We start from the raw sequence: 449,517 nt of genomic DNA on the forward strand, positions 1-449,517 counted from the left end.
GTATGGCGCATGCAGGGGTATGCGCCCCGCGCTCGGCTTCAGCGTGGCCAGACCCAGCCAGGTGCCCGGCAGCCGGATCGAGCCACCGATGTCGGTGCCGACGTGGAGCGGTCCGTAGCCGCCTGCGGCCGCGGCGCCGGCGCCGGAGCTGGAGCCGCCCGTGGTCCAGGCCGGGTCCAGTGGCGAGCGGGTGATGCCGTGGCGGCTGGACACGCCGGAGGAGAGCATGCCCCAGTCGGGCATGACCGTGGAGCCGAGCACGACGAGACCGGCCTCGCGGCAGCGTCGGGCGACGGGGGAGTCGACCTCGGGCACGACCGGCTCGACGCCCGCGCAGCCCATCGTCATCGGCACGCCGGCCCGCGCGACGTTCTCCTTGAGCGTCACCGTCAGCCCGTCGACCGGGCTCAGCGGTCGCCCTTGCTCCCAGCGATGCGCCGAGGCGCGCGCCTGGTCCAGCGTGCCCTCGACGTCGTCGCGGAAGGACAGGGCGTTGAGCTCGGGCTCCCGCGCGTCGATGACCGCCTGGATCTCGGCGACGACCTCGGGCGGGGCGAGCGAGCCGTCGGCGAAGCCGCGCGCGGTCGCGACGGCGTCAAGGTGCCGGGGTGCGTGCTGGGTCACGGGAGTCCCGTCTGCTGGGGTGTGGATGAGCCTTGCACTCGAACACATGTTCGAGTATGCTGGGGGACGGCACCAGATCCTGGCGCCGGATCTCCAGGGGGAGGCAGGGCATGGCGACAGCGGCGATGGAGCAGCGGGCGACGCCGGAGTCCGCTGCGCTGGACGCGCTCGGCACGATCGCCGCGGCGCGGGCGGGCCTCGACAGAAAGGGTTCACCAGCGTCGAGGAGCTGACGCAGGGGCAGCGGGCGAAGTGGCGCACCGAGACCAAGCGGGCCGCCTGCGCCGAGGTGGAGCTCAAGCTCGGGATGGGGGTGACGGAAGCGAGACACCTCGTGGCCCTCGCCTGTGCCCCGGCCGGGGTGCGCTCGGCGGTGCTGGGGGCCCTGGACCGGGGAGAGGTGACCTGGCCCATGGTGCGCTCCTTCTGGCGGCGGTGCGGCAGCCTGCCCGCGGAGCGCGCCGGGCTCGTGGTCGAGGGGCTCTTCGGCGACGACCCGGAGACGGCGGTCTCCGAACGCCTCGACGCCGATGGTGCGGTGCGCGAGCGTCCCTGGCACGCGGCGGACTACGCGGCCGCGCTGGAGCGTGAGGCGCGGCGGGCCGACGGCGAGGACGTCGTGGCCGAGCGAGAGCGGCGGCGCGCCGCCTACCGTGCCCGCCGAGCCAGCGTGCAGGTCGACGACGACGGGACGGCCACGCTGTCGGTGACCAGCTCGGTGGTGTCGATCGTCGCGGCGCACACCCGGATCGAGCGGGCCGCGCGACTGCTGCGCAAGCAGGGCGATCCACGCACGCTGGACCAGCTGCGGGCCGACGTGGCCGCGTCCTTGCTCGTGCATGGCCAGGTGCCCGAGCCCGACCGCAGGGACGACGAGGATCGCCTGGTGACGCCCGATCGCGCCTCGATCGCTCGGGTCGTCACCGGTATGCCGGCGGTCGAGCTCCAGGTCGTGGTGCCCTGGGACGCCCTGGCGGGGCAGGCTGCCTGCGCGGGGTGCATGCCCCGAACCCGGGGTCGAGATGCAAGCAGCCGGGTCAGCCCATCGGACAGCCGAGGCGCTGCTGGCCGCCCGGGTCCCTCGAGTCACACCCCCGCAGGCGCGGTTGAGGACGTGACCCGACGGGCCCCCGGTGGGGATCGACGAGGCACCGGTCAGGTCGGGGGTGGCGAGGTCGGGATGCTCCTCGGTCGCCAACCTGCCTACCTGGCGCCGGGGCACCTGCGTGAGCTCGCGCTGACCCCGGGGACGACTCTGTCCCGGCTCCTGATCGACCCGGCCGACGGTCGGCTGGTCGAGCGGAGCACGGCCTCCTACCGGCCGGACGCGGCGATGCGGCGCCAGGTGCTGGCCGCCGACCTGCACTCGCGGTCCCCGGGCTCTCGACAACCGGGGGCGGTCTGCGAGCTGGACCATGTGCAGCCCTGGTCCGAGGACAGCACCGGCGGCGCGACCGCGGAGATCAACCTCGTGGCGCTCGCGAAGCGGCCGCACGAGCTCAAGACCCGCGGGTGGGCGCTCAGCGAGATCAACGACGTGCGGGACCTGACGTGGATGTCACTGCTCGGTCAGGTCGAGACGACCAGGGTCCACGACTACCGTCAGTACGCCCAGCAGTCACGTGGAGCACGCCCAGCCGACGCAGCCGTGGGCGACGGGTCCGGATCCGAGTCGGCTCAGGGCGGAGGCTTCAGATCCGGGCAGGCGCAGGGCATCGGCGCAGCCACGGGGGACGGCACGGCGTGTGACCCACGCGCCGGTGCTGACCGGTCCGGCCGTGGTGGAGTGGGATCGCCGGCTTCTCGACACGAGGAGCTGCTGGCGGCGGTGGACCGCCGGGCGCCGCTCGACCCCGCCCTCGTCGGAGAGCCTCTCGGGGAGCGCGCCGACCTGGAGGATCGACGCGACCTGCTCGCCCGGGCCTTCTACGCGGCCCTCGCCCACCGTGGTCCCGGCGCCTTCCTCGAGGATCGTGACGACCATCCGGGCTCCGGCGAGCACGGCGGCCCGCTCGCCGGCTGGATGTGGGCCACCCGGACGACCTCCTCGGGGCAGCGCCGCAGCGGCGCGGACCCGGGCACCCCGACCGTGGACCGGGTGTTGGGTCTCGACGAGGACAGCGACACTGATCGAGACGGCTCTCTCCGTGACGAGGTCGACACCCCGCCCGAGGGCGACGCACCGCCGTTCTGAGGGCTCCCCGATGGTGCCGTCAGCCGTGAAGGACCTGGCAGCCGGGGCACCAGTAGGCCGTCTGCAGGCCCATCCGTTCGGCCTCGACAGCGGCGCCGCAGCGCGGGCACGGTCGGCCGCGGCGCAGGTAGACCGCGTAGTTCTTGCGCTAGCGCGGGACCGGCTCCTCCCGGACCAGCAGGTCCCGTGCGGCGACGAGCTGGTCCGGGTGGGTGAGGATCCACCCGGCCCCCAGCCCAACGGTCATGAGGTCGATGGTGTCCTGCCAGAGCGCGCGCAGCGCGTCCACCGGGACGGCGCTGCCAGGAGAGTGGGGGTCGATCCGCGCCCGCCAGAGCAGCTCGGCGCGATAGACGTTGCCGATCCCGGACACGACGGACTGGTCGAGCAGCAGCAGCCCGATCGCGCGGCGCGACCGGTGCAGCCGCGCGACCGCCACCTCGGGGTCGGCGTCGTCCCGGAGCGGGTCCGGGCCGAGCCGCTGGTGCAGGGCGGAGACACCCGCGGGATCGAGCAGCTCGCAGATCGTCGGCCGGGTGATTTGGAGCAGGTAGGCCGCAGTGAGGAAGCGCCACGCCAGCCCGGCCGGGACCGGCGGATCGGTGCGCGGCAGCCCGTCCTCGCCCAAGGCGCGCCGGTGGCGGCGCACGGACACGGCCCCGTGCATGCCCAGGTGGAAGTGCCCGGACCACGCGGTGCCCTCGAGGTGCACCAGCAGGTGCTTGCCGTGGGCCTCGGCGTCGTGGACGACCAGACCGTCCAGCAGGCCAGGGTCGAAGTCCTCGACGACGGGCCCGCTGGAGCGGCCCGGCTGTCCCCGCAGCCGACGCACCCGCCCGGCCATCCCGTGGACGGCGTGACCCTCAGCCATGGTCCGACCCTACGGAGCCGGGGCCCGCCGCGCCCTCGGGTGATCGGGGTAGGCGTCTGGCCCAGGAGGCGCAGCCGGTACAGAGCGCCGTCAGACCGGGAGACCGGGAGGCCGTGAGACAGCGGTCGTCGGCCTGCGGCGACGAGGTCAGCCGTCCAGCGGAGTGACGTAGGCCGAGCTGATCCCACCGTCGACGAGGAACTCCGCCGCCGTCATGAACGAGCTGTCGTCGCTGGCCAGGAAGGCCACCGCCGCCGCCATCTCCTCCGGCTCACCGAAACGCCCCATCGGCACGTGCACCAGACGGCGCTGCGCCCGCTCCGGGTCGGAGGCGAAGAGCTCCTGCAGCAGCGGGGTGTTCACCGGCCCGGGGCACAGGGCGTTGACCCGGATGCCCTGCCGCGCGAACTGCACCCCCAGCTCGCGCGTCATCGACAGCACCCCGCCCTTGGACGCGGAGTAGGAGATCTGCGAGGTCGCCGCTCCCATGACCGCCACGAAGGATGCGGTGTTGATGATCGAGCCGCGGCCCTGCCCGATCATGTGCGGCAGCGCCGCCTTGCAGCAGAGGTAGACGCTGGTGAGGTTGACCTCCTGCACCCGGCGCCACGCCTCCAACCCGGTCTCCAGGATGGAGTCGTCGTCCGGCGGGGAGATCCCGGCGTTGTTGAAGGCGACGTCCACGCTGCCGTAGGTCTGCCTCGCCGTGCCGAAGAGCCGCTCCACCTGGTCCGGGTCGGTGACGTCGGTGCGCACGAACATCCCGTCCAGCTCCTCCGCGAGCGCGCTGCCCACGGCCTCCTCGCAGATGTCCGCGAGCACCACCGTGGCTCCTTCCGCGGCGAGCCGCCGGGCGCTGGCCAGCCCGATGCCGCTCGCCGCCCCGGTCACGACGGCGACACGGCCCGCGAGCCGCTGCGTGAGGTCCGTCCTCGGTGCGCTGCCTGTGGTCACATCAGTCCTCTCAGGTCACTCGCCGGTGGCGATGAAGATGGTCTTGGTCTCGGAGAAGGCGTCCAGCGCGTGCGGCCCGAGCTCGCGCCCGAGGCCGGACTGCTTGAACCCGCCGAAGGGGGTGTTGTAGCGCACCGAGCTGTGGCTGTTGACGGCGAGGTTGCCCGCCTCCAGCCGCCGCGCCACCCGCAGCGCCCGGCCCACGTCCCGGGTCCAGATCGACCCCGACAGCCCGTAGGCCGTGTCGTTGGCGATCCGTAGCGCGTCCGCCTCGTCGCGGAACGGCAGCACCGAGATCACCGGCCCGAAGATCTCGTCGGTGAAGGCCGGGTCCTGCTCCGACCGGGTATGCAGCACCGTCGGCGGGTGCCAGAAGCCGGGTCCCTGCGGGGCGTCACCGGCGAGGAGCACCTCCGCGTCGGCGACGTATCCCGCCACCACGTCTCGCTGCGCCGCGGAGATCAGCGGCCCCATACCGCTGCTCTCCTCGGCCGGGTCGCCGCACACGAAGCCGCGCACCACCGGCTCCAGCCGCTCCAGGAAGGCGTCGAGCACGTCCGACTGCACCAGCAACCGGGACCGGGCGCAGCAGTCCTGCCCCGCGTTGTCGAAGGCCCCGCCCGGGGCCGCCGCAGCCGCCGCGTCGAGGTCGGCGTCGGCGAAGACGATGCTGGCGTTCTTGCCGCCGAGCTCGAGGGTCACCCGCTTGACCTGGTCGGCGCACCCGGTCATCACCCGCTTGCCGACCGCGGTGGAGCCGGTGAAGACCACCTTGCGCACCAGCGGGTGGGTGACGAATCGCTCGCCGACGACCGACCCGGCGCCAGGAACGACCTGCAGCACCCCCTCGGGGATCCCTGCCTCCAGCGCCAGGTCGGCCAGCCGCAGCGCGGTGAGCGGGGTCAGCTCGGCCGGCTTGAGCACGACGGTGTTGCCGGCCGCCAGCGCCGGGCCGATCGCCCACCCGGCGATGGGCATCGGGAAGTTCCACGGGACGATGACACCCACCACGCCCAGCGGCTCGGCGAAGGTCATCGCGACGCCCCCGTCGACCGGGATCGTCTCGCCACCGGGCCGCTCCGGCGCACCGGCGTAGTAGTTGAGGACGTCCCGGACGTTGCCCGCCTCCCAGCGGGCGTTGCCGATCGTGTGCCCGGCATTCGCGACCTCGAGCTGCGCCAGCTCCTCGACGTGCTCGTCGACCACCGCCGCGAAGCGCCGCAGCAGTCGCGCACGGTCGGCGGGGGAGACCTCGCGCCAGCCCTGGAAGGCCCGCTGGGCGGTCTCGATCGCGCGGTCGGTCTCGGCCACGTCGGCGAGCCTGAGGGTGGTGATGACCTCCTCGGTCGCCGGGTTGATGACGTCGGTGGTGCTGGGGGTGGTGGTGCTCATCCGGTTGGTCTCTCCTCTCCTGTGGCGGCCTGGTGGACCAGTGCGTGGAAGAGCCGCCGGTCGGCGGGGTTCTCCTCCGGGTGGAATTGCACGCCGATCGCCCACCCCGCGTGGTCCGCCGGCTCGAGCGCCTGGACCACGCCGTCCGCGGATCGGGCGGTGACGACCAGCCCGTCGGCGACCCGGTCGATGCCCTGGTGGTGGTAGCACGGCGAGCCGGCCTCCGCCCCGAGCACCGCAGCGATCCGTGACCCCGGCTCGGTGCGGAAGGTCACCTCGCCGAAGACCCCCGGGCTCGGCTGGTATGCCGTGTGCCCCAGTCGGTCGGGCAGGTGCTGCTCCAGCGTGCCGCCCAGGGCGACGTTGAGCACCTGCACCCCGCGGCAGATCGCCAGCAGCGGGACCTCGCGCTCCAGCGCCGCCCGGGCCAGCGCCAGCTCCGGGGCGTCGCGCACCGGCTCCGGCGCGGTGCTCGGGTGGGGGGCGGCGGCATACTGCGCCGCGTCGACGTCCGCCCCCCCGACGAGCACGAGGGCGTCCAGGACGTCGAGGACGGCGGGGTCCAGCCCCACCGGTGGCAGCAGCAGCGGCGCCCCTCCTGCCGCGGAGACTGCCTCGACGTAGACGCCGGGCACGACGGCTGCCTCCCGTCGCCAGACTCCCCAGGCCGCCTCCTTGTAGTAGGTGGTCAGCCCGATCCGCGGTCGGCTCACAGACGCTCGAACCCCCGCCTCAGCTCCCAGTCGGTCACGGCCGCGTCGAAGGCGGTGATCTCCACGTCCGCCATGTTGACGTAGTGGTCCACGACGTCCTCCCCGAAGGCCTGCCGCGCGACCTCGGAGGCCGCGAAGAGATCCCGGGCCTCGCGCAGGGTGTGTGGCACCAGCGGGGCGTCGGACTCGTAGGCGTTGCCGGTCATCATGGGTTCCAGCTCGAGCTCCTGCTCGATGCCGTGCAGGCCACCGGCCATCATCGCGGCCACCGCGAGGTAGGGGTTGCAGTCACCGCCGGGCACCCGGTTCTCCATCCGCGCCGACGAGCCCTCCCCGACGGTGCGCACCGAGCAGGTCCGGTTGTCCTGGCCCCAGGCGACGGCGGTCGGGGCGAAAGAGCCCTGCGCGAAGCGCTTGTAGGAGTTGATGTTGGGAGCGTAGAAGAGGGTGAACTCGCGCATCGTCGCCAGCACCCCGGCGATGAAGTGGTCGTAGAGCGCGGTGCGTCCGCCGTCCTCCCAGAAGATCGTCGACCCGTCCAGGCCGCGCAGCGACAGGTGGATGTGACAGGAGTTGCCCTCTCGCTCGTTGGGCTTGGCCATGAAGGTCAGCGACTGGCCCATGTCGGCCGCGATCATCTTCGCGCCGGTCTTGTAGACGCTGTGGTTGTCGCAGGTGGTCACGACGTCGTCGAAGAGGAAGCCGATCTCGTGCTGGCCGAGGTTGCACTCGCCCTTGGCCGACTCCACCGTCATGCCGGCCGTCCACATGTCCGACCGGATCCGGCGCAGCAGCGGCTCGACCCGGCCCGAGCCCACGATCGAGTAGTCCACGTTGTACTGGTTCGCGGGGGTGAGACCGGTATACCCCTTGGTCCAGGCCTCCTCGAAGGAGTCGCGGTAAACGACGAACTCCAGCTCGGTGCCGGCGACCGCGGACCAGCCGTGCCCCGCCGCCCGCTCGACCTGCGAGGCGAGCATGGCGCGCGGCGACATCGGCACCGGGGTGCCGTCGGTGAGCGCCAGGTCGCACTGGATCATCACCGTGCGCTCCAGCCACGGGACCCAGCGGATCGTGTCCAGGTCCAGGGTGAACTCCATGTCGCCGTAGCCCGCCTCCCAGGAGGAGATGGCGTAGCCGTCGACGGTGTTCATCTCGGTGTCCACGGCGAGCAGGTAGTTGCACCCCTCGACGCCGTGCCCGAGCGCGTGCTCGACGAAGTAGGCGGCGTGGAGGTACTTGCCCTGCAGCCGGCCCTGCATGTCGGTGAAGGCGACGACGACGGTCTCGATGCTGGCGTCGGCCACCCCCGCCCGGAGCTGGTCGACGGTGAGCATCCGCTCGCTGCGCGGGTGGGTCATCGCAGGCCCCCTTCTGCCTCGGTGAGCTGGTCGAACTCCTCCTCCGGGGCGGAGGAGACCAGGTGGTGACGGCTGTAGAACCAGAAGTAGGCAACGAAGGCACCGAAGACACCCGCGGTGATCCAGGCGGCGGTCGTGTCGACGAAGAACGTGGCGATGACCGCCACGACGCTGAGCACGAGCGCGATGCCCGTCGTGACGACCCCGCCGGGCGTGCGGTAGCCGCGCTCCAGGTCGGGCTCGCGACGGCGCAGCACGATGTGGGAGAGGTTGAGCAGGACGTAGGACACGGTGGCACCGAAGACGGCGATGTTGATGAGCAGCGCGCCGTTCTGGGTGAGCGCCGCCAGCAGGAAGCCGATCGTGCCGGGGACGACGAGCGCCACCCACGGCGTCTGCCGGGAGCCGGTCAGGGACAGGAAGCGTGGCAGGTAGCCGGCCCGCGACAGCGCGAACAGCTGCCGGGAGTAGGCGTAGATGATCGAGAAGAAGCTGGCGACGAGGCCGGCCAGGCCGGCGTAGTTGACGAAGCCCGCGATCCAGTCGTCGTCGCCGCGGGCCGCGCGCAGCGCCTCGGGGAGGGGGTTGTCGGAGGTGCGGACGGTCTCGGCGCCGGCCGAGCCGGGGACGAGCAGCAGCATGAGCGCGGCGAAGACGAGCAGCACGCCCATCGCGACGATGATGCCGCGCGGCATGTCGCGCTGGGGGTCGGCGGTCTCCTCGGCAGCCAGCGGCACGCCCTCGACGGCGAGGAAGAACCAGATGCCGTAGACCAGCGCCGCGACTGCTCCCGCGAAGCCGTAGGGCAGCAGGGCGCTGGCGCCCGCGGCGTCGCTGACCGCGATGTCGGTGAGGTTCGCGGGGTCGAAGTGCGGCACCAGCCCGACGACGGTGGCGACGAGAGCCACGACGGCGACGGCGGTGATCGCGAACATCACCTTGAGCGCCTCGCCCACGCCCCAGATGTGCAGGCCGATGAAGACGAGGTAGGCGACGAGGTAGACCGGCCAGGAGTTCGTCAGCCCGAACAGGCCCAGCGCCTCGACGTAGCCGCCGATGAAGACCGCGATCGCGGCGGGGGCGGCGGCATACTCGATGAGCACCGCGACCCCGGTCGCGTAGCCGCCCAGCGGACCCAGCGCCCGGCGGGCGAAACCGTAGCCCGCCCCGGCGGTCGGGAGGGTGGAGGACATCTCGGCCAGGCCGAGCACCATGCAGGTGTACATGACCGCCATGAGCACGGTGGCGATGAGCAGACCTCCCCAGCCACCCTCGTCGAGACCGAAGTTCCAGCCCGCGAAGTCGCCGGAGATGACGTAGCTGACGCCGAGCCCGGCGAGCAGCACCCACCCCGCGGCGCCCTTCTTGAGCTGTCGGTGCTGGTGGTAGTCGTCCGTGACCTGCTGGTAGTCGACCCTGCGCGCCATGTCGTCCCTTCCTCGTCAATGGATCACTATTGGTCCATTGAGCGTCAGGGGCGAGTCTGGCGCGGTTGCCGGAAGCCGTCAAGGCCCGACCAGGGCCTACGGTGTCGGGTATGCAGGAGGGTCGCGATCCACGGGTGGTGCCGGTCCGGCGCGGCAACGCCTTCGAGGAGACGATGGAGCGGCTGCTGCGCCTGCTGCGCCTCGGGACCTTCCCGCCCGGGTCCAAGCTGCCCCCGGAGCGTGAGCTGGCGACCTCGCTCCAGGTCTCCCGGACGACGCTGCGGGAGGTCATCGGCGAGCTGCGTGCGGCGGGCTACGTCAGCGTGCGCCGGGGCCGCTACGGCGGCACCTACGTCTGGGGACCGGTGCCGGCGAGCGGGGCCGAGGGCGGCCTGGTGGCGGCGCAGGTGGAGGACCTGCTGACGTTGCGGAGGATCGTCGAACCGGCTGCTGCGGCGCTCGCGGCCGCCCGCGAGCTGTCACCGGCGGAGCAGGGGCGGCTGCGTCAGGCCTCGCAGGACTGCGCGGCAGCGGGGGTGGAGCAGTACCGCCCGTTCGACGCCCGGCTGCACCTCGCGCTCGCCGAGCTGAGCGGCTCACCCAGCCTGGCGGGCGTCGTGGCCGACGTGCGCGACCGGACGAATGCCATGCTCGACCGCATCCCGCTCATCCCGCCCAACCTCGCGCACTCGACCCGGCAGCACGAGGCCGTGGTCGCGGCGGTGCTCGGGGGCGCGCCGGGGCCGGCTGAGGAAGCCATGCGCGACCACCTCGAGGGCACCGCCGCACTGCTGCGCGGCTTCTCGGTCTGACCACCGGACGTCGCGGACACGAGCCCCGCGCTCTGGGTCCGCGACGCCCGGTGGGGTCTGTCGCAGCCGTCCTCGACGGCCAGGTCTGCGCCTCAGCGCTGGTAGTGCCGCGGTGGGCGCTGCGGTCGCTGGCGGCTGAACTCGCCGCCCTCGCGACCGCCGTAGGGTCGCCCGTGGTCGGCATACTCCTCGCGCTGGTAGACGAAGGTCTGGTCGCCGCAGACCACCGTCGCGCCGGTGCGCAGCACGGTCCCGTCGGCGTCGGCGGGCTGCCCACCGACCCCGGCGTGGCTGCCCGGCGAGGCGTGCAGGAGGTACTCGTCGGTGGTCGGGTCGCGCCGGATCTCGGCGTGCTGCGGATCGAGCCCGGGGACGACGATGTCGCACTCCTCTTCGGAGCCGATGGTGGTCGTCCCGCGCCGCAGCGGTGCCACCAGCCGCGGCGCCCCCTGCTCCGGACCGGGGGCGGGGTAATAGACGAGCCGCGGGTTGCCGCCGCCCAGCGGGTCGTGGGTCGTCGTGACCCGGCGCCGCCGCGGACGGGCGCCCGTCGGGACGATCGGCCACGGGGTCGCCGGCGGCGCCAGGTCGGCCAGCGAGGGACCGCCCGCCCGGGCGTCCCGCAACATGCGCAGCGCACCACGCCGGTCGCGCACCTCGACATGACGCGACCCGGTCACGACCCGGTCGAGGAAGCGCGAGCGCACCTGGCCCGGGGCGAGCACCGGCCCGTCGGGACCGGCCACCGAGATGGTCAGGCCGGCGTCCGCGGCCGCGCTCCCGACGTCGGAGACGAGGTCCGAGGCAGCGCGACGCCCCAGGCCGAGCGGGATGCCGCCGAGCTGATCGAGCTGGACCTCGATCTGCGTGCCCGAGCCCCGGACGGTCGCCGTCACCTGCTCGTCCGACCCGTCCCCCTTCGACGGGACCGTGATCGTCAACCGCAGGTCGGCGTCGATGTGCAGCTGCTGCGTCATCCCGCGCTCAGCTCGCGCCGTGCTCGCGGTCCTCGGTGGTGATCCGCAGCGTGCCGTCCAGCTTCCACGTCGCGCGCGGTGCGTCCGCGCCGGTGTCGCGCGGCACCTCCACGGCCATGTCCTGGAAGGTGTAGTTGATCGCCGCGCCCTGGCCGGTGAGGTAGTTCCACATCTCCTTGCCGAGGTCGGTCCACGACACCTGCTGCCCGTCCGTGCCGGTCATCTGTCCCTGGTGCTCGCTCATCGTCACCCTCCTGGTGCTCGTCAGGGCCGGACCGGTGTGTCCAACCCTTGTCCTATGTAGGGCAGTCTCCTCCTTCGAACCGCGCGGCACAAGGGGAAGTGGGTGAGACATACTCGACAAAAACTTTTGACAAAGGATGAATCCGCCCGGGGTTGTCGGCTCGTAATGGTGAGTGAGGGTGGAACCAGTCCACCCCAGCTGCGATGAAGGAGCACCCCTCATGCGGAAGATCACAGCCACGGGCGCCGTCGCCCTGCTGGCCGGCGCCAGCACGGTCGCCCTCGCCGGTCCGGCGATGGCCGACAACCACGAGGCCACGGTCTCGGTCCTGCACGGTGTCCCCGGTCTCACCGTCGACGTCTACGTCAACGGTGAGGAGACCGTCCCCGACTTCGAGCCCGGCACGCTGACCGACCCGATGATGCTCCCCGAGGGCAGCTACGACATCGAGGTGTATGCCGACGGCGACGACCCCGAGTCGGCCGAGCCGGCCATCTCCGCCGAGGGCGTCGAGGTGCCGGGAGGCGCCAACGTCACCCTCGCCGCGCACCTGATGGAGGACGGCACCCCGACGCTGTCCGCCTTCGCCAACGACACCTCCGCGCTCGACGCCGGCCAGGCCCGGCTGACCGTCCGGCACGCGGCAGCGGCCCCGGCGGTCGACGTGCGCGCCGGGGGCAGCCCCGTGGTGGAGGGGCTCACCAACCCCAACGAGGGGATCCTCAACCTCGAGGCCGCCATGGTGTCGGCCGACGTGGTGCTCGCGGGCACCGAGGACGTCGTGATCGGCCCGGCCGACCTCGACCTCGCCGAGGGCACCAACACCATCGTCTACGCGTGGGGCTCCGCCGAGGACGGCACGCTCGACCTCGCGGTGCAGACCATCGACGGCCTGCACGGTGACCCGGGCGGCGTCCCCTCGGGCCAGGGTGGCCTGGCCACCTCGGGGCCGGTCCTCGCGGTGCTCCTCATGGCCGGCGCTGCCGGTGCGGTGCTCGCCGGCAGCCGCCTGGTCCGTCGCGAGGTCGCCTGACCCTTGCCCCGGACCCAGCCCCGCCGCGGCCGGTTCTCGCCGGTCGCGGCGGTGGCCCTGCTCAGCAGTCTCGCGGTCGTCGCACTCGCCCTCTGGGGCTTGCAGCGCGATCCGCTCCCCGCTGCCGCCGACTTCGGGTCGCCCACCCCTGCGGCCCCCTCACCGGCGGGTGGGTCGGAGGCAGCAGGCGCCGCGGTGGACCCTGTCCCCACCGCGGCGCCCCCGCAGGACGGTGGCGCGGTCGTGGAGCAGCGACCGGGCACCAGGGACGCCTCGATCCCCGACGAGCCCGACGCCACGACGTCCCCGCCCGTCCGGCTCCTCGTCCCCGACCTCGGGCTGGACGTCCCGCTCGACGCCGTCGGCGTCACGGATGACGGCCTCATGGAGGTCCCGAGGACGCCGACCGGGCGGGCTGGTACCGCTTCGGCCCCTCGCCGGGTGACGACACGGGGTCCGCCGTCCTCGCGGGCCACGTCGACGACCGGGAGGGCCCCGGTGCCTTCATGGCGCTGACCGAGGCGCAGGAGGACATGCGGGTCGTCGTCGAGCACGATGACGGCTCGCGCACCGACTACACCGTCACCGCCCGCCGCACCACCGACAAGAAGGAGCTGCCCGTCGATGATCTCTTCGACCGCGACGGTCCGCCCCTGCTGCAGCTCGTCACCTGCACCGGCCCCTGGTCGGAGCGCGCAGGAAGCTACCGTGACAACCTCGTCGTCACCGCGACACCCGTCGGGTGACGGCGCTCCCTCACTCTCAGGAGGGCCGGCGCAGCAGGAGCTGGTCGACGCCCATCCGCCCGGCGGCAAAGGTCCACGCCCCGGCGGCGAGGTAGAGCTCCCAGACCCGGGTGACCTCCTCGCCGCCCATCTCAAGGGAGGCGACCGCCTCGAAGTCGGTCTCCGGCACCTCGCGGTAGTCCTGGAGCCGCACGTCGACCCGGTCGGCCACGCCCTGTTCCTGCGCCCGTCGTTGCACGAAGGCCTGCTGCTCCCGGCTGATCGTCACCGCCACCACGCGGGCGCCGTGCTCGCGCGCGGCGTGCAGGGTCAGGGAGCCCCAACCGCACCCGACGTCGACGACGCGCTGGTCCGGGCGGTCGTCCAGGCCCAGCTTGGTGCAGACCAGCTCGAGCTTGTCGAACTGCGCCTGCTCCAGGGGGTATGCCTCGCTCTCCCGCCCGGTGGTCAGGTCGGCTCCCGGCTGGGTGACGTAGGCACAGGAGTAGGCCATCTGCGCGTCGAGGATGAGCTCCTAGAAGTCGTTGGACAGGTCGTAGTGGTGGCTGATGGCGGCCCGGTCGCGCCCCAGGCTGTGCAGCCGGCCGCGGACCACCGCCTGCGCGGGGTCGGCGCCGGCGGCGGAGCCGTCCCAGGCGGTCAGATGGACGGGCAGGGAACCTCCCGCCAACGGGGCGAGAAGGTCGTGCAGGCGTGGGGCCACCGGGGTCGGCATGCCGCCGACCCTCACCACACGGGGCTGCCTGGGCGCGTGGGGTCGCCTAGGGTTGCGGCATGAGTGGCGGTGCCGACGATGACGAGGGAATCGCCGCCGACTGGGTCCAGGGCGAGCAGGACGCGCTCGAGCGCGCCTACCGCCGCTGGTCAGGTCTGGTACACGGACTCTCCCGACGGGCGGTCGGACCGGACGACGCCGACGACGTCACCCAGGCGGTGTTCGTCTCCGCCTGGCGTGGACGCGCCACCTACGATCCGCAGGCCGGCCCGCTGGGGGCCTGGCTGGTGGGGATCACCCGCAGGCGGATCGCCGACCACCTCCGGACGCGCCGACGGCACCCGGTCGCGGAGATGTCCCCCGACGAGGGCGCCGACAGCGCCGGGTGGTCCCAGGCGGACAGCGCCGACCTGCTCACGATCTACGAGGAGCTGGAGCGCATCGGCGACCCGCAGCGGCGGATCATCCTGCTCGCCTACGTGGAGGACCTCACCCAGCGGGAGATCGCCGAGCGTCTCGACCTCCCGCTGGGCACGGTCAAGACGCATACGAACCGAACCCTGGCTCGGCTCCGAACACTTCTCGGAGGTGAAGGATGAACGCCGACCGCTCTGAGGCCGCACGCCACGAGCGTGCCGAGGCGCTGCTCCGGCGCGCCGGCGCGCTGGACAGCACCCCTTCGCCCGCCACCTGGGACCGCATCCGGGCCGAGGTCCGGACAGACTCCTCCGAGACCTCGCCGCCGCCGTCCCGCTCGTCTGGCACGGCGTCCCCGCCGCCGTCCCAGGCCAGGCGGGAGCGCCGCGCGCACCGCGCCCGCCCCACCCGCTGGCCGCTGCTTGCTGCCGCCGCCGTCGGTGCGCTCGTGGCCTGGCTGGGCACGGCCGTGCTGGGTGACGTGACCGACGACCCGGGCGTCGTCGTGGCGGACGCCGACCTGGCCGACCTGCCGGACGCCGGGCAGAGCGTCGAGGGCAGCGCCGAGGTCCTGAACGTCGACGGTGAGCGACGGCTGCGCGTCGAGCTCGCCGAGCGACCCGACGCCGGGGACGGCTACCTCGAGGTCTGGCTGCTGCGGCCCGACACCAGCGGCATGGTGACGATCGGGGTCATCTCCGGCACCCAGGCGGAGTTCAGCCTGCCGGACGGCGTGGAGCTGTCCGAGTACCCCGTGGTGGACATCTCCCGCGAGCGCCTGGACGGCGACCCCACCCACGGTGGGGAGAGCCTGGTGCGCGGTGAGCTGCGGCAGGCCTCGGCAGGAAACGACGCACCCCTGTCCCTCAACTCCGCAAACGTTGTGCACAACCTTCGACACACCACCCTCCGAGAGGACCAGGCATGACCGAGCACCACGACACCAGCCCCGCCGACCCGGTGACCGTCACCTCCGACCCCGATGCCGTCGCGAAGGCCCACGAGGTGATGTCCAGCATGGACATCGCCATGCTCACCACGGTCGACTCCAGCTCGGCGGACGGCCGGCTCAGCAGCCGCCCGCTGTCCACGCAGGTGCACGAGGAGGACGGCGACGTCCTCTTCCTCGTGCGCTCGAGCAGCGCCGTGGCGGACGACGTGCGGGCCAACGCCCACGTCAACGTCGCCTACTCCTCGAGGAAGGCGTGGGTGTCGCTCGCCGGCACCGCCACCGTGGTCGACGACCGCGCCCTGGTGCAGCAGCTCTGGTCCAAGGGTGCCGACGCCTTCATGGAGGGCGGCCCGGAGAACCCGGACAACGTGGTGCTCAAGGTCAACGGCGACACCGTCATGTACTGGGGTGGCGACTCGCTCATCGGCACAGCCGTCGACACGCTGAAGATGGTCACCGGCAAGGGCGACCAGGAGGATGCCGGGCCGACCGTCGTGGAGCTGCCGTGAGCGATGCCCGCACCTCACCCCGCCTCGGGGCCGGCCGCTGGCTGGCCTCGTTGGCGGCGACCGGTGTGGCCTTCGGCGCCCTCGACGCGCTGTGGCTCGGCGTGCTGGCCAAGGACAAGTACGCCTCCAGCTTCGGCTCGCTCATGGCCGACCCGGTCAACATCCCCGCGGCCGCGGCGTTCTACGGGATCTACACGGTCGGGCTCACCCACTTCGCCACCGCTCCCGGGGTCGCCGCGGGCAGCATCGGCCGCGCCGCGGGCCAGGGAGCGGCCCTGGGTCTCGTGGCCTACGCCGCCTACGACCTGACGAGCCTGGCCGTCATCGACGGTTTCCCCGCCGACGTGGTGCCGCTCGACCTCGCCTGGGGGGCCCTGGCCAGCAGCTCGGCGGCAGCGCTCGCCACCGCGGTGGTCCGTGGGAGGCGCCGATGACGGTGCGCGCGCAGCAGGTGGTCGTCACCCTCACGGCCGTCCTCTGGATCGGCGGCACGCTCGTCGGGACCGGTGCGGTCGCCGGCGGCGGGGTGGAGTCGCAGGGCGGCGGGCTCTTCTCCGACAGCGCCACCCTCATCGCCCCCCAGGGTCCCGCCTTCTCGATCTGGTCGGTGATCTACCTCGGTCTGGCGGGGTACGTCGTGTGGCAGTGGCTGCCCCGCGTCGCCGACTCGCGCTGGGCCCGCGCCACCCGCCTGCCCGCGGCGGCGGCCATCGCGCTGAACGGCCTGTGGCTCCTGGTCGTCTTCGCCGGGTGGGTCTGGCTCTCGGTCGTGGTCATGCTCGGCATCGTGGTCTCGCTCGGGCTCGTGCTCCGGGCCACCAGCGGGCTGCCGCGACAGGGGCTGGGCGCCGACGTGTGGGTCTCCGCCACCTTCGGGCTCTACCTGGGCTGGATCTGCGTGGCCACCTGCGCCAACATCGCGTCCTGGCTGGTGGGTCTCGGCGTGGACGCGGACAGCGCGGTCTCCACCTGGATCACCGTCGGGGTGCTGGCCGTCGTCGTGGTCCTGGCTCTCTGGCTGCTGAGCCGCACCGACCAGCGGCTCTTCCAGCTCGGCCTCACCGCTGCGGTCGTATGGGGGACGGCCTGGGTCGCGGCCGGCCGTCTCACCGGCGACCTCCGCTCCGAGGTGGTCGGGATCGCCGCGGCGCTCACCGCGGTGGCCGTCGCCTTTCTCGGACTGCGGGCCGCCGCACAGCACATGCCCGACCGTGCGCGGTGAGAGTCGATGGTGAGTGAGTCAGGCACGACGCAGGGCCATGAGGCGGAGGCGTTCCAGAACCACGTCGGCGAATTGAGGGCATCCAGCCCGGCGCAACGACCCCGGAAGATCGACGTCGTCGCCGCGGTCCTGGTGATCAGAGATCTGGGCGTCGATGGCTTCGTCCAGGACGTCGTAGCGCATCCGGGACCATCGACGTCGACCAGGTCGTGCTCGACCGGCCGGTGCGCGGCCCGGTCGCTGCCGGTTGAGGATGCGCCGTGAGCGCGCAGGTAGGACGGTGGAGGGTGTGAACCCGGTCTCGGAGCTGCGCTCGTTCCTGCGAGCGGCGCTGGTGACGCCCGTGCCGCGGGACCACCGGGACGAGGAGCACGTGCTGCGCCGCCGCCGGCTGGTCTCGGCGGTGACGCTCGTCGTGGGAGCGGTGATGCTGTGGTGGTCGCTGCGGCTGCCGCCGGGCGACCCGTCGTTCTACGTCTGGACGACGGCGCTGGCCGCGGTCTGGGTCGGCGGGGCGTTCCTGTCCGGGCGGCTCTACCTCGGCCAGGGGCATACCCGCGCCGGTGAGTATGCCCGACCCGTCGTCCAGTCCCTCGCCCTCGGCCTGCTGCTGCTCGCCGTCTTCCTCGCCGGTGCCCTCGTCGTGGGTCGGATCCCTTGGCTGGCCGGGCCGGTCAACGACCTGCTCGACCACGTCCGCTTCGCCTCGGTCCCCGTCGTCCTGGTCATCACGGTGATGAACGGCATCGCCGAGGAGATCTTCTTCCGCGGTGCGCTCTACGCCGCGATCCCGCAGCGGTGGACGGTGCTGGCGACCACGGCGCTCTACGCCCTGGTCACCGTCGGGTCCGGCGTGCCCCTCCTCGTCTTCGCCGCCGTCCTCATCGGTCTGGTCTGCGGGCTGCAGCGCCGGGTGACCGGCGGCATCCTGGGCCCGGCCATCACCCACATCACGTGGTCGGCCGGCATGCTCCTCCTCCTCCCTCCCCTCCTCGAGATCGTGAGCTGAACCATGACCGACACCACCGACACACCCGGTCCCGCCGACGGCCACGACCCGCGTGGGCGGGCCCTGGTCACCGGCGCCACCGGCTACATCGGCGGGCTCCTGGTCCCGCTGCTGCTGGAGCGGGGACATACCGTCCGGGTGCTCACCCGCTCCGCCGACAAGCTGCCGCGGGAGTGGGCCGACCGGGTGGAGGTGAGCGAGGGCGACGCCACCGAGCGCGCCGACCTCGAGCAGGCGCTCGCCGGGGCCGACCTCGCCTACTACTTCATCCACTCGATGGACGGCTCCGGTGACTTCGTCGCGCGGGACCGGCGGCTGGCCCGCGAGTTCGGCCGCGCGGCGCGGGACGCCGGGGTGAGCCGGATCGTCTACCTGTCCGGGCTGCACCCTGACATCCCGGACGAGAAGCTCTCCAAGCACCTGGCCTCCCGCGTGGAGGTGGGCGAGATCCTCATGGCCTCGGGCGTCCCCACGGCGGTGCTGCAGGCGGCCACTGTCATCGGTTCGGGCTCGGCGAGCTTCGAGATGCTGCGCCACCTGACCAAGCGGCTGCCGGTCATGGTGGCCCCGAAGTGGTTGAAAAACCGCATCCAGCCCATCGGCATCGACGACGTGCTGCACTACCTCGTGGCGGCCGCGGACCTGCCCGCCGACGTCAACCGCACCTTCGACATCGGCGGCCCGGACGTCCTGACCTACAAGCAGATGATGCAGGGCTTCGCGATGGAGACCGGCCTGTCCCACCGGCTCATCGTGACCCTGCCGGTCCTGACCCCCTGGCTGGCCTCGCACTGGGTGGGGCTGGTGACGCCGGTCGACGCCGGGGTCGCCAAGCCGCTCGTGGGCTCGCTCGTGCACGAGGTGGTGTGCCAGGAGGACGACCTCGCCCAGCTGGTCGGTCGTCCGGCCGGCGGGGCCACGCCCTACCGGGAGGCGGTGCGGCGGGCGGTCGAGGGCGACTGAGGCCGGGCCGGCCCGCAGCCGGGCCCGGAGGCCCTAGCATCGGCGGCACCATGGCCGACCTGACCGAGCTCGTCCCGCTGCCGGGCGGCGAGTTCGTGCTGGGCGCTCGGCCCGGCTACCCCGAGGAGGGGCCGACGCGTGAGGTGCGCGTCGGGCCGTTCGCGATGGAGCGGCACCCGGTCACCAACGCACAGTTCGCCGCCTTCGTCCGGGAGACGGCATACCGCACCACGGCCGAGCGTGCGCCGGACCCCGCGACGCTGCCCCCGGGTGTCGACCCCTCCGTGCTGGTGCCCGGCTCGCTCGTCTTCACCCCGACCGCGGGCCCGGTGCCGCTACACCGTTGGGACCTGTGGTGGCGGTGGGGTGCCCGGCGCCAGCTGGCGGCACCCGCGGGGTCCCGGCACCGACCTGGAAGGCCTCGCCCACCACCCGGTGGTGCACGTCTGCCTCGAGGACGCGCAGGCCTACGCGACCTGGGCCGGGCGGTACCTGCCGACCGAGACCGAGCACGGGGATCGTGGTGGGGAGCCCGACAGGCCGCACCGCGCTTGGACATGCCGCTGTCGGTGGTGCCCCGTAGGGTCGGTGCATGATCCGCTTCGAGGGCGTGACCAAGAGGTATGCCGACGGTGTGACGGCCGTGGACGACCTGACGTTGGAGGTCCCGCAGGGCGGGATCACCGTCTTCGTCGGGCCCTCCGGCTGTGGCAAGACCACCAGTCTGCGGATGATCAACCGGATGGTGGAGCCGACCGAGGGACGCATCCTCATCGACGACCAGGACATCGCGGAGCGCAAACCGGCGCAGCTGCGCCGCTCGATCGGCTACGTCATCCAGCACGCCGGACTGTTCCCGCACCGCACGGTGCTCAAGAACGTCATGACCGTCCCGAAGCTCATCGGGTGGGACACCGGTCGGGCGCGCAACGCCGCGATGGAGGCGATCGAGAAGGTCGGGCTCACCGCGGACCAGGCCGAGCGCTATCCCGCGCAGCTCTCCGGGGGTCAGCAGCAGCGCGTGGGCGTGGCCCGAGCCCTGGCCAGCGACCCCGAGGTCGTGCTCATGGACGAGCCGTTCAGCGCGGTCGACCCGCTCGTGCGGATGGACCTGCAGGCCGAGGTCAAGCGGCTGCAGCGCGAGCTCGGCATCACCGTGGTGCTCGTCACCCACGACATCGACGAGGCCATCGGGCTCGGCGACCACGTCGCCGTGCTGCGCCAGGGTGGTCGGCTCGCCCAGCTCGCAAGCCCGGGTGAGCTGCTGCGCGAGCCCGCCGACGACTTCGTCGCCAGCTTTGTCGGCAAGGACCGCGGCTACCGCAAGCTCGGCTTCACCGACGCCGTGGTCGAGCCCTCGGCGGAGCAGACGGTCACCCTCGGCCAGGACGTGCCCGCCGGGAGCGGCTGGGTGCTCGCCGTGAGCGAGGAGGGGGAGCCGCTGGGCTGGGTCGACCGGCACACCAGCGGCGGCCCGGTGGGAGAGGAGGAGCTGCACCGGATGGGTTCCCTCGCCGAGCTGGGCGACAGCGCCCGGGTCTTCCTGGACGCCGCGCTGTCCGCCCCGTCCGGGCGGGGCGTCGTCGTCGAGCAGGGCCGGGTGGTGGGCACGGTCGAGCCCCGCGAGGTCATCACGGCCCTCGAGCGGGAGCGCGCCGAGCGACCCACAGGTGACCCGGTGGCGCAGCCGGACGGTGAGCCTCAGGGCGAGCACGTGCAGGCGACCGACCCGCAGGAGGAGCACGCGTGATCGGCGGTGTCGCCTGGTCCACGATCGGTGACCTCCTGCTCCGCCACCTCTACCTCGCAGGGGTGCCGTTGCTGATCGGGCTGCTCATCAGCCTTCCGCTGGGCTGGCTGGCCACCCGCTACCGCTGGCTCGCGCCGCCCATGATCGCCGGGACCAGCCTGCTCTACACCATCCCCTCGCTCGCGCTCTTCATCCTGCTGCCGCTGCTCCTCGGGACCCAGATCCTCGACGACGCCAACGTGCTCGTGGCGATGACGCTCTACACCATCGCCCTGCTGACCCGGACCGTCGCCGACGGCCTCGGCTCCGTGCCGGGGGCGACCCGGCAGGCGGCGACAGCGATGGGCTACGGCGAGCTGCGCCGCACCGTCGTCGTGGACCTGCCCCTCGCGGTCCCCGTCATCACCGCGGGGCTGCGTGTGGCCGCGGTGAGCAACGTGTCGATCGTCTCGGTCGCGGCGCTCATCGGGGTGAGCCAGCTCGGTCAGCTCTTCACCGAGGGCTTCAACCGCAACGACATGGGTCCGATCCTCGTCGGCATCGTCACCTGCATGGTGCTGGCGATCGCGCTGGACGCAGGGATCGCGCTGCTGTCCCGGGCGCTGACACCCTGGATGCGGGCGGGGGCGGCCCGATGATCTCGCTCACCTGGCAGTGGCTGACCGACCCCGAGACCTGGACCGGGTCCGGGGGGATCCTGGCCCAGAGCGTGACCCACCTGCGGATCTCGCTCATCGCCCTGGCGCTGGCCGCGCTCGTGGCTGTCCCCGTGGGGCTCTACATCGGGCACACCGGCAAGGGTCGCTGGTTGGCGATCAACCTCGCCGGCGCCTTCCGCGCCATTCCCAGCCTGGGTGTCCTCTTCGTCGGTGTGCTGCTGCTGCTGCCCCGGCTGAGCGGCGACCTCGCCTTCGAGCTCCCGGTGGTGCTCGTACTGGTGCTGCTCGCCATCCCGCCCGTGCTCTCCGGGACGTATGCCGGTGTCGAGTCCGTGGACCCGGCGGCCAGGGACGCCGCCCGCGGCGTGGGCATGACCGGCTCGCAGGTGCTCTGGCAGGTGGAGGTGCCGGCCGCGCTGCCGCTGGTCCTCTCCGGGCTGCGCTCGGCGATGCTGCAGATCATCGCGACGGCGACCATCGCCGCGGTCGTGGGCATCGGCGGGCTGGGCCGCTACCTCATCGACGGCCAGGCCTCGCGGCAGTACGAGGTGATGGCCGGTGGGGCGATCGCGGTCGCCGTCCTGGCCCTGCTGGTCGACCTGGCCATGGCCGGGATCCAGCGGTTCGTCGTCTCCCCCGGCCTCGTCGCCGCTCGGGAGCACTGACCCGTGAGCACGGACGAGGCCCGAGGACGTCACCCGACGCGCGCTCCCGTGACCTGATCGTGACCAGCCCCGCGGCATACCCCGCGACACACCGACGTTGACAGCCACACCGAACCCCACTGGGAGGACAACCCACATGCGACGCAACGCAGCGCTCACCCTTGCCCTCGGCACGACCCTCGCCCTCGCCGCCTGCGGTGGCGGGGAGGACCCCATGGCGGAGGGCGGAGGAGAGTCCGAGGGCGGATCGGGCGGGGCTATCACCGTCGGCTCGGCCAACTTCCCCGAGAATGAGCTGCTCGCCGAGATCTACGCCGCCGCGCTCGAGGAGTACGACGTCGAGGTCGACACCCAGCTCAACATCGGCAGCCGGGAGACCTACGTCGCCGCGATCGAGGACGGCTCGATCGACGTGATCCCGGAGTACACCGGTGGCCTGGCCACCTACTTCAACTCCGAGATCACCGTCACCTCCTCCGAGGACGTGCTGGCGGACCTGCAGGAGAACCTCCCTGAGGGGCTGCAGGTGCTCGAGATCAGCGACGCGGAGAACAAGGACTCCCTGGTCGTCACGCAGGAGACCGCCGAAGAGCTCGACCTCACCGCGATCGGTGACCTGGAGCCGCATGCCGGTGACCTCACCCTCGGCGGGCCGCCGGAGTTCGAGACCCGGCCCAACGGCGTCGACGGGCTGGCCGAGACCTACGGCCTGGAGTTCGCCTCGTTCCGCTCGCTGTCCGCGGGCTCGACCCTGACCGTGGAGTCGCTGGCGGGCGGCCAGGTGGACGTCGCCAACATCTTCACCACGGACCCGGCCGTGGAGGCCAACGACTTCGTCGTGCTGGAGGATCCCGAGTCGCTCTTCGCAGCGCAGAACGTCGTGCCCCTCATCAGTGCCGATGCCGTCAGCGACGACGTGGAGGAGGCGCTCAACGAGGTGTCCGACGCGCTCACGACCGAGCGGCTGACCGAGATGATGGTCGAGCTGTCCGACGGCGCCGACCCGCAGGAGGTCGCGCAGGAGTTCGTCGACGACGAGCTCTGAGCCGCATCAGCCCTGGTGCAGCCTGCGCGCGACGCTGCGCGCTGCCTCGACGACCGAGTCGGGCAGGTGGCGTGAACCGCGCAGCCGCTCCGTCGCGGCACCGTGCCCGCCCACCCACAGCGGCAGCTGCGGGTGGGCGGCGTGCAGTGAGTCGACCAACCGTGCCGCCGGCGCGGTGTCCCGGGGCATGGGCACGCTGATGACCACGCCGCCCGGTCGCAGCGCATCGACCGAGTGCTCCCAGCTCTCGTGCGGCACGTCCGCCCCGAGGAAGCGGACGTCGATCCCCTGACGCCGCAGGCAGACGGCGAAGCCCATCGTGCCGAGCAGGTGGAGCGCACCCGGTGGCAGTCCGACGAGGGCGACCGGGGCTCCGGAGTTGGGGCCGGCGGCGTCGAAGGCCGAGGCCAGCCGTCGGTGGACCGCAGCGGAGACGAAGTGCTCACCCGAGACGTCCAGCTCACCGCGTCCCCAGGCGCGACCCAGCTCGGTCAACGCCGGCATGAGCCAGCCCTCGAGCGCCTGCTCGAAGGAGACCCCCGCGAGGGCCCGGTCCAGCACCTGGCTGACCGCGGTGTCGTCGTACCGCTGCGCCGCCCGGATGAGGTCGGCCACCGGTGGACCGAGCCCGGTCCGACGCTCGGCCTCGGTCGGTGCGCGCTCCGCGTCGGCGCCGCGCACCTGGGTGGCGGCCAGGGAGGCGGGTGTGCCGTGCCGAACCAGCTCGGCCATGTGCGTCAGCCGCCGGACGTCGTCCTCGTCGTAGAGGCGGTACTGCGATGAGGAGCGCTGCGGCTCCACGACGCCGTAGCGACGCTCCCAGGCGCGCAGCGTCGCCGCGGGGATGCCGGTCGCCTCGGCGACCTGCTTCACGGTGTAGCGCACCCCCGGCACCGGGCGCCTCCTGACGTCATCGGACAAAGCTGGGACGGTCCTTGGACAGGCAGCCTAGCGCCCGCGGGCAGAGCGGGGTGGTAGAGACAGCCACCGCGCCGACGCCGACGGGCCGCCACCCCGGGGGTGAACCCGGGGTGGCGGCCCGTCGTCGGGTGCGCCTCAGAGACCGCTGACGCGGTCCTCGGGGGCGGACAGGTCGGGGTTCGCCCGGAGGTAGTCGACCAGGTTGGCCAGGTCCTCGGGACCACCGACGAGGTTGGTGCCCTCGGTGAAGGCGGTGAAGCTGTCACCGCCCTGCTGGAGGAAGTTCAGGGTCGAGACCCGGTAGGTCTGATCCATCTCCAGCGGCACGCCGTCGAGCTGCATGTCGCTCACCTTGCTGCCCTGCGGCTGGCTGTCGTCCCAGGTGTAGGTGAAGCCCTCGGAGACGCCCAGCGCGAGGTACGGACGGCCTCGCTCCGGGTCGTACTGCTGCTCCAGGACCGCCTTCACCTGCTCTCCGGTCATGTCGATCGACACCAGGATGTTGCCGAACGGCATGACGTTGTAGGCCTCCTGGTAGGTGACCTCACCGGCCGCCTCCTCGTTGCTGATCTGGTCCACGAGGAGACTGGCGCGCACGCCGCCGACGTTCATGAACGAGATCTGCGCACCACCCTCGTCGTCACCGTCGGTGCCGAAGAGGATGGAGTCGGCCACCAGGTCGGCCATCGGCGTCTCGACGCCGCGGTCACCGCCGGCGTCGCCGGTGATGTCCTCGGCGACCGTGCCGACGACCTCGCCGGCGAGCACCTCGGCCCGGGCGACCCACTTCTCGACGACCGAGGCCATCTCCGGGTCGTCCGCGATGGACTGCAGCACGAGGTGGTTGTCGGCGTAGGCCCGGTCCCGGGTCACGTCGCCGCTCTCCCGGGAGATGGTCAGCGCCGTCTCGGTCACCACGCGGCCGTACTGGTTCGCGCTGGTCACGAGGCGGGGGTCGCCGTCCGGGTCGGGGATGCTGCAGACGTAGGGCTGGTGGGTGTGCCCGGTGACCACGGCGTCGATCGCCGGGTCCAGGTTCTCCGCGATCTCCACGACCGGGCCGGAGACGCCCTCGCAGGCGTCGTAGAGACCGGTCTGATAGCCGCCCTCGTGCAGCAGCACGACGATCGACTCGACACCGTCCTCGCGCAGCTGCGCGGCTTGGGCGTTGGCGGTCTCGACCTCGTCGAGGAAGTCGACGGTGGACACGCCACCGGGGCTGACCAGGGTCGGGGTCTCCTCGAGGGTCATACCGATGAAGCCGACGTCGACACCGTCGACGGTCCGCACCTCGGTGGCCGGGAGGATCGGCTCACCGGACTCGGTGTCGACGACGTTGGCCGCCAGCCACTGGAAGTCGGCACCGTCGTAGGGCTCCTCCTCGAAGCAGCCGCGCTCGGGGTGGCAGCCGCCGTCCTGCATACGCAGCAGCTCCTCGACGCCCTCGTCGAACTCGTGGTTGCCGACGCCGGAGATGTCCAGCCCGGCGACCTCGAGGGTCTCGACCGACGGCTCGTCCTGGAAGAGGCCGGAGACGAAGGTGGAGCCTCCGATGAGGTCGCCCGCGGCGACCGTCACCGTCTGCTCCTCGAAGGAGCGCGTGCGCAGCGCCTGCAGCGTGGAGCCGAGGTTGACCGCTCCGCCGACGAGGTTCTGGTCGGGGTCCTGCTCCTCGTCCAGCGTGCCGTCCTCCTCTTCGATGTGGCCGTGGTAGTCGTTGAAGGAGAGCATCTGGACCACGAGCTCGTCGACCCAGACGGGGAGCGTCGCGTTGAGCGCGTCCTCGACCTGCTCCTTCTGCAGCGCGACCTCACCGCCGAAGAGCACCAGGCCCTGCGGGGAGAGCCGGTCCAGGGCGGCCGCGGTCACCGTCGGCACCCCGTCTGCCCTGCTGAGCAGCAGGGGGCCCTCGTGGAAGGCCGCGAAGGCCCCGCCGGTGAGGGCATCGGGGAAGTCCTGTCCGCTGGCCAGGTAGGCGACCGAGTCGTACTCGTAGGAGGACGCCAGCGCCACGGCGGTGCCGTAGCGGTCCTTGCCGAAGAGCCGGTTGGTGTCCGGGACGATCTCGGCGACCGCCTCGACGACGTCGTCGGACACGGCGCCGGAGCCACCGAGCACCACCACCGAGGCGGGCTGCAGGGTCTCGATCACCTCGGCGGTGCTGTCCTGGAGCTCGGCCGGGTCGGTGAGCAGCATCGGCACGCCGTCACGGCCGGCGCGGGCGCCACCGGTGAGGGCGTCCGGGTAGTCGGTGCCGGTCGCGAGGTAGAGGACGGGCAGCCCGGTCGGGAACGTGCCCGCGATCTCGGCGCTGGTGTCGTAGCGGTCCTCGCCGGCGAGCCGCTCGACCTCGGCGCCGAAGCCCGCGAGCTCCTCCGCGACCGTCTCGGACACGGCGACCTCGCCGCCGACGATGACGATGGTGCTCGGCGCCAGGTCCTCGAGCGCGTCGGCGGTGGCCGAGGGCAGCTGGTCCTGCTTGGTGAGGAGCATCGGGACCGGCAGCCCGGCTCCGTCGACGTCCAGGCCGGGCAGGCCGTCGGCGGAGAAGAGCTGGGCGCTCAGGGCGTCGGGGAAGGTCTGCCCGGAGGCGACCACGACGGTGTCGGTGGCTTCGGCGGGGAAGGCGCGCGCGATCTCGGCGGCCGTGCCGTAGCGGTCGGTGCCCGCGATGCGCTGCGCCTGCGTCGGGTCCTCGATCTCGGGGGCGGCCGGCAGCGGTGCGCCCGGCAGGGGCGAGCCGGGCGCGCTGGACGCGACCGCGGCTCCGCTGCCCACCAGGGCGATCGCGGCGCCGACGGCTACCAGGCCGCGGCGTGCGGAGGGGTTTCGGGGGGACATGCGTTCGGATCTCCTCACGGGGGATTCAGGGCTCGGCCTTGAGCACCTGGACAGCAACGTAGCCCATACCCCAGCGGCCCCACCCGACGAACGGACCACGCCGCGGTGAACGACAGGGGACCGGGAGCGGGCAGCTCGGTGACGGATGTGACTGATGAGGCAACTGTGATCCTCCAGGTGACGGCTTGGTCAAGAAGTCACAGGTGGGGCTATCGCGCCGCGCGTGGAGGACGTACGCTCTCACCAGCGTCGAGAGACCACACCGAGGTGTCGCTCGGCGCTGCGCGGCGTCCCCGGGGCGTTCGCGGGTCGGCAGGTCACACCGGCGCAGCAGCGCCGCACGAACAAGGGGTTGTCAGGCGGATGGTGGCAGGCAGTGGGGGATCACGACGACGCGGCGGAGCACGACTTCTGGCGGCCTCGCTGCTGACCGGGGGGCTCGTCCTCTCGGGTGGCCAGATCGCCGCGCTGGCCGACGGTGAGGACCAGGGCGTCGACCCGGCCGCCGCCGGGACCCAGCCCTCCGACCCTGCGGGCGGTCAGGCCGGGGACTCCGGTGGCCAGGACCAGACCGGTGGCGACGGCGGGGCCGGCACCACCCCCGCACCCGCGCCGGGGGGCACCGGGTTCAGCCACGGCGGGACCCCCGCCGGGCCCGCGACCTTCGCCCCGCTGCCGGCCGACCCGGCATATCCCGTGCCCGAGCCGCCGCAGAACGAGGAGCTGCCGACCGAGCTCGACGAGGACACCGGCTACCAGGACCAGGTGTCCTGCGACCCGCAGGACCGGCCCGGCGTCACCGCCTTCGCGATGCTGCTCACGCAGACCTACGGGCGCGGCGCCTGGAGCGGCGCGCGCACCTGCATCGACTACATGAGCCAGCACCACGACGGGCGTGCCCTGGACTGGACGCTCGACGCCTACGACCCGCAGGAGCGCCGCATCGGTGACGCGGCGGTGGCCTGGCTCACCGAGAACGACGGCGAGATGATGCGTCGCTTCGGCATCGAGTACGTCATCTGGAACGGCCTCGTCTACATGAAGGACGACAACGCCTGGCGGCACTACGTCGGCCCCAGCCCGCACACCGACCACGTCCACGTGTCGTTCACCTGGGACGGCGCGATGATGCGGACCTCGTGGTGGACCGGCGTGGCCGTGACCGAGCCCGACCTCGGGCCGTGCGCGGCGGTCTCCGGCCAGTATGCCGCCGTCCACACCTTCCCCCGCCTCGAGGCGTGCAGCGACCCCGCGGTGGTAGCGCCCACGTCCGAGCTCGCCACGGTGCGTCCCGGTGGGTCAGGACCGGGCGTCTCGATGCTGCAGACGGTCCTCGGGCTCGAGGCGACGGGCGTGCTGGACGACGCCACCCGCGCCGCGCTGCTCGACTGGCAGTCCGAGCACGGCGTGCCCGAGACCGGGGTCGCCGACGCCACGACCTACGCCGCCGCCCAGGGCGTCGAGCTCGAGGACCTGCCCGCCTCCGCCCAGGCGGTCGTGCCGCAGGACTGGCAGGTGTCGGTCTTCACCCCCTACAAGCGGACCACGCTGACGCAGGGCGACACCGGCGAGGCCGTCGTCGCGATCCAGGAGGCCCTCGGGGCCGAGCCGGACGGCGACTTCGGCCCGAAGACGGCCGAGGCGCTCGCCGAGTTCGAGGAGAGCGTCCCGGTGCTCGCCGAGCAGGCCCGCCGGCGCGGTGATGAACCGGCCGCCGTCACCCCGTTGACCTGGGTCTTCCTGGAGCGCGCGGTGCACCCGACGATGGCCCTGCGGGACATCGAGCTGGCCGAGGGCAGCCGCGACGTCGAGGCCGACCCCGACGGCGAGCTTGCCGCTCGGGCCGCTGTGGAGGGCCGGGCCGACAGCCCGTATGCCGGCGGCGCGGTCACGTTGGTCCAGGAGCTGCTGGGCGTCGAGGCCGACGGCAGCTACGGCCCGATCACCGCCGAGGCCGTCGCGCAGGTGCAGGAGGCGGCCGGGTTGGAGCCGACGGGTGCCGTCGACGGTGCGACCTGGGTCGCGATCGAGCAGGTCGCCGTCGAGGAGGAGCGCATCGCCGGCGCCCCGGGTCTGGAGCAGCAGCGTGAGCGTGAGGCGAAGGCACGCGAGCGTGAGGAGCAGGAGGAGAAGGAGCGCGAGGCGGCGCAGGAGCGCGAGCGCCAGGAGAAGGCCGAGCAGGAGGCGCGCGAGGAGCGCGAGCGGCAGGAGCGCGCCCGGGAGGAGCAGGCGCGGCACGAGGCCGCCGTGGCCGGCGCGACCCGCTGAGCTGCAGGCGTCCGCTCTGCTCGAGAACTTTCTGCTCCGGCGAGGCAACGCGGCGGTCCCGCTGCCGCGTCGTAGTGTCGGCAGGACGATCGACCGAGGGGTGCAGCGATGAGGCGGATCCGACAGGGGGGACGGCGGGCGTGGTGCTCGCCGTGCTCGGCGCTCTGGGGCTGGGCTCGGTCTCGGTGGCCAGCCCGCAGGAGCCGGACGTGGACGAGACCCAGGCGGCGACGCGCACCGCCGTGGACTGGAGCGGCCTGGGGCCGGCGCCCTGTCCGGAGGGGATGACCCGCCGGGTGAGCGTCGACAGTCATTCCATGGACCGTGGCGTGCCGCAGTCCCGCTTCAACAACGGGTGGTCGCTGGTCTCCTCGCGTGACGGGTCCGCCGCCCGCGCCTCGGTCTCCTCCGGTGACACCAGCGACCACATGTTCCTGCCCTACGTGAAGGTCTCCGTCGACCGGCGGACCATGCTCGGGTTCTCCACCCGCAGCACCCAGGGCAACTCGGGCTACACCCGGGCCCAGATGAACTCGGTGGACCTGCGGGTCTACGCCGGCAGGTCGTGGGGTGGCCGCGTCTACGACGTCACGGCCGCGACCGACGACGAGAACGGCCACCTCGGCGCGTGGTTCGAGCACCGCAGCAGGTCCGGGGCGAGCACCTGGTGGGACGTCGACAACGTGCAGATCTACACCTGTCGCGACGCCCCGGTGTCCCGGATCGCCGGGTCGGACCGCTACGACTCCGCGGCCCGGGTCGCGGCCACCTACCCGGCGGGGGTCCGGACCGCCTACCTGGCCACCGGGGAGAACTTCCCGGACGCGATCGGCGCCTCGGCCCTGGCCGGGCAGCTGGACGCGCCGGTCCTGCTCACCCGTTCCGACCAGCTCCCGTCGGCGACGGCGGCCCAGCTGCGGCGCCTCTCGCCGGATCGGCTGGTCGTCCTCGGTGGCACCGGGGCGGTCAGCAGCACGGTCGCGCGGCAGGCCGGCGCCTACGCCGACTCCACGACCCGCATCACCGGCCGGACCCGCTACGACGTGTCCGCCGGGGTGGCGCGCAGCTACACGCCCGGCGGCTCGGTCCTCTACGTCGCCAGCGGGGCCGACTTCCCCGACGCGCTCGCTATCGGGGCACTCGCCGGCGACCAGGGTGCGCCGGTGCTGCTCACCCCGAAGGCTGGGCTCCACCCGTCCGTGGAGGAGCAGATCGCCCGGCTCGACCCCGGTCGCATCGTCGTCGTCGGGGGCCCCGCCGCGGTCTCCGACACTGTCGTCAGCCAGCTGCGCCGGCATACCTCCGGCTCGGTCACGCGGATCACCGGCGCGAACCGGTATGCCGTGGCCTCGCGGATCGCCCAGGAGTTCGACCGGCGCCCGGCGCGGGCCTACGTCGCCACCGGGACCGCCTTCCCCGACGCGCTGGTGGGCGCGGCGCGGGCCGGCAGCCAGGGCGTGCCCGTGGTGCTGACCCGGCAGGGCCAGCTCGTCTCGGACGGTCGCGCGGCGCTGCAGGCGCTGGACCCGCTGCGCGGCGTGCTGCTCGGCGGGCAGGTCGCGCTGAGCTCGGTGGTCATGGATCAGGTCGGCGCCCACGTCGGGTGAGGGAGGGAGCGAGCATGGAGACGACACACCGGTTGCTGTCCGGGGACGCGGTCCGGATCGAGGTGCCGGACGCCATCGGTCTGCCCGGCGGGACCTCGCTGGGGGTGCTGGCCCTCGAGGGCGAGGGTCAGCTCGAGGTCACCTCGGGTCGCGAGGTCGACCTGGCGTTCTACCTCGAGGTCACCGGCACCACGCTGGAGCGTGAGGTCGGCCTGCGAGGCGGGCAGGTGCTGCGCTACGGCCGCTTCGGCCGCGATCCGCAGCAGGGCTTCGGCTGGGCGGTCGCGGTCGGCGACCACCAGCTCTACGGCTTCACGGTGCCCGTCATGGACGTCGAGACGCTCACCGGCTTCCTCGCCGACGTCGACGTGCAGGCCGACCCGATCGGGCCGGTCCTCACACCGTCCGGCCGCACCAGCTGGTCGCCCTACCGCACCCAGACCGTCGCGCAGGTCGTCGAGCTCGACCAGGGCTCCGCGCCCGGGGGTGGGGACGACGGCAGCAGCTTCGGCTACCTGCTCGACGTCCGTCGGGCGCGCACCGGGCAGCTGCAGGACGCCCGCTCCGGCGGCGCAGCGGTGCGTGGCGGGCAGCTCTCGCGCTCCTCGGACACCGAGCGGCACGCGTATGCCGTCCTGGAGAGCCAGGACTTCGTGAGCTACGGCATGCCCGGCAGCGAGGAGAGCGTCGACGCCGTCGTCGCCTCGCTGTCCGAGGTGGTCGTGGAGCTGGTCCGGTGAGCCTCCTCGGCAGCGCCGGGGCCCTGGCTGTCGGCCTCGTCCTCCTCGCGGCCGGCGTCGGCCACGTCCGGGCACCGCTGGAGACGACGCGGGCGCTGCGGGGTCACGGGCTGCTGCCCGCGGGGGTCACCCCGGTGGTCGCCCGCGCGCTCGCGCCCGTGGAGGTCGTGCTGGGCCTCGGGATGCTGCTCGCCGCCACCGGTCTGCTGCCCTCGGCACCGGCACGTCTCCTCGGGCTCGGCGCAGCCGTCCTGTGCCTGGCCTTCGCGGTCTACCTCCGGCTCGTCCACCGGCGGGTCGAGGGCGCCCCGGTGCCCTGCGGGTGCGGCCTGGGCAGCACCCCGGTGACCCACTGGGCGGTCGCGCGCGCTGCGGTGCTCACCGGCCTCGCGGCGGTGGTCGTCCTGGCCCCGGTCACCGGGTGGCAGGCGGTCCCGGGAGCGCCCGTCGTCGCCCAGGTGGCCGTCGCGGTCCTGGCGGGCACGGCTCTCGCCGTCGCGACCGCCGCGCTGCCCGCGGCCCGGGCGGTCCCCGAGCAGCTCACCACGCTGTCAGGGGTGGCCCGATGAGCTTCACCGCCTCCGCGCTCGTGCTCGCCTTCGTCGCGATCGCCCTGCTGGCCCTGGGTCTGGCGGGCCTGCTGCGCCAGGTCAACCTGCTCACTCGTCAGCTGGAGGGCGGATCCGCGCCGCGTCCCTCCGGCGCGGGCGGCGCGCGGACCACCCGCGAGCTCGTGGGCTTCCGGATCCCCCAGGACGTGGGCGGGCGGCTGATCGACCCCGGCGTCGAGCGGACTGTCCTGGCCTTCGTCTCCCCGGGCTGCAGCTCCTGCTCGCTCACCCTGCGCGGTCTGGCCGCCGATCCCGCTGTGCGGGCGGGTCACCTCGCGCTCGCCCTCGTCTCCGCAGGTTCCTGCGAGCCCGCGCTCGCCGATGCCGAGGGCGCCGCGCGCCTCACCTGCCTGCCGCAGGGCCGGTCCGTCATGGACCGGCTCGCGGTCCCCGCCACGCCCTACCTGGCGCTCGTGGACGACGACGGCACGCTGCGTGCCGCGCTGCTGCCGGACGAGGACACCGACCTCGGCGCCTGGCTCCGCCAGGCCCGTACCCCGCTGCCGATGAGGGAGGAGCGCAGCTCATGAGGCGATTCGACGACCTGCCGGAGGCCGACACCGGGCGGCTGCGGGACCGGCTGCGGGAGCGCCCCAGCCGCCGCGGGTTCATCGCCCGGGTGCTGGGCGCCGGGACGGCGGTGGGTGTGGGCTCGCTGGCCCTGGTCAACCGGGGAGGCACCAGGGTGAAGGCGCAGGCGGCCTACTTCCTCGACTACACCGACACCTCGACCGGCCCCTGCGCCACGTATGCCCGCGACCACACCGAGAACGGCATCCAGTGCGGTCCCTCGCCGATGTGCACCAGCCAGGCCTGCTGTTGGCGCTACCGCTCCGGCGCGGGCAACGTCGTCGCCTGGCACAAGAACGGCCCGGGCATCGACCGCTACTACGTGCACCGTCCCGACGACTGCTGGGGCGGCGTCTACGACTCCTGGAACTGGAAGTTCAGCGACGGCCGCACCTGGCGCTGCTCGGACGGCTGGACCTGCTCCGGCTCCGGCTCCTGCATGGCGACGATCTGTCCGTGGGCGATCTAGAGGACCCCGACCTGCCGGTCGTCGCCGACGCGGCCACCGGCATACCGGTGTGGCGGCGGTGGCTGGCCGACCCGCTCCCGCTGCTGCTGCTGACCGGCGCCGCCGGGCTGGCCGTGTCCGCCGCCCTGCTGCCCGCTGCCGGGGCGGTCTGGCTGGTGCCGGCGCTCTTCGCCGTCGTCGTGGCGGGGCTGGCGCTGTCCGGCAGCACCTGAGGCGTCAACAGCGCGTGGGCGCTGGTGGCCTCGGTCCGGGGCCGACATGTTCAACTGCTCCTGTGGGGAGCCTTCGCCGTGGGCACGACCCTCGGTGGTGCCGCCACGGGCGCCGCACTCGGGGTGCTGGCCGGTCTGCTGAGCCCGGTCCCGGAGACGGTGCGGCTCGTCCTGCTCGTCGTCGCCCTCCTGGCGTTGACGGTGCTCGACGTCCTCGCGCCGGTGCTCCCGCTGCTGCAGCGCTCGGCGCTCATCCCGCAGGAGGTCTTCGGGCGGGGCATCGCGCGGGGCGGGTTCCGTTTCGGGCTGGAGTACGGCTGCGGCTGGCGGACCCTGGTGCCCTCGGCGGCGTCCTACCTCGCGGCCCTCTTCGTGCTGCTCGTCGTGCCGCCGTGGTGGGTCGCGCTCGTCCTCGGTGCGGCCTTCGGGTTCTCCCGGTCGTGGGCCGTCCTGGTGTGGATCGCGCTGGGTGCCCCTGGGTGGCAGAACTTCCTGGCCGGTCACTCCCGGGTGCTGGAGCGCGCAGGGAGCGTCCTGGCCGCGGTGCTGCTGCTGGCCGCGGCGTGGTCGCGGCTCGGCGGCTAGGGTGTGCCCATGGCGCGTCCCCACATCGCCGCCCTGGTCGAGGACTCGGTCCGGCGCCGTCTGGACTCACGGTTGCGCCGTCGAGGCTGGCACGAACGGGTCTTCGGCTACACCGGCTACGGCAGCCCGGACCGGGCCCGTCTGTTCGCCCGGGTGCTGCTGTCCCGGCACGAGCCGGAGGAGGCCCGCACCGCCCTCACCCACGCCCAGGACTCGCTGCTCGACATCGCCCAGCGGGGGTGGCGGTTGTTCCTCACCGCGCCCGCGATGGACGTCCCCGTGCGCGTGCGGTTGGGGGAGGCCGAGGTCACCACCCGGACCGATCGCGGCGGGTACGTCGACGTCGAGCTGACCGGGCACGGGCTGGAGCCCGGCTGGCAGGAGGCGCACCTGGAGATCACCAACGGCGACTCGCTCACCGTCTCGGTGCTCGTCGTGGACCCGGGGGTCGGTGTGGGGCTGGTCAGCGACATCGACGACACCGTCATGGTCACCCATCTGCCACGCATCCTCATCGCGGGCTGGAACACCTTCGTGCGGTCCGAGCAGGTCCGCCAGGCGGTTCCCGGGATGAGCTCGATGTACCGCGCGCTCCTCGCCGAGACCCCCGGTATGCCGGTCCTCTACCTCTCGACCGGGGCGTGGAACACCGCGCCGGCGCTGACCCGCTTCCTGCGGCGGCACGACTTCCCGGTCGGACCGATGCTGCTCACCGACTGGGGGCCGACCAACACCGGGTGGTTCCGCTCCGGGCAGGAGCACAAGGAGCTCGAGCTGCGGCGGCTCCGCGAGGAGTTTCCCGACGTGCGCTGGATCCTCGTCGGTGACGACGGCCAGCACGACCCGGTCATCTACGGCGAGTTCGCGCAGGAGCACCCGGAGGCCGTCGAGGCGATCTGCCTGCGCGAGCTGACCCCGGCCGAGCAGGTCCTGTCCAGCGGTCTGCCGGTGGCGACCGACGAGCTGCTCGGCAAGCGGGTCCAGGTGCCGATGCTCAAGGCGGCGAACGGCTTCGGCCTGCACCAGCTGCTCGTGGGGGCCCGGGCCCGGAGGCAGGGCTGATGCCCGAGCTGCCCGAGGTCCAGGCCCTGACCGACTTCCTCGCCGACCGGCTGACCGGGCGGGTCGTCACGGATGTCGAGCTGGGCTCGATCGCGGTGCTCAAGACCTTCGACCCGCCCCCGACCGCGCTCGTGGGCGCCCCCGTCGACGGTGTGGGCCGGCACGGCAAGTTCGTCGACGTGGACGTGGACGGGACCCACCTCGTGTTCCACCTGGCCCGGGCGGGCTGGCTGCGGTGGTACGACGAGATGCCGCGCACCCAGGTCCGCCCTGGCCGCAGCCCCATCGCGCTGCGGGTCCGCCTGGACGACGGTGCGGGCTTCGACCTCACCGAGGCGGGGACCAAGAAGGGCCTGGCGGCGTATGTCGTCCGGGACCCCGCCGACGTGCCAGGGGTGGCCTCGCTCGGCCCGGACCCGCTCGCCGACGGCTTCGACGAGGCGGCCTTCGCAGCGTTGCTGGAGGGCCGGCGGACCCAGATCAAGGGTCTGCTCCGGGACCAGTCGGTGCTCGCCGGGGTGGGCAACGCCTACTCCGACGAGATCCTGCACGCCGCGCGGCTCTCGCCGTTCGCGCTCGCGGCGGGCCTCACGGCGGAGCAGGTGAGGGGTCTCTACTCGGCGCTGCGCACCACGCTGGAGGCGGCGGTCCTCGCCGCCGAGGGCAAGCCGGCGGCCCAGCTCAAGGACGCCAAGCGGGCGGGCATGAATGTCCACGGACGCACCGGCGAGGCCTGCCCGGTGTGCGGTGACACGGTGCGCGAGGTGTCCTTCGCCGACTCCTCGCTGCAGTACTGCCCCACCTGCCAGACGGGCGGCAAGCCGCTCGCGGACCGCCGCATGTCACGGCTGCTGCGCTGAGGCGCTCGTCCGGGCAGGGCACGACTGCACCGCGCGACTGCATCGGATATGTCGTCTGATCCGCGTGTGGAGTGACCTATCCGCTGCAGTCGCGCACCACCGGGCTCAGGATCAGGCCGGACGGCGGAAGACCTGGGCCTGCCAGCCGAACGCCCGTGCCGCCTCGACGTTCGCCGGCCGGTCGTCGGTGAAGCGCACCTCGGCCGGGGAGACCTCTCGCCCGAGGCGACGCGAGATCTCGGCGTGCGCGGCGGCATACGCCTGCGGATCCGGCTTGGCGGCACCCAGGTCATGGGTGTTGAGCAGGGAGGGGACGAGCCGCCCCAACCCGATCTGCTCGAGCTCCGCCGGCACCCGGTCCGTCCCGTTGGTGAAGACGAAGACCGGTGTGCCCTTCGCCCGCAAGTCGTCGACGAGCTCCACGGTCGCGGCGACGGGGGTGCCGCGATCGCGCTGCCACCCCTGCACGACCTGCGCGACGAGCGGCTCGGGGTGGCCCAGCTCGAGCAGCCGGGCGGTCAGGGCCCGGACCCACGCGGCGTACGTCGTCTTGCCGACCACCATCTGTCCGGCCTGCGGCAGGGAGAAGGCCAGCTCCGGCAGACCCTCGCGAGGCAGCCCCAGCTCGCGCTCGTTGCGCGTGCGCTCCCCGCTCGCGTCGAAGTCCCGCAGCACGCCGTCCAGGTCCAGGACCGCGATCCGCGCCCGTCGCAGGAAGGACGCGAGCCGCCAGACCCGCGCGGGAACCTCCTTGGCGGCCACCACCGCGTCGATGCGGATCGACTCCTCCCCGCGGTCGGAGCGGACGCGGAGGTGCTGCGGGCCACGTTCGACCAGCACACCGACGGTGTCCGTGGCCCGCGCCCCGTCCTCGAGCAGGTGGCGCACCACGACCCGCGAGCCCACGGTGAGCGGCTGGATCAGGGCGTCAGGCATCCTCAGGCGACGGTGGGCTCACGGCCGTCGGCGCCGCCGACCAGGGTCTTGCCGGCCCGGTCCCAGGCCTGCATGCCCCCGTCCACGTTGACCACGTCGAAGCCCTGCTGGACCAGCCACTGGACGGCACGGCCGGACCGGCCGCCGCTGCGGCAGACCACCGGCAGCGAGGTCTGCGTCTCGGGCAGCTCGTCGATCCGGGCGGGGAGGTCGCCCAGGGGCAGGTGGACCGCGCCGGGGGCGTGGCCCGCGGCCCACTCGTCCGGCTCCCGGACGTCGACGACGACGGCGTCGTCGGGGAGGTCGGTCACGGCGATGCTCGGGATGTCGCTCATGCCCTCACTATGACACCGATGCGGTATGCCGGTGGGTAGGGCGGTAGCCAGCGCGGGGGTTACAGTGGGCGACGGCTGAGCACCGCCGTCGGTGATCGCCACCCATCCATCGAATGCTCCGGTCTGTGCCGGAAGGGGACAACACCGCATGACGACCGCCTCCACGGGTGCCACCGAGTCGCGCCTGCCCTCCCGCAGCAGGGACAAGCGCCCGGCCCTGGCCCTGCTCGCGCTGCTGCTCGTGCTGGTCGGCGCCCTGGGAAGTGCGCTCCTGGTCTACCGGACCGGCAACCGGGTGCAGGTGCTGGTGGCCCAGGACACCATCCGCCAGGGTCAGCAGGTCACCGCGGAGGACTTCACCGTCGCCGAGATCGCCTTCGAGGAGGGCACCGAGGTCGTGAGCGCCTCCTCGGTGGACGAGTTCGTCGGCGCGCAGGCGGTGACCTCGATCCCGGCCGGGAGCCTGGTCTCGGGACAGATGTTCACCGCGTCCGAGCTCGCGCCGGCGGGTGCGCAGCAGGTGGGCGTCGTCGTCGCGTCGAGCGGACGCCCCTCGGACACCCCGCAGGCTGGAGACATCGTGCGCGTCTTCGCGACCGCCGCCGAGTCCGCCGTCGCGGAGGCCGCGGACGCCGAGGAGCTCGTCCCGGCCGCCAAGGTCGTCTCCGTCGGGGCGACCAGCGACACCAGCGACACCGTCCACGTCACCCTGCTGGTGCCGGAGGACGTGGCGCCCGCCGTCGTCACGGCCAGCGCCACCGGCACCGCCGCGATCGCCCTGCTGCCGGCCGACACGGCGCCGGTGGTCGACTGGCGCACGGAGTGAGCCTGCCGTGGCCCTGATCTCCCTCTTCAGCGCCAAGGGCGCACCCGGTGTGACGAGCACCGCCATGCTGGTCGCCGCCCTGTGGCCCCGTCCCACGCTGCTCGTGGACGCCGACGGCAACGGTGGCGACCTGCTCATGCGGCTGCCCTCGGATTCCGGGCTCGCCCTGACGCAGCACCCCGGCCTGCTGACCCTCCTGCCGCTGGCGCGGCACGGCCTGTCCTCCGGGGTGGTCCTGGACCACTCCCAGGTGGCGCTGGGCGGCCAACGGGTCCTCGTGGGCCTGGAGACGCCGGAGCAGGCGGAGGCCTCCTCCGCGCTCTGGCCGACCCTCGCCCGCGCCTTCCGCGAGGTGCCCGGCACCGACGTCATCGTCGACGCGGGCCAGCTCGGGGCGCGCTCGGGGCAGTTGTCGCTCGTCCAGCGCAGCGACCTCGTCGTGGGTGTGGTGCGCGCGCATCCGGCCAGCGTGATGCACATGCGCGAGCGGATGACCGTGCTGCAGCAGACCTTCGCCGGCCTCGGTGCCGACGCCCCCCGGCTGGGGCTCGTGGCGCTGACCGGTGTCCAGCAGCAGGACGAGGCCTCCTCGGCCGTCGCGACCGTGCGCACCGACCTGCCGGAGATCCTCGACCTCGGCCAGGTCGCGCTCGACCCTCGGCCGGAGCGGATGTTCCACGGCGACCCGGTCTCGAGGCCGGAGCGCACGATGCTCGTGCGCTCGGGCCGGTCCCTCGTGGAGCGTCTGGTCGCCGCGGTCGGTCCGAGCATCGCCACCTCGGCGCCCACGGCCCAGGCGGGTCCGCGCCCGGGCGGGGACGGCGGGGAGGTGCCGGCGGACGGCGCAGCGACTGCTGACGATGACGCGGCGGGCGCCGACGAGACCGGCGGGCCGACCTCGGACGAGGAGGCCTCGCGACGGCCCAGGAAGAAGGGATGGGGTAGGCGATGAGCACGCCGACGACCCTGCTGTCCGGTGCGACGCCGGAGCAGCAGGCGGAGATGAACCAGCTGGTCCGCACCCTGCGCTCGCAGGTCGCCGACCGGCTCAACCAGCAGCGCCGCCGCGACGAGGTGGCCGGACGCTCCCCGATGAGCAGCGAGGACGAGCGGCACTTCGCCCGCTCGCTCATCGTCCAGGTGCTCGAGGACCACGCCACCCTCATGATCACCGAGGGGCGCGTGCCGCCCACGGCCGACGAGGAGGAGCGGGTCGCGTCCGCGATCCACGCGGCCCTCTTCGGGGTCGGTCGGCTGCAGCCGCTGCTCGAGGACCGCGAGGTCGAGAACATCGACATCAACGGCTGCGACCGCGTCTTCGTGGGGTATGCCGACGGCCGGGAGGAGACCGCGGCCCCGGTCGCGGACAGCGACGAGGAGCTCATCGAGCTCATCCAGATCCTCGCGGCGAACGTCGGTCTGACCTCGCGTCCCTTCGACTCGGCCAACCCGCAGCTGGACCTGCGGCTGCCGGACGGGTCCCGCCTCTCTGCCGTGATGGGCGTCTGCCAGCGTCCCTCGTTGTCGATCCGCCGGGCTCGGCTGGGTCAGGTCGCCCTGGAGGACCTCATGGCGACCAACACCTTCAGCGAGGACGTCATGAACTTCCTCAAGGCGGCGGTGGCAGCCCGCAAGAACATCATGATCGCCGGGGCGACCAACTCGGGGAAGACGACCATGCTGCGCGCGATGGCCGCGGAGATCCCGCCGGACGAGCGGCTCATCACGGTCGAGCGCGCGCTGGAGCTGGGGCTGGACAAGTTCGAGGACCAGCACCCCAACGTCGTCGCCTTCGAGGAGCGGCTGCCCAACTCCGAGGGCGTCGGCCAGGTGACGATGGCCGAGCTGGTGCGACGCAGCCTGCGCATGAACCCCTCACGCGTCATCGTCGGCGAGGTCCTGGGTGACGAGATCGTCACCATGCTCAACGCCATGAGCCAGGGCAACGACGGCTCGCTGTCGACGATCCACGCCAACTCCTCGATGGAGGTCTTCAACCGCATCGCGACCTATGCGCTGCAGGCGGAGGAGAACCTCCCGGTGGAGGCCACCCACATGCTCATCGCGGGCTCGATCAACTTCGTCGTCTTCATGCGCAAGAAGAACGAGCACGCGACCGGCGGCGGGCTGCTGCGCGGGGTGCAGTCCATCCGCGAGGTCACCGGCGTCGACGGGCGGGTGCTCTCCTCCGAGGTCTTCGCCGCCGGCCCGGACGGGATCGCCCGGGCCAAGGCGCCGATCGAGTGCATCGACGAGCTCGTGCCCTACGGCTACACCCCGACCCCCGTCACCCGGTGGGACTGATGGGTCAGCTCTACACCCTCCTCATGCCGATGGCCGCGGGCGCGGTCGTCGGTCTGGGGCTCTACGTCGCGGTGCTCGCCGTGGTGGGCCTCCCGGAGCGCGACCCCTCGACCCCCCGCCGGTTCGCCAACGTCAGCCTGGCCGGCGTCAGCCGCCGGCTCGTCGTGGGCGTCGCGGTGGGGGTGCTCGTGCTGCTCCTCACCCGCTGGGTGGTGGCGGCGGTCGGCGTCGGCCTGCTGGCCGGCCTGTGGGACCAGCTCACCGGCGACGCGCGGGCCGAGCAGGCCGGCATCAACAAGCTCGAGGCGCTGGCCACCTGGACCGAGTCGCTGCGCGACACCATCGCGGGAGCGGTCGGCCTCGAGCAGGCGATCCCCGCGACCGCGGTCAACGCCGGGCCCGCGATCCGTTCCTCGCTCAACCTCCTCGTCGACCGGCTGCGCATCCGTGAGCCGCTGTCCGAGGCGCTGCTCCACTTCGCCGAGGACCTCGACGACCCCTCGGCCGACGTCATCTGCTCGGCGCTGGTGCTCAACGCGCGGCTGCGCGGGCCCGGTCTGCGGGACGTCCTCGGCGCGCTCGCGGTCTCGACCCGGGAGGAGCTCGACATGCGACGCCGCATCTCGGCCGGTCGACGCTCCATCCGCCGGTCGGTGAAGATCATCGTCATCATCGTGCTCTCCGTCATGGGTGGCCTCGCGGTCTTCAACCGGCAGTACGTCGAGCCCTACGAGACGCTGGGCGGACAAGGCGTGCTGCTCGTCGTGGCCGCGCTCTTCGCCGGTGGCCTGCTGTGGATGCGGCGGCTCTCCGAGCCGCAGAAGCTGAGCCGCTTCCTCGTGGTCAACCGGGAGGCGCGGGCCCGCGACATGGCGGAGATGCTGGACGACGTGCGCGAGGGCGCCCGGACCGGTCGGCAGCGCGGGGGTCGGCGATGATCTGGCCGATGCTCGCCGGGGGCCTGGTGGGGCTCGGGGTCTATGTCTTCATCCGTATGCTCCTGCGCCCGCGCCCTGGCGTCGCCGCGCTGGTCGCTCGGATCGACGCGGGCTCGCGCTCGATGAAGACGCACACGCTCTCGGAGTACGACTCCTCCTTCGCGAGCATGAGCCGGCGCGGGCGCACCGTCATGACGGCCCTCGCCGACCGCTTCGAGGTGATCGCCGCCCAGCGGGGCTGGCAGATGAGCCGGCACCGCGCCGACCTCACGATCCTCAACCGCAGCGTCGGCGCGATGCTCGCGCTCAAGGTCGTGAGCGGCACCATCATGCTGCTGGTCGGACCGCTCGTGTTCGGGGCGCTACGCCTCGGCGGGCTCGACCTCGGGCCCGCGATGCCGCTCGGTCTGGGCCTGCTCCTGGGGCTGCTCGGCTTCTTCCTGCCCGACCTGTCGCTGCGCGCCGAGGCCGAGCAGCGCCGCCGGGAGTTCCGGCGCACCGTCGGCATCTTCCTCGACCTCGTGTCGATGAACCTCGCGGGTGGCCGCGGACTCCCGGAGGCACTCCTGGCGGCGTCCTCGGTGAGCGACCACTGGTCGGTGGTCCGCATCCGGCAGACCCTCGCCAACGCCCGGCTGTTCGGGACCACCCCCTGGGAGGCGCTCGGGCAGCTCGGCAAGGAGATCGGCCTGGAGGAGCTGGAGAGCCTGTCCGGCGCGCTGGTGCTGGCGGCCGACGACGGCGCCAAGATCCGGCAGTCCCTCGCGGCCCGCGCCACGACGATGCGCCGCAAGGCGCTCTCCGAGGCCGAGGGCGACGAGGGCGAGCGCTCCCAGTCCATGCTCATCGCCCAGATGCTGCTCGTCGTCGCCTTCCTCGTCTATCTCGCCTACCCGGCGCTCACCGCGCTCATGAGCGAGCAGGCGATCTGAGGGAGGTCGACAGCGCTTTTTAGGGAACCGATGGCGAACTGGCGTCGTCTGTCCCGGTGTGCAACCATACGGAGTTGCCGGGTCTGGGGCTGCCCAGGCTGTTCACTGTGACTGAGGGGTGTTCATGAAGTCCACGAGAGCTTACGCGCTGCGCGTCCAGCGCGATCTGCTCGCCCGCAAGGACCGCGGTGCCTCCGCGCTGGAGTGGGCCCTGATCGCAGCGGTCGTCGTCGTCGCCGCCGCGCTGATCGGGGCTGCGGTCTACAACGTCATCCAGGCCCGCGCGGCAGATGTCCAGCGGTGCGGCAACCTGTCTCCCGGCGAAACCTGCTGATGCCCGCGTCCCGCCGCGGCCAGCGGCGGGTCCACCGGCCCCCCCGGGACGCCGGGACCTCGGCCCTGGAGCTCGCGATCGTCGCCCCCGTCCTGCTGTCGCTCATCTTCTTCAGCCTGCAGGCCGCCTTCTTCTTCTACGGCCGATCCGCCGCCACCCACGCGGCCCGGGAGGGCGTCTCGCTGCTCCGGCTGGCCGAGGACCAGGGGCAGTACGCCGCGCTGCAGCCGGACGCCATGGCCAAGACGTCACGCTTCGCCTCCAACGTGGGTGGTCCGGGTCTCGTCGACCCGGAGGCGACCAGCACCTACGTCGAGGAGGGCGACGGCACCGCCCGGGTGACGGTCACCGTCAGCGGACGGGTCATCACCCTGGTGCCCGGGCTGCGCCTGACCGCCACCGCCGACGCCTCCGGCACCGTCGAACGGTTCCTGGAGCCCGAGCCGGTGCCCTGAGCACACCGACACACCGACATACCGAGAGGAGCAGGGGATGAGGCGCCACCGCGCGCAGCTCGAGCGCGGCTCGATCGCGCTCGAGTTCGCCTTCGCCGCGCCCATCGTGCTGCTCCTGCTCGCGCTGGCCTGGACCTTCGGCCGGGTGGCCTGGGCCAACGGGCACCTCGAGGCCGGCACGCGCGACGCCGCGCGGGTGGCCACCCAGGCGCGCTCCGTGCAGGAGGCCCGCACCAGCGCCATGGCGGTGCTCCAGGAGAACACGCAGGCCGTGCAGGGCTGCCCGGCCAGCCTGGCCGTGCAGATCTCCGGCGACTTCGAGCCCGGCTCCACCCTCACCGTCCAGGCGTCGTGCAGCTACTCGCTGTCCGACATCGGTATGCCCGGGGCGCCGGGCCGCGTGTCGCCCTCGTCGTCCTTCGCCTCCGTGGTGGACCAGCATCGGGGGGTGACCCCGTGAGCCGGCTGGTCGAGCGCCTGCGGGCGGACCGCGAGCGAGGGTCGATCCTGCCGCTGATCCCGATCGTGGCCCTCGCGCTGCTCATGATCGCCGGGCTGGTCATCGACGCCTCCCGTCAGCTGAACGCGCGTAGCCAGGCGGTGGCCTACGCCGAGGAGGCCGCGCGCGCCGGTGCCCAGGCGGTCGAGCCCGAGCCCCCCGCCACGCTCGACGAGCGGCAGGCCAGGCAGAACGTCGACGACTACTGCGCCCGGGTCCTGCAGCGGAACGCCGTGCGGAGCTGTGGCGTCACCGACATCGAGCCGGCCGACGACAGCCCGCGCCCCTACACGATGGTGGTGCGGGTCGACACCGAGATCCCGACCACCCTGCTGGGGATGGTCGGGCTCCGCAGCCTGAGCGCCTCGGGGGTCGGGCGCGCCGAACCCGTGGCAGGAGAGCTGCTCGAACCCGCCCCAGAGCCCGACCCCGAGCCGGGACCGATCCCGGAGCCGTGAGATGAGCGACATGACCCACACCATCCTCCCCGCCCGGTGGCGCCCGACCCTGCTGGTCGCCGTCCTGCCGCTGGTCCTCGCGGCCTGCGGCACGTCCGACGACGTGCCGCAGAGCTCGCCGAGCGCCCTGACCCCGCAGCAGGAGTCGACAAAGGAGCCGACGACGGAGGAGACCGAGGCGGAGCCGACGACCGAAGAGGCCACGGAGACCGGCGAGGCGCCGGACGAGGGCCAGGACGAGGACGAAGCGGGCTCGACGGATCGGCCCGACACGTGGGCGACCTTCACCGCCGAGCCGCCGCCGGTGTCCGCAGACCCCGAGGAGCTCGCGGGTGACCCCCGGGTGGAGGCGGTCCAGCGGTTCAACGAGACCTTCGCCCGCGCCGCCAGCGCCGACGAGGCGCGGGACGAGGAGTGGCTCGCGACCATGGACGAGGACGGCTACGACGGCATCATGGAGATCCTCGGCGAGGAGTTCGGGCGCGCCTACCCGGGTCCGCTGCCGTACGCACCGCTGTCCGTGTCCGAGATCGAGGACGGGACATGGTCGGTCCAGGGCTGTATGGTGACGGACGGGTTCTCCGTGGAGTCCGCCGGCTCCGGTGACGGAGTGACCGGCTTGGAGGTGTCCTCGGTCGAGTACGAGCTCGTCGAGGACCCGGACGACGATGGGGCATACCTCGTCCAGGCCCTGTATGCCGGACTACTCAACTGCTCGACGACCGAGGTGGAGACAGACTCATGGTCAGGACGATGACCGGGCGCGTGCGCGCGGCCCTCGCCGCCCTGCTGTCCGTCGGGCTGCTGCTGACCCTCAGCCCGGTCCTGCCGGCCCAGGCGATCGACGTGCCGCCCCGGCCGGGGCAGCCCGTCACCTGGCCCTCGGAGAACCGCACCCGGATCAAGACCTACCAGACCGGTGGCGGCTCGGCGTGCTCGCTCATCGCCTCCCCCAACTCGGTCGGCGGGGTATGCCTCTCGGCGCGGGCCTTCGACGGGCCCACCATTCGCGAGGTGCTCAAGGGGGACGAGCTGCCGGACTGCTGGCACCAGCGACTCACCCCGGAGCAGCTGGAGAACATCAACCTGGACCCGTTGAACGACGGGACCCACTACTACTGGCACCGGTGCCTGCGCGGGATCGACCGCAAGACCTACGAGATCGAGCCCGAGGGTCTCTTCTTCGCGGTCGGCATCTGGATCTACGAACCGGACGACCCCGAGCTGGTGGAGCTGACCCCCAACCAGCGGGAGTTCATCAACCGCTTCGTGCGCAACGGCAACGTCCCGGCCCCGTTGATGCTGTCCTCACCCAGCCCGGTGCCGTGGGTCAACGACGACGTCGCCTTCTACAACGCCGGTGACGACGAGATCCACGTGGACCTGTCGATCCCCGGGGTGGAGATGCGGGGGCGGGTCACCGAGCTGCTCGTCTACCCCGAGGGGCGGGACGGGCCGGTGGTCACGTGCCCGGGATCCGGCAAGGAGGTCACCGCGAAGGACACTCCGGAGTCGGTGCCCGACGCCTGCTGGCACGCCTTCGAGCAGTCCAGCCAGACCCAGCCGGACGACGCCTACGAGGGTGAGATCCACGCTCAGTGGCAGATCGACGCCCGCATCAACGGGGAGTGGCAGCAGTTCCACTCCTTCGTGAAGAGCTCCGAGGGTGTCATCCAGGTCAACGAGGTGCAGGCCCTGGTCCGTCCGTGACCCCGGGCCCCGCAAGGACAACGAGGGGAGAAGCACGATGAGCACGACCACACCCAAGCGACCGGCCGGCGCGCCGGGCCGCCCGGCGGGGTTCCGGCCGAGAACCGCGGCGGACCACCTGCCTCGCCCCGAGAAGACCGAGCGGTCCGTCGGCAAGGGAGTCGCGGCCCTCCTCGGCCTGCTGGTCCTCGTGGTCGGCGTCCCCGTCGGCCTGGTCCTCTGGGTGGGCAACCCGCTGCCGACGTCGGCCCCGACCCTGGAGTGGTTGACCGCCCCGGTGACGGCACAGGCCCTCATCAACATCGTCGCCGTCCTCGTCTGGCTGGTCTGGGCGCACTTCGTCGTCTGCCTCGTCGCCGAGTGGCGCGCGGTCCGGGCCGGCCGGCTCCCCGGCCTGGTGCCGGCCGGCGGTGGCTCGCAGCTGGTGGCCCGCCGCCTCATCGCGGGCGTGCTGCTCCTGGCCGGGACCGCGACCATGACCGGGCAGGCCCCGGGGCAGTCGGGTGCGCCGACGGCCTCCGTCGTGAGCACGGCCGAGGCGGGTGCCTCGGCGCAGCAGGGCTCGCAGGGTGGGCTGACGCTGGGGGTGGACGGCATCGAGGACCGGTCCGCCGGCACCGCCGCGGACGAGGAGGCCGAGGTCTCCGAGGGGACCGCCAAGGTCACGAAGTTCTACGAGGTCAAGCCCCCGGCCGGGCGCAACCACGACACGCTCTGGGACATCGCCGAGCGCACGATGGGCGACCCTTTCCGCTACAAGGAGATCTACCAGCTCAACCAGGACCGGGTGCAGCCGGACGGCCGCAAGCTGCAGGACGCCGACCTCATCCAGCCCGGCTGGCAGCTCGTCATGCCCGCGGACGCCTCCGGTCCGGACATCACCTCGGTCCGCGCCCACGTGCCGGCGACCCAGACCCCGGCGGCCGGCGCCGCGGAGGCGCAGGCCCAGCTCGACGACGTCGCCCAGCGCACCGGGGACACCGCGGCTGACGCGGCGGCGGCGGGCGCCGGCACCGCCGGTGCGGTCGCCGGGAGCGCCGACCTGCGGGCCGAGGGCTCCGGCGCGGCAGCCGCCGACGTCGTGGCACCCGACGCCGAGCAGGTGCCGCTCGGCGACCTCGCCCTGGGTGGCGGCATGGTCCTCGCCGGCCTCGCGCTGGCGCTGTCCACCCGTCGCGGCCCCTACGGCGATCCCGGCGCGCAGGAGCAGGCGCTGCGCCTGGCGGCCAACGGCGGCCGGGCGGACCTGCTCGACCGTGGCCTGCGGGTCCTCGCCACCGGCCGGCGCCAGCAGGGGCTGGAGCTTCCCGACGCCGCCGCCGTCTACGTCGGCGACGACCAGGTCATCGTCCACCTCGCGCTCGCCGGCCAGACCGATCTCCCGGCCCCACCGACACCGTGGCAGGCGACCGACGAGGGTGGGGTCTGGGTGCTGCGCGCGGCCGACCTCGGCGGCTACCCCGTCGACGGCCCCGCGCCCTGGCCGGCACTGGTCAACATCGCCTCCTCGCACGGATTCGACCTGCTCGTCGACCTCGAGTATGCCCCGGGGCTGGTGAGCATCGGCGGGGACCCGGAGGCGGCACGCGAAGTGGCGCTGTCCTCCGTGGTCGACCTCGTGACCCACCCGTGGTCCGACGGCGCCCGGGTGACCCTCGTCGGCTTCGCCGGCACCGCCACGTCCGCGCTCGCGGACCTCGCCCCGGGCCGCATCGAGCAGGTGCGCTCCATCGAGGAGGCCGTGACGATCGGTCGACGCGACAGCGACGCGCACCGCTCCCTGCTGCGGGGCCTGGGGGTCGACGGCGTGCTGGCGGGTCGCGCCGCCGGCGCCGGCAGCGACCTGCGGCCCCACCTCATCGTCCTGTCCGGGAGCCCGGGCCCGCAGGAGGCCCAGCAGGTCACCGAGCTGCTCTCCTCCGGGCGGACCGGGGTGGCCGTGCTCTGCGTGGGGCAGAGCGTGGCGGCACGCTGGCGGTTCGCGGTGGACGCCTCGGGCCAGATCGACCTGGGTGTGCTCGGGATGAACGGCATCGCGCGCCGGCTGCGGCACGACGACCTCGACCGGGTGGCCGGCTGGGTCCGGGAGAGCGTCGAGGACGGCGCCGAGGCGGCCTCGCGCGCCGCGGCGCTCGGCCCGGTCGACGCCGTCGCCACCCTGCCGCGCGAGGGTCACGCCCACGTCGAGGCTGCCTCGTCCATGCGCGAGCGGCAGGAGGCGTTGGCGCACGTGGGCCTGCTCGGCCCCGTGGTCGTCCACGCCCCCGGTGACGTCAACCCCGCCCGCGAGGAGCTCCTCACCGAGCTGGTGACCCTCGTCGCCCTGCACCCGGACGGCGTGCACGACGCGGTGCTGCGGATCTCCCTGTGGCCCCGCGGTGTCGAGGACGACGTGGTCGAGGCCACGCTGGCCTCGGCCACGCAGTGGCTCGGCGCCGGGAGCGAGGGCGCTGCGTTGCTCGACCGTGACGACAGCGGTCGGTGGCGGCTCGGCCCCGAGGTGCACGTGGACTGGCTGGAGCTGGCCTCGCTGGCCGGGCGGCCCGGGCAGGAGCCGCAGCGGCTGGCGGGCGTGCTGGCCCAGGCGCGCGGCGAGGCCTTCTCGGCGACCCCGAGCACGCGCTACAGCTGGCTGGCCTTCCACCAGGCGGCCCGGGACGCCCGGGTGGTCGTCACGGCGGTCGCTCGGTACGCCGCCGGGGCGCTCTCCGCCTCCGGCGACGCCGCGGGTGCCGAACGGGTGCTGCGCGACGGGCTGACGCTGGTGCCCCGGGCGCAGGCGCTGTGGCGTGACCTGCTGCGGCTGCTCGGCGGATCGGACCCCGACCAGGCCGCGCGCCTTGTCGGCGAGATGCGCACGGCTCTCGGTGAGGAGCCCCTGGAGCCGGAGACCGCGGCGCTCGCCTCACACCTCAGCCCGGACCTGCGCGAGCTGGGGTGAGCGGGTGCGGCTGCTGATCACGGCGATCGCGGCCGAGGAGGCCGTGCGGGCGGGTGGATCCGCCACCCCGCACGACCTGGTCGTCGACACCGAGGACGACGCGACGGTCAGCGACCTCGCGGTCGCCCTCGACCGTCGGCTCGCGGCGCAGCGGCGCAGCGCACCGCTGGCCGCCGTGGGGGCAGCCACCGGCACCGAGGGTGATGTCGCCGCACCGCAGCTCCGCGTCGTCCGGTCCGAGGAGGAGTCCGAGCCCGAGCACCTCGACGTCCCGGCCGCCGACCCGGCCCAGGCACCCGCCCTCTATGTCGGGCACCAGCGCCTCGACCCGGGTATGCCGCTGGTCGACAGCCCGGTGCGGCACGGCTCCATCGTCGGGGTGGGTCAGCCCGTGGGTGACCTGCTGGCCGAGCCGCAGGGCAGTGTCGAGGTCCGCATCTCCTCCGGCCCGGGCGCCGGCACCGTGGCCCGGCTCAGCACGGGCGACCACGTCGTGGGCACCTCGGTCCACGCCTCGGTGGCCCTGCCCCCGATCGGTCTGCCCGAGGTGTGCCTCACGGTGCGGGTGCTGCCCGACGGATCGGTGCAGCTGGACCCGGATCCGGAGCTCTCGGGCGTGCTGCAGCAGCCGATCTGGCGCCGCCGCCCGCTACCCGGCCCCATCGTGCTCGACGCCGATGCCGAGATCCAGCAGCGGCAGGCGGGCGAGAGCACTTACAGCGAGCTCCCACCCGGCACCCGGGTGATCAGCTCCGACGCCCCGACCCCGTTGCTCCACGTGGACCGCGAGGAGGTCGAGCCGGGGCAGGTGTGGGAGCCGGGCCAGGCGCTCGTCGTGGGCCCGTGCCTGCTCGAGCTCGCCCTACCCTCCGCCCCGGACGCCTCGCTGTCGCTCAGCCCGCAGGGCTCGACGCTCGACTACAACCGTCCGCCCCGCCTGCTCCCGGCACCCCGGCAGACCGAGTTCACCCTCCCCAACGAGCCGAAGCGGCCGCTCGGGCAGCAGATCCCGTGGGCCTTCATCTTCCTGCCCGCCTTCGCCGGCCTGGCGATGTACCTCCTCACCGGACGCCTCTACACGCTCATCTTCATCGCCCTGACCCCACTCATGGCCCTGTCCAACTGGGTCACCGGCCGCACGCAGGAGCGCAAGCGCTACCGCAACGACTTCGCGGAGTACACCACGCGCATGCGCAAGGTGCAGCAGAGCGCGCTGGAGGGGCTGGGCGACGAGCGCTCCGCCCGCCGCCGCGACTTCGCCGACCCGGGCGAGGTGCTCATGACCGCGATCGGGCCGCGACGCCGGCTCTGGGAGCGGCGACCGAACGACCCCGACTGGTTGCTCGCCCGGTTCGGCACCGCCGACCAGGTGTCCTCGGTCACGGTGAAGTCCAACGCTCGCGAGGAGCACGAGGGCGACCTCGTCTGGACCGCCCCGGACGTCCCGGTGACGGTGAGCCTGCTGGAGGCGGGGGTGACCGGGCTGGCCGGGCCACGCAGGAGGGACGTCGGTCGGTGGGTGCTCGCCCAGCTCGCCGTGCTCCACTCGCCGGTGGACCTGGACATGACCCTGCTCACCTCGGCCGAGGGTGAGGCGGACTGGCACTGGGCCCGCTGGCTGCCGCACCTGCGCTCCGACGACGGCGACCCCGAGCTGGCGCAGGTGGGGGTGGACGACCAGACGACGGCGCGGCGGATCGGCGAGCTCGTCGCCGAGCTGGAGCGGCGGGTCGAGATCGCCACCTCGGGCTCGTTCTCGAGCAAGGGTGCGAGCTTCGCCCCGTTGCTCGTCGTGCTGGACGGCTCGCGCCGGCTGCGCCTGCTGCCCGGCATGGTCCCGCTGCTCCAGCGGGGGCCGTCGGTCGGCATCACCTTCCTCTGCCTCGACGAGGACGAGCGGCTGCTGCCCGAGGAGTGCAGCGCGGTGGTGCAGGCGGACGAGCCGCTGATGCGGGTGACCGTGAGCGAGAAGTGGGTCACCGAGGGCGTGCGGCCCGACCTGGTCAGCCCCGCCTGGGCCGAGCGGGTCGCGCGCGCCGTCGCCCCGGTGCGCGACGTCTCCGCCGAGGACGCCGCGGCCACCATCCCGACCTCCAGCCGGCTGCTCGACGTGCTGCGCCTGGACCCGCCGACCAGCCCCGCGGTGCAGGAGCGCTGGGTCTCGGTCGGGCGGACCACCCAGGCCGTCATCGGCGAGGGCACCGAGGGCGCCTTCGCCATCGACATGGTCAAGGACGGCCCGCACGGTCTGGTCGCGGGCACCACCGGCTCGGGCAAGTCCGAGCTGCTGCAGACCATCATCGCCTCGCTGGCGGTGCACAACCGGCCCGACGAGATGACCTTCGTCCTCGTCGACTACAAGGGTGGCGCCGCCTTCAAGGACTGCAACCGGCTGCCGCACACCGTCGGCATGGTGACCGACCTGGACGGCCACCTGACCGGTCGGGCCCTGGAGTCGCTCGGCGCGGAGCTGCGCCGCCGGGAGCACCAGCTGGCGGGCGCCGATGCCAAGGACATCGAGGACTACCTCGCGACCAAGGGCCCGGACGACGATCCCATGCCGCGCCTGCTCATCGTCATCGACGAATTCGCGGCCCTGGTCGCCGAGCTGCCCGACTTCGTCACCGGGCTCGTCGACATCGCCCGTCGTGGCCGGTCGCTCGGCGTGCACCTCATCCTGGCGACGCAGCGGCCCGCCGGAGTCGTCAGCGCCGAGATCAAGTCCAACACCAACCTGCGGATCGCGCTGCGGGTCACCGACATCAACGACAGCCAGGACGTCATCGAGGCGCGGGAGGCGGCCCAGATCTCGAAGTCCACCCCCGGCCGGGGGTATGCCCGGCTCGGGCACTCCAGCCTGATCCCGTTCCAGTCCTCCCGGGTGGGGGGCCGCCCGCGCGGGGAGGGCAAGGCCGCCGACGTCGAGCTGCGCGGCATGCCCTTCGCCGAGCTCGGGGTCGCCCCGCCCCGGGCGGCGGCGGCCGAGGAGGACGTCAGCATCCCCACCGACCTCGCTGCGCTCGTGGCGGCCTGCCAGGAGGCCAGCAGCGCCTCCGGGGTGAGTGCTCCACCGAGCCCGTGGCTCCCGGCGCTGGACGACGTCGTCACCCTGGAGCAGGTGCTCGACCAGTTCCCGTCCGCCACACCGGACGTCGACCGGCTCCGGCTGCCGCTGGGGCTGGTGGACCTGCCGGCCGAGCAGCGGCGGGACGTCGCGGCCTACGACCTGGGCACCGGGTCGCACCTCGCGATCGTCGGTGCGGCGCGCACGGGCCGCTCCACGGCCCTGCGGGCGGTGGCCGGGGCCGTCGCGCGGGACCTGTCGCCCGAGGACGTCCACATCTTCGGGGTCGACTGCGGCAACAACGCGCTGCTCCCGCTCGTGTCCCTCCCGCACGTCGGGGCGGTGGTCGCGCGCGACCAGACCGACCGGATGGACCGTCTAGTCACCCGGCTGCGCGCGCTCATCAGCGAGCGCCAGCAGCTGCTCGCGCAGGCCGGCTTCGCGGACGTGGCCGAGCAGCGCGCCAGCGTGGCGCAGGAGGAGCGGCTGCCCTACGTCCTCATCCTCTTCGACCGGTGGGAGGGCTTCTTCCAGGCCTATGACGCGCTCGACGGGGGCAAGCTGGTCACGGCCTTCCAGCAGATCCTGCAGGAGGGCGCCGCGGTCGGGGTGCGGCTGGTGATGACCGGCGACCGCACGCTGGTGTCCGGACGGATGGGCACGCTGCTGGACGACAAGATCATGCTGCGCATGACGGACAAGAGCGACTTCTCCAACATCGGCATGCCGGGCAAGAAGGTGCCCGACTCCATGGTCGAGGGCCGCGGCTTCCGGGCCGAGGGGCTGCGCGAGGTGCAGTTCGCGCTGCTCGACGAGGACCCTGCCGGCACCGCGCAGGTGCGGGCCTTGCAGGAGCTCGGCAAGGCCGCCACCGAGCGGTATGCCGATCTGCCACGGTCGCGCCGTCCCTTCCACGTCGACGTGCTGCCGGTCCGTCTCACGGCGGAGCAGGCGGCGGAGCTGCGGGCCGAGGAGGAGGCACAGGGCATCGAGGTCCCGGACACGTCGTTGGCCGTGGCGGTCGGCGGCGACACTCTGGGGCTGCGGCACCTGGACGCCATCGACCACGGCCCGGCGGTCCTGGTCACCGGGCCGCGGCGCAGCGGCCGGTCCAGCCTGCTGCGGCAGGTCGCCGCGGAGGCGCTGCGGAGCAGGTGGCAGGTGGCGGTCGTCACGCCGCGCAAGAGCCCGCTGCGCGACCTGGAGGGGGTCGCCGGGGTGCACGGACCGTGGGACATGTCCAGCACGCAGGAGGAGGTCACCGAGCAGCTCACGGCGCTGGTGGAGGGCCAGGACCCGCTGGTCGTCCTCGTCGACGACACCGAGCTGCTCGGCTCCGACGGCTGGCTGGCCGACGCCCTCGTCGCGGCGATCGAGAAGATGCGGGACTCGGGCAAGATGCTGGTGGGCGCCGGGACCGCGGGGGACATGCAGAGCCACTACCGCGGCCCCTCGGCGCTGCTGAAGAAGTCCGGCAACGGCATCCTGCTCAACCCCCAGTCGAGCGCGGACGCCGACCTCTTCGGTGCCCGGCTCAACCGCTCGGCCTTCGGGCAGTCCCTGCCGCCGGGTGGGGGCTACCGCATCGTGGCCGGCCAGCCCGAGCGCGTGCAGGTGATCTGGCCCGGCTGAGGGTGGCAGGTTGATGCCGATGTGGCCGTTTGGCTGGAAGCGGTCGGCCTGGCGCTGGACACCGCGTCGTCGGTCTGCATAGTGTGGGCAGCAGATCGCACACCCGAGGGTGAAACAGGGGGGCGGTCGTGACCAAGCACACGAACCCAGAAGGGGAGAAACATCATGTCCGTTGGTGGTGAACTCGCTACGCTGCGAGACCTGCACAAGACGCTCGACACCTCGGCGCTGGACATCCAGCGCGTCTCCGACGACATCACCAAGTCGCTGGACGGCACGGTCTGGACCGGCGCCAACTCGGACAAGTTCCGGGAGGCGTGGGGCACCTTCAAGCCGACGCTGACCCCGAAGCTCGTCGACGCGCTCAACGAGGCCAAGGAAGACATCAAGACGCAGCACAACAACCTGGCCGCCGCCACCGGCGAGTCGGACCGCATCTGACGTCTTCGTCGACGGCCTGGGCCGGGGAGCGCAACGCTCCCCGGCCCTCGCTGTGTCTCGGGGTCGACACGGGGTCGGGACGGTGACGATGCCCTCGTCTGCGTGTCTCTGCCGGATCCGCTAGAGAAGCGCATACGGTGCCGTCGTGGATCCGATCCGAAACCCATATGCCCCTGGGGCGGGCCAGCGCCCGCCCGAGCTCGCCGGCCGCGACGAGCAGCTCGACCGCTTCGGCGTCGTGCTGGAGCGCATCGCCCGCGGTCGCCCCGAACGCTCGATGGTGCTCACCGGCCTGCGCGGCGTCGGCAAGACGGTCCTGCTCAACGCGTTGCGGGGCACCGCGGTGCGCGGCCGGTGGGGGACGGGGAAGTACGAGGCGCGGCCGGAGCAGGGGATGCGCCGCCCCATGGCCGCCGCGCTGCACGTCGCGGTGCGCGAGCTGGGGCACCCGCAGGGCGACGAGGTGGACCACGTGCTGGGCGTCATCAAGGCGTTCGCGCAGAAGGACCAGCCGGGCGCCAAGCTACGGGACCGGTGGAACCCGGGCATCGACGCTCCCGCCGTCACCGGACGGGCCGACTCCGGCGACATCGAGATCGACCTGGTCGAGCTCTTCTCCGACGTGGGCGGGCTCGCGGCCGACGTCGGCAAGGGAGTCGCCGTCTTCATCGACGAGATGCAGGACCTGCAGCCCGAGGACGTCTCGGCGATCTGCGCGGCGTGTCACGAGCTGAGCCAGTCGGCGCTGCCGGTGATCGTCGTCGGCGCCGGGCTGCCGCACCTGCCCGCGGTGCTCTCCGCGAGCAAGTCCTACTCCGAGCGGCTCTTCCGCTACACCCGCATCGACCGGCTCTCGCGCGAGCAGGCCGAGCGGGCGCTGCAGCTGCCGGCGGAGGACGAGGACGCCGCGTGGTCCGTCGAGGCGCTGGAGGCGATGTATGCCGCGACCGGCGGCTACCCCTACTTCCTGCAGGCCTACGGCAAGGAGGTGTGGGACCTGGCACCGGAGTCGCCGATCAGCGCCGAGGACGTCCGGGTCGCCGGGCCCGAGGCGGAGGCCGAGCTGGCCGTCGGCTTCTTCGGGAGCCGCTACGAGCGGGCCACGCCGGGGGAGCGGGAGTACCTCCGGGCGATGGCCGACCTCGCCGCCGAGCGGGCGGACTCGGGCGACGAGCTGGACGACATCGAGTCGGTCGCGACCTCCGACATCGCCACCCACCTGGGCCGCAAGCCGCAGTCGCTCTCACCCGCCCGAGACGCGCTGCTCAAGAAGGGGCTGATCTACTCCGGCGAGCGGGGCCGCATCGCCTTCACCGTGCCCCACTTCGGGAGGTACCTGCGCGAGCACACGTGATCGCGGTCGGCGGGACGTCAGCCCGCGACCGCGGGGCGCCGGGCGACCATCAGGTGGCGGGTGGAGTGGGCGACGAAGGGCTCGCCCCGCCGCAGCTGTGCGTCCAGACGGCGCAGCGGCTCGGCATACCGCTCGATGTCGAAGTCCGGCACCCACCAGACGCACGTGCGCAGGGTCCACACCACCGCGCCGATGTCGTGGAACACCATCCTGCAGCGAGCGGTGCGGAGGTCGTCGACGCGCAGCCCGGCCTGCTCGGCACCGGCGACCTCGTGGACCGGGTCACGCCCCTGGCGTGACTCCGGGAGCGGTCCGAGGAAGAACTCGATGAGCTCGAACGCCGTGGCAGGCCCCACGTGCTGGGCGAGGTACTCGCCGCCCGGCCGCAGGACCCGGTGGATCTCGGGCCAGTCCGGGCTCGTGCCCTCAGACAGTGGTGAGGAACTGCTGCACCCGGTCCAGCAGCAGCGCTGACGCTTCTGCGTCGTAGGCCGCCAGCGAGCTGTCGGTGAAGAGGTGCGCGTCCCCCGGGTAGACGAAGAGCTCCGCCACCGGCGTGGACCCGGCGAGCTCGCGTGCCGAAGGAAGGTCCTCGTCGAAGAACTCGTCGCCCTGCATGCCGTGGATCTGGGCCGGCACACCTTCCGGCCAGCGCTCGCCGAACTCGCTCACCGGCAGGCAGGAGTGCAGCAGCAGGGCCCCGTGCGCTCCGGGGTCGGTCTGCGCGAGCCGTTGCGCGATCGTCACCCCGAAGGACATGCCGGCATGGACCAGCCCGGGCCCCAGATCCTCCGCCGCGGCGGCGCCGCGCTCGCGGAGCACGTCGAAGCCGGTCTCCTGCGCGAAGGCGAAGCCCTCCTCGATGCTGTCGAAGGTGCGCCCTTCGAAGAGGTCCGGCGTGTGGACGGTATGCCCGGCGCCCCGCAGCTCGTCGGCGAAGGCCTGCACGCCGGGCGTCAGGCCCTGGATGTGGTGGTGGAGCAGGATCTCGGCCATCGGTGTCCCCAGTGATCGATCGACAGGTGTCAGCTGGTCGAGACGCTAGCGCTCGCGCTGATGTCCGCCCCGCACGAGCCCGAGGAGCCGGTCGAGCCGGCGCCCCGCCCCGGTAGGATCCGGTCGTCGTGGAAGGCTTCGGAGTCTCGGCGGTGCTGGCCGTGCTGATCGGGGCGATGCTGCTGCCCGTCCTGCTCATCCCCTACGTCGCGTGGAGCTACCGCCGCGGCACCGCCGGACCTGGACGGGCCGCGCTCGCCGCCGCCGGGGTGATCTACGCGATGGCGCTGTGGACCTACACGATCGTCCCGCTGCCGGCGCCGGGTGAGTTGGTGTGCAGCGGGGCCGCCGGTGTCCAGCTGGTTCCCCTGCGCTTCCTCGCCGACATCGACTGGTCGAGCGGCCTCGGGGTGCTGACCGACCGGGCACTGCTGCAGGTGGTGCTCAACGTCGTGCTCTTCGTCCCCCTCGGTGCCTTCCTGGGACACCTGGCACGGTCCGGCCGGGCGGTCACCCTGGTCACCGGCTTCCTCGTCTCGCTCGGCATCGAGCTCACCCAGCTCACCGGGATCTGGTGGGTGTATCCCTGCAGCTTCCGCGTCTTCGACGTCGATGACCTCCTCGCCAACACGACCGGCGCCGGGCTCGGTCTGCTCCTGGTGCCGCTCCTCGCCCGGGTGCCCGGCCAGCAGACCCGCGAGCCCGCGGCCCCCGCCCCCGTGCGTCCGCCGCGGCGTCTGCTCGGCATGGTCCTGGACGTCGTCGCGGTGGTGCTCCTGGCCGGCGCGGTCGAGGTCGCGGTGCGTGCGGTGGTGCTGTCCCGGGGCGGTGAGGTGGGCCGGCTCGAGCCGTCACTCGGGGTGACGGTCGGGATCGCCAGCGCCGTGATGCTGTTGCTCGTCTGGCCGTTGCTCCGCGATGGCTCTACCCCGGGGCAGCGCGCGGTGCTGCTGCGCACGATCCGGCCGGACGGCACCGGCCCGAGGGCCCACCAGGTCCTGATCCGCTTCCTCGTGGGCAGCGGTGGCTATCTCACGCTGCGTGCGGTCGCCGACGCCGTGGCCGGACCGGTCCTCGAGCCGCTCGCCCAGGCGTGGGCGGTCCTCAGCGTCGTCGTCGTCCTCGCCGTGCACACGCGCGGTGTCTCGGGGTATGCCGCCGGCACGCTCCAGGCGGACGTGCGGGAGCGCACCGCGCAGGCGCCCTGGTCGGACCCCGTCGACCCGCGTCAGCTGAGCTCGGCCGTCCTCGCCGTCGGCGGGACGGTCTACCTCGGCCTCATGCTGTTCGTCGCGGTCGCAGCGGTGTCTCCCGGCGTCGGCCTCGGGATCGGCCTCGTCCTCCTCGCACTGCTCGCTGGGGCCAGCGTGCTGCTGGCCGGCTACGTGCTGACGCTCGGGGTCGTGGTCGTGCGCCGCGAGGGCCCAAGCCTGGGCAACGGGCTGGCGCTGCTCGCCGTCGCGGGAGTCCTCGCCCTGCTGGCCGGGGTGGCGCTCGCCTGGTGGACCGGCTGGCCCTGGCTCGCGGTCGTCAGCGCCGCCGGGGTCACGGTCTCGGGCTACCTCGGCTTCCTCTTCCTGGCTTTCCTGCTCTACGGCCAGGTGTATGCCCGCCGTGCGGTCGAACCCGGCGTGGACGCCGTCGTCGTGCTCGGCTCGCGCATCTTCGGTGAGCATGTTCCGCCGCTGCTGCGCGCCCGCATCGACCGTGGGGTCGAGGTGTACGACGAGCAGCGGTCGCAGGGGCATACCCCGGTCTTCGTGCTGTCCGGGGGGCAGGGGTCCGACGAGCCGATGCCCGAGGCGCAGGCGATGGCGGCCTATGCCCGGGAGCGGGGCGTGGATCCGGAGGCCATCCGCGAGGAGCGTGCTTCCCTGAGCACCGAGCAGAACCTCACCCTGAGCCGCGAGCTGCTCGACGCCGAGGGCCGCGAGGGTCCCATGGTGGTGGCGACCAACAACTTCCATGCCTTCCGGGCCGCGATCATCGCGCGCGAGCTCGACATACGGGCCCAGGTCGTCGGGGCGCCGACCGCGCGGTTCTTCTTCCCGAGCGCCGTCTTGCGCGAGTTCGTGGGTGTGCTGTCGCGCCGTCGCCTGGTCCATCTCGGGGTGGTCGTGGCACTCGCGACGCTCAGCGGTGCGCTCGCCTGGCTCCTCACCGCCGCGCCCCTGGGCTGAGGCGCACGGAGGCCAGGGTGCCCTTCGACGTGAGGAGTCTCACGCGGGCGCGCGACCCCGCTGGTCAACGCGATGCCGAGGGCGTTCCTGACCGGAGGCTGACCGTGACGTGGGTGTGGCGTCCAGACTTCTGTCGCACGGTGGGGAGCGGTCGCGGGGGAGCCTGCGACCCGTGTCCCCTGTACTCCACCCTGTGAGGTTTCACCCCATGCAGCACCGTGCCACTCGTCCGCGCCGTCTCGGCGCCGCCGTCGCCGTGACCGGCCTGGCCGCGCTCGCCGGCACCGTCTCCGCCGGCTCGGCCCAGGCCGCCAGCGGCGCCACCTGGGACGCCGTCGCCCAGTGCGAGTCCGGCGGCAACTGGAGCATCAACACCGGCAACGGCTACTACGGCGGCCTGCAGTTCGCCCAGGGCACCTGGGAGGGCTTCGGCGGCACGCAGTATGCCGCGCGCGCCGACCTCGCCAGCCGCGAGCAGCAGATCGCCATCGCCGAGAACGTCCTGGCCGGTCAGGGCCCCGGCGCCTGGCCGGTGTGCTCGGTCGAGGTCGGCCTCACCGCGGGCGGCCCGGCCCCCGCCGAGCCCGAGCCCGCCCCGGCGCAGCCCGAGCCGGCGCCGCAGCAGCCGGCCGAGCCCGAGCCGGCCCCGGCGCAGCCCGCGCAGCCGGAGCCCGCGCCGCAGCAGCAGACCCAGCAGGCCGCGCCGCAGCAGGCCCAGCCGGCCGCCCCGGCGCAGGCCGTCGCCCTGAGCGAGCACGTCGTCGAGCGCGGCGAGACCACCGGCACCATCGCCGCCGACCACGGCACGACCGTGCACGAGCTCGTCGGCATCAACGACCTGCCGCACGGCGGGGCGCTGATCTACGCCGGTGACGTCATGCTCGTCCCCGCCGGCGGTGCCGCCACGGGCGCCGGCAGCTACACGGTCGAGCGGGGCGACACCCTGGCGAAGATCGCGGCCGCGCACGGCGTCTCGATCGACGCGCTGGTCTCCGCCAACGACATCGCCGACCCCGACCTCATCCTCGAGGGCCAGGTCCTGCACCTCGGCTGACCGCCCTCCCCGCCGCAGCGGCGGGACAGCTGAGTGGTCCGGCACCGCCGTCCACGTGCTCTCGCCCGTGGATCGCGGGGCCGGGCCACCGGCATACCCGGGTCGCCTCAGGCGCTGCAGGTGCTCACGAGCTCCTCGAGCGCGGCCTGCGCGTCCGCGGTGTCGACGTCGGGGATGTCGATGACGTCCTCGGTGCGGGTGCCTGCTTCGACGACGGCGTCGTTGACCTCGGCGAGCGGGGCGTCGATCCGCTCGAGCAGCGCGGCGTGGTCCCCGTCGGCGCCCTCCGCGAGCGTCGACAGCCGCCCGGAGAGCAGGGTCACCTCGGAGAAGGAGACCGGGTCGAGGTCGTCGCCCGCGGCGACGACCTCCAGCTGGGTGGCCGCCCGCTCGTCCAGCGGGGTGCCCTGACCGGCGAGGAAGTCCTGACAGACGGGGTCGTCGGCGACCTCGCGCTCCGGCGCGGCCTCCTCGCTGGCGGTCGTGCCCTCCTGGGTCTCGCTCGGGGTGGTGCTCTCGTCGTCGGTCGAGCAGGCGGTGAGGACCGCCAGGCTCATCACGGTGGCCACGGTCAGGGCACGTCGCATCGGTGGAATCCTCCTGGATCGGGTGGGACGCCGTCCGTCGTGGACGGCAGGAAGCCGCCGCGACCACGTGATCACAGGGGAGGGCCGGGGCGGGGAGTCATTGTCTCCCACGCCCACGCGGGGTCACCGCGGGGGTCTCACCAGCCCTGCGTGCCAGCGCCGCCCTTGAACGGACCCTGCACCCGCGAGGTGATCCAGCCGCCGTAGAAGTCGCCCTCCTGCGGCACCACGCGCTCCCCGTCGACGAAGCAGCCGTCGTCGGGGGACGTCGCGCCGTCCACGACCCCCGGGGTGACCGCGGCGTAGTCGGCGATCTCCTCGAAGCCCGGCGCCGGGTCGGGGTAGGTCCAGGCCGCCCGGCTCAGCCGCTGCCCGTCGACGACCAGGTCGAAGTAGGTGGCTGACCCCTTGAACTCGCAGGTCGTGCGCCGGTTGTCCCGCGCCGGCTGCAGCGTCCCGGTGACGAAGGCCCCGAGCGGGAGGTAGTAGGTCGGCGGGTGTGAGGTCTCCAGCACCCGGATCGCCGCGACGGTCTCGGCGATCGTCTGCCCACCGACCCGGACCACGACGTGCTCCCCGCCGCTCGTGTCGAGCGCGGGCGGTCGCGGATAGTCCCAGACAGACTCGGTCGGTGCAGGCATACCCCCGACCATAGGGCGGCGGACGGGCCGCTGCCCAACCGACGCACGGCTCAGCGGCGGTCAGGCAGGGCCGCGGAGAGCGCCTCGCCGAGCGGTGCGGCCAGCTCCAGGGACCGGGTGCGGCTCAGGTGGTTGGTGTCGGTCCAGACGAGCACCCCGTCGTCGACCGCCGGGCACCACCCCTCCGGGCAGAGCCGGTCGCCCAGGTCGACCGCGAGCACCTGCGGTGCGTCGGCGAGCGCCCGGTCGACCGGGCCCGACACCGCTGCCAGGGCCTGCGCGGCGGTGCGGCCGCAGCGGTCGACCTGTCTGGGGTGCTCGGCGACGCACTCGGGCACGTCGACGTCGAAGCGCGGGGTCGGCCGGATCGTCGCCAGTGCGGACCCGCCGGCGCCGAGCCCGTCCCAGGCGCGCACCATCCCCGCCGCCATGGGCTCGGTCACCTGCGCCGAGGGCACCACCGCGTCCTCGATCCACAGCCGCGGGATCGGCACCTGCGCGGTGACGACGAGGTCCGGCGGGTCCTCGGTGACGGCGGCGGTCACCTCCTGCAGCCACTCGCGGCAGATCCACTTCGGCCGCTCCCCGGTCATGGGTATGACGTCGGCCGCCGGGCAGCCGGTGTGCGCCATGAGCTCCACCCGCCAGCCGCGCTCGGCGCCGGCCGCGGCCAGCGCCGGCATCCACATGGCCGCGTGCGAGTCCCCGACGAGCACGACCCGGGTGGTGCTGTCGACGTCCCCGTCGACGCAGACGGTCGCGCGCCCGGCGCCCGGGAGCGTGTCGCAGCCGTCGTAGAACGGGGTGTAGGCATCGTGCCGGGCCTCGGCCGGGCTCGGCTCCACCGCTGCCGCGGGGGAGAGCGGACCACCGGGCCCGAGCACCGGGACCGACGCCACCACCGCCGCGGCGCAGACGAGGCAGGCGACGGCATACCCCACGACCCACCGGGAGAGGCGGCGGGCGGTGGCCCGCACCGAGCCACGCGGGAGCCGCCCGCGGAAGGGCTGCTCGACGAAGCGGTAGGACAGCCAGGCGACGGGGAAGGACAGGCCCACCACGAGGAGCCCGACCGGCCAGCCGAGCTCGCCGCCCTCGGTGAGGCCCGCCGCCGCGACGAGCAACGGCCAGTGCCAGAGGTAGAGCGAGTAGGACCAGTCGCCCACCCGCTGCGCCGGGCTCCAGGCCAGCACCCCGCGGGTGCCGCCGGTGACGAAGGGCCCGCCGAGCAGGACCGCCACGGTCCCCAGCGTGGGCAGCAGCGCGGCGGTCCCGGGGAAGGCGGTCGCCTCGTCGAGCAGGAAGGCCGAGGCGAGCACCGCGGCCAGGCCGCCCCAGACCAGGACCAGCGCCACCGTGCGTCCGGTCGCTCGGGCCGCCCACCACGGCCACAGCGACGCGAGGACCGCCCCGAGCGCGAGCTCCCAGACCCGCGTCGTGGTGACGAAGTAGGCGCCGCCGGGGTCCGCCTCCGACAGCCACGCCGACCAGCCGAGCGAGAGTGCGCCGAGGAGGCCGGCCAGCAGCGCGACCCGCCCGGCCGCTCGCAGCCGGGGCACGGGCACCAGCGCGACGAGCGCCAGCAGGACCGGCCAGACGAAGTAGAACTGCTCCTCCACCGCCAGCGACCAGAAGTGCTGCAGCGGCGAGGGTGGGGAGTCCGCCGCGAGGTAGTCGACGGAGCGCTGCGCCAGCCGCCAGTTGACGAGGTAGACCGCGCTCGCTGCCACGTCCCCGGCGATCTCCCGCCAGCGGGTGACCGGGAGCAGCGCGACGGTGATCAGCGCCACACCGAGCACCGTCACCCCGGCGGCGGGCAGCAGCCGCCGGGCCCGGCGCAGGTAGAACCGTGGCAGGTCCAGCCGGCCCTGCTCCTGCACCTCGGTGAGCAGGATCTGGGTCATGAGGAAGCCGGACACCACGAGGAAGACGTCGACCCCGACATACCCTCCGGTCAGCCCGGGGACCCCCGCGTGCCAGAGCAGCACCAGGACGACCGCCACCGCCCGGAGCGTCTGGATGTCTGCGCGCATGGGGAAGGTGCCCCGCCTCTCCTCGGTCAGCGCGCATCCTACGGGCAGCCACTACGCTGCACGAATGGGTGAGCGAGAGGGCCGTGGCGTGGGTCGGCTGGGCCGGGTCCGCGAGCTGTTCGGCCGCTCTCGGGCGGGTCAGGACGAGCCGCGGGTGCGCGCGCTGCCGGACCCGGGGGAGAGCAGCGTCGAGGAGCTCCCCCTCACGCCGGAGTCGCGCCGCATCGACGAGGCGGAGCGGGCGCGGATCGACGCCGGCGTCGCCGCGGTGGAGGCCGAGGGGGTGGACGTCGACGACCTCACCTCCGTCGGGGCCGGTCTCGACCGCGCGCTCGCGGCCTGGGTGCAGCGGCGCGACGGGGGCCACGACCAGATCGTCGAGCGGTATGCCATGGCCGTGGGCGAGCACCTGCACCGCCGGACCGACCTGGCCTGGGAGGTGGTGACCGACGTCTTCGGCACCGACCTGGCCGTCTGCGCGGGCGACTTCGTGGTCGTGCCGGCCAACCTCGTGGCGGTGCGCTGGATGCGGCGGGAGAGCGGCTGGGTGCCGAAGGTGGTCGGGCACATCGTCGAGGTGCGCAGCCGCTGAGCCCGGTCGACCAGGTCCCCTGGCGGACCCTCAGCCCTCGTCGTCGGGCGGGGGCACCGGGGCGCGGGGCGCCGGGTCCTTGGGGCGGCCCGCCAGCTTCTGGACCCGCCGCATGACCCAGGAGGTCGCGACCTCGCGACCGGTCGCGACATACTCGACCGCGGCGTCGTGGAAGATCGTGGAGCGGATGACCGCCAGGTCCACCTCGCGGCCGAGGAGGAGCAGGGTGTCGCCCTCCTTGAGGGTCTGGTCCATGCCCGGGGTGAAGATCCGGCGGCCGGCGCGGACGAGCACCGCGGGGTAGACGGCGAGCCGGACGTCGCGCTCGTCCGGGTCGCGGACGAGGTCCCCGAGGGTGAGCTCGTGCTCGGTGAGCCAGCGGACGACCGCCGGTGCGCCCGTGAAGTCGAGGTCGAGCCGGGTGGAGATCGGCGTCTCGTCGCCGACGACCGCGACGATCTCGTCCATCACCCGACGGTCCCACTCGTCGTCCTCGTGCAGCACGTGGTCGATGAAGCTCCAGTAGTTCGGGGAGGTGATCCGGGCGACCGCCTCGCGCGCCAGCAGCTCGGTGGGGATGAAGACCGAGTCGGCGTCGAAGGCCTGCAACGGGGCGGCGTTGGTCGCGGAGTTCTGCCGGACGGCGATGAAGAGCTGGTCGTTCTCGATCCGCGCGTGCGCCGCGTTGGCCATGTTGACGATGTCGGACTCGGCACCGGCGATGAAGCCGACCGCGTCGGAGACGTCCGGGCGCCCGTCGGCGGGGTCGAGCAGGATGACGTCCAGCCCCGCGCTCTCGAGGTCCCGGGTGACCTCGAAGCCGAAGGTGCCGTCGGCGCACACGACCCACTGCCCCTCGGTCAGGTGGTGCAGCCGGTGCGGCAGGACCGAGCCGCGCTTGCTCATCAGCCAGGAGGCCAGCCGGAAGCCGGCGGGGCGGCGCAGCGCCATGACGAGGTAGGCGCCGTAGCGGTCGAAGGGGTTGATGATGACGTCGGCGGCGAAGTCGTGCATCTGCTGGGCGTGCTCGCGGTCGCTGCAGCGGGCGATGACCATGAGCTCTGGCCGGAGCAGGTTGACCGACATGACGACCGACAGGTTGGTCTCGTCGCTGTCGGTGAGCGCGAGCACCGCCTCGCAGTGGTCGTGCCCCAGCCCGGCGAGGCCGAGCATGCGCGGGTCCCGCCCGCTGGCGGCGAAACCGGGGTGGTCGCTGGAGTAGCCGTCGAGCGCGAGCTGCTGGACCCGCTCGGGGTCCTCGTCGAGGATGACGAAGTCACGGCCCTGGTCCTCCAGCGCCCGGCAGACCGCCTCGCCGGCCTGGCCGTAGCCGACGACGAGGACGAAGGGGTTCTGGATGCTCCGCACCTTGCGGCCGAAGCGCTGCAGCCGGATGGCCTGCCGGAAGGTCTGCTCCTGCGACAGCGAGAGCAGGGCGCCGATGCTGTAGGACCAGGCGACGACTGCCGCGTAGATCGTCAGCGTCACCCAGAGCCGCTGGGCGTAGCTGAACTCGTGCGGCACCTCGCCGTAGCCGATGGTGAGGCCCGTGTAGCTGATGACGTAGAAGCTGTCGAAGACGGTCAGCCGGTCCGGGTTCTCCTCCGTCCCCGGCATGGTGCTCAGCCCGAAGGTCATGATCGCGAAGACGCTGACGAGCACGACCAGCGGCGCCCGCATCCGCCGCAGCACCATGAAGACGGCGTCGGTGGTCGGCAGCTCGGCCGGCACGTCGACGCGGTAGCGGCGCAGCGAGTCCGGACGCGGGCGCGCGGGCTTGCCGCGACCGAGGAGCTGCAGGAGGTTGGCCATGGGCGCCGGGTGTGCCGGTCAGCGGCGGCGGTAGGAGACGGTCTCGACGACGAGCAGGATGATCGAGACGACGTTGGCCAGGAAGGCACCGGCCGCGATGGAGACCACGCTGCTCATGTGCTGGCCGGTGAGGCCGCCGGGGTCGACGTGCCGGGCCCATATCCAGACGAGGGCGGCGACGATGAGCTGGATGCTCGCCACCAGCGAGGTGGCCAGGTGGACGGCACCGATCTGCGTGCGGTCGCCGAACTTCAGGATGGTCGCGATGATGTTGACCACGACCGCGGCGTACAGCTCGTAGACGTTGTGGAGCTTGGGGTTGTCGATGTCGCCGAGGACGTAGCCGAAGTTCAAGGTGGCGGCGAGCAGCACGAAGAAACCGAACACGACTTTCTCGAGATTCACACCCACGACGATAACGCCGCAGGTCTGTCGGCGCTGCTTTCTAGGATGTGCGGTATGGATCTGGAGGAGGCGGGCCGGCTGGCCCGGAGGTTGATGGGGGAGCACGGGCTGCGCGGGTGGAGCTTCGGTCTGGACCGGGCGAAGGTCCGGGCGGGGGCGTGCCACTGGCAGGACCGGCGCATCACGTTGAGCAGGCACGTCACCGCGGCGCACGAGCCGGCGCAGGTGCGGGAGACGCTGCTGCACGAGATCGCGCACGCCCTGGTGGGGCCCGGCCACGGGCACGACGCGGTGTGGCGGGCCCGGGCGCGGGCGATCGGCTCGAGCGGTGAGCGGTGTTACGCCGCGCCGGACGGGCCGGCCGTCGCCGGCCGGTGGCAGGGGCGGTGCGCGGCCGGGCACGTCGTGCACCGGCACCGGCGCCCCACGAGGGTGCTCGTGTGCACCCGCTGCCGGGGTATGCCCCCGCTCCAGCGGGTCATCTCGTGGACCCACGACGGGCGAGCGGTCGACCACGCGGAGCTGGGTCCGGTGGTGCGGCAGACGCTGCGCTCGCTCGAAGCGTTGACGTTACGTCAGGTGCACGTCACCCGGGGCGACGAATTGGTCTACTCCGTGACCAAAGCGTGACCTGAAAGGGTGTCGCAGGGGGCGCGTGTGGGTTAGGTTCCGAGCAGTTGTGCGTGTGATGAGCCCCTGCCCTGAGGTGGCCACGTGAGCACGGACGGAGCAGAAAGGGAGCCAATGGTGGCGACGACGAGGTGGCGACGTGCCACGGTGCCGGCCGTGACGGCGGCCGCAGCGCTGACCCTCACCGGGTGCCTGCAGAACCCCGAGGCCGCGACCGGCGGTGGGTTCGGCGGCGTAGGGGCCGAGCCGGAGGAGGGCGACGGGGTCGTCAGCATCCTGGGTGCCTTCGGTGGTGACGAGGAGGAGCAGTTCAACGCCTCCCTGGCCGAGTTCGAGGAGGAGTCCGGGATCGACGTCCAGTACGTCTCCGACCAGGACTTCACCAACACCATCCAGGTCCGTGCCGACGCCGGCGACCTGCCCGACATCGGGCTCTTCCCGCAGCCCGGTGGCGTGCTGAGCCTCGCCGAGCGAGGCCTCCTGGTGCCGATCGACTCCATGCTGGACTACGACGAGATCGAGTCCACCCTGGTCAACGGCTTCCTCGACTCGGCGCGCTACGACGGCCGGGTCTACGCCGCGCCGATGCGCATGGCCGTGAAGTCGATCGTCTGGTACCCCAAGCAGGCCTTCGAGGAGAACGGCTGGGACGCCGAGCCCGCGACCCTCGAGGAGCTCGACGAGCTCGCCGCCCAGATCAAGGAGGACACGGACACGCCGCCCTGGTGCATCGGCTGGCAGTCCGACCAGGCCACCGGCTGGGTCGGCACCGACTGGGTGGAGGAGTACATGCTCCGGCTGCACGGGCCGGACGTCTACGACGACTGGATCTACCACCGCATGCCGTTCAACGACGAGCGGGTCGTCGAGGCGGTGCAGGCCTACGGCGAGCTGGCCACGGACGACGACGTGCTCGGTGGGTCGCGCGGCATCCTCAACACCCCCTTCGCCGACGCGATGACCCCGGCCTTCAACGAGGACCCCGGCTGCTACCTCATGCGGCAGGGCAACTTCGCCACCGGCTTCTTCCCCGAGGACGTGCAGGAGAACCTCGACGAGGAGGTGGGCATCTTCACCTTCCCGCCCGCGGCGGACGGCTACGACGGCCAGCCCATCCTGGGTGGCGGTGACCTCGCCGCGGCCTTCTCCTACGACACCGACACGGCGGCCGTGATGGAGTTCCTGGCCTCCGACCAGTTCGGCGGTCCCTGGGCGCAGGCGGGCGGCTGGCTGAGCCCGCACACCTCCTTCGACGCCTCGCTCTACCCCGACGACACCACCCGCCAGATCGCCGAGATGGGCTACACCTCCGACGTCTTCCGCTACGACGGCTCCGACGTCATGCCGCGCGAGGTCGGCTCCGGCTCGTTCTGGACCGGCATGGTCGACTTCCAGAGCGGTTCGGCCTCCGCCCAGGAGATGGCGGACGAGATCGAGAACGGCTGGCCGCAGTCCGACGAGCCGATGGACGAGGAGGGCGAGGACCAGTGAGCACCACCTCGTCGACCCCTCCCGTCGGGGAGGAGGTGCCCGAGGCTCCGGACACCGGCGGGGTGCCGGAGGCGGTCGGCCCCTCGGACGCCGGGCTGCAGCCGGTCAAGCTGCTCATCGGTGTCGTCGGGATCGCCGTCACCATCTGGCTGATGCTCAACCTGTTCCTCGCCTTCGCCTACTACCCCCAGTGGTTCTTCGACAGCAAGATCCTCATGGGTGTGCTGGGCCTGGTGGTCGGGGTCGGTGGCGCGGCCGTCCTCTTCTGGTTCCTCAACATGGCGATCGAGGCGTTGCCCCGGCGGCTGGAGCACGGCGTGATGCCGTACGCCTTCCTGCTGCCCGGCTTCTCCCTCATCGGGCTGATGCTGCTCTTCCCGACGCTGCAGACGATCCACTACAGCTTCGCCAACCGCACGTCGACCGCCTACGTCGACCCCATCTGGGCCAACTTCGCCAGCCTGTTCCGGAGCAGCGACTTCTGGTCGGCGATGTTCAACAACCTGCTGTGGATCGCGATCGTGCCCGCCATCACCGTGGCGCTCGGCGTCGTGGTCGCGGTGCTCGCCGACAAGCTCTCGGCAGGGAGCGAGAAGTGGTCCAAGAGCTTCATCTTCATGCCGATGGCGATCAGCTTCGTCGCGGCCTCGGCGATCTGGCTCACCACGGTCTACGGCTACAACCCGCCCGGCTCGCCGCAGACCGCGGCGCTCAACGCGATCTGGGTCAACTGGTTCGGCGGAGAGCCGCAGAGCTGGCTCGACATCGACACCGCCCGGCTCAACAGCCTGCTGCTCATGGTCATCCTCATCTGGCTGCAGACCGGCTTCGCGATGGTGCTGCTGAGCTCGGCGATCAAGGGCGTGCCGGAGGACACCATCGAGGCCGCCCGGATCGACGGCGCCTCGGAGTGGCAGATCTTCTGGCAGGTCGTCATCCCGCAGATCTGGGGCACGATCGTCACCGTCTTCATCACCGTGCTCATCCTGGTGATGAAGGTCTTCGACATCGTCTACGTGCTCACCAACGGGCGCAACGAGACCGACGTCATCGCCAACATGTTCTTCCGGGAGATGTTCACCAACCGTGACGCCGGCCGCGCGACCGCCCTCATCGTCGTGCTGCTCGTCGCGATCATTCCGATCCTGATCTACCAGGTCAGGGACTTCCGCAAGCAGGAGGCCATGCGATGAGCGCCGGACGACTCAAGGACGGGCGCCAGCGCAGCCCGTTCTCGATGGTGACCATGCTGGTGCTGGCGATCCTGTGGACGCTGCCCACGCTCGGTCTGCTCGTCACCAGCTTCCGCAGCCGGGACGACGCGCAGAGCAGCGGCTGGTGGTCGGCGATCATCAACCCGTTCGGGACCTCCTGGACGCTGGACAACTACGTCCAGGTCTTCCAGCAGGCCGACATGGGCAACGCCTTCCTCAACGGGATCGTCGTCGCCGTCCCGGCGACGATCATCCCGATCATGTTCGCCGCCTTCGCGGCCTACGCGTTCACCTTCCTGCAGTTCCGCTTCAAGGAGACGCTGTTCATCATCATCGTCGCGGTGATGGTGGTGCCGATCCACGTGGCTTTCCAGCCGTTGCTCAACCTGTTCGGCCCCAACGGCATCGGCATCGCGGGACAGTACCTCGCGGTCTGGCTGCTGCACACCGGCTTCGGTATGCCGTTGTGCATCTACGTGCTGCGCAACTACATGTCCTCGCTGCCGTTCAGCGTGGTCGAGTCGGCGCGGATCGACGGGTGCTCCAACTTCCAGATCTTCTGGAAGCTCGTCGCCCCGATGGCCATGCCGGCGATGGCGGCCTTCGCCACCCTGCAGTTCCTCTGGGTGTGGAACGACCTGCTCATCGCCAAGCTCTTCCTCTCCAACGACAACACCACGGTGATCGTCAAGCTGCAGCAGCTGCTGGGCACCCAGGGTCAGGGCGCCGAGCTCCTGACCGCGGGCGCCTTCATCTCGATGGTGCTGCCGATGATCGTCTTCTTCCTGCTCCAGAACTTCCTGGTGCGCGGGATGACGAGCGGCGCCGTCAAGGGCTGACCGGATGCACGACGAGGGCGGGGGTGGCGCACGGCACCCCCGCCCTCGTCGTGTGGTGGGATGAGTCCGTGACACAGGAACTCCCCTGGCCCGTGGCACTCCCGGCAGGTGCCCGCTCCCGGCTCGAGGCGATCCTCGCGCCGCTGCCCGAGCACCGCCGGACGACCTTCGCGTTGCGCGTCGCCCGCCGGCTCGACGAGCTCGTGGCCGGCCTGGCGCCCTACCCCGACCCGCCCGCGCTCGCCGCGCGCGCCCTCGAGCTGGCGGCGAGGGCATACCTCGAGCGGGAGGACGACCTGCACCTGCTCGACGAGCGGCGCTCGCTCGAGCCCGACTGGTTTCAGCGCCCGGACCTGGTCGGCTACGCCGGGTATGCCGAGCGCCTCACCCCGGAGGGGACGCTGTCCGCGCTGGGAGGGCTGGCCGACCACCTGCGCGACCTCGGCGTCGGCTACCTGCACCTCATGCCGCTGCTGCAGCCCCGCCCGGCGCCCAACGACGGCGGCTACGCGGTCGCCGACTACCGCGCGATCCGCTCCGACCTGGGCACGATGGCCGACCTGCGCCAGCTGACGACCGAGCTGCGGTCGCGGGGGATCAGCCTGTGCCTCGACCTCGTGCTCAACCACGTCGCCGCCGAGCACGAGTGGGCCCGCGCCGCCCGCGCGGGGGACGAGCGCTACCGGCGCTACTTCCACGTCTACCCCGACCGCGAGGTCCCGGACGCCTACGAGCGCACCCTGCCCGAGGTCTTCCCCGACTTCGCGCCCGGCAACTTCACCTTCGACGAGGAGCTGGACGGGTGGGTGTGGACCACCTTCAACAGCTACCAGTGGGACCTCGCGTGGGACAACCCCGACGTCTTCGCCGAGGTGGCCGAGGTCATCCTCTTCCTCGCCAACCATGGCGTGGAGATCCTGCGCCTGGACGCGATCGCCTTCATCTGGAAGCGGATGGGGACCTCCTGCCAGAACGAGCCGGAGGTGCACCAGCTGACCCAGGCGCTGCGATCGCTCGCGCGGATCGCCACCCCGGCGCTCATCTTCAAGGCCGAGGCGATCGTCGGGCCCAACGAGGTCGTTCACTACCTCGGCCAGGGGCGGCACCACGGCAAGGTGTCCGACCTCGCCTACCACAACAGCCTCATGGTGCAGATCTGGTCGATGCTGGCGAGCGCGGACGCGCGGCTGGCCACGCACGCGCTCGGCCGTTTCCCGGTCGTCCCGGCCAGCACGGCCTGGATCACCTACCTGCGATGCCACGACGACATCGGGTGGGCGATCGACGACGACGACGCGCGCTCGGTCATGGCCGACGGGCACGGCCACCGGACGTTCCTGTCGGACTACTACTCCGGCGACTTCGAGGGGTCGTGGTCGGACGGGCTGGTCTTCCAGCACAACCCCGCGACCGGGGACAAGCGCATCTCCGGCGCCGCCGCGAGCCTCGCCGGGCTGGAGCAGGCGCTGGCCCGCCAGCAGGAGGCGGTCGGGCAGGAGGCGATCGAGGAGGCCCAGGTGGCGGTCGACCACGCGGTGGCCCGGCTGCTGCTCGGCTACGCCATCGTCTACGGCTTCGGCGGCCTGCCGGTCATCTGGTCCGGCGACGAGATCGCGACCCTCAACGACGCGGACTGGGCGACGGTCACCGAGCACGCCGACGACAACCGCTGGGTGCACCGGCCGCGGCTCGACCCGGCCCGGCTCGCCGCGGCGCACGCCGACCCGGAGTCCCCCGAGGGCCGGGTCCTCGCCGGTCTGCGCCACCTGGCCACCGCCCGCGCCGCGCTGCCGCACCTGCACGCCAGCGTCGGGGCCACCGTCGTCGCGGCGCCGGACCCGGCGGTCTTCGTCGTCCTGCGCCGGCACCCGGTCGGGCCGATGGTCGGGCTCTACAACCTCACTGCCGAGGGTCGCAGCGTGCCGGGCTGGTGGCTGCGCGAGCAGGGTCTGCCGGTGGAGGCCTCGATCGACGCGCTCAACGGCTACCCGCCGAGCCTGCAGCCCGACGGCTCGCTCTACCTCTCTACCTACCAGCCGGTCTGGCTCGTCCGCCCCTGACCACCGACGCACCGGCGGCGGGTGCGCCGGTCGTCCCTGGGCCGGGCGCATACTGTGACGCCATGCGACTGAGCGACCTCGCCGCGACCCTGGGTGCCGACGACCGGGCGGGCCGTGGCGTCCCCGACGACCGCGACTCCGACGGCCACGGCGACCGTGCCGCTGACGGCCCCAGCGACCGCGACCTCGGCGACATCGAGGTGACCGGCGTCAGCCACCAGGCCGACTGGATCCACCCCGGCGACGCCTTCGTCGCGGTGCGCGGCGCCCGCTTCGACGGGCACACCTTCATCGCCGACGCCGTCGCGCGCGGCGCGGTCGCCGTCATCGGTGAGGGTCTGCCCGAGGGCGCCACCTGCCCGGTGCCCTACCTGCGCGTCGACGCGGTGCGACCGGCGCTGGCCGATGCCGCCACCGCGATCGCCGGTCGCCCCAGCGACGCGCTGAGCGTCATCGGCGTGACCGGGACCGACGGCAAGACGACGACCTCCTGCCTGGCGCTGCACCTGCTGCGCGCGTGCGGCCGGCCGACCGGGCTGCTGTCCACGATCGGCTACGAGCTGCCCGACGGCGTGCTGCGCCAGCCGCCCTCGCACTTCACCACGCCCGAGGCGCCACAGGTCCAGCAGATCCTGCGCGACATGGTGCAGGCCGGGGCGAGCGACGCGGTCGTCGAGTCCTCCAGCCACGCCCTCGCGCTCGACCGGGTGCGCGGGGTCGACTACGACGTCGCCGTGTGGACCAACCTCACCGGCGAGCACCTCGACTTCCACGGCTCGATGGAGCAGTACTTCGCGGACAAGGCGCGGCTGGTGCAGCGCGCGCGGCACGGCGTGCTCAACGTCGACGACACCCCGTGGTTCGACCAGCTCGTGCCGCTCGCGACCGCAGACGGGGGCACGGTGAGCACCTACTCCGCCGAGGGTCACGACGCCGACTGGCGGGCGACCGACGTCGAGGAGGGCCCGGACGCGATCACCTTCACGGTGCACGCGCCGCAGGGCAGCGCGGCGGCGCGGCTGCCGATGATCGGGCGCTTCAACGTCGCCAACGCGCTCGCCGCGATGGCCGGGGTCGCGGCGACGGGGGTCGGGCTCGAGGAGCTGGTCGCGGGGCTGGCGAGCTTCGGCGGGTCGCGGGGCGGATGGAGATGGTCGAGCGCCGCGACGGCGAGCCGCGCGTCATCGTCGACTTCGCACATACCCCACCGAGCCTGGAGAAGGCGCTGGCGACGGTGCGGGTGACGACGCGGGGAGCGCTCTGGGTCGTGCTCGGATCGGCAGGCGGGCCACGGGACCCCTCCAAGCGGGCACCGTTGGGGCGGGTCGCCACCGGGCACGCCGACCGCGTCGTCTTCACCGAGGAGGACCACCGCACCACGCCGCTGCAGGACATCCTGGACGAGATGGAGCGCGGCGCGCGCGAGGCCGGGCGGGACAACTTCGTCTCGATCGGTGACCGCACCGACGCGATCCGGTATGCCGTGCGCGAGGCCGGCGCCGACGACACCGTCGTGCTCGCGGGCAAGGGACCGGAGGAGACGATGGAGCGTGGCACCGAGCTGGTGCCGTGGGAGGAGATCGAAGAGGCCCGCCGCGCGCTCGCGGCGCGGCGTCGCGAGCGGGACTGAGGGGTTGTGCCGAGCAGAGCGTCCCGTGGCAGTCGTGAAGGGTGACGACTCTTACGGGACCGTGACCTGCTCCACCTCCGGCCGCCGCAGCGCGCGCACCACGAGCACGAGACCGGCGACGACCAGCGGGATGGTCAGCCACTGGCCCATGTTGAGACCGGTGGCGGCGGCGAACTCGGAGAGCTGGGCGTCCGGCTCGCGGAAGAACTCCACGACGAAGCGCGCCAGGCCGATGCCGATCGCGAAGACCCCGGCGAGCAGGCCGGGCCGCCACCGGGCGCGGGTCCGCCAGAAGAGCCAGAAGAGCACGACGATGAGCAGCGCGCCCTCGAGCGCCGCCTCGTAGAGCTGGCTGGGATGCCGTGGCTCCTCGCCGGCGCCCGGGAAGACCATGGCCCAGGGCACGTCGCTGGGGCGACCCCAGAGCTCGCCGTTGACGAAGTTCGCGATGCGGCCCAGCATCATGCCGATCGGCACGTTGACCGCGATGTAGTCGGTGACCCGCAGCGGCGGCAGCTTCTGCCGCCAGCAGAACCACGCCATCGCCACGAGCACACCGATGAGACCGCCGTGGAAGCTCATGCCGCCGTTCCAGGGCATGAGGATCTCCCACGAGGTCCACAGCGAGGGGTTGTAGAAGGTCGCGTAGCCGAGGCGTCCGCCGATGATGATGCCGAAGATCACACCGATCATGAGGTCGTCGACCTGACGCGGCGTGATCGGGCTGCCCGGGGCCTTGGACATGCGGTTGAAGTGCCAGTAGCCGAGCAGGATGCCGACGACATACGCGAGCGCGTAGTAGCGCACCGTGAAGAAGCCCAGGTCGATGCCCTGGGTCAGCCCGAGGTCCTCCCACCGCAGCGGCGAGTCCTCGCCGGCCGAGCTCGCGGAGAGGTGGGAGAGGTGGGTCAGGAGCGGCACCCGCCGACCCTAGCGGGCGCGGCTGGACGCGCTCCCCCCGACCGGCCGGGCGGGTCAGGGGCGGTCGCCGAAGGCGGCCAGCACCTCCTCGCGCGGCACGTCGGCGACCGAGGCGTGCTGCCAGCGGGGCTGCCGGTCCTTGTCGACGAGCTGGGCACGGACGCCCTCGGCGAAGTCGGGGTGGGTCGCGAAGACCGGCCCGAGCCGCCGATCCTGCTCGAGCACCTCCTCGACGCTCATCGTCGCGGCCCGGCGCAGGGCCTCCAGGGCCACGGCCACCGAGTGCGGCGACCGCGCGGCGATCTGCTCTGCCGCCTCCTGCGCCTCCGGCTCGGGCCGCTCGCGCAGCCGGCCGAGGATCGCGGCGGCGTCCTCACCGGCGTAGCAGGGGTCGATCCAGCCGCGCTGCTGCTCCAACCAGGAGGTGGGGTCCGGACGGGAGGGGTGTCCGGTCGGGGAGTCCGGGCTGCTGTCGTGGCTGGCGTCGACGGCCGCGGCGAGCGCCTGGGCGTCGAGCGTGGGGTCCTCGCGCAGCGCGGCGAGCAGGTCCGCCTTCGCCGCGGACGGCACGAGGGCGTCGGCCATCCCCAGGAGCACGGCGTCGGCCCCACCGACGGGCGCACCGGTCAGCGCGACGTGCGTCCCGGTCTCTCCGGGCGCGCGGGAGAGCGGGTGCAGCCCGGCCACGTCGGGGAAGAAGCCGATGATCGTCTCCGGCATGGCCAGCTGGGTCCGCTCCGTCACGAGCCGGACCGAGCCGTGCGCCGAGACGCCGACCCCGCCGCCCATGACGATGCCGTCCATCCAGGCGACGTAGGGCTTGGGGTAGGACGCGACAAGGGCGTCGACGGCATACTCCGCCTCCCAGTAGTCGACCGCCTCCTGCTCACGACCGCCCAGGACCGCCTCGCGCAGCGCGCGCACGTCGCCACCGGCGCACAGCCCGCGCTCGCCGGCGCCGTCGATCACGGCAGCGGCCACCTGCTCGTCCTGCGCCCAGTCCCGCAGCTGCTGCAGCAGCGAGTCGATGCTGGCCCGGTCGAGCGCGTTGATCGCGCGCGGCCGGTTGAGCCGGACCCGGCCGAGCGGCCCGTCGAGGGCATACAGGACCTCCTCGCCGTGACCGCGAGCCGGCTGCCAGGACAGGGAGACGTCGTCGTCGCGCATGCGCCGAGGCTCTCACGGCGCACGTAGACTCCCCGGCTATGGGTAAGGCATCACGCAAGAAGCGCCAGTCCGGTCAGAGCGCCCCGAAGGCGCGTCCCGCACCCTTCGTCGCGCGCCCCTTCGACGGGCTCGCGGGCGAGAGCGAGTGGGTGGCCATGCGCGAGATCCTGCCCGCCGCCTCCGCCGAGGTCACGCTGAGCGTGCCCGAGGGCACCACCGTCGCCGGGACCGAGGTGAAGGCCGGGGACCACCCGGTCACGCTGGTGACCGTGCTGCCGGCGGCGATGCCCGCGATCCACCGCGACTCCGGCGAGGTTCTGGTGGCGCTGCAGTCCCGGACCTCCAGCGGCGACGCCTCCCGCGACATCGTCGCCTCGGCGCTCACCGCGCTCGCCAGCGAGCCCGGCACCTCGGTCAACTCGGTGCGCCCCGCGACGGCCGACACCCCCCGGCTCCAGGACGTGCTGCCCGAGGGGCAGGAGCTGGACGTGCAGGTCCACGACGACTTCGGCTTCTGGCTCGGCGAGGACGCGACCGAGGAGATGACCGCCGCCCTGGAGCAGATGAACGAGACCGCCGTCCCCATGACGCGGGTCGAGGGCGCCCCGACGGCCTACTGGTGCCACATGTCCGGCCGCTCCTACATCCGCTGGGTCCTGGGCCAGGACGAGGACACCGCGCTGCAGGCGCTCGCCCGGCTGCAGGCGGCGGGCGAGCACACGCTCGGTGAGGGCACCGACCTCATCGGCGCCTTCCGGGCCTGCGGCGTGCTCGTCCCGGTGCTCGAGGTGCCCGCGGACAGCGCCGCGGAGGACCACGCGGAGGCGCTCGCCGCGCTGCAGAGCAGGTATGACGCGGCGCTGACGCAGGACGAGCCGCTCACCGACGCAGAGCGCCGGGCCCGCAGCGCGCTGGTCTCCCGGCAGGTCACCCTGCGCTGACGCGGGTCGAGGGCGAGGACGGGAGACGGGATGAGCAGCGTGGCGGGGCCCCTGGAGGGCGTGCTGCAGCGACAGGTCGTCGCCGTGGTCCCGGCCAAGGACGAGGAGGCGCGCGTCGGGGCGACGATCGCCGGGCTGCGGCAGCTCCCCGCGGTCGGCGCGATCGTCGTCGTGGACGACGGGTCCGTGGACCAGACGGCGCACGTCGCGGAGTGGGCCGGCGGCGTCGAGGTGGTCCGGCACCAGCGCAACCGGGGCAAGGCGGCGGCGCTCACCACCGGGGCGGCGCGGGCGCACGAGCTCATGCCCGGCGCCCCGCTGCTCTTCGTCGACGCCGACCTCGAGGGGTCGGCGGCCGGCCTCGGACCGATCGTCACGCCGGTGATCGTCGGGCAGGCCGACATGACGATCGCCGTGCTGCCGCCCCAGCAGGGGGCGGCAGGGCTGGGGCTGGTCGTCCGCACCGCCGCCGCGGGCATCGCCCGGCTCACCGGCTGGGAGCCTTCGCAACCTCTGTCCGGCCAGCGGTGCATCACCCGCGAGGCACTCATCGATGCCACGCCGCTCGCCCGCGGCTGGGGAGTCGAGGTCGGTCTCACGGTCGACGTCGTCCGGGCGGGAGGCCGGGTGCTGGAGGTGCCCTGCGAGGTGCGGCACCGCGCCACGGGCCGCGACATGGCCTCGCAGATGCACCGGGCCCGCCAGCTCGCCGACGTCTCGCTCGCGCTGGCCGAGCGCTCCGGCGTGCCGGACAAGGTGCGCGACGGCGGGCTCGAGGGCAGCCGCATCGTGCGGGAGCAGGGGTCGCGCCTCGCTCAGACGGCACGCGAGAAGGGTGTCCCGGCGGCCAGGCGGGCGGCCGAGCAGGTCAGCGACCAGGTGCAGCGGCACGGTCGTCCGCTGCTGGACCGGGCTCGTGCGGAGTGGCGCCGCCGCCAGCCACCTCAGGGCTGAGCGCGAGGACCACCGCGCCCGCGGGCAGGAGCACGGCGAGGCAGAGGGCGACCGCCGCGATCCCGGAGTCGTTGAGCACCCAGGCCACGGTCATACCCACCACCGCTGCGGCGGCGACCGGGGCCACCCCGGCGTGCGTCCACAACGGGAGGGACCAGGCCGGTCGGTGCACCAGCAGGACCGCCAGCCCGACCAGCGCGAGGACCGCGAGCCAGGACAGCGGATAGCTGACCAGGATGCCGACGCTCTGCTCCAGCTTGCGGGTGACGATGCCCCAGGCCTGGCCGTCGAGGACGGCCTGCACGAAGGCGCCGAGGTGCGTGCGGCGCTCCGGCCCGCGCAGCCAGTCCAGGACCATCGCCAGCGCCGCCAGCACGGCGGCCCCACCGGCTACCAGCAGGAGCGAGCGCGGGGTCCACCGGACCCCGAGGGCGGCCAGGAGCACCAGCCCGGTGACGACCGCGGTGGCCGGCACGCTGCCGAAGTCGGCGCCCGCCTGGGGAGCCGCACCGAGCACGAGAGCGCCAGCGCCCAGCAGGGCGACTGGGAGCGCCGCCGCACGCCGCGGCAGCCAGGTCAGCAGCGCGGCCATGAGGACCAGCGTGCTCCCCAGGAGGATGCCGTAGCCGACGTTGCCCTGCCCGTAGAACCGGCCCGCCGTCACCGGTTGCAGCCCCAGGACACCGACGAGCCCGAGGCGGGACGACCACAGCGTGTCGATCCCCAGGACGACGAGGGTGAGGGTGGCGACCACGGCGGGTGGAGCCAGCGGGGATCTCTGGGCGCCCGGCACACCTCGGGCGAGCAGCGCCAGGAGGCTGGCGGCGCCGAGGATGAGGGCGACGAGCGTGGGCCACGGCTGCTCGGCCCGCCACCACGGGGCGAGACCGGCCAGGAAGGTGGCTGGCGACAGGGCCATGAGCACCAGGGCGCTGCCGGTGAGCAGGCCGGGCGCGTGGTCGGGTCCCCACCGCCGGACGGCCGCGCCGAGGGCCACGAGCGGGAGCAGGATCAGGGCCAGGACGCCGAGGGTCCAGGGCGCGAGCCGCTGGGCGTCGCTGACGGCGTCGGCGAGGTCCGCAGCAGCGGTGGCGGGCGCATCGTGATGCCGCTGAGTCTCGGCCACCGGCGCGCCGGGGAGGGCGTCGGTGCCGGGCTCGAGGCCGGCCAGCTGCAGCAGGGTCGGCGTGAGGTCGACGAGCTGCACGAGGCCGGCCTGACGGGTGGAGCCCGAGGTGAGCAGGGACGGGGTGGCTCCGTCGGAGGTGGGCGCGATGATCAGTGCCTGGGCACGCGCGTCCGACGTCGTCTGGCCCATGCCGCTGACCACGAGGATGCCGTCTCGCCGCTCGACCTGGTCGACGAGATCGGCCAGCGCGGCGTCGAGGTCGGCCAGCACCTCCGACCGGTCGCTCTCGTAGACCGCCGTGGCCGCGACGAGCTGGATCCGGCAGTCGGGGTCGAGCGCGGGGCGGGCGAGCAGTCCGGCGGTGTCGGTGTCCAGCACCGGTGGACCTCCGGGCCCGGGCTCTGCGGTGAGGCCGTGCGTGGTGACGCACGTGCCCGCCGCGCGCGCCGGCGCGGTCAGCGCGGAGAGATCCGGCTCGCGGGCCCCCGCGCCGTCCCACACCGGTGTGGCGTCGACCCCGCAGCCGAGCGCCTCGCGGTCGGTGCGGCTGCCGACCCCCACGGTGAGCCAGGCGTCGGCGGTACACGTGACCTCGTCCGGGCCGCGGAGCACCAGCGCGGCCGACCCGCCCTGCTCCGCGAGCCGGTGCAGCGTCGGCGTGGAGTCGCCGACGAGGTCCCAGGTCAGTCCCGGTATGCCCACGAGCAGCACCGGTCCGCCGCTCGCCTCCGGCAGCGGACGGGTCCCGGGCGCCTGGGCCGGGGCGACCCCCGCCACCACGGCCAGCGCCGCCAGGCACCAGGAGCCGAGCACGGTGAGGACGGGGGTCCACCCCAGGGCTCGCCGTCCCATGCCTCACCTCCGGATGCATGGTCGCACGACGGCCTGCACGAGCGATGACCTGCGCGGACGCACGCGTGTGCCTCCTGTGGTGCGTCCCCGTGCGTCCCACGCGTGCTCGGGGGCACGCCTGTGACGCACGCTGCTGCACAGGCGTGCTCGAGGTGCGGGTCGGGTGACCAGAGTGCTCGGTATGCCCGGCGTCGCGGAGGTGGGGGAGCGCATACCCTGAGCGCGTGGACCTCGAGCTGCTCGCCTGGATCGCCGGTGGGGTCGCCGTGCTCGCCCTGCTGGTCGCGGCGATCGCCTGGCGGCGGCTGCGCGTGGTGGACCGCCGGCTGACCCAGCTGGTGGAGGCCGGGGCGCCGACCACGCCGGAGCGGGAGCGGATCGAGGCGCTCGAGGCCGAGCTCACGACGCTGCGCGGCGACCTCGCGCAGGCGCTGCGACACGTGGCCGTGGTCCGCTACGACGCCTTCGGCGACATGGGCGGGCGGATGAGCTTCTCCGCCGCCGTCGTCGACGACACCGGCGACGGCATGGTCATCAGCTCGATCCATGCTCGTGGCGAGAGCCGGACCTACGCCAAGGGCATCGTCGGCGGCGACTCCGAGATCGTGCTGACCCCGGAGGAGCGCCAGGCGCTCGACGCCGCCCGCACCGGCCGGGACGACTGACGCGTCGGACCGGAAGGGTGTTCGGTCGGGGGATCGACCGGACACCAGGGTGTCGGGCCGGGGCGAGGGGCGGACCGAAGGGGTGTTCGGTCGGGGGAAAGGCGAAGGGGGGTCAGGAGGGGCGGTGGAGCACGGCCCGGGAGGAGCTCGGCAGGTGCACGAGCAGGCTGCCCGGGTCGATCTGGACCCGGACCGCCAGGGCCGAGCCCAGCGGGTCCCCGTCGATCTCCAGCTCGACCGGCGTGTCCGAGACGATCCGGACCTCCTTGCCCTGGAAGTGGTCCACGCGCTTGTGGCCGATCTTGCGCCGGGTGCTGAGCTGGGCGATCGTCGCGGCCCAGCCCACGATGCCCTCGGGGGACAGGAGCACCGCGTCGATGGTCCCGTCGTCGGCGATGGCGTCCGGCAGCAGCTCCATCCCGCCCTGCAGCTTGCCGACGTTGCCCACCATGACCGAGCGCACGCGGCGGTGCGTGGGGTCGGCGCCGTCGAGCCGCAGGTCGATGGTGAACTGCGGGCCCTTGAGGTGCCGCAGTCCCGCCACGAGGTAGGCCATCCAGCCCACCCGCGCCTTGAGCTTCTCCGGCACCGAGGCCATCACCTCGGCGTCGAAGCCCAGCCCGGCCATGACCAGGAAGCGGTGCTCCTCGCGCACGTCCTCGTCGTCGCGCTGGTCCACGGCGTCGTCGAAGTCGACGTTGCGCGCGGGGTCGTCCTCGTCCTCCAGCCGGTCGGCGAGCTGGGCCGAGGTGGGCCGGATGAGCTCGAGCCGGCAGGTGTCGATGGGGGTGCTCGTGCCGGTGAGGGCCGCCTCGAGCGCCTCCTCCACGGAGTCGACGGGCAGGTCGAGGTTGCGCGCCAGCAGGTTGCCGGTGCCACCGGGCAGCAGGCCCATCGCCGTCCCCGTCCCGGCGAGCCCGGACCCGACGGTGCGCACCGTGCCGTCGCCCCCGAGCGGGCACACGAGGTCGACGCCGGCCTCCAGCGCCTCCTGCGTCTGCCCCACCCCGGGATCCTCGGCCGTGGTCTCCAGCCACAGCGGCTCGTCCCATCCCAGTCGCTCGCAGACCCGCGTCACCCGGCCGCGGACGGCCTCGACGTCCCCGAACTTCGTCGGGTTCACGATGACCGCGGCGCGGCGCGAAGAAACCATGGGCCGAGGGTAGCCGCGCGCCATTAGGCTTTGCCGCATGATCGACATCCGCGACCTGCGCGACGACCCCGACCGTGTCCGCACCAGCCAGCAGGCTCGGGGCGAGGACTCGTCCGTGGTGGACCAGGTGCTGTCCGCGGACGAGACGCACCGCCGGGCGCTCGCCGAGTTCGAGACCGCCCGCGCCGAGCAGAAGGCCTTCGGCAAGAAGGTCGCGCAGGCCCAGGGCGAGGAGAAGCAGTCGCTGCTGGCGCAGGTCAAGGACCTGGCCGCCCGGGTGAAGTCGCTGGACGCGCAGGCGCAGGAGGCGGCCACCGCGCGCGAGGAGGGTATGCGCCGCATCGGCAACGTCGTCATGGACGGGGTGCCCGTCGGTGGCGAGGACGACTTCGTCACGCTCGAGGAGGTCGGCACCCCACGCGACTTCGCGGCCGAGGGCTTCGAGCCCCGCGACCACCTCGCGCTCGGCGAGGCCCTCGGGGCCATCGACATGGCCCGGGGGGCGAAGGTCTCCGGTGCCCGCTTCTACTACCTGCTCGGTGACGGAGCCCGGCTCGAGCAGGCGCTCATGGGGCTGGCCCAGCAGATGGCGCAGGAGGAGGGCTTCGTCCCGGCGATCGTCCCCAACCTCGTCCGTCCGGAGACGATGGCCGGCGCGGGCTTCCTCGACGCCCACGCCGACGAGGTCTACCGCCTCGAGGCCGACGACCTCTACCTCATCGGCACCTCGGAGGTGGCGCTCGCCGGGCTGCACGCCGACGAGATCCTCGACCTCTCCGACGGACCGCTGCGGTATGCCGCGACCTCCACCTGCTACCGCCGCGAGGCCGGGTCCTACGGCAAGGACACCAAGGGCATCTTCCGGTGCACCAGTTCACCAAGACCGAGATGTTCGTCTACTGCCGGGTCGAGGACGCCGTCGCCGAGCACGAGAACCTGCTCTGGATCGAGCGGCGCCTGCTGGACGCCCTCGAGCTGCCCTACCGGGTCATCGACGTCGCCGCGGGCGACCTCGGCGGTCCGGCGGCCCGTAAGTTCGACTGCGAGGCCTGGGTGCCGACGCAGGGGAAGTACCGCGAGCTGACCTCGACCTCCAACTGCACGACCTTCCAGGCCCGGCGCCTCGGCATACGGGAGCGAGACCCGCACGGCTCGGGCACCCGCGCCGTCGCCACCCTCAACGGCACGGTCGCCACGAGCACCCGGCCGATCGTCGCGCTGCTGGAGAACCACCAGCAGGCCGACGGCTCGGTCCGCGTCCCCGCGGCGCTGCAGCCCTTCCTCGGCGGCCAGGAGGTCCTCACCCCGGCTGGCTGAGCCGCCGAGCCCTGCGGATCTCCCTCCTCCGACGGAGGCGTGCCGACCCGGGCGCTGCCTACGCTGGGTCGCATCTGGTGACGTCGACGAGGGAGTGAGCCGTGATCGAGGCGGTCGAGCGCTGGTTCGGCGTCGACGAGGGCTGGCGACGGCCGACGCCAGGCCCGCAGGAGCGCCGCGCCGACCTGTGGTGGGCCCTGCTCGCGCTCGTCGTCATCGCGATCGGTGAGGAGCTCACCCGGTCGGTGGGCATGCTCGAGGAGGAGCGGGGCGGGGCGTGGGCGCAGTACGCCGGCATCCTGAGCCTCGTCGCCATGGTGGCCGTCCGCCGACGCTTCCCGGTCGCGGTGGCCCTGCTGGGGGGCACCCACATGATCGTCATGTCCCTGGTGATGCCGGCGACCATGTCGCAGCTGCCGGTGCAGATGACCTACTTCCTGCTCATCTTCTCGGGGATGGCCTGGGCCCGGAACCGTCGGGCCCTCGTGCTGGCGATCGGCGTCGTGCTCGTGCAGCTCGTGCTGCTCTTCGCCTGGTCCTACGCGCTGGGCTCGGGGCTGGACGAGATCCGCAGCAACCTGGGCGAGCGGGACGTCGAGCAGGTCGGACCGATCCCGCCGCTGGTCGCGATCGTGCTCTTCTCGGTGCTCGGCAACGTCATCTTCTTCGGCTTCGCGATCGGGCTCGGCCAGGTCGCGTGGCGCGGGGCGCTGCGGCAGGCCCAGGTGCAGGACCAGGCCCGGACGATCCGCGAGCAGACCGCGCAGCTCACCGACCAGGCGGTCGTCGCCGAGCGGCTGCGGATCGCCCGCGAGCTGCACGACGTCGTGGCCCACCACGTCTCGGTGATGGGCGTCCAGGCGGCCGCGGCCCGACGGGTCATGGAGCGTGACCCCGCTGCCGCGCGCACCGCGCTCGGCGCCATCGAGCAGGCCTCACGCGACGGCGTGGGCCAGATGCGGGACCTGCTCGGCACGCTGCGCACCGGCGAGGACACGGAGTCGACCACCGGGGCGGGCCGCGCCCCGCAGCCGACCCTGGCCGCGCTGCCCGCCCTGGTCGAGCAGGCCACGACACCCACCTGCGCGGTCACCGCCGAGGTCGTCGAGTCGGTGCCCGGCGCCGCGGGCCGGGTGCCGCCGCCGGTCCAGCTGACGGCATACCGGATCGTGCAGGAGGCCCTGGCCAACGTGCGCCGCCACTCGACCGCGCGGCACGCCCGGGTCGCGGTGCGGGTCGACGAGGCCGCGGGGACGATCGAGGTCGAGGTGGTCGACGACGGGTCGCCGCGACCTGGCACGTCCGGCACCGGCCTCGGGCTGCGGGGTATGCGCGAGCGCGCCCAGCACCTCGGCGGCGGTGTCGAGGTGGGTCGCCGCCAGGGCGGCCCCGGGTGGCGGGTCCGCGTCTGGCTGCCGTTGGACGGGCACCGCCCGGCGGGCGGCACCGATGCCGCGACGGAGGCCACGGCCGCAGCTCCGACGCGTGAGAGCGTGGGGCCGTGAACCCGCTGCGCCTCCTCCTCGTCGACGACCAGCCGCTGCTGCTCCAGGGCTTCGCGATGATCCTGTCGACCGAGCCCGACATCGAGGTCGTGGCCCAGGTGACCGACGGGCTTCAGGCGGTCGACGCCGTCGCGCAGCACCGCCCGGACGTCGTCCTCATGGACGTGCAGATGCCCGTCCTGGACGGCATCGAGGCGACGCGCCGGATCGTGGCGGACCACCCCGAGGTGCGGGTGGTCATCCTCACCACCTTCGACCGGGACGACTACCTCTTCGACGCGCTGCAGGCGGGTGCGAGCGGCTTCTTGCTCAAGAACGCCGACGCGGACGACCTGGTCGACGCGGTCCGCGCCGCGGCCGAGGGGCACGCCCTGCTCGCCCCCGAGGTGACGATGCGGGTCATCAGCCGGATGGCGACCGGTGACGGCCCGCCGTCGGCGCTCGACCCCGCGCCGGCCGACGGCGAGGCCCTGCCCGAGCTGACCGGTCGGGAGCGGGAGGTGCTGCGGATGATGGCCCGTGGCCTGTCGAACGCCGAGATCGCCGCCGAGGCCTTCGTCAGCGAGGCGACCGTGAAGACCCACGTCTCCAACGTCCTGGCCAAGCTCGTCGTGCGCGACCGGGTGCAGGCGGTCATCGCCGCCTACGAGGCCGGGCTCGTGCGGCCGGGCGAGGCAGGGACGGACCTCGCAGGCTGACCTCCTCCGCCCTGAGGATGAGGCGACAATCGGCGGCTCGGCCGATGCCGGGGACCGGCGAGGCCGCCTAGCGTGGAGGCATACCGACCGGCCCGCGCACGCGGGAGCCGGCCCACCCTTCGAGAGGACACCAGGTGCTGGAACTCGACAGCCTGACCCGGGCCTACGGCGACCACCTCGCCGTGGACGAGGTCAGCTTCACCGTGCCGCAGGGCCGCATGGTCGGCTTCGTCGGCGGCAACGGCGCCGGCAAGACGACGACGATGCGCATGGTCATGGGCGTGCTTGCCCCCAGCGCCGGTCAGGTGCGGTGGGACGGCTCCCCGCTGACCCGGGAGGACCGGGTGCGCTTCGGCTACATGCCCGAGGAGCGTGGCCTCTACCCCAAGCAGCCGGTCCTCGCCCAGCTCACCTACCTCGGGCAGCTGCACGGCATGAGCGCCGACCAGGCGCGCGACCGCTCGCAGGACCTGCTCACCCGCTTCGGCCTGGGCGAGCGGCTGAAGAGCAAGGTGGAGGAGCTCTCGCTCGGCAACCAGCAGCGGGCGCAGATCATCGCCTCGGTCCTCGGCGACCCCAAGCTGCTCGTGCTCGACGAGCCCTTCAGCGGGCTCGACCCGGCCGCGGTCGACCAGATGAGCGAGCTGCTGCGCGAGCACACGTCCTCCGGCGTGCCCGTGCTCTTCTCCTCCCACCAGCTCGACCTCGTGGACCGGCTCTGCGACTCCATCGTCGTGCTGCACGGCGGCCGGGTGGTCGCCGAGGGCAGCTCGGAGCAGCTGCGTGCCAGCGCCCCGCTGCGCTACCGCCTCACCATGGCCGGGGACACCGGCTGGGTGCGGGGTATGCCCGGTGTCGAGGTCATCGACCTCGACGGGCCGAGCGTGCTGGTCCAGCCGCAGGACGAGCAGGTGGCTGAGCGGCTGCTCGCCGATGCCGTGGGCCGCGGCACCGTCCGCGAGTTCAGCCGCATCCGCCCGACCCTGTCCGAGATCTACCGAGAGGTGGCCGTCGCATGAGCACCACGACCGCACCCTGGATCCTCGTCGCCGCACGGGAGATCAGGGTCAAGCTGACCGACAAGAACTTCCTCATCGGCACCGGCCTCACGCTCGTGCTGCTGCTCGCGGCGATGTTCGTGCCCGCGCTCATCGGCGGAGGCTCCGCCTCCTACGACGTCGCGGTGACCGACGACGCGGCCTCCGGTGTCGTCGCCCAGGCAGAGCAGTCGCTGCAGGCCACCGACGAGGAGGCCGAGATCACCCTGGTCGAGGTGGCAGACCGCGCCGCCGCGGAGACCACCGTGCAGGAGGGCGACGCCGACGCGGCACTGGTCGGCGAGCCCGGAGCCTGGGAGCTGCTGCACGAGGGCGGCGCGCCGACACAGCTCGACGGCGCGCTGACCGAGGCGGTCCGCACCACGGCCCTGGCGACCAATGCCGAGGCGGCCGGCACCTCGGTGGCCGACCTGACCTCCGGCAGCGAGCTCGCCCAGGTCGACCTCGCGGAGGAGGACGAGGGGGCGATGAGCGGCCCGCTCGCCTACATCCTCGGCTTCGCCTTCGCCATGCTGTTCTACTTCGCCGCCCTGATGTTCGGCATGCAGATCGCCAACAGCGTCGTGGAGGAGAAGCAGTCTCGGATCATCGAGATCCTCGCGGCCAAGATCCCGACGCGCCAGCTGCTCATGGGCAAGGTGCTGGGCAACACGGTGCTGGCCTTCGGGCAGCTTGCGCTCATCACCGCCGTCAGCCTCGTCGGGCTGACCTTCGTCGACCTCGACGTCGCGCTGCCCGGACTCACCCAGGCCATCCTGTGGTACCTCCCGTTCTTCCTCGTCGGCTTTCTCGCGCTGGCCTGCGTCTGGGCGGCGGCCGGTGCGCTGGCGTCGCGGACCGAGGACTTGCAGCAGACGACGATGCCGCTGACGATGGTGCTCGTCGTGCTCTTCATCGTCGGGATCAACCTGGACGGGCGTTGGCAGCAGATCTTCTCCTTCGTCCCGGTCGCCTCGACCTTCGTCATGCCGGTCCGGATCATCGAGGGCGACACCGCGCTGTGGGAGCCGGCCCTCGCGCTGCTCCTGGCCCTCGCCTTCTGCGGGGTGACCATCGCGCTGGGGGCGCGGCTCTACGAGCGGGCGCTGCTGCACACCTCCGGCAGCCTGTCGTGGCGCAAGGCGATGTCGCTCCAGGACTGAGGGCATCGCTAGGCTGGAGACGTCCCCGGGTGGCGGCGTGGTCAGCATGTAGAAGCGCCGAAGTGCTCCCTGAGCAGGGAAGACCTGGACTGGTCTGAAGTCCCAGGTCGCCCAGCAGGCAAGCCTCAGTCAGTGGAGGCGACGCCGTGGTCGTCGGGGTTGTCCGCTTCTAGTGATGATGTGCGCGGGGTCGAGCACGCGGGCGGTGGGAGGGCTGCGCCTGCCGGCGGAGCGGACTGATCTGACAGCGCAACTGTCGTCGCCGATGGCTCGCCGTCAGTTCGTGCCGGTCCAGGACCGACGCCGGGTCCTGGGCGACGTCGTGGTGATACTCCCCGACGGCGGGGGGAGGCGAGCGACAACATCCACATGCTGCGCCACCAGGGCGGTGTGCGGGGGGTGGTCGCCTTACCACCTACGGGGCGGGCCCTGAAGATCGCGGGCCGCGTCGCGCACGGTCCTCGATGCCCCTGGCCCTGATAGAAGTCAAGATTCTGCAAAGTCTCCTTGAAAGACTTTCACCGCTCCTCACTCGCTGTCTAGTGTTCTATACATGGGTAATCGAAACGGACACGCCGAAGGCACGCCAGGGGCAGCACGCCGATTCAAGGCATGGTCCCTATCCTCGGCTACTGCTCTTGGCCTAGCCTCCATCGTCGGGGCAGGGGCCGCTCTTCCTGCTGTTGCGTCCCCGAACTCAACGGCGACCAACACTTCAACCGAAACCGAGCGCACCGAGGCGGAGAAGCCTCAGAGCACGACCATCAAGGTTGCCGAAGGGGCCAGTGGAAGTCAGGTCGTCGTGCTGGACAGCGCGCGCTCCAAGATCTCACGGAAGCTGAATATTCCTGACGGACACAGGCTGATCCCCGGTCGAGAAGACGGTGGCTATACACTCCTGAGTGGCGATGGCGAGAGCGTAGCCACTATCGCTGCTGGTGATGCCTATCTCGACGACGGTTCTCAGCTCAACTCTTCGACTGAACTTCGAGGCAACCACCTTGTTCAGACTTTCGACGTACAGGCTGAGGTCAGCGAGCGCATCTACGTTTTCGCGCCAGTCGAACGTACCGGTGTCCATGCATCGGCAGACGAGGAGTCCAATTCAGATATTATAGAACTTCTTGAGTCGGACAAGACGGGACCCGACTTCCAGCAGATGGCCGTTATCACCGTTCCATCGAGGTACGTCTACGACTTGAGTCACCCACAGAAAGGGCTCCACGACTGGTGCCCCAAGTCTCCCGATGGGTACTACAATGGTGTCAAGACAGTCTACTACTGGGGCCCTTGCGCGAGGCACGACTTGGCGTATGACGACGCCAATCGCAGAGTCCTGTGGGCAGACGACCTACTGGGGGATCACGTCGCCACGAACTGCAAGCACTATCTCGCGTCCTGGGACTGGAATCGCTACGCTTGCATCCAGCAAGGTACCGCAATGGAGGCAGTCGTTACTGGCTTGACGTACTATGAGTTGGTCTAGGGCTGAACCTAGGCGCAGCGATTTCAAAACACCTGGTCCCTCGTCGGTAAGTTCATTATTTTTCCGTACTTGGGCAGACGAGGCGAATGGCGAAGTATCACGGCGTGAACAGAAAGTGGGTAGCCAAGTGGAAACATCCGCTAGGGTGCACTCGGGATGGGTTCTTAGTTTCGCCATTCTAGCTGTGATTGGAACGGTTTGGTTCGCTCTCGAATCGTGGGAGGGGTCTCGGGCGGTAGCTGCTGGGCTGACGGCCGGAGGCTCCGCAGGTCTCTTGGTCGTCGGAGGTTCCCTGCCCAGGCAAAACCTTTGGTGGGCGCCGTCCGTATTGGCCTTCGGAGTAACGGCCCAGTGGGTGCATATTCTCTACTCCAAGATTGCCGAGAGCGCATCCCCAGACTCAACACTAGGTGGCTCAGGAACAGATCTTCTGGTCCTGGGTTTTGCGGCTATGTGGATAGCCGGCCTGGTATTGAGCGTTATTTACTACTTCAGAAAAGTGCGCCTTCGTGATGAACCGGAGGGCAAGCGATCTCTGGCACCTTGATAATGAGATCGTGGAGCAGGGTACCGTCCGGTGGTGTCCCAGGGTGATTGGCAAGAGACGGGCCCGCGTGATTGAGCCGATGGATGTTGTCCACTGGATCGTCTCGTGATTGCCCAGGGACTTGCTGCCGGCGGTGGGGCAGGACTGTGACGGGTCACCCTCGCTAGGCTGGAGGGGTGACTGCCTCCGCCGAACCGGCCGCCGCCCCGCTGCTCGTCGCGCTGGACGTCGACGGGACGATCGTCAACCACGACGGACACCTGTCGCCGCGCGTGCGGGAGGCGGTAGCGGCGCTGGACGACCTGCCGCACGTGACCGTCGTGATCGCCACCGGGCGGTCGGTCATCTCGACCCTGCCGTCATGGAGGCGCTGCGGCTCATGACGCCGGAGCGCCCCGCGGTCTGCTCCAACGGCGCGGTGACCGTGGCGGTCGCACCGGAGCAGGCCGAGGGCTTCGAGATCGTCGACCAGGTCACCTTCGACCCGGCCCCGGCCATCGCCCTCATCCGCACCCACCTGCCCACCGCGCTGATCGCGGTCGAGGAGATCGGGGTGGGCTTCAAGGTGAGCACCCCCTTCCCCGAGGGCGAGCTGTGGGGCGAGGAGATCGAGGTGCCGGTGGAGGAGCTCACCGCGCGGCCCGCGACCCGGGTGACCTTCCGCGAGCCCAACCTGACCACGGAGGACTTCACCTCCCTCGTGGAGCGGATCGGGCTGCATGGGGTGTCCTACGCCGTCGGCTACAGCGCCTGGCTCGACCTCGCGCCCGAGGGCGTGTCCAAGGCCTCCGCGCTGGAGCAGGTGCGGCGCCGCCTCGAGGTCGAGCCGCACCGCACCGTCGCGGTCGGGGACCAGCGCAACGACCTCGAGATGCTGCACTGGGCGGCTGTCGGGTATGCCATGGGCCAGGCGCCCGAGGAGGTCCTGCGGATCGCCGACCGCACCACCGGCGCCGTGGAGGAGGACGGCCTCGCCGACGCGCTCGCCGAGGTGCTGGACGAGCTCGCGTGAGCGATCCGCTCCTCATCACCTCGCCGGCCAACGCGCGGCTCAAGGCGGTTGCCGGGCTGCGGCGGCGCCGGGTGCGGGACCGGGAGCGGCGCACCCTCGTCGAGGGTCACGACGAGCTGAGCCTGGCGCTGGACGCGGGCGTGGTGCCGGAGCTGCTCCTGCTGTCCCCCGAGCTCGCACCCCCCGGTGCGGTGGCGGCGCTGACCGACCGGGTGGCCGGCGGGCCGACCGAGGTCGTCCACGCCACGCGCGCCGCCTTCGAGAAGACGGCCTACCGCGAGGGCCCTGACGGGGTGCTCGCGGTCGTGCAGGCCGCGTGGGGCGGACCCGAGGACCTGACGCTGCCCCGGAGACGCGCTCGTGCTCGTCGGCGAGGGCATCGAGAAGCCCGGCAACCTCGGGGCCATGCTGCGCACCGCTGACGCCGCCGGGGTGGACGCGGTCCTCGCGGCCGACCCGGTGACCGACTGGGGCAACCCCAACACCGTGCGCGCCTCCAAGGGCACCGTCTTCTCGGTCCCGGTCGCCGCGGACGGGACCACGGCGACGCTGGACTGGCTGGAGGGCCACGGCATACCGGTCGTCGCGGCGACCCCGGAGGCCGACCTGGCGCACACCGAGGTCGACTACCGCGGGCCGGTGGCGATCGCCGTGGGGACGGAGCAGACCGGTCTCACCGACGAGGTGCTGCGGCGCGCGGCATACCGGGTGCGAATCCCGATGGTGGGGCGCGCGAACTCGCTCAACGTCGCCACCTCCGCGGCGATCCTCGTCTACGAGGCGGTCCGGCAGCGGGGCTGAGGCGATGACAACCGGGGATCAGGCGTGTGCCACGATGAGGGTCATGCGGATCGACCACGTGAGTTATGCGGCTGGACCGGAGGGACTGCAGGCCACGGCGGAGCGCCTGGCGGAGCAGCTCGGGGTCAGCCCGCACGACGGCGGGGTGCACCCGCGGTTCGGCACCCGCAACGTGGTCATCCCGCTCGCCGACGAGCGCTACGTCGAGGTCGTCGAGGTGCTCGACCACCCTGCCTCCGACAAGGCCCCCTTCGGGCAGGCCGTGCGTGCCCGCTCCGAGAACGGCGGCGGCTGGATGGCGTGGGTGGTCGCGGTCGAGGACCTCTCCGTGGTCGAGGAGCGGCTCGGTCGGTCGTCGGTGGAGGGGCACCGGCACACGCCGGAGGGCGTCGAGCTGCAGTGGCGTCAGATCGGGGTGCTCAACGTCATCGACCACGGCAACCGGCCGTTCTTCGTGCGCTGGGAGTCGGCGCCGGAGCACCACCCCTCCCGGCTGGAGGAGAGCACGACCCGCCTGACCGGCCTGACCGTCGGCGGCGACGTGCCCGAGGTCCGCGACTGGCTCGGGCTCGCCGACGCGCCGCAGGGCGAGTTCGAGAGCGACATCGAGTTCGGCTTCCTCGAGGACGACGACTGCCCGTGCCTCACCGAGGTCACCTTCTCCACACCGCGGGGCAGCGTCACCATCTGACGTCCCGGCTGCTGCGGCCCCGCGGCCTGACGACACGCATACCTGTGCAGGAGCGTGTGTCGCAAGCGTCGTCAGGACGACGGATGTGACACACGCTCATGCACCACCGTGCCCTCAGGCGCGTCCGAAGCCCCGCAGCCGCAGGCTGTTGAGCACGACCAGCACCGAGGACAGCGCCATCGCGCCACCGGCGATCACCGGGGTCAGCAGGCCGAAGGCCGCGAGCGGGATGGCCAGCGTGTTGTAGCCGAAGGCCCACACGAGGTTCTGCTTGATGACCGTCAGGGTCTGCCGGGACAGGCCGATGGCGTCGGCGACGGTGTCGACGTCCGCGCGCATGAGGACGATGTCGGCGGACTCGGCGGCGACGTCGGTGCCCGAGCCCATCGCCATGCCCAGGTCGGCCTGCGCCAGCGCCGCCGCGTCGTTGACGCCGTCACCGACCATGGCCACGACGCGACCCTGCTCCTGCAGCGTCCGGACGTGGGCGAACTTGTCCTGCGGCAGCACCTCGGCGGTGACGTTCGCCGGGTCGATGCCCACCTGCTCGGCGACGGCGGCGGCGGTGCGCGGGTTGTCACCCGTGAGCAGGTATGGCGTGAGGCCCAGGTCGCGCAGCCGCTGCACCGCCTGCGGGGAGGACTCGCGGGCGGTGTCGGCGACCGTGATGGCGGCGCGGGCCGTGCCGTCCCAGCCGACGAGCACGGCGGTGCCGTCGGCGCGCTCCATCGCCTCGACCAGCACCTCGGGGACGACCTCGAAGAGGCTCGCGCGCCCCACCGTCACGACGGTGTCCTTGAGCGCGGCACGGACGCCCTCGCCGGGCAGGTTGGTGAAGTCCTCGGCGGTGACGAGGGTGACCCCGCGCTCGCGGGCCCCGGCGACGATCGCCGCGGCCACCGGGTGCTCGCTGCCGGCCTCGACGCTCGCGGCGGCCTTGAGGGCCGCGTGCTCCGGGAGGGACCCGGCGGTGACGACGTCGGTCAGGACCGGGTGGCCCGTGGTCAGGGTGCCGGTCTTGTCGAGCACGACGGTGTCGACGCGGCGGGTGGACTCCAGGATCTGCGGGCCCTTGATGAGGATGCCGAGCTGCGCGCCGCGCCCGGTCCCGGTGAGTAGCGCGGTCGGCGTCGCCAGGCCCAGCGCGCACGGGCAGGCGATGATGAGCACCGCCACGGCAGCCGCGAGCCCTTGGGTGAACCCCTGCCCGGTGGCGAGCCACAGCAGCAGGGTCACCGCGGCGATGACGAGCACGGCGGGCACGAAGACCGCCGAGATCCGGTCGGCCAGCCGCTGCACCGGCGCCTTGCCGGTCTGCGCCTGCTCCACGAGGTCGGTGATCCGCGCCAGGGTGGTCTCCGACCCGACCCGGCTGGCCCGGACGATGAGCCGGCCGTGACCGTTGACCGTCGCGCCGGTGACCTGGTCCTGCGGGCCCACCTCCACCGGCATCGACTCGCCGGTGACCATCGAGGCGTCGATGGTGGAGCGGCCGGAGAGGATGACGCCGTCGGTCGCGACCTTCTCGCCCGGGCGCACGACGAAGCGGTCGCCGACGACGAGCTCCTCGATCGAGACGCGGTGCTCGCTGGTCGCCATCGCGCCCGTGCCGGCGTCCTGGCGCAGCACCGCCACGTCCTTGGCGCCGAGCTCCATGAGCGAGGTGAGGGCCGAGCGCCCCTGCGCCTTGGCCCGCGCCTCGATGTAGCGGCCGATGAGCAGGAAGGCCGTGACCACGGCGACGACCTCGAAGTAGAGGTCGTGGGTGAAGCCGGTGAACAGCGCGACCACCGACCAGCCCATCGCGGCCGTCGTGCCGACGGAGACGAGGGTGTCCATCGTCGAGGCGCCGTGGCGGGCGTTGATCGCCGCGGCGCGGTGGAAGGGCCACGCGGCCCAGAGGTAGACCGGCAGGGTCAGGAGGAGCTGCGCCCAGTGCCCGGCCGTGCCGGCGGCGTCCCGGATCGGCGGCACCATGTGCAGCACCGCCACGACGAGGGCGAGCGCAGCCGCCACGACCATCCGCAGCCGTAGCGAGCCCTGCCCGACCACGTCGTGGGTCATCGCCGGCGCCCGACCCGGGCCGGTGGCGTCCTCGACGAGGGGAGTGGCGCCATACCCCGTCTTCTCGACGACGCCCACGATGTCGGTGACGGAGAGGGCGGACGGGAAGGTGACGCTCGCTTTCTCGGTGGCGAGGTTGACGCTGGCCTGGACGCCGTCGACCTTGTTGAGCTTGCGCTCGATCCGCGCCGAGCACGACGCGCAGGTCATCCCGCTGATCGCGAGGTCGACGTGCTGCGTCTCGCCGGGGGCGTCGGTGGTGGTGCTCATCTCAGGTCTCTCCTGCATCTCCCTGACCGGGCGTCGCGAATGGTTGCGCTGGGCTCGACCGGGCGTCGCGAATGGTTGCCGGGCCTCAGGCCTGGGCGGTGTAGCCGGCCTCCTCGACGGCCGCGCGGGCGGCCTCGAGATCGAGCGGCCCGTCGGAGGTGACGAAGACGTCGGTGTCGCCGCCCTTGACGAGGTCGTCGACGCGGACGTCGAGGACGCCGTCGACCTCGGTGAGCTCCTCGGTCACCGAGGCGACGCAGTGGCCGCAGGTCATGCCGGAGACGACGAGCTTGGTGGTCTGGTTGGAGACGGGAGTATCGGTCATGGGGTGCTCCTTCGCGATGGTGGGGTATGCCGGTGGCTGCGTCGGCGGCACCGTAGGCCGCCGGGCTGGGCGCCGGCTGGTGTCAGCTGCGGACGAGCCGCGCGATGGCCGCCGAGGCCTCGCGGACCTTCTCGTCCTTGGCGTCCTCGGACTCCGCGGCGGCGTCGACGACGCAGTGCGCGATGTGGTCCTCGAGCAGCCCGAGGCTGACCGACTGCAGCGCCTTGGTGGCCGCGCTGACCTGGGTCAGCACGTCGATGCAGTAGGTGTCCTCCTCGACCATGCGGGCGATGCCCCGCACCTGCCCCTCGATCCGGCGCAGGCGCTTGAGGTAGTCGTCCTTGGACCCGGTGTATCCGTTCACAGCCACGGCAACAGCATACCCCCTATGGGTATTCTTGCCAACCCTTGGTGCAGCCGTCCGACGACGACGGTGGGCGAGGGCCGGCCCGTCCGGCAGGCGGCGCGGGCGGGCGGTGGCTACCGTGACGGGATGAGCGAGCAGAGCAGCACGTCAGGGTCCGAGGAGTCCGACGCCCGGCAGGAGGCCGCCGAGCACGTGGTCGACCGGGTGGAGAGTTGGGACGAGGGCGCCGAGCCCGAGACGATCCGGGAGGACCTGGAGGAGGGCATGGCCCAGGCCGAGGTCGAGGTCGACGAGAGCGACCTGGACCAGATGGCCACGCAGATCCATGACCAGGGGAGCACCGACACCCCCGAGGTGGGGTGAGAGCTGGGGTGCGTCTGCTCCTCCTGGCCGACACCCATGTGCCGAAGCGGGCGAAGGACCTGCCGGCGCCGGTGTGGGACCGCGTATCGGAGGCCGACGTCGTGGTCCACGCCGGGGACTGGGTCACCCCCGACCTGCTGGACACCCTCGAGCAGCGCTCGTCGCGTCTGGTCGCGGTGTGGGGCAACAACGACGGGCCGGAGCTGCGACGTCGGCTGCCCGAGGTGGCGCGGACCGAGATCGGCGGTCTCCGGTGGGGCGTCGTGCACGAGACCGGCTCCAAGGAGCGGCGGCAGGAGCGGATGCGCGCGGCATACCCGGACCTGGACGTCCTCGTCTTCGGGCACAGCCACATCCCCTGGGACACCGAGCACGACGGGCTGCGGTTGATCAACCCCGGCTCACCGACCGACCGCCGGCGTCAGCCGCACTGCACCTACATGACCTGCACCGTCGCCGACGGAGCGCTCGACGAGGTGACTCTCCACCGGCTCTAGGTCGACGGGCGAGCGCTCAGATCCGCTCGACCCGGTCGGCCTGCGGTCCGCGGTCGCTCTGGCGCACCTGGTAGCGCACCCGGTCACCCGGGAGGAGCCCCTCGTCGTCACGCAGCACCGACACGTGGACGAAGAGATCGGCCCCTCCCGCGTCAGGGGTGATGAAGCCGAAGCCCCGCTCGGCGTCGTAGCGGGCGACGACCCCCTCCCCATCACGGGCTGCGGGACCACGGGCGTCGCCCCGGCCCGGGCCGCGAGCGTCGCGCTGCGGTGCGCCACCGGGGGCGTCGCGACGACCCGACCTGGGGCGGCTCGCGGCCGGCGCAGGGCGGCGTCCGCGGGACGAGCCGCCCGCGAGCCGGACGTCGCGGGCCTGCGGTCCCCGCTCGCTCTCGACGACGTCGAACATCACCCGGTCGCCCTCGTCCAGCACAGGGAGGTCGTCGGGCAGCGCCCGGGCGTGGACGAAGACGTCGGGGCCGCCGGAGTCCGCGGCGATGAAGCCGAAGCCCTTGTCCTCGTCGAACCACGACACCGTGCCGTCCGCGCCGTCGGATGTCGCGGCGCCCTGCCCTGCCTCCGCGCCGAGCGGGAGCAGGTGGTCGGCCTGCGGACCCTTCTGGCCGTCGACGACGAGGAAGGCCACCCGCTGCCCCTCGGAGACGACGCCGTCGCCGACGATGGCCGTGCTGTGCAGGAAGATCTCGTCACCCCCGCCGTCGGGGGTGATGAAGCCGTAGCCCTTGGAGGGCTCGTACCAGGACACGGTGCCGAGCACGCCCAGCGGTGCGTCGGCGGACCGGTCGGCCGTGACCCGGACGGCGCGTGCCTGCGGGCCGCGGTCCCCCTCACCGATCTCGAACTCGACCACCTGTCCCTCCCGGAGCACCTTGGTCGCGTCGCCGCTGAGGATCTCGGAGGCGTGGACATACAGGTCGTCCGTCCCCTCGCCGAGGGCGATGAAGCCGAAGCCTCGGTCGGTGTCGAACCAGCGGACGGTTCCTTCGGTCACGGTGGGCTCCTGGGGTGACGGGGTGAAGTGGTCTGCCTCCAGTGTCCCCGACGCCGGGCCCGGGTGGTGCACGCGCTCAGCCGACCGGCGCGAACTCGCAGAAGCTCGCGTAGTGGTCCTCGGTGTAGTACCAGACCTCGGGGTCGACCTCGCCGCCCCCGGTCACCACGCGTTTGGCACCGCGGTGTCCGAGGCCGGGCGTCTCGACGGTGAACTCCTGGTAGTAGTCGAACGACTCGTCCGGCAGGTAGCCCTCCCGGTTCTGGAAGGTCGAGCCGTCCTTGCCGTAGTCGTAGGGGCCGCCCGCCTCGATGTCGTCGACGACCGGGTCCAGCTCGGCCGGGAGTATGCCGTCGGCACAGGCGTCGACGTCGTCCCAGTCGCGGGTGTCGGTCCCGACCGGCTCGCCCGCCGCTGCGCCCGCCGGGGTCTCCTCCTGGGTGGGCTCGTGCGACGTGGACCCGTCGGACGTGGGCTCGGGCGTCGTCGCGGTCGGCCTCGCCGCTGCGTTGGTCGCCTCGGACGGCTCCTCGTCGCCGGTCCAGCCGCCCTGCCCGAGCGCCAGCACGAGCACGAGCACGGCGCAGAGCGCGAGCAGCACGGCGGCGACGGGGCGCGACAGCCTCACGGCTGCTCCCCGTGCTCGACGCGGGGCGTCCCGAGCGCCACCACCGCGAGCGACTCCGCGTCGTCGAGGATCTCCGAGAGGATCCACCAGGCGCGGCCGTCGCGCTCAGCCAGCGCCGCGGCGTCCGCCCAGAGCAGGGCCACCTCCTGCCCGTCCCAGACCTGCCCGAGGTCGCGCAACGCGTCCGCGAGCGCGTCGAGGTTGGTGGCCGCGGTCGGCGGCAGCCGCAGCGCCTGGGCGACCTGCGCCTGCGTCTCGCGCAGACCGCCGCCGCGCGGGGTGGTCACCTCGGCGACGGCATATCCTGCCTGCGCGAAGTGGGCGCGCGCGTCCTCGGCGCGCTCGGCGGGGAGGATGATCACCGCTGGTCCAGGTGGGCGACGAGCTCGGGGGCCAGGCCGACGTAGGTCGCCGGGGTGAGGGCCACCAGCCGCTCCTCCTCCTCGGCAGGCAGCCCCAGGCCGCGGACGAAGTCCACGAGCTCGGCCTGCCCGATCCGCCGCCCGCGGGTCAGCTCCTTGAGCCGCTCGTAGGGGTTGCTCATCCCCTCCACGCCCCGCGCGGCCAGCGCCCGCATGACCGACTGGACCGGCTCGGCGAGCACCTCCCAGTTGCGGTCGAGGTCGGCGGCCATCGCCTCCGGGACGGCGTCCAGCCCGGACAGGCCGCGGCTCACGTTGTCCAGCGCGAGGAGGCCGTGCCCAAGGGCGGAGCCGATGTTGCGCTGCATCGAGGAGTCGGTGAGGTCGCGCTGCAGCCGGCTGGTCACCAGCGTCGTGGCGAGCACGTCGAGGCAGCGCGTTGCTGACCTCCAGGTTGGCCTCGGCGTTCTCGAACCGGATCGGGTTGACCTTGTGCGGCATCGTGCTCGAGCCGACCGTCCCCTGACCGCGGACCTGCGCGAAGTAGCCCAGGGAGATGTAGGTCCACATGTCCGTCGCCAGGTTGTGCAGGATGCGGTGGAAGCGCGCGACGTCGGCGTAGAGCTCGGCCTGCCAGTCGTGGCTCTCGATCTGGGTGGTGAGCGGGTTCCACTCCAGCCCGAGGTGCTCGACGAAGGAACGGCTGATCTGCTGCCAGTCCGCGCCCGGGACCGCCTCGACGTGCGCCCCGTAGGTGCCGGTCGCCCCGTTGAGCTTGCCCAGGTATGCGCATTGCTCGATCCGGCGCAGCTGTCGCGTCAGCCGGTGCGCCAGAACCGCCAGCTCCTTGCCCATCGTCGTCGGCGTGGCCGGCTGCCCGTGCGTGTGCGCCAGCAGCGGGACCTCGGCGAGCTCGCGCGCCATGGCCGACAGCTGATCGACCAGGGCGCGAGCCCGCGGCAGCCAGACCTCCTGCACCGCGCCCTGAACCATGAGCGCGTACGACGTGTTGTTGATGTCCTCGCTGGTGCAGGCGAAGTGGATGAGCTGCCCCAGCGCCTCGGCCCGGGAGGTCCCCTCGGCGCCCCCGCCCGCTCTCGGCGTCCGACCCGGTCAGCAGGTCGACGAGCCGACCGCGCAGGAAGTACTCGATGGCCTTCACGTCGTGCACCGTCTCGGCCTCGATGACCTTCAGCTCACCGATCGAGTCGGCGTCGAAGTCGACCACCAGTGCCCGCAGGGCCTCCTGCTCCTGCGCCGAGAGGCCGGGGGCGCCGGGCACCACGTCGTGCTCGACGAGGTGCAGCAGCCACTCCACCTCGACGTGCAGCCGCGCCCGGTTCAGCGCCGCCTCGGAGAGGTGGTCGACGAGCGGCGCGACCGCGCCGCGGTACCTCCCGTCCAGGGCACCCAGGGCGATGCTGGGGGCGAGTTCGGCGAGCGGCGTGCGGGCGGCGGGCAGCGGCATACCGGCATTGTGGCAGGCAGTGGCGACGGCCCGGGCATCGTCGGTGTCAACTTCAGGTTGACTGGCTTTGGCGTCAAGACTATGTTGACATCATGACGACACCACAGGACCGTATGCGCACCTTCCGGATGACCTCGGGGGTGGCGGTGATCCTCGCGGGCTTCGTGAGCTACTACGTCTCCCGGCAGATCGACGGCGGCTTCTGGCACGGCTTCTTCCAGGGCGCGACGCTGGCGCTCATGATCCTCGGCGCCTTCCTCGTCGGGAGCGGGCGGTGGCCGGGGCGCCGTCGTGACGGCGGCGAGGAGCAGCACTGGCTGCCGAGCCGGGACGGGCGATGACTGGTCCGGCGCAGGGCGCGCCGCGGGAGGAGGACGAGGACCTCGTCGTCGCCCTGGGGAGGGTGATCGTCGGCGACGGGGGAGAGGTGTCGGTGGCCGGTGGCACGCTGGAGACGGAGGAGCACCTCCGGCTGGTGCGGCGGTGCGCCGAGGCCCACGAGGGCACGGCGGCGTTGCTGCGGCAGGCGGTCGGCTCGGCCCGCGGTGCGGGCGTGAGCTGGGCGCGGCTCGGGGCGGAGCTGGGTCTGTCCCGGCAGGGTGCGCTGCAGCGGTTCGGCGAGTCCGCCGGGCCGGGGGAGGAGGACGACGATGGAGCGGACCAGCGGTGGTTGGGCCCGGTCACCGCCGTAGACGAGATGGGCGAGCTGGAGCTCGCGGGCGAGCTGGGGTGGCACACCGTCGAGGCCGGGATGTTCCGGCACCGGATGGTGCGGACCGGCACGCGGTGGGAGCACCGACGGGTGATCTGGACCCGGCCCGTCCGGCACTACCTCACCGAGGGGTGGCAGGTGGGGGCGCGGGCCTTCCCGTGGCTCTACCTGGTGCGGGACACCGGGCTCCCGGTGGGCGACGCGTCCTGAGCTGCCGGCGCCGCGGTCAGCGCTTCTTGGCGTCCGGGTCGATCTCGTCGGCGCTCACGTAGTCGCCGGTGACGCGGTCGCGGTGCTCGCGAGCGATGCGGGTGGCCTCCTCGGCCTGCTGGTGCAGCTTGTCGGCGTGCTGCTGGGCCTCGCGCGCCTTGGCCTGCAGCTCGCGCGCCCGCTCCTCGGCGCTCTGGGCGTACGACTCGCCCGACTGCGCCTTCTCGCGCAGCCCGGCCGCCTCCTCGCGCGAGGCCGCCAGCCGCTTGTTGCGCGCGACGACCGCCCAGGCGGCCAGCGCCGCCACCACGACGACGGCGATGACGACGATCCACACGATGGTCGAGGTGTCCATGACCGGCAACCTAGCCGATGTGCTGCGGGACCGCTCGGCCGTCCGCTGCGTCCGCGGCACTCCGGCCGACCCGGTGCTCGGTCCAGCGTCCGGTCACCGGCGCGGTGTGGCTGACGAGCACGACCGCCCGGCCACCGCCCACCCTGTCCAACAGGCCGCCCAGGGCCCGCTGCGCCGTCGCGTCGTCGAGGTGGGCCGTCGGCTCGTCGAGCAGCACGACCGGCCGCTCCGAGAGCAGCGCCCGGGCCAGCGCGAGCCGGCTCCGCTCGCCGCCGGACAGCCCTGTGAGCGGGGTGTCGAGACCGTGCGGCAGTGTGCCGAACCAGCCACCCAGGTCGACCGCCACGACCGCGTCCAGCAGCTGCTCGTCGGTGGCGCCCGGCGCCGCCAGAACGAGGTTGGCGCGCACCGACCCGGCGAAGGCGTGCGGCTCGTCGTCGACGACGGCCAGCAGCGCTCGGGTCTGCTCCAGGTCCAGGGCACGCACGTCCGAACCGCACCGGCACCCTTGGCCCGTGTCCGCGTCCGCGCCGGCCAGCAGGTAGTCCCCGCCGCTCGGGTCGAGGTGGCGCGCCAGCACGGCGAGGGCGGTCGACTTGCCGGCACCGTTGGGTCCGCTGAGGCGGATGCGGTCGCCCGGCTCCACGACGAGGTCCAGCAGGTGCAGGTCGGGGAGCGTGGACCCGGCGGGGGGCCTGGCACCGGTCGCCCCGTCCACGGCCGCGCCGGCCGCACCGCCCGCCCGGGGCGCCCACCGGGCCGAGGCCCCGCGCAGCTCCAGCACGGGCGGTGCGGGTGGCACCGGGGTGGTGCCCCGGCCGGCGACGGCCGGCTCCTGACCGACGAGCGCCTCCAGGCGTGCCCCCGCCGACCGCGCGCGGGCCCGGGCGCCCGCCACCTCGGGCAGGCCGGCCCAGGCGTCGGCCAGCGCGAGCGGCACCAGCGCGACGAGCGCGGCGTAGGGCCCGCTCAGCGTCCCTTCCGCCCGCGCCCCCCAGGCGAGCAGCCCCACGAGCGTCGCGGTGACGGCCACGATGAGCCACGTGACGGCGAGCCCGGCCGCCCGGGCCCGGGTGAGCCGGGCCTCGCTGCGCCGCTGCGCCGCCTCCGCCCGCAGCACCGGGGCGACCAGCCCCCGGTGCCCGCCCACGGTCCCGGCGACGGCCTGCACCGCGAGCAGGTTCGCGACCAGGGCGGTGACCCGGTCCCGGACCTCGCCGCGCTGCGCCACGGCGGCGTCCTGCGCGGGGCGCTCCACGGCATACCCGAGGACGGTGAGGAGGGCGACGAGGAGACCACCGGCGGCCACGACGAGACCCGCGACCGGCAGGTGCCAGCCCGCGATGGCCGCCCCGACGAGGGTGGCGAGGAGGGTGGACCAGGCGGGCACGCTCACCCGCACGTGCTCGTCGACGACGTCCTCGAGGTCGCGGGCGGCGGCGGTGAGCACCTGCCCGCGGCTGCGCCGCCCCAGCCGGGCGGGGGTGAGCGGGATGAGCGCGGCGTAGAGGTCGGCCCGGCGCGGGACAGGTCGTCGAGGGCCACGTCGTGGCTGACCACGCGCTCGGCGTAGCGGAACACCGGCCGGAAGATGCCGAACGCCCGCACCCCGACGATCGCCACGAGCAGGGTCAGCACCACGGGCATGGTCGAGGCCTGCACGATGAGCCACCCCGAGGTCGCGGTCAGCGCCACCCCGCAGCCGACCGACGCACCGCCCAGGAGGCAGGCCAGCGCGAGCCCACGCGCGCCGCGCGGGGTGCGCAGGGGCGCGACCTCACCGGGTCGTCGACCGTCGGCCGGCTCCTGGTCAGCCCCGGTCGGGTGGGGTGCCGCGACCGGGTCGGTCGGACGGCCGGCCTGCGGAGCGGGGGTCGCAGCGGTCGTCCCACCCCGACGGCCGGCCTGCGGAGCCGGGTCCGCAGCGGCCGGCTCACCCCGATGGCCGTCCAGCGGAGCCGACGCCGCGGCGGCGTCGAGGCGCCACCGGTCGTCCGCGAGCGCGGCCAGGTAGCAGTCGTGGGTCACGACGACGAGCCGACGCGTGTGGGCGAGCCCGGTGATGACCTGATGCAGGACGGGTATGCCGTCCACCGCCACGTTGGCCGTCGGCTCGTCCAGCAGGAGCAGCGGCACCGGGGAGAGGGTGGCGCGGGCGAGGGCGAGCCGGGCCCGCTGACCGGCCGACAGGCCGAACCCGTCGTCCCCGAGCCGGGTGTCCAGCCCGTGCCGGTCAGCCAGCTGCGCCCACAGCCCGACCTCGGTCAGCGCCGCGGTCATCGCGGCGTCGGTCGCGTCCGGGGCGGCGGTCGCGAGGTTGTCGCGCACGGTGCCCGGCAGCAGCAGCGGCCGCTGCGTCGCCAGGTGCGCCGCGGGGGCGCTGACCGTCCCGGACGCGGGGGTGCGCAGCCCCGCGAGCAGCTCCAGCACCGTCGTCTTGCCGGCCCCGCTGGGCCCGGTCAGCACGGTCAGGCCGGGCCCGGACGACGTCGTGAGGGTCAGCCCCTCCAGGGTGCGGACCCGGCCGGGGTGGGCGTAGGAAACCTCGGTGAGCCCGATGGGCCGCCCGGCCGGTGTCGCCGGACGGGCATCACGGGCACGACGGGCCTCCCCCAGCACCCCGTCGTCGGCCAGCTCCTGCAGCACCTGCGCCCCGTCGGCGGCGTTGTGGAACTCGGCGCCGACCCGGCGGACCGGCCAGTACGCCTCGGGCGCCAGCAGGATCGCGGTGAGCCCGACGACGAGGTCCATCCCGCCGTGCGCCAGCCGCAGCCCGACCGCCACCGCCACCATCGCCACCGAGATCGTCGCCAGCAGCTCCAGCGCGGCCGTCGACAGGAAGGCCGTCCGCAGCGTGGCGACGCTCGCCCGCCGGTGCCGCTCCCCGACCTCGCGCACCACGTCCACCTGCGCTCGCGCCCGCCCGTAGGCCACCAGCGTCGGCAGGCCCCGCATCACGTCGAGGAAGTGCCCGGCCAGCAGCTCCATCGCGCCCCACCGCCGCTGCGTCTCATCGCGCGTGTGCATGCCGATGAGCGCCGCGAAGACCGGCAGCAGCGGCAGCGTCAGCACGACGATGAGCGCGCTCCACGGGTCCACCACCACGAGGGCGACCAGCGCCAGCGCCGGCACCACGGCCGCGGTGACGAGCGCGGGGAGGTAGCGGGCGACATACGGCTCGAGGGCGGAGACCCCGTCGGTGGCGCGGGTGAGCGCGACCTCGGTGCCCGGCCGCCCCTCCACCGGCCGCGCCAGCCAGTGCCGCAGCAGCGCCTCCCGCACGATCCCGACCACGCGCAGCCCGGCGCGCCGGGCGACCAGCTCGCCCGCGCCGGCGAGCAGCCCGCGCGTCACCAGCAGCGCGACCAGCCAGCCGAGGTATGCCGTGAGTTCCTCGCGCTCGCCCCGCACCACCGCGCCGACGACGAGGGCGAGGGTCACCGCCTGCGCGATCGCGACGACCCCCGAGAGGACGCCGACGACGGACAGCGAGGCCACCGGGCCGCGGGTCGCCGGGAGGGCCCGCAGCAGGTCGGGGTCGAAGGGTCGCACCGGCTCAGTGTCGCTGGTCGTGCGGGCGCGCAGGCACGGGGCTCCACGCCCGCCGTCGCTGCCTCACGTCAGCGGCCCGCCCCGACCTGGTCGCCCTCCACGACGGCGGCGTGGTGCACCTGCGTCGGGATGTGGTGCCCCGAGACCCGCTTGCGGAAGGTCCAGTAGCTCCAGGAGGTGTAGATCAGCATGATGGGGGTGAAGACCAGCGCGACGACGGTCATGATGCCCAGCGTCTTCTGGCTCGAGCTGGCGTTCTGTGTGGTCAGCGACCACGCCGGGTCCAGGCTGGAGGGCATCACGTCGGGGAAGAGCGCCAGGAAGAGCGAGGCGGTGGCCAGCCCGATCGCGGCGAAGGTGCCGGTGAAGGCCCATCCCTCCCGACCGCGCCCGGCCATCAGCAGGCCCCCGACGAGGCTGGCCGCGGCGATGCCGGTGACCGCCCATGACAGACCCGATCCGCTGCGTGCCTGCAGGATCGCGAGCCAGGCCACGGCTAGCACCGCGGCGACCAGACCGAGCCGGATTGCCAGGGCGCGGGCGTCGTGGCGCAGCTGCCCGTCGGTCTTGAGCGCGACGAAGAGTGCGCCGTGGGTGAGGAAGAGGGTGAGCGTGGTGAGCCCGCCGAGCAGCGCGACCGGTCCGAGGAGGTTCCAGAAGCCGCCGACATACTCCATGTCCGCGTCGATCGGCACGCCACTGACGATGTTGGTGAAGGCGACACCCCACAGCAGCGCGGGGACGAAGGACCCCACGACGACCATCGTGTCCATCCGCGCGCGCCATGCGGCCGAGTCGACCTTGCCGCGGTACTCCAGCCCGATGCCGCGCAGGATGAGGCCCACGAGGATGAGCAGCAGCGGGAGGTAGAACCCGGAGAAGAGGGTGGCGTACCAGTGGGGGAAGGCGGCGAAGATCGCGCCGCCGGCCGTCAGCAGCCACACCTCGTTGCCGTCCCAGAAGGGGCCGATCGCCGAGAGCATCTGCCGCTTGCGCGTCTCGCCGGTATGCGCGGTCGCACCGTCGGCGGACGCCACGTCGGCCCCGGGCTCGTCGCGGCCGAGGACGGGCAGCAGCATGCCGACGCCGTAGTCGAAGCCCTCGAGGCAGAAGTAGCCGATCCACAGGACGGCGATGAGGATGAACCAGATCGTGCTGAGCTCCATGATGTTCGTCCTGACTCAGTAGGTGAAGACGTAGGCGTCGTCGTCGTCGCGGGTGCGGGGGTCGTAGGACGCGTCCTCGGGGACCTGCTCGGCGTCCGCCCTGCCGTAGCGCAGGGTGAGCCCGACCTCGACCACGGCCAGCGCGCCGTAGAGCAACGTGAAGACGATCATCGACGTGAGGACCTCGCCCGCGCTGACACCGGGCGAGACGCCGGTCTGGGTGGTCATCAGCCCCATGACGAGCCACGGCTGGCGCCCCATCTCGGTGAAGATCCACCCGAAGGAGTTGGCCAGCAGCGGCAGGAAGAGGACGGCGACACCGGCATACCCCCAGACCCGGTGGCTCATCCGCGGCTCGTCGGTGTCGCTGCCCTTGCCGCGCAGCACCCACAGGACGGCGGCGGCGATGGCCATCGCGGCGAAGCCCAGGCCCATCATCAGCCGGAAGGTCCAGTAGGTGACCGGGATCACCGGGCGGTAGTCCTCGGCTGCGGTGAGCTCGGACCCGGCATAGGTCAGCTCGTAGCGCTCCTGGATGTGGTCGATGCCCTCGACCCCGCCGTCGAAGGCGCCGGTGGCGAGGTAGGAGAGCAGCTTGGGCACGGTGAGCGCCCAGACCTCCTCGCCGCCGTCCAGGGTGCCCACGGTGATGATCGAGAAGGGGGCGCCCTCGCCCTCGGGGACGTCCTCGTAGAGCGCCTCGGCGGCCGCCATCTTCATCGGCTGCACCTCGGTCATCACCTTCCCCTGCAGGTCACCGGTGCCGATGACGCCGATCGAGGCGACGAGCACGGTGATCGCGCCGAGCTTGGCGCCCTTGCGGTACATCGGCTTGTCGGCCGCCGGCGTCGCCGCCCGCCACAGGTGCCAGAGGGCGAAGGCCAGCACGAAGCCGCCGCCGGTCATGTAGGCGGCGGTGATGACGTGCGGGAAGGTGACGAGCTGGACCGGGTTGGTCAGGACGGCGAGGAAGTCGGTGAGCTCGGCTCGCCCGGTCTGCGGGTTGAGCTCGTAGCCGACCGGGTTCTGCATGAAGGAGTTGGCGGCGAGGATGAAGTAGGCCGACAGCACGGTGCCGATGTGCACCAGCCAGATGCACGCGGCGTGGAGCTTCTCCGGGATCCGTCCCCAGCCGAAGATCCACAGACCCAGGAAGGTGGACTCCAGGAAGAAGGCGAGCAGGGCCTCGATCGCGAGCGGCGCACCGAAGATGTCGCCGACGAAGCGGGAGTAGTCCGACCAGTTCATCCCGAACTGGAACTCCTGCACGATACCGGTGACCAGCCCGAGCGCGAAGTTGATGGTGAAGAGCTTGCCGAAGAACTTCGTCAGCCGCAGCCACTGCGGGTTGCGGGTGCGCATCCACTGCGTCTGCATGATGGCCACGAGCAGGGACAGCCCGATCGTGATCGGCACGAAGAAGTAGTGGTAGACGGTCGTGATGCCGAACTGCCAGCGGGCGAGATCGAGTGCTTCCACGGGAGCCTCTGGGGGTGGGAGGGAGAACTACGTGACGTCGTACAGCATACGGTGCGTCGCCCCGGTCGACCTCCCTGGGGTCGGCTCAGCTGAACGTGAGAAACCCCACGACGGCGGCGGGCAGCGCCAGCGTCACCAGCGCCAGGAGGGTAACGGCGACGCGGGTGTGCCAGGGCGCCGGCGGGTGCGCCAGCAGACGAACCCGAGCGGTCACCTCGGGCGTGCCGGTCGCGGCCATGGCGACCAGCGCGCGGGCGAGGTCGGTCGGGCCGGTGCGCTGCTCGGCGATCCGGTCCGCCAGAGCCTCCGCCAGCAGATGCACCTCGGCCAGGGCAGCGGGCACCCGGAGCGGCTCGGGCACCGCCTCGTGCAGCACGGTGAACAGCTCCAGCAGCAGGTCGTGGCGTGCGTCGAGGTGCCCCTGCTCGTGCGCCAGGACGGCGCGCAGCTCGGCTGCCCCGAGCCGATCGAGGGCGGCGCTGGTGAGGACGATGCGGTCGCCGCGGCCCGGGAGGCAGTAGGCGCTGGGGTTGCCCTGGGCGAGGACGGTGACGTCGGGTCGGGTGATGCCGGAGGCGGCGCGGGCCGGGTCGCCCGCGAGGTGCTCTCCGACGAGGTCCACCAGCTCGCGGTGCTGGGCACGGCGGCGCCGCAGGTCGGTGCCGACCCGGTGTCCCGAGAGGAGCAACCGGACGAGCATGACGCCGGAGAGCGACAGGGCGAGGCCGAGGAGCAGCGGCTGGGACAGGCCGGTGGTGAGGACCGCGACCGGGGCGGCGAGCAGGGCGCACAGCACCCCGGCCAGGCTCACCGACTGCCACAGCAGCAGGGCAGGTCCCGGCATGGAGCGCAGGGCGGTCCATGCGGGCAGCACCCGCGGGGCGAGCAGGACGAGCGCGAGCGCCGCGAGGACGACCGACGCGGTGAGCAGCGGGCCGGTCACGGCGGGGTGCGGTCAGGCGCGGCGGCGCTCGACCTCGGCCAGGGCGGCGCGCAGGTCGTCGAGCTCGCCCGGGCTGGCGTCGTCGAGGAAGTGCAGCATCGCCGCGGTGCGGTCGGCCTGCACCGTGTCCAGGGCCGAGCGCAGCGCGGTCGCCGCCAGCTCCTCCCGGCTGGCTGCGGCGGAGTAGCGCCAGGCCCGCCCGTCCCGGGTGCGGTCGGCCACGCCCTTCTTGGCCAGTCGGTCCAGCACCGTCATGTCGGTGGTGTAGGCCAGCTCCTTGTCGTGCTCGCGCCGCGCCAGGTGGTCGATGACATCCCGGACGGACAGGTCCGGACCCTCCGACCAGAGGATCTCCATGACCACCCGCTCGAGGTCACCGAGGGAGGCGCTGCGAAGGGGCATGTCCTCGAGGATACGCCCCGAACCCGGACGCCACCCCTCGTTCCTGCACCGGACGCGTGCTCAGGCTGCACCGGACGCGTGCTCGGGTCGCACCGGTATGCCGTCAGTCCGGGTAGCCCTGCGGGTTCGCCTGCTGCCACCGCCACGTGTCGGCGCACATGTCCTCCACCGACCGGGTCGCCCGCCAGCCGAGCTCGGACTCCGCGAGCGAGGGGTCGGCATACGAGCTGGCGATGTCACCCGGCCGGCGCGCGACGACGTCGTACGGGATCTCCCGCCCGTTGGCACGCTCGAACGCCGACACGAGCTCGAGCACGGAGGTGCCGCGTCCGGTGCCGAGGTTCCACACCGACAGCGGTCGGTCGTGCGTGCTGATCCACTCGAGCGCCGCGACGTGGCCCTCGGCGAGGTCCTCGACGTGGATGTAGTCGCGCACGCCGGTCCCGTCGACGGTGTCGTAGTCGTCGCCGAAGACCGAGAGCCGCTCCCGCCGCCCGACGGCGACCTGGGCGATGAAGGGCATGAGGTTGTTGGGGATGTCGCTCGGGTCCTCGCCGATCCGCCCCGAGGGGTGTGCACCGACCGGGTTGAAGTAGCGCAGCAGCGCGACCTTGAGCTGCGGGTAGGCGTGGGTCACGTCGCGCAGGATCTGCTCGTTCATGACCTTGGTCCAGCCGTAGGGGTTGGTCGCCGACGTCGGCAGCCCCTCGGTCATCGGCACCGGCGCGTCCTCGCCGTAGACCGTGGCGCTGGAGGAGAAGACGAGGTAGGGCACGTCCCGGGTGACCATCGCCTCCACGAGCCGCAGCGTCGCGCCGATGTTGTTGCGGTAGTAGTCGATCGGCTTCTCCACCGACTCGCCGACCGCCTTGAACGCCGCGAAGTGGATCACTGCGTCGAAGGACTCCTGCCCGAGCAGCGAGTCGAGCTTGTCGCCGTCGGCGAGGTCGAAGGCGTGCACCGGGACGGGTATGCCCGCCAGCTCCTCCAGGCGCGGGGTCACCGAGGGCTTGCTGTTGGAGAAGTCGTCGACGACGACGACCTCGTGCCCGGCCCGGGCCAGAGCGATGACGGTGTGGGACCCGATGTATCCGGCACCGCCGGTGACGAGGACGCGCATACCGCTCATGCTGTCAGATCCCGGGCGCGCGACCGCCCGGACGCCGGGGTCAGGGCTTGAGCAGGCGCGGACTGACCGGGGCCTTCGGGTAGCCGGAGACCACCACGGCGCTCACGGCGATGTCGTGCACCGCGCGCTGCTTCGGGTCGCGGAACGGCCACAGCACGCTGATGAGGAAGAAGATGCCGACGGTGAAGAGGCTGAGCAGGCCCAGGAGCCCGCCGCGCACGAGGCCCACGAACCCGCCCAGCGGCGACCCGTCGGCCTCGCGGACGACCTTGAGCCCGAGCAGGGCCTTGCCGGGCGACTGACCCTTCGAGCCGTTGAGCCAGGCGAGGTAGCCGAGCGAGGCGAGCCAGGCGAACCCGGCGAGGTCCTCGAGCGGCTCGACGATGCCGCCGACCACACCCAGGACGACGAGGACCCCGAAGAGGAGGCACCAGTCGAGCAGCGTCGCGGCGACCCGCTCACCCCAGTCGGCGTAGCGCAGCTGCGGCGGCGGTGCCGGCCGGGTGGGCGGCGTGTCCTCGGGCTGGCCGTAGGCCGACGTCGGCGACCAGGCCGGGATCGGGGGAACGTCCCACGGCGCGGCGTCGGTGGGGCCGGTGAGGTGGTCGCGCTCGCGGTCCGGTGGCGGCGGTGCCCAGCTCATGGTGTCTCCTCTGCCCTGCGCCGGTCGGTCGCCGGGAGCACGGGCCCGGCGGTTCCAGGGTATGACGCCGCGCCGCCGCTGTCGGCTCCGACAACCTGCCCTACGGCGCGAGCAAGGGAGCCCTCGACCGCCACGTCGCACGGGCGGCGAACTACGGTGGGCGGGTGGGCATCGACGACACGGACAGGATCCATCTCACCCGGGCGGTGGAGCTCGCGCAGGCCGCCCTCGAGGCGGGTGACGACCCCTTCGGCTCGGTCCTCGTCTCGCCGCAGGGCGAGGTGCTGCTCGAGGACCACAACCACGTCGGTGGGGGTGACCACACGCAGCACCCCGAGCTCGCGATCGCCCGCTGGGCCGCGCAGCACCTCTCGCCGCCGGACCGGGCGGAGAGCACCGTCTACACCTCCGGTGAGCACTGCCCGATGTGCGCCGCCGCCCACGGCTGGGTCGGGCTGGGGCGCATCGTGTATGCCTCCTCCACGGCCCAGCTCACCGCGTGGTCGGCGGAGCTGGGCCGGGAGCCCGGCCCGGTCGCGCCCTTGCCGATCCAGGAACTCGTGCCCGGTGCGGTGGTGGACGGCCCCGACCCGGAGCTGGCCGAGCAGGTGCGCGCGCTGCACGCGCGCAGCGCCGGGGGTGGGCCGCGATGAGCCGCGGCACCGTGCTCCTCACCGGGGTCGGACGCCGCCGGGGCATCGCCGCGGGGATCGCCCTCGCCCTGGCCGAGGACGACTGGGACCTGACGCTGTGCCACTGGCCGGGGTACGACGACCGCGTGGGTCTCGACCACGGCCCGGACGACGCCGAGGCCGTGGCCACCCGCTGCCGTGAGCTCGGCGCCCAGGTCGAGGTCATCGCGGCTGACCTCGCCGACCCCGAGGTGCCGGAGCGGCTGGTGCGCGAGGCGAATCGGCGCGGCGACCTCACCGCCCTGGTGCTCTCGCACGCGGAGAGCGTGGACAGTGCCATCCGCACCACCACGGTCGAGTCGTGGGACCGGCACTTCGCGGTCAACGCTCGGGCGTCGTGGCTGCTCATCAAGGCTCTCGCCGAGCAGCTCTCCCCGCCGGTCGTCGAGCGCGGAGCCGCCCGCGTGGTGGCGCTGACCAGCGACCACACGGCATACAACCTCCCCTACGGCGCGAGCAAGGGAGCCCTCGACCGCCTGGTCGTCGCGGCCGCGCACGAGCTGGCCGACCTCGGGGTGCGGGCCAACGTCGTCAACCCGGGGCCGATCGACACCGGCTGGATGACCGAGGAGATCCGCGAGGCGGGGATCGCGCAGACACCGCTGGGTCGGCTCGGCACGCCGCAGGACACCGCCGACCTCGTCCGCTTCCTGTTCTCCGAGCAGGGCGGCTGGATCACCGGCCAGCTGCTCCACAGCAACGGCGGCTTCCGCACGGCCGACTGAGCGAGTCTCGCCACTCATACACAGAAGCTGTTCCTGTGCGCGGAGGCATCACCGCAGAGGAACGACTTCTGCGTAGGAGTGTGGCCGGTTGCTCAGACCCGCCGGCCGTCGTGCCGCGCCGGGTCCTGACCGGTATGCCGTGGCGGATGCCCTCCGTCAGCCGGCCGCAGCCTTCACCACCGGTTGCGCTGCGTCTTGTTCTTCTCCCGCGTCTCGAGCCGGGTGGGCGGTGGGCGCCGCATCAAGACCGCGACGAGCACCAGCCCGACCGACGCGCCCACGGCCAGACCGATGGCCGAGAGTGACCAGTCGGTGAGGAACCCGACCAGCAGGCCCACGACCACCAGGGCGGCGACGCCCACGAGGAGGATCCGCGAGGAAGACGTGCGGCCGGTCGACCCGCCCAGCGGTCGCCCGAGAAGACCCTCGCCCTGCGGCTGGTCCAACGGGTGCTCCTGTCCCTGCACGATCACTCCTCGCCCCGGCTCCTGCATCGCCTGTGGCCACGACCGTAGTTCGGGTCCGGGGCGCCGTCGACCGCAGGAACGGAGGCAGGCTGACCGGGAACGTGCCGCCCCGGCGACGATTCGCCGGTCAGGCGCGGGTGGCTCCGCGTTGCTGACCGTGGACGTGCCGCCCCGGCGACGACTGGCCGGTCGACCGGCGGTCGGCTCAGACCCGCCGCCCGTCGTGCAGCTCGACCACCTGGTCGGCCCGGCCCATGAGGCTCGGGTCGTGGGTGGAGACCACCGAGGCGATGTGCCGCTCGTGGGTGAGCCGGACGAGCAGGTCCATGATCATCGCGCCGGTCTCGGAGTCCAGCTGCCCGGTCGGCTCGTCGGCGATGAGGATGTCGGGGTCGCTGACCAGCGCGCGGGCGATCCCGACCCGCTGCTGCTGCCCGCCGGAGAGCTCGTAGGGCCGCTGCCTGCTGTGCCGCGCCAGCCCGACGAGCTCCAGCGCCTCCTCGACGCGCCGCGTGCGCTCGCCGACCGGGGTCCGCTGCAGCCGCAGCGGGACCTCGACGTTCTCCGCGGCCGACAGCACCGGCACCAGGCCGAAGCTCTGGAAGACGTAGCCGATCCGCTCGCGCCGCACCGCCAGCACGTCCTTCTCCGGCAGCTCGGAGAGCACCCGCCCGTCGTCGAGCATCACCTCGCCCTCGGTGGGGCGGTCCAGGCCCCCGAGCAGGTTGAGCAGCGTCGTCTTGCCCGAGCCCGACGGTCCGCGGACCACGGTCAGCTGCCCCGCGGGCACCTCGAGGTCGACCCCGGCGAGCGCATGGACCTGCGTCGCTCCGGTGCCGAAGGTGCGGTGCAGGTCGCGGCCACTGAGCACGACCGCTGCGGCGCTCCCGCCCACCTGCTCCTGGTATGCCGTCCGCTCGCTCATCACCGTTCCTCCCCGTCATCGTCTCGCACCGCGTCCGGCTCCGGCACGGACGGAAGGGATGCCCGGTCGGGTTCGCGCTCGGACGGAAGGGGTGTCCGGTCGGATCCGGGTCGGGGCTCGCCGGCCGCGTGCTCCTCGTCGTCCGGCCAAACCTGCACATGGCTGGGCTCGGCCTCGAGCCGCACCCGGTCGCGCAGCCCCAGCTCCTCGACGTGCGCCCGCGGGAGCTGGATGCGCCCGGCCCGGTCGATGACGGTGTACTCCTTGGCCACCTGCCGCTGCTCGCCCGACTCGTCGGTCACGACATACCGCAGCACCTCGGTCGAGGTTCGGCCGTCGCGGATGGCGACCGTGCGTCGCACGTGGTCGGACACCGTCGGGTCGTGCGTCACGACGAGCACCGTCGTGCCGAGCTCGCCGGCCGAGGCGCGCATCGCCTCGAGCACCTGGGCCGAGGCGGCGTCGTCGAGCTCACCGGTCGGCTCGTCCGCCAGGAGCACGGCGGGGGAGTTGGCCAGCGCGGTCGCGATGGCGACGCGCTGCTGCTGCCCGCCGGACAGCTCGGCCGGGCGACGGGCGGCGCAGTCGCCGACCCCGAGGAGGCCGAGCAGCTCCTCGACCCGCTGCCCGCGCTCCTTCCTGCCCGAGATCACCATGGGCAGCGCGACGTTCTCCGCCGCGGTGAGGAAGGGCAGGAGGTTGCGCGACGTCTGCTGCCAGACGAAGCCGACGGTATGCCGCTGGTAGTCCACCCGCTGCGCACGGTTCATCGACAGCAGGTCGACCCCCGCGACCCGCGCCCGGCCGCCGGTGGGCCGGTCGAGGCCGGACAGGATGCCGAGCAGGGTGGACTTCCCGGAGCCGCTGGCGCCGACGAGCGCGACCACATCGCCGGGGTCGACGACGAGGTTGAGCCCCTGCAGCGCCTGAACCTCGACGCCCTCGGTGGAGTAGATGCGCACCAGGTCCTCGCACCAGATGTCGGGTCCCACGGGGGGCTCCGCCCCCCGTGCACCCTCCGCCGGGGCTCCGCCCCGGACCCCGTCCCCACGGGTCGGGTCGGTGGGCGGACCGGAGGTCTCTCCCGTCGGGTCGGTGGGCGGGCCGGAGGTGTGTCCGGTCGGGTCGGCCGGCGGACGGGAGTCCTGTCCGGTCCGAGCTGTCGTGTCGTGCGGGTTCATCGGTCCTCCCCGACGCGCAACGCTTGCGCGAGGTTGGTGCGCCCGGCAATCCAGGCGCTGACGGTGACGGCGATCAGGACAGTGAGGACCACCGCGCCGAGCACGGCGCCCAGCAGCGGCAGGTCCAGGACGAGGGCCGGCTGGGCGGACCCGCCGGTGAGCCCGGTGAGGTCGAGCCCCCGGAGCAGCACCCAGGGCACCCCCAGCCCGAGGAGCGTCCCGACGAGCAGCGACGTGACGAGCAGCGGGGCCAGCTCCCAGGCGGTCAGCGCCCGGGTCTGCCGGGTCCCGAGGCCGAGGGTCCGCAGCGTCGCGAGCAGCGCGGTGCGCGCCGTCGACCCCATGAGCTGCACCACGACCACGGCGAGCACGGTGAGCAGCCCCGAGACGACGGTGGCACCGACGAAGAGCTGCCGCAGACCGGTCGTCACCGGCGCCTCCTCGAAGGCTTCGAGCCGGGTGGTGACCGTCGTGACCACGCCGCCGGTGCCGACGAGGTCGGTCACCGCATCGGCGACCTCCGTGGGCGAGGCGTCGTCCGAGACCGCGACGAGGGTGCTCCTGACGTCCGGCATGCTGCCGCCGGCCTCCTCCCAGCGCTCGCCGTCGACCAGGACGCCCGAACCGGTGACGAGGACCCCGGGCACCTGGTCGCGGTGCCCCACGACCTCGGCGTCCCCCAGCTGCGACACCTGCACGTCGGTCGCGCCCTCGGGTACCATGTCGTCCGCCCCGAGCAGCGTGACGACAGCGGGTATGCCCTCGTCTCGCCAGAAGTCCGGAGGCAGACCGGGCACAGGGGCGGAGCGGGCATACACCTCCTCGACCTCGGGCTCGGCGACCCAGACCCGGATCGCCTCCCGCTCGCCGTCGACCACCAGGTCGCGGGTCGCCCCGGTGTCGCCGATGCCACCGACGGCGGCGACACCCTCGATCTGCTGGATCTCCGCGCGCAGCTCTTCGCTGAGCAGCGGACCGTTGAGGCGCACCGCGGCGCCGTTCGCCTCCCAGGCCGCGACCTCGGCGCCGCGGGTGACGGTCGAGAGCAGCACAGCGCTGACCAGCGCGATCGCCGTGCCCAGCACGACGGCGAGCGCGGGCACGAGGCCGCCCGCCGGGTCGCGCAGCGCCCGCGAGGCCCCGAGGAACGGGGTGAGCGCCGGGCGTCGGCGCAGCGAGGCGGCGAGCGCGCGCAGCGGGAGGGGGTAGAGGCGCAGCGTGAGGACGCAGGCCGCCAGGGCGATCAGCACCGGGGTGCCCGCGGCGAGGAGGTCGATGCCGGTCGCGGCCGCGTCGTCGCCGCGGGCACCCCGGTCCAGCAGCCGCCAGGTGGCCACCCCGGCCAGCGCCACGACGGCGAGCTCGACCACCCAGCGCCACCGGTTGGCGCTGCGGGGGGACAGGTCGCTGCGACGCTGCTGCAGCGACGCGTCGTCCACGGAGGCCGCCAGCGCGACCGGCGGCACCAGCGCCACGGCGGCCGTGACGACCCACTGCCACCACGGGGTCGGGCCGGGCACCAGGACCGAGGCGACCAGGTGGCCGAGCGCCGCGGCCGGCACGCCGAGCAGCAGCCCTTCGCCCGCGATGACCCGTCGCAGCTGGGCGGGCGAGGCGCCCCGCGCCAGCGTCATCGCCAGGGCCTGCCGCCGCCGGTGCACGACCAGTCGCGCCCCCAGCGCCGCCACCGCCAGCGCCACCCCCAGCGGGCCTGCCGCCACGACGGCCAGCAGCGAGGCGGTCGCGCGCTGCTGGCTGACGATGCGGCCCAGGGCCTCGGTGAGGTCGGTGGTGAACAGCGGCACCTGCGCGGCCTGGGTGTCGAGCATCTGGTCCGCGGTCGCCACGACGTGCTGCTCGGCGAGGAAGCCGTTGACCTGGGCCTGCAGGGTCTCGACCTGCCCGGTGCTGCCGGTGATCGCCTCGGGCAGGACGGGGAACCACATCCGCATCCGGGTCGAGGCGGGTGAGCCGATGCTGCCGCGGTTGTCCGGCGCGAGGAAGGCCGTGGCGTAGGCGCTCTCGCCGCGGTTGGGGTCGTAGAGCGTGCCCATGGTGGCGCCGTTGTCGACGTGCTGCCAGCGCGGGTCGTCGGGGTTCGTCGGGGTGTAGGTGCCGGCCACGACCAAACCCTGCACCTCCTCGCCCACCTCGAGCAGGAGTTCGTCCGCGGCGTCGTCGAGCAGCAGCACGGGCACCGGCTCCGGGTCGTCCGGCTCTTCCGCCGGTGCCCCCTCCTGCTCGGTCTGCGGCCCGGGTATGCCGAGGTCGGGGGTGTCGACGACCAGCTCGGGCCAGTCTCCGTTCACGAGCTCGACGTGCTCGGTCAGGTCGGGGTCGACGGCCAGGCTGAGGCTGGCGGCGTAGTAACCCGACTCGACGGGCGGGGCATACCCCACGTCCTCGGTGAGCCGGACGAGGAACTGCGCCGGGCCGAGCGTGCTGCGCAGCGGCTCGGGCTGCCCGGCGCGGATCCGCTCGGCCCCCTCGACCAGCGGTGCCCAGCCGTCGGCGGCGGGGTCGCCGGTCAGGTCCTCGGTCGAGCCGAGGACGACCGTGCGCTGCCAGTCGCCCCGCAGGTCACGCTGCGCCGCCGACAACCCGCCGATCTCCTGCACCAACTGCCGCGACTGGATGTCGACCAGCCCCCGCGGCACCGCGGTCAGCAGCAGCCCGACAGTCCCGACGAGCAGCGCGAGCCCGAGCGAGACCCACGGGTCCGCAGCGAACTGGCGTCGCGCCAGCCCGACGGCGCCGGTGCGGCGAGGTATGCCGTGGCGCGGCCTCACCGGATCTCCTCCCGGTAGGTGCGGTCCAGCGCCTGGGCACGGACCCGGGAGCCGAGCAGCAGCGCCAGCAGGCCGGACCCGACCGCGGCGACGCCGAGCACCGCCGCCCACGGCGCCGCCTCCAGCCGCAGCGCGGCCGGAAGCCGCAGCCGCCCGGGCTGGGTGGTCGAGGAGGCGAGCTCGGGGACGACGGCCTGGCCCACGAGCCAGCCGGCGAGCAGGCCGACGGCGATCGCCGCCGCGACCACCCCGACCAGCTCCATCGCCCGCGAGCGCGACTGCGCGGCGGGCGGCATACCAAGGGCGCGCAGCACCGCGACCTCGGCGCGGCGCGACGAGAGCAGGGTCGCCCCCACCGCCGCGATCCCGGTGAGCGCGAGGAGCACGGCCCCGGCGGAGGCGACCCAGAAGACCAGGCGTGCCGCGATCGTGGCGTCGGTGACGGACACGGTCCCCGGCCCGGTCACCGCGCGCAGGTCGTCGCGGGCGGTGAGGGAGTCCACCGCCTCCTGCGTGCCGGCGGCGGGCGTGGCCCAGACCTGGGTCGGCCAGGTGAGGCTGCGGCGCTGTTCGGCGAGGACGAGCGAGGCGACCCGGGAGTCGGCGAGGGCGGCGGTCTCGCCCTGCTGGCCGGGCAGGGCGGTGACGACCGCTGCGACCCGGGCGGGCACGGTCGTCCCGACCAGGCTGAGCGTCATCGGGTCGCCGGCGGCCAGGTCGGCTGCGGCCGCTGCCTGCCGGGTGAGGGCGACCGGGACCGTCGCCGAGGCGGACGTGTCGTCCTCGGTCCCGGACCCCGGGGGTGCACCGGGCGGTGATCCCGTGAGGTCCAGCGGTGCGGCGCCGGGCGCGACGACCAGCTCGGTGCCGCCGATCCGGGTGTCCGGCACCTCCAGGTGCCAGGGAGAGATCGACGTGTCGAGCCAGGTGGGGACGAACGGTTCGTTGCTGTCGGTGCGGGTCTGCACGAAGGGGCCCTCGTCGCCCACGTAGCCCTCCTCCACCTGGACCGTGGTCTCGAAGGTGGCCTCCTCGACGTCCGCCGCCTCCGCGACCAGCGGCGCCGCCTGCTCGGCGGTGAGGGCGTCGGTGCTGGCCCACCCACCGGTGTCCTCGAGCAGGTCGACGTCCCCGGTGCGCATCGACAGGTCGAGGTCGAGGGTGGTGGAGCTGATGCTGTAGAGGAAGTCGAGGGGCACCTCCGGCGGCAGGGTGTCGGGGAGTTCCACGGTCACGGCGCGCAGCCGGTGCTGGCGACCCTCGGGGAGGGCGAGGCCCAGGCTCGTGGCGGTGCTCGTGGGCTCGGCGGCGAAGTCGCCGAGGGTGGCGGGGTCGTAGGAGAGCCTCGGCCCGGCCAGCTCGATCGTCCCCGCGGTGACGGTGCTGGTCAGCCCGGTCCGGACGTCCTCGACGAGCACGGTGAGGACGATCTCGAGAGGTGCCGAGGCGGAGGCGACCTCGCTGTCCAGCCGCTCGACGATCAGCTCCTCGGAGGCACCGGTCGGTGGCTGCTCGCCCTCCGGTGCCGGCTCGTCCTCCGGCGACTCCGCCGCGACCTCCGCGAGCTCGTCGGCGATCTCCCGCTCGGTCTCGGCGATCCCGTCGAGCCGGGCCAGCTCCCAGCGGTCCACGCCCCGCTCGGCCTGCACGTCGATCGTCACCTCGGTCGCCCCGTCGGGCACGGTGATCGCCTGCTGAGTCGGCGCGTCACCGTCGGCGTCGAGCACCGCGTCCAGGCCGGTGGGCACCAGCCCGCCGGGTATGCCCTGGGGCATGTTCGCGACGTCCGCCAGCCCGCCGTCGGCACCGGTCTGGGCCAGCGTGAGCGGCACCGGGACGTCGCCCACCCGGGCGTCCGGCTCGGACCACACGAGCGCGGCCGCACCGATCTCCGGCAGCTCGGCGAGGTCCGGGGGCGGGGCCGGCACGACGCCCGGCTCCACGGTGGCGGGCGGGCGCACAAGGTCGGCCCGCAGCGGCGCGCCCTCGCCGACGGCCGCCAGGTCGTCGCGCAGCTGCGCGCTGGTGCCGGAGTAGAGCGCCGCCAGGGTCGTGGAGCCCACGGCGAGGACCGTGAGGACGACCGGGACGGCATACACCTGGAGCCGCCTGCTGACCTGCGCTGACGAGAGGTGCGCGGCGGTGGTGCGCGTCCGCCGGGTGAGCAGCTCGACCGCGCGGCTGAGCGGTCCCAGGAGGGCCACCGCGACGACGGCGGCAGCGGCGAGCAGCAGCGCCGGTGCGGCTCCCGCGACGAGATCGGTGCCGAGCTCCCCGTCCGGGCCGCGGGTGAGTGGTGACCCGGCCCGCCGCAGCTGCCACCAGCTCAGTCCGGCGGCGCCGAGCACGAGGACCAGCGTCGCGAGGGCGGTCGCAGCGCGGGCCCGCCCGGACCGGTCGGCGACCACCTGGCCGCCGGCGAGGCGCCGGGCCTGCAGCCAGGCGATCGCCGTCAGGGCGAGCGCCACGCCGAGCAGGGTGAGCGCCCCGGCCAGCACGACGCGGGTGGTCGCTCCCTCGCTGCCGGGGACGAGGAGCAGGACGAGCCGGGCGAGCAGGGTGCCGGCCACCGCACCGAGCACGGTCACCGCCAGCGACTCGGCCAGGGTGCTGAGCAGCAGCTGGCCGCGGGTCGCACCCCGCGCGACGAGCAGCTGGGCCTGCGGCTCCCGGGTCGTCGCGAGCAGCCGGGCGAGCTGCACCACGGCCAGGCCGGTGACGAGGACGAGGACCGACAGCGGGACGACGCCGAGGGCGCGGGCGGTGGCGAGGTTGGTCGCGGCCTGCCCGGCGGTGGGGGCGAGGTCGCCCTCGACCTGGACGCCGCGCACCGTCAGCCCCTCGACCTCGCGCAGCTCGGCCCGGAGCGTCTCCGCCCCGGTGGCGAGGACCCGCAGGTCGTCGGGGGTGACCGCGTCCGCGTCGGGTTGGACCGGCCAGCGGACGAAGGGCGCGCCGACCTGCCGCGCGAGCTCCTCGTCGACCACCACCGGCCCGAGGGTCGACTCCTCGTCCGCGACGCCGGTGCGGACCAGCTCGTCGCTGAACCAGAAGGCGTCCTGGGCGTCCACCGGCTGCCAGGTCGCGGTGATCTCGACCGCCCGGTCGGCCACGACGAGGACGTCACCGACCTCGAGGCCCCAGGCCTGGGCAGCGCCGACGTGCAGGGCACCGGCAGCCGGGGTGTCGGGGGTCTCGTCCCCGGCGCCGTCAGCGGGCCAGGTGCCGTCGACGACCGTCACGAGGTCGGTCGGCGCGTCGCCCGGCGCGAGCTCCGGACCACCGGTCACCACGAGCTCGCCCTCGAGCGAGGAGCCGTCGTGCTGCGTGGGGCGGGGCTCGCTCACCACGAGCCGGCCGATGCTCACCGGTGCAGGGGCGAAGGCGTCGGCGATCGTCGACCGCGCGAGTTCGTCCTGCCTCTGGGGGTCCTCGGCGAGCCGGGTCTGGACCTGGACGCCGGTCTCGGTGGGCTCCCCCTGGGTGAGTGCGGCGCGGGCTGCCGTGCTCGCGGCGGCCGCGGAGTAGCCGACCGTCCCCGCGATGATCGCCGTCGTCACGACGACCAGCGCGAGCAGCGTGAGGAGCAGCCCGGACGACGCCCGGGCCCGCGCCGTCGCGAAGCTCGCCCACCTCATAGTCCTGGACCCTAGGCGCAGGCCCTGACGGTGCCCATGCCTTCCCTGGCGTCAGTCCCCGGATCGTGGCCCATTCGTGACCGGCCACGCGCTGTGCATCGACCAGCAGCGCGCTGTGCATACACCGAACGCAGACTCTGCGAGGACCGGCCGCGCGCGCTGGGTGCCGACCGACCGCTCGGTATGCGGTCCCTCACCTCCGGGCGCGCGATCAGCGCTCCCGCTGGTCCACGATCCGCCGCGCCTTGCCGACCGAGCGCTCCACACCGCCCTCCGCCAGCACCACCACCTGCGCGCTGGTGCCGATCCGGTCCTTGACCTGCTTGCCCAGCTCACCGGCCAGCCGCTCGCGGTCCTCGCTGCCCAGGCCCGGCTCGCCCTCGACGTTGATCGTCAGCTGGTCCATCCGTCCCGGCCTGGTCAGCACGCACTGGAAGTGCGGCGTCAGCCCTGGGGTCGCCAGCACGAGCTCCTCGATCTGGGTAGGGAAGACGTTGACGCCGCGGACGATCATGAGGTCGTCGCTGCGGCCGGTGATCTTGGCGAGCCGGCGCATACCGGGGCGGGCGGGCGGTGCCGGGGAGCAACCGGGTGAGGTCGCGCGTGCGGTAGCGCAGCACCGGCATCGCCTCTCGCGTCATCGCGGTGAGCACCAGCTCGCCCTCCTCCCCGTCGGGCAGCGGCTCCTCGGTGATCGGGTCGATGACCTCGGGGTAGAAGTGGTCCTCCCACAGCGTGAGGCCGTCCTTGGTCTCGACGCACTCCTGGGCCACGCCCGGGCCCATCATCTCGGACAGCCCGAAGATGTCCGTCGCGTGCATCCGGCAGCGCTGCTCGATCTCGCCACGCATCGCCTCGGTCCAGGGCTCGGCCCCGAAGACGCCGATCTGCAGCGAGGTCTCGGCCGGGTCGATGCCCTGCTCGGTCATCGCATCGACGAGGGAGAGGAAGTAGGACGGCGTCACCATGATGACGCGCGGCCCGAAGTCGGTGATGAGCTGGATCTGCTTGTCCGTCTGCCCACCGCTCATCGGGACGACGGTGCAGCCGAGCCGTTCGGCGCCGTAGTGGGCGCCCAGCCCGCCGGTGAAGAGGCCGTAGCCGTAGGCGACGTGCACCATGTCGCCCGGGCGGGTGCCGGCGGCGCGCAGGGAGCGGGCGACGAGGGTGGCCCAGGTGTCGACGTCGCCCTGGGTGTAACCCACCACGGTCGGTCGCCCGGTCGTCCCCGAGCTCGCGTGGACCCGGACGCACTGCTCGCGCGGGACGGCGAGCAGGCCGAACGGGTAGTTGTCGCGCAGGTCGGCCTTGGTCGTGAACGGCAGCCGCCGCACATCGTCGAGGCTCGTGATGTCGTCGGGGTGCACCTCGCGCTCGTCGAGCTGGCGGCGGTAGTGCTCCACCCCGTCGTACGCGCGGCGCAGGCAGGCCTGCAGCCGCTCCAGCTGGGTGGCGCGCAGCTGGTCGACCGACCAGGTCTCGGCCTCGTCGTGCAGGTCGGGGCGCTCGTCGATCTCGGGCAGGGTCATGCGCTCGCGTCTCCTTCGTCGCCGGTGCCCGCCAGGGTATGCCCTCGACCCCGGCCTCCGTGCCCGTCCGCGCCCCGTCTCCCCACCGAGCGCCGTGAATGGTTGCCCCCGGCCTCGACCGGGCGTCGCGAATGGTTGCTCCTGACCCCACCGGGCGTCGCGCATGGTTGCTCCTGACCCCACCGGGCGTCGCGCATGGTGGCTCTTACCTCGACCGGGCGTCGCTCGTGGTGGGGGTATGCCGTCCACCGGGCCGCCCTCAGCGCTCACCCGACGCCGGGCGCACCGCCCTGGAGTGGCCGCGGAACTCGGCGACGACGGCATTGTCGGTGGCCCGGCATACCGTGACGTCCGTGATCCCGCTGCGGCCGTAGGTGACGCGTTCGGTGGCGGTGGCGATCAGTTCGTCGTCGAGACGGGAGGGGAGGAGATAGGTGATGTCGCAGCTGGCCGCGACGGTCGTGCGGCCGGTCGCGTTGCAGGCGAGCGCGAAGGTGGAGTCGGCCAGGGTGAAGACGTAGCCCCCGTGGGCGATGTCGTGGCCGTTGACCATCGTGTCGACGATCCGCATGCGGGTGCGGGCCCGACCCAGGCGACGGCCTCCCTCGGTGGTCTCGACCTCGACGTCGACGAGCTCGATGCCGAGCGCGGCGGAGGCCCTGTCCTGGTCCCACATGCGGTGGACGTGGCTGAGATCGGTGTCGGTCACAGTGCCTCGCTCGGTCGGTAGCGGCCGCCGGGATAGAGCTCGTCGAGCTCGGCGAGCTGCCGGCGGACGGTGTCGGCGCCGATCTGCTCCAGCCAGGCGAACGGGCCGTGGGGGTAGTTGGTGCCGAGGGTCATGGCGGTGTCGACGTCCTCGGCGCTCGCCTCGCCCCGATGGACGAGGTCGACGCCCTCGTTGACGAGCATGGCCAGGGTGCGCGCGACCGGGTCGGTCTGCACCGGGCCGCCCACCAGCTGCTCGGCGAGCGCCGCGTCGGGCTCGGCGTCGACCGGCCGGCCGTCGGCATACTCGAAGACGCCGCGCCCGGTCTTGCGGCCGAGCCTGCCCTCGCGCACGAGATCGCGCTGCCAGTCGGTCGGAGCGTAGCGCGGGTCCTCGCCGGTCTGCCGCCACACGGACTCGCCGACGGCGAGGTTGACGTCCTGCCCGATGAGGTCGGTCAGCTCGAACGGCCCCATCCGGAAGCCGGCGCCGCGCAGCGCCAGATCGACCGTCGCCGGATCCACGAGCCCCTCGGCGACCATGCGCTGAGCCTCGCCGTAGAACGGGCGGGCGACGCGGTTGACGATGAACCCCGGCGTGGAGGTGCACCGCACCGGCATCTTGCCCCAGCGGCGCACCAGCTCCGAGGCCGCGTCGAGGACGTCGGCCCCCGAGTCGGCGCCCGTGATGACCTCGACGAGCCTCATCAGTGGCGGCGGGTTGAAGAAGTGCAGGCCGAGGACCCGCTCCGGGTGGGCCATGGCAGGCGAGGTGCCGCCGTGCAGCGCCGCGTCGTGCCCGAAGCCGGCCTCCCCGACGATGTCGTCGATCGACAGCGAGGAGGTGTTGGTCGCCAGGACCGTCGTGCTCGGCTGCGCGCTCTCCAGCTGGCGGAAGATCGCCCGCTTGACGTCCAGGTGCTCGACCACGGCCTCGATCACGAGCACCACCGCCGGGATGGTCCTCATGTCGGCGGTGGTGTGCGGCGTGACCCGCCCCAGGGTGGCGTCCGCGTCCTCCCGCGTGACCTTGCCCTTGGCGACGAGCTTGTCGAAGGTCGCCCGCAACCCTGCCACCGCGCGCTCGGCCGCCTCCGGCTGCGCGTCCACGAGGATCACGGGGTGGCCGGCCTGCGCCGCGACCTGCGCGATCCCGGCGCCCATCGCCCCGGCCCCGATGACGGCGACTGCAGTCTGGTCCGGAGGGCTGAGCAGGGCGTGCGGCGGCGTCGGCGACTCTGGCATGGGTCCACCATGGCACGAGCGGTCCGCCTGTGGACGACGGCGCCCGGGGGCGCCGCGTCGGCATACTGGCGTCATGGGAATGAACATGGGGCTGGTGTATGTCGAGGGCGCGGCGGTCGAGGACCTCGCGGCGGTGGGGCTGCGGCCGACCGGGGCCCGGACGAGCGGGGACGAGGCGAGCATCTCGCCCGACCCGGAGATGGTGGTCGCCCGCCGGGTCGGTGACTGGCTCGTCCTCGTCGGCGGGATGATGCTGCTCGCCACCGAGGACGAGATGCTCGCGCGCACGCTGGGCCGGCGGGTCGTGGCCGCGCTCCTCGGCAGCACGAGCGACACCTACTCCTTCGTCGTCTGCGAGCCGGACGGGGCGCGCCGGCACGTCGTGGACTCCGCGGGCCACCGCGAGGTCGACGAGGGGGCGGCGCTGCCCGCGGAGGACGGCGTCGAACTGCTCACCGAGGACACGGTGCTGGGGCTCCTGGGTGACGTCACCGGGGTCGAGATCTGGGACGCCTTCGTGGAGGAGGACTGGGAGGTCCTCGAGGGTGAAGGGGTCTTCGGGACCGAGATGATGTTCGACCAGGGCCTAGAGGGGGAGCCCGGCGTCGCCGCGCCGGGAACGGAGGCATACCCGAGCGCCGGCGAGCCGACCCATGAGGCCGGTGGTCACGTCGCGGAGGCGCAGGCGGAGGCATACCCGAACGCCGGCGAGCCGACCCATGACGCCGGCGACCGCACCTCCGAGGCTGCGCGCAAGGGGTTCTTCGCCCGCCTGTTCGGCCGCTGAGCGGGAGCTCGCGCCCGGGTCTTGACTCTCACACGGTGTCAGGATCTGGAGTGGGATCGCCATGTTGAGTATCGGAGAGTTCGCCAGGTTGGCCGGGGTGTCGGTGCGCATGCTGCGCCACTACGACCAGCTCGGTCTGCTGCGGCCGGATCGGGTGGACAGCCACAGCGGGTACCGCTCCTACGCCGCCGCCCAGCTCGCCCGCGCCAACCAGCTCATCGGCCTGAAAGACCTCGGGTTCACGCTCGAGCAGGTCGGTGTGCTGCTGGACGGCGAGCTGGCCGAGGGCGAGGTGGTCGCCCTCATGCGGGCCCGTCGTGATGCGCTGCGCGCGCAGATCGCGACGGACGAGCACCGGCTCGCGTCCATCGAGGCGAGGCTCCGATCGATCGCGAAGGAGAATCCCATGTCAGAGTTCGTCGAGACCTCGCTGCCCACGCTCACGCTGGTGCAGCGGTCGGTCCGCATCGAGGAGATGTCGCAGGTCGAGGAAGCCATGAGCGGGATGTTCCAGCAGGTCAACGACCTGCTGCGCGACACCCCGCGAGCCGGCCCCGGCGTCGCGACCTACACCCCGCAGGGAGAGGGCATGATCGCGGCGGCCGCCGAGCAGATCGGCGACGCGCCTGCCCCCGACGGCCTGGAGCGGGCCACGGTCGAGGCCCAGCCGCGGGCGCTCACCGTCCGCTACACCGGCGAAGACCTGTCCGGCATCCAGCGGGCCTGGCAGGGGCTCGTCGCCGAGGTCGAGGCCCGCGGCCTCACCCCGCACGGCACCTGCCGAGAGGTGTATGACGTCACGCCCTTCGACGGCGACGGCGCCGGTTGGTCGGTGGACCTGCAGCAGCCGGTCAACTGAGAGGCCCGCGCCAGAGCGTCCCCTGGGAGTCGTGACCGTTCCCGACTTCCACGGGACGCTCGCGCGGGGAGCCACAGCGACGACGCTCGCCCCTCGGCTCAGGCCCAGCGCGCTAGCGTCACCACCGTGGCCTACACCTTCACCGAGTCCGCCTCGCCGCTGGTCTCCGTCCTGTGGTGGGTCGAGGTGGAGGAGGACGCGACCTACACCGACGCGGCGAACGAGTTCTGGGGCATCGCGTTCAGCCGACGCCACGGGCATACCGACGTCGTCGCCACGCTCATCGGGCCCAGCACGCAGCCGCGGACCCTCGACCTGCGCGCAGGGGAGCGCGGCTGGGGCGTCGAGCTGCCCGCGCACGTCTTCCTCCGGCACGTCCCGAAGCTGTCGCTGCTCGGCGAGATGCGCGACCTGCCGTGCGACGGCGCGTTCGTCGAGATCGGTGGGGTCCGGCTGCCCGTCCCGGGGTATGCCGACACCCGCGCCCTGGAGGAGATGGTCACCCTGCTGCACCGTCAGGGCGTGCTCGTGACCGACGAGGCCATCGCGGCTGCGCTCGCGGGGGACGCCCCGGCCTACTCCGACCGGCAGCTGCGGCGCCGGTCCAGCGCGGCGGCGGGGATGGGACCGAAACAGCTGCAGCAGCTGGCGCGGGTGCGTGCTGCATACCGGCTCCTGCACGCAGGTCGGACCCTCGCCGAGGCCGCGGTGGAGGCGGGCTACAGCGACCAGGCGCACATGACCCGGGGGATGCGCGCGGTCGCCGGGACGAGCCCGGCCAGGATCCTCGCCGCCGACCTCGACTCCTTCGGCAGCCGGCCGGGTGAGGACGGCCGGATCGTTTCAATCGCCCGTAACCCTGCTGGCGGGAGGGTGGAGGCATGAACGAGGGAGAGGACAGGACGATGACCGACACCACCCACACCACGCCGCGCGACGCGGAGGGCGCGGCCCCGACCATTACTCAGGAGGTCCTCGACGACCTCGCCCAGCGGCTGGCCCGGACCCGCTGGAGCACGAGCCCCGCCCCGGTCAGGGGCATGTCGACCGCACGGCTCCAGGAGCTCGTCCGCTGCTGGCAGGAAGCCGACTGGCGCAGCACCGAGGCGTGGCTGGCCGACCACGGGTCGGCCCTGACCACGACCGCCGACGGCCGGGCGCTGCACTACCTGCACGTGCCGGGCGCGGGCGGGGCCGCCGGTGGCCTGCCGATCGCCCTCCTCCACGGCTGGCCGGACTCGCCGCTGTTCTACCGCCGCATGCTTCCGCTGCTCGTCGGGGCCGGGCACCCGGTGGTCGTCCCCTCGGCCATCCTGTGGCTCACCGGCAGGTCCCGCTCCTCGATCCGGCTCTACTCCGAGCCCGAGGTGAACTGGCATGCGGACGCCTGGGAGGAGCCGGCCGGTGACGGCGCGGGCTCGGCGGAGCAGTCCGCCTGGAGCGGCTCGGCCGGTGGCGAGGCGTGGAAACCCGCCAAGGTCGACGTGCCGACCGCCTTCGCCCTCTTCGGCGGTGACCTGATGATGCCGCCGCGCGAGCTGTGCGAGCGCTTCTTCGCCGTGGAGCGCTTCACCCTCTACCCGGAGGGCGGTCACTGGCCTGCGCTGGAGGAGCCGGAGCAGGTCGTCCGCGACCTGCTGGCCTTCGCCGACGGCAGGAGCTGAGCTCCCTCTCCGGGTCGCGACGGTCCCGTGGGAGTCGGGACCCTTCCCGACTCCCACGGGACCGTCGTGGGGCTGTGGACGACCGGGGCCACGGGAGGTCCACCTCTGTCAGGCTGGGGGCCGACGCACGAGCCGGGGGGCAGGTGCGGGCAGGGGGAGGCATGGCACGAGCGCCGAGCGCTGCGGCTCGCCGACGTGCCTGGCGCCACGAGGTCGCACGCCTGCTGGCGGACCGCCACTCCGGCGTCGTCCGACGCGCGGACCTGATCGCCGAGGGACTGACCGACGAGGACATCCGGGCCGAGGTCGATCGCGGGGTGTGGCACCGCGCCGGCTGCCACACCCTGTGCATCGCGGGCACCGAGCCGCGAGGCGAAGGGCTCCTCTGGTGGGCGTTGTGGGAGTCCGGCCCTCGTGCGGTGCTGGACGGCGCGACCTCCCTGGTGGTCTCCGGGCTGAAGCACTGGGAGGCGTCGCCCATCGACGTCTCGGTCCCGCGCAACGCCACCGTCCGCTCGTTGCCCGGCGTCCGGCACCACGTCCTGCGTGACCTCGGGCCGGCGATCCCCGTCGGGCTGAGGCGGACCAAGACCGACGTGGCGCTCCTGCGCGCCGCGCAGTGGGAGCGCACGGACCGGGCAGCCGCGACGCTGGTGGCGATGACGGTGCAGCAGCGTCTCGTGTCGACCAGCGCGCTGATGGACCGCTGGGGCGGGACGCGACGCTGCGCCCGACGGCAGCTGCTCGGTGCCGTGATCCGCGACGTCTGCGACGGCTCCCACTCGATCAACGAGCTGGACGTCGTCGCGGCGTGCAGGGCCCACGGCATACCTGCTCCGAGCCGGCAGAGCACCCGGACCGTCGGCGCGGGGCGGGTCTATCTCGATCTCTTCTGGGACGACTACGGCGTGCACGGCGAGATCCAGGGCGCCCACCACCAGTGGGGTCTGCACGGGGTCGACGACGCCGTGCGCGGCAACGCCCTCGCCATCGACCAGCGCGACCTCGTCTCGCTGCAGATCCCGGTCCTCGGCTGGCGGCTGGACCCCGCGGTCTTCCTCGACCAGATCGCCTCGGCGCTCCGACGCGGCGGGTGGGCCGGTTAGCGTCCCGTGGGAGTCGGCACCCTTCGCGACTTCCACGGGACGCAACCGCCCAGGTATGCCGCTGGGCAGGCCCGCGCGGGCGTCGTTACCCTGAGGTTCATGGCCACGACCGCGACGACGCACCCCCTGCTGGACACCCACCGCGAGACCCTGGAGGCGGCGACGCAGGCCCTGCGGGAGCGCAGCTACTACAGCCGCTACCCCGAGTCGCCGAGCCCCCGCGTCTACGGCGAGGGCTCCTCCGAGCGTGGCCAGCTCGCCCACCAGGAGACGCTCAACAAGGACTTCGACGGGCTCGCAGAGCAGCCCACGACCGGCCGCAGCGTCGGCTCGGAGAAGAGCCCCTACGGCCCGACCCTCGGGGTGCGCTACCCCGAGCTCGACGTCGAGGCCGCGATGACCGCGGCCCAGGAGGCGATGCCCGCCTGGCGCGACGCCGGCGCCGAGGTCCGCGCCGCGGTCCTCACCGAGGCCATCGAGCGGATCAACGCCCGCAGCCACGAGATGGCGCACGCGGTCATGCACACCTCGGGGCAGCCCTTCGTCATGTCCTTCCAGGCCGGCGGCCCGCACGCGCAGGACCGCGCGCTCGAGGCGGTCGTCGTCGCGCTCGAGGAGCAGCGGCGCGTCCCCGGCTCGGTGACCTGGGAGAAGCCGGCCAAGGGTGACCCGATCCGCATGCAGAAGGACTACCGCGTGGTGCCGCGCGGCGTGGCGCTGGTCATCGGCTGCAACACCTTCCCGACGTGGAACGCCTACCCCGGCATCTTCGCCAGCCTCGCCACCGGCAACCCGGTCGTCATCAAGCCGCACCCGCGCGCCGTCCTGCCGCTCGCGCTGACCACCCAGATCGCCCGCGAGACGCTCGCCGAGGCCGGCTTCGACCCGGCCTTGGTGCAGCTCGCGGCCGAGGACGACGGCGGCACGCTCGCCAAGGACCTCGCCCTGCACGACGCGGTCAAGATCATCGACTACACCGGCGGCCCCGGTTTCGGCCACTGGCTGGAGACCGAGGCGGCGGGCGCGGGCAAGCTCGTCTACACCGAGAAGGCCGGCCTCAACACCGTCGTCGTCGACTCCACCGACGACCTCAAGGGCATGCTCGGCAACCTCGCCTTCTCCTTCTCGCTCTACTCCGGGCAGATGTGCACCGCCCCGCAGAACGTCTACGTCCCGCCGACCGTCCGCACCGACGAGGGCGACCTGTCCGCCGGGGAGTTCGCCGACAAGCTCGGCCAGGCCATCAGCCGCTTCACCGCTGACGACGCCAAAGCGGTCGAGATCCTCGGCGCCACGGTCAACGACGACGTCCGCGGCCGCGCGACCGACATCCCCGCCCTGGCCGACCGCCTCGGCGGCGACGTCGTCCTCGACAGCCGCGCGGTCGCCCACCCCGCCTACCCCGACGCCGTGGTGCGCACCCCCGCCCTGGTGGGGGTCGACGCGACCAACGACCAGGCATACACGCAGGAGTGCTTCGGCCCGGTCGCCTTCGTCGTCCGCACCGAGGACACCGCCGACTCGCTGCGCCGCTTCTCGCGGACCGTCGCCGAGCACGGCGGCATGACCGCGGCGGTGTATGCCACCGACGAGGAGGTCCTGGACGACGCGCGGGAGGCCGCCGCGGACGCCGGGGTGGCGCTGTCGGAGAACCTCACCGGCCAGATCTTCGTCAACCAGACGGCCGCCTTCTCCGACTTCCACGGCACCGGCGCCAACCCCGCGGCCAACGCCGCCTACGCGGATGCCGCCTTCGTCGCCAACCGGTTCCGGGTCATCACCAGCCGGCGCCACGTCTGAGGCCCGAGGGTATGCCCGCACCCGATTACCCGCCCGCCGCACCTGACGGTGGTGCACCGGCGGCCCCGGTCGCCCCGCACGAGGAGGCCGAGCCCGCCGCGATCCGGCTGCGGGCCGTGGCCGACGGGGTGGTCGCGCTGGCGGGCCTGTCCGGGCTGCGCGGCCGGGACCCCGAGACCGCGGTGGCCGCGGTGGGCCGGCTGGTCGAGGAGGCCTTCGCCGCGGGACGGCAGCGGGTCGAGGCCGAGGTGCGCACCGACGACGCCGACACGCGGCGGGTGCTGCAGCGGGCCGGGCTGCGGCCCGAGGGGGTCAGTCGCGGGCGCGGGAGCACGGCCGAGGGCATACCCGTCGACCTGCTGCGGCTGGCGCGGCTCGCGGACGACCCCGCACCCGGCGAGCCGGGCGCCTTCCTCGGCATGCTCGACGCCACCCTCCCGCGCAAGCGGCTCATCGCCCAGGGGCTGCTGCGCGACGACGCGGGGCGGGTGCTGCTGTGCGAGCTGACCTACAAGCAGGACTGGGACCTGCCCGGCGGCGTGGTCGACCCCGACGAGTCGCCGCGCGCCACCCTGGCCCGGGAGATCCGTGAGGAGCTGGGGCTGGAGCTCCCGGTCGGTGACCTGCTCGCGGTCAACTGGCTGCCGCGCTACAAGCAGTGGACCGACGCGCTGCTGCTGGTCTTCGACCTCGGGGTCCGGCCCGGCGTGACCGACGAGGCGGTCCTGCAGCGCACCGAGCTGCGGGCTTTGCACTGGGTCGAGCCGCGGCACCTCGAGGGCCGCGTCGCGCCCTACGTCGCCCGCCACCTGGCCTCGATCGGGTCCGGTGAGGCGGCCGGGCTGGTGCTGGAGGACGGCATACCGACGCAGGAGTGAGGCTGGCAGGATGCCGTCATGAGACTCCGTGACGTCCAGACCGCCCGCACCACCACCGCCGTCCGCGAGGCCGGTGACCCCGGCTCGCCGACCGTCGTGCTCATCCACGGCAACGTGTCGTCGTCGGCCTTCTTCGACGTGCTCATCGAGGAGCTCGCCGCCGACTTCCACGTGCTCGCGCCCGACTTCCGGGGGTATGGCGACTCCGCCCGGGCCACGATCGACGCCACCCGGGGCATGGCGGACCTGTCCGACGACGTCGCGGCGGTCCTCGACACGTTGGGCGTGGAGGGGGCGGTAGACGTGCTGGGCTGGTCGGCGGGCGGCAACGTCGCGCTCCAGCTGGCGATGGACCACCCGGGCCGGGTGCGGCGGCTGGTGCTGGAGGCGCCGGGCAGCCCGTTCGGCTTCGGCGGCAGCACCGGCGAGGACGGTCGCCCGGTCGCCGACGACTTCGCCGGGAGCGGCGGCGGCACCGCCAACCCGCAGTTCTGCGCGGCGCTCGCGGCGGGGGACCGCGGCGAGGAGCCGACGAGCCCGCGCACGACGCTGCGTTCGTTCTATGTCGCGCCCGGCTTCACCTTCGCGCCCGAGGCGGAGGAGGCATACCTCGACGCGATGCTGAAGACGACGGTGGGCGACGACGTCTACCCGGGCGACACCGCGACCAGCGACAACTGGCCGGGCGTGGCGCCGGGGACGACGGGGATGAACAACGCGCTGTCGCCGAAGTACCTCGACCAGTCCGGCTTCGCCGACCTCGACCCGGCGCCGCCGGTGCTGTGGATCCGCGGCGACGCTGACCAGATCGTGTCCGACACCTCGATGTTCGACCTGGCCCAGCTCGGCAAGCTCGGCGCGGTCCCGGGCTACCCCGGCGAGGAGGTCTGCCCGACCCAGCCGATGGTGAGCCAGATGCGGGCGGTACTGCAGGCGGCCGGCGAGTTCACCGAGGTGGTCTACGAGGGCTGCGGCCACAGTCCGCACCTGGAGCAGCCGGAGCGCTTCGTCGACGAGGTCCGCGCCTTCCTCCAGGCCTGAGGGCCGACCGGCCGCACACCGCGCGGCCGGTCAGGACGCGGTCGGCAGCGGCGTGGCCAGCGCGGCGTCGAGGGCGATCGTGATCATGTCGCCGAAGGTCTGCTCGCGCTCCTGGGCGCTCGTCTCCTCGCCGGTGACGATGTGGTCGGACACGGTGCAGATCGCGAGCGCCTGCCGACCGTGCTGCGCGGCGAGGGTGTAGATCTCGGCAGCCTCCATCTCGACCGCGACGACGCCGTACTCCACGACCTTCTGGGTCAGCTCGGGACGGGAGTGATAGAAGCTGTCCGAGGAGAAGACGGTCCCGACCAGATGCGGCGCGTCGGCCGCCTCCGCCGCCTCGACGGCCGCCCGCAGCAGCGCGAAGTCGGCGGTCGCCGGGTAGTGGTAGCCGCTGAAGCGCAGGCTGTTCATGGAGCTGTCGGTCGCCGCGGCCTGGGCGAGGACGACGTCGCGGACCTTCAGCCCCTCGGTGAGCGCCCCGCAGGAGCCGACGCGGACGAGCTGCTGCACGGCATACTCCCTGATCAGCTCGTTGACGTAGATCGACGCGGACGGCTGCCCCATGCCGGTGCCCTGCACCGAGACCTGCTCGCCGCGGTAGGTGCCGGTGAAGCCGAGCATGCCGCGCACCTCGGTGTAGCAGACGGCGTCCTCCAGGAAGTTCTCGGCGATCCAGCGCGCCCGCAGCGGGTCGCCGGGCAGGAGGACACGGGGGGCGATCTGGCCGGGCTCGGCGGCGATGTGGGTGCTCACCGCGCCAGGGTATGCGCTCGCGCCTCTCACCGTCCCCTCATCCGGCTCTCACCCTGCTCTCCTGCGCGGCTGATGGGCTGCGCGGGCGAGAACGAGCCCGAACCGCAGCGCGGTCCGGGCCACGACCGGGGCAACAACGCGCCGGCCCCACAGAGTCGCTCACCGGGCACCGCTGGACATCCACCTGCATCGGCGGCCCTCGCCAGTCCGCGGGGCCGGCGGCCGGGTGCTAGCCGCGCTCAGCGAGCACTGGTCCTCGCACGACGTGGGCGAAAGTCCAGATCAGCCTGTGGTTCCCTTCCGCTGCCGTAGGGTTCGGACCCTGATGAGTGAACCAAGAGCCGCACCGAAGGTACACCAGGTGGCGAAACTCCACGCCATGGCTATAACTAGTTCGGGGAAGATGGGTCGCATTGGAATGTCAGATGGGGGAATGACGCTGCCTTGCGTAGCTATTACCCCGCACGCAATGACCAAACCCAATCCAGCCACTAAAGACCACAGGAAAGGTCCCGCTAGCCGCGTACTTGACATACCGACGATGCCGCACAACAAGGCACCTAGAGACAAACCGCCAGCCAGAGCAACCAAAGATGGGCGGCCATCCACGTTCGCCCATCTGTATAGGTACTCAGCCGCCCCTACGGCGACGATGACACTTAGGCCAAGGAAGACCTGCATCCCTGCACCCAGGCCGCGACCAGTTATCTGCTCTTGAGTGTCAGATCGAACGGTGGCGCTCATTCGCACAACCCAACTCGATCGCTACTTCCATATCGGTACAGCCCGCTGAGCGCGTAGTATTCACGTGAATCCCCACATGTGTAGGAGACGTTAATCCACTTCGTTCCGCCGGGATAGACGTAACCCGAGTCGTCATCTCTTGTGGGGTGGTAGGAACAACCGACCCACCTACACTCCTTTAAAGACATAGAAATGTCATTACGGTTACACGCAGGAGATAAGGTCTTGTAACCACTAGCGGCAACATACTCTGTGTCAGGAGCGGAACTACCGCGCACCATTTGAGGATGTCCCGCCCACTCGGTGACGCGACACCCAGACGAAGTGTTCGCTGTGGTCGTGCTGACATCGTTTGTCCCCGTCAGCAGAGAAGTAGTCTCAATGCCGGTAAAGGTAACATACTCACCGATGTCTTCATCATAGACCTTCTCGGTCACTTCTTCGGTCGAGATTACCGTTTCGATGTTCTCCGTAGTATTGCCCTCCGCGGCCGACACCGCCGGCCCTGCGAGGCCTGACACTGCGAATAGCGGCAGCGCGATCACAACGCCCAATCGCCTGCTCATGGCATCCCCTTGCACTTCGGTAAATAGCGTACGCAAATCACGCTAACATCAGCATGAGCACCTCGCCAGTGCTCGCGTTACACCCCCTGAAAGTGCGCTCACCACGCCCGGTGTCAATCACGCCTTGGCTTGCGTCGACTTCGCCCGCTTAGATGAGTTGCAACTAGCTCGTGTCATGAGCCATCGGCTCGCCGTATTGTCCCTTCTAACCTAGGACTCCGATACGAGCAGCAGGCGCGGCGGATGGTGGACCGGCTCGTCGCTGTGCTCGGCGAGGCCTGAGCAGGGTCGCCTCGATCCGGTCGGCCGCCGCCTGCGGGCCGCGCTCGGCCCGGACGCGTGCCCCGATCAGCGCCGCCTGGCGTCGTGTCCCGCTGTCGCCGACCGCACGGAAGGCGCCGCGCAGGGTGTCGACGGAGGTGCGCCCCACCGGCACCGGAGGCGCGGCCACGCCGATCTCGTGCGCCCGCCGGGCGAAGAACGGCTGGTCCAGCGCGAAGGGCACGACGACCTGCGGCACACCGGAGCGGGTGGCCTCCGCTGTCGTGCCGGCCCCGCCGTGGTGCGCGATCGCGGACATCCGGGGGAAGAGCAGGTCGTGCGGCGCGCCGTCGACGAAGGTGACGCGCTCGTCATACCTCTCCTCGAGCCCGGTGCCGCGCAGCGCGACCACGCGGTGCCCGGCGGCGAGCGCGCCCTCGATCGTGTGCCGCAGAGCCTCCTGCGTCTGGCGCAGGCTCTGGCTGCCGAAGCCGGCGTAGACCGGCGGCGGACCCGCTGCGAGGAAGCGCTCGAGGCCGGCGTCGAGGGTCGTGCCGGGCGGCGAGTCGCGGAAGGGGTAGCCGGTCAGCACGATCCGGCGGCCGCTGACCCGGCGCGGCGCGACGAGAGCGGGGAGTGCGCGATGAGGGCGGGGACGGTGAGGGTATGCCGTGCCGCCCGCAGGCCCCTGCCGCGGGGGACACCGTGGTCGGCCAGGGCGTCGGCGACGGGGGAGCCCATCGCCATGCCGGGGCCGAGCGCGCGCAGGCCGTCGAGGAGGTTGCGCGGGGAGCGGCCCGCGCGGGTGGCGAACATGCTGGCGTCGCCCCAGACCGACGGCAGGGCGGGGACGAAGAGCATGAGCACCTGCGGGCGCGGGTCGTGCGCGGAGAGCTGCCCGGCCCAGGGGAACGTCAGGGCGGTGGAGACGACGGCGTCGTAGCGCGGCCAGAGGTCGACGAGGGCGCGAGCGAGCTCGGGTGCCATCGCCTCGGCCTGGTGGCGCAGCGCGCCGACCTGGCGCCCGATGCTCGCGCCGGCCATGCGCTCGGCGACGGTGCCCTCGCGGTAGATCCGCATGGCGTCGACGCGGATCTCCTCGACGGCCAGCCCGGCGTCGCGGAGGGTGGGGGCGAAGTCGCTCGACGCCGTGACCCCGACGTCGTGCCCGCGCGCCTGCAGCTCCCGGGCCACCGCGAGGACGGGCTGGTAGTCGCCCCGGCTGCCCCCGGCCAGCATCGCGATGCGCATACCTCCATGGTGCCTCGGGTGCGGTGAGCGTCACCGGCCGGCTCCGTGGACACGCAACGCGCCCAGAACTGATCTGTGCTCTGACTCGCGCCGACGGCGCTCGAAGGTCGATGACTTGGCACATCGGCAATGCAGATCGAGCACGTTCGTATTCGTTCGTAATACAATTCATGGGTGTGCGAGCCGTTCGATCTCGAAGCGCTGGATGAGGACGCGCCCTTCGAGGTCGACCAGCAGGCCGCTCACCTGTTCAAGCATCCGCATCTGGGATTGGACGACGTGATCGACGTGTGGGACGCCGATCCGATGTTCTACCCGGCCAAGCCGCCGGCCCATTGGCTGATGATCGCCGAGGTCGACGGGCGAGTGCTCGTCGTGCCATTGGCGCCCTCCCGATCGGGCGATGCGCGCGCGTGTCGACCGATCGGCTGCTACGAGGCGACTTCGGGCCTCGCCGCGACCTACCGAAGGGACCGAGATGAACACTGACCAGAACGACAGGATGAGTCCAGAGCAGGAGCATGCGTTCTACGCCGAGCCGGAGAATCAAGAGCCCCAGGGCCCGCCACAGCGCCGCAAGCGCCCTCTGAGTGCGCCGGTGCCCGTGCGCTTCCCCGCTGACCTGCTCGAGGAGGTGAAGCGCGCGGCCGAATCCGACGACCGTTCGGTCTCAGCCTGGATCCGCCGTGCCGTCGAGCACGAGCTTGCTCGACCAGCCTGAGGCGCCGACGGCGGTCACACTGGTGGGTATGACAAAGGGCAAGGCCGGGGAGCTTGCGCCGCACGCGCCGGCGCTCACCGGTCGCGCCGCGCTCGCCCAGCGCTGGAGCCGCGCGGTCTTCGTGCACTGGCGGGTGGACCCCGAGCGCGTCCGCCCGCTCATGCCCGAGGGCGTCGAGCCGGACGTCCTCGACGGGTCGGCGTGGGTCGCCCTGGTGCCCTTCACGCTCTCGGAGTTCCGCTTCCTGCCGTTCGCGCCCATCCCCTACCTCGGCACCTTCCACGAGATCAACGTCCGCACCTACGGCATCGACGCTCAGGGCCGTCGCGGCGTCGTTTTCCAGACCCTGGAGGCCGAGCACGCGCTCCCCGTGCTCGCCGCGCACGTCCTCTTCGGGCTGCCCTACCGCTGGTCCCAGATCGGTATGCACGAAGACCCGACCGCGCGGGTGCGCGAGTTCCGGTCGCGTCGCCGCGGCGTGGCGCGCCGCTCGAGCTCGCCGCGTACCCGGATCCGCGTGGCAATCGGCGACCAGCTGGTCGACACCGCGCTCTCCCGGTTCCTCACGGCCCGGTGGGGCTTCCACGAGCGCCATGTCGGCCGCACGATCTGGACCGCCAACGAGCACCCGCCGTGGCCGCTGGCGCAGGCCGAGCTGCTCGACCTCGACGACGACCTGCTCGCCGGCGCCGGCTTCCCCGACCTCGCCGCACGGCCACCCGACTCGGTCCTCGCGATGCCCTTCGACCACCCGGGCTTCATCACCCGCTTCGGGGGCGCCCGCCGGATCTGAGGGGCGGGGCATACCCGTTGGGACCCGCCTCAGAAGCCCCGCCCGGGCGTCAGGATGCCCTGCGGGTCGAGGGCGCTCTTGATCGCGGCCTGCACCTGCCGTGCGGTGTCGTCGAGCTGCCACGACAGCTCGTGCAGCTTGAGCGAGCCGATCCCGTGCTCGCCGGTGACGGTCCCGCCGAGCGACAGCGCGAGCCGGGTGATGTCGTGGATGACGGCCTCGGCGGCCGCGTGGTCCTCGGGGGTGTCGTCGGCCTGCACGCTGGGGTGGAGGTTGCCGTCGCCGGCGTGCGCGACCGTCGACACCACACGCCCGTGGTCGCGGGCGATCTCCTCGATGCCCGCGAAGACCGCGGCCAGCTCGCTCAGCGGGACGCCGACGTCGCAGGAGACCCGGAGGCCGCGCGCGGACAGTGCCGGGTTGGCCAGCCGCCGCGCCTCGATCAGCGCGTCGGAGTCGGCGATCTCGTCGTCGGTCGCGCCGTGCTGCCGGCAGATCTCGACGATCGCCTCGGCGAGGCCCTGGGCGTGCGGTCCGACGGTCTGCCCGACGAGGACCGCCGCGCCGGGCACGGTGAGCCCGCTGGGCTGGTAGGCCTCGATGATCTCCACGCTGGGGGCGTCGAGCAGCTCGAGCACCTCGGGCGGGTCGGGCAGCGCGCCGATCGCGGTGACGGCGCGGCCCGCGTCGGTCATCCGGTCGAAGGAGACCCGGAAGGTGCAGGGGTCGCCCTCCGGCACCGGCTTGAGCCGCACGGTAGCGGCGGTGATGACCCCGAGGGTGCCCTCGGAGCCGGTGAACAGGCTGGTCAGGTCGAGCCCGGCGACGTTCTTGCGGGTGCGCGCGCCGGTCTGCAGCACCCGCCCGTCGGCGAGCACCACCTCCAGCGCGGCCACCGAGTCGGCGGTCACCCCGTGCGCGACGCACCGCAGCCCGCCGGCGTTGGTGGCGATGTTGCCGCCGATGGTGCTGGTGCGGGCGCTGGCGGGGTCGGGCGGGAAGAACAGCCCGTGCCGGCCCGCGGCGGCGTCCAGGTCGGCGGTGATGACGCCCGCCTCGACGTCAGCGAGCCGGTTGACCTCGTCGATGTGGCGGATCCGGTTCATCCGCGCCAGCGACAGGACCAGCCCGCCCGCATAGGCGACGGCACCACCGGACAGGCCCGTGCCGGCGCCGCGCACCGACACCCGGACCCCGTTCGCGTATGCCCAGGCCAGGGTCGCCGAGACGTCCGCGGTGCTCTCGGCGTGGACGACGGCCACGGGCATACCCTCGGGCTGCGCCCGCGAGCTGTCGCCGGCGTAGCGCTCCAGCTCCTCCGGGTCGCGGCTGAGCCGGTCACCGAGCACCCCGGCCAGGTCGGAGGCGACGGTCATCGGTGTTCTCCTCGTCGACGGTCGTTGTCCCTCCGATCATCGCCGATCCGCCACGCGGGAGGCGGACCGAGGGTCCGCCGACGCGGTCGTCCGCCTAGGCTGACGACCGATCACCGACGTCCAGGTCATCTGTGGAGGAAGCGTATGTGCCGCGTGCTCGCGTTCATCGGGCCGGAGACCCCGCTGGAGAATCTGCTGCTCACGCCGGAGAACAGCCTGGTCAACCAGGCCCTCGACCCGGAGAGCCACCCGGAGCTGCAGCTGGCCGGCTGGGGGTTCGGCGCGTGGGGCGAGCACCTGGCACACCCGGAGAAGCCCTTCATCTACCGCCGGCCGATGGCCGCGTTCTACGACGACAACCTGGAGCGCATCGTTCCGAGCCTGCGTGCCAGCACGATGCTGGCCCACGTGCGTGCCGCCGCCTACGACGCGAAGGTCGTGCTGGCCGACGAGAACTGTCACCCGTTCTCCTTCGAGGGGACGCGCTGGATCGTCGCGCAGAACGGCTACCTGCCGGGCTGGCAGATCCTGCAGCGTGAGCTGCTGCAGCACTGCAAGGACGAATACCTCAAGCAGATGGCGGGCTCGACGGACACCGAGTTCATCTACGTGCTGCTGCTCTCGCTGCTCGAGGGCGACAGTGACGAGGACGTGCAGCGTGCGGTCGAGGAGCTGATCCGTCTGGTCGCCGGTGCGATGGACAAGCTCGACCTGCCGGGCCTGACCAAGCTCAAGCTGGCGCTGGTGTCGCAGGACCGCATCATCGGCGTCAACGCCGGCCTCGGGCTGCAGGGGGAGAGCGACCCGACCGGCGACTGGCGGGAGCTGCGCAAGTCGGAGCCGGGCACCGACGACTTCAGCCTCTCGATGCTGCTGGAGCCGCTCTACTTCCTCATGGGGCGCAAGTTCGAGGAGGACACGAGCACGTATGCCTTCGAGCAGTGCGCCGAGGACGAGGCGACCGGTGTGATCTTCGCCTCCGAGGCGCTCACCGAGGACACCGACGGCTGGTCGCAGCTCGACTTCGGCCACATCGTCTTCCTGCGCAACGAGGGCGGGCGGGTGACCAAAAAGGTCGAGGCGCTCTCGGTATAGCGGGGTCCGGCCCGCAGCCGACCGGCGGCCAGCCCTCGGTGACCGCCGCCGTAGACTCCGGCGGATGAGCGATCCCGCGCCCTACCCCACGATGGAGGACACCATCGGCGGCACCCCGCTGGTGCGGCTGCAGCGCCTCCCGGGGCCGGACAACGAACGCCGCGGCAACGTGCTGCTCGCCAAGCTCGAGGGCAACAACCCGGCCGGCTCGGTGAAGGACCGGCCGGCGATCAGCATGATCCGGGGCGCCGAGGCGCGGGGGGAGATCTCGCCCGGCGACACCCTGCTGGAGGCGACGTCCGGCAACACCGGGATCGGCCTGGCGATGGCGGCCGCGATCAGCGGCTACCCGCTGGTCATCGTCATGCCCGAGGACGCCTCGATCGAGCGGATCCAGACGATGAAGGCATACGGGGCCGAGCTCGTGCTCACCCCGGCGGACGGCGGCATGGAAGAGGCCCGCGACGTCGTGACGCGGATGGGACAGGAGGGGAGGGGCCGGGTCCTGGACCAGTTCGGCAACCCGGACAACCCTCGCGCCCACGAGGACGGCACCGGGCCGGAGCTGTGGCGGCAGACCGACGGACGGATCACGCACTTCGTGTCCGCGATGGGCACCACCGGCACCATCACCGGCGTCTCGCGCTTCCTCAAGTCGCGCGACCCCGGCGTCCAGATCGTCGGAGCGCAGCCCGCGGAGGGCTCGCGGATCCCCGGGATCCGCGCCTGGCCGCCGGAGTACGTGCCGAGGATCTTCGACCCCTCGGCGGTGGACCGGACGTGGAGGTCGCTCAGCCCGACGCCGAGGAGACGGCCCGCCGGATGGCCCGCGAGGAGGGCATCTTCGGCGGCATCTCCGCGGGTGGCGCCTGCTGGGCCGCCCTGCAGGTGGCCGAGGAGGTCGAGGGGGCGACGATCGTCTTCGTGGTCTGCGACCGCGGCGACCGCTACCTCTCCAGCGGGGTCTTCCCCGCCTGAGATGTGTGCCGAGCCGCGGGCCGTGAGGCTCCCACGGCGTCAAGAGGAGGGTGGTCCCGAGGGGTTGGACCGGGGATACTGACAGCGCGACCCTTCTGGTCACAGCTACGTGGGGCCAGTCGTCTCGCTCGTCCTCGCCTGGCTGGTGCCCGGCGACGCCCGGTGGCCGCCCTTCGTCGCCGTGACGTGGGCCTTCCACAGCGCCGTCGACCGCCTGCTGGGGTATGGACTCAAGTTCACCGACAGCTTCGCCCACACCCATCTCGGCGAGATCGGGAAGAAGCCCTGAGCTCGCGGCGGGGCGTGCTGCGGCACGGGCGCAGCAGTTGGATGAGCGCTACCGTCGGCTCATGGAGACGGTAGGACTTCGTGAGTTGAAGCAGGACGCTCTTGGTCTCTTGCGACGTGTGGAACGAGGGGAGGAGATCGTGGTCACCGTCTCCGGTCGACCCAGTGCCAGACTCGTGCCGGCCCGACAGAGTCGGCGGCTCCTCTGGGAAGACGTCGTTGACTTGTTCGCCGGCGCCCCTGATGCTCAATGGGCGGCTGACCGGGAGTGGCGCCCCAAGATCAGTGGCAAACAGGCTCATCGACAGCGGTCCGATTGATCAGACGTCCTGCTGAAGAATGCGTGCCAGATGCTCATGCAGCCGGTCGGCGTCCTCGGACCCCTTCCCCGTGAGCGCGATCTCCTGGTTGGAGTGACTCCACCCCTCAGTGGAGAGTGTGGCCAAGCGGGCTTCGACGTCGATGTACACCCAATAGTCGATGCACGGTGCGGGCCACTGGTCACCGTATGACTCGACGATCCCACTGTCCGGGTAAAGCTCCGCAAACTGGATGGGGTCCGCCTCCCAGAGCATGTCGCCGACGACTCCGATCACCGGCTGCGTGGGGGAGGAGCGGGAGAACCCAGCATTGGTCGAGGTGAAGAGACTGTCCAGTCGATGGCAGACGATCGGTGACCACTCTGGCTCGAACTCTTCCGTCACCTCATCCAACGTACAAGAGTGTGCAGGTAGCGGCACGGCTGCCCGTCGCGGAGCAGCCCCACACCCGGCCAAGTGGCAGTAGCGGTCTGTCCAATTGGGAGAACCGGGGGTGGTGTAATCACGTCATGCGCATCTTCTTCACCGGGGGCAGCGGCAAGGCCGGCAAGCACGTCGCGACCTACCTGGCCGAGCAGGGTCATCAGGTCACCAACGCCGACCTCGTCCCCCTGGAGCATCCGGACGTCGCCGACCTGCGGGTCGACCTCACCGACGCCGGTGAGACCTACTCGGCGCTGGCGGGGGCGGCGACGATGGACGAGCTGGAGCTGGAGAAGAAGCCTGCCTATGACGCGGTCGTCCACTTCGCGGCGGTGCCGGCGATCCTGATCGCCTCCGATGCCCGCACCTACGCGACGAACGTGCTGAGCACCTACAACGTGCTGGAGGCCGCGACACGGCTGGGTGTCCGCAAGATCGTGTTCGCCTCCTCGGAGACGACCTACGGGATCTGCTTCGCTCAGGGCGAGCGGCGACCGCAGTACGTACCGGTCGACGAGGACCACCCGACGGTGCCGGAGGACTCCTACGCCATGTCGAAGGTGGCCAACGAGGTGACGGCCCGCTCCTTCCAGGCTCGCACCGGTGCCGACGTGTACGGCCTGCGCATCAACAACGTCATCGAGCCGCACGAGTACGCCGAGATGTTCCCCGACTTCCTCGACGACCCGTCGCTGAGGCGGCGCAACATCTTCGCTTACATCGACACCCGCGACCTCGGCCAGATGGTGCAGCGGTGTCTGGAGGTCGATGGGCTCGGCTACGAGGTCTTCAACGTCGCCAACGCGGACATGTCCGTCGCCCTGACCACCCAGGAGGTCCGGGAGCGCTTCTACGACGGGGTTGAACTGAAGCGTGAGATGGGCCCGGACGAGACCTTCTACTCCATCGACAGGGCCCGCGAGCTGCTTGGATACGAGCCGCAGCACTCGTGGCGCGACGTCCTGTCAGATCCTCGGCCAGAGGCCTGACCCAGGCGCACCGACCGCGACGGTATGCCCCCCCGGCCCGGCGTCGACTCGCTCGATGCGGGATGAGGGCGACGTCCGGTGCATCTACGATGCGCATAGGCGGGGCGACGAACAGCGGATTATCCAGGCCTTCTGTGACTTCATGAGTGCACGGGGGTGGTCGGTCTCGCGGGAGGTCGACCACGTCGACGTGGTGGCTGAGAAGGATGGACTGAAGGTGCTGGCGGAGGCCAAGGGGCGCACAGCTGCGATCGGTTTGGACGTTGACACGATGTTCGGTCAGCTATTGCGACGCATGCCGTCGACAGGGCGGAGCGAGGGGATGCGATTTGCGGTCGTGGTGCCGACAGCTGCTGTGAGCGCAGTCCGACGCGTCCCTGCCTGGGTGCTTGAGGAACTGCAGATCGACGTATACGTCGTCGGCGACGACGGGTCAGTCGCCGCTCGCTAGCGTCACTTGAGGCGGCAGTGGCCTGCGTCATTGATGATCGTTAGACCGGGCCGCGACAGCGAACCCGCCGGTCAGGAGCAATGCCACGCCGGTGAGTGCGCACACCCTGCCCGCGCCGGCAGTGCTCATGTCGTCTCCGTCTGCTGTGGCCCGGTCGGTGCTGTAGATGGCGGCGAGGCCGAGCGCGAGAACGATCGGGAGCAGGATGTAGAGAAGACTCTGGTAGAGCCAGGCGTACGGGACGAAGTGCACTGCTCCGGCGAGGGAGAAGAAGAGCGGAACCAGGGTGTAGCGACCTCGCACCGTCAGCACGATCAGCAGCGGCAGCACGAGGAGCTGAGACACGGAGATCAGGATCCCTAGCCGGCTGATGAGCTCGCCACCTGGTCTTGCCTCGAACATCCCTAGCCAGGCCGAGATGCCGAGTGCGACGGGTAGGGCAACCATCCCTTGGAACAGGGTGGCCGTCACTGCCCACTTGGGCTCGGTGGCGCGCCACATGGCGGCGCAGACCAGCCAGGTCGTGCCGTACGCGAGGAGGAAGACCGCCCCCTGGTAGTTGCTTCGTGCGAGCTCAACCAGGGCGTCCTCGAGGCCAGACATGGCACGAGTATTGCCGAACAGGGGAGGGGGGTGGGCGTCCAGCGCGGCAGTAGCGTGCGGACCACGCTCAGTGCGGCATGACCGGATGGTTGATGGGGCGTTGCGAGGTTGCCGCGACGGTGGTGTCGCACAGTCAGTGAAGAGGCGGCGGCGCGCGAAGCGTGCCTCGCCTCTGCTGCCATAAAGCTGTTGGAGACGAGAAGGACCTGCGGCACCATCTGGCCCGTGGACTTCGACGACTTCGTACGCGCCAGCAACCAAGGGGTTGACCCAGCTGTGTACGAGATCGAGAACGCAGCGATCGATCGGCATGGTGTGCTCTGGGCTGCCTTGAAAGACCAGGCACCCTGGCGAGGCCGCGTCCTGCTCGACCTGGGTTGCGGCTCAGGGTTCTGGCTACCCCGGTACCGCGACGCGGGAGAGGTCATCGGGGTGGAGCCGGACGTCAATCTTCTTGACCTCGCACGCGCTCGCCGGGCACCCGCGCGAGTGCTGCACGGCTCGGCCGAACACATCCCGCTGCCCGACGGCTCCGTCGATGTTGTTCACGCCCGGTTCGCCTACTTCTTCCCCCACCCGAGTTTCGATCCCACACCCGGACTTGTCGAAGTCTCCAGGGTCCTCCGACCAGGTGGCCGCCTTGTGGTGATCGACAATGACACCGAGGCAGGAGAGTTTGCCGCACTCCTGAAGGCTAGCCCTTGGGCAGCGACTCAAGGCCGGGACACTTACGCCCGTGACTGGTGGGCTGACAAAGGCGCCAGGACGACTCCCGTCATGAGCAGCTGGGAGTTTGATACCCGCACGGACCTCGAGGCAGTTCTGCGCTTGGAGTTTCCAGAGGCGCTCGCAGAGACATGGCTAGGCAGGCACCCGGACCGAACGGCTCTGTCCTACGGAAACCTCATACACACATGGCCGCCTGACTGAGTGCCAACCGGAGGGGGCGGTGGGTGCGCTTACCTCATGGCAGCGCGCAGCATCTTGAGCTGGTTGATCTCGGCGAGGTTCTTGGCGAGCTCGAAGTTGAGCCAGGCGGCGATCAGACCGAGGGGTTGGGGCTCTGGCATGGCCCACGGCACCAGGCGATCGAGGTTGTCTGTGGCTAGGACCTGGTCCCACCGTTCCTTCAGGCGCTGGATCTCGTCTGTGCCGCCGCTCCACTTGTGCTCCAGCGGTTCAATACGCTCATCTCCGTTGACGAGGCTCAAGGTGTCGGTCCAGCACCACTCGATGTGCCACAGGACCCACCCCATCGTGGCTGCCATCGGCGGATCGTTCTCCTCGCCCGGCCAGTCAGCTGACCAACCTTTGCTCGTCCGGTGGACCGTGTAGCGCTTGACCCCTCCCGGTGACCACAACGCAGCTTCCTCGTCGATCTGGCCGATGATGAGGTCGGCTGCGAAGCTCCATTCGATATCGAGCTGCCGCCGGAGGGCGGTCCTGGCGTCGAAGTCAGACATGCTGCGATCCAACCATCGCCCGAGGTGGAGGTGGTCAGGGGTGCTCCTGCCGGAGCCTTGTCCTGGACAAACGGTGACCTGTCGCGCAGCAGTCTTCAGCGTGCTTCGACGACCGGCGCCCCGGGTTGAGCGTCGACTTGTCGGTGCTGGGTGGTACACCCATGCCCATGACTGACGTGACCGTCCTGCCGCCGTTCCAGGTGTCCCAGTCGGCTGTGCAGGCCATTGAAGCTCTCGGTGGCGCGGTGCGAGTCGACCTTGAGGATGGTGGTTGTTGTGGAACGACCTACGTCTTCGACTTGGTGGACCCACAATCAGAGGCCGTCGCCGAGGACGTCCGGTACGGCTGCCCTGGAGCGTGGCTGTTCGTGTCAGCCACCGCAGCCGCGGTTCTCGATGGTGCCCTGCTCGACTACGGGGCGACCCTCAAGCCGCCACGCTTCCGCATTCCCCGCAACCCCAACGTTGACCATGTCTGCCCTTGCCGGCGTTCTTTCGGCAACGTGTGGCCCGGACCCCGTCAACCGACATGCCGCGCATACCTGCCTATGCCCTGGGACGCCGAGTTCCAGCCGCCTCAAGCCTGGCGTCGACAGACCGGGTGGACAGCGCCGCACGAGCCGCCCGAGGAGAAGTAGGGACCCCGACCAGGCGACATCGACGCAAGCGGAACGAACGATCGAACCGCGGCAGGCGCGTCCTTTACCGGCTGCTCCGGGGGGGCTATAGGTTGCGTGGGTGACTCAGGAGTTGTGGGACGGTGAGGCCGCACGTTTCGATGAGGAGCCGGACCATGGACTGGCCGATCCTCGGGTTCGGGCGGCGTGGCGAGAGCTTCTTCTGGAGGTGCTTCCCTCGGCGCCGGCTCGGGTGGCCGATCTGGGGTGTGGCGCCGGCACTATGACTCGGCTGCTCACCGATGAGGGGTACGGCGTCGATGGCTTGGACTTCTCGCCGGAGATGATTCGCCTGGCGCGGGCCAAGGTGCCAGAGGCTGAGTTCGTGGTGGGTGATGCGGCAGATCCCGCCCTTGAGACGAGCAGCTACGACGTGGTGTTGAGCCGACATGTTCTGTGGGCGATGCCGGACCCGGCTGGGGCGTTGGCGCGCTGGGTTAATCTGCTGGTGCCGGGTGGAGTCGTGGTGCTGGTCGAGGGGAACTGGTCCACCGGTGCAGGCTTGACTGCCGCTGAGTGTGAGCGCCTGGTGCGGGCAGTCCGTCACGACGTCAGGGTGCGGCCCCTATTCGATCGTGTCTACTGGGGCAAAGCGATCGAGGATGAGCGGTACCTCATCGTCAGCACTCGCTGACCGGTGCGGACAGGCGAGGACCGCCAAGAGCTGTGGTTCGGTACGACCGGCTCGCGGCAGAGTTGGATGTCTGGTTGGGCCATGCGGCGCTGGCCGAACGCGGTTACGCAGGGGCTGGACCCCGGGCACGGTTGACAAGTGCACTTGACAGGCTGGCGAGGTGACAAGTACACATGACACATGAAGACGTCGCACATCTGGCTGGTGGTGGGGGCCCTCGCGCTCGGGGGCCTGGTTCTACAGGGCTGGGGGAATGCCGAGGCCGACCACCCGTTTCAGGATCCGCTGGGTCTCCTCGGGATGTTGCTGGTGATCCTGCCACTGACTCTGGCGCTGAACGTCACGATGCGCCGGCGCCGGGACGCCTCGGGTGAGAGCTCGCCGGACAGCGTGGAGTCCCGGGCCGCGCAGCAGGCCCGCAGCCAGGCGTACGTTGATGCCGTCATGCTTGGAGCGGTTCTCTTCCTCGTTCTGGCGATCGTTGCGGACACGCTCGCGGCCCTGACAGGGATGGCTTTCCTGGCGCTCGCGGTCGGTTCCTTCTGGGTCCGCTATCGCCTGGCCCTGCGAGCCCTGGGTGCCTGAGACGGTCAACGGCCTTCGACCGCTCAGAGTGTCCCGTGGCTGGAGCCAAGGTCGGTTAGCCAAGGAGCTGGGCGTCTCCCGCCAGACGATCAACGCCATCGAGACCGGGCGCTTTGACCCCAGCCTCCCGCTGGCGATGCGGTTGGCACACACTTTCGGACGCGCGGTCGAGGACGTCTTCATCCTCAAGCAGTAGAAGGCCGCTACCGCCTCGCCAAACGGCAGGCTGGGCCTTGCGTGGCGTCACACACGCCCCCGTGATCCTGGCGAGCGACCCGCGGCAAAGTCGGACGAGCGTAACCGTCCTCCACGCGGCAGTAGCGTGCGGACCACGCTCCATGCGGCAGATCCGGATGTCCGCAGTGGTCTCTCGTCCGCTACCTAGCTAGGCCGAGGAAAGCCATGAGGGCGCGTTCGACCTCCACGAGACTTTCGGGCGCCAGGCGGCCAATGCGGGTACCGACGTTCTCACGGCGGACTGTGGTGACCTTGTCGATCATGACCTGGCTGTCGTGCTGCAGGCCGGTGAAATCATCGGCGGCGACGCGTACGCGAAGCAGAGGGGCATCTACCAGCGTCGTCGTCAGGGGCGCCACGGTCACCGAGGCAGTGCCCTCGAAGAGGTCGTCCTGCACGATCAGTGCGGGCCTCGGCTTGGAGGCGTAGACACCCCCGGCGACGGTCCACAGCTCGCCGCGCCTCACTCCTCGTCCCAGGGGGCGGTGACGGCTTCGACGAACTCCTGGTCATCGGACTGCTCGTCCGCCCTGGCGACCAGGGCCGCCTGACGTTCGGCCTCCTGTGCGAAGCGCTCGCTACGCACGTCCGGCACCCAGATCTGCACGGGTCGAAGTCCGCGTGCGCGCATCCTGCGCCGGTACTCGCTGACTCGATGCTTCACCGTCATGCCTACCACGTTACATGTAACGACAGTGCAGCGGAAGGCGGCTACGTCCCTAACAGCGCACCAAGATTTGGGTCCCCACCTCACCCGCCGAGCGACCAGCGGCATGTGCGGATGCCATGGTGACGCGTACGGAGGCCAAGGCGCATTGCAGAGAAGAGGGCTTGGGGGCCCGCGTTCTAATTCGTTTACCTAGTGATCGGATTCCCGTCGCGCCACTGTCGCTCCGCTCGGCGCTTGGCGCTCCAACGAGAGAAATTCCCTGACATGGCAGCCCCGAAGCCATCAATCGCGGCCTGCAGGTCTTGCCGCCCGCCGGCCTCATCGGAGCGAACCCCTCCGATCAGGTGGCAGGCGGTTCGACCCCAGTGATTGCTGCCATGGGCATCCACAAGCTCAGCGAGCCGGGAGATGTGCTGGTTCGCCTCGTCTGCGCTTCCGCATGCCCAAGGTTCTTGCTGGAGGGAGCGCAGACGCGAGAGGTGCAAGGCGATCGAGTCGACCCCCGCGGCTGCCCGCACCTCCAGAGACGGCTCCTGCATCTGTGCCCCGATGAGCAATGCCGAGCTCAGAAGCACGTCGATCCCCTTCTCGAGGAGTTTCTCAACAAACTTGCCGGCCGCGGCGCCGGCGATCGCTCCTGCTGGGGTGCCCGTCACGGCCACCCCGGTCGCGGCGCCGGCGACGACCGGCATGAGTTCGCGGGTGCCCCTCAATACTGTCCGGGCGGCCGTCCTGACGATGGCTCCCCGTTCAGCGGGGTCGGGGGCTCGTTCCGCCACCTCGATCTGGCCTCGGGCGCGCCACAGCAGCACCGTGAGGTCTGACTGGGCCCGTTGAACGGCAGAGGCGAGTTCAGTTTCGGTCAGCCTGCCGCGGTCGAGGGCAGACAGCGCGCTCTTGGCGGCGTCGATGAGCTCGGTGGCCGGAGGTGGCGGCGGCACGGTGTAGCCGACCAGATCGAACATGGCGGCCAGGTCGGATCGGTTCAGGCTCTGCAGGGCTTGTAGCTGCGCCCCGGCGTCATCACCGGTCGTATCCACCCGTAAGGACACCCAAAAGTCGTCGTCATGCAGCAGGCTGCGCAGACCCTCGAGCAGGTGCGAGACCTCGGCTTGCAACAACCGGAGGGCCTGCTCTTCCAGCGCGTGGTCGCGCTGTTCCTGTGCCCAGTTGCCGTAGATACCCTCGGCTCCGGCCAGTTCGAGAGCCGCGCTCGCGGACCGCTCGCGCGCGGCCAAGTGAACCGTCCCGGGTTTGGTGGAGGGTCTTGATCTCTACGGGAGAGTGGAGTCATGCCTGCACCGAGGAAATACAGCGACGAGCTGCGTGAGCGTGCGATCCGCGCGGTGAACGAGACGATCCGGGAGAGTCCGGGGTTGCCGGTGAAGCGTGCTTGCGCCCAGGTGGGTGAGCAGCTGGGCATCCCGGGTGCCACGTTGCGGAACTGGTTCCGCGGGCCCGCACCGGCGGCCGGGTCGACTGCGACCGCGACCGATCCACAGGAGCGGCTGGTGCAGCTGGAGAAGGAGAACCGGGAGTTGCGCCGGGCGAACGCGATCCTGCGGTCGGCCTCAGCTTTTTTCGCGGCGGAGCTCGACCGCCCCACGAGTCGTTGATCGCCTACATCGACGAGCACAAGGAGTCCTTCGGGGTCGAGCCGATCTGCACGGTCCTGTCCGAGGCCGGCGCGAAGATCGCCCCGAGCACCTACTACGCAGCCACGTCGCGTGCCCCCTCGAACCGGGCACTGGCCGACGCGGCCCTCGATGAGCGGATCCAGTCGACCAACGACGCGAACTACGAGGTGTACGGGGTGAAGAAGATGTGGAAGGTGCTCAACCGGCAACAGGTCCTGGACGAGCACGGGAACCCCACCGGGCGCACCTATCCACCGGTGGCGCGGTGCACCGTGGCCAGGCGGATGAAGGCCCTGGGCCTGGTCGGCGCGGTCGCCGGCGACCACAAGGCGCCCCGGACCACGGTGCCGGCCAAGGACGGCCACCCGGCCGACCAGCTCAACCGGGACTTCACCGCCGCGGCACCGGATGACCGGTGGGTGGCCGACATCACCTACGTGCCGACCTGGGCCGGGTTCGTCTACGTCGCGTTCGTGATGGACCTGTTCTCCCGCCGGATCGTCGGCTGGCGCGTGGCTGCCTCGCTGCACACCGACCTGGCCCTGGACGCCCTGGAGCACGCGATCTGGCAGCGCCACCGCGACGGACGGGACCTGACCGGCCTGGTCCACCACGCCGACCGCGGCGTGCAATACCGAGCCATCCGGTACACCGAGCGCCTCGAAGAACTCGGCATCGTCGCCTCCGTCGGATCCAAGGGCGACAGCTACGACAATGCCGCCGCCGAGGCGCTCAACCGCGTCTTCAAGACCGAACTCATCCGACGGCGCGGCCCCTGGAAAACGCTCGAGCACGTCGAGCTCGAAGTCCTTCGGTGGGTCGACTGGTACAACACGACCCGCCCGCACTCATGGTGCGACTACCTCGCACCCGCAGCGTACGAACACGACCACTACGCTGCCCCCAACCCTTCGACGGCGACCGCCGACGAAGCACACACGACTCTCCACTGAACCCGGGGCGGTTCACATGCCATGGCTAGCTTCACCTAGTAGCGCGCACGAGATCAAGGCAGAAAGTCGAAACTCTCCGCGCGGCAAAGTCGGACGAGCGTAGCCGTCCTCCGCGCGGCAGATCCGGATGCCCGCTCCCGCGTCACTTGCGGCGGAGAGACGCTGATTAGTCGGTGCTGTTGAGGTCCGGAGCCAAGCTCTGCCTCGCGGTGTCGATGAACCTGGTCAAGAGGTCCAGAGGAAGGTCGGCGGCTCGTAGAGCGGAGAACGTGAATGTGCCATGGGCATCCGAGTAGAAGACTTCTAGGGATGGTCCCTGCCCGGATGGCTGATCCAGGTCGGTCAGTTCGAGTGCCATGCCGTCCCGGATCACGTCGGATGCCATGAGCACCTCAAACCGTCGCCCCTCGGCTTCCCAAACGTTCACCCGGCAAGTATGCCCGACCCGGAGTGGCGATCCTCGGCGGTCGACTCGCGGCAGTAGCGTGCGGACCACGCTCAGTGCGGCAGATCCGGATGTCCGCAGTGGTCTCTCGTCCGCTACCTAGCCAGGCCGAGAAAAGCCATGAGGGCGCGTTCGACCTCCACGAGACTTTCGGGCGCCAGGCGGCCAATGCGGGTACCGACGTTCTCGCGGCGGACTGTGGTGACCTTGTCGATCATGACCTGGCTGTCGTGCTGCAGGCCGGTGAAATCATCGGCGGCGACGCGTACGCGAAGCAGAGGGGCATCTACCAGCGTCGTCGTCAGGGGCGCCACGGTCACCGAGGCAGTGCCCTCGAAGAGGTCGTCCTGCACGATCAGTGCGGGCCTCGGCTTGGAGGCGTAGACACCCCCGGCGACGGTCCACAGCTCGCCGCGCCTCACTCCTCGTCCCAGGGGGCGGTGACGGCTTCGACGAACTCCTGGTCATCGGACTGCTTGTCCGCCCTGGCGACCAGGGCCGCCTGACGTTCGGCCTCCTGTGCGAAGCGCTCGCTACGCACGTCCGGCACCCAGATCTGCACGGGTCGAAGTCCGCGTGCGCGCATCCTGCGCCGGTACTCGCTGACTCGATGCTTCACCGTCATGCCTACCACGTTACATGTAACGACAGTGCAGCGGAAGGCGGCTACGTCCCTAACAGCGCACCAAGATTTGGGTCCCCACCTCACCCGCCGAGCGACCAGCGGCAGGAGCGGATGTCGCCGGTCGGCGCCGCCGTGGATGTCACGGCGAGGACCGTGTCGGTCTGACTGGTCGTTGCCGCGCTGTTACGTCAGACGCTCGGGGGATTGAAGTGGACCAGGGGGGTGGCGTCATCGAGGGAGTTCGGAGGCGCATTACCGGTCACAGTTCCTGCCGGCGCTTTGGGTGACGGCGAGTACAGTCCCGTTCAACAGTCCGAGGACGCAGATATCCGGGGGTCTCGCCAGTGCTGGCGGCGACGCACCGAGGAGGTAGGAGGGTCGGATGTGATGCGAGGCATCAACTGGAAGGGAGCGGCGGTGTTCTTCGTTTTGGCTGCCGTCCTCTATGTCGCGGGCATGCTCATGTTCGGGAGGCCGCTCCTCATGTCGATCCTGGGAGGGGTGGTCTGGGCCGCCTTCTTCGTTCCCGCCATGTTGTGGCTTGGCATGAAGATGAATCAGCGCATGATCTCCCGCCGCCCAGCGACCGCAGGTTCGGACACCCCCGAACCGGAAGTCGACGGGGACGAAACCGTGATCTCGCACGACCACGGGACGCCGATTGTGGTGGGTCGACGCGAGGGTGGTTTTTACCGACGAAGCGTCCTGGTGGCCGGTGTTGAGCCGGCGGCTGCGGCGGCTTACCTGGAGAAAAGCAGCTCGTGGCGTGTACATGGCTCTAGAGCCGCTGAGGCCGTGACCCTGCGGCGCGGTTCACGCGCGTGGCTGCGAATCATGGGTGCGTGGGAATGGGGCCCGAAGTCTCGCGACCGGTGGCCCTACCTGGCACACCTGGCCCGTCATTCCGAGACCGGCGCCACTGAGGTCACCGTCACAGACAACTTCGGCAGGTGGATCAACCTGCACTCCTCTGGCAGCTCCGCGCTGGGCCACGTAGCCGTATACGGTGACGAACTACTGGACCACATAAAGGACTCACTAGAGTCTGTGGGCCGAAGCACGTGAGCCTGTTGACGACCGCGCCGCCACTACCTGCGCGCGGCAGATGAGTGCGCGGGTGCTCGGTCGCTGGGGGTCCGGAACTCACCTCGGGTGCCGTGTTGGGTCGGCCGGCTATCGATCACGTTTCTTCAGTTCTGCAGTAATGCCCTCGACCGCCCGCGTGAGTTTGTGCAGTGTTCCCGCCGGGCGATCTTGCGATTCGCGAAAGTCTGCAAGGTTGATCTCGTATTCGAGGGTCGGGATAGGGCCAAACGGCCCGTCTGCATCGATGGTCACCGAGTGGACCTGCGCGCCGTCCGACTCTAGGAGCCTCGCCGACGCTCCTAGAACCCAAGCGAGCATGTGCCCAGGGGCAAGCGACGACATCCCCCTCTGCAATCGTTGCAGCGCCGTCCCGGTCAGCCTGTCGACCCGGTCTTCCAAGGGCAAGGGTGGGTCGAACACGACGCGAACGTTCTCTGCGACTGTGGGGCCGGCGTTTCCGACTACGAGTTGCAGCCAATGACCTTGGGTGTCATCTGCCCGTACATCGGCCCACACGTACGGCTGGGCGGCAGAGATGTTGCTTTCGCGCTGTCCAACTACCTGCGCTTCAGCCGCATCAGCCGCTCGTTCGGCCTGTCTGACGCTAGCCCTGGCGAACCAGGCCGAGGCGAGTGCCACAAGAGCTGCGAGGCCGGAGATGGTGAGGTCGACGTCCATGGCCACATTCTTGATTAAGCCTCTGACATGCTCCCCGGCTCGGCACTCGTAGCCCCAGGAAGCAAGGGTGACGGGCTGTTCCGCTCGTCAAGCAGCGGGACTGATGCTCAGACGAAGAGCACGAGCCACTGGAACGCGCCTTCCACTACCAAGATCAAGCGCGCGTCCACGCAATCCTTGATGGGAGCGGCTGGCGGTGTCCCGGCGCGACGGATCCCAGCCCCTGCGGACTCGCGTGGTAGGCAATTTGATCCTCCTCGACCATCGGCGAGTCGGACCAGGCCCGTACGCCACCGGCAGGGGCAGTACGCTGCACTAATGGGTGGTGTGGCTGCAGTTTGTCCGGAGCATGGAGCGTTTCGGTCGTCGTTTATCGATGCGACCGACGCAGCAAACGTAACCCTGAGCGGCAATGTGGAGACATGCCCACAGTGCGGGCGAGCCTCCAGGGTCGTCGATGGCGTGTTCGATTTCGATGCCGAGGGCCGTCTTTCGGTCACCATTGCGCCGGCGTGGAGTCGTCGCGCCCTTTCCGAGGCACTGCTCGCGACCGACTGGACTCAAGCCAAGGTGACCAAGACGCGCACCGCTGTCAAGCGCGCGAGGCAGAAGGTCCAAGGCGGCGACCTAGTCTCAGCGATCCACGAAGTTGCCGTTTCCAACCGCCAACTCGGTGAAGCCATCTCGAGCCTGGCAACATAGCCAGGCGGATGGGGCAAGTCCGATGTCATCGCACTCCTCAGCCTCTTGCTAGCCGCCTTGACCCTCTTGCAAGGGGCCATTTCCGAGCGCGAACGGGTCACTGAGGAGGATGTACGGCAGATCGTGGAGGAGGTCGTGCCTGGCGACGCTTTCCGGGGACCTGACCAGGCGTAAGGCAAGAGACACAGGCACCACCGACACGCTTTGCGGGGTCAATAGACAAGCTGGGCCGTCCTCAGTCGATGGTGATTGGAACATGGATGGCGACTGGGTTGAAGCTGATTTGGTGCGCGATTACAGCACGGTCGGCTGTTTCGAATGCAGCGGGGTCGTGGGCTGGGTCGACCCTGCACGAGTCGCCCACTTGAACCGCGAGAAGTACCTCGCGGCCAGGGCGGTTTACGGAGTGGGCGCGGTTCCTGCGGGTGGAGCGGCTGCTTGCCGGGCATGCTCCCCACATCGAGATGTAGCAACGGCCGTAGCACACAGTGGTGGGCCCGGCGGGCCGCCGAGAGCGGCCGCCGGGCGCTCAACGCTCGCCAAGAGCGGCAAACAGGCTCTTCGTCTTTGAGGGTGGGGTGAGGGCGGCGCGCCGAAGCGCTGGGTGAGGGGTGATGGGGTCGAGGTCCCCGATGATCAGGGGACTCTTACCTCTCCCCATCGCCAAGGACCTCGACGTGTCTGAGCCTACGTCGTGCTGCCGTGCCCTGTGCTCGGTCGGCGCGTACTGCCACAACTGCGACCTCCTCGTCGGGCTGGACGGGCTGCACGTGACCGACGTTCGGCGCGATCCCGAGCTGCTGACCGTGACCGTCGAGTCAGCACCGGCACCGGCCGGGTGCCCGGGCTGCGGGACGGTGGCCGAGGCGCACAGCCGGCGTGTGGTGCGGCTGGTCGATGCGCCCTGTTTCGACACCCCGGTCGTGCTCCTGTGGCGCAAGCGTCGCTACCGGTGCCGCGAGCACGCCTGCGAGGTGGGGACGTTCACCGAGCAGGCGCCGGACCTGGTCCGCCCACGGGGGCTGCTGACGACACGGGCGGCGCGGTGGGCGATCACCCAGATCCGCTCCGAGCACGCCAGCGTCCAGGGTGTGGCCCGTCAGCTCGGGGTGCGGTGGCGCACCGTGTGGTCGGCGGTCAAGCCGATCCTGACGGCAGCGGCGGCTGACGAGTCCCGCTTCACCGGGGTCGCCATGCTTGGGGTCGACGAGCACGTGTGGCACCACGTGTCCACCAAGCCACCCGAGAACGGAGGTCGTGGGCCCAAGGAGCTGACCGGCATGGTCGACCTCACTCTGGATAGGAACGGGCAGGTCAGGGCGCGTCTGCTCGACCTGGTCCCGGGCCGCACGAGGGCCGCGTACGCCGACTGGCTGCAGGCTCGCGGCGAAGACTTCACCGCTGGCGTCGACGTGGCGACCCTGGACCCGTTCCAGGGGTAAAAGTCCGTGATCGACGACGAGTTGGCCGACGCCACCGCTGTCCTGGACGCCTTCCACGTGGTCGCGCTCGGCACGAAGTGTGTCGATGAGGTGCGGCGGCGGGTGCAGCAGGACACCACCGGCCACCGCGGCCGCAAGGGCGACCCGCTCTACGGGATCCAGACCATCCTGCGCGCCGGTGCCGAGAACCTCACCGACAAGCAACGCGCACGGATCAAGCGCGCCTTCGTCCTGAGTTAGGTCAAATGGCTTAGTGCCTTGGATCGGTCTGCCCGAGGTCGTTCAGGAGGGCGTGCTCGTCGGGGCCGAGTGCTGGTGGCAGGGTGCGGATGGCGCCGTTGGCTTCGATGGTGGCCGAGCGCAATGGGCGCAGCTGGCGCAGGACTCGGCGTAGCGAGAGCCCGGTGCGGGCCTGGACGGTGCGGGCGATGGCCAGGGCGGTGAACACGATGGTCAGGTGGGCCTCGATGGAGTCGCGACGTCGGGCGAACAGGGGCCGGGCCCGCAGGTCGCTCCTTGGACATCCGGAACGACTGCTCCACGTGCCACAGGTCGGCGTAGGAGCTGATCACCTCGGACGCGGGCAGCACTGTGGTCGGGATGTTGGTGACCAGGCCCTTCAGCCCGGCGAGTCGTCGGGCCCGTGCCAGCGCTGCGTCGTCCAGGACCAGACCGTCGGTGCGGGTCTTGACGAACCGGGGCGTGCGGGCGGGTTTGTTGCCCTCGATCGCTGCCTTGGCGCGGTTCTCCTGGGCGGTGAGGGTCTTGTTGTCCCGTGCGAACCGTCTGGCCGAGTAGGACCACACCGCCCGCCACGAGGTCGGGTACTGCTCCGGGTCCCACACCGGCTCGGCGCGCAGGGCGGGGTCGTTCCCCTTGTTCTTGCCAGCCTTGGGGGTGAGGGTGTCGATGACCTGGCCGTCGGTGAACGCGTCCCCGTGCCAGCGGAAGTGCGAGGCCAGGTCGATCGGGGCCTTGGCGTTCTTGGACCCGACGATGAAGGTGTGCCCGGCCTCGTCCAGGGCCTTCAGATTGGCCGCGGACAGCATCCCGGCGTCCGCGACCACGACCAGGTCGTTGATCTGGTGCCGGGCGGCGAAGGCCTCGATGATCGGCACGATCGTGTGGGTCTCGGCCTTGTTGCCCTCCCAGCACCCGATCTCTAGTGGGAACCCACCCCGGTCAACCAGCAGGCCGACGATGATCTGGGGGTCGACTCGTCGTTCCTTGGAGTACCCGACCTTGCGCAGCGCGTCCTCGTCGGCTGCTTCGAAGTGCAGCGTGGTCACGTCGTACAGACACAGCGACACATCTTCGCTGGCCCGGGCGTGCTGGAAGCACAGCTTGGCGATCTGGTCCCGGTAGGCCCCGTCCTGGCAGCGCCTCAGCGTGCGACTGCGGGTCGACAGACTCGCGGAGACCCGGCCCAGGTCAGCCAGCACCCGGTCGGCGTCCAGCAGGCTGGTCGGCTCGACCAACCGGGCGATGACCAGGTCGCGGAACACCTCATCACCCAGGGCGTCGAACCCCAAGTCGGTGTACACCCCGGCCAGGGCGTCGTACAGCACCGCCGAGGAGGTGCGCAGCACCTGCGGTGCGGCCACCACCGCGCGCCGGCCCACCGGCCCGGCCGGGTCGTCGAACAGCGTCGCCGCGGACGGTGCCGGCACCATCGCTGCTCGGGGCACCGGTATCGACAGTCCCAGGTCCAGCTCGCCCTGAGCGTCGCCCTCGAGCAGTTGGCGTGCCTGAGCCATCAGCAACCCGAGCTCGGCCCCGTCGTGCGCTGATCCCACGTGGCGCACGATCCGCCGCCGCCCGTCCACGGACTCCGCAATCTGTACCGCGGTCGCCCCCGAGGCCGTCCGCACCCGCCGGATCCACGCCATCCCACGATCCTAGGACCCCGATTAGTGCCTCAACGACGCACTAAGCCACCACATCGTGCCAGGTCATAGACTCGCCGGCCCGATAATCACGGACCGGTGACCCAACTCAGGTTCGTCGCCCGCCCCGAGCACGAGGTCGTCGACCTGGCCTGGCAGTGCGCCCAGCAACTACGCGCCGCCTACAAGCAGGCCGACAAGGCAGAGGGCCGCAAGATCGCCGAGCGCATCGTCGCCTCGTTCCCCTCCTGCCCGATCCCCGAAATCGCCCGCCTGGGCCGCACCCTGCGCACGTGGAAGGACGCGTTCCTGGCCTACTTCGACACCGGCGCCACCAACGGCGGGACCGAGGCCATCAACGGCCTCATCGAGCTCCACCGACGCATCGCCCGAGGCCTGACCAACTTCGAGAACTACCGCCTCCGCATGCTCCTCATCGGCGGAGGACTGAACCTATGACCCCACCCTCAAAGACGAAGAGCCGGCAAACAGGAGGTGCCTGCCAGCGGCGCTCGCGGGGAACGGCCCCACCCGCGTCTGCGCGGGCCGAGCCTCCTCACGACTACATCCTGACGGCACTTCGGACCACTTTTGGGCGATTACCCGGCCCGGAGACCTTCGCTCGTTTCGCATGTGGCGATGTGGCGCCAGTCATACTGTGCGTGTGGAAGACCCCGGACAGCTGCGCTACTACCCGTTGCTTGACTCCGTCCTCTTCGACGGCAGCCAGGACGAGGACCTAACCGCACGTGTGGTAAGTGCGACATCGGCCCTGCTGGTCGACCTCATCGTGCACCAAACTTTGCCAATTTTGTCGCAGAGCCAGATCATAGACAGCGCCTTCGTCTTCGACGTTGTTCGCGACGACAGCACGCATGACGCATTTCTTGGATTGATTGCCGACGGCTTGGTCCAGACGCGCTTTCTGCCCGCAGGCCTTGAGCAGCCGGTGGGCGAAGATCCGTTCACGGTGTTGAATGCCTTCGCGAGTCGCTTGCGCAGCCGTTTCAATTTTAGCGCCTGGCCCGAGTTGAATGATCGCGGCACGCGTGAGGACGTCTACGCCATCATCCGCGGCACTTCCAGTGCACCGCTTAGCGGTGAGCTAGGAGAGCGGCTAGATGCGTTACGAGCACTGGACAGGGCTTTTCGACGCTCTGAGGCAAGCGAGCAGGCTCAAGCAGTGGTGCCGAGAGAGCGGCTGGGCGCGCGTGTGCTGTCAGATTTCGGCACCCGTCCTGCTGGCCAGGAACTACGCGAGATGGGTAAGGCAGTTGAACGGCTGAGGCGTGAAGCGGGCCAAGACGATGAGGGGCGACCGCTCATCAATTTGGACGCGCGCAGTTCTTGGCGTTCGGCACTGCCAGAGGCAGCGGCGAGGCTTGGAGTCAGCGCTGAAGTGGTGAAGACCGCGTCAGACGTCGTAGACATGCATTACAACTGCGTTGTCGCACGGTCACTCGGCGCCGCAAGTTGCGCCGACGAGACGGTCGTACCTCGAATTCCGATTGGGCTACGAGATGCCGCTACACCTGTTGAATTTGACCAAAGGGCAACGTTTCTCTTAGACCTGAAGCCAGAACCACGGGTGCTCAGCTGGAACGCGGTGAGGGAGCGCCTGGCAACCCGCAGTTTCGACAGCCCGGAGGTCCGACTCGAGGCCCTCTTCATGGATCAACTCATGGAGATGGTCGACGGTCGGCGACTCGTTAAGGTCGTTGCCGCGACCCCTCGCAGGCTCTTGAGAGCGGCGCACGGCGGCGCATTAGGTGGCGTGTCGGGATACGTGGTGGGAGAGCACATGGGGTTGCTCGGGGCGGTGCTAGGGGGCGTGCTGGGTGAGGGGCTGACTCCGGACGAGTTCCTAATCGGTGGTCGGGCCGCTGGCCAGTGGGAGGAGATGGTGCGCAGCCGTGCAGTCAGTCGGCTACGCCGCTCTGTAGGCCTGACCTATACGGCGGAACGGGCATGACAGGAGCGCGACCCATCCGCAAGATCACAGAGCGGCTTCGCTACGAGAACTCATTCGTGCGCGTCTGGGACGACGACGTCGTATTCCCTAACGGTCGCTCCGGCTCCCATGTCCGTATTGAGAGCGCCCGCAAAGGCCGTGGTGCCGTGGTTCTCGTCCGCGCCGCTGATCGAATCGCCCTCGTGCGCGTATATCGCTATCCGACCGATGCCTGGGAGTGGGCGCTGCCGCGCGGATTCTCTGACGAGGAGGAATCAACAGCAACTGCCGTACGCGAAGTTGCCGAGGAACTGGGCCTAGAAGGGGTTTCTCCTCTACTCCTCGGAACGGTGACTCCTGACTCGGGCCTCATGTCGACACATGTGGACATTCACCGCGTCACTCTCGACGAACTGCCCACTACGGTCACTCACGATACCGAGGAGGTTCACGAGGTGGCTTGGGTCGGGGCGTCAGAGTTGCACCGCCGCATCACCGAAGGCCAAATCAACGACGCCTACACCCTGGCGGCAGTTGCCCTGGACTGTCTGAATCCTTGATCGACCAGGATGCTGTGCGTCATACCGGGCAACCTCCGGTGGTCGCACAACGTCCGTTCGTACGTGTGTGTTCGACCGCGACGAGCGCGTCCGACAATGATGAGATCGACGCCAAACGTCCGACTCTCGGCATGACAGTGATGTCACGTCCGCCCACGGACCGCCTCGATTCGGCCGCCTTCATCCCCAGCACCCGGCCCCAGCTCGACCACTACGTCTGCCGTCGCCACAGCCACCGGGTCGTGCTCGGCCACCACGACGGTATGCCCGTGGTCGGCCAGCGCGTGCAGCTGCGCCAGGAGCCGGTGCACGTCGGCGGGGTGCAGGCCGGTGGTCGGCTCGTCGAAGAGGTAGAGCGAGGCGCTGCGACGCTGCTTCTGCAGCTCGGTCGCGAGCTTGATCCGCTGCGCTTCGCCGCCGGAGAGCTCGGTGGCCGACTGCCCGAGCTGCAGGTATCCCAGCCCCAGGGCATCCAACGCTTCCAACGCCCGTGCCGCCGCCGGCACCTCCGCCAGCGCCTCCCGAGCCTCGCGCACACTCATCCGCAGCAGGTCCGCGACGGTGTGCCCCTGCCACCGCACCTCCAGCGTCTCCGGCCCGAACCGGTCGCCGTGGCAGGTCGGGCACGGGGCATACGTGCCGGGCAGGAAGAGGAGCTCCACCGCCACCGCGCCCTCGCCCCCGCACGTCGGGCACTGCCCGGCCGTGGTGTTGAAGCTGAAGCGTGACGCGGTGAAGCCGCGCTCCCGCGCCTCCGGCGTCGCAGCGAACGTCTTGCGCACCGCGTCCCACAGCCCGGTGTAGGTGGCCAGCGTCGACCGCGGCGACCGGCCGATCGGCTTCTGCGTGATCCGCACGACCCGCCGGGGAGCCCCCGCGCCCACGGCTCGCACCGATCCCGCCGGGGCATCGACCTCGCCCTCGTCCATCCCTTCGTCGTCCTCCCCGTCCGCCTCCACAGCCTCCTCGAGGTCCTCCACCCGCGCGAGCTGCGCCCCGACCACGTCGTGCACCGCGTCGAGAAGGCTCGTCTTGCCCGACCCGGAAACCCCCGTCACCACGGTGACGACCCCGAGCGGCAGGTCGAGGTCGACGCCCCGCACGGTATGCCGCCGCAACCCGCGCAGCTCCAACGTCCCGGACGGCTCCCGCCCACCGGCCGGGGCATCCTCGCCCAGCACCTCACCGGCGTGAACCGGCTCGTCCAGGTACGCCGCCGTCGGCGACTCCTCCACCCCGGCCAGCCCCGCGACCGGCCCGGACCACAGCACCTCCCCGCCGTCGCGCCCGGCGCCCGGCCCGACGTCGACCACCCAGTCGCACTGCCGCACGACCGCCATGTCGTGCTCGACCACGACGACCGTGTTGCCCGCCGCCACGAGCGCGCGCAGCAGCCGCATGAGCTCGTCGACGTCGCGCGGGTGCAGTCCCGCCGACGGCTCGTCGAGCACGTAGACCACCCCGAAGAGCCCGGACCGCAGCGCCGTCGCCAGCCGCAGCCGCTGCAGCTCGCCCGAGGACACCCCCGCCGCCGGCCGGTCCAGCGACAGGTGACCCAGCCCCAGGTCGAGCAGCAGCTCCAGCCGCCCGAGCAGGTCCTCCACCAGCACCTTCTCGGCCAGCGCCTGGGCGTCCTCGCCCTGGAGCTCCCCGCGCCGCTCCCGCAGCACCGACACCAAAGCGTCCACCGGCAGCGCCGCCGCCTCATCGATCGCCAGCCCCTGCCAGGTCACCCCCAGCGCGTCCGGGCGCAGCCGCCGCCCACGGCATACCGGGCACGGCCGCGTCTCGACGAAGCGCAGCATCCGCCGCCGCGACGTCGCGCTCCTCGTCTCGGCCAGGGTTCGCCGGACATACCTCGCGGCTGAGGAGAAGGTGCCCTGGTAGGGCCGGTTGATCCGCTCCGCGTCGCGCACCGGCACCACCGTGACCACCGGCTGCTCGTCGGTGAAGAGGATCCACTCCCGCGTCGCCGCGGGCAGCTCGCGCCACGGCGCGTCGATGTCGTGCCCGAGCGTGGCGACGATGTCGCGGTAGTTCTTGCCCAGCCACGCCCCCGGCCATGCCGCGATCGCGCCCTCGGCGATGGAGAGCGAGTCGTCCGGCACCATCGAGGCCTCGGTCGGCTCATGCTCCACCCCCAGCCCGCCGCAGCGCGGGCACGCACCCTGTGCCGTGTTCGCCGAGAAGTGGTCGGAGTCGAGCCGCTCCGCGCCCTCGGGGTATGCCCCGCACCGGCTCAGCAGCATGCGCAGCGTCGCCCCCGTCGTGGTCACCGTGCCCACGCTCGACCGCGCACCGCCCGCCCCACGGCCCTGCTCCAGCGCGACCGTCGGTGGCAGCCCGCCCACGTCGCGCACCTGCGGGTCGAGCGCGCCGTGCAGGAGGCGACGGGCATACGGCGCGACGGAGTCGAGGTAGCGCCGCTGCGACTCCCCGTGGATCGTGCCGAAGGCCAGGCTCGACTTGCCCGACCCGCTCACCCCGGTCACCGCGACGAGCGCGCCGCGGGGGAGGCTGACGTCGACGTCGCGCAGGTTGTGCAGCCGCGCTCCCCAGACCTCGATCCGACCGTCCATGCCGGTCAGGGTATGCCGGGGGCTCGCCAGCCCGACCGCGCCGGTCAGGCCGGCCCCTGCTCGCCGAAGGTCTCGCGCAGCGTCCGCTGCAGCCGCGGCCCGGCGTCGACCGTCACCGCGTCGGAGGTCGTCTCGATGCCCGCGTCGGCGAAGGCCCCGAGCACCGCCTGGATCACCGCGTCGGTGGCCTCCTTGGTCTCGAGCTGCCGGGCGCCGGACCAGAAGCGCAGCTCGAGCACCACCGCCTTGGTGCCGACTGCGGTGAAGAAGGCCTCCGGGGAGGGCTCGTCGAGCACCTGCGGCAGTGCCCGCATCGTGCCCACCGCCAGGTCCTGCGCGCGGGCGAGGTCGTCATCGTCCGCGAGCTCGATGGTGATCGAGCTGCGCACGTGCTCGTAGCCGGTCTGCACCGTGACCAGGTTGCTGTGCAGCACGCCGTTGGGCACCAGCACGAGCCGCCCGTCGAAGGTCCGCACCGAGGTCGAGCTGAGCCGCATCTCGACGACCGTGCCCGCCTGCTCCAGGAGCGCGATCTGGTCGCCGACCTCCGGTCGCGCGCCAGGATGATGATGCCGGCGAAGAGGTTGCCCAGCACGGTCTGGAAGGCGATGCCGGCCGCGATCGAGATGATCCCGACGCCGCCGAGGATGTTGACCGGCCGCACGCTGGGGAAGAGCACGGTCAGCGCGACGCCGATCCCGAGCGCCACGACGACCCAGCCGAGCAGCCGCCCGAAGACCTGCGCCGACTCCTCGCTGCGGCCGCGCCAGCGCAGCGCCCGGCCGAAGGCCATCCGCACCACCTGGCCCAGCAGCACCGACCCGACGAGCACCGCCGCCGCGACGGCGACGCCTTTCCAGGTGATCTCGGGCAGGCTCACGCGCGCTGCTCCGTCGGCGCCGCCTCGTCTCGGCGCGGGCCCGCGCACGATCTGCCGGCGACGCGCTCCCAGTGGTCCAGCGCCTCGGCATACTCCGGCAGCGCCACCGGCCGCAGCCGCTCGATGATGAAGAGCACCTGCCGCGGCACCTGCAGCGAGTTCTCCGCGTAGTGCAGGACCTCCTCCAGCGAGAGGTCGATGAGCTCCTCCACCCGCTGCGGGGTGTGAACGAGCCGGACGACTCCGTCGTGGCGCACCGCCCGGGGCAGGTCGCGCCGCGTGACCACCCGCCGCAGGATCCGGTGGATCTCGTCCATGACCTGGCTCGCGGTCGTCGGGTCGTTGATGCCCGGGCTCAGCGCCCGCTCGGCGATGTCGACGAGCTTGCGCATGCCGACCGCCGGGTCCTGGTTGAAGGCGCGGTCCTGCTCGACGGCGACCGCCCGGCGCAGCGTCGCGAGGTCGAGCTCGGACTCCAGCTCCTCCTGGTCGTCGCGGTGCTCGGCGACGGTGACCGGGGCTCCGGGCACGTCGAGGCCCCAGACGCGCAGCGCCGGCGCGCCCTCGGTGACGTAGCGCCCGACCGGGGTGAGCACCTGCACGACGGCGTCGCGCTCGGTCGCCCAGCGCACGAGCGAGCGGTGGTCGATCTCGACGACGTAGCCGTGCTCCTGCGACTCGACGGTCAGCGGCGCCTGCTGCTCCGGCTCGTCCCACCGCGCGTCGCGGCGCTGCGCGGTCGGGTCGTCCGAGCGAGGGAAGTAGCGGTCGGCGATCGCCATCGTCGACTCCCCGAGGTGGGACACGATCGAGGAGACCTGGATCGAGGTCGTGATGTGGTGGATGAACGCGAGGAACATCGCCACGCTCGCCAGCACCAGCAGGAAGCCGAGCGTGATCGAGATCTGCGGCACGAAGGCGGTGATGTCGCCCGTGTCGCCGCGCACCGACCGCAGCACGGTGAGGGCATACGTGAAGGTCGCGGCGAAGATGCCCAGCGTCGCCTGCGTGATCCGGCTGGAGAGGAAGTCGCTGAGCACGCGTGGGCTGAACTGGCTGCTAGCGAGCTGCACCACGACCATCGTGATCGAGAAGACGAGGCCGGTCACCGAGATCATCGCGCCGGCGATGTTGCCGAGCATGTCGCGCGCGCCGCCCGGGCCGCCCTGGAAGACGAAGGGCAGGTGCTCGTCGAAGGTCTTCTCCCACTCCGGCAGCAGCGCGCCGGTCACCGTGGCGAGCACGACGATGACCGTCGGCAGCATCCAGAACGGCCGCCAGAACCGGTCCCACCGGGTGATGCTGCGGGTCCTCGGCAGGACGCCGACGTCGTCGAGCTCCTCGGTGTCCTCGCGCCGGGAGTCGCGGTGGTTCGCCTCGCTCATGGTCGCCACAGCCTGTCAGGGGGTATGCCCGGCCGCACCTCGACCGGCACCCTCGCCGCTGGTCGTGGGTCGGGTGACGCCGGGGAGGCCGCTGCGCTCGCCCGCGAGGCGGGCGAGCAGCCCGAGCTGGGCGCGGCGCTCGTGGGCGAAGGTGACCCGCGGGGAGGAGTGCCAGGAGGTGGTGAAGAGCCACTTGGCACGGGCCAGGGCGGTGCGGTCGTGGGCGAGCATGGGCTCGAGCAGGGTGCGGGCCTCGGCGACCGGGTCGGTGCCGGTGCGGGTGACCAGGCCCAGGTCGTGGGCCTCGCCGCCGGGGACGAGCCGGCCGCTGAGGGTGAGCTCCTTGGCGACGTCGACGCCGACGAGCTCGGCGAGCGAGCGGATGCCGGTCATGTCGGGCACGAGCCCCCAGCGCACCTCGCGGACCGACCAGGACGCGTCAGGGGTGGAGGTGCGCAGGTCGGCGCCGAGCGCGAGCTGGATGCCTGCGCCGAGGCAATGCCCGTGGACCGCGGCCACGACCGGCACGGGCAGCCGACGCCAGGCCCAGCAGGCCTCCTGGAAGACGTTGGTGCCGCGCCACGGCCGGGGGAGGAAGCGGGTGCCGATGCCGACCGGGTCCGTCAGCGCTGCCCGCAGGTCGAGGCCGGCGCAGAAGGCCGGGCCCTCGCCGGAGAGGACGACCGCGCGGACGGCGTGGTCCCTGCCCAGGCTGCGCGCGGTGCGGACGAGGTCGTCGAGCATGCCCAGGGTGAGGGCGTTGAGCTTGTCCGGGCGGGCCAGCCGGACGTGCGCGACGCCGTCGGCCCCACGGTCGACGGTGACGTGCTCGCTGCGCTGGTGGGTCGGCATACCCCGCAGCATCCCAGACCCCGCCCCCACCGACCGGACGGAAGGTCTGGCCGGTGGGTGGGAGCCCGTCGGGGGACTCAGGACTCCAGCGCGGCGTCCAGGGTGATGTCGACGCCGGTGAGGGCCTTGCTCACGGGGCACTGCTCCTTGGCCTTCTCGGCGGCCTGCACGAAGGCGGCCTCGTCGAGCCCGTCCACCTCGCCGCGGACGGTGAGCGTGATGCCGGTGAGCTTGAAGCCACCGGCCGGGTCCTCGCCGAGCGAGACGTCGGCGGAGACGTCGAGCGCCTGCGGGGTGCCACCGGCCTCGGCGACGAAGGCCGAGAGCTGCATGGCGTAGCAGGAGGAGTGGGCCGCGGCGATGAGCTCCTCGGGGGAGGTGGCGCCGCCGGCGTCCTCGGCCGAGCGCTTCGGGAAGGACACGTCGTAGCTGCCGGCCTTCGAGCTGGCCAGCTCGACCGTGCCGTTGCCGTCCTGCAGGGAGCCGGTCCAGGCGGTGCGTGCGGTGCGAGTGGGCACGATGGGTCCTTTCGTCGGGGTTGCGCTGTCGTGGGCGTCAACCGGAAGGTATGCCGAGGCATTCCGAGCGCCGAGGCGCGGGCATACCCTCCGGGGCCGGGACAGACCTGACACGATGGGCGCATGCTGAGCGTCAACATGGTGACCATCGACTGCGTCGACCTGGAGCCGATGGTGGAGTTCTGGACCCAGGCGCTGCAGACCGAGGTGGCCGTCGACTGGGGCGACTTCGTCGTCCTGCGGGGCGAGCCGGCGGTGGGGCTGCAGCGGGTCGAGGAGGTCACGCCCGGCAAGAACCGGCTGCACCTCGACCTCTCCGGCGGTGACCGCGCCCCCGAGGTCGCCCGGCTCGTGGAGCTCGGCGGCGACGTCGTGCGGACCCACGACGTGGACGACTTCGGCTGGACGGTGATGGTCGACCCGGCGGGCAACGAGTTCTGCATCAGCGACCCGCAGGGGACGGGCGACGACGACGACGGCTCGGACGAGCAGGGGGAGACGGCGCAGGACGACACCGAGGCGCGGGACCGGCACGCCGACGAGGTGGCCGACCAGACCCCGGAGGAGCGGGCCGCCGGTGACGCCGCCGCGGCGCAGGCCGCGAGGGACGACGCCGCGGCGGACGAGCGATGACCGAGGCCGTCCCGGAGACCGGAGCCGGGGGCGACCCCGCCCCGCTCGTCCTGCTGCACGGCGTCGGCCAGGCGCCGATGGCCTGGGAGGACGTCGTCGTCGCGCTCTACGGCAGCCGGCGGCTGCTCACCCCGTGGGTGCCCGGCTTGCGCCCGACCGAGCAGCGGGTGCTGCCGCTCGACGACGCGGTTGCCGCGCTGGACCAGCAGCTCATGCTCGAGGGGATGCAGGGGGTCGACCTGTGCGGGCTGTCCTACGGCGCAATGGTCGCGACCCGGCTCGCGGCGGACTTCCCCGAGCGGGTGCGGCGGCTCGTGCTCATCGCCGGGCAGGTCCGCCCGCCGCGGATGCTCATGCGGGCCCAGGGCGCCGCGCTCAGGCTCGTGCCCGCGTCCCGCCTGGCCGACGCCGGGGTCTCGAAAGAACGGCTGCTGCAGGCGCTGGAGGTGGCGCGTTCCGCCGACCTGACCGACGCGCTCCCCAAGGTGCAGGCGCCCACGCTCGTGCTCGTCGGCGCCAAGGACAAGGCCAACCAGCCGGGCGCGCGGGCGCTGGCCGACGGCATACCCGGGGCGCGGCTGCGGATCGTCGAGGGCGCCGGCCACGCCCTCAACGAGGACGCCCCCGCCACCCTGGTCGACCTGCTGCGCGACTTCCTGGACGCCTGACGTCCCTCAGATCCCGAGGAATTCGCGGATGGCGGGAAGCTCGCGGCGGGCCTGCGCGAGCCCGGCGTCGTAGCTCGCGCGCAGCTTGGCGACGTCGCGCTCGCCGTTGCCGACCGGCATACGCTCCGGCACGAAGAGGTATGCCGCCCCGCTCGCCTCGAGCTCCCACAGCTCCTCCCGCACCGCGTTGTAGCGCTCCGCCCGCAGCGCCATCGCCTCCGGCACCGCGGGGTAGCGGCGGAAGTGCCGCCGCAGGTAGCCCAGCCCGCGCTGCGGCGTCTTGCGGTAGCCGCGCTCCTGCGTCAGCACGACGAGGAACTTCTCGAAGCCGTCGGCTCGCGCCGCGTCCAGCGGTATGCCTCCGGACGGGCCGAGCGCGCCGTCGACGTAGACCCTCCCGTCGATCGTCACCGGCGGCATGACCACCGGCATCGTCGAAGACGCCCGCACCCGCACCATGAGGTCGCGCATCGTCGCGAGGTCGTCGCGGCCCCAGTAGACCTGCTCCCCGCTGACCGCGTCGAAGGCGCCGATCCGCCGCTGCGCCGGGTGCGCGGCGAAGGTCGCGAAGTCGAAGGGCAGCGCCTGGTGCGGGAGGGCGGTCTGCTCGTAGATGTACTCCGCGTCGAACCACCCACGACCCCGCGCGAAGCTGCGCCAGTCACCGAAGCGGGGGTCGGCCGCGAAGTCGGTGAAGCTGTGTCGGGCGCGCCAGGCGTCACGCGACAGCGTGTTGCAGGTGTTGCTCGCCCCCGCCGAGATCCCACCCACCCAGCCCAGGTCGATCCCCGCCTCGAGCAGGGTCACGACCACCCCCGAGGTGTATGACGCCCGCATCCCTCCACCCTCGAAGACCAGGGCGGTGTCGCCCACCAGACGCCGCTGCTGCTCGGTCACGCAGGTCAGCCTAGGGGCTCAGGCGCCGGGGCTCGGACCACGGCCTGGGCCACCGGCAACGGTGACCTGCACGCCAAGAACCTGTCCGTCCTGCAGCGTGACGGCGAGTGGCGCGTCGCCCCGGTCTACGACGTGCCCAGCACGGTGCCCTACGGCGACCCGACCGCAGCGCTGCCCCTGGCCGGGCGCCGGGAGAACCTCACCCGCAGGGCCTTCCTCGAGCTCGCCGACGCCGTCGGGCTGTCGACCCGCGCCGCGAGCAGCGCTCTCGACGAGGTGCTCAGGGTCACGGCGCAGGTGGTCGAGGACGTGGAGGGCGCAGCGATCAGTCTGGACCCGCGCCGCCGCAGCGACCTCGTGCGCACCCTGCGGCGACGCCGTCGCGACCTCGGCGCCTGATCAGCAGCAGCAGGTGCCGCCGGTGCAGCCGCACCCGCCGCCGGAGGGCGCGCAGCACCCCTTGCCCTGCCAGGCCAGCACGCCCTCGCGCAGCGCGATGCCGGCGATGACCAGCCCGGCCAGCGGGTCGGCCCAGGACCAGCCGAGCGTCGCGTTGAGCAGGAGGCCGACGAGCAGCACCGCAGAGAGGTAGGTGCACAGCAGCGTCTGCGTGCCGTCCGCGACCACGGCGTTGGAGCCCAGGGCCCGGCCGGTCCGTCGCTGCGCCCAGGACAGGACCGGCATGACGACGAGGGAGGCGACGGCGAGCCCGATCCCCACCATCGAGGTCTCCGCCTCGCGCCCCGAGACCAGCGCTCGCACCGACTCCACCGAGACGAGGGTGGCCAGGGCGAAGAAGGCGATCGCCATCATCCGCAGCGCCTGCTTCTCCCGCTCCTCGGGCAGGCGGTGGCTGAATTGCCACAGCACGATGAGGCCGCTGCTCACCTCGACCACGGAGTCCAGGCCGAAGCCGACGAGGGCGACGGACCCGGCGACCAGACCCGCCGCGATCGCGACGACCGCCTCGAGCACGTTGTAGACCACCGAGGCCAGCGCGAGCAGCCTCGCCCGCCGCTGCAGGGTCCGGCGGCGGCCCGCCGCGCCGGGCGTCACTAGCTCGACCGACGTCATCGCCGCACCCCCGGTCCGCTCGCGGGGCACAGCACGACGGCGTCGCCGGTGGCGGCGAGCAGCTCCTCGGTGGCGGCGAGGAGCGAGGTGACCAAGGTGGGATCGGTCACGCTGAGCATCGTGGACCGGCCCACGCTCCGGGCGGACACCAGCCCGCAGCCGCGCAGGCAGGCGAGGTGCCCGGACACCGTGGACTGGGCCAGGTCGAAGTGCTCGGTCAGCTCCCGCACGTTGTGCTCGCCGAGCAGCAGGTGCCGCAGGATCGCCACCCGCGAGGGGTCGCTCAGCCCGTGGAAGAGCGCCGCGGCACGGACCGCCGCGTCACGCTCCGCCGTCCGCGTCGCCGCGTCACGCTCCGCGCCACGGACCGCCGCCTCACGCTCCGCCGCGCGGTCCGAGGCCAGCGCCGCGCTCATCGCACCGACCCCGCGTGCTCCCCGGCGCGCGGCCGGTCGACCCCCACGCCCGGCACGAAGCGACTCACCGAGGCGAGGTAGTCGGCATACCCCTGCCCGTGCGTGCGCCGCAGGTAGGGCTCCTCGACGACCCGCACCTGGAGCTGGACCGCGACGACGAAGAGGACCAGGCCCAGCAGCGAGCTGAGGGTGGGGACCATGAGGAACAGCCCGCCGACGGTGAGCACCATCATCGTGAAGATCGGGTTACGGGCGACCCCGAACGGCCCGGAGGTCACGAGTGCGGTGCGCTCGGAGTCGTCGACGCCGACCCGCCAGCTCGCGCCCATCGCCAGCTGCGTCCACACGGTCCCGGCGATCCCCGCCAGCGTCAGCGCGGTGCCGAGCGCGGCGACCCACGGCCGCTCCAGCGTGACGATCGGCGTCCAGCCCGCGATCGCGTCGACCGGCCCGAGGGCGACGAGCAGCGTGGCGAGCCCGAAGGTCAGCCCGGCCCACCACTCCACCGACAACGCCCGGCCGCTGAACCCCCGCAGTCCGTGGTCACCGGTGCGCCGCCACTGCACCCAGCTGCGCCAGCCGAAGCCGATCCCGGCATACAGCACGAACAACCCCAGCGCGAGCCACCCCATGGCCGCATCCTTTCATCGGAGAAACCGATGATAGCGGCTCTCAGCGATCAGTGGAAGCAGCGCGCATCAGCCGCGGGCCGCCAGCTCCGCCCGGGAGGACAGCACGCAGAACTGGTTGCCCTCGGGGTCGGCGAGCGTCACCCACCTCGATGAACAGCAGGGTATGCCCGGTCTCCGGGTCGTGGACGTCGGTCCCGGGAGGGGGCCGCGGGAAAGGCCCTGGCCGGTAGCGTCGGAGCCATGAAGGACTACTTCGCGGGGACGACCGCACCAACCGCGAGCGCATGCTCGCCGGGGACCTCTACATCGCCGACGACCCGGAGAGCGCGCAGGTCGCGCAGCGGGCGCTGCGGCTGCAGGCGGAGTATGCCCGGCGCACGGCCGAGGAGCCGGACACCGCCCGCGAGGTGCTCGAGGAGCTGCTCGGCGAGCTGGGTGAGGACGCCTACCTCAAACCGCCGGTCTACTGCGACTACGGCGTCCACACTCGGGTGGGGCCACGGACCTTCGCCAACTACGGGCTGGTGCTGCTCGACGTCGCGCCCATCACCATCGGTGCCGACTGCCAGATCGGGCCCAACGTGCAGCTGCTCACCCCGACGCACCCGGTCGAGCCCGAGCCGCGCCGCGACAAGCTCGAGGCCGCCGAGCCGATCACCCTCGGCGACAACGTCTGGCTGGGTGGCGGGGTCATCGTCTGCCCGGGCGTCACGATCGGCGACAACACCGTCGTCGGCGCCGGGGCTGTCGTCACCAAGGACCTCCCCGCCGACGTGGTCGCCCTCGGCAACCCCGCCCGGGTCGTCAAGCAGCTGTGACCTGCTCGGCGACCCGCCGCGCCCACTGACCCACGCCGATGAGGGTCGCCGAGGCCGGGCCGCACCAGTCGCCGTAGCCGAGGAGGAACAGCCCGGGCACCCCCGGCACGGTGGGCGTGCCGTCGGTCAGGACCTGCCCGTCGCGTCGTGGCAGGTCGAGTCCGGAGAGCCAGGACAGCTCGGGCCGGAAGCCGGTGCACCACACGACCGCGTCCAGGGGCCGCTCGACCCCGTCGGCACCGACGGCCCCGTCCCGGGTGAGGCGCCGCACCATCGGCGTCGCCACGAGGCCGCCTGCGTCGCGCGCCGCCCGCACCGGCGGCACCGCCACGATGTCGCCGAGCCCGCCGACACCCTCGCCCTCGCCGCGCAGCCGGGCGCTCGCGACGCGGAAGAGCTCGCGCCCGTCGACGTGGTCGGGCAGGTAGCGCGGCTCGCCCAGCGTCGCCCACGTCACCTCGGCGACCGGGAGGAGGTCGGCGGCGATCTGCGCGCCCGAGTTGGCCCCGCCGATGACGAGCACCCGTCGACCCGCGAAGGCGCGGGGACCGGCATACCGTGCGCTGTGCACCTGTCGACCACCGAACTCGGCGAGCCCCGGGACCGACGGGACGAACGGCCGCGACCACGTGCCCGTCGCGCCGATCACCGCGCGCGCCTGCCACGCCCCCGCGTCCGTGGTCACCTCGAAGGCGCCGCCGCGGCGCCGCACGTCGAGCACGCGGACGGGCCGTCGCACGGGCACGTCGTAGCGTTCCTCGTAGCGGGTGAGGTAGTCCACGACGTGGCTCGCGTCGGGGTTGTCGGCGCCCTCGACCGCGGGCATGCGCCAGCCGGGGAGGGAGGAGTAGGCAGCGGGGGAGAAGAGCCGCAGCGAGGGCCAGGTATGCCGCCACGCGCCGCCCGGCTCGTCCGCCGCGTCGAGCAGCACGTGCTGCACCCCGTGGCGACGGAGGTAGAAGGACGCGGCGAGCGCCGCCTGTCCACCGCCGACGACGAGCGCGTCGGTGTCGGCGGAAGTCACCGGGTCAGGCTAGGGGACGAGCTCGGGCTCGCGGTCGTGCTGCCGCTGACCGGCGCCGACCGGGGTGCGGGGCCGGACCGGACGCGGTGCCGGGGCCGGTCGGGTGACCGAGACCAGCCGCGGGCGCACCGCCGCCTCCCGGCTGCGCAGGACGCGCTCCCACAGGGCGCGGGTGCGGCGACGCAGCAGCCACTGGTCGGCGTCGATGACGGCCCGGAGCACGATGGCGCCGGTGAGCATGCCGCCGATGAGGTCGGAGGGCCAGTGTAGCCGAGGTAGTAGGCGACGGCGACCGCGTTGACCGTGATGAGCGCCAGCACCCAGCCGAGACGCCGCCTGACGCGGGAGTCCGGGTGGGAGTAGATGACGATGAGGTAGGCCGCGGCGCCGTAGATGAGGATCGCCTCGGCGGCGTGGCCGGAGGGGTAGGTCATGCCGTACCAGCCGTGCTCGGCGGCGCCCCCGTTGAAGAAGCGGCCGGAGACGTCGTCGGCCTTGGGGGAGGTGCGCGCGAGGACGATCTTGAGGCCGCCGACCACGCCGTAGAACCCGGCCTCGACCGCGCCGGCGATGAGGATCGGGCGCCAGGTGCGGTGCTTCCAAGCCAGGGTGAAGGCGACCGCCAGCAGGATGGGCAGGCAGACCGCCTGTCCTGCGACGGCGTTGGGGACCTGGTCGAGGAAGTCGGTCCAGCGCGGGGTGAGCTCGTCGGACCAGAAACCGTGCAGGGAGCGGTCGAACTCGCGCAGCGGGCCGGCGACCAGAGCCGTCACCAGCACCAGCATGCCGATGAGCACCGGCAGACTGGTCAGACGACGAAAGGTCAGCATTCTTTACCCCACGGTAGTTGGATTCCCTGTGATTTCCCTGATGCGCTCCCCTGGGCATCCTGGCATCCCTAGGATAGCGAACTTCGCAGGTCAGTGCTTGTGGAGACGGATTGTGGCGGTGGTCACAGAAATCTGACGACGCGGGGGCGTGGCACGATGCGAGGTATGCACCTGGTGGAATTCCTGAAGCACGTCGCCGCCGGTCAGCTCATCGAGGCGGGCTCGGACGCGCACGCCTTCATGCACGGGGCGAGCCAGGAGGCGCTGCGCGTCGTGGCCGAGCTGAACGGCGCATACCACCCGCCGGAGGAGGTCCGGGCGCTGCTCGGCGAGCTCACCGGGCGGGAGGTGCCCTCTTCGGTGACCGTCTTCCCACCGTTCTACAGCGAGTTCGGCAAGAACCTGGTCCTCGGCGAGGGCGTCTTCGTCAACATGGGCTGCCGCTTCCAGGACACCGGCGGCATCACGATCGGCGACCGGTCGCTCGTCGGGCACGGCTCGACGATCACCACGCTCAACCACGGCGTGGACCCTGCTCGGCGTGGCGACATGATCCCGGCCCCGGTGCGGATCGGCCAGGACGTCTGGCTCGGCGCGAGCGTCACCGTGGTGCCCGGCGTGACCATCGGCGACGGCGCCATCGTCGGTGCCGGCGCGGTGGTCACCAAGGACGTGCCCGCCCGGACGGTCGTCGCCGGGGTCCCTGCACGGGTGGTCCGCTCGATCGACGACTGAGCAACGGGCATACCCCTGGGCGTGCCGACGCCGCGCCAGTCGAGACCGGCTCCAGCGTTCACGTGAACGCTGGAGCCGTCGTGGGCCGGAGTGTCGCCGGGACAGGCGCCTCGGCCGGCTCACACCAGCGTGACGGTCACGTGCCGACGAGCGCTCGCCGCGAGCCCACGGTCACGGGTCCACAGCGGGCACCCGAGCGCGGCGGCGACGGCGACGTACGCGGCGTCGTAGCTGGTCAGGTTGTCGCGGAGCGTCCAGACGTGGGCACGAAGGGCGGCTGTGCTGGGGTGTCGGCGCAGGGCGAGGTCGTCGAAGTCGGCGAGAGCGTCCTGCGCGCGGTGGACGCTCAGGTGCCCGCCGAGGGTCAGGCCGCGAAGCGCGCTGACGACCTCGTGGTCGACGAGGTCGGGTGCGTGGAGCACCTCCGCGGCGAGCTTGGACCGGAGAGGAGCCAGCTCGCGCTGGGTGAGGGCGTCGACGACCACCGAGGCGTCGACGACGATCATCGGGAGTCGCGGTCGGCGCGGATGATGTCGACGGCCGACACGGCGCTCGACTCCGACCGCGCGTCCACCCTGGCCAGGACCTCTGCGAGATCGGGGGTGGCGACCTCGCGCTGGAGGAGATCGCGCAGGTATGCCGTCAGGCTCTGGCCGCGCCGGGCCGCGCGGGCGGCCAGCTCGTCGCGCGTCGCGGGATCGACACCGCGGATCTGCAGCAGGGTGGATGCCATGCATACAGATTACATCCACACGGGTGCACGACCGGGACGAGCCCCGGCTACCGTGAGGCGGGTGAGCACCCCGGGCGACGAGACCTATGACGTCGTCGTGGTGGGTGCCGGGTCGGCGGGCGCCGTCGTGGCGCACCGGCTGACCGAGGACGGTTCGCGGCGGGTGCTGCTGCTGGAGGCCGGTGGGCGCGACATCTCGCCGAACGTCCGCATCCCGGCGGCCTTCTCCCGGCTCTTCGGGTCCTCGGCCGACTGGAACTACCGCACCACGCCGCAGCCGGAGCTCGCTGGCCGCTCGATCTACTGGCCGCGCGGCAAGGTGCTCGGCGGCTCGTCCTCGCTCAACGCGATGATGTGGGTGCCGGGCTTCGCCGCCGACTACGACCGCTGGGCCGAGCTCGCCGGTCCGACGTGGGGACCGGACGAGGTCGCGCCGCTGCTGCAGGGCACGCTCGTCTCGGTCGAGGAGCAGCGCGACCCGAGTCCGCTCACCCGTCGCTTCCTGCAGGCCGCCGGCGAGGCCGGGTTCGCGGTCGAGGAGGCCAACGCCGCGGCGCCCGACGGCTTCGCGCAGACCCGCGTCACGCAGCGGCGCGGCGCGCGCTCGAGCACGGCACAGGCATACCTGCGACCGGCGCGGCAGCGCCCCAACCTGGACGTGCGCACCCATGCGCACGTGACGCGGGTGACCTTCGAGGGCCGGGTGGCGACCGGGGTGGAGTATGCCGTCGGCAGGGTCCGGCGGGCCGCGACCGCGCGGCAGGCGGTCGTGCTCTGCGGCGGCGCGGTCAACACGCCGCAGCTGCTCATGCTCTCGGGCATCGGCGCCGGCGCCGAGCTTCAGGAGCACGGCATCCCGGTGCTCGTCGACGCCCCCGAGGTCGGCAAGAACCTGCGCGACCACCTGGTCGGCGGGCTCATCGCGCGCACCTCGGCGGACACGCTCGCGTCCGCCACCTCGGCGGCCAACCTGGCGCGCTACGTGCTGCGGCGACGCGGGATGCTCACCTCCAACATCGCCGAGGCCTACGGGTTCGTGCGCTCCCGGCCAGAGCTGGACGATCCGGACCTGGAGCTGATCTGGGCCCCGGTGGCGTATGCCGACGAGGGGCTGCACGGCATACCGGAGCACGGCGTGACGCTAGGCCCGATCCTGCTCCAGCCGCGCAGCCGCGGCACGATCAGCCTCGCGTCGGCGGACCCGTTCGCGCACCCGGTGATCGACCCCCGCTACCTCAGCGACCCCGAGGGTGCGGACCGCGCGACCCTGCTCGCCGGCCTGGCGATCGCCGAGCGGATCCTTGCCTCACCTGCGCTGCGGGCCGTGACGGACGGCACCTACGTGCGCCCGGTCGGTGGCGAGCGGCTCAGCGCTGAGGAGCGCGCCGCCGTGGCGCTGGAGCAGCACGCGCACACGCTCTATCACCCCACGTCGACCGCCCGGATGGGCACCGATGCCGCGTCGGTGGTCGACCCCGAGCTGCGGGTGCGCGGCGTCGAGCGGCTGCTCGTCGCCGACGCCTCGGTGATACCCGAGATCATCCGCGGGCACACGCACGCGCCGAGCGTGGTCATCGGGGAGCGCGCGGCACAGCTGCTGCGGGCGTCGAATGGGCGCTTCTGAGCTCGAGGAGGGCCTCCGAGGTCACGCCCGGCGTGCGGCCTCATCGTGGGAATGCCCTCGACCACCACGCGCACAGCCGCTGGACCGCGGTCACCCCCACGTCACCACGTCCACCCCGTGCCCGGGCGCCCGGGCGAACTTCTGGTCATCGGTGAGCAGCCGCATACCAAGCGCCTCGGCCAGCACGATGTAGAAGGCGTCGTAGGCGGTGGCGTTGTGCCGGAGCTCCAGGACGCTACGCTGCATCGGCGCCATGGGGTAGCGGATCAGCGGCAGATCGGCGAAGTCGGTCACCATCTGCTCGGCGCGCTTGTCGCTGGTCCGCGTGCCTGGCTGTGCGCTGATGAGCAACCCCCGGATCGCGGACGCGACCTCGGCGTCGATGAGCGCTGGGGCGTGCAGGTGCCGCTCGGCACGTAGGTGGTCGCGCAGCGGGGCGTCACCCGGTCGGTTCTGCAGCAACCGCACGACGAGCGAGGCGTCGACGACCGTCATCGGTGGTCGGCGTCGATGGAGTCCCTGATCTCGTCGCTGGTGGCACCCTGCGGTTCGCGGGTGCCGATGCGGTCCAGGACCTCGGCCATGGAGGGCCGCGTGACGTCGTCGTGGATGAGCTCGCGCAAGTAACTCGAGAGCGACATGTTGCGCGCAGCCGCGCGTGCCCTCAACGTCCGCGCGTCGGCCGCCGGGACGTCGCGCACCTGGATGATCTCGCTGGACATGGCGCTACTCTACAGCGTCTTCATGAAGTATGCATGCAGTGGCTGAGCTCCAGCAGGACCGCTGCCATACCTCCGCCGTCCGATGAGCCGCAAAGGTCGATCAGCCGCTCGGCGGCAACGCCACCAGGTCGAGGGCACCCTCCAGGCCGGCGAAGTCGTCGGGGTTCCGCGTCAGCAGCGGTATGTCGTGCCGCACCGCCGTGGCCGCGATCTGCAGGTCCATCCGCCGCGGACGGGGGTTGCGGCCATGCTCGCGGACCAGGGTGGCTAGGGCTTCGTAGTACTCCGCCGCGAGCAGGTTGAAGGGGAGCACGTCGAAGACCTCGAGGATGCTGCGGATGCGCTGGCGTCGCCGGGTCTGCTCCACCAGGTCGTCGGTGGCCGTGATGCCGTAGTGCAACTCCCCGACGGCAATGACCGGCACCGCGAGCTCGTCGGCGTGGTCGCGCAGCTGCGCGGCGGAGGGCGGCTCGATGATGGCCGAGGTGTCGAGCAGGGCACGCCGAGCGGCCGTGCTCATGCGCCGGTGCTCTGGCGCGCCCACGGGTCGCGAGGAGTGTCGTCGTCCTGGCGGATGTCTGCCAGCCAGCGGCGGGCGTCGTCTCTGCTGAGCGGCGTGTAGGCCAGTGCGTCGAGGGCGTCGGCGGCAGGCACGAAGGCACGCCGGCCCGTGTCGCGCTGGTGGGGGACGACGTCGGCGACCGCCCGGCCGTTGACCGTCACCACGAAGGACTCCCCAGCCGCCACGCGACGCATGATGACGGCATTGTCGTTGCGCAGGTCGGACTGGCGAATCTCTGTGGTCATAGCGTTATCGTAGCGAATCTGTAGCTACCGGGCTCTCGATCTCGTCCACACGGCCGGCGTCTGGCTGATTCAGCACCTGCGTCTTGTCCGCCAGCGGAAACTGATGGCGTCACCAGACTCCTGTCGCCATGATCGAGGGATGGCGGAGGCGTCGCGCACCTGGTCCACGGAGGACGGGGTTGTCCTGCGCGACGTTGCGCCCGGACGGGGCCTGGTCGCTTCGCCTGCCGGACGCGGGCCCGTCGGTCTGGCGTCGGCTGCTGCACCGCGCGACCGTCGAGCTCCACGGACCGCTCCTGGCGTCGTGCCCCGCGAACCTCGATCCGGAAACTGCCGCGACGCTCAGCGATGCCGGCTTCGAGCGGATCCGTCAGGAGGTGGTCTGGCGCCTCTCGCTGGCTCGGCTGCGCGCACTGCCCCGAGTGCACACCGAGCACCGTCTCCTGCCCGTCACCGAGGTCGATCTCGCGGAGGCCGCGGCGCTCGACAACCGCATCCGGCACGACATACCAGGCACCCAGGCGTGGACCGCGAGCGCCGAGGAGTTCCGTGCCACGCTGGACGATCCGGAGTTCGACCCGGCTCTCTACCGCGTGGCTCGGCACCCTGGGACGGGCAGTCTGGACGGTCTCATCAGGGTATGGAGTCGCTCACCGGAGCCGCGCCTCGGCTGCCTCGGCGTGACGCGGCCCTGGCGGCGGACCCGCCTGGCGCTCGCGCTCGTCCAGGACGTGGCCCGCACCTTGGAGAGCCGGGGCGTCACGCACCTCGTGACCGAGACCGACACCACCAACCGTGACTCGCACGGCATGGCCGCCCGGCTCGGGGGCGAGGTGCAGAACGAGACGGTCGAGTGGCGCCGACCTGCGTGAGAGTTCGACGAGGCGCGCGACGAGCGCGGGCGAGCGGCCAGGGTGGCGCGGGTCAGGCCAGCGGGTTGACCCACCGGACCTCGGGGAAGCGGGCGAAGTCCGAGTCCGCCGAGACCACCGCGACGCCGTGCTCGAGAGCTAGCGCTGCGAGCTGGGCATCCGGGACGAGGTTTCCGGTGACGTGGTGCCGCTCGGAGATCTCTGCGTAGGCCGCGACGGTGCGACCGGTGGTGGGCGGCACCCAGACCGTCGGGGCGGCCAGCCAGCGGTCGACATACCCCTGCGCGGCCGTGGCCGAGAGAGGGTGCTGGGCGATGCGCGGATGGGTGGCGATCCGCAGGAAGGCGCCGATGGTCTGCCACGGCAGGCCGATGCGTTCATGTCCCGAGACGGCATCCGTGAGCCAGGCCGACGCGCCGTCCCAATATGGGCTGTCCTCGTCGATGGCGTAGAGCAGCATGTTGGCGTCGACGATCACGGCGCCTCGTCAAGCAGGTCGAGGACCTCGCCGATGTTGCGCACGTCGACCTTGAGGCCGAGCTTCGTCGAGTGGTGCTGGTAGGGGGACGGCGGCTGGTCGGGTGCGGACATGCCGCGACGGGCGAGTGAGTTCACCGCCTCGCTCGGGCCCATGCCACGCTCGCGCCGCAACCGGTCGACCTCCGCTGCGACATCATCGCTCAACGTGATCGTCGTCCTCATGCACTCACGCTAGCATCATGATGCGGCCTCAGCAGAGGGGAGAGGGCAACTCCTTTCAGGCAAAGTCGTCGCGCACGATTGACCCACCGTCCTGGGGCGACGTCGACAGGAGAGTTCAGGGCCCGAGCAGCGCGAGCGGGACGACGGCCACACCGTCACGCCGCCGATACGCGCGACTGCCGGTCGAGAGCACCAGCGTGTCCACGCAGTCGGCCCCCATCTTGTCGCGCAACCAGTGCAGGTGCTTGACATCGGCATCACCCACCTCGCGAGACCACTTGACCTCGACTCCCAGGACTTGGCCCTCGGGGCCCTCGACCACGAGGTCGACCTCGCGATCACCCTGACGGGTGCGAAGATGTCCCACGCGGGCGCGCGCCCGCTCGGCAGCCACGCGCACGGACAGAGTGGCCAGAGACTCGAAGAGCGGACCCGTCAGAGCCCGTCCCCGAGTTCCCTGCAGCGAGGCGGCGCTGTGTCTCAACATGCGAGCGGCGAGCGCCGGATCGACGAGCTGATGCTTCGGGCCGACCTGCAGCGGCGCGAACGGGTTGGCCGAGGGGCTCCAGCCCGGGACAGGGTCCAGCACGAAGATGCCCGTGAGGTGGTCTCGATAGGTGATCGTGGTGGTCTTGGCCGGTTGCGAGCCATCACCAGCGGTCGAGGCGTCGAGGATCTTGGAGTAGGCCGTGGTGCTCGACGACGCTGCAGCGTAGGCGGTGAGCCAGCGACGCAGCGTCTCCTTGCGACGCACCTGCACCCCGCTCTCCGGCAGGTCGCGGTCGATGATGGCCGCCACATAGGCGTCGAGCAGGTCCCGCTGCACCTCGGGAGCGGCCGCTCGGATGCCAGGGAAGCCACTCTCGGTGATCTGAGCGAGGTAGTCGCCAGCTCGGAACGTAGTACTGCCCGACACGTCGCTCGAGCCCGTGAGCAGCCCTGACAGGCTGACGCTCCACCGCGTGGCCCCTCGCTCGAACAGTGCCATGGGTCGCATCCGGCGCGTCAGGATCCTCCCTGCGCCCGAATGCGTGTCCACACCAGACCTCAGTCCGGCGCTCCCCGTCAGCAGGGCAGAACCTGGATCGGCGCCCGCGTCGACCCATCGTCGCACGACGTCCCAGCTGGCTGGGTGCCGCTGCCATTCGTCGAGAAGGACCGGGGTGGCCGTGTCTCGAATGGCCCGCGGATCAGCCTGAAACGCCGCGAGGTCGTCGGGGTCGTCGAGGAAGTAGGTGGTGCGCGCGCGCCGCCGCGCGGTGTCGGTCTTCCCGACGCCCTTGGCGCCCTCGAGGGCGATGGCAGGAGAGAGCGGCAGGAGTCGATCCAGCTCATCGTCCATCGCTCTGCGTTGGTAATCCACGGGCACTACACTACTCTCAGTCGCCTTGTTACGCTACGTTTAGTCGCATCGCTGCACTACTGTTGGATGTTCTCCCGTGCGAGCGCGACCGCACACGGCCAGGCGGGGAACAATCTGGTCGACACCACAGTTGAGCCTAGTGAACTCAACTTCACTGAGCCTTGGCTTGACAACACGCCGGCCACTCACCAGAGTTGAGTGCAGACGTATCAACCCGGGCGCACGAGGTGCGCCACGACATTCCAAGGAGAGCAGTTCATGGGACGTGCAGTCGGAATCGACCTCGGCACCACCAACTCGGCCGTCGCCGTGCTGACCGGTGGCGAGCCCGAGATCATCGCCAACGCCGAGGGTGGGCGCACCACCCCCTCCGTCGTCAGCTTCGCCAAGAACGGCGAGGTGCTCGTCGGTGAGGTCGCCAAGCGGCAGGCCGTCACCAACGTCGACCGGACCGTCCGCTCCGTCAAGCGCCACATGGGCACCGACTGGAGCACCGAGATCGACGGCAAGAAGTACACCCCGCAGGAGATCAGCGCCCGCACGCTGATGAAGCTCAAGCGGGACGCCGAGTCCTACCTCGGCGAGGACGTCACCGACGCGGTCATCACCGTGCCGGCCTACTTCGACGACGCCGAGCGGCAGGCCACCAAGGACGCCGGTGAGATCGCGGGCCTCAATGTCCTGCGCATCGTCAACGAGCCGACTGCAGCGGCGCTCGCCTACGGCCTCGACAAGGGCAAGGAGGACGAGCTCATCCTCGTCTTCGACCTCGGTGGTGGCACCTTCGACGTGTCCCTCCTCGAGGTGGGCAAGGACGCCGACGACGGCTTCGCGACCATCCAGGTCAAGGCCACGCACGGTGACAACAAGCTCGGTGGTGACGACTGGGACCAGCGCATCATCGACCACCTGGTCACCACGGTGAAGAACCAGTCGGGCGTCGACCTCAGCAACGACAAGATCGCGCTGCAGCGGCTCAAGGACGCGGCCGAGCAGGCCAAGAAGGAGCTGAGCTCGAGTTCGAGCACCTCCATCAACCTGCAGTACCTCTCCATGGGTGAGAACGGCCCCATCCACCTGGACGAGACCCTCACCCGCGCGCAGTTCGAGCAGATGACCTCCGACCTCCTCGACCGGGTGAAGCAGCCCTTCGAGCAGGTCATCCAGGACGCCGGCATCAAGGTCGACCAGATCGACCACGTCGTCCTCGTCGGTGGCTCGACCCGTATGCCCGCCGTCGTCGACGTCGTCAAGAAGATGACCGGCGGCAAGGAGCCCAACAAGGGCGTCAACCCGGACGAGGTCGTCGCCGTCGGCGCCGCCCTGCAGGCCGGTGTCCTCAAGGGCGACCGCAAGGACGTGCTCCTCATCGACGTCACCCCGCTGAGCCTGGGCATCGAGACCCAGGGCGGGATCATGACGCGGCTTATCGAGCGCAACACCGCGATCCCGACCAAGCGCTCCGAGGTCTTCACCACGGCCAGCGACAACCAGCCGTCGGTGGGCATCCAGGTCTACCAGGGTGAGCGCGAGATCGCCGCGCACAACAAGCTGCTCGGCAACTTCGAGCTCACCGGCATCGCCCCGGCCCCCCGCGGCGTCCCGCAGATCGAGGTCACCTTCGACATCGACGCCAACGGCATCGTGCACGTGTCCGCCAAGGACCGTGGCACCGGCAAGGAGCAGTCGATGACGATCTCCGGTGGCTCCGCGCTGCCGAAGGACGAGATCGAGCGGATGATCAAGGACGCCGAGGCGCACGCCGAGGAGGACAAGGCTCGCCGCGAGGAGACCGAGACCCGCAACACGGCGGAGCAGCTGGTCTACTCGACCGAGAAGTTCCTTGCCGACTCCGGCGAGCAGGTGCCCGCGGACACCCGCGGCCCGGTCGACACCGCGCTGACCGACCTCAAGGACGCGCTCAAGGAGGACAGCGGCGCCAGCCTGGACGACATCAAGGCCAAGATGGAGACCCTCTCCACCGAGAGCCAGAAGATGGGCTCGGCGATGTATGCCGCGCAGTCCGAGGGTGCGCAGGGTGACGCCGGTGCTGGTGCCGGCTTCCCCGGCGGCGCCGAGGGTGGCCCCGACGCCGGTGCCCAGCAGGGCTCCGACGAGGACGTGGTCGACGCCGAGGTCGTCGACGACGACGAGGACACCAAGTGACCGACCAGCCGCACGGCACCCACCCCGAGGGCGCTCCCGACGAGGAGCGCCCCGGGGCGGGCCCGGTCATCCGGGACAAGCGCCGCATCGACCCCGAGACGGGCAAGCTGCGGCAGACGACGGAAGGTGCAGGGTCTGTGACCGACGAGAAGGACGAGCAGGGCGCGCCCGAGCAGCAGGTGACGGAGGAGGGCCAGGCCCCCGAGGCTGGCCCCACCGCCGACGCCGCTGAGGGCGCCGAGAGCGACACCCACCCGGACACCCTCCTGGCCGCGGAGCGGCTGGAGGAGATGCGCCGGATGCAGGCGGAGTTCGTCAACTTCCGCAACCGCACCCAGCGCGAGCGGGAGGCCGACCGCGGCCGGGCGACCGGCGCCGTCGTCGAGGCGTTGCTGCCGGTGCTGGACGACGTGCACTCCGCCCGGGAGCACGGCGACATCGCCGAGGGCAGCCCGTTCGCGGCGATCGCCGACAAGTTGGAGCAGGCCCTGGGTCGCTTCGGCGTCGAGCGGGTCGGCGCGGTCGGCGATGTCTTCGACCCGACCGTCCACGAGGCGCTGATGCACCTGCCGGCCGATCAGGCCGATCTGCCCGAGGACGCGACCGAGATGACGATCGTGCAGGTCATGCAGCCCGGCTTCAAGGTCGGCGAGCAGGTCGTGCGCGCTGCGCGCGTCGCCGTCGCGGACCCGAGCTGACGGGCATACCCACGCAACATCTTGCACGAAGGAGGAGGTGAGCATCGATGGTGAACCAGGACTGGTTCGAGAAGGACTTCTACGCGATCCTCGGCGTCAGCAAGGACGTCGACGCCAAGGAGCTGAAGAAGACCTACCGCAAGTTGGCGCGACAGCACCACCCGGACAACAACCCGGGCGACGCGGCTGCCGAGCAGCGGTTCAAGGACATCGGTGAGGCCTACGCGGTGCTCTCCGACGCCGAGCAGCGCAAGCAGTACGACGCCGTGCGCGCCATGGGCGGCGGGGCCCGCTTCACCGCGGGCTCCGGCGGCCCGGGCGGAGCCGGTGGCGGCTTCGAGGACGTCTTCGCGCAGATGTTCGGCGGTGCCGGTGGCGCGCAGAACGTCCGCTTCGGCCAGGGCGGTGCCGGCGGAATCGATCTGGAGGACCTGCTCGGCGCCTTCGGTGGCGCGGGCGGCTTCCAGCAGCAGGGCGGCCAGGGCTTCCCGGGAGGGTTCCCGGGCGGCGCGCAGGGCTTCCCCGGCGGCGGTGGGTTCACCGGTCAGGGACGTGGCGGGAGTATGCCCCGCGGCCAGGACGTGGAGGCGTCCACCACGCTCGACTTCCGGTCGGCGGCGAGGGGCGACACCGTCACCCTCTCCAAGCCCGACGGCGGGCGGATCACCACCCGGATCCCGGCCGGCGTCAAGGACGGCCAGCGGATCCGGCTCAAGGGCAAGGGCATGCCCGCGCCGATGCAGGGCGGCGAGCCCGGTGACATGTACCTCAAGGTCACCGTCACCCCGCACCCCGTCTTCGGCCGCGACGGCGACCACCTCACCCTCGACCTGCCCGTCACCTTCTCGGAGGCGGCGCTGGGGGCGACCGTGCGGGTGCCGACCCTCGACGGCAGCACCGTCAAGGTCAAGGTCGCGTCCGGCACGCCGTCGGGGCGGGTGCTGCGGGTCAAGGGCCGCGGCATCCAGACGACGAAGGGCACCGGCGACCTGCTCGCCAAGGTGCAGGTCATGGTCCCGCAGCGGCTGTCCGACGAGGCCCGGCAGGCCGTCGAGGCGCTGCGGGCCGAGGAGGGCGACAGCGACCCCCGTGCCGACCTGATCCGGCAGGCGCAGGGCTGAGCCGTGGTCGACCGCGACACCCCCGTCTACGTCATCTCGGTCGCCGCCGAGCTGGCCGGGATGCACGCCCAGACGCTGCGGCAGTACGACCGGCTCGGACTGGTCACGCCCTCGCGCACCCGGGGCGGGGGCCGTCGCTACTCCTCGCGGGACGTCGACCGGCTGCGCGAGGTGCAGCGGCTCTCCGCCGAGGGCGTGAGCCTCGCCGGCATCCAGCGCATCATGGAGCTGGAGGTGCAGGTCGAGGCGCTGCGCGACCGGGTCGCCCAGCTCCTTGCGGACAACCAGCGGCTGCACGACCACGCCGCGCAGGGCGGCCGGGTCTTCGCCGCTGACCTCGGGGGAGAGGTGGTGGCGGTGCGGGCCGGCCAGCGACCCCAGGGTCGGAGCACCACGGCCCTCGCGCTCTGGCGGCCATCCGGGTTGACCACTTGACGGAGGCGCAGAGCCGACACCGGCTGGGGAACGAACTTCAGAGACCTTTGAGAAGTTCCGCGCTCGGGGCGTTCATCAGTGTCGCGACGCCACGCCACGCACCGAGAACGGCCAGCACCCCGGCGACTGCCGGGGTGGCCAGCACCGGCCACCAGACAGGGATCGTCGCGTCGGCGGCGCCCAGGCCGGGCACCCGGTCCGCCCCTACCGCCCCGACGATGCCGGCGCCACCGAGTCCGATGATCACCCCCAGGCCGCCAAGCAGCGCCCCGATCAGCCCCAGTTGCACGAACAGGGCGGACCGCAGCTCCGCGGTGGACCATCCCGTCGCTCGAAGCATCCCCACTTCCTCGCGCCGACTAGCCGACCAGGAACTCGCCACTGCGCCCATGGTGACGGTGAGCAACAGCCCGACCCCGGCGAGCAGGAGCCATCCCACGATCCGGAGGGCATCGATCAGTGCTGGCAAGGACTGGAGACGCTGGGCCAGGCTCTCGGCCGCGTAGCCTTGGTCCTGCAGACGCTCAGCCACTGCAATGCTGTCCTCGACGGACTGCGCCTGAAGGTAGATGACGTCCCATTGTGTGTCCAGGGCACCATCGGCACCGGTTTCCTGCAGTGCGACCAAGTCCTCGAAGGTCCCGGTGGACACGTAAGCCACGTTGTTGCCCTGGTCGAACAGCGATTCGCCATCATGAACCCCTGTCACCTCCCAGGTGCGTTGGACTGATTCGCCTTCGTTCGGCCCCGTCCGCCTCGTCGCCTCGACGGACACGTCATTGCCGATCAGCTCGCTGAGGTCGGTCCCGGACACCGATGAAGGCATCACCACCTCACCGTCACCGAGACCGGCGTCCGCTCCTTTCCAGGCGTCGCCGGCGATCTGGGGGTAGTAAGGGGTTGCCCAGAAGGCGATTCCGGAGACCGATCGGTGGGCTCCCTCTGCCGCTGGAATGCTAAAGCCGACCTGACCCCACGGCATGACGGACTCGATGTCATCAGCGGCCTCGGCGGCCCGCACGGTCTCGGTGGTGAGTGGCCGAGCGTCACCGGAGACAGTGACACTGGAGACTTCGACGATGGCGGAAGCCGAGTCATCGCCCAGGTCCAGCAGATACCCCCGGGCGGCGGAGGCTGCGATGGAGGCGACCATGATGGCGATGCCGATGCAGCAGGACAATCCGAGCAGCAAGGCGCGTTGTCGTGTCATCCAGTGGCGTCCGCAGAGCCATCCATACGTCCAGGGGCTCACTTGCCGACCTCCACGTCCCGATGTGCCTGTGGCACGGGTCCATGATGGGCGGCGAAGAGCAGGCTGGCGCCGCCCCCGACGTGCTCCTGCAGAAGTTCGATCATCAGGTCCGCTGTCCTCGCGTCGACGTTGCTCGTGGGTTCGTCCGCAAGAATGATCGAAGGGTCCCGGATCAGAGCCCGGGCCGTGGCGACCCGCTGCTGCTCTCCACCCGAGAGCATGGCAGCCCGATGTTCGGAGACGGCTCGTAGTCCCAGTCGGTCGAGGAGCGCGGCGATGCGTTCCTGTAGCGCAGACCCACGCCTGTCTGCGGCGACAGCGACGTTCTCGGCGGCGGTGAGGTGACCGATCAGGTGGGGCTGTTGGTAGATGAGTCCAACGTCGCGGCGGCGCAACTCAGCCCGCGCAGCCTCGTCCAGCTCGTGGAGCGATGTTCCCTGGAGCCGGACGACGCCGTCGTCCGGCTGGATGAGGCCGGCAATGACATTGAGCAGAGTTGTCTTGCCGCTGCCGGAGGGCCCCTGCAACCTCACGGCCTCGCCAGCGCCGGCGCACACGGTCAACGTGTCCAACACGGTCCGATGCTGACCAGACGCAGCAAAAGTGACAGTGATGTCGGTCGCGCACACCCGACACGCTGACGACGACGGCTCGCTACTCTTGGTCGTGACGATCAATGCGTCTCCTGTCCTGCGTAGGTCACTCGCCCAGCGGCACCCCAGCTCGGAGCGCGTCGATCGACGCCTCCCAGCTGCAGGTGCCGTCGGGCGCGCTCATCAGACTCGGGCTTGCGGGGCAACCTAAACGCGACAGCACCGCTTCCTCTATCCTCGAAAACTCTTCGGGTGACGGGTCCAGTCCGGCTCCGGCGATGGCGGCGGCAGCCTGGATGTTCAAGGGCTCCGAGGGATCGCTGGCCATCTGCACAAGCCTGTCGCGCACTCGCGGGCCGGCCGAATCGACCTCTGCGACGCCGTCGACGTTCTCGGGTACGGCATAGGCTTCGAGCACCGCCACAGTTGCTTCGTCGGTGGACGAGGGCAGGGCGTCGGTCGTCAACGTAAAGTGGGCTGCTTGTCCCCGTCCAAGGGCATTGGCCACATCGACCATGGAAAGACACGCTCGAAGTTGAGTCTCGCAATGAGATTCATCGAACCATGCGGTGATCTTTTCTCCAGGATTGCTGACCAGAGGAACCTCGCCGCCAGCGGTCCTGATGGCGTCCACGACCAGACGCGTGTACAGATCGGGGGACGCAGATTCATTCAGGGCCATGTCCAGGGTCGACAACATCGACTCATCAACGAGCGAGGAAAAATCTTCAGCGGTGAGCAAGCGGGCCGCGGCATACGTGACGTCTATCGACCCGACTTGTGCTGTCGGGAGTGGGACCGCCCCGCCGGAGGCCCAATCCACGTCCGCGTCATCCAGGACCTCGGTGGCGTACTCTTGGACAGTACTTTGGGCAACCCCCGCGGTATCCAGAAGATCAAGCGCTTCGTGTGCCAAAAATAGATCCGCAGACTGCTCGAGAATGCTGATAGCCTCCTCGACAGCTTGGTCGCAATCACAGTCCGGGCTGAGCGCGATGTAGCCCCGCCAATCAAGGAGATGCCGGGGATGGGAGATTGGAAGATTAGGCCGTTCCTCCGCTCGGCTAAGGTCTTCGTCTGCTTCGCCTCCAAGTGAGGTAACAATTTGGCTGACCTGCCAGCGTTGGTAGGGAGATAGTGTGGCCCTGCTGCTGACTTCTTCGAGATGGCGGAGTATGGGGTCTACCTCCAACGTCTCCCGCGCTTCGATGTCGGATGTCGTCAGCACTTGCATGCCGGCGAGCCATCGTTCTGTGGCTGCGGTCGCCGATAGAGGTGGAGGAGTGGTGTCGGCTTCCGAGGCTTGGCACTGTGCGGGTAGCGGAGAGGTTGTCACCCAAGATGCCAACCCAGCTTTCATGAGGGGGTCAACTGGGGAGGCGTCGCATAGTTGGGCGACGTCTCTCGAGCTCAGCGGCGATGGGTTCGCACCAGAGAGTCGGGCGATTTCGTGCGTGTGAGCCGTGGCGTACAGATCGCCTGCGCCACCTTCCGTAGCGGCGTCGGAGGTTGTCCGACGGATGAGGCCGGTGTCAGAGTCTTGCAGGGCGCGCACATCCGCTACCAGTTCACTCGGGTACAGCCGTGGTGCGCCGTCAGTTCGGCCGGCTCCCGTGCAGCCAGAAGCGAGCAGCGCCGCCACACAAGCAGCGGCGCTGCTCGACGCCCATCTGCGGCGAATGACGGTCACACACTTACTCCGACCGTTCGCACATTGCCGTAGTAGTAGGCGACACCCGTCATGTCCATCGAAACATACCACGTGAGCCAGTTGGCGCACACACGACCGGAAAGATAGGACCCTGACGCGTTAGTGTTGCGCCAGGTGATTGATTGACTCTTGTCCGCGCCACCCCCGCTCAATCCGGATACGGTAGCGCCAACCCCATGGGCCGTGGCCGTCGTGGTGTTCTGAATCCAGGTCGTGTTGGTAGTTGCGATGGCGGAAGTTGCGTAGTCACCACATCCTCCGGAGTCTGAGAACGTCTGGATCCACACGTTCCCCGTCATCGAGTGACCATTGGGAAGGCTTACCGTGTCACTGCTGCTCTTATTCGGTTGATGGAGCGAATCGCCGCTCGCGGTGGCCGTCGCGGGTGCCGCGGCCAGTGCTGCCGTGCAAACCCCTGCGAGGGCGCCGCGCCAGATTGCTGCATGCATGTTCATTCCCCTTCTTCTGTCGCTGTCTGACTCATCCACCGGAACATGATGTGGGGGCGGGGTCAACAGGCGGGGTGGGGGATTTTACGGAATCTTTGCCATGCCTGCGCTCGTGGCACTCTCTCGGCGTGAGAGGCGCAGCAACAGGCCCCGCCCGTGTACCGTGGGCGGGGCCTGTCACGCCTGCGGACATGCTGGCGGCCTACTTCACCTCGCGGCGCGCCACCCGCCACAGGCCCACGGCCAGCGGGATGAGGACCCACCAGATCGAGGTGACACCGAGCTGGGCCCACTGCTCGCCCGTGGGCGCGGCGTCGACCGCCATGAACGGCATCTGCGCGATGGTCTGGTCGATCCAGGCCGCGCGCTCGCTGATCCAGGTGACCGTCGCCGCCAGCAGGTTCATGATGACCGGCAGCACGAAGAACCCGGCGATGGCCAGCGGCACGTTGAGGAAGAGCGCCCCGAAGCCCACACCCATGAGCACGTAGATCACCTGGAGCATCACGGCGCCGAGGTAGACGTGACCCGGCACGCCGAGGTCGATGTCGCCGCCGGCGATGCTCGCGGAGATGACGTGGGCCAGGGCGGCCAGCACGAAGGTGATCGCCACGACGACCAGCCCGAGGGCGACGGCCGCGAGCGCCTTGGCGGCCATGACCCGCATTCGACGCGGCTCCTGGGTGAAGGTCACCAGCGCCGTGCGCTGGCTCCACTCCGAGGCCGCCGTGAGGATGCCCAGCACCGGCAGCAGCACTGCCTGCGGCGTCACCGCGGTCGCCAGCAGCGTGGCGTAGGCCGCGCCCGACTCGCGCCCGAACCACATCACCAGACCCATCGCCAGCACGGTCAGCGCGACGATGACGACGAGCAGCCACCGCCCGGCGCGGGTGTCGACGGTCTTGCGCAGCTCGGCCTGGAAGAGCCGGGCGAAGGAGAGCCCGGGCCCGGTGGGCTCCGGTCCCTGGTATGCCGTCCCGCTCGCCCCCGGGGCGCCGCCGGTCGGGCGTCGGTCGGGTCGTGGGTGGTCGCGGCCGTGCCGGTCGCCGTGGAAGTGGTCATGGTCTGGTCCCCGTCCTCGATGCTGGTGGTTGCTGAGTGCCCGGTCGAGGTGTTCATGCCGCGACCTCGCGGGCGTCGTCGGCGGTGAGGCTGAGGAACATCTCCTCCAGGCCGCCGCCGGCCGCGCCGAGGTCGGTGATGACGAGACCCTCGGCCAGCGCGAGCTCACCGATCTGCGCGGTCTGCGCGGTCGCGGTGAAGCCGCCGCGCGGGCGGGCGACCGGCGCGAAGCCGGCCCGCTCGAGCGCCGCGTGCAGCGCGGCCCGGTCGGTCGCGTCCACGACGACCCCGGCCCCGGCGAGCAGCTCGTCCTTGGCGCCCTGCGCCACGATCCGGCCGCGACCGATGAGCACGAGGTCGTCGGCGACCTGCTCCACCTCGGACAGCAGGTGCGAGCTGAGCAGCACGGTGCCGCCGTGGCGGGCATACCCGCGCAGCAGCTCGCGCATCCAGTGGATGCCGCCCGGGTCCAGGCCGTTGGCCGGCTCGTCCAGGATGAGCACGCCCGGGTCGCCGACGAGCGCGGCCCCCAGGCCGAGGCGCTGGCGCATCCCCAGGCTGTAGTTGCCGACGCGGCGCTCCGCCTCGCGGCTGGACAGGCCGACCCGGTCCAGCACCTCGTCGACCTTGCCGCGGCCGGCCCCCACGAGGATCGCCGCGAGGGTCAGCACCTCGCGGCCGGTCCGCCCGGCGTGCTGCGCGCTGGCGTCGATCATGACGCCGACGTGCGTCGTGGGGTTGGGCAGCGCCCGGTAGGGACGGCCCAGGATGTGCGCGGTGCCCGAGGTGGCAGGGGTGAGCCCGCACATCATCCGCATCGCGGTGGACTTGCCGGCGCCGTTGGGGCCGAGGAAGCCAGTGACGCGGCCAGGCCGCGCGGTGAAGGTGACGTCGTCGACGGCGGTGAAGCTGCCGTAGCGCTTGGTGAGGTTCTCGATCTGGATCATGCGTCCAGCCTGGCGTCCGGTGGCACGGGCGGGCATCGGTCCCAGGTCTCGGTCGAGCACGACCACGGTCTCGTCCGGTCGGGCTCCCTCTCCGACCAAGGTAGGGGGTGGTCCCGCCGGTGGACGGGTGCCCCGGTGCGGCGTCGCGGCCTATCGTCACAGGTATGCCCCCCAGCCTGGCCTCCGACCGGGTCCACGCCGACCCGTCGGACCCCTCGGTCGACCCGCCCGACCTGCGTCCGTGGCAGCAGGCCTGGCGGCTCGGCACGGTCTGGCTGCTCGGTGGGCTGCCGTGGCTCGTCGTCTTCGGGCTGTCGCCCGTCGGCCAGGGCGACCTAGAGCGGACGGGAGCGGTCGACGTGCTGCTCGTGCTCGACCTGCTGGTCGGACAGCTCTGCGTGCTGCTCGTGGCCTTCCGCCGTCGCCGCCCGGCCACCGTCGCGGTGGTGGTCACGCTGCTCAGCGCGGTCTCCGCCTGGGGCGCCCCGGCAGCCCTGCTCGCCGTCCTGTCGTTGGCCACCCGTCGCCGGCTCCCCCCGTTGCTGGTCGTCCTGGCGCTCAACGCCCTCATCAGCCTGACCTACGACACGTTCGTCGCGCCGACGTTGCTGCCCGACGACCCTGCCTACGCCGACGGTGGCTCCCTGTGGCAGGTCGGCATCAACACCCTCGTCGTCCTGCTGGTCTTCTGCATCGTCGGACTCATCGGGTGGAACATCGGCGGCCGCCGACAGCTGATCGCGAGCTGGCGCTCGCAGGCGCAGACCGCGCGGCGGGAGCAGGCCGCGCGGGTGTCGCAGGCCCGCCTGGCGGAGCGGGCCCGCATCGCGCGGGAGATGCACGACGTCATGGGTCACCGGTTGTCGCTGGTCGCGATGCATGCGGGTGCCCTCGCGCACCGGCCCGACCTCAGCGAGCAGGAGCGTCGGGCCAGCGCCGAGATCGTCCGGGACGGCGCGCACCAGGCGCTGCAGGAGCTGCGTGACGTCCTGGGTGTGCTGCGGGCCGAGGAGGATCCGGACCCGCTCGAGACCGGCCAGGTCGAGGCGCCGCAGCCGACGCTGACGGCGCTGCCGTCCCTCGTGGCCGAGGCGACGAGCAGCGGGCAGGAGGTGCTGCTCGAGGCCGACCCCGACCTGTGGTCCCGCTCCGTCCACCTGTCCGACCTCGTCGGACGGCACGCCTACCGCGTCGTGCAGGAGGCCCTGACCAACGCCCGCAAGCATGCTCCCGACTCCGTCGCACGGGTCCGGGTGGCCGGGTCGGAGGAGGACGGGCTCGAGGTGGTCGTCCGCAACGCGGTCGGCCCGACCGGCGGCTCGGCGCCGTCCTCGGGGATGGGCCTGCCGGGCATGGCCGAGCGGGTGCACCTCGCCGACGGCCGCTTCGAGGCCGGGGTCGAGGCGGGCGAGTTCGTCGTGCGAGTCTGGCTCCCGTGGCAACAGGAGGGACAGGAATGACGGAGACGGCGGGGAGGCGCACCCGGGTGGTGCTCGTCGACGACGACCCGCTGGTGCGGGCGGGGCTGCGGATGCTGCTCGGCGGCCCGGACGGGGTGGACGTCGTCGCCGAGGGGGAGGACGGCGACCAGGCCGTCGAGCTGGTCGGCCGGCACCGGCCCGACGTGCTCCTCATGGACATCCGGATGTCGCGGGTGGACGGGCTGAGCGCGACCCGTGACGTCCTCGCCACGTGGCCGGAGGCCAAGGTCCTGGTCCTGACCACCTTCGACGCCGACGAGCTGGTGCTGGGGGCGCTGCGGGCCGGGGCACGCGGCTTCGTCCTGAAGGACACCCCGCCGGAGCGGCTCGTCGCCGCGGTGCACGAGGTCGCCTCCGGCGACCATGCGCTCTCGCCGTCGGTGGCGGCCCTCCTGGTCCGGGAGGTCAGCGGCGGCACCGCCGCCCCGGACGACCGGGGTGACCGCGCCCGGGCGCAGCTCGACCGGCTCACCGAGCGTGAGGTCGAGGTGGCCCGCGCGGTGGCCCAGGGCGGCTCCAACGCCGACATCTCGCGCGAGCTCTACCTCGGCGTGCCGACGGTCAAGGCGCACGTCTCCAGCATCCTGGCCAAGCTGGGCCTGACCAACCGGGTCCAGGTCGCGCTGCTCGTCCACGACGCCGAGCGCTGAGCCGGGCGTCAGATCAACAGTTCGGGCCCGTCGGAACGGTGCTCGGGACCACGTGTGACGAGCCGCCGCGCGAACCGCGTCAGCGAACGTCAAGGACTCGTGCCGGCGCGAGCGCATACGCTCGCCGTGTGGGCACGGTGCTGGTCGTCGAGGACGAGGCGACGGTGCGGGAGGTCGTCTGTGCCTACCTGCACCGGGCCAGGCTGCCCACGCACGAGGCGGCGGACGGGCTGGTCGCGGTGCGCGCCTTCCCGGACGTGCGGCCCGACCTGGTCGTGCTCGATCTCATGATCCCCGGGATCGACGGCTTCGAGGTGCTGCGCCGGTGCGACCTGGCGAGCGTGTCGGGGTCGTGCTCACCGGCGGCAACGTCGACCTCTCGCGGTATGCCCAGCTCCTGGGTGTTGACGACGGGTCAGCACCGGATCGTCAAGTAAAACAGATAAAACAGGTTCGGCGTGGTACAACAGATCAAACAGCAGCAGCACCGACGAGAGGTGAGACGCATGCCGCGTCGCCGCAACCCCTTCCGACCGAGCTTCGGAGCCAGCCCGCGGGTGCTGGCCGGGCGTGGTGACCTGGTGGAGGAGTTCGACGCGGCCCTCGACGAGGGCCCCGGGTCGCCCATGCGGTCGGTCCTGCTGAGCGGGCCCCGCGGGATGGGCAAGACCGTGGTGCTCAACGAGCTGGAGGACCGCGCGCGGGCGCGAGGGTGGCACGTCATCCGGCTCCCCGAAGGCCCGGGGCTGCTGGTCGAGCTGGAGCGCAGCGTCCTGCCGGCGCTGCTCGCCGAGCACGACCCCGCCGCGGAGCAGCGCCGGGTCACCGGGGGTGCGATCAGCGCGGTGGGCTCACTGACCACGGAGACCACCGACACCTACCCGGTCGACCAGAGCGTGAGCACCATGCTCGCCCGCCTCGTGCAGATCGCCGAGTCGCACGGGAGCGGCGTGCTCCTCACGCTGGACGAGGTGCAGGCCGCGCCGATCGAGGACGTGGCCCGGCTGGCCTCGGCCTACCAGCACCTGGTCCGGGACGAGCGGGAGGTCGCCTTCGTCGGCGCGGGGCTGCCCTCGGGCATCGGGACGCTGCTGGACCAGCACGGCTCGACCTTCCTGCGGCGGGCTGAGCGGGTCGACCTGGGGCCGCTGCGCGAGGAGGAGGTGCGCGATGCCGCGGTCCAGACCGTGCGCACTGCCGGGCGGGTGATCAGCGCGGAGGCGACGGAGCGGCTCGGTGCCATCGCCCACGGCTACCCCTACCTCCTGCAGCTCGTGGGATACCAGGCCTGGCGCGCGGCGGGCGACGCCGAGGTCATCACCCACGGCGACGTGGAGGGCACCCTGCCGGTGGTCGTGGACCGCATGAGCCGGTTGGTCCACACCCCGGCGCTGCGCGGGGTCCCGCAGGGCCAGCTGGACTACCTGGAGGCGATGGCGCTCGACGACGGTCCCTCGTCGACCGGGGAGGTCGCGGAGCGGCTCGGCGTCAGCAAGCAGCACGGGGGAGTCATCCGCGGCCGCCTCATGGACCGGGAGCTCATCGTGCCGGCCGGGCACGGCCTCGTGGACGTGGCCCTGCCCTACCTCCGCGAGCACCTGAGGCGCCGGTAAGCGCCGCGACGCACGAGCGGGTCCGCATCCCGTCAGAGATCTGGATCCTCGTCGGCGCCTCCTTCGTCATCGCCGTCGGCTTCGGGCTGGTCTCACCCGTGCTCCCCGGCTTCGCCCGGTCCTTCGACGTCGGCGCCACCGCCGCGACGATCGTGGTCTCCGCCTTCGCCTTCTGCCGCCTGGTCTTCGCGCCCGCCGGCGGTCGGCTGGTCCAGCGGCTGGGGGAGCGGCCGGTCTACCTCACCGGGCTGCTCGTCGTCGCCGTCTCCTCCTTGGCGACGGCCTTCGCGCAGACCTACTGGCAGCTGCTCGTCTTCCGCGGGCTCGGCGGCCTCGGCTCGACCATGTTCACCATCTCGGCGATCGCGCTGGTCGTCCGGCTGGCGCCGCCGTCGATCCGGGGTCGGGTGTCCTCGCTGTGGGGCAGCTCCTTCATCATCGGCAGCATGGTGGGGCCGGTCATCGGCGGCCTCATCGCCGGGTGGGGGATGCGCGTGCCCTTCGTCGTGTATGCCGTCGCCCTCGTCCTCGCCGCCCTCGTGGTCGGCGTCGGGCTGGGCGGCGCGCGGCTGCGCCCACCGCCGGGGGATGCCGACCGCCCCGTGCTGACGGTGCGGGAGGCGCTGGGGGACCGGGCATACCGGGCGGCGCTGGCGTGCGGCGTCGCCAACGGGTGGGCCAACCTCGGTGTCCGGATGGCGGTCATTCCCGCTGCTCGCCGCCGCCGTCCGCGACGAGACCTGGGTGGCGGGCGCGACGCTGACCACCGCCGCCCTCGGCACCGCCGTCACGCTGCAAATCACCGGACGGCTCGCCGACCGGATCGGTCGTCGCCCGCTCATCATCGCGGGCATGACCACCTCTGCGCTGTCGCTCGGGATGCTCGGGCTGAGCCTGCTACCCGGGCTGGGGCAGGCGTCGTCGCTGGCCGTGCTGCTGGGGCTGAGCCTGGTCTCCGGCGTGGGAGCAGGCTTCGTCAACCCGGCGCAGCAGGCGGCGCTTGCCGACATCGTCGGTCAGGAGCGCAAGGGCGGCACGGTGCTGTCGACCTACCAGATGGCCACCGACGTCGGGGTGATCGTGGGGCCCGTCCTGACCGGCCTGGTCGTCGACCTCGTCGGCTTCGGCACGGCCCTGGCGACGACCGGCGCCGTCAGCCTGCTGGGGGCGCTGGTCTGGCTCCGCGCCCCCGAGACGCTGGCCCGGACATCTGACCCGGCCCCTCGGGAGTGACCACGGCCTAGCGCAACCCTCATCGGCAAACTTCCCGATGAGGGTGGTGCTAGGGCGACGTCGGTCCTCGATCGGGGCGAGCGGCCCAGTCGCTCGCGAGCAGCCCCATGACGTGGCAGTCGACCCAGCCGTCGGCATACCGCAACGCCTCCCGCTGGGTGCCCTCGAGCACGAAGCCGACCTTCTCGTAGACCCGCCGTGTCCGCGGGTTGAAGGCGTAGACCTCCAGCCCGACCCGGTGCAGCCCCGCCGCCGGCCCGGTCGACCACCGCCCACACGAGCCGGTCGTCGTCGCGGGCCCAGCCCGGCAGGCGCTCACGCCAGCGCCTGCTCGAAGCGGGCCAGCACGTCCTCGCCGAAGAGCACGAAGCGCACCTCCTCGACCCCCGGCACCGATTCCCCGGTATGCCGCACCGTCGCCACCGCGATCTGCGCCACCTGCCCCGGGTCCCAGCCGTAGACCCCGGCGCTGATCGCGGGGAAGGCCACCGAGGTGGCCCCGACCTCCTGGGCCACCTGGAGGCTGCGCCGGAAGCACGACGCGAGCAGCTCGGGGTCGGTCTGTCCCCGGTGCCGGTTCGGGCCGACCGTGTGGATGACCCATCGCGCGGGCAGGCGCCCGGCCCCGGTCGCGACCGCCTCGCCGACGGGTAGCCCGTCGTGCCAGCGCGCGGCCCGCACCCGACGGCACTCCTCGAGCAGCTCCGGCCCGGCGGCGGCGTGGATCGCCCCGTCGACACCGCCCCCGCCCATGAGGGTGGAGTTGGCCGCGTTGACCACCGCGTCCACGTCGACCTGGGTGATGTCGCCGAGCTGTGCCGAGATGTCCATGCGGCCATGGTGGCGCGATCCGGCATACTTCGCACCCCCGTCCCGAGGAGGTGTGCCGTGGCGCTGGCGCTCGCCGTCACCGTCCTGGCCGGGCTGTCGACCTGCGTCGGTGGCTGGCTGGGCACGCGCCGTGCGGCGTTGCGGACCGGGGTGATGGCGGTTGCCCTCTGCTTCGCGGCGGGGGTGATGATCACCATCTCGGTCGGCGAGATCGCCCCGTCTGCCCTGAGCGGGTTGTCCGGTGTCGTCGGCGACCGCACCGCCCTGCTCTCCGTGATGGTGGCGATGGCCCTGGGCGCCGCGACCGTGCACCTCGTCTGCCACGTCATGCCGCACCGGTTCAGCCCGGCGGAGACGGGGGGCGGGCAGGACCTGCGTCGGGTCCGTTCCGGCGAGCTCGACGTCGGCCTGCTCCGGACGGGACTGATGCTCGCGGCGGTCGTGGGGCTGCACAACCTGCCTGAGGGTCTGGCGACGCTCGTCGCCACCCTGGACGACCCGACGGTGGGGGTGGTGCTCGCCGCGGCCATCGCCATCCACAACATCCCCGAGGGCATGGTCGTGGCGGCCCCGATCTACGCCGCGACCGGCAGCCGTGCCCGGGCCATGCTCTGGGCGGCAGCCTCGGGGCTGGCCGAGCCGGTGGGCGCGGTGCTGGGCTACCTCGTCCTGCAGGCTCTGCTCCCGGACGGCTGGATCGACCTGTCGCTGGCGCTGGTGGCCGGGATGATGATCGCGGTCAGCGTCGTCGAGCTGCTCCCCACCGCACGCAGGCATGCCGGGTCTCGCCACGCCCTGGTGCTCGGTTTCGTGGCGGGCGCGGCCGTGATGCTGCTCTCGCTCGCCCTGCTGCGGCTCTGAGGACCTCTTCTCAGGGTTGAGCGGAATAGACTCAACTTTGGTCACGTTGGACATGATAGTGAACTGACCGACGCGAGCGGCCCCGAGCGAGGGCCGGGAGGAGCACCGCATACCCATGGATCTCAACCTCACCACCAAGGCCCAGGAGGCCCTGTCGACCGCAGTGCGCGACGCCGCCGCGGCCGGCCACGCGCAGGTCGAGCCGGCGCACCTGCTGTCCGCGCTGACCCACCAGGGAGACACCACGACCGGGCCGCTGCTCGAGGCGAGCGGCTCCAGCCCGGACACCGCACGCCAGGCGGCCCAGGCCGCCCTCGCCGGGCTGCCGACCGCGAGCGGGTCCAGCATGGGCAACCCCGGCCTGTCCCGCGCCATGCACGCCGTCGTCAAGGGCGCGCAGGACGCCATGTCGGCGATGGGGGACTCTTTCGTCTCCACCGACCACCTGCTCCTCGCGCTCGCCCGCTCCGGGGCCTTCCCGGCCCTGGACGCCGAGGCCATCGCGGAGCGGATCCCGGCGCTGCGCGGCGGCAAGCCGGTCGACTCCGCCGAGCCGGAGGCGACCTTCGACGCCCTGGGTAAGTACGGCACCGACCTCACCGCGCTGGCCCGCGAGGGCAGGCTGGACCCGGTCATCGGCCGTGACTCCGAGATCCGCCGGGTCGTCCAGGTGCTGTCCCGCCGCACGAAGAACAACCCGGTCCTCATCGGAGACCCCGGCGTCGGCAAGACCGCCGTCGTCGAGGGCCTGGCCCAGCGCATCGTCGCCGGCGACGTGCCGGAGTCGCTGCGCGACAAGACCCTGATCGCCCTCGACCTCGGCGCGATGGTCGCGGGCGCGAAGTACCGCGGCGAGTTCGAGGAGCGGCTCAAGGCGGTCCTCGCCGAGATCACCGGCAGCGACGGCCAGGTCATCACCTTCATCGACGAGCTGCACACCGTCGTCGGCGCCGGAGCCAGCGGCGACTCCTCGATGGACGCCGGCAACATGCTCAAGCCGCTGCTCGCCCGGGGCGAGCTGCGCATGGTCGGCGCGACGACCCTGGACGAGTACCGCGAGAACATCGAGAAGGACCCCGCGCTGGAGCGCCGCTTCCAGCAGGTCTTCGTCGGCGAGCCCAGCGTCGAGGACACCGTGGCGATCCTGCGCGGCCTCAAGGAGCGCTACGAGGCGCACCACAAGGTCGCGATCGAGGACTCCGCGCTCGTCGCCGCCGCCGACCTCTCCGACCGCTACATCAGCGGCCGCCAGCTGCCGGACAAGGCCATCGACCTCGTCGACGAGGCCGCCAGCCGGCTGCGCATGGAGATCGACTCCTCCCCGGTCGAGATCGACCAGCTGCAGCGGCAGGTCGACCGGCTGACGATGGAGGAGATGCACCTTGCCCGCGAGGACGACGAGGCCTCGCAGGCCCGGCTGGCCAAGCTGCGCGCCGACCTCGCCGACCGCCGCGAGGAGCTGGCCGCGCTCACCGCGCGCTGGGAGTCGGAGAAGGGCGGGCTCAACCGGGTCGGTGAGCTCAAGGCGCGGCTCGACGACCTGCGCACCCAGGCCGAGCGGCTGCAGCGGCAGGGCGACTACGAAGGCGCCTCCCGGCTGCTCTACGGCGAGATCCCCGCGGCCGAGACCGAGCTGGTGGCGGCGCAGGAGGAGGAATCCGCGCTGAGCACCGACACCGAGGTCGCGCCGATGGTCAAGGACGAGGTCGGTGCCGACGACATCGCCGACGTCATCTCGGCCTGGACCGGCATCCCCGCCGGGCGGCTGCTCGAGGGCGAGACCGAGAAGCTGCTGCGGATGGAGGACGTCATCGGGCAGCGGCTCATCGGGCAGCGGCTCGCGGTGCGTACCGTGAGCGACGCGGTCCGCCGCGCCCGCGCTGGCATCTCCGACCCGGACCGGCCGACCGGCTCCTTCCTCTTCCTCGGCCCCACCGGGGTCGGCAAGACCGAGCTCGCCAAGAGCCTGGCGGACTTCCTCTTCGACGACGAGCGGGCGATGGTCCGCATCGACATGTCGGAGTATGCCGAGCGGCACGCGGTCGCGCGCCTCATCGGCGCACCCCCCGGGTATGTCGGGTACGACGAGGGCGGGCAGCTCACCGAGGCCGTCCGGCGCCGGCCCTACTCGGTCGTGCTGCTGGACGAGGTGGAGAAGGCCCACCCGGAGACCTTCGACATCCTGCTGCAGGTGCTCGACGACGGCCGGCTCACCGACGGCCAGGGGCGCACCGTCGACTTCCGCAACGTCATCCTCGTGATGACCTCCAACCTGGGCAGCCAGTTCCTCATCGACCCCACCACCGACGAGGCCACCAAGCGGGAGCAGGTCATGAGCGCGGTCCGCGCCACTTTCAAGCCCGAGTTCCTCAACCGGCTCGACGAGGTCGTGATCTTCGACCCGCTCAGCCAGGACGAGCTGGCCACTATCGTCGGGCTCCAGGTGGCCGAGCTGAGCCGCCGGCTGGAGGGTCGCCGGATCTCCCTCGAGGTGACCGACGCGGCCTCCCGGTGGCTGGCCGAGCGTGGCTTCGACCCCGCCTACGGGGCCCGGCCGCTGCGCCGCCTGGTGCAGACGCAGATCGGTGACCGCCTGGCGCGGGCGCTGCTCGCCGGGGACGTCCGCGACGGCGCGACGGTGGTGGTCGACGTCGATCCGGACGGTGGCGACCTCGTCCTGCGCTGACGCGCGGGCGGACGACCCTCACCCGGGGTCGCGGCAGGTCGCCGCGGCCCCGGGCATACCGCCCGCGGAACTTCGACCGTCGTTCACGCGGCATTCACCTCTCACGCCCGAGCACGTCACGTGTGCTCCCTAGGTTCGACCTCGGTTGGCGACGCCGCCACCACGAACCGGGCGCCGTCTCACTGGCGCGTCCGGCTGTCCTGGAAGACGTGCAGAGAGGTTCAACCCGTGAAGCTCCACCGCTTTGGTCCGACCGTCGCGATCGCGATGGCGGCCTCGCTCACCCTCGCCGCCTGCGGCGACGACGCGCCCACCACCTCCAGCAACGAGGGGTCCGACGAGGGCTCCGACGCCGGCTCCGAGGAGTCCGGCGAGGAGGGCGGCGAGACCCTCTCCGGCGACGTGCTCGGCTCGGGCGCGTCCTCCCAGGAAGCGGCCATGACCGCCTGGATCGCCGGCTACCAGGGCACCCAGCCCGAGGTGACGGTGCAGTACAACTCCGTGGGCTCCGGCGCCGGCCGGGAGAACCTCATCGCCGGTGCCTCCGACTTCATCGGCTCCGACGCCTACCTGGACGAGGAGGAGCGCGAGGCGGTGACCGACACCTGCGGTGAGGGCGGCGCCATGCACGTCCCGGTCTACATCTCCCCGGTCGCGGTCGCCTACAACCTGCCCGGCGTCGACGGCCTGCAGCTCTCGCCCGACACCCTGGCGCAGATCATGAACCAGGACATCACGACCTGGGACGACGCGGCCATCGCCGAGGACAACCCGGACGCCGAGCTCCCGGACACCGAGATCACCGTGGTCCACCGCTCCGACGACTCGGGCACCACCGAGAACTTCATGGAGTACCTCACCGCCGCCGCCCCCGACTCCTGGCCGCACGAGCCCAGCGACGCCTGGCCGGTCCCGGCCGAGGCCGCCGCGCAGAACACCGGCGTCATCCAGGTCATCAACGACAACGAGGGCACGATCGGGTATGCCGACGCCTCGGTCGTCACCGGCCAGTCCGCCGCCATCGGCGTGGGCGAGGAGTTCGTCACCTTCTCCCCGGAGGCCGCGGCCAACGTCGTCGACGCCTCCGAGCCGGCCGACACCGGCGTCGAGGGCGACATGGCGCTGGAGCTGGCCCGCGACACCACCGAGTCGGGCACCTACCCGATCGTCCTCGTGAGTTACCACATCGCCTGCACCTCCTACGACGACCCGGAGCGGGCCAACCTCGTCAAGGACTTCCTGTCCTACGTCGTCTCCGAGGAGGGCCAGCAGGCCGCCTCCGACGCCGCCGGGTCCGCCCCGATCTCCGAGGACACCCGCACCAGCGCGCTGGAGCTCATCGACACGATCCAGGGCGGCTGACACCTGTCCCGCCCACGTGCCACCCCGGACCGGCGGTCGACCGAGGAGTCGACCGCCGGTCGGGGCGTGCCTGCCCCCTGTCCGACCCGTGAAGGAACCTCATGAACGCCCCTGCCCCTCCCACGCGGCGTGAGCGCGGCCCGGCGAAGGCGGTGCGGCGACCGGGCGACCTCTTCTTCTCCGGCGCCTCCGTCGGCTCCGCCGTCGTCATCCTGCTCATCCTGGCCGGCGTCGCCGTCTTCCTCGCGGTGGAGGCCATGCCGGCCCTCACCGCCTCGGCCGACGAGATCAGCGGTGGCCGCGGGTTCTGGCGCTACGTCGCCCCCCTCGTCTTCGGGACCGTCGTCGCCTCGCTCATCGCGATGGTGCTGGCGACGCCGGTCGCCGTCGGCATCGCGCTGTTCGTCTCGCACTACGCGCCGCGCCGGCTGGGCAAGAGCATCGGCTTCGTCATCGACCTGCTCGCGGCGGTGCCCTCGGTCGTCTTCGGCATGTGGGGCATGGCGGTCTTCGCGCCGCGCCTGGTGCCGCTCTTCGAGTGGCTGGAGCGCTACCTCGGCTTCATCCCGATCTTCGCGGACTCGTCCACGACCGGGCGCACCCTGCTGACCGCCTCCATCGTGCTGGCGGTGATGATCCTGCCGATCATCACCTCGGTCTCGCGCGAGGTCTTCCTCCAGACGCCGCGCCTGCACGAGGAGGCCGCGCTGGCCCTCGGCGCTACTCAGTGGGAGATGATCCGCACCGCGGTCATCCCGTTCGGTATGCCCGGGGTCATCGGCGGCACGATGCTCGGCCTCGGGCGCGCCCTGGGGGAGACGATGGCGGTCGCCATCATCCTGGCGCCGGGCATCTTCACGTGGAACTTCATCGGCAACGGCAACTCCACCATCCCCGCCGAGATCGCCCTGAACTTTCCCGAGGCCGCCGGCCTGCGGCTCTCCGAGCTGATCGCCGCCGGCCTGGTCCTCTTCGTCATCACCCTCGGCGTCAACCTCTTCGCCCGCTGGATCGTGGACCGCCGCGCCGAGTTCTCGGGAGCCAACTGATGAGCACGCAGACCCAGACCCCGTCACCGCAGCGCAGCGACCATCGGCCCACCCAGCAGGAGGCCGTGAGCGGCATCGTCCCCTCGCCGGTGCGGCCGGCGGGCCGCCGCCCGGCGATGATCATCGCCGCCGGCGCCGTCGTCCTCGCCCTCCTGCTGTGGCAGCTGCTCGACCTGCACGTGGCCGCGGCGCTGCTGCTGTCGTTCCTGGCCTACCTGGGCGCGATCTACGCCACCTACCGTCAGCTCGGCGGCACCCGGGTGGCCGTCGACCACCTGGTGCGCTCGCTGGTCTACTTCGCCTTCGTCTGCGCCATCGTGCCGCTGGTCTCGGTGCTCTGGACGGTCATCGCCCAGGGGGCCGGCCGGGCCTTCGACTTCGCCTTCCTCAACCAGACGATGAACGGCGTCACCGGGCTCAACGACCAGCAGTACGCCGACGGCTCGGCGGACTTCGTCGGCGGCGCCTACCACGCGATCATGGGCACGCTCCTCATCACCGGGCTGGCGACGCTCATCTCGGTCCCGATCGGGATGTTCACCGCGATCTACCTGGTGGAGTACGGCGGCCGCAACCAGCTCAGCCGCGGGATCCGCTTCCTCGTCGACGTGATGACCGGCATACCCTCCATCGTCGCCGGGCTCTTCGCCTTCGCGCTGTTCACCCAGATCTTCGGGATCCGCGACGCCAAGATGGGGCTCGCGGGTGCGGTCGCCCTGTCGGTGCTGATGATCCCGACCGTGGTGCGCAACAGCGAGGAGATGCTGCGGATCGTGCCCAACGAGCTGCGCGAGGCGGCACTGGCGCTCGGGGTGCCGAAGTGGCGGGTCATCGCCAAGGTCGTGCTGCCCACCGCCGCCTCCGGCCTGGCCTCGGGGGTCACGCTGGCCATCGCCCGGGTCATCGGCGAGACCGCGCCGCTGCTCGTCGCGATCGGGTATGCCCGCGGCCTGAACTGGAACGCCTTCGACGGACCGATGAACACGCTCGCGGTCTACGCCTACTTCATGTTCACCAAGCCGCTCAGCCCCGCCGTGCGGGAGCCGAGCCTGGAGCGCGCCTGGGCCGCCGCGCTGCTGGTGCTCATCGTCATCGCCCTCAACCTGCTCGCCCGGCTCATCGCCACGATGTTCGCGCCGAAGACCGGCCGCTGACCTCCAGGAGACACTGCATACCCATGTCCAAGCGCATCGACGTCACCGACCTCGACATCTACTACGGCGACTTCCACGCCGTGAAGGATGTCTCCATGTCCATCGAGCCCCGCTCGGTGACCGCCTTCATCGGCCCCTCCGGCTGCGGCAAGTCCACCTTCCTGCGGACGCTGAACCGCATGCACGAGGTGATCCCCGGCGCCCGGGTCGAGGGCGAGGTCGCGATCGACGGGCAGAACCTCTACGCCCGCAACGTCGACCCGGTCGACGTGCGCCGCCAGGTCGGCATGGTCTTCCAGCGACCCAACCCGTTCCCGACGATGTCGATCAAGGAGAACGTCCTCGCGGGCGTCCGGCTCAACAGCAAGCGGATCTCGGGCAAGGTCGCCGACGAGCTCACCGAGAAGGCGCTGCGCGGCGCCAACCTGTGGAACGAGGTCAAGGACCGGCTCGACAAGCCCGGCTCGGGCCTGTCCGGCGGCCAGCAGCAGCGGCTGTGCATCGCCCGCGCCATCGCGATCCAGCCCGAGGTCATCCTCATGGACGACCGTGCTCGGCGCTGGACCCCATTTCGACGCTGGCGATCGAGGACCTCATCAACGAGCTCAAGGTCGACTACACCGTCGTCATCGTCACGCACAACATGCAGCAGGCGGCGCGCGTCTCGGACAAGACCGGCTTCTTCAACCTCGAGGCCACCGGCAAGCCGGGCGAGCTCGTGGAGTACGACTCCACCCAGAACATCTTCAACAACCCCAGCCAGCAGGCGACCGAGGACTACATCTCCGGCCGCTTCGGCTGAGACTCCCGACAGGACCTTCCGCGTGTCCGCCTCTGGAGCGGACTCGGTATCTCCGGTGGTGGAGAGGGTCGCGCCGGGTCGTGTGAGATCGGCTGCGTGATACTGGAGGTATGAGGTCTCTCGGCGCACGGCATACCCCCGGCTCGAGGATGCTCGGGGTGATGGGCCTCGCCGTCCTCGTCGCGCTCGCGGGGTGCTCGGACGACGACGGCGAGGACAGCGCGACCAGCTCGGCGCCGCCCCCGACGGCGCAGGACCGGCTGGAGCAGGCGCACGGGGTCCTCACCGACGCCGGCTCGGTCCACCTGACCATGGCCGGCGCCGACCTGCCCGAGGAGGAGAGCTCCTACATCATCAGCGCCGACGGCAGCGGCACGATGGACCCGCCCGCCTTCGACGGCACGATCACCGCGGTCGTGGCCGGGGTCCAGGCCGACATCCCGACCGTCGCGCTGGACGGCCAGCTCTTCGTGAAGCTGCCCTACGTGCCCGCGCACGTCAACACCGACCCGGAGGAGCTGGGGGTGCCCGACCCGGCCACGCTCTTCGACCGGGAGAGCGGCCTGGTGTCGCTGCTCACCCAGACCGACGACCCTCAGTTCGGCGAGCGCTCCCGGGCCGGGGCCGAGGTGGTGCAGCAGGTCGTGGGCACGCTGCCCGGCGAGATCGTCACCGACCTGCTCTACGCCGGGGACGCCGAGTCCTCCTTCGACGTCACCTACGGGTTGGTGGAGGAGTCCTGGCAGGTCCGCAGCGTCGAGATCACCGGTCCGTTCTACCCCCCGACGACCTCGACCTACACCGTGACCCTCGACCAGTACGGCGAGCCGGTCACGGTCACCGAGCCCTAGTGCCGGCGGGGGATCAGGGGGTCGTAGCGGGCGCTGCGGCTGGTCGTCCGGCTCGGGGGGCGCCGGCGCTGCTGACGGTCGCCGCGCTCGCGGTGGCCCTCGCCGCGGCCGACACCTACGTCGTCGTCCTGGCGCTCACGGACATGATGGCCGGCGTCGGGGTCGGCATCGAGTCGCTGCAGCGGGGGACCCCGATCATCTCGGGCTTCCTGCTCGGCTACATCGCCGTCCTGCCGCTCATCGGCCGCGTGTCCGACCTGGTCGACCGGCGCCGGATCCTGCTGTGGTGCCTGGTGGTCTTCGTCATCGGCTCGGCCGTGACCGCGGCCGCGGTCGAGCTGCCGGTCATGGTGGGGGGCCGCTTCCTCCAGGGTCTCGGCGGGGGCGGTCTGGTGCCCGCGACCCTCGCGCTGGTGGCCGACCTCTGGCCGCCCGGCCGGCGCGGTATGCCGCTGGGCGTCGTCGGCGCGGTGCAGGAGATGGGCTCGGTCGTCGGGCCGCTGCTGGGCGCGCTCGTCCTCGCCGTTGCCGGGTGGCGGGAGATCTTCTGGCTCAACGTGGTGCTCGGGCTGCTGGCCCTGGTCGGCGTCGCCGTCATCCGGCCCTCGCCCCCCACGCGCCCACCGGGCGTCGCGAATGGTTCCCCCACGCCCCACCGAGCGTCGGGGATGGTTGCCCACGGACCCACCGGGCGTCGCGGATGGTTGGCGCGGGTGACGGCATACCTGCTGGCGGCGCTCGCGACCGTGCTCTGGACGCTGACCCTGTGGGCGCCCGAGGCCCTGACCACCTCGATCGATCTGGGTGTGCCCTTCGTGCCCTTCGACACCGCGTCGGCCTCCCGGGTCGCGACGCCGATCGGTGCAGCCGCGGCCGTGGCGACGCTGCTCCTGGTGCTCGTCACCGCGTCTCGCTGGCTGCCGCTGCTGCTGCGCGCCGACCTGCTCGGCGCCACCCTCGTGGCCATCGCCCTCGGGTCGCTCGTCCTGACCTTCTCGACGGCCAACCCGGAGGAGGAGGTGCTCGGCCCCTGGGGGGTATGGCTGCTGCCGCTGGGTGCCGCCTCGACCGTGGCCTTCCTGCTCCGGCAACGGCTCGCCGCGAACCCGCTGATCCCCGAGGGAGTCGTCCGCCGCCGGGTCTGGCCCGCGCTGGTCGTCAGCCTCCTCGTCGGCGCGGCGATCGTCGCGATCGTCGTCGACGTCCCGCTGCTGTCCCGGCTCACCCAGGGCACCGACGAGACCGATGCGGCGCTGGTGCTGGTGCGCTTCCTCGTCGCCGTGCCCGTCGGTGCGCTGCTCGGGGGCTGGCTGCTGCGCCGCGTCGGCCCGGGGCTGGTCGCCGCCCCGGGGCTGGCGGTCGCGGCGGTCTCGATCTTCGCGATGGCGCGCTTGGAACGGGCCTCGCTGGACGAGGTCGTCAGCACCACGCTGGCGCTGGTCGGCGCCGGGCTCGGTGTCGGTCTGGCGATCGCACCGGTCAACGACGCGGCGCTCGCCGACGCCCGCGAGGACGGTCACGGCACCGTCAGCTCGCTCGTCGTCGTGGCGCGCATGGTCGGGATGGTCGTGGGTCTGGCGCTGCTCACCTCCCTCGGCCTGCGTCGGTTCTACCTGGAGGTCGGGACGCTAGCGGACCCCACCGACACCGACGCCCTGCTCGACGCTGCCGTGGTGCAGGTGCAGACGGTCCTCACGGGTGCCGGGTATACCGCCGCCCTCGCCGCCGTCGTCGCGCTCGCCCTCGGGGTGCGGGCCGTCGGCCGCACGGGGAGAGAGTAGGTCTCAGCCCTCGGGAGTGCCTTGGTGGAAGCGCTGACGCCACTGCTGGCCGGTGCGCTGCCACAGCGAGCTGCGCAGCGTGCTCCCGCCGTCGCCGGAGCCCCGCCACAGCACCAGGACGAGATCGGCGCCCAGCCGCTGGGTGTCGACGACCTCGAGCTCCACCGGCTCCGCCAGCGGCGCGATCTCGGCCAGCAGCTGCTCACGGGTCCGCAGCCGCCCCGACCGGCCGACCTCCTGCCACGACGGGTGCAGCAGCCCGGCGACGCCGGCCGGGTCGGCGCGCACCTCGTCGCTGAGCAGCGAGCGCTCCAGGGCCACGACCTTGTCCTCGTCGCTGACCTCCTCGGACAGCGAGAAGAGGTCGGCCTCCGGCTGCCGCGTGGTGACCTCGAAGGCGTGCTCGGACCCGCCAGGAGACGCCCCGGCGAAACCGGGACCCGCCTCCGGCTCGCGGCCCGCGGCATACGCCTGCGCCGCGGCGTTGGCGAGGCGGTCCGCCTCCTCGTTGAGCCCGTGGCCGGCGTGCCCCTTGACCCACTGGAAGCGCACGTTCGGCCGCATCGCCGCGTCGAGGGCCTTCATGATCTCGACGTTGGCCACCGGCTTGCCGTCCCCCTTGCGCCAGCCCTTGCGCTTCCACCCCGGCATCCACTGGTGATCGACTTGATGGCGTACTGCGAGTCGCAGTAGACGAGCAGATCCTCCTCCAGGTCCTCGGTCTGCTGCAGCAGGTCGAGCACCGCGGTCAGCTCACCCATGTTGTTGGTGCCGCGCTCCCAGCCGCCGCTGGCCCACCGGTCCGCGTCGACGTACCACCCCCACCCGGCCGGTCCGGGGTTGCCGAGCGCGGATCCGTCGGCGGCTGCTTCGAGAGTCATGGCGCCAAGCCTAGGTCGCGTGGGGACGAGCACCGCACCCACGGCTGCGGCCGGCCAGGCGGCCCCAGTCACCCTGCACTCACGCCCTACCCTGGGGACCATGAGCGAGACCCTGCACCTCGTCGGCGAGGCCGAGGCCGACCGCATCCTCACCGAGCACCCCTTCGCGCTGCTGACCGGCATGCTGCTGGACCAGCAGATCCCGATGGAGGTCGCCTTCGACGGCCCCCGCAAGATCCTCGAGCGCCTCGGGTCGGTCGACCCCGCGGCGATCGCCGGGACCGATCCGGAGGAGTTCATCGCCCTCTGCGCCACCCCACCGTCGGTCCACCGCTTCCCGAAGTCGATGGGGCAGCGGGTGCACGACCTCGCCGCCGCCGTCGTCCAGGACTACGACGGTGACACGGCCGCCATCTGGTCGCAGGGCGAGCCGGACGGCAAGGAGGTCCTCAAGCGGCTCAAGGCGCTGCCCGGCTTCGGCGACCAGAAGGCCAAGATCTTCCTCGCCCTGCTCGGCAAGCAGCGCGGCCTGACCGCGAACGGCTGGCGCGAGGCGGCCGGAGACTACGGCAAGGACGGTGTCCACATGTCCATCGCCGACGTCACGAGTGCCGACTCCCTGCAGCAGGTCCGTGCCTACAAGAAGGAGAAGAAGGCGGCCGCCAAGGCTGCGCGAGCGTGACCGCGCACGTTCCCGAGCCCGGGCCCTCAGGGCCCGACGGTCGACCGCCACGGACCTCCGTCTGGTCGACGCCGGGGATGGTCGCGATCGGGATCGTCGCGCTCACCGGCTTCTCCGGGTATGCCGCGCTCCTCCCGGTGGCGCCGCTGTGGGCCGTGGCGGGCGGGGCCGACAGCGCCGGCGCCGGGCTGGTCAACTTCGTCCTGCTCGGCATGACGGTCGCCACGCAGTTCGCCGTGCCCTGGTCAATCAGCCGCATCGGCTGGGCGTGGGTGCTGTCCCTCGGCATGGTCTTCCTCGGGGTCCCCTCGCTGCTGCACGGGCTCACCGACGCGCTGGCACCGACCCTCGCCCTCTCCGCCGTGCGGGGCGTCGGCTTCGGCATCCTCACCGTCGCCGCCAACGCCGCCGCCGTGCTCCTCGTCGAGCCCGCGCGCCGGGGTGCGGCGGTCGGGGCATACTCCGCAGCGCTGTCGATCCCCAACGTCATCTTCATGCCGCTCGGCGGCTGGGCCGCGCAGACCCTCGGCTACTGGCCGGTCTTCGCCGTCGGCGCGATCCCGCTGCTGGGCATACCGGCCTGCGTCGTGGTCGCGCGTCACCTGCCGACCCGGGCCACCCACGACACCCGGCACCCCGACGTGGACGAGCCGCCGGCGACCCTGCGCACCTATCTCGCACTGCTGCGACCCACGTTCGTCCTGCTGGCCGTGACCCTGGCCGGTGGGGCCGTCATCACCTTCGCCCCGCAGCTGGTCGCGCTGCCCTGGCTGTCCGCGGCGGGCCTGTTCGCCATGGGCCTCGTCTCGGCTGTCACGCGCTGGCGGATCGGCGAGGTCACCGACCGCGTCGGCGTGGACCGTCTCGTGGCACCGTTCATCGTGCTGACGGCGGTGGTCTTCGCGGTGATGGCCTGGCTGGTGCGCGAGCCGGTCACCACCGGTCAGGCCGCGGCGTGGATCGTCACCTGCGCGTTCGTCGGCCTCTGCTTCGGCGCGCTGCAGAACCTCACGATGCTCCAGGCGTTCGCGGCGGCCGGTCCGCGCCGGGTGGGCACGGCCAGCACCGTCTGGAACGCCGGCTTCGACACCGGCACCGCCAGTGGCGCCCTGCTCGTCGGTGCGGTCGCCGTCGGGGCTGGCTTCGGGTGGGGTATGGCCCTGGTCGCCGGGATCTCGTTGCTCACGCTCCCGCTCGCGGTGATCCACGCCCGTCGCTGAGGGACCGACCACGGCATAGCACAGGCTCCATCGGGAAGTTCGCCGATGAAGGTCGTGCTATCCCGACGTTGGTCCCCAAGGCCCGTGGGCGTTGCGCTCGGTGTCCTCAGGCGGCTGTCAGGTCGAGTTCTCTGTCGACCTTCCGCGCCGCCCTCCGGCCGGTGCTCGCTGCGCTGCGCTCCGTGTCCTCAGGCGGCTGTCAGGTCGACGACCACGGGCGCGTGGTCCGAGGCGCCCTTGCCCTTGCGCTCGTCCCGGTCGATGAAGGCACCCTCCACCTGGGCCGCCAGCGCCGGTGACCCGAGGCAGAAGTCGATCCGCATGCCCCGCCGCTTCGCGAAGGCCAGCTGGGTGTAGTCCCAATAGGTGTAGGTCCCGGGGCCTGGCGTGTGCTCCCGGGTGACGTCGGCATACCCCGCCTCCACCACACCTCGGAAGGCGTCGCGCTCACCCTCGCTGGTATGCGTGCGACCGGCGTAGTAGTCGACCGACCAGACGTCCTCGTCGGTGGGGGCGATGTTCCAGTCGCCCATGAGCGCGATCCGCGCGTCCGGGTCGGCGGTCAGCCAGTCGGACCCGGCGGCGCGCAGCGCCTCCAGCCACGCCAGCTTGTAGTCCAGGTGCGGGTCCTCCAGCGATCTCCCGTTGGGGACGTAGAGGCTCCAGACCCGAACCCCGCCGCAGGTCGCGCCGAGCGCCCGCGCCTCGACCACCGCCTCGGCCTCGTCGGAGCCCCAGCTCGGCTGCCCGGGGAAGCCGACCTCGACCTCCTCCAGCCCGACCCGGCTGACCACGGCGACACCGTTCCACTGGTTCAGTCCGACGTGCGCCACCTCGTAGCCCGCCTGCTCGAACGGCAGCAGCGGGAACTGGTCGTCCCGGCACTTGGTCTCCTGCAGCGCCAGCACGTCGATCTCGTGCCGCTCGAGAAGGGCGACCGCCCGGTCCACCCGGATCCGGATGCTGTTGCAGTTCCACGTCGCGATACGCACCGGACCAGCGTATGCGCCGGGACCCTCGACATCCGGATCCCCCGACGGAGCCGAACACCCGTGACACAGTGAGACACAGCCATCAGGCGGTCGCGGTGGACCTCGTGCATCCTCGACCCGAGAGTGAGACCGACATGGTCATGGGACTTCCGGCACACCCGTTGCTCGTGCACGTTGCCATCGTCCTGCTGCTCCTCGCGGCCGGGGGCGTTCACGTCTGGCGGGCCGGTGGCCCGCCCGGGTCGGCACCGCGCTGGCTGTCCTCGCCGCTGCGGTCTGGGCGGTCTGGGCGGTCGTCGCGGTGACGCTGGCCGGACATACCGGCGCCACCTCGGTCTGGGGCGGCTGAGCCGTCAGGGGGCCGTGATCTGACGCACCGCGCGGAGGTACCCCGCACGCACCACCGGTGACCCCAGCGCCGCGAGGCGGTCGGGCAGCCCGGTCACGGCATACTGCTGCTCCCAGCGGATCCGGGTGTCCGGCCCGGCGGCGCGCAGGGTCACCTCGATCTGCCCGCTCAGCGGTCGGCCGACCTTGTCCACGACGGCGTGGGTGTGCGGTGTCCACTCGCGGACCACCATCTCGTCGTCGATCTGCACGGGGCCGAGGCGGGTGTGGGCGACGAACTCCGCGCCTGGACCGAGGGGCCCACCGAGCGTCGTCGTGAGCGGGATGGCAGCGGTGTGCCGCTCCAGGTCCCACAACCGCTCCCACACCTTCTGCGGGGGCCGGGGACGAGGACGTCGAACCAGAAGGAGGCCACGGCGCCAGTCTAGGCGTGTCGGAGCCGGTGCCTACGATGGAGCGCATGAGCACGCCGAGCCTGGGAGCACACGTCGAGCAGACCGACCCGATCGCCGAGGCGCAGGCGCGGCAGGCGCCGCTCGTGCAGTTCTTCCTCGGGGACCCGCAGGGCTACAAGGGGCCCGAGGTCCGCTTCGAGGGTGGGGCACCGGCGTTGCGCGCGGCGGCGCAGGACGCGGGCGTCGACCTCTACGTCCACGCGCCCTACATCGTCAACGTCGCGACGCTCAACAACCGCATCCGCATCCCCTCGCGCAAGCTGCTCCAGCAGCACCTCGACGCCGCGACCGAGATCGGCGCCAAGGGCCTCATCGTCCACGGTGGCCACGTCGGTGCCGACGACGACCCGGAGAAGGGTTTCGACAACTGGCGCAAGGCCATCGAGTCCCTGACGATCGGGGACACCCCGGTGCTCATCGAGAACACCGCGGGCGGGGACAACGCCATGGCCCGCCACCTCGACCGCATCGCCCGCGTCTGGGAGGCCATCAGCGCGGCCGAGGGCTCCGACCGGGTGGGCTTCTGCCTCGACACCTGCCACGCGTGGGCCGGCGGCATCGCACTGGACGACGTCGTGGACCAGGTGCGCGCGATCACCGGTCGGATCGACCTGGTGCACGCCAACGACTCGCGGGACGCCGCCGGGTCGGGCGCGGACCGGACCGGCACGCCAACCTGGGCGCCGGTCAGCTCCCGCCGGACGAGCTGGCCGACGTCGTGCGCGCCGCCGGGGCGCCGGTCGTGATCGAGACCCCGGGCGGGGCGCAGGAGCACAACGCCGACCTGGACTGGCTCCGCGAGCACCTCTGAGCGCGGGCGCTGAGGGTCCGCCTACGCTGGGCGCCATGGGAACAGCGCTGGTGACCGGGGCCTCGTCCGGCCTGGGTCGGGAGTATGCCGTCCAGCTCGCCACGCGCGGGCACGACCTGGTCCTCGTGGCCCGTGACCGGGCCCGGCTGGAGGAGCTGGCGACCGAGCTCGCCACCCGGCACCGCGTGGCGGTCGAGGTGCTGCCGGCCGACCTCTCGGACCGGGACGACCTGACCCGCGTCGCCGAGCGGGTCGGCAGCACGGGGGCACAGCCGGTGGACCTGCTCGTCAACAACGCCGGGTTCGGCTCGCGGCGGGGCTTCGTCAGGGGCGACCTCGCCGAGGAGGAGGCGGCCCTGGACCTCATGGTGCGGGCGGTGATGGTGCTCTCGCACGCCGCCGGCGGGTCCATGCGCAGCCGGGGGCGCGGCGCGGTCCTCAACGTCTCCTCGGTCGCCTCCTACGCCGTCATGGGTCACTACTCCGCGATCAAGGCCTACGTCACGGTCTTCTCAGAGGCGTTGGCCACCGAGCTCGCCCCGCACGGGGTCACCGTCACGGCGGTGTGCCCGGGCTTCGTGCACACCGAGTTCCACGCGCGGGCCGAGATGAACATGTCCCGCCTCCCGGACGCGCTGTGGCTCGAGGCCGCCGACGTGGTGCGGGAGAGCCTCGACGACGTCGCCGCCGGGCGGGTGGTGTCGGTGCCCTCGCTCACCTACAAGGCGCTGGTGGGCGTGCTGCGGCTGGCTCCGCGCCGGCTCACCCGCACCGTGGCGGGATCGCTCGCGAGTCGACGCCGCGCGCCGCGCCGGGCGGGATGAGACGGCGGGGGCGGTTCGCCGGGCTCCTGGTGCTCGCCCTCGTCAGCGGAGGGGCGCTGGTCTGGCAGGGCAGCCACCGCCAGGTGCCGTTGCACCAGGACGGGGTGACCCGCGACGCCTGGGGAGAGCTCGTCGCGGTCGCGCCCGGAAGGGCCGCCGACGGCTGGCTCCCGTTGTCGACGGACGGGCAGACCCGCCCGGTCGAGGTGTCCGTGCTCTCGGCCCGGGCTGCGGGGCGGCAGGCGTGGCTCGCGTCGGGGTGGCAGCCGTCCGTCTCCGCGCGGCACCGTGACCTCGTGCGCAGCGCCCTGGAGGACCTGCACCTGCTCACCGCGCCCACGGGCGCCGCCCCGGGCGCGGTGCTCGCCGGCGCCTCCCCGGCGTGGCGGTTCGTGTGGCCGCGGGACGCCTCCTTCGCCGCCGTCGCCCTGGCCCGGTCCGGTCACGAGGAGGACGCGCTCGAGGTGCTCCTGCTGCTCCAGGACCTGCAGGCCGCGGACGGCTCCCTGCAGGCCCGTTACGTCCCGCTCGGCGACGGCTCGGTCCCGGACGAGCGGCCGGCGCAGGAGGACGGCCCCGGGTGGGCGCTCTGGGCGGCTCGGGAGGTCATCGACACCGGTATGCCGGGTGCCACGCCCGAGGACGACCCGGCACGATCTCTCGCGCCCCTGGTCACGCGCTCCACCGCTCGGCTGCTGGACCGGCTGGACCCGCAGACCGGGCTGCCCCGACCCTCGCCGGACTACTGGGAGCGGCCCGAGGAGGAGCTCACCCTCGGCATCGCGGCCACCTCGCTCATGGGTCTCGAGGCGGCCGCCGACCTGCACGCCCGCGGCGCGGTAGCGAAGCGCGAGTGGCAGGCGGCGGGCGTGGACCCTGCCACCCTGACGCCCACCGCCGCGGCGGTGCGCGAGCGGATCGTGGACGAGTTCGGTCCGTCCTTCCCCAGACACCTCGGGGGCCGTCCCGATGCCGCGGTCACCTTCCTCCTGCCGCCCTTCGTCGACGAGGCCGTCCCGGGGGCGGAGCTGGCCCGACGGCGCTCGCAGGCGCCGCAGCGGCGCCCGGCCGGAGGGCTGGCACCGGGCGCCGGGTGGCGCAACGACGGGGTGTCCTGGACGCCGGAGACGGCCCTGCAGGCGGTGGCGGCCGCGCATACCGGACGGGACGAGGAGGCGGGGGAGTGGCTGGACTGGCTGGACGAGCATCGGACCGACGCCGGAGCACTGCCGGAGAAGGTCCTGCACGACGGCGACCCGGCGGCGGTGGCGCCGCTGGCCTGGACCGCGGCGCTCGTGGTCCTGGCCGCCCGCCCCTGAGCCAGGGCCGCCGTGCGGGAGGGTGGACCACACCCTCGCCTACGCTGCTGGCATGACCACCCCGCGCGACCGCCTGCTCCAGCTCGTCACCGACCTCGCCGTCGTCCACGGCCGGGTCACGCTGTCGTCGGGGGCGGAGGCGGACTACTACGTCGACCTGCGGCGGATCACGCTGCACGGTGAGGCGGCCCCGCTGGTCGGCGAGGTGATGCTCGACCTCGTCGACGACCTGGACGTGGACGCCGTCGGGGGACTGACGATGGGGGCGGACCCGGTGGCCGCGGCGATGCTCCACGCCGCCGCACGTCGCGACGGCCACCCGCTCGACGCCTTCGTCGTCCGCAAGAGCGAGAAGGCCCACGGGCTGCAGCAGCGCATCGAGGGTCCCTCGATCGCCGGGCGTCGGGTGGTGGTCGTCGAGGACACGTCGACGACCGGCAACTCCCCGCTGACCGCGGTGCAGGCGGTGCGGGAGGCGGGGGCCGAGGTGGTCGCGGTCGCGGTCATCGTCGACCGGGGCAGCGGCGCGCGCGAGCGGGTCGAGGCCCAGGGCCTGACCTACCGGGCGGCCTACCAGCTGGGCGATCTCGGCCTGGGCGACTAGCGGTCCGCCCACACCGACCGGACGCCCGACCGGACACCACGATCGGACATGCCGAGCGGCCCACTCCGGCGGGCGCTCGCGGGGCGAGAGCTGCCGAGATGGGCCGCTCGGTGAGTGTCGTCAGCGCTGGCGGCGGTCCCAGTGCGCGAAGCCGGCGGCGCGGGCCGCCTCCTGGCTCTCGAACCACACCTCGGCACGCACCCCGTCGTAGCTCGGCGACTCCGGGGTGTGGAAGAGCATCGAGCCGGAGTTGCCCTTGATGGCCCAGCCGGCGGGTCCGGAGCCGTCCTCCAGCGGCTCCGCGGAGCCGGCGCCGTAGATCGACTCCGCGAAGACCGGTGCACCGGCGTCGGCGCCCTGATTCATCCGCTCCTCAGCCGGGGCCTGGTCATCCCAGGTCTGGTCGCCGCGGTCCTCGGTGACGGGTGCCGCGCCGGCGGTGGTGCCCTCGCCGGCCCACGTCTCGTCGTGGCCCTCCTGCGCGGGGGCGACCCCGGCCGCAGTGCCCTTGTCGGTCCAGGACTCCTCGCCGGTGGCGGCGTCGTCGCCACGGCCCAGGTCCGTGGTCGAGAAGGTGCCCTCGTCCCAGGACTGCGCCTGCTGCGTCTCGTCCCCGGTCGCCGTGCCCTGGTCGGTCCACGACTGCCCGGGCTGGTCCTCGGTGACCGACGCCCCGCCGGCAGCCGTGCCCTGCTCGGTCCAGCTCTGCTCCGGGTGGTCGTCGGCGACCGGGTCGGTGCCCGTGGCCGTGCCCTGGTCGGTCCAGGACTGGTCCTGACGAGAGTCCATCCCGGCGGAGGTCTCCTCGGTCCACCGGTCCTCGCGGCCGTCGGTGCCCGCCGTCGACGCGGGCGGCACGACGCCGGCATCGTGCGTGGTGCCGGAGGTCGCGGGGTCCGTCGCCGCGGCGTCGGTCCCCCCGGCCTCCTCGACGACGACCGCGTGGCCGCCCTCGTCGCTGCGGTAGGTCGTGGCCGGGTCGCCGACGGGGTACTCCTCGCCGGCTCCGCCGCCCTGGGCGTCCAGCACCTCGTCGGCGGTCAGCGGCTCACCGGCCGGCGCCTGCTCCTGCGCGTGCAGCGGCTCCTCGCTCGCCCCCGCACTCACCTCGTCATCGGAGAGGGCGGACACGCCGTCCTCCTCGGTCGGGGCGGCGTGTGCCCCGCCCGTGGAGTGGTGCGCGCCCTCGTCGCGGGCCATGCCCTCGTCGTCACGCAGCCCGTCGTCGGCCGTGCCGTCGCCCTGGGTCGCCCCGGCCACGGCAGCGCCCCCGGCTGCACCGGTCGCACCGATGGCCGCGGCCTCGCGCCAGCGGCCCGGGTCGTCCTCGTCCACGTGCCCGCTGTCGTGCTCGGCGTCGTCCGCACCCATGGGGCCCGGGTCCTGCTCGGCCGCGGGTGCCGTGTCGTAGCGCGACTCGGTCGGGGCGACCCCCGCCGCCTCGCCGTCGGCCCCGGACAGCTCATCGTCACCGGCGTGCGGCTGGTGGCTCTCGGTCCCGCCCACCGGCGCGCCGTCGGGCGCCTGGCCCGTCTGACCCGGCGCCGGCTCGACCGGCGCCTCCTCGGCCCGCGTCCCCTCGGCCGGGTCGGTGGACACCGCTCGCTCGGGCGCGGCGGGGTCCGCACCGGCATACCCCGAGGTGGTCGGGTCCGCGCCGGGCGTCACGCCGTCGCGCCCCTCGCTGCCGACCACACCGCCCTCGTCCCGGGCGTCCAACGCGGCGCCGGAGTCGTCCCCCGGGCGACGCAGCAACCAGAAGACGACGACGCCGATGAGCAGCAGCAGCAGGATCAGCATGATCCAGGTGGTGGGGTCCATCGTGGTCCCTCCGTTCCGGCGGCCCGCAGGCCGCATTCGGGTATGCGTGCGGGCTGGTGCCCGCGACCGGTCCCTACCGTAGTGCGAAACGTGCAGGTCGGCCATCACGACGGCCGAGCCTGCTGCCACACTCGTGCGCGTGAGCGACGAGCAGGAGGAGAGCGTCGGAGCCGGCCCGTGGTCCGGGCCGTGGCCGCGGGACGCGCACGGTGCCCTGCCGGAGCACCTGGATCCCGAGCTCCTGAGCGCCGGTGACCGGCGCAACGTCATGGATCGCTATCGCTACTGGCGGCACGACGCCGTCGTCGCCGACCTCGACACCCGCCGGCACGGCTTCCACGTGGCGATCGAGAACTGGGGCCACGACTTCAACATCGGGTCGGTCGTCCGCACCGCCAACGCCTTCAACGCCGCCGCGGTGCACATCGTGGGCCGACGCAGGTGGAACCGGCGCGGGGCGATGGTCACCGACCGCTACCTGCACGAGCAGCACCACCCCGACGTCGCGCACCTCCTCGCCTGGTCACGGGAGCACGATCTGCCCGTGCTCGGGATCGACAACGTGCCCGGTTCGATCCCGATCGAGGGGTATGCCCTCCCGCGGGACTGCGTGCTCCTCTTCGGCCAGGAGGGGCCGGGCCTGAGCGCCGAGGCCGTCGACGGGTGCGCGGACGTGCTCGCCATCAGCCAGTACGGATCCACCCGCTCGCTCAACGCCGGGGCGGCCGCAGCGATCGTGATGTACCACTGGGCGCTGCGGCACGCCGGGCGCCTGACACCATGAGGGCATGCGACGACACCTCTCCGCGGACCTGACCGCTGCCATCACGAGCCCGGTCGAGGCCACCCTCGGCGTGACCGTGGCCGACGGCGTCGCCACCGAGCAGGAGCGCTTCACCATCACCCTCGACGGTGACCCGGTCGACGTCCAGGACGTCCTCGACGAGGCCAGCGGCACCCGGTGGCACGTCGTCCGCGACGTCCCGCCCGGGGAGCTCGCCGTCAGCTACGCCGCAACCGTCACCGACGGGGGTGCCGCGGCGCCGGTCACCCCGCTGGACCGCATCCACTACGTCCGGCCCAGCCGCTACGTCGACCTGGACCGGCTGGAGGCCGTGGCCCGCGCCGAGGTGGGAGACGTCGCCGGCGAGCAGGGCGTCCTCGACGTCGCCGACTGGGTGCACGAGCACCTCCGCTACGTCATCGGCTCCTCGACCGTGACCGACGGCGCGAGCGACACCTACCTGTCCAGGACCGGGGTGTGCCGGGACTTCGCCCACCTGACGCTCGCGCTGCTGCGCGCCCGCGGCATACCTGCCCGGCTCGTCGCCTGCTACGCCCCGGGGCTGTCGCCGATGGACTTCCACGCCGTCGTCGAGGCGGCGGTCGACGACCGGTGGGTCGTCGTGGACCCGACCCGGCTGGCGCCGCGCACCTCGCTGGTGCGGATCAGCGCCGGCGCCGACGCCAGCGAGACGTCCTTCCTCACCGTGCACTCCGGCGGGATGACCTTCAAGGGCCTGCAGGTCACGGCGACCGCCGAGGGTGACCTGCCCGGCGACGACCACCGCGGCACGGTGTCCATCGCCTGACCGGCTCGCCTCAGGGTCGCAGGGCGGTCAGCTCGACCTCGACGAACATCGAGCTGCTCTTGGTGCCGGTGTAGATGCCTCGCAGCGGGGGCACGTCGCCGTACTCCCGGCCGCGGGCGACCTCCACGTGGCGGCCGCCGGGCTGGATGGCGTTGGTCGGGTCCATCCCGACCCACTCGCCGTCCCACCAGCGCACCCAGGCGTGCGACTCCCCGGTGTACGGCGTCCCGATCTCGGGCTCGCGCGCCGGGAGCAGGTAGCCGCTGACGTAGCAGGCCGGGATCCCCACGGACCGCAGGCAGCCGATGGTGAGGTTCGACATGTCCTGGCAGACGCCGGAGCGGTTGGCCCACGCCTCGGACGCGCGGGTGTGCACCCCGGTCGACCCGGAGACGTACTCCATCTCGTCGTGCACGAGCTCGACGACCTCGCGCGCGCACTCGCTCGGGGTGGCGCTGCGTCCGGCGATCTCCTCGACCCGTGACCTGAGCTCCTCCGGCGGCTCGACCATCGGTGACTGCAGGAGGTACTCGCTGAGGTCGTCGAAGACCTCCGAGCTGCGCACGGCCTCCCAGCTCAGGCCCTCGCCGGTGACCTCCGGGCGCTGCACGTCGACGGTGGCCGAGGCGGTCACCGCGAGCCGCGGGTGCGGCTCGTGCACCTCGAACTGCGTCACCGTGGTGCCCCAGTAGTCGGTGTAGGTGTTGGTCCACGCCGTCGGCGCGATGTCGACCTTGGTGTGCAGCACCGCCTGGTGCAGGGTCGAGCGCGGCGACATCCGCGCCTCGTTGAAGGAGTGGGAGGCCATGCCGGCGTACTCGTAGCCGGTCCGGTGCACGATCCGCAGCAGCATCAGCGCACCCCCGCCCGCCAGACGGACGCACCGGCACCGTCGAAGTAGTGGTCCGAGACCGTGTCGTTGACCGCGCTGCAGGTGCGCTGCAGCCTGCTCATGCGCTCGGGCAGGTGGGCCATCGTCTCCTCCAGTGATCCGAACTCCAGCTCGGCCCGGGCCCGGCCCAGCGCCTTGACCGCCTCACCGGTGATCCCGGTGCGCCGGCCGCCGGTGGCCGACTCGAGCGAGGCGAGCGCCTCCTCGGCGGCCTGCAGCGAGACCAGCACCGACCGCGGGAAGAGCCGGTCGAGCAGCAGGAACTCCGCCGCCTGCGCGTCGGTCGCCGCGCCCCGGTAGGTGCGGATGAAGGCATGGTGCGCGCCGCACGCGCGCAGGGTCTGGGTCCAGGCATACGGGCTGTCGGCGTTGTATGCCGCGGACTCGATGATCCGCGAGGTCATGTCCACCCGCTCCAGCTGCCGGCCGAGCATCATGTACTGCCTGCCTCGTCGTGGGTCATCGTCGTGTCCGCGATGCCCCCGACGACCGCGCAGCGCTCCCGGACGAGCTGGCAGGCGCGGTGCGCCGGCACGTGCTGCAGCCGGTTGCCCCGCATCATGTTCCACGTCGTGTTGACGGCCTCCCACATCTCCAGCGAGACCGTCTCCCGGGAGCGCCGGGCGCTCTCACGGGCGCCGTAGAAGGCGGCGACCATCGAGGTGAGCGAGGTCTCGTCCCAGCCGAGGAGCTGGAGCACCGTCTGGTGGTCGGTGCTGGCGGCGCCGTCGATGCCCATGACCCGGAGCAGCACCTCGCTGGTGGCCTCCTCGTCGACGACGGGGTCCTCCAGCAGGAGGGTGAGGTGCACCTCCAGCAGCCGAGAGGTGTCCTCGGCCCGCTCGAGGTAGCGACCGATCCAGAAGAGCGACTCGGCGATCCGGCTCAGCATGGTGCCGCCTCCTGCCGCTCGGGTCCGGCCTGTTGTTGCTGCTGCTCCTGCTCCGCGGGCTCGGCCTCGGAGCGTTTCAGCGCGACCTGCGGCGCGGTGCCGATCTGCACCTGCCGCTGGGCGCGCGGCTCGACCCGGGTCCGGCGGCCGTCGCCGGAGAGCACCCAGGTGTCCTTCGAGCCGCCACCCCGGCTGGAGTTGACGATGAGCTCGCCCTCCCCGAGCGCGACCCGGGTCAGGCCGCCGGGCAGGACCCAGACCTTCTCGCCGTCGTTGATCGCGAACGGCCGCAGGTCGACGTGCCGGGGACGCAGCCCGTCGTCGACCATGGTCGGCACGGTGGACAGCTGCACCACCGGCTGGGCGATCCAGCCGCGCGGCGAGGCGGTCACCGTGGCCCGCAGCTGGTCCAGCTCCTCCTTGCTGGCCTGCGGCCCGATGACGATCCCCTTGCCGCCGGAGCCGTCGACCGGCTTGAGCACCAGCTCGTCGAGGCGGTCCATGACCTCCTCGCGGTGGGCGGGGTCCTCCAGGCGCCAGGTGTCGACGTTGGGCAGGATCGGCTCCTCGCCCAGGTAGTAGCGGATGATGTCCGGCACGTAGGAGTACATCAGCTTGTCGTCCGCGACGCCGTTGCCGACGGCGTTGGCGATGGTGACGTTGCCCGCGCGCGCGGCGTTGAGGATCCCCGGGCAGCCGAGGACGGAGTCGTTGCGGAAGGCGACCGGGTCCAGGAAGTCGTCGTCGACGCGGCGGTAGATCACGTGCACCGGCTGCAGCCCGTGCGTCGTGCGCATCATCACCCGGCCGCCCTGCGTCACCAGGTCGCGGCCCTCGACGAGCCGGCAGCCCATGAGCCGGGCCAGCAGCGAGTGCTCGAAGTAGGCCGAGTTGTAGGGGCCGGGGGTGAGCACGACGACCTCGGGGTCGGTGATCCCCGAGGGGGCCGCGGCCCGCAGCGCCCGCAGCAACCTGCTCGGGTATGCCGCCACCGGCCGGATCCGGTGGGTCCCCACGACCTCGGGCAGGGTGGAGGTCATCGCCCGGCGGTTGGTGAGGACGTAGGAGACCCCGCTGGGGATCCGCACGTTGTCCTCGAGGACCCGGAAGGTCCCGTCACCGTCCCGGATGAGGTCGATCCCGGAGACGTGCACCCGCACGCCGTTGAGCGGCTGGATGTCGAAAGCCACCCGGTGGTAGTGGCTGGACGTGGTGACGATGTGCCGAGGCAGCACGCGGTCGGTGATGATCTGCATCGGGCCGTAGATGTCGGCCAGGAAGGCCTCCAGCGCGGTGACCCGCTGGGCCACGCCGGCCTCGACGTGCGACCAGGTGTCGGCGTCGATGACCCGCGGCACGATGTCGAGCGGGAAGGGTCGCTCCTCGCCCTCGTAGTCGAAGGTGACGCCCTGGTCGTGGTAGCTCTTGCTGACGTACTCACCCCGGTTGCGGACGTCCTCCAGCCCGAAGGTGTCGAACTGGGTGGTGATCTGGTCGTATCCCGGACGCACCTGCCCGTCGGTGGTCATCGTCTCGTCGAAGATCGACGGCGTGGTCGGGTAGTCGGTGAACGCGCCAGTCATGCCGCAACCCTAGTGGCCGGCGAAGGGCCGCAGGCGAGGCCCCCGTGGCCCGGACGCCTGTGGAAGCATAGGTGGTGACCTGACGTCATCCGCGTCCCCAGGAGGACACCATGCCCATCGCCACCCCCGAGGTCTACGCCGACATGATCGACCGGGCCAAGGCCGGCAGCTACGCCTACCCGGCCATCAACGTCAGCAGCAGCCAGACGCTGAACGCCGCGATCAAGGGCTTCGCCGACGCCGGCTCGGACGGCATCATCCAGGTCTCCACCGGCGGTGCGGAGTACTGGTCCGGCCAGGGGGTCAAGGAGATGGTGACCGGCGCCATGGCCTTCAGCGCCTTCGCGCACGAGGTCGCCAAGAAGTACGACGTCAACATCGCGCTGCACACCGACCACTGCCCGAAGGACAAGCTCGACGACTTCGTCCGACCGCTGCTGGCGGCCTCGGTCGAGCGAGTGCAGGGTGGGGGTCTGCCCTACTTCCAGTCGCACATGTGGGACGGCTCGGCGGTCCCGCTGGAGGAGAACCTCGAGATCGCCGAGGAGCTGCTCGAGCAGTGCGCGGCGGCCCGGATCATCCTCGAGGTCGAGATCGGCGTCGTCGGCGGCGAGGAGGACGGGGTCGCCAACGAGATCAACGACCAGCTCTACACCACCCCCGAGGACGCCGTCGCCACGGTGCGCGCGCTGGGCAGCGGCGACAAGGGCCGCTACCTCACCGCGCTCACCTTCGGCAACGTCCACGGCGTCTACAAGCCCGGCAACGTCAAGCTGCGCCCGGAGATCCTGCAGACCGCGCAGGAGGCCGCCGCGCAGGCCTTGGGCGGCGACGCCAACAGCCGGCCCTTCGACCTGGTCTTCCACGGCGGCTCGGGGTCGACCCGGCAGGAGATCTCGGACGCGGTCGACTACGGCGTGGTGAAGATGAACATCGACACCGACACCCAGTACGCCTACACCCGTCCCGTCGCCGGCTTCATGTTCAGCAACTACGACGGCGTGCTGAAGATCGACGGCGAGGTCGGCAACAAGAAGCAGTACGACCCCCGCGCCTGGGGCAAGGTCGCCGAGGCGGCGATGACCGAGCGGGTCGTGGAGGCCTGCGAGAACCTGCGCTCCGCCGGGACCCACCGGTGAGCGCCGGCACCTCGGACCTGCTGGGCATCCCGCCCACCGAGCTGCCCGAGGACCCGGCCGCCCGGGGACTGGAGGAAGGCGACCCGCGCACGGTCGCGGCGGCCTACCCGACGTCCTGCCTCGCATGGGCGATGCTCGCCGAGGACGCGCTGCACGAGGACGACGACGTGGCGGCCTACGCGTATGCCCGTACTGGTTACCACCGCGGTCTGGACCAGCTGCGCCGGGCCGGCTGGCGCGGGCAAGGACCGGTGCCGTGGGAGCACGAGCCGAACCGCGGCTTCCTGCGGGCGCTCGCGGCGCTGGCGACCGCCGCCGGTCGGATCGGGGAGACCGAGGAGCAGCACCGCTGCACCGAGTTCCTCCGCGCCTCCTCGGCGTCCGGGGCCCGTGAACTGGGGTTCTGAGTCCTGGTGAGCCCCCCGCCCGGTGGCGCGAGGGTCGTGTCGCGCCACCGGACCGGCCCGCCGATGTGCGAGCGGCGCCCGGGTCCGTGACCGCCCCGGGTGCCGCTCGCTCCCCATGATCGGATCGATCGCGTCCCCTGACGTGCGGTCCGACGAGCCCATACAACCACGCCCGACAACTTGTTACTGACATAAGTGTGTCAGTGGCCTTATCCTGCCATAGATGAATGCTCAACCAGGGTCCGTAGGGCTGACCGAGGCGGCCGAGCAGCTCTACCGGCACGTGCTGCGCTCGGCCCCCGCGCCGATGGCCGAGCACGCCGAGGCCCTGGGCTGGCGGCTGCGGCAGACCGAGCAGGTCATGCGCGACCTGGAGCGGATGCGGCTGGCCCGCCGCACCTCGGAGGGGACCGTCAAGGTCGACGACCCGCGGGCGAGCGTGGGGCGGCTGCTCGACTCCGAGGAGTCCGAGCTGGACGAGCGGCGTCGCCGGCTGCTCGGGCTGCGCGAGTCGTTGGACAGCTTCGAGTCGGACTACCGCCGTGGGCTGCAGCTCTCCGGCCCGCGCGTCCCGCCGTGGGAGCAGGTGGCGCCGACGGAGGCGGCAGGCGTCGTCGAGCACCTCATCCGCACCTCACGCGGGTCGATCCGCCAGGTCACGGCCAAGATGGCGACCGGCCCGGCGCACGACGACGCCGTCCGCAGCCAGTGGGACGGGCTCTCGACCGGGGGCCGGGACGTGCGCGGGATCTTCCCGCTGTCGGTGCTCACCGACCCGGAGTGGCACCCCTTCGCGCAGTGGCGGGCGGGCGCGGGGGAGCAGCAGCGCTACCTGGCCGACGACAACATCCGGGTCGAGTTCGCGATCTTCGGCCGCTCCGGCGTGCTGCTGGAGGAGAACGGCGAGGACGCCGACTTCCTCCTGCTGCGACCGCCGGCCATCATCGACGCCTTCGTGACGCTCTTCGACGAGCTCTGGCGGCGGGCCGAGCCGCTGATGTCCCGGGACGCCTCCGCGCAGGACGTCAAGCTGCTCGAGCTGCTCTCGCTCGGCTTCAAGGACGAGGCCATCGCCCGGCAGATGGGGCTCGGGCTGCGCACCGTCCGGCGACGGGTCGCGGCGCTCATGGACGAGCACGGGGTCGACACCCGCTTCCAGCTCGGGCTGGCCGTGAGCCGCCGGGGACTCGTGGAGTGACGCGGGGGCGACGCGGTCGGCATACCCGTGCCCGGCGTCGATAGAGTGAGGAGTCACCTGCCGCGAGAGAAAGGCACCACACCATGCCAGCCATCGTCCTGGTGGGCGCCCAGTGGGGCGACGAGGGGAAGGGCAAGGCGACCGACCTGCTCGGCTCGGACATCGACTACGTCGTGAAGTTCAACGGGGGCAACAACGCCGGTCACACCGTCGTCATCGGCGACCAGAAGTACGCCCTGCACCTGCTCCCGAGCGGCATCCTGTCCCCCGGGTGCACCCCGGTCATCGGCAACGGCGTCGTCGTCGACCTCGCCGTGCTCATCGAGGAGCTGGACGGGCTGGAGGCGCGCGGGATCGACACCTCGCTGCTGCGGATCAGCGCCAGCGCCCACGTCATCCCGCCCTACAACCGCGTCCTGGACAAGGTCAACGAACGCTTCCTGGGCAAGCGGCGCATCGGCACCACCGGGCGCGGGATCGGCCCGACGTACGCCGACAAGATGAGCCGGGTGGGCATCCGGGTCCAGGACCTCTACGACGAGTCGATCCTGCGGCAGAAGGTCGAGGCGGCCCTGGACGTCAAGAACCAGCTGCTGCTCAAGATCTACAACCGACGTGCCGTCGAGGTCGACGAGGTGATGGAGGAGCTGCTCCGGCACGCCGAGCGCATCCGGCCGATGGTCACCGACACCGTCCTCGAGCTGGGCGAGGCGCTGGACGCCGGCAAGACGGTGCTCTTCGAGGCCGGGCAGGCGACGCTGCTCGACGTCGACCACGGCACCTACCCCTTCGTCACGTCCTCCAACGCCACCGCGGGCGGCGCGTGCACCGGCTCGGGGGTGCCCCCGACCCGCATCGACCGGGTCATCGGCGTGTTCAAGGCCTACTCGACCCGGGTCGGGGAGGGCCCGTTCCCCACCGAGCTGGAGGACGAGCACGGGCAGCACCTGCGCGACGTGGGCGCGGAGTACGGCACGACGACCGGGCGGCCGCGGCGGTGCGGGTGGGCTGACGTCGTCATCGGCCGCTACGCCCAGCGGGTCAACGGGCTGACGGACGTGGTGCTCACCAAGCTCGACGTGCTCACCGGCCTGGACACCGTGCCGATCTGCGTGGGCTACGACGTGCAGGGCCAGCGCTTCGACGAGATGCCCGTCAACCTGTCGGACTTCCACCACGCCCGGCCCGTCTACGAGGAGCTGCCCGGCTGGTCCGAGGACATCACCGGTGCCCGCCGCTTCACCGACCTCCCGCTCGCCGCGCAGCGTTACGTCGAGCGGCTCGAGGAGCTCATCGGCGCACGGATCTCGGTCATCGGCATCGGCCCGGGCCGCGATGAGGTCATCGTCCGCCACGACCTGCTCGGGCGCGACGAGGCCGCTGTGGCCTGAGCGGGAGTGACGCCACCGCTCTCGACGGCCGGGCGCACCGGCGACGCTCTCGGGCGCGACGGCATACCCTGTGGCCATGGATGTGACGGTCGCCACCACCTTCGACGCGCCGCGCACCCTCGTGGCGGCCGTCGCCGGCGACCCGGACCAGGCGATGCGCTGGTACGCCAACATCCGGTCCGTGCAGTGGGAGGGCGACCCGGTGCTCCAGGAAGGTGCTCGGGTCGACTTCGTCGCCCGCTTCCTCGGCCGGCGGCTCGCCTACACCTACGAGATCGTCGACCTCGTGCCGGACGAGTGCCTGGTGATGCGTACCGACGACGGACCCTTCCCGATGGAGACCACCTACACCTGGTGGGACGAGGAGGAGGTCGAGGGGCGTCCGCGCACCGGGATGAGCCTGCGCAACGCCGGCCGGCCGAAGGCGATGACCACGCTGGCCTCCGGTGCGGTGACGCTGGGTATGAAGCGCGCCATGCGCCGTGATCTGGAGCGGCTGCGGCTCGTGCTGCGTGAGGAGCAGGACGCCGAGCACGCCTGACACCCCGACCGGCCGCACGATGTGTGTCGACCGACCGCACGGTCTGTCCCGATGAGTTCAGCGCACCGCTCGGGTCCGACCACCGACGACCCGGGACGAGACGAGGTATGCCTGTGACCAGCTGGACGACGACGGAGCTGTGGGCCGCGGTGCACGCCGAGCGTGCGGCGCTCGCGGACGACCTCGCCACCCTGGCGCCGGAGCAGTGGGAGGCGCCCAGCCTGTGCGGCCGCTGGAGCGTGCGCGAGGTGGTGGCCCACCTCACCGCGGCGGCCAGCGTCGGCAGGGTGCTCTGGCTGGTCAGCGTGCTCGGGGCACGCTTCGACTTCGACCTGCACAACCAGCGACGCCTCGCCGAGCACCTCGGGGCGTCCGCGCAGGACACGCTGGCAGGGTTCCGGGCGGTCGTGACCAGCACCACGGCGGCCTCGGGACACACGCCGGCGTGGCTCGGCGAGGTCGTCGTCCACGGGCAGGACATCCGGCAGCCGCTGGGGATTGCGCGCGAGCCCGCCCCCGCAGCCGTGACCCAGGTCGCGGAGTTCTTCGCGGCCCGCGACTTCACGGTCCCCAGCCGGACGATGGCCGACGGGCTGCGGCTGAAGGCCTGCGACACGGACTTCACGACGGGTGAGGGCCCGCTCGTGGGCGGCTCGACGCTGGCCCTGACCATGGTGATGGCGGGGCGCGCGGCATACCTCACCCAGCTGTCCGGTCCGGGCCTGCCCGTCCTGGCGGAGCGGCTGGGCACGGCCGGGCCCTCGTCCTGACGGACCGACCACGGCCTAGCAGAACCTTCATCGGGAAATATGCCGATGACGGTCATGCTAGGCCGACGTTGGTCCATCGGGAGGCAGCTGATCGGGTACTCAGGGCTCAGAGGCGCTCAGGGGCTCAGGGCACTCAGGACGGCAGGGCGGCGCTGAGGCGGGGCAGGGCCCGCTCCACGGGGCCGGGCAGGCCCGCGCCGAAGGGCGTGACGTCGACGACGTCGCCGGCCCGGCGGGGCCGCTTCCAGGTGCCGACCGCGCGGCCCGCACGCACCACGGTGCCGCGGAAGACGCCGTTGCCGCCGGGGACGACCTGCGCCTCCTCGTCCTGGGTGAGCACCGCCCGGCGGTCGCCGTAGCCGAGGACCAGCTCGTCGAAGCCCGGGAGCAGGAGGTGGGCCGCGGTTCGGCGCCGCTGCTGGCCGTAGCGCTGCACGACCGCGGGGTCCACCCAGTGCTCCACACCGTCGACCAGCAGCACCTCGAGCGTGTCGCGCGCGGCGTCCAGCACCGGGGCGACGTCCCGCTTCAGGAGCTTGGTCCACCACAGGAAGTCGGCGACCGGGACCGGCCCGTGGCTGCGGGCATACCGGACGAACCACTCGGCCACCGCCTCCTCGCCCTCGCGCCTGCGCGCCGTGGAGATCCACTCCTGCGTGAGCACGAGTCGTTGCTCCGTGCCGGTGGTCGGTCCCTGGCAGAGCAGGCCGCGCAGAGCCAGGTGGAAGATCGAGTGGTAGCCGCGACCGCCGTCGGTCTCGTGACCGGCCGCCTCCCAGGCGCGCAGCAGCTCGGCCCGGGTGAGGCCCCCGCCACGCAGCACCTCCAGCGCCACCGACTCGGCCCGGTCGAGCACGGCCTCGCCGAGCCCGAGCTGCTCGCGGCGGCGGGTCGTCTCGCGCCGGACCCGCTCCGAGGTGAGCCCGAGCATCCAGCCGAGATCCTCGGCCGGCACGACGAAGAGCGTGCCGCGCATCGGCCAGCTGCGCACGATCGTGCCCGAGTCGTAGGCGTCGCGGACGTCCTGGAGCCGGCGGGACGTGGTGCGCAGGGCGATCGACACCGACGAGCCGGGGTAGTCCTGGCCCTGGGTGCAGGTCAGGTGCCGCACCACCTCGGTGGGCGAGGCCAGCGGGTCGACCAGCCGCTGCGAGAGCAGCCGCATCCGGGCCACGTCGGCCAGGGACCAGCGGTCGGCCCTCATGACCCCGTGCCCGGCGGCTGCCCGTCATCGCCGCCCACGGGCCCGTCGTCGGGGCTGTCCCATGTGTCGTCCGCGCTGGCTCCCGTAGCCCCGGAGCCGGCCTGCCCGGCGGCCTCGGCCGCCGCCTGTGCCGCGCGCGCCAGCCACGCTGGTGGATCACCGTAGCGTTGCGGCGGCACGAGCCGACCGGCCGCGCTGTCCGCGACCAGCTGCTGCAGCCGGGAGGTGCGGGTGGCCTCCCGCTTGGCGCCCGTCACCCAGGTGGCGACCTGCTTGCGGTAGCTGGGCGTGGCGGCCTCCCAGAAGGCCAGGGCGGCCGGGTCCGCGCGCAGCACCTGCTCCTGCTCCGGGGTGAGGTGCCGGTCGTCCCGCTCGAAGGAGTAGATCGCGGTGCGCTCGGGCGTCCGCGCCTCGTAGGCGGTGATCCCGGCAGGACGCATGAGGCCCTCGGAGGTCAGCCGCTCCACGTGGGCGACGTTGACCGCGCTCCAGATGCTGCCCCGACGGCGCGGGGTCCACCGCTGGCGCCGCGCGTCGTCGTCGATCCGTTGGCTGACCGAGTCGATCCAGCCGAAGCACAGGGCCTGCGGCACCGCTTCGGCCCAGGTGAGGCCGCGTGGCTCGACGTGCCTCTTGTGCAGGCCCATCCAGAGCTCGTCGGCGCTCTCGTGGTGCTCCTCCAGCCAGGTGCGGAAGTCCTCCGGGCCGTCGAAGAAGACCGCCGGACGGTCCCGGCTGCCACCCTCGCGCCAGCCCACCTCAGTCGCCACCGAAGGTGAAGCGGGTGCAGTCGGTCGGGAAGGAGAACCACGCGAGCGCCCGGTGCGGGGTGATCACGCGCAGCCCACCGCCGTCCTCGCCCGACCAGGAGTCCGGCCCGGGGGAGTAGCCGGAGTCGGCGTACTTCTCCAAGGCCTGCGCCAGCCGCGCGCCCAACCCGTCGGCCTCCGCGCGGGTGGCGTGCGACTCGCCCTCGACGATGACCACCTCCGTGCCGCTCTCCAGCGTCAGCGTGACCGCCGGGTTGGCCTCGACGTTGCGGGTATGCCGCGTCGTCGGGGCACCGTCGTACCAGAACCTGCCGTCCCGCCAGACCCCCCAGCGGGGCACCGAGTGCGGTCGGCCGTCGGGCCGCACGCTGGCCAGCCAGTAGTGCTGCGCCTCCCGCAGCCGCGCCTCCACCTCGTCCCAGCCGAGCTGACCCTCGGCGGTCTCCGGGATGCCGTAGCCCTCCGGGAAGGTCGGGCGGTCGGTCTGCGGGGTCCCCGCGGTGCTCATGACGAGACCGTAGCGCCAAGCACCGACAGGCGGGGCCGGCCGGACCGCTGCCCTCGCTGGTGGGCGGGCTGCAGACGCAGGGCGCCTGGACCCGGCAGCAGGGCCGATGGTCCGGGGTGCACCTCGCCCTCGACCCGCTCGCGGCGCGCGGGCTACTCGGGATGCCGGCGACCGAGCTCGCGCCCGGTGCGGACGGGCATACCACCGTCGAGGCCGACGCGGTGCTCCCGCGAGAGGTGCGCGCCCTCGCCGACCGCCTGGCCTCGGCAGGGACGGCGGAGCAGGCGGCGACGCTCGCCGCCTGGGCGCGCGCCCGGCCGGCCCCGCCGCCGAGGCAGGAGGTGGTCGCCGCCGTCCGTCTCATCCAGTGCCGGCACGGTCGGGTCCGCATCGGCGAGGTCGCCCGCCACGTGCACCTCAGCCCCCGTCAGCTGCGGACGGTGGTGCGCGCCGAGCTCGGGGTCGGGCCGAAGCACCTGGCCCGCCTCACCCGCTTCGAGCATGCCGCTGCCCGGGTGCGCGGTGGGGGTCACCGGAACCTGACCGACCTGGCGCACGCGACGGGGTATACCGATCTCGCCCACCTCGACGCGGAGTGGCGCGACCTGATCGGCTGCTCCCCGACGACCTGGCTGGCGCAGGAGCGCCGAGACGTCCACGCGGAGGAGGAGACGGTGGGGGCAGACTCGGGCCCATGACCGAGATCCGTGTGTCCCCCAAGCTCGTCGTCCACGACGCCGATGCGGCCCTGACGTTCTACGCCGAGGTGCTCGGTGCGCGCCTGCTCACCCGCCACACGATGGGAGGGTCCGTCGTCTTCGCCGCGCTGGAGCTCCCCGGTGGCGGGCAGGTGCAGGTCAAGGACCCGGACGGCGTCGACGCGGCTCCTGACCGGGAGGCGTCGGTGATGGGGACCGGCGTGATCCTCGACGTCCTCACCGACGACCCGGACGCCGTCATGGCGCGGGCGCTCGAGCGAGGTGCGGAGCAGATCTTCGAGGTCGAAGACCAGCCGTACGGGTCGCGGCAGGGCCGCTTCCGCGACCCGTTCGGGCACCAGTGGATCGTGGGCACCCAGGTCAGCATGAGCGACGCCGACGTGCAGGCCGCCCTGGACGAGTGGGCGCGGCAGACCTGAGCCACCGCGGTGGGGACGTGCTGCCAGGGCCACCCGGAGCCACCGCGGTCACCCGAGCAGTGCCCCCGCCAGCTCCCGCGGCCGGCTCCCCGATGTCGACGGCGCGGTGGCCCGAGCCCTCCCACCACTGCCCGCCGCTCTCGCCCGGCGTCGGGATCATCGCGTTGAGCAGCACGAACCGGCGGACAGCTGCACCGCCACGGCGTCGCCCAGCAGCGGCACCAGCCGGTGCCAGTCCCAGGCCTGCCCGCCCGCCCCGGGCACCAGGATGAACCTCATGCCACTCCGACCATCCCCAGGCCCCGGACTCATCGGCCTCGCAGTTCTGCGCCAGGGTGGTGGCTGCCTCACCCCACCCAGACCCGGGCGTTGCGGAACATCCGCAGCCACGAGCTCGGCTCCTCGACCGTCCCGGTCGTCCACGACAGCTGCGCGTTGCGCTGCACCCGCTCCGGGTGCGGCATCATCGCGGTGAACCGCCCGTCCGGGGTGGTCACCGCGGTGAGGCCGTCGGGGGAGCCGTTCGGGTTCGCGGGGTATGCCCGCGCCACCTCCCCGTGGCCGTCGACGTAGCGCACGGCCGCCAGCCCGGCCCGGACCGCGTCGAGGTCACCCTGCCGGGAGAAGTCGGCGCGCCCCTCGCCGTGCGCCACCGCCACCGGCAGCCGTGACCCGGCCATACCGCTGAAGAAGATCGACGGGCCGTCGAGGACCTCGACCTGGGACAGCCGGGCCTCGTACTGCTCGCTGGCGTTGCGCACGAAGCGCGGCCAGGCCTGCGCGCCGGGGATGTGCCCGGCGAGCGCGGCGAACATCTGGCAGCCGTTGCAGATGCCGAGGCCGAAGGTGTCCGGCCGCGCGACGAAGGTGTCGAAGGCGTCGGTGAGCCGCGGGTCGAAGAGCACCGAGCGCGCCCAGCCCTCGCCCGCACCCAGGGTGTCGCCGTAGGAGAAGCCGCCGGCGGCCACGAGCCCGACCACGTCGGCGAGGTCGAAGCGCCCGGCCTGCAGGTCGGTCATGTGCACGTCGTAGGTGTCGAACCCGGCTCGGTCGAAGGCGAAGGCCGTCTCGACGTGGCTGTTGACGCCCTGCTCGCGCAGGATCGCGACCCGCGGCCGCGCGCCGCGCGAGACGTAGGGCGCGCTGACGTCCTGCGCCGGGTCGAAGCTCGGGCTCACGACCAGCCCGGGGTCGTCCCCGCCGACCGCGGCGTGCTCCTCGTCGGCGCAGGCCGGGTTGTCGCGCAGCGACGCGATCCGCCAGGAGACCTCGTCCCAGGCCTGCGCGAGGTCGCGCAGCGGCTCGTCCAGGGTGATGGCCTGACCGACGGCGACCCGCACTCTCCGGTCCCCGGTGACCTGCCCCAGGCTGACGACCGAGGGGAAGCCGTGAGGCTGCAGCACCGCGACGGCCTCCTCCAGGCGCCCCTGCGGCACCTCGAGGACGACGCCGAGCTCCTCGGCGAAGAGCGCGGCCAGGGCCGGCGTCAGCTTGTCCTCCGTGCCGTCACCGGTCGGGTCGGCCGAGTGGGGCACCTCGATGTCGAGACCGACACCCCCGGCCATCGCCATCTCGACCAGCGTCGCCCAGAGCCCGCCGTCGGAGCGGTCGTGGTAGGCCGTCACCAGCCCCTGCGCCCGCAGCTCGGTCAGCGCCGCAGCCAGCCCGGTGATCCGCGCCGGGTCGTCCAGGTCCGGGACGGTGCCCCCGAAGCCGCCCCCACCTGCGCCAGGATCGAGCCACCGAGCCGGTCCCGGCCGCCACCGAGATCGACGAGCAGCAGCTCGGAGCCCTCGTGCAGCTGCGGGGTGAGGGTGCCGCGGACGTCGGGCAGCGAGGCGAAGGCGGAGACGACGAGCGACACCGGCGACACGACGGCCTGCTCCTGCCCGTCCCCGTCGGTCCACCGGGCGCGCATCGACAGCGAGTCCTTGCCGACCGGCACCGAGATCCCCAGCGCCGGGCACAGCTCCAGCGCGACGGCGCGCACGGTGTCGTAGAGCGCGGCGTCCTCACCGGGCTCGCCGCAGGCGGCCATCCAGTTGCAGGAGAGCTTGACCCCGGAGAGAGGAGCGCCTGCCTCCAGCGGCGTGACCGGGGCCGCGAGCAGGTTGGTCATCGCCTCGCCGACCGCCATCCGTCCCGAGGCAGGGGCATCCACCGCCGCCAGCGGCATCCGCTCTCCGGTGGCCATCGCCTGCCCGGCCAGGCCCGCCAGGTCGGTCAGCGTCACGGCGACGTCCGCGACCGGCACCTGCCACGGCCCCACCATCTGATCCCGGTGGCTCAGCCCGCCGACGGTGCGGTCGCCGATGGTCACGAGGAAGCGCTTGGAGGCCACGCTCGGGTGCCGCAGCACGGCATACGCCGCGTCCCGCAGCGCGTCGCCCTCGAGGGAGAGGTCGACGTCGTCCCCGCGCCGCACCACCCGCGCCACGTCGCGGGTCATCCGGGGAGGCTTGCCGAGCAGCACCTCCATCGGCATGTCGACCGGTGGTCAGCCTCGGACCCCGCCGAGTGGCCCACTTCGGCACCGGGATGCCCCTCGACGGCCGGCGCAACCGGGCCACTCGGCGCCATCGGGCCGCGGCCGTGATCTGCCTCGCCCTGGGTGACGACCAGCTCGCCGTCGTCCTGCGCGACGCCGACGACGGCATACGGGCAGCGCTCGCGCGCGCAGAGCGCGGCGAACTCCTCCAGCGACCCCGGCGCGATAGCCAGGACGTAGCGCTCCTGGCTCTCGTTGGACCAGATCTCCTTGGGGGAGAGGCCGGACTCGGCCACCGGCACCATCGCCAGGTCGAAGCGGGCGCCCAGCCCGGCGTCGTCGACCAGCTCGGGGAATGCGTTGGACAGCCCGCCCGCGCCGACGTCGTGGATCGCCAGCACCGGGTTGCGAGCACCCTGCGCCCAGCAGTGGTTGACGACCTCCTGGGCGCGGCGCTGCATCTCGGGGTTGCCGCGCTGCACCGAGTCGAAGTCGAGGTCGGGGCGTTAGCGCCCGCAGCCATCGAGCTGGCGGCGCACCGCCCATGCCGATCCGCATCCCCGGCCCGCCGAGCTGCACGAGCAGCGTGCCGGCGGGGAAGCGGACCTTCTCCGTCTGGTCGGCGCTGATCGTCCCGAGCCCGCCCGCGCTCATGATCGGCTTGTGGAAGCCGCGCCGCACGCCGTCGACGGTCTGCTCGTAGACGCGGAAGAACCCGCCGAGGCCCGGGCGGCCGAACTCGTTGTTGAAGGCCGCCGCTCCCAGCGGTGCCTCGACCATGATCTCCAGCGGGCTCGCGAGGTGGTCGGGCCCGCTCGCCCGCCACCGCTCTCCCACGGCTCGTCCGTGCCCGGCAGCCGCAGGTTCGACACCGCGAAGCCACGAGCCCGGCCTTGGGTGCGCTGCCCCGGCCGGTGGCGCCCTCGTCACGGATCTCTCCGCCCGCGCCGGTCGCGGCGCCCGGGAACGGCGAGATCGCGGGGGGTGGTTGTGCGTCTCCACCTTCATGAGCACGTGCACGTCGTCCTCGCGCAGGGCATACCGGCTCGGGGCGGTGCGCCCGTCCCCGGGGGTGAAGCGCTGCGTCCGGCCTCCCGCCATGACCGAGGCGTTGTCCTTGTAGGCCACGACCGTGCCCGCGCCGGCCACCTGCTCGGTGTGCCGGATCATCGCGAACAGGCTCTGCCCCTGTGCCTCGCCGTCGATGATGAAGTCGGCGTTGAAGATCTTGTGCCGGCAGTGCTCGGAGTTGGCCTGGGCGAACATCGTCAGCTCGACATCGGTCGGGTTACGGCGCAGCGCGGTGAAGGCCTCGACGAGGTAGTCGATCTCGTCCGGCGAGAGCGCCAGCCCGTAGCGCGCGTCGGCCTCCTCCAGCGCGCCTCGTCCGCGCCCGAGGACGTCCACCCGCTCCATCGGCTCGGCGACCGGTCGGCGAAGAGCAGCGTCAGGGCGTCCCGCCCGGGGAGCGCCGACTCGGTCATGCGGTCGTGCAGCAGGTCGGCGCACGCGCTCCAGGTGGCCTCGTCGAGCGGTCCGCCGCCGACCTCGAGCCGGAGCTCGGTCACCCGCTCCACCCGCTGCACGTCGAGGCCGCAGTTGAGCAGGATGTCGGTGGCCTTGCTCGACCACGGCGAGATGGTGCCCAGCCGGGGGGAGACGACCACCCGCGCGGTATGCCCGCCCTCGGCGCCGGCCTCGTCCCCGCGGTCTTCGTCGTCCTCCTCGCCCGGCCACGGGTCGCCGTAGGTGAGGATCGCGCGCAGGTCGGCGAGCTCCTCGGTGCCCGGTTCCTGGTCGGTGGCGACGACGTGCAGGTGGCGGGCGGCGACCGAGGTGACCTGCGGGGCGACCCGCCGCAGCCGGGCCAGCAGGGCGGCGGCGCGGAAGTCGGAGAGGGCGGACCCGCCCGGCAGGACGGTGAGGACGTGGTCGGCCATGGCGGTGCGGCTCCGGAGGGGTCGGCGGGGTCAGCGGGTGGGGGTGAAGGGGTGCCCGGTGAGGGCCTCGTAGGCCTCGACGTAGCGGGCCCGGGTGAGCTCCACGACGGACTCGGGCAGCGCAGGGGGAGCGGCGTCGCCCCCGCGGTCCCACCCGCTGGCCGGCGAGGTCAGCCAGTCGCGCAGGACCTGCTTGTCGTAGGACGTCTGGGTCCGGCCCGGCGTCCAGTCGTCGGCGCGCCAGAAGCGGGAGGAGTCCGGGGTGAGCACCTCGTCGGCGAGGACGACCTGCACGGCGTCGGCGTCCACCTCGTCCCACGCCGGCGCACCGCCGGCACCCTGCGGGACGTCGGCCGGGTCCACGCCGAACTCCACCTTGGTGTCGGCGATGAGGATGCCCCGGTCGGCGGCGATCGCGTTGCCCCGGTCGAGGATGTCCACCGTCAGGTCACGCACCCGCGCGGCCAGCCGCGGGCCCACCAGCGCGGCGACCCGCTCCACGCTGATCGGCTCGTCGTGCTCGCCGACCGGCGCCTTGGTGCTCGGGGTGAAGACCGGCTCCGGCAGGCGTGACCCGTCGACCAGGCCCGGGGGCAGCTCGACGCCGGACACGATGCCGGTCGCGGCATACTCCGCGAGACCCCCACCGGTGAGGAAGGCGCGAGCGACGCACTCGACCGGCAGCATCGTCAGGCGCCGCACGTAGACCGCGCGCCCGGCGACCTCGTCCGGCACCTCGGTCGACACCACGTGGTGCGGGGCGAGGTCGGCGAGCTGGTCGAACCACCAGAGCGAGAGCTGGGTCAGGACCGCGCCCTTGTCCGGGATCGGGGTGTCGAGGACGTGGTCGTAGGCGCTGACCCGGTCCGAGGCCACCAGCAGCAGCCGGGACTCGTCGACGGTGCCGTCGGCGTGCAGCGGGGCATACAGCTCGCGCACCTTGCCGGAGTAGAGCAGCTCGTGCCCCTCGAGCGACAGCGTCACCTCAGGCCTCCTGCCCGGGGACGACGACCTCGCCCCGCTCGGCGGCGAGCCCGATGTCAGGTCGGGTATGACTGCCGCGCAACGTGATCCGACCGGCGGCCTCGTAGGCGCGCGAACGGGCCCCGGGCAGGTCGTCGGCCAGGCTGACGACGCTGAGCACCCGCCCCCCGGACGAGACGAGCCCGCCGGGCTGGTCGCCCGTCGACGTCTCCCGGCGGGTTCCGGCGTGCAGCACGTGCACGTCGCCTCCCTTCTCGGCGTGCTCGATCCCGCCGATAGTGTCGCCCGTCGCAGGCGTGCCGGGGTAGTGCTCGGCCGCGACCACGACGTTGACGCTCGTGCGCGGCGACCACTCCAGCTCGGGCAACCCGGACAGCTCACCCTCCGCCGCCGACCGGAGCACCACGCCGAGCGGGGTCCGCAACCGGGCGAGCACCACCTGCGTCTCGGGGTCCCCGAAGCGCGCGTTGAACTCGACGACGCGCGGCCCGTCCGCGGTGAGCGCGAGACCGACGTAGAGCACCCCGACGAAGGGGGTGCCCCGCCGCGCCATCTCCGCGACCGTGGGGCGGGCGACGGTGTCCAGGACCTGCGGGACGAGGTCGGTCGGTGCCCAGGTGAGCGGTGAGTAGGCCCCCATCCCCCGGTGTTGGGCCCGGTGTCCCCCGCACCGACCCGCTTGAAGTCCTGGGCCGGCTCCAGCGCGACGACGGTCCGACCGTCGCTGAGGCAGAAGAGCGACACCTCAGGGCCGTCGAGGAAGTCCTCGACGACGACGGCGTCCGCGCGCTCCAGGCAGGCGGTGGCGTGCTCCCTCGCCCGTGCCCGGTCGGTCGTCACGACGACGCCCTTGCCGGCGGCCAGGCCGTCCTCCTTGACGACGTAGGGCGAGCCGGTCGCGTCCAGCGCGCGCTCCACCTCGTCCACGGTGGTGCAGACGTGGGCGGCTGCGGTCGGCACGCCGGCCGCAGCCATGACCTCCTTGGCGAAGGCCTTGCTCCCTTCGAGCGCAGCAGCCTGCGCCGACGGTCCGAAGCACGGTATGCCCGACTCCTGGAGTGCGTCGGCGACACCGGCGACCAGCGGCGCCTCGGGACCGACGACCACGAGGTCGGCACCCTCGGAGCGTGCCGCGTCGACGACGGCGGTGGGGTCCGCCGGATCGCCGGGGAGACAGCCGGCGAGGTCGGCGATCCCCGGGTTGCCGGGCAGCGCCACGACGCGGTCGACCGAGGGATCGAGGGTCAGGGAGCGGACCAGCGCGTGCTCGCGCGCACCGGAGCCGAGGACGAGGACCACCACGGGATGTCAGCCTAGTGGGCGGGTCCGGGGGCCGGGGCCACCGGTCGGACGGGGTGTGCGCGCCGCCGACGGTGACCGACCGGGACCGGGCCGCACGGCGGGGTGACAGGGGTGGTCCCCTGAGAGGCAGGGGGGGTATCTCCCAGGGGACCACCTGCAGGGCAGGGTCTGCACGGACTGATGGGGGGCTGCCCGTGCGACTCGCACTTCCCTGCTGCCGACCGAAGCCGACATGCTCCACAGTGACATATCGCGGGGGCGATGTCACGCCCAGAGGTGTCGGGGGCTGCCATTGACGGAGATCCGTCATGATGGGCGCCATGGATGCCTCTGCACCCGCGCGGCTGCACGGCTCGGCCTACGAGGAGTTCGTCATCGCGGTGTTCCGTCGCGCGGTCCGCTTCGGCACCCCGACGCGCAAGCTCTTCCGCGGCGAGGGACTGACCGACGCCGAGATCGACGACGCCACGGCGGAGCTGGAGGCGCGCGGCTTCCTGCGCGCCGGTGACGACCCCGACACCTGGGTGGTCATCCCGCCCCGGGAGGCGGTCGCCCGGCACGCCGAGGTCACCGAGCACCGGCTGCGGCTGGCCCGGGCGACCGCCGGCGAGCTGGAGCGGGCGTGGCGTCGGTCGACGCTGGACGCCACGACCGGACGGTTGCCGGGGATGGACCTGCTGGGCGGGGTCGACGACATCATCGGCCGCATCACCGCCATGCACATCGCGACCACGGACCGGCTGTGGTGGGCCGTGGACGGGTCGGTCGCGAGCCGCACCCTGCTCGCGCGGGCCGCCGAGGACCCCTCCTTGCTGTCGGTCCGCCAGGGTGTCGACCGACGGCTGATCCTCGACACCTCGCTGCTGGAGCTGCGCAGCGCGGTCGCCGTCATGGAGGCCGCGCTGCGCGAGGGTGCCGCGGTGCGGACCGGCAACGGGGTGCCGGTGAGCGCGGTGGTGTGCGACAGCGACGTGACGCTCATCGACATCAGCCGGTTCGAGCCGGACGGCGTGGGGTCCTTCGAGGCGCGGCTGGCGGCGCCCGTGGCCGCCGTGGCCAACCTCATCGAGCGGACCTGGACCCTGGCCGCCCCGATGCGGCCGATGCAGGAGGCCGCCGAGCGCAAGGAGGTCGGGGGCTCCTCGGCGCCGCTGGACGAGCGGGACCAGGCCATCCTCGCGCTGCTGGCCAGCGGCGCCTCGGACCAGGTGATCGCCCGCCGCCACGGGATCTCGGTGCGGACGGTGGAGCGCCGGGTCCGCTACATCATGGAGCACCTCGGGGCCGCGACTCGCTTCCACGCGGGGGCGCAGGCCGTGCGGCGTGGCTGGGTCTGAGGGACCCGCGGGATAGACTGCGGTCTTTGCGGGGGCGGACGTGACCGCCCCGGGGCCTACGCACCGGATATGAGGTGGGCGGATGACGGACGTGGTGTCGACCGACCGCGAGGTCGCGGCGCAGATCGCCGCGGAGCAGGCGCACGTGGACCGGGTCTACGACGAGCTGGGCAAGGCAGCCGCGCGGGTCGAGCTCGTGCACGCCGAGGGGATGTCGCGGGGGCAGACCGACCGTCGGGGGACGGGGGACCCGAGGGAGGAGGAGCTGGCGGGGCTGTTCGAGCGGGACGCGCTGGTCTACTCCGCGAGCAAGCGCCGGGCCTCGCTGGAGCACCAGCATGAGGGGCTGGTCTTCGGCCGGCTCGACCTGGAGCACGAGGTGGCCGACGAGCACGGCTCGACCCGGGAGGTCCGCTACGTCGGGCGCCTCGGCGTCCGCGACGACGACTACGAGCCGCTGGTCGTGGACTGGCGTGCGCCGGCCGCCGCACCCTTCTACCGCGCCACGCCGGTCGACCCGCAGGGCGTGCTCCGCCGCCGGGTGCTCCGGTGCCGCGGCGAGCAGGTGGTCGGGGTGGAGGACGACCTCATGGTCGCCGACCCGCCGGACGACGTCGTCGTGGTCGGCGACGGTGCCCTGATGGCCGCCCTGACCCGCAGCCGCGGCTCGCGGATGCGCGACATCGTCGCGACCATCCAGCAGCACCAGGACGAGGCGATCCGGGCCCCGGCCCGTGGCGTCACCGAGATCACCGGTGGGCCCGGCACCGGCAAGACGGTGGTCGCCCTGCACCGGGCCGCCTACCTGCTCTACTCCGACCGGCGCCGTTTCGAGGGAGGCGGTGTGCTGGTCGTCGGACCGTCCGCGGCCTACACGGCATACATCGAGCGGGTCCTGCCCTCGCTCGGCGAGGACTCGGTCGTGCTCCGCTCGCTGGGCGACGTGCTGGCGGGGATCACGGCCACCCGGCTCGACCCGCCCGACGTCGCGGCGACCAAGGGCAGCCTGCGGATGCGTCGGTTGCTGGCGCGCCTCGTGCGCGAGCCCATCCCCGGTGCGCCCACCCAGCTGCGGACCTTCGTCGGCGGGCACGCGATCCGGCTCGACGCCCCGGCGCTGGACCGCGCCCGCGCGCAGGTGCTGCGGCACCACCACCGCAACGCCGGTCACGACGCCGCCGTCGAGGCGCTGGCCCAGCTGGCCTGGGCACAGGTCGACCAGGGGGAGCGGGAGGACTTCGTCGACCGGTTCACCGACTCCGGCGACGTCGAGGCCTTCATGCGGCAGTGGTGGGCACCGGTGGACCCCCGCGAGATGCTCTTGTGGCTCGCCGACGACGAGCTGGTCGGGCGGCTCGGGGGCGTGTCGCCGCAGCAGGCCGCGGGCCTGGCGGCGTCCTACCGCGAGGCGCTGCAGCTCGGCACCTGGAGCGTCGCGGACGTGGCGCTCGTCGACGACCTGGCCGCGCGGCTGGGCCCTCCGGTCGAGCTGCCGAGCGAGGACCGCGGGTTCTTCGAGATCGAGGAGCTCGACGACGCCTCGCAGTACGGCGTCTCCGCGCTGCGCGTGGGCGCGGACGGCGAGTCCGTCGCCGCCGTGTCCGGCGGCGGGGCGGGGTCGCGGGTGTCGGCCGACCCTCGGGAGCGGTTGCTCGCCGGGCGCCCCGCGGAGGCCGAGGAGTATGCCCACGTCCTGGTGGACGAGGCGCAGGACCTCTCCCCGATGCAGTGGCGGATGCTCGGCCGGCGCGGCCGGTGGGCGTCGTGGACGGTCGTCGGCGACCTGGCCCAGGCCTCCTGGGACGACCTGCGCGAGGCCGGCCAGGCGCGGGAGGAGGCCTTCGGCACCGCGCCGCGGCAGGCCTTCCACATGGACACCAACTACCGCAACGCGCGGGAGATCTTCGACCTGGCCGCCCGGGTCATCACCGAGCACGTCCCCGAGGCGGACATCCCGCGGGCCGTCCGCGAGACCGGGCACGAGCCGCAGGAGCTCTCGCTGCCGACGGCCGCGATCCCCGGGGCCGTCGCGGAGGCGGTGCGCGAGCTGCGCGACGAGGTGACGGGACAGATCGCCGTCATCGCCCCGTGGTCCTGGCACGGACGGCTGGAGCCGGTGATGACGGGCGAGCAGGTCGTGCTCGTCGACCCGCTGTCCACCAAGGGGCTGGAGTACGACGCCACGGTGGTGGTGGACCCGGACGGCATCGTCGCCGAGTCCCCCGGTGGCGTCCGCGCGCTCTACGTCGTGCTCACCCGTGCCGCGCACCGCAGCGCCATCCTGCGTCCTGTGGACGAGGCCGCCCCCGGCGTCGGTGGGGGCCGTTAGGGTCAGGTGTCGTGAGCACCGCCCTCTACCGCCGCTACCGGCCCGAGACCTTCTCCGACGTCATCGGGCAGGAGCACGTCACCGAGCCGTTGATGCAGGCGCTGCGCGCGGAGCGGGTCAACCACGCCTACCTCTTCTCCGGGCCGCGAGGCTGCGGCAAGACCACCAGCGCCCGCATCCTCGCCCGGTGCCTCAACTGCGAGCAGGGGCCGACCCCGGAGCCGTGCGGGCAGTGCGAGTCCTGCGTGGCGCTGGCGCGCGACGGCGCCGGCTCGGTCGACGTCATCGAGATCGACGCGGCCAGCCACGGGAGGGTCGACGACACCCGGGAGCTGCGCGAGCGGGCCGCCTTCGGCCCGGCGACGGCGCGCTACAAGATCTACATCATCGACGAGGCGCACATGGTGAGCCGGGAGGGCTTCAACTCGCTGCTCAAGATCGTCGAGGAGCCACCGCCGCACGTGAAGTTCATCTTCGCGACCACCGAGCCGGAGAAGGTCCTGGCGACCATCCGCTCCCGGACCCACCACTACCCCTTCCACCTCGTCCCGCCGCAACGGCTGACGGCCTACCTCGAGGAGCTGTGCCGGGCCGAGGGCGTCGAGCTGGAGCCGGGAGTGCTGTCCTTCGTCACCCGCGCCGGCGGCGGGTCGGTGCGCGACTCGCTCTCGGTGCTGGACCAGCTGATCTCCGGGGCCGGCGAGGGCGGTCTGACCTACGAGCGGACCGCCGCGCTGCTGGGCTTCACCGACGTGGAGCTGCTCGACGCGGTGGTCGAGGCGGTGGCTGCCGGTGACGCGGCGACCGTCTTCGGGCAGATCGACCGGGTCATGGAGTCGGGGCACGACCCGCGACGTTTCGTCGAGGACCTGCTGGAGCGCTACCGCGACCTCATCGTGCTGGCGGCGGTGGGCGAGCGCTCCGGCGGCCTGCTCCCGGGGCTGCCCGAGGACCAGGTCGAGCGGATGCGGCGACAGGCGCAGGCCCACGGCACGGCCGCGCTCTCGCGCGCGGCAGACCTGGTGAGCCGCGGCCTGTCGGAGATGACCGGCGCGGTGTCCTACCGCCTCATGCTGGAGCTGCTCGCCGCCCGGCTGCTGCTGCCGGCCGCTCAGGGCGAGGACGGCTACGGCACCCGGCTGGAGCGGATCGAGCGGCGGCTCGGCGCCGCGGGCGATGCGCCGGGTCCCGCCCGGTCCGAGGGTGCTGTCCCGGGCCCGGACCGTTCCGGGGGCGCCGGCGGCTCCCACCGCGGCGAGCGGCCTGCGCAGGCCACGCGACCGGCGCAGACCCAGCAGCCCGGGCACCTCGACACCGCGGCCCTGCGCCGGCAGTGGCCCGAGATCGTCGCGGCGGTCCGGCAGATCAGCCGGCGCACCGCCGGCGCGCTGGACTCCATGCAGGTCGTCGACTACGACGGGCAGCGGCTGCTCGTCGGGATGCCGGACGAGCGCTGGATCCGGCACTTCATGGGCACCTCCCACGAGGAGGCGCTGCGGCAGGGTGTGCTCGACGCGCTGGCGCTCGACACGAGGATCGAGGCGACCGTGCTCGGCGGGGGCGACGGACCCCCGAGCGGTCCCGGAGGCCCGGGCAGCGGGCCCCCTGGTGACCGTGGCCCCGCCGCTGGGCGCGAGGGGGGCGAGGGGGGCGACGCGGGGCCCGCACCGGAGGTCGCGTCGCCGACCGTGGCCGGGGACGAGGGACCTCCGCCCGAGGAACCGCCCCACGGGCCGGAGGACGAGGTCGGGGCCGGCGAGCCGGAGCACGGCGCTGCACCCACCCCCGGACACCTCGGCGGTGCCCCGAGCGCCGAGGCGGTGCCCCAGGGCATACCCGACACCCCCATGCGCGGCCGGATCCGCACCCGTGCCGACCGCTCCTCCACCCCGACCCAGCGGTCGGACAGCGGGCCGGCGCCGGTCCGGGGTCGTGGTGGCCGACCTCCCGCGTCACCGGGAGAGGCGTCGACCGGTGACGCCGCTCTGGCCGAGCAGCTGGGCGCCGGAGGGGGCCGTCCGCAGGCCGCCGACCAGCCCGAGTGGTCGCAGCGGGCGCGCGGGGCGCAGGGGGCACCTGACTGGGCCACCGGCGGGTCGCCGGGCCCGGACGAGCGGGCGGGCGCGGACGACGACACGGCTCCCGAGCCCGCCGGGCCTGATCCCTCAGGCCCCGACTCCTCGGGCCCTGATCGCTCGACCCTCGGCGCTCTTGACCAACCGACGTCCGCACGCGACCGGGCACCCGGTGGGGATGCGCCGAGCGACGACGACGAGGACCTGGCGACCTCCGGGGCCGTGGGGCAACCGGTGGTGGAGAGCGTGCTGGGCGGTACTGTCATCGCCATCAACGACGACCCCGTGGCGTGAGGACGAGCCGGCCATGATCTACGAGCTGCTGCACCCCGTGGTGACGCCGTTGGCCACCGCGATCTGGCGGCCCGAGGTGGTCGGCCGGGAGCACGTCCCGATGCAGGGCCCGGTGATCCTCGCGAGCAACCACCGCTCCTTCATCGACAGCGTGGTCATCCCGCTCACCTCGCCGCGGCAGGTGGCCTTCCTGGCCAAGTCGGAGTACTTCACGGGGACCGGCGTGCGCGGCTGGATCAGCCGCGAGTGGTTCACCGGCGTCGGCTCGATCCCCGTGGACCGCGACGACACCCGCGCCGCCCAGAAGTCGCTGGACCTGGCCCTGACGCACCTGCGCGAGGGGGGCGCCTTCGGCATCTACCCCGAGGGCACCCGGTCGCGCGACGGCCGCCTCTACCGCGGCAAGACGGGGGTGGCCTGGCTGGCGCTCGAGGCAGGTTGCCCGATCGTGCCGGTGGCGCTCCAGGGCACGCAGGACATCCAGCCGGTCGGCTCCCGGCTCCCCCGTCGGGCGAAGGTGCGCGTCGAGTTCGGCACCCCGATCGAGGTCGCCGGGCGCTTCGACGGCGTGCCGCAGGGACGCGCCCGGCGCGAGCTGACCGACGAGGTCATGCAGCGCATCCTGGCCATGTCCGGGCAGGAGTGGGCCGGGGAGTACGCCCAGCGCTCCGGCGACCTGCCCGCCTGAGCGCGTCCCGACGGCGGCCAGGGCGGCGGGCGTGCCGTGGGCACGGGTGTCGGTGGCACGGCATACAGTGGCGTGCTGTGTATGAAGGCGTGGTCCAGGACCTGATCGACGAGCTCGGCCGGCTGCCCGGCGTCGGTCCCAAGGGTGCTCAGCGCATCGCCTTCCACCTGCTGGCGGCCGACCCGGAGGACATCACCCGGCTCGCCGAGGCGCTGCTGCAGATCCGGGAGAAGGTCCGCTTCTGCGAGATCTGCGGCAACGTCGCCGAGGCGCAACGGTGCCGCATCTGCCTGGACGACCGGCGTGACCCGAGCATGATCTGCGTCGTGGAGCAGAGCCAGGACGTCGCGGCGATCGAGCGGACCCGCGAGTTCCGGGGCCGCTACCACGTGCTCGGCGGGGCCATCAACCCGATCGGCGGGGTCGGGCCGGAGGACCTGCGCGTCCGTGAGCTGGTCGCGCGCCTGGCCGACGGCGAGGTCGCCGAGGTCATCATCGCCACCGACCCCAACCTCGAGGGGGAGGCCACGGCCACCTACATCGCCCGGCTGCTCAAGCCCTACGAGGGGGTGCGGGTCAGCCGGCTCGCCTCCGGGCTGCCGGTGGGCGGCGACCTGGAGTATGCCGACGAGGTCACCCTCGGCCGCGCCTTCGAGGGCCGCCGGATGATCTCCGCGCCCACCTCGACCGCGGGCTGAGCCCGCACTGCCGCCGGGCCTGCGCACGGGGCGGGACAGATCGAGTGGAGTCTGGTCCGGAGGTCGGCGGTCATCTACCCCTAGGGTGGGTGCATGGTCGACGAGGACTGGACGCAGCCGGCGCGGGACATGCACGCCGAGGTGGAGGCCTACTTCACCAGCCTGGAGACGGTCGCCTCCGGCGACGAGGCCGGGACGGTGCTGCCGTTGCTGCTGCTCAGCGTGGGACAGCTTTGCTCCGCCGGCGCCCGACTGGGTGCCCTGGTCGACGTGGTGCCGCGCGAACGCTTCGAGCCGGACGCGGGCCCGGACGCCGACCTGGAGCGCATCCGGGAGCAGCTGCACGACCTGCTGGGCGGGCTGGACGACTACTGCGACCTGGAGGACCCGGTGCTCACCGGCGAGGTCACCCGTGGGTCGCTGACCGACGACCTGGTCGCCGTGGCGGCGGACCTTGCGCACGGGCGTGAGCACTTCGTGGCGGGCCGACCCACCGAGGCGATGTGGTGGTGGCAGTTCAGCTACCTGTCCTCCTGGGGGGAGCGGGCGGCGTCCGCGCTGCGGGTCCTGCACACGCTGCTCGCGCACGTGCGCCTGGACGCGGACGACGAGCAGGTCATGGAGGCCGAGCTCGCGGCGCTGCACGGCGGCGCCTGAGCAACCACGGACGACGCTCGGCCGGGACGTGGGCCGAGCCAGCGGTGCGCGCCCTCAGGCGAGGTCGTTGGGCTCGGTCGGGGTCGAGCGCGCGGGGTCGAGCGGGGCGCCCGAGCGGTAGGCGGCGCGGCCGAGCGCGTTGGAGGCCACCGAGCTCATGATGATGAAGCCGGCGATCGCCACCAGGAGCTTGATCAGGTCGACGACGTCGAAGCCGTGGGTCCAGACGTGGTGGACGTAGACGCCGGTCACCATCCACGGGATGCCCATGCCGGTCGCGCCGGAGAGCACGTTGATCCGGGACAGCCCGTCGCGGGCCCGCAGCATCGCCAGCGCGCTGGTCAGCACGAAGAGCGCGCCGCCGATGCACAGCACGCCGACGACCACGAGCAGGACGACGTTCATCGCTGCCCCCTGGTGAGGATGCGGGCCAGGGAGACGGTCGCGAGGATGCCGACCAGTGCCGACAACGAGGCGACGTCGAGCAGGACGACCGACCCCGAGGCCATGCCGATCATGAGGAAAATGCCGACCGCGCAGAAGTAGACCAGGTCGCTGACCGCCGCGACCGAGGCGTCGTCGCGGGCGGTCATGACCCGGACCAGCCCCAGCACCGCGGCGAGCAGCAGGATGCCGACGGTCGTCCAGACGATGAGGCTCACGAGGGCTCCACCTCCATCGTGCGCTCGCTGCGGCGGGGCCCTCGAGTCATGGTCAGCAGCCGACGCTCCATGTCGCGCAGCTCGGTGACGACCTCCTCGCGGTCGGTGCCGTAGAGCGCCTGCACGTAGAGCGTCGGCGGGGAGTCTCCCGTCCGGGGGGCGATGCCGACGGTGATGGTCCCCGGCGTGATGGTGATGGAGGAGGCCATGGTGCTGATCTCCAGGTCGGTCTCGCAGTGCAGCGGCAGCGCGACGATGGCCGGGGACATGCGCAGCCCCGGCGTCACCACGTCGACGCCGATCCGCAGCGCGCCGCGGATCACCTCGGACGCGAGCCAGCCGCCGTAGACGACGACCCGTAGCGGGTTGACGATCATCCGAGCACCGCCTCGACGTAGGGGGCGAGGTCCACCAGGCCGGTCGCGGCCCGCGTCGTGATCTCCATCAGCGGCCCGGCGAGGACGAACATCGCCAGCTGGGTCACCACGAGCACGGCCATCGGCGCCATGAGCCGGGGAGTGACCCGCACGTCGTCGGTGAGCTTCGTCTTCGGGCCGCGCCCCGTCTCGGGGGAGTCGGGGAGGTAGTCCTCCATGTCCGGGCCCCAGAAGACGCCGACCCACAACCGCTGCATCGCCACGAGGGATCCCAGCGCCCCGATGCAGATCAGCGTGACGAAGACCGCCTGCCAGGCGCCGCCGGCCTGCGCCGACGCCTGCACCAGGACGACCTTGGCGAAGAAGCCCGCGCTGGGCGGCAGTCCGACGATCGACATGAGCGCGAGGGCATACCCGATCGTGAGCATGCGGTCTCGCCGGATGATCCCGGACAGCCGCTCGTAGCGCCCCGAGCCGTAGACCTGCTCGATCGCCCCGGCACCGAGGATCAGCGCCCCCATGGTCACGATGCTGTGGACCGTGTAGAAGATGCCGGCGCCGAGTGAGAACTGCGTGAAGAGGAGCAGACCCAGCAGTGCGTGCCCGGTGCTGGATACCAGCTGCCAGGACAGCGCCCGCCGCATGACCCGCTCGCCCAAGGTGCTGTAGGACGCGACGACGATCGAGAGGCCGACGAGGACGGCCAGGACCAGCGCCCACGGCGGCCGCCCCTCGTAGAGCGTGGAGGTGATCCGGAACAGCGCGTAGAGCGCGACCTTGGTGTGCAGCGTCGAGAAGAGCCCCATGACCGCGGCCGAGGTGGCGGGGTAGCTGCGCGGCAACCAGGTGTGCATCGGCACGAGCGCGGCCTTGATCGCCAGCGCGAGCAGCACCACCCCCGAGCTCAGCGCGGTGCGCGGGTCGGTGCCGGCGCCCACGAGCAGCGCGAGGTTGACGGTCTCGGCGGTGGCGTAGACCAGGCCGACCCCGATGAGCAGGATCGTGCTGGTCAGCAGGTTGACGACGACGAAGGTCCGGCCCACCCCGAGCCGCCGCCACGTGCCGGTGATCGCGATCAGCGCGTAGCTCGGCAGCAGCATGACCTCGACGAAGACGAAGAGGTTGAACAGGTCGCCGGTGAGGAAGGCGCCGTTGACGCCACCGAGCAGCATCAGCACCAGCGGCGTGAGCAGCCGGTAGCGGTCCTCGCGGGTGATGACCATGAAGACGAGGCACATGAGCACGGTGAACGAGGTCACCAGGATCATGAGCGCGCTGAAGGTGTCCGAGACGAAGGGGATCGCCACCCCGGGCACGAAGGCGCCGACGTTCTCGGCCAGCACCGGGGTGTCCCCGTGCTGGCCGAGAGCAGGTCGAGCCCGGCCAGCCCGGTGAGCACGGGTATGCCCAGCAGCCAGGCACGCTGCCAGACCGGGTTGCGCCAGAGCACGGTGGCCGCGGCCGCCGCGATCGGGATCGCGGCGAGCAGCGGCAGGAGGGCGGCGGTCATGATCATCGGCGGCGCGCCTCCCCGGTCTCCGGCATCCGCTTGGTGTCGTCGTTGTGCCCGATGACGGCCATGGCGAGCATGAGCACGGTGACGGCGAGCGCGATGACGATGGCGGTCAGCACGAAGGCCTGCGGCAACGGGTCACCGGCGTCCTCGACGCCGGCGCGGCCGGGCAGCGGCTCCCCCCGCCAGGCGGTGACACCGGCGGACAGGATGAGCAGGTTGGCGGCGTGGCGCCAGCAGCGACAGGCCGAAGATGAATCCGTACCATGCGCGCTGCAGCATGAGGTAGATCGCGCCGGCGGTGAGGATGCCGATCGTGATGGGCAGGATCACGGGCGATCACCTCCCCTGCGCGGCGGCAGGTCCTGCTGCAGGTACCTCGAGGCGCGGTTGGGTATGCCCAGGCGCGTCTCGGCATACCGCTCGCCGCGGGAGGTGTCCATCGGCCCGCTGATCTCGCCCTCCACCGACTCGTCGGCGCGCTCGCGAGTGCCCTCGCGGCCGCCGGTCGCGCCGAGCAGGTTGAAGGCCTCCATGACCAGGCCGAGCACCGCGAGGTAGACGCCGAGGTCGAAGGCCATCGGCGAGATGAGCTTGTAGCTGCCGATGTAGGTGTGCAGCGGCTCGAGGAAGGACACGTGCCCGACCAGCCCGAGCAGCCCGGTCGCCACCGCGATGAGCACGCCGATCGCCACGAGGCGCAGCGGGAGCCGCGGCGGGCCGATCATCCGGTCGCGGGAGGTGGAGAGGTAGATCAGCGCGACGATCGAGGAGCCGACCAGGGCGGCGATGAAGCCGCCGCCGGGGGCGTTGTGCCCGCGCAGGAAGAGGATCGCCGAGATGATCGCCAGCAGCGGGGCGGTGACGCGCACGAGCAGCTGCAGGGGCACCGCGTTGCCCCAGGCCTCGGTGACGGCGCGGTAGGCCGTCGAGCCGCGCTCGCGCAGCGGCACCTCCGGCAGCGGCACGTGGTTGCGGTCGGCCTCCGGGGGCGGGTCGAGGTACTTGTCGCGGACGGTGGAGACGATCGCGACCATGGCGACCGCGGCCATCCCCAGGACGGTGAGCTCGCCGAAGGTGTCCAGCGCCCGGAACTCCACGAGGATGGTGTTGACGACGTTGTCGCCGCCGGTCTCGACCGGGCCCTCCTCCAGGTAGTAGAGGGCGATGTCGCTGCGGTCCCGGCGCCCGGTGAGCGCCCAGGTGGCCACGCCGGCCGAGAGCCCCCCGATCGCGGCGAGCAGCAGCGCCATCTTGTTGCCCCAGCGCGGCCCGCGGCCGAAGGTCTGCGGGAGCCGCTGCAGCACGAGCATGATCATGAGGACCGTGAGGGCCTCGACGAGCAGCTGGGTCATGCCGACGTCGGGCGCGCCGAGCGCGAAGATCTGCACCGTCACCGCGACGCCGACGGTGGACAGCGCCACCACGGCGGCCAGCCGGGAGTTGGCGCGGCACAGGACGCCGACGGCCAGGGCGATGATCACGAGCACGACGACGTCCACCGGGCTCACCAGGCCCTCCTGGACCGGCAGGAGGTGGTCGCCGGAGACGAGCACCGTCACCCCGCCAAGGACCAGCGCGCCGAGCGCGATGAACTGGACCGCCACGTGCCGGGTCGGGTTGTCCGCCCGCACCAGCATCGCCAGCGACTGCCCGACGTCCGCGGCCGTGTCGTTGATGACCTTGATGACGTCGGCGCCGTCGAAGGAGAAGGTGTCGTGCTCCCGGGCCGGGAAGAAGAAGCGGCGCCGCAGGATGATGAGGACGCCGACGGCGATGATCGCCAGCGTGGTGAAGAGCTCCAGGTTGAGCCCGTGCCAGAGCGCGAGGTGCGGGTGCGGCTCCTCGGCGCCGGCGGGCAGCATCGCGGCGGTCGCGCGGCCGACCGGGGTGTCGAGGATGCCCACGACGAAGGCGAGCGGCAGGCCCACGACGATCGGGATGGCGGCGAAGGTGCCCAGCGCCCAGGGGGTCGTGTGCAGCGGCCGGTCCTCGGGCCACTTGGCCGCGCCACGGCCGTCGTAGAAGCCGTTGAAGACGATCTTGGCGCAGTAGGCGAAGGTCAGCACCGCGGTCAGGGCGACGCCCAGGAAGGCGGCCCACGAGGCCACGGTGCCGAAGGGGGAGTCCAGCATCGCGGTGAGGATGCTCTCCTTGGAGACGAAGCCGAGCATCGGCGGCACCCCGGCCATCGACGCGCACCCGAGCACGGTGACCCAGAAGGCGACCGGCATGGCGGAGGAGAGCACCGGCATCCGCCGCACGTCGCGGGTGCCGGCCGCGTGGTCCACGACCCCGACCATCATGAACAGCCCGGACTTGAAGAGCGCGTGCGCGATGACGTGCAGGATCGCGGCGGCGAGGGCGTACTCCGTGCCGATGCCGATGGTGGCCACGATGAGACCCAGCTGGCTGACCGTGGAGTAGGCCATGAGCTTCTTGAGGTCGGTCTTTTGCAGCGCGAACCAGCCGCCGATGGCGCAGGTCACCAGGCCGGTGACGACGAGCAGGACGTTCCACACCAGCACGTCGTGGAAGGCCGGGGAGAAGCGCATGAGCAGGAAGATCCCGGCCTTGACGACCGCGGCGGCGTGCAGGTAGGCGCTGACCGGGGTCGCGGCGGCCATGGCGTCAGGCAGCCACACGTGGAAGGGGAACTGCGCCGACTTGGTGAAGGCCGCGAGGATGACCAGGAGCGCCACGGTCGCGGTGAAGCCGGGGCTGGTGTCCCACACCTCGTGCGCCAGCGCCTCGGACAGCGTGGTCGTGCCGGTGCGCACAATGATCGCGGTCACCGCGGAGAGCAGCCCCAGCCCGCCCAGGAACGTGATGAGCAGGGTGCGCATCGAGGCCGCCTCACCGGCATACCCCGAGCGCGCGATGAGGAAGAAGCTGGCGAGGCTGGTGAGCTCCCAGCACAGGAACAGCAGGATCAGGTCGTCCGCCAGCACCAGCCCGACCATGGAGACGGTGAACATCGCCATGTAGAAGTAGAAGGTGAGGTTGCGCCCCGGCTTGAGGTATGCCGTGGAGTAGGCCAGCACGATCGCACCGATGACCAGCGCGATGAAGGTGAAGACGGTGCCCAGTCCGTCCGCGCGCAGCGAGAGCTCGAGGCCGAGGGTGGGCACCCACGGCATCGACCACGCCACGGTGCCGTGGTGCATGACCTCTGTGGCGGCGGGCCAGTATGCCCCGGCGGCAGCGAGGTAGAGGGCGGCGATCGGCCACCCGGCGTGCCGACCCAGGAGGCGGGTGAGCGGGAAGGTCGCGACGACGGTCACCGCGGAGATGACCAACGTCCAGAGCAGGCTCATCGCCGACCCGCCCTGGACAGGCCGGTGCCAACGAGGCATCGGTCGACCGGGCGGATCATGGGAGCAATCTACCAACCCCTCGGAGGGTCGCGGGAGAGCAGGCACGAGAAAGACCGACCCCGACCGGGTGGTCCGGTCTGGGTCGGTCTCTGCTGGTCGGGGTGACAGGATTTGAAATAGACACTAGGGCATTTTGGGGCGCTGGTGCCGATCAGCAGATATGCTGTCTGACCTGCACAAAGGGCACACTGTTACTCAGGACGCGGGTGGTCACGAGAGGGCAGGAGATGTCACATCTCCAGGCACGTTCATGGCACGAAAGGCGGCGGTATGGCACGCGAACGACGGTTCGGCTCGGTGCGCCGTCTGCCGTCGGGGAAGTGGCAGGCCCGCTACACGTGGGAGGCGCTGGAGCACAAGGCGCCGCGCACATTCGCGAGCAGGGACGCGGCGGAGGCCTGGCTGCGGATCAAGCGCACGGAGCTGGACACCGGGTGGATCCTGACTCGGGAGAGGCGACGCCGGTCGGTGAACTTCAACGAGTACGCGCGGGGGTGGCTGGAGGAACGGCAGGATCTCAAGCCGCGGACCAGGGTGCTCTACGCCGGCCGGCTCGACCGTCACCTCCTTCCCGCCTTCGGCCAGCTCACCGTGAACGCGATCACACCGACACGGTGCGGGAGTGGTGGCGCCGGATGGACCCGGACAAGGCCACGGCCCGTGCCCACGCCTACGCTCTGCTGCGCACGATCCTGGAGGCAGCCCGCAAGGACGACCCGCCCCTGATCGACGTCAACCCCTGTCGGCTGCGCGAGGCGGGCTCGCCGCCACGCCGCCGGCACCGCATCCAGCCTGCGACGCCGACGGAGCTGGCGACGATCGTGGAGAACATGCCGCCCCAGCTGCGGGCCGCCGTGCTCCTGTCCGCCTGGGGTGGACTTCGTTGGGGTGAGGTGGCGGAGCTGCGTCGCAAGGACCTGTTCGGCAACGTCGTCCATGTGACCCGCGCCGTGGTGCGCCTGCCTGGTGAGGATCCCGAGACGGTGGCGGCGCGTCGTCGACCACGGTTCGTCGTGGGCGACCCCAAGAGCGAGGCCGGCACCCGCACCGTCACGCTGCCGTCGGCGATCATGCCCGCCATCCAGGCGCACCTAAACGCGATGGAGGACAAGCGACCGGACGCGCTGCTGTTCCACGCCAAGAGCAACGCAGCCCAGCACCTGGCCGTGTCCAACCTCAACAAGGCATGGCCCCCGCACGGGCAGCGGCCGGGCGTCCGGACCTGCGCTGGCACGACCTGCGACACACGGGGGGCGGTGTTCGCGGCGCAGGCGGGAGCGACGCTGGCTGAGCTCATGGCTCGGCTCGGTCACTCGACGCACAAGGCGGCACTGCGCTACCAGCACGCCGCGGCGGACCGGGACGCCAGGATCGCGGAGGCGCTGTCGGCGATGGTCGTGGCCGGATCCCCGCGTCGGGACGGACTGTGAACGTCGCTTGCCTCCCAAGGCTGGCTGGCGGAATGCGCCCCCTGCGGGGGTCTTGTCGAAGCCCTGCTCGAGGCCCCGTCGATGGCGGAGGAGCAGCGTCAGCAGCTGTGGCTTCACCAGGCGACGCTCACCCACCTGCTCACCAGGCCGGAGGACGTGATGAGGCTGGCATGGGAGAACATCCGGCGCTGGAGCTCCATGCATCCGGGCGGATGGCCGAACGGTCGAGTACCTCCGTCAGTGGGACAGCATCCTCACCCAGGGACTGGAGCAGACTGTCAGCACGATCCTCAGCACCAGCCCCCGGGCGCGCGAACTGCGCCAGAACTCCCCGTTCGCCGGCGGTCTGAACGAGACCGAACGGACCCAGGCGCTCCGGACCTTCCGTGAGAGGCGCGCGCCGGCGGCCTGAACCGCCAGCAGCTGGCACGCCTGCTCAGGGCTGCCTGCGACGTCACTGGGGACCCGAAGATCCTGGTAATGGGCGCGCAGGCAGTCCTCGGCAAGAGGGGTGAGGACGAGTGACACGAACGGGTTGCTCGTGACACGGCATCCAAACCGTATTACGATTTGTCGGTGGAGAAGATCAAGGGAGTGCCCGTCACCGACGAGATGATCCAGGAGTGGGCCGACGAGGCTGAGCAGGGCTACGACGTCGAACAACTTCGCAAGCGGGGCCGCAAGCCGATGGGCGACGGACCCGCTCGGGTGGTGCCCGTCCGCCTCGACGACACTCTGCTCAGCGCGCTAGACGAGCGCGCGGAGCGAGATCACACCACCCGCTCTGAGCTGATCCGTGCTGCTCTTCGTGCCTACGTCGCGTGAAGGTCAACCCCTCAGCACTCAAGCATGGAGTGAGCGAACTCGACATCGTCTACGCGGCCGAGAACTGGAGCTACGCCAGCGAACCGGACGATGACATGCCGGCCAAGCAATTCGTGTTCGGCTTCGACCGAAGCGGCCGTCTTCTCGAGATGGCGATTCTCACTTTCGACAGCGGGCACCAACTCGTCATCCATGCCATGAAGGCTCGGCGACAGTACCTGCATCTGCTCAACTGAACATGCGACCGGCGGCATTTCCGGGCGGTTTGCCAGGATGGTCTGAGTGGCGGTGAGGGGAAGTTCTGGGGTGTTGGGTGATGGGCCGGTGCGCAGGCGTCCGTAGGTCAGCACGTCGACGCGGTCTCCGTCGACGAGGAACTTCTTTCGCTCCAGGCCCTCTTAAATGAATCCGGCTGCTAGGGCGATGCGTCCGGAGGCAGGGTTGTTGGCGCGGTGGCCCAGCTCGAGTCGTTCGAGTCCGCCGGCGCTCAGCGCCCAGTTGGACACGGTCCCTGCTGCGCACTTGGTGAGACCGCGCCGGCGGTGGGAGGGGTGCGTCCAGTACCAGAACCAGCCCAGCCGGTTCCCGTGGTCGACATTGAGGGCGACGACCCCGCGAAGCGTGCCGTCGGTAGTGAGACCGAAGGCGAACGGGTTCTCGGACAGCCGCCGTGCGTAGGTCGCCGCAGTGCCGAGGTCCTGGGCGTCACCCTGGCGGGACATGTCCGGGGCTGTGAAGGCCTGCAGGATTGCCTCGCTGTCGTTCGGCCGGACGCGGCGCAGCACGGCGAGAGGTTCGGGAGGCATAGGTGGCGAGACTAGCCCGAGCGAACAGTTGTCTGCTGGTCCTTTTCGGGGGTTGTGAGGACGCCTTGTCTGGTTAGTGGTTTCGTTGTCGCAGGACGTCCAGGGCGAGTTCGATGATGTCGGCCCGTGGATGCAGAGCGGTGACCTCGCCCAGGGGGACCCAGGCGGCGAAGTCGGTCGTGCCGTCGGTCTCGGTCGTCCCGAGTGCACCGCCGGTGATGGTGGCCGTGAGGAGGAAACGCTGGGAACGCATGGGGCGGCGGGTGCCCTGGCGGGGCAGGGTGAAGCGGTGCTCGCCCACGTCCACGGTGTACCCGGTCTCTTCGAACACCTCACGCGCGACAGCATCCTTGATGGACTCATCGAACTCGACGCCTCCGCCGGGCATCGTCCACCCGGGCTCTGCGCGGCCGCCCCCGTTGAACCAGGTCAGGAGGATCTGGTCGTCGTCTGAGATGAGCAACCCGTAGGCCGCCAGGCGGGAGTCGAACTCGGTGAAGTGCACCCAGGGGACGCTACCCCTGCACCGTGGCCAGGCCGGCTCCATCACGGTCGGGGCTACTACGCCGACAGGGACAGACGCGCCCGCAACCACGTGCGCTACGGGCATTCCGCATGCGGCAGAAGAGTGCGCTGACGATCGGCGCGTACGTGCACGAGACGTTCCAGGGATAGTGTGCCTGCATGGACGAGCAGCGCCGCCGCATGGTCTCAGCGGTTGCCGTGCTGAACATCGTGGTGGGCGCCTGCCTCGTGGGAGCCGGACTCGTCTCCGGGTCCTCGTTGCGGTGGTTGTGGGTCGCGCTCGGGGTCTTGTTCTTGGTACTGGCGATCCTCAATCTATCTCGAATCAGGAGAAGCGCGCAGGCGCGGCTCTAGCGGGTTCATCAGGGCTTGTGCTATCAACTGCCTTGCCGCCAGAAGGCAGGTTCGGGGTGTCAATCAGCTGAACACGGACCCGGAAGGCGAGGCGCTGCCGCATCGTGTTGTGGGCTCTTCGACTTTGAGCGTGGTGGGGCCCTGACGTAGGGCTCGCGGCCCTGCGCCAGCATGGGTGTTGTCTAGGCATCCGATGAGCGTGGACCGCGAGCGTGTACCAGCGTACGTTCGACGTCGATGCGGCGTCGATCCTGTTCGACCTGTCCGGCTACCGAGTCGTGAGCGCCAGCGGTGCTGTCGCTGACGAGCGTCCGCGGCAGGTGGTGATCGAGACGACCGCGACCGAAGGCGCATGTCCGTTCTGCGGGGTGCTGTCCTCTCGGGTCCAGGCGCGCCCGACCCAGCACGTGAAAGACGTGGCTTGCGGCGGGCAGCCGCTGGATGTCCTCGTGCGCAAGCGGCGGTACGTCTGCCGTGAGGCGCTGTGCCCGCGGCGCTCGTTCACCGAGGAGACCGAGCAGCTGCCGGCGCGGGCACGGGTGACGACCCGGCTGGCCGAGCAGGTGATCTCCGCCTGCCGGGCCGAGCCCCGCGCGGTGTCCCGGGTCGCCGATGAGGCTGGTCTGTTGTGGCCGACGGTGATGCGGATGCTCACCACCACCCTGGACCTGGACCCCGGCGTGGACCGCCGGCACGTGGCGCGCCTGGGGATCGATGAGCACCGGTTCCGCACCGTGCGCTATCTGCGCGAACCCGACACCCAGTCCGTGAAGCGGGTCGAGCCCTGGTCGATCGTGTTCACCGACCTGGACGACGGCGCCATCCTGGACGTCGTCGACGGCCGCCGCGGCGCGACCGTCAAGGCGTGGCTGGGCGCCCGGCCCCGGTGGTGGCGCCAGCGGGTAAAGATCGTCGCACTGGACATGTCCAGTGAGTTCCGTGCCGCCGTCCGCAAGGCGCTGCCCAGGGCGAGGGTCAGCGTGAGCTGCTCACCTTCTGTCGGACGAGGGTGACCAATGCGAGAACGGAGGCGGCGAACCTGACCGCCAAGAAGATCAAGAGAGTCGGGCGCGGGTACCGCAATCACGACAACTACCGATGCCGCATCATTGGCTACGCGCCCCGACAGATCGCGGCGTGAACACCCAGCACCACGCTCAAAGGTGAAGAGCCGGTTTGTTCTGTCCGGGCCGGGCGGCCAAGCGCCCACAGGGTCGAGACCGACTTCACCGGCGAGAACGTCAGGTCGAACCCCGCCACCGGCACCTGCGCCGGACGCGACGCCCTCGCGACGAACTCGTCAACTCGTCCTCGTCCACCGGTGCCCGGCCGAGCCGCTCCTCGAAGACCTCCCGGGTGACTCGGGTGCGGATCCGGGCCCGCTCTTCCGCCGGGATCGGAGCGTTCCACGGCAAACCCCGGCTGGTGTTGTGCTCGCTGAACGCACGAGCGGTGACCTGCCGCAAGGTCGTCTCCTCGAACGTCAGGAATGCCCGCCCCAACCCGGCCCACCCGTTCGCTGCCGCTCCGGGCTCTCCGGAGCGGGGGTGGCGGCCCCGCCCGAACAGCAACCGCATCTGCTCCTCAGTCTCCACGCCCCCCTCAGCCAGGTCCAGCCCGGCCAGGCCGGTGCCCATCCACCGCCCCGGCGCCTCGCCCTTCTTCTCGTAGTACGACGCCAACCCCGCCTGCCGGCGCTCCGTCGCATCGTGCTGGGCGACCTGGCTCGTCAGGTACGTGTCCCCGCTCCCCGCGGCCAGCTTGTGCAACGTCATCACACTTACCAAAAGCCGCCATTCCCACCGCGGGCGTTCACCAATTCCGGGACGAACCCCACCGAGTGCACCAGGTGTGTCCTTCTCGAGCGCAGCGAGGGCTGTGCGACCGTCGGCGATAGGGGCGCGACAGAGGGTGGTGCGCGGGTGAGGGACGACGGGGCGGTGGACCGGGGGAGGGGATCGTGGGGTCGGCTGGCGCGGTGAGGGTGCTGACGCTCCAGCGGTGTGCGACGGTCGCGGCGGTGGAGGGCGGTCCCCCGCCTTCGCGTGTGCCGGGCGGTGAGCGTCGAGGCGCTGGCTCACGGCGGCCACGCACGTGACACCGAGGTCGAAGTGGTGCACACGTGCCGACATCGCCCATCATGGGTTGATCGCGCTGCGCCGCGCCCGGCCGGGTCCTGCCCGGCGACGGCGCTCGGGTCAGACGCTACCGGTCCTCTGGTTACGGGGTCCGGAGCCCACGGAGCCGTCTGGTGGAGCGGATCTCCAGGCACGTTCAAGGCACGGCCGGGAAATCGAAAGGGCCACCGACCCTGCGTTTCCGCAGGTCAGCAGCCCTTTCGTGCCATGGTCGGGGTGACAGGATTTGAACCTGCGACCTCTTCGTCCCGAACGAAGCGCGCTACCAAGCTGCGCCACACCCCGTGGCCCGTGCGCGAGCCCGGCAGGACCGCACGCAGCGTCCGCAAGAATAGCCCACGCCCCGGGTCGCGGCTAAATCCCCGGACCGCCGGCCGTCAGGGTGATGAGGGTCGCCTCCGGGCGGCAGCAGAAGCGGAACGGCGTGTAGGGGTTGCCGCCGAGGCCGGCGGAGACGTGCAGCCAGGCGGCGCCCGGCGGAGCCTGCGACGAGGGCGTCGCGCCGGCGCCGGGCCACCACCGGGACACGCCGGAGGCACGGGAGGTGTCGAGGTCGCAGTTGGTGACGAGGGCGCCGTACCCGGGGACCCGCAGCTGGCCGCCGTGGGTGTGCCCGGCGACGAGCAGCCGGGCGCCGTCCGCGGCCATCGGGTCCAGCACCCGCTGGTAGGGCGCGTGGGTCACCCCGATCGTCAGGTCGGCGTCGGTGGCAGCGGGGGCGGACACGCTGGGGTAGTCGTCCAGCTCCAGGTGGGCGTCGTCGGTGCCCACGAGCTCCAGGTCCACGCCCGCGACCCGCAGCCGGACCCGCCGGTGGGTGAGGTCGGCCCACCCGCGACGCCGCAGGCCGTCGACGAGGTCCTGCGTCGGGAGCACGTCCGGGGTGAGCTCGGCACCCTTGCGGTGGCTGTCGTCGAGGTAGCGCAGCGGGTTCTTGCGCGTCGGTGGGTAGTAGTCGTTGGACCCGAGGACGAAGACGCCCGGACGGTCCAGCAGCGTGCCGTAGGAGTCGATCGCCGCCGGGACGGCGTCCATCGCGGCGAGGTGGTCACCGGTGTGGACCACCAGGTCGGGGTCGAGCTCGGCCAGTCCCCGGACCCAGTCGCGCTTGCGCCACTGGGTGGGCACCAGGTGCAGGTCGGACAGGTGCAGCACGCGCAGGTCGGGCGAGCCCGCGGGCAGGCAGGGGATGCTCGCACGGCGCAACGCGAACCACCGGGGCTCGACCCAGGTGGCGTAGGCGACGGCACCGGCCGCGAGAGCCCCCGCCCCGAGAACCGCGCCGGTGAGCGGGCGCCATACCGACGACATCGTGGTCAGGCGCCCAGCGCCTGCTTCACCGCCGCGGCCACGCGCCCGCCCTCGGCGCGCCCGGCGACCCTCGGGGTGAGCACCTTCATCACCTGACCCATGCCGCGCAGGTCGGTGGCCCCGGTCTCGGCGACGGCCTCCCGCGCCATCGAGGCCAGCTCGTCGTCGGACAGCTGCGCCGGGAGGTATGCCTCGAGCACCGCGAGCTCAGCCTCCTCCTGGGCGGCGAGCTCGGTCCGGCCGGCGCCGGAGTAGGCCTCGGCGGCCTCGCGGCGCTTCTTGGCCTCCTTGGTGATGACCTTGAGCACCTCGTCATCGCTCAGCTCGCGCTGCTGCTTGCCGGCGACCTCCTCCGTCGTCACCGACGTCAGCGCCATGCGCAGCGTGCCCGCCCGGACCTTGTCCTGGGCACGCATCGCGGCCGTGAGGTCCTGCTGGAGGGTGGCCTTGAGGCCGGTCGAGTCACTCATGCGCCCAGTGTCTCACCCGGAGGGGCGGCCGGCTGGCGCCTCGCCCTGCATGACAGGCCTCGGGTCGTGCCGTCGATCAGTCGTCGTCACCAGGAGGGTCGGTGCCCGGCGGGTCCTCCGGGGGCGCCGGGGCGGGCTCGGGCTCGGGGTCCGGCTCCTGCGTCGGCTCGGGCTCCGGCTCCGGCTCCTCGCTGGGCTCGGGCTCCGGCTCGGCCTCCTCCGTGGGCTCCGGCTCGGCCTCGTCACCGGGTGCGGGCTGCGCGGGCTGGGCGGGCGGCTGCGGCTGGCGCGGCTGCACGGGGGCTGCCCGGGCGGCGGGCGCCACCCCGGTCGACACGTGGAGGGTCACCGGGCTGGAGGTCTGGACCGAGGAGCCGACGCCCGGGGTGGTGTAGAGCACCGTGCCCTCGGCCTGACCGGAGGCCACCCGCACCACGCTCCCGGTGAGCCCGGCGTCCTCGAGCCGCTCCTGGGCCTCGCCGACGGACATCCCGACGACGCTGGGGATGGTGATGCGCTTGCCGTTGAGGATGTCGGCGGGCGGGTCGTCCCAGTCCTCGACGTCCATCCCCTCCGAGGCGCGGTCCATGATCCGCTTCCAGGTCGGCCCTGCCAGCGAGGAGCCGAAGAGCGGGCCCTCGATGTAGCGTCCGCCGATGGTGATGTCGCGCAGCTCGCCGTCGTAGCCCGCGCCGCCGGGGATGTTGCCGATGAAGACGGCCGTGGCCAGCTGCGGGGTGAAGCCGGCGAACCACGTGGCGGTCGAGTCGTTGTTGGTGCCGGTCTTGCCGCCGGCGGGCCGGTTGTCGTCGAGGATGGCCTGGTAGCCCGAGCCCTCGATGGTGACGACACCCTCGAGCAGCTCGACGGCGCCGAGCGCGACGTCCTCGTCGATGACCCGCTCGCACTCGTCCAGCTCCAGCGGCAGCTCCTCGCCGTTGGCGTCGGTCACCTTGGTCACGGGGACCGGCGGGCAGTAGACGCCGCCCGAGGCGAACGTCGCGTAGGAGGTGGCCACCGTCAGCGGGCTGGCCGTGTCGGCGCCCAGGACCAGCGAGGGGGCGAGCGTGGTCTCGGCGTTGCCCGGGTCCAGGCCGTAGGCCTGCCCGTTGGCCGCGTGCAGCCCCATCTCGGTCATGGTGTCGGCGATGTCGCAGGTGCCGACCTGCGAGGCCAGCGTCGCGAAGGCGGTGTTGACCGAGAGGGCTGCCGCCTTGCGCAGCGCGATGCTGCGCTCGTGGTTCTCGTCGTTGGCGTTGCGGACCGCCCAGTGGTCCTCACCGATGGTGCAGCCTCTCGAAGTCGTCGCGGAAGAAGATGCCGGCCGGGAAGACCTCGTCCGCGGGTGGGTAGGTCGCGCTGCCTTGCGGTCCTCCAGCCAGACGTTGCCGTAGGTGCTGTCCTGCGGCGCCCGGACGTTGAGGGTGGCCTCGACCGGCACGCCCTTCTCCATGGCCTCGACCAGGGTGTAGGCCTTCGCGATCGAGCCGATCGCCATACCTCCCGGACCGCCGTAGGCGTTGTCGACGTTCCAGTTGACCGAGGTCTCGTCGACCTTGTCGCGGCTGTCCTCGAAGGAGTAGCTGCTGGACTGGTTGAAGGCCAGGATCTTGCCGGTGCCGGGCTCGACGACCGTGGCCGCCGACCCGAGGTTGTAGTCGTTGCCCTGCGGGGTGGCGTCCTGGAGGATGTCCTTCATGTCGGCGGACAGCTCGAGGTCGAGCGTGGTCTCGACGGTCAGCCCGTTGGTCGTGAGGTTCTCCAGCCGCTCGTCCCGGGTCTTGCCCAGGGCCGGCTGCTCCAGCAGCCAGGCCTCGACGTAGTCGCAGAAGTAGGGGTTGCGGGAGCGCAGGCAGGAGCGTTGGCTGTCGGTGATCTGCAGCATCTCCCCCTCGCCGGTGCCGACCACCTGGGCCTGGCTACGGCCTCGTCGTGCTCCTCCTGCGTGATCATGCCCAGGTTGAGCATCTTGTCGAGGACGACGTCGCGTCGGGCCTGTGCGGCTTCGGGATTGGCCACGGGATTGGTGGCCGTCGGCGACCGGACCACGCCAGCCAACAGTGCTGACTGCGAGATGTTCAGGTCCTTGGCGTCGACGTCGAAGTAGTGCCGGGCGGCCGCCTCGACGCCGTAGACGTTGTCGCCGTAGAAGGCGAGGTTGAGGTAGCCGACGAGGATCTCGTCCTTGGTCAGCCGCTCCTCGAGGGTGATGGCGTACTTGAGCTCGCGCAGCTTGCGGACATAGGCCTCCATGCCCGTGCGTGCCTGGGCGTCCGCCGCGGCCTCGGTGTCCCCCTCGCTCAAGGCCTGCTCGGTCAGCGCCTGCTTGATGTATTGCTGCGTCAGCGTCGAACCGCCTTGCAAGGAGTCTGTCGTGGTGTTCTGCACCACGGCGCGGGCGAGGGCCTCGACGTCAGCACCTCCGTGCTGGAAGAAGCGTTCGTCCTCGATCGCCACCTGGGCGTCCTTCATGTGCTGGCTGATCTCGTCGCTCTCCGCGATGATCCGGTTGCGGTCGGCAGGGGTCGCGAGGACCGTGCCATCAGCGGCCAGGATCCGCGACTGCTGGGCGAGCGGGTTCTGCTCCAGGTCACCGGGCAGCTCCTCGAACATGCCGACGCTCTCCCGCGCGGCCAGGCCGGTGGCCCCGACGACCGGGGCGAGCAGACCGGCGCCGATGATCCCCATGAGGACCGAGACGGCGAGGAAGACCCCGAGCAGGGAGGTCACCCGTGCGACAGTGAGGGCAGAGCGCATACCAGACACGGTACGTGAGGTTTCTGAGAGGTCCGGCCTGCCGCGCCAGGCCCCCGGGTCGGAGCGTCCGAGGGGACGGCGCCGGTAGGCTCGGCACCATGACGACTGCGCACCAGTGGGAGTACGCCACCGTTCCGCTCATGATCCACGCGACCAAGCAGATCCTCGACCAGTGGGGCGAGGACGGCTGGGAGCTCGTGCAGGTCGTCCCCGGCCCCGGGGACGGCAGCAACCTCGTGGCGTACCTCAAGCGCCCGAAGAACGCCTGAACCCGCCCATGAGCTCAGCCGAGCCGACCGCCGGTGCCGTCGAGGCGCGTCTGGCCGAGCTGGGCCACCGGGTCCCCGCGGTCGCGGCGCCGGTCGCCGCCTACGTCCCCGCCGTGCAGCACGGTGACCTCGTCTTCAGCTCGGGGCAGGTCCCCTTCGTCGACGGCCAGCTCGAGCTGACCGGCAAGGTCGGTGAGGGGCCGGGGCTCGTGTCCCCGGCGGACGCGACCCGGCTGGCCGGCGTCTGCGCGCTGAACGCCATCGCCGCCGTCAGGTCGGTCGTCGGCGACCTGGACCGGGTGGTCCGGGTGGTCAAGGTCGTCGGCTTCGTGGCCAGCGACCCGGGTTTCACCGGACAGCCTGGTGTCGTCAACGGCGCCTCCGAGCTGCTCGGCCACGCCTTCGGCGACGCCGGGGTGCACGCGCGCTCGGCGGTCGGCGTCGCCGTGCTGCCGCTCGACGTGCCGGTCGAGGTCGAGATCACCGTCGCCGTCCGGGGCTGACCCGGGGTGGCGCACGACCTCGGGGACGAGCCGCAGGCCTACCGGGACTTCGCGGTGCCGGAGCCGGTCGCCGAGGCCGGCCGGGCCTGGCTGGCGACGCCGAGGGACCGGCGCACGGTCGCGGAGCCCCGCCGCTCGGCCACCGTCATGCTGCTCCGCGACGGCCCGTCAGGCGATGCCCGGGAGCTCGAGGTCTTCGTGCTCCGACGCGCCGGCAGCATGGCCTTCGCGGCGGGGATGCTGGCCTTCCCCGGCGGAGGAGTGGACGCGCGCGACGCCGAGCGGTCCGTCCCGTGGGCTGGTCCCTCCGCCCAGGAGTGGTCCGGCCGGCTCGGTACCGACGAGGAGGGCGCATGCGAGCTGGTGACCGCCGCGGCCCGCGAGGTCTTCGAGGAGTGCGGCGTGCTGCTCGCGGGGCGAGACGCCGGTGAGGTGGTCGCCGACCTGCGCGACCCGGTGTGGCGGCAGGAGCGTGCCGCGCTGCTGGACCGCTCGCAGAGCTTCGCCGAGCTGCTCGCCCGGCACGGCCTGGTGCTCCGCGCGGACCTGCTGAGCCTGCGCGGCCGGTGGATCACCCCCGAGTGCGAGCCGCGCCGCTACGACACCTTCTTCTTCGCCGCGCGCATGCCGCGGGGCCAGCGGGCCGACGACGAGAGCACCGAGGCCGAGGTGGCGAGCTGGCGCTCGCCGGCACAGATCCTGGAGGGCCAGCGCGCAGGCCGCGACGTCATGCTCCCGCCGACCCAGGTCATGGTGGAGGAGCTGGCGCAGGTGGAGGACGTGACCCTCGACTCCTGGCTCGGCCGACCGGTCGAGGTCCGACCCGTGCTGCCGGTCCCGGTCGAGGACGGCGGGGCCGTCGCCATACGCATACCGCGGTGAGAGGCTGATGGCATGACCTCCGCCGACGAGCCGTGGACCGGTGGGCCCTGGGGCGACCGGGCGCACGCCGTGCTCTGCCCCAACCCCTCACCCATGACCCTCGAGGGCACCAACACCTGGGTGCTCCTCGAGCCCGGCAGCAGGCAGGCCGTCGTGGTCGACCCGGGCCCGCTCCGGGAGGAGCACCTGCGGGCGGTGCTCGCCCACGTCGCCGGCCGGGGAGCGCGGGTCGCGCTCACCCTGCTGACCCACGGGCACCCGGACCACGCCGAGTCCGCGGAGCGGTGGGCCGAGCTGACCGCGGCGCCGGTGCGGGGAGCCGGTCGGGGTCAGGGCCTGACGGACGGTGAGGTCGTGGGCGCCGGCGGCCTCGAGCTGCGCGTCGTCACCACCCCGGGGCACACCGCCGACTCGGTCTGCTTCCTGCTCCCGGCGGACCGCGCCGTGCTCACCGGTGACACCGTGCTGGGCCGGGGCACCACGGTCGTCGCCCATCCGGACGGCGACCTCACGTCATACCTGGCCTCGCTGCAGCGCCTGCGGGACCTGGCGGCCGCCGGTGAGGCTACCAGCATCGCGCCGGGTCACGGCCCGGTCGCGGCGGACGCCGCAGGCGTTCTGGACCGCTATCTCACGCACCGGCACCAGCGGCTGGACCAGGTCCGGGAGGCCGTCACGCAGGTGCGCGGGTCCGAGGCGCCCCGCGGGTCCGATCTCGCGGACCGCGTCGTCGAGCTGGTGTATGCCGACACCCCCCGAGAGGTATGGCCCGCGGCGCGGCTCTCGGTCCTGGCCCAGCTGGCCTACCTGGGCGAGCCGGTGGGCTGACCGGGCACGAGGGTCAGCGGGCGCGGCGGCGCAGCCGGTCCACGTCGAGGAGCGTGACCGACTTGGCGCCCAGGGTGACCCACCCGCGCTGGGCGAAGTCGGCCAAGGCCTTGTTGACCGTCTCCCGGCTGGCACCGACGAGCTGGGCCAGCTCCTCCTGGGTGAGGTCGTGCGCGACGACCAGCCCGGCCTCCGAGCGACGCCCGAAGCGGTCGGACAGGTCGAGCAGCGCCTTGGCCACCCGCCCTGGCACGTCGGTGAACACCAGGTCGGACAAACCCTCGTTGGTCTTCCGCAGGCGGTGCGCCAGCCCGGCCAGCATCTGCATGGCGACCTCGGGGTGCTGCTCGAGGAAGGAGCGGAGCGCGTCGTTGCCCAGCGAGATGAACTCGGTGTCCGACACGACGTAGGCGGTGGTCAGCCGTGGGCCGGGGTCGAAGAGGCTGAGTTCACCGAACATCTCACCGGGACCGAGCACCGACAGCAGGCTCTCCCGGCCGTCGGAGGCGGCCTTGGACAGCTTCACCTTCCCCCGCGTGATGACGTAGAGCGAGTCGCCCGGGTCCCCCTCGTGGAAGACGACATCCCCGCGGGCCAGCCGACGCGGGCTCATCGACTCCATGAGCTGGTCTGCCGTCGCGCCATCGAGCGCGGCGAACAGCGGAGCTTTCATCACCACGTGCCGGTCCACCGGTTCATGGTGCCACGGCGGCGAGGCCGACGGGCGGATCAGGTGTGTCTGACGCCACGTCTAGGCTTGCCCGGGTGAGTGAGGACGACGGGCAGGGCCAGCCGGAGGTCGCGAGGCCGACGGGGGAGAGCGCGCTGGCGCTGACCCGGCGGGCGCGCAAGATGTCCCGGCTGCTCCACGAGCACTACCCGGACGCCCACTGCGAGCTGGACTTCGAGGATCCCTACCAGCTGCTCGTCGCGACGGTGCTGTCGGCGCAGACCACCGACGTGCGGGTGAACGGCGTGACGCCGACGCTGTTCGCGCGCTACCCCGACGCCCGGGCGCTCGCGGCGGCGGACCGGGCCGACGTCGAGGCGATCATCCAGCCCACCGGCTTCTTCCGCGCCAAGACGGAGTCGCTCCTGAAGCTCGGGGCCGCCCTCGTCGAGCGCTTCGACGGGCAGGTCCCGGGGCGGTTGCCCGACCTCGTGAGCCTGCCCGGGGTCGGCCGCAAGACGGCCAACGTCGTGCTCGGCAACGCCTTCGGGGTGCCGGGCATCACGGTCGACACGCACTTCGGGCGTCTGGTCCGCCGGTTCGGCTGGACCGCGCAGGAGGACCCGGTCGCCGTCGAGCAGGAGGTCGGCGAGCTCTTCCCGCGTCGGGAGTGGGCCCAGCTCTCGCACGTGCTGATCTTCCACGGGCGCCGGCTGTGCCACGCGCGCAAGCCCGCCTGCGGGGTATGCCCGGTCGCGCGCCAGTGCCCGAGCCACGGCGCGGGACCGACCGACGAGGTCGCCGCGGCGAAGCTGGTGCGGACCGGTCCGCGCGCGTGAGCGGCGAGGTCACGCAGGCCCGCCCCCCGACCTGGCTCACGGACCTGGCGGGGAGGGTGCCGACGATCCCCGGCGAGCGCTTCAGCCGGTTCCTGCCCCCACCGGAGGGTGGCCGTCGGCAGTCGGCCGTGCTGGTGCTCTTCGGCCCAGGCGTCCACGACCCCACCGACCCCGAGGCGACGACCGTCGTCATCACCGAGCGGGCTCATACCATGCGTGCGCACGCGGGCCAGCCGGCCTTCCCCGGAGGTGGCACCGAGCCGGGCGACGGTGACGCCGCGGCGACGGCCCTCCGGGAGGCGCACGAGGAGGTGGGCCTGGATCCCGCCACCGTGCAGGTCCTGGGCGAGCTGCCCACCCTGCACATCCCGGTGTCCAGCTATGACGTCACCCCCGTGCTCGCATGGTGGCGTCGTGCCGAACCGCACGCCCTGTGGGCCAAGGACCCTCGGGAGGTGGCGCGGGTGCTGCAGCCGGAGGTCGCCACGCTGACCGACCCGCAACAGCGGTTCTGGGTGCGTCACCCCTCGGGCTTCCTCGGCCCGGCCTGGGAGGTCGACGGCCTCCTCGTATGGGGGTTCACGGCCGGTGTGCTGGACCGGGTGCTGGACCTCGCGGGGCTCGGCGTGCCGTGGCCGGACGCGCCGACCCGAGATCTCGCGCTCTGAGCGCTGCGGCCCGGCCGCTCGTCGGTGGCCGGTGCCAGGCTCAGCCCTGAGAGGTCTCGATCGCGGTGCCGCGCAGTCCCTGGGCGGCGGCCTTGACCGTCTCCACGGTCTCCTTGCCCTCGCGGATCGCCCGGTCCGGCTTGCCGTGGACCTTGCCCACCTGGCCCTTGCCGATGAGCGCGAGGATGCCCGCGACGAGGAAGAGGACGCCGGCCATGATGAGCAGGCCGGCCCACCAGGGCAACCAGATCGCGATGACACCCGCGAGGCCGAGGAACAGCAGCCCGAGGCCGTAGAGACCGAGCACGCCGGCACCCGCGAACATCCCCGCGCCCTTGCCCGCGTGGGCGACGTCCTGCTTGATCTCGGCCTTGGCCAGCTCGACCTCGCCCCGCACGATCTGCGAGACGTCCAGCGAGACGTCCGACACGAGTTCGCCGAGGGAACGCTTGCCGGTGCTGCCGGTCAGCGTCGTGGTGTCTGTTTCCGCAGGAGTTGCCATGCCCAGGATGCTATCCCGAGCCGGTCTGGGTCGCATCACGCACGGACGCCTGCTGGACGATGGCCCCCGGACAAGCACGGGGCCCGCTCGGCACCCCCTGTTCAGTGCCGAGCGAGCGCCCGTGTCGACGAACCGGTCCCGTGACAGCCGGTGGAGCCACGCCCTCCGTGGAAGGGGCTCCTTGAGTCGATACGTCCAGTCTGCCAGGCGGATCAGGGTGGTCAGCGCCACTTTCGGCAAAGTTTTGTTAAAGACTTCTCCAGGTCGGCGCCTCCCCGTGCACAGGGGGCGGCTCGTGCCCGGCCGTAGGGTGAGCGGGTGAGCATCACGGCAGAGAGCGCGGTGGCGGAGCTGGTCCGGATGCCGGACGTCGCCGAGTCGGTGGACGCCGCGCGGGAGGCCTGCACGCGGCTGCGGTGGCACGAGGGGCTGCGGCGCCGGTCGCCCGAGGCAGCCGCCGAATCACGGGTCCGCGGGGCCACGGCGACCGCACTGCTGGAGGGCGCGGAGCCGGCAGGGTCGGAGCGCAGCGTGGACGTGGTGCGGGACCTGCTGCGCGGGGCGCTGGGACGGAGCGCGCGCGAGGCGGACCCGGTCTGGCGGACCGTCCTGGCCGCGGCGCGGGTGACGGCGCGCACGGAGGGTGTGACCGTGGCCCACCTGCGTGCCCCGGCGCAGCTCGTCGCCGCGCTCCACACCGCTGCGGGCGCCGGGCTCGCGCCCGAGCACCAGCTCGGCCGTCCGCGGCGTCCGGAGGAGGCGGTCGCGGGGCAGGAGGTCCTCGGCCCGGCACCGCCGGCGCAGGAGGCTCTCGCCCGCCTCGGCGCGATGCACGGTCTGCTCGGGTCGGCGGTGGCGGGTCGTGCCCCGGCGTTGGTCGTCGCGGCGATCGCCCATGCCGAGATCGCGGTGGCTCGCCCGTTCGTCTCCGGCAACGGTCTGGTGGCTCGCGCGCTCGAGCGCGTGGTGCTCACCGTGTGCGGCGTGGACCCGACGGGGGTGACCGTCCCCGAGGCCGGTCACGCCGGGCGTGCAGGGACCGACTACCGCGGCGCGCTGGCCGCGTACGCCAGTGCCGATCCCACCGGCGTCCGCCTGTGGCTGGTCCACTCCGCGGAGGCCGTCGTGCTGGCCGCGGAGGAGGGGATGCGCATCGCCGACGCGGTCCGGTCGGGGCGCCTGGACGTGCCGTGAGCGGCCTCGGGAAAGCCGGTGGAACCTGGCGTCCGGCCCTCCTGAGTCGCCACCCCCGGGGGTATGCAGGCAGGGTCCCTGGCGGACGGCGTTTGTCCAGCACCGCAGGTGTCGGGTACCGCTTGCAATTGGTCTAGCGGGTGGGGCATACTTGTGAGCACAGCGCTCCTCGCAAGAGTTGTAGCGCGGGTGTTCGGGATCATCCCCCCCTGATCCTGGACACCGACGGCCCCGGCTTCCCCCCCGCCGGGGCCGTCCCCTTTCCCCGGGTCTTTCCCGCTTCCTGACCTCTCCCAGCTGCTGGTGCGCGGGTCGGCGCCAGGAGCCCCGGTCCACACCCTGCTCGGCTCCGGTCGGTCGTCCACAGATGCGGCGCCACCCCTGGTGTGGGTCCCTCCCGCCGCGGCACGGTCGGTGCCATGACCTCACCAGCGATCCTGTCGCCCACACCGGCGAGCCTCCCGCCGGCACCCGAGCAGGAGCTCCGGGCGGCCCTCGGGCCGCTCGCCCCGATGCTCAGCGACCCCGCGGTGACCGACATCCTCGTCAACGGACCGGACAGCGTCTGGTGCGACCGCGGCGAGGGCGTGGACCGGGCCGCGCTCCGCCTGACGGACGAGCGCAGCGTGCGCCGGCTGGCCGTCCGGCTCGCCGCCCTGGCAGGCCAGCGCCTCGACGAGTCCAGCCCGTGGGTCGACGGCCTGCTGCCGGGTGGTCTGCGCCTCCATGCGGTCCTGCCGCCCCTGGTCGAGGGGACGGCCCACATCAGCCTGCGTGTCCCGCGCCGACGGGTCCCGAGCCTGGAGGACCTGCGGGCCTGGGGGATGGTCGACGACGTGGGGTATGTGCTTCTCGAGGCGGTGATCGGCTCGACGGTGTCCTTCGTGGTGGGTGGCGGCACGGGCACGGGCAAGACCACGCTGCTAGGCGCCATGCTCTCGCGCTGCGACCCGGGTCATCGGCTCGTGGTCGTGGAGGACGTCCGTGAGCTGCGCATCGACCATCCGCACGTCGTGCACCTGCAGGGCCGGGCGCGCAACGTCGAGGGCCGCGGCGAGGTCACCATGACCAGCTTGGTGCGGCAGTCGCTGCGGATGCGGCCCGACCGGGTCGTCGTGGGGGAGGTGCGGGGAGCCGAGGTGCGCGAGCTGCTGACCGCGCTCAACACCGGTCACGAGGGTGGTTGCGGCACGGTCCACGCCAACGCGGCCGGCGATGTCGTGTCGCGCTTCGAGGCGCTGGGAGCACTGGCCGAGATGTCCCGCTCGGCGGTCCGGGCCCAGGTGGGCAGCGCGATCGAGGTGGTGATCCACCTGGCCCGCGACGGTTGTGGCAGGAGGACCCTGCGCGAGATCGCTCTCCTCCGGGACCATCCCGAGCGCGGTGTCCAGGCGGTGACGGCTCTGGCTCTGGCCGCCTGCACGCAGGGCTGGCGACCTGGGCCGGCGCTCGACGAGCTGCTGCGCCGGCTCGGTCTGGAGCGAGGTGAACTCCCGTGGTGACCGGCCTGTCCGGGGTCGGCGGAGCAGTCGTCCTGCTGGCGCTGCTGGCAGGAGCCTCGGCGGGCGTCGGCCTGGCGCCTGCTCGTCCGCGAGCGACGCCGGTCCCGGCCGGCGCGGGTGCAGGTCGGGGGCACGGACCCGTCCCTCCCGCGCCCGAGGTGTCCGGCCTGCTCCGCCGGTGGCGCGCGACCCGAGACCGCGCAGACCGGAGAGCGGCGGAGGAGCTCGGCGTGGTCGGCACGATCGCCGCGGCGTTGGAGGCGGGGCTGCCCGTCGCCCGCGCCGTCCGCCTCGCGGTTCCGGACCCCCCGGACGGGTCGACGGATGGCGCCGACTGGCGTCCGCTCGCCCGAGCGGCGGCCGAGGGTCAGGCGTTGGCCCCGGCCTGGGACCGCCTCGGGCGCACGACCTCCAGCCCCACGCTCACGGCGGTGGCACGGAGCTGGGCCGTGGCCAGCAGGAGCGGAGCGCCGATCGCCGACGCCCTGCGGACCAGTGCTCACGTCGCCCGCGAGCGACAGCGGCTGGAGCGTGCGATCAGCGCCGCCAGTGCCGGAGCCCGGGCGACCGCGACCGTGCTGACCTGGCTGCCCCTGGCGGGAGTGGCGCTCTCCGCGGTGCTCGGCGTCGGGCCGGTCGAGCTCTACGGCAGCCCCTCCGCCCTTCTCTGCCTGGGGGCGGGAGCAACGCTCCTCCTGGTCGGGCGGCTTCTCGTGCGGCGCCTCGTCGCGCGCGTCGTCGCGGAGCTGCGATGAACCCGCTCGCCACGATCGCGCCGGGGACCGGTCTGCTCGTCGCGGCCCTCACCGTCGCGGCTGCGCTGGTGCCGCTCGTCCGGGTCTCCACGCCCCGGTCGAGCTGGACCCCGCCGCGGCGGCCGACGCGCCGGGGCACTCACGTCTCCTGCTCCGCGGACGTGGCCGAGGCGCTGGACCTGCTGGCGCTCGCGTTGCAGGGCGGGGTGTCGCTCGGCGCGGCCGCGCGCACCGTGGCCGTCGAGCTGGACGAGCCGCTCCGGGGTGAGCTCGACGCCGTGGGGCAGGACCTGCTCGAGGGCAGGGACGCCTCCCCGAGCTGGGAGTCGGCCGGTGCGCGATGGGAGCCCGCCAGACGCACCGTCGAGGTGGCCTCGCTCGCCGGTGTGCCTCCCGCCCCCGCGCTCCGCCAGACCGCGACGGACCTGCGTCGTGGCTCCGTGGCCCGCGCCGAGGTGGCGCCCGGCTCGGGGTCCGCCTCGTCCTTCCGCTCGGGCTGGCGTTCCTCCCGGCTTTCGTGCTGACCACGGTCGCCCCGCTCGTCCTCGCCCTCGTCCGGGACCTGTCCTGGTGAGGCCCACGCCCCGGCCGCTCGACGGTCGGCACGAGCGTCTCCGTCCGGAGGCGCCACCAACCCACAAGGAGGGGATCATGAAGAACACCACCATCCGCTTGCGCGACGCCGTCAGGGAGCTGCGGCACCGCGGGGAGGCGGGCATGACCACTGCGGAGTATGCCGTGGGCACCATCGCGGCGTGCGCCTTCGCCGCCGTGCTGCTCGCCATCCTCAAGTCCGGTGCCGTCAAGGGGGTGGTCACCTCGGTGATCACCACCGCGCTCTCGGTGTCGCTGTGAGCCGTCGCGGGCGCCGGACCCGGGATCGGGGGATGGTGAGCGCCGAGCTGGCCCTCACCGTCCCCGCGGTCCTGCTGGTGCTCGCGATCTGCCTGACCGCCCTGAGTCTGGGGGTCGATCAGGTGCGGTGCGAGGACGCGGCGCGCGTGGCAGCGCGCGCCGCGTCCCGCGGCGAGGAGACGGCCGTCGTCGAGCAGCTGGCGCGGGCCCGGGCACCGGAGGGTTCGAGCGTCGTCCTCGGCCGGGACGCCGAGGCGGTCACCGTCGAGGTCCACGCGCCGTCCCGGGCGCGGCTGCTACCAGCACTCCCGGCGGCGCACGCCTCTGCGCGCGCGGTGTGGGAGCCAGGAGCGGCGCCGTGAGGCCGGAGGTGGACCGCCGTCGTGACGCGAACCCCGACACGGGCTCGGCGACGGTGCTCGGCATCGGCCTCGTCCTGGGCGTGGTCACCGTCCTGGTGCTCGCCCTCGGGCTGGTGGCCGTCCTCGTGGCCGGCCAGCAGGCGCGCACGGCCGCCGACCTCGGCTCCCTGGCCGCCGTCGGCGAGGTGGTGCAGGGTGTGGATCCGTCAGGGGCCTGCGCGGTGGCCGGGCAGGTCGTCGATCAGCACCGGGCTCGACTGGTGGCCTGCGCGTGGGAGCCGTCCGGCGGTGCCTGGCCCGAGGTCGTGGTCTCGGTGCGCAGGTCGGTGCCCGCCACCCCGTGGACCGTCACCGCGAGGGCGCGCGCCGGGACCGTGCCGTCCCGCCCCACTCCCAGGAGAGCTCGAAGGAGGCCGCCCCCTGCTTGACGCTGAGCAGGTGGGCCGCCAGGTCCGCTCCCAGGCTCACCTCGTGCGGCTCTTCGTCGCCGAACCTCCCGAAGCAGCGCGCGGGCACCCGGCCAGGGTCGAAGACCGCGGTGAGGACCGCGGAGGACGTGCCCTTGGGGACGAACCGTGAGTAGAAGGGGGCCATGGCCCAGCCACGGTCGGTGGTCTCGTCCTCCAGCACATGATGCTGCCCGGGCATGGGCGGCGCACTGAAGAGCATCTCGGCGGCGATGATCGGCGCGGTGGCGTGCCGCCCGACCCGACCGACCCGGCAGCCGGAGGTGTGACGCATGCTGAGGAGACGGGACGAGGAGCCCTCGACGCCGAAGTAGACGGCGATGTAACGGTCCGGGAAGCCGCTGGCCGCCTCGACGACGAGCCGAGTGGTGACGCCGCGCAGGTGACCCTGGGCGTCGAGGGTCGCGGTCTCGTGGATCATGCGGGTCTTCAGCACCCCGGCCGACCGGTGCACCAGGGGCTCCAGGGTCGAGGCCATCTCGCTCGACAGGCTCTGCCCCAGCGAGGCGACCGGGGCCGCCACCCCGGGTGGGACCACCGACCGCGGGGACGGTTCGGCCCGAGCAGCGACAGCAGGCTGCCTGGGGACAGGCCGGCGCATCACGCCGCCGCCCGCTGTTGACCCCACCCGCGCGGGTGAGGCTGGGTGCTGCGTGGTACGGCAGGCAGCAGGTCGATGGTGCGGCGGGGCGACATCGACGTGCGGGGGCTCGACCGCAGGGGGGTCGAGTCCCGGTGCTGGGTACCCCGTGGCCGGCATCGAGGCCGAGGCAGGCCCCCTGCTCGGGTCGACCTGGCTGCTGACAGTCAGGTGGAGCGGGGGGACCGCTGTTCTCCGGGGCCGGTGCCGGTGGTGCGCCCCGCTGCACGATCGCCACCGGGCCGGGGCAGGATCGGCTGCTCACCCGAGGCAGCCGACCCGGACGCAGAGCCGCCGGCGCCCGACCGCGCCGCGCCCGAGTCGCTCCCGGGCCGCATGGCGTCCTGCTGCCGCTCAGAGCGACGGCCGGACTCGGTGGCCTGGCGTCGCAGCTCGCGGACCTCCTTGGCGCGGCGTGCCTTGGCGCGGGTGCCGACGGCGAGCAACCAGAGCCCGCTCGTCGCCGCGGCCAGGGTGATCCCCCCGACGACGAACAGCCAGATCGGGGTGATCTCGACGTTGAGCACGCCGTAGGAGATGGCGACGGGGTCCATGCCCTGGGTGGCGAGCCACATGTAGATCACCACGGCGAGCGCCACGAGCAGGAGGATGACACCGAAGACAACCATGACGGTCCTTTCGTGAGCGGCGGGCGGTCCGCGTCCGGCAGGGCCGGGCGGGTCCCCCTCGGCGCAGAGAGTACCGCAGCCGGCCCGGCTGCTCGGCCGGTCGACCCCGCTCGGCTAACGGGCGGGGACCACCACGGTGCGCTCGCTCAGCAGGTGGTCCAGCACCGCGATCGCGCCCCGCTTGTCCAACGGTTCGTTGCCGTTGCCGCACTTGGGAGACTGCACGCACCCCGGGCAGCCGTCGGTGCAGCCGCAGGATCCGATCAGGTCGCGTGTGGCCGTCAGCCACTCCGCAGCCTCGGTGAAGGCACGCCGGCTGAAGCCCGCGCCCCCCGGGTAACCGTCGTAGACCATGACCGTCGGCAGCCCGGTGTCGGGGTGCAGGGCGGTCGAGACGCCGCCGATGTCCCACCGGTCGCACGTGGCCAGCAGCGGGAGCATGCCGATCGATGCGTGCTCCGCGGCGTGTAGCGCCCCCGGCACGCCCGCTTCACCGACCCCGGCCAGGGCCAGCTCCTCCAGCGGCAGCGTCCACCACACGGCCTGGGTGACCAGGGTGCGTGAGGGCAGGTCGAGCGGATGCGTGCCGATGACCGTGCCGTCGCTCAGCACCCGCTGGAAGGAGGTGACCTGGGTGGTGACCTCGACCCGGCCCGAGGCCAGCGTGGCCGCCCCCCACGGCTGCACGACGGAGGTCTCCCGGATGACGAAGGTGCTCTCGCTGCGTGCCCGGGTGCTCCATCCCGGATCGCCCGCGACCACCAGCGCCACCGATGCGTCGAGGTCGAGCTCGGTGACGACGTGGGGCTCGCCCTGGTGCACATAGACCGCGCCCTCGTGGACGGTGCTCAGCGCACGCGCCTCGTCGACGGTGCCGAGCACCCTGCCGCTGCGGCCGTCGACGATCTGCACGGTCTGCCCGACGCCACGCAGCGCGACGTGGTCGCTGGCCCGGTCCGGGCGGGCCCAGTACCACCCCGTGGGGCGTGCCCGGAGGATCCCACCGACCACCAGCTGCTCGGCCAGGCCTGCCAGACCGGGGCCGAACCACCGCGCGTCCTCGGGGGTGAGCGGCAGCTCGGCCGCGGCCGCAGCGAGGTGCGGCCCCAGGACGTAGGGGTTCTCCGGGTCCAGGACGCAGTTCTCCACCGGCTCGTCGAAGACGAGCTCCGGGTGCTGCAGCAGGTAGCTGTCCAGCGGGTCGTCGGAGGCGACCAGGACGGCCAGGGAGGAGGCGCCGCGGCGACCGGCGCGGCCCACCTGCTGCCAGAAGGAGGCTCGGGTCCCCGGCCAGCCGGCGATGACGACGGCGTCGAGCCCGGCGATGTCGATGCCCAGCTCCAGCGCGCTGGTGGCCGCCAGGCCCATCACGGTGCGGTCGCGCAGCGAGGACTCCAGGGCGCGGCGCTCCTCCGGCAAGTAGCCCCCGCGGTAGCCGGCGACCTGGGGCGCCGCGCTCCCGGAGCACGAGGCCGCCCTCGCCTCCAACGCCTCCCGCGCCCGCGCTGCGACGTGCTCCACCCCGACCCGGGAGCGGGCGAAGGCGACGGTCTGCACGCCCGCTCCCACGAGATCGGCCAGCAGGTCGGCCGTCTCGGTGGCGGTTCCGCGCCGCCGTCCGTCGTCGGTGCGGCCGGGATCCCAGAGCGCGACGACCCGCTCGCGGCGGGGTGAGGCGTCCGCGGTCACCGCGGTGACCTCCTGTCCGACGAGAGCACTCGCGAGCTCGTCCGGCGCGGCCACGGTGGCCGAGGCCAGGATCACCGTCGGCTCCGCGCCGTAGCGCGCCGCGACCCGCAGCAGCCGACGGAGCACCGCCGAGACGTGGGCGCCGAAGACCCCGCGGTAGACGTGGCACTCGTCGACCACGACATACCGCAGCGCCCGCAGGAAGGGCGCCCAGCGCTCGTGCCCCGGGAGCAGCGTGTGGTGCAGGAGGTCGGGGTTGGTGAGGACGTAGTGGGCGTGCTCCCGGATCCACCGGCGCTCCTCGCCCGGGGTGTCGCCGTCGAGCCGGGCGACCCGCACGCCGGGCACGGCGAGCGTGTGGAGCCGTGCCTCCTGGTCCGCGCCGAGGGCCTTGGTCGGGGCGAGGTAGAGCGCCGTCGCGCCGCGACCGGTGACCGCTCCCGTGCCCCCGCTGAGAGCTGTGAGGACCGGAAGCAGGTAGCCCAGCGACTTGCCCGAGGCCGTGCCGGTCGCGACCACCACGTGCCGCCCCGCGTGGGCGAGCTCGGCGACCGTGCCCTGATGCTCCCAGAGCGTGTGGATGCCCTCGCCGTGGAGCGCCGCGGTGACGGTCGGCGCGCACCACGTGGGCCAGGGGACCACCCTGCCCTCGCGCGCCGGCACGGTGCGGACGTGCACCAGCCGGTCGGCCCGGGCACCGCGGGACAGGTGCTCCAGGACGGCCCGCGGGTCGACGTCGGTCTGCTCCAGGTGGTCCATCTCGTGACCCACGCTACGCCGGGCCGCCGACCTACCCGCTGCGCATCGCGGCGGGTGCTAGGAGTTGGGGCCGGTGATCACTACAGTGATCACATCCGACCGATGTCCCGCGGGTCCGTCCGCGCCATCGCCCGCAACGGTGCGGGCCGTCCCAGGAGGCACACATGTCCCCAGTCGCTGCCGCGAGCGAGGTCTCGCTCTCGGGTGCCGACACCTCGATCGTCATCGTGGTGCTGTGCATCGCCCTCGTCGCCCTCGTCATGGGGTTCATGTTCCGCCGGGAGGTGCTGGCGACCTCCCCCGGCTCGGGCTCGATGCAGGAGATCGGCAGCGCCGTCCAGGAGGGCGCGTCGGCCTACCTGGGGCGGCAGTTCCGCACCCTCGCCATCTTCGCGGTCGTCGCCTTCGTGCTCCTCCTGGCGCTGCCCGCGGACGACATGATGATCCGGATCGGCCGGTCCGTCGCCTTCCTCTTCGGCGCCGGCTTCTCGGCCTTCATCGGCTGGCTCGGCATGAACCTCGCGACCGCCGCGAACATGCGGGTCGCCGAGGCGGCGCGCACCACGGGCCGGGACGACGGCATGCGGATCGCCTTCCGCACCGGAGGCACCGTCGGGATGGCCACCGTCGGCCTGGGCCTGCTCGGCGCGGCGGTCGTCGTGCTCGTCTACCAGGGCGACGCCGCCAAGGTGCTCGAGGGCTTCGGCTTCGGCGCGGCCCTGCTCGCGATGTTCATGCGCGTCGGCGGCGGCATCTTCACCAAGGCGGCCGACGTCGGCGCCGACCTCGTCGGCAAGGTCGAGGCCGGCATCCCCGAGGACGACCCCCGCAACGCGGCCACCATCGCCGACAACGTGGGTGACAACGTCGGGGACTGCGCGGGCATGGCGGCCGACCTCTTCGAGTCGTATGCCGTCACCCTCGTGGCGGCGCTCATCCTCGGCACCGCCGCGCTCGGCGCCGAGGGTGGCCTCGTCTTCCCGCTGGTCATCCCGGCCATCGGCGTCATCACCGCGATCATCGGCGTCTTCATCACCAAGGCCCGGGCCGGGGAGAACGGCCTGCAGGCCATCGACCGCAGCTTCTACATCTCCGCGGCCATCGCGGCCGTCGCCTCGGTCGTCGCGGCCTTCGTCTTCCTGCCGGCATCGCTGGACGTCACCGGCGGGTTCGCGCTGCAGGACGGGTCGGCCGGCGGGGAGCAGATCAACGCCGCCGTGGGCGGGGCCGCCTCCGTCGTCATCGGCATCGTGCTGGCCGCCTTCATCCTCTGGCTGACCGGCTACTTCACCGGCACCGAGACCAAGCCCACCAACGACGTGGCGCGCACCTCGCTCACCGGCCCGGCCACCGTCGTGCTCTCCGGCATCGGGGTCGGCCTGGAGTCCGCGGTCTACACCGCGGTCACCATCGCGGCGGCGATCTTCGCGATCTTCACCCTCGGCGGCGGCTCGCTCATCGTCTCGCTCTTCTTCGTGGCGCTCGCCGGGTGCGGGCTGCTCACGACGGTCGGCGTCATCGTGGCGATGGACACCTTCGGCCCCGTCTCCGACAACGCCCAGGGCATCGCCGAGATGTCGGGCGACGTCGATGGCGAGGCGGCCCAGATCCTCACCGAGCTGGACGCGGTCGGCAACACGACCAAGGCGATCACCAAGGGCATCGCGATCGCGACCGCGGTGCTCGCGGCCACGGCGCTCTTCGGCTCCTACCTGGACGCCATCCTGCAGGCGCTGGAGACTGCCGGCGACGCCAGCGGCGAGGTGCTCCAGTCCTTCCTCGTCTTCGACCCGCGCGCGCTGGTGGGCGTCCTCATCGGCGGCGCCGTCGTCTTCCTCTTCTCCGGCCTGGCGATCAACGCCGTCACCCGGGCCGCGGGCGCCATCGTCTTCGAGGTCCGTCGGCAGTTCCGGGAGAAGCCGGGGATCATGGACTACAGCGAGAAGCCCGACTATGCCCGCGTCGTCGACATCTGCACCCGCGACTCGCTGCGTGAGCTGGCCACCCCGGGCCTGCTCGCGGTCTTCGCCCCGATCGCCGTCGGCTTCGGCCTGGGCGTTGGCGCCCTGGCTGGTTACCTGGCCGGCGCGATCGGCACCGGCGTGTTGATGGCCGTCTTCCTCGCCAACGCCGGTGGGGCCTGGGACAACGCCAAGAAGATCGTCGAGGACGGCAAGTACGGCGGCAAGGGCACCCCGGCACACGAGGCCACCGTCATCGGTGACACGGTCGGCGACCCCTTCAAGGACACCGCCGGCCCGGCCATCAACCCCCTGCTCAAGGTGATGAACCTGGTCGCCCTGCTGATCGCCCCGGCGATCATCGGCCTCACCTACGGCGACGGCGCCAACGACCTGGTCCGCTGGGGCATCGCGCTCGTCGCGATGGCCGTGATCGTGGGGGCCGTGATGGTCTCCAAGCGGCGCGACATCGCCATCGGCGAGAGCGAGCCGGCACGGGCGGTGGAGAGCTGAGCCTCCCGCCGCCGGGGAGCGGTGACGGCGCGGCGCTCGCCGACCTGCGGGCCGACCTGGAGGCCGCCGACTACACCGTCGACCGGCTCGCGCAGGTGCTGGGGCCGGTGGCCGTGGCGGCGCTGCACCGGGAGCAGCCGTTGCCCGCGCTGCGGGCCACCGAGGGGTCCGAGGACCCGGTGGCCGTGCTGTGCCGGCTGTTCGCCCTGGGCGCTCGCGTCGCGGCTCGCGAGCTGGACCGCGCCCTGCCCCGGACCGGTGCCTCGGGACTGCTGGCCCTCCGGTTGGTGGCGCGGCACCAGGACGGCTCGGACCTGGTCGCCGCCTGCGACCTGCGTCCCTACGCGACCGAGCAGGAGCGGTGGTGGGTGGTCTCGGACCGCTCCGAGATGGCGACCGGCGGTCCGCTCCCGACCGACCACGTCCTCGGGATCGGCGGTGCCTCGACCACCCTGTCGAGCTGGACCCCACGCCCCCGGGTCGAGCGCGCGCTCGACATCGGCACCGGCAGCGGCGTCCAGGTGCTGCACCTGGCCGGGCACGCGGCATACCTCGTCGCGACCGACCTCTCGGAGCGGGCGCTGTGCTTCGCCCGCTTCACCCTCGACCTCAACGGGGTCGACGCGGACCTGCGCCCCGGCAGCCTGCTGGACCCGGTCGCCGACGAGCAGTTCGACCTCGTCGTGAGCAACCCGCCCTTCGTCGTCACCCCGCGCGACCCGGACGTGCCGGTCTACGAGTACCGCGACGGCGGGCAGGCCGGGGACGCGCTGGTGGCCGGGCTGGTGCGGGACCTGGCCGCACACCTGCGTCCCGGGGGGATCGGACAGCTCCTGGCCAACTGGGAGCTGGGGCCGCAGGAGGCATGGACCGACCACGTCGGGGCGTGGTTCGACGGGACCGGGCTGGACGCGTGGGTGGTGCAGCGCGAGGAGCAGGACGTGGCCGACTACGCCGAGACCTGGATCCGCGACGGTGGGCACCAGCCGGGCACAGCCGACTTCGACGCGATGTATGCCGCGTGGCTCGACGACTTCGCGCACCGGGGCGTGGAGCGGCTGGGTTTCGGGGTGGTCACCGTGCAGCGTCCGCTCACCGGGCGCGAGTCGTGGACCGACCTCATGGACGTGCGCACCCCGGTCGCCAGCCCGATGGGGCCGGCCGTGCTGGCCGGTCTGCGTGCCAGGACGTGGCTGGCCGAGCACGACGACGACGCGCTCCTGGACACCGCCTGGCAGGTGGCGCCGGACGTCACCGAGGAGCGGATCGGCGTGCCCGGTGGCGACGACCCGCAGGTCATCCAGGTGCGTCAGGGCGACGGGCTGCGCCGGACCGTGCGGCTCGACACGCTCGGGGCCGGCCTCGTCGGTGCCTGCGACGGGGAGCTGACCGCCCGACAGCTGTGTGCTGGTCTCGCGGTGCTCACCGAGCAGGAGCCCGGCACGATCCACACCGCGGTGCTGCCGACCCTGCGTGACCTGGTCAGGGACGGCCTGCTGCGCTGAGGGAGATCAGCGCGCCTGGCCGAAGCGGTAGGCCGAGCGGGCGATGAAGAACTGCCGGCCCAGCTCGGAGCTGCGGCAGGTCACCCCGTCCTCGCTGGACTGGCAGGAGGCGCCCTCGACGGCGAGCGTCCGGCCGTACTCCAGCACCGCGGCGTCGGTGTCCTCCACGCCGGTGGTCGGCGCGCCCACCTCGTCGGCCCACCACCCGCCGGCGACGGCACCGGCGGCGGGGGCCAGCGGCTCGGGCGGGCAGGTCCAGACCCCGCCGGCGTCGGTGAGCACCATGGCGTCGGCCGAGGCGATGTCGCAGTCCCCGAGGCTGTCGTCGACGAGGTGCTCGGCGTTGGCGTCGTAGGTCTTGTCCAGCAGCTGACAGGTGGCGCTCGGGCCGTTGAGCACGCAGGCGATGTTGCCGCTGGGCGTCACGAAGGCGGCGCTGTCGCCCTGCACGGTGATCGTCCCGCCGTCCTCGCTGACGCTGCGGTCCCCGGCCGCAGGCTGGATGTCGGCCGGCTCCGTGGGCGGCGGTGCCGGCTCGGCCTCCTCCTCGCTCTCGCCGGAGGCCTCACCCTCGGCGGCGTCGTCGGTCTGGTCCTCAGATCCCGACCCCTGAGCACCCTCCTGCTCGCCCTGGGTGCTCGCCCCGCCGTCGCGCGTGTCCTGCCCGCCGTCCTCGCCGTCGCACCCGGTGAGCAGCACCGCCGCGACCGCCAGCGCCGCAGCGCCGGGGCGCAGCCGCCGTGCACCGTGCATACCTGTCCTCCGCGTCGAGCCGCGAGCCGTCATGAGAAGTCAGCGTAGCCGTTGGCGGTGCATGCGTTACGGTGCTGCCCGAGGTCCCCGTGTCGGGCGTCGCGACGAATCCGCGGCACACGGGGCGAAGGAGCGCACGCGTGGCACCAGGCAGCAAGCTCGTCATCGTCGAGTCGCCGGCGAAGGCGCAGAAGATCGGGGAGTACCTCGGCACGGACTTCCGGGTGGACGCGAGCGTCGGCCACATCCGAGACCTGCCCAATCCCTCCGAGCTCCCCGCCGACATGAAGAAGGGTCCCTACGGCAGGTTCGCCATCGCCGTCGAGGACGGCTTCGACCCCTACTACGTCGTGGACGGCGACAAGAAGAAAAAGGTCACCGAGCTGAGGCGTGCGCTCAAGGACGCCGACGAGCTCTTCCTCGCGACCGACGAGGACCGCGAGGGGGAGGCCATCGCGTGGCACCTGCTCGAGGTGCTCAAGCCCAAGGTGCCGGTGCGGCGGATGGTCTTCCACGAGATCACCAAGGAGGCCATCCAGCGCGCCGTCAACGACACCCGCGAGCTGGACACCGACCTCGTCGACGCCCAGGAGAGCCGGCGCATCCTGGACCGGCTCTACGGCTACGAGGTGTCGCCTGTCCTCTGGCGCAAGGTCAAGCAGGGACTCTCCGCCGGCCGCGTGCAGTCGGTCGCCACCCGGCTCGTCGTCGAGCGTGAGCGGGAGCGGATGGCCTTCAAGGTCGCCTCCTACTGGGACGTCGAGGGGGAGTTCGCCCCGGGCGGCAACAGCGGCCAGGGCTTCGAGGCCAAGCTCACCGGCGTCGACGGCTCCAAGGTCGCCAGCGGCCGCGACTTCGCCGACGACGGCACGCTCAAGACGAAGAACGCCGTGCAGCTCGACGCGGCGTCGGCCGAGGCGATCGCCGCCGGCACCCGCGAGGCCGACGTCGTCGTGCGCGAGGTCTCGGAGAAGCCCTACACCCGCCGTCCGTCCGCGCCGTTCACCACCTCCACGCTGCAGCAGGAGGCCTCGCGCAAGCTGCGGATGAACAGCCAGAGCACGATGCGCACCGCGCAGCGGCTCTACGAGAACGGCTACATCACCTACATGCGCACCGACTCGACCAACCTGTCGAGCCAGGCGGTCAGCGCCGCTCGGAGCCAGGCGCGCGACATGTACGGCGCCGACTTCGTGCCGGAGAGCCCGCGGGTCTACGGCAAGAAGTCCAAGAACGCGCAGGAGGCGCACGAGGCGATCCGGCCCGCCGGTGACTCCTTCCGCACCCCGGCCCAGGTCGCGGGGGAGATCCGCGGCGGGGAGTACGCCCTCTACGAGCTCATCTGGAAGCGCACCGTCGCCTCCCAGATGGCCGACGCCAAGGGGTCGACCGCCAGCGTCAAGCTCACCGCCACCCTGCCGGAGGGCACGAGCGCCGGCGGCACGGCATACTCCAGCGCGGAGTTCTCCGCCTCCGGGACGGTCATCACCTTCCGCGGGTTCCTCGCGGCCTACGAGGAGGGCCGCGACGAGAGCCGCTACGGCGAGGACAGCGCGATGGGTATGCGCCTGCCGAAACTGAGCGAGGGGGTCGCGCTGGAGACGCTGCGCGCCGAGGCGCAGGGGCACCAGACCAGCCCGCCGGCGCGCTACACCGAGGCGACCCTGGTCAAGGCGCTGGAGGAGCGCGGCATCGGCCGCCCGTCCACGTATGCCGCGACCGTCGGCACCATCCAGGACCGCGGCTACGTGCACAGCCGGGGGTCGGCGCTGGTCCCGACCTGGCTCGCCTTCGCCGTGACCCAGCTGCTGGAGCAGCACTTCCCGCGGCTCGTGGACTACGACTTCACGGCCTCGATGGAGACCGACCTGGACCGGATCGCGAACGGCGAGGAGCAGCGCGTCGCCTGGCTCCAGCGCTTCTACTTCGGTGACCAGGCGACCTCCACCGAGGGCCTGCGCGACCTCGTGGCCGACCTCGGCGAGATCGACGCCCGCGCGATCTCGGCCGTCACCACGAGCGACGGCACCGTCGTGCGGGTCGGTCGCTACGGTCCCTACGTCGAGCTGCCCGGCGAGGACGGCGAGACCCCGCGCCGAGCGACCGTGCCCGACGAGATCGCCCCGGACGAGATGACCGCGGCGAAGGCCGAGGAACTGCTCGCGGCTGCCGCCGACGACGGGCGGGTGCTCGGCACCGACCCGGACACCGGGCGGGAGATCGTCGCGAAGAACGGCCGCTACGGTCCCTACGTCACCGAGGTGATCGAGGACGAGGACAGCGGCGACAGCGGCAAGGGCGCGAAGAAGAAGGCCAAGGTCAAGCCGCGCACCGGCTCCCTGTTCCAGGGCATGGACCTCGCGACTATCGAGCTGGACCAGGCGCTGCGGCTGCTGTCGCTGCCCCGCGTGGTCGGCCAGGACGCGGAGGGTGTCGACATCACCGCGCAGAACGGCCGTTACGGCCCCTACCTCAAGAAGGGCACCGACAGCCGCTCGCTGGAGACCGAGGCGCAGATCTTCGACATCACGCTCGAGGAGGCCCTCGCGATCTACGCCCAGCCCAAGCAGCGCGGCCGGGGTGCGGCCAAGCCGCCGCTGGCCGAGTTCGGCGAGGACCCGGTGTCGAAGAAGAAGGTCGTCGTCAAGGACGGGCGGTTCGGCCCCTACGTCACCGACGGGGAGACCAACGCCACGCTGCGCCGCGGCGACGACCCCGAGACGCTCACCGAGGAGCGGGCCTTCGAGCTCATCGCCGAGAAGCGATCCAAGGGGCCGACCACCCGCAAGAAGACCACCCGCAAGGCGCCGGCGAAGAAGAAGGCCCCGGCGAAGAAGTCCTGAGGGTGGGCGCACCCGGCCCCCGGGCTCGTCAGCGGGAGGCCGTCTCCATCTCGCGCGGGGCCAGGCGTGCCTCGAGCAGCGCCTGGTCCAGGTCCGCGATGAGGTCCTCGGGCGCCTCCAGGCCCACGGACAGCCGGAGTATGCCGGCGCCCGGCTTGGCCTCGTCGGCCACCGGGCGGTGGGTCAGGGCGGCCGGGTGCTGGATGAGCGAGTCCACCCCGCCGAGCGAGACCGCGTGCGTGATGAGCCGGCAGGAGCCCGCCACCGCGGCCGCGGCCTCGTAGCTCCCGAGGTCGAACGCCAGCACCGCACCGGGCCCGGCCATCTGGCGGCCGATCAACCGGGTCGGGTCGCCGTCGGAGCCGGGGTAGAAGACCTGCTCGACGCCCGGGTTTCCCCGCAGCCACCGGACGAGGACCTGGGCGCCCTCCTGCTGGGCCCGCACCCGCAGGGGCAGGGTCTGCAGACCGCGGTGGGCGAGATAGGCCGACAGCGGGTGGAGCACGGCGCCGGTCACGGCGCGCACCGGGCGGATGCGCTGCGCCCAGGCCTCGGACGTGACCACGGCCCCCGCCAGCACGTCTCCGTGCCCGGCGAGGAACTTCGTCACCGAGTGCATGACCAGCGTCGCGCCGAGCTCGAGCGGGCGCTGCAGCACCGGTGTCGCGAAGGTGTTGTCGACCAGCACCGGCACGTCGCCGGCGGCGGCGACGACGGCCTGCAGGTCGACGAGGTCGAGGGTGGGGTTGGCCGGGGTCTCCACGACGACCAGCCCGGTGTCCGGCTCGAGCGCGGCAGCCACCCCGTCCGCGTCCGTCCACGTGACGCGGGTGCCGAGCAGGCCCGTGGCCAACAGGTGGTCCGAACCGCCGTAGAGCGGGCGGACCGCGACGACGTGCGGGGTCCCGGCGCCGACGCAGGCGAGCAGGACGGCGCTCAGGGTCGCCATGCCGGAGGCGAAGGCGATGCCGGCCTCGCCCCCCTCGAGCTCGGCCAGCGCGTCCTCGAAGCGCGCCACCCCGGGGCTCCAGAGCCGCTGGTAGACCGCTGACTGCCCCTCGAGCCGCTGGCCCCCGCCGGCCATCTGGTCGTAGGCCTCGCCACCGCTCTCGACGTCCGGCAGGGGGTAGGTGCTGGACAGGTCGATCGGGGGCACGTGCACGCCGAGGGCGGTGAGGTCGGCGCGGCCCGCGTGCACGGCGCGGGTGTCGAGGTCGGGGTGCTGCGGTGTCATGGACCCAGGATGCAGAATCTGCGTGCCCAAATCAAGATCGACGGTGGATCTACGTCAATATTGCTATGAACCGGGGATAACTGCGTGTAGGGAGGAGATCTGCCGCAGGTCTGGCGGACGAGCGCGCCTGCGCCTAGAGTCAGGTCTCGATCGGCGGAGGGGAAGCGGATGACGGTCTCATCCCGGAGGTCGACGGCGGATCGGCCGATGGTGGTCGTGGTCGCCGCGACCCGGCACGAGCGCGAGCGGCTGCTCGCGAGCCTGCCCGGCGACGTCGCCGTGGTGCTGGCCACCTCCCGCGAGAACGCCGGGGAGCTGCTGCGCTCCGGTGCGGGGGGTGCGGCATACCCGTCGCGAGGGATCGGCGTCGACCTCGACGCCGAGCACCGCACCGTGGTGTGGGGTGGGCGCGCCCTGCGGCTGACGCCCCTGGAGTTCGAGACCCTGGGTCTGCTCAGCTCGGACCACCAGCACGTCTGGTCGATCGCCGAGCTGACCCGGGGCGTGTGGGCGACCGGCTACGTCGGCGACGGGGCGCAGGTGCGCTCGGTCATCAAGAGGCTGCGCCGCAAGCTGGCCCTGGCCGGTATGCCCCTGGAGATCCGGACCGTCCGCGGGGCCGGCTTCCAGGCGGTCTGCACCGTCGCCGACCAGGGCCGCACGCCCGAGCCGATTGCCCCATAACTGCCCCGGTCCGCCCGTTGTCGCCGGCCGCGACACTCCCTAGTCTCAGCACCACCCACAGGGGTGAGCAGTGCTGACCGGGAGGCGGACGACATGGGTGCAGGGGTATGGCGCAGGGTGGTCGCGGGGATCGGCGGGACGGGGTTGCTGCTCAGCGGCGCGCTCGTCGCCTCCCCGGTGCAGGCGGCCCCGGCGCCGGACGCGCAGGACAAGATCGAGCAGGCGCTGGCCCAGGAGTTCGAGCAGGAGGAGCGGGTCGACTTCTGGGTGCGCCTGGGGGAGCGGGCCGACCTGAGCCCGTTCCAGGACGTCCGTGACTGGGGGGCCCGCGGCCAGGGGGTCTACGACGCCCTGACCAGCACCGCGCAGGACAGCCAGCAGGACGTGCTGCGGCGGCTCGACGAGGCGGGCGCCACCTACGAGTCCCACTGGATCACCAACGCGGTCCACGTCACCGGTGGGTCCCAGGACCTGGCCCTGGAGCTCGCCGGGGAGCGCGAGGTCGAGGGGATCTACCCGACGGTGTCCTACGAGCTCCCCGAGGTGGAGCCCGCCCCCTCCGACCTTCCCGCACCGGCGGCGGTGGAGTGGGGCGTCGCCGACATCAACGCCGACGACGTCTGGGCCGAGTACGGCGTGGCCGGGGAGGGGTTCGTCGTCGGCTCGATCGACACCGGGGCGCAGTTCGACCACCCGGCGCTGGTGGGGGCATACCGCGGCAACAACGGGGACGGGACCTTCGACCACGACTACAACTGGTTCGACGCCGCGGGGGTGTCCCCGGACGAGCCGGTGGACCTCGAGGGCCACGGGTCCCACGTCACCGGCACCATGGTCGGTGACGACGGCGGCGACAACCAGATCGGCGTCGCCCCGGGTGCGCGCTGGATCTCCGCCAACGGCTGCTGCCCCACCGACGAGGCGCTCATCAGCTCGGGAGAGTGGATGCTGGCCCCGACCCGGACCGACGGCTCCGACCCCGACCCAGCGATGCGGCCGCACGTCATCAACAACTCCTGGGGCACGACGTCGCCCTCCGACGACCCCTTCATGGAGGACGTCTCGCTCGCCTGGGCCGCGGCGGGCCAGTTCGGGTGTGGGCCAACGGCAACATCGGGCCGGGCTGCGAGAGCTCGGGATCGCCCGGCAGCCGCATCATCAACTACTCGGTCGGCAACTACGACGCGGCGCACGAGATCAACCCGACGTCCAGCCGCGGGGCCGGTCAGGACGGGGAGACCAAGCCCAACATCTCGGCGCCCGGCACGGCGGTGCGCTCCTCGGTGCCCGGCAACGGCTACGCCTCCTACTCGGGCACCTCGATGGCCTCGCCGCACGTGGCGGGGGCGATCGCGCTGCTGTGGGCCAGCTCCCCGCAGCTCGTGGGTGACGTCGAGACGACCACGTCCCTGCTCGACGGGACCGCGACGGACAACCCGGACGACCAGTGCGGTGGCACCGACGAGGACAACAACGTCTTCGGCGAGGGCCGGCTCGACGCCCTGGCACTGCTCGACGCCGCACCCCGGGGACCGGTCGGTGTGGTCGAGGGGACGGTGACCGACGCGGCGACGGGTGAGCCGCTGGCCGGCGTCGAGGTCGAGGTCGCCGGCCCGGTGGAGCGGATGCTCTCCACCGACGGGGAGGGCGCCTACCAGGCCCTCGTCAGCGCCGGGGACTACTCCCTGACCGCCTCCCGCTTCGGCTGGCTGGAGCAGTCCGCCGACGTCACCGTGCCCGAGGACGGGACGGCCACCCAGGACTTCGCCCTCGAGCCCGCGCAGACGGCCACGGTCAGTGGCACCGTCACCGACGGCTCCGGCGCGGGCTTCCCGCTCTACGCCCAGGTGTCGGTGGCCGGCCAGTCGCTCGCCACCTTCACCGACCCCCTCGACGGCGGGTATGCCCTCGAGGTCCCGGTCGGCGAGGAGGTGCGCCTCGAGGCCGTGGTGCAGTACCCGGGCTACCAGGTGGTTGAGCAGGACGTGCTCGTCGAGGCCGACACGGTGGTCGACCTCTCGCCCACGGTGCTGCCCGACTCGTGCACGGCACCCGGCTACACCGCCAGTGACAGCGTCGTCCTCGCGGAGAGCTTCGACGCCGGGGTGCTGCCCGACGGGTGGGAGATCGAGGACAACCTGGACAACGGCCAGGTCTGGGCCGTGGACGAGGACGGCGGCGGCACCGGCAACCTCACCGGTGGCGAGGGTGCCTTCGCCTACGTCAACTCCGACGCCTACGGCCCCGACGGGGAGCAGGACACGTCCCTGGTCTCGCCGGTCATGGACCTCAGCGGCCTGGAGAACCCGAGCGTCAGCTTCGCCCAGGCATACATCCCGCTCGGCGACATCGCCGACCTCGACGTCAGCACCGACGGCGGCGAGAGCTGGACCACGGTGTCGACCTGGACGACCCCGCAGGAGGGTGCCGAGGTGATGGTGCCGCTCCCGATGGCGCAGGGCGAGGCGGACGTGCGGCTCCGGTGGCACTACCACGAGGCCGTGTGGGCGTTCTTCTGGCAGGTCGACGACATCGTCGTCGGCTCTCGCAGCTGCGACCCGACCGGTGACGGTGGGTATGTCGTGGGCTCGGTGTCCGCCTCGGCGGACGGCTCCGCGGTGAGCGGCGCCGCCGTGACCAGCCTGGACGTGCCGGAGGACCGCGGCACCAGCCGGGACACCCCGGCGGACGAGGGCCAGGACGACGGCTTCTACTGGCTCTTCAGCAGCGTGTCCGGCGAGCACCCCTTCGAGGCAACCGCACGCGGCTACGGCGCGGCCACGCAGGACGTCGACGTCGAGCAGGGCGGTGCGGTCCGCGCCGACTTCGTGCTCGACGGCGGGCTGCTGGAGCTCGACCGGGTCTCGTCGAGACCGAGGTCGAGCTGGGTGAGGACTCCGAGACCGTCGACCTGACGGTCACCAACTCCGGCACCGGCCCGGCCGAGGTCACGCTGGAGGAGGTGCGCGGTGACGCCACGCTGCTCCGCGCCGACGGCCGGCGGGTCGCCGCGACCGGCGAGGACGCGGCGGCGGGTGCGCCCACGCGGACCGTGGACGTCGAGCCGCGGGTCGGGGCATACCTCACGGCCGACGACGCGCCGGCCGGTGAGCCGGTCATGCGGCCGCACGAGGTGCCGTGGACCGAGCTCGCGCCCGTCCCCGCGACGATCGTGGACAACCGGGTCGTCGAGGTCGACGGGGCCTGGCACAGCTTCGGCGGCTTCGACGGCACCGAGCCCACGACCGCCCACTACCGCTACGACGCGGCCACGATGGAGTGGACGGCGGGCGCCGACCTACCGCTGCCCCTCATGGCTCCGACGGCCGGGGTGGTGGACGGCCGGATCGTCGCGGCCGGCGGCTGGGACGACGTGGGGAACACCCGCAGCGAGGCCTACGTCTACGCGCCCGAGGACGACGCCTGGACCCAGGTCGCGGACGCCCCCGTCGCGGTCGCCTGGGCCGGCCAGGCCACGCTCGACGGGATGCTCTACTCCGTCGGCGGGTGCACCACCGGCGACTGCGACCCGACGACCGCCAGCACGGCGGCCTACGACCCGGCCACGGACACCTGGACCGCCCTGGCGGACTACCCCCGCCCGGTGGCCTTCCCGTCCTGCGCCGGCCTCGACGGACGGGTGGTCTGCGCCGGCGGGATCGGCGACGGCGGCCAGTCCACCACCGAGACGTATGCCTACGACCCGGTGGCGGACGCCTGGACGCAGGTCGCCGACGCGCCGGTGGACGCCTGGGGCTCGGCCTACGCCGGGGCCGACGACCAGCTGATCGTCACCGGTGGGCTCCAGCAGGGCGCGATCAGCAACGACGCCTTCTCCTACGACGCGGCGGCGGACGACTGGGCCGACCTGCCGAACCCCAACAACCCCGCCTTCCGCGGGGCCGGGGCGTGCGGCTTCGTCATGGTCGGAGGTCAGAGCGAGGCAGGGTTCAGCGACGTCGTCGAGCTGCTGCCCGGCTACGACCTGTGCGGCGACGGCCCGGTGGACGTGCCGTGGCTCTCCCTCAGCGAGACCGAGCTGTCCCTGGCGGCCGGCGAGTCGGCCACCGTGCAGGTCACGACCACGGGTGAGGTGGCGCAGCCCGGGCTCTACACCGCCGGGGTCTCGGCGGAGGGCGGTATGCCGGGCACGGCGCCGACCACCGAGGTCGAGATGACCGTGCTCCCGCCGGCCACGTGGGGCAAGCTCACCGGGCTGGTGGCCGGGGACGACTGCGCCGGCACCACCGACCCGCTGGCCGGCGCGACCGTCGACGCCTCACCGACGCGGGGCGAGGGCCCGAGGTGGCGCTGGGTCACCGACGACGAGGGACGGTATGCCCGCTGGATCGACACCCGGGTCGGCGAGCTGGAGCTCATCGCCTCGGCGGTGGAGCACCTGCCCGAGTCCGAGCTCGTGGAGCCCCTCCGCGGTGAGGTGGTGGAGCAGGACTTCGCGCTGCTGCACGAGGACTGCGACACCGACCCGGGTCCGATCGGTCCCGAGGTGGTCAGGGTGGCCGGTGAGGACCGCTACGGCACCGCCGTCGAGCTGTCGCACGCCTACGACCCCGGCGTGGGTGCGGTCTTCCTGGCCACGGGTGCCGACTACCCGGACGCCCTGGCCGGGGCCGCCCTGGCCGGCAGCACGCAGGTGCCGGTCCTGCTGACCAAGTCCGACGGCCTGCCCGCCGTGACCGCGGCCGAGCTGGAGCGGCTGGACCCCGGTGAGCTGGTCGTGCTCGGCGGCGACGGTGCGGTCGAGGACGCCGTGGTGGAGGCGGCGGCCGAGGCGGCCGACGCCCCGGCGCGACGGCTCGCCGGACGGGACCGGTATGCCACGGCGGCGCTGGTCGCGGCGGAGTTCGGCTCGGCGGAGACGGCCTACGTGGCCACCGGCCGCAACTTCCCCGACGCGCTCGCCGGTGCGGCGCGGGCGGGTGCCGTGGAAGCGCCGGTCCTGCTCGTGCGGCCGGACTCGGTGCCGGGCAGCACCGAGCAGGCGCTGGTCGACCTCGGGGTCGAGCAGATCGTCGTGCTCGGGGGGACTGGCGTGATCGAGGACGGCGTCGAGACGGCGCTCGAGGAGTTCGGCGAGGTGGATCGGGTGTCGGGTGGTGACCGCTTCGGCACGGCCGCCCTCATCGCGCAGGACTACCCGACTGCGGCGGAGGTCTACGTCGCCAGCGGCCAGGAATGGCCGGACGCGCTCGCGGGTGCGGCGGCCGCGGGCGCCCAGGACGCCCCCCTGCTGCTCGTGCGGCAGGGCTCGGTGCCCCCGGCGACGTGGACCGCGCTGGAACGCCTCCAGCCCGGCCTCATCAGCGTCCTCGGCGGGGAGATGGCCGTGGCCGACACCGTCCTCGAGGAGCTGCGCACGCTGGAGTGACCTCCCCTCGGACCGCGGCCCGGCCGCTGCCCACCCCTGCACGGCCGGGCTGCGCCATCTGCGGCGCGGGCAGGCATACTGTGCTGCGTGCCGAAGAATCCTCGTGACGACAAGCCGCTCGACGACACCGACCTCGCCCTCGTCCGCCTCCTGGAGGTGGACGGGAGGATGTCCAACGCCACGCTCGCCCGCGAGGTCGGCATCGCCGAGTCCACCTGCCTGGTGCGGGTGCGCTCGCTGCGGGAGCGGGGCGTCGTCCGGGGGATCCACGCCGACATCGACCCAGTCGCCGTGGGGCGACCCGTGGAGGCGATGATCGCGATCCGCTTCGGCGGCCACCGCCGGGCGAACTTCGAGGAGTTCACCCGGGAGGTGCCCGAGCTGCCGGGCGTGCTCGGCGCATACCACGTCTCCGGCGCGATCGACTACTACGTCCACGTCGCGGTGCCGAGCGCGGACGCCCTGCGCGACTTCGTGCTCGACCACCTCACCAACCGCCCCGGCGTCCTCCACGCGGAGACCTCGCTGATCTTCGAGTCTCTCCACGGGCGGGGCACGATGACCGCCGAGGAGGTCCCCGTCCCGGAACGGGCTTGACCCTCACGCACCGTGAGGCCCCAGGCTCGGGAGCGTGATCGAGATGACGGACCTGCAGCTGCTGACCGTCGGCCAGGTGGCCGAGGAGGTCGGCGTGAGCGTGCGCACGCTGCACCACTACGACGAGATCGGTCTCGTCGTCCCCAGCGAGCGCAGCTTCGCCGGCTACCGCCTCTATACCGTGGAGGACCTGACGCGGCTGCAGCACGTCGTCGTCTACCGACGGCTCGGCTTCGGGCTCGAGGAGGTCGCGGCCCTGCTGGAGCAGGACGCGGACGTCCTGGAGCACCTTCGGCGGCAGCGGTCGGCGATCACGGACCGGATCGGCGAGCTCACCGAGCTCGTGCGGTCGATCGACGCAGCGATGGAGAGTGAGATGAGCGGCTACCAGATCACCCGCGAGGAGCAACGAGAGATCTTCGGTGACAACTTCACCGACAACTTCGACGACTACCAGGCCGAGGCCGAGCAGCGCTGGGGTGACACCGACGCCTGGAAGCAGTCGAGCCGGCGGACCAAGAGCTACACCAAGGAGCAGTGGGAGCAGATCAAGGTCGAGCAGGACCAGGTCAACGCCCGCTTCGTCGAGCTGCTCGAGGGCGGCGAGCCCGCAGACTCCGAGGCGGCCATGGACGCCGCCGAGGAGGCGCGACAGCAGATCTGCCGGTGGTTCTACGACTGCCCGCGCGGTATGCACGCGAGCATCGCGCAGATGTACGTCGACGACCCGAGGTTCACGAAGACCTACGAGGACATCGCCCCGGGCCTGCGCGCAGTTCGTCCGGGACGCCGCCGTCGCCAACGCCGCGCGGGGCTGAGACCGAGCGAGGCCGAAGACGGGCGACCCGGTGGCCTCTCACCCTTGTGGGTGAGGGGCTGCCGGGTGGACACTGGGGCTTTCGGACGCCCCGACCCGTGACCCGGAGGTGCCATGTCTGAGGACACGTCGAAGGTGCTCGTCATCCCAGGGGAGTGGAGCGGTGACGTCGCTGGGGCTGCTTGCGCCGTGGTGCGGCGGCTGGTCTCGTCTCGACGCTCTTCTTCTGGCGCACGGCATGGAAGATCGATCTCGCGACAAGCAGCGTCGTGCTGGCGGACGAGCAGTGGGTCGACGGCTCTTTCGCTCAGCGAGCGACCCTCGTGGTAGTCCTGATGTCACTGTGGTTGGCAAGCCTCGTGTTCATCGCGACCGCAGTGCTCGCGGTCATCGAAGCGAGGGCAGTCACCCAGCGCCAGGTGGTTGCGGAGTCCCCACCTGAGGCACCAGGGACGGGAGAGCGGAACCTTGTGGCGCAGAGTGTCTCGGAGGCGGTCAAAGCCGTCTCGGTCATCGCAGACAAGCTGACGCGCGCTCGGGGAACGGTCGTCCTCGGGGTTGCCGGCATGGTCCTCGTCGTCGGTGCTTTCACGGTTCTCGGGGCAGTGCTTGGGGACGACGGCGGCGGGACGGTCGCCGACGACAGCGAGCAGACGGCGACCCCGGGCGCCGACGAGGCCACGGTGACCGAGGTTCCTGCCCCGGCTGACGACGGCACCGCGACGGGCGACGCGCCCTGACCGACGGGTGAGGCGGGCGCTGTGGATGGCGGGAGGGAGCGTCATACCCGTCCCGTAGGCTTCCCACGTGACCGACCAGCCGAGCCCTGACGCGCGACGCGGACGTCGGCCGGGGCTCTTCGTGGCGGTCGAGGGGGGTGACGGTGCGGGCAAGTCGACCCAGGCCGACGCGCTGGCCGGCTGGCTGCGCGAGCAGGGGCATACCGTGCTCCGCACCCGCGAGCCCGGGGGGACTGCGCTCGGGCGCTCCCTGCGCGAGCTGGTGCTGCACGGGGAGGACGGTTCGGTCACCCCGCGCGCCGAGGCCCTCCTCTTCGCCGCCGACCGGGCCCACCACGTGGCCACCGTGGTGCGGCCGGCGCTGGAGGCGGGTGAGGTCGTCATCACCGACCGCTACCTCGACTCCTCCGTGGCCTACCAGGGCGCGGCGCGCGCCCTGGGGCACGAGGAGGTCCGCGAGCTCTCGCTGTGGGCGGTCGAGCGGCTGCTGCCCGACCTGACCGTCCTGCTCGACGTCAGCGCCGAGCAGGGCCGCCGCCGGCGCGGACAGGTGCACGACCGGGTCGAGCGGGAGGACGACGACTTCCACGACCGGGTGCGCCAGGGCTTCCTGGACCTGGCCGCCGAGGCCCCCGGCCGTTACCTCGTGCTCGACGGGGAGCAGGACCGCGACGACATCCAGGCCGCGGTCCGGGAGCGGGTCGCCGGGTTGGTGGGGCGGGCGTGAGCGTCTTCGACCAGCTGGTCGGCCAGCAGCGCGTGGTGGACACCCTGCGGCACGCCTCGTCCGACCCGGCCGCGATGACGCACGCCTGGCTCTTCACGGGGCCACCGGGATCCGGGCGGTCGGTGGCGGCGCGGACCTTCGCCGCCGCGCTGCAGTGCGAGCGGGCGACGGCCGCACCGGAGGCGGTCGGCTGCGGGGAGTGCCAGCCGTGCCGGCTGGTCATGGGTGGCAGCCATCCAGACGTCCGGATCGTCGACACCGACCAGACGTTCATCAAGGTCGACGAGGCCCGCGAGCTGGTGCTGGAGGCGCAGGCCCGGCCGAGCCTGGGGCGCTGGCGGGTCGTCATCGTCGAGGACGCCGACCGGCTCAACGACTTCTCCGCCAACACGCTGCTCAAGTCGCTGGAGGAACCCACCGCGCGGACGGTGTGGATGCTCTGCGCCCCCTCCCTCGAGGACGTCCTCGTCACGATCCGGTCACGCTGCCGGCACGTGCGGCTGGGGACACCGCCGACCGCCGCCGTCGCCGACCTGCTCATCGAGCGCGACGGCATCGACCCCTCGATGGCGCACTACGCCGCCAGGGCCGGTCAGAGCCACATCGGCATCGCGAAGCGTCTCGCGATCGACGAGCACGCACGGGCGCGTCGCCGCGAGATCACCTCGATCCCGGTGACGCTCACCTCCCTCGGCGACGCGCTGCGGTCGGCGCAGGACCTGGTCGACGAGGCCGGGGAGGGCGCCAAGGCCACGTCGGCCGACCATGCCGAGGAGCAGCGGCAAGAGTTGCTGACCCAGCTCGGCGCCGACCCGTCGGCACGGACCCAGCCGCCGTCGGTCCGGGCCCACCTGAGGCGGCTGGACGACCGGCTCAAGGCCGAGGCCAAGCGGCAGCAGCACGACAGCATCGATGCTGCCCTGACCGACCTCGCCTCGGTCTACCGGGACGCGCTGCTCGTCTCCACCGGGGCGTCGGTCGACCTGGTCAACGCCAGCGAGCCGGAGCAGATCGCGACGCTCGCACGTTCTTTCACCGCCGAGCAGCTGCTGGGTGCCCTGGAGACCATCGGCGAGGCGCGGCAGCGGCTCATCGCCAACGGCGCGCCGTTGCTGGTCCTGGAGGCGATGATGATTGGCTTGCTCCTGCCCCGGGGGTGAGAGGACGAGGGAAGGGATGGGATCGCAGGTGCGGACGTCGAGGACGGCCAGGTGGGTCGCCGGGATCAGCGCGCTGTCGCTGCTGGTGGCCTGCACGCCCGGTGAGCCCGGGACCCAGGAGCCGGAGCAGGACAGCGCGGGCGCGAGCTCGGACGAGGGGTCGTCGGCCTCCACCACCACGTCGACCCCGCTGGCCGACGGCGCACCGGAGGGGCTCGAGGAGTTCTACTCCCAGCAGCTGGAGTGGAGCAGCTGCGAGGGCGACTTCGAGTGCGCCTCGCTGACCGTCCCCATGGACTACCAGGAGCCGGACGGCGCGACCATCGACCTGGCGCTGCTGCGCTCGACGGCCTCCGGGGACGCGAGAGGATCGCTCGTGGTCAACCCCGGCGGTCCCGGTGGCTCCGGTGTCGACTACGCCATGCTCTCCGGCATGACGATCAGCGGGGAGGTGCGGGAGGCCTACGACGTCGTCGGGTTCGACCCGCGCGGGGTCGCGCGATCGGCGCCGATCACCTGCTTCGAGGACGAGCAGATGGACGAGTTCCTCTCCTCCGACCCCTCTCCTGACGACGCGGCCGAGGAGGAGGCCTCCGAGCAGCTGATGGAGGACTTCGCCCAGGCCTGCGGGGAGCGCGCCCCGGACCTCGTCGGCCACGTCTCGACGGTCGAGGCCGCGCGCGACATGGACGTGCTCCGGGCCGCTCTCGGCGACGAGCAGATCACCTACTTCGGCGCGTCCTACGGCACCTTCCTCGGCACCACGTATGCCGCGCTCTTCCCCGACCGTGCCGGGCGGATGGTGCTGGACGGGGCGATCGAACCCGACCTCACTGGGCTGGAGATGGGGCTGGGGCAGGCCGAGGGCTTCGAGCGAGCGACCCGCGCCTACGTCGAGGACTGCGTCGCCGGGGGTGAGTGCCCGCTGGGGTCCGACGTGGAGTCCGCGATGGCCCGCATACCAGCCTTCCTCGACGAGCTCGACGCTGCGCCGCTCCCGGTCCAGGGTGACGCCGCGGAGGAGCTCACCGAGGGCTGGGGGATGTACGGCATCATCGTCGCGATGTACGACGAGAACGCGTGGGGCGTCCTCTCGCAGGCCTTCGAGCAGGCCTTCGCGGGGGACGGGACCATGCTCATGTACCTCGCGAACCTCTACGCCAGCCGGAGCAGCGACGGCAGCTACGACGGCATCGGGATGCAGTCGATCTATGCCGTGAACTGCCTAGACCGTCCCGCTGAGGCCGAGGAGGAGGACCTCGACTCGGCGGCGGTGGAGCAGGAGTTCGAGGAGGTGTCACCCACGTGGGGTCGCTATCTCGCCGGGGACGGCGCCTGCGGCAGCTGGCCGGCGGAGGCCGCCGAGACGATCGAGGACTACTCGGCGCAGGGCGCGGACCCGATCCTGGTCATCGGCACCACCCGTGACCCCGCGACGCCGTACGAGTGGGCCGAGGGACTGGCGCAGACGCTCGACTCCGGAGTGCTGCTGACCTACGACGGTGACGGGCACACTGCCTACGGGCGCTCCAACGACTGCATCGACGATGCGGTCGACGCCTACCTGCTGGAGGGCACGGTGCCCGCCGAGGGCACGACCTGCTGAGTCTGTGAAGCGGTCGGCCCACCCCTCGCCGCAACGTAGGACGCCCCCGCAGTTGCGGGGGCGTCCTGTCGTCTGCTGGAGCCGCCTGGGGGAATCGAACCCCCGACCTATTCATTACGAGTGAATCGCTCTGGCCGACTGAGCTAAGGCGGCACGTGACCCGTCCTGGGCAACCCGACGAGGATACCGAACGACGGTGGCCCACCCAAACCGCCGGTAGCCGGGCCACACACGCCGTGGCCCCCGGCGGGGTGCCGGGGGCCACGTGCCGTGCTGGTGCGGCGCGATCCTCATCGGATCGCCGCGGGGAGCCTCACTCCTGCTCGTCGGCCACGATCCGCATGGTGAAGTGGCCGTCGCCACCCTCCTCGACGACGCTGGACGCGCCGACCCCCGCCAGCTTCTCCAGGGCGGTACGCGCCTTCTCGTCGGTGACCTGCGGAAGGTAGAACTGCTCGAACGGCGACACGTCCAGGAAGAACGTCGACTGCGCCTCGGAGGCGTCGGCCACCGCCCGGGTGAACAGGTCGCTGTCGCCCAGGGTGTCGCCCTCGCCCTCGGCCACGGCGTCGACGTACGCCCGGTCGGTGCCCAGCGTCAGCGTCCCGTCGTCGTCGCGGCTCACGAGCATGCCCGCGCCGAGACCGTTCTCGTCGAGCAGCTCCTGCGCCCGCTCGGTGTCCGTCGTCACCCGGTAGGCGACCGGCAGCTCCGGGACGCCCGGGTCGGTCTGCGACATGCCGGTGACGGCACCCACGATGTCCGGACCGACGGCCAGCGTCATGGAGTCGCCGAGCGCGACCTTGAGGTCGTCCGGCAGCGCGAACCCCTCGGCCTCGGCGGCGTCCGCCGCCTCCTGGAGCTCCTCCGCGTAGTCCTGCGAGTAGTAGTCCCACATGGCCTGGACCGTCTCGCGACCGTTCTCCATGGAGAGCGCCACCGCGGTGTCCGCGGGGAGCTGGGTGACGAGGGGGTCGCCACCGCCCGCCGGCACCTCCATGCCGGCGACGTCGCGGCTGACACCGTGCATCTCGATGGCGTCCGGCGTGAGGCGCACGGTCGCGGCCACCCGGCCGGTGATCTCGGGCTGCTCGCCGCCCATCCCGAGCTGCTCCTCGGTCATCTCCAGGCTCGGGTCGAAAGCGCTGGGGTCGATGTCGTCGAGCTGGGCCATGTCGGCCCACATCGCCACGACGCCCGCCTCGCCCAGGTCGTCCATGTCGGAGGTGAAGTTCTCGTTGTCCGACAGCGTGCCCGCCTCGGCGGCCGAGCGCACGGCGTCGAGCGTGGCGGCCTCGCTGAAGACGACGTAGTCGCCTTCGAGGTAGTAGCCCACCTCGTCGGACTGGTCAGCCATCTGCTCGTCGAGGAAGGCCATGGCGGCCTCGCCGTCCTTGACCTGGAGCGCGACCGCGACGGCCGGCTCCTCGTCCGCGCCGGAGGGCAGCATCGCGACACCGGCACGGTCGCCGAGCCAGGGCTCGATGTCCTCCTCGAAGGAGACGCCCTCGGGCACGTCGCCCTCCGCCTCGATCTGCTCCCACACCCACTCGCGCCACTCACCGTCGGAGAAGCGCTGCTCGAGGTCGCTGTCCAGACCCTGGAAGAAGCGCACCGCGGCGACCTTCTGGCCGGCGGAGGGTCGAGGTCGATCTGGGCGTATGCCGCCACCTCGCCCGGCAGGACGCTGTCCGGGCGGTCGCCGCCGCCGTTCATCATCAGGGCGAAGGCGGTGCCACCCCCAGCAGCGCGGCAGCGGCGACACCGCCACCGATGAGCAGCCACGGCGTCTTGCGGCCCCCCTCGGTCACGTCGTCGCCGTTCGTCTCGGTCACGGTCGTCATGTCATCTCCCCTTGGGTCTGGCGCGGCGATCCGCGCCCGTCGTCACCACCTCGGCCAGTGGCCCTGCGCAGTCCAGCCTAGCGCGGCGGCGGCGGGGGTCGGGTCCCCGCACACCGCTACGACGGCATACCCTCCGGTCGGTTCCCTCACGCGGTCGACAGGAACCGACCGCAGGACGAGCCGCTCAGTGCTTCGGCATCGGCCAGCGTGCGGTGGAGACGCCGTGCTCCTGCGCGCGCCTACGGGCCTCCTCCACGCAGGTCTGGGCCTCCTCGCGGCCGGCCCAGTGGGCCCCCTCGACCGACTTGCCGGGCTCGAGGTCCTTGTAGACCTCGAAGAAGTGCTGGATCTCCAGCCGGGTGTGGGTGCCGATGTCGTCCAGGGTCTGGATGCCCAGCTTGCGCGGGTCCTCGGCCGGCACGCAGATGATCTTGTCGTCACCGCCGGCCTCGTCGCGCATGTGGAACATGCCGATGGGTCGGGCGAGCACCAGGCAGCCCGGCCAGGTCGGCTCGTCCAGCAGCACCAGGGCGTCCAGGGGGTCGCCGTCCTCGCCGAGGGTCTCCTCGATGTAGCCGTAGTCCGCCGGGTAACGCGTCGCCGTGAAGAGCATGCGGTCCAGCCGGATGCGGCCGGTCTCGTGGTCGACCTCGTACTTGTTGCGGCTGCCCTGCGGGATCTCGATCGTCACGTCGAACTGCATCTGCTGCTCTCTCTGGCTCGGGGACGGCATAGGCTCGGGCTCAAGTGTCCCTCATCCCGGAGGGTCACGACGACGGAGGTCGAGCACGCCTGTGATGCACCCGCGCCCCGCTCCCCGGCGAGCCCCACGGTACGCCCTCGCGGCGACCGCGGTGGTCGCGCTGCTCGCGGGAGCGGCGACGCCCTCGGTCGCAGGGACCTCCGAGACGGCGGACGAGGCCACCAGCACGACGGGTGCCCCCACCGCGGACGACGCGAGCAGCACCTCCGACGCGCCCGCCGGCCCGGCGGAGGTCCGTCCGCAGGTCGCGGCTGCGGCCAGCCCCGTCGCCGCGGTGTCCGCGGCGCCGGTGCCGGACCGGGCGACGGTGTCGCTGCGGATCGGCGACGAGCTGGGCAGCACCTGGCTCGGGGGCACCAACCGGCGCGCCGTCGCGATCCGGGACGCGCTCACCGGTGAGTCGCTGGCGGACCGCAACGCGGACCGGTTGGTGACTCCCGCCTCCACCACCAAGCTGCTGTCCGCCGCTGCGATCGTCACCGGCCTGGACGGCGAGCACACCTTCACGACGCGGGTCGTCGCCGGGGCCGAGCCGGACGAGGTGGTCGTCGTCGCCGGTGGCGACATGCTGCTCGCCGACGGCGCGGGGAACCCCGAGGCCGTGGCCGGTCACGCCGGCATCGGCGACCTCGCGGCGCAGACCGCGGCGGCGCTGCAGGAGGACGGCGGTCCCGAGGGCACCGTCCGGGTCCGGCTCGACCTGTCCTACGTCGCCGGCCCGCACGCGATGCCGACGTGGTCCGAGCACTGGATCCGGGAGGGCTGGAGCGGGCGCATCGTCCAGCTGGGCCGGTCGGGGGACCGGGCGCTGCCTTTCAACCCCTCGCCCGCCTCCCCCGAGCAGGAGGTCGCCCGGGTGTTCCGCGAGGCGTTGGCGAAGGAGGGGATCGAGGTCGTCGGCGCCGGGGACGAGGATGCGCAGGCGCAGGAGGTCGAGGCTGTCGAGGACGCCACCGAGCTGGCCAGCGTCGAGTCGGCGGCGGCACGCGACGTGCTCGCGCTCGCGCTGGCCACGAGCGACAACGCGATGGTGGAGCAGCTCGCCCGGCAGGCGGCGGTCGCCGACGGTGGCAGCGCAGAGCAGGAGGCCGTCACGGCGTGGATCCGGCAGGCCGTGAGCGAGGACTACGGGCTGGAGCTGGACGGGGTGCGGATCGCCGACGCGAGCGGGCTGTCGGACGGGACCCAGATCCCGGTCGGCGTCGTCGCCGACGTCCTCGTCGCCGGGGCCGACGGCTCCCACCCCGCGTTGCAGGACGTCCTGGCCGCGGGTGGGCTGCCGATCGCCGGCTACACCGGCACGCTCGCGACCCGCTTCCACCTCGACCGGCACGACCCCGCCGTCGGCACGGCGCGCGCCAAGACCGGCACCCTGCCCGGCGTGAGCTCGCTGGCCGGCACTGTCGTGAGCCGAGACGGCCGGCTCCTGGTGTATGCCCTCACCGCCGACGACCTGGACGAGGGCACCGCCGCCATCGAGGCGGCGTCGGTGCTCGACGAGGTGGTGGCCGAGCTGGCCCGGTGCGGGTGCCAGGCCGAGTGACGGGAGGCTGGGCCACCACGACGAACGGGGGCGGCCCGGCTCGCCGGGCGGGTGCGGCACGGCATACCGTCGCCTCATGAGCGACCACCTCGAGCCCGCGGCCGACCGCACCCAGGAGCCCGTCGACGACGTCCGCGGCAGCGCCCTGGTCGACTGGGACTTCGCCGCTGCGGCCGCGACCCGGATCGCCCCGGCCGGACCCAGGGCGAGTCGGCGTGAGGTCGCCGACCTGGTGGCCGAGCTGCGGTCCGCAGCCGCCCGCGCGGTGGAGCCGGTGGCGCAGACCGCGCAGCTGTCGACGCCGCCGGGGACCCCCGAGGCGCTGGTCGTGGACCGGGCCGGCTGGATCCGCGCGAACTGCGCCTCCATGGGGGCGATGCTCGAGCCGGTGCTCGACGAGGTCGTGGCCAGGAAGCGCACCGCCGACCGTGCCCGCGCCGAGCGGGCGGGCCGCGAGCTGCCCGAGATCGGCGCCACGTCGCAGGCGATCTCCTCCAAGGTGACCGGCACCGAGGTCGCGGGTCTGCTCTCCTGGATCTCGACCAAGGTGCTGGGTCAGTACGACCTGGCACCGCAGGGCGCTCCCGCCCTCATGTTCGTCGCGCCCAACGTGCTGGCCGCCGAGCGCGAGCTCGAGGTGGACCCGGGCGACTCCGCCTGTGGGTCGCCGTCCACGAGGAGACGCACCGGGTGCAGTTCACCGCGGTGCCGTGGCTGCGCGAGCACCTCATCGAGCGGGCCCGGAGCATGGGGACCCGGATCATGCCCGAGCCGGACCACCTGGGCCAGCGGCTGCGCGAGATCGCGGCGGCGCTCCCTGGTGTCCTGCGGGGCGAGGAGGACATCACGCAGGTGGTGGCGACCCCGGAGCAGCGGGAGAAGCTGGCCGAGGTCACGGCGGTGATGTCGCTGCTGGAGGGGCACGCGGACGTCGTCATGGACGAGGTCGGGCCCAGCGTGATCCCGACGGTCGCCGAGATCCGGCGACGGTTCACCCAGCGCCGCAAGGGAGCCGGCAACGTCGACAAGCTGCTGCGACGGCTCCTCGGCATGGAGGCCAAGATGCGGCAGTACAAGGATGGCGCCGTCTTCGTGCGCGGGGTCATGGACCAGGTGGGGGTCGAGGGCTTCAACCGCGTCTGGACCTCGCCCGACACGCTGCCGCGCCCGACCGAGATCGCCGATCCACAGGCGTGGGTCGCGCGCGTCCACGGCTGAGCGCCGCTTCGGTATGCCCGGTCCGCCCCCGGCCGTGGCCGCGGCCCGTCTCGCGGTGCGGCGCTGGCTGGAGGACGCCGGGCCGACACCGGACTCCCTCGTGCTGGTCGCCTGCTCCGGGGGCGCTGACTCGCTCGCTCTCACGGCGGCCACCGGCTTCGTGGCGCTGCGGGCGGGGTTGCGTGTCGGGGCCGTGATCGTGGACCACGGGCTGCAGGGCGGGTCTGCGACGATCGCGGCGCGCGCCGCCGAGCAGTGCCGAGCGCTGCTGCCTCCCGGGTCCCCGGTGGAGGTCGGGCGGGTGCACGTCCCGGCCGGCCCGGCCGGTCCGGAGGGGCAGGCACGGGCCGAGAGGTATGCCGTCCTCTTCGCCGCGGCGCAGCGCCTCGGCGCGTCGGCCGTGCTCACCGGGCACACGCGGGACGACCAGGCCGAGCAGGTGCTTCTGGGGCTCGCGCGCGGGTCCGGTGCACGGTCGCTGGCGGGGATGCCGGCGGCCCGGTCCTTCGGCGGCACGGAGATCCTCCTGGGCCGTCCCTTCCTCGGTGGCCGGCGCAGCCGCCGCGCCGGGCCCGATGGGGGGATCACCCGGGACCAGACGGAGCGGGTCTGCACCGAGCTGGGGCTCGACCCCTGGAGCGACCCGCACAACGAGGTCGACGACTACGCCCGGGTCCGCGCCCGCCGCGCCCTTCGGCTGCTCGAGGACGAGCTCGGGCCGGGTCTCGCGACGAACCTCGCCCGCTCCGCCGACCTGCTCCGGGACGACGCCGACGCGCTCGACGCCGCCGCGGAGGAGGCATACCGGAGCCTGGGTGCGCCGCCCTGGCCGGTCGCGGGGCTGGCCGCCCTGGAGCCCGCGGTGCGGACGCGGCTCTACCGGCGCTGCGCGCGGGAGGCGGGCAGCTCCGGCACCGACCTCACCAGTGAGCACCTGCTCGCCGTCGACGCCCTGGTCACCGACTGGCACGGCCAGGGCCCGCTGCACCTGCCCGGCGGCGTCCGGGCCGGCCGCGGGAAGGACGGTGTGTGGTTGCGCGGGAGGACGTAGTTGAATGAGGCTGGACGAGAGCGCGCCACCAGGTCCCGGTGGGCGCGGAGCCGCCACGGACCTGAGGAGCGAGCTGCGTGGACGCCGAGCACATGGGTGATGACCTGGCTGACGTGCTGTACACCGAGGAGGACATCCAGGGCCGGCTGGCCGAGCTGGCGGAGGAGGTCTGGGCCGACTACCACGACAAGGACGTGCTCCTCGTCGGTGTGCTCAAGGGTGCCATCATGGTGATGGCCGACTTCATGCGCGCGCTGCCGGGCTCGGCGGAGATGGACTGGATGGCTGTCTCGAGCTACGGGTCGGGCACGAAGAGCAGTGGCGTCGTGCGCATCCTCAAGGACCTCGACACCGACATCACCGGTCGGCACGTCCTCATCGTCGAGGACATCATCGACTCCGGCCTGACGCTGTCGTGGATCCGCACCAACCTGCTCTCGCGCGGCCCCGCGAGCCTGCAGATCTGCACGCTGCTGCGCAAGCCCACCGCGGCCAAGGTCGAGATCGACACCCGCTACGTCGGCTTCGACATCCCCGAGGCCTTCGTCGTCGGTTATGGCCTGGACTACGACGAGAAGTACCGCAACCTGCGCGTCATCGGCACCCTCGCCCCGCACGTCTACAGCTGAGCGTCCCTGCGGCGGGAGGCGCTCAGAACGGTGGCGGTCCGTCGTCCTGAGCCGTTCCGGCTTCGTCCGCCCGCAGTGCGCTCTCCCCGGCGTCGGGCGTGAACGCGTCGGTCCAGTGCTCGGCCCGCAGGATCGCGCGTGGCTCCGTGCCCAGCAGGGTGTCCGGGTCGGGCGTGCTCGGGTGCGGCCCGGTGACCCTGCGGCCGTCCCGGGCCCGGGTATGCCGGACCCACACGGCGCGGAAGGCCTCGGTGCTCCTGTCGTCGCCACCCAGGGTGTCGCCACCCGGGTCGTCGCCACCCGGGTCGTCGTCGGCCGCCTCGAGCGGCCCGCCGGCCTTGCGGTGGCACAGCGCGGCGTAGACCAGCACCGAGGCGAGGTGGCGCTGGGCCTGCGCGGACAGGGGTGTCGAGGTGTCGGGCGAGGCTGGCGGCGGCCGCTCTGCTGAGCCGGTGTCGTCCGAGGGCCGAGGGCGGGGGCTGCGACCGCTGAGGTACTGGCGGTAGTCGTGTGATCTCGTGCGGTAGAGCCGGTCGAAGAAAGAGGTCCAGGTGACCGTCCGCGTCTCGTCGATCTGCGCGGCCCAGAACTTCTGGGTCTTCATGGCGTGGAAGACGGTGTCGAGGGACTGCAGGTTGGGCTCGCTGGTCGGGCCGCCGAGGCGGTGCTCCGTGACGTGGTCCAGCTGGCCGTCACCCGACGGGAGGGTGCCGTCGGGTGCGCGGGACACCAGGTCGGCGGCGGCGACCTGACGGCGCATCGCCGCGTCCGGCTTGTAGCGGGCGATCGAGCGTTCGACGCAGCGCCCGTCCGCCGGGTCGACGAGGAGCCGGTGGAGCGTCGTGCCGGCCGAGCCCACCATCCGGGCGATCTCCTCGGACGGGACGAAGCAGGAGGACCTGCCGATCACCCGTCCGACGCCCGGGGTCGACCCGGTCGCGCGGTGCTGGTCGTCCTGCGGGGGAGATGTCCCGCCAGCGAGGCTGTCCCAGGGCACGACGACCTGGAGCTGGTACGTGGGGCTGCCGGAGATCACCCGCGCGAGGTCTGCGACGTCGTCCGGGGTCAGCAGGTGGGCGAGGTCGACCTCGCTGCGGCCGCCGTCGGACATCGCTGCGTGGTGAATGGCGGCGTCCGACGGGCGGTCATCGGTGTGCCCTAAGGGGAGGGTGCCGTGCAGGAGCAGGGCGCGGCCGAGGTCGGAGCGGAGCTGGGCCTCGGTGCGCGGGTCCCCGGCCGCGCGGGCACGGTGGGCCATCTGGTGCAGCCGGTCCAGGCAGGCGGTCGTCGAGGCCGCATCCCCGGTGAGCACGACCTGTCCGGTGCCGTCGTCGTCGACGATCCCGAAGGCCGTCCTGCCCCGGTGCCGGTCGGCCCGGGCCTGCGCCTCGGCCTCCGGGTCACGCGACCTCGCCCGGGTGACCTCCCGCTGCAGCGCCTGCACGAACTGCTTGGCGCCCCAGGGCCGATCAGCGACGCCACCGCCGCTGTCCAGTCGCTCAAGGCAGACCTGGTCGGCCTCCGCGCTGGTGGAGAACAGGGACCGGGCCACGTCCGCGGCGTGCTCGTGGGGCAGTCCGGCGGACAGCCGCCAGAAGTGCTCGATCTGGGACCAGCTGGCGACTCCCCGCCGCAGCCCCTCCCGCACGGGTGCGGAGACGGCGCGCGGCGCGAGCACCAGGGCCACGAGCTGGCGCGCCCGCCCCCGGCCCAGACCGGTCAACGTCGCCACCTCGAGGGCGGTGACGGACTTGGTCCGAGCCCGCCAGCGGTCCCGCGCGGTGGTCGAGAGCTCCTCGGGGTCCGCCACGTCAGAGCGGGCCAGCAGCTCCTCGCCCGTCCTGGCCGCGAGCTGCGCGGTCAGGTGGATCCTCGCTTGCTCGAGCCGTCCCGCCAGCACCTGGAGCGCCTCGATCCCGTCGAGGCAGGCATCGGGGGACAGGCCCGCGGTTCCCTGGAGGCCCGGCTCTGCCGTCGCGAGCAGCTCATCCGTGGCGGCCGTCGACAGCCACCGCGAGCTGTCCTGCGACCCGTCGTGCGGGTCCTGCTGCACGGGCTGCGCCGCCATCGTCATTCACCCCCCGGTGAGTCGAGCCGATGCTCGATCTTAGCACATATGTTCGATGGATGTCGAGAGTTATCCACACCGGGTCGTCCCATCTGGCCGCGTCGTCCGGCAGGTCATCGGCGACGGCGCTGCACGGGCATCGGAGAAGCAGGGCGGGGCTGAGTCCAGGTCAGGCCTGGTGCACGAGTTCCCTCGCCCGGCCGAGGACGGGGAGCATGTCCTGGAGGGCCGGTCCGGGCTCGGGTGGGCCACCCTCCGACGCGACGACTGTGACGGCGACCCGGTGGGCGCCCTCGGCCGCCCGCTGCCGGATCTGCTCCGCGACGATCTCCGCCGAGGTCCCGACGGCGACGGTCTGGAAGACGAGCACCTCCGCCTCGCCGTCGCGACCGCTCTCCCACCGAGCAGCCCGGACCTGCGCCGCCGCGTCGGGCAGCGCCTCGGCCCCTTGGGCCACCTCCCGGAGCCGCTCCGGAGGCTGGTCCGGCGGAAAGATCACCCCGATGTGCGGCATACCGCTCAACGTAGCCGCTGGTGCTGACAGGGGTCGCTGTGACGGGGCGCGGGCCTCCAGCAGCCTGCAAAGGTGGAACACTGACCTCCTGCCGTGCGTTGAGCGGCACGAAGAACCACCGCCGGATCGAGTCGACCAGGAGGACCGGGGAGTCCCGTGGCACCCCGAACGTCACTGACATGAGCACTGCCCCGAACAAGCGGCCCAGCAAGCGGCCCAAGCCCAGCCCGTGGATGTGGGTCTTCCTCTTCCTGGGCCTGGGCATCCTGTGGTACTCGCTGCTCGCGCAGAGCCCCTACAGCCGCATCGACACCGCCGACGCCCTCCAGCTCATCGAGGATGGCCAGGTCGCCGAGGCCGTGGTCACGCCGGACCGGATCGACCTCACGCTCAAGGAGGGCCAGCCGTTCTCCGACGACGAGGTGCGCGAGACCGAGCAGGTGCAGGCGTTCTACGTCGACGCCCGCGGCCCGCAGGTCATCGCCGCGCTCGACGAGAACCCGCCCTCGGAGCGGTGGACCGACGACCCCGCCCGCCAGAACGTCTTCGTCTCGATCCTCGTCAACTTCCTGCCCCTGCTGCTCATCCTGGCGCTCTTCCTGTGGCTGATGACCCGCATGCAGGGCGGGGGCCGCGGGGTGATGCAGTTCGGCAAGTCCAAGGCCAAGCTCGCGACCAAGGACATGCCCAAGGTCACCTTCGCCGACGTCGCCGGCTCCGACGAGGCCGTCGAGGAGCTGCACGAGATCAAGGAGTTCCTCTCCGAGCCGCGCAAGTTCCTCGAGGTCGGCGCCAAGATCCCCAAGGGCGTCCTGCTCTACGGCCCGCCCGGCACCGGCAAGACGCTGCTGGCCCGCGCCGTGGCCGGCGAGGCCGGGGTGCCGTTCTACTCCATCTCCGGCTCCGACTTCGTCGAGATGTTCGTCGGCGTCGGCGCCTCACGGGTCCGCGACCTCTTCGAGCAGGCCAAGGAGAATGCCCCGGCCATCATCTTCGTCGACGAGATCGACGCCGTGGGCCGCCACCGCGGCGCCGGCATGGGCGGCGGGCACGACGAGCGCGAGCAGACGCTCAACCAGCTGCTCGTGGAGATGGACGGCTTCGACGTCAAGACCAACGTCATCCTCATCGCGGCGACCAACCGTCCCGACATCCTGGACCCGGCGCTGCTGCGCCCGGGCCGCTTCGACCGGCAGATCGCCGTCGAGGCCCCGGACATGCTGGGCCGCCTGCACATCCTGCAGGTGCACGGCAAGGGCAAGCCGCTGGGCGACGTCGACCTCATGACCATCGCCCGACGCACCCCGGGCTTCTCCGGCGCCGACCTGGCCAACGTGCTCAACGAGGCCGCCCTCCTGGCCGCCCGCAAGAACGAGCAGGTCATCACCGATGCCGACCTCGACGAGGCGATCGACCGGGTCATGGCCGGACCGCAGAAGCGGACCCGGGTCATGAGCGCCAAGGAGAAGAAGATCACCGCCTACCACGAGGGGGGTCACGCCCTCGTCGCGGCGGCGATGAACCACACCGACCCGGTGAGCAAGGTGACGATCCTGCCCCGCGGTCGGGCGCTCGGCTACACGATGGTGCTGCCGGCCGACGACAAGTACTCCACGACCCGCAACGAGCTGCTGGACCAGCTCGCCTACGCGCTCGGCGGCCGGGTCGCCGAGGAGCTGGTCTTCCACGACCCCACCACCGGGGCCGCCAACGACATCGAGAAGGCGACCGGCCTGGCCCGCAAGATGGTGACCCAGTTCGGTATGTCCGAGCGGGTCGGTGCGGTCAAGCTCGGCTCGGCCGGCGGTGAGGTCTTCCTCGGGCGCGACATGGGCCACGAGCGGGACTACTCCGAGAACCTGGCCGGCGTCGTCGACCAGGAGGTGCGCCGGCTCATCGAGGCCGCGCACGACGAGGCCTGGCACGCGCTCAACGACAACCGCGACATCCTCGACGCGCTCGTGCTGGAGCTGCTGGAGAAGGAGACGCTCAACGCCGAGGCGATCGCCGAGGTCTTCACCGACGTCCGCAAGCGGCCGGTCCGCCCGGTGTGGCTGTCCTCCGATGCCCGGACCATCCACGAGGCCGGCCCGGTCCTCACCGACGCCGAGAAGCGCGCGATGTCCAACGGGCACCACCCGCTCACCGAGACCGACGGCGACAACCCGCCCTCCGAGGTGGTCCAGGTGCCCGAAGGCGGCCATGTCGACCCCGGGCACGCCTGAGGCCGCGGCGGGCGTGCGGCCCGCCGCGGCGGGCGCCGGTCCCGACCCGGTCGAGGACGCCCCCGGACCGCAGGACGCTGTCGGCCGCGCCGTCGACCACGCCCGGATCGAGGCCGCCGTCCGGGAGATCCTGCTCGCCGTGGGGGAGGACCCCGACCGCGACGGGCTCCTGCACACCCCGGCCCGGGTGGCGCGGTCCTACGCCGAGATCTTCTCCGGGATCGACCAGGACCCGAGCGCGGTGCTCGGCACCACCTTCGACGTCGACCACGACGAGATGATCCTGGTCAAGGACATCGAGCTCTACAGCGTCTGCGAGCATCACCTCGTGCCGTTCCACGGCTCGGCCCACGTCGCCTACATCCCCGGCCCGGACGGCCGGGTGGTCGGCCTGTCCAAGCTGGCGCGGCTCGTCGACGTGTATGCCCGGCGCCCGCAGGTGCAGGAGCGCCTCACCACGCAGGTCGCCGACGCCCTGGTGGACCACCTCGCCCCGCGCGGCGTCCTGGTCGTGGTCGAGGCCGAGCACCTGTGCATGTCGATGCGCGGCGTCCGCCGCCCCGGCGCCCGCACCATCACCTCGACCGTGCGCGGCCACCTGCGCAACCAGGCGACCCGCGCCGAGGCGATGAGCCTGATCACCGGGCGGTAGGGGCTGTGGTGGGCACCGCGCATACCCAGATCATGGGGGTGGTCAACGTCACCCCCGACTCGTTCTCCGACGGGGGGCGCTGGCTCGACACGGACGTCGCCGTCGCGCGCGGGCAGGAGCTCGCGGCGCAGGGGGCGCAGATCGTCGACGTAGGAGGCGAGTCCACGCGGCCGGGCAGCACGCGACCGCCGGAGCAGGAGGAGGCCGAGCGGGTCCAGCCGGTCGTCTCCGCCCTCGCGCAGCAGGGGTATGCCGTCTCCGTCGACACCATGCGCGCCGGCGTCGCGGAGGCGGCGCTGCGGGCCGGGGCGGTGCTGGTCAACGATGTCTCGGGCGGGCTGGGCGACCCGCGGATGGGGCCGATGATCGCCGAGACCGGGGCGCGCTACGTCGTCATGCACTGGCGCGGGCTGCTCACCGACGCGTCGGCGAGGCACCACTACGACGACGTCGTGCGGGAGGTGTGCGACGAGCTCTCGGCCCGCGTCGAGGCGCTCGTGGGGCAGGGCGTGCGGGAGGATCAGCTGGTGCTCGACCCCGGTTTCGGCTTCTCCAAGGACGCCGGCCACAACTGGACGCTGCTCGCCGGCCTGGACCGCGTCGTGTCGCTCGGGCTGCCGGTCCTGGTGGGCACGTCCCGGAAGCGCTTCCTCGGGCGCCTGCCCACCCGCCCGGGCGAGGCGACGCCCGAGGACGGCGAGCCCAGCCCGCCCGACCAGCGCGACGCCGCGACCGCGGCCACCAGCCTGCTGGCCGCGCAGGCCGGGGCCTGGGCAGTCAGGGTGCACGAGGTCCCGCCGACCCGCGACGCGCTCGCGGTGTGGCAGCTGACGCAGGAGGCGACCCGGTGAGGGGCGGTGACCAGATCCGGCTGTCCGGCGTGCGGGCGCGGGGGCATCACGGTGTCCTCGACCACGAGCGTCGCGACGGCCAGGACTTCGTCGTCGACGTGGTCCTGGAGCTCGACCTGCGCCCGGCCGGGACGAGCGACGAGCTCGCCCGGACCGTCCACTACGGCGAGGTCGCCGCTGACGTCGTGGCCGTGGTCGAGGGCGAGCCGCGCGACCTCATCGAGACGGTGGCCGAGGAGATCGCGGCCCGGGTGTTGGCGCGCCCGCTGGTCGAGGCGGTCGAGGTGACGGTGCACAAGCCGCAGGCCCCGGTCGGCGTGCCCTTCGGCGACGTCGCGGTCGTGGTGCGTCGGCGCCGGGACGTGCCGGTCGTCATCGCGCTGGGCGCCAACCTCGCGGGGACCGACGGCGCCGAGCCCGCCGAGACGTTGCGCGCGGCCGTCGGACGGCTGCGGCGTCTGCGCGGGCTTCGGGGTGTGCGCGCCTCTCGCTCCTTCGTCACCGCCCCGGTGGGCGGCGAGGCCGTCGCCGGGCAGCCGGACTACGTCAACGCCGTGGCCCTCGCGCGCACGAGCCTGTCGCCCGCCTCGCTGCTCGCGGCGCTGCACCGCGTCGAGGCTGCCTTCGGTCGCACCCGAGAGGTCCGGTGGGGCGCGCGCACCCTCGACCTGGACCTGGTGCAGTACGGCGACCCCTCGGCCGGCACCGACGTGGTGAGCGAGGACCCGGAGCTGACGCTGCCGCACCCGCGCAGCCACGAGCGCGCCTTCGTGCTCGTCCCCTGGGCCGACCTCGACCCCGCCGCGACCCTGCGCCGCGACGGGGACGTCGTGGCGGTGGGCGACCTCGTGCCGGGGCTGGTCGAGCAGCGCGTGCTCCCGCTGGAGGAAGGTCCGTGAGCGGCGTGGACGGCGTGCGGGTGCGCGCCGGCGTCGTCGTCGCGGTGCTCGCCGGGATGGCGAGCTGGCTGCTGCTGCAGGTCGTGCGATCGCTGGGCGGGGCATACCCCGTCATCTCCTGGATCGGGCTCGTCCCGCTGGTCGCCGTGACGCTGCTCGTGCTCGTGATGTGCTGGCAGATCCGGCGTTACCTGCTCGGCAAGGGCACGCTGCGGCCCAGCCCGCAGCGGGGTCGCGGCACCGTCGTCGGTGCCCAGGCGGCGGCGCTCGGCGGGGCGGCGCTGCTCGGCTGGTATGCCGCCAACGCGCTGGTCCACCTGCCCAACGCCGATGTGGCGAGTGAGCGGGCCCAGCTGATCTGGGGGCTGGTGCACGCGGTGGCCGCCCTCGCCCTCTCCGTGGCGGGCTTCGTCGGTCAGGGGTGGTGCCGCATCCCGCCGACCGAGCACGACGACGATGACGACGGCGTGGCCGACGGGGACCTCGCGTACGGCTGAGTTCCGTCACTGAGCACCCTCGTGCGTGAGGTGGTGCGCCTCCTGGTGTCGCAGGCGTGCCCAGAGGCACCCCGGTGTCGCAACCTTCTGCACAAGCGTGCCGGGCCGACTGCAGGGACCGGGCACGCGCCTACAGTGACGGCATGAGCGAGCCTGAGCCCGGGTGGGGCGAGCGTGACCCCCAGGTCCCGATCGAGCCGAGGCCCGGCTCACGGGAGACCACGCTGTGGCCCGGGTTGGAGGACCCGGAGCACTCGCGGTGGTATGCCGACCGGTTCCGCCAGATGGCGGCCGCGGGCCAGGACCTGCAGGGCGAGTCGCGGCTGGTGGACGTGCTCGCGCCCCGCGGCGCCCGGCTGCTGGACGCCGGGTGCGGGCCCGGCCGGCACGGTGGGCACCTGTCGCGTCTGGGGCACACGGTCGTGGGGGTCGACATCGACCCGGCGCTGGTGGCGGTGGCGCGTCAGGACCACCCCGGCGCCACCTGGCTGACCGCCGACCTGGCCTCGCTCGATCTGGCGTCCCTCGGTGAGCCCGAGCCCTTCGACGGGGCGCTGGTGGCCGGCAACGTCATGGACTTCGTGGCCGAGCAGCACCGCGGCGCCGTCGTGGCCCGGCTGCGGGCGCACCTACGGGAGGGCGGATTCCTCGTCGTCGGCTGCCGGGTGGTGCGCGGCTTCACCCCGGCCGACCTCGACGTGGCGGCGACCGCGGCCGGCCTGCGCCTCGAGCACCGGTTCGCCACGTGGGACCTGCGCCCCTGGCATACCGACGCCGACTTCTGCGTGAGCATCCTGCGGAACGAGCACGCCGGATGATCGTGAGCCGTCCGGCGCACGACGGCCGCACGACGGAGCACCAGTCACGACGGTTGCTGGCGCTCCACAGCACCGTGGCGGCGGTGCTGGGCTCCGGCGTGACGGTGCTGGTGCACGAGGCCACCCATCTCGTGGCGGTCTTGGGGCTCGTGGGGCAGGGCCGCCTCTATCCCTACGGCGCTCAGTACGACGGGGAGCTGGACGGCGTGTCCACCGCGGTCGTCGCGCTGGCAGGTCCTGCTGTCAGCCTCGCGCTGGGCCTGGCTCTCCTGCTGACCTTGAGTCGGGCAAGAGTGGTCGGTCCGTGGCATCTCGTCCGGCTCTGGTGCGGAGCCTCGTCCTACGTCGTCGGAGCCGGCTACCTGTTCATCACCCCCTTCGGCGCCGGTGACACGGCCATCGCCGCGCAGGCCCTCGACCTTCCTGCCTGGACGGCCTTCGTCGCCGCGGCGGCCGGCCTCGCGCTCTGCCTCCTCGGCGCGCGCCTCGTGGCCTCGCGCGCGCTCCCGCTGACGGATCAGGACGACCGCATCGCCCGAGCGCTGCTCCTCCACCCTGCGTGGATCGGCACCGTGGTCAACCTCGGACTCATGCTGGCCTATCTCCTCGGCAGCGACGCGGGCTTCCCTCTCGGGCAGCAGGTGGCTGTCGTCTCGGGGTATGTCGTGCTGCTCACCCTGGGCCCGTGGTCCTTGCCCTACCTGGCGCGTCGGAGCCCGACGAGTCGGACGCACCTGCGACTGGGCCGGGTTCCCGTGGTCGCGCTGCTCGGGCTGGCCGTCCTGATCGCGGTCAACCTCGCTCTCCTCCCCGGGCTCAGGATCGGCTGAGGAGCGGCTACTTGTCGATGTCGCCCACCACGAAGAACATCGAGCCCAGGATCGCCACCATGTCGGCGACGACAGCGCCGGGCAGCATCTCGCGCAGCACCTGCACGTTATTGAACGACGCCGAGCGCAGCTTGAGCCGGTGGGGCACCGTGTCGCCGCGGCTGACCAGGTAGTAGCCGTTGAAGCCGAGCGGGTTCTCGCTCGCGCAGTAGTGCTCGCCGGCCGGCACCTTGAGCTTCTTCGGCAGCCGGGTGCTCACCGGACCCGGTCCCAGCTCGCGCAACCGGGCGGTGCACGCGAGCACGAGGTCCAGGCTGACCTCGACCTGCTCCACCAGCACCTCCAGCCGCGCCAGGCAGTCGCCCGCCTCCCGGGTCACCACCCGGCCGGGCCCGTCGTCGGTGAAGAGCTCGGCATACGCGAGGTAGGGCTCGTCGCGCCGCAGGTCGACATCGAGCCCGGAGGCGTGCGCGATCGGCCCGGACACGCCGTAGGCGAGGACGGTGTCCAGGTCGAGGACGCCCACGCCCCGGGTGCGGGCCTGCAGGATCTCGTTGCCCAGCACCAGCCCGACCAGGTCGGGCAGCCGCGAGCGCACCGAGGCCACCGCCGCGTCCACCCGGTCCAGCCAGCCGTCGGGCAGGTCGTGCAGGAGGCCACCGACCCGGGTGGCCATGAAGTGCATCCGGCCGCCGGAGTACTCCTCCATCACCGCCTGTATCTCCTCCCGCTCCCGGAAGGCGTAGAACATCGGGGTGATCGCACCCAGCTCGTGCGGGTAGGACCCAGGAACATGAGGTGGTTGAGCACCCGCCCCAGCTCGCACAGCAAGGTGCGCGCCCAGGTCGCCCGCTCGGGCACCTCCATGCCCAGCAGGTGCTCGACGGTGAGCGCCACGCCGACCTCGTTGTTGAAGGCGGACAGCCAGTCGTGCCGGTTCGCGAGCACCATGATCTGCCGGTAGTCACGGACCTCGAAGAGCTTCTCGGCACCGCGGTGCATGTAGCCGATGACCGGCTCGGCGGCCGTGATCCGCTCGCCGTCGGCGGTGATGCGCAGCCGCAGCACGCCGTGGGGGGGGTGCTGCGGGCCGATGTTGAGCACCATCTCGGTGGTCGAGAGCCCGCCGACGCCGGTGGCGCCGAGGGTGACGTCGAGGTCGCGGGTGCTCACCCGGTCAGCCTAAGCCCGGTCCGGCCGCCCACGGTCGACCTCGACCACGAGCCACCAGAAGTCGCCGAGGACGCCGCTGCCCAGCGTCCGGGCGGCGGCGCGTCGGGCGAGCGCGTCGAGGTATGCCCGCGGCTGGTCCCGGGCGAGCGCGTGCGGCACCGGGGCGCTCAGGTCGCCGAGGAGGTCGCGCAGGACCTCCCGCTGCCGCCGCGGCGTCACGACGGGGTGTCCGGTCGGGGAGGGGAGCGAGGCGGCGAGGGCGTCGACAGCGACGTGCGCGGTGAGGTCGCAGCTGCCGTCGGGCACCGGGTCGACCTGTCGCCCGCCGCGGAACCCGGTCAGCGTCCCGTGGGCCGGCCGGTCCTCGGCGGTGTGGCCGTAGTCGACAGCCACCACCAGGCCGCTGCGGACCCGCCGCACCAGGTCGGCGAAGGCAACCTCCCGGGGCAGCCCGACCTCGGCCCGGACGACCGACTCATCCGCAGAAGCTGTTCCGCTGCGCTGATGCATCACCGCAGCGGAACCCGTCCTGCGCAGGAGTGGACCCGCTGGCGCACCCTCTGGTCCGTCGCCGAGCCAGCGCCGCACCCAGGCCAGCTCCTCGCCCTCCACCGGCGCCCCGAGAGAGTCGCGCCACCGACCCCACTGTGCGGTCCTCGAGACCTCGACGGTGCGCCATACCCCCGTCCCGTCCCGCTGCACCACCGGGCACGGGACGACGTCGAGCCACTCGTGCGCGAGCAGCAGCGTGGCGTCGAGGTCGCGCAGCGTGTCCGGCAGCGCCGTCCCGCCCGGCGCGACGTGCCACTCCTCGACGTCCAGACCCGCCGGCCGGGCCACGACGTCGACCCCGGTGAGGTGCAGCGCGGGCGAGACCCGGCGCAGCTCGGCCAGCAGCTCACCCCGCCCCGCGCCCACGTCGACGACCCGGTCGCACCCGTGCCGGGAGGCCAGCGCCGCCACCGCCTCGGCGAGCACCCGCCCACCGCCCGGTATGCCCTGGGCCGAGGTCGCGAAGTGCGCCGCGGGCGCGCTGCGCCGGTAGAAGCCCCCCTCGCCGTAGAGCGCCTCCTGCCAGGCCGCCTCCCAGGACAAGGAGGTGCCCTGCGTCCGGCCCGTCGCGCTACCCGCAGCCCGTTCATGCACCGGGCCAGCCTCGCAGAGCCTAGGGTGTGCGGTCGTGGACCTTCTCGACATCGCGCGCATCATCGGCGGCCTCGTCCTGCTCGTCGGCGGCGGGGAGCTGCTCGTGCGCGGCGCGTCGAACCTCGCGGCCCGCATGGGGATCAGCCCGCTCGTGGTCGGCCTCACCGTGGTCTCGGCGGCCACCTCGGCCCCCGAGCTGGCCGTGACGGTCGGGGCGGTCCTCGACGGCCAGCCCGACCTCGCGGTCGGCAACGTCGTCGGCTCCAACATCGCCAACGTGCTGCTCATCCTCGGGGTCGCGGCGCTGGTGCTGCCTCTCGTCGTGCGCGAGCAGCTCATCAAGCTCGACGTCCCGGTCATGGTCGGGCTCTCGGTGGCGCTGCTCCTCGTGGCCCGCGACGGTCAGATCTCGACCGTCGAGGGTGTGGTCCTGCTCGGCGCGATGGCCGCCCACACCGTGCTCACGGTGGTCGTCAGCCGCCGGGCGCAGCGCAAGGAGCTGCGCAAGCGCCGGGCGCCCGCCCCACGCGAGGGCGAGCCGATGCGGGCTCCGCTGGCGCTGCTGCTGGTGGTCGTCGGTGTCGCGCTCCTGGTGTCCGGCGCCAACCTGCTGGTCTCGGGGGCGGTCAACATCGCCGAGGCGCTGGGCATCAGCGGTCTGGTCGTGGGGCTCACCGTCGTCGCGATCGGGACCTCGCTGCCCGAGCTGGCTGCCTCGGTCATCGCGGCGGTGCGCGGCCAGCGGGACCTCGCGGTCGGCAATGTCGTCGGCAGCTGCATCGCCAACATCGGGCTGGTGCTCGGGGTGCCGGCGATCATCTCCTCGGGCGGTCTGCCGGTGCCGACCCCGGCCATCGCCCTGGACATCCCCTTCATGATCGCGACCACCGTGGCCCTGGCCCCGGTCGTCTTCACCGGCTTCACCGTCGCGCGCTGGGAGGGTGGTCTCTTCGTGCTGCTGTATGCCGCCTACACCGCCTTCGTCGTGCTCAACGCCACCCGACACGAGGCGCTCGAGGGCTTCGAGCTGGTCATGGTGATCTTCGTGCTCCCGCTCGTCGCGCTGACCCTCCTGGTGACCTCGACCTTCGAGCTCGGCGTCCTCGCCGAGCGGCGCCGGGTGCGCGCCAAGGCGGCCGCGGGACAACCCGTACCGTGATGTCGTTTTTCTGCTAGATCTACGTCGCGGCAGGCGGCACCATGGTCGTGTGAGCACCTCAGCCATGCACCTCGACCACGACCGCTGCGCCACGGTCGTGCGCAGCAAGGACCCGCGCTACGACGGCTGGTTCGTCACCGGGGTGCTCAGCACCGGCATCTACTGCCGGCCGAGCTGCCCGGCCATCACGCCCCGGGTGCGCAACATGCGCTTCTACCCCAGTGCCGCGGCGGCCCAGGGGGCCGGCTTCCGGGCCTGCAAGAGGTGCCTGCCCGACGCGACCCCGGGCTCGCCCGAGTGGCACGTGCGGGGGGATGTCGTGGCCCGGGCCGTGCGGCTCGTCGCGGACGGGGTCGTGGACCGGGAGGGCGTCAGTGGGCTGGCGGCCCGCCTCGGCTACTCGACCCGGCAGCTCGAGCGCCTCGTGCGCGCTGAGCTGGGGGCGGGACCGCTGGCGCTCGCCCGGGCGCAGCGGGCGCAGGCGGCCCGCCTGCTGCTGGAGGGCACGGCGCTGACGATGGCCGACGTCGCGCACGCCGCGGGCTTCTCCAGCATTCGGTCCTTCAACGACACCGTGCGCGAGGTGTATGCCGCCACCCCCTCGCAGCTGCGGGCGGGAGCCAGGGGTGGCGGCGCCGGCGGAGACCGCGGCACCGTGGGGCAGCCACCACCGGGTGCCCCGACGACGCTGACCCTGCGGCTGCCCTTCCGGGCGCCGCTGCACGCCCCCAGCCTCTTCGGCCACCTCGCCGCGACCGCGGTGCCGGGGATCGACACCTGGGTCGACGGCGCGCTCGTCCGCTCGCTCCGTCTCCCCGCGGGTCCCGCGGTGGCCGAGCTGCGCCCCGGCCGCCCTGACGACCGTCACGTCCACGTCACGCTGCGGCTCGCCGACACCGGTGACCTGGCGGCTGCCATCGGGCGCTGCCGGCGGATGCTGGACCTGGACGCCGACCCGGTCGCGGTCGACGAGCACCTCGCCTCCGACCCGGCCCTGGCGCCCCTGGTGCGCAAGCACGCCGGCGTCCGGCTCCCGGGCAGCCCGGACACCGACGAGCTCGCCCTCCGCGTGGTCCTGAGCCAGCAGGTCTCGACCGTCGCGGCCGGGACGCTGACCGGGCGGCTGGTGCAGAGCCTCGGCGACCCGTTGCCGGAGCCGCTGACCGGGCCGGTGACCCACCTGTTCCCGACGGCTGCTGCGGTGGCCGGCGCCGCCGACCACGAGCTCCCCGGGATGCCGGCCTCCCGTCAGCGCACCCTGCGCACGGTGGCTGCGGCGCTCGCGGAGGGCGAGGTCGACCTCGGCCCCGGGGCCGACTGGGGCACGGCGCGCGAGCAACTGCTGGCACTCCCCGGTGTCGGCCCGTGGACCGCCGAGATGGTGCTCCTGCGGGGCCTGGGCGACCCCGACGCCTTCCCCGCCACCGACCTCGGCGTCCAGGTCACCGCTGCCGCCCACGGGCTGCCGGGCGGTCGCGGACTGGCGCAGCACGCTGCTGCCTGGAGCCCGTGGCGCAGCTATGCCACCTCGCTGCTCTGGGCCGCCTCCGACCACGCCGCGGCGCGCCTGCCGGACGCCGAGCCGGGCACCGACCGATCCACGACCGACTTCCACACGACCGACCGCCACACCACCGACGGCACCGACCGCCACGGCGGCGACGGGCATACCGTCACGACGAAGGAGACACCATGACCACCCTGCACCTGACGATCGACTCCACCCTGGGTCCGCTGCGCCTCGCCAGCGACGGTGAGCACCTGACCGGCGTCTACTTCACCGAGCACCGGCACGCGCCGCAGGAGCTGGGCGCCGAGGTCGACGAGGCGCAGGCGCCCGCCGTGCTCCTCACGGCGGCCCGGCAGCTGCGGGAGTACCTGGCGGGGGAACGCACCGAGTTCGACCTCCCCCTGGCGGCCGAGGGCACCGACTTCCAGCAGCGCGTCTGGGGCGTGCTGCGCACGATCCCCTACGGCACGACCTGGTCCTACGGCGACCTGGCCCGGGCGCTGGGCCAGCCCGGGGCCTCGCGCGCGGTGGGGCTGGCCAACGGTCGCAACCCGATCTCCATCGTCGTGCCCTGCCACCGCGTCATCGGGTCCACCGGCGCCATCACCGGCTACGGCGGCGGCGTGGAGCGCAAGCAGCAGCTGCTGGACCTCGAGCGCAGCGCGAGCGCCCCCGCGCTCTTCGGCTGAGTCGACCCCCGGCAGCGCCGCCGACGCCGTGCCGGGGAGCCGCCGACGGACGACTACGCTGGGAGGGTGAGCGACGCGACCCCCCAGCCCGTCCCGGACACCGACCTGCCCGAGCAGATCGCGGTCCGTCAGGGCAAGCGTCAGGCGATGCTGGACGCCGGGGTCGACCCCTACCCGGTCAGCCTGCCGGTGACCCACACCCTGGCGCAGGTGCGCGAGCAGTGGGACGGCCTGGAGACGGGCGAGGAGAGCCAGGACGTCGTCGGGGTCGCGGGACGGGTCGTCTTCGTGCGCAACACCGGCAAGCTCTGCTTCGTCTCGCTGCAGGCCGGTGACGGCACCCGGCTGCAGGGGATGCTCTCCCTCGCCGAGGTCGGGCAGGAGTCGCTGGACCGGTGGAAGGCCTGGGTCGACCTGGGCGACCACGTCTTCGTCGAGGGCCGGGTCATCCGCTCCCGCCGCGGTGAGCTCTCCGTCATGGCGGCCCGGTGGGAGATGGCCGCGAAGGCGCTGCGTCCGCTGCCGGTCCTGCACAAGGACCTGTCCGAGGAGCAGCGGGTCCGGCAGCGCTACGTCGACCTCATCGTCCGGGACGAGGCGCGCCAGATGGTGGCGGACCGGGCGGCCATGACGCGCGCCGTGCGCCGCGTGCTGGAGCAGGACGGCTATCTGGAGGTCGAGACCCCGGTGCTGCAGGCGGTGCACGGCGGTGCGAACGCCCGGCCGTTCGACACCCACCTCAACGCCTTCGACATGCCGATGTCGATGCGGATCGCGCTCGAGCTCTATCTCAAGCGGGCGGTCGTCGGCGGGGTGGAACGGGTCTACGAGATCGGCCGGATCTTTCGCAACGAGGGCATCGATTCCACCCACTCGCCGGAATTCACGATGCTCGAGTGCTACCAGGCATACGGTGATCAGTTCACCATGGCCGATCTCATCCGCCGGATCATCCTCGCGGCGGCCGACGAGCTCGGCACACGCACGCTCGACACTCCTGCAGGAATGATCGACCTCGACGCGGAATGGTCCTGGCTGCCCTTCTACGAGGGCCTGTCGGCGGCGGTGGGGGAGAGGGTCGGAGTCGACTCCTCGCTCGACGACCTGCGTCGGCTCGCTGCCACGCACGAGGTGCCGGTGAAGCCGGAGTGGGGCGCCGACAAGATCGCCATGGAGATCTTCGGCGACGTCGTCGAGCCGACCCTCGTCCAGCCGACGTTCGTCTGCGACTACCCGACGATCGCCCAGCCGCTGGCCCGCCCGCACCGCACCGAGCCCGGGCTGGTCGAGGCGTGGGACCTCGTCATCGGCGGGGTGGAGCGGGGCACCGCCTTCTCCGAGCTGGTGGATCCTGAGGTCCAGCGGGCGCGGCTGACCGAGCAGTCGCTGCTCGCCGCGGGCGGGGACCCCGACGCGATGCAGCTGGACGAGGACTTCCTGCGGGCGCTGGAGTATGCCGCGCCACCCATGGGTGGCCTGGGGATGGGTCTGGACCGGGTGCTCATGCTGCTGACCGGCACCGGGATCCGGGAGACCATCCTCTTCCCCTTCCTCAAGCCGGAGGCGTGATGGGCGACCTCCTGTACGAGGGGTGGATGATCCTGGCGGCGCTGCTGCCGTCGGCAGGGCTGCTCTTCCTCTTCTACGTCGTCATGAAGCACGTGGTGGAGGGAGACCGCCGCGAGCGTGCCGCGCTGCGGGCCGCCGAGCAGGCGCAGGACGCGCAGGAACGCGAGAGGGGCACCGCACGCGCCCCGCAGGACGATCCGGACACCCGCCCGGAGCAGCGTCGCTGACTGCTGCGCCCACCCGCTGGCGGGCCGGCGAAGAATGGCACTGTGATTCCCTTGTGACCTTGTCGCGCAATTGCCCGGGTTCGCGTTCGGAGGAAAAGGCGCTAGTCTTCTTTCGCGCCGCATCCTGTTGGCGGCGCAAGGTCTCATCAAGGAGAAGAAAATGGCACAGCGTGTGCAGGTCATCCTCGTCGATGACCTCAGTGGCGGGGAGGCGAGCCAGACCGTGGAGTTCGCCCTCGACGGGGTTCACTACGAAATCGACCTCAGTGACGAGAATGCTGCGAAGCTGCGTGAGGACTTCGCCTCGTGGATCGGTCAGGCGCGTCGTTCCGGCGGTCGTCGGCAGACCCGCCGCAAGGGCTCGTCCGCCACGAGCGGTCGCAGCGACGAGCTCGCGAAGGTCCGTGAGTGGGGCCGGGAGAACGGCTTCCAGGTGAGCTCGCGCGGCCGTGTGTCGCAAGAGCTGCAGGACGCCTACGCGGCGGCCCACTGACAGCAGCGTCTGCCCTCGGGCGGACCTGGACGGGGCCGGCACCCAGGAGGGGGCCGGCCCCGTCGTCGTTCTCGAATCCCCACCGAGCGTCGTGAATGGTTGGCCCCGGGTCTCACCGAGCGTCGTGAAGGGTTGCCGTCACGCCTCGTGGAGGGTGACCTGGGTGAGCTCGTCGTCGCCGTCCGCCGCGGCCTCGACCTCGTCCCACTCGCGGGGGAGGGCGATCTGAGGGCGTTCGCGTCCTCGGAGCGACCACGGGCAGATCGTCGTCTTGGCCCCGTTGTTCTGGCTCCAGTCGAGGAAGACCTTGCCGGGTCGGACCGCCTTGGTCATGCGCGCCGTCACCAGGTCGGGGTGCTGCTCCGCGAGGCTCTCGGCCAGCGCCTTGGTCACCGCGGAGACCTCGTCCGAGCTGCGGGTGCCCTCGAGCGCGGCATACAGCTGCATCCCCTTGGACCCGCTCGTGACCGGGCGGGCCTCCAGGCCCACCCCGGCCAGCCGGTCGCGCACGAGCACGGCGACCCTCGCGCACTCGGGGAGCCCGGCACCGGGCCCGGGGTCGAGATCGACGACGAGCCGGTCCGGGTGCTGCGGCACACCGTCCTCGTCCAGCCGCCACTGCGGCACGTGCAGCTCCAGGCTGCCGAGGTTGACGAGATAGACGAGGTCGGCCAGATCCGTGACGAGGGGGAAGGTCAGGTGGGTGTGCCCGCGCGAAGACCCTGGGGTCGGCACGACGACCCGTGGCAGCCAGTCGGGAGCCCCGGAGGGGAGGTTCTTCTCGAAGAAGTGTGCCTGCGCGACTCCCTCCGGCCAGCGGATCCGGGTGACCGGCCGGTCGGCCAGCTCGGGCAGGATCTGCTCGGCGTGGGTGACGTAGTAGGTGAGGACCTCCCCCTTGGTCGTGCCCGTCGCGGGGTAGAGGACCTTGTCGAGGTTGCTGACCTTGAGCGTGCGTCCGGCGACGCTCACCTGCTGGCTGCTCACGTCAGCTCCTCCTGCACCAGGTCCCCGGGGGTGAGGTCGGCCCGGACCCCTTGGAAGGAGGGTTGTCGCAGCCGGCCGGACTCGCTCAGCCCGAGCGAGGCCACCTCCACGACCACCCGGGGCTCCAGCCAGGTCGACCCGCGGGCCTCCACCGCGGGGATCGGCGCGTCGAAGGGGTATGCCGCCCGCGGCACCGCCGCGAGCAGCCGCTGCAGCTGCTCGCCCGCGCGCCCGGCCAGCCCGCTGCCGACCCGACCCCGGTAGCGCAGGAGCAGGCTCCCGTCGTCGGCGCGCACGGGCATACCGTCGGGACCGGGGACGGGAAGACCCACGTGCACCGCGCCGAGCCGTCCCGGCCGCCCGGTCTCGGGTCGCCACCCCCCGACGACCACCGAGCGGCGGGCCCGGTGCGGGAACTTCACCCAGTCGGCGCTGCGCTGCCCCGCCCGGTATGCCGCCGTCCGCCGCTTGCTGACGACCCCCTCCAGCCGCTGCTCCCGGGTCGCGGCCAGCAGCATGGCCCCGTCGTCGTAGACCGGCGAGACCGAGACCTGGGTCTGCGGCACGTCGTCGAGCAGCTCCTCCAGCGCCTGCCGCCGCGCGCTCCACGGGAGCGGGGTGAGGTCGAGACCGTCGACGCGGAGCAGGTCGAAGGCGACGTAGGTCGCCGGACGGCTGCTCGCGAGCCGGCGGGCCGCGGCGGTGGTCGAGGTGTGCACCCGCTCGACGACCTGGCCGAAGGACGGGCGGCCGTCGACGAGCACGACGGCCTCCCCGTCGAGCAGCAGGTCGTCGGCGATCCCGACCAGCCCGGTGAGCTCGGGGAAGGCGACGGCGATGTCGCGCTCGCCGCGCGTGGTCAGCCGCAACGTCCCCCCCTGGACGTCGGCGAGCAGCCGGATGCCGTCCCACTTGATCTCGTGCACCCAGTCCGGACCGGGCGGCGGACCGACCCGGGTCTCCCCCGGGGTGGCGAGCATGGGGCGCATGGGTCCATCCTGGGGTGCGTGAGAGCGATCTGGAAGGGTGCCGTCTCGTTCGGCCTGGTCAACGTGCCCGTGCGGCTCTACTCGGCGACCGAGAACCACGACCTCAGCTTCCATCAGGTGCGGCGCAGTGACGGCAGCCGTATCCGCTACAAGCGGGTGGCCCAGGCCGACGGCGAGGAGGTCGCCTACAAGGACATCGCCAAGGCCTACGAGACCGATGACGGCAAGACCGTCGTGCTCACCGACGAGGACCTCGCCAGCCTGCCCAACCGCAGCAGCAAGGAGATCTCGGTCGAGCGCTTCGTCCCGCGCGAGCAGATCGATCCGATCCTGTTCGACAAGGCCTACTTCCTGGAGCCGGACGCCATGGGGGCGAAGGCCTACGGCCTGCTGCGCGAGGCGCTGCGGGAGTCCGATCGGGTCGCCGTGGTGACCGTCTCGGTGCGCAGTCGCATGACCATGGCCGTCCTGCGCGTGCGCGAGGACGACGACGCGATCGTGCTGCAGACCTTGCTCTGGCCGGACGAGATCCGGGCCTCCGAGCAGCTGGACCACCTCGACGAGGTGAGCGAACCGAAGAAGGACGAGGTCGCCATGGCCCGGATGCTCGTCGACTCCATGTCCGGCGACTTCGAGCCCGAGGGGCACGTCGACGACTTCAAGGAGGCCGTGGACGCCCTGGTCGAGAAGAAGATCAGCGGCGGCGAGGTCGCCGAGAGCCCGGACGAAGGGGACGAGGCCGACTCCGGCGAGGTCGTCGACCTGCTCGCCGCGCTGCAGCGCTCGGTGGACCGGGCCAAGAAGGGTCGCGGCTCCGACTCCGGCGCCGGATCCTCCGACGACGGGGGCAGCTCGGCCACGAAGGGCGGCTCCTCCTCGAAGACCTCGACCAAGAAGGGTTCGACGAAGAAGTCGACCAGCACGAAGTCGAGCTCGTCCAAGCGGTCGACGACCAAGAAGGCCGGCTGAGCGACCCGGTCACGGGGACCTGTCGCCAGGCGCGTCCCGGACCCGCACCCGAGCCGGTCAGGGCGTCACGGTCTGCTCGGGCGCCTCCTCGCGGGCCTGCTTCGGGCTGCAGCCGACGCCCTGGTCCAGCTTCTGGGCGATGGAGGTGAGGGTGGAGCGCAGCGGCTCGCGCAGGTCGTCCTCGCGGTCGACGAGGACCTCCGCGGTGAGGCTGTAGGGCTCTCGTGATCCGGAGCCCTGCGCTCCGCACAGGGTGAGGCCCACCCCGACCGTCGGGGACAGGTAGGACTCACCGAGGTACTCCGGGCCAGGCGCCATGCCCTCGGTCGCCTCGACGAGCGACCGGGCGGTCTCGCGGCCCTCCTCACCGACCACGACGCTCACCCGCACCAGCGGCGTCTGCCCGTCGTAGGCCTCGCACACCCACCGGGTCTCGTCGTCGGCGACCATCACCTCCCGCGGCTCGGTGAGCTCGCCGCCGGCGAGGGCGCGCAGGGACTGCGGGCTGACGTCCTCGCACAGCCAGCCGTTGCTGCCCGAGCCGTCGGTGGCTGCCGCGTCCTGCTCGGCGGGGGCCGAGGTCTCGGTGCCGGGCTCCTCGGTGGGCTCGGAGGTGCAGGCGGCCAGGACGGCGACGAGCAGGAGCGGGGCGAGGCGGGTCAGGTGACGGCGGCGCATGGCCGCATCGTAGGTCGGCTTCGGGCCGCATTCCGCCGGGGGCGAACACGGAACATCGGCCGTGGATCTCGGCGTTGATTCGGATCAGACGCACGTAGAGTGGGTATACGCCCACAGTGGAGGAGAAGAGCATGTTCGAACGGTTCACCGACCGGGCTCGACGTGTGGTGGTGCTCGCGCAGGAAGAGGCGCGCATGCTCAACCACAACTACATCGGCACCGAGCACCTGCTGCTGGGCCTGATCCACGAGGGTGAGGGCGTGGCCGCCAAGGCGCTGGAGTCGCTGGACATCTCGCTGGACGCGGTGCGCCAGCAGGTGCAGGAGATCATCGGCCAGGGGCAGAACAGCCCGACCGGCCACATCCCGTTCACCCCGCGGGCCAAGAATGTCCTCGAGCTCTCGCTGCGCGAGGGACTCCAGCTGGGGCACAACTACATCGGCACCGAGCACCTGCTGCTCGGCCTCATCCGTGAGGGTGAGGGCGTGGCTGCGCAGGTGCTGGTCAAGCTGGGCGCCGACCTCAACCGGGTCCGTCAGCAGGTCATCACGCTGCTCTCGGGCTACCAGGGCAAGGAGTCGGCGACCGCCGGCGTCGGCGCCGGCAGCCAGCAGGAGGGCCAGCAGTCCGGCTCGCTGGTGCTGGACCAGTTCGGCCGCAACCTGACCCAGGCCGCCCGTGAGGGCAAGCTCGACCCGGTCATCGGGCGCGAGCAGGAGATCGAGCGGGTCATGCAGGTGCTGTCCCGCCGCACCAAGAACAACCCCGTCCTCATCGGCGAGCCCGGCGTCGGCAAGACCGCCGTCGTCGAGGGCCTGGCCCAGGACATCGTCCGTGGCGACGTGCCGGAGACGCTCAAGGAGAAGCAGCTCTACACGCTCGACCTCGGTGCCCTGGTCGCCGGCTCGCGCTACCGCGGTGACTTCGAGGAGCGCCTCAAGAAGGTGCTCAAGGAGATCCGCACCCGCGGCGACATCATCCTGTTCATCGACGAGATCCACACCCTCGTCGGGGCGGGTGCCGCCGAGGGCGCGATCGACGCCGCCAGCATCCTCAAGCCGATGCTGGCCCGCGGCGAGCTGCAGACCATCGGTGCGACGACCCTCGACGAGTACCGCAAGCACATCGAGAAGGACGCCGCGCTGGAGCGTCGCTTCCAGCCGATCCAGGTGTCCGAGCCCACGCTCAAGCACGCCATCGAGATCCTCAAGGGTCTGCGCGACCGCTACGAGGCGCACCACCGGGTGACCATCACCGACAGCGCCCTCGTCGCCGCCGCGTCCATGGCGGACCGCTACGTCAACGACCGCTTCCTGCCGGACAAGGCGATCGACCTCATCGACGAGGCCGGGGCCCGGTTGCGCATCCGTCGGATGACCGCGCCGCCGGACCTGCGCGACTTCGACGAGAAGATCGCGCACGCCAAGCGCGAGAAGGAGTCGGCCATCGACGGCCAGGACTTCGAGAAGGCCGCCCGGCTGCGCGACGAGGAGCACAAGCTCACCCAGGCGCGTGCCGAGCGGGAGAAGGAGTGGAAGAACGGTGACATGGACGTCGTCGCCGAGGTCGACGAGGAGCTCATCGCCGAGGTGCTGGCCGCGGCGACCGGCATCCCGGTCTTCAAGCTGAGCGAGGAGGAGTCCTCCAGGCTGCTCAACATGGAGGACGAGCTGCACAAGCGGATCATCGGCATGAACGACGCCATCAAGGCGCTGTCCCAGGCCATCCGCCGCACCCGCGCCGGCCTCAAGGACCCCCGCCGCCCCGGTGGGTCGTTCATCTTCGCCGGACCGACCGGTGTCGGCAAGACCGAGCTGGCCAAGACGCTCGCCGAGTTCCTCTTCGGCGACGAGGACAGCCTCATCACGCTCGACATGTCGGAGTACTCCGAGAAGCACACCGTCTCGCGGATGTTCGGCTCGCCCCCCGGCTACGTCGGGTACGAAGAGGGTGGCCAGCTGACCGAGAAGGTGCGGCGCAAGCCGTTCTCGGTGGTGCTCTTCGACGAGATCGAGAAGGCGCACCCGGACATCTTCAACAGCCTGCTGCAGATCCTGGAGGACGGTCGCCTGACCGACTCCCAGGGCCGGGTGGTCGACTTCAAGAACACCGTCATCATCATGACGACCAACCTCGGGACCCGTGACATCGCCAAGGGTGTCTCGCTCGGCTTCTCCGCCGGGCCGGAGACCCGCAGCGACTACGACCGGATGAAGAACAAGGTGACGGACGAGCTCAAGCAGCACTTCCGCCCCGAGTTCCTCAACCGTGTGGACGACACCATCGTCTTCCCGCAGCTCTCGCAGGAGGAGATCGTGCAGATCGTCGACCTCATGGTCGCCCGCCTGGACGAGCGCCTCAAGGACAAGGACATGGCGATCGAGCTCACCTCGGCCGCCAAGGAGCTGCTCGCCAAGCGCGGCTACGACCCCGTCCTGGGTGCGCGCCCGCTGCGTCGCGCGATCCAGCGCGAGATCGAGGACCAGCTCTCGGAGAAGATCCTCTTCGGCGAGCTGGGCACCGGTCAGATCGTCATCGTGGACGTCGAGGACCCGGTCGGCGAGGACAAGAACCGCGACAAGGTCTTCACCTTCCGCGGGCAGGACAAGCCCTCCGAGGTGCCCGACACGGTGCCGGTGGAGGAGCAGGCCGGCTGACCCCCGGCTGATCCACCCGAGCGGGCGGGACGTGGTGCACGACGTGCGCCGCGTCCCGCCCGTTCTGCGTATGGGAAAGGTATGCCGATGACCCTCTCCTGACGCATTTCACAGGTGCCACTCAGACACGCCGAGTTCACTCAGATCACGTGCTCGGAGGGGCGCCCGAGAGAGGTGTGAAAATCGAGAAAAGTGCTGGTCAACGAACTACACCTCTGTGATATCCGGGCTGACCTGCATCAACCCTGAGGGCGTGTGAGCAACATCACGAACTACACGCTTGTCATGCCCCCGGGAAATGCACTCATGGGGGTGGGGGTGGGGTTGCGTCGCAGGTCAGGGGTGGGTTTCATTGCTCCTGGCCCACCTGAGGGTCGTCCCAGAAACACCGGTCTCCGCACCCTGCCGGATACCTCTGCGTCCTGCCCCGCCACACACGTACGGATCACTGATGACCCTGAGCACCCGTCGCCTGTCGCGAACCATGATCGCCGTGACCGCCGCCGCCGCCCCGGTGGTGTCGCTCGCGCCCGCGGCCCACGCCGCGCCCTCCGGCACCCCGCAGCTGCCGCAGCAGCCGCTGTTGCCGGCCACGCCGACCACCCCGGTGGCGACCCCCCGGGTCCTCCCGACCCCCGCCCCCACCTCGACCGTCACGATGACCGTCAACGCCGCTGCCGGCGTCAACGCCCGCAGCGGCCCGTCGACCTCCTACGGCATCGTGGGCGGCTACCGCAACGGGACCAAGCTCACCGGCACGCTCACCTCCAACAACTGGCTCAAGGTCGGCAACAACACGTTCGTCGCCGCCTGGAACCTCACCCGGTCCTCCGGCAGCAACCCCGGTGGCGGTGGCGGGAGCGCCGAGCGGGTCACGCAGTGGATGGAGGCCTCGGTCGGCAACGTGCGCTCGGGCCCCGGCCTGGGCAACCCGGTCGTCACCACGATGCGCAAGGGCACGAAGGTGACGGGCACCTGGACCAGCAACGGCTGGCTCAACATCGGCGGCGGGAAGTACATCGCCGGCTCGATCCTCACCGGCACCAACCCCGGCGGTGGCGGCGGCTCCGACCCCGGTGGCGGCGGTGGCGGGAGCCAGCGCGTGACGCAGTGGATGGAGGCGTCGATCGGCAACGTGCGCTCGGGCCCGGGTCTGGGTCACCCGGTCGTCACCACGATGCGCAAGGGCACGAAGGTGACGGGCACCTGGACCAGCAACGGCTGGCTCAACATCGGCGGCGGGAAGTACATCGCCCGCTCCATCCTCACCGGCACCAACCCCGGCGGCGGCGGTGGTGGCGGTGGCGAGCAGCCGGACCCCGCCCCGAACGAGGTGACCCGGTGGGTCAGCGCTGCGTCGGCAAACGTGCGCTCCGGCCCCTCGACGTCATACTCCGTCGTCGGCAGCATGTCGCGCGGCACCGAGGTCACCGGCACGCTCACCAGCAACGGCTGGCTGAAGATGTCGGGCTCGCAGTACATGGCGGGCTCGGTGCTCACCGCGAGCAACCCCGGCGGTGGCGGCGGTGGTGGTGGCGCCGAGCCGGCTCCCGCCCCGGCCCCCTCGACCACCCGCCAGGAGATCCTCAACACCGCCGCGCAGTACATCGGCACCCCGTACAAGTACGGAGGCAACAACCCGCAGGAGGGCTTCGACTGCTCCGGCTACACCACCTACGTCTTCGCCGAGGTGGGCCTGTCGATCCCGCGGACCGCGGCCACCCAGCAGGCGGCCACCATGCCCACCAACAACCCGCAGCCGGGTGACCTGGTCTTCTTCGGATACCCGGCTTACCACGTGGGCATCTACGCCGGGAACGGGATGATGTACGACACCGGTCGCCCGGGCGTCCCGACGCAGTACCGCGCGATCTTCAGCGGCGTGTCCGGCTACGGGGTCGTCAACGGCGTCGGCTGAGCCGCCGCGGTGCCGGTGACGGCGCCGGGGGTGCACTAGCATCCTCGGTATGCCCACCGACCTCCCCTCCTGCTCGCCTGCCCCGGAGGTGGCCCTGCGGCCGGTCTTCCTGGGCACCGACCCCGGCACCTACGGGCTCGCGCGGGCGCTGCACGAGAAGTACGGCGTGCGCACGACGATCGTCTCGCGCGGGCAGACCGGTCCCATCGCGAACTCCCGCATCCTCGACAACGTCGAGGCGGGGGAGAACACGGACCGGGCACAGCTGCTCCGGACGCTGCTGGACGAGGGGCGGGTGTCCCGGGAGCGGGAGCCGGACGTGGCGTTGCTGCTGGGCTGCAACTCGGACTCGCACACCGAGCTGATCGCCGAGCACGCCGAGGAGCTCGGCGCGTACTTCGCCTTCCCGCGGATGTCGTCGCAGACCCTGGAGCAGATCGCCGACAAGCAGAGCTTCGGGCAGATCTGCGAGCGCCTCGGCCTGCCGACGCCGCGCACGGTCGTGGTGCCCTTCGCCGAGGCCGACGACCCGACGTGGGAGGCCCGACCCGATCGACATCTCCTTCCCGGTCGTCGCCAAGCCCGCCAACAGCGCCCACTTCGAGCACCTGCGCTTCCCGGGGGCGCAGAAGGTGTGGTTCCTGCAGACCCCGGACGAGTGGGACGACCTGGTCCGGACGCTGCGGGACGGTGGGGTGCGGCAGGACTTCCTCGTGCAGGAGCACATCCCCGGTGACGACACCCACCAGCTCTCGATCGTCGCCTACGTCGACCGCACCGGGCGGATGACCGCGTGCGCGACCGCGCAGGTCCTGCTCGGCGAGCACGACCCCACGACGATCGGCAACCCGATCGCCATGATCACCACCCCGATGCACGACCTCATGGACGCGGCGGAGCAGATCCTGGGCGCGGTGGACTACTGGGGCTTCGCCAACATCGACGCCAAGCGCGACCCCCGGACCGGGACGATCTACTACATGGAGGTCAACCCGCGGATGGGGCGCAACAGCTTCTACGCGACGGCTGCGGGTGCCGACCTCGCGGGTGCCGTGGTCGACGACGTCGTCCGGGGCGTCGAGCGCGAGCCGGTCCGCGGCACCGAGGAGGTGCTCTACAGCATCGTCAGCCCGCTGGTCCTGCCCTACTACGTCCGGGACGCCGCGCTGCGCCGGCGGGTGCTGGCCGCGGCACGCCGCAAGGTCGTCCACCCGTTGCTCTACGAACGCGGCAACTGGCGACGCCGCGCCTACGTCGCGGCGAACCGGCTCAACCACGCCAAGAAGCTGGCGACGTTCTACCGTCGCCCGTCGGCCTCCGGCTTCTGAAGCAACCTCAGTAGAACGTCGCGCCGGAGCGGCCGCGCGACACGACCTTCGCGGTGACGCGGTGACCGATCCGCTGCCACAGGGCATACCGGCGGGGTCGGACGACGAGGTCGTAGGTGCCGACGAAGTCGGTGACCTCCTTGGCGAAGCTCCGCTTGAACTCGCCGATGCCGAAGTAGGGGTCGTCGCGGTCGTCCACCTTGGTGGAGTGCGGGGTCCCGGCCATGTCGTAGGTCGTGGCGCCCTGGCTCTGCGCCCACTGCATCGCCGCCCACTGGAGCGCGTGGCTGCCACCGCGGACCGGGCGCTCGCGGACGCTGGCGCCGTCGCGGTAGCAGGCGACGTGACCGACCACGGTGACGAAGGCCCCGGCGACGTCGCGGCCCTCGTGCTGGGCGAGGAAGACGCGGCCCAGGCCGGCGTCGCAGAAGGTGCGCCACATGGCGACCTGGTAGTCGTGGCCCCGCGGGGTGATGCCCTGGTCCTGCACCACCTCCATCCACAGGGTCCACATGCGCTCGTAGGTCGACTCCGCCAGTGGGGCGGCCTCGGCGACCACGCCCTGCTTGATGCCGCGGCGGATGGTGTTGCGCGTCTTGGACGGGAAGCGGGCCATGAGGTCGTCGGGGGTGCCGGTGACGTCGACGAAGACGGTGTTCTTGTTGGTCTGTATCCGGCCGGAGGCGCGCAGGCCCAGACGGTCCAGGCCGGCGAGGGTCTCCGGGCTCTCGACGATCTCGGGCTCGAGCTTGACGAGGAAGACGCCCTCGCGGTGGGCTGCCTCGCGCAGCGGCGGCAGCAGCGGCTCGAGCTGCTCCAGGGTGGCCACGCCCGGGCCCTTGGGGAGGTACCAGACCTTGCCGAAGCCGGGGGCCCGCCGCTCGTGCACGGTGACCGGGAAGCCGTCGATGTCGGCATACCTGGGCGTCCAGCCCATCATGGCCTTGACCTGCGCGAACTCCGGCGTCTGGAACATCGAGGGCTGGCCCGGCGTCGCCAGCAGGCGCTCGCGCCACGCGGCGTTGGACTGCGGTTCCACCCAGGTCAGCGTCATACCGGGATCGTAACGGCTGGCCCTGCCCGCTCCCGGGGGGAACACGGGTGCCCGGGAAGCCCGGGCGACCTCGGCGATGAGTCCGGGCCGCCGGGGTGGTCCACCTCCTCATGGATACCGCGAACGACCCGACCGAGCGCGTGCGCCCCGTCGTGTGCGGGAGACCGTCGGCTCCGCGTCGCAGGAGCGCCAGCGGCTGGTCCGACAGGGACGCGCCCTCGATGACGGCCGCGTCGAGCCCGGTCCCTGGCACCGGCACCGGATCCGCTGCAGGCGTGCGGATCTCACCGGGAGCGATGAGGGGTACGTCGCGGGAACCTCCCGGCAGGAGCATGCCGATGGCGGGGCCGTCCGCGAGCGTGAGGTCGGCATACCCGGCGCCCTGGTGCTCGGTCTCCGGCTCGCGCTCGATCAGCAGTCGGGTCCTCACCTCGGACGGATCGTCGTCGGTCTGGTCCGACGAGAGTGCCAGGACCAGGGCGTCGAAGGGACATCCGAGGGCGAGTCCCGCGATCACGTCCTCGCCGGTGGAGAGCGGGATGGTGACTCCGCCCAGCTCGTCGGTGTCGACGACCGGGTCGCTGTGCCACCCGCTCACCGGGCAGGCCCACGGCGAGGCCGGCAGGGCCCGGCCGGTCGACCCCGGCAGGTCTCCTAGTGCCCACGCCGTCGTCACCGGCAGGGCGAGGGCGGCCACGCCGGCGACGATGACCTGACTCACCCTGCGGCGTCGGTGGGCACGTGCCGCAACCCGCGTCGTCGCGCTGGCATCGAGCCGGAGGCCAGGAGGGGAGGGTGCTGCACCGAGCTCGGCCCGGATGCGCTCTTCCGCGTCGATCGTCATGACATGACCTCCTCGTCGGTGAGATGCTCGCGCAGGCGGGCAGGTCCTGCGCGGCATGCACGTCACCGGTGAGGAACCAGCCGGTACGCAGCAGCTCGGGGCTCGCCTGCTCGACGAACGCGGTGAACTCGCGATCGCGGGTTCGGCCCCGCGTGGTCTCGCGGCTCTCCCTGCGGCCTCGTGCCACGGCATACCTCCTCGGCTGGTCACCCTCTCCTACTCTGACCGGCCCGGAAAGGTTGCCTGCGGCGGGTGCCGGCCTTGCGCGTCCCGCCGACAGGCCGGACTCGAACGGCTGCAGCGTTCACGTGAACGCCGGAGCCGTTCGGGTCGGGCGTGTCGCCGGGACGGAGCGGCTCAGGTGCCGGGCAGGCGGTAGCGGTCGCCGGCGAGCGGCTCGACCAGGCCCTCGGCGACGAGGGCGTCCAGGCAGCGGTCGCGCTGCAGGTCGTCCTGCTGCCAGGCGGCGCGGAGGAGCTCGCCGGGCACCGGCCCGTCGGCGGACCGCAGGACCTGCAGGAGTGTGCCGCGGCACTGGCGGTCGGTGCCCGTCCAGGCCTGCCCGCGCCGGGCGGGCCCGTCGTGCGCGGGTGACCCGGCGAGCCGCCAGGCGCAGCGGTCGGCGACGGGGCACTCACCGCAGCGGGGAGCGCGGGCGGTGCACACCAGCGCCCCGAGCTCCATGACGGCGACGTTCCACGTCGCGGCCTCGGCGTCGTCCGGCGGCAGCAGCCTGGTGGCGCGCTCCACCTCGGCCCGGGTGAGGGAGGGAGCGGGCAGGGCGGTGCCGGTCACGGCGCGGGCGTGCACCCGCCGGACGTTGGTGTCGACCACGGTGGCGCGCCGCCCGAAGGCGAAGGCGGCGACCGCCGCGGCGGTGTAGTCGCCGATGCCCGGCAGGGTGCGCAGCGTCGCCTCCTCGGAGGGCACCTCGCCACCGTGCTCGTCCCGGATGGCCGTCGCGGCGGCGTGCAGGCGCAGCGCCCGCCGGGGGTAGCCGAGGCGTCCCCACTCCCGCACCGCCGTGCCGCTCGGCTGCGCGGCCAGGTCGGCGGGCGTCGGCCAGGCCGTCATCCACCGCTCCCACACCGGCAGGACGCGCGCCACCGGTGTCTGCTGCAGCATGACCTCGGACACCAGGACCCCCCAGGGTGTCCGGTCGGGCCGCCGCCAGGGCAGGTCGCGCCGGTGCGCGGCATACCACCCCAGGACGCGGTCGTGCAGGACCTCGGTGCCGGCCGCGGTCACGTCAGACGTAGCGCTCGAGGATCGAGCTCTCGGCCAGCCGCGACAGCCCCTCGCGCACCGCGCGGGCCCGCGCCTCGCCGACACCGTCGACCTGCATGAGGTCCTCCAGCCCGGCGGAGAGCAGCTGCTGGAAGCTGCCGAAGTGCGTGACCAGCCGGTCGACGATCGCCCCCGGCAGCCGGGGGATGCGGTGGAGCAGCCGGTAGCCGGAGGGGCTGAGCTGCTGGTGGTCCATCCCGTCGCCGACGACGGTGATGCCCAGGCACCGGGCGACGGCGCTGAGGTCGAGCAGCTCGGTGCTGTCGAGGGCTGCCAGCGCCGCCTGGACCTGTGCCGGGTCACGACCGGCCTCGGCGGCGCCGATGTAGTCGCGGACGACCAGCTCGCGCTCCCGGTCCACCCCGCCGGTCATCTCCTCCAGCTGCAGCCCGATGAGACGGCCGTCGATTCCGAGCTCCACGACGTACTGCTCGATCTCGGCGCTGATCCGCCGGACCATCTCCAGCCGCTGCAGGACCTGGGCGAGGTCCCGCACCGTCACGAGGTCCTCGATCTCCAGCGCGGACAGGTTGGCGCCGACCTCGTCGAGCCGGGCCCGGTAGCGCTCCAGCGTCTGCAGCGCCTGGTTGGCCTGACCCTGCAGCTGGCCGCGGTCCTCGAGCACGTGCCGGATGCTGCCGACGTAGAGCGCGATGATCGACATCGACTGGCTCACCGAGATGACCGGGTAGCCGGTCTGCTTGGCGGTCCGCTCGGCCGTCCGGTGACGGGTGCCGCTCTCCCGGGTCTCGATGGTCCGGTCCGGCGCCAGCTGGGTCGCGGCGCGCACGATCCTGGTGCCGTCGCGGGTGAGCACGATGCCGCCGTCCATCTTGGCCAGCTCGCGCAGCCGGGTGGCGGAGAACTCGACGTCCAGCTCGAAGCCGCCGGTGCTGATGGAGTCGACGACCCGGTCGCTGCCCAGGACGATGAGTGCGCCGGTGCGTCCGCGCAGGATGCGCTCGAGACCGTCGCGCAGGTCCGTGCCGGGGGAGACGGCGCCCAGGGTCACGCGCAGCAGCTCCTCGTCGCTGCGTTCCGACATGCTCGCCTCCCTGACCGGTCCCTCTCCGTCCGGAGCCGCCCCGCGACGTGCCCGGTGCCGCCGATCCTAGGCGCCGCGTGCGCGGGCACCCCGACCTGGCGCAGATCTTTACAGATTCTTGACCAGCGCGTTGTCACGTCCATCCCCCTGGCGGGCGGTGGCGCTCGCGGCTGCCAGCACGAGGGCGACCGCATCGCTGAGCGTGGCGAGCTCGTGGACCCGCATCGACGCGGGGGGTCGGCCCTCGGTCAGCGACCCGACGGGGATGACCGCCTCGGTGAAGCCGATGCGTGCGGCCTCCGCCAGCCGCCGCGGCGCGCCGGTCACCGGGCGCAGGTCGCCGGAGAGCCCCACCTCGCCGACGGCGATCGTGCTCACCGGCAGCGCCAGGTCGGCCTTGGCGCTGGTCAGCGCCAGGGCCAGCGCCAGGTCCGCCGCCGGCTCGGACAGCCGCACCCCGCCCACCGTCGCGGCGTAGCAGTCGTCCTTGCCGAGCGGGACGCCACCGCGCTGACCCAGCACCGCCAGGACCATCGCCAGCCGGGACGCGTCGAGGCCGCTGGTCGTCCGCCGCGGCGACCCGGCGGCCGCCTCGCTGACCAGCGCCTGGACCTCGGCGACCAGGGGCCGTCGCCCCTCGAGGGTGACGGTGACGCAGGTGCCGGGGACAGGGCGGTCGCGGCTGGAGAGGAAGAGCCCGCTGGGGTCGGCCAGGCCGACGATGCCGGAGTCGCCCAGGTCGAAGCAGCCCACCTCGTCGGTCGGACCGAAGCGGTTCTTCACCGCGCGCACCAGGCGCAGCCGGCTGTGCCGCTCGCCCTCGAAGGCGACGACGACGTCGACGAGGTGCTCCAGGACCCGCGGCCCGGCGATGCCGCCGTCCTTGGTGACGTGGCCGATGAGGACGGCTGCCGTGCCGCGTGTCTTGGCCGCCTGGATGAGCGCCGAGGCCACCTCGCGCACCTGGCTGACGTTGCCCGGTGCCCCCTCGACGTCGGCGCTCGCGACCGTCTGCACGGAGTCGACGACCAGCAGCTCGGGATCGGTCTGCTCGATCTGCCCCAGGATCGTCGCCAGGTCGGTCTCGGCGGCGAGGAAGAGGGTGTCGGCTACCGCGCCGATACGCTCCGCCCGCAGCTTGACCTGGGCCGCGGACTCCTCGCCGGAGACGTAGAGGACCGAGGTCCCCTCCCGCGCCGCCCGGGCCGCGACGTCCAGCGCCAGGGTCGACTTGCCGATGCCGGGCTCGCCCGCCATGAGCACGACGGCCCCGGGGACGATGCCCCCGCCCAGCACCCGGTCGAACTCACCCACCCCGGTCGAGCGGGCCTGGGCGGCGGCCGCGTCGACCGTGCGGATCGGCACCGCCGGGCGGGTCGGTGACACCGCGCTGGTGCGCACCGTGGTGCGCCCGCCGACCTCGGAGACCGTGCCCCAGGCCTGGCACTCGGGGCAGCGCCCCACCCACTTCACGCCCTGCCAGCCGCACTCGGTGCACCGGTATGCCGCTCTGCTCGCCTTCGCCACCGTGCCAGGGTAGGTGCGGGCACCGACAGCCCTGGCCCGCGGTGGCTCCCGGTGTCACCGGGGTAGGGCATCATGGCCGCCATGCGCCTGGGTGTCATCGACGTCGGATCGAACACGGTCCACCTCCTCGTGGTCGACGCCCAGCCCGGCGGGCACCCCACCCCGGACTACTCGCACAAGGTGGAGCTGCGGCTCGCCGAGCACCTCACGCCGCAGGGGGACATCAGCGACGAGGGCGCCCGGACCCTGGCGGGCTTCGTCACCGACTGCGTCGAGGTCGCCGAGAGCCGCGGGGCCACCGAGCTGCTGCCCTTCGCGACCAGCGCCATCCGCGAGGCCGGCAATACCGAGGAGGTGCTCGCCCTGGTGCGCGAGACCTCCGGGGTGGAGCTCGACATCCTGCCGGGGGAGGAGGAGGCCCGCGCCACCTTCCTCGCGGTGCGCCGCTGGTTCGGCTGGTCCGCGGGGCGGCTGCTCAACGTCGACATCGGGGGCGGCTCGCTGGAGCTGGCGGCGGGGCTGGACGAGCACCCGGACGCCGCCATCTCGCTGCCGCTGGGAGCGGGGCGGCTCAGCCGCGCCCTCGAGCACGACCCGCCGGAGCGCTCGGAGGTCAAGGCGCTGCGCAAGCACATCCGCTCCGAGATCGCGACGGCCCAGCCCGCGCTGACCAAGGTCGGGACACCCCAGCTCGTGGCGGGCAGCAGCAAGACGGTGCGCTCGCTGGCCCGCGCCTGCGGTGCCGCACCGAGGGGTGAGGGCCTCTACGTCCCGCGGGTGCTCCGCTTCGCGGACCTGGCCGAGCTGACGCCGCGGCTGCTGACGATGACGGCGGCGCAGCGGGCCGAGCTCCCCGGCGTCTCGGCCTCCCGAGCCCGGCAGCTCGCGGCCGGCGCGCTCGTGCTCGAGGCCGTGCTGGAGCTCAGCGGGGTCGACGAGCTGTCGGTCAGCCCGTGGGCGCTGCGCGAAGGTCTCATCCTGCGCTTCCTGGACGGGCTGTCCCGATGAGCGACCACATCCCGGTCCACCTGTCGACCTCGTCGGTCTACCCCGAGAACGCCGCCTACGCCTTCGACCTGGCGCAGCGGCTGGGCTACGACGGCGTCGAGATCATGGTCTGGACCGACCCGGTGACCCAGGAGGCGGGAGCGCTGCGCGCCCTCGCCCGGCTGCACGGCCTGTCCATCGGCGCGATCCACGCCCCCCCCTGCTGCTCGCGCAGCGGCTCTGGGGCTGGGAGCCGTGGGGCAAGATCGAGCGGGCGCTCGACCTGGCGTGCGACACCGACGCCCAGTGCGTCGTCGTCCACCCGCCCTTCCGGTGGCAGCGGGGGTATGCCGAGGGCTTCGTCGAGGGGGTGGCGCAGCGGCAGGAGCGCTGGGGCATACCGATCGCCGTGGAGAACATGTTCCCCTGGCGCACCGGTGCCTCGGCGATGCAGGCCTACCTGCCCGGCCCCGACCCGCGCGAGTTCCCCTACAGCGACGTCACCTTCGACGTCAGCCACGCCGCGACGGCGGGCGAGGACGCGCTGGACATGGTCCGCGACCTCGGTGACCGGGTCCGGCACGTCCACCTGGGCGACTCCTTCGGGTCCTTCAAGGACGAGCACCTCGTGCCCGGCCGTGGTGACCAGCGGTGCCAGGAGGTGCTGGAGCACCTCGTCGCCACCGGCTTCGGCGGCGTCGTCAGCCTGGAGGTGGGGACCCGCAAGATGAAGCCTCCGGAGCGGGAGGAGGCGCTGGCCGAGTCGCTCGCCTTCGCCCGCCGGCACCTGGGTCAGCACGACCTGCCAGGTGCTCTCCCGGCGTGAGCGCACCAGTGCTCCGGGCGTAGCCTGTCGCCCATGGAGCTCGCCGACCTCAACCCCTCCGCCCTCATGCGCCAGACCCTGCTGGGCATGAGCCGCAACACCACGCTGCGCCAGGTGATCGAGCAGGCGCCGGTCAGCCGGGACGTCGTCAAGCGCTTCGTCGCGGGCGACGCCACCGCCGACGCCGTGCGGGTCTCGGCCGACCTCGTCGACACCCGCCGCCAGGTGACGATCGACTACCTCGGCGAGGACACGCAGGACCCGGAGCAGGCGGCCGCGACCCGCGACACCTACCTGGAGCTGCTCTCCGCGCTCTCCGACGCCGGGCTCACCCAGGACGGCGCGGTCGAGGTCAGCCTCAAGCTCTCCGCGCTCGGCCAGTTCCTCGGACGGGACGGGCACGCCATCGCGCTGGACAACGCCCGGGCCATCTGCCAGGCGGCCGCCAACTCCGGCACGACGGTGACCCTCGACATGGAGGACCACACGACGACCGACCCCACCCTGGCTGCGCTGGCCGAGCTGCGCCAGGACTGGCCCTGGGTGGGCGTGGCGCTGCAGGCCTACCTGCACCGGACCGAGCAGGACTGCCGCGACCTCGCGGGCGAGGGCTCCCGGGTGCGGCTGTGCAAGGGCGCCTACAAGCAGCCGGAGTCGGTCGCCTTCCAGGACAAAGAGGACGTGGACAAGTCCTACGTCCGCTGCCTGAAGATCCTGATGCAGGGCCCGGGCTACCCGATGATCGCCACGCACGACCCGAGGCTGGTGGAGATCGCCACGGTGCTCGCCGACAAGGCACAGCGTCAGGCTGACTCCTACGAGTTCCAGATGCTGCTGGGCATCCGGCCCGACGAGCAGCGCCGGCTCGCCGGGGCCGGTTCCCGGATGCGGGTCTACCTCCCCTACGGCGAGGACTGGTACGGCTACCTCGTGCGGCGGATGGCCGAGCGCCCCGCCAACCTCACCTTCTTCCTGCGCGGCCTGGCGACCAAGGGCTGATCCCTGTGACGATCGCGCTCCTCGGCGCCGGGGTCATGGGGGGCACCCTGGCCGCGGCGCTCGTCCGGTCCGGGCAGCGCCCGGACGAGCTGGTCCTCAGCGACAAGGTGACCGCGCGCGCCGAGCAGGTCGCCGGGCAGCACGGCACCCGGTATGCCCCTCCGGCCGAGGCCGTCGAGGTCGCCGACGTGGTGGTGCTCGCCGTCAAGCCGCAGGACATGGCGGCCCTGGTCGAGGAGGTGCACGACCACGTCCGCCCGGGCACGCTCGTCGTGTCCATCGCGGCCGGGATCACCACCGACTTCTTGGAGCGACGGTTGCCCCAGGGGACCTCGGTGGTCCGTGTCATGCCCAACACCCCCGCCCTGGTGGACCAGGGCATGTCCGCGATGAGCCCCGGGCGGCACTGCACCGACGAGCACGTGGAGCGGGCCCGTCACCTCATGGAGCACGTCGGCCGGGTCGTCGTGCTGGACGAGGGGCACCAGGACGCCGTCACCGCCATCAGCGGCAGCGGTCCGTCCTACATCTTCTACGTCGTGGAGGCCATGATCGAGGCCGGTGTGCTCCTCGGCCTGCCGCGCGACACGGCCACCGAGCTCGTCACGCAGACGTTGTATGGTGCCGCCACGATGATCCGCGAGACGGGGACCCACCCCACGGTCTTGCGGGAGCAGGTCTCCAGCCCCGGTGGCACGAGCGTCGCCGCCCTGCGGGCCCTGGAGGACCACAAGGTCAGGGCTGCTTTCCTCACGGCGATGGAGGCGGCCGCCAGAAGGTCGCACGAGCTGTCCCCGCGCGAGGACTGAGCACCCGGGTGCCCGATCACCCACTGTTCACCTCGCTCGAGCCAGCACCGACGACCCGTGTGAAAGAGTAGGGAGCATGAGCGAGATCCACGTGCGCGTCCTCGACCCGGATGAGTGGCCGTCCTACAAGGACGTGCGTCTGCGGGCGCTGCGTGAGTCTCCCGAGGCCTTCGTCGCCTCCGCCGAGGAGGAGCAGGCCTTCCCGGACTCCCGCTGGCAGGAGCGGATGGAGCGCTCCCGGCGCCTCCTCGCGCAGGACGGCGACGAGGTCGTCGGCGTCGTCAGCGTCGGCACCGGACATCGCACCAACATCCCCGGCGCCGGTGAGCTCTTCGGTCTGTGGGTGGCGCCGGCGCGCCGCGGCTCCGGCGTGGCCCGTCGGCTGCTCGAGAAGGCCGCCAAGGTCGGTCGCGAGGTCGGTCTGCGCCAGCTCGTCTACTGGGTGGGCACCGACAACGGGCGCGCCGTCGCCTTCGCCTCGAGCTTCGGCTTCCGCCCCACCGACGACCGTCGTCCCATGCGCATCCGTGGCGTGGACGAGGAGGACGCGGAGTCGGAGGAGATGATGATGGTCTACCCGCTGGGTGACGCCGCTGGGGTTCCCACCTCGCTCTGAGCGCACCGTGGTCTAGCGTGAGCCCATGACGGGCTCCTGGGTGATGTGGGACGAGCGCTACACCGACTACGACTTCGGCCCCGGTCACCCGATGCACCCGAGCCGGCTCGACCTCACGCACCGCCTCGCAGGGTCGCTGGGACTCCTGGACCACGCCGACGTGGAGATTCACGGCGCCCGGCACGCCAGCCACGACGAGCTGCTCTCGGTGCACACCCCCGACCTCCTCGAGGCGGTGCGGGCCGCCTCGGACGACCCCCGTGCCGCGACCGGACGTCACGGCGTCGGCACGGAGGACACGCCCGCCTTCGCCGGTATGCACGAGGCCACGTCGTTGGCCGTCGGCGCGACCGTCGAGGCGTGCCGGGCCGTCTGGTCCGGGCGGGTGCGGCGCGCCTGCAACATCGCCGGCGGCCTGCACCACGCCATGCCGCAGGCGGCCTCGGGATTCTGCGTCTACAACGACATCGCCGTGGGCATCCAGCACCTGCTGGACGCGGGGGCCGAGCGGGTGCTCTACCTCGACCTCGACGTCCACCACGGCGACGGGGTGGAGCGGTGCTTCTGGAACGAGCCGCGGGTGATGACGGTCTCGATGCACGAGACCGGCCGGGCGCTCTTCCCCGGCACCGGCTTCCCCGGTGACACCGGCGGCCCGAAGGCGCCGGACTCGGCGGTCAACATCGCCCTGCCCCCGGGCACCGGGGACGAGGGGTGGCTGCGGGCCTACCAGGCCGTGGTGCCGACCCTCGCCCGCGCCTTCGACCCCCAGATCGTCGTGAGCCAGCACGGCTGCGACTGCCACTACGCCGACCCGCTGGCCCACCTGTCGGTCTCCATGGAGGCGCTCGCGGTCGCCTACGGGTGGGTGCGGGAGCTGGCCGACGACCTGACCGAGGGCAGGTGGGTCGCGCTCGGCGGGGGAGGGTATGAGCTGGTCGAGGTGGTGCCACGGGCGTGGACGCACCTCATCGGCGTGGTCACCGGGCGGCCGGTGGACCCCGCCACGGCGGTGCCGGAGGAGTGGCGGCGGCACGTCGAGGAGATGTACGGCGTGACGGCGCCGCGGTCCATGGGGGATCGTGGGGGGCGGGAGATCCGCTACGGCCGCTGGGACGAGGGCCACGACCTCGACGAGCCGGTGGACGCCGCGATCATGGCGACCCGCCGGGCGAGTCTGCCGGGCTGGGGGCTGGACCCGTACTTCGACTGAGACCCTCCGGCCGCCCCTCCGGACCCGCCGGACAACTCCAGGCCCGTGCATCCCGTTGACACCACCCCGCGTGTCGCGCTGGAGTTTTTTCGTCCCACGACTTTCGCAAGCACCACATCTGCCCCTAGTGTTAACCCGACAACCACGCAGGCCGCTTGCCGGAGGGGAAGCCGTGCGCGCTGCCTGCACAGAAGTTCAAGAGACGGGATGCGTCCGATGGCAGATGAGCGCCAGCTCGCCGAGATGACGTTCATGACCGTGGCCGAGGTGGCTGCCGTCATGCGCGTGTCCAAGATGACCGTGTATCGGCTGGTGCACTCGGGCGAGCTGCCCGCGGTGCGGGTCGGACGGTCCTTCCGGGTGCCCGAGAAGGCGGTGCACGCCTACCTCGAGGACTCCTACCACGGCACTGCCTGACGCGTCCGACCGCCGTGGCCGGCGACCCCGGCGACGGCCCTGCAGCCGACCTGCGTGACCGGGTCGCTTTGGGGCACGGCGCTGCGCCGCGCTAGGCTGACCGGGCCGTGCCCCGCCCCGCGTCCGCACGACGCAGGCCGGCGGAGGCACCATCAGGACCGACGACGACGAAGGATGGCCCCATGGGCTCAGTGATCAAGAAGCGCCGCAAGCGGATGGCCAAGAAGAAGCACCGCAAGCTGCTGCGCAAGACGCGTCACCAGCGTCGCAACAAGAAGTGAGGTCGTCGGCCACCGGCCGATGACGATCCGACCACGGCGCCCGTCCCGCGACAGGGAGGGCGCCGTCGTCGTCCCCGGAGACGACGCTGAGCGTGGCGAGGGAAGGACCAGGTATGCCGTGGTGGAGACGGGAGCGCGCCCCGGGCGCCGAGCCCCGCGTCGAGATGCTCTCCCGGCCTGGCTGCCACCTGTGCGACCAGATGCTCGCGGTGGCCCGGGAGCAGGTCGACGAGGTCCGGGTCCGGGACATCGACGCCGAGCGTGCCGCGGGGGACATGGACCAGCAGGAGCACGACCGGTGGAGCACCGAGGTGCCTGTCCTGATCGTGGACGGCGAGCCGGTCGCACGCTGGCGGATCGAGCCCGGCGAGCTACGGCTCGCGCTGTCCCGTGGGCGTCGGCGCGGGTCGGGGCGCTGAGCCCGGACCTCGGCGCCGTTTTGGTGGAACCAGGGGTGCGAGCCTACAGTTGAAGGGTCCGCGCCGACCGCTCGGTGAGGGTCTGATATAAGCCCCTCCCGTCCCCGGCGCCACCCATCCAGAGAGGAGCCGGTGCCGCCGTGATGGCCGAGTCGAACCGGCGCGGGGTGCCGGACGCCACGGTCGGGCGGCTGCCGGGCTACCTCCAGGCCCTCACCACGGTCGCCGAGCAGGGGCATACCTCCATCTCCAGCGAGGAGATCGCCGCGCTCGCGGGCGTGCGCTCGGCCCAGGTGCGCAAGGATCTCTCCCACCTCGGCTCCTACGGCGTCAGAGGGGTGGGCTACGACGTCTCCCGACTGGTCGAGCAGGTCTCCGCCGAGCTCGGGCTGAGCCAGGACTGGCCCGTCGTCATCGTGGGGATGGGCAACCTCGGCCGTGCCCTCGCGAGCTACGAGGGTCTGGCGACCCGTGGCTTCCACGTCGTCGCGCTCGCCGACAACGACCCCGACGTCGTGGGCAGCCACGTGGAGGGTATGCCCGTGCAGCCGCTCGCCCAGCTGCGCACCGCCGCGCCGGTGTCGGTGGGGGTCATCACGACGCCGCCCGAGGCGGCCCAGGAGGTGGCCGACGTGCTCGTCGAGCTCGGCGTGCACTCGATCCTCAGCTTCGCCCCGGTCGTGCTCCAGGTGCCGCCCGACGTCGACGTGCGTCGGGTCGACCTGGCTACCGAGCTGCAGATCCTCACCTTCCACCAGCACCAGCGGGAGGTCGCCGTGTCCGGCACACCGGTGGAGGGGGTCTCGTGAGCGTCCTCGTCGTGGGTCTGTCCCACCGCACCGCACCGATCGACCTGCTCGAGCAGGCCGTCCTCGACACCGACGGCTCCCGGCAGCTGGCCACCGGCCTGCGGGCGGGCGACCACGTCCACGAGGCGCTGGTGCTCTCCACCTGCAACCGGCTCGAGGTGGTCGTGGAGGCAGGGACCTTCCACGGGGCGCTCGAGGAGATCGGGGCCGCGCTGGGAGGGTTGACCGGGCTCACCCGCGACCAGCTCACCGACCACCTCTTCGTCCACTACGACGACCGCGCCGTGGCCCACCTCTTCGAGCTCGCCTGCGGGCTGGACTCCCTGGCCGTCGGCGAGAGCCAGGTCCTGGGGCAGCTGCGCGAGGCCCTCGCCCTGGCGCAACGGCACGGGCACCTGGGTCCGTCGCTCAACCCGCTCGTGCAGCAGGCGCTGCGGGTGGGCAAGCGGGCGCACGCCGAGACGGGCATCGACGAGGTCTCCCGCTCGCTGGTCGGCCTCGGTCTGGACCAGGCCGCGTCGGTCCTGCCCGACCTCACCGAGGCACGCACGGTCGTCGTGGGGGCAGGGGCCATGTCCGGCCTCGCCGTCGCGACCCTCGCGCGGCACGGGGTGCACGACCTCACCGTCGTGAACCGGACTCGCGACCGTGCCGACCGGCTGGCCTCGACCCACGGTGCCCGGAGCCTGCCCTGGTCCGACCTGGCCGCTGCCGTGGGCTGCGCCGATCTCGTCCTCACCTGCACCGGTGCTGTCGGGCACGTCCTGGACGGTCCCGGCCTCGCGCGTGCCCGCAGCGAGGCCGGACGGGCCGGGTCGCCGCTCGCGCTGGTCGACCTCGCGCTCCCGCGCGACGTCGACCCGGCCGTGTCCCGGTTGCGCGGGGTCCACCTCTGGGGTCTCGCCGATCTGCACCAGGCCGCGGGCCTGGCGGGGGCGGGCGACGCCGGGTCCGCGACCGAGCCGGCCGCCGTCACGGCGGTCCGGGGCCTGGTCGCGACCGAGGTCGCGACCTACCTCACCGAGCGGCACGCCGCGCGGCTCGGCCCCACGCTGGCTGCCCTGCGCACCTCCGCGGGCCGCGTGGTCGACGCGGAGATGACGCGGCTGGACCAGCGTCTGCCGCACCTGCCGGACGACGAGCGCGCCGAGGTGCGCCAGACCGTCCAGCGGGTCGTGGACAAGTTGCTGCACACGCCCACGACACGCGTCAAGCAGCTCCACTCCGGCGTCGAGGAGGTCCCGGCCGACTACGCCCACGCCCTGCGTGAGCTCTTCGACCTGGACAGCCGTGAGGTCGCGGCCCTGTCCAGCCCGCCGCTCGGCGTGGTCGAGAAGGCTGCCGAGCAGCGCGGGGAGGGGGATCGGGCGGATGGCTGACACCCCGTCCCTGACGCCGACCCGGCCGCTGCGGCTGGGCACCCGGCGCAGCGCTCTCGCCACCAGCCAGTCCACCTGGGTGGCCGACCGGCTGCGTGCCGCGGGGCACGAGGTGGAGCTCGTGCTGGTGACCACGGAGGGAGACACCTCGGCGCGCAGCCTGCGCGAGATCGGCGGCACCGGTGTCTTCGCCTCGGCGCTGCGCACCGCCCTGCTGGAGGAGCGGATCGACCTGGCCGTGCACTCGCTCAAGGACCTGCCGACGGCGCCCGCCGACGGTCTCGTCGTGGCAGCCGTCCCGGCGCGGGAGGACCCCCGTGACGTGCTGGTCGCGCGGGACGGGCTGACCCTGGACGAGCTCCCGAGCGGTGCGGTCGTCGGCACCGGGTCCCCGCGCCGCGCGGCCCAGCTGCGCCTGGCCCGCCCCGACCTCGAGGTCCGCGACATCCGCGGCAACGTCGACTCGCGCATCCGGATGGTCGACGACGGTGTCCTCGACGCCGTCGTCCTGGCCCGGGCCGGGCTCGCGCGCCTGGACCGCCTCGGCGACGCCACCGAGGTGCTCGCCACCGACGTGGTGCTCCCCGCGGCCGGCCAGGGCGCCCTCGCGGTGGAGTGCCGGGCCGAGGATGCCGAGCTGACCCGAGGCCTCGCCGACCTGCTGGAGCACCCGCCCACCCGGGCCGCCATCACCGCCGAGCGGGCCGCGCTGGCCCGGCTCGAGGCGGGCTGCACCGCTCCGGTCGGCGCGCTCGCGCAGACCTCTCGCGACGGCATATCCGGCGACGGCCCCGCCACCACCCTCACCCTTCACGTGTTCGCCGCCCTGCAGGACGGGGCGCGCACGCACGTGCTGACCGGCGCGCAGGACGCGCCGGACGACCTCGGCGCCCGCGCCGCCGAGCTGCTGTTGAACCGTCCCGACCCGGCCGGCCTCGTAGCCGTCTCCGGGTCATACGAACCGGAGTCCGACCTGTGAGCACTGACGCCGCCCCCGTCCACCTGACCCCCGTCCCCAGCCTCGCCGCGCGCGTCGCCTTCGTCGGCGCCGGGCCCGGCGACCCGGGCCTGCTTACCGTCCGCGCCCGCGACTACCTCGCGGTCGCCGACGTCGTCGTGGTGGACTCGACCCACCGTGAGGAGGACGTGCGCGCCTGGGTGCGGGAGGACGCCGAGATCGTCCGCACCGTCCGCGGCGAGGACGGTCCGGCACTCACCCCGTCGGCCCGCGCCAAGCTGCTCGTGCGCACCGCCTCGAAGTTCGACGACGCCACCCACCTCGTCGTCCGGCTCATGCTCGACGACTCCTCCGGCGGCACGATGGCCGACGAGGCGCGCGCCTGCCACGAGGCCGGGGTCTCCTTCGAGATCGTCCCGGGTCAGCGCGGCCTGGGCCGTGCCGGCGTATGCCGGGATGCTCCCGGACGGCGACGGCGGGCAGGTCCACGTCGTCAGCGCGGCCGACACCGCCGTGGACTGGTCGCACTCGGTCGACGACGAGGTCACCGTCGTGGTCCTCGGCGACCGCGACCGGCTGCACCGCGCGCTGCGGCACCTGGCCGACGCCGGGCGGGGCGGCGAGACCCCCACGGCCCTGACCGGCAGGGGCACCACCAACACCCAGCAGACCAGGGTCACCACCCTGCAGCAGTCCCTGGACAGCCCCGAGGAGCTCGACGGCGTGAGCCTCGCCGTCGTCGGTCGACCGGTGCAGCTGCGGGCCGAGCTGTCCTGGTGGGAGTCCAAGCCGCTCTTCGGCTGGTCGATCCTGGTGCCGCGCACCAAGGAGCAGTCCGGGCCGATGACCGACCGCATCGCCGGCTACGGCGCCACGTCCTCGGTCGTCCCGACGATCAGCGTGGAGAAGCCCCGCACCCCGCAGCAGATGGACCGGGCGGTCAAGGGCCTGGTGACCGGTCGCTACGAGTGGATCGGCTTCACCTCCGTCAATGCGGTCAAGGCCGTGCGGGAGAAGTTCGAGGCGCTGGGGCTCGACGCCCGGGCCTTCGCCGGGCTCAAGCTCGCCGCTGTCGGAGGAGTCACCGCCGAGGCGCTGCGCGACTGGGGCCTGGAGCCGGACCTCGTGCCGGACGGTGAGCAGTCCGCGCGCGGGCTGCTGGAGTCCTGGCCCCCCTTCGACGAGGTGCTGGACCCGATCAACCGGGTCTTCCTGCCGCGGGCCGACATCGCCACCGACACCCTCGTGGCCGGGCTGCAGGAGATGGGCTGGGAGGTCGACGACGTGACGGCCTACCGCACCGTGCGGGCAGCCCCGCCGGCCGCGGAGATCCGGGAGGCGATCAAGGGCGGCGCCTTCGACGCCGTCTGCTTCACCTCCTCCTCCACGGTGCGCAACCTCGTCGGCATCGCGGGCAAGCCGCACCCGGGCACGGTCGTGGCCTGCATCGGCCCGGCCACGGCCAAGGCGGCCGAGGAGCACGGCCTGCGGGTCGACGTGGTCGCCCCCGAGCCGAGCGCGACGAACCTCGTCGACGCCCTGGCCGAGCACGCCCGCTCGCTCGTGGCCCAGGCGCAGGCGGAGGGCGAGGAGTTCGTGCGACCGAGCCGGCGCGCACCGGCGGCGCGGCGCCCCCGGTCGCGGCGGTGACGGCATACCCGGGACCGCCCGAGCGCCCGCGTCGGCTGCGCGGCACGCCCGCCCTGCGGCGGCTGGTGTCGCAGACGCGGCTTCATCCGGCCGAGCTGGTGCTCCCGGTCTTCGTCCGTGACGGCATCACCGGGCCCGAGCCGATCGGCTCGATGCCCGGCGTCGTGCAGCACACCCCGACCAGCCTGGTCGCGGCGGCGCGCGAGGCGGTCGAGGCCGGCGTCGGGGGGATCATGGTCTTCGGCGTCCCCCGGGCGCAGGACAAGGACGCGGTCGGCAGCGTGGGGCTCGACCCGGACGGGGTGCTCAACGCCGCCCTGCGCACGCTGCGCACCGAGCTCGGGGACGACACGGTGATCATGAGCGACCTGTGCCTCGACGAGTTCACCGACCACGGCCACTGCGGCCTCGTGGACGACGCGGGTCGGGTCGACAACGACAGCACCCTCGAGGTGTATGCGCGGATGGCGGTGGCGCAGGCGGAGGCCGGGGCACACGTCGTCGGCCCCAGCGGGATGATGGACGGCCAGGTGCGGGTGGTCCGCCAGGCCCTCGACGCGGCCGGTCACCAGGACATCTCCGTGCTCGCCTACACCGCGAAGTACGCCAGCGGCTTCTACGGGCCCTTCCGCGAGGCGGTCGCCTCGACCCTGCAGGGGGACCGCGCGACCTACCAGCAGGACCCGGCCAACCGGACCGAGAGCCTGCGCGAGCTGCGGCTGGACCTGGAGGAGGGCGCGGACATGGTCATGGTCAAGCCCGCGCTGCCCTACCTCGACGTCCTCAGCGACGTCGCGGCGCAGTCCGACGTGCCGGTCGCGGCCTACCAGGTCAGCGGGGAGTACGCCATGATCGAGGCGGCCGCCTCGCAGGGCCTGCTCGACCGGGACCGTATGGTGATCGAGACACTGACGTCGATCCGCCGGGCCGGTGCCCAGGTGGTGCTGACCTACTACGCGACGACGGCCGCTCGACTGCTGGGAGGGTGAGATGGTCCGCTGGCTGGACGAGGAGGAGCAGCGCGCGTGGCGGTCGATCCTGCGGGCCTCCCACCTCATCCAGCTCGTCATGGAGGAGGCGCTGGACGAGTACGGCGTCTCCCTCGGGGAGTACGAGCTGCTCAGCATGGTCTCCGAGGCGCCGGGCGAGCGCATCAGGATGGCCGAGCTGGCCCACCTCATCGTCCAGTCCCGCAGCCGCGTCAGCCACACCGCCAACCGGCTGGAGAAGCGTGGCTGGGTGCAGCGCGTCCGCACCCCGCAGGACGGCCGGGGCGTCGTGCTGCAGCTCACCGCGTCCGGGGCGAAGGAGCTCAAGCGGCTGGCGCCGGTGCACCTGGAGAGCGTGCGTCGAGCCCTCCTGGACCACCTGAGCCGGGAGGAGCTGCTCGAGCACGGGGAGGCGCTGCGCCGCGTCGTGCGGGCCCTCCGGCACCGCGACGACGAGGCCCTCGACGCGGTCTGAGGGCAAGGCCCCCGCGCGGACCTCGTGAGCCCCGCACCTACGCTGGTGGCATGAGCACCCAGGCGCCGGCATACCCCGACGACGCACCCGCCTCGGCGCAGCTGCTGGCGCGGGCGCAGCAGGTCATCCCCGGCGGCGTGAACTCGCCGGTGCGGGCCTTCCGGTCGGTGGGCGGCACACCCCGGTTCATGGAGCGGGCGCAGGGGCCGTGGCTGTGGGACGCGGACGGGCGGCGCTACCTCGACCTGGTCTGCTCCTGGGGCCCGATGATCCTGGGGCACGCCCACCCCGAGGTGCGGGAGGCCGCGCTCGAGGCGGCGCAGGGCAGCTTCTCCTTCGGTATGCCCACCGCCCGCGAGATCGCGCTCGCCGAGGAGATCGTGGCCCGCGTGGCACCGGTCGAGCAGGTGCGGCTGGTGAGCTCGGGCACCGAGGCGACGATGAGCGCGATCCGGCTGGCCCGCGGCGCCACCGGGCGGTCGGTCGTCGTGAAGTTCGCCGGCTGCTACCACGGCCACGTCGACGCGCTGCTCGCCGCCGCGGGGTCCGGCGTGGCGACCTTCGGGCTGCCGGACAGCCCCGGGGTGCCCGCCAGCGCCGCCTCCGAGACGATCGTGCTGCCCTACAACGACGTCGCCGCGCTGGAGGCGGCCTTCGCCGAGCGGGGTGAGGAGATCGCCGCGGTCATCACCGAGGCCGCCGCCGGCAACATGGGTGTGGTCCCGCCGGACCCGGGCTTCACCGAGGCGCTGCGCCGGGTGACCCGCGAGCACGGCGCGCTGCTGGTCAGCGACGAGGTGATGACCGGTTTCCGGTGCTCGCGCGGCGGCTGGCTCGGGCTGGAGGGCGTCCCCGAGGGCGGTGCCCCGGACCTCTTCACCTTCGGCAAGGTCATGGGTGGCGGCTTCCCCGCGGCGGCCTTCGGCGGCCGCGCCGACCTCATGGCCCAGCTCGCCCCGGAGGGGCCGGTCTACCAGGCGGGCACCCTGTCGGGGAACCCGGTGGCCGCCGCGGCCGGGCTCGCGACGCTGCGGCGGTGCACCGACGAGGTCTACCAGCGGCTCGACGAGGTGAGCGAGGCGCTCGCCGGCGCGGTCACCGACGCCTTCACGCGCCACGGCATACCCCACCGCATCCAGTGGGCGGGCTCGATGTTCAGCGTGTTCTTCCGGGAGGGCGCGGTCCGCTCCTACGACGACGCGAAGGACCAGGACGCCGAGCGCTTCGGCCGGTTCTTCCACGCGATGCTGCGGCGCGGGGTCCATCTGCCGCCGAGCTGCTTCGAGGCGTGGTTCGTCTCCGCGGCGCACGACGACGAGGCGGTCGAGCACGCGGTGCGCGCGATCGAGGAGAGCGCCGCCGAGGTCGGCTGAGCCGTCCCAGGAGGCGCTCAGCGGTCCGTGGGACACTGGGGCCTATGCCAGGAGCCGACGGACTGCCCCCCGAGGAGGGCACGCCGCGTGCCCTCTACGACGGCACCCCGGTCACGCTGGTGCACGTCGTGCGGCACGGCGAGGTGCACAACCCGCAGCGCGTCCTCTACGGTCGGCTGCCGGGGTACCACCTCTCCGACCTCGGCCAGGAGATGGCGCGGGCCACCGCCGAGCACCTCGCCGGCCGGGACGTCACGCACGTCGTCAGCTCGCCGCTGGAGCGGGCGCGGGAGACCGCCGCGCCGATCGCCGCCGCGCACGGGCTGGAGGTCGCCACCGACCCGCTGCTCATCGAGAGCGGCAACGTCTTCGAGGGCGAGACCATCGACCGGCGCATGCTCGCCGACCCCCGCCACTGGGGGGCCTACGTCAACCCCTTCCGGCCCTCGTGGGGCGAGCCCTACGTCGACATCGCCGACCGGATGCGCCGCGCCCTCGACGCGGTGCGGGAGCAGGCGGCGGGTCGCGAGGCGGTGATGGTCAGCCACCAGCTGCCGATCTGGACGCTGCGGCGGGCGCTGGAGGGGCGGCGGCTGTGGCACCACCCGCGTCGCCGCGAGTGCAGCCTGGCCTCGGTGACCACCGTCCTCTTCCACGGACCGCTGCCGGTGCGGGTGATGTATGCCGAGCCCGCCGCGCACCTGTTCGCGGGCGCCGTGGACGTCACCGGTGAGGCGAGCGAGGTGGCGCCGTGAGGCGGGCCGTCCGGGGTGCCGGTGTCGCCGCGGCCCTGGCGCTGGCGCTGGCCGGGTGCAGCGGCGAGGAAGGCACGAGCATCACCGAGCAGATGCGCCAGGGCGACCAGAAGGGCTATGTCGCCGGGGACGGCACGCTGGAGCAGCTCGGCCCTGACGAGCGCGAGGAGCCCGTGGACCTGGCGGGGACGACCCTCGAGGACGAGCAGTGGAGCCTCGAGCAGCAGCGGGGCAAGGTCGTCGTGGTCAACGTGTGGGGCTCCTGGTGCGGCCCGTGCGTGGCGGAGGTCCCGGACCTCGTCGAGGTCGAGACAGCCTTCGACGAGGCGGGTGAGCCGGTGGAGTTCATCGGGCTCAACTCGCGCGACACCGTGCCCAACGCCCTGGCCTTCCAGCGGAAGTACGACGTCCCCTACCCGTCCCTGCAGGACGACGGCGGCCGCACCCGGGCCCAGCTCGGCAGCCTGGCCGTGGCTACCCCGACCACCCTCGTGCTGGACGGCGAGGGACGCCTCGCGGCGCGGGTGAGCGGCGAGGTCGACGCGTCCACCCTCACCGGCATGGTCGAGGACGTCCTGGCCGACGGCACGGTGGCGGACGGCGGGGGTGCCGGCGGGTGAGCGAGCTGGTCCTCACCGGTCCGCTGCTGCTGGCCGTGGGTGTCGCCGCGCTGGCGGGCGTGATCTCCTTCGCCTCGCCGTGCGTGCTCCCCCTGGTGCCGGGCTTCCTCGGTTATCTCGGGGGCATGACGCCCGGTCGGCCCGCGGTCGCCGGTGGAGCGGTCGGCCGTGGCGGGACGGCCGCGAGCGCGGGCCGCGGGCGGCTGGTGCTCGGCGCGGTGCTCTTCGTGCTCGGCTTCACGGCCGTCTTCCTGCTCATGAGCGTGGCGATCTCCGGGCTCGGGCTGCTGCTCGTCGAGCACCAGGGTCTGCTGCTCCGCGTCGCCGGGGCCGTGGTGATCCTGCTCGGGCTGGTGATGATCTTCCAGCCCGGTGCCGCCTGGCAGGTGCGCTGGCGCCCGGCCGCGGGCCTCGCCGGGGCACCCCTGCTGGGGGTCGCCTTCGGGCTGGGCTTCACCGCCTGCACCGGCCCGGCGCTCGCCGCGATCCAGACGCTCGGCACCTCGATCCTGCCCGGCGACGGACAGCTCGGGCGCGCAGTGGTGCTGGGCACGGCATACAGCCTCGGCCTGGGGCTGCCCTTCGTCCTCGTCGCCGCCGGGCTGGGCTGGGTGAGCCGCGCCTCCCGCTGGCTGCGTGACCACCACCGCGTCGTCCAGCGGACCGGCGGGACGCTGTTGGTGCTGCTCGGCCTGCTCATGGTGACCGGGGTGTGGGCCGGGCTGACCGCCTGGGTCCAGGCGCACCTCGTCAGCGGCTTCGAGACGGTGCTCTAGATGACGACCGACCAGCGGCAGCGGATCGAGCCGAGCTATCCCAAGGACCGGACGGCGCTCGGGGGTCCACGCCTGGGCCCGCTCGGGTGGGCGAGGTGGGTGTGGCGCCAGCTGACGAGCATGCGGACCGCCCTCGTGCTGCTCCTTCTCCTCGCCGTCGCGGCGGTGCCCGGCTCGGTCTTCCCGCAGCGCGGGGTCGACCCGGTGCGGGTGCGGCAGTACTTCGAGGACTCCCCGACCCGCGCGCAGTGGCTCGACCGGCTCGGGATGTTCGAGGTCTACTCCTCGCCGTGGTTCGCCTCGATCTACCTGCTGCTCATGATCAGCCTCATCGGGTGCGTGCTGCCCCGGATGCGCCAGCACGCGCGGTCGCTGCGGGCGCAGCCGCCACGAGCACCGGCCCGGTTGGGCCGGCTGCCGGTGCACCGGGAGGTGGCGCTGCAGGCCGACCCGGAGACGGTCCTGGCCGCGGCCCGGGCGACCCTGGAGCGCCGCCGGTTCCGGCTGCGGCGCGAGGACGACGGTGCGGTGACGGTCTCCGCGGAGAAGGGCTACCTCAAGGAGGCCGGCAACCTGCTCTTCCACATCGCGCTGCTCGGAGTCATCGTCGCGGTCGCGGTGGGGCACCTCTTCGGCTGGCGCGGGGAGATCATCATCAAGGAGGGCGAGTCGTGGACGTCGGGGGCCGGCACCTACGACACCCTCACCCTCGGCCCGCTCGTCGACCAGAGCGACGTCCCGGCCTTCACCGTCCGGCTCGACGACCTCCAGGTGGAGTTCGAGAGCGAGGCGGAGGGGGCGCAGTTCGGCCAGCCCCGCGTCTTCGAGGGGTTCGCCACGATCGAGCAGGACGGGGAGCAACCGCGGCAGCGCGGCTTCGGCGTCAACGACCCGCTCTCGGTCGATGGCACCTCGATGTTCCTCCTCGGCAACGGGTATGCCCCCGTCGTCACCGTCCGGGACCCCGCCGGGGACATCCTCTTCTCCGACGCCGTCACCTTCCTGCCGCAGGACAACACCTACGGCTCGGACGGCGTGATCAAGGTGCCGGCGGCCGACCCCGGGCTGGGCTTCGCCGGCGGCTTCCTGCCGACCATCGACATCAGCGAGCAGGGCATGACCTCCTCCTTCCCCGGCCTCGTGGACCCGGCGCTGGTCCTCACGGCCTACGAGGGCGACCTCTTCCCCGAGGGACGCTCGCAGTCGGTCTTCGCCATCGACACCGAGTCGATGGACCAGCTCACCACCGTGGACGAGGAGAGCGGCGAGGAGCAGCCGTTGCGGCTGCTGCTGCGCCCGGGGGAGACCTACGACCTGCCCGACGGCACGACGCTCGCCTTCGAGGACGTCATCCGCTGGGGCGGCATGCTCGTGCGGCACGACCCCGGCCGGCTGCCCGCCCTGATGTTCGCCGGCGCCGCGCTGGTCGGGCTCGTCCTCATGCTGGGCGTGCGGCGACGGCGCGTCTTCGTGCGGGTTGCCCCCGGGCCCCCTCCCGGCGACGACTACGACGGGACGTCGCGGCATACTGGAGTGAGCATCGCTGCCCTGCCGAAGGGCACCGACCCCGGGCTCGAGGACCTCGTGGAGGACCTCCTGGAGCAGATCACGACCGCCGCCGGCGCCCGGGTGCCGGACCGACCGACCACCGTGGGTGGACGAGAGGACGAGGAATGACGAACGACAGCCTGGCGCAGGCCAGCGACCTCGCGATCTGGGGCGCGGTGGTGGTCCTGGTCCCGGCGATGCTGGCCTTCCTGGTGCACCTGGCCGCCACGGGCGCGGCGGTGCAGCGACGGGTCGAGCGGCGTGCGCCGGTGGCCGTCGGTGCCGGTGGAGCTGACCTCGCGGGCGTCGGCCCGGCCGGGGCCGCACCTGTCGACGGACCCACCGATGCACCGTTGGGCACCGACCGCGGCAGCAGCTCGCGCCGCTGGGGCGTCGTCGGGCTGCAGCTGACCTTTCTCGCGACCTTCCTCACCGTCGCCGGCACCGTGCTGCGCGGGGTGTCGGTGGGCCGGGCGCCGCTGGGCAACATGTACGAGTTCGCGCTCGTCACCGCCAGCTTCGCGCTGGTCATCTACTCCGGGTGGAGCCTGCGCAAGGACCGGCTTTGGCTGGGCGCCTTCGTCACCCTGCCGGTGCTGGTCATCCTCGGCGCGGCCAAGGTGGCGTGGTACACCGAGGCCTCCCAGCTCATGCCGGCGCTCAACAGCATCTGGCTGATCATCCACGTGACCATCGCCATCCTGGCCACCGCGCTGTTCACGATCGGGGCGGCGCTCGCGGTGGCCTACCTGCTGCGCGACCGCGCCGAGACCGTGGGGCGCGTGCGCGGATGGATCGCGGCGCTGCCCGAGGCGGGGCGGCTGGAGCGGATCACCTACGGCATCCACATCGTGGCCTTCCCGCTGTGGACCTTCACCCTCATCGCCGGCGCCATCTGGGCCGAGCAGGCCTGGGGGCGCTATTGGGGCTGGGACCCCAAGGAGGTGTGGACCTTCATCATCTGGGTGGTCTACGCCGCCTACCTGCACGCCCGCGCCACGAGCAGCTGGAGCACCCGCCGGGCCACGTGGGTGGCGCTGCTCGGCTTCGGCTGCGTGATCTTCAACTACGTCGGCGTCAACCTGCTCATGACCGGCCTGCACTCCTACTCCGGGGTGGCGACGTGATCGCGGCGCGCTACTCAGTGATGCGTGTGCTGATCTTCGTCGGCTTCTTCGCGTTCTTCCGGCTGCTGCGGCTCGAGGTCATCTGGGCGGCCGTCGCGGCGGCGCTGGTTTCGATGGTCGTGTCCTACTTCCTCTTGGCGCCGGACCGGCAGCGGCTCGCGGCCGGCCTGGAGCGCCGGGTCGGTGACCGCGTCGCGCGGCGCCGGGCCAAGGTCGACGCCGAGCGGGTTGACGAGGAGGAGTGAGCGCGTGAGCAGAGGGGCGAGGCTGACTGCCCTCACGGGCCGGTCGTGCCGTCCGTCGAGGCTCGGTAGGGGAGTGGGTGGGCCGAGTCCTGGTCGGGGTTCCAGCTCAGGACGACGGCGCGGCTCGCGGCCGCGTCCGCGAGCCCTCGCGCCGGATAGCCCTCAGCGACCATGGCGTCCTCGATCGCCCTGGCCAGGCGCACCGGGTCGGGGGTCCCGAGCAACCAATTGACGAAGATCGTGGACCGGGCGCGGGCACCAGGTGCCACCGGGTCGGTGACCCCGAGCAGACCCGGTATGCCGACCCACCCGCCGTGCGCGCTGTCGATGCCGTTGACGCTCAGCGCTCGGGTCACGAGCAGGCCGGTGCGGAAGTGCGGTGAGGAGGCGGGGGTGTCGTGCCGACGCCCCAGCAGGCCCGCACGCTCCACGACCCGCACCCGGCCCGGGTCGACCGTCGACCAGGGGACGATGTCACGGGTGCGGCCACGCCACCCGAGCAGCAACCCCTTCTCGCAGACCCGGTGTCGGTCCACGGCACCCGCGATGACGAGCACGAGTCCGCTGGCCCCGATGCAGATGAGGAGGGTCACGGTCAGCCCCCAGCCCACCTCGCCCGGGATCAGCAGGGGAAGGAGGGAGAGCAGCATCAGGCCGAGCAGGAACAACCACATCCGCGCCCCGGGCCACGGGCGGAAGGTCTGCCGCACCGCACCCATGTCCTCGGCGTCCAGGTCGGCCAGAGCGAGCAGCTGATCCACCTGGACCGGGTCGTCGGGGTCGGTGATGCGGAAGAAGGGCCGCTCGGTCACGGTGCTCCCAGGACTCTGGCCCAGTGCTGCTCCACCTCGTCGGCGCCGACACCGCGATAGCTCACCTCGTCGCGCTCCTGAGGGCTGGTCAAGAGGTACGACGCCTGAGCACCGGTGTAGACCCCCGAGTAGCTCCGGACGGCTTCCTCGGCGATGTCGATGCGGGTGATCGTGACAGCCACGGCGCACGCCACCACCGGCTCCAGCTCCGCAGGGTGCTGCGCGAGGGCCTCGCGGGTCAGCGTGAGGTCGAAGGATGGTGCGGGTACCTGCTGGGCGCGGCGAGCGCGCTCTCGGCAGCGGCCCCCGACCAGCCCGGAGCCTGCGGCACCCGCAGCACGGCCACCGACCCTCGCGATGGCGACGGCATCGGCGGCCAGGTCGCTCGACAACGTCGTCAGTCTGCTGGACGCCTGGCGCATCTGAGCCGGATGGCCCCCTGCGACTCCCACGGTAAGTCGCCTCCCCCGTGTCGTGATCACCCAGCCTAGTTGTCGCCTCCGCGGGCTGGTGAGGCGACCTCCCCTTCAGGAGAGCGCGAGACCCAGGGCGAGGGCGACGGCATACCCGAGCTGCAGCAGACCGGTCTGCACCAGAGCCGGCAGCAGGGCGGGGCCGTAGGCGTCGCTGGTGACCAGCCGGGTGGGGCGCCAGGCGAGCGGTGCCGCGAGCAGCCCCAGCAGCGCCCAGGGGTGCGCGATCGCCGCCAGCCCGACCGCGAGGAAGGCACCGACGACGAGCCCGAGGTAGAGCCGGCGGGTGCGGCGGAAACCCATCCGGACCGCGAGCGTGCGCTTGCCCGCGGCCCGGTCGCCCTCCAGGTCCCGCAGGTTGTTGGTGACCAGGATCGCGCTGGCGAGGAAACCGCAGCCGAGCGCCCCGCCGAGCGCCCCGAGGTCGAGCGTCTGGGCCTGGGTCCACGTGGTGCCGAGCACGGCGACGAGGCCGAAGAAGACGAAGACCATGACCTCGCCCCAGCCGCGGTAGCCGTAGGGGTTGTCGCCGCCGGTGTAGTGCCACGCCGCCCACAGGCAGGCCAGCCCCAACGCGAGCAGCAGCCAGGCGCCGGACAGCGCGACCAGGGCGAAGCCGGCCAGGCCCGCGCCGAAGAAGGCGGCGAAGGCGGCGGTCCGGACGTTGGCCGGCTCCGCGAGCCGCTGCCCGACGAGCCGGACCGGCCCGACCCGCTCCTCGTCGGTGCCACGGATGCCGTCGGAGTAGTCGTTGGCGTAGTTGACGCCGACCTGGAAGCCGAGGGCCACGCAGAGGGCGAGCACGGCATACCCCAGGTCGGCGCTGCCGAGGGCGTGCGCCGCGGCCGTGCCGACGAGCACGGGAGCGACGGCGGCGGGGAGCGTGCGCGGTCGCGCCCCCTCGATCCACTGGGCGAGGGATGCCATGTGGGTATGCCCCTTAGAGGTCTCGCAGGAAGTCGGGGTCGTCGTCCGGTCCCAGCGGGCCGCGCCCCGGGCCGCCCTGGCCGCGGCGCCCGCCGAGCAGGATGTCCAGGATGCTGCGGGGACGGCCCGCCACGAGCCAGGCGATCCCGCCGGCGACCGGGAAGATCAGGCAGATGATCACCCAGAACGGCTTGGGCAGACCGCGCACCTGGTGCTCGTCGGTCTGGACCGCGTCGACGACGCAGAAGACGGTGAACGCCAGCAGCGCCACAGCGAGGGCCACGCGGAGCATGTCTCAGCCGTCCTTCCTGGTCACGATGGGTGAGATGCCATTCTGCCACCGTCGGTGAGCAGCCGCCGTGCCGCCGCGCGGTCCGGCTTGCCGGTCGCGAGCAGCGGGATCTCCCCGACGACCGCGATCTGCTGCGGCAGGGCGTGCGGGGGGAGGTGACCCCGCTCCCGCAACGCCTGCCGCAGCGGCTCGGTCGCGGTCGTGACCTCCGACCGGACTCCCCGTGCGTCCCGCGCCAGGGCCACCAGAGCGGCCACGCGCTCGCCCCACTCCTCGTCGGGCAGCCCGAGGACCAGGGCGTCCAGCACCTCCGGCAACGCCCGCAGCGCGGTCTCGACGTCGCGCGGCTCGACCTTGTGCCCCCGGTGACGACGACGTCGTCGACGCGGCCCAGCACGGTGAGGTGCCCGTTCCGGTATGCCCCGCGGTCGTCGGTCACGAACCACCGCCCGGTCGCGTCGGAGACGAAACGCTCCTGCGTGAGCACCGGGTCCTCGGGGTAGCCGTCGGCCAGGATCGGGCCGCCCAGCCGGATCCGGCCCTCGCCGTCCACGTCGACCTGGACCCCCGGCAGCGGCGTCCCGTCGTAGACGCAGCCGCCGCAGGTCTCGGACATGCCGTAGGTCGTCACCACCCGGACACCGGCGTCACGGGCGGCGTCGAGAAGCCCGGGATCGCTTGCGGCCCCCCCGACCAGCACGGCGTCCAGCTGCCGGAGGGCCCGGGCCCCTCGCTCCGCCGCGAGGGTGCGGCGCAGCTGGGTGGGGACGAGCGAGGCATACCGGCGCGTCGACGGTTCCATGCGAGCGACGGCCTCGGCGATCGCGTCGGCGGTGAAGGGCGCGGCCGGGTGCAGCTCGACCGGCTCGGTGCCCGCCAGGGCGGAGCGGGCGAGGACCTGCAGACCGGCGACGTGCGCGGTGGGCAGCGCGAGCAGCCACTGCCCGTGCCCACCGAGGACCTGCGCGGTCGCCTCGCCGGACGCGCGGAGCGCCGCCGCACCCAGCCGGACCCGCTTGGGCGAGCCGCTGGACCCGGAGGTCTCGACGACCACCGCGTCCGGCCCACCGGGGCCGACCAGGTCCCGCAGTGGTCCACCGAGCGCGGACCAGTCGGCTCCTGCGGCGATCGTCAGGGCCGGGCGGTCCGTCACGGTGTCGCGAGGAAGCGGTCCACGTCGACGAACCAGTCGCCGTCGATCTTGACCAGGGTGATGGTCGACCCGCCCATCGACTCGGCGAAGAGCTCGCTGTAGTTGTCCTGGTCGATGACCGCGGTGTCGCCGTCGACCGCGGCACCGGTGATCTGCATCGCCTCGAGGATGCCGCGGCCCTCCTCGCCCAGGCCCTGCGCCTCGACGGCCGCCGACATCGTCTCCGGCAGCTGCGCCTCGCACAGCTCGAGGTCCTCCGGGGCGTCCCGCATCGGCACCGTGGGGTCGCTGAAGGAGAGCATCAGGTCGCAGGTGGCCGGGTCGGCGTCCACCAGCCCGAGCAGGAACTCCTTGGCCCGGTCCGCGGCCGCCTGGCCGTCCTCCCCGCCCTCGGCGCCGTCCGAGGGGGTCTCGCTGGTCACCGCGGCGTCGTCCGGGGCGGCGCTGGCCGCGGCATCGTCCCCGCCGCTGGTCACTGCGGCGTCGTCACCGCCGGCGGGTGCCTGCGAGGCCTCCGCGGTGGGCTCGATCACCTCGGGCCCGGAGTCGCAGGCTGCCAGCAGCAGGGCGGGCGCCGCCAGCAGGGGCGTGAGTGGGCGTCGCATCCCGGTGTCCTCCCTGGTCGCAGCGGTGACGGGCGCGCTCAGTCTCTCACGCGCTCACGCTGCGCACCGGGCGGACGGACGCGGGGCGGCGGTCGGCCTAGACCTGGGAGGGCCTGGGTGGTGGGCTCAGAAGTACCAGGGGTAGGGGCCCCAGTCCGGTGCCCGCTTGTCCAGGAAGGCGTCGCGGCCCTCGACCGCCTCGTCGGTCATGTAGGCCAACCGGGTCGCCTCGCCGGCGAAGACCTGCTGCCCCATGAGCCCGTCGTCGGCAAGGTTGAAGGCGAACTTCAGCATCCGCTGCGCCGTGGGGCTCTTGCCGAGGATCTCCCGGGCGGCCTGGACCGCCTCGGCCTCCAGCTCGGCGTGGTCGGCGACGAGGTTGACCGCGCCCATGCGCTGCATCTGCTCGGCGTCGTAGGTGCGCCCGAGGAAGAAGATCTCGCGGGCGTGCTTCTGGCCCACCATCGCGGCGAGGTAGGCCGAGCCGTAGCCGGCGTCGAAGCTTCCGACGTCGGCGTCGGTCTGCTTGAAGCGGGCGTGCTCGCGGGAGGCGATCGTGAGGTCGCAGACCACGTGCAGGCTGTGCCCGCCGCCGGCCGCCCAGCCGCCCACCACCGCGATCACGACCTTGGGCATCGTGCGGATGAGGCGCTGGACCTCGAGGATATGCAGGCGGCCACCCTCGGCCTTGACCCGCGCGGCGTCGACGCTGTCCGCGGTCTCGGCGTCGGCATACTGGTAGCCGCTGCGGCCGCGTATGCGCTGGTCGCCGCCGGAGCAGAAGGCCCAGCCGCCGTCCTTGGGAGAGGGGCCGTTGCCGGTGAGCAGCACGACGCCCACGTCCGGGGTCATCCGGGCGTGGTCGAGAGCGCGGTAGAGCTCGTCGACGGTGTGCGGGCGGAAGGCGTTGCGCACCTCCGGGCGGTCGAAGGCGATCCGCACGCAGCCCAGCTCGGCGTGCCGGTGGTAGGTGATGTCGGTCAGCTCGAAACCCTCGACCGGCTTCCAGGCGGCGGGGTCGAAGGGGCTGCTCGGGGCGTGGCGCGGGTCGGCGTTCTCGGTCACGGCGTCACTGTAACGAGCAGGGGTGAGCGCTCCTATCCTGGAGGCCGACCTCACGGAGGGAGACGTCGGTGATCCTCGTGACCGGCTCGACCGGGACCGTCGGCTCGGTGGTGGCCCAGGAGCTGAGCAGGGTGGGCGCGCCGCACCTGCGCGCCACCAGGCGGCCGGTCGGCGGCGACCAGCAGCAGGTCCGCCTCGACCTCCTCGACCCGCAGACCTGGTCGGTGATGGGCGAGGTGGACTCGATGTTCCTCGTGCGGCCCCCTGCCCTGGGCAACGTGCGGCGGGACCTGCTGCCCGCCCTTGCGGCGGCACGTGACCTGGGTGTCGGGCACGTGGTCTTCCTCTCGCTCCAGGGAGCCGACCGCCTCCGGGTCGTGCCGCACGCCGCGGTGGAGAGCTGGCTGCGGGCGTCGGGCATGGCGTGGACCTTCGTGCGGGCCTCCTTCTTCGACCAGAACCTCACGACGACGCACGTGAGCGACATCCGGGACCGGGACGAGATCGTGGTGCCGGCCGGAGCGGGTCGGACGGCGTTCGTCGATGCCGTCGACGTCGGCAGGGTGGCGGCCGCGGCGCTGCTGGACGCGCCGGTCCACCGGGGTCGGGCCTGGACGGTGACCGGGCCGGAGGCGCTCAGCTACGACGAGGTGGCCGACGTGCTCAGCACCGTGCTCGACAGGAGGGTGCGGTATGCCCGACCGGGCCTGCCGCGCTACCTCCGGCATGCGACGCGCACCCTGCGGATGCCGCCCGGCATGGCCGCCGTCACCGCGGCGATCTACACGACCGCACGGCTCGGCCTCGCGGACGGGTTGAGCGACGACGTGCAGCGGGTGCTGGGTGAGCCGCCCGCCTCCTTCGCGGAGTTCGCCCGGCGGGAGCAGCCCCTATGGTCGCGGCGCGGTGGCTGACCGCGGGGCGAGGAAGGATCAACCGTCGCGCGAGGAGAGCACGCAGAACTCGTTGCCCTCCGGGTCCGCCAGCACGGTGAAGGTGCCGGTCTCGGTCTGACCGACGTCGACGTGGGTGGCGCCCAGGTCGAGCAGCCGCCGCACCTCGGTGTCCCGGTCCTGGCTGGTGTGCGGGGCGAGGTCGAGGTGCAGCCGGTTCTTGACCTCCTTGCCCTCGGGCACCGGCACGAAGACGAGCCCCTGGCCGCGCCGCATCCAGGCGTCGAGGTCGCTCTCGTGCTCGGGCCCCTCCAGCGCGAAGCGGGGGACCGCGACCGCCTCCTCCGGGGTGTCGTCGACGACGGTCCAGTCCAGCGCCTCCACCCACCAGCGGGCCTGGGCCTGCGGGTCCCGGCAGTCGACGACGACGGTGTACCACGTGAGTGCCATGTCCGCCATCCTGCCCCGGCCCGCCCGGATCCGGAAGCGACCACGGCCTGGCATGACCTCCATCGCCGAACTTCCCGATGAGGCTTGTGCTACACCGTGGTCGGTCCCGCAGGGGGAGGGTCGCGCAGGGACGATCTAGGCTCGTCACGATGGATCCCGCGACCCCCCGACCCGACGTGGAGGAGCTGCTGGCCGCCGCGCACGTCGTGCGGCTGCCGATGCGGGTGCGCTTCCGCGGGGTGACCGCGCGCGAGGCGGTGCTGCTGCGCGGCCCGGCCGGCTGGGCCGAGTGGGCCCCCTTCGTCGAGTATGCCGACCCCGACGCCGCGCGCTGGCTCGCCGCTGCGGTCGAGGCCGGGTGGGGCGAGCTGCCCCCGCCGGTGCGTGACGGGGTCGGCGTCAACGCCACCGTCCCTGCCCTGCCGGCCGCCGAGGTGGAGGGCCTGCTCGCCCGGGTGGACGCCCGCCGGACCGCGAAGGTCAAGGTGGCTGAGGCCGGCCAGGGTCTCCTCGACGACGTCGAGCGGGTCACCGAGGTGCGTCGGCTGCTCGGGCCGCAGGCCCGGATCCGGGTCGACGCCAACGGCGGCTGGTCGGTGGAGGAGGCGACCACGGCGCTCGCCAGGCTCGCGCCGCTGGACCTGGAGTATGCCGAGCAGCCCTGCGCCACCGTCGAGGAGCTGGCCGAGCTCCGGCGGACCCTGGCGCGCCACGCCATCGACGTGCCCGTCGCCGCGGACGAGTCCATCCGCCGCGCCGAGGACCCGCTGCGCGTGGCGCGGCTGGACGCGGCCGACCTCGTCGTGGTCAAGGTCGCACCGTTGGGCGGCATCGCCCGTGCCCTCGACGTCATCGAGCGGTGCGGGCTGCCGGCCGTGGTCTCCTCGGCGCTGGACACCTCGGTGGGCCTGTCGCTCGGGGTGCGGCTCGCCGCAGCCCTGCCGACCCTCCAGCACGACTGCGGGCTGGGCACGGCGACCCTGCTCGACGCCGACGTCGTGGCCGAGCCGCTGGCGCCGAAGGCCGGCCGGCTGACGCTCCAGCGCGCCGAGGCGGCCCGGGACTTGGTCGACCCGGCCGCGCTCGCGGCACACCGACCGGAGCCGGAGCGTGAGACCTGGTGGCGCGACCGCCTCACCCGCGCCCACGCGCTCCTGTGACCGCGCTGAAAGATTTACGCGACGGAAACATCGGTAACGCACCTTTTACACCGATGCGCCTGCTCCCGAAACATCCCCGGTCTTGACTGGTGCGCACGGCGAGCGGACTCCCACCCCCGACAGACGTGACGCGGGGAGCCCGAGCGCACCACCACTCACTGGAGGCACGCAACGATGGAACTCTCGACCAGCGACGTCTGGGTCATGGTCTCGGCGGCGCTCGTGCTGCTGATGACGCCGGGCCTGGCGTTCTTCTACGGCGGTATGGCGCGAGCCAAGGCCTCGACGAACATGATCATGATGAGCTTCGTCTCGATCGGTCTCGTCGGTGTGGTCTGGGTCCTCTGGGGCTACGGCATGTCGGCCGCCCCGCCGCTGCTCGGCGGTCTCGTCGGCAACCCGGCCGCGGACTTCGGGCTCGCGAACCACGTCGGCACCGCTGACATGATCGGCATCGGCTTCGGCGCGACCTTCGCGATCATCACCGTGGCCCTCATCTCCGGTGCGGTCGCCGACCGCACCCGCTTCGGCTCCTGGTCGGTCTTCGTGCCGATCTGGGTCACCCTGGTCTACTGCCCGCTGGCCTTCATGGTGTGGGGCGGTGGCCTGCTCTCCGCCGACGGCGCGATCGGCGCCACCTTCGGCGAGGCGATCGACTTCGCCGGCGGCACCGTGGTCCACATCAACGCGGGCCTGGCGGCCCTGGTGCTGGTCTACATCATCGGCTCCCGCAGCGACTTCGGCCCCAAGGGCTTCCACAAGCCGCACAACATCCCCCTGATGATGCTCGGCGCCGCCCTGCTGTGGTTCGGCTGGTTCGGCTTCAACGGTGGCGCCGCGGGCACCGCCGAGGAGGCCGGCCTGATCTGGGTCAACACCATGGTCGCCCCGGCCGCCGCGATGCTGGCCTGGCTGATCACCGAGCGCGTCCGCGACGGCCACGCCACCTCCCTGGGCGCCGCCTCCGGCGTCGTCGCCGGTCTGGTCGCGATCACCCCGGCCTGCGCCAACGTCTCGGCCCTCGGCGCGATCCTCATCGGCGTCCTCGCCGGTGTCGCCTCGGCGCTCGCGGTGGGTCTGAAGTACAGGTTCGGGTATGACGACGCCCTCGACGTCGTCGGTGTCCACCTGGTCTCGGGCATCGTCGGGACCGTCATGATCGGCTTCCTGGCGCTGCCGGTCGACGGCGAGGGCGGTGGCCTCTTCTACGGCGGCGGCGCCGGGCAGCTGGCGGCCCAGGTCGTCGCCACCCTCTTCACCCTGGTCTACACCGGCGTGATGACGGCCCTCATCGGCCTGGCGATCGCCAGGACCATCGGCTTCCGCGTCAGCGCCGAGGACGAGGCCCGCGGGGTCGACCTGTCCGAGCACAGCGAGTCCGCCTACGCCTTCGGTGATGAGGAAGCCTCCTACGACCCCATCGCCGAGGAGGCCCGCGCCTAGTCGCTCGGGGCGACGCGCGAGCCAGCACGACAGCGGGGCACCCTCGGCCGACAGCCGCCGGGGGTGCCCCGCTCGTGCGTCCCGACCCGCACCCTGGCGGGGCAAGTCATTCGACCCGTGCCGCCGCGGGCGATACCCTCAGGTGTTCCCGTTCCATCCCCCACACACTTTCGTGAGGTGCTCCCGTGCCCACCGGCAAGGTCAGGTTCTTCGACGAGGACAAGGGCTTCGGCTTCGTGTCCAGCGACGAGGGCAGCGACGTCTACGTGCCCCGCTCCGCCCTGCCCGAGGGCGTGGGCGCGCTGCCGCGCGGCAGCAAGGTGGAGTTCGACGTCGTCGCGGGCAAGCGCGGCGACCAGGCGCTGCACGTGCGGCTGCTCGACCCGGCCCCCTCGGTGTCGCGCGGTCTGTCGATGCGCGACCGCAAGCCGGCCGAGGAGATGGTGGTGGTCGTCGAGGACCTCATCACCCTGCTCGACCAGGCGTCCTCGTCCCTGCGCAAGGGCCACTACCCCGACCGCACCCACGGTGCGGCGATGGCCAAGGCGCTGCGCGCGGTGGCCGACCAGTTCGAGGCCGGGAAGTAGCCCGTATGCCCTCTCCCCGCAGCGATGCCGTCCTGACCGGTGCCGTCGAGGTCGCCCGCGCCGCCGCGGGTGAGGTCGCCGAGCCGGGCACCGTCGGCGACCACCTCGAGGTGGTCATGGAGGCCGAGCGGCTGGCGACGCACTACTTCGCCTGCACCGCTGCCGCCTACCCGGGTTGGCGCTGGGCCGTGACGCTCTCCCGCGTCCCGCGGGCACGCAAGGCCACCATCAGCGAGGTGCATCTCCTCGCCGGCGAGGAGGCCGTGCTCTCCCCGGAGTGGGTGCCGTATGCCGAGCGCCTCGCCCCCGGTGACATCGGCCCCGGCGACCGGACCGCCTTCGTCGCGGACGACCCGCGGCTGGAGGCCGGCTTCGAGGCCACGGGCGAGGAGGACGTCGACCAGGTCGCCCTCTGGGAGCTGGGGCTCGGACGGCCCCGGGTCCTCTCGGCCGAGGGCCGTGACGCGGCGGCCACCCGGTGGCAGGACGGCGACCACGGCCCCACCAGCGAGAGTGCCCGCAAGGCTCCCGCGCCCTGCCGGACCTGCGGCTACTTCCTGCCGATGGCCGGAGCGTTGCGCACCGTCTTCGGCGTCTGCGCCAACGAGTGGTCGCCCGCGGACGGCTCCGTCGTGGCCCTCGACTTCGGCTGCGGGGCGCACAGCGAGGTGGACGTCGAGAAGCGGGCGCCGGAGCGCATCGACCCGCCGGTGCTCGACGACGAGACCGAGATCGTCTTCAGCGACCGCTGAGGACCACGGCTCACGCCTCGGCGGCGTTGCCCTTCCCGCGGCGCAGGTAGGCATACCCCAGCGCGCCGAGCACGATCCCCGCGACGGGCACCCAGACCCACCACTCGCGGTCCCCGGTGCGCAGCGAGGGCAGCCCGAGCAGGACCGCCAGGACCACCAGCCAGACGAGGATCCCCCAGCGCACCAGGGTGATGGTGCGCAGGGTGACGTCTGGCGGCCGGACGTCCTCGGGGGGCCGGTTCGGCGGAATCCTGCTCACGCCACCAACGTAGCCCTCTCCACACAGGAACGCGCCGAGGGCATGATCGTTAGATGGAGTAATGAGATAGACTAACGACTGTATGCCTGACACCTCACCCGATCCCGCGACCGCCGCCCTGGCGCACGACCTGCGCATCGCGTGCATGCGGGTCGCCCGCCGGGCGCGTTTCGACGCCGGCAACACCATCGCCCCGCACCACTTCAGCGTGCTCGTGCGGCTGAGCGAGCAGCCGCGCACCCTCGGCGAGCTGGCGTCGATCGAGCAGGTGAGCCCGCCGAGCATGAGCCGGACCGTGACCCAGCTGACCGACCTGGGGTATGTCGACCGGTCGCCCGACGCGGACGACGGCCGGCTGGTGCGGCTCTCGCTGACCGACGAGGGCGGGGCGGTCGTGGGTCGTGAGCGCGCCCTGCGGGACGCCTGGATGGCGGCGCGCCTGGACGGTCTGAGCAGCGCTGACCGGGGCGTCCTGCGGCAGGCCGCGGAGCTCCTCGAGGGGCTCCTGTGCGGCGACGTCGACCGGGGCGAGGCGTCCCGGGACGGCACGGAGACGGGGGAGGTGCGATGAGCGCGATGTTCTCCGCGCTCTCGGTGCGCAACTACCGGATCTACGCCACCGGCGGCATCATCTCCAACACCGGGACCTGGATGGGCCGCATCGCCCAGGACTGGGTGGTGCTCACCGAGCTCACCGACAACTCCGCGCAGGCGCTCGGTCTGGTCACCGGCCTGCAGTTCCTGCCGATCCTGCTCTTCTCACCGGTCGCGGGAGCGATTAGCGACAACTTCTCCAAGCGCAAGGTCATGCTCGTCAGCCAGAGCGCGATGGCCTTCTTCGCCACCGTCATGGGGATCGCGGTGCTCACCGGCCACATGGAGCTGTGGCACATGTTCGTCCTCGCCTTCCTCTCCGGCACGGCGGCCGCCGTCGACGCCCCCGCCCGCCAGGCCTTCGTCTCCGAGATGGTCCCGAAGGCGCAGATCACCAATGCCGTGGGGCTCAACTCTGCGTCCTTCCACTCCGGCCGCCTCATCGGCCCCGCGGTGGCCGGCCTGCTCATCGCTGCCGTCGGCACCGGCCCGACGCTGCTGCTCAACGCGGTGACCTTCGTCGCGGTGATCCTGGCGCTGCTCGCGATGGACCCCTCCCAGCTCGCGACCCGCGACCGCACCGGACCCCGCGGCAGCGTGCGCGAGGGCATCGCCTACGTCCGCGGCCGGCCGGACATCCAGCTCATCCTCGTCATCGCCTTCATGCACGGCACCTTCGGGATGAACTTCCAGATCTTCAACGCCCTCATGTCCACCGAGGTCTTCGGCAAGGACGTCGCCGAGTTCGGGATCACCGGCTCGGTCATGGCCATCGGCTCGCTCGCCGGCGCCCTCCTGGCCGCGCGCCGCGACCGCCCCCGGTGGCGCCTGCTCCTGGGCTCGCTGGCCGCCTTCGCCGGGTGCACCGCGCTCATCGCCCTCGCACCGAGCTTCACGGCATACACCCTCCTGCTGATCCCGACCGGCCTCTTCGCCCTGACCGTCATGGTGAGTGCCAACGCGATGGTCCAGCTGAGCGTCGACCAGGCCGTCCGCGGTCGGGTGATGGCGCTCTACATGGCCGTCTTCATGGGCGGCACGCCGGTGGGATCCCCCTTCCTCGGGTGGTTCGCCGAGCAGTTCGGTGCCCGGGCGACGGTGCTCATCGCCACGGTGATGTGCGGCGCCACCGCTGTCCTGGCCGCCGTCCACGTCATGCGCCACGACCACCTGCGGCTGCGCTTCCGCGCACGCTGGCCGCGCCCGGTCTACCTGGTGCGCATGACCGAGCCGCTCCCTGAGAAGGTGACCTGATGAGTGCCCGAACCCGTCGCGTCGTCGTGCTGGTGGCCCTGGCCGCCCTGATCCTCGTCCCGGTCCTGGCGACCCTGGGTTGACGGTGACCTTCACCACGCGCCCCACGCTCACCGGCTCGGTCGGCATGGTCTCCAGCACGCACTGGATCGCCTCCTCGGCCGGTATGCGGCTGCTCGAGCTGGGCGGCAACGCCGCCGACGGGGCGGTCGCCGCCGGATTCGTGCTGCAGGTCGTCGAGCCGCACCTCAACGGTCCGGGGGGTGATCTGCCGCTCATCGTCGCCTCCGCCGACGACCCGACACCGCGGGTCCTGTGCGGCCAGGGACCGGCGCCGGCCGGCGCCACCCCCGAGCACTTCGCCGCGGCCGGACTGGACCGCGTCCCCGGGTCCGGGCCGCTGGCCACCGCCGTGCCCGGCGCGACCGTCGCCTGGCTCACGCTGCTGCGCGACCGCGGGACGATGAGCGCGCAGGAGGCGCTCGGCCCGGCGATCCACTACGCCCGGCACGGTCACCCGGTGGTCCCGCGGGTCAGCTCGACCATCGACTCGGTGCGTGACCTGTTCGCCTCCGACTGGCACACCTCGGCCGACCAGTGGCTCGTCGACGGCGAGGCGCCCGCGCCCGGGACCGTCGTCACCAACCCGGCCTGGGCCGACACGCTGGAGCGGCTGCTCGAGGCAGAGCGGGACGCGGTGCGGGACGGCGGCTCACGGCAAGCCGGCATCGACGCCGTGCTGACCGCCTGGCGGCAGGGGTTCGTCGCCGAGGCCATCGGCGCCTTCGCGCAGCGCGCCTTCCGGCACAGCGGCGGCGCGGTCCTGCCCGGTGTGATCACGGCCGAGGACGTCGCGACCTTCGAGGCCACCTGGGAGGACGCGGTGACGGCGCAGTGGCGCGGCCACACGATCGCCAAGACCGGTCCGTGGGGGCAGGGTCCGGCGCTGCTGCAGGTGCTCGCGATGGTGGACGAGGTGGCCGGCGAGGACCCGGGCGCGACCGATCTGGACACGGTCGCGGGGGTGCACACCCTCGCCGAGGTGTGGAAGCTGGCCATGGCCGACCGGGAGGCGTGGCTCGGCGACAGCGCGGGCGAGGACGCCCTGCCCATGAGCGACTTCCTCGACCCGGCCTACGTCGCGGACCGGGCGGCCCTCGTGGGCGAGCGCGCCTCCCGCGAGCTCCGGCCCGGCGCACCCGGAGGCCGCGAGCCCCGGCTGGCCGCACAGGCGATGGTCCCCGAGGGTGCGGGCGCCGACGCCGCCGACGGCAGCGCCGGTGAGCCCACCGTGCAGCGGGACGGCGCCACCCGGGGCGACACGTGCCACGTCGACGTCGTGGACCGGTGGGGGATGCTCGTCTCCGCCACCCCCAGCGGCGGCTGGCTGCAGTCCAGCCCGTTCATCCCCGAGCTCGGCTTCGCGCTCGGCAGCCGGCTGCAGATGACCTGGCTCGAGCAGGGGCTTCCCAGCTCGCTCGTCCCCGGCCGGCGACCCCGCACCACGCTGACGCCGACGATGGTGCTGCGCGAGGGCATACCCGTCCTCGCCTGCGGAACCCCCGGAGGTGACCAGCAGGACCAGTGGCAGAGCGTCTTCCTGCTGCGCCATCTCGTCGGCGGCGCCGGGCTGCAGGAGGCGATCGACGCGCCGGTCTTCCACACCACGAGCTTCCCCGGCTCGTTCCACCCGCGCGCGAGCGAGCCCGGCGTGCTGGTCACGGAGTCCCGGCTGGGTGCGGACGTGCTGGACGGGCTGCGCGCCCGAGGGCACGAGGTCCTGGACCAGGGCCCGTGGAGCCTGGGCCGGATGTGCGCCGTCGCCCGCGACCCGGAGACCGGGGTGCTCAGCGCCGGGGCGAACCCCCGGGGAATGCAGGGGTATGCCGTCGGGCGTTGACACCAGGAGACCGCCTACCCTGGCGGCACACCCCAGATCCGCAGGAGGACCCGTGCCCGGCAAGACCCGGCTGGCCAAGCAGGCGATCAAGTACGGACCCGTGGTCTACGCCATGGCGCAGAAGTACGGCCCGCAAATGGTCGACCAGATCCTCAAGCAGCGTGAGCCCGCGACCCGGTTCGTCCAGGACCAGGCCGCCAAGGCCCGCACCAACCCTCGCAAGCACGCCCTCGCTCACGCGGACACCGTGGTGGAGGGCTCGTTGCAGCAGGTCTTCCACCGCGGCCAGCCCTACTGGGTGGTCTTCTCCCGCAACGAGCCGGTCGGCGTGCACCCGCACACCGACGCCCCCTTCGACACCCTGCTGCTCAACGCCGACCCGGCGAAGCGGCACACCCCCGACGAGCTGCGCCGCACCGTGCACCTGCCGCGCCGGGGCAGGCGATGAACGGCGCGCTCGGCGGGCGGGCCGACTACACCGGGGAGGGGATCACCGAGCAGGACGCCCCGGAGGCGCCGCTGCCGCTGGTGCAGGACTGGCTGGACCAGGCGATCGCCCGGCACGAGGAGCGCGGGGACGTGCCCGAGCCGGCGGCCCTCTGGGTGGCCACGGTCGACGCCGACGGTATGCCCGACGTGCGCGCCGTGCTCATGCGCTTCCTCGACGCGCGGGGCCCGGGCTTCCTCACCAGCAGCGACTCGGCCAAGGGGTTGCAGCTGGCGGCGAACGACAAGGTGGCGGCGACCCTCACCTGGGCGGGGATGTTCCGCGCCGTCCGCTTCCGCGGCCGCGCCCAGGAGCTGCCGACGGACCTGGTCGACGACTACTTCCGGAGCCGCCCCTACGGCTCCCGGATCAGCGCGCACGCCTCGACGCAGAGCGCCCCCGTCGCCGACCGGGCGACGCTGGAGCAGGCATACCAGGAGTGTGCGGAACGCTGGCCGGACCGCGGTCGGCCGGACGACGTGCCACGGCCGACGACGTGGAGTGGCTACCGGATCGTCCCGGAGCGGGTCGAGGTCTGGGGCGGCCGGCGCAACCGGCTGCACGACCGGCTCGTCTGGGAGCGGGTCGCGGCGGGCGGGCTGGACGACCCGGCGGCCTGGCGACGCAGCAGGATCCAGCCGTGAGCCCGGCGCAGGAGCGGAGCCCGTCGGACCCCGGCCCTAGGATGACACCGTGAGCGGCGACCTGATCGACACGACGGAGATGTACCTCAAGACGATCTTCGAGCTGGAGGAGGACGGCGTCCTGCCCATGCGGGCGCGCATCGCCGAGCGCCTCGGTCAGTCAGGGCCGACCGTCTCGCAGACCGTCGCCCGCATGGAGCGCGACGGTCTGCTCGAACTGGCCGAGGACCGCCACCTCGTGCTCACCGACCACGGTCGGCTCTCCGCCGTGCGGGTCATGCGCAAGCACCGGCTCGCCGAGCGGCTGCTCATGGATGTCATCGGCCTCGACCCGGCCTACGTCCACGACGAGGCGTGCCGCTGGGAGCACGTCATGAGCGAGCAGGTGGAGAAGAAGATCCTGCAGCTCGTCGAGGACGGCACCAGCTCGCCCTACGGCAACCCGGTGCCCGGCCTCGCCGAGCTCGGGCAGCAGGACGCCCCGCCGGCCCAGGGTGTCGCGAGCAGCGAGCTGGCCGAGGGCGGGGACCGGAGCACGACGATGGTCGTCCGGCTGGGTGAGCCGGTCCAGGTGGACCCCGAGGTGCTCGGGCTGCTGCTGGAGTCCGGCGTACGGCCGGGCGCGCGCGTCGCGGTGTGGAGCGAGGACGGGCGGACCATCGTGGAGGCACTGGACGGCGAGGCCGTGTCCCTGCCGACAGATGTCGCCGCGCACATCTTCTGCGCCGCGCCGACCCCTCCTGACGTGTGAGATGGCTCACGCGGAGCCTGGGAGGTCGGTTACGTCGGACCGCAAATCTGCAGGTCAGCAGGGATGGTGCTGGTGAGGTCTTCACGGGTTGTCCACACCGTCGTTACCTCAGCGTGACATTTGTTACCGGGCTGTGTACGGTTGTCGAGTCCTCCTCCCTGGGGGGATCCCCGAAGCGTGACTGCCTAGTCCTGTCCGCGCGCACCCGGGGCCGTGGCACGTACGAACACCGCTTGACAGGAGCGGGGGAACCACCTCTGGAGCCGGACCTGGCTCCTCGGGGCGAATGGTCCGGCTCGGTCGGACCAGGGGCACTCCAGCCCAAGCCCGACAGCTCACCCCGCAGGCACTGGAGGATCTACATGACGCAGCGCATCACCGGCCGCCACCGTCGGCCCGGTCGTCTCAGCACGACCAGCACCGCTCTGACCCGCACGGCGGCCGTCGCGGCCACCTCGACCGGGCTGCTGGCCGGCGCGACGCTGAGCGCCAACGCCGCCCCGGACCTGTCCCAGGACCGTGGTGAGGGCCTGCAGCGGCTGGGGGTCGACGTGAACGCCGACCGCACCGTGACCGTGGACCGCCCGGCCGAGGCCGTGGCCGCGCCCGAGGACGTCGACCTGGCCTCCTTCGGCGTCGGCGGCTTCTCCGCCTACACCCCGGTCGTCGAGGAGGAGCCCGCCCCGGTCGAGCAGACCGAGCAGGCTGCCCCGGCCACCGAGCAGGCTGCCCCGGCCACCGAGCAGGCTGCTCCGGTCACCGAGCAGGCGAGCGAGCAGGTCGCCGCCCGCGAGGAGACCACCGCCAGCCGCGACAACGAGCGTCAGGCGCAGCCCGAGCCCGTCGTCGAGGCCGAGCCGGCCGTCCAGGCCGAGCCCGAGCCGGAGCCCGAGCCCGCCGCTCCGGCCCCCAGCGGTGGCATCCTTGGCATCGCCGCCGCCTACACCGGCTACATGTACTCCTACGGCGGCTCCAGCCCCGCCACCGGCTTCGACTGCTCCGGCTACACCTCCTGGGTCTTCGGCCAGGCCGGCATCTCGCTGCCGCGCACCGCCGCGGCCCAGCAGTCCTACGCCACCCCGGTCAGCAACCCCCAGCCGGGCGACCTGATCTTCTTCGGCTACCCGGCCTACCACGTCGGCATCTACGCCGGTAACGGCATGATGTACGACTCTGGCCGCCCGGGCATCCCGAGCCAGTACCGCGCCGTCTTCGGTGGCGTCTCCGGCTACGGCCGGGTCGGCTGACCCAGCCCGCACCAGCCTGCACCGACAGGGCCCCGACCGCGCTGCGGTCGGGGCCCTTCGGCATACCTGGGGTCGAGGGCGCCGGCCGTCCCAGCGGTATGCCCGTCAGGCGGGGGAGGTCTGTGCCTGCGCGGGCTCGGCGTGGGCGACGTCGCTCTCGGGGTCCGACTCGTCGTCGAACTCGCCGAGGATCTGCTCCAGGATGTCCTCCATCGAGGCCATCCCGACGACCCGGCCCGAGTCGTCGCGCACGAGCGCGAGCTGACCGCGCTGCTGGCGCAGGCTCGAGACCGCGTCGATGAGCGGCATGGACGCGGGCAGCGAGGCCACCGGCTGCAGGAAGTCACCGAGCGACTGCACGCCCCGGCCCTGGGCCGAGGCCAGGATGGCGTCACGCACGTGGACGAGGCCGCGGATGCGCTGCTGCCCCTGCCGGCCGGTGGGCTCGACGACGAACAGCCGGGAGCGACCGCTGGCGTGGCTGAGGCGCTCCACGTCCGCCGCCGTCGCCGTGCGGGCGATGGTCACCGCCTCGGTGGTCGGGAATCACCGCCTCGACCGTCTCCTCCTCCAGGCGCAGCGCACCGGTGAGGATCTGGTGGTCGGCGTCCTCGAGCACGCCGTGCTCGTAGGACTGGGCGAGCAGCAGCTGCAGGTCGGCCGGGCTCTGCGCGTTGCCGAGCGCGTCGACGGGGTCGACCCCACCGAGGCGGAGCAGCAGGTTGGCCAGGGCGTTCATCAGCCACAGGACCGGCCGGGCGAGCCAGGTGAAGGCACGGAAGGGCAGGGCCAGGAGCATCGCCGAGCTCTCGGGGTGCGAGATGGCCCACGACTTCGGTGCCATCTCGCCGACGACCATGTGCAGGAAGACCACGATCGAGACCGCGATGGCCACGGCGATGGCGTGCACCGCCACGTCCGGGACGCCGACGGCGTGGATGACGGGCTCCAGCAGGTAGGCGACGGCCGGCTTGGCCAGCGCTCCGAGCGCCAGGGTGCACAGGGTGATGCCGAGCTGGGCGCCGGCGAGCATGAGCGAGAGCTCCCGCGAGGCGTCGACGGCGGCGCGCGCGGCGCGGCTGCCCGCCTCGGCGCGCTCCTCGAGGCGGTGCCGCTTGGCCGCGACGACCGCGAACTCGGCGCCGACGAAGAAGCCGTTGGCGATCAGCAGCAGCACGCTGACGAGCAGGGCCTGGGTGGTGCTCATCGGGCGACCTCCAGCTCGTCGGCCGCAGGTGTCGCGATGACCAGCCCGTCACCCAGGTGCTCGCGCTCCTCCTCGCCGAGCTCGCGCCACTCCTCGAGGGTGCGGGTGACCATCGGGTGCAGGGTGACCGTGTCGGGGACGTAGCGCTGCGTGGTGATGACGTCGATGCGGGTGAGGTGGACGTACTCCTCGCCCTCCCCGTCCCGGCCGTACCACGTGACGACCACGCTGTCCCCCTTCTCGGCGGTGCGGCCCAGCTGGTCCAGGACCAACCCGGACAACGTGTCGTAGTGCTCGTGCTCGGGCAGTTCCACCCCGGTCAGCTGCGCGACCTCGTCGATCCGCAACCGGGCCGAGAGGTCCCACATGCCGTCGGGACGGGCGGCGCTCGTGGCCTCCTCGTCGTCGTCCTCGTCCCAGATCTCGCCGACGACCTCCTCGGCGACGTCCTCGAAGGTGACGATCCCGGCGAAGCCGCCGTACTCGTCGACGACGACGGCCAGCTGCTGGTGCCCCTCCCGGAGCGCCTCGAGGACCTTCGGCAGCGGCAGCGACTCGGGGAGGATGAGCGCGTCGTCGGCCAGGTCGCGGACGAGGGTCGTGCGGCGCGCCTGGGGCTCGACCTCGAGGAGGTCGTGCAGGCCGATGACCCCGACGATGTCGTCGATGTCGCGCCCGATGACGGGGAAGCGTGCGTGCCCGCTCTGCAGGGCCTCGAGCACCACGGCGGCCTGCTCGTCGGCCTGGATCGTCTGGACCGACGTGCGCGGCGTCATGACCTCCTCGGCCACCCGCTCGCGGAAGGCGAGGCCGCGCTCGAGCAGGATCGACAGGTCCTCGTCGAGGGTGCCGCCGCTGTGCGACTCGGCGATGATCCGGGTGAGGTCCTCGGGGGTGGCGCCTTGGGGCAGCTCCTCGACGGGCTCGATGCCCACCGAGCGCAGCAGGGCGTTGGACGCCTTGTCGAAGAGGGCGATGACCGGGCCGAGCACGGTGAGGTAGAGCAGGGTGCTGCGGGACAGGGCCCGGGCCAGCGGTACGGGCCGGGCGATCGCCCAGTTCTTGGGCCCGAGCTCGCCGATCACCATCTGCAGGACGGTGGAGAAGACCAGCGTGCCGATGGAGAACAGCGAGATCATCGCTGCCCGCGCCAGCCAGCCGGCGTCGGCATACGAGTCGGTCAGACCGCGCACCAGGAGCGCCTCACCGAGATAACCCACCATGAGCGCGGTGACGGTGATGCCGAACTGCGCCCCGGAGAGGGTGAAGGACAGGCGGGAGGTGACCTTGAGCGCCCGCTGCGCGGCGGCGTCCCCCTCGTCGGCGAGGTGGCGCAGCCGGCCCCGGTCCACGCTGACGTAGGCGAACTCCTGGGCCACGAAGTAGCCGGTCATGAGGGTGAGGACGACGATGACGGCGATGCCGCCGAGGATCAGCATGTGGCGCCCCCCGCGCCTTCGGGCAGCCGGACGAGGTCGTCGTCCGGCCGGGGACTCGGAGGTTGCGCGTCGGCGCAGGGTCGATCCATGCCGCCCAGTGTACGACCGCCGGTAGGGTCGGCCCGTGTCCTCGCCCACCACGCCCGCCCGCCGCGGCGCCGGGGATGCTGGCGTGCTGGGCTGGGTGGCGGCCGGGGGAGCGGTCGGCGCCCTGCTGCGGTGGGCCCTGGAGCTGCTCACCCCCGTCGGTGCCGTCCTGCCGTGGTCCACCCTGCTGGTCAACGTGCTCGGCAGCGCGGCGCTCGCCTGGCTGCTGGTCCGCGACGAGCGGCGCCCGGGTCCGGTCTGGCTGCGACCCGGGGTCGGGACCGGGCTGCTGGGTGGTTTCACGACCTTCTCGACGTATGCCGTCCAGGTGGCCCTCGCGACCGGCGTCGCCCCGGCGACCGCGGCCGCCTACCTGCTCGGGACCCCGGTGCTGTGCGTCGTCGCGGCGGCGCTCGGCGGTGGCGCCGCACTCCGGTGGGCACGGTGAGCACGGGTCTGCCCGCGCTGGCGGCCCTGGTCTGCGTCGCGCTCGGCGGGGCGTCGGGTGCCCTGCTCCGGCACCTGGCGACGGTGTCGCGCCTCGGGGGGCCGGGCGGCACGCTCCTCGTCAACGTCGTCGGCTCCTTCCTGCTGGGCGTGCTGGCAGGGGTGGCCGAGGCGCTGCCCGCCTGGCTGTTCCTGCTCCTCGGCACCGGCCTCGCCGGTGCCCTCACCACCTGGAGCGCCCTGGCGGTGCACACCTGGAGGCTGGGGCAGGACTCGTGGCGGCGAGGCGCGGCATACCTCACGCTGACCCTCGGGCTCGGGGTGACGGCCGCGGCGCTCGGCCTCGCGCTCGCCTGGTCGTAGCCGTCGCCTGAGGGGCGATGAGGCAGGAGCGCCGAGCCGACACGGTGCCTCGGCTCCGGGGGACTGTCGGTGCGCTCTCCTACGGTGGAGGCACGACGCGACAGCTGAGCACGGCGACCGGCGAGAGGAGGCGGGCGGATGGTGCGGTTCCTGCACACGGCGGACTGGCAGATCGGCATGACCCGCCGGTTCCTCGAGCCCGAGGCGCAGTCGCGGTTCACCGCGGCGCGCACCGACGCGATCCGCCGGCTGGGGCGTGTCGCGCAGCAGGAGGGCTGCTCCTTCGTCGTCGTGAGCGGTGACGTCTTCGAGAGCAACCACCTCACCGGGCAGACGGTGCGGCGGGCGCTGGACGCCCTGCGCACCGTGCCGGTGCCGGTCTACCTGCTGCCCGGCAACCACGACCCGCTGGACGCCGCCTCGGTCTTCACCTCGGCACTCTTCCTCGCGGAGCGGCCCGGGCACGTCCACGTGCTGGACCGTGCCGGCCTGCACGAGGTGGGCGACGGTGTGGAGCTGGTCGCGGCGCCCTGGGAGAGCAAGCACCCCGGGCGGGACCTGGTGGCCGAGGCCCTCGCGGCACTGCCCGCCGGCGCCGCGCCGGAGGGCGTCACCCGGGTGCTCGTCGGCCACGGCGGCGGGGTGCTCGTCGGCCACGGCGGCGTGGACACCTTCGACCCGGAGTGGCGCGACCACGCCACGATCGCCACCGCGCCCCTGGTGCGGGCCCTGGACAGCGGCCAGGTCCACTACGTCGCGCTCGGTGACCGGCACTCGCGCACCGAGGTCGCCGGTCGCCCGGACCTGACGTATGCCGGGACCCCCGAGCCCACCCGGGAGACCGAGGTGGCGCCCGGGGAGGTGCTCGTCGTGGAGGTCGACCCGGACGCCCCGGCGGGGGAGCGGGTCCGGACGACGCCGCACCACGTGGGCACCTGGAGCTTCACCGTGCTGGACCGTGAGGTCGACTCCGCCGACGACGTCGCCGCGCTGGACGGCGAGCTGGCGGCGCTGACCGACCCGGACCGCCGCGTCGTCTTCCTCAACCTGCGGGGGATGCTCGGCGTGGCGGAGCACGCACGCCTGGAGCAGGTGCGGCAACGGCACCGCGACCGCCTGGGTGCGCTGGTCGAGCGGGAGCAGCACCACGACGTCGTGGTCGTGGCCGACGACGATGCCGCCTGGGACGAGCTGGAGCTCGGCGGCTTCCTCGGCTCGGCTGTCGCGGAGATCCGGGGAACGGCGCAGCAACCCGGCACGGCGGCCTCACCGGTGCTCGCGACCGTGGAGACCGATCTGACCGGGCGGACGGCCCACCCCTTCGTGGCCGGTCGCCCCGATGACGAGCAGAGCGCGCGGGACGCGCTCGCCCTGCTCTACCGCCTGAGCGGGAGCGGGTCGTGAGGCTGCACCGGATCACCCTGCGGGACGTCCGCGGCGTCGCCGAGCGCACCGTGCACCTTCCCGAGAGCGGTGTCGTCGTGGTCGAGGGGCCCAACGAGGTCGGCAAGACGACCCTGCTCGAGGCCTTCGACCGGCTGCTGGAGCTCAAGGCGACGTCCAGGAGCGCGCGGGCGCAGGCGCTGCAGCCGATCGGGCGTGACGTCGGGCCCTTCGTCGAGGCCGAGTTCACCCTCGACGGTCAGCGGCTGCGGCTCGCCAAGCGGTGGCTGCGCTCCCCGATGACCGAGCTGGAGGTGCTCTCCGGGCGTCCGGAGCAGCTGACCGGGTCGGCGGCCCAGCAGCGGCTCGAGGCGCTGCTGCGCGGGTGCCTGGACACCACGTTGTGGGAGGCGCTGCGCCTGACCCAGTCCGGGGACGGGACGGTGCAGCCGCTCGTGTCCAGCGGCGTGCTGCGCGAGGCGCTGGACACTGCTGCCGACGCCCATCTGCACGGGGGTGACGGTGAGCGGGTGCTGGACCTCGTGGAGGAGGAGTACCTCCGCTACTTCACCGAGCGCACCGGTCGACCGACCGGCGCCTACAAGGCCGCCATCGCCGAGCATGCCCGGGCCCAGACCGACGTGGCCGAGGCGCACCGGCGGCTGGCCGAGGCGGAGGAGCTGCTGGAGCGCCAGGCCGCCGCCCGGACGGTCGTGGACGGCCTGGTCGAGCAGGTGCGCGCTGCCCGTGCGGCGCTCACCACGGCGCGGGCGGAGGCCGCCGGCATCACCTCGCTGGTCGCCGCGCACGAGGCGGCTGCCTCCCGGCTGGGTGAGGCCGGAGAGCGGGCTCGGACCGCCGCGACCGACGTGGAGCGGCGCAGCGCCCAGGTGCGGGAGGTGGAGGAGTCCGCGCGGACTCTCGGCCGGCACGAGCGGCAGGTCGGCGAGCTGGCCGAGGCGGCGCAGGGGCTGCTCGCCGTGCTCGAGCCGGCGCAGCAGGCCGCCCACCGGGCCGAGACCGACGTGGAGAGCGCCGAGCAACGGCTCGAGCAGGCCCGCGACGACCTGGACGGGGCGGAGCAGCACGAGCAGGTCACGCGGCTGGAGGGTGTCCTCGCCGAGGTCGAGCGGCAGGCCCTCCTGGTCGAGGAAGCGCGAGAAGCGCTGCCCGAGCGGGCGGTGACCCCGGAGCAGGTCCGAGACGTCGAGGCCAGGGTCCACGAGCTGGAGGTCCAGCGGGCGCGTCACGAGGCGGCCAGCCCACGCGTCGTCGTCCGCGCGCTCGGGGAGGCCCAGGATGTGACCGTGCGGGGGGCGGGGGCCGGCCACGAGGCGGTGTCGCCTGGTCGGGAGCGATCCTTCGTCGCGACCGAGGACCTCCGGGTCGAGGTGCCCGGCGCGGTCGAGATCGTCGTGCAGGGTGCTGCTGACTCGACCGAGCGGATGGCCGCGCTCGACCGGGCCCGGCAGGATCTCGCTGCGGCCCTGGCCGACGCCGGGTGCGACGACCTCGACGAGATGCGGGACGCGGCGCAGTCGGCCCAGACCGCGCAGGCGGCGTGGCGCGAGGCACGCCGCGACCTCGTCTCCCTCCTGCAGGTGCACGGCGCCGAGGCGGACCTGCCGCAGGTCGAGGCCGGGGCCGCCCCGCCGACCCTCCTCGCCCGGCTCGAGGAGGCGCGGCGACGGCTGAGTCAGCTGTCCACCGACGTGCGGGAGCGGCCGATGGCCGACGTCGACGCGGCGCGCGACGCGGAGCGGTTGGCCGGCACCCGGTTGCGGGAGGCCCGCGAGGCACGCCGGGCCGCCCGCGCCAGGCTGGACGAGCGGCAGGAGGAGGCCCGCCGGACGCAGGCCGAGCTGGACCGCCTCACCGGCAGGGTGGAGGGAGAGCGCGCCCGGCACGAGCAGGCCCGGGCCGCGCTCGCCGGCGCGCGCGAGAGCGCCGGCGACGAGGAGCTGGCCGCGACGACCGCGCTGCGGGCCGCAGAGCTCGACGAGGCGCAGGACGCGGAGATCACGGCGTCGGCGGCCCTCACCGCGGCCGACGCCGACGGCGTCATGGCCGCGCTCGCGGCGGCCGAGAGCTCTGCGACCCGGAGCCAGGACGAGCTGGAGCAGGCGCGGGCACGGCTGCACACCCTCACCGGGCAGGTCGAGCTCGCCGCCAGCGAGGGACGCCAGGAGCTCTACGACCTCGCGGTGTCGGACCTCGACGACGCCGAGCGCCGGGTCGGCGCGCTGGATCGCCGGGCGCGGGCGGCGCGGCACCTGCGGACCACGCTGCACCAGCACCGTGATGCCGCGCACCGGGCCTACGTCCGCCCGTTCACCGCGGCCCTGGAGCGGCTCGGGCGCCGGGTCTACGGCCCCACCTTGGGTGTCACCGTCGACGATCAGCTCAGCGTGGTGGAGCGGACCCTCCACGGCACCACCGTCCCCCACGACCAGCTCTCCGGCGGCGCCAAGGAGCAGCTCGGCATCCTGGCCCGCCTGGCGGTCGCGCAACTGGTCGACCCCGCACGCGGGGTGCCCGTCGTCATCGACGACGCCCTCGGCTGGACCGACCCGGAGCGGCTGGAGCAGATGAGCCAGGTCCTCGCCGGGGATCCGGTGGGCGAGGCGGACGTGCAGGTCGTCCTGCTCACCTGCACCCCGGACCGGTATGCCTCGATCCCCGGCGCCCGGACCGTGCACCTGGACGCCTCGTGAGCGGCGCTCCTACGTATCACCGGTGATACCATCGCGGGATGGGTGACGTGACGATCAGGGACCTGCGCAACCGCGGTCAGATGTCATCGCCCGGGTCTTGCATGGTGACTCGCTCACGGTGACCCGGGACGGTGCCCCGGTGGCCACCCTTGGTCCCGTGCCGCGCGCCGCTCTCTCGGCCCAGGAGCTCATTCGTCGGCGGCGGACGTTGCCGAGGGTCGATGCCGCGGCCCTGCGAGCGGACCTGGACGACGTGCTGGACCCGTCGTTGTGAGCAGGCCAGAGCGGGGAATCCTGGATACCTCGACGCTGATCGACCTGGCCGACCTGGATCCGGTCGAGCTGCCGGAGCAACCGCTCATCACGACGGTGACGCTGGCTGAGTTGTCGGTCGGGCCGCTCGTCGCCCGCTCGTCGTCGGAGCGGGCTGCTCGTCAGGCCCATCTGCAGCAGGCTGAGGCGGACTTCGACCCCCTGCCCCTGGACGCTGGAGCTGCGCGGGCTTTCGGGCGGGTCGCCGCCGACCTGGGACGGGCGGGACGCAAGCCCGCGGCCCGGGCCTACGACGCCCTGATCGCAGCCATCGCCATCGCGCACGACCTTCCGCTCTACTCCCGCAACCCGACAGACTTCGAGGGCATCAAGGAACTTGTTGTTCGACCGCTCGGGAGCTAACCCATAACCCGTGCGGTCGGGTCGTGGTCGACCGGGAAGTTCACCGACGACGCGATGAAGCAGGCCCGCCCCGCCTGCTCGTGCAACTGCGGGAGGAGGTCGACGTGGGCCGGGTCGGCGACCGTCACCTCGGGCCGCAGCAGGACCCGGGTGAAGCGCCCGCCGATCCCGGACTGCTCCATCGTGCCGACCGGGGCGTCCGTGTAGTCCACGACCGTGACCCCGCGCGTCACCGCCACGTGCAGCAGCGACAGCAGGTGGCACTCGCTCAAGGACGCGAGCAGCAGCACCTCGGGGTTCCACCGCCCGGCGTCACCACGGAAGGCGCGGTCCGCGGACAGCTGGAGATCGGGCATACCCTCGCTGCGGGCCACGACCGAGCGGTCGTAGTCGCGGTAGCCGGACGTCCCGGAGCCTCGATTGCCGGTCCAGGTGAGCGCCAGCTCGTAGGTGTGCGTCGCCATGCGCCCAGCCTGGCAGGTCGTCGGTGCCGCTGCTCCTCGGCTCGCGTCGTCGTCCTCACCTCGTTAGCGTCGGGAGCATGAGCGAACAGACGAACATCACCGTCAGCCGCACCATCGACGTGTCCGCCAAGGACGTCTTCGAGGTCCTCACCCTGCCGGACAACCACGTCGCGATCGACGGCTCGGGCTTCGTGCAGTCCGTCGACCACGGCGACCGGATCACCGAGACCGGGCAGGTCTTCACGATGAACATGTCCGGGGACCACATGGGCGGTGACTACCAGACCGACAACCACGTCACGGGCTACGCCAAGGACAAGCTGGTGGCCTGGCAGACCGCGCCGGCCGGCACCGACCCCAAGGGATGGGAGTGGGTGTGGGAGCTCACCCCGCAGGGCCCGGACAGCACCGAGGTGCGGCTGACCTACGACTGGGGCAAGGTGACCGACACCGAACTGCTCAAGAAGGTCAGCTTCCCCCTCGTCGAGGAGGAGCAGCTGGAGACCAGCCTGGGCAACCTCGCTGCCGCCGCCACCGGCTGACCGACATCGACCGACGACCGGGCCCCCGCCGCGGCGGGGGCTCAGTCGTCCCGCGCCAGGGTCAGCAGCGCCTCGGTGCGGGTGCTCGGGCCTTCCCAGGTCAGGAGGGAGATCGCCGTCACCGCGGCGTTGACCCGGGTCCAGGCATACACGTGATCACGGTCCAGGTCGAGCAGCCGGGCCAGTGACCCGGCCCGGTCCCGCATGGCCGCCGGTGACCCCGCGACGACGACGAAGTCCACCAGGTCGAAGCACGGGTCGCCGACGCAGAGCTGGGGGTCGATCGCCACGAGCCCACCGTGCCCACCGTGCCCACCGTCGAGGACGTTGCCCAGGTGCAGGTCACCATGCGCTCGATCATCTCCTCGCACCACGGCGCCAGGGTGGTGGTGACACCCTCGGCGGAGGTGGGGTGCAGGTCCCGCAGCAAGTCAGCCCAGTCCGCCGGGGCCGGGGGCCTGCGCCGGGCACTGTCCAGGGTTGTACCCGGCAGGATGCGCTCCAGCAGCACCGCCCCTCGGGCGCGAGCTCCCATCGCTCCACGAGGTCCTCGACGAGCCGGGGCAGCGCGGCGGCGAAGGCGTCGGCGCAGTGCCGGCCGAACCGGTCCTCCAGCGCAGCACCTGCCCGGATCAGCTGCTCGTCGCCGGTCATCGGGTCACCCGAGGGAGGCTCCCGGAGCATGAGACGATATGCCGGTTCCGGCCCAGCGGCCCGGTCCGCCCTCGTAGCTCAGGGGATAGAGCACCGCTCTCCTAAAGCGGGTGTCGCAGGTTCGAATCCTGCCGGGGGCACGTGCCCGCCACCACCTCGGCCTGGCGGAGGACGTCGTCGAGGGGGAGGGCGGCGTCGATCGTGACGGCCCCCGCCGGGACGTCCTGGCCAGCCGCGTGCAGTCCCAGGATGAAGTCCTGCTCCTCGCGTCGCCCGCCGAACTCGTCAGCGGGTCGTCGCTCGAGACGACCTCGCAGCGTCGCCGCGTCGACGTCGAGGACGAAGACACGGTCGACGACGTCGAGGAATCGGTCATGGTTCCGGGACCCTCCGCAGAAGAACGTGAGGCGCCGGTCCCGCTGCGCGGCGAGCGAACGGACCTCGCTCTCACGCCAGAGATGCTGCTGGTGCGAGGGCGGTCCCGAGACGGGCGCACCGGTCGCCGGATCGCCCTGGTAGGCGAGCTCGGTGTCGCCGTTGAACGCCTGGATCCCACGTCGGCGCAGCTCGCGGCATACCGAGGTCTTGGCGGTGCCCGAGACGCCTTCCACGAGGAAGTTCACGCGGCCCATGCAGCCCGACCGTAGCCGGGTGGGTGGCCGCGAGGCCACGGATTAGCCTGGGCCACCGACCGGGAGGTGTCAGTGGCGCGCAGCCGTGAGGACGAGTGGGAGGAGCGGCTGGCGCTGCCGGTGCTGGTCGCCGCGCTGGCCTCCGTCCCCGCCGTCTTCCTCACCCTCCTGGCCGAGCCCTACTCCACCGTCGGCACGGTCGCGAACTGGCTGGCCGGGGGAGTCCTCGTCGCCGAGACCGTCATCCTCTTCGTCGTGGCGGAGGACCGTCGGGCCTGGCTGCTGCGGCACTGGTGGCTGGTGCTGCTCACGGTCGCGGTCGTCGTGGCCGTGGTCTTCGCGGTCGGCCCGGTCCAGCTGCTGCGGCTGCTCCGGGTCGTCGGCGCGCTGCGCCTGGTGCGCGCCGGGCGCATCCTCAGGGCCGGACGGCTCCTGCAACGGCGATGGGGTCTGACCGGCCGTTGGGAACGGGTCCCGATGATGCTCGCGACCCTCCTCGTGGGCCGGTCTTCGTCGCGGTCATCCTGGCCGATCCCACCTCGCAGAGCCGGGTCCTGCTCTCCCAGGCCCTGGGGAGCACGGCGAGCACGGTGCTGACGATCCTCGCCGGCCTCGTGCTGGGTGTCGCCACCTTCGTCGTCCTGCGCCGACGGCGGCGGGTCGCCGACGTGGTCGGCGAGGACGCGCCGGCGGAGTGAGCCTGACCAGATCAGCCGTCGGCGAGCGGGAGCGTCAGCCGGGTGCGCATGTCGGCGGGGTCCGCCCCCGGCGTCCGCTCGGTGAGGTACTCCTCGTAGAACCAGCCCGCCGGACGCTCGCCCCGGTCGAGCACCCACGTCGTCAGGCGCTCCCAGGACCCGGACAGGTCCTCGTCGTTCCCCGCGTGCACGAGGCGGGCCGCGCTTCCGCCGGGGATCCGGGTCAGCTCCACGCCGTCGGCGGCGAGGACGTCGCCCTCGACCGGGAGGCCGATCCGCAGGTCGACCGTGTCGGAGGGCTGCCGGTCGTACGCCGCGAACGCCGGTCCGGTCGGCGAGGCCCCCGCCGTCTGCAGTGCCGCGGCCATGCTCGCGTCGATCCCGACGGGCGACTGCGACCAGCCGGAGCCGGGCACGTGGCGACCGCCCGTGGACGGCATACCCCTCCTCGTGCGTGAATGGGGCGACCCGAGGAGAGAGGACCGACATGAGCAGCGAGGGGATCAGCGCCGAGGTGCCGCCGAGCGGCACCGGGTGCGTGGAGTGCGCGGACGCCGAGGGCTGGTGGGTGCACCTGCGCCGGTGCGCCGAGTGCGGGCACGTCGGGTGCTGCGACAGCTCGCCGGGCCAGCACGCGAGCGCCCATTTCCGTGAATCCGGGCACCCGGTCGTGCAGAGCTTCGAGCCGGGGGAGGACTGGTTCTGGTCCTACGAGAAGGGCAAGGGTGTGCTCGGCCCGGAGCTCGCGGCCCCGACCAGCCGGCCCGAGGACCAGCCGGCACCCGGCCCCGCCGGTAGGGTCCCGGCGAACTGGCGGCTGCAGATCCACTGACCGCCGCCGGGACCGCTGCTGCGACACTGCCCGGGTGACCGAACGCGCCCTCGACCCCGCCGGGACCGCGCAGCTCCAGTCCCGCACCGTCCTCACCCTCATGGGCAGCCAGACCCTCGGCGGCATCGGGGTGGCCAGCGGCATCGCCGTGGGGGCGATCGTCGCCGCGGACGTCAGCGGTCGGGACGCGCTGTCGGGCCTCGCGACAACGACCCAGGTGCTCGGCGGGGCCCTGTTCACCATCCCGGTCGCGGCGCTCATGGGTCGGCACGGGCGCCGGGCAGGGCTCTCCGCGGCCTACGTCATCGGCGCGCTCGGGGCAGCGCTGGCGATCACCGCCACCGCGACCGGGACCTTCTGGTTGCTGCTCGTCGGCACCACGCTCTTCGGCGCCTCGACGACCGCAGGCAGCCAGGCCCGGTATGCCGCGACCGACCTCGCCGTCCCCGAGCGGCGGGGACGCCAGCTGAGCTGGGTGGTGTGGGCCACGACGATCGGGTCGGTGCTGGGCCCCAACATGGTCGGCCCCGGCAAGGCCGTCGCCGGGGTGCTCGGGCTGCCCCCGCTCGCGGGCGCCTGGGTCTTCTCCGCCGTCGGCTTCGCGCTGGCCGCCGTGGTGCTGCAGCTCGCGCTCCGGCCCGACCCGCTCGTGACCGCCCGCCGGCTCGCCGGCGTCGACACCGACCAGCCGGTCGGCCGGCAGGGGAGCGTGGCCGACGGGCTGCGGCTGATCCGGGCGACCCCGGCCGCGATGTGGGGGACCGTCGCCCTCACGGTCGGACACATCGTCATGGTGGCGGTCATGGTCATGACGCCGCTGCACATGCGGCACGGGCAGGCGGAGATCGAGCTCATCGGCCTGGTCATCAGCCTGCACATCCTCGGCATGTACGGCCTGGCCCCCGTGACCGGACAGCTCACCGACCGGTGGGGTGCCCGCCCGGTGGTGCTCCTCGGGGTCGTCCTGCTCGTCCTGGCCTGCCTGCTCGCCGGGCTCAGCCAGGACGGCTTCTCGGGAGGGCTCACGGCCGGCCTCGTCCTGCTCGGTCTCGGCTGGTCCTGCACCATGGTCGCCGGCTCGGGCACGGTCGCCGGGTCGGTGCCCGTCGGCCAGCGGGCCTCGGTGCAGGGCGCGGCCGATCTCGTCATGGGCCTGTCCGCGGCCGCCGGTGGTGCCCTCGCCGGGGTGGTCATGGACCTCGCCGGGTATGCCTGGCTCTGCGTCCTCGCCGCGCTCGCCGCGGTGGGGCTCGCGGCATACACCCGCCGAGTCGTTAGCCTGAGGCAGTGAGTTCGCTGCGCCCCCTGAACACCCTCGACGAAGCACGCGTCGAGGCCGTGCAGCGCGCCCGGACCCGGTGGCGTCACGAGGTCGCCGAGCTCGGCGGGGCCAACTCCCTGCTCTGGCACCGCACCTCGCTGACCGGCACCTTCGACCTCAACCTGGCGCACCCCGGCGGGGTGGCCAAGCTCTTGTCGGGACGTCCCACGCCGCTGTCCGACCTGGTCCGTGAGCAGGTTGCCTTCGCCGATGCGGCCCGGCGGCTGGGCGGGATCCGCGACAAGGTCACTGAGATGCGGCGCGAGCACGGGCTGGAGACCAGCTTCCTGGCCATCGGGCTGGCCACCTGGACGCTGCACCGCGTGCCGGTGCCCCCGCGTGCCCCCGTGCTGCTGCGGGCGTGCACCATCACCCCGACCGATGCCGCGCACTCCGACTTCGTCCTCGAGCTGCACGAGGACGTGGTCTTCAACCCGGTGCTGGAGCACTACCTGCGCAGCGAGGCGCACCTGCAGCCCGACCCGGCGCTCCTGGCGGGCCTGTCCGCGCAGAGCCACGGCTTCGACCCGCGGTTGACCTACCGGGCGCTGGAGGACATCTGCATCGAGATGTCCGGGTTCGCCATCGGTCCGCAGATGGTCATCAGCACCTTCCCCTGGGCCAAGCTGCCGCTGGTCACCTCCTACACCGGCGATCCTGAGCCGCTGGCCGCGCACGACGTGGTCGCGGCGCTCGCCGGGGCCGACGTGCGGCTGACCCCCTCCGTGCAGGACCCGGACCGCGCCGAGGACGCCGCCCGCGAGCTCGGTGCCCTCGACGCCGACGCCTCGCAACGGGCGGTGATCGACGAGGTGTCGCACGGCGGTGACCTCGTGCTCGACACCCCCTCCGGGACCGGCGCGACCCAGACGATCGCCAACGTCGTGGTGGGCGCCCTGTCGGAGGGCCGCACCGTCATGGTCTGCAGCGAGGACCGCAGCGCGCTGCAGGCGTTGCGTCGCCGGCTGGATCACGTCGGGCTGGGCGACCTGTGCCTGCACCTCGCCGAGGACCCGGCCTCGATGCGCGACACGCTCGCCGCGGTGCGTCACAACCTGGACCGCCTGCCCGCCGAGGACGAGCCGGACCTCGGTCCCGACCCGCTCCCCGCACGGGCCGACGCCCTGTCCGTGCTGCGCCGCGAGCAGGAGGTCCTGCACCAGGAGCACGGGCCGTGGGGGCTCAGCCTGGCCCGCACCGAGGACGACCTCGCCGCGCTCGCGACCGCCGAGCACCCTCCGGCCTCCCGGGTGCGGCTCCCGCTCGACGTCCTGCGCACGCTGACCGAGGAGGAGCTGTCCGCGGTCACCGACGCCCTGATCGAGGCTGCGGACTGCGGCGCCTGGTCGACGGCACGCACCGAGGACCCGTGGTATGCCGCCCGCCTCACCGGCCCCGACGACGCCGCCCGGGCGACCGAGATCGTCGGCCGCCTGGTCTCCGAGAAGTTCAGCAGCGCACGCCAGCAGGCCGACACCGTATGCCGCGCCGCAGGCCTGCCGGCGCCGGTGACGCTGACCCAGTGGGCTCATCGGCTCGGTCTCCTCTCCCGCGCCAGCGATACCCTCGACCACTTCTCGCCGGGGATCTACGACGCACCGCTGGAGCAGATGGTCGCCGCGCTGGGGGCCGACCGCGACTCGACGGCAGCGGCCCCACGGCCCGGTGCCGTCGCCCGGGCCCGGCTGCGCCGTCAGGTGCGCCAGCAGCTGCGGCCCGGCACCCCACCACCGGACCTCGCCGAGCGGGTGCGCAGGGCGCGCGACGAGAAGCAGGAGTGGGAGGAGGTCGGCGGCAAGGCGGCTCGCCCCACAGCGCCCGAGGGCTGGGAGGAGGCCCTGGCGGCGCACGCGCCGATCGGGGAGGACCTGGCCTGGCTGGAGCAGGCGTTGACCGGGACCTCGGCCGGACACGAGCTGTCGACCACTCACCTGGACACGGTCCTGGAGCGGCTGGTGCGGCTGGACGCGCGCGCCGACCGGGCCCCGGTGGCAGCACAGGCGCACCCGCTGCTCGCGCCGCTGCGCGAGCGCGGTCTCGGTGAGCTCGTCGACGACCTCGCCCGGCGTGGCGTGCCCGCGGACCGGGTGTCCCAGGAGGTCCGCTTCGTGCACCGCAGCTCGGTGCTGGACCACCTCACCTCGGACGCCGTGCCGCAGCAGGTCGGCGGGGACACCGTGCGCGAGGCCGAGCGCTCCTTCCGCGCCGCCGACCGCGCCCATCTGCACCGCAACGCCCTGCGGGCCCGTCGCGCCGTGCTGCGTCGGTTGCGCCGCACGTTGTCCGGCCACGCCTCCCAGCTCGGGGCCTGGCAGCGTGCCCTGGAGGAGACGAAGGTCGGTGCGGTCGACGCCCGTGACGTGATCAGCCGCGCTCCCGACGTGGTCCTGGCCGCGGCGCCTGTCCTCCTGGCCAGCCAGCTGGCCGTCCCGGCGGTGCTGCCGCCCGACCTCACGCTCGACCTCGTGGTCGTCGACCGCGCCGGGCGCACCACCACCGCCCGCACCGCACCGGCGCTGGCGCGGGGGCGCCAGGTCCTCGTCGTCGGTGACAGCGGCGGGCCGGGGCCGAGCCACTTCGCCGTCGTCGCCGACCCCCGGGCCGAGGGGGACCCGGGCCCCATGGACGAGCCGTCGCTGCTCTCCCGCGCCGCACAGGTGCTGCCGGTGCGTCACCTCGGTACGCACTACCGGGCGCTCGACCAGGGTCTGGTCGCCCCGCTGGCACCCCTCATGCCGCGTCCGGTGCACTCCTTCCCCGGGGTGGAGCGGGCGGCCGCCGTGCGCGAGCACGTGGTGGACGGTCACGTCAGCGCCCGGGTCGAGGCCGGCGTGCGGCTGGTGCTCGGGCACGCCCGCTCCGGGCCGGACAGCCTGCTCCTGGTGACCGACGACGAGGCGGGCGCCGAGGACGCCGGGATCGCGCTGCGCGCGGCGATGGGCGAGGACGAGCGGCCGGCGTCGCTGTCCGACGACGAGCAGCACAGTCAGGCCTTCCTCGTGCTCCCCGTGCACCGGGTCGCGGGCCAGACGCGGGACCGCGTGGTCTGGATCGGGTCGCCGGAGGCCGTGCGCAGCCCGGAGGCCGCCGGGTCGGTGCTCGCCGCGGCGCGGCGCAGCGTCGACCTCGTCACCGCGACCCCCGTGGCCGACTGGCCGACCGGTGCGGGTCACGGGGCGGCGATCGTGCGGCACGCCCTGGTCCCGGGCGCCGAGGAGCACGGGCACGGCTCCGCCGTGCTGACCGAGCTCGTCCGCCGGCTGCGCGCCGAGGGCCTCCAGGTCAAGGAGGGGGTGGGCCACGGACCGCACGCGATCGACCTGGCCGTGGTGTCGGAGGACGACGACGCACGGTATGCCGTAGCCGTCGACGGCGACGTGCAGCGCGGTCCGGTGCCGAGTCCGGGGCGCGACGACGTGCGCCTGCGGCACGACCAGCTGACCCGGATGGGGTGGGTGCCGGTGCGGGTGCGCACCACCGACGTCTTCACGGACCCCGCCCGCGAGGTCGCCCGGGTGCTGCAGGCGCTGCGCGGGCGGTCTGGGTGAGCCGACCGGGCGGAGAAAAGCGCCGTCGCGCCCCCCGGCGTGCCGTGGCCGCACCGACCAACCCGGCGGCCGACCAGTCCGACGAGGTCCCCGCCCCTGGTGACGACCGGTCCGTCCCCGGACAGCCCGAACGCGGCCGGGAGGCCGGGCGCGTGCCGCGCCGCCTCGACCCGCGGGACGACTGGATCCTCGAGCAGCGCCCGCCGCACTGGGACTGAGCCGCGTCGGGACATCCCCAGTGACATGCAGGACGCCCCGGCACAGGACGACGTGTCCGTGCCGGGGCGTCCCGGTGCATGAGCAGGTGCCCGCGGCTGCTCAGGTCAGAGCGAGCCGTCCGCGCGGCGCTGGGCCAGCAGGTCGCGGATCTCGCGGAGCGTGGCCACCTCGTCGGTGACGATCTCCTCCTCGACCGGCTTGTTGCGGTTCATGCGCTCGCTCACCTTGTTCATCGGGGAGACGAGCACGAAGTACACGACGGCCGCGGTGAGCAGGAAGACGATGAGGGCGTTGATGATGGCCGCGAAGTCCATCGCGGTGTCGGCGCGACCGTTGATGATCTCGAACTTGAGACCGCCGACCTCGGCGCCACCCGCGGCGTTGAGCAGCGGGGTGATGATGCTGGAGACGATGGTGTCGACGACCGCGGCGAAGGCCGAGCCGATGACGACCGCGACGGCCAGCTCGATCACGTTGCCGCGCATGATGAAGTCCTTGAAGCCGCTGAGCATGGCCTCTCCTTTCGTGCGAGCGCAGGGCAGGGGCAGATCGCTCGTGGTGGTGGTGGTGGGTGGCCCGACATCGTGACACGCCCCTCGGGCCAGTCGAGAAGTGTATACCGCCACCCGCGCTCTCGATCACCCTTTCGGGGGAGTCGGGAGTGTGAGGTTACTCACGCGTCAACCACCGGTCGCGCGGACCGCCACGAGCAGCGCAGCGCCGAGCGGGTCGGCGCCCCGGGCCGCGGCCAGGTCGCCGGCCGTGCCCTCGTCGACGGCCACCCACAGGCCGGGCTCCTCTCCCGTGCCGGGCCGTAGCACGAGCGCACCCCGGGCCACCCGGTCCCCGTCCACGGGGGAGTGGACGTCGATCCGGTCGCCGGCGACCGTGGCCGTCGCCACCGCCGCGTCGGTCACGGGCAGCCAGACCGCCACCTCACCCTCGAGCCCGTCGAGCAGCGCGCTGGTGCGCAGGTCCGCGGTCGTCAGCACCTCCCCGGCCTGCACCGGCACCGCGAGGGAAGCGCCGACCTCAGGGGCGGCGGAGAGGAACCCCTCGGGCAGCAGGTCCGGCGGCACGTGGCGCAGCTCGGTGTCGCGCGCGGACAGAGTGGTGCCGACGGCGAGCTGCCGGGCGGCGACGACCACCGGGACCTCGTCGGGCTGCGGGCGGGTCAGCACCAGGTGCAGGCTGCCGCCCACCGTGATCGCCGCGAGGGCCGCCGCCAGCCAGCGCCGCAGCACCGGATGTCGCAGCACACGGGCCAGCTCACGTCGGGAGGAGGTGCCGGATCGGGCTGCTCGTCGGGTCACCCCACCGACCGTAGGCAGGCCGGCGCGTGCCGACCAGGGCTCAGCGCGCGGCTGTGGACGACCCGCCGGAGGACCCCGAGGATGTGGACGACGAGGCCCCGGACGTCGACGTGCCCCCGGAGGAGCCGGAGGAGCCCTTCACCCCGCCGGAGCCGCTCGTGCCGGAGTCGCCGGTGCTCGCCCCGCTCGTGCCGGACCCGGCCGCCCCCGTCTCACCCTTGCCCGAGTCACCCTTGCCCGACTCGCTCGTGCCGGACCCGCCCGCGCCGGACCCGCCCGCGCCGGAGGAACGCGATCCGCGGGAGTCGGTGCGGTAGAAGCCCGAGCCCTTGAAGACCACGCCGACCGCGCTGAAGACCTTGCGCAGCGATCCGTCGCACTCCGGGCATAGCGTCAGTGCGTCGTCGGTGAAGGCCTGCTGGATGTCGAAGGCGTGACCGCAGTCCTTGCAGGCGTATGAATACGTGGGCACGAGGTCGGATTCTACGTCGCCTCCGACGGTCTTCACGCACGGTCGCCTAGGCTGGGGCCCGTGTCCCGACCTCTGTGGCAGCGCGTGGCCGTGCCCACGGTCGCGATCCTCGTGGTCGTGGCGGTGGCCACGGCCGTGATCGGCGTGGGCCTCGCGAGGCGCGCCTTCCCGCAGGTCTCCGGCGAGCTGGAGCTGCCCGGTCTCGCCGGTCCCGTCGAGGTGGTCCGGGACGAGCGGGGCGTGCCGCACATCTACGCCGACACCGCGGAGGACCTCTTCCGCGCACAGGGTTTCGTCGCCGCCCAGGACCGCTTCTTCCAGATGGACCTGCGTCGCCACATCGTCAGCGGGCGGCTGTCCGAGCTCGTGGGCGAGGGCGGCCTGGAGACGGACCGGGTGATCCGCACGCTGGGGTGGCGCCGCGTCGCCGAGCAGGAGCTCTCGCTGCTGTCCCCGGACGCGCGGACCTACCTCGCCGCCTACGCCTCCGGCGTCAACGCCTACATCGACAGCCGCAGCGGCCCCTCCGCGATGGGGGTGGAGTACGTCGCGCTGTCGCAGAGCGCCCCGGGCTACACCGTGCGCGACTGGGACGAGGTCGACTCGCTCGCCTGGCTCAAGGCGATGGCCTGGGACCTGCGCGGCAACTACGACGACGAGCTCGCCCGCGGCCGCCTGGTCGGCGAGGTCTCCCTGGACCAGCTGGAGAACCTCTACCCCGACTACCCCGCCGACGAGCACCCGCCGATCCTCGACCGCAGCGAGTGGTCGCCGCCGGAGCGGCCCGCACCAGGGGTCAGCGACACGCGAGGTGGCGCCCGCGGCACGGTCCTGGCCCCGGTCCCCGGTCAGGGGGACCCGGCCGACATCGCCGGGCTCACCGAGCCGCAGGCCCCGGACGGACCGACCTCCGGGATGACGCGCAACTGGCTGGCCGGGGGGAGCCCGGACGCGCGGGACGCCCTGGCCGACACCGGCACGGTGCTGGCGGCCGTGCCCGAACTGCTCGGCGAGGGGGAGGGGATCGGCTCCAACTCGTGGGTCGTCTCCGGCGAGCACACCGAGAGCGGTATGCCGCTGCTCGCCAACGACCCGCACCTGGCGATCACGCAGCCCGGGATCTGGATGCAGAGCGGCCTGCACTGCCGGGAGGTGGACGAGGCCTGCCCCTTCGACGTCACAGGCTTCACCTTCGCCGGTTTCCCCGGCGTCGTCATCGGCCACAACCAGTCCATCGCCTGGGGCTTCACCAACCTCGACCCCGACGTCACCGACTTCTACCTCGAGGACACCGCCGGCGACACGGTCCTGCGCGAGGACGAGCACGTGCCGATGGACGTGCGCACCGAGACCATCCGGGTGGCCGGCGGTGACGACGTGGAGCTGGAGGTGCGGGAGACCTCCCACGGGCCGATCGTCTCCGACGTGCTCGCCGAGACCGGTGTCATGGGCGCCAACGGGCCGATCGACGGGGTCGCGACCTCCGTGACTTCGAGGGTCGCGACCTCCCGCTGACCGGGCTGGAGCCCTCGCGCACCGCCGAGGCGGTCTTCGCGCTCAACGCTGCCACCGACTGGGAGGGTTTCCGTGGCGCGGCCGAGCTCTTCGCCGTGCCCTCGCAGAACCTGCTCTACGCCGACACCGAGGGCAACATCGGCTACCAGGCGCCCGGGCTGGTCCCGGTCCGACGGGCGGCGACCCACGGCACCCCGCCGGGCTACTTCCCCGCCCCCGGCTGGGACGAGCAGTATGCCTGGAGCGGGTGGGTCGACTTCGCGGACCTGCCCTCGGCCTACAACCCCGAGGACGGCATGGTCGTGGCCGCGAACCAGGCCGTGGTCCGTGGCTCGACCCCCTTCCTCACCAGCGAGTACGACAAGGGCTACCGCTCGACCCGCATCCTGGAGCTGCTGCAGGAGCGGCTCGAGCAGGGGCCGCTCACCGCGGCGGACATGAACGACATCCAGCTCGACGACACCAGCACCTTCGCGCTGGACGTGGTCCCCTACCTCACCTCGATCGATCTCGACGGCCGGTTCTACACCGAGGCGCAGGGTCTGCTGCGGGACTGGGACGGCACCGCCCCGGCGGAGGGGGAGCAGACGGCGGCCGCGGCATACTTCTACGCCGTCTACGACAACCTCCTCGAGGCGGTCTTCGACGACGAGCTCCCCCCGGACCTCGGGGCCACCGGCAACTCCCGCTCGATGCAGGTCATGGCCGAGCTCATGGCCACCCCCGAGAGTGTCTGGTGGGACGACCAGCGCACCCCCGGGGTCGTGGAGTCCCGGGACGAGGTGCTGCGCACGGCCCTGGTGGACGCGCGGCTGGACCTGACCCGCACGGTCTCCAAGAACCCGGACGACTGGAGCTGGGGCGAGCTGCACCGGGCGGACCTGCGCCACCAGGTCCTCGGTGAGGAGGGAGTGCCCGGCCTGGTGCAGCAGATGGTCAACCGCGGGCCGCTCCCGGTATCCGGCAGCAGCTCCATGGTCAACGCGATGAACTGGGACGCCAGCACGGACAGCTTCGACGTCACGTCGGCACCCTCGATGCGCATGGTCGTCGACCTCGGCGACCTCGACGCCTCCACCTGGGTCAACCAGACGGGCACCTCCGGCCATCCCTTCCACAGCAACTACGACGACCAGACGCAGGCGTGGGTCGAGGGCGGCACCTACCCGTGGGCCTTCACCCGGGCCGCCGTGGACGAGGCGGGCACCGACACTCTCACGCTGCTGCCGGCGGACGAGTGAGCGGGGCCGGCTGAGCGCCGGTGCGGGTCAGCGCACCGGGACCGGCACCACGCCGCTGGTCGGCCGCAGCACCGCGTCGACCACGGCGTCGTGGTCCGCGGCGGGCACCCGGGGCACGACCTCGTGGTCGTGCAGCACGATGACCACGGGTGCCCCGGCGGAGCTCTCACGCAGCCGCGGCAGCACCGTGTCGTAGTAGCCCCCACCCTGCCCCAGCCGCACCCCGTCGCGGGAGACCGCGAGCCCGGGGACGAAGGCCAGGTCGACCTCGGCGAGGACGTCCTCGCCGAGGGGGCGCCGGTCGGGGTCGGCCAGGTCGGCCCACTCCAGCCGCGGTCGCGCGAAGGTGATCGGCACGAGCACCCGCACGCCCGCACCGCGCAGCGCGGCGGTCAGCCCGTCGACCGGTGGCTCGGTGCGCATCGGCTCGTAGGCGGTCACGGTCATCCCGGCGACGTCCGCGCGGGCCGAGCCACGGGCATACCGACGCAGGTGCGTGAGACCCGCCTCGGCGAGCGATCTGGCGAGGGCGGGCCGGTCCGCCGGCGACCACGCGGCGATGAGGTCGCGGCGCGCGGTCCGGACCAGCGCGCGCCAGTGCGCCTTGTCGGCGACGACGTCGCCCGTCGGACGGTAGGGCGGGAGCGGCAGGCTCATGCGGCCCCATTGTGGCCGATGCTCCTAGGGTGGGGCCATGATCTCCGTCGACGAGCACCTGGACTCCGTGCTGGCTCAGGTCGAGCCGGTGGCCCCGGTCACGCTGCCGGTCCGGCGTGCGCAGGGCCTCGTGACCACCGCCGACGTGCACAGCGGCGTCGACCTGCCGCGCTTCGACAACTCCTCGATGGATGGGTATGCCGTCCGCCGGGCCGACCTCGAGGGGGCCAGCAGCGAGAGCCCGGTCGTGCTGCCCGTCGCCGGCGACGTCGCCGCGGGCGACCAGTCGCAGCACGTGCTCGCCCCTGGGCAGGTGTGGCGGATCATGACCGGCGCCCCCATGCCCGAGGGCGCCGACGCCGTCGTCAAGGTCGAGGACACCGACGGGCACCCGCACGAGCCGCAGCTGCGCGTCCACCCCGACGAGGGGGCGCACATCCGCCGCGCGGGCGAGGACGTCAGGGCCGGGGACCTGATCCTGCCCGCGGGGAGCCGGGTCGGGGCGGGGGAGATCGCCGCGCTGCTGTCCTCGGGGGTGACCGAGGTCGAGGTCGTCGGGCCGGTGCGGGTGGCGATCCTGTCGACGGGTGACGAGCTCGTGCCCGCCGGCGAGCCCGTCGGCCCCGGGCAGATCGTCGACAGCAACGGCCCGATGCTGGAGGCGCTGGTGCGCGACGCCGGGGCCCACGTCGTGCACGTCGGGCACCTGCCCGACGACGAGGGTGCCACCAAGAAGCAGCTGCACCGGATGCTGGACCACGCCGACCTCGTCATCACCACCGGTGGCGTGAGCAAGGGCGAGTTCGACCTCGTCAAGAAGGTGCTCACCGGCCAGGGGTCGATGGAGTTCGTCGAGGTCGCGATGCAGCCCGGCAAGCCGCAGGGCTTCGGGGTGCTGGGGCGTCGCGACGTGCCCGTCTTCACGCTGCCGGGCAACCCGGTGAGCACGCTGGTGAGCTTCGAGGTCTTCGTGCGGCCGGCGCTGCAGCGCAGAGCCGGACGGCGCGAGGGCGCCCGGCTCGCGCGCGGCTTCGCCACGACCGGGTGGCGCAGCTCGCCGGACCGGCAGACGTATACCCGGGTGCGGGTCGACCGCGACCCCACCGGCGCGTATGCCGTCTCGCCCGCCGGCGGTGCCGGGTCGCACCTCGTCGGGCCGCTCGCCGTCGCCGACGCGCTGGCGATCTCGGAGCCGGAAGTGAACGAGGTGTCCGCCGGGTCCGAGCTGGACCTGCTGCTGCTGCGGCCACGCGCCGAGATCGACGCCCGGCTGCACGCCGAGGGGCAGGGTGACGAGGCGGGCGAGGACGGCTGATGGGGCACGAGCCGCGGCTGACCCACCTGCGGGCCGACGGGTCGGCCCACATGGTCGACGTCAGCACCAAGGAGGTCACCGCGCGCAGCGCCACGGCGCGTGGACGCGTCGACCTGTCGGCGGACGCGGTCGCCGCGCTGCGGGACGGCACCGTGCCCAAGGGCGACGCCCTCGGGGTGGCGCGGATCGCGGGCATCCAGGCGGCCAAGCGCACGCCGGACCTCGTGCCGCTGTGCCACCCGATCGCGATCCACGCTGTCGAGGTGGACCTGACGGTCGACGACGGCGGGGTGGAGATCACCGCGACGGTGCGCACCGCCGACCGCACCGGGATCGAGATGGAGGCGCTGACCTGCGTGAGCGTCGCCGCGCTGGCCCTGGTCGACATGGTCAAGGCGGTGGACAAGCTGGCGGTGATCGGCGGGGTGCGGGTGGTCGCGAAGTCCGGGGGTCGGTCGGGGGACTGGGTCCGCACCGAGGCGAGGGGCCGGTGAGCCCGCGTCGGCGCCATGACGGGTGCTGGGGTGAGTCAGGGATGAGGGACGCGTGAGCTGGCGCTGGCCCGTCAGCGTCCGGCACCAGCTCCCCGACGGCAGGGCGCTGGTCCTGCGGCCGCTGGAGCGGGCCGACCGGGCCGCCTGGGAGTCCTTGCGGCGCCGCAACGAGGCCTGGCTGCGGCCGTGGGAGTCGACCGCGCCGGGCGAGAGGACGCCGAACCTGCCCTTCCCGCGGTTGCGGCGGGTCCTGGACCGCGGCGCGCGGGACGGGCTGGTCCTGCCCTTCGTCATCGACGTGGACGGGGAGATCGTCGGCCAGATCCAGCTCTTCGACGTGCTCTGGGGCGCGCGGCAGGCCGGGTGGGCCGGCTACTGGCTCGACCGGCAGGCGACCGGGCGCGGGGTGGCGACGTGGGCGCTCGCGGCGCTGGTCGACCACGCGCTCCTTGAGGTGGGCCTGCACCGCGTCGAGGTGGCGATCCGACCGCAGAACTCCGCCTCCCTCGCCGTGGTCACCCGGCTGCGCATCCCGGAGGAGGGTCGCCAGCGCGGGCTCATGCACGTCGACGGAGGGTGGGCCGACCACCGGCTCTTCGCCGTGGTCGCCGAGGACCTGCGGCCGGGCGGGTATGCCCCGGGTGGCCTGGTCGCGCTGATGCACGGCCGCGCCGGGTGAGCAGGCCGTTCACGCGAGTCACAGGAGAAACTCCCGCGACACTCCGCCGACCTCACCGCCTCGTGCTGCGGTGGCACCTACCGTGAGTCCCGTGCCTCCGGTCAGCAGCCTCATCTTCGTCGTCATCGTGGCGGTCTGGGCTGTCTATCTCGTCCAGCACTGGGTCCGCCGTCGTGAGCACGTCGCGACCGCGCGGTCGGTCGACCGGTTCTCCGAGGCCATGCGCGTGCTCGAGCGCCGTCGGGCGCTCCCGCGCCCCGACATCGCGGAGCAGGCGCCGGCCGCCTACTCCGTCTCTCCGCTGCGCCCGGCCCGGCCGGACGTCGTCGTCAAGCGCGGCGGGAGCGCTGCGGCCTCTGCTGCCGCGACGGCGCGCCCGGCGGCCCGTCCCGCTGCCGCTCGTCCTGCGGCCAGCGCGTCGTCGAGCGCACCGGCGCCCCGGCGCCGGAGCGGTGCCACCGCCGTCGGTCCCACCCCGGCGGTGCGGCGCGCACGGCGTGCCGCACAGCTGCGGGCGACCGCGCTGATCGTCGCCTCCGTGGCGATGGTGGCGCTCGTCTCGCTCGGGGTCAGCCCCGTGCTGGACTGGTGGTGGAGCTTCGTGGGCGTCGCTGTGCTGGCCGCGACGCTCCTGCTCGTGCGGCGCTCCGCCGCCGCCCAGCGCTCGCGCCGGGCCCGGCCGCGTCGTGCGACGGTGCGCCCGGACACGGCACCGCAGCGATCCGGTGCGCCCGCACCGGTGCAGGCCGACAGCCGCCGTCCGGGCCACGAGGCGCAGGCGTCGGCGGAGGTCACGGTGACCGCGGAAGCGTCCGCCTCCCCGCTCGCCGCCCAGGCCCGCGCCACGGCGGCCTCCGCCTCGGCCGGTCCCGTCGCACCGGCCTCCGCCGGCACCGCGCGTCGGGCCGTGGACCTCCGGCCCGCGCGCCCCGCGCTCTTCGACATCGACGAGATCGAGGCCGACCTCGCGGCCCCACCGGTCGCCGTCACGGCGGTGGCCGACGAGGCCGAGACGGTCGCGGCGCCCGGGTCGTGGACGCCCGCCCCCGTGCCGCCGCCGACCTACACGCTCAAGGCCAAGGCATACCGTGGCGCCCCGCAGCCGTCGACCGGCTCCGCCGAGCTGCCCGCGGACGGGACCGAGATGGCGCTGGAGGAGGAGTTCGAGGACCTCCCGCAGATCCACCGCGTCGGCTGAGCCCCGCGCTCGGCGCCGGCCGACCAGGTCCCCACCACCCCGCCTGCCGGTCCGTCGCCCCGGCCGCCCGGCTCGTCGCTGGTTTGGGCTGGCCACCTGCGGGTCTGTATAGTCTGGAGACGCACACGGGGCTGTGGCGCAGTTGGTAGCGCGTCTCGTTCGCAATGAGAAGGTCAGGGGTTCGATTCCCCTCAGCTCCACCACCGGAGAGCCCGCCGAGTCACTCGGCGGGCTCTCGTGCTGTGCGGCCCGCCGTCGAGTGACCACGGACAGCCAACCCACCCGACCCGGCCACCCGGGTGCGAGAGCCGGCGGTCGCGCGACGACTAGGCTGGAGCCCAGCGGCCGGCGGGTGAGACCCGGCCGTCCGCACCCGAGCGAGGAGCCCGACCATGACCGTGGACCTGCGGGGCCGCAGCCTGCTGTCCCTGGTGGAGGAGACGCCGGAGGAGATCCGGTCGCTGCTCGACCTCGCCGCCGAGCTCAAGGCCGCCAAGCGCGCCGGCACCGAGGAGCGCCGCCTCGTCGGCCGGTCGGTCGCGCTGATCTTCGAGAAGACCTCGACCCGCACCCGCAGCGCCTTCGAGGTGGCCGCCGCCGACCAGGGCGCCCACACCACCTTCCTCGACCCCAAGAGCACCCAGATCGGGCACAAGGAGTCGATCAAGGACACCGCCCGCGTCCTCGGTCGGATGTACGACGCGATCCAGTACCGCGGCGCGGCCCAGTCGACCGTCGAGCAGCTCGTCCGGTATGCCGGTGTGCCGGTCTACAACGGCCTCACCGACGAGTGGCACCCGACGCAGATGCTCGCCGACGCCCTCACCATGGCCGAGCACTGCGACAAGCCGTGGTCGCAGATCTCCTACGCCTACCTCGGCGACGCCCGCAACAACACCGGTCACTCGTTGCTGCTGCTGGGCGCCAAGCTCGGCATGGACGTCCGCGTCGGTGCCCCGGCCGGGCTGCAGCCTGACCCCTCCGTGGTCGCCCTGTGCCAGGAGGTCGCCGAGACCACCGGTGCGCGGGTGACGATCACCGACGACCCCCTCGCCGCCGTCTCCGGCGTGGACTTCGTGCACACTGACGTCTGGGTCTCCATCGGGGAGCCGGCCGACGCCTGGGGAGAGCGGATCGAGCAGCTGATGCCCTTCCAGGTCGATGCCGATCTCATGGCGGCCACGCGCAACCCGGCGGCGCGCTTCATGCACTGCCTGCCGGCCTTCCACGACACCGACACCGCAGTGGGGCGAGAGCTGATGGACACCCATCCGGAGCTGAAGGACGGTCTCGAGGTGACCGACGAGGTCTTCGAGTCGCCGGCCAGCATCGTCTTCGACCAGGCGGAGAACCGCCTGCACACCATCAAGGCCCTCCTCGTGGCGACCCTCGCATGACCGTCGTCCAGCCCGAGCACGTCGACGTCGGCCCGGCGCTGCGGGAGCCGGCGCACCAGGTGAGCCCGCGTGCGCTGCGTTGCTGGGTGGTGCAGAACTTCATCGGCAGCGTCCTCACGTGGGGCGTCCTGTTCACCATCCACTGGTTCCTGCCGGACTCCTGGGCGCGGTGGCTCGGGCCGCTGTTCGTCCTGATCATGGTCTACAACGTCCTCGAGCTGATCCTCGAGCCCACGATCCGCTACCGGCGCACGCGCTGGGAGGTCACCGGGGAGCGGGTGTTCTCCCAGACCGGGTGGCTCTCCCGCGAGCAGCGCATCGCGCCGCTGTCCCGGGTGCAGACGGTCGACACCGAGCGGGGGCCGATCATGCGGCTCTTCCGGCTCGCCAACGTCACCGTGACCACCGCCTCGGCCGCGGGACCGATCACCCTCCCGTGCCTGGACACCGACCTCGCCGACCGCGTCACCGCGACCTGGCCCGGGTCACCGGGCAGACCCGGGTGACGCCACGTGAGCGAGCCGCACGCCCCCGGCGCCGGGCCGGAGGTCGAGGAGCGGCCCGACGTCGCGGGTATGCCGCCGGTGGGCACCGCCGACGCCGGTCCGGACGACGGCTGGCACCGGCTCAGCCCCCGGATGCTGCTGGTCCACCCGTTGCTGGCGCTGCGGTCGATGATCGTCCCGCTCGCCCTGGTCGTCTTCCAGGTCATGCGTGGTGACGGTCTCAGCGGCGGCGGCCCGTGGATCTGGATCGCGCTGGTCTTCCCTGTGCTGGCGGTCGTCTTCGGCCTGCTCTCCTGGCACTTCACCCGCTACCGCTTCACCCCCGAGCAGCTGCAGCTGCGCACCGGGTGGCTCAACCGCAAGCTCGTCACCGCCCCGCTGGACCGCATCCGCAGCGTCGACCTGGAGTCCTCGCTGCTGCGCCGGGTCCTCGGGCTGACCAAGGCGCAGGTCGGCACGGGCGTCGACACCTCGCAGATCACCCTCGACGGGCTGCCGCGCGAGCAGGCCGCGCAGCTGCGGGTGGACCTGCTGGCCCGGTCCCACCTCGCCGACGACGAGGTCGCGGAGGCCGGGACGCCGCAGGACGCGCCGGCGGGCGAGCCCGAGCGCAGCCTGCCCGCCCCGGAGGAGGAGCTGGCCCGGATCGACTGGAGCTGGCTGCGGTATGCGCCGTTCAGCCTGTCCAGCCTCGTCGTCGTCGCGGGTGCCCTCGGTGTGCTCGGCCAGTTCGGCGACGACATCCCCGTCGACGAGGTCGCCGTCGCCGAGGGCGCCTGGGAGTGGGTGGTGGCCCAGGCCGTCGCCGTCCTGGTCCTCGGCGCGCTCGCGATCCTGCTGATCAGCTGGCTCCTCGTGTCGACGATCTCCTACGTCATCACGTGGTGGAACCTCCGCTTGGTCCGGGAGGGCGGCGGCAAGATCCGGCTCACCCGGGGGCTGTTCACCACCAGGAGCCAGACCCTGGAGAGCGGCAAGATCCGCGGCGTCCTGATGACCGAGCAGTTCCTGCTGCGCTTCGTGCGCGGCGGTGAGCTGGCCGCCCTCGCCACCGGGGTCGGTGCGGGCGGCAGCGTCATCAAGCTGCTCCCCCGGCGCCCCGCCAGGTGGTCCAGGACGTCGGACACCAGCTGCTGGGCGAGGACGGCCCGCTCACGATGCCGCTCGTCGGGCACGGGCCCCGGGCCCGGCGTCGGATCCACGTTCGGCGCCAGTGGGGCAGCCTCGTCCTGGCGGGGCTCGCGTGCATACCGACCTTCGTCCTCGACGTGTGGATCTTCGAGGCGCTGCCCTGGTGGGGGCCGCTCGCCGTGCTGGCCGTCGTCGGCCTCCTCAACCTGCTGATCGCCGAGAGCGCGTGGCGCAACCTCGGGCACGGGCTCACCGACGGGCACGTGATCGTGCAGACCGGCGCCGTCATCCGCAGCCGCGAGGTGCTCGAGCGGGCGGGCATCATCGGGTGGACCCTCGACCAGAGCTTCTTCCAGCGCCGCCTCGGGCTCGCGGACCTCACCGCCACCACCGCAGCGGGCAACGAACGGTTGCTGGCGCCCAACATCCCGGTGCCGCTCGCGGTCGACCTCGCCGACCGGGCCACCCCGGGAATGCTCGACGGCTTCCGCGCGTAGGAGGAGCATGGGCGACTTCGAGGACATGCTGCGGGGGCTGGACGGGACCGGCGCCGACGAGCCACGGGGTGAGGGACGCGGCGACGCTGTGTCGCTGCCGTCGGACGAGCAGCTCGACGACCACGCGCGCTACGACCGGGCGACCTTCGCCTTCGAGACCAAGGACTACCTGAGGGCCGCTGCCCTGCTCGAGCCGCTGGCGCAGGCGGACCCGGGCAACGCGGAGGTGCGCCTGCTGCTCGCGCGCAGCTACTACCACTCCGCGCGGCTGGGCCCGGCGGAGACCGAGCTGCGGGCCATGGTCGAGCGCTGGCCGAGCGACGCCTACGCCCACCTCGTGCTGGCCCGGACCCTGCAGCGCGCGGGCCGCGCCGAGGAGGGGGCGCCGCACCTCAAGATGGCCGAGGCGATGGGGCTGGATGTCTGAGGCGACCGCCGAGCCTCGTCGAGTGGCCCACTCAGGGGCCGGAACCGGGTCGCTTTCGCCGCACGACCGGGCCATCGGGCGACTGTTCCGCCCTGTAACAGCCCCGCTGGCTGCCCTCAGGTCCAGAAGTCGAACCACATGCGCAGATTCCAAGCCTCGCGCGGGATCGTGATGGCGGTGTGGACCGGCCAGTACCACGCGAAGCAGGCCGCGGCCAGCGTCAGGTAGCCGATCACCGCGACCGCGCCCCAGCGGCGGCGCGCCGGTGAGGCGTCGGCGCGGCCGAGCACCAGCCCGAGGCAGCACACCACCACGAGCACCAGCCAGGGCACGAAGGCGACCGCGTAGAAGCTGTAGACGGTCCGCGTCTGGTAGAGGAGCCACGGCAGCCAGCCGGCGACGATCCCGGAGAGCGCGGCGCCCGCCCGCCAGTCCCGCCCCAGCAGCCATAGGAACGCCACGACCAGCAGGCCGACCGTGCCGCCCCACCAGAGCACGACGTTGCCGAGCGAGGCGATGTACTCCACGCACTCGGCGGCCTCGCACCCCTTCTCGCCGCGTTCGGGCCACTCGGCGTAGAAGAGCGTGGGCCGCCATTGCACCGTCCAGCTCCACGGGTTGGACTTCCAGGCGTGGTCGTTGGCCAGGTCGATGTGGAAGTTCCACTGCTCCTGGTGGTAGGCCCACAGCGAGCGCAGCGGGTCCGGCACGAGCCCGACCAGGCTGCCCGACGGGGCCGGGTTCTCGACCGCCCACTGCCGCTTCCACCCCCCGGCGGTCGCGAACCACCCGGCCCAGCTCGCGACATACGTGAGCAACGCGGTCGGCACCATGAGCAGGAAGGCGGGTATGCCGTCGCGCACCACAGTGCCCGCGAGCCAGTCCCGCGCCCCGGCGGCCCGGCGAGCGCCGAGGTCCCAGGCGACGGTCATCAGCCCGAAGACGGCGAGGAAGTAGAGCCCGGACCACTTGGTCCCGATCGCCAGGCCCAGGCATACCCCCGCGGCCAGGCGCCACCACCGGATCCCGAGGCTGGGCCCCCACCAGCGGCGGGCGCGCGCCCAGGGCGACCGGGGCACGCTCACGCCGGGACCGTGCGTGCGCTCCCACCACGGCCCCCAGCGCGCGGTGAGCCGGCGGCGCCCCTGCTCCCGGTCCAGCAGGAGCAGGACGAAGGCCAGGAGCACCCACCACATGAGGAAGATGTCGAGCAGCCCGATGCGCGAGGACGCGAAGTGGTGCCCGTCAACCGCGAGCAGGGTCGCGGCGCTGATCGCCAGCAGCGCGTTGCGCCACAGCAGCCACGCCGCGACGCCGAGCAGCGCGATCGACAGCGTCCCGACGGTGGCGGCCGACAGTCGCCAGCCGGTGGACGACTCGGGCCCGGTGACGAGCTCGCCGAGCCCGATCATCCACTTGCCGACGGGCGGGTGGACGATGAGGTCGGGCTGGTCGCCGAAGACGTCCGGGTCGCCCGCCGTCCAGAGCGCGTCCGGCTCCTCCAGCCCGCTCTTGATCTCCCGCTCGTGGCCGAAGCGGATCAGCGACCACCCCTGCTTGACGTAGTAGGTCTCGTCGAAGACGAGCCGGTCGGGGTAGCCGAGTCGCCAGAAGCGCAGCGCCCCGCCGACGAGGGTCAGCAGCAGGATCCCGAGCGCCGCGGCACGGCGTTGCGAGGTGAGCGTCGCGGGCGCCGGGCCGAGCAGGCGCGCCCGCAGTGACTCCATACCGGTCATCGTAGGTGCTGACCCGGGACGTCCCGGGTGCCTGCCGGGGGTGCAGGGCCGAGGGGAGTCGCCGCAGGTCGGGCGCTAGAATCAGAGGGTGGCCACCTCAACTGCTCCCAGGCAAGCGGCCCGCACGGGCCCGCCGAGCATCCTGCTGAAGACCGTCGTCGCGGTCACCGGGCTGCTCTTCGTCGGTTTCCTGCTGGTGCACATGTACGGCAACCTCATGATCCTCGCCGGGCCCGAGGCTTCGACGAGTACGCCCACCACCTGCGGACCTTCGGTGAGCCGATGATCCCGGAGAAGGGCGTGCTCTGGGTGGCGCGGATCGGGCTGCTCGTCTCGGTGCTCCTGCACATCTGGGCGAGCATGACGTTGTGGCGCCGCGCCGGGGGCGCGCGCACCACCCGTTACGCGGGCAAGAAGAAGACCTCCTACGGCACGTTCTACGCCAAGGCCATGCGTTGGGGCGGGCTGGCGCTGCTGGCCTTCGTCGTCTTCCACATCCTGCACTTCACCACCCAGACGATCACCATCGACGGGGCCTACGCCAGCCCCGCCGAGCGGGTCATCAGCAGCTTCAGCGTCTGGTGGGCGGTGCTCATCTACGTCGCCGCGATGTTCTTCCTGGGGATGCACCTGCTGCACGGCGTCTGGGGCGCGGCGATGACGCTGGGGCTCAACACCTCGCTCAAGCGGGCCGAGCAGATCCGCTTCACGGCGATCCTGGTGGCGACGGTGGTCGTGGTCGGCTTCCTCATCCGCCGTTGTCCATCCTGTTCGGCATCATCGACTGACGTGATTGAGGAGCGCAGCATGAGCGACACGCTGACCGAGACCGAGCCCGACCAGGACTCGTCGCTGGTGAACGGCCTCTACCGCGAGGGTGCCCCGGTCGCCGACAGCAAGGCCCCGGGCGGGGACATCTCCGAGACCTGGACCAACCGCAAGTTCGAGGCGGCCCTGGTCAACCCGGCCAACCGACGCAAGCTCTCGGTCATCATCGTCGGCACCGGGCTGGCGGGGGCCAGCGCGGGCGCGACGCTGGGCGAGGCGGGCTACCAGGTCAAGTCGTTCTGCTACCACGACAGCCCGCGCCGCGCGCACTCCATCGCGGCGCAGGGCGGCATCAACGCGGCGAAGAACTACAAGGGCGACGGTGACTCGATCCACCGCCTCTTCTACGACACGGTCAAGGGCGGTGACTACCGCTCCCGCGAGAGCAACGTCTACCGCCTCGCCGAGTGAGCACCGACATCATCGACCAGTGCGTCGCGCAGGGCGTGCCGTTCGCCCGCGAGTACGGCGGTCTGCTCGACAACCGCAGCTTCGGCGGTGTCCAGGTCTCCCGCACCTTCTACGCCCGCGGCCAGACGGGCCAGCAGCTGCTCATCGGGGCATACCAGGCGCTGGAGCGGCAGATCGCGGCCGGCACCGTCGAGATGTATGCCCGGCACGAGATGCTCGAGCTCGTGGTCGTGGACGGCAAGGCGCGCGGCATCATCGCCCGCGACATGGTCACCGGCGAGATCGAGACCCACCTCGCCGATGTCGTGCTGGCCTCCGGCGGCTACGGCAACGTCTTCTTCCTGTCGACCAACGCGATGGGGTGCAACGTCACCGCGAGCTGGCGGCGCACCGCAAGGGCGCCTACTTCGCCAACCCCTGCTACACCCAGATCCACCCGACCTGCATCCCGCAGAGCGGCGACCACCAGTCCAAGCTGACCCTGATGAGCGAGTCGTTGCGCAACGACGGCCGCATCTGGGTGCCGAAGAACGCCGAGGACTGCGACAAGGACCCGCGCGAGATCCCCGAGGAGGACCGCGACTACTACCTGGAGCGGATCTACCCCGGCTTCGGCAACCTCGTGCCCCGCGACATCGCCTCCCGGCAGGCCAAGAACATGTGCGACGAGGGCCGCGGCGTCGGCCCCGCCGTCGACGGTGTGCGGCGCGGCGTCTACCTCGACTTCGCCGACGCCATCGAGCGCATGGGTGAGGACGCCGTCCGGTCCAAGTACGGCAACCTCTTCGACATGTACGAGCGCATCGCCGGGGAGAACCCCTACCAGGTGCCGATGCGCATCTACCCGGCCGTGCACTACACGATGGGCGGGCTGTGGGTCGACTACGACCTGGAGTCCTCGATCCCGGGGCTCTTCGTCACCGGCGAGGCCAACTTCTCCGACCACGGTGCCAACCGGCTCGGTGCGTCCGCGCTCATGCAGGGTCTGGCCGACGGCTACTTCGTGCTGCCGAACACCATCCGTGACTACCTCGCCAAGGGCCCGTTCCCGAAGATCGACGACGACGACCCCGCCGTCGTCGAGTCGCAGCAGGCGGTGACCTCGCGCATCGAGCGGCTGATGAGCATCGACGGCACGCGGTCGGTCGACAGCTATCACAAGGCGCTCGGCAAGATCATGTGGGAGCAGTGCGGCATGGAGCGCTCGGAGGAGGGGCTCAAGGGGGCGATCGAGGAGATCCGCGCCCTGCGCGAGGACTTCTGGTCCAACGTGCGCGTCCTGGGCAGCGCCGAGGGGCTCAACCAGAGCCTGGAGAAGGCGGGCCTGGTCGCCGACTTCCTCGAGCTCGGCGAGCTCATGTGCGTGGACGCGCTGCACCGGCGCGAGTCGTGCGGCGGTCACTTCCGGGTGGAGAGCCAGACCGAGGACGGCGAGGCGCTGCGCCACGACGACGACTTCGCCTACGTCGCCGCCTGGGAGTGGGGTGGTGACGAAGGTGCCCCGGTGCTGCACAAGGAGGACCTCGTCTACAACTTCATCGAGCTGAAGCAGAGGAGCTACAAGTGAGGATCGCGCTGAAGATCTGGCGCCAGGAGGGTCCCGCCGACACGGGCCGGATGGTGGACTATCGGCTCGACGAGGTGAGCGAGGACAGCTCCTTCCTGGAGATGCTGGACCTGCTCAACGAGGGGCTCATCGCCGACGGCGAGGAGCCGGTCGCCTTCGACTCCGACTGCCGCGAGGGCATCTGCGGCATGTGCGGCGTCGTCATCAACGGCGAGGCGCACGGCCCCGAGCGCACCACGACGTGCCAGCTGCACATGCGCAGCTTCAACGACGGCGACGAGATCGTCATCGAGCCCTGGCGTGCCGACGCCTTCCCGGTCATCAAGGACCTCTGCGTCGACCGCACCTCCTTCGATCGGATCATCCAGGCCGGCGGCTACATCTCCGCCAACACCGGCTCCGCCCCGGACGCGCACGCGACCCCCGTGCCCAAGAAGGACGCCGACCGCGCCTTCATGGCCGCCGAGTGCATCGGCTGCGGCGCCTGCGTCGCGGCCTGCCCCAACGCCTCCGGCATGCTCTTCATGGGAGCCAAGGTCACCCACCTCGGCGAGCTGCCGCAGGGCCAGCCCGAGCGCGACGCCCGGGTGGTCGCCATGACGGCCCAGCACGACCTCGAGGGCTTCGGCGGCTGCACCAACCTGGGCGAGTGCACCCGCGCCTGCCCCAAGGGCATCCCGCTCAACGTCATCGGCCAGCTCAACGGCGACTACCGCCGGGCCGGCTACGGCGCCTCCGCCGGCGACTGAGCAGCGCGCCACCGCGCCGCGAGGTAGCCCTCGTCCTCCCCGGTCACCGCGTTGACGACGCGCTCCGGTATGCCCGTGCCCGGGGACGCGAAGCGCCAGACCGGCAGGTGCAGCAGCTCCAGCCGCCGCGTGCGGTGCTGGGGCTTGCGCAGCAGGTAGGTCCGGTCGATCTGCCCACGCTGCACCTCGGTGACCATATCGGCCGCCCGGTCCCGGTCGAGCCGGGGCGCAGGCACCGTCACACGCTCGTCCACCACCAGGGTCCGGCCCTCGCGCAGCACCCGCGGGCCGTCGATCGTGAGGCGCTGCGTGCGCGGGACGACCCCGAGCACCCCGCGGTACTCCGAGACGGCGTCGACGAAGATCATCGTCGGTCGCACCAGCGGAGCCAGCGGGGGTCGCGCTGCCACGACCTCCGCCCAGGCCACCCACATCGGGTGCAGGACGAGACGGCCCGCGCCCCCGGGTGTCCGTGCGGCTCGCCGTTGCCACCAGCGTGGACGCGCGTGAGCCCTGGCCTGCTCCTCGGTGAGCAGGGTGTCACCGAAGCACGTCAGCGTCCGGGTCACGGTCAGTCCGAGGCGCCGGCGCCCGGTGCCACCGCGTGGTACCGGTCGACCAGCTCACGCTGCTCGCGGGTCGCGGGGCCGGTGAGGAGGCTGACCACGATCATGATGGCCAGGCTGGCAGGCGCCGCCAGGACGGGTTCGGCGTTGGTCGGGAGCCACCCGCCGAGCATGAGGACGACGAAGACCCCCGCGCCGCCCAGCATCGCCGCCAGCGCTCCCGCGCTCGTCGCACGCCGCCACCACAGTCCGAGGACGAGCGGGGCCCCGAAGCTGGACAGGAGGAACCCGCCGACCCAGCCGACCATGACGGCGATGAGCCCCGGCGGGTCGACGGCGATGACGATCCCGATGCCCACCGCGACGAACATCATCACCAGGCCCAGGCCGGTCACGAACCGCTCCGAGGCCTGCCGGTTGAGCACGCCCTTGTAGATGTCGTGGGCGACCCCGGCCGAGATCGCCAGGAGCATCGCGTCGGCCGAGGACATGATGGCCGCGAGCAGGCCGGCGAGCATGACCCCGGCCAGGATCGTCGGCAGGTACTCCTCGATGGCCAGGATGAAGATGAAGTCGCGGTTCTCCAGCTCGTCCACCCGGCCCATCGCCGCACCGGCGATCGCCACCACCGCCCCGCAGAGGAACAGCGTGGTGTAGATCAGGGTCGCCCACATCGAGGACCGGCGGGCGACGAAGGCGCTCCGGGAGGCGAAGTTGCGCATCACCACGGACGGGGAGATGATCCCGAACCAGATGAAGGCGACGAAGAGGCCGAAGTAGGACATCCACGGCTGGGTGACGGTGCCGAAGGCCGGGTCCACGGCCAGCGCCTCGTCGAGCAGCCCGGCCAGGTCACCGTCGTGCGCCACGAGGATCGACAGCGCCACGAGCATCACGCCGACCAGCAGGATCATGCCCTGGATGAGGTCGGTGTAGGTGATGGCCCACATGCCGCCGAGCGCGGCATACAGCGTGAACCCCAGGCCCAGGACGATGACCGCGGTCTGGTAGTCGATGCCCAGCACGTAGGACCCGATGAGGCCGGACGCGGTGAGCTGCGGCACGAGGTAGAAGGTCATCGCCACGACGACGATGACGGCCGCCGTGACCTGCACCGCCGTGCCGAAGCGCTGCCGGAAGAAGTCGGGGACCGTCCGCACCCCGGACCGGCTGAGCTGGGCCGCGACCAGGAAGATGACCAGGGGCAGCGCCGCGATGACGCCGAAGGCATACGTCGCGAAGTAGGGCAGGCCCAGCGCGACGCCACCGCCGACGGCCCCCATGACCGAGCTCGAGCTGGCGATCGCGGCGAAGATGGCGAAGGCGCCCACGAAGGTGCCGATGGACCGCCCGGCGGTGAAGTAGTCGTCCTCGGAGCGTCGGGCGCGGCGGTAGAAGTAGACGCCCACCACGGTCATGCCGAGCAGGTAGAGCCCGACGAGGACGGTCTCGGTGACCCTCATACCTGCTCTCCCTCCCGCTCCAGGCGCTCCACCCAGCGGACGAAGACCACCGTCAGGACGACCCACAGCACGCCGCCGACCGCCATGAGGACCACCACCATGGAGACGCCGCCGACCAGCCGTTCGGCGGGCCACCAGGCCCAGACGAGCGCGCTGTAGAGCACGACCAGGGCGAACATCACCAGGCCGGGCTCGCGGTGGGCGGGACGGCGGGACGTCGTCGGCGACGTGGACATGGGTGGCTCCTCCTCGTTCCCCCGGGGGTGCTGCCGCAGCCTAGCAACGAGCCCTAGTGTGGCGGCATGCCCGAGCCCGCCCTCGTCCTGGCCGCCACCCCGATCGGGGACTCCCGCGACGCCAGCCCGCGTCTGCTCGACGAGCTGACCAGCGCCGACGTCGTCGCCGCCGAGGACACCCGCCGGCTGCGTCGGCTGACCGACCGGCTCGGGATCGAGGTCGGTGGCGAGGTCGTGAGCTACCACGAGCACAACGAGGCCGCCCGCACGCCCGAGCTGGTCGCGCGGATCGAGGGCGGTGACCGGGTGCTGCTCGTGACGGACGCCGGTATGCCCTCGGTGTCCGACCCCGGCTACCGCCTGGTCCAGGCGTGCGTCGCGGCCGACGTCCCGGTGACCTGCGTGCCCGGCCCGTCGGCGGTGCTCATGGCGCTCGCGGTGAGCGGCCTGCCGGTCGACCGCTTCTGCTTCGAGGGCTTCCTGCCGAGGAAGGCCGGGGAGCGCGAGCGCGTGCTGGCCGAGGTCGCCGACGACCCGCGCACCATGGTCTTCTTCGAGGCACCTCACCGGCTCGCCGCGACACTGACCGCCATGGCGACGGTGCTCGGCGAGGACCGGTCCGCCGCCGTCTGCCGGGAGCTGACCAAGACCTACGAGGAGGTGCGGCGCGGCACGCTGGCCGAGCTCGCGGCCTGGGCCGCCGACGGGGTCAAGGGCGAGATCACCGTGGTCGTGGCCGGTCGCCCGCGGGGAGCGGCGGCGACCACCGACCCGGCCGACGTCATACCCGAGGTGCGGGAGCGGGTCGCCGCCGGGGAGCGGCTCAAGGACGTCACTCGGGACCTGGCCGGGCGGACGGGCCTGTCCGCGCGGGCGATCTACGACGAGGCCATCCGCTCCCGCTGATCACGGTGGTGGGGACGCGTCGCCGGGGCAGCCCTGGTCGACTGCGGTGCGGCCCCTGGTGGGGCGGCCGGACCCGTGGTTGACTGTGCCGGGCCCGTACCGTGACGGGCCCGGACTCCACGACGAGAGGCACGCATGCGGTTCAACTGGATGGCGATCCTGGGGGGCCTGGCCGGTGGCGTGCTCGCCGGCCTGGTGGCGGTCTACGCCACGACGCAGGTGCTGCCGGGCGATGCCGGTGACCCTACGACGTGGTCGATGGTCTGGTGCGGGGTCGCCGCCGCCATCGGCGGGGCGCTGGGGGTCGCCGCCGGGTGGTTCGTCAACGGTCGACGGGCCCGCGGCCTGGGCGGCATCGCCGCCATCACGACCCTCCTCGGCACCCTCGTCGGGACCTATGCCTGGTCGCGCAGCGACGCCGTCCCCGAGCGGGCCTGGCCCTTTCTCGTCGGCGTCATGCTCATGCTCGGCGCCGGGCTGGTCGTGCTCGCCGCTGTCTGCGGCCTGACGGCCGCGCTGCTGCGCCCGCAGTCCCTCGACGACGAGATGCCCCCGGCCCCGCGCGATCAGCTGTAGCCGGCGTCCGCCATCAGCTGGTCCCGGTGACGCCTGCGGGCGCGGCTGCGCCGCCACAGCACGACCCCGCCCCACAGGAGCAGCAGGAGCAGGAAGATCACGAGGACCGGCAGGAAGATCGCGACGAGCGACAGGGTGACCGCCGCACCGTCCTCGGCGGCCGAAACGACCGGGGTGCCCATGCCCGCCGTGCCGGCGTTGACGACCGGGCGGCTGACCGCCTTGCCGGTGTGCACGATCCCGGCGGTGATGATGCCGAGCAGCACGCCCACCCAGGGGTTGTCCCGCATGAAGGACGAGCCCTGCTCGAAGTCCTCGGCCGCCGTGGTGGCGGCGAAGATGAGGCCACCGGTCGCCGGGCGGACGAAGGTGCCGACGGCGTCGTTGATGTGGTCGACGAGCGCGACCTTGTCGAGCACGACCTCCGAGAGCAGCAGCACGGCGGCGATGCCGATGGCCCAGTTGGACTCGATCCAGGCGTACTGGTGCGGCAGATTGATGACGTCGGTGAAGCGTGCGATCAGCGCGACGAGGATGAACGGGATGTAGGCGTTCAGCCCCGCCGCAGCCGACAGGCCGGCTCCGGTGAGGGCAGCGAGCACGTGATGGCCTCCTGACTCGGGCGACCCCCGGCGGGAGCCGTCGCCACCAGTGAACCACGCGGCATACGGGCGGGTCCCCTCCTGCCGGCCGAGGACCGGTCGGGTCGAGGAGGTATCCAGGGGGCGGCAGGGTCCTCCGACCGGCAGAGGCCGTCGCACCGTGCCCGGCCGGAGAGGCAGCGATCATGAACGTCGAACCGTGGAGGGACCTGTCCCCGGGGGACGCGGCCCCGCTCGTCGTGCGAGGTATGCAGTTCCTCCTGCGGGAGCGCGGCGCGTCCCTCGTCGTCGACGGGCTCTTCGGGCCCCTGACCGCGGCGGCCGTCGCGGCCGTCCAGTCCGACCAGGGGCTGCCGTCGACCGGGGACGTCGACACCGCGACCTGGGTCGCGCTCGTCGTCCCCACCGGTCCCGGCTCCAGCGGCGAGGCGGTGCGCGGGGTGCAGGGCTTCGACCCCGGCGGGCGCGTCGGCGTGCCCGCGCTCGCGGTGGACGGGGTGTACGGGCCGGACACCGCCGCGGCCGTCGCCGAGTTCCAGCGCCGGTGGGGGCTGACGATCGACGGCCTCGCCGGCCAGGAGACGTGGTCGTTCTTCTCGACCCGCCGTGCCGGGGCACACATCTGGGGCATGGCCAAGGTCGGCCACACCCAGGACGACAACTGGCGGGTCCGGGCGGTGCAGCACCTGCTGAACCACCGCGGCGCCAGTCTTGACGTCGACGGCAGCTACGGTCCGCTCACCGGTGAGGCGATGCGGCAGTGGCAGCTGACCCAGCGCGCGCAGTTCGTCTCCACGACGTGCGGGCAGCTCGACTGGCCCGGCCTCATCGCCACCGCACGGCTCGGCGACACCGGCGACCACGTGCGGGCGGTGCAGTCGATGCTGCCCGGGCTCGCCGAGGACGGCGCCTTCGGACCCCTCACCGACGCCGCGGTCCGGGAGTTCCAGGGCATGTTCGCCCCGCCGGTCGACGGCGTCGTCGGGCCCCTGACCTGGCGCGCCCTCACGGTGCCGAAGGGGGAGTAGCGGCGCGACGGCATACCGGGCCCGACCCCACCTCCTGACCCGCCGGCCCGTTGAGGGGATGACAGGGTGTCGAGCAGGAGGCGGTATGCGGTCCACGCACGAGCAGGAGTTCGTGGAGTTCTTCGACTCCAGCTCCTCGCGGCTGCTCAGCGCGGCCTGGATGCTCACCGGGGACGGCCACGTCGCCGAGGAGCTCGTCCAGGAGGCGATGGCACGGACGTACGCCCGATGGTCCAGGGTGCGCTGCGGGAACCCTGCCGCCTACACCCGGCGGACCATCGTCAACCTGCACACCGACCGCTGGCGCAAGCGGCGCCGCGAGGTGCTCACCGACGCGGTGCCCGAGCGGGCCACGTCCGACGACCCGATGTCGGTCGACCTCGTCCGTGCCCTGGCCCGGCTGCCCCGGCGTGAGCGCGAGTGCGTCGTGCTGCGTCACTACCTCGACCTCTCCGAGGCCGAGACGGCGCGCACGCTCGGTGTGGGGGTCGGCAGCGTCAAGAAGTATGCGATGAACGGTCGCCGCGCGCTGCGCGAGCTGCTGGAGGGAGTGGAGTCCCATGACTGAGGCCCGCGAGGACATCGACGAGGTCGTGGCGCTGCTCGACCGGGCCGGCGGCCACGCCCCACCGCTGCACGTGTCTCGCGAGGACGTGGTGCGGCGCGGCAGCACGATCCGTCGTGGTCGTCGGGTCGCCGCCGCCGTGTCGGCGCTCGCCGTCACGGGGGTGCTGTGGTTCGGCTGGGCGGTCGCGCCCCTTGGTGAGGACCCGGTCACGGCCCCGGCCGAGGTCACCTGGTCGGACCTCGACCTGGACGGCCGCCTCTTCGGGCTGTCGGGCGAGACCTCCTGGAACGCCGAGCTGCGGACGGTGGAGGGGGAGGAGCAGCCGGAGCTCGTCGTCTCGCGCGACGGGGAGGTCCTGCCCGAGCCGCTCGCGGCGCAGGACGGGCCGGGAGACATCCAGGTGTTCCGCACGGACGGGCTGACGGTCGCGGTCTGGCTTCACACCGAGGACGACACCGGAGGTCAGGTGGCCTGGGGAGGACGGTGCAGCTTGTGCGTCGGCGGGGCGAGTGACGTCGACGGGGCGAGGATCGGGTATGCCGCGGCAGCAGCGGTGGACGGGCCAGGAGACCCAGGTGAGCTGTACGTGACCTCCGGTGACACGGTCGTCACCCTCACCGGCCATGAAGTGCCCTCACTGCGGCTCTCGGTAGGAGGTCGCCGATTCCTCGTCTTCCTCGATGAGAAGGCCAGCCAGTGGGGAGTCCGGGGACCGACCGACGACGACCGGATCGACGTGATGCCCACCCATGGCGGCGCCGGCATCGTCAGCGGCGTCGATGGCTCCACGTCGTGGGAGGTGACCCTCGTCCCGCCCGAGGTGAAGGCAGTGATGTCGGATGACCGCGGCGAGAACGGGTCAGCGGAACTGGCGGGGCATCAAGTCCTGCTCTCGGTCGGTGACGAATCCGGCACCGCGGACGTGGACGTCATCGTGGACGGTGAGCCTTGGCCAGCCGAGTCCTACGTGCTCTCCCAGCACGTGGAGGTCGGCGTGGGGGAGCCGCCGGTGACCTGGAGATCCACCGTCGAGGGCTTCCTGTGGCTGGATCAAGGGTCCAGCACCGAGGCGCTGTCGGTCGAGGAGGAGCTGGCAGACGGACGGGCCGTCGTGCTGCCGGTGGCTGGCGGCACCCTCGTCGTGGTCGGCGGCTGGGAGCCTCGCGCGGGGGAGGTCGCCGTCCGCATCGGCGACGACGCGGGTGGTCGCTGGGAGACCGCCACCTCGGTACGGGTGCGCGAGCTCGTCGACGGCCGGCCGGTGACCTTCCTGGGACTTCCCGAGCTGTCGGCGACCGAGCAGGCGCAGGTCACCGATGTCGGCACGGTGCCAGGAGGAGCGCGCGACCCCGAGCCCCTGGGGCTCACTGACGTCCAGGTGGTCCCGCTCGGCGACTGAGCGGCGGTGCCGGAGGAGCGGCGCGACGGCATACCGGACTCCGGCACGTCACGGAGATCCCAGGGGTCACTCGCGCATCCCCGTGCGGGGATCTGCACGGATGCCGGAGCAATACCGGCGGCATCGGTGACTTTCCCCGCCTCCTGCGACGGGTGTGGCTCACGTGACCTGCGTGAGCACCGGAGGCCGATCGCCGCCCGCGCCCCGGCCGATCGCCGCCCGCGCCCCGAACGAACGCCGCCCGTGCCCGGGACGACGCCGGGACGGGGAGGGTGCCCGCCGGGGCGCACCTAGACTGGTGACCCATGAGTCACGTCCTGTCCGCGGTCGCCTGGCCGTATGCCAACGGCCCGCGCCACATCGGTCACGTCGCCGGCTTCGGGGTGCCCTCCGACGTCTTCAGCCGCTACATGCGGATGGCGGGGCACGAGGTGCTCATGGTGTCCGGTTCGGACGAGCACGGCACGCCGATCCTGGTCCAGGCGGACAAGGCGGGGCAGAGCCCGCAGGAGTTCATCGACACCAACCACGCGCTCATCGCGGCCGACCTCACCGCGCTCGGGGTGTCCTACGACCTCTACACGCGCACCACGACGGCCAACCACGACGACGTCGTGCAGCGGATGTTCCTCGCCTGCCACCGCAACGGCTACCTCATCGAGCAGACCCAGCAGGTCGCGATCAGCCCCTCGACTGGCCGGACGCTGCCGGACCGCTACATCGAGGGCACCTGCCCGATCTGCGGGTATGCCGAGGCGCGCGGCGACCAGTGCGACAACTGCGGCAACCAGCTCGACCCGGCCGAGCTGAAGGACCCGCGCTCCAAGATCAACGGTGAGACGCCGGAGTTCCGCGACACGCAGCACTTCTTCCTCGACCTGCCGGCGCTTGCGGACGCGCTCGGGGAGTGGCTCGACGGGCGGGAACAGAGCGGGCTGTGGCGGCCCAACGTCATCCGCTTCTCGCAGAACATCCTGTCCGAGATCCGGCCACGGCCGATCACCCGGGACATCGACTGGGGCATCACGATCCCGCTCGACGGCTGGCGGGAGAACCCGACGAAGAAGCTCTACGTCTGGTTCGACGCCGTCATCGGCTACCTGTCCGCATCGGTGGAGTGGGCCCGGCGGCTGCCGGGCGACCAGGGCGAGCGCTGGCGCGAGTGGTGGAACGGCTCGGATGCCCTGACCTACTACTTCATGGGCAAGGACAACATCACCTTCCACTCCCAGATCTGGCCGGCCGAGATGCTGGCCCACAACGGCCAGGGCAGCAAGGGCGGTGAGACCGGTCCCTTCGGCGAGCTCACCCTCCCGACCGAGGTGGTCTCCAGCGAGTTCCTCACCATGGAGGGCCGGCAGTTCTCCACCTCGCGCAACGTCGTCATCTACGTCCGCGACGTGCTGGAGCGCTACCAGCCCGATGCGCTGCGCTACTTCCTCTCCGCCGCCGCGCCGGAGACGGCCGACTCCGACTTCTCCTGGCCCGAGTTCGTCAAGCGGACCAACACCGAGCTGGTCGCGGGCTGGGGCAACCTGGTCAACCGGACCGCCTCGATGATCGCGAAGAACTTCGGCGAGATCCCCGAGCCCGGTGACCTCAAGGACGTCGACCGGGCCCTGCTCGACCAGGTCCGTGAGGGCTTCGGCACGGTCGGCGGGCTCATCGCGACCCACAAGCAGAAGGCGGCGCTGGCCGAGGCGATGCGGCTGGTTGGTGAGGCCAATGCCTACGTCTCGACGACGGAGCCCTTCAAGCTCAAGGGGGACGACCAGCGCGAGCGCCTGGCGACGGTGCTGCACACCCTCGCGCAGGTCGTCGTCGACCTCAACACGATCCTGTCGCCCTACCTGCCGCACAGCTCGACCGCCGTGCACCGGGCGCTCGGCGGCGAGGGCGACTTCCAGCCGATGCCGCGGCTGGAGACGGTCACCGACCTCGACGACAGCTCGCGGCCGGACTACCCGGTCATCACCGGCGACTACTCCGCCGCGCCGCGCTGGGAGCACCGCCCGGTCGAGGTGGGTGCGCCGGTGGCCAAGCCGTCGCCGATCTTCACCAAGCTCGACCCCTCGGTGGTCGAGGAGGAGCGGGCCCGCTTGGGGCTGGTCGACGACCCCGCCGGCGCCGCGGTATGACGCCCGCGCACCGCCGGCCCGACCTGGGCAAGTCTCTGCACCGCCGGCCCGACCTGGGCAAGGCTCTGCACCGCCGGCCCGACCTGGGAAAGGCTCTGCACCGGAAGCACGGTCGAGAAGGGCGCATCGGGTGCACAACCTTGCCCAGGTCGATGATGGCGTCGCCGCGGCAGGTCGTGCCATGAGTGACGAGCGGCTGGCCGACCGGCCGCCGGCTCCTGACCCGCTACCGATCGCCGTGGCGGACAACCACTGCCATCTGGACACGCAGCGCGAGGGGGCTGAGCGCCTCCCGGTCGAGCAGGTGGTCCGTGAGGCCGCAGCCGTGGGCGTCGACCGGCTGGTCCAGATCGGCTGCGACATCGAGGCGGCGCGCTGGACCGTCCAGGTCGTGGACGAGCACCCGGCGGTGCTCGGCGGGGTCGCCATCCATCCCAACGAGGCCCCGGGTCATGAGGCCACCGGGGACCTCGACGCGGCGATCGACGAGATCGGCGCGCTGGCGGGGCATACCCGGATCCGGGTGATCGGGGAGACCGGCCTGGACTACTTCCGGACCGGCGAGGAGGGCGTCGCCGCGCAGCAGCACTCCTTCCGCCGGCACATCGCGCTGGCCAAGGAGCTCGGCCTCGCGCTGCAGATCCACGACCGGGACGCCCACGACGACGTGCTGCGCATCCTCGCCGAGGAAGGTGCCCCGGAGAAGACGGTGCTGCACTGCTTCTCCGGCGACATGGAGATGGCTCGCGAGTGCGTCCGCCGCGGCTACTACCTGTCGTTCGCGGGCACCGTGACCTTCAAGAGCGCCAAGGACCTGCGCAACGCCCTGGCGGTGACGCCGGTCGAGCACCTGCTCGTCGAGACCGACGCGCCCTACCTCACACCCACGCCGCACCGCGGCCAGGTCAACGCGCCCTACCTCGTCCCGCTCACGGTGCGGGCGATGGCCGCGACGCTCAACACCTCGGTGCCGCAGCTGTGCGAGGCCCTCTCGGCGACCAGCGAGGCGGTCTACGGCCCCTGGTGAGGCGACGCGCAAGCCCAGGAGACGTGCCGCCTCGGCCTGGCGGGGGTCAGGAGCGGCACCAGCACCAGCGTGGCAGACCCTCGCGCGCCCCGGCGAGAGGAGGCTCACGGGTGCCTCCGAGCCTGGCGGAGCACCCCGGTGCGGGAGAGGTCGGGGTGGGACGTCGGGTGAGAGGATGCCGGGCGTGAGCGAGCGACCGACGCGCGGGCCGTCCTCCGGTGCGCAGGGCGACACCGGCGGGACCGACGCCGCGCTGCTCGGGCCGGCGCAGGTGCGTGACCTGGCGGCCCGGCTCGGGATCCGGCCGACCAAGCAGTGGGGGCAGAACTTCGTCATCGACAAGGGCACCGTCCGACGCATCGTCCGCGCCGCCGACGTCGGCACCGATGACGTCGTGCTGGAGGTCGGGCCCGGGCTGGGCTCGCTCACCCTGGGCCTCCTCGCGCAGGTGCGCCAGGTCACCGCGGTGGAGATCGACCCGGCCCTCGCGGCCCAGCTGCCGCTCACGGTCGCCGAGCACGCGCCGGACCTGGCAGACCGGCTGACGGTGCTGCACGCCGACGCCCTGCGGGTCGACACCCTGCCCGACCCGCAGCCCACCGCCCTCGTCGCCAACCTGCCCTACAACGTCGCCGTCCCCGTCGTGCTGCACCTCCTCGCGACCGTGCCCACGCTTCGGACCGTGCTCGTCATGGTGCAGCTCGAGGTCGCCGAGCGGCTCGCGGCGCGGCCCGGCGGCAGGGTCTACGGCGTGCCCAGCGTCAAGGCCGCCTGGTATGCCGACGTCACCGGCGCCGGGCGGATCGGCCGCAGCGTCTTCTGGCCCGCGCCCAACGTCGACTCCGGCCTGGTGCGCATGGTGCGCCGGGACCCGCCGCCGGTGGACGTGACCCGTGAGCAGGTCTTCGCCGTCGTCGACGCGGCCTTCGCACAGCGCCGCAAGACGCTGCGCGCGGCGCTCGCGGGGTGGGCCGGGTCGGCGGCGCAGGCGGAGGCATACCTGCGGGCGGCGGGGGTCGACCCCCAGGCGCGCGGAGAGGTGCTGACCGTCGCCGACTTCGCTCGTATCGCCGAAGCCGCAGGTCAGCGCCCCTGACGCGCTCCTCGAGCCGACACCATAGGGTGAAGCCATGACGTTGGGCACGCAGGCGCAGACGGTGACCGTCCGGGTGCCCGGCAAGATCAACCTGGGCCTGTCGGTCGGCCCGCTGCGCGACGACGGCTACCACGAGCTGTCCACCGTCTACCATGCCGTCAGCCTCTACGACACGGTCACCGTGCAGCCGGCCGACTCCTGGTCGGTGCACGTCACCGGGCCCTGGGGCGAGCACGTGCCGACCGACGACAGCAACCTCGCCCTCGTCGCGGCCAGGACCCTCGCCAAGCGCCGCGCCCGCAAGGCCAAGGTCGACCCGGTGCGCATCGACATCGACAAGCACATCCCCGTCGCCGGCGGCATGGCCGGAGGCAGCGCCGACGCCGCGGCCACCCTCGTCGGGTGCCGTGAGCTGTGGGGGCTGGACCACCTCGAGAACGACCTGCTCGAGCTCATGGGCGCCAGCCTCGGCTCGGACATCCCCTTCCTGCTGCACGGCGGCACCGCGATGGGCAGCGGGCGCGGCGAGCAGGTCACCTCCGTGCTCGCGCGCGGCGAGCTGCACTGGGTGCTGTGGGCCGGCGAGGGGCTCTCGCTGTCCACCCCCCAGGTGTATGCCGAGTGCGACCGGCTCCGCGAGGAGGCCGGGGTGACGCCCGGCCCGCCGGAGCCGAGCGGTGAGCTCATGACAGCGCTGCGCCGGATGGACACCGACGAGGTGGCGGCGGCGCTGCACAACGACCTGCAGGAGGCCGCGATCTCGCTGGAACCGGTCCTGGCCGAGGCGCTCTCGGCCGGGCTCGACCTCGGTGCGCGCGCGGGCATCGTCTCCGGCTCCGGACCGACGGTGGCCTTCCTCGTCGGGTCGCAGACCGAGGCGATCGACCTGTCCGTCGGCCTCGCCGCCAACGGCCCCACCGGCGACATCGAGCGCGCCGTCGGCCCGGTCCCCGGCGCGCAGATCATCCACCAGCGCAGCAGCCCCGAGCCGCCGCGCGCCCGCCCCGACACCGACCGCTCCGGCCCGCTCGGCCCGGTGATCGGCTGATGGCGGGGAGGCCGCCCGCCAGCCTCGTCACCCTCGCCGACGCGCACCTGCTCGCCGGCACGCAGGTGCTCCTCGACGAGGTCTCCGTCGGCGTGCTCGACGGGGACCGCATCGGCGTGGTCGGCCGCAACGGCGGGGGCAAGACCTCGCTGCTCGCGGTGCTCACCGGGGACCGGCCGCTCGACGCCGGCCGGGTCATCCGCACCGGCGACGTCACCGTGGGCATGCTCAGCCAGACCGACGTGCTCGACCCGGACGCGACGGTGCGCCAGGTGGTCCTCGGCGACCTCGACGAGCACGAGTGGGCCGGCGACGCGCGGGTCCGGCACGTCATCGACGGGCTGCTCGGCGACAGCGCCGGCGCCGTCGGCGGGTGGGAGGCGAGCGTCGGTCCGCTCTCCGGCGGGGAGCGCAGGCGGCTCGCCCTCGCCGCGCTCCTCGTGGCCGACCCCGACCTGCTCGTCCTCGACGAGCCGACCAACCACCTGGACGTCGAGGGGGTCGCGTGGCTCGCGGCATACCTCTCGGGGCGGCGACCGAGACCGGGGAGCGCGCTCGTCGTCGTGACGCACGACCGGTGGTTCCTCGACGCCGTCTCCACGCTGACCTGGGAGGTGGCCGACGGCAAGGTCCACACCTACGAGGGCGGGTATGCCGCCTACGTCCTGGCCAAGGTCGAGCGGCAGCGCGTCGCCCGGGTGACCCAGGAGCGGCGGGAGAATCTCGCCCGCAAGGAGCTGGCCTGGCTGCGCCGGGGAGCGCCCGCGCGCACGAGAAAGCCGAAGTTCCGCATCGAGGCGGCGACCGAGCTCATCCAGGGTGAGCCGCCGCCCCGGGACAGCGTCGAGCTGGTGCGCTTCGCCACGACTCGGCTCGGCAAGGACGTCCTCGACCTGCTGGACGCCACCGTGCGGGTGGGGGAGCGGGACCTGCTCACCGACGTGACCTGGCGGATCGGGCCGGGCGACAGGTATGGCGTCGTCGGCGTCAACGGAGCCGGCAAGTCCACGCTGCTGCGGGTGCTGCTGGGTCAGCACCCGCTGGCCGCGGGCAAGCTCAAGACCGGCAAGACGGTGCGGATGGCGTGCCTGTCACAGGAGCTGCGCGAGCTGGACCGGGTCGCCGGCTGGTCGGTCATCGACGCGATCACCGAGGTGCGATCGTTCACGGTGATCGGGGGCAAGGAGGTGAGCGCGAGCTCGCTGGCCAAGCGGCTGGGCTTCTCCGGCGGGCGGCAGCAGTCGCGGGTGGGCGACCTGTCGGGCGGGGAGCGGCGGCGGCTGCAGTTCGTCCGGCTGCTCATGGACGAGCCCAACGTGCTGCTGCTGGACGAGCCGACCAACGACCTCGACATCGACACCCTCACCGCGATGGAGGACGTGCTCGACGGATGGGCCGGGACCCTGCTCGTCGTCTCCCACGACCGCTACCTGCTGGAGCGCATGACCGACCGGCAGGTGGCGCTGCTCGGGGACGGCAGCTTGCGGGACCTGCCGGGCGGCGTGGAGGAGTACCTCCGGCTTCGCGAGGGTATGAGCTCGGCCGGCCGGAGCAGGGGGTCTGCGGCGTCCCCCTCGGGCACGCCGACCGCGGCGGGGGCGGGCGGACCGGCCGCCGGTGGGTCGGGGTCCGGCTCCTCGCCGCACAGCCCGGCCCAGGTGCGCGAGGCCCGCAAGACGCTGGCGCGGGTGGAGAAAGCCCTGGACCGGCTGCACACCCAGCAGCAGCGGCTGCACGAGCAGATGGCCGCCGTGGCGACCGACCCCGACGAGCTGGCCCGGCTGACCGCCCGCGACGCCGAGCTCACCGCGCAGGAGGAGGCGCTCGAGACCGAGTGGCTCGAGGCCTCCGAGGTGGCCGAGGCGTAGCCGCGTCCCGAGACGTCAGTGCGTCGGTGTCGGTGGCTGCGGTGCGCGCTCGCCGAGGGCCTGGGTCACCGACGCCGCCACGGCGGCGCCGGTCACCATCGGCACCAGGACGGCCGGGGGAAGAAGACCAGCAGGATGAGGACGGAGGCGAGCGGTCGACGCAGCACAGCCGTGCAGGTGGCGGCTGCCGCGGCGGCGCCCAGGACCACTGCGAGGGCAGCGGTGCGTGCGGAGGATTCCCAGCGGTGCACCTCAGCCATGGCCCGGGCCTATCACGCGCGCAGCCCCGGCCAGGAGTCTCCACGCGCGCCGGGGTCTCAGCTCCGGGCGCTGATCTGCCGGCGGCGCAGGCCGACCAGGCCGAGCGCGACGGCCACGACGGCGACCAGCCCGAGCCAGAGCAGCGGCAGCCACTGCACCGGCTCGACCGGCACCTGAGCCACGTGGTGCAGCGGGGATAGCGCGAGCACCCAGTCCGGCACCTCCAGGAGGGTCGCGAAGTTGCCAACGAAGATCATGACGCCGACCAGGGCCCACCCGACCGGAGCCAGCAGCCGCGGTGCCCAGCCGACGAGCAGCGTGCAGATCCCCAGGGTGACGAGCGCTGCGGGCAGCGTGTTGACGTGGGCGAGGAGCCCGTCGCCGACGAGCGCACCGGTGCCGGTGACCCCGGCCGCCGCGACGCCGACGAGGAGGCCGGTGACCAGCATGACGGCTACGGCCCCGAGGCCGATCGCCAGCACGTGCGACAGGCCCCAGGCGGTGCGGCCGGTCGGCGTGGCGAGCACGGCCTCGGCCCGACCGGAGTCCTCCTCCGCCTTGAGGCCCTGCACGGCATACACGATGAAGGCGCCGTGAGATAGCCGCTGAAGACCGAGAGGAAGGCCAGGTATCCGGCGGCGAGCTCGCCCGCGCCGAAGACCTGCTGCAGCGCGTCGGGCATGTTCTCGGCCGAGTCCAGCATCACCTGGGTGAAGAGCCCGTCGACCACCCCGAGGACGGCGATGGCGAAGCCCCAGGCCAGGACCGGGCCGCGCTGCAGCCGCGCTGCGAGACCCCAGACCGTGCCCAGCGCCGGGCCCGCCTCGGCGCGGCCGGGACGCGCGGCCAGCAGCCCCGCGCCCAGGTCACGCCGGTTCTGCAGCCCGAAGGCGAGCGCCGTGGTCGCCGCCGCGAGGCCGATCGACAGCAGCAGCGGCCACCAGCGGTCGAGCACGTAGGGGGCGGTCTGGCTGGCCCAGCCCAGCGGGGAGAACCACGACAGCGTGCTGCCGCCCTCGGCAGCCATGTCGCCCAGGGCGCGGAGCGCGAAGGAGACCCCCAGCACGAGACCGGCCAGGCCCGAGGCGGAGCGGGAGTACTCCGAGAGCTGCGCGGTGACCGCGCTGACCCCGGCGAACGTCATACCGGTCAGGGCGACCCCGACGCCGACCAGCAGCGAGCCCGTCGTGGCGAAGTCGTTGGCGAGCGCCATCGCGGTGACCGCGACCGCCGCCGCGAGGTTGGTGATCACCGCCACGACCAGCGCCGCGGTGAGCCGGGCATGGCGGCCGGTCACGTTGGCCCGCACCAGCTCGGCGCGGCCGCTCTGCTCCTCGACCCGGGTGTGCCGGGAGATCAGCAGGATGTTCATGAGCGCGGCGAGCAGGTAGAGGTAGAGCGTGTAGCCGCCGGCGAAGAAGGTCTCGTAGCTCGGCGGGTCCATGCCGTAGGCCGGGCCGGCGAACATGCGGCCGATCGGCTGGCTCAGCAACGGGCTCGCGGCCGCGAGGTCGGCCTCGGTGGGGGCGATCTGGGGCAGCGCGGCACCGATGTAGATGACGAAGAGGCCCAGCCCGGCGACCCAGGCGGGCAGCTTGATCCGGTCGCGGCGCAGCATGAAGCGCACCAGCGTGCCGGTCCCGGCGAGCGTGCCGCTGCCGCGGGTATGCCGTGGCGCCCCGTGGGCGGGTCCGCTCCGGTCGGTCGGTGGGCGGCTGGCCGAGGCGTCGTGGTCGCGGATGGCGGTGCTCATCGTGCGGCCCCCTCCTCGACCGAGCGCCGCGAGTGGTTGCCCTCAGCCCCACCGGACGTCGCCCGTCGTTGCTCGCCGTAGTGGCTCACGAGCAGCTGTTCCAGCGTCGGCGGGTGGGCCGTGATCGACCGGACCCCCAGCTCGCCGAGCCGGCTGACCACCGGGCCGACGTGCTCGCCGTCCACCTCGAGCCGCACCTGGTCGTCCTCAGTGGTGACGTCGTGGACGCCGGTGAGCGAGGACATACCGTCGGCCGGGTGGTCGGTGCGCGCCACGATCGTGGTGCGCGTCATGTGGCGCAGGTCGTCCAGGCTGCCGGTCTCGACGACCCGGCCGGCGCGGACGATGGAGATGCGGTCGGCGAGGACCTCGACCTGGGCGAGGATGTGGCTGGAGAGCAGCACGGTGGTCCCGGCGTCGCGGGCCTCGCGGATGCAGTCCTGGAAGACCAGCTCCATCAGCGGGTCGAGACCCGCCGTGGGCTCGTCGAGCAGCAGCAGGTCGACGGGGGAGGTGAGGGCGGCGATGAGCGCGACCTTCTGCCGGTTGCCCTTGGAGTAGGTGCGGGCCTTCTTGGTAGGGTCCAGGTCGAAGCGCTCGCACAGCTCGCTGCGGCGGGCCTTGTCGAGCGTGCCCCGGAGCCGGGCGAAGAGGTCGATGGCCTCACCTCCGGTGAGGTTGGGCCACAGCTCGACGTCACCGGGGACGTAGGCCAGCCGGTGGTGCAGCGCCACGGCGTCGTCCCACGGGTCGGCGCCGAAGAGGCGTGCCGTGCCGCCGTCGGCCCGGAGCAGCCCGAGCAGGACACGGATCGTCGTGGACTTGCCGGCGCCGTTGGGGCCGAGGAAGCCGTGGACCTCGCCCGGGGCGACGGACAGGTCGAGGCCGTCGAGGGCACGGGTGCTGCCGAAGGTCTTGACCAGGGCGTTGGTCTCGATCACGGGACTGACGGTGGTGTTCATGCGGTCTCCTCCGTGGTGTCGTCGGTGTCGCCCGAGAAGATGAAGGCCTGCTTCGCCCGCTCGGTGAGGAGCCCCTCGGAGAAGAGCTCGAGCATCGTTTGGGTGTAGAGGTCGGTGCTGCCCTCGCCGATGAGGTCCTCGCCGAGGAGGCGCTGCATGTGCTCGTGGAGGACCAGCGCGCCGAGCGACCAGAGGGTCAGGATGACCACCCGGGCCCGCGGGTTCGCGCTGGGCAGGACCAGGCCGGTCTCGACGCCCTGGGCGGTGTAGCCGACGGCGTCCTCGACGAGGTCGTCGACGAACTCGTCCAGCCGCGGGCTGCCCTCGGAGAGGGTCCGGGCGAGGTAGCGCAACGCCGGTCGTGCCTGCGACACGCGGGTGTCGACCTGGATCGGCGGGCCGCCGAGGCCGGCGCGCATGGTCTCGGCCTTGGACTCGCGGATGAAGGCGAGCACCCGGTCGTCGCAGGCCTCCCGCAGCTTCTCCTTCGAGCCGTAGTGATGGATGACCAGCGGTGGGGACACGCCGGCCTGCTCGGCGATGGCGCGGACGCTGGTCGCCTTCACCCCGTGCCGGCCGAAGAGGTCGATCGCCGTGGTGAGGATGCGCTCGAGCCCCGGCTCGGCGGGGGTCTCGTCGGTCGCCTGGCTGACCATGTGTTCAGCGTGGCATTGACTGAACGTTCAGTCAACCACTCTCTGACCACGTCCCCACCGGGCCTCGCGCGTGGTTGGCTCGACCCCCACCGGGCGTCAGTCGAACGGCGCGAGCAGTCCCTTGAGGAGCTGGGCGAGCTCGGTCTGACGCTGCGGTGAGAGTCCCTGCATCAGCCGTCGCTCGTCGGTCACCAGGTCGGCCAGGGCCGCGTCCACGACGTCCCGACCCTCGGCGGTCAGCCGCACCAGCTTGGAGCGCTGGTCCGCCGCGGACGCAGCGCGGTCCACGAAGCCGCGTCCCTCCAGCCGCGCGAGCCGGTTGGTCATCGTGCCGCTGGTGACCAGCGTCTGCCGCACCAGCTGGGTGGGAGTCAGCTCGTAGGGCTCACCCGCGCGGCGCAGGGCCGAGAGCACGTCGAACTCCCACGACTCCAGCTCGTGGGTGCTGAACGCGTGCCGTCGAGACAGGTCGAGATGCCTGGACAGGCGGGAGACCCGGGAGAGCACCTCCAGCGGGGTGACGTCCAGGTCCGGGCGCTCGCGCCCCCAGGCCGCGACGATGCGATCCACCTCGTCGTCCGGTCCCTGGCTCATGCCTCCCACAGTAGGCGAGGACCCAAGAGGGGGTGAATCAGCGGAACTGACCCTCGATCCGGTCGAGCTCGTCCCCGGTCAGCCGCAGGTCGGCGGCGCGCACCGAGTCGGTGATCGACTCCGGCCGGCTGGCGCCGGGGATCGGGATGACGTGCTCGCCGAGGCTCAGCTCCCAGGCGAGCACCACCTGCTGCGGGCTCACGCCGCGCTCGGTCCCGATCTCGTGGAACGCGGGGTAGGTCACCCCGACGTCGCTCGCCGACCCGGTGCCGCCGAGCGGGCTCCAGGGGAGGAAGGCGATCCCGTGCTCACCGCACATCTCGAGCTCGTCGCGGCTGGAGCGGAAGCGCGGGGAGAACTCGTTCTGCACCGAGGCCAGCCCGCCCTCACCGAGCACCTCCAGCGCCACCTCGATCTCCTCGACGTCGGCGTTGGAGATGCCGACAGCCCTGATCTTGCCCTCGTCCTGCAGTTCCTTGAAGGTCTGGATCACCTCTCCGTAGACCCGCCAGCGGTCGGGGCGGTGCCACTGGTAGAGGTCGATGGTCTCGACCTCCAGCGCGCGCAGCGAGGCCTCGACGGCACCCCTCAGGTATGCCGGTGACCCGTCGCGACCCCACTGCTCGCCCTCGGCGCGGGTGATGCCGCCCTTGGTGCCGACGACGACGTGGCTGGTGTCGCCGTAGCCCTGGAGCGCCTTCGCGACGACCCGCTCGTTGTGCCCCATCTGGTCCCAGCTGGGAGCGTAGATGTCGGCCGTGTCGATGTAGGTCACCCCCGCCTCGAGGGCGGCGTGCACCGTGGCGATCGCCTGCTCCTCGCTGGGCTGCGGGTCCTTGCCCAGCGAGAACGGCATCGCCCCCAGGCCGATGGCGGAGACGGTGAACGGTCCGAGGCGACGGGTCTGCATACCGACGACCCTAGGCGGTGGGCTCCCCGGGCAGGAATCGAACCTGCGTCGCTGATCCTGATTCAAAGTCAGGCGGCCCCTACCAGCAGAGCAACCGGGGAACGTGCCGCAGCACCCCGCCAGCCTAACGGCCGGGGTCAGCTCTTGGCCCTGGTCCGCAGCGTCGGACGGGCCTCCATGCCGGCGAGGCCGTTCCACGCGAGGTTGACCAGGTGCGCCGCGACGTCGTCCTTCTTCATCTTGCGCGAGTCGAGCCACCAGCCGCCCGGGATGGCGACCATGCCGACGAGCATCTGGGCATACAGCGGGGCGGTCTTGGGGTCCAGCCGCCGCCGCTTGAACTCCGCGGCGAGGATGTGCTCGACCTGGGTCGCGATGTCGCTGATGAGCGAGGCGAAGGACCCGGTCGACTGCCCGGGCGGGCTGTCCCGCACGAGGATCCGGAAGCCGTCGGTCGAGTGCTCGATGTAGTCCAGCAGCGCCATCGCCGCCGCCTCGAGCAGCGCCCGGGCATTGCCCTCGTGCGCGGTGAGCGCGTCGGTGATCTGTCCGAGCAGCGCCTGGATCTCGCGGTCGACGACGACGGCGTACAACCCCTCCTTGCCGCCGAAGTGCTCGTAGATCACCGGCTTGGACACCCCGGCCGCCTCGGAGATCTGCTCCACGCTCGTGCCCTCGAAGCCCCGCTCGGCGAACAGCGAGCGACCCACCTCGATCAGCTGCTGCCGCCGCTGCGGGCCGGTCATCCGGTGTCGGGAGGTCTTCGCGCTGGAGCTCACCACCCCATCATGCCAAGGGCGGGTCGCGGCGCGATCCTGCACAGGTACAGTCGGTCCCGTGACGTCCCACCACCCCGCCGCCGTCATCATCCTCGCCGCCGGGCAGGGCACCCGGATGAAGAGCTCCATCCCCAAGGTGCTGCACCGCATCGGTGGTCGATCCCTCGTCGGGCACGCGATGTATGCCGCCCGCCAGGCCTCGCCGGAGCACCTCGCCGTCGTCGTCCGGCACGAGCGGGAGCGGGTCGCCGCGCACGTCGCCGAGGCCGACCCGGGCGCGATCGTCGCCGACCAGGACGAGGTCCCGGGGACCGGTCGCGCCTGCGAGTGCGGGCTCGGCGCCCTCCCCGACGGTCTCACCGGCACGGTGCTCGTCACCATGGGTGACGTGCCGCTGCTCTCCGGCGAGACCCTGCGCGAGCTGACCCGGGTGCACGAGGAGCGCGGCTCGGCGGTGACCCTCCTCTCCGCCGTCGTGGACGACGCCGGCAGCTACGGCCGCGTCGTGCGCGACGCCGACGGCGAGCTCGCCGAGATCATGGAGTTCAAGGACGCGGTGAAGCGCCGCGACGCCGGCGACCCGGACTACGGCCACGTCGTCGACATCCGCGAGTTCAACTCCGGCATCTACGCCTTCGACGTCGAGGTGCTGCGCCGCGCGCTGGACCAGGTGGGGCAGGCCAACGAGCAGGGCGAGAAGTACCTCACCGACGTCATCAAGATCGCCCGCGAGGAGGGTCGCACCGTTGTGGCCCACCCGGTCACCGACCTCATGCAGACCGAGGGGGTCAACGACAAGGTGCAGCTCGCGGCCCTCGGCAAGGAGCTCAACCGCCGGGTCGTCGAGCGGCACATGCGCGACGGCGTCATCGTCGTCGACCCCGCCACCACGTGGATCGACGCCGACGTCACGATCGGCCAGGACACCGTCGTGCGGCCCGGCACCCAGATCCTCGGCGCGACGACCGTCGGCGCCGAGGCCACGATCGGCCCGGACACGACGCTCACCGACTGCGAGATCGGCGACGGCGCGAGCGTCGTGCGCACCCAGGCCGAGCACGCGGTGGTGGGCGGCGACGCCACGGTCGGCCCGTTCTCCTACCTGCGCCCCGGCACCGTGCTCGGCGAGGGCGGCAAGATCGGCGCCTTCGTCGAGACCAAGAACGCCGACATCGGCCCGGGCGCCAAGGTCCCGCACCTCACCTACTGCGGCGACGCGACGATCGGGGAGGGCGCCAACATCGGCGCCGGCACGATCTTCGCCAACTACGACGGCGTCGCCAAGCACCGCACCACGGTCGGCCGGCACAGCTTCGTCGGGTCCGACTCGGTGCTCGTCGCGCCGGTCGACATCGCCGACGGGGCGTATGTCGCGGCCGGCTCCACCATCGAGGGCCGGGTCGGGCCGGGCCAGATCGCGGTCGCCCGCGCCCGCCAGCGCAACGTCGACGGCTGGGTGGCGCGGCGCCGCGCCGGGACCGCCACCGCGGCGGCCGCCGAGGAGGCGACCGGGACCGGTACCGGTGGCGAGGGCATACCGCAGGACGAGCCGAGCACGGAGGAGAGCTGATGGGGATCCACAAGACGACCGAGAAGAACCTCATGGTCTTCTCCGGCCGGGCGCACCCGGCGCTCGCCGACGAGGTCGCCGCCGAGCTGGGCACCAATCTCGTGCCGATGCAGGCGCACAGCTTCGCCAACAGCGAGATCTACGTCCGCTTCGACGAGTCGGTCCGTGGCTGCGACGCCTTCGTCATCCAGAGCCACGTCGCGCCGGTCAACGAGTGGATCATGGAGCAGCTCATCATGGTCGACGCGCTCAAGCGCGGCTCGGCCAAGCGGATCACCGTGGTGCTGCCGTTCTACGGGTATGCCCGCCAGGACAAGAAGCACCGCGGCCGGGAGCCGATCTCGGCCCGGCTCATCGCCGACATGTTCAAGACCGCTGGCGCCGACCGGCTGCTGACCGTGGACCTGCACACCGCCCAGATCCAGGGCTTCTTCGACGGCCCCGTCGACCACCTCATGGCCACGCCGATCCTGTCCAAGCACGTCAAGGAGAAGTACGGCAACCGCCAGCTGGCCGTCGTCTCCCCGGACGCCGGCCGGATCAAGGTCGCGGAGTGGTGGAGCAACAAGCTGGGCGGCGTGCCGCTGGCTTTCATCCACAAGACCCGCGACGTCACCCGCCCGAACGAGTCCGTCGCCAACCGGGTCGTCGGCGAGGTCGAGGGCCGCACCTGCATCCTCGTCGACGACATGATCGACTCCGGTGGCACGATCTGCCAGGCGGCGGAGGCGCTCATGAAAGACGGTGCCAACGAGGTGGTCATCGCCGCCACGCACCCGATCTTCTCCGAGCCCGCGGTCGAGCGGCTCGCGAAGTCCGTGGCGACCGAGGTCATCGTCACCAACACGCTGCCGCTCTCGGACGAGGCGCTGGCGATGGACAAGCTCACCCAGCTCTCGATCGCCCCCCTCGTCAGCCGCGCCATCCGTGAGGTCTTCGAGGACGGCTCGGTGACCTCCATGTTCGAGGGCCGCGCCTGACCTGCCGTTCTGGACATCGGTGTCCGGGGCCCGTCCCGCGAACCGATGTCCAGCACCGTGAGGACGCGGGATTTCGTGCGCCCCGTGCGTGGGCGATAGACTCCTCGGCGTTGCCTCGGCGAGGGACGCTGCACGGTGTCCGTCATCGACGAAGAGCTCACGGCTGACGCTGCCCCGCGCGGTGTCCCGCGTCGAGGCCTGACCCTGCACACCGCATACCCGCACGAAGAAGGTCTGACCCGCATGGCTGACGAGCTGAAGATTCCCGCCGAGAAGCGCACCGAGTTCGGCAAGGGTGCTGCCCGCCGCATCCGGCGCGCCGACAAGGTGCCCGCCGTCCTCTACGGCCACGGCACCCCACCGCTGCACCTGTCGCTGCCCGGCCACGACACCATGCTGGCGCTGCGCCACAGCAACGCCGTCCTGACGCTGGACGTCGAGGGCGAGTCGCACATGGCCCTGGCCAAGGACGTGCAGCGCGACCCGATCAAGCGCTTCATCGAGCACGTCGACCTCGTCGTCGTGCGCAAGGGTGAGAAGGTCACCGTCGAGGTCGGCGTCCACATCGAGGGCGAGGCCGCCCCGGAGACGGTCGTCACCACCGACTACAACACGCTCGAGGTCGAGGCTCCCATCACGAGCATCCCCGAGTGGCTGGTCGTCTCGGTCGAGGGCCTCGAGGCCGGCACCCAGATCCTGGCCGGCGAGGTCGAGCTGCCCGACGGTGTCACCCTGGTCACCGACCCGGAGGCGCTGGTCGTCAATGTCTCGCAGCAGGTGTCCGAGGAGGCCCTGGAGGCCGAGCTCGCCGAGGCCGAGGCCGAGGTCGGCATCGAGCAGGAGGAGTCCGACGACGACGCCGAGGCTGCCGAGGGTGGCGAGGACGAGGCCGAGGGCGGCGAAGACACCGAGGCCAAGGACGACTGACCCCGTGGCAGGCGCTCCGGCGCCTGCGGCGTGATCGCGACGTGGCCGCGTCCGGGTGCTCCCGGGTGCGGCCACTGTCGCGTCACGGCCCTCGATCGGTGGAGGAGGAACGATGAGCGAGGCACCCTGGCTCGTGGTCGGCCTGGGCAACCCCGGTCCGAGGTATGCCGGTCACCGGCACAACATGGTGTGCGATGGTGGTCGAGGCGATGGCGGCCTCGGCGGGGGCGAGCCTGCGCGAGCACAAGGCGGGCCGGGCCTGGGCCGCCGAGGTGCGGCTCGGGACGCTGCCGGGAGGACTGCCCGGCCCGCGTGCCGTGCTCGCCAGGCCCATGACCTACATGAACGTCTCCGGCGGCCCCGTCTCCGGGCTGGCGAAGTTCTACAAGGTGCCGGTCGAGCAGGTGGTCGTCGTGCACGACGAGCTCGACATCGAGCCTGGGCAGGTCCGGCTCAAGCGGGGTGGCGGCGAGGGCGGGCACAACGGACTGCGCTCGATCAGCCAGTCCCTCGGCAGCCGGGACTACCTGCGGGTCCGCCTGGGCATCGGCCGCCCGCCCGGTCGCCAGGACCCGGCCGACTACGTGCTCTCCGACTTCCCGGCGCGCGACCGCACCGAGGTGGAGCTGCTCGTCGGCGACGGTGAGGACGCCGTCATCGACCTGGCCCAGCGTGGCCTGGAGGCCACCCAGCAGCGCTTTCACGTGCGCTGAGCGACCGGCACGCCCGCTCCCGTCCCGACTGTGGTCACCTTCCTGCAACCTTCATCGCCCTGGAGCGCGATGAAGGTTGCCGGAACGTGACCGCACTCCCAGAGGTGGGCAAGGCCGGGTCTACCGGGGGAGGGTGGCACGGGCGTCGGCGAGCCGCCCGCGGGCGGAGGCGACGAGGACCAGCAGCTGCTCCAGCTCGGCCACGACCTCGGCGACCGGGCGTCGCCAGGTGAGGTCGTCGGAGGGACCGACCGAGAGGTCGGCGCGGGCACGGTGCACGTCCAGGGCCTCCAGCTCGGCCGCGGCCAGGTCACCGCGGGCCTGCGCGGTGGCGGACCGGTCGACCTCGGCCTCCGCCAGCTCGACCCGCAGCCGGGTGTCGGCGAGCTCTCGGTCCAGGGCCACCACCTGCGTCCCCAGCCGGGTGCTGAGCTCGTCCGCCCGCCGCTCGGCCTCCTGACGGGCGCGCGTCCGGGCGCGGCGCCGGAGCCACCACGCCGCGGCCGCGACCACGATCGCCAGCGCGGCGAGGACGCCTACGGTCAGCAGCGCGCGCGAGCGCGTCTGCTGCGCCGGGTCGACCGGGTCCAGCGCCGTGAGCCCGGTCACCGCCGTGTCGACGGCACCCTGCGGATCACCGGCGCGGGCCTGAGCGAGGACCTGCCCGACGACCGGGTCCACCTCCGCGGCGCGCAGGCCGCTGCCCTCAGGCACCCGCACAGCCGCATCCGGGTCGTCCACCGCGACAGCCACCGCCAGGTCCTGCTCGCCCAGACCGGAGAGCGCGGTGGTCCGCTCCAGCCAGGACGTGGCGGGATCGCCCTCGAAGTCGTCCACCACGACGACGAAGAGCTGCAGGCCGGTGCGCTCGGCGAAGGCGTCCTGGGCCGCCTCGACCGCGGCGGGGGCGGACAGCACGCCGGCCTGGTCGACCAGCTCGTCGGTGAGGTCGAAGGGATCCTGCGCCCGGACCGTCGACGCGGAGGCCGCCGCTGGCTGCCCGGACGCAGGCACCGCAGCGCCGGCCGACGCGGGCACCGCTGCGGTGAGGAGCACGGCCGCGAGCGCTCCTGCGCGTGCGCCCCTCACGCGACCCCGTGCGCCGGGACCGGCCGGTGGGAGGAGGCGCCCATCAGAAGCGGCCTCCGCCCCGGCTGCGCGACGACCGGCGCGAGGACGACCTCCTCCGGGAGGACGAGCGCCGCCTCGAGGACGACCTCCTCCGGGAGGAGCTGCCGCCGGAGGAGCTGCGGGCCGAGGCGAGGGCGACCGCGAGCGCCAGCACCGGTGCCACGGCCGAGCGCAGCTCGGTCGACGCCGTCTCCAGCGCCTCCTGCCGCGCCGGCGGGTCCTCGGGGTGTGCCTCCAGCGCGCTGGTCGCACCGGTCACGGCCCGGTCGAGCCGGCTCGCGTCGGTCCGGCCCACGTGCCCCTGCAGGTTCAGCCGGGAGGCACGCTCGGCATACCCCGGGAGTCTGTCCTGCTGCGCCCTCGCCTCGGCGAGCGCGGTCCGCAGCGACGTCTCCTGCGGCGCGAGCTCGGCCATCGCCCGCTCGAGCTCACCGCGCGGGTCTTCGACGCGGTCGAGCAGCGCATCACCCTTGCCACGGGCTTCCTCGCCGCGGAGCAGCTCCACGGCGGCCGGGCCGGGTCGGCCCTCGCCCAGGAGGACACCGGCCCGGGTCTGCGCCGAGCCGGCCACGCGCAGCGCCGTCCGGGCGTGCTCGACGAGGCCGGCGACGTGCTGCTGGACCCAGGGCGAGGACTGCAGCCCGTCCAGAGAGCGCCCGGCGCCGTCGGCCCGCGCGTGCTGTGCGGCGACGGTAGCGGCCAGATCGTCCAGCCTCGCGGGATCACGGTGCAGCTCGCGCGCGACGTCGAGCCGTCGCAGCGCGGCGGACAGCACCCGGTGCGCCTCCTCCAGCCCGTTGTGCGCGGAGTGCAGCGTGCTCTGCCACGCGCCGAGCGTGCGGTGCTTCGGGGTGCCCCGGGGCGCCTCCTGCGGGACCTCGGCCAGCGCGAGGACCCCCTCGTCCAGGGAGGCCACCGCCTTCTCGCGCTCCTCGCGGAGCAGAGCAGCCTCCTCCTCGCCGAGCTGGGCCGTCACGAAGTCCTGCTCCTGCCCCGCACGCTCGGCGAGCTCACGGCTGCTCGTCATCAGCTCCACCAGCTCGGAACGCTCGGCGAAGACGGCCTCGCTGCGGGTCCGCCGGGCTCGGCGGTCGCGCAGCGTCCGGGGTCCGAAGAGCGCTGCGGCCACCGCGGCGAAGAAGCCCACCACGGCGGCCCAGATCCCGCCGAAGAGCCACCAGTTGAACGGTGCGAGCGCGTCCCCGAAACCCTCGGCGGCGGCGAGCGCGGCGCCGTCCCAGTCCTCCTGCCGCAGCTCGGGCTCGATCTCCTCCACGGCCACCCGCTCGGCCTCGTCGTCCCCGAGCTCGGTCTGCTCGACGTAGCCGTAACGGCGATCCTCGACGGCGACGGCGAGCAGGATGTCGCCGTCGCCCAGACCGGCCCGGTCGAAGGTCTGCTCGGTCCAGTCCGGGCCGCTGCGGCCGTCGAAGCTGTCGACGAGGACCACGTGCAGGTCGACGCCACGCTCCACCGCGAGGGCGTCGAGGGACGCCTCGACCTCGGTGACCGCTTCGGCGCTGAGCGCGTCGGCCTCGTCCACGACCCCGGCGACCTCCTCGAGCGGAGGCGTCGCGGGCGCTGCTGCCGTCCCGGGCACCAGGCCCAGGACGGCAGCCGTCAGCACGGCGGCGAGGCGCACGTCATCCCCCGTCAGACCGGCCCTCGCCGGCCTCAGCCCTGGCTCTTGAGCTGTTGCAGCCGGGCCTCGATCTCGGCGTCCCCGCTGCTGCTCTCCAGCTCGGCGAACTGGTCCTCCAGGCTGGCGGACTGCGCCTCGGAGCGCCCGGCGACCATAGCCTCCTGCTTGCGGATGGAGTCCTCCCACCGGGACAGGTCGCTGCTGGGGTCCATGACGTCGATCGAGGACATGGCGTCCTGGACCTTCTCCTGCGCCTCGACCGAGCGGGCCCGGGCGACGAGCGTGCTGCGGCGCGACTTGAGGTCCTCCAGCTTGGTCTTCATGGTGACCAGACCGCCCTTGAGCTGCTCGACCGTCTCGTTCTGCTGGGCGATGGTCGGCTCGGCGTTCTTGACGTCGTTCTCGTGCTGGATCTGGCGGCCCAGGGCGACCCGCGCGAGGTTGTCGAACTTGTAGGCGCCGTCCGGGTCGCCGGCGCCGCGCATCTCCTCGGCCTTCGCCGACGCGGCCGCCGCCTTGCGCCCCCACTCGGCCGCGGCATCGCGGTCGGTCTGCAGGTCGGCCTCGGCCATGCGCACGTTCGCGATGGTCTGCGCCACCGCCTCCTCCGCCTCGGCGATCGAGTTGGAGTAGTCCCGGACCAGCTGATCCAGCATCTTCTCCGGGTCCTCGGCGCGGTCCAGCAGCGCGTTGATGTTGGCCCGTGCCAGCTGGCTCACCCGGCCGAGGATCGTCTGCTTCTGCGTCATCTGGTCTCATCCTTTCTCCGCCCGCGAGGTCGCGGGTCCTGCTGGTCTGATGTCGAGGGTATGACGTGCGGGCGCCACCTCCGGTTGCGCTGCACCAGGACTGCTCAGAAGCGGCCGCCAGAGAAGTTCCCCCCTCCGCCGCCACCGAAACCACCACCGCCGAAGCCGCCGCCACCGAATCCCCCGCCCGCCGCCGAAACCGCCGCCGGAGAAGCCACCCCCGCCCCAGCCGCCACGGTGCCGGTGCGAGCTGCCGGCACCGGAGAGGATGCCACCGAGGATCACCGACCAGGGGTCGATGCCCCGGGACCGGCCCCGGGAGTAGGGCGAGCCGAACCCGCCGGACCCGCTGCCCCAGTGGTCGGTGTCGCGCTGTGCCTCGGTCAGCGCCCGCTCGCCGAGCTGCTCGGCGCGGGTGAGCAAGTCCATGGCTGCGGTCGGCGACTCCGACGCCCGGGTGACGGCGTCGTCGTAGAGCCGCAGGGCCTCGGAGATGCGGGTGCGCGCCGAGCTGTTCACCGCACCCCGCGCGGTGGACACCGTCTGGTCGATGCTGCGCAACCGTGCCCCGACCCGGCTGACGCGGGCCTCGAAGTCGCCGCGCAGCTTGGCCTGGTGGCGGTCGGCCTCGCGCAACGGCTCCAGCAGGGCGTCGAGGGCGTGCTCGGCGGCGTCCAGCTCGGCCAGCGCGCGCAGCGGATCCCCGCCGCGCCCGCTGCCCTGGGCCTGCTCGATCGCGGCGCGGGCCCGCTGGACGGCCTGGGCGATGGTCGGCTCGCCCCCGTGCGGGCGGGCGTCCTGCAGGTCGGCGGACAACGAGGCGATGCCCTCGGCGATCGCCTCGTCGGCGCCACGCAGCTGGGCGTCCGCCTCGGCGACCTGGTCCAGCAGCGCCGCGGCCTGTCCGATCGACTCCTCCGCGGCCCGGGCGGCCGCGACGGCGGAGGCCCGGTCGTCCCGCTCCAGCGACTGCCGCCCGGCGGTGACGAAGCCGTCGGCCGAGTCCAGCAGGTTGGTCGAGCGCTCCAGGTTGGCCCGCACCGTGGCCAGCGCCTGCTCGGGGTGACGCGCGCGCAGGCCGCTCAGCTCCTGCTCGGCGACGGGCAGCCGGTCACGGGTCTCACGGGCCCGGGTCTCGAGCTCGGCGAGGAACTGCGGGGCACGGTCCTGCAGCGAGCGGAGCCGCGCGAACTCCTCGGTCTGCGCGTCCAGCTCCTGCCGGGACTGCCCGGTCAGCTGCAGGATGCGGCCGAGCATGCCGCGCTGGACGCTCTCCGCCTCCTCCGAGTCGTCGTCGAGCTGCTGCCGCAGCGCGAAGGCCTCCCGGGCCGCGGCCCGCGCGCGCTCCAGCGCCGCGCTGAAGGCCTGGGTCTGCTGCTCGCCGAACTGCGCCCGCGCGAAGTCCAGCTCCTCGCCCGCCGAGCGCACCGCGTCGTCCATGCCGACCAGGGCCTCCGAGGCCTGCCGGTGCAGCTCGGGCAGGCTCGGGCCCTGCGCCCGGTCCGGCGCCTTCGCGCCCGGGTCGGGACGGCGCCGCACCCGCTGGACGACCATGGCGACCCCGCCGATGGCCAGCGGGGCGAAGAACAGCAGGGGGAAGGCGCCGCCCAACCCGCTCCCGGAGGACTGCGGATAGACGTCCTCGCCGTCCGGCACGCTCACCCCGCCCGAGGACGGACCCTGCTCGTACTCCCGGGCGAAGCCGTCGACCGCGCCCTCGATCGCTCCCGCCCAGTCGTCCTGGGCCAACCGCGGCTCGACGTCCTCGAGCCGGATGGTCTGCAGCTGGGCGTCGCTCAGCGTCTCCCCGATGTCGCCGAGTCCGTAGGCGCGCTCGTCGACGGCGACGGCGAGCACCAGGTCACCGGCCCCCATACCGGACTCCTGCGAGGTGAGCTCGGCCCACTCCCGGCCGTCGATCGTGGACCCCGAGGTGTCGGTGAAGGTGTCGACATAGGCCACGAAGAGCTGCAGCCCCGTCTCCTCACGCAGCGTCTCGATCTGCTCGGCCGCGCTCTGCTCCTCGGCGTCGGTCAGCGCGTCGACGGGGTCGAAGACGGCGTCCTCGAGGTAGGTCGGCTCCTCCGCCGCCGCCGGCACGGCGACACCGGAGGCGGCGAGCGCCAGGGCTGCGACGAGGAGGTGGCGGGGACGCCGGTGGCGCACCGCCCCTGCGCGAGGTGTCGAACGACTCACGTGGCGATCCTGCCCCACCGCACCCGCCCGCGCCACCTCCGGCGCGCGGGCGGGGCCGTCCCGGCGCGGTCGCCGCCCGCCAGAGCGTCGCGGCCCCCCGGTCGGAGCGCCGTACACTGATCCGGCAGCCGCGACCGGTCTCGCCCGCTGCACCCTCACCCTGTCTGACGCGCTCGCCAAGGAGCTGTTCATGTCGCTCGCGCCCCTCCTCGCCGCCGCTCGTGCCGAGGAGACCGTGTCGGGCGTGCTGGAGTCCGCCGGGGCGGGGCCCGGTGTCCCCGCGCTGGAGGTGTCGGCCGCCCCCGGACTGCACCCGAGCCTGGTCGCCCTGCTCGCGACGGCCGAGGCCTCGGGCCCGGTCCTGGCGGTGACGGCGACCGGCCGCGAGGCGGACGACCTCGTCGGGGTGCTCGGCGAGTTGCTGCCGGAGGGGCCCGACGTCGTCGCCGGCTTCCCCAGCTGGGAGACGCTCCCGCACGAGCGCCTCAGCCCCCGCTCGGACACCGTGGGTCACCGCCTCGCGACGCTGCGCCGGCTGGCCCACCCGGACCGCACGGGGGAGGACCCGCTCGCCGGGCCGGTCCAGGTGGTCGTCGCGAGCGTGCGCGCCCTGCTCCAGCCGATCGTCCGTGGTCTCGGCGACCTCGTCCCGGTCCGGCTCGCGGCGGGGGAGGAGCGCCCGCTCACCGAGGTCGTCGAGGCGCTCGCGGCGGCGGCCTACACCCGGGTCGACATGGTCGAGCGGCGCGGCGAGTTCGCGGTGCGCGGCGGCATCCTCGACGTCTTCCCGCCGACCGAGGAGCACCCGGTCCGGGTCGAGTTCTGGGGCGACACGGTGGAGGAGGTGCGGTGGTTCAAGGTCGCCGACCAGCGCAGCCTGGAGATCGCGAGCCACGGCCTGTATGCACCCCCGTGCCGGGAGGTGCTGCTCACCGATGCCGTGCGGGCGCGGGCCGCCGAGCTCGTCGACACCCTGCCCGGTGCGGGTGACCTGCTCGAGAAGATCGCCGAGGGTATCGCCGTCGAGGGGATGGAGTCGCTGGCTCCGGCGCTCGTCGACGGCATGGAGACGCTCGTCGACGTCCTGCCGCAGGACTCGCGGGTCGTCGTGCTCGACCCGGAGCGGGTGCGCACCCGGGCGCACGACCTGGTGCGGACCAGCGAGGAGTTCATGCAGGCCGGGTGGGCGGCCGCGGCCGGGGGCGGTGCCGCTGTCCCCATCGACCTGCAGCAGCTGCTCGGGACGGCCTCGTCCTGGTCGCTCGCCGACATGCGCCGGCACGCCCTGGACGCCGGGGTGCCGTGGTGGACGCTCACCGCCTTCGCCGCGGACGAGTCGCTGGAGGAGTTCGTCGACGAGGGCGCGGGCGCCGACGAGCCGGACGAGGGAGCCGACCGGTCGCCCGCGGTGACGATCCCCTCCAGCCCGGTGACGGCATACCGCAGCGACGTCGACGCCCTGACCACGGACCTGCGCGGCTGGCTGGCGCAGGGGCGTCCGGTCGTGCTCGCGCTCGACGGTGCCGGGCTCGCCCGCCGCGTCGGTGAGGTGCTGACCGAGCGTGAGGTGCCGCACCGGCTGCACCAGGGGGCCGACGGGCTGCCCGAGACCCTCGACCCGCAGCGGGTGACGGTGACCACCGGTCGGGTCGGGCGGGGCTACGTGCTCGGCGACGACGGTCTCGTCCTGCTCGGCGAGACCGACCTCACCGGCAACCAGGGCACCGGCGGCAGCACCAAGGACATGCGGCGCATGCCCTCGCGCCGGCGGCAGCAGGTGGACCCGCTCCAGCTGCGCCCGGGCGACTTCGTCGTGCACGAGCAGCACGGCGTCGGGCGGTTCGTCGAGATGGCGCAGCGGCAGGTGCAGGGCGCGACGCGGGAGTACGTCGTGCTGGAGTATGCCCCGTCCAAGCGGGGCCAACCGGGGGACCGGCTCTACCTGCCGACCGACCAGCTGGACCAGCTGACGAAGTACGTCGGCGGCGAGGCGCCCACCCTCCACCGGCTCGGCGGCGCGGACTGGCAGAAGACCAAGTCGCGGGCGCGCCGGCACGTCAAGCAGATCGCGGCCGAGCTCATCCGGCTCTACTCCGCGCGGCAGGCCACGCAGGGCCACGCCTTCGGCCCGGACAGCCCGTGGCAGCGCGAGCTCGAGGACGCCTTCGCCTACGCCGAGACCCCGGACCAGCTGGTCTCGATCGACGAGGTCAAGGAGGACATGGAGAAGACCGTGCCCATGGACCGCCTCATCAGCGGCGACGTGGGCTACGGCAAGACCGAGATCGCGGTCCGCGCGGCCTTCAAGGCGATCCAGGACGGCAAGCAGGTCGCGGTGCTCGTGCCGACCACGCTGCTCGTGCAGCAGCACCTGCAGACCTTCGCCGAGCGGTATGCCCAGTTCCCCGTCGTCGTCCGGGCCCTGTCCCGCTTCCAGTCCGACAAGGAGGCGCGCGAGGTGGTCGACGGGATCAAGGACGGCTCGGTCGACCTGGTCATCGGCACCCACCGGCTGCTCGGCTCGACGGTGCGCTTCAAGGACCTGGGGCTGGTCATCATCGACGAGGAGCAGCGCTTCGGCGTCGAGCACAAGGAGCAGCTCAAGGCGCTGCGGACCAACGTCGACGTGCTCGCCATGTCGGCCACGCCGATCCCGCGGACGCTGGAGATGGCGATCACCGGCATCCGGGAGATGTCGACCCTGGCCACCCCGCCGGAGGAGCGGCACCCGGTGCTGACCTTCGTCGGTGGCTACGACGAGAAGCAGATCGCCGCCGCGATCCGGCGCGAGCTGCTGCGCGAGGGGCAGGTCTTCTTCGTGCACAACAAGGTCAGCTCGATCGAGAAGGCGGCCTCCCGGCTGCGCGATCTCGTGCCGGAGGCGCGCATCGAGACCGCGCACGGCCAGATGGGCGAGCACCGGCTGGAGCAGGTCGTCGTCGACTTCTGGGAGCGGCGCTTCGACGTGCTCGTGTGCACGACGATCGTCGAGACGGGCCTGGACATCTCCAACGCCAACACCCTCATCGTGGACCGCGCCGACGCCTTCGGGCTCTCCCAGCTGCACCAGCTCCGGGGCCGCGTCGGTCGCGGCCGGGAGCGGGCCTACGCCTACTTCCTCTACCCGCCGGAGAAGCCGCTCACCGAGACGGCCGTCGACCGCCTCCAGACGATCGCCGCCAACACCGACCTCGGTGCCGGCATAGCGGTCGCGATGAAGGACCTGGAGATCCGCGGTGCCGGCAACCTCCTCGGTGGTGAGCAGTCCGGTCACATCGAGGGCGTCGGCTTCGACCTCTACGTCCGACTCGTCGGCGAGGCCGTCGCCGCCTTCAAGGGCGAGGGGAGGGAGGCGCCGCCCGAGGTCAAGATCGAGCTGCCGGTCGACGCCCACCTGCCGCACGACTACGTGCCGGGGGAGCGGCTGCGGCTCGAGGCATACCGCAAGCTGGCGCAGGTCGCCGACGAGGCCGAGCTGGAGCAGATCCGCGAGGAGCTGGTGGACCGCTACGGCCAGCCGCCGACCCCGGTGCAGACGCTGCTCGAGGTCGCGCGGCTGCGGACGGTGGCGCGCGAGGCCGGCATCAGCGACGTCGCGATGCAGGGGCAGATGGTGCGCTTCGCGCCGGTGGAGAACCTGCGGGAGAGCCAGCAGCTGCGCCTGACCCGGGTCTACCGCGGCACGATCATCAAGCCCGCGTTGCGGCAGATCCTCGTGCCAGCACCGAAGACGGCCGCGGTCGGCGGCAAGCCGCTGCGCGACCAGGAGATCCTCGACTGGGCCTCCCAGCTCATCCACGCGGTGCTGCTCGACGACTTCGCGGCGGTCGGCGCCCGCTGAGCCCTCAACTCGCGGAATCTGAACACGCCACACCAGTCACACCCGTACCTGAGCACGCTTACGCAGCCGGCGCGTAGGAAATAACCTGCGCTCCGCCTGCATAAGCGTGTTCAGGTCCGGCGGGGGCGTTGAGTCAGGGGGCGCCGGTCGAAGGCACCCAAGCCGGGTATGCCCTCAGTGCACGAAGGTCTCGAGCGTGGCGCCGAGCCGGGGGAGCGCCGCGACGACGTGCTCCTTCGCCTTGCCGCGGAAGGAGGCATACACCTTGCCGAGCGGGTTGCCCTCGACGCGCGCGGCGGCGGAGTCGGCGACCGCGAGCAGCTCATCGGCCACCTGGCCCGACCGTGCCGGGTCCGACAGATAGCGGCCGAAGGCGACCTCCCCCTTCGCCTCGTAGTGCGGGTCAAGCGAGCGGGCCATGCCCGGGAGCAGCCGGTCCACGCCCTTGCGCACGTTGCTCTCGCTGGCCTTCTTCGCCCCGGCGAAGGCGGTCTTGAGCATCGTGCCGGAGATGCCCTTCTTGGTGGAGATCTCCGCGTCGGCCAGGACGAGGAGCGCGTCGACCACGCGGGGTCGCGTCCCCGGATCGAGGAGGGCGGTGCTCAGGGTGCTGGTGCTCATGGGCCGAGCATGCCACGGGCCGCCCGAGGCGCGGGCCGTGCGATGATGAGCCGCGTGAAGCGCGCATACACCCTCCCCTCCGTCGCCGCGGTCGCCGCGCTGGCCCTCACCGGGTGCAGCAGCGGCCTCGGGATGACCGAGGGCGTCGTCATCGAGGGCACCGGCTACTCGGTGGCCGAGGTCCAGGAGGCCGCCGAGCAGCTCAGCGAGGTCTCGCCCGAGCCGGTGGCCGTGCCGACCGTGATCTACCAGGCGGGCGTCGCGCCGCTGCTCCATCGCTCCTTCAACGACACCAGCTACGAGGTGACCGAGAGCGACGCCCGGCGGGTGCTCTCCGAGGCGGGGCTGGAGGGCGAGGCCAGCGACCTCACGGTCCAGGCGGTGACCTTCCAGGAGTACGGCGCGCTCCTGGGCGACCAGGAGGCGCTCGCCGACGAGGAGCTCGCGCCGGTCATCGCCGAGCTGCAGACCCTCAGCGCGGAGGACATCGGCGCCCTCGAGGTCGAGGTCAACCCGCGCTTCGGGTCGTGGAGCGCCTCGGGCGACGGCGTGCTCCCGCAGGTGCCCGGGTGGATCAGCTCCCCGTCGGGCTGAGCCTGCTGCTCACCTCCCCCCGGGTGGCGCCGGGGCTGTTGTCGGCTGCCGCCTGGCAGACGGTGCGCTGCGCCGACCACGTGCTCGCGGCCGATCCCGATGCCCCCACCCCGCGGGCGCTCGCCGCGGCCGGGATCGAGGTGAGGTCCGCCGGTCCCGACGCCACGCCGCAGCAGCGGGCCGCCGAGCTGCTCGCGCTCGACGGCGCGGTGGTCTGGGTCGGCTCGCCCGACGGCGACCCCGGCCTGGCCGAGGCGCTCGCCGTCCAGCTGCCGGAGGACGACCCGCCCGCCCTGGAGCTGCTCGTCGGGTCGTGGGACACCCCGGGCGCCCGGCTGCTGGACGCCGTCGCGGTGATGGACCGGCTGCGCTCGCCGGGTGGCTGCCCGTGGGACGCCGAGCAGACGCACGCCAGCCTCGTCCCCTACCTCGTCGAGGAGGCGCACGAGGCCGCCGAGGTTCTGGACGACCTCGACGCCGCCGTGGGGGACGCCCGGGAGCACGCGATCGACGAGCTCGGCGACGTGCTGCTCCAGGTCCTGTTCCACGCCCGGGTCGGCGCCGAGCACGAGGAGGAGCCCTTCGACGTCGACGACGTCGCCGCAGGGCTGGTCGCCAAGCTCGTCCGCCGCCACCCGCACGTCTTCGCCGACACGCAGGTCTCGGGGGCTGCCGACGTCGCGCACAACTGGGAGCAGATCAAGGCGCAGGAGCGCTCCGGGGCGCCGGCGCGCGAGCACCCCCTAGACGGCGTCCCCACCGGTATGCCCTCCCTCGCCCGCGCGGCCAAGGTCGCCTCGCGACTGGCGAAGGCGGGCGAGGGGGCAAGGCTCGACGAGCGGGTCGCAGCGCTGGAGGCCGAGGGCGACCCCGGCGCGCCGCTCCTGCGGACAGTCCTCGACCTGCGCGCCCGCGGCGTGGACCCCGACCAGGCGCTGCGGCACACCCTCCGCCAGGTGGAGGCCGCGGCACGCCGGGGCGCCGATGGCCCCGGCCCGCCTCCCGAGAGCTCCGCGCGGCGCTAGGCTGGCCGACGACATACCGCCGGTGCTGCCGGTCGATCCCCAGACGCCCCCGCGAAAGGAGCGCACATGGCTGCCATCGATGCCATCATCGCCCGCGAGATCCTCGACTCCCGAGGCAACCCCACCGTCGAGGTGGAGGTCGGCCTGGACGACGGCACCGTCGCCCGCGCCGCCGTCCCCTCCGGTGCCTCGACCGGTGCCTTCGAGGCGGTGGAGCGCCGTGACGGTGACGACAGCCGCTACCTCGGCAAGGGTGTGGAGAACGCCGTCGCCGCGGTGATGGACGACCTCGAGCCGCGGTTGCTCGGCTTCGACGCCTCCGAGCAGCGCCTCGTCGACACCGAGATGCTGGCCGCCGACGGCACCGACAACAAGGGCGAGATCGGCGCCAACGCCATCCTCGGCGTCTCGCTGGCCGTCGCCAAGGCCGCGGCGGACTCTGCCGGGCTCCCGCTGTTCCGCTACGTCGGCGGCCCCAACGCCCACGTCCTGCCGGTGCCGATGATGAACATCCTCAACGGCGGCTCGCACGCCGACTCCAACGTCGACATCCAGGAGTTCATGATCGCCCCGATCGGCGCGCCGAGCTTCCGCGAGGCGCTGCGCTGGGGCACCGAGGTCTACCACGCGCTCAAGGGCGTGCTGAAGTCCCGCAAGCTCAACACCGGGCTCGGCGACGAGGGCGGCTTCGCCCCCGACCTGGAGTCCAACCGGGCCGCGCTCGACCTCATCATGGAGGCCATCAAGAAGGCCGGCTACACCCCCGGCTCGGACATCGCGCTCGCGCTCGACGTCGCGGCCACCGAGTTCTGCGAGAAGGGGAAGTACACCTTCGAGGGCAAGAAGCGCAAGCCTGCCGACATGGTCAAGTACTACGCCGAGCTCGTCGACGCCTACCCGCTCGTCTCCATCGAGGACCCGCTGGACGAGGACGACTGGGAGGGCTGGGCGCAGATGACCGCGCAGCTCGGCGACCAGGTCCAGCTCGTGGGCGACGACCTCTTCGTGACCAACCCCGAGCGGCTGCAGCGCGGCATCACACCGACCGCGCCGCCAACGCGCTGCTGGTCAAGGTCAACCAGATCGGCTCGCTCACCGAGACCCTGGACGCGGTCGCGCTCGCCCAGAGCAACGGCTTCCGCTGCATGATGAGCCACCGCTCCGGCGAGACCGAGGACGTCACCATCGCCGACCTCGCGGTCGCCACCAACTGCGGGCAGATCAAGACCGGGGCCCCGGCGCGCTCGGAGCGGGTCGCGAAGTACAACCAGCTGCTGCGCATCGAGGAGGAGCTCGACGACGCTGCGGTGTATGCCGGCGCCGGCGCCTTCCCTCGCTTCCGCGGCTGAGCCCGGTCCGTCGCGCCCGGGCCGGCGTTCCGCTCGCCGCCCGGCGCGGCGTCCCCGCACCCGCTGACCACGGGCATACCCTGGCCACACCTGTCACACCCCTCCCACCCGCACGCCCGAGGAGCATCCATGAGCACGGCCCGCGGCCCCCGCGACCGGCGCACCTCGCGCGCCGGCAGCAGGCCGACGGGTCCCGCGCGCCGCACCTCCTCGCGACCGGGTGGCCGGTCCCGTGCCGCGACGCTGCCCAGCGCGCGGCAGGCGCCGGTGCACGTGCGCCGGCTCATCACCCTCGGCGTGCTCCTCGTCGTCATGGCGCTCGTCGTCGCCCCCGCGCTGTCCGGCTTCCTGCGGCAGCGCGCCGACATCACCGCCCTGCACCAGGAGATCGAGACCGAGCGCGAGGAGATCGCCGCGCTGGAGACCGAGCTGGAGCGCTGGGAGGACGACGACTACGTCGAGCAGCAGGCCCGTGAGCGGCTGCGTTTCGTCAAGGAGGGCGAGACCGCCTTCACGGTCATCGACGACACCGGGAGCGACTACACTGAGACGTTGCCAGGAATGGCCCCGGTGAGCGATGACGTGATTGCCGACAGCCCGTGGTACGGCCAGGTGTGGGAATCCGTGAAGATCGCGAACGAAGGGCTCCCCGAGACCACGGAGCCGTGAGCAACGGCCCCGCAGAGAAGGACATGAGCGAACTCGACCGCACCACGCTGGACGAGACCCCCACCGAGGAGGATCTCGAGGTCATCCGGCGCCAGCTCGGACGGGAACCGCGCGGCGTCGTGGCCATCGTGCACCGGTGCCCCTGCGGCTGCCCCACCGTGATCCGCACCGAGCCTCGGCTGCCGGACGGCACCCCCTTCCCCACCAGCTTCTACGCCACCTGCCCCAAACTGACCGGCGCCATCTCCACCCTCGAGAGCGAGGGGCTGATGAAGCAGATGTCGCGGCGGCTGGCGGAGGACCAGAGCCTGCGCTGGGAGTATGCCCAGGCGCACGACGACTACCTGCGCCGCCGCGAGGAGCTCCTCCACGTCCCCGAGATCGCGGGTATCAGCGCCGGCGGCATGCCCAACCGGGTCAAGTGCCTGCACGTGCTCGTGGCGCACAGCCTCGGGGCCGGTCCCGGGGTCAACCCGCTCGGCGACGAGGCGATCGCGGCCCTGCCGACCTGGTGGGAGGGCGGCTGCTGCTCCGGCGTCTCGGCGGTCGAGGACGAGCGCTGCGACTCCTGCCCCAAGCACCACCCGCTGCCCGAGGCCGAGCAGGCCCACCCCGCGGCGCAGGAGGTCGCCGACGACGCGCCCCGCGGGCGCCAGGGCGGGTCCGCCGCATGACGCGCGTGGGTGCCGTCGACTGCGGCACCAACTCGATCCGGCTGCTCGTCGCCGACCTCGAGGCCGGCCCCGACGGGCCCGCGCTGCGCGAGGTGCACCGCGAGATGCAGATCGTGCGGCTGGGTGAGGGCATCGACGCGACCGGGCGATCAGCGAGGCCGCGATGCAGCGGACGCTCGCGGCCGCGCAGGGGTATGCCGACCAGTGCCGTGAGGCGGGCTGCGAGCGCGTCCGCTTCGTGGCCACCTCGGCCTCGCGCGACGCCTCGAACGCGGCCGACTTCGTGGCCGGCGTCCAGGAGGCCTTCGCCGGCTTCGACGTGACGCCCGAGGTCGTGAGCGGCGAGGAGGAGGCGGCGCTGTCCTTCGCCGGGGCCACCGGGCCGCTGCGGGGGCACGGTGCCCCGGGCCCCTACCTCGTCGTCGACATCGGCGGGGGCTCGACCGAGTTCGTCCTCGGGGACGAGGCGGGCACGGGGGTTGCCGCCGCTCGCTCGGTGGACATCGGCTGCGTCCGGCTGACCGAGCGTCACCTGCGCGACGACCCGCCAAGCGAGGACCAGGTCTGGGCGGCCCTCTCCGACATCGTGCGCGCGGTCGACGAGGTGGCCTCGACGGTCGACCTCACCGGGGTGGGCACGCTGGTGGGGCTGGCGGGGTCGGTGACGACCGTGACCGCGCACGCGCTGGACCTGCCGGCATACCGGCGCGAGGCCATCCACGGTGCCGAGCTCGAGGTCGACCGCGTGGTCGACGCCTGCACCGACCTTCTGCTGAGCCCGCGGTCGCGACGGCGCGAGCTGCCGTTCATGCACGAGGGCAGGGTCGACGTCATCGGGGCCGGAGCCCTGGTGTGGCGGACCGTGGTGCAGCGGGTGGCGCACGACTCCGGGCTGGCGACCGTGCGTGCCTCGGAGACCGACATCCTCGACGGCATCGCCCTCTCCCTGGCCTGAGTCGTCCACACCTCGCGCGCCGGACCCGGTCCTGACCCAGGACCGACCGTCCTCGTGACGGCGTGTCCGAGGGGTCCTCGGCACTCATACTGCCGAGGGCCCCTCATCCATGTGCCGCCGTATCTGGCACGGCCCCGGTCCTCGGCACCCCCGGAGGACGAATCATGCCGGACACCCACCAGACCTGGCAGGTCGAGCACCTGCCCCACGACCTGAGCTGCCTGAGCTGCACCCACCCGGTGCACACCTACCTGCCGTGCGGCGAGGGATGCGACTGCCCACCGGTCGTCATGCCGGGCGCCGCGGCCGCCACCGCTGCGTGAGCCGTGCCCTCACAGGCGGGCGACGACGTCGTCCAGCATGGTCTCGGTGAGGCGGCCGGTGAAGGTGTTCTGCTGGCTGACGTGATAGCTGCCGACCAGCCGGATCTCCCGACCCGAGCCGGTGGTGAGCCGCGCCTGCGCGCCGTGGCCGAAGCGCGGCTTGGGACGTGGCACCTCCCACCCGAGCGTGCGCGCGGCGACGAGGAACGCGTCCCACCCGATCCCGCCCAGGGCGAGGACCGAGCGCAGGCTCGGCTCGGCCAGGGCGAGCTCGCGCTGCAGCCAGATCCCGCAGGTATGCCGCTCGGCCGGCGTCGGCGCGTTGTCCGGTGGGGCGCAGTGGACCGCGGCGGTGATGCGGACGGTGCCCAGGGTGAGGCCGTCCCCCGCGTGCGTGGACGAGGCCTGGCTGGCGTAGCCGGCACGGTGCAGCGCGGCATAGATCCAGTCTCCGGAGCGGTCCCCGGTGAAGATGCGCCCGGTCCGGTTGGC

The 449,517-nt window shown here is 72.5% G+C and carries 447 protein-coding genes, 5 tRNA genes, 29 pseudogenes, 1 riboswitch and 1 other annotated feature (2 of these 483 cut by a window edge); of the genes and pseudogenes, 287 read left to right on the forward strand and 194 right to left on the reverse strand.

All coding sequences use genetic code 11. The features are described 5' to 3' along the window. Positions 1–624, reverse strand: the 5' portion of a protein-coding gene (locus tag FU792_RS00540) for an amidase (protein WP_022923363.1). 750 nt of this gene lie to the left of the window's left edge; 624 of the gene's 1,374 nt are visible here — the first part of the coding sequence; the start codon lies at positions 622–624; the stop codon falls past the left edge of the window. A gap of 46 nt (positions 625–670) precedes the next feature. Between FU792_RS00540 and FU792_RS00545 the strand changes: the two genes are divergently transcribed. Continuing rightward, the gene (locus tag FU792_RS00545; protein WP_149814457.1) at positions 671–2,818 is read left to right on the forward strand and encodes an HNH endonuclease signature motif containing protein; all 2,148 of its coding nucleotides are present in this window, start codon (positions 671–673) and stop codon (positions 2,816–2,818) included. 19 nt (positions 2,819–2,837) lie between these two features. On the opposite strand, the gene FU792_RS17535 is transcribed toward FU792_RS00545, so the two are convergent. The 7 genes from FU792_RS17535 to eat form a co-directional block, all read right to left on the reverse strand. Continuing rightward, positions 2,838–2,945, reverse strand: a complete 108-nt coding sequence (locus FU792_RS17535) for a zinc finger domain-containing protein (RefSeq protein WP_237739970.1) — start codon at positions 2,943–2,945, stop codon at positions 2,838–2,840. A gap of 21 nt (positions 2,946–2,966) precedes the next feature. After that, a complete protein-coding gene (locus FU792_RS00550; RefSeq protein WP_237739958.1) occupies positions 2,967–3,689 on the reverse strand; it encodes a DNA-formamidopyrimidine glycosylase family protein in 723 nt (240 codons plus the stop codon). A 147-nt stretch (positions 3,690–3,836) separates the two neighbouring features. Continuing rightward, positions 3,837–4,643, reverse strand: coding sequence for a 3-oxoacyl-ACP reductase (locus FU792_RS00555; protein ID WP_022923360.1), 807 nt, complete (start codon positions 4,641–4,643; stop codon positions 3,837–3,839). A gap of 15 nt (positions 4,644–4,658) precedes the next feature. After that, positions 4,659–6,035, reverse strand: coding sequence for an aldehyde dehydrogenase family protein (locus FU792_RS00560; protein ID WP_022923359.1), 1,377 nt, complete (start codon positions 6,033–6,035; stop codon positions 4,659–4,661). Then, positions 6,032–6,748, reverse strand: coding sequence for a gamma-glutamyl-gamma-aminobutyrate hydrolase family protein (locus FU792_RS00565; RefSeq protein ID WP_022923358.1), 717 nt, complete (start codon positions 6,746–6,748; stop codon positions 6,032–6,034). The genes FU792_RS00560 and FU792_RS00565 overlap by 4 nt, the downstream gene beginning before the upstream one ends. After that, a complete protein-coding gene (locus FU792_RS00570) occupies positions 6,745–8,109 on the reverse strand; it encodes a glutamine synthetase family protein (protein WP_022923357.1) in 1,365 nt (454 codons plus the stop codon). The genes FU792_RS00565 and FU792_RS00570 overlap by 4 nt, the downstream gene beginning before the upstream one ends. After that, positions 8,106–9,536 carry an ethanolamine permease gene (gene eat, locus FU792_RS00575; RefSeq protein WP_022923356.1) on the reverse strand — a complete coding sequence of 477 codons (1,431 nt, stop codon included), beginning with the start codon at positions 9,534–9,536 and terminating at the stop codon, positions 8,106–8,108. The genes FU792_RS00570 and eat overlap by 4 nt, the downstream gene beginning before the upstream one ends. Before the next feature lie 110 nt (positions 9,537–9,646). On the opposite strand from eat, the gene FU792_RS00580 reads away from it, so the two are divergent. Beyond that, entirely contained in the window at positions 9,647–10,348 is a 702-nt protein-coding gene (locus FU792_RS00580) for a FadR/GntR family transcriptional regulator (RefSeq protein WP_028130728.1), read from the forward strand. Positions 10,349–10,440: 92 nt separating this feature from the next. On the opposite strand, the gene FU792_RS00585 is transcribed toward FU792_RS00580, so the two are convergent. After that, positions 10,441–11,325: an FHA domain-containing protein gene (locus FU792_RS00585; RefSeq protein WP_149814458.1), complete on the reverse strand. Its 885-nt coding sequence runs from the start codon at positions 11,323–11,325 to the stop codon at positions 10,441–10,443. A 7-nt stretch (positions 11,326–11,332) separates the two neighbouring features. After that, positions 11,333–11,569 carry a hypothetical protein gene (locus FU792_RS00590; protein ID WP_022923353.1) on the reverse strand — a complete coding sequence of 79 codons (237 nt, stop codon included), beginning with the start codon at positions 11,567–11,569 and terminating at the stop codon, positions 11,333–11,335. A gap of 220 nt (positions 11,570–11,789) precedes the next feature. Between FU792_RS00590 and FU792_RS00595 the strand changes: the two genes are divergently transcribed. From FU792_RS00595 to FU792_RS00605, 3 genes and pseudogenes are all read left to right on the forward strand, one after another. Next, positions 11,790–12,602, forward strand: coding sequence for a DUF4397 domain-containing protein (locus FU792_RS00595; RefSeq protein WP_022923352.1), 813 nt, complete (start codon positions 11,790–11,792; stop codon positions 12,600–12,602). A 195-nt stretch (positions 12,603–12,797) separates the two neighbouring features. Then, entirely contained in the window at positions 12,798–13,118 is a 321-nt protein-coding gene (locus FU792_RS00600) for a sortase family protein (protein WP_149814459.1), read from the forward strand. Continuing rightward, positions 13,067–13,348, forward strand: a pseudogene (locus tag FU792_RS00605) (class F sortase); the annotation flags it as partial. The gene FU792_RS00600 and the pseudogene FU792_RS00605, both read left to right, overlap by 52 nt. A 16-nt stretch (positions 13,349–13,364) precedes the next feature. Here FU792_RS00605 and FU792_RS00610 read toward each other — a convergent pair. Both FU792_RS00610 and FU792_RS17540 read right to left on the reverse strand, forming a co-directional pair. Continuing rightward, positions 13,365–13,856, reverse strand: a complete 492-nt coding sequence (locus FU792_RS00610; protein WP_272943984.1) for an SAM-dependent methyltransferase — start codon at positions 13,854–13,856, stop codon at positions 13,365–13,367. Positions 13,857–13,862: 6 nt separating this feature from the next. Beyond that, on the reverse strand, positions 13,863–14,063 hold the full coding sequence (locus FU792_RS17540) for a hypothetical protein (protein WP_022923350.1): 201 nt from the start codon (positions 14,061–14,063) through the stop codon (positions 13,863–13,865). A 59-nt stretch (positions 14,064–14,122) separates the two neighbouring features. On the opposite strand from FU792_RS17540, the gene FU792_RS00615 reads away from it, so the two are divergent. From FU792_RS00615 to FU792_RS00635, 5 genes are read left to right on the forward strand one after another with little or no spacing between them, the layout of a single operon-like run. Beyond that, the gene (locus tag FU792_RS00615; protein WP_022923349.1) at positions 14,123–14,662 is read left to right on the forward strand and encodes an RNA polymerase sigma factor; all 540 of its coding nucleotides are present in this window, start codon (positions 14,123–14,125) and stop codon (positions 14,660–14,662) included. After that, positions 14,659–15,408 carry an anti-sigma factor gene (locus FU792_RS00620; protein ID WP_022923348.1) on the forward strand — a complete coding sequence of 250 codons (750 nt, stop codon included), beginning with the start codon at positions 14,659–14,661 and terminating at the stop codon, positions 15,406–15,408. Before FU792_RS00615 ends, FU792_RS00620 begins: the two co-directional genes overlap by 4 nt. Beyond that, on the forward strand, positions 15,405–15,941 hold the full coding sequence (locus FU792_RS00625) for a pyridoxamine 5'-phosphate oxidase family protein (RefSeq protein WP_022923347.1): 537 nt from the start codon (positions 15,405–15,407) through the stop codon (positions 15,939–15,941). The genes FU792_RS00620 and FU792_RS00625 overlap by 4 nt, the downstream gene beginning before the upstream one ends. After that, entirely contained in the window at positions 15,938–16,375 is a 438-nt protein-coding gene (locus tag FU792_RS00630; protein ID WP_022923346.1) for a DUF2177 family protein, read from the forward strand. The genes FU792_RS00625 and FU792_RS00630 overlap by 4 nt, the downstream gene beginning before the upstream one ends. Further along, positions 16,372–17,163, forward strand: coding sequence for a tryptophan-rich sensory protein (locus FU792_RS00635; protein ID WP_028130724.1), 792 nt, complete (start codon positions 16,372–16,374; stop codon positions 17,161–17,163). Before FU792_RS00630 ends, FU792_RS00635 begins: the two co-directional genes overlap by 4 nt. 18 nt (positions 17,164–17,181) lie before the next feature. Here FU792_RS00635 and FU792_RS16585 read toward each other — a convergent pair whose 3' ends face one another. After that, positions 17,182–17,346 carry a hypothetical protein gene (locus FU792_RS16585; protein WP_022923345.1) on the reverse strand — a complete coding sequence of 55 codons (165 nt, stop codon included), beginning with the start codon at positions 17,344–17,346 and terminating at the stop codon, positions 17,182–17,184. Between the two features lie 106 nt (positions 17,347–17,452). Between FU792_RS16585 and FU792_RS00640 the strand changes: the two genes are divergently transcribed. From FU792_RS00640 to FU792_RS00670, 8 genes and pseudogenes are all read left to right on the forward strand, one after another. Continuing rightward, positions 17,453–18,172, forward strand: a complete 720-nt coding sequence (locus tag FU792_RS00640; RefSeq protein ID WP_028130723.1) for a CPBP family intramembrane glutamic endopeptidase — start codon at positions 17,453–17,455, stop codon at positions 18,170–18,172. A 3-nt stretch (positions 18,173–18,175) separates the two neighbouring features. After that, positions 18,176–19,135: an NAD(P)H-binding protein gene (locus FU792_RS00645; RefSeq protein WP_022923343.1), complete on the forward strand. Its 960-nt coding sequence runs from the start codon at positions 18,176–18,178 to the stop codon at positions 19,133–19,135. Between the two features lie 50 nt (positions 19,136–19,185). Next, a pseudogene (locus FU792_RS18270) lies at positions 19,186–19,440 on the forward strand (SUMF1/EgtB/PvdO family nonheme iron enzyme); the annotation flags it as partial. Positions 19,441–19,501: 61 nt separating this feature from the next. After that, positions 19,502–19,603: pseudogene (locus FU792_RS18275) on the forward strand (SUMF1/EgtB/PvdO family nonheme iron enzyme); the annotation flags it as partial. Positions 19,604–19,727: 124 nt separating this feature from the next. Then, the gene (locus tag FU792_RS00655; RefSeq protein WP_022923342.1) at positions 19,728–20,885 is read left to right on the forward strand and encodes an ABC transporter ATP-binding protein; all 1,158 of its coding nucleotides are present in this window, start codon (positions 19,728–19,730) and stop codon (positions 20,883–20,885) included. After that, positions 20,882–21,523: an ABC transporter permease gene (locus tag FU792_RS00660; protein WP_022923341.1), complete on the forward strand. Its 642-nt coding sequence runs from the start codon at positions 20,882–20,884 to the stop codon at positions 21,521–21,523. The genes FU792_RS00655 and FU792_RS00660 overlap by 4 nt, the downstream gene beginning before the upstream one ends. Further along, entirely contained in the window at positions 21,520–22,209 is a 690-nt protein-coding gene (locus FU792_RS00665; RefSeq protein ID WP_028130721.1) for an ABC transporter permease, read from the forward strand. The genes FU792_RS00660 and FU792_RS00665 overlap by 4 nt, the downstream gene beginning before the upstream one ends. Positions 22,210–22,345: 136 nt before the next feature. Next, positions 22,346–23,254, forward strand: a complete 909-nt coding sequence (locus tag FU792_RS00670; protein WP_022923340.1) for an ABC transporter substrate-binding protein — start codon at positions 22,346–22,348, stop codon at positions 23,252–23,254. Positions 23,255–23,260: 6 nt separating this feature from the next. On the opposite strand, the gene FU792_RS00675 is transcribed toward FU792_RS00670, so the two are convergent. After that, positions 23,261–24,148 carry a MerR family transcriptional regulator gene (locus FU792_RS00675; protein WP_022923339.1) on the reverse strand — a complete coding sequence of 296 codons (888 nt, stop codon included), beginning with the start codon at positions 24,146–24,148 and terminating at the stop codon, positions 23,261–23,263. A gap of 162 nt (positions 24,149–24,310) precedes the next feature. Beyond that, positions 24,311–27,016 carry a cell wall-binding repeat-containing protein gene (locus FU792_RS00680; protein ID WP_052327688.1) on the reverse strand — a complete coding sequence of 902 codons (2,706 nt, stop codon included), beginning with the start codon at positions 27,014–27,016 and terminating at the stop codon, positions 24,311–24,313. Positions 27,017–27,379: 363 nt separating this feature from the next. On the opposite strand from FU792_RS00680, the gene FU792_RS00685 reads away from it, so the two are divergent. The 10 genes from FU792_RS00685 to FU792_RS00730 all read left to right on the forward strand — a co-directional run bounded on the left by FU792_RS00685 (position 27,380) and on the right by FU792_RS00730 (position 36,000). Then, complete coding sequence (locus FU792_RS00685) at positions 27,380–29,284, forward strand: peptidoglycan-binding domain-containing protein (RefSeq protein ID WP_022923338.1); 1,905 nt, start codon at positions 27,380–27,382, stop codon at positions 29,282–29,284. Positions 29,285–29,424: 140 nt separating this feature from the next. Then, positions 29,425–30,891, forward strand: coding sequence for a cell wall-binding repeat-containing protein (locus tag FU792_RS00690; protein ID WP_149814461.1), 1,467 nt, complete (start codon positions 29,425–29,427; stop codon positions 30,889–30,891). Between the two features lie 14 nt (positions 30,892–30,905). Continuing rightward, positions 30,906–31,631 (forward strand): hypothetical protein, encoded by a 726-nt coding sequence (locus tag FU792_RS00695; protein WP_022923336.1) that lies wholly within the window; start codon positions 30,906–30,908, stop codon positions 31,629–31,631. Then, positions 31,628–32,200 (forward strand): MauE/DoxX family redox-associated membrane protein, encoded by a 573-nt coding sequence (locus FU792_RS00700; RefSeq protein ID WP_022923335.1) that lies wholly within the window; start codon positions 31,628–31,630, stop codon positions 32,198–32,200. Before FU792_RS00695 ends, FU792_RS00700 begins: the two co-directional genes overlap by 4 nt. Beyond that, positions 32,197–32,772, forward strand: coding sequence for a hypothetical protein (locus tag FU792_RS00705; protein WP_022923334.1), 576 nt, complete (start codon positions 32,197–32,199; stop codon positions 32,770–32,772). The genes FU792_RS00700 and FU792_RS00705 overlap by 4 nt, the downstream gene beginning before the upstream one ends. Then, complete coding sequence (locus tag FU792_RS00710; protein ID WP_022923333.1) at positions 32,769–33,281, forward strand: hypothetical protein; 513 nt, start codon at positions 32,769–32,771, stop codon at positions 33,279–33,281. Before FU792_RS00705 ends, FU792_RS00710 begins: the two co-directional genes overlap by 4 nt. Then, the gene (locus FU792_RS00715) at positions 33,269–33,493 is read left to right on the forward strand and encodes a hypothetical protein (protein WP_022923332.1); all 225 of its coding nucleotides are present in this window, start codon (positions 33,269–33,271) and stop codon (positions 33,491–33,493) included. The genes FU792_RS00710 and FU792_RS00715 overlap by 13 nt, the downstream gene beginning before the upstream one ends. Positions 33,494–33,571: 78 nt before the next feature. Continuing rightward, positions 33,572–34,078, forward strand: coding sequence for a hypothetical protein (locus tag FU792_RS00720; protein ID WP_022923331.1), 507 nt, complete (start codon positions 33,572–33,574; stop codon positions 34,076–34,078). 9 nt (positions 34,079–34,087) lie between these two features. After that, positions 34,088–35,140, forward strand: coding sequence for an App1 family protein (locus FU792_RS00725; RefSeq protein ID WP_022923330.1), 1,053 nt, complete (start codon positions 34,088–34,090; stop codon positions 35,138–35,140). Continuing rightward, complete coding sequence (locus tag FU792_RS00730; protein ID WP_022923329.1) at positions 35,140–36,000, forward strand: Fpg/Nei family DNA glycosylase; 861 nt, start codon at positions 35,140–35,142, stop codon at positions 35,998–36,000. Before FU792_RS00725 ends, FU792_RS00730 begins: the two co-directional genes overlap by 1 nt. Positions 36,001–36,111: 111 nt before the next feature. Here the strand turns inward: FU792_RS00730 and FU792_RS00735 are convergent, their stop codons facing one another. Continuing rightward, the gene (locus FU792_RS00735) at positions 36,112–36,936 is read right to left on the reverse strand and encodes an HAD family hydrolase (RefSeq protein ID WP_022923328.1); all 825 of its coding nucleotides are present in this window, start codon (positions 36,934–36,936) and stop codon (positions 36,112–36,114) included. Positions 36,937–36,938: 2 nt separating this feature from the next. Next, positions 36,939–37,271 (reverse strand): rhodanese-like domain-containing protein, encoded by a 333-nt coding sequence (locus FU792_RS00740; RefSeq protein ID WP_022923327.1) that lies wholly within the window; start codon positions 37,269–37,271, stop codon positions 36,939–36,941. Between the two features lie 148 nt (positions 37,272–37,419). Here FU792_RS00740 and FU792_RS00745 point away from each other — a divergent pair, with 148 nt between their 5' ends. The 15 genes from FU792_RS00745 to FU792_RS00815 all read left to right on the forward strand — a co-directional run bounded on the left by FU792_RS00745 (position 37,420) and on the right by FU792_RS00815 (position 55,159). After that, positions 37,420–38,097 carry a flagella basal body P-ring formation protein FlgA gene (locus FU792_RS00745; protein WP_022923326.1) on the forward strand — a complete coding sequence of 226 codons (678 nt, stop codon included), beginning with the start codon at positions 37,420–37,422 and terminating at the stop codon, positions 38,095–38,097. A gap of 7 nt (positions 38,098–38,104) precedes the next feature. Continuing rightward, complete coding sequence (locus tag FU792_RS00750) at positions 38,105–39,049, forward strand: CpaE/TadZ family protein (protein ID WP_022923325.1); 945 nt, start codon at positions 38,105–38,107, stop codon at positions 39,047–39,049. Beyond that, positions 39,046–40,401 carry a TadA family conjugal transfer-associated ATPase gene (locus tag FU792_RS00755; RefSeq protein WP_022923324.1) on the forward strand — a complete coding sequence of 452 codons (1,356 nt, stop codon included), beginning with the start codon at positions 39,046–39,048 and terminating at the stop codon, positions 40,399–40,401. The genes FU792_RS00750 and FU792_RS00755 overlap by 4 nt, the downstream gene beginning before the upstream one ends. Next, positions 40,401–41,339: a type II secretion system F family protein gene (locus FU792_RS00760; protein WP_022923323.1), complete on the forward strand. Its 939-nt coding sequence runs from the start codon at positions 40,401–40,403 to the stop codon at positions 41,337–41,339. Before FU792_RS00755 ends, FU792_RS00760 begins: the two co-directional genes overlap by 1 nt. Further along, the gene (locus tag FU792_RS00765) at positions 41,336–42,271 is read left to right on the forward strand and encodes a type II secretion system F family protein (RefSeq protein WP_022923322.1); all 936 of its coding nucleotides are present in this window, start codon (positions 41,336–41,338) and stop codon (positions 42,269–42,271) included. Before FU792_RS00760 ends, FU792_RS00765 begins: the two co-directional genes overlap by 4 nt. Before the next feature lie 124 nt (positions 42,272–42,395). Next, a complete protein-coding gene (locus tag FU792_RS00770) occupies positions 42,396–42,605 on the forward strand; it encodes a hypothetical protein (protein WP_022923321.1) in 210 nt (69 codons plus the stop codon). Beyond that, on the forward strand, positions 42,605–43,060 hold the full coding sequence (locus FU792_RS00775) for a TadE/TadG family type IV pilus assembly protein (RefSeq protein WP_022923320.1): 456 nt from the start codon (positions 42,605–42,607) through the stop codon (positions 43,058–43,060). Before FU792_RS00770 ends, FU792_RS00775 begins: the two co-directional genes overlap by 1 nt. Before the next feature lie 37 nt (positions 43,061–43,097). Then, entirely contained in the window at positions 43,098–43,520 is a 423-nt protein-coding gene (locus FU792_RS00780) for a TadE/TadG family type IV pilus assembly protein (protein WP_022923319.1), read from the forward strand. Continuing rightward, positions 43,517–44,017 carry a TadE/TadG family type IV pilus assembly protein gene (locus tag FU792_RS00785; protein ID WP_022923318.1) on the forward strand — a complete coding sequence of 167 codons (501 nt, stop codon included), beginning with the start codon at positions 43,517–43,519 and terminating at the stop codon, positions 44,015–44,017. The genes FU792_RS00780 and FU792_RS00785 overlap by 4 nt, the downstream gene beginning before the upstream one ends. A gap of 1 nt (position 44,018) precedes the next feature. After that, positions 44,019–44,774 carry a hypothetical protein gene (locus FU792_RS00790; RefSeq protein ID WP_022923317.1) on the forward strand — a complete coding sequence of 252 codons (756 nt, stop codon included), beginning with the start codon at positions 44,019–44,021 and terminating at the stop codon, positions 44,772–44,774. Beyond that, the gene (locus FU792_RS00795) at positions 44,771–45,727 is read left to right on the forward strand and encodes a hypothetical protein (RefSeq protein ID WP_022923316.1); all 957 of its coding nucleotides are present in this window, start codon (positions 44,771–44,773) and stop codon (positions 45,725–45,727) included. The genes FU792_RS00790 and FU792_RS00795 overlap by 4 nt, the downstream gene beginning before the upstream one ends. Positions 45,728–45,764: 37 nt before the next feature. Further along, positions 45,765–48,668 carry a LysM peptidoglycan-binding domain-containing protein gene (locus tag FU792_RS00800; RefSeq protein WP_149814463.1) on the forward strand — a complete coding sequence of 968 codons (2,904 nt, stop codon included), beginning with the start codon at positions 45,765–45,767 and terminating at the stop codon, positions 48,666–48,668. A 4-nt stretch (positions 48,669–48,672) separates the two neighbouring features. Then, entirely contained in the window at positions 48,673–53,364 is a 4,692-nt protein-coding gene (locus tag FU792_RS00805; protein WP_022923314.1) for an FtsK/SpoIIIE domain-containing protein, read from the forward strand. A gap of 165 nt (positions 53,365–53,529) precedes the next feature. Then, positions 53,530–53,805: a WXG100 family type VII secretion target gene (locus FU792_RS00810; RefSeq protein WP_022923313.1), complete on the forward strand. Its 276-nt coding sequence runs from the start codon at positions 53,530–53,532 to the stop codon at positions 53,803–53,805. Positions 53,806–53,950: 145 nt separating this feature from the next. Next, entirely contained in the window at positions 53,951–55,159 is a 1,209-nt protein-coding gene (locus FU792_RS00815) for an ATP-binding protein (protein WP_022923312.1), read from the forward strand. Positions 55,160–55,176: 17 nt separating this feature from the next. Here the strand turns inward: FU792_RS00815 and FU792_RS00820 are convergent, their stop codons facing one another. Together FU792_RS00820 and FU792_RS00825 are read right to left on the reverse strand one after the other, a co-directional pair. Continuing rightward, entirely contained in the window at positions 55,177–55,515 is a 339-nt protein-coding gene (locus FU792_RS00820) for a hypothetical protein (RefSeq protein WP_237739957.1), read from the reverse strand. A gap of 70 nt (positions 55,516–55,585) precedes the next feature. Continuing rightward, entirely contained in the window at positions 55,586–56,155 is a 570-nt protein-coding gene (locus FU792_RS00825) for a dienelactone hydrolase family protein (protein WP_022923310.1), read from the reverse strand. A 128-nt stretch (positions 56,156–56,283) separates the two neighbouring features. Here FU792_RS00825 and FU792_RS00830 point away from each other — a divergent pair, with 128 nt between their 5' ends. Next, positions 56,284–58,335 (forward strand): ElyC/SanA/YdcF family protein, encoded by a 2,052-nt coding sequence (locus FU792_RS00830; protein ID WP_052327687.1) that lies wholly within the window; start codon positions 56,284–56,286, stop codon positions 58,333–58,335. 208 nt (positions 58,336–58,543) lie between these two features. Beyond that, the gene (locus FU792_RS18280; protein WP_022923309.1) at positions 58,544–59,389 is read left to right on the forward strand and encodes a transglycosylase family protein; all 846 of its coding nucleotides are present in this window, start codon (positions 58,544–58,546) and stop codon (positions 59,387–59,389) included. Between the two features lie 107 nt (positions 59,390–59,496). Here the strand turns inward: FU792_RS18280 and FU792_RS00840 are convergent, their stop codons facing one another. The 3 genes from FU792_RS00840 to FU792_RS00850 all read right to left on the reverse strand — a co-directional run bounded on the left by FU792_RS00840 (position 59,497) and on the right by FU792_RS00850 (position 62,650). Next, entirely contained in the window at positions 59,497–59,976 is a 480-nt protein-coding gene (locus tag FU792_RS00840) for a hypothetical protein (RefSeq protein ID WP_022923308.1), read from the reverse strand. 137 nt (positions 59,977–60,113) lie between these two features. After that, positions 60,114–60,617, reverse strand: a complete 504-nt coding sequence (locus FU792_RS00845; RefSeq protein WP_022923307.1) for a DUF427 domain-containing protein — start codon at positions 60,615–60,617, stop codon at positions 60,114–60,116. A gap of 50 nt (positions 60,618–60,667) precedes the next feature. Continuing rightward, a complete protein-coding gene (locus FU792_RS00850; RefSeq protein ID WP_022923306.1) occupies positions 60,668–62,650 on the reverse strand; it encodes an acyltransferase family protein in 1,983 nt (660 codons plus the stop codon). A 64-nt stretch (positions 62,651–62,714) separates the two neighbouring features. Here FU792_RS00850 and FU792_RS00855 point away from each other — a divergent pair, with 64 nt between their 5' ends. Further along, positions 62,715–63,242, forward strand: a complete 528-nt coding sequence (locus FU792_RS00855) for a DUF3806 domain-containing protein (protein ID WP_161600172.1) — start codon at positions 62,715–62,717, stop codon at positions 63,240–63,242. Positions 63,243–63,272: 30 nt separating this feature from the next. On the opposite strand, the gene FU792_RS00860 is transcribed toward FU792_RS00855, so the two are convergent. Both FU792_RS00860 and FU792_RS00865 read right to left on the reverse strand, forming a co-directional pair. Further along, positions 63,273–65,054 (reverse strand): potassium channel protein, encoded by a 1,782-nt coding sequence (locus FU792_RS00860; protein WP_022923304.1) that lies wholly within the window; start codon positions 65,052–65,054, stop codon positions 63,273–63,275. 18 nt (positions 65,055–65,072) lie between these two features. Beyond that, on the reverse strand, positions 65,073–65,459 hold the full coding sequence (locus tag FU792_RS00865) for a DUF6394 family protein (RefSeq protein WP_022923303.1): 387 nt from the start codon (positions 65,457–65,459) through the stop codon (positions 65,073–65,075). 54 nt (positions 65,460–65,513) lie between these two features. On the opposite strand from FU792_RS00865, the gene FU792_RS00870 reads away from it, so the two are divergent. The 7 genes from FU792_RS00870 (at position 65,514) to FU792_RS17555 (ending at position 73,323) form a co-directional block, all read left to right on the forward strand. Continuing rightward, positions 65,514–66,089, forward strand: coding sequence for a SprT-like domain-containing protein (locus FU792_RS00870; RefSeq protein ID WP_022923302.1), 576 nt, complete (start codon positions 65,514–65,516; stop codon positions 66,087–66,089). A 156-nt stretch (positions 66,090–66,245) separates the two neighbouring features. Next, positions 66,246–67,580, forward strand: coding sequence for an ABC transporter substrate-binding protein (locus tag FU792_RS00875; protein WP_337587836.1), 1,335 nt, complete (start codon positions 66,246–66,248; stop codon positions 67,578–67,580). Beyond that, a complete protein-coding gene (locus FU792_RS00880; RefSeq protein WP_022923300.1) occupies positions 67,577–68,773 on the forward strand; it encodes an ABC transporter permease subunit in 1,197 nt (398 codons plus the stop codon). Before FU792_RS00875 ends, FU792_RS00880 begins: the two co-directional genes overlap by 4 nt. Next, positions 68,770–69,633 carry a carbohydrate ABC transporter permease gene (locus tag FU792_RS00885; RefSeq protein ID WP_022923299.1) on the forward strand — a complete coding sequence of 288 codons (864 nt, stop codon included), beginning with the start codon at positions 68,770–68,772 and terminating at the stop codon, positions 69,631–69,633. The genes FU792_RS00880 and FU792_RS00885 overlap by 4 nt, the downstream gene beginning before the upstream one ends. Positions 69,634–69,701: 68 nt before the next feature. Continuing rightward, positions 69,702–71,693 (forward strand): alpha-amylase family protein, encoded by a 1,992-nt coding sequence (locus tag FU792_RS00890; protein ID WP_237739956.1) that lies wholly within the window; start codon positions 69,702–69,704, stop codon positions 71,691–71,693. A gap of 62 nt (positions 71,694–71,755) precedes the next feature. After that, positions 71,756–72,937: a Mur ligase family protein gene (locus FU792_RS00895; RefSeq protein WP_238706018.1), complete on the forward strand. Its 1,182-nt coding sequence runs from the start codon at positions 71,756–71,758 to the stop codon at positions 72,935–72,937. Then, on the forward strand, positions 72,844–73,323 hold the full coding sequence (locus FU792_RS17555; protein ID WP_238706019.1) for a glutamate ligase domain-containing protein: 480 nt from the start codon (positions 72,844–72,846) through the stop codon (positions 73,321–73,323). Before FU792_RS00895 ends, FU792_RS17555 begins: the two co-directional genes overlap by 94 nt. 51 nt (positions 73,324–73,374) lie before the next feature. Here the strand turns inward: FU792_RS17555 and lgt are convergent, their stop codons facing one another. Together lgt and FU792_RS00905 are read right to left on the reverse strand one after the other, a co-directional pair. Continuing rightward, positions 73,375–74,244, reverse strand: a complete 870-nt coding sequence (gene lgt / locus FU792_RS00900) for a prolipoprotein diacylglyceryl transferase (RefSeq protein ID WP_022923296.1) — start codon at positions 74,242–74,244, stop codon at positions 73,375–73,377. 54 nt (positions 74,245–74,298) lie between these two features. Further along, complete coding sequence (locus tag FU792_RS00905) at positions 74,299–75,411, reverse strand: 3-hydroxyisobutyryl-CoA hydrolase (protein ID WP_022923295.1); 1,113 nt, start codon at positions 75,409–75,411, stop codon at positions 74,299–74,301. 38 nt (positions 75,412–75,449) lie between these two features. Between FU792_RS00905 and FU792_RS00910 the strand changes: the two genes are divergently transcribed. Then, entirely contained in the window at positions 75,450–76,352 is a 903-nt protein-coding gene (locus FU792_RS00910; RefSeq protein WP_022923294.1) for a DUF5926 family protein, read from the forward strand. A 30-nt stretch (positions 76,353–76,382) separates the two neighbouring features. After that, complete coding sequence (locus FU792_RS00915) at positions 76,383–77,306, forward strand: glycosyltransferase family 2 protein (RefSeq protein WP_022923293.1); 924 nt, start codon at positions 76,383–76,385, stop codon at positions 77,304–77,306. On the opposite strand, the gene FU792_RS00920 is transcribed toward FU792_RS00915, so the two are convergent. Then, positions 77,221–79,287 carry a hypothetical protein gene (locus FU792_RS00920; protein WP_022923292.1) on the reverse strand — a complete coding sequence of 689 codons (2,067 nt, stop codon included), beginning with the start codon at positions 79,285–79,287 and terminating at the stop codon, positions 77,221–77,223. The genes FU792_RS00915 and FU792_RS00920 overlap by 86 nt on opposite strands. A 224-nt stretch (positions 79,288–79,511) precedes the next feature. Here FU792_RS00920 and FU792_RS00925 point away from each other — a divergent pair, with 224 nt between their 5' ends. Then, positions 79,512–79,952 carry a DUF4446 family protein gene (locus FU792_RS00925; protein WP_022923291.1) on the forward strand — a complete coding sequence of 147 codons (441 nt, stop codon included), beginning with the start codon at positions 79,512–79,514 and terminating at the stop codon, positions 79,950–79,952. 112 nt (positions 79,953–80,064) lie between these two features. Here FU792_RS00925 and FU792_RS00930 read toward each other — a convergent pair whose 3' ends face one another. Then, on the reverse strand, positions 80,065–81,105 hold the full coding sequence (locus FU792_RS00930; protein ID WP_033418363.1) for a diacylglycerol/lipid kinase family protein: 1,041 nt from the start codon (positions 81,103–81,105) through the stop codon (positions 80,065–80,067). A 37-nt stretch (positions 81,106–81,142) separates the two neighbouring features. On the opposite strand from FU792_RS00930, the pseudogene serS reads away from it, so the two are divergent. The 10 genes and pseudogenes from serS (at position 81,143) to FU792_RS00975 (ending at position 91,362) form a co-directional block, all read left to right on the forward strand. Further along, positions 81,143–82,422 (forward strand): annotated as a pseudogene (gene serS, locus FU792_RS00935) (serine--tRNA ligase). 101 nt (positions 82,423–82,523) lie between these two features. Continuing rightward, positions 82,524–83,927: a sensor histidine kinase gene (locus FU792_RS00940; RefSeq protein ID WP_022923288.1), complete on the forward strand. Its 1,404-nt coding sequence runs from the start codon at positions 82,524–82,526 to the stop codon at positions 83,925–83,927. Beyond that, positions 83,924–84,625 (forward strand): response regulator transcription factor, encoded by a 702-nt coding sequence (locus tag FU792_RS00945; RefSeq protein ID WP_022923287.1) that lies wholly within the window; start codon positions 83,924–83,926, stop codon positions 84,623–84,625. The genes FU792_RS00940 and FU792_RS00945 overlap by 4 nt, the downstream gene beginning before the upstream one ends. Before the next feature lie 134 nt (positions 84,626–84,759). Continuing rightward, entirely contained in the window at positions 84,760–85,644 is an 885-nt protein-coding gene (locus FU792_RS00950; protein WP_022923286.1) for an ABC transporter ATP-binding protein, read from the forward strand. Continuing rightward, positions 85,641–86,825 (forward strand): ABC transporter permease, encoded by a 1,185-nt coding sequence (locus FU792_RS00955; RefSeq protein ID WP_022923285.1) that lies wholly within the window; start codon positions 85,641–85,643, stop codon positions 86,823–86,825. Before FU792_RS00950 ends, FU792_RS00955 begins: the two co-directional genes overlap by 4 nt. Positions 86,826–87,378: 553 nt before the next feature. Then, complete coding sequence (locus FU792_RS00960) at positions 87,379–88,311, forward strand: hypothetical protein (RefSeq protein WP_149814466.1); 933 nt, start codon at positions 87,379–87,381, stop codon at positions 88,309–88,311. A 723-nt stretch (positions 88,312–89,034) separates the two neighbouring features. Further along, positions 89,035–89,241: an HAD family hydrolase gene (locus FU792_RS18690; RefSeq protein WP_338101137.1), complete on the forward strand. Its 207-nt coding sequence runs from the start codon at positions 89,035–89,037 to the stop codon at positions 89,239–89,241. Next, entirely contained in the window at positions 89,220–89,870 is a 651-nt protein-coding gene (locus FU792_RS00965; protein WP_420876843.1) for an HAD family hydrolase, read from the forward strand. The genes FU792_RS18690 and FU792_RS00965 overlap by 22 nt, the downstream gene beginning before the upstream one ends. After that, a pseudogene (locus FU792_RS19015) lies at positions 89,867–90,671 on the forward strand (TrmH family RNA methyltransferase). The gene FU792_RS00965 and the pseudogene FU792_RS19015 overlap by 4 nt, the downstream one beginning before the upstream one ends. 43 nt (positions 90,672–90,714) lie before the next feature. Beyond that, positions 90,715–91,362, forward strand: a complete 648-nt coding sequence (locus tag FU792_RS00975; protein ID WP_022923280.1) for a VOC family protein — start codon at positions 90,715–90,717, stop codon at positions 91,360–91,362. A 114-nt stretch (positions 91,363–91,476) separates the two neighbouring features. Here the strand turns inward: FU792_RS00975 and FU792_RS00980 are convergent, their stop codons facing one another. From FU792_RS00980 to FU792_RS00990, 3 genes are all read right to left on the reverse strand, one after another. Then, entirely contained in the window at positions 91,477–93,696 is a 2,220-nt protein-coding gene (locus tag FU792_RS00980; RefSeq protein WP_022923279.1) for a heavy metal translocating P-type ATPase, read from the reverse strand. Between the two features lie 85 nt (positions 93,697–93,781). Continuing rightward, on the reverse strand, positions 93,782–94,021 hold the full coding sequence (locus FU792_RS00985; RefSeq protein WP_022923278.1) for a heavy-metal-associated domain-containing protein: 240 nt from the start codon (positions 94,019–94,021) through the stop codon (positions 93,782–93,784). A gap of 82 nt (positions 94,022–94,103) precedes the next feature. Beyond that, positions 94,104–94,385 carry a metal-sensitive transcriptional regulator gene (locus FU792_RS00990; protein ID WP_022923277.1) on the reverse strand — a complete coding sequence of 94 codons (282 nt, stop codon included), beginning with the start codon at positions 94,383–94,385 and terminating at the stop codon, positions 94,104–94,106. Positions 94,386–94,514: 129 nt separating this feature from the next. On the opposite strand from FU792_RS00990, the gene FU792_RS00995 reads away from it, so the two are divergent. Together FU792_RS00995 and FU792_RS01000 are read left to right on the forward strand one after the other, a co-directional pair. Beyond that, positions 94,515–94,751, forward strand: a complete 237-nt coding sequence (locus FU792_RS00995; protein ID WP_149814467.1) for a hypothetical protein — start codon at positions 94,515–94,517, stop codon at positions 94,749–94,751. Positions 94,752–94,759: 8 nt separating this feature from the next. Next, positions 94,760–95,248, forward strand: coding sequence for a metallophosphoesterase family protein (locus FU792_RS01000; protein ID WP_022923275.1), 489 nt, complete (start codon positions 94,760–94,762; stop codon positions 95,246–95,248). Positions 95,249–95,264: 16 nt separating this feature from the next. Here the strand turns inward: FU792_RS01000 and FU792_RS18285 are convergent, their stop codons facing one another. The 4 genes and pseudogenes from FU792_RS18285 to purB all read right to left on the reverse strand — a co-directional run bounded on the left by FU792_RS18285 (position 95,265) and on the right by purB (position 98,718). Continuing rightward, a complete protein-coding gene (locus FU792_RS18285) occupies positions 95,265–96,260 on the reverse strand; it encodes a cold-shock protein (RefSeq protein WP_028130717.1) in 996 nt (331 codons plus the stop codon). Between the two features lie 76 nt (positions 96,261–96,336). Beyond that, entirely contained in the window at positions 96,337–96,888 is a 552-nt protein-coding gene (locus FU792_RS01010) for a guanyl-specific ribonuclease (protein WP_022923274.1), read from the reverse strand. Further along, a complete protein-coding gene (locus FU792_RS01015; protein WP_022923273.1) occupies positions 96,885–97,250 on the reverse strand; it encodes a barstar family protein in 366 nt (121 codons plus the stop codon). Before FU792_RS01015 ends, FU792_RS01010 begins: the two co-directional genes overlap by 4 nt. Then, positions 97,247–98,718: pseudogene (gene purB / locus FU792_RS01020) on the reverse strand (adenylosuccinate lyase). The gene FU792_RS01015 and the pseudogene purB overlap by 4 nt, the downstream one beginning before the upstream one ends. A 92-nt stretch (positions 98,719–98,810) precedes the next feature. Here purB and FU792_RS01025 point away from each other — a divergent pair. Next, positions 98,811–99,059, forward strand: a complete 249-nt coding sequence (locus tag FU792_RS01025) for a hypothetical protein (protein ID WP_149814468.1) — start codon at positions 98,811–98,813, stop codon at positions 99,057–99,059. Beyond that, positions 99,056–99,640, forward strand: coding sequence for a hypothetical protein (locus tag FU792_RS01030; protein ID WP_238706020.1), 585 nt, complete (start codon positions 99,056–99,058; stop codon positions 99,638–99,640). The genes FU792_RS01025 and FU792_RS01030 overlap by 4 nt, the downstream gene beginning before the upstream one ends. Positions 99,641–99,656: 16 nt before the next feature. On the opposite strand, the gene FU792_RS01035 is transcribed toward FU792_RS01030, so the two are convergent. From FU792_RS01035 to FU792_RS01075, 9 genes are all read right to left on the reverse strand, one after another. Next, complete coding sequence (locus FU792_RS01035) at positions 99,657–99,995, reverse strand: hypothetical protein (RefSeq protein WP_022923269.1); 339 nt, start codon at positions 99,993–99,995, stop codon at positions 99,657–99,659. Positions 99,996–100,005: 10 nt separating this feature from the next. Further along, positions 100,006–101,445, reverse strand: a complete 1,440-nt coding sequence (locus tag FU792_RS01040) for an amino acid ABC transporter ATP-binding/permease protein (protein ID WP_161600173.1) — start codon at positions 101,443–101,445, stop codon at positions 100,006–100,008. Further along, positions 101,388–103,547: a thiol reductant ABC exporter subunit CydD gene (gene cydD, locus FU792_RS01045; RefSeq protein ID WP_275100732.1), complete on the reverse strand. Its 2,160-nt coding sequence runs from the start codon at positions 103,545–103,547 to the stop codon at positions 101,388–101,390. The genes FU792_RS01040 and cydD overlap by 58 nt, the downstream gene beginning before the upstream one ends. Before the next feature lie 68 nt (positions 103,548–103,615). Beyond that, a complete protein-coding gene (cydB, locus tag FU792_RS01050; protein ID WP_022923267.1) occupies positions 103,616–104,713 on the reverse strand; it encodes a cytochrome d ubiquinol oxidase subunit II in 1,098 nt (365 codons plus the stop codon). A gap of 15 nt (positions 104,714–104,728) precedes the next feature. Further along, the gene (locus FU792_RS01055) at positions 104,729–106,192 is read right to left on the reverse strand and encodes a cytochrome ubiquinol oxidase subunit I (RefSeq protein ID WP_149814470.1); all 1,464 of its coding nucleotides are present in this window, start codon (positions 106,190–106,192) and stop codon (positions 104,729–104,731) included. A gap of 85 nt (positions 106,193–106,277) precedes the next feature. Further along, the gene (locus FU792_RS01060) at positions 106,278–107,135 is read right to left on the reverse strand and encodes a M56 family metallopeptidase (RefSeq protein ID WP_022923265.1); all 858 of its coding nucleotides are present in this window, start codon (positions 107,133–107,135) and stop codon (positions 106,278–106,280) included. Between the two features lie 12 nt (positions 107,136–107,147). After that, positions 107,148–107,537 (reverse strand): BlaI/MecI/CopY family transcriptional regulator, encoded by a 390-nt coding sequence (locus FU792_RS01065; protein WP_149814471.1) that lies wholly within the window; start codon positions 107,535–107,537, stop codon positions 107,148–107,150. A gap of 103 nt (positions 107,538–107,640) precedes the next feature. Further along, positions 107,641–108,657, reverse strand: coding sequence for a UDP-glucose 4-epimerase GalE (galE, locus tag FU792_RS01070; RefSeq protein ID WP_022923263.1), 1,017 nt, complete (start codon positions 108,655–108,657; stop codon positions 107,641–107,643). A gap of 49 nt (positions 108,658–108,706) precedes the next feature. Continuing rightward, complete coding sequence (locus FU792_RS01075) at positions 108,707–109,309, reverse strand: RDD family protein (protein ID WP_022923262.1); 603 nt, start codon at positions 109,307–109,309, stop codon at positions 108,707–108,709. 164 nt (positions 109,310–109,473) lie between these two features. On the opposite strand from FU792_RS01075, the gene FU792_RS01080 reads away from it, so the two are divergent. Together FU792_RS01080 and FU792_RS01085 are read left to right on the forward strand one after the other, a co-directional pair. Next, on the forward strand, positions 109,474–109,962 hold the full coding sequence (locus tag FU792_RS01080) for a nucleoside deaminase (protein WP_022923261.1): 489 nt from the start codon (positions 109,474–109,476) through the stop codon (positions 109,960–109,962). Further along, the gene (locus FU792_RS01085; RefSeq protein WP_022923260.1) at positions 109,959–110,726 is read left to right on the forward strand and encodes an SDR family oxidoreductase; all 768 of its coding nucleotides are present in this window, start codon (positions 109,959–109,961) and stop codon (positions 110,724–110,726) included. Before FU792_RS01080 ends, FU792_RS01085 begins: the two co-directional genes overlap by 4 nt. 173 nt (positions 110,727–110,899) lie before the next feature. On the opposite strand, the gene FU792_RS01090 is transcribed toward FU792_RS01085, so the two are convergent. From FU792_RS01090 to FU792_RS01125, 8 genes and pseudogenes are all read right to left on the reverse strand, one after another. Then, a complete protein-coding gene (locus tag FU792_RS01090; protein ID WP_149814472.1) occupies positions 110,900–111,193 on the reverse strand; it encodes a hypothetical protein in 294 nt (97 codons plus the stop codon). 205 nt (positions 111,194–111,398) lie between these two features. Continuing rightward, a complete protein-coding gene (locus FU792_RS01095; RefSeq protein ID WP_022923258.1) occupies positions 111,399–112,118 on the reverse strand; it encodes an ABC transporter ATP-binding protein in 720 nt (239 codons plus the stop codon). Next, positions 112,118–113,110, reverse strand: a complete 993-nt coding sequence (locus FU792_RS01100; protein WP_052327710.1) for an ABC transporter ATP-binding protein — start codon at positions 113,108–113,110, stop codon at positions 112,118–112,120. Before FU792_RS01100 ends, FU792_RS01095 begins: the two co-directional genes overlap by 1 nt. Before the next feature lie 185 nt (positions 113,111–113,295). Then, positions 113,296–116,088: an FtsX-like permease family protein gene (locus FU792_RS01105; protein WP_022923256.1), complete on the reverse strand. Its 2,793-nt coding sequence runs from the start codon at positions 116,086–116,088 to the stop codon at positions 113,296–113,298. Further along, positions 116,085–119,726 (reverse strand): FtsX-like permease family protein, encoded by a 3,642-nt coding sequence (locus FU792_RS01110; protein ID WP_022923255.1) that lies wholly within the window; start codon positions 119,724–119,726, stop codon positions 116,085–116,087. The genes FU792_RS01105 and FU792_RS01110 overlap by 4 nt, the downstream gene beginning before the upstream one ends. A 211-nt stretch (positions 119,727–119,937) precedes the next feature. Then, positions 119,938–121,255 (reverse strand): annotated as a pseudogene (gene paaK, locus FU792_RS01115) (phenylacetate--CoA ligase PaaK). Between the two features lie 259 nt (positions 121,256–121,514). Then, positions 121,515–121,964 (reverse strand): hotdog fold thioesterase, encoded by a 450-nt coding sequence (locus tag FU792_RS01120; RefSeq protein ID WP_022923253.1) that lies wholly within the window; start codon positions 121,962–121,964, stop codon positions 121,515–121,517. Then, positions 121,961–123,208 carry a 3-hydroxyacyl-CoA dehydrogenase NAD-binding domain-containing protein gene (locus FU792_RS01125; protein WP_022923252.1) on the reverse strand — a complete coding sequence of 416 codons (1,248 nt, stop codon included), beginning with the start codon at positions 123,206–123,208 and terminating at the stop codon, positions 121,961–121,963. The genes FU792_RS01120 and FU792_RS01125 overlap by 4 nt, the downstream gene beginning before the upstream one ends. 73 nt (positions 123,209–123,281) lie before the next feature. Between FU792_RS01125 and FU792_RS01130 the strand changes: the two genes are divergently transcribed. From FU792_RS01130 to FU792_RS01165, 8 genes are all read left to right on the forward strand, one after another. Further along, complete coding sequence (locus tag FU792_RS01130) at positions 123,282–123,995, forward strand: hypothetical protein (RefSeq protein ID WP_149814473.1); 714 nt, start codon at positions 123,282–123,284, stop codon at positions 123,993–123,995. A gap of 64 nt (positions 123,996–124,059) precedes the next feature. After that, positions 124,060–124,854: a MerR family transcriptional regulator gene (locus FU792_RS01135; protein ID WP_202804696.1), complete on the forward strand. Its 795-nt coding sequence runs from the start codon at positions 124,060–124,062 to the stop codon at positions 124,852–124,854. A 126-nt stretch (positions 124,855–124,980) separates the two neighbouring features. Beyond that, on the forward strand, positions 124,981–125,739 hold the full coding sequence (locus FU792_RS17105) for a helix-turn-helix domain-containing protein (RefSeq protein ID WP_149814474.1): 759 nt from the start codon (positions 124,981–124,983) through the stop codon (positions 125,737–125,739). A 20-nt stretch (positions 125,740–125,759) separates the two neighbouring features. Further along, entirely contained in the window at positions 125,760–126,518 is a 759-nt protein-coding gene (locus FU792_RS01145) for an epoxide hydrolase family protein (RefSeq protein ID WP_022923248.1), read from the forward strand. Positions 126,519–126,679: 161 nt separating this feature from the next. Next, a complete protein-coding gene (locus tag FU792_RS01150) occupies positions 126,680–127,624 on the forward strand; it encodes a hypothetical protein (RefSeq protein ID WP_022923247.1) in 945 nt (314 codons plus the stop codon). A gap of 99 nt (positions 127,625–127,723) precedes the next feature. Further along, positions 127,724–129,424 (forward strand): phenylacetic acid degradation protein PaaN, encoded by a 1,701-nt coding sequence (gene paaN, locus FU792_RS01155; RefSeq protein ID WP_022923246.1) that lies wholly within the window; start codon positions 127,724–127,726, stop codon positions 129,422–129,424. A gap of 11 nt (positions 129,425–129,435) precedes the next feature. Next, positions 129,436–130,302 (forward strand): NUDIX hydrolase, encoded by an 867-nt coding sequence (locus FU792_RS17580; protein WP_022923245.1) that lies wholly within the window; start codon positions 129,436–129,438, stop codon positions 130,300–130,302. A gap of 18 nt (positions 130,303–130,320) precedes the next feature. Continuing rightward, positions 130,321–131,343, forward strand: coding sequence for an alpha/beta fold hydrolase (locus FU792_RS01165; RefSeq protein ID WP_022923244.1), 1,023 nt, complete (start codon positions 130,321–130,323; stop codon positions 131,341–131,343). Between the two features lie 30 nt (positions 131,344–131,373). Here the strand turns inward: FU792_RS01165 and deoD are convergent, their stop codons facing one another. From deoD to FU792_RS01180, 3 genes are all read right to left on the reverse strand, one after another. Beyond that, positions 131,374–132,099, reverse strand: coding sequence for a purine-nucleoside phosphorylase (gene deoD, locus FU792_RS01170; protein ID WP_022923243.1), 726 nt, complete (start codon positions 132,097–132,099; stop codon positions 131,374–131,376). A gap of 1,515 nt (positions 132,100–133,614) precedes the next feature. Then, positions 133,615–134,262 (reverse strand): glycosyltransferase, encoded by a 648-nt coding sequence (locus FU792_RS01175; RefSeq protein WP_149814475.1) that lies wholly within the window; start codon positions 134,260–134,262, stop codon positions 133,615–133,617. Next, a complete protein-coding gene (locus tag FU792_RS01180; protein ID WP_149814476.1) occupies positions 134,256–134,921 on the reverse strand; it encodes a glycosyltransferase in 666 nt (221 codons plus the stop codon). The genes FU792_RS01175 and FU792_RS01180 overlap by 7 nt, the downstream gene beginning before the upstream one ends. Positions 134,922–135,095: 174 nt before the next feature. Here FU792_RS01180 and FU792_RS01185 point away from each other — a divergent pair, with 174 nt between their 5' ends. The 3 genes from FU792_RS01185 to FU792_RS01195 are packed head-to-tail and all read left to right on the forward strand — an operon-like array spanning position 135,096 to position 136,435. Then, positions 135,096–135,410, forward strand: a complete 315-nt coding sequence (locus tag FU792_RS01185; protein ID WP_022923241.1) for a hypothetical protein — start codon at positions 135,096–135,098, stop codon at positions 135,408–135,410. Next, a complete protein-coding gene (locus FU792_RS01190) occupies positions 135,400–135,642 on the forward strand; it encodes a YlcI/YnfO family protein (RefSeq protein WP_022923240.1) in 243 nt (80 codons plus the stop codon). The genes FU792_RS01185 and FU792_RS01190 overlap by 11 nt, the downstream gene beginning before the upstream one ends. A 28-nt stretch (positions 135,643–135,670) precedes the next feature. Next, entirely contained in the window at positions 135,671–136,435 is a 765-nt protein-coding gene (locus FU792_RS01195; RefSeq protein ID WP_022923239.1) for a YqjF family protein, read from the forward strand. Between the two features lie 29 nt (positions 136,436–136,464). Here the strand turns inward: FU792_RS01195 and FU792_RS01200 are convergent, their stop codons facing one another. Next, entirely contained in the window at positions 136,465–137,811 is a 1,347-nt protein-coding gene (locus FU792_RS01200) for an FAD-binding oxidoreductase (protein WP_022923238.1), read from the reverse strand. Between the two features lie 144 nt (positions 137,812–137,955). On the opposite strand from FU792_RS01200, the gene FU792_RS01205 reads away from it, so the two are divergent. The 4 genes from FU792_RS01205 to FU792_RS01220 all read left to right on the forward strand — a co-directional run bounded on the left by FU792_RS01205 (position 137,956) and on the right by FU792_RS01220 (position 140,492). Then, on the forward strand, positions 137,956–138,906 hold the full coding sequence (locus tag FU792_RS01205; protein ID WP_022923237.1) for a class II glutamine amidotransferase: 951 nt from the start codon (positions 137,956–137,958) through the stop codon (positions 138,904–138,906). Between the two features lie 64 nt (positions 138,907–138,970). Continuing rightward, positions 138,971–139,966 (forward strand): pyridoxal-phosphate dependent enzyme, encoded by a 996-nt coding sequence (locus FU792_RS01210; RefSeq protein ID WP_238706021.1) that lies wholly within the window; start codon positions 138,971–138,973, stop codon positions 139,964–139,966. Positions 139,967–139,993: 27 nt separating this feature from the next. Beyond that, positions 139,994–140,173, forward strand: a complete 180-nt coding sequence (locus tag FU792_RS01215) for a DUF4260 family protein (RefSeq protein ID WP_022923235.1) — start codon at positions 139,994–139,996, stop codon at positions 140,171–140,173. 61 nt (positions 140,174–140,234) lie between these two features. Next, on the forward strand, positions 140,235–140,492 hold the full coding sequence (locus FU792_RS01220; protein ID WP_084484950.1) for a type II toxin-antitoxin system Phd/YefM family antitoxin: 258 nt from the start codon (positions 140,235–140,237) through the stop codon (positions 140,490–140,492). Here the strand turns inward: FU792_RS01220 and FU792_RS01225 are convergent, their stop codons facing one another. Beyond that, positions 140,493–140,885, reverse strand: coding sequence for a hypothetical protein (locus tag FU792_RS01225; RefSeq protein WP_149814477.1), 393 nt, complete (start codon positions 140,883–140,885; stop codon positions 140,493–140,495). Between the two features lie 116 nt (positions 140,886–141,001). Between FU792_RS01225 and FU792_RS01230 the strand changes: the two genes are divergently transcribed. Further along, complete coding sequence (locus FU792_RS01230; protein WP_022923233.1) at positions 141,002–141,904, forward strand: NAD-dependent epimerase/dehydratase family protein; 903 nt, start codon at positions 141,002–141,004, stop codon at positions 141,902–141,904. A 55-nt stretch (positions 141,905–141,959) separates the two neighbouring features. Beyond that, complete coding sequence (locus FU792_RS01235; RefSeq protein ID WP_022923232.1) at positions 141,960–142,355, forward strand: hypothetical protein; 396 nt, start codon at positions 141,960–141,962, stop codon at positions 142,353–142,355. Between the two features lie 27 nt (positions 142,356–142,382). On the opposite strand, the gene FU792_RS01240 is transcribed toward FU792_RS01235, so the two are convergent. Beyond that, positions 142,383–142,958, reverse strand: coding sequence for a DUF7010 family protein (locus tag FU792_RS01240; protein WP_149814478.1), 576 nt, complete (start codon positions 142,956–142,958; stop codon positions 142,383–142,385). Between the two features lie 225 nt (positions 142,959–143,183). Here FU792_RS01240 and FU792_RS01245 point away from each other — a divergent pair, with 225 nt between their 5' ends. Beyond that, positions 143,184–143,888, forward strand: a complete 705-nt coding sequence (locus FU792_RS01245; RefSeq protein ID WP_022923230.1) for a class I SAM-dependent methyltransferase — start codon at positions 143,184–143,186, stop codon at positions 143,886–143,888. 29 nt (positions 143,889–143,917) lie between these two features. Here the strand turns inward: FU792_RS01245 and FU792_RS01250 are convergent, their stop codons facing one another. Beyond that, entirely contained in the window at positions 143,918–144,421 is a 504-nt protein-coding gene (locus FU792_RS01250; protein ID WP_022923229.1) for a DinB family protein, read from the reverse strand. Positions 144,422–144,588: 167 nt separating this feature from the next. Here FU792_RS01250 and FU792_RS01255 point away from each other — a divergent pair, with 167 nt between their 5' ends. The 4 genes from FU792_RS01255 to FU792_RS01270 all read left to right on the forward strand — a co-directional run bounded on the left by FU792_RS01255 (position 144,589) and on the right by FU792_RS01270 (position 146,513). Continuing rightward, on the forward strand, positions 144,589–145,059 hold the full coding sequence (locus FU792_RS01255) for a HesB/IscA family protein (RefSeq protein WP_168714885.1): 471 nt from the start codon (positions 144,589–144,591) through the stop codon (positions 145,057–145,059). A 100-nt stretch (positions 145,060–145,159) separates the two neighbouring features. Further along, positions 145,160–145,732, forward strand: coding sequence for a class I SAM-dependent methyltransferase (locus FU792_RS01260; protein ID WP_022923228.1), 573 nt, complete (start codon positions 145,160–145,162; stop codon positions 145,730–145,732). 180 nt (positions 145,733–145,912) lie between these two features. Beyond that, entirely contained in the window at positions 145,913–146,317 is a 405-nt protein-coding gene (locus FU792_RS01265) for a hypothetical protein (RefSeq protein ID WP_022923227.1), read from the forward strand. Continuing rightward, positions 146,310–146,513 (forward strand): helix-turn-helix transcriptional regulator, encoded by a 204-nt coding sequence (locus FU792_RS01270; RefSeq protein ID WP_022923226.1) that lies wholly within the window; start codon positions 146,310–146,312, stop codon positions 146,511–146,513. Before FU792_RS01265 ends, FU792_RS01270 begins: the two co-directional genes overlap by 8 nt. A 181-nt stretch (positions 146,514–146,694) precedes the next feature. Here FU792_RS01270 and FU792_RS01275 read toward each other — a convergent pair whose 3' ends face one another. From FU792_RS01275 to FU792_RS01285, 3 genes are all read right to left on the reverse strand, one after another. Continuing rightward, positions 146,695–147,021: a type II toxin-antitoxin system PemK/MazF family toxin gene (locus FU792_RS01275; RefSeq protein WP_022923225.1), complete on the reverse strand. Its 327-nt coding sequence runs from the start codon at positions 147,019–147,021 to the stop codon at positions 146,695–146,697. Continuing rightward, positions 147,018–147,329, reverse strand: a complete 312-nt coding sequence (locus tag FU792_RS01280) for an antitoxin MazE-like protein (RefSeq protein WP_338101141.1) — start codon at positions 147,327–147,329, stop codon at positions 147,018–147,020. Before FU792_RS01280 ends, FU792_RS01275 begins: the two co-directional genes overlap by 4 nt. Before the next feature lie 80 nt (positions 147,330–147,409). Then, a complete protein-coding gene (locus FU792_RS01285) occupies positions 147,410–148,462 on the reverse strand; it encodes a hypothetical protein (protein ID WP_022926335.1) in 1,053 nt (350 codons plus the stop codon). 54 nt (positions 148,463–148,516) lie between these two features. Between FU792_RS01285 and FU792_RS01290 the strand changes: the two genes are divergently transcribed. Further along, positions 148,517–149,814, forward strand: a protein-coding gene (locus tag FU792_RS01290; RefSeq protein ID WP_420329326.1) for an IS3 family transposase whose coding sequence is annotated in 2 segments (ribosomal slippage) — positions 148,517–148,805 and positions 148,805–149,814 — 1,299 coding nt in all. Because the reading frame shifts where the segments join, the coding sequence is not laid out codon by codon here. Further along, positions 148,798–148,926: a sequence feature (AL1L pseudoknot), on the forward strand. Its footprint overlaps the gene before it by 129 nt. Before the next feature lie 166 nt (positions 149,815–149,980). On the opposite strand, the gene FU792_RS01295 is transcribed toward FU792_RS01290, so the two are convergent. The 3 genes from FU792_RS01295 to FU792_RS01305 all read right to left on the reverse strand — a co-directional run bounded on the left by FU792_RS01295 (position 149,981) and on the right by FU792_RS01305 (position 150,884). Next, positions 149,981–150,241 carry a hypothetical protein gene (locus FU792_RS01295; protein WP_149814479.1) on the reverse strand — a complete coding sequence of 87 codons (261 nt, stop codon included), beginning with the start codon at positions 150,239–150,241 and terminating at the stop codon, positions 149,981–149,983. Positions 150,242–150,354: 113 nt separating this feature from the next. Next, positions 150,355–150,681, reverse strand: a complete 327-nt coding sequence (locus tag FU792_RS01300) for a type II toxin-antitoxin system PemK/MazF family toxin (protein ID WP_022923225.1) — start codon at positions 150,679–150,681, stop codon at positions 150,355–150,357. Next, complete coding sequence (locus FU792_RS01305) at positions 150,678–150,884, reverse strand: antitoxin MazE-like protein (RefSeq protein ID WP_022926329.1); 207 nt, start codon at positions 150,882–150,884, stop codon at positions 150,678–150,680. Before FU792_RS01305 ends, FU792_RS01300 begins: the two co-directional genes overlap by 4 nt. A gap of 387 nt (positions 150,885–151,271) precedes the next feature. Here FU792_RS01305 and FU792_RS01310 point away from each other — a divergent pair, with 387 nt between their 5' ends. Beyond that, on the forward strand, positions 151,272–151,949 hold the full coding sequence (locus tag FU792_RS01310; protein WP_149814480.1) for a hypothetical protein: 678 nt from the start codon (positions 151,272–151,274) through the stop codon (positions 151,947–151,949). A gap of 108 nt (positions 151,950–152,057) precedes the next feature. On the opposite strand, the gene FU792_RS01315 is transcribed toward FU792_RS01310, so the two are convergent. After that, positions 152,058–152,648 (reverse strand): hypothetical protein, encoded by a 591-nt coding sequence (locus tag FU792_RS01315; RefSeq protein ID WP_149814481.1) that lies wholly within the window; start codon positions 152,646–152,648, stop codon positions 152,058–152,060. Positions 152,649–153,110: 462 nt separating this feature from the next. Here FU792_RS01315 and FU792_RS01320 point away from each other — a divergent pair, with 462 nt between their 5' ends. Together FU792_RS01320 and FU792_RS01325 are read left to right on the forward strand one after the other, a co-directional pair. Next, on the forward strand, positions 153,111–153,350 hold the full coding sequence (locus tag FU792_RS01320; protein WP_149814482.1) for a hypothetical protein: 240 nt from the start codon (positions 153,111–153,113) through the stop codon (positions 153,348–153,350). Between the two features lie 677 nt (positions 153,351–154,027). After that, positions 154,028–155,020, forward strand: a pseudogene (locus FU792_RS01325) (ISL3 family transposase); the annotation flags it as partial. A gap of 22 nt (positions 155,021–155,042) precedes the next feature. Here the strand turns inward: FU792_RS01325 and FU792_RS01335 are convergent. Then, a pseudogene (locus tag FU792_RS01335) lies at positions 155,043–156,681 on the reverse strand (IS1634 family transposase). A 123-nt stretch (positions 156,682–156,804) separates the two neighbouring features. Between FU792_RS01335 and FU792_RS01340 the strand changes: the two are divergent. The 3 genes and pseudogenes from FU792_RS01340 to FU792_RS01350 form a co-directional block, all read left to right on the forward strand. Beyond that, a pseudogene (locus FU792_RS01340) lies at positions 156,805–157,137 on the forward strand (ISL3 family transposase); the annotation flags it as partial. Between the two features lie 205 nt (positions 157,138–157,342). Then, on the forward strand, positions 157,343–158,650 hold the full coding sequence (locus tag FU792_RS01345) for a hypothetical protein (RefSeq protein WP_149814483.1): 1,308 nt from the start codon (positions 157,343–157,345) through the stop codon (positions 158,648–158,650). Positions 158,651–158,706: 56 nt separating this feature from the next. Next, the gene (locus tag FU792_RS01350) at positions 158,707–159,189 is read left to right on the forward strand and encodes an NUDIX hydrolase (protein WP_161600174.1); all 483 of its coding nucleotides are present in this window, start codon (positions 158,707–158,709) and stop codon (positions 159,187–159,189) included. 143 nt (positions 159,190–159,332) lie between these two features. Here FU792_RS01350 and FU792_RS01355 read toward each other — a convergent pair whose 3' ends face one another. From FU792_RS01355 to FU792_RS01375, 5 genes are all read right to left on the reverse strand, one after another. Then, positions 159,333–161,768, reverse strand: coding sequence for an AAA family ATPase (locus FU792_RS01355; protein ID WP_022925326.1), 2,436 nt, complete (start codon positions 161,766–161,768; stop codon positions 159,333–159,335). Positions 161,769–161,812: 44 nt separating this feature from the next. Then, entirely contained in the window at positions 161,813–162,265 is a 453-nt protein-coding gene (locus FU792_RS18290; RefSeq protein WP_275100733.1) for a mechanosensitive ion channel family protein, read from the reverse strand. A gap of 379 nt (positions 162,266–162,644) precedes the next feature. After that, on the reverse strand, positions 162,645–164,033 hold the full coding sequence (locus FU792_RS01365) for a DUF2254 domain-containing protein (RefSeq protein ID WP_149814484.1): 1,389 nt from the start codon (positions 164,031–164,033) through the stop codon (positions 162,645–162,647). A 15-nt stretch (positions 164,034–164,048) separates the two neighbouring features. Then, the gene (locus FU792_RS01370) at positions 164,049–164,885 is read right to left on the reverse strand and encodes a crotonase/enoyl-CoA hydratase family protein (protein ID WP_084485186.1); all 837 of its coding nucleotides are present in this window, start codon (positions 164,883–164,885) and stop codon (positions 164,049–164,051) included. Between the two features lie 77 nt (positions 164,886–164,962). Further along, positions 164,963–165,403 (reverse strand): OsmC family peroxiredoxin, encoded by a 441-nt coding sequence (locus FU792_RS01375; RefSeq protein ID WP_022925330.1) that lies wholly within the window; start codon positions 165,401–165,403, stop codon positions 164,963–164,965. A gap of 123 nt (positions 165,404–165,526) precedes the next feature. On the opposite strand from FU792_RS01375, the gene FU792_RS16590 reads away from it, so the two are divergent. Together FU792_RS16590 and FU792_RS01385 are read left to right on the forward strand one after the other, a co-directional pair. Continuing rightward, a complete protein-coding gene (locus FU792_RS16590) occupies positions 165,527–166,036 on the forward strand; it encodes a VOC family protein (protein WP_022925331.1) in 510 nt (169 codons plus the stop codon). Beyond that, positions 166,033–166,704, forward strand: coding sequence for an alpha/beta fold hydrolase (locus FU792_RS01385; RefSeq protein ID WP_022925332.1), 672 nt, complete (start codon positions 166,033–166,035; stop codon positions 166,702–166,704). The genes FU792_RS16590 and FU792_RS01385 overlap by 4 nt, the downstream gene beginning before the upstream one ends. 6 nt (positions 166,705–166,710) lie before the next feature. Here the strand turns inward: FU792_RS01385 and FU792_RS01390 are convergent, their stop codons facing one another. Then, positions 166,711–167,601, reverse strand: coding sequence for a patatin-like phospholipase family protein (locus FU792_RS01390; protein WP_022925333.1), 891 nt, complete (start codon positions 167,599–167,601; stop codon positions 166,711–166,713). Between FU792_RS01390 and FU792_RS01395 the strand changes: the two genes are divergently transcribed. Then, complete coding sequence (locus FU792_RS01395) at positions 167,590–168,000, forward strand: HipA domain-containing protein (protein ID WP_272943995.1); 411 nt, start codon at positions 167,590–167,592, stop codon at positions 167,998–168,000. The two genes, FU792_RS01390 and FU792_RS01395, sit on opposite strands and share 12 nt — an antisense overlap. Here FU792_RS01395 and FU792_RS01400 read toward each other — a convergent pair whose 3' ends face one another. Genes FU792_RS01400 through FU792_RS01410 form a run of 3 tightly spaced genes read right to left on the reverse strand, consistent with a single transcriptional unit; the run spans position 168,001 to position 169,723 of the window. Further along, complete coding sequence (locus FU792_RS01400; protein WP_028131074.1) at positions 168,001–168,675, reverse strand: cation diffusion facilitator family transporter; 675 nt, start codon at positions 168,673–168,675, stop codon at positions 168,001–168,003. Further along, complete coding sequence (locus FU792_RS01405; protein ID WP_022925336.1) at positions 168,672–169,091, reverse strand: ArsR/SmtB family transcription factor; 420 nt, start codon at positions 169,089–169,091, stop codon at positions 168,672–168,674. Before FU792_RS01405 ends, FU792_RS01400 begins: the two co-directional genes overlap by 4 nt. After that, positions 169,088–169,723 carry a methyltransferase family protein gene (locus tag FU792_RS01410; protein ID WP_022925337.1) on the reverse strand — a complete coding sequence of 212 codons (636 nt, stop codon included), beginning with the start codon at positions 169,721–169,723 and terminating at the stop codon, positions 169,088–169,090. The genes FU792_RS01405 and FU792_RS01410 overlap by 4 nt, the downstream gene beginning before the upstream one ends. A 284-nt stretch (positions 169,724–170,007) precedes the next feature. Between FU792_RS01410 and FU792_RS01415 the strand changes: the two genes are divergently transcribed. Then, positions 170,008–170,541: a sugar O-acetyltransferase gene (locus FU792_RS01415; RefSeq protein WP_149814486.1), complete on the forward strand. Its 534-nt coding sequence runs from the start codon at positions 170,008–170,010 to the stop codon at positions 170,539–170,541. Here the strand turns inward: FU792_RS01415 and FU792_RS01420 are convergent. Both FU792_RS01420 and FU792_RS01425 read right to left on the reverse strand, forming a co-directional pair. Continuing rightward, a complete protein-coding gene (locus FU792_RS01420; RefSeq protein ID WP_022925339.1) occupies positions 170,528–171,565 on the reverse strand; it encodes an ArsO family NAD(P)H-dependent flavin-containing monooxygenase in 1,038 nt (345 codons plus the stop codon). The genes FU792_RS01415 and FU792_RS01420 overlap by 14 nt on opposite strands. Then, on the reverse strand, positions 171,562–172,395 hold the full coding sequence (locus FU792_RS01425; RefSeq protein WP_149814487.1) for a phosphatase PAP2 family protein: 834 nt from the start codon (positions 172,393–172,395) through the stop codon (positions 171,562–171,564). Before FU792_RS01425 ends, FU792_RS01420 begins: the two co-directional genes overlap by 4 nt. Before the next feature lie 165 nt (positions 172,396–172,560). On the opposite strand from FU792_RS01425, the gene FU792_RS01430 reads away from it, so the two are divergent. Then, a complete protein-coding gene (locus FU792_RS01430; protein WP_022925341.1) occupies positions 172,561–173,130 on the forward strand; it encodes a sugar O-acetyltransferase in 570 nt (189 codons plus the stop codon). Between the two features lie 119 nt (positions 173,131–173,249). On the opposite strand, the gene FU792_RS01435 is transcribed toward FU792_RS01430, so the two are convergent. Both FU792_RS01435 and FU792_RS01440 read right to left on the reverse strand, forming a co-directional pair. Next, complete coding sequence (locus FU792_RS01435; RefSeq protein WP_022925342.1) at positions 173,250–173,636, reverse strand: type II toxin-antitoxin system VapC family toxin; 387 nt, start codon at positions 173,634–173,636, stop codon at positions 173,250–173,252. Beyond that, positions 173,633–173,863, reverse strand: coding sequence for a FitA-like ribbon-helix-helix domain-containing protein (locus tag FU792_RS01440; protein WP_022925343.1), 231 nt, complete (start codon positions 173,861–173,863; stop codon positions 173,633–173,635). The genes FU792_RS01435 and FU792_RS01440 overlap by 4 nt, the downstream gene beginning before the upstream one ends. A gap of 61 nt (positions 173,864–173,924) precedes the next feature. On the opposite strand from FU792_RS01440, the gene FU792_RS01445 reads away from it, so the two are divergent. Beyond that, positions 173,925–175,487: a GMC family oxidoreductase gene (locus FU792_RS01445; RefSeq protein ID WP_022925344.1), complete on the forward strand. Its 1,563-nt coding sequence runs from the start codon at positions 173,925–173,927 to the stop codon at positions 175,485–175,487. Positions 175,488–175,577: 90 nt separating this feature from the next. Here the strand turns inward: FU792_RS01445 and FU792_RS01450 are convergent, their stop codons facing one another. From FU792_RS01450 to FU792_RS01465, 4 genes are all read right to left on the reverse strand, one after another. Next, positions 175,578–175,982, reverse strand: a complete 405-nt coding sequence (locus tag FU792_RS01450) for a type II toxin-antitoxin system VapC family toxin (protein ID WP_022925345.1) — start codon at positions 175,980–175,982, stop codon at positions 175,578–175,580. Then, positions 175,979–176,209, reverse strand: coding sequence for a hypothetical protein (locus FU792_RS01455; RefSeq protein WP_022925346.1), 231 nt, complete (start codon positions 176,207–176,209; stop codon positions 175,979–175,981). Before FU792_RS01455 ends, FU792_RS01450 begins: the two co-directional genes overlap by 4 nt. Positions 176,210–176,309: 100 nt before the next feature. Then, positions 176,310–176,729 (reverse strand): type II toxin-antitoxin system VapC family toxin, encoded by a 420-nt coding sequence (locus FU792_RS01460; RefSeq protein ID WP_033418955.1) that lies wholly within the window; start codon positions 176,727–176,729, stop codon positions 176,310–176,312. Further along, a complete protein-coding gene (locus FU792_RS01465) occupies positions 176,726–177,016 on the reverse strand; it encodes a type II toxin-antitoxin system Phd/YefM family antitoxin (RefSeq protein WP_022925348.1) in 291 nt (96 codons plus the stop codon). The genes FU792_RS01460 and FU792_RS01465 overlap by 4 nt, the downstream gene beginning before the upstream one ends. Positions 177,017–177,144: 128 nt before the next feature. Between FU792_RS01465 and FU792_RS01470 the strand changes: the two genes are divergently transcribed. Further along, complete coding sequence (locus FU792_RS01470) at positions 177,145–177,888, forward strand: GNAT family N-acetyltransferase (RefSeq protein ID WP_157609207.1); 744 nt, start codon at positions 177,145–177,147, stop codon at positions 177,886–177,888. Between the two features lie 52 nt (positions 177,889–177,940). Here the strand turns inward: FU792_RS01470 and FU792_RS01475 are convergent, their stop codons facing one another. The 3 genes from FU792_RS01475 to FU792_RS01485 form a co-directional block, all read right to left on the reverse strand. Then, a complete protein-coding gene (locus tag FU792_RS01475) occupies positions 177,941–178,366 on the reverse strand; it encodes a TA system VapC family ribonuclease toxin (RefSeq protein ID WP_022925350.1) in 426 nt (141 codons plus the stop codon). Beyond that, on the reverse strand, positions 178,363–178,590 hold the full coding sequence (locus FU792_RS01480) for a ribbon-helix-helix protein, CopG family (RefSeq protein ID WP_022925351.1): 228 nt from the start codon (positions 178,588–178,590) through the stop codon (positions 178,363–178,365). The genes FU792_RS01475 and FU792_RS01480 overlap by 4 nt, the downstream gene beginning before the upstream one ends. Before the next feature lie 115 nt (positions 178,591–178,705). Then, positions 178,706–179,932 (reverse strand): ATP-binding protein, encoded by a 1,227-nt coding sequence (locus tag FU792_RS01485; protein ID WP_237740036.1) that lies wholly within the window; start codon positions 179,930–179,932, stop codon positions 178,706–178,708. A gap of 279 nt (positions 179,933–180,211) precedes the next feature. Here FU792_RS01485 and dnaK point away from each other — a divergent pair, with 279 nt between their 5' ends. Genes dnaK through FU792_RS01505 form a run of 4 tightly spaced genes read left to right on the forward strand, consistent with a single transcriptional unit; the run spans position 180,212 to position 184,373 of the window. Next, a complete protein-coding gene (gene dnaK / locus FU792_RS01490) occupies positions 180,212–182,119 on the forward strand; it encodes a molecular chaperone DnaK (protein ID WP_022925353.1) in 1,908 nt (635 codons plus the stop codon). Beyond that, entirely contained in the window at positions 182,116–182,817 is a 702-nt protein-coding gene (locus tag FU792_RS01495; protein WP_022925354.1) for a nucleotide exchange factor GrpE, read from the forward strand. Before dnaK ends, FU792_RS01495 begins: the two co-directional genes overlap by 4 nt. A gap of 47 nt (positions 182,818–182,864) precedes the next feature. Further along, positions 182,865–183,938, forward strand: a complete 1,074-nt coding sequence (locus FU792_RS01500) for a DnaJ C-terminal domain-containing protein (RefSeq protein ID WP_022925355.1) — start codon at positions 182,865–182,867, stop codon at positions 183,936–183,938. Positions 183,939–183,941: 3 nt separating this feature from the next. Beyond that, positions 183,942–184,373, forward strand: a complete 432-nt coding sequence (locus FU792_RS01505; protein WP_022925356.1) for a heat shock protein transcriptional repressor HspR — start codon at positions 183,942–183,944, stop codon at positions 184,371–184,373. 37 nt (positions 184,374–184,410) lie between these two features. Here the strand turns inward: FU792_RS01505 and FU792_RS01510 are convergent, their stop codons facing one another. The 6 genes from FU792_RS01510 to FU792_RS01535 form a co-directional block, all read right to left on the reverse strand. After that, positions 184,411–185,583: an ABC transporter permease gene (locus FU792_RS01510; protein ID WP_084485189.1), complete on the reverse strand. Its 1,173-nt coding sequence runs from the start codon at positions 185,581–185,583 to the stop codon at positions 184,411–184,413. Positions 185,584–185,621: 38 nt separating this feature from the next. Beyond that, positions 185,622–186,200 carry an ABC transporter ATP-binding protein gene (locus tag FU792_RS01515; RefSeq protein ID WP_161600175.1) on the reverse strand — a complete coding sequence of 193 codons (579 nt, stop codon included), beginning with the start codon at positions 186,198–186,200 and terminating at the stop codon, positions 185,622–185,624. 124 nt (positions 186,201–186,324) lie between these two features. Beyond that, on the reverse strand, positions 186,325–187,452 hold the full coding sequence (locus FU792_RS01520; RefSeq protein ID WP_022925358.1) for a hypothetical protein: 1,128 nt from the start codon (positions 187,450–187,452) through the stop codon (positions 186,325–186,327). 452 nt (positions 187,453–187,904) lie between these two features. Continuing rightward, on the reverse strand, positions 187,905–188,417 hold the full coding sequence (locus FU792_RS01525; RefSeq protein WP_149814490.1) for a hypothetical protein: 513 nt from the start codon (positions 188,415–188,417) through the stop codon (positions 187,905–187,907). A gap of 163 nt (positions 188,418–188,580) precedes the next feature. Then, on the reverse strand, positions 188,581–189,609 hold the full coding sequence (locus tag FU792_RS01530; RefSeq protein ID WP_193559852.1) for an ABC transporter permease: 1,029 nt from the start codon (positions 189,607–189,609) through the stop codon (positions 188,581–188,583). Further along, the gene (locus FU792_RS01535; protein WP_028131079.1) at positions 189,494–190,387 is read right to left on the reverse strand and encodes an ABC transporter ATP-binding protein; all 894 of its coding nucleotides are present in this window, start codon (positions 190,385–190,387) and stop codon (positions 189,494–189,496) included. Before FU792_RS01535 ends, FU792_RS01530 begins: the two co-directional genes overlap by 116 nt. 164 nt (positions 190,388–190,551) lie before the next feature. On the opposite strand from FU792_RS01535, the gene FU792_RS01540 reads away from it, so the two are divergent. From FU792_RS01540 to FU792_RS19020, 5 genes and pseudogenes are all read left to right on the forward strand, one after another. Continuing rightward, on the forward strand, positions 190,552–191,847 hold the full coding sequence (locus FU792_RS01540) for a sensor histidine kinase (RefSeq protein ID WP_022925361.1): 1,296 nt from the start codon (positions 190,552–190,554) through the stop codon (positions 191,845–191,847). Beyond that, positions 191,844–192,518 carry a response regulator gene (locus tag FU792_RS01545; RefSeq protein WP_022925362.1) on the forward strand — a complete coding sequence of 225 codons (675 nt, stop codon included), beginning with the start codon at positions 191,844–191,846 and terminating at the stop codon, positions 192,516–192,518. The genes FU792_RS01540 and FU792_RS01545 overlap by 4 nt, the downstream gene beginning before the upstream one ends. A 128-nt stretch (positions 192,519–192,646) precedes the next feature. Then, positions 192,647–192,955 (forward strand): response regulator, encoded by a 309-nt coding sequence (locus FU792_RS17585; RefSeq protein ID WP_022925363.1) that lies wholly within the window; start codon positions 192,647–192,649, stop codon positions 192,953–192,955. A gap of 69 nt (positions 192,956–193,024) precedes the next feature. Beyond that, positions 193,025–194,131: an ATP-binding protein gene (locus tag FU792_RS01555; RefSeq protein WP_022925364.1), complete on the forward strand. Its 1,107-nt coding sequence runs from the start codon at positions 193,025–193,027 to the stop codon at positions 194,129–194,131. Between the two features lie 26 nt (positions 194,132–194,157). Beyond that, positions 194,158–195,364 (forward strand): annotated as a pseudogene (locus FU792_RS19020) (MFS transporter). Between the two features lie 49 nt (positions 195,365–195,413). Here the strand turns inward: FU792_RS19020 and FU792_RS01565 are convergent. Together FU792_RS01565 and FU792_RS01570 are read right to left on the reverse strand one after the other, a co-directional pair. Further along, entirely contained in the window at positions 195,414–195,683 is a 270-nt protein-coding gene (locus FU792_RS01565) for a GNAT family N-acetyltransferase (protein WP_022925366.1), read from the reverse strand. Next, on the reverse strand, positions 195,680–196,195 hold the full coding sequence (locus FU792_RS01570; protein ID WP_022925367.1) for an O-acetyl-ADP-ribose deacetylase: 516 nt from the start codon (positions 196,193–196,195) through the stop codon (positions 195,680–195,682). Before FU792_RS01570 ends, FU792_RS01565 begins: the two co-directional genes overlap by 4 nt. A gap of 57 nt (positions 196,196–196,252) precedes the next feature. On the opposite strand from FU792_RS01570, the gene FU792_RS01575 reads away from it, so the two are divergent. The 8 genes and pseudogenes from FU792_RS01575 to FU792_RS01610 all read left to right on the forward strand — a co-directional run bounded on the left by FU792_RS01575 (position 196,253) and on the right by FU792_RS01610 (position 206,741). Beyond that, a complete protein-coding gene (locus tag FU792_RS01575; protein ID WP_022925368.1) occupies positions 196,253–197,056 on the forward strand; it encodes a ZIP family metal transporter in 804 nt (267 codons plus the stop codon). Between the two features lie 115 nt (positions 197,057–197,171). Continuing rightward, a complete protein-coding gene (gene clpB, locus FU792_RS01580; RefSeq protein WP_022925369.1) occupies positions 197,172–199,742 on the forward strand; it encodes an ATP-dependent chaperone ClpB in 2,571 nt (856 codons plus the stop codon). Between the two features lie 228 nt (positions 199,743–199,970). Beyond that, complete coding sequence (gene pstS, locus FU792_RS01585; RefSeq protein ID WP_022925370.1) at positions 199,971–201,104, forward strand: phosphate ABC transporter substrate-binding protein PstS; 1,134 nt, start codon at positions 199,971–199,973, stop codon at positions 201,102–201,104. Positions 201,105–201,205: 101 nt separating this feature from the next. Beyond that, positions 201,206–202,153 (forward strand): phosphate ABC transporter permease subunit PstC, encoded by a 948-nt coding sequence (pstC, locus tag FU792_RS01590; protein ID WP_022925371.1) that lies wholly within the window; start codon positions 201,206–201,208, stop codon positions 202,151–202,153. After that, positions 202,153–203,307, forward strand: coding sequence for a phosphate ABC transporter permease PstA (gene pstA / locus FU792_RS01595; protein ID WP_149814491.1), 1,155 nt, complete (start codon positions 202,153–202,155; stop codon positions 203,305–203,307). Before pstC ends, pstA begins: the two co-directional genes overlap by 1 nt. A 23-nt stretch (positions 203,308–203,330) precedes the next feature. Further along, positions 203,331–204,109, forward strand: a pseudogene (gene pstB / locus FU792_RS01600) (phosphate ABC transporter ATP-binding protein PstB). A gap of 110 nt (positions 204,110–204,219) precedes the next feature. Then, positions 204,220–204,960 (forward strand): LppX_LprAFG lipoprotein, encoded by a 741-nt coding sequence (locus tag FU792_RS01605; protein ID WP_083673472.1) that lies wholly within the window; start codon positions 204,220–204,222, stop codon positions 204,958–204,960. A gap of 92 nt (positions 204,961–205,052) precedes the next feature. Beyond that, positions 205,053–206,741, forward strand: a complete 1,689-nt coding sequence (locus FU792_RS01610) for an MFS transporter (protein WP_022925375.1) — start codon at positions 205,053–205,055, stop codon at positions 206,739–206,741. A gap of 3 nt (positions 206,742–206,744) precedes the next feature. On the opposite strand, the gene FU792_RS01615 is transcribed toward FU792_RS01610, so the two are convergent. Both FU792_RS01615 and FU792_RS19025 read right to left on the reverse strand, forming a co-directional pair. Further along, a complete protein-coding gene (locus FU792_RS01615; RefSeq protein ID WP_420876883.1) occupies positions 206,745–207,293 on the reverse strand; it encodes a nuclear transport factor 2 family protein in 549 nt (182 codons plus the stop codon). Further along, positions 207,276–207,805: pseudogene (locus tag FU792_RS19025) on the reverse strand (ribonuclease H family protein); the annotation flags it as partial. The pseudogene FU792_RS19025 and the gene FU792_RS01615, both read right to left, overlap by 18 nt. Between FU792_RS19025 and FU792_RS01620 the strand changes: the two are divergent. Further along, positions 207,723–208,304, forward strand: coding sequence for an HhH-GPD-type base excision DNA repair protein (locus FU792_RS01620; RefSeq protein WP_022925377.1), 582 nt, complete (start codon positions 207,723–207,725; stop codon positions 208,302–208,304). The pseudogene FU792_RS19025 and the gene FU792_RS01620 sit on opposite strands and share 83 nt — an antisense overlap. Next, positions 208,301–209,524 carry an MFS transporter gene (locus tag FU792_RS01625; RefSeq protein ID WP_237740037.1) on the forward strand — a complete coding sequence of 408 codons (1,224 nt, stop codon included), beginning with the start codon at positions 208,301–208,303 and terminating at the stop codon, positions 209,522–209,524. The genes FU792_RS01620 and FU792_RS01625 overlap by 4 nt, the downstream gene beginning before the upstream one ends. Positions 209,525–209,712: 188 nt before the next feature. On the opposite strand, the gene FU792_RS01630 is transcribed toward FU792_RS01625, so the two are convergent. Further along, positions 209,713–210,516 carry an exodeoxyribonuclease III gene (locus FU792_RS01630; RefSeq protein WP_022925379.1) on the reverse strand — a complete coding sequence of 268 codons (804 nt, stop codon included), beginning with the start codon at positions 210,514–210,516 and terminating at the stop codon, positions 209,713–209,715. A 353-nt stretch (positions 210,517–210,869) separates the two neighbouring features. Then, positions 210,870–211,232, reverse strand: a complete 363-nt coding sequence (locus FU792_RS01635) for an SRPBCC family protein (protein ID WP_161600176.1) — start codon at positions 211,230–211,232, stop codon at positions 210,870–210,872. A gap of 92 nt (positions 211,233–211,324) precedes the next feature. On the opposite strand from FU792_RS01635, the pseudogene FU792_RS01640 reads away from it, so the two are divergent. The 4 genes and pseudogenes from FU792_RS01640 (at position 211,325) to pyrE (ending at position 214,877) form a co-directional block, all read left to right on the forward strand. After that, a pseudogene (locus FU792_RS01640) lies at positions 211,325–212,130 on the forward strand (deoxyribonuclease IV). 35 nt (positions 212,131–212,165) lie between these two features. Continuing rightward, on the forward strand, positions 212,166–212,954 hold the full coding sequence (locus FU792_RS01645; protein ID WP_028131084.1) for an SDR family NAD(P)-dependent oxidoreductase: 789 nt from the start codon (positions 212,166–212,168) through the stop codon (positions 212,952–212,954). Continuing rightward, on the forward strand, positions 212,951–214,273 hold the full coding sequence (locus FU792_RS16595) for a glycoside hydrolase family 15 protein (RefSeq protein WP_022925383.1): 1,323 nt from the start codon (positions 212,951–212,953) through the stop codon (positions 214,271–214,273). The genes FU792_RS01645 and FU792_RS16595 overlap by 4 nt, the downstream gene beginning before the upstream one ends. 52 nt (positions 214,274–214,325) lie before the next feature. Continuing rightward, complete coding sequence (gene pyrE / locus FU792_RS01655; protein WP_022925384.1) at positions 214,326–214,877, forward strand: orotate phosphoribosyltransferase; 552 nt, start codon at positions 214,326–214,328, stop codon at positions 214,875–214,877. Between the two features lie 120 nt (positions 214,878–214,997). Here pyrE and FU792_RS01660 read toward each other — a convergent pair whose 3' ends face one another. Beyond that, entirely contained in the window at positions 214,998–216,698 is a 1,701-nt protein-coding gene (locus FU792_RS01660; protein WP_022925385.1) for a sunset domain-containing protein, read from the reverse strand. 139 nt (positions 216,699–216,837) lie between these two features. Here FU792_RS01660 and FU792_RS01665 point away from each other — a divergent pair, with 139 nt between their 5' ends. Beyond that, entirely contained in the window at positions 216,838–217,482 is a 645-nt protein-coding gene (locus FU792_RS01665; RefSeq protein WP_022925386.1) for a TrmH family RNA methyltransferase, read from the forward strand. A gap of 4 nt (positions 217,483–217,486) precedes the next feature. Then, complete coding sequence (locus FU792_RS01670; RefSeq protein ID WP_022925387.1) at positions 217,487–218,290, forward strand: transglutaminase-like domain-containing protein; 804 nt, start codon at positions 217,487–217,489, stop codon at positions 218,288–218,290. 10 nt (positions 218,291–218,300) lie between these two features. Here the strand turns inward: FU792_RS01670 and FU792_RS01675 are convergent, their stop codons facing one another. From FU792_RS01675 to FU792_RS01685, 3 genes and pseudogenes are all read right to left on the reverse strand, one after another. Further along, entirely contained in the window at positions 218,301–219,143 is an 843-nt protein-coding gene (locus FU792_RS01675) for a transglutaminase family protein (protein ID WP_022925388.1), read from the reverse strand. Continuing rightward, positions 219,143–220,074, reverse strand: a pseudogene (locus FU792_RS19030) (alpha-E domain-containing protein). Before FU792_RS19030 ends, FU792_RS01675 begins: the two are co-directional and overlap by 1 nt. After that, a complete protein-coding gene (locus tag FU792_RS01685; protein ID WP_022925390.1) occupies positions 220,068–221,657 on the reverse strand; it encodes a circularly permuted type 2 ATP-grasp protein in 1,590 nt (529 codons plus the stop codon). The pseudogene FU792_RS19030 and the gene FU792_RS01685 overlap by 7 nt, the downstream one beginning before the upstream one ends. A gap of 110 nt (positions 221,658–221,767) precedes the next feature. Between FU792_RS01685 and fbaA the strand changes: the two genes are divergently transcribed. The 6 genes from fbaA to FU792_RS01715 all read left to right on the forward strand — a co-directional run bounded on the left by fbaA (position 221,768) and on the right by FU792_RS01715 (position 227,103). Further along, entirely contained in the window at positions 221,768–222,796 is a 1,029-nt protein-coding gene (fbaA, locus tag FU792_RS01690; RefSeq protein WP_022925391.1) for a class II fructose-bisphosphate aldolase, read from the forward strand. Further along, positions 222,793–223,203, forward strand: a complete 411-nt coding sequence (locus FU792_RS01695; RefSeq protein WP_022925392.1) for a DUF3151 domain-containing protein — start codon at positions 222,793–222,795, stop codon at positions 223,201–223,203. Before fbaA ends, FU792_RS01695 begins: the two co-directional genes overlap by 4 nt. A 223-nt stretch (positions 223,204–223,426) precedes the next feature. Then, entirely contained in the window at positions 223,427–224,401 is a 975-nt protein-coding gene (locus FU792_RS01700) for a helix-turn-helix domain-containing protein (protein ID WP_149814493.1), read from the forward strand. A gap of 83 nt (positions 224,402–224,484) precedes the next feature. After that, positions 224,485–225,792: an adenylosuccinate synthase gene (locus tag FU792_RS01705; RefSeq protein ID WP_149814494.1), complete on the forward strand. Its 1,308-nt coding sequence runs from the start codon at positions 224,485–224,487 to the stop codon at positions 225,790–225,792. Between the two features lie 76 nt (positions 225,793–225,868). After that, complete coding sequence (locus FU792_RS01710) at positions 225,869–226,333, forward strand: SRPBCC family protein (RefSeq protein WP_033418946.1); 465 nt, start codon at positions 225,869–225,871, stop codon at positions 226,331–226,333. Between the two features lie 107 nt (positions 226,334–226,440). Further along, positions 226,441–227,103: a maleylpyruvate isomerase family mycothiol-dependent enzyme gene (locus FU792_RS01715; RefSeq protein ID WP_149814495.1), complete on the forward strand. Its 663-nt coding sequence runs from the start codon at positions 226,441–226,443 to the stop codon at positions 227,101–227,103. Between the two features lie 133 nt (positions 227,104–227,236). On the opposite strand, the gene FU792_RS01720 is transcribed toward FU792_RS01715, so the two are convergent. Genes FU792_RS01720 through FU792_RS01730 form a run of 3 tightly spaced genes read right to left on the reverse strand, consistent with a single transcriptional unit; the run spans position 227,237 to position 229,585 of the window. Then, a complete protein-coding gene (locus FU792_RS01720; protein WP_022925397.1) occupies positions 227,237–228,307 on the reverse strand; it encodes a winged helix DNA-binding domain-containing protein in 1,071 nt (356 codons plus the stop codon). Beyond that, entirely contained in the window at positions 228,304–229,077 is a 774-nt protein-coding gene (locus tag FU792_RS01725) for a YdeI/OmpD-associated family protein (RefSeq protein ID WP_022925398.1), read from the reverse strand. Before FU792_RS01725 ends, FU792_RS01720 begins: the two co-directional genes overlap by 4 nt. Further along, positions 229,067–229,585 carry a pyridoxamine 5'-phosphate oxidase family protein gene (locus tag FU792_RS01730; protein WP_022925399.1) on the reverse strand — a complete coding sequence of 173 codons (519 nt, stop codon included), beginning with the start codon at positions 229,583–229,585 and terminating at the stop codon, positions 229,067–229,069. The genes FU792_RS01725 and FU792_RS01730 overlap by 11 nt, the downstream gene beginning before the upstream one ends. 59 nt (positions 229,586–229,644) lie before the next feature. On the opposite strand from FU792_RS01730, the gene FU792_RS01735 reads away from it, so the two are divergent. Beyond that, a complete protein-coding gene (locus FU792_RS01735) occupies positions 229,645–230,283 on the forward strand; it encodes a helix-turn-helix domain-containing protein (RefSeq protein ID WP_022925400.1) in 639 nt (212 codons plus the stop codon). Continuing rightward, positions 230,280–230,723, forward strand: a complete 444-nt coding sequence (locus FU792_RS01740) for a VOC family protein (protein WP_022925401.1) — start codon at positions 230,280–230,282, stop codon at positions 230,721–230,723. The genes FU792_RS01735 and FU792_RS01740 overlap by 4 nt, the downstream gene beginning before the upstream one ends. 156 nt (positions 230,724–230,879) lie before the next feature. Here FU792_RS01740 and FU792_RS18300 read toward each other — a convergent pair whose 3' ends face one another. The 9 genes and pseudogenes from FU792_RS18300 to FU792_RS19065 all read right to left on the reverse strand — a co-directional run. Then, positions 230,880–231,002 carry a hypothetical protein gene (locus FU792_RS18300; RefSeq protein WP_022925402.1) on the reverse strand — a complete coding sequence of 41 codons (123 nt, stop codon included), beginning with the start codon at positions 231,000–231,002 and terminating at the stop codon, positions 230,880–230,882. Between the two features lie 68 nt (positions 231,003–231,070). Further along, positions 231,071–232,414, reverse strand: coding sequence for a phosphoribosylformylglycinamidine synthase subunit PurQ (locus FU792_RS19035; RefSeq protein ID WP_420876884.1), 1,344 nt, complete (start codon positions 232,412–232,414; stop codon positions 231,071–231,073). Next, positions 232,372–233,208: a hypothetical protein gene (locus FU792_RS19040; protein ID WP_420876845.1), complete on the reverse strand. Its 837-nt coding sequence runs from the start codon at positions 233,206–233,208 to the stop codon at positions 232,372–232,374. Before FU792_RS19040 ends, FU792_RS19035 begins: the two co-directional genes overlap by 43 nt. After that, positions 233,169–233,693 carry an AIR synthase-related protein gene (locus FU792_RS19045; protein WP_420876846.1) on the reverse strand — a complete coding sequence of 175 codons (525 nt, stop codon included), beginning with the start codon at positions 233,691–233,693 and terminating at the stop codon, positions 233,169–233,171. Before FU792_RS19045 ends, FU792_RS19040 begins: the two co-directional genes overlap by 40 nt. A gap of 805 nt (positions 233,694–234,498) precedes the next feature. Then, positions 234,499–234,627: pseudogene (locus tag FU792_RS19050) on the reverse strand (hypothetical protein); the annotation flags it as partial. A gap of 80 nt (positions 234,628–234,707) precedes the next feature. Continuing rightward, positions 234,708–235,151, reverse strand: a pseudogene (locus FU792_RS19055) (phosphoribosylformylglycinamidine synthase); the annotation flags it as partial. Between the two features lie 30 nt (positions 235,152–235,181). Next, positions 235,182–236,135 (reverse strand): phosphoribosylaminoimidazolesuccinocarboxamide synthase, encoded by a 954-nt coding sequence (locus FU792_RS01750; protein ID WP_022925404.1) that lies wholly within the window; start codon positions 236,133–236,135, stop codon positions 235,182–235,184. Between the two features lies 1 nt (position 236,136). Beyond that, positions 236,137–236,658, reverse strand: coding sequence for a phosphoribosylglycinamide synthetase C domain-containing protein (locus FU792_RS19060; protein ID WP_420876885.1), 522 nt, complete (start codon positions 236,656–236,658; stop codon positions 236,137–236,139). Further along, positions 236,638–237,437 (reverse strand): annotated as a pseudogene (locus FU792_RS19065) (phosphoribosylamine--glycine ligase); the annotation flags it as partial. The pseudogene FU792_RS19065 and the gene FU792_RS19060, both read right to left, overlap by 21 nt. A 320-nt stretch (positions 237,438–237,757) precedes the next feature. Here FU792_RS19065 and FU792_RS01760 point away from each other — a divergent pair. The 6 genes from FU792_RS01760 to FU792_RS01785 all read left to right on the forward strand — a co-directional run bounded on the left by FU792_RS01760 (position 237,758) and on the right by FU792_RS01785 (position 245,515). Continuing rightward, entirely contained in the window at positions 237,758–238,774 is a 1,017-nt protein-coding gene (locus tag FU792_RS01760; RefSeq protein ID WP_161600177.1) for a helix-turn-helix transcriptional regulator, read from the forward strand. 82 nt (positions 238,775–238,856) lie between these two features. After that, positions 238,857–241,103, forward strand: a complete 2,247-nt coding sequence (locus FU792_RS01765; RefSeq protein WP_022925407.1) for a HelD family protein — start codon at positions 238,857–238,859, stop codon at positions 241,101–241,103. An 11-nt stretch (positions 241,104–241,114) separates the two neighbouring features. Beyond that, positions 241,115–243,472, forward strand: coding sequence for a DNA polymerase III subunit gamma and tau (locus FU792_RS01770; RefSeq protein WP_022925408.1), 2,358 nt, complete (start codon positions 241,115–241,117; stop codon positions 243,470–243,472). A 13-nt stretch (positions 243,473–243,485) separates the two neighbouring features. Then, a complete protein-coding gene (locus FU792_RS01775; RefSeq protein ID WP_022925409.1) occupies positions 243,486–244,160 on the forward strand; it encodes a lysophospholipid acyltransferase family protein in 675 nt (224 codons plus the stop codon). A gap of 77 nt (positions 244,161–244,237) precedes the next feature. Further along, positions 244,238–244,858, forward strand: a complete 621-nt coding sequence (gene recR, locus FU792_RS01780; protein ID WP_022925410.1) for a recombination mediator RecR — start codon at positions 244,238–244,240, stop codon at positions 244,856–244,858. Positions 244,859–244,951: 93 nt separating this feature from the next. Beyond that, positions 244,952–245,515: a DUF5063 domain-containing protein gene (locus FU792_RS01785; RefSeq protein ID WP_022925411.1), complete on the forward strand. Its 564-nt coding sequence runs from the start codon at positions 244,952–244,954 to the stop codon at positions 245,513–245,515. Positions 245,516–245,569: 54 nt separating this feature from the next. Here the strand turns inward: FU792_RS01785 and FU792_RS01790 are convergent, their stop codons facing one another. The 8 genes from FU792_RS01790 to FU792_RS01815 are packed head-to-tail and all read right to left on the reverse strand — an operon-like array spanning position 245,570 to position 251,384. Further along, a complete protein-coding gene (locus tag FU792_RS01790; protein WP_149814496.1) occupies positions 245,570–245,920 on the reverse strand; it encodes a cation:proton antiporter in 351 nt (116 codons plus the stop codon). After that, positions 245,917–246,177 (reverse strand): monovalent cation/H+ antiporter complex subunit F, encoded by a 261-nt coding sequence (locus FU792_RS01795; protein ID WP_022925413.1) that lies wholly within the window; start codon positions 246,175–246,177, stop codon positions 245,917–245,919. The genes FU792_RS01790 and FU792_RS01795 overlap by 4 nt, the downstream gene beginning before the upstream one ends. Continuing rightward, positions 246,174–246,554 carry a Na+/H+ antiporter subunit E gene (locus FU792_RS01800; protein ID WP_022925414.1) on the reverse strand — a complete coding sequence of 127 codons (381 nt, stop codon included), beginning with the start codon at positions 246,552–246,554 and terminating at the stop codon, positions 246,174–246,176. The genes FU792_RS01795 and FU792_RS01800 overlap by 4 nt, the downstream gene beginning before the upstream one ends. Beyond that, on the reverse strand, positions 246,551–247,897 hold the full coding sequence (locus tag FU792_RS01805) for a proton-conducting transporter transmembrane domain-containing protein (protein ID WP_238706025.1): 1,347 nt from the start codon (positions 247,895–247,897) through the stop codon (positions 246,551–246,553). The genes FU792_RS01800 and FU792_RS01805 overlap by 4 nt, the downstream gene beginning before the upstream one ends. Further along, positions 247,819–248,070 (reverse strand): hypothetical protein, encoded by a 252-nt coding sequence (locus FU792_RS17600; protein ID WP_238706026.1) that lies wholly within the window; start codon positions 248,068–248,070, stop codon positions 247,819–247,821. Before FU792_RS17600 ends, FU792_RS01805 begins: the two co-directional genes overlap by 79 nt. Continuing rightward, on the reverse strand, positions 248,067–248,285 hold the full coding sequence (locus FU792_RS01810; protein WP_338101197.1) for a cation:proton antiporter subunit C: 219 nt from the start codon (positions 248,283–248,285) through the stop codon (positions 248,067–248,069). Before FU792_RS01810 ends, FU792_RS17600 begins: the two co-directional genes overlap by 4 nt. Then, a complete protein-coding gene (locus FU792_RS18720) occupies positions 248,206–248,400 on the reverse strand; it encodes an NADH-ubiquinone oxidoreductase chain 4L (protein WP_338101145.1) in 195 nt (64 codons plus the stop codon). Before FU792_RS18720 ends, FU792_RS01810 begins: the two co-directional genes overlap by 80 nt. Further along, positions 248,397–251,384: a DUF4040 family protein gene (locus FU792_RS01815; protein WP_022925417.1), complete on the reverse strand. Its 2,988-nt coding sequence runs from the start codon at positions 251,382–251,384 to the stop codon at positions 248,397–248,399. The genes FU792_RS18720 and FU792_RS01815 overlap by 4 nt, the downstream gene beginning before the upstream one ends. Positions 251,385–251,714: 330 nt before the next feature. On the opposite strand from FU792_RS01815, the gene FU792_RS19070 reads away from it, so the two are divergent. From FU792_RS19070 to FU792_RS01830, 4 genes are all read left to right on the forward strand, one after another. Beyond that, the gene (locus tag FU792_RS19070) at positions 251,715–252,170 is read left to right on the forward strand and encodes a tyrosine-type recombinase/integrase (protein WP_202804748.1); all 456 of its coding nucleotides are present in this window, start codon (positions 251,715–251,717) and stop codon (positions 252,168–252,170) included. Next, on the forward strand, positions 252,059–252,874 hold the full coding sequence (locus FU792_RS01820; RefSeq protein WP_202804750.1) for a site-specific integrase: 816 nt from the start codon (positions 252,059–252,061) through the stop codon (positions 252,872–252,874). The genes FU792_RS19070 and FU792_RS01820 overlap by 112 nt, the downstream gene beginning before the upstream one ends. Before the next feature lie 576 nt (positions 252,875–253,450). Next, entirely contained in the window at positions 253,451–253,699 is a 249-nt protein-coding gene (locus FU792_RS01825) for a ribbon-helix-helix protein, CopG family (protein WP_022925419.1), read from the forward strand. Positions 253,700–253,728: 29 nt separating this feature from the next. Then, a complete protein-coding gene (locus tag FU792_RS01830) occupies positions 253,729–253,935 on the forward strand; it encodes a toxin (RefSeq protein WP_237740038.1) in 207 nt (68 codons plus the stop codon). Between the two features lie 162 nt (positions 253,936–254,097). Here FU792_RS01830 and FU792_RS01835 read toward each other — a convergent pair whose 3' ends face one another. Then, positions 254,098–254,505: a GNAT family N-acetyltransferase gene (locus tag FU792_RS01835; RefSeq protein ID WP_202804752.1), complete on the reverse strand. Its 408-nt coding sequence runs from the start codon at positions 254,503–254,505 to the stop codon at positions 254,098–254,100. Between the two features lie 73 nt (positions 254,506–254,578). Next, entirely contained in the window at positions 254,579–255,010 is a 432-nt protein-coding gene (locus tag FU792_RS01840) for an NUDIX hydrolase (RefSeq protein ID WP_022925421.1), read from the reverse strand. A 179-nt stretch (positions 255,011–255,189) separates the two neighbouring features. Here FU792_RS01840 and FU792_RS01845 point away from each other — a divergent pair, with 179 nt between their 5' ends. Continuing rightward, the gene (locus FU792_RS01845; RefSeq protein ID WP_022925422.1) at positions 255,190–255,384 is read left to right on the forward strand and encodes a hypothetical protein; all 195 of its coding nucleotides are present in this window, start codon (positions 255,190–255,192) and stop codon (positions 255,382–255,384) included. 212 nt (positions 255,385–255,596) lie between these two features. Then, a pseudogene (locus FU792_RS01850) lies at positions 255,597–256,525 on the forward strand (transposase). On the opposite strand, the gene FU792_RS19075 reads toward FU792_RS01850, so the two are convergent. From FU792_RS19075 to FU792_RS17605, 7 genes are all read right to left on the reverse strand, one after another. After that, positions 256,498–256,650 (reverse strand): relaxase domain-containing protein, encoded by a 153-nt coding sequence (locus FU792_RS19075; RefSeq protein ID WP_420876847.1) that lies wholly within the window; start codon positions 256,648–256,650, stop codon positions 256,498–256,500. The pseudogene FU792_RS01850 and the gene FU792_RS19075 sit on opposite strands and share 28 nt — an antisense overlap. Next, entirely contained in the window at positions 256,626–257,159 is a 534-nt protein-coding gene (locus FU792_RS16600; protein WP_161600179.1) for a relaxase domain-containing protein, read from the reverse strand. Before FU792_RS16600 ends, FU792_RS19075 begins: the two co-directional genes overlap by 25 nt. Before the next feature lie 571 nt (positions 257,160–257,730). Then, a tRNA-Pro gene (locus FU792_RS01865) sits at positions 257,731–257,807 on the reverse strand. 69 nt (positions 257,808–257,876) lie between these two features. Then, a complete protein-coding gene (locus tag FU792_RS01870; protein WP_022925424.1) occupies positions 257,877–258,833 on the reverse strand; it encodes a metallophosphoesterase in 957 nt (318 codons plus the stop codon). A gap of 5 nt (positions 258,834–258,838) precedes the next feature. Then, the gene (locus FU792_RS01875) at positions 258,839–259,303 is read right to left on the reverse strand and encodes a GatB/YqeY domain-containing protein (RefSeq protein ID WP_022925425.1); all 465 of its coding nucleotides are present in this window, start codon (positions 259,301–259,303) and stop codon (positions 258,839–258,841) included. 76 nt (positions 259,304–259,379) lie between these two features. Further along, positions 259,380–261,002, reverse strand: a complete 1,623-nt coding sequence (locus FU792_RS01880; protein ID WP_338101198.1) for a penicillin-binding transpeptidase domain-containing protein — start codon at positions 261,000–261,002, stop codon at positions 259,380–259,382. Between the two features lie 38 nt (positions 261,003–261,040). Then, positions 261,041–262,060, reverse strand: a complete 1,020-nt coding sequence (locus FU792_RS17605) for a transglycosylase domain-containing protein (RefSeq protein ID WP_149814500.1) — start codon at positions 262,058–262,060, stop codon at positions 261,041–261,043. A 98-nt stretch (positions 262,061–262,158) separates the two neighbouring features. Here FU792_RS17605 and FU792_RS01890 point away from each other — a divergent pair, with 98 nt between their 5' ends. From FU792_RS01890 to FU792_RS01905, 4 genes are read left to right on the forward strand one after another with little or no spacing between them, the layout of a single operon-like run. Beyond that, entirely contained in the window at positions 262,159–262,329 is a 171-nt protein-coding gene (locus FU792_RS01890; protein WP_022925427.1) for a Sp36 family protein, read from the forward strand. Between the two features lie 8 nt (positions 262,330–262,337). After that, positions 262,338–262,832 carry a RidA family protein gene (locus FU792_RS01895; protein WP_022925428.1) on the forward strand — a complete coding sequence of 165 codons (495 nt, stop codon included), beginning with the start codon at positions 262,338–262,340 and terminating at the stop codon, positions 262,830–262,832. Between the two features lie 6 nt (positions 262,833–262,838). Beyond that, positions 262,839–263,714 (forward strand): NUDIX hydrolase, encoded by an 876-nt coding sequence (locus tag FU792_RS01900; RefSeq protein ID WP_022925429.1) that lies wholly within the window; start codon positions 262,839–262,841, stop codon positions 263,712–263,714. Between the two features lie 12 nt (positions 263,715–263,726). Next, entirely contained in the window at positions 263,727–264,542 is an 816-nt protein-coding gene (locus FU792_RS01905) for an MBL fold metallo-hydrolase (protein ID WP_022925430.1), read from the forward strand. Between the two features lie 13 nt (positions 264,543–264,555). Here FU792_RS01905 and FU792_RS01910 read toward each other — a convergent pair whose 3' ends face one another. Next, positions 264,556–265,233 (reverse strand): Crp/Fnr family transcriptional regulator, encoded by a 678-nt coding sequence (locus tag FU792_RS01910; protein WP_022925431.1) that lies wholly within the window; start codon positions 265,231–265,233, stop codon positions 264,556–264,558. Positions 265,234–265,394: 161 nt separating this feature from the next. On the opposite strand from FU792_RS01910, the gene nth reads away from it, so the two are divergent. Both nth and FU792_RS01920 read left to right on the forward strand, forming a co-directional pair. Then, entirely contained in the window at positions 265,395–266,051 is a 657-nt protein-coding gene (nth, locus tag FU792_RS01915) for an endonuclease III (RefSeq protein ID WP_084485205.1), read from the forward strand. Beyond that, positions 266,048–266,719, forward strand: a complete 672-nt coding sequence (locus FU792_RS01920) for an NUDIX hydrolase (RefSeq protein WP_022925433.1) — start codon at positions 266,048–266,050, stop codon at positions 266,717–266,719. The genes nth and FU792_RS01920 overlap by 4 nt, the downstream gene beginning before the upstream one ends. Positions 266,720–266,759: 40 nt before the next feature. Here FU792_RS01920 and FU792_RS01925 read toward each other — a convergent pair whose 3' ends face one another. Next, positions 266,760–267,221 carry a phage holin family protein gene (locus FU792_RS01925; RefSeq protein ID WP_022925434.1) on the reverse strand — a complete coding sequence of 154 codons (462 nt, stop codon included), beginning with the start codon at positions 267,219–267,221 and terminating at the stop codon, positions 266,760–266,762. Between the two features lie 318 nt (positions 267,222–267,539). Between FU792_RS01925 and FU792_RS01930 the strand changes: the two genes are divergently transcribed. The 7 genes from FU792_RS01930 to FU792_RS01960 all read left to right on the forward strand — a co-directional run bounded on the left by FU792_RS01930 (position 267,540) and on the right by FU792_RS01960 (position 272,317). After that, a complete protein-coding gene (locus FU792_RS01930; protein ID WP_022925435.1) occupies positions 267,540–268,415 on the forward strand; it encodes a Fic family protein in 876 nt (291 codons plus the stop codon). 419 nt (positions 268,416–268,834) lie between these two features. After that, the gene (locus FU792_RS01935) at positions 268,835–269,917 is read left to right on the forward strand and encodes a TadA family conjugal transfer-associated ATPase (RefSeq protein ID WP_149814501.1); all 1,083 of its coding nucleotides are present in this window, start codon (positions 268,835–268,837) and stop codon (positions 269,915–269,917) included. Next, positions 269,911–270,672 carry a type II secretion system F family protein gene (locus FU792_RS01940; RefSeq protein ID WP_022925437.1) on the forward strand — a complete coding sequence of 254 codons (762 nt, stop codon included), beginning with the start codon at positions 269,911–269,913 and terminating at the stop codon, positions 270,670–270,672. The genes FU792_RS01935 and FU792_RS01940 overlap by 7 nt, the downstream gene beginning before the upstream one ends. Next, positions 270,669–271,196 carry a type II secretion system F family protein gene (locus FU792_RS01945; RefSeq protein ID WP_149814502.1) on the forward strand — a complete coding sequence of 176 codons (528 nt, stop codon included), beginning with the start codon at positions 270,669–270,671 and terminating at the stop codon, positions 271,194–271,196. The genes FU792_RS01940 and FU792_RS01945 overlap by 4 nt, the downstream gene beginning before the upstream one ends. A 127-nt stretch (positions 271,197–271,323) precedes the next feature. Next, a complete protein-coding gene (locus FU792_RS01950; RefSeq protein WP_022925439.1) occupies positions 271,324–271,527 on the forward strand; it encodes a DUF4244 domain-containing protein in 204 nt (67 codons plus the stop codon). Between the two features lie 32 nt (positions 271,528–271,559). After that, positions 271,560–271,889 (forward strand): TadE family type IV pilus minor pilin, encoded by a 330-nt coding sequence (locus tag FU792_RS01955; protein ID WP_052327859.1) that lies wholly within the window; start codon positions 271,560–271,562, stop codon positions 271,887–271,889. Continuing rightward, positions 271,886–272,317 carry an Rv3654c family TadE-like protein gene (locus FU792_RS01960; RefSeq protein WP_161600181.1) on the forward strand — a complete coding sequence of 144 codons (432 nt, stop codon included), beginning with the start codon at positions 271,886–271,888 and terminating at the stop codon, positions 272,315–272,317. The genes FU792_RS01955 and FU792_RS01960 overlap by 4 nt, the downstream gene beginning before the upstream one ends. Here FU792_RS01960 and FU792_RS01965 read toward each other — a convergent pair. The 3 genes from FU792_RS01965 to FU792_RS01975 all read right to left on the reverse strand — a co-directional run bounded on the left by FU792_RS01965 (position 272,238) and on the right by FU792_RS01975 (position 276,073). Then, complete coding sequence (locus tag FU792_RS01965; RefSeq protein ID WP_149814503.1) at positions 272,238–272,894, reverse strand: hypothetical protein; 657 nt, start codon at positions 272,892–272,894, stop codon at positions 272,238–272,240. The genes FU792_RS01960 and FU792_RS01965 overlap by 80 nt on opposite strands. 269 nt (positions 272,895–273,163) lie before the next feature. Continuing rightward, a complete protein-coding gene (locus FU792_RS01970; RefSeq protein ID WP_022925443.1) occupies positions 273,164–273,625 on the reverse strand; it encodes a hypothetical protein in 462 nt (153 codons plus the stop codon). 114 nt (positions 273,626–273,739) lie between these two features. Beyond that, positions 273,740–276,073, reverse strand: coding sequence for a DEAD/DEAH box helicase (locus FU792_RS01975; protein ID WP_028131094.1), 2,334 nt, complete (start codon positions 276,071–276,073; stop codon positions 273,740–273,742). A gap of 164 nt (positions 276,074–276,237) precedes the next feature. On the opposite strand from FU792_RS01975, the gene FU792_RS01980 reads away from it, so the two are divergent. Then, positions 276,238–278,547 (forward strand): sodium-translocating pyrophosphatase, encoded by a 2,310-nt coding sequence (locus FU792_RS01980; RefSeq protein WP_028131095.1) that lies wholly within the window; start codon positions 276,238–276,240, stop codon positions 278,545–278,547. Positions 278,548–278,603: 56 nt separating this feature from the next. Next, complete coding sequence (locus tag FU792_RS01985; RefSeq protein WP_420329317.1) at positions 278,604–280,052, forward strand: DUF7059 domain-containing protein; 1,449 nt, start codon at positions 278,604–278,606, stop codon at positions 280,050–280,052. Between the two features lie 6 nt (positions 280,053–280,058). On the opposite strand, the gene FU792_RS01990 is transcribed toward FU792_RS01985, so the two are convergent. Then, entirely contained in the window at positions 280,059–280,805 is a 747-nt protein-coding gene (locus tag FU792_RS01990; RefSeq protein ID WP_022925446.1) for a hypothetical protein, read from the reverse strand. A 140-nt stretch (positions 280,806–280,945) separates the two neighbouring features. On the opposite strand from FU792_RS01990, the gene topA reads away from it, so the two are divergent. Beyond that, positions 280,946–283,648, forward strand: a complete 2,703-nt coding sequence (gene topA, locus FU792_RS01995) for a type I DNA topoisomerase (protein WP_022925447.1) — start codon at positions 280,946–280,948, stop codon at positions 283,646–283,648. Positions 283,649–283,676: 28 nt separating this feature from the next. Here the strand turns inward: topA and FU792_RS02000 are convergent, their stop codons facing one another. Beyond that, positions 283,677–284,882: a trans-sulfuration enzyme family protein gene (locus FU792_RS02000; protein WP_022925448.1), complete on the reverse strand. Its 1,206-nt coding sequence runs from the start codon at positions 284,880–284,882 to the stop codon at positions 283,677–283,679. Between the two features lie 207 nt (positions 284,883–285,089). On the opposite strand from FU792_RS02000, the gene FU792_RS02005 reads away from it, so the two are divergent. The 10 genes and pseudogenes from FU792_RS02005 to FU792_RS02050 all read left to right on the forward strand — a co-directional run bounded on the left by FU792_RS02005 (position 285,090) and on the right by FU792_RS02050 (position 296,602). After that, entirely contained in the window at positions 285,090–285,566 is a 477-nt protein-coding gene (locus tag FU792_RS02005; RefSeq protein WP_022925449.1) for a winged helix-turn-helix domain-containing protein, read from the forward strand. A gap of 93 nt (positions 285,567–285,659) precedes the next feature. After that, a pseudogene (locus FU792_RS18305) lies at positions 285,660–286,550 on the forward strand (S8 family serine peptidase); the annotation flags it as partial. Positions 286,551–286,660: 110 nt separating this feature from the next. After that, a complete protein-coding gene (locus FU792_RS18310) occupies positions 286,661–288,481 on the forward strand; it encodes a carboxypeptidase regulatory-like domain-containing protein (RefSeq protein ID WP_161600182.1) in 1,821 nt (606 codons plus the stop codon). A 47-nt stretch (positions 288,482–288,528) separates the two neighbouring features. Continuing rightward, a complete protein-coding gene (locus FU792_RS02020) occupies positions 288,529–290,955 on the forward strand; it encodes a cell wall-binding repeat-containing protein (RefSeq protein ID WP_149814508.1) in 2,427 nt (808 codons plus the stop codon). 87 nt (positions 290,956–291,042) lie between these two features. After that, the gene (locus FU792_RS02025) at positions 291,043–291,552 is read left to right on the forward strand and encodes an Lrp/AsnC family transcriptional regulator (RefSeq protein ID WP_022925451.1); all 510 of its coding nucleotides are present in this window, start codon (positions 291,043–291,045) and stop codon (positions 291,550–291,552) included. 43 nt (positions 291,553–291,595) lie between these two features. Next, positions 291,596–292,471, forward strand: a complete 876-nt coding sequence (locus FU792_RS02030; RefSeq protein ID WP_338101199.1) for a MerR family transcriptional regulator — start codon at positions 291,596–291,598, stop codon at positions 292,469–292,471. Between the two features lie 167 nt (positions 292,472–292,638). Next, positions 292,639–293,109, forward strand: coding sequence for a hypothetical protein (locus tag FU792_RS02035; protein ID WP_022925453.1), 471 nt, complete (start codon positions 292,639–292,641; stop codon positions 293,107–293,109). Positions 293,110–293,176: 67 nt separating this feature from the next. After that, on the forward strand, positions 293,177–293,836 hold the full coding sequence (gene tmk / locus FU792_RS02040) for a dTMP kinase (protein ID WP_022925454.1): 660 nt from the start codon (positions 293,177–293,179) through the stop codon (positions 293,834–293,836). Further along, positions 293,833–294,996, forward strand: coding sequence for a DNA polymerase III subunit delta' (locus FU792_RS02045; protein WP_022925455.1), 1,164 nt, complete (start codon positions 293,833–293,835; stop codon positions 294,994–294,996). The genes tmk and FU792_RS02045 overlap by 4 nt, the downstream gene beginning before the upstream one ends. Positions 294,997–295,012: 16 nt before the next feature. Further along, complete coding sequence (locus FU792_RS02050) at positions 295,013–296,602, forward strand: alpha/beta hydrolase (RefSeq protein WP_149814509.1); 1,590 nt, start codon at positions 295,013–295,015, stop codon at positions 296,600–296,602. A 76-nt stretch (positions 296,603–296,678) separates the two neighbouring features. Here FU792_RS02050 and FU792_RS02055 read toward each other — a convergent pair. The 4 genes from FU792_RS02055 to FU792_RS02065 form a co-directional block, all read right to left on the reverse strand. After that, positions 296,679–296,755, reverse strand: a tRNA-Thr gene (locus FU792_RS02055). A gap of 160 nt (positions 296,756–296,915) precedes the next feature. Beyond that, entirely contained in the window at positions 296,916–298,217 is a 1,302-nt protein-coding gene (locus tag FU792_RS02060) for a DUF3352 domain-containing protein (protein WP_161600183.1), read from the reverse strand. A gap of 103 nt (positions 298,218–298,320) precedes the next feature. After that, entirely contained in the window at positions 298,321–298,446 is a 126-nt protein-coding gene (locus tag FU792_RS18315; protein WP_275100734.1) for a hypothetical protein, read from the reverse strand. Positions 298,447–298,630: 184 nt separating this feature from the next. Then, entirely contained in the window at positions 298,631–299,149 is a 519-nt protein-coding gene (locus FU792_RS02065) for an inorganic diphosphatase (RefSeq protein WP_028131098.1), read from the reverse strand. Positions 299,150–299,243: 94 nt separating this feature from the next. Between FU792_RS02065 and FU792_RS02070 the strand changes: the two genes are divergently transcribed. From FU792_RS02070 to hpt, 4 genes and pseudogenes are all read left to right on the forward strand, one after another. Further along, positions 299,244–300,752 (forward strand): D-alanyl-D-alanine carboxypeptidase/D-alanyl-D-alanine-endopeptidase, encoded by a 1,509-nt coding sequence (locus FU792_RS02070; protein ID WP_033418949.1) that lies wholly within the window; start codon positions 299,244–299,246, stop codon positions 300,750–300,752. Positions 300,753–300,828: 76 nt separating this feature from the next. After that, positions 300,829–301,970 (forward strand): annotated as a pseudogene (locus FU792_RS02075) (zinc-dependent metalloprotease). A gap of 13 nt (positions 301,971–301,983) precedes the next feature. Continuing rightward, positions 301,984–303,021 (forward strand): tRNA lysidine(34) synthetase TilS, encoded by a 1,038-nt coding sequence (tilS, locus tag FU792_RS02080; RefSeq protein ID WP_022925461.1) that lies wholly within the window; start codon positions 301,984–301,986, stop codon positions 303,019–303,021. Between the two features lie 77 nt (positions 303,022–303,098). Next, positions 303,099–303,650: a hypoxanthine phosphoribosyltransferase gene (gene hpt / locus FU792_RS02085; RefSeq protein ID WP_022925462.1), complete on the forward strand. Its 552-nt coding sequence runs from the start codon at positions 303,099–303,101 to the stop codon at positions 303,648–303,650. 22 nt (positions 303,651–303,672) lie between these two features. Here the strand turns inward: hpt and FU792_RS02090 are convergent, their stop codons facing one another. Beyond that, positions 303,673–305,718: a hypothetical protein gene (locus FU792_RS02090; RefSeq protein ID WP_028131100.1), complete on the reverse strand. Its 2,046-nt coding sequence runs from the start codon at positions 305,716–305,718 to the stop codon at positions 303,673–303,675. A gap of 169 nt (positions 305,719–305,887) precedes the next feature. Further along, positions 305,888–306,232, reverse strand: a complete 345-nt coding sequence (locus tag FU792_RS02095; RefSeq protein ID WP_022925464.1) for a hypothetical protein — start codon at positions 306,230–306,232, stop codon at positions 305,888–305,890. Between the two features lie 179 nt (positions 306,233–306,411). On the opposite strand from FU792_RS02095, the gene ftsH reads away from it, so the two are divergent. From ftsH to FU792_RS02130, 7 genes are all read left to right on the forward strand, one after another. Next, positions 306,412–308,457 carry an ATP-dependent zinc metalloprotease FtsH gene (gene ftsH, locus FU792_RS02100; protein WP_022925465.1) on the forward strand — a complete coding sequence of 682 codons (2,046 nt, stop codon included), beginning with the start codon at positions 306,412–306,414 and terminating at the stop codon, positions 308,455–308,457. After that, on the forward strand, positions 308,435–309,109 hold the full coding sequence (gene folE / locus FU792_RS02105; protein WP_022925466.1) for a GTP cyclohydrolase I FolE: 675 nt from the start codon (positions 308,435–308,437) through the stop codon (positions 309,107–309,109). The genes ftsH and folE overlap by 23 nt, the downstream gene beginning before the upstream one ends. Positions 309,110–309,117: 8 nt before the next feature. Beyond that, complete coding sequence (folP, locus tag FU792_RS02110; RefSeq protein ID WP_237740040.1) at positions 309,118–309,960, forward strand: dihydropteroate synthase; 843 nt, start codon at positions 309,118–309,120, stop codon at positions 309,958–309,960. Continuing rightward, positions 309,957–310,859, forward strand: coding sequence for a dihydroneopterin aldolase (folB, locus tag FU792_RS02115; protein WP_022925468.1), 903 nt, complete (start codon positions 309,957–309,959; stop codon positions 310,857–310,859). The genes folP and folB overlap by 4 nt, the downstream gene beginning before the upstream one ends. Then, positions 310,856–311,356, forward strand: a complete 501-nt coding sequence (locus tag FU792_RS02120; RefSeq protein ID WP_022925469.1) for a DUF3180 family protein — start codon at positions 310,856–310,858, stop codon at positions 311,354–311,356. Before folB ends, FU792_RS02120 begins: the two co-directional genes overlap by 4 nt. A 143-nt stretch (positions 311,357–311,499) precedes the next feature. Continuing rightward, entirely contained in the window at positions 311,500–312,174 is a 675-nt protein-coding gene (locus FU792_RS02125) for a class I SAM-dependent methyltransferase (protein ID WP_022925470.1), read from the forward strand. After that, positions 312,171–313,004: a hypothetical protein gene (locus FU792_RS02130; protein ID WP_022925471.1), complete on the forward strand. Its 834-nt coding sequence runs from the start codon at positions 312,171–312,173 to the stop codon at positions 313,002–313,004. The genes FU792_RS02125 and FU792_RS02130 overlap by 4 nt, the downstream gene beginning before the upstream one ends. 7 nt (positions 313,005–313,011) lie before the next feature. On the opposite strand, the pseudogene FU792_RS02135 reads toward FU792_RS02130, so the two are convergent. Next, a pseudogene (locus tag FU792_RS02135) lies at positions 313,012–314,111 on the reverse strand (NADH-quinone oxidoreductase subunit D). A gap of 75 nt (positions 314,112–314,186) precedes the next feature. Next, positions 314,187–315,323 carry an SAM-dependent methyltransferase gene (locus FU792_RS02140; RefSeq protein WP_237740041.1) on the reverse strand — a complete coding sequence of 379 codons (1,137 nt, stop codon included), beginning with the start codon at positions 315,321–315,323 and terminating at the stop codon, positions 314,187–314,189. Positions 315,324–315,357: 34 nt separating this feature from the next. Here FU792_RS02140 and FU792_RS02145 point away from each other — a divergent pair, with 34 nt between their 5' ends. The 6 genes from FU792_RS02145 to FU792_RS02170 all read left to right on the forward strand — a co-directional run bounded on the left by FU792_RS02145 (position 315,358) and on the right by FU792_RS02170 (position 320,970). After that, positions 315,358–316,482: a calcium/sodium antiporter gene (locus FU792_RS02145; protein WP_022925474.1), complete on the forward strand. Its 1,125-nt coding sequence runs from the start codon at positions 315,358–315,360 to the stop codon at positions 316,480–316,482. 49 nt (positions 316,483–316,531) lie between these two features. Then, the gene (locus tag FU792_RS02150; protein ID WP_272943994.1) at positions 316,532–318,178 is read left to right on the forward strand and encodes a DNA-3-methyladenine glycosylase 2 family protein; all 1,647 of its coding nucleotides are present in this window, start codon (positions 316,532–316,534) and stop codon (positions 318,176–318,178) included. After that, positions 318,175–318,681 (forward strand): methylated-DNA--[protein]-cysteine S-methyltransferase, encoded by a 507-nt coding sequence (locus FU792_RS02155; RefSeq protein ID WP_022925476.1) that lies wholly within the window; start codon positions 318,175–318,177, stop codon positions 318,679–318,681. Before FU792_RS02150 ends, FU792_RS02155 begins: the two co-directional genes overlap by 4 nt. A gap of 66 nt (positions 318,682–318,747) precedes the next feature. Then, complete coding sequence (lysS, locus tag FU792_RS02160; protein ID WP_022925477.1) at positions 318,748–320,250, forward strand: lysine--tRNA ligase; 1,503 nt, start codon at positions 318,748–318,750, stop codon at positions 320,248–320,250. Next, positions 320,250–320,477 carry a hypothetical protein gene (locus FU792_RS02165; RefSeq protein WP_022925478.1) on the forward strand — a complete coding sequence of 76 codons (228 nt, stop codon included), beginning with the start codon at positions 320,250–320,252 and terminating at the stop codon, positions 320,475–320,477. Before lysS ends, FU792_RS02165 begins: the two co-directional genes overlap by 1 nt. Before the next feature lie 160 nt (positions 320,478–320,637). Further along, positions 320,638–320,970 (forward strand): histone-like nucleoid-structuring protein Lsr2, encoded by a 333-nt coding sequence (locus tag FU792_RS02170; RefSeq protein WP_022925479.1) that lies wholly within the window; start codon positions 320,638–320,640, stop codon positions 320,968–320,970. Positions 320,971–321,108: 138 nt separating this feature from the next. On the opposite strand, the gene ligD (FU792_RS02175) is transcribed toward FU792_RS02170, so the two are convergent. Together ligD (FU792_RS02175) and ligD (FU792_RS02180) are read right to left on the reverse strand one after the other, a co-directional pair. Continuing rightward, on the reverse strand, positions 321,109–321,957 hold the full coding sequence (gene ligD, locus FU792_RS02175; RefSeq protein ID WP_022925480.1) for a non-homologous end-joining DNA ligase: 849 nt from the start codon (positions 321,955–321,957) through the stop codon (positions 321,109–321,111). Next, entirely contained in the window at positions 321,954–322,946 is a 993-nt protein-coding gene (ligD, locus tag FU792_RS02180) for a non-homologous end-joining DNA ligase (protein ID WP_022925481.1), read from the reverse strand. The genes ligD (FU792_RS02175) and ligD (FU792_RS02180) overlap by 4 nt, the downstream gene beginning before the upstream one ends. Before the next feature lie 18 nt (positions 322,947–322,964). Here ligD (FU792_RS02180) and ku point away from each other — a divergent pair, with 18 nt between their 5' ends. Continuing rightward, positions 322,965–323,915 (forward strand): non-homologous end joining protein Ku, encoded by a 951-nt coding sequence (gene ku / locus FU792_RS02185; protein ID WP_022925482.1) that lies wholly within the window; start codon positions 322,965–322,967, stop codon positions 323,913–323,915. Positions 323,916–323,972: 57 nt separating this feature from the next. Here the strand turns inward: ku and FU792_RS02190 are convergent, their stop codons facing one another. Beyond that, the gene (locus tag FU792_RS02190) at positions 323,973–324,593 is read right to left on the reverse strand and encodes a hypothetical protein (RefSeq protein WP_022925483.1); all 621 of its coding nucleotides are present in this window, start codon (positions 324,591–324,593) and stop codon (positions 323,973–323,975) included. Between the two features lie 131 nt (positions 324,594–324,724). On the opposite strand from FU792_RS02190, the gene FU792_RS02195 reads away from it, so the two are divergent. The 4 genes from FU792_RS02195 (at position 324,725) to FU792_RS02210 (ending at position 330,496) form a co-directional block, all read left to right on the forward strand. Then, entirely contained in the window at positions 324,725–327,250 is a 2,526-nt protein-coding gene (locus FU792_RS02195) for an ATP-dependent Clp protease ATP-binding subunit (RefSeq protein WP_149814511.1), read from the forward strand. Between the two features lie 484 nt (positions 327,251–327,734). Further along, complete coding sequence (locus FU792_RS02200; RefSeq protein ID WP_022925485.1) at positions 327,735–329,168, forward strand: C40 family peptidase; 1,434 nt, start codon at positions 327,735–327,737, stop codon at positions 329,166–329,168. A 49-nt stretch (positions 329,169–329,217) separates the two neighbouring features. Next, positions 329,218–329,904, forward strand: coding sequence for a hypothetical protein (locus tag FU792_RS02205; protein WP_149814513.1), 687 nt, complete (start codon positions 329,218–329,220; stop codon positions 329,902–329,904). Beyond that, positions 329,801–330,496, forward strand: a complete 696-nt coding sequence (locus FU792_RS02210) for a hypothetical protein (RefSeq protein ID WP_149814514.1) — start codon at positions 329,801–329,803, stop codon at positions 330,494–330,496. The genes FU792_RS02205 and FU792_RS02210 overlap by 104 nt, the downstream gene beginning before the upstream one ends. Positions 330,497–330,503: 7 nt before the next feature. On the opposite strand, the gene FU792_RS02215 is transcribed toward FU792_RS02210, so the two are convergent. Continuing rightward, positions 330,504–331,550: a lipid II:glycine glycyltransferase FemX gene (locus tag FU792_RS02215; protein WP_022925487.1), complete on the reverse strand. Its 1,047-nt coding sequence runs from the start codon at positions 331,548–331,550 to the stop codon at positions 330,504–330,506. Between the two features lie 539 nt (positions 331,551–332,089). Between FU792_RS02215 and FU792_RS16605 the strand changes: the two genes are divergently transcribed. Next, positions 332,090–332,266, forward strand: coding sequence for a hypothetical protein (locus FU792_RS16605; RefSeq protein ID WP_161600184.1), 177 nt, complete (start codon positions 332,090–332,092; stop codon positions 332,264–332,266). Positions 332,267–332,751: 485 nt separating this feature from the next. Here the strand turns inward: FU792_RS16605 and FU792_RS02220 are convergent, their stop codons facing one another. The 3 genes from FU792_RS02220 to radA all read right to left on the reverse strand — a co-directional run bounded on the left by FU792_RS02220 (position 332,752) and on the right by radA (position 336,253). Continuing rightward, the gene (locus FU792_RS02220; RefSeq protein ID WP_022925488.1) at positions 332,752–333,642 is read right to left on the reverse strand and encodes an HhH-GPD family protein; all 891 of its coding nucleotides are present in this window, start codon (positions 333,640–333,642) and stop codon (positions 332,752–332,754) included. A gap of 1 nt (position 333,643) precedes the next feature. Then, a complete protein-coding gene (disA, locus tag FU792_RS02225) occupies positions 333,644–334,726 on the reverse strand; it encodes a DNA integrity scanning diadenylate cyclase DisA (protein WP_022925489.1) in 1,083 nt (360 codons plus the stop codon). A gap of 108 nt (positions 334,727–334,834) precedes the next feature. Continuing rightward, positions 334,835–336,253 carry a DNA repair protein RadA gene (gene radA, locus FU792_RS02230; RefSeq protein WP_052327860.1) on the reverse strand — a complete coding sequence of 473 codons (1,419 nt, stop codon included), beginning with the start codon at positions 336,251–336,253 and terminating at the stop codon, positions 334,835–334,837. An 81-nt stretch (positions 336,254–336,334) separates the two neighbouring features. On the opposite strand from radA, the gene FU792_RS02235 reads away from it, so the two are divergent. From FU792_RS02235 to FU792_RS02340, 22 genes and pseudogenes are all read left to right on the forward strand, one after another. Then, on the forward strand, positions 336,335–337,261 hold the full coding sequence (locus FU792_RS02235) for a Ppx/GppA family phosphatase (protein WP_028131109.1): 927 nt from the start codon (positions 336,335–336,337) through the stop codon (positions 337,259–337,261). 262 nt (positions 337,262–337,523) lie between these two features. Next, entirely contained in the window at positions 337,524–338,066 is a 543-nt protein-coding gene (locus FU792_RS02240) for a sugar phosphate isomerase/epimerase family protein (protein ID WP_338101200.1), read from the forward strand. Between the two features lie 33 nt (positions 338,067–338,099). Further along, positions 338,100–339,065, forward strand: a complete 966-nt coding sequence (locus tag FU792_RS02245) for a proline dehydrogenase family protein (RefSeq protein WP_022925493.1) — start codon at positions 338,100–338,102, stop codon at positions 339,063–339,065. Between the two features lie 5 nt (positions 339,066–339,070). Beyond that, positions 339,071–339,874, forward strand: a complete 804-nt coding sequence (gene proC, locus FU792_RS02250) for a pyrroline-5-carboxylate reductase (protein ID WP_022925494.1) — start codon at positions 339,071–339,073, stop codon at positions 339,872–339,874. 76 nt (positions 339,875–339,950) lie between these two features. Further along, the gene (locus FU792_RS02255) at positions 339,951–340,490 is read left to right on the forward strand and encodes a GNAT family N-acetyltransferase (protein ID WP_022925495.1); all 540 of its coding nucleotides are present in this window, start codon (positions 339,951–339,953) and stop codon (positions 340,488–340,490) included. Positions 340,491–340,515: 25 nt separating this feature from the next. Next, positions 340,516–341,703 (forward strand): acetoin utilization protein AcuC, encoded by a 1,188-nt coding sequence (locus FU792_RS02260; protein ID WP_022925496.1) that lies wholly within the window; start codon positions 340,516–340,518, stop codon positions 341,701–341,703. Between the two features lie 216 nt (positions 341,704–341,919). Continuing rightward, complete coding sequence (locus FU792_RS02265; RefSeq protein ID WP_028131110.1) at positions 341,920–342,120, forward strand: helix-turn-helix domain-containing protein; 201 nt, start codon at positions 341,920–341,922, stop codon at positions 342,118–342,120. A gap of 182 nt (positions 342,121–342,302) precedes the next feature. Next, positions 342,303–342,401 (forward strand): 30S ribosomal protein bS22, encoded by a 99-nt coding sequence (locus tag FU792_RS02270; RefSeq protein ID WP_003792170.1) that lies wholly within the window; start codon positions 342,303–342,305, stop codon positions 342,399–342,401. 113 nt (positions 342,402–342,514) lie between these two features. Beyond that, entirely contained in the window at positions 342,515–342,820 is a 306-nt protein-coding gene (locus FU792_RS02275) for a glutaredoxin family protein (RefSeq protein ID WP_022925499.1), read from the forward strand. Positions 342,821–342,963: 143 nt separating this feature from the next. Continuing rightward, a complete protein-coding gene (locus FU792_RS02280) occupies positions 342,964–343,629 on the forward strand; it encodes a redox-sensing transcriptional repressor Rex (RefSeq protein WP_022925500.1) in 666 nt (221 codons plus the stop codon). Further along, positions 343,626–345,008 (forward strand): glutamyl-tRNA reductase, encoded by a 1,383-nt coding sequence (locus FU792_RS02285; RefSeq protein ID WP_149814515.1) that lies wholly within the window; start codon positions 343,626–343,628, stop codon positions 345,006–345,008. Before FU792_RS02280 ends, FU792_RS02285 begins: the two co-directional genes overlap by 4 nt. Continuing rightward, positions 345,001–345,987 carry a hydroxymethylbilane synthase gene (gene hemC / locus FU792_RS02290; protein WP_022925502.1) on the forward strand — a complete coding sequence of 329 codons (987 nt, stop codon included), beginning with the start codon at positions 345,001–345,003 and terminating at the stop codon, positions 345,985–345,987. The genes FU792_RS02285 and hemC overlap by 8 nt, the downstream gene beginning before the upstream one ends. Beyond that, positions 345,984–347,616, forward strand: a pseudogene (locus tag FU792_RS19080) (bifunctional uroporphyrinogen-III C-methyltransferase/uroporphyrinogen-III synthase). Before hemC ends, FU792_RS19080 begins: the two are co-directional and overlap by 4 nt. Beyond that, a complete protein-coding gene (gene hemB / locus FU792_RS02300) occupies positions 347,613–348,605 on the forward strand; it encodes a porphobilinogen synthase (protein ID WP_022925504.1) in 993 nt (330 codons plus the stop codon). Before FU792_RS19080 ends, hemB begins: the two are co-directional and overlap by 4 nt. 1 nt (position 348,606) lies before the next feature. Continuing rightward, on the forward strand, positions 348,607–349,080 hold the full coding sequence (locus FU792_RS02305) for a MarR family winged helix-turn-helix transcriptional regulator (protein WP_022925505.1): 474 nt from the start codon (positions 348,607–348,609) through the stop codon (positions 349,078–349,080). A gap of 50 nt (positions 349,081–349,130) precedes the next feature. Continuing rightward, positions 349,131–350,453, forward strand: coding sequence for a glutamate-1-semialdehyde 2,1-aminomutase (gene hemL / locus FU792_RS02310; protein WP_022925506.1), 1,323 nt, complete (start codon positions 349,131–349,133; stop codon positions 350,451–350,453). 44 nt (positions 350,454–350,497) lie between these two features. Further along, a complete protein-coding gene (locus FU792_RS02315) occupies positions 350,498–351,208 on the forward strand; it encodes a histidine phosphatase family protein (RefSeq protein ID WP_022925507.1) in 711 nt (236 codons plus the stop codon). Then, on the forward strand, positions 351,205–351,828 hold the full coding sequence (locus FU792_RS02320; protein WP_022925508.1) for a TlpA family protein disulfide reductase: 624 nt from the start codon (positions 351,205–351,207) through the stop codon (positions 351,826–351,828). Before FU792_RS02315 ends, FU792_RS02320 begins: the two co-directional genes overlap by 4 nt. Further along, a complete protein-coding gene (locus FU792_RS02325; protein ID WP_022925509.1) occupies positions 351,825–352,604 on the forward strand; it encodes a cytochrome c biogenesis CcdA family protein in 780 nt (259 codons plus the stop codon). Before FU792_RS02320 ends, FU792_RS02325 begins: the two co-directional genes overlap by 4 nt. Further along, positions 352,605–354,281 carry a cytochrome c biogenesis protein ResB gene (gene resB, locus FU792_RS02330; RefSeq protein ID WP_022925510.1) on the forward strand — a complete coding sequence of 559 codons (1,677 nt, stop codon included), beginning with the start codon at positions 352,605–352,607 and terminating at the stop codon, positions 354,279–354,281. Further along, on the forward strand, positions 354,278–355,279 hold the full coding sequence (gene ccsB / locus FU792_RS02335; RefSeq protein ID WP_022925511.1) for a c-type cytochrome biogenesis protein CcsB: 1,002 nt from the start codon (positions 354,278–354,280) through the stop codon (positions 355,277–355,279). The genes resB and ccsB overlap by 4 nt, the downstream gene beginning before the upstream one ends. Positions 355,280–355,299: 20 nt before the next feature. Further along, positions 355,300–355,524, forward strand: coding sequence for a DUF4229 domain-containing protein (locus FU792_RS02340; RefSeq protein WP_157609208.1), 225 nt, complete (start codon positions 355,300–355,302; stop codon positions 355,522–355,524). A gap of 32 nt (positions 355,525–355,556) precedes the next feature. Here the strand turns inward: FU792_RS02340 and FU792_RS02345 are convergent, their stop codons facing one another. From FU792_RS02345 to FU792_RS02375, 8 genes and pseudogenes are all read right to left on the reverse strand, one after another. Further along, positions 355,557–356,336 carry a hypothetical protein gene (locus tag FU792_RS02345; protein WP_022925513.1) on the reverse strand — a complete coding sequence of 260 codons (780 nt, stop codon included), beginning with the start codon at positions 356,334–356,336 and terminating at the stop codon, positions 355,557–355,559. Beyond that, a complete protein-coding gene (locus tag FU792_RS02350) occupies positions 356,333–356,728 on the reverse strand; it encodes a hypothetical protein (protein ID WP_149814517.1) in 396 nt (131 codons plus the stop codon). The genes FU792_RS02345 and FU792_RS02350 overlap by 4 nt, the downstream gene beginning before the upstream one ends. 135 nt (positions 356,729–356,863) lie before the next feature. Then, a complete protein-coding gene (locus tag FU792_RS02355) occupies positions 356,864–357,736 on the reverse strand; it encodes a 1,4-dihydroxy-2-naphthoate polyprenyltransferase (protein WP_022925515.1) in 873 nt (290 codons plus the stop codon). Positions 357,737–357,749: 13 nt separating this feature from the next. Then, positions 357,750–358,028 (reverse strand): PLDc N-terminal domain-containing protein, encoded by a 279-nt coding sequence (locus tag FU792_RS02360; protein ID WP_022925516.1) that lies wholly within the window; start codon positions 358,026–358,028, stop codon positions 357,750–357,752. A 20-nt stretch (positions 358,029–358,048) separates the two neighbouring features. Next, complete coding sequence (locus tag FU792_RS02365) at positions 358,049–358,474, reverse strand: AMP-binding enzyme (protein ID WP_161600185.1); 426 nt, start codon at positions 358,472–358,474, stop codon at positions 358,049–358,051. Positions 358,475–358,653: 179 nt separating this feature from the next. Beyond that, positions 358,654–359,181 (reverse strand): annotated as a pseudogene (locus FU792_RS19085) (AMP-binding protein); the annotation flags it as partial. Next, the gene (locus tag FU792_RS02370) at positions 359,178–359,786 is read right to left on the reverse strand and encodes a hypothetical protein (RefSeq protein ID WP_022925518.1); all 609 of its coding nucleotides are present in this window, start codon (positions 359,784–359,786) and stop codon (positions 359,178–359,180) included. The pseudogene FU792_RS19085 and the gene FU792_RS02370, both read right to left, overlap by 4 nt. A 126-nt stretch (positions 359,787–359,912) precedes the next feature. After that, a complete protein-coding gene (locus FU792_RS02375) occupies positions 359,913–360,851 on the reverse strand; it encodes a 1,4-dihydroxy-2-naphthoyl-CoA synthase (RefSeq protein WP_022925519.1) in 939 nt (312 codons plus the stop codon). Positions 360,852–360,919: 68 nt separating this feature from the next. Here FU792_RS02375 and FU792_RS02380 point away from each other — a divergent pair, with 68 nt between their 5' ends. After that, positions 360,920–361,765 carry an NmrA family NAD(P)-binding protein gene (locus FU792_RS02380; protein WP_022925520.1) on the forward strand — a complete coding sequence of 282 codons (846 nt, stop codon included), beginning with the start codon at positions 360,920–360,922 and terminating at the stop codon, positions 361,763–361,765. An 18-nt stretch (positions 361,766–361,783) separates the two neighbouring features. Here FU792_RS02380 and FU792_RS02385 read toward each other — a convergent pair whose 3' ends face one another. Further along, positions 361,784–362,194, reverse strand: a complete 411-nt coding sequence (locus tag FU792_RS02385; RefSeq protein WP_022925521.1) for a VOC family protein — start codon at positions 362,192–362,194, stop codon at positions 361,784–361,786. 149 nt (positions 362,195–362,343) lie between these two features. On the opposite strand from FU792_RS02385, the gene FU792_RS02390 reads away from it, so the two are divergent. The 4 genes from FU792_RS02390 (at position 362,344) to FU792_RS02405 (ending at position 366,136) form a co-directional block, all read left to right on the forward strand. Further along, complete coding sequence (locus FU792_RS02390) at positions 362,344–363,354, forward strand: o-succinylbenzoate synthase (protein ID WP_022925522.1); 1,011 nt, start codon at positions 362,344–362,346, stop codon at positions 363,352–363,354. 174 nt (positions 363,355–363,528) lie between these two features. Further along, on the forward strand, positions 363,529–364,797 hold the full coding sequence (locus FU792_RS02395) for an ammonium transporter (protein WP_022925523.1): 1,269 nt from the start codon (positions 363,529–363,531) through the stop codon (positions 364,795–364,797). Positions 364,798–364,982: 185 nt separating this feature from the next. Then, positions 364,983–365,384: a cold-shock protein gene (locus FU792_RS02400; RefSeq protein WP_022925524.1), complete on the forward strand. Its 402-nt coding sequence runs from the start codon at positions 364,983–364,985 to the stop codon at positions 365,382–365,384. A gap of 5 nt (positions 365,385–365,389) precedes the next feature. Further along, a complete protein-coding gene (locus FU792_RS02405) occupies positions 365,390–366,136 on the forward strand; it encodes a DUF3027 domain-containing protein (RefSeq protein ID WP_022925525.1) in 747 nt (248 codons plus the stop codon). A gap of 10 nt (positions 366,137–366,146) precedes the next feature. Here the strand turns inward: FU792_RS02405 and FU792_RS02410 are convergent, their stop codons facing one another. After that, entirely contained in the window at positions 366,147–366,395 is a 249-nt protein-coding gene (locus tag FU792_RS02410) for a DUF2530 domain-containing protein (protein ID WP_022925526.1), read from the reverse strand. An 82-nt stretch (positions 366,396–366,477) separates the two neighbouring features. Between FU792_RS02410 and FU792_RS02415 the strand changes: the two genes are divergently transcribed. The 7 genes from FU792_RS02415 (at position 366,478) to FU792_RS17115 (ending at position 373,272) form a co-directional block, all read left to right on the forward strand. Beyond that, positions 366,478–366,966 carry a MarR family winged helix-turn-helix transcriptional regulator gene (locus tag FU792_RS02415; protein WP_022925527.1) on the forward strand — a complete coding sequence of 163 codons (489 nt, stop codon included), beginning with the start codon at positions 366,478–366,480 and terminating at the stop codon, positions 366,964–366,966. After that, positions 366,963–368,243 (forward strand): MFS transporter, encoded by a 1,281-nt coding sequence (locus FU792_RS02420; RefSeq protein ID WP_028131114.1) that lies wholly within the window; start codon positions 366,963–366,965, stop codon positions 368,241–368,243. The genes FU792_RS02415 and FU792_RS02420 overlap by 4 nt, the downstream gene beginning before the upstream one ends. A 127-nt stretch (positions 368,244–368,370) precedes the next feature. Continuing rightward, positions 368,371–370,143 carry a gamma-glutamyltransferase family protein gene (locus tag FU792_RS02425; protein WP_168714895.1) on the forward strand — a complete coding sequence of 591 codons (1,773 nt, stop codon included), beginning with the start codon at positions 368,371–368,373 and terminating at the stop codon, positions 370,141–370,143. A gap of 52 nt (positions 370,144–370,195) precedes the next feature. Next, a complete protein-coding gene (locus FU792_RS02430; RefSeq protein ID WP_022925530.1) occupies positions 370,196–370,591 on the forward strand; it encodes a hypothetical protein in 396 nt (131 codons plus the stop codon). Next, the gene (gene pdxH, locus FU792_RS02435) at positions 370,588–371,274 is read left to right on the forward strand and encodes a pyridoxamine 5'-phosphate oxidase (protein ID WP_022925531.1); all 687 of its coding nucleotides are present in this window, start codon (positions 370,588–370,590) and stop codon (positions 371,272–371,274) included. Before FU792_RS02430 ends, pdxH begins: the two co-directional genes overlap by 4 nt. A gap of 49 nt (positions 371,275–371,323) precedes the next feature. Continuing rightward, a complete protein-coding gene (locus FU792_RS02440) occupies positions 371,324–372,025 on the forward strand; it encodes an iron-dependent transcriptional repressor DtxR (protein WP_149814521.1) in 702 nt (233 codons plus the stop codon). Between the two features lie 220 nt (positions 372,026–372,245). After that, positions 372,246–372,389, forward strand: a riboswitch (cyclic di-AMP (ydaO/yuaA leader). Next, positions 372,388–373,272 (forward strand): C40 family peptidase, encoded by an 885-nt coding sequence (locus FU792_RS17115; protein ID WP_193559853.1) that lies wholly within the window; start codon positions 372,388–372,390, stop codon positions 373,270–373,272. It overlaps the preceding riboswitch by 2 nt. 105 nt (positions 373,273–373,377) lie before the next feature. Here the strand turns inward: FU792_RS17115 and FU792_RS17620 are convergent, their stop codons facing one another. From FU792_RS17620 to FU792_RS02455, 3 genes are read right to left on the reverse strand one after another with little or no spacing between them, the layout of a single operon-like run. After that, positions 373,378–373,767, reverse strand: a complete 390-nt coding sequence (locus FU792_RS17620; RefSeq protein ID WP_238706027.1) for a CBS domain-containing protein — start codon at positions 373,765–373,767, stop codon at positions 373,378–373,380. After that, positions 373,664–374,479 carry a CNNM domain-containing protein gene (locus tag FU792_RS02450; protein WP_238706028.1) on the reverse strand — a complete coding sequence of 272 codons (816 nt, stop codon included), beginning with the start codon at positions 374,477–374,479 and terminating at the stop codon, positions 373,664–373,666. The genes FU792_RS17620 and FU792_RS02450 overlap by 104 nt, the downstream gene beginning before the upstream one ends. Next, positions 374,476–375,918, reverse strand: coding sequence for a hemolysin family protein (locus FU792_RS02455; protein ID WP_022924535.1), 1,443 nt, complete (start codon positions 375,916–375,918; stop codon positions 374,476–374,478). The genes FU792_RS02450 and FU792_RS02455 overlap by 4 nt, the downstream gene beginning before the upstream one ends. A gap of 124 nt (positions 375,919–376,042) precedes the next feature. Here FU792_RS02455 and FU792_RS02460 point away from each other — a divergent pair, with 124 nt between their 5' ends. The 5 genes from FU792_RS02460 to FU792_RS02485 all read left to right on the forward strand — a co-directional run bounded on the left by FU792_RS02460 (position 376,043) and on the right by FU792_RS02485 (position 381,587). Beyond that, positions 376,043–376,453, forward strand: a complete 411-nt coding sequence (locus FU792_RS02460) for a FluC/FEX family fluoride channel (RefSeq protein ID WP_083652716.1) — start codon at positions 376,043–376,045, stop codon at positions 376,451–376,453. Next, positions 376,450–376,815, forward strand: coding sequence for a fluoride efflux transporter FluC (locus tag FU792_RS02465; RefSeq protein ID WP_237740002.1), 366 nt, complete (start codon positions 376,450–376,452; stop codon positions 376,813–376,815). Before FU792_RS02460 ends, FU792_RS02465 begins: the two co-directional genes overlap by 4 nt. Positions 376,816–376,953: 138 nt before the next feature. Beyond that, positions 376,954–378,219: a metallophosphoesterase family protein gene (locus tag FU792_RS02470; RefSeq protein WP_149814523.1), complete on the forward strand. Its 1,266-nt coding sequence runs from the start codon at positions 376,954–376,956 to the stop codon at positions 378,217–378,219. Beyond that, complete coding sequence (locus FU792_RS02475) at positions 378,216–380,912, forward strand: AAA family ATPase (protein WP_022924532.1); 2,697 nt, start codon at positions 378,216–378,218, stop codon at positions 380,910–380,912. The genes FU792_RS02470 and FU792_RS02475 overlap by 4 nt, the downstream gene beginning before the upstream one ends. Positions 380,913–381,182: 270 nt before the next feature. Further along, a complete protein-coding gene (locus tag FU792_RS02485; RefSeq protein ID WP_022924530.1) occupies positions 381,183–381,587 on the forward strand; it encodes a type II toxin-antitoxin system VapC family toxin in 405 nt (134 codons plus the stop codon). Here the strand turns inward: FU792_RS02485 and FU792_RS02490 are convergent. Next, positions 381,584–382,051, reverse strand: coding sequence for an OsmC family protein (locus FU792_RS02490; RefSeq protein ID WP_022924529.1), 468 nt, complete (start codon positions 382,049–382,051; stop codon positions 381,584–381,586). The genes FU792_RS02485 and FU792_RS02490 overlap by 4 nt on opposite strands. 77 nt (positions 382,052–382,128) lie before the next feature. On the opposite strand from FU792_RS02490, the gene FU792_RS02495 reads away from it, so the two are divergent. Further along, on the forward strand, positions 382,129–382,593 hold the full coding sequence (locus FU792_RS02495; protein ID WP_022924528.1) for an SRPBCC family protein: 465 nt from the start codon (positions 382,129–382,131) through the stop codon (positions 382,591–382,593). Between the two features lie 41 nt (positions 382,594–382,634). Here FU792_RS02495 and FU792_RS02500 read toward each other — a convergent pair whose 3' ends face one another. Further along, positions 382,635–382,967, reverse strand: a complete 333-nt coding sequence (locus FU792_RS02500; RefSeq protein ID WP_022924527.1) for an aminoglycoside phosphotransferase family protein — start codon at positions 382,965–382,967, stop codon at positions 382,635–382,637. Positions 382,968–383,314: 347 nt separating this feature from the next. Between FU792_RS02500 and FU792_RS02505 the strand changes: the two genes are divergently transcribed. The 3 genes from FU792_RS02505 (at position 383,315) to FU792_RS02515 (ending at position 384,476) form a co-directional block, all read left to right on the forward strand. Continuing rightward, positions 383,315–383,387: transfer RNA gene (locus FU792_RS02505), tRNA-Arg, on the forward strand. Next, entirely contained in the window at positions 383,358–383,894 is a 537-nt protein-coding gene (locus FU792_RS16950) for a hypothetical protein (RefSeq protein WP_028130929.1), read from the forward strand. Before FU792_RS02505 ends, FU792_RS16950 begins: the two co-directional genes overlap by 30 nt. Positions 383,895–383,951: 57 nt before the next feature. Further along, positions 383,952–384,476, forward strand: coding sequence for a hypothetical protein (locus FU792_RS02515; protein WP_202980394.1), 525 nt, complete (start codon positions 383,952–383,954; stop codon positions 384,474–384,476). A gap of 112 nt (positions 384,477–384,588) precedes the next feature. On the opposite strand, the gene FU792_RS02520 is transcribed toward FU792_RS02515, so the two are convergent. Further along, entirely contained in the window at positions 384,589–385,017 is a 429-nt protein-coding gene (locus tag FU792_RS02520; RefSeq protein WP_022924525.1) for a GyrI-like domain-containing protein, read from the reverse strand. 47 nt (positions 385,018–385,064) lie between these two features. On the opposite strand from FU792_RS02520, the gene FU792_RS02525 reads away from it, so the two are divergent. The 4 genes from FU792_RS02525 to FU792_RS16610 are packed head-to-tail and all read left to right on the forward strand — an operon-like array spanning position 385,065 to position 390,496. Next, complete coding sequence (locus FU792_RS02525) at positions 385,065–385,409, forward strand: UBP-type zinc finger domain-containing protein (RefSeq protein ID WP_022924524.1); 345 nt, start codon at positions 385,065–385,067, stop codon at positions 385,407–385,409. 34 nt (positions 385,410–385,443) lie between these two features. Beyond that, positions 385,444–386,700, forward strand: a complete 1,257-nt coding sequence (locus FU792_RS02530) for an MFS transporter (protein ID WP_022924523.1) — start codon at positions 385,444–385,446, stop codon at positions 386,698–386,700. After that, on the forward strand, positions 386,697–390,278 hold the full coding sequence (locus tag FU792_RS02535) for a DUF4011 domain-containing protein (RefSeq protein WP_022924522.1): 3,582 nt from the start codon (positions 386,697–386,699) through the stop codon (positions 390,276–390,278). The genes FU792_RS02530 and FU792_RS02535 overlap by 4 nt, the downstream gene beginning before the upstream one ends. 44 nt (positions 390,279–390,322) lie before the next feature. Continuing rightward, positions 390,323–390,496: a hypothetical protein gene (locus FU792_RS16610; protein ID WP_022924521.1), complete on the forward strand. Its 174-nt coding sequence runs from the start codon at positions 390,323–390,325 to the stop codon at positions 390,494–390,496. Positions 390,497–390,601: 105 nt separating this feature from the next. Here the strand turns inward: FU792_RS16610 and mscL are convergent, their stop codons facing one another. The 3 genes from mscL to FU792_RS02550 all read right to left on the reverse strand — a co-directional run bounded on the left by mscL (position 390,602) and on the right by FU792_RS02550 (position 392,318). Then, the gene (gene mscL / locus FU792_RS02540) at positions 390,602–391,009 is read right to left on the reverse strand and encodes a large conductance mechanosensitive channel protein MscL (RefSeq protein ID WP_022924520.1); all 408 of its coding nucleotides are present in this window, start codon (positions 391,007–391,009) and stop codon (positions 390,602–390,604) included. A 168-nt stretch (positions 391,010–391,177) separates the two neighbouring features. Next, positions 391,178–391,810, reverse strand: a complete 633-nt coding sequence (locus tag FU792_RS02545) for an SAF domain-containing protein (RefSeq protein WP_083652720.1) — start codon at positions 391,808–391,810, stop codon at positions 391,178–391,180. A 40-nt stretch (positions 391,811–391,850) separates the two neighbouring features. Continuing rightward, the gene (locus FU792_RS02550) at positions 391,851–392,318 is read right to left on the reverse strand and encodes an FmdB family zinc ribbon protein (RefSeq protein ID WP_337587846.1); all 468 of its coding nucleotides are present in this window, start codon (positions 392,316–392,318) and stop codon (positions 391,851–391,853) included. Between the two features lie 24 nt (positions 392,319–392,342). Here FU792_RS02550 and FU792_RS18320 point away from each other — a divergent pair, with 24 nt between their 5' ends. Beyond that, positions 392,343–393,797: a penicillin acylase family protein gene (locus FU792_RS18320; RefSeq protein ID WP_275100735.1), complete on the forward strand. Its 1,455-nt coding sequence runs from the start codon at positions 392,343–392,345 to the stop codon at positions 393,795–393,797. A 5-nt stretch (positions 393,798–393,802) separates the two neighbouring features. Beyond that, positions 393,803–395,038, forward strand: a complete 1,236-nt coding sequence (locus tag FU792_RS18325) for a penicillin acylase family protein (protein WP_275100764.1) — start codon at positions 393,803–393,805, stop codon at positions 395,036–395,038. Positions 395,039–395,065: 27 nt separating this feature from the next. On the opposite strand, the gene FU792_RS02560 is transcribed toward FU792_RS18325, so the two are convergent. Further along, positions 395,066–395,695, reverse strand: a complete 630-nt coding sequence (locus tag FU792_RS02560) for a 5-formyltetrahydrofolate cyclo-ligase (protein WP_022924516.1) — start codon at positions 395,693–395,695, stop codon at positions 395,066–395,068. Positions 395,696–395,732: 37 nt separating this feature from the next. Here FU792_RS02560 and FU792_RS02565 point away from each other — a divergent pair, with 37 nt between their 5' ends. The 10 genes from FU792_RS02565 to FU792_RS02610 all read left to right on the forward strand — a co-directional run bounded on the left by FU792_RS02565 (position 395,733) and on the right by FU792_RS02610 (position 403,339). After that, positions 395,733–397,010: a molybdopterin molybdotransferase MoeA gene (locus FU792_RS02565; protein WP_022924515.1), complete on the forward strand. Its 1,278-nt coding sequence runs from the start codon at positions 395,733–395,735 to the stop codon at positions 397,008–397,010. After that, entirely contained in the window at positions 397,010–397,504 is a 495-nt protein-coding gene (gene moaC / locus FU792_RS02570; protein ID WP_022924514.1) for a cyclic pyranopterin monophosphate synthase MoaC, read from the forward strand. The genes FU792_RS02565 and moaC overlap by 1 nt, the downstream gene beginning before the upstream one ends. A 52-nt stretch (positions 397,505–397,556) precedes the next feature. Next, positions 397,557–398,183, forward strand: a complete 627-nt coding sequence (locus tag FU792_RS02575; RefSeq protein ID WP_022924513.1) for a GNAT family N-acetyltransferase — start codon at positions 397,557–397,559, stop codon at positions 398,181–398,183. Between the two features lie 91 nt (positions 398,184–398,274). Next, positions 398,275–399,381, forward strand: coding sequence for a hypothetical protein (locus tag FU792_RS02580; protein WP_022924512.1), 1,107 nt, complete (start codon positions 398,275–398,277; stop codon positions 399,379–399,381). Positions 399,382–399,508: 127 nt separating this feature from the next. After that, positions 399,509–399,584 (forward strand) — tRNA-Ala (locus FU792_RS02585). A gap of 189 nt (positions 399,585–399,773) precedes the next feature. Further along, a complete protein-coding gene (gene argF / locus FU792_RS02590; RefSeq protein ID WP_022924511.1) occupies positions 399,774–400,778 on the forward strand; it encodes an ornithine carbamoyltransferase in 1,005 nt (334 codons plus the stop codon). Next, positions 400,775–401,284: a PH domain-containing protein gene (locus tag FU792_RS02595; RefSeq protein WP_149814527.1), complete on the forward strand. Its 510-nt coding sequence runs from the start codon at positions 400,775–400,777 to the stop codon at positions 401,282–401,284. Before argF ends, FU792_RS02595 begins: the two co-directional genes overlap by 4 nt. Before the next feature lie 6 nt (positions 401,285–401,290). Then, positions 401,291–402,628 carry a PH domain-containing protein gene (locus FU792_RS02600; RefSeq protein WP_149814529.1) on the forward strand — a complete coding sequence of 446 codons (1,338 nt, stop codon included), beginning with the start codon at positions 401,291–401,293 and terminating at the stop codon, positions 402,626–402,628. Further along, entirely contained in the window at positions 402,553–402,912 is a 360-nt protein-coding gene (locus tag FU792_RS02605; RefSeq protein ID WP_161600186.1) for a PH domain-containing protein, read from the forward strand. Before FU792_RS02600 ends, FU792_RS02605 begins: the two co-directional genes overlap by 76 nt. A 7-nt stretch (positions 402,913–402,919) precedes the next feature. Then, a complete protein-coding gene (locus FU792_RS02610; protein ID WP_022924508.1) occupies positions 402,920–403,339 on the forward strand; it encodes a tetratricopeptide repeat protein in 420 nt (139 codons plus the stop codon). A gap of 116 nt (positions 403,340–403,455) precedes the next feature. Here FU792_RS02610 and FU792_RS18330 read toward each other — a convergent pair whose 3' ends face one another. After that, positions 403,456–405,066 (reverse strand): dolichyl-phosphate-mannose--protein mannosyltransferase, encoded by a 1,611-nt coding sequence (locus FU792_RS18330; protein ID WP_022924507.1) that lies wholly within the window; start codon positions 405,064–405,066, stop codon positions 403,456–403,458. Between the two features lie 97 nt (positions 405,067–405,163). Here FU792_RS18330 and FU792_RS17635 point away from each other — a divergent pair, with 97 nt between their 5' ends. The 4 genes and pseudogenes from FU792_RS17635 to FU792_RS02630 all read left to right on the forward strand — a co-directional run bounded on the left by FU792_RS17635 (position 405,164) and on the right by FU792_RS02630 (position 408,630). After that, complete coding sequence (locus FU792_RS17635) at positions 405,164–405,361, forward strand: hypothetical protein (RefSeq protein ID WP_238706029.1); 198 nt, start codon at positions 405,164–405,166, stop codon at positions 405,359–405,361. Continuing rightward, positions 405,358–405,765 (forward strand): annotated as a pseudogene (locus FU792_RS18335) (succinate dehydrogenase/fumarate reductase transmembrane subunit); the annotation flags it as partial. The gene FU792_RS17635 and the pseudogene FU792_RS18335, both read left to right, overlap by 4 nt. Before the next feature lie 117 nt (positions 405,766–405,882). Continuing rightward, positions 405,883–407,881: pseudogene (locus tag FU792_RS02625) on the forward strand (fumarate reductase/succinate dehydrogenase flavoprotein subunit). After that, positions 407,878–408,630: a succinate dehydrogenase/fumarate reductase iron-sulfur subunit gene (locus FU792_RS02630; protein ID WP_022924504.1), complete on the forward strand. Its 753-nt coding sequence runs from the start codon at positions 407,878–407,880 to the stop codon at positions 408,628–408,630. The pseudogene FU792_RS02625 and the gene FU792_RS02630 overlap by 4 nt, the downstream one beginning before the upstream one ends. Here the strand turns inward: FU792_RS02630 and FU792_RS02635 are convergent. The 3 genes from FU792_RS02635 to FU792_RS02645 are packed head-to-tail and all read right to left on the reverse strand — an operon-like array spanning position 408,606 to position 410,895. Then, positions 408,606–409,199, reverse strand: coding sequence for a hypothetical protein (locus tag FU792_RS02635; protein ID WP_033418622.1), 594 nt, complete (start codon positions 409,197–409,199; stop codon positions 408,606–408,608). The genes FU792_RS02630 and FU792_RS02635 overlap by 25 nt on opposite strands. Before the next feature lie 2 nt (positions 409,200–409,201). Continuing rightward, positions 409,202–410,659, reverse strand: coding sequence for a sodium:solute symporter family protein (locus tag FU792_RS02640; RefSeq protein ID WP_022924502.1), 1,458 nt, complete (start codon positions 410,657–410,659; stop codon positions 409,202–409,204). Further along, complete coding sequence (locus FU792_RS02645) at positions 410,656–410,895, reverse strand: hypothetical protein (protein ID WP_022924501.1); 240 nt, start codon at positions 410,893–410,895, stop codon at positions 410,656–410,658. The genes FU792_RS02640 and FU792_RS02645 overlap by 4 nt, the downstream gene beginning before the upstream one ends. A gap of 66 nt (positions 410,896–410,961) precedes the next feature. Here FU792_RS02645 and rsmI point away from each other — a divergent pair, with 66 nt between their 5' ends. Next, positions 410,962–411,801: a 16S rRNA (cytidine(1402)-2'-O)-methyltransferase gene (gene rsmI / locus FU792_RS02650; RefSeq protein WP_022924500.1), complete on the forward strand. Its 840-nt coding sequence runs from the start codon at positions 410,962–410,964 to the stop codon at positions 411,799–411,801. 135 nt (positions 411,802–411,936) lie between these two features. Then, a complete protein-coding gene (locus FU792_RS02655) occupies positions 411,937–412,377 on the forward strand; it encodes a hypothetical protein (protein ID WP_022924499.1) in 441 nt (146 codons plus the stop codon). Here the strand turns inward: FU792_RS02655 and FU792_RS02660 are convergent. Next, on the reverse strand, positions 412,368–412,979 hold the full coding sequence (locus FU792_RS02660; RefSeq protein ID WP_022924498.1) for a DUF4126 domain-containing protein: 612 nt from the start codon (positions 412,977–412,979) through the stop codon (positions 412,368–412,370). The two genes, FU792_RS02655 and FU792_RS02660, sit on opposite strands and share 10 nt — an antisense overlap. A gap of 185 nt (positions 412,980–413,164) precedes the next feature. Here FU792_RS02660 and FU792_RS02665 point away from each other — a divergent pair, with 185 nt between their 5' ends. The 8 genes from FU792_RS02665 to FU792_RS02700 all read left to right on the forward strand — a co-directional run bounded on the left by FU792_RS02665 (position 413,165) and on the right by FU792_RS02700 (position 423,151). Continuing rightward, on the forward strand, positions 413,165–414,007 hold the full coding sequence (locus FU792_RS02665) for a peptidoglycan-binding domain-containing protein (RefSeq protein ID WP_052327767.1): 843 nt from the start codon (positions 413,165–413,167) through the stop codon (positions 414,005–414,007). Between the two features lie 85 nt (positions 414,008–414,092). Next, positions 414,093–414,575: a SigE family RNA polymerase sigma factor gene (locus FU792_RS02670; protein WP_022924497.1), complete on the forward strand. Its 483-nt coding sequence runs from the start codon at positions 414,093–414,095 to the stop codon at positions 414,573–414,575. Beyond that, on the forward strand, positions 414,568–415,974 hold the full coding sequence (locus tag FU792_RS02675; RefSeq protein WP_022924496.1) for a hypothetical protein: 1,407 nt from the start codon (positions 414,568–414,570) through the stop codon (positions 415,972–415,974). Before FU792_RS02670 ends, FU792_RS02675 begins: the two co-directional genes overlap by 8 nt. A gap of 305 nt (positions 415,975–416,279) precedes the next feature. After that, a complete protein-coding gene (gene metG, locus FU792_RS02680; protein ID WP_022924495.1) occupies positions 416,280–418,112 on the forward strand; it encodes a methionine--tRNA ligase in 1,833 nt (610 codons plus the stop codon). A gap of 181 nt (positions 418,113–418,293) precedes the next feature. Beyond that, positions 418,294–419,139 carry a TatD family hydrolase gene (locus tag FU792_RS02685; protein ID WP_022924494.1) on the forward strand — a complete coding sequence of 282 codons (846 nt, stop codon included), beginning with the start codon at positions 418,294–418,296 and terminating at the stop codon, positions 419,137–419,139. Between the two features lie 184 nt (positions 419,140–419,323). Beyond that, on the forward strand, positions 419,324–420,235 hold the full coding sequence (gene rsmA / locus FU792_RS02690; protein WP_022924493.1) for a 16S rRNA (adenine(1518)-N(6)/adenine(1519)-N(6))-dimethyltransferase RsmA: 912 nt from the start codon (positions 419,324–419,326) through the stop codon (positions 420,233–420,235). Between the two features lie 34 nt (positions 420,236–420,269). Then, a complete protein-coding gene (locus FU792_RS02695) occupies positions 420,270–421,283 on the forward strand; it encodes a 4-(cytidine 5'-diphospho)-2-C-methyl-D-erythritol kinase (RefSeq protein WP_022924492.1) in 1,014 nt (337 codons plus the stop codon). Beyond that, positions 421,283–423,151 carry an ABC-F family ATP-binding cassette domain-containing protein gene (locus FU792_RS02700; protein ID WP_022924491.1) on the forward strand — a complete coding sequence of 623 codons (1,869 nt, stop codon included), beginning with the start codon at positions 421,283–421,285 and terminating at the stop codon, positions 423,149–423,151. Before FU792_RS02695 ends, FU792_RS02700 begins: the two co-directional genes overlap by 1 nt. Positions 423,152–423,243: 92 nt before the next feature. On the opposite strand, the gene FU792_RS16615 is transcribed toward FU792_RS02700, so the two are convergent. From FU792_RS16615 to FU792_RS02740, 9 genes are all read right to left on the reverse strand, one after another. Continuing rightward, positions 423,244–423,411, reverse strand: a complete 168-nt coding sequence (locus FU792_RS16615; RefSeq protein WP_157609190.1) for a hypothetical protein — start codon at positions 423,409–423,411, stop codon at positions 423,244–423,246. A 57-nt stretch (positions 423,412–423,468) separates the two neighbouring features. After that, the gene (locus FU792_RS02705) at positions 423,469–423,894 is read right to left on the reverse strand and encodes a hypothetical protein (protein ID WP_161600187.1); all 426 of its coding nucleotides are present in this window, start codon (positions 423,892–423,894) and stop codon (positions 423,469–423,471) included. Continuing rightward, positions 423,867–425,165 (reverse strand): ABC transporter permease, encoded by a 1,299-nt coding sequence (locus FU792_RS02710; RefSeq protein WP_149814532.1) that lies wholly within the window; start codon positions 425,163–425,165, stop codon positions 423,867–423,869. The genes FU792_RS02705 and FU792_RS02710 overlap by 28 nt, the downstream gene beginning before the upstream one ends. Then, positions 425,162–426,127, reverse strand: a complete 966-nt coding sequence (locus tag FU792_RS02715; RefSeq protein WP_022924489.1) for an ABC transporter ATP-binding protein — start codon at positions 426,125–426,127, stop codon at positions 425,162–425,164. Before FU792_RS02715 ends, FU792_RS02710 begins: the two co-directional genes overlap by 4 nt. After that, positions 426,124–426,783, reverse strand: coding sequence for a TetR/AcrR family transcriptional regulator (locus FU792_RS02720; protein WP_022924488.1), 660 nt, complete (start codon positions 426,781–426,783; stop codon positions 426,124–426,126). Before FU792_RS02720 ends, FU792_RS02715 begins: the two co-directional genes overlap by 4 nt. Positions 426,784–426,879: 96 nt before the next feature. Next, positions 426,880–427,377: a MarR family winged helix-turn-helix transcriptional regulator gene (locus tag FU792_RS02725; RefSeq protein WP_022924487.1), complete on the reverse strand. Its 498-nt coding sequence runs from the start codon at positions 427,375–427,377 to the stop codon at positions 426,880–426,882. Between the two features lie 37 nt (positions 427,378–427,414). Next, the gene (locus FU792_RS02730) at positions 427,415–428,287 is read right to left on the reverse strand and encodes an aldo/keto reductase (RefSeq protein WP_022924486.1); all 873 of its coding nucleotides are present in this window, start codon (positions 428,285–428,287) and stop codon (positions 427,415–427,417) included. A gap of 22 nt (positions 428,288–428,309) precedes the next feature. Continuing rightward, positions 428,310–428,388: transfer RNA gene (locus FU792_RS02735), tRNA-Gln, on the reverse strand. A gap of 36 nt (positions 428,389–428,424) precedes the next feature. Further along, positions 428,425–429,033, reverse strand: coding sequence for a TetR/AcrR family transcriptional regulator (locus tag FU792_RS02740; protein WP_033418620.1), 609 nt, complete (start codon positions 429,031–429,033; stop codon positions 428,425–428,427). A 91-nt stretch (positions 429,034–429,124) separates the two neighbouring features. On the opposite strand from FU792_RS02740, the gene glmU reads away from it, so the two are divergent. The 4 genes and pseudogenes from glmU (at position 429,125) to pth (ending at position 433,256) form a co-directional block, all read left to right on the forward strand. Further along, on the forward strand, positions 429,125–430,636 hold the full coding sequence (gene glmU / locus FU792_RS02745) for a bifunctional UDP-N-acetylglucosamine diphosphorylase/glucosamine-1-phosphate N-acetyltransferase GlmU (RefSeq protein WP_022924484.1): 1,512 nt from the start codon (positions 429,125–429,127) through the stop codon (positions 430,634–430,636). Further along, positions 430,636–431,616 carry a ribose-phosphate diphosphokinase gene (locus FU792_RS02750; protein ID WP_022924483.1) on the forward strand — a complete coding sequence of 327 codons (981 nt, stop codon included), beginning with the start codon at positions 430,636–430,638 and terminating at the stop codon, positions 431,614–431,616. The genes glmU and FU792_RS02750 overlap by 1 nt, the downstream gene beginning before the upstream one ends. Positions 431,617–431,859: 243 nt before the next feature. Next, the gene (locus FU792_RS02755; RefSeq protein ID WP_028130922.1) at positions 431,860–432,543 is read left to right on the forward strand and encodes a 50S ribosomal protein L25/general stress protein Ctc; all 684 of its coding nucleotides are present in this window, start codon (positions 431,860–431,862) and stop codon (positions 432,541–432,543) included. Between the two features lie 112 nt (positions 432,544–432,655). Continuing rightward, a pseudogene (gene pth / locus FU792_RS02760) lies at positions 432,656–433,256 on the forward strand (aminoacyl-tRNA hydrolase). Between the two features lie 120 nt (positions 433,257–433,376). On the opposite strand, the gene FU792_RS02765 reads toward pth, so the two are convergent. The 4 genes from FU792_RS02765 to FU792_RS18340 are packed head-to-tail and all read right to left on the reverse strand — an operon-like array spanning position 433,377 to position 438,974. Continuing rightward, entirely contained in the window at positions 433,377–434,345 is a 969-nt protein-coding gene (locus FU792_RS02765; RefSeq protein ID WP_084485101.1) for a TPM domain-containing protein, read from the reverse strand. A 43-nt stretch (positions 434,346–434,388) separates the two neighbouring features. Beyond that, complete coding sequence (locus tag FU792_RS02770) at positions 434,389–436,029, reverse strand: TPM domain-containing protein (protein WP_022924479.1); 1,641 nt, start codon at positions 436,027–436,029, stop codon at positions 434,389–434,391. Positions 436,030–436,061: 32 nt separating this feature from the next. Further along, positions 436,062–436,778: a PspA/IM30 family protein gene (locus tag FU792_RS02775; protein WP_022924478.1), complete on the reverse strand. Its 717-nt coding sequence runs from the start codon at positions 436,776–436,778 to the stop codon at positions 436,062–436,064. Between the two features lie 6 nt (positions 436,779–436,784). Next, the gene (locus tag FU792_RS18340) at positions 436,785–438,974 is read right to left on the reverse strand and encodes a TPM domain-containing protein (protein ID WP_161600188.1); all 2,190 of its coding nucleotides are present in this window, start codon (positions 438,972–438,974) and stop codon (positions 436,785–436,787) included. Positions 438,975–439,164: 190 nt separating this feature from the next. Between FU792_RS18340 and mfd the strand changes: the two genes are divergently transcribed. Continuing rightward, the gene (mfd, locus tag FU792_RS02790; protein WP_022924476.1) at positions 439,165–442,815 is read left to right on the forward strand and encodes a transcription-repair coupling factor; all 3,651 of its coding nucleotides are present in this window, start codon (positions 439,165–439,167) and stop codon (positions 442,813–442,815) included. A gap of 174 nt (positions 442,816–442,989) precedes the next feature. On the opposite strand, the gene FU792_RS02795 is transcribed toward mfd, so the two are convergent. After that, positions 442,990–443,436: a DUF6918 family protein gene (locus FU792_RS02795; protein ID WP_022924475.1), complete on the reverse strand. Its 447-nt coding sequence runs from the start codon at positions 443,434–443,436 to the stop codon at positions 442,990–442,992. Positions 443,437–443,490: 54 nt separating this feature from the next. Here FU792_RS02795 and FU792_RS02800 point away from each other — a divergent pair, with 54 nt between their 5' ends. From FU792_RS02800 to FU792_RS16955, 7 genes and pseudogenes are all read left to right on the forward strand, one after another. After that, complete coding sequence (locus tag FU792_RS02800; RefSeq protein ID WP_022924474.1) at positions 443,491–444,030, forward strand: hypothetical protein; 540 nt, start codon at positions 443,491–443,493, stop codon at positions 444,028–444,030. Next, positions 444,006–445,055, forward strand: a complete 1,050-nt coding sequence (locus FU792_RS02805; RefSeq protein WP_022924473.1) for a nucleoside triphosphate pyrophosphohydrolase — start codon at positions 444,006–444,008, stop codon at positions 445,053–445,055. The genes FU792_RS02800 and FU792_RS02805 overlap by 25 nt, the downstream gene beginning before the upstream one ends. A 66-nt stretch (positions 445,056–445,121) precedes the next feature. Then, positions 445,122–446,404: pseudogene (eno, locus tag FU792_RS02810) on the forward strand (phosphopyruvate hydratase). Positions 446,405–446,533: 129 nt separating this feature from the next. Next, the gene (locus FU792_RS02815; protein WP_052327765.1) at positions 446,534–447,073 is read left to right on the forward strand and encodes an FtsB family cell division protein; all 540 of its coding nucleotides are present in this window, start codon (positions 446,534–446,536) and stop codon (positions 447,071–447,073) included. A gap of 23 nt (positions 447,074–447,096) precedes the next feature. Beyond that, the gene (locus FU792_RS02820; RefSeq protein ID WP_022924471.1) at positions 447,097–447,747 is read left to right on the forward strand and encodes a DUF501 domain-containing protein; all 651 of its coding nucleotides are present in this window, start codon (positions 447,097–447,099) and stop codon (positions 447,745–447,747) included. Continuing rightward, positions 447,744–448,702 (forward strand): annotated as a pseudogene (locus FU792_RS02825) (Ppx/GppA phosphatase family protein). Before FU792_RS02820 ends, FU792_RS02825 begins: the two are co-directional and overlap by 4 nt. A 164-nt stretch (positions 448,703–448,866) precedes the next feature. After that, positions 448,867–449,025, forward strand: a complete 159-nt coding sequence (locus tag FU792_RS16955; RefSeq protein WP_022924469.1) for a hypothetical protein — start codon at positions 448,867–448,869, stop codon at positions 449,023–449,025. Between the two features lie 9 nt (positions 449,026–449,034). Here the strand turns inward: FU792_RS16955 and FU792_RS02830 are convergent, their stop codons facing one another. Next, positions 449,035–449,517: the 3' portion of a uracil-DNA glycosylase gene (locus tag FU792_RS02830; protein ID WP_022924468.1), read on the reverse strand. It continues 345 nt past the right edge of the window; only the last 483 of its 828 coding nucleotides appear in the window; its start codon lies beyond the right edge, outside the window — the gene reads right to left on this strand; its stop codon occupies positions 449,035–449,037.

Origin of the sequence: Serinicoccus marinus DSM 15273, assembly GCF_008386315.1 — a bacterium.
In the GTDB taxonomy this organism is placed as follows: Bacteria; Actinomycetota; Actinomycetes; order Actinomycetales; family Dermatophilaceae; genus Ornithinicoccus; species Ornithinicoccus marinus.

Bases quoted from the DNA above. Each gene is read 5' to 3' on its own strand.
- FU792_RS02155 (WP_022925476.1), top strand. From the start codon at position 318,175: ATGACCACCCTGCACCTGACGATCGACTCCACCCTGGGTCCGCTGCGC.
- FU792_RS02685 (WP_022924494.1), top strand. From the start codon at position 418,294: ATGAGTGACGAGCGGCTGGCCGACCGGCCGCCGGCTCCTGACCCGCTA.
- FU792_RS00755 (WP_022923324.1), top strand. From the start codon at position 39,046: ATGAGCACGCCGACGACCCTGCTGTCCGGTGCGACGCCGGAGCAGCAG.
- FU792_RS01205 (WP_022923237.1), top strand. From the start codon at position 137,956: ATGTGCCGCGTGCTCGCGTTCATCGGGCCGGAGACCCCGCTGGAGAAT.
- FU792_RS00590 (WP_022923353.1), bottom strand. From the start codon at position 11,569: ATGAGCGAGCACCAGGGACAGATGACCGGCACGGACGGGCAGCAGGTG.
- rsmI (WP_022924500.1), top strand. From the start codon at position 410,962: ATGCCCGAGCCCGCCCTCGTCCTGGCCGCCACCCCGATCGGGGACTCC.
- FU792_RS02425 (WP_168714895.1), top strand. From the start codon at position 368,371: ATGGTCTCCAGCACGCACTGGATCGCCTCCTCGGCCGGTATGCGGCTG.
- FU792_RS01715 (WP_149814495.1), top strand. From the start codon at position 226,441: ATGCCTGTGACCAGCTGGACGACGACGGAGCTGTGGGCCGCGGTGCAC.
- FU792_RS02720 (WP_022924488.1), bottom strand. From the start codon at position 426,783: ATGGTCAGCCAGGCGACCGACGAGACCCCCGCCGAGCCGGGGCTCGAG.
- FU792_RS01195 (WP_022923239.1), top strand. From the start codon at position 135,671: ATGACAAAGGGCAAGGCCGGGGAGCTTGCGCCGCACGCGCCGGCGCTC.
- FU792_RS00740 (WP_022923327.1), bottom strand. From the start codon at position 37,271: ATGAGCGACATCCCGAGCATCGCCGTGACCGACCTCCCCGACGACGCC.
- FU792_RS02730 (WP_022924486.1), bottom strand. From the start codon at position 428,287: ATGCAGACCCGTCGCCTCGGACCGTTCACCGTCTCCGCCATCGGCCTG.
- FU792_RS01670 (WP_022925387.1), top strand. From the start codon at position 217,487: ATGCGACGACACCTCTCCGCGGACCTGACCGCTGCCATCACGAGCCCG.
- FU792_RS00745 (WP_022923326.1), top strand. From the start codon at position 37,420: ATGACGACCGCCTCCACGGGTGCCACCGAGTCGCGCCTGCCCTCCCGC.
- argF (WP_022924511.1), top strand. From the start codon at position 399,774: ATGACCGTGGACCTGCGGGGCCGCAGCCTGCTGTCCCTGGTGGAGGAG.
- FU792_RS02050 (WP_149814509.1), top strand. From the start codon at position 295,013: ATGGGATCGCAGGTGCGGACGTCGAGGACGGCCAGGTGGGTCGCCGGG.
- FU792_RS01165 (WP_022923244.1), top strand. From the start codon at position 130,321: ATGAGACTCCGTGACGTCCAGACCGCCCGCACCACCACCGCCGTCCGC.
- clpB (WP_022925369.1), top strand. From the start codon at position 197,172: ATGGATCTCAACCTCACCACCAAGGCCCAGGAGGCCCTGTCGACCGCA.
- FU792_RS02695 (WP_022924492.1), top strand. From the start codon at position 420,270: ATGACGTTGGGCACGCAGGCGCAGACGGTGACCGTCCGGGTGCCCGGC.
- FU792_RS18330 (WP_022924507.1), bottom strand. From the start codon at position 405,066: ATGGAGTCACTGCGGGCGCGCCTGCTCGGCCCGGCGCCCGCGACGCTC.
- FU792_RS01460 (WP_033418955.1), bottom strand. From the start codon at position 176,729: ATGAGCACGGCCGCTCGGCGTGCCCTGCTCGACACCTCGGCCATCATC.
- FU792_RS02370 (WP_022925518.1), bottom strand. From the start codon at position 359,786: ATGCGACGCCCACTCACGCCCCTGCTGGCGGCGCCCGCCCTGCTGCTG.
- FU792_RS02560 (WP_022924516.1), bottom strand. From the start codon at position 395,695: ATGAGCCTGCCGCTCCCGCCCTACCGTCCGACGGGCGACGTCGTCGCC.
- FU792_RS01405 (WP_022925336.1), bottom strand. From the start codon at position 169,091: ATGAGCGCGGCGCTGGCCTCGGACCGCGCGGCGGAGCGTGAGGCGGCG.
- FU792_RS02390 (WP_022925522.1), top strand. From the start codon at position 362,344: ATGGATCCCGCGACCCCCCGACCCGACGTGGAGGAGCTGCTGGCCGCC.
- FU792_RS01150 (WP_022923247.1), top strand. From the start codon at position 126,680: ATGGCACGAGCGCCGAGCGCTGCGGCTCGCCGACGTGCCTGGCGCCAC.
- FU792_RS02470 (WP_149814523.1), top strand. From the start codon at position 376,954: ATGGTGCGGTTCCTGCACACGGCGGACTGGCAGATCGGCATGACCCGC.
- FU792_RS01980 (WP_028131095.1), top strand. From the start codon at position 276,238: ATGTCCCCAGTCGCTGCCGCGAGCGAGGTCTCGCTCTCGGGTGCCGAC.
- FU792_RS01605 (WP_083673472.1), top strand. From the start codon at position 204,220: ATGAGGTCTCTCGGCGCACGGCATACCCCCGGCTCGAGGATGCTCGGG.
- FU792_RS01310 (WP_149814480.1), top strand. From the start codon at position 151,272: ATGCGAGGCATCAACTGGAAGGGAGCGGCGGTGTTCTTCGTTTTGGCT.
- FU792_RS02395 (WP_022925523.1), top strand. From the start codon at position 363,529: ATGGAACTCTCGACCAGCGACGTCTGGGTCATGGTCTCGGCGGCGCTC.
- FU792_RS02095 (WP_022925464.1), bottom strand. From the start codon at position 306,232: ATGCCGCACATCGGGGTGATCTTTCCGCCGGACCAGCCTCCGGAGCGG.
- FU792_RS00810 (WP_022923313.1), top strand. From the start codon at position 53,530: ATGTCCGTTGGTGGTGAACTCGCTACGCTGCGAGACCTGCACAAGACG.
- FU792_RS16955 (WP_022924469.1), top strand. From the start codon at position 448,867: ATGCCGGACACCCACCAGACCTGGCAGGTCGAGCACCTGCCCCACGAC.
- FU792_RS02385 (WP_022925521.1), bottom strand. From the start codon at position 362,194: ATGGCACTCACGTGGTACACCGTCGTCGTCGACTGCCGGGACCCGCAG.
- FU792_RS02655 (WP_022924499.1), top strand. From the start codon at position 411,937: ATGCGGTTCAACTGGATGGCGATCCTGGGGGGCCTGGCCGGTGGCGTG.
- FU792_RS00625 (WP_022923347.1), top strand. From the start codon at position 15,405: ATGACCGAGCACCACGACACCAGCCCCGCCGACCCGGTGACCGTCACC.
- FU792_RS01800 (WP_022925414.1), bottom strand. From the start codon at position 246,554: ATGATCGTCAACCCGCTACGGGTCGTCGTCTACGGCGGCTGGCTCGCG.
- FU792_RS02775 (WP_022924478.1), bottom strand. From the start codon at position 436,778: ATGACGCAGAAGCAGACGATCCTCGGCCGGGTGAGCCAGCTGGCACGG.
- FU792_RS01125 (WP_022923252.1), bottom strand. From the start codon at position 123,208: ATGCCAGAGTCGCCGACGCCGCCGCACGCCCTGCTCAGCCCTCCGGAC.
- FU792_RS01250 (WP_022923229.1), bottom strand. From the start codon at position 144,421: ATGTCTGACTTCGACGCCAGGACCGCCCTCCGGCGGCAGCTCGATATC.
- FU792_RS00860 (WP_022923304.1), bottom strand. From the start codon at position 65,054: ATGGCCAACCTCCTGCAGCTCCTCGGTCGCGGCAAGCCCGCGCGCCCG.
- FU792_RS01230 (WP_022923233.1), top strand. From the start codon at position 141,002: ATGCGCATCTTCTTCACCGGGGGCAGCGGCAAGGCCGGCAAGCACGTC.
- tilS (WP_022925461.1), top strand. From the start codon at position 301,984: ATGCCCGGTCCGCCCCCGGCCGTGGCCGCGGCCCGTCTCGCGGTGCGG.
- FU792_RS01425 (WP_149814487.1), bottom strand. From the start codon at position 172,395: ATGCTGACCTTTCGTCGTCTGACCAGTCTGCCGGTGCTCATCGGCATG.
- FU792_RS17605 (WP_149814500.1), bottom strand. From the start codon at position 262,060: ATGCGCTCTGCCCTCACTGTCGCACGGGTGACCTCCCTGCTCGGGGTC.
- FU792_RS02005 (WP_022925449.1), top strand. From the start codon at position 285,090: ATGGTGGTCGTGGTCGCCGCGACCCGGCACGAGCGCGAGCGGCTGCTC.
- resB (WP_022925510.1), top strand. From the start codon at position 352,605: ATGACGACCGACCAGCGGCAGCGGATCGAGCCGAGCTATCCCAAGGAC.
- FU792_RS01450 (WP_022925345.1), bottom strand. From the start codon at position 175,982: ATGACGGTCGTCGACGCCTCGCTCGTCGTGCGGTTGCTGCAGAACCGA.
- FU792_RS02420 (WP_028131114.1), top strand. From the start codon at position 366,963: ATGAGCGCGATGTTCTCCGCGCTCTCGGTGCGCAACTACCGGATCTAC.
- FU792_RS02355 (WP_022925515.1), bottom strand. From the start codon at position 357,736: ATGGCATCCCTCGCCCAGTGGATCGAGGGGGCGCGACCGCGCACGCTC.
- FU792_RS00710 (WP_022923333.1), top strand. From the start codon at position 32,769: ATGAGGCGATTCGACGACCTGCCGGAGGCCGACACCGGGCGGCTGCGG.
- FU792_RS00560 (WP_022923359.1), bottom strand. From the start codon at position 6,035: ATGAGCACCACCACCCCCAGCACCACCGACGTCATCAACCCGGCGACC.
- FU792_RS01975 (WP_028131094.1), bottom strand. From the start codon at position 276,073: ATGGACCACCTGGAGCAGACCGACGTCGACCCGCGGGCCGTCCTGGAG.
- FU792_RS00980 (WP_022923279.1), bottom strand. From the start codon at position 93,696: ATGAGCACCACCACCGACGCCCCCGGCGAGACGCAGCACGTCGACCTC.
- FU792_RS00895 (WP_238706018.1), top strand. From the start codon at position 71,756: ATGCGACTGAGCGACCTCGCCGCGACCCTGGGTGCCGACGACCGGGCG.
- pstC (WP_022925371.1), top strand. From the start codon at position 201,206: ATGAACGCCCCTGCCCCTCCCACGCGGCGTGAGCGCGGCCCGGCGAAG.
- FU792_RS01710 (WP_033418946.1), top strand. From the start codon at position 225,869: ATGGATGTGACGGTCGCCACCACCTTCGACGCGCCGCGCACCCTCGTG.
- FU792_RS16595 (WP_022925383.1), top strand. From the start codon at position 212,951: ATGAGACGGCGGGGGCGGTTCGCCGGGCTCCTGGTGCTCGCCCTCGTC.
- FU792_RS00850 (WP_022923306.1), bottom strand. From the start codon at position 62,650: ATGCGCGCAGACATCCAGACGCTCCGGGCGGTGGCGGTCGTCCTGGTG.
- nth (WP_084485205.1), top strand. From the start codon at position 265,395: ATGTCCCGGCTGCTCCACGAGCACTACCCGGACGCCCACTGCGAGCTG.
- FU792_RS02190 (WP_022925483.1), bottom strand. From the start codon at position 324,593: ATGCGCCGCCGTCACCTGACCCGCCTCGCCCCGCTCCTGCTCGTCGCC.
- FU792_RS01875 (WP_022925425.1), bottom strand. From the start codon at position 259,303: ATGAGTGACTCGACCGGCCTCAAGGCCACCCTCCAGCAGGACCTCACG.
- hemL (WP_022925506.1), top strand. From the start codon at position 349,131: ATGAGCACCCAGGCGCCGGCATACCCCGACGACGCACCCGCCTCGGCG.
- FU792_RS17580 (WP_022923245.1), top strand. From the start codon at position 129,436: ATGCCCGCACCCGATTACCCGCCCGCCGCACCTGACGGTGGTGCACCG.
- FU792_RS00570 (WP_022923357.1), bottom strand. From the start codon at position 8,109: ATGACCCACCCGCGCAGCGAGCGGATGCTCACCGTCGACCAGCTCCGG.
- FU792_RS02755 (WP_028130922.1), top strand. From the start codon at position 431,860: ATGGCTGACGAGCTGAAGATTCCCGCCGAGAAGCGCACCGAGTTCGGC.
- FU792_RS01455 (WP_022925346.1), bottom strand. From the start codon at position 176,209: ATGTCCAGCGAGATCATCCAGGTGCGCGACGTCCCGGCGGCCGACGCG.
- FU792_RS00680 (WP_052327688.1), bottom strand. From the start codon at position 27,016: ATGTCCCCCCGAAACCCCTCCGCACGCCGCGGCCTGGTAGCCGTCGGC.
- FU792_RS02725 (WP_022924487.1), bottom strand. From the start codon at position 427,377: ATGAGCCAGGGACCGGACGACGAGGTGGATCGCATCGTCGCGGCCTGG.
- FU792_RS01485 (WP_237740036.1), bottom strand. From the start codon at position 179,932: ATGGACGATGAGCTGGATCGACTCCTGCCGCTCTCTCCTGCCATCGCC.
- FU792_RS01385 (WP_022925332.1), top strand. From the start codon at position 166,033: ATGACCGAGGCCGTCCCGGAGACCGGAGCCGGGGGCGACCCCGCCCCG.
- FU792_RS01835 (WP_202804752.1), bottom strand. From the start codon at position 254,505: ATGCCTCCCGAACCTCTCGCCGTGCTGCGCCGCGTCCGGCCGAACGAC.
- FU792_RS01440 (WP_022925343.1), bottom strand. From the start codon at position 173,863: ATGGCATCCACCCTGCTGCAGATCCGCGGTGTCGATCCCGCGACGCGC.
- FU792_RS17600 (WP_238706026.1), bottom strand. From the start codon at position 248,070: ATGATCATGACCGCCGCCCTCCTGCCGCTGCTCGCCGCGATCCCGATC.
- FU792_RS01720 (WP_022925397.1), bottom strand. From the start codon at position 228,307: ATGAGGGCCGACCGCTGGTCCCTGGCCGACGTGGCCCGGATGCGGCTG.
- pyrE (WP_022925384.1), top strand. From the start codon at position 214,326: ATGACCACCCCGCGCGACCGCCTGCTCCAGCTCGTCACCGACCTCGCC.
- galE (WP_022923263.1), bottom strand. From the start codon at position 108,657: ATGCGCGTCCTCGTCACCGGCGGTGCCGGATACATCGGGTCCCACACC.
- eat (WP_022923356.1), bottom strand. From the start codon at position 9,536: ATGGCGCGCAGGGTCGACTACCAGCAGGTCACGGACGACTACCACCAG.
- FU792_RS00930 (WP_033418363.1), bottom strand. From the start codon at position 81,105: ATGGTTTCTTCGCGCCGCGCCGCGGTCATCGTGAACCCGACGAAGTTC.
- FU792_RS00870 (WP_022923302.1), top strand. From the start codon at position 65,514: ATGGATCTGGAGGAGGCGGGCCGGCTGGCCCGGAGGTTGATGGGGGAG.
- FU792_RS00905 (WP_022923295.1), bottom strand. From the start codon at position 75,411: ATGCGCGACGACGACGTCTCCCTGTCCTGGCAGCCGGCTCGCGGTCAC.
- FU792_RS01220 (WP_084484950.1), top strand. From the start codon at position 140,235: ATGGAGACGGTAGGACTTCGTGAGTTGAAGCAGGACGCTCTTGGTCTC.
- FU792_RS02360 (WP_022925516.1), bottom strand. From the start codon at position 358,028: ATGCTCCGCGTGGCCCTCGCTGTGGCGCTGCTGGCGTTCACCGTCTTC.
- FU792_RS16605 (WP_161600184.1), top strand. From the start codon at position 332,090: ATGGTGACTCCGCCCAGCTCGTCGGTGTCGACGACCGGGTCGCTGTGC.
- FU792_RS01545 (WP_022925362.1), top strand. From the start codon at position 191,844: ATGACGGAGACGGCGGGGAGGCGCACCCGGGTGGTGCTCGTCGACGAC.
- FU792_RS02520 (WP_022924525.1), bottom strand. From the start codon at position 385,017: ATGCCGTCCACGGGCGGTCGCCACGTGCCCGGCTCCGGCTGGTCGCAG.
- FU792_RS02710 (WP_149814532.1), bottom strand. From the start codon at position 425,165: ATGAGCACCGCCATCCGCGACCACGACGCCTCGGCCAGCCGCCCACCG.
- FU792_RS01430 (WP_022925341.1), top strand. From the start codon at position 172,561: ATGCACCTGGTGGAATTCCTGAAGCACGTCGCCGCCGGTCAGCTCATC.
- FU792_RS01790 (WP_149814496.1), bottom strand. From the start codon at position 245,920: ATGAACGTCGTCCTGCTCGTGGTCGTCGGCGTGCTGTGCATCGGCGGC.
- FU792_RS01955 (WP_052327859.1), top strand. From the start codon at position 271,560: ATGGTGAGCGCCGAGCTGGCCCTCACCGTCCCCGCGGTCCTGCTGGTG.
- FU792_RS02565 (WP_022924515.1), top strand. From the start codon at position 395,733: ATGATCTCCGTCGACGAGCACCTGGACTCCGTGCTGGCTCAGGTCGAG.
- FU792_RS00795 (WP_022923316.1), top strand. From the start codon at position 44,771: ATGACCGGGCGCGTGCGCGCGGCCCTCGCCGCCCTGCTGTCCGTCGGG.
- FU792_RS00975 (WP_022923280.1), top strand. From the start codon at position 90,715: ATGCGGATCGACCACGTGAGTTATGCGGCTGGACCGGAGGGACTGCAG.
- FU792_RS01675 (WP_022925388.1), bottom strand. From the start codon at position 219,143: ATGCTGCTGCGGATCGTGCACCGGACCGGCTACGAGTACGCCGGCATG.
- FU792_RS02315 (WP_022925507.1), top strand. From the start codon at position 350,498: ATGCCAGGAGCCGACGGACTGCCCCCCGAGGAGGGCACGCCGCGTGCC.
- FU792_RS02795 (WP_022924475.1), bottom strand. From the start codon at position 443,436: ATGAGCACCAGCACCCTGAGCACCGCCCTCCTCGATCCGGGGACGCGA.
- FU792_RS02270 (WP_003792170.1), top strand. From the start codon at position 342,303: ATGGGCTCAGTGATCAAGAAGCGCCGCAAGCGGATGGCCAAGAAGAAG.
- FU792_RS01570 (WP_022925367.1), bottom strand. From the start codon at position 196,195: ATGGACATCTCGGCACAGCTCGGCGACATCACCCAGGTCGACGTGGAC.
- FU792_RS01255 (WP_168714885.1), top strand. From the start codon at position 144,589: ATGACTGACGTGACCGTCCTGCCGCCGTTCCAGGTGTCCCAGTCGGCT.
- pstA (WP_149814491.1), top strand. From the start codon at position 202,153: ATGAGCACGCAGACCCAGACCCCGTCACCGCAGCGCAGCGACCATCGG.
- FU792_RS00800 (WP_149814463.1), top strand. From the start codon at position 45,765: ATGAGCACGACCACACCCAAGCGACCGGCCGGCGCGCCGGGCCGCCCG.
- FU792_RS00995 (WP_149814467.1), top strand. From the start codon at position 94,515: ATGAGCGAGCAGAGCAGCACGTCAGGGTCCGAGGAGTCCGACGCCCGG.
- FU792_RS01760 (WP_161600177.1), top strand. From the start codon at position 237,758: ATGGATGCCTCTGCACCCGCGCGGCTGCACGGCTCGGCCTACGAGGAG.
- FU792_RS01765 (WP_022925407.1), top strand. From the start codon at position 238,857: ATGACGGACGTGGTGTCGACCGACCGCGAGGTCGCGGCGCAGATCGCC.
- pdxH (WP_022925531.1), top strand. From the start codon at position 370,588: ATGAACGGCGCGCTCGGCGGGCGGGCCGACTACACCGGGGAGGGGATC.
- FU792_RS00580 (WP_028130728.1), top strand. From the start codon at position 9,647: ATGCAGGAGGGTCGCGATCCACGGGTGGTGCCGGTCCGGCGCGGCAAC.
- ligD (WP_022925481.1), bottom strand. From the start codon at position 322,946: ATGCGCCCCATGCTCGCCACCCCGGGGGAGACCCGGGTCGGTCCGCCG.
- FU792_RS02815 (WP_052327765.1), top strand. From the start codon at position 446,534: ATGAGCACGGCCCGCGGCCCCCGCGACCGGCGCACCTCGCGCGCCGGC.
- folE (WP_022925466.1), top strand. From the start codon at position 308,435: ATGTCGACCCCGGGCACGCCTGAGGCCGCGGCGGGCGTGCGGCCCGCC.
- FU792_RS02280 (WP_022925500.1), top strand. From the start codon at position 342,964: ATGGCCGAGTCGAACCGGCGCGGGGTGCCGGACGCCACGGTCGGGCGG.
- FU792_RS02275 (WP_022925499.1), top strand. From the start codon at position 342,515: ATGCCGTGGTGGAGACGGGAGCGCGCCCCGGGCGCCGAGCCCCGCGTC.
- fbaA (WP_022925391.1), top strand. From the start codon at position 221,768: ATGCCCATCGCCACCCCCGAGGTCTACGCCGACATGATCGACCGGGCC.
- FU792_RS01030 (WP_238706020.1), top strand. From the start codon at position 99,056: ATGACTGGTCCGGCGCAGGGCGCGCCGCGGGAGGAGGACGAGGACCTC.
- FU792_RS01130 (WP_149814473.1), top strand. From the start codon at position 123,282: ATGGGAATGAACATGGGGCTGGTGTATGTCGAGGGCGCGGCGGTCGAG.
- FU792_RS01470 (WP_157609207.1), top strand. From the start codon at position 177,145: ATGATCGAGGGATGGCGGAGGCGTCGCGCACCTGGTCCACGGAGGACG.
- FU792_RS02260 (WP_022925496.1), top strand. From the start codon at position 340,516: ATGACGGGCTCCTGGGTGATGTGGGACGAGCGCTACACCGACTACGAC.
- FU792_RS02415 (WP_022925527.1), top strand. From the start codon at position 366,478: ATGCCTGACACCTCACCCGATCCCGCGACCGCCGCCCTGGCGCACGAC.
- FU792_RS00730 (WP_022923329.1), top strand. From the start codon at position 35,140: ATGCCCGAGCTGCCCGAGGTCCAGGCCCTGACCGACTTCCTCGCCGAC.
- FU792_RS00960 (WP_149814466.1), top strand. From the start codon at position 87,379: ATGGGTAATCGAAACGGACACGCCGAAGGCACGCCAGGGGCAGCACGC.
- FU792_RS01705 (WP_149814494.1), top strand. From the start codon at position 224,485: ATGCCAGCCATCGTCCTGGTGGGCGCCCAGTGGGGCGACGAGGGGAAG.
- FU792_RS00550 (WP_237739958.1), bottom strand. From the start codon at position 3,689: ATGGCTGAGGGTCACGCCGTCCACGGGATGGCCGGGCGGGTGCGTCGG.
- FU792_RS00635 (WP_028130724.1), top strand. From the start codon at position 16,372: ATGACGGTGCGCGCGCAGCAGGTGGTCGTCACCCTCACGGCCGTCCTC.
- FU792_RS01500 (WP_022925355.1), top strand. From the start codon at position 182,865: ATGGTGAACCAGGACTGGTTCGAGAAGGACTTCTACGCGATCCTCGGC.
- FU792_RS02000 (WP_022925448.1), bottom strand. From the start codon at position 284,882: ATGACACCGCAGCACCCCGACCTCGACACCCGCGCCGTGCACGCGGGC.
- FU792_RS00780 (WP_022923319.1), top strand. From the start codon at position 43,098: ATGAGGCGCCACCGCGCGCAGCTCGAGCGCGGCTCGATCGCGCTCGAG.
- FU792_RS02305 (WP_022925505.1), top strand. From the start codon at position 348,607: ATGGTCCGCTGGCTGGACGAGGAGGAGCAGCGCGCGTGGCGGTCGATC.
- paaN (WP_022923246.1), top strand. From the start codon at position 127,724: ATGGCCACGACCGCGACGACGCACCCCCTGCTGGACACCCACCGCGAG.
- FU792_RS02665 (WP_052327767.1), top strand. From the start codon at position 413,165: ATGAACGTCGAACCGTGGAGGGACCTGTCCCCGGGGGACGCGGCCCCG.
- FU792_RS02740 (WP_033418620.1), bottom strand. From the start codon at position 429,033: ATGACCGGCCCGCAGCGGCGGCAGCAGCTGATCGAGGTGGGTCGCTCG.
- FU792_RS02525 (WP_022924524.1), top strand. From the start codon at position 385,065: ATGAGCAGCGAGGGGATCAGCGCCGAGGTGCCGCCGAGCGGCACCGGG.
- FU792_RS02200 (WP_022925485.1), top strand. From the start codon at position 327,735: ATGATCGCCGTGACCGCCGCCGCCGCCCCGGTGGTGTCGCTCGCGCCC.
- FU792_RS01025 (WP_149814468.1), top strand. From the start codon at position 98,811: ATGACGACACCACAGGACCGTATGCGCACCTTCCGGATGACCTCGGGG.
- FU792_RS16615 (WP_157609190.1), bottom strand. From the start codon at position 423,411: ATGGCTGAGGTGCACCGCTGGGAATCCTCCGCACGCACCGCTGCCCTC.
- FU792_RS02640 (WP_022924502.1), bottom strand. From the start codon at position 410,659: ATGAGGGTCACCGAGACCGTCCTCGTCGGGCTCTACCTGCTCGGCATG.
- FU792_RS18300 (WP_022925402.1), bottom strand. From the start codon at position 231,002: ATGAGGTTCATCCTGGTGCCCGGGGCGGGCGGGCAGGCCTGGGACTGG.
- FU792_RS02675 (WP_022924496.1), top strand. From the start codon at position 414,568: ATGACTGAGGCCCGCGAGGACATCGACGAGGTCGTGGCGCTGCTCGAC.
- FU792_RS01035 (WP_022923269.1), bottom strand. From the start codon at position 99,995: ATGGACACCTCGACCATCGTGTGGATCGTCGTCATCGCCGTCGTCGTG.
- metG (WP_022924495.1), top strand. From the start codon at position 416,280: ATGAGTCACGTCCTGTCCGCGGTCGCCTGGCCGTATGCCAACGGCCCG.
- FU792_RS01555 (WP_022925364.1), top strand. From the start codon at position 193,025: ATGCCGCGTCGCCGCAACCCCTTCCGACCGAGCTTCGGAGCCAGCCCG.
- FU792_RS01660 (WP_022925385.1), bottom strand. From the start codon at position 216,698: ATGGACCCCACCACCTGGATCATGCTGATCCTGCTGCTGCTGCTCATC.
- FU792_RS00770 (WP_022923321.1), top strand. From the start codon at position 42,396: ATGAAGTCCACGAGAGCTTACGCGCTGCGCGTCCAGCGCGATCTGCTC.
- FU792_RS01305 (WP_022926329.1), bottom strand. From the start codon at position 150,884: ATGACGGTGAAGCATCGAGTCAGCGAGTACCGGCGCAGGATGCGCGCA.
- FU792_RS01880 (WP_338101198.1), bottom strand. From the start codon at position 261,002: ATGAAGGACATCCTCCAGGACGCCACCCCGCAGGGCAACGACTACAAC.
- cydB (WP_022923267.1), bottom strand. From the start codon at position 104,713: ATGGAGCTCAGCACGATCTGGTTCATCCTCATCGCCGTCCTGTGGATC.
- FU792_RS02070 (WP_033418949.1), top strand. From the start codon at position 299,244: ATGCACCCGCGCCCCGCTCCCCGGCGAGCCCCACGGTACGCCCTCGCG.
- FU792_RS01235 (WP_022923232.1), top strand. From the start codon at position 141,960: ATGCGGGATGAGGGCGACGTCCGGTGCATCTACGATGCGCATAGGCGG.
- FU792_RS01990 (WP_022925446.1), bottom strand. From the start codon at position 280,805: ATGCACGGTGCACGGCGGCTGCGCCCCGGCGCTGCGGCGCTGGCGGTC.
- FU792_RS00545 (WP_149814457.1), top strand. From the start codon at position 671: ATGTTCGAGTATGCTGGGGGACGGCACCAGATCCTGGCGCCGGATCTC.
- FU792_RS00705 (WP_022923334.1), top strand. From the start codon at position 32,197: ATGAGCTTCACCGCCTCCGCGCTCGTGCTCGCCTTCGTCGCGATCGCC.
- mfd (WP_022924476.1), top strand. From the start codon at position 439,165: ATGTCGCTCGCGCCCCTCCTCGCCGCCGCTCGTGCCGAGGAGACCGTG.
- FU792_RS01700 (WP_149814493.1), top strand. From the start codon at position 223,427: ATGAATGCTCAACCAGGGTCCGTAGGGCTGACCGAGGCGGCCGAGCAG.
- FU792_RS01400 (WP_028131074.1), bottom strand. From the start codon at position 168,675: ATGACGTCGGTCGAGCTAGTGACGCCCGGCGCGGCGGGCCGCCGCCGG.
- FU792_RS01190 (WP_022923240.1), top strand. From the start codon at position 135,400: ATGAACACTGACCAGAACGACAGGATGAGTCCAGAGCAGGAGCATGCG.
- FU792_RS02090 (WP_028131100.1), bottom strand. From the start codon at position 305,718: ATGGCGGCGCAGCCCGTGCAGCAGGACCCGCACGACGGGTCGCAGGAC.
- FU792_RS00790 (WP_022923317.1), top strand. From the start codon at position 44,019: ATGAGCGACATGACCCACACCATCCTCCCCGCCCGGTGGCGCCCGACC.
- FU792_RS02165 (WP_022925478.1), top strand. From the start codon at position 320,250: ATGGGCGACCTCCTGTACGAGGGGTGGATGATCCTGGCGGCGCTGCTG.
- FU792_RS00620 (WP_022923348.1), top strand. From the start codon at position 14,659: ATGAACGCCGACCGCTCTGAGGCCGCACGCCACGAGCGTGCCGAGGCG.
- FU792_RS16590 (WP_022925331.1), top strand. From the start codon at position 165,527: ATGCTGAGCGTCAACATGGTGACCATCGACTGCGTCGACCTGGAGCCG.
- FU792_RS00670 (WP_022923340.1), top strand. From the start codon at position 22,346: ATGCGACGCAACGCAGCGCTCACCCTTGCCCTCGGCACGACCCTCGCC.
- disA (WP_022925489.1), bottom strand. From the start codon at position 334,726: ATGTCGGAACGCAGCGACGAGGAGCTGCTGCGCGTGACCCTGGGCGCC.
- FU792_RS02235 (WP_028131109.1), top strand. From the start codon at position 336,335: ATGCGCCTGGGTGTCATCGACGTCGGATCGAACACGGTCCACCTCCTC.
- FU792_RS01970 (WP_022925443.1), bottom strand. From the start codon at position 273,625: ATGGTTGTCTTCGGTGTCATCCTCCTGCTCGTGGCGCTCGCCGTGGTG.
- FU792_RS00645 (WP_022923343.1), top strand. From the start codon at position 18,176: ATGACCGACACCACCGACACACCCGGTCCCGCCGACGGCCACGACCCG.
- moaC (WP_022924514.1), top strand. From the start codon at position 397,010: ATGGGGCACGAGCCGCGGCTGACCCACCTGCGGGCCGACGGGTCGGCC.
- FU792_RS01280 (WP_338101141.1), bottom strand. From the start codon at position 147,329: ATGCCGCTGGTCGCTCGGCGGGTGAGGTGGGGACCCAAATCTTGGTGC.
- FU792_RS01095 (WP_022923258.1), bottom strand. From the start codon at position 112,118: ATGAGCGAGCGGACGGCATACCAGGAGCAGGTGGGCGGGAGCGCCGCA.
- FU792_RS00965 (WP_420876843.1), top strand. From the start codon at position 89,220: ATGGAGGCGCTGCGGCTCATGACGCCGGAGCGCCCCGCGGTCTGCTCC.
- FU792_RS01620 (WP_022925377.1), top strand. From the start codon at position 207,723: ATGAGCGAGACCCTGCACCTCGTCGGCGAGGCCGAGGCCGACCGCATC.
- FU792_RS01740 (WP_022925401.1), top strand. From the start codon at position 230,280: ATGACCGAGATCCGTGTGTCCCCCAAGCTCGTCGTCCACGACGCCGAT.
- FU792_RS01520 (WP_022925358.1), bottom strand. From the start codon at position 187,452: ATGCAAGTGCTGACGACATCCGACATCGAAGCGCGGGAGACGTTGGAG.
- FU792_RS01510 (WP_084485189.1), bottom strand. From the start codon at position 185,583: ATGACACGACAACGCGCCTTGCTGCTCGGATTGTCCTGCTGCATCGGC.
- FU792_RS00685 (WP_022923338.1), top strand. From the start codon at position 27,380: ATGGTGGCAGGCAGTGGGGGATCACGACGACGCGGCGGAGCACGACTT.
- FU792_RS02715 (WP_022924489.1), bottom strand. From the start codon at position 426,127: ATGAACACCACCGTCAGTCCCGTGATCGAGACCAACGCCCTGGTCAAG.
- FU792_RS01870 (WP_022925424.1), bottom strand. From the start codon at position 258,833: ATGTCGTCGGTATGGCGCCCGCTCACCGGCGCGGTTCTCGGGGCGGGG.
- FU792_RS01200 (WP_022923238.1), bottom strand. From the start codon at position 137,811: ATGACCGTCGCCTCCGACCTGGCCGGGGTGCTCGGTGACCGGCTCAGC.
- FU792_RS00655 (WP_022923342.1), top strand. From the start codon at position 19,728: ATGATCCGCTTCGAGGGCGTGACCAAGAGGTATGCCGACGGTGTGACG.
- FU792_RS00765 (WP_022923322.1), top strand. From the start codon at position 41,336: ATGATCTGGCCGATGCTCGCCGGGGGCCTGGTGGGGCTCGGGGTCTAT.
- FU792_RS01110 (WP_022923255.1), bottom strand. From the start codon at position 119,726: ATGAGGTGGGCGAGCTTCGCGACGGCGCGGGCCCGGGCGTCGTCCGGG.
- FU792_RS02645 (WP_022924501.1), bottom strand. From the start codon at position 410,895: ATGTCCACGTCGCCGACGACGTCCCGCCGTCCCGCCCACCGCGAGCCC.
- FU792_RS01845 (WP_022925422.1), top strand. From the start codon at position 255,190: ATGGACGAGCAGCGCCGCCGCATGGTCTCAGCGGTTGCCGTGCTGAAC.
- FU792_RS01950 (WP_022925439.1), top strand. From the start codon at position 271,324: ATGAAGAACACCACCATCCGCTTGCGCGACGCCGTCAGGGAGCTGCGG.
- FU792_RS02245 (WP_022925493.1), top strand. From the start codon at position 338,100: ATGGAGCTCGCCGACCTCAACCCCTCCGCCCTCATGCGCCAGACCCTG.
- FU792_RS00955 (WP_022923285.1), top strand. From the start codon at position 85,641: ATGAGCACCACGACCGCACCCTGGATCCTCGTCGCCGCACGGGAGATC.
- FU792_RS01775 (WP_022925409.1), top strand. From the start codon at position 243,486: ATGATCTACGAGCTGCTGCACCCCGTGGTGACGCCGTTGGCCACCGCG.
- FU792_RS01065 (WP_149814471.1), bottom strand. From the start codon at position 107,537: ATGCCCCTTCGCAGCGCCTCCCTCGGTGACCTCGAGCGGGTGGTCATG.
- ftsH (WP_022925465.1), top strand. From the start codon at position 306,412: ATGAGCACTGCCCCGAACAAGCGGCCCAGCAAGCGGCCCAAGCCCAGC.
- FU792_RS01365 (WP_149814484.1), bottom strand. From the start codon at position 164,033: ATGAGCGAGGCGAACCACCGCGACTCCCGGCGCGAGGACACCGAGGAG.
- FU792_RS00910 (WP_022923294.1), top strand. From the start codon at position 75,450: ATGGGTAAGGCATCACGCAAGAAGCGCCAGTCCGGTCAGAGCGCCCCG.
- FU792_RS01645 (WP_028131084.1), top strand. From the start codon at position 212,166: ATGGGAACAGCGCTGGTGACCGGGGCCTCGTCCGGCCTGGGTCGGGAG.
- FU792_RS02255 (WP_022925495.1), top strand. From the start codon at position 339,951: ATGAGCGAGATCCACGTGCGCGTCCTCGACCCGGATGAGTGGCCGTCC.
- FU792_RS02065 (WP_028131098.1), bottom strand. From the start codon at position 299,149: ATGCAGTTCGACGTGACGATCGAGATCCCGCAGGGCAGCCGCAACAAG.
- FU792_RS02195 (WP_149814511.1), top strand. From the start codon at position 324,725: ATGTTCGAACGGTTCACCGACCGGGCTCGACGTGTGGTGGTGCTCGCG.
- FU792_RS01785 (WP_022925411.1), top strand. From the start codon at position 244,952: ATGGTCGACGAGGACTGGACGCAGCCGGCGCGGGACATGCACGCCGAG.
- FU792_RS02125 (WP_022925470.1), top strand. From the start codon at position 311,500: ATGAGCGAGCCTGAGCCCGGGTGGGGCGAGCGTGACCCCCAGGTCCCG.
- FU792_RS00725 (WP_022923330.1), top strand. From the start codon at position 34,088: ATGGCGCGTCCCCACATCGCCGCCCTGGTCGAGGACTCGGTCCGGCGC.
- FU792_RS01535 (WP_028131079.1), bottom strand. From the start codon at position 190,387: ATGATCCAGATCGAGAACCTCACCAAGCGCTACGGCAGCTTCACCGCC.
- FU792_RS01145 (WP_022923248.1), top strand. From the start codon at position 125,760: ATGACCGACACCACCCACACCACGCCGCGCGACGCGGAGGGCGCGGCC.
- FU792_RS00845 (WP_022923307.1), bottom strand. From the start codon at position 60,617: ATGCCTGCACCGACCGAGTCTGTCTGGGACTATCCGCGACCGCCCGCG.
- FU792_RS00695 (WP_022923336.1), top strand. From the start codon at position 30,906: ATGGAGACGACACACCGGTTGCTGTCCGGGGACGCGGTCCGGATCGAG.
- FU792_RS01240 (WP_149814478.1), bottom strand. From the start codon at position 142,958: ATGTCTGGCCTCGAGGACGCCCTGGTTGAGCTCGCACGAAGCAACTAC.
- FU792_RS01540 (WP_022925361.1), top strand. From the start codon at position 190,552: ATGCCCCCCAGCCTGGCCTCCGACCGGGTCCACGCCGACCCGTCGGAC.
- FU792_RS19040 (WP_420876845.1), bottom strand. From the start codon at position 233,208: ATGCCGATGGAGGTGCTGCTCGGCAAGCCTCCCCGGATGACCCGCGAC.
- FU792_RS02595 (WP_149814527.1), top strand. From the start codon at position 400,775: ATGACCGTCGTCCAGCCCGAGCACGTCGACGTCGGCCCGGCGCTGCGG.
- FU792_RS02700 (WP_022924491.1), top strand. From the start codon at position 421,283: ATGGCGGGGAGGCCGCCCGCCAGCCTCGTCACCCTCGCCGACGCGCAC.
- FU792_RS00885 (WP_022923299.1), top strand. From the start codon at position 68,770: ATGAGCGCCGGACGACTCAAGGACGGGCGCCAGCGCAGCCCGTTCTCG.
- FU792_RS16585 (WP_022923345.1), bottom strand. From the start codon at position 17,346: ATGCGCTACGACGTCCTGGACGAAGCCATCGACGCCCAGATCTCTGAT.
- FU792_RS00595 (WP_022923352.1), top strand. From the start codon at position 11,790: ATGCGGAAGATCACAGCCACGGGCGCCGTCGCCCTGCTGGCCGGCGCC.
- ccsB (WP_022925511.1), top strand. From the start codon at position 354,278: ATGACGAACGACAGCCTGGCGCAGGCCAGCGACCTCGCGATCTGGGGC.
- mscL (WP_022924520.1), bottom strand. From the start codon at position 391,009: ATGCTCAGCGGCTTCAAGGACTTCATCATGCGCGGCAACGTGATCGAG.
- FU792_RS00855 (WP_161600172.1), top strand. From the start codon at position 62,715: ATGGGTGAGCGAGAGGGCCGTGGCGTGGGTCGGCTGGGCCGGGTCCGC.
- FU792_RS00585 (WP_149814458.1), bottom strand. From the start codon at position 11,325: ATGACGCAGCAGCTGCACATCGACGCCGACCTGCGGTTGACGATCACG.
- FU792_RS01210 (WP_238706021.1), top strand. From the start codon at position 138,971: ATGAGCGATCCCGCGCCCTACCCCACGATGGAGGACACCATCGGCGGC.
- FU792_RS02405 (WP_022925525.1), top strand. From the start codon at position 365,390: ATGCCCTCTCCCCGCAGCGATGCCGTCCTGACCGGTGCCGTCGAGGTC.
- FU792_RS00840 (WP_022923308.1), bottom strand. From the start codon at position 59,976: ATGCGACGTGCCCTGACCGTGGCCACCGTGATGAGCCTGGCGGTCCTC.
- FU792_RS02610 (WP_022924508.1), top strand. From the start codon at position 402,920: ATGGGCGACTTCGAGGACATGCTGCGGGGGCTGGACGGGACCGGCGCC.
- FU792_RS02030 (WP_338101199.1), top strand. From the start codon at position 291,596: ATGACGGACCTGCAGCTGCTGACCGTCGGCCAGGTGGCCGAGGAGGTC.
- FU792_RS01410 (WP_022925337.1), bottom strand. From the start codon at position 169,723: ATGGGGTGGCTCGCGCTGGGGTTGTTCGTGCTGTATGCCGGGATCGGC.
- FU792_RS02455 (WP_022924535.1), bottom strand. From the start codon at position 375,918: ATGCTGATCCTCGGCGGCATCGCCGTCATCGTCGTCCTCACCCTCATG.
- FU792_RS01815 (WP_022925417.1), bottom strand. From the start codon at position 251,384: ATGAGCCTGCTCTGGACGTTGGTCATCTCCGCGGTGACCGTCGTCGCG.
- FU792_RS00825 (WP_022923310.1), bottom strand. From the start codon at position 56,155: ATGGCCGAGATCCTGCTCCACCACCACATCCAGGGCCTGACGCCCGGC.
- FU792_RS01085 (WP_022923260.1), top strand. From the start codon at position 109,959: ATGAGCCGCGGCACCGTGCTCCTCACCGGGGTCGGACGCCGCCGGGGC.
- FU792_RS00665 (WP_028130721.1), top strand. From the start codon at position 21,520: ATGATCTCGCTCACCTGGCAGTGGCTGACCGACCCCGAGACCTGGACC.
- FU792_RS01945 (WP_149814502.1), top strand. From the start codon at position 270,669: ATGAACCCGCTCGCCACGATCGCGCCGGGGACCGGTCTGCTCGTCGCG.
- FU792_RS01315 (WP_149814481.1), bottom strand. From the start codon at position 152,648: ATGGACGTCGACCTCACCATCTCCGGCCTCGCAGCTCTTGTGGCACTC.
- FU792_RS01905 (WP_022925430.1), top strand. From the start codon at position 263,727: ATGACCTCCGCCGACGAGCCGTGGACCGGTGGGCCCTGGGGCGACCGG.
- FU792_RS02495 (WP_022924528.1), top strand. From the start codon at position 382,129: ATGAGCGAACAGACGAACATCACCGTCAGCCGCACCATCGACGTGTCC.
- FU792_RS01370 (WP_084485186.1), bottom strand. From the start codon at position 164,885: ATGCCGACCCACCAGCGCAGCGAGCACGTCACCGTCGACCGTGGGGCC.
- FU792_RS02750 (WP_022924483.1), top strand. From the start codon at position 430,636: ATGGGGATCCACAAGACGACCGAGAAGAACCTCATGGTCTTCTCCGGC.
- FU792_RS16600 (WP_161600179.1), bottom strand. From the start codon at position 257,159: ATGACGTTGCACAAGCTGGCCGCGGGGAGCGGGGACACGTACCTGACG.
- FU792_RS02215 (WP_022925487.1), bottom strand. From the start codon at position 331,550: ATGACGCTGACCTGGGTGGAACCGCAGTCCAACGCCGCGTGGCGCGAG.
- FU792_RS01480 (WP_022925351.1), bottom strand. From the start codon at position 178,590: ATGAGGACGACGATCACGTTGAGCGATGATGTCGCAGCGGAGGTCGAC.
- FU792_RS02205 (WP_149814513.1), top strand. From the start codon at position 329,218: ATGCCCACCGACCTCCCCTCCTGCTCGCCTGCCCCGGAGGTGGCCCTG.
- FU792_RS01890 (WP_022925427.1), top strand. From the start codon at position 262,159: ATGACGACTGCGCACCAGTGGGAGTACGCCACCGTTCCGCTCATGATC.
- FU792_RS02340 (WP_157609208.1), top strand. From the start codon at position 355,300: ATGCGTGTGCTGATCTTCGTCGGCTTCTTCGCGTTCTTCCGGCTGCTG.
- FU792_RS00735 (WP_022923328.1), bottom strand. From the start codon at position 36,936: ATGCCTGACGCCCTGATCCAGCCGCTCACCGTGGGCTCGCGGGTCGTG.
- FU792_RS02820 (WP_022924471.1), top strand. From the start codon at position 447,097: ATGAGCGAACTCGACCGCACCACGCTGGACGAGACCCCCACCGAGGAG.
- FU792_RS18290 (WP_275100733.1), bottom strand. From the start codon at position 162,265: ATGCGGCTCAGCTCGACCTCGGTGCGGACCTTCGACGGGCGGCTCGTG.
- FU792_RS02450 (WP_238706028.1), bottom strand. From the start codon at position 374,479: ATGAGCACCACCCAGGCCCTGCTCGTCAGCGTGCTGCTGCTGATCGCC.
- FU792_RS19070 (WP_202804748.1), top strand. From the start codon at position 251,715: ATGGCACGCGAACGACGGTTCGGCTCGGTGCGCCGTCTGCCGTCGGGG.
- FU792_RS00920 (WP_022923292.1), bottom strand. From the start codon at position 79,287: ATGGGACGGCGAGCCCTGGGGTGGACCCCCGTCCTCACCGTGCTCGGC.
- FU792_RS00775 (WP_022923320.1), top strand. From the start codon at position 42,605: ATGCCCGCGTCCCGCCGCGGCCAGCGGCGGGTCCACCGGCCCCCCCGG.
- FU792_RS02130 (WP_022925471.1), top strand. From the start codon at position 312,171: ATGATCGTGAGCCGTCCGGCGCACGACGGCCGCACGACGGAGCACCAG.
- FU792_RS01685 (WP_022925390.1), bottom strand. From the start codon at position 221,657: ATGACTGGCGCGTTCACCGACTACCCGACCACGCCGTCGATCTTCGAC.
- FU792_RS02670 (WP_022924497.1), top strand. From the start codon at position 414,093: ATGCGGTCCACGCACGAGCAGGAGTTCGTGGAGTTCTTCGACTCCAGC.
- FU792_RS01265 (WP_022923227.1), top strand. From the start codon at position 145,913: ATGAAGACGTCGCACATCTGGCTGGTGGTGGGGGCCCTCGCGCTCGGG.
- dnaK (WP_022925353.1), top strand. From the start codon at position 180,212: ATGGGACGTGCAGTCGGAATCGACCTCGGCACCACCAACTCGGCCGTC.
- FU792_RS17555 (WP_238706019.1), top strand. From the start codon at position 72,844: ATGGTCGAGCGCCGCGACGGCGAGCCGCGCGTCATCGTCGACTTCGCA.
- FU792_RS02490 (WP_022924529.1), bottom strand. From the start codon at position 382,051: ATGGCGACGCACACCTACGAGCTGGCGCTCACCTGGACCGGCAATCGA.
- FU792_RS18315 (WP_275100734.1), bottom strand. From the start codon at position 298,446: ATGACGACCGTGACCGAGACGAACGGCGACGACGTGACCGAGGGGGGC.
- FU792_RS17115 (WP_193559853.1), top strand. From the start codon at position 372,388: ATGACGCAGCGCATCACCGGCCGCCACCGTCGGCCCGGTCGTCTCAGC.
- FU792_RS02170 (WP_022925479.1), top strand. From the start codon at position 320,638: ATGGCACAGCGTGTGCAGGTCATCCTCGTCGATGACCTCAGTGGCGGG.
- FU792_RS01935 (WP_149814501.1), top strand. From the start codon at position 268,835: ATGACCTCACCAGCGATCCTGTCGCCCACACCGGCGAGCCTCCCGCCG.
- FU792_RS18280 (WP_022923309.1), top strand. From the start codon at position 58,544: ATGCAGCACCGTGCCACTCGTCCGCGCCGTCTCGGCGCCGCCGTCGCC.
- FU792_RS01415 (WP_149814486.1), top strand. From the start codon at position 170,008: ATGCTCGCCGGGGACCTCTACATCGCCGACGACCCGGAGAGCGCGCAG.
- FU792_RS01435 (WP_022925342.1), bottom strand. From the start codon at position 173,636: ATGATCGTCGTCGACGCCTCGGTGGTCGTCGACGCCCTCACCCAGCGC.
- FU792_RS17540 (WP_022923350.1), bottom strand. From the start codon at position 14,063: ATGCCGACCCCGGTGGCCCCACGCCTGCACGACCTTCTCGCCCCGTTG.
- FU792_RS00760 (WP_022923323.1), top strand. From the start codon at position 40,401: ATGGGTCAGCTCTACACCCTCCTCATGCCGATGGCCGCGGGCGCGGTC.
- hemC (WP_022925502.1), top strand. From the start codon at position 345,001: ATGGCTGACACCCCGTCCCTGACGCCGACCCGGCCGCTGCGGCTGGGC.
- FU792_RS00915 (WP_022923293.1), top strand. From the start codon at position 76,383: ATGAGCAGCGTGGCGGGGCCCCTGGAGGGCGTGCTGCAGCGACAGGTC.
- FU792_RS00615 (WP_022923349.1), top strand. From the start codon at position 14,123: ATGAGTGGCGGTGCCGACGATGACGAGGGAATCGCCGCCGACTGGGTC.
- FU792_RS00985 (WP_022923278.1), bottom strand. From the start codon at position 94,021: ATGACCGATACTCCCGTCTCCAACCAGACCACCAAGCTCGTCGTCTCC.
- FU792_RS02265 (WP_028131110.1), top strand. From the start codon at position 341,920: ATGGCAGATGAGCGCCAGCTCGCCGAGATGACGTTCATGACCGTGGCC.
- FU792_RS01895 (WP_022925428.1), top strand. From the start codon at position 262,338: ATGAGCTCAGCCGAGCCGACCGCCGGTGCCGTCGAGGCGCGTCTGGCC.
- FU792_RS01075 (WP_022923262.1), bottom strand. From the start codon at position 109,309: ATGAGCTGGGCACCGCCGCCACCGGACCGCGAGCGCGACCACCTCACC.
- FU792_RS01180 (WP_149814476.1), bottom strand. From the start codon at position 134,921: ATGCGCATCGCGATGCTGGCCGGGGGCAGCCGGGGCGACTACCAGCCC.
- FU792_RS01355 (WP_022925326.1), bottom strand. From the start codon at position 161,768: ATGGACGGTCGGATCGAGGTCTGGGGAGCGCGGCTGCACAACCTGCGC.
- FU792_RS01925 (WP_022925434.1), bottom strand. From the start codon at position 267,221: ATGGCAACTCCTGCGGAAACAGACACCACGACGCTGACCGGCAGCACC.
- FU792_RS01730 (WP_022925399.1), bottom strand. From the start codon at position 229,585: ATGAGCACCGCGGGGACCCCGCAGACCGACCGCCCGACCTTCCCGGAG.
- FU792_RS01465 (WP_022925348.1), bottom strand. From the start codon at position 177,016: ATGACCACAGAGATTCGCCAGTCCGACCTGCGCAACGACAATGCCGTC.